At 71.0% G+C, this 460,018-nt stretch carries 407 protein-coding genes, 4 tRNA genes, 13 pseudogenes and 1 riboswitch (2 of these 425 only partly in view); of the genes and pseudogenes, 263 read left to right on the top strand and 161 right to left on the bottom strand.

All coding sequences use genetic code 11. From position 1 onward, the window contains the following. On the top strand, positions 1-1,136 hold the 3' portion of the coding sequence (locus tag M2157_RS10175) for a nucleotide pyrophosphatase/phosphodiesterase family protein (protein WP_280861495.1). 262 nt of this gene lie to the left of the window's left edge; only the last 1,136 of its 1,398 coding nucleotides appear in the window; its start codon lies beyond the left edge, outside the window; its stop codon occupies positions 1,134-1,136. 100 nt (positions 1,137-1,236) lie between these two features. After that, positions 1,237-2,277: a sugar phosphate isomerase/epimerase gene (locus tag M2157_RS10170; RefSeq protein WP_280861494.1), complete on the top strand. Its 1,041-nt coding sequence runs from the start codon at positions 1,237-1,239 to the stop codon at positions 2,275-2,277. 87 nt (positions 2,278-2,364) lie between these two features. On the opposite strand, the gene fdhD is transcribed toward M2157_RS10170, so the two are convergent. The 3 genes and pseudogenes from fdhD to M2157_RS10155 form a co-directional block, all read right to left on the bottom strand. Next, positions 2,365-3,216, bottom strand: coding sequence for a formate dehydrogenase accessory sulfurtransferase FdhD (gene fdhD / locus M2157_RS10165; protein WP_280861493.1), 852 nt, complete (start codon positions 3,214-3,216; stop codon positions 2,365-2,367). An 8-nt stretch (positions 3,217-3,224) separates the two neighbouring features. Beyond that, positions 3,225-3,956: pseudogene (locus tag M2157_RS10160) on the bottom strand (molybdopterin dinucleotide binding domain-containing protein); the annotation flags it as partial. A 47-nt stretch (positions 3,957-4,003) separates the two neighbouring features. Next, entirely contained in the window at positions 4,004-4,975 is a 972-nt protein-coding gene (locus M2157_RS10155; RefSeq protein WP_280865064.1) for a 2-dehydropantoate 2-reductase, read from the bottom strand. A 244-nt stretch (positions 4,976-5,219) separates the two neighbouring features. Here M2157_RS10155 and M2157_RS10150 point away from each other — a divergent pair, with 244 nt between their 5' ends. Then, a complete protein-coding gene (locus tag M2157_RS10150) occupies positions 5,220-5,894 on the top strand; it encodes a GntR family transcriptional regulator (protein WP_280868184.1) in 675 nt (224 codons plus the stop codon). 727 nt (positions 5,895-6,621) lie between these two features. On the opposite strand, the gene M2157_RS10145 is transcribed toward M2157_RS10150, so the two are convergent. The 3 genes from M2157_RS10145 to frc (M2157_RS10135) form a co-directional block, all read right to left on the bottom strand. Further along, positions 6,622-8,037, bottom strand: coding sequence for an OFA family MFS transporter (locus M2157_RS10145; RefSeq protein WP_280865063.1), 1,416 nt, complete (start codon positions 8,035-8,037; stop codon positions 6,622-6,624). Position 8,038: 1 nt separating this feature from the next. After that, on the bottom strand, positions 8,039-9,430 hold the full coding sequence (locus tag M2157_RS10140; protein ID WP_280861489.1) for an OFA family MFS transporter: 1,392 nt from the start codon (positions 9,428-9,430) through the stop codon (positions 8,039-8,041). A gap of 174 nt (positions 9,431-9,604) precedes the next feature. Beyond that, positions 9,605-10,828: a formyl-CoA transferase gene (frc, locus tag M2157_RS10135; RefSeq protein WP_280865062.1), complete on the bottom strand. Its 1,224-nt coding sequence runs from the start codon at positions 10,826-10,828 to the stop codon at positions 9,605-9,607. A 211-nt stretch (positions 10,829-11,039) separates the two neighbouring features. On the opposite strand from frc (M2157_RS10135), the gene sucC reads away from it, so the two are divergent. From sucC to M2157_RS10110, 5 genes are all read left to right on the top strand, one after another. After that, positions 11,040-12,170, top strand: coding sequence for an ADP-forming succinate--CoA ligase subunit beta (gene sucC / locus M2157_RS10130; RefSeq protein WP_280865061.1), 1,131 nt, complete (start codon positions 11,040-11,042; stop codon positions 12,168-12,170). Positions 12,171-12,181: 11 nt separating this feature from the next. Next, entirely contained in the window at positions 12,182-13,081 is a 900-nt protein-coding gene (gene sucD, locus M2157_RS10125) for a succinate--CoA ligase subunit alpha (RefSeq protein WP_280865060.1), read from the top strand. A 94-nt stretch (positions 13,082-13,175) separates the two neighbouring features. Continuing rightward, complete coding sequence (locus tag M2157_RS10120; RefSeq protein WP_280865059.1) at positions 13,176-14,732, top strand: aldehyde dehydrogenase family protein; 1,557 nt, start codon at positions 13,176-13,178, stop codon at positions 14,730-14,732. 83 nt (positions 14,733-14,815) lie between these two features. Continuing rightward, entirely contained in the window at positions 14,816-16,045 is a 1,230-nt protein-coding gene (gene frc / locus M2157_RS10115) for a formyl-CoA transferase (RefSeq protein ID WP_280861484.1), read from the top strand. Between the two features lie 29 nt (positions 16,046-16,074). After that, positions 16,075-16,596 (top strand): carbonic anhydrase, encoded by a 522-nt coding sequence (locus tag M2157_RS10110; protein ID WP_280861483.1) that lies wholly within the window; start codon positions 16,075-16,077, stop codon positions 16,594-16,596. A gap of 37 nt (positions 16,597-16,633) precedes the next feature. Here the strand turns inward: M2157_RS10110 and M2157_RS10105 are convergent, their stop codons facing one another. After that, positions 16,634-17,326: a GntR family transcriptional regulator gene (locus tag M2157_RS10105; protein WP_280861482.1), complete on the bottom strand. Its 693-nt coding sequence runs from the start codon at positions 17,324-17,326 to the stop codon at positions 16,634-16,636. A gap of 141 nt (positions 17,327-17,467) precedes the next feature. Here M2157_RS10105 and M2157_RS10100 point away from each other — a divergent pair, with 141 nt between their 5' ends. Beyond that, entirely contained in the window at positions 17,468-18,274 is an 807-nt protein-coding gene (locus tag M2157_RS10100; RefSeq protein ID WP_280861481.1) for an acyl-CoA dehydrogenase family protein, read from the top strand. An 18-nt stretch (positions 18,275-18,292) separates the two neighbouring features. Here the strand turns inward: M2157_RS10100 and M2157_RS10095 are convergent, their stop codons facing one another. Then, on the bottom strand, positions 18,293-18,982 hold the full coding sequence (locus M2157_RS10095) for a GntR family transcriptional regulator (protein WP_280861480.1): 690 nt from the start codon (positions 18,980-18,982) through the stop codon (positions 18,293-18,295). A gap of 284 nt (positions 18,983-19,266) precedes the next feature. On the opposite strand from M2157_RS10095, the gene M2157_RS10090 reads away from it, so the two are divergent. The 5 genes from M2157_RS10090 (at position 19,267) to M2157_RS10070 (ending at position 25,399) form a co-directional block, all read left to right on the top strand. Beyond that, positions 19,267-19,746 (top strand): formate dehydrogenase subunit gamma, encoded by a 480-nt coding sequence (locus M2157_RS10090; protein WP_266510187.1) that lies wholly within the window; start codon positions 19,267-19,269, stop codon positions 19,744-19,746. Continuing rightward, positions 19,743-21,356 (top strand): NADH-quinone oxidoreductase subunit NuoF, encoded by a 1,614-nt coding sequence (locus tag M2157_RS10085; protein ID WP_280861479.1) that lies wholly within the window; start codon positions 19,743-19,745, stop codon positions 21,354-21,356. Before M2157_RS10090 ends, M2157_RS10085 begins: the two co-directional genes overlap by 4 nt. After that, on the top strand, positions 21,353-24,169 hold the full coding sequence (gene fdhF / locus M2157_RS10080) for a formate dehydrogenase subunit alpha (protein ID WP_280865058.1): 2,817 nt from the start codon (positions 21,353-21,355) through the stop codon (positions 24,167-24,169). Before M2157_RS10085 ends, fdhF begins: the two co-directional genes overlap by 4 nt. Position 24,170: 1 nt before the next feature. Further along, positions 24,171-24,383, top strand: coding sequence for a formate dehydrogenase subunit delta (locus M2157_RS10075; RefSeq protein WP_280865057.1), 213 nt, complete (start codon positions 24,171-24,173; stop codon positions 24,381-24,383). A gap of 62 nt (positions 24,384-24,445) precedes the next feature. Then, positions 24,446-25,399 (top strand): LysR family transcriptional regulator, encoded by a 954-nt coding sequence (locus M2157_RS10070; RefSeq protein WP_280861476.1) that lies wholly within the window; start codon positions 24,446-24,448, stop codon positions 25,397-25,399. 213 nt (positions 25,400-25,612) lie between these two features. Here M2157_RS10070 and M2157_RS10065 read toward each other — a convergent pair whose 3' ends face one another. After that, entirely contained in the window at positions 25,613-27,196 is a 1,584-nt protein-coding gene (locus tag M2157_RS10065) for a FadD7 family fatty acid--CoA ligase (RefSeq protein ID WP_280865056.1), read from the bottom strand. Between the two features lie 254 nt (positions 27,197-27,450). Here M2157_RS10065 and oxc point away from each other — a divergent pair, with 254 nt between their 5' ends. Together oxc and frc (M2157_RS10055) are read left to right on the top strand one after the other, a co-directional pair. After that, the gene (gene oxc / locus M2157_RS10060; protein ID WP_280861474.1) at positions 27,451-29,199 is read left to right on the top strand and encodes an oxalyl-CoA decarboxylase; all 1,749 of its coding nucleotides are present in this window, start codon (positions 27,451-27,453) and stop codon (positions 29,197-29,199) included. A gap of 47 nt (positions 29,200-29,246) precedes the next feature. Then, a complete protein-coding gene (frc, locus tag M2157_RS10055; RefSeq protein WP_266510199.1) occupies positions 29,247-30,503 on the top strand; it encodes a formyl-CoA transferase in 1,257 nt (418 codons plus the stop codon). A 67-nt stretch (positions 30,504-30,570) separates the two neighbouring features. On the opposite strand, the gene M2157_RS10050 is transcribed toward frc (M2157_RS10055), so the two are convergent. Then, positions 30,571-30,999, bottom strand: coding sequence for a PAS domain S-box protein (locus M2157_RS10050; RefSeq protein ID WP_280861473.1), 429 nt, complete (start codon positions 30,997-30,999; stop codon positions 30,571-30,573). Positions 31,000-31,182: 183 nt separating this feature from the next. Between M2157_RS10050 and M2157_RS10045 the strand changes: the two genes are divergently transcribed. Further along, a tRNA-Leu gene (locus M2157_RS10045) sits at positions 31,183-31,270 on the top strand. Between the two features lie 41 nt (positions 31,271-31,311). Here the strand turns inward: M2157_RS10045 and M2157_RS10040 are convergent. Then, positions 31,312-31,728 carry a hypothetical protein gene (locus M2157_RS10040; protein WP_280865055.1) on the bottom strand — a complete coding sequence of 139 codons (417 nt, stop codon included), beginning with the start codon at positions 31,726-31,728 and terminating at the stop codon, positions 31,312-31,314. Between the two features lie 297 nt (positions 31,729-32,025). Continuing rightward, positions 32,026-35,103 carry a BTAD domain-containing putative transcriptional regulator gene (locus tag M2157_RS10035; RefSeq protein ID WP_280861471.1) on the bottom strand — a complete coding sequence of 1,026 codons (3,078 nt, stop codon included), beginning with the start codon at positions 35,101-35,103 and terminating at the stop codon, positions 32,026-32,028. 206 nt (positions 35,104-35,309) lie between these two features. Here M2157_RS10035 and M2157_RS10030 point away from each other — a divergent pair, with 206 nt between their 5' ends. Continuing rightward, complete coding sequence (locus tag M2157_RS10030; RefSeq protein WP_280861470.1) at positions 35,310-37,769, top strand: tetratricopeptide repeat protein; 2,460 nt, start codon at positions 35,310-35,312, stop codon at positions 37,767-37,769. Here M2157_RS10030 and M2157_RS10025 read toward each other — a convergent pair. Together M2157_RS10025 and M2157_RS10020 are read right to left on the bottom strand one after the other, a co-directional pair. Next, entirely contained in the window at positions 37,717-38,013 is a 297-nt protein-coding gene (locus M2157_RS10025) for a hypothetical protein (RefSeq protein WP_280861469.1), read from the bottom strand. The two genes, M2157_RS10030 and M2157_RS10025, sit on opposite strands and share 53 nt — an antisense overlap. Continuing rightward, positions 38,010-39,272 carry a hypothetical protein gene (locus M2157_RS10020; RefSeq protein WP_280865054.1) on the bottom strand — a complete coding sequence of 421 codons (1,263 nt, stop codon included), beginning with the start codon at positions 39,270-39,272 and terminating at the stop codon, positions 38,010-38,012. The genes M2157_RS10025 and M2157_RS10020 overlap by 4 nt, the downstream gene beginning before the upstream one ends. 186 nt (positions 39,273-39,458) lie before the next feature. Here M2157_RS10020 and M2157_RS10015 point away from each other — a divergent pair. Both M2157_RS10015 and fusA read left to right on the top strand, forming a co-directional pair. Further along, positions 39,459-40,572 (top strand): annotated as a pseudogene (locus tag M2157_RS10015) (serine hydrolase domain-containing protein). Between the two features lie 298 nt (positions 40,573-40,870). After that, positions 40,871-42,913, top strand: a complete 2,043-nt coding sequence (gene fusA / locus M2157_RS10010) for an elongation factor G (protein ID WP_280861466.1) — start codon at positions 40,871-40,873, stop codon at positions 42,911-42,913. Positions 42,914-42,965: 52 nt separating this feature from the next. Here fusA and M2157_RS10005 read toward each other — a convergent pair whose 3' ends face one another. Together M2157_RS10005 and M2157_RS10000 are read right to left on the bottom strand one after the other, a co-directional pair. Then, positions 42,966-43,358 carry an SCO5389 family protein gene (locus M2157_RS10005; RefSeq protein ID WP_280861465.1) on the bottom strand — a complete coding sequence of 131 codons (393 nt, stop codon included), beginning with the start codon at positions 43,356-43,358 and terminating at the stop codon, positions 42,966-42,968. A 43-nt stretch (positions 43,359-43,401) separates the two neighbouring features. After that, positions 43,402-44,358 carry an ATP-binding protein gene (locus M2157_RS10000; protein WP_280861464.1) on the bottom strand — a complete coding sequence of 319 codons (957 nt, stop codon included), beginning with the start codon at positions 44,356-44,358 and terminating at the stop codon, positions 43,402-43,404. 138 nt (positions 44,359-44,496) lie between these two features. Here M2157_RS10000 and M2157_RS09995 point away from each other — a divergent pair, with 138 nt between their 5' ends. The 5 genes from M2157_RS09995 to M2157_RS09975 all read left to right on the top strand — a co-directional run bounded on the left by M2157_RS09995 (position 44,497) and on the right by M2157_RS09975 (position 50,284). Next, on the top strand, positions 44,497-45,033 hold the full coding sequence (locus tag M2157_RS09995; RefSeq protein ID WP_280865052.1) for a GNAT family N-acetyltransferase: 537 nt from the start codon (positions 44,497-44,499) through the stop codon (positions 45,031-45,033). A 7-nt stretch (positions 45,034-45,040) separates the two neighbouring features. Beyond that, positions 45,041-46,537, top strand: a complete 1,497-nt coding sequence (locus tag M2157_RS09990; protein ID WP_280865051.1) for an ABC transporter substrate-binding protein — start codon at positions 45,041-45,043, stop codon at positions 46,535-46,537. Positions 46,538-46,540: 3 nt separating this feature from the next. Beyond that, positions 46,541-48,289 carry an ABC transporter permease subunit gene (locus M2157_RS09985; RefSeq protein ID WP_280865050.1) on the top strand — a complete coding sequence of 583 codons (1,749 nt, stop codon included), beginning with the start codon at positions 46,541-46,543 and terminating at the stop codon, positions 48,287-48,289. Beyond that, positions 48,286-49,497 (top strand): MFS transporter, encoded by a 1,212-nt coding sequence (locus tag M2157_RS09980; RefSeq protein ID WP_280865049.1) that lies wholly within the window; start codon positions 48,286-48,288, stop codon positions 49,495-49,497. Before M2157_RS09985 ends, M2157_RS09980 begins: the two co-directional genes overlap by 4 nt. A gap of 337 nt (positions 49,498-49,834) precedes the next feature. Further along, a complete protein-coding gene (locus M2157_RS09975) occupies positions 49,835-50,284 on the top strand; it encodes a GNAT family N-acetyltransferase (RefSeq protein WP_280865048.1) in 450 nt (149 codons plus the stop codon). Between the two features lie 19 nt (positions 50,285-50,303). Here the strand turns inward: M2157_RS09975 and M2157_RS09970 are convergent, their stop codons facing one another. Continuing rightward, a complete protein-coding gene (locus M2157_RS09970) occupies positions 50,304-51,101 on the bottom strand; it encodes a CDP-alcohol phosphatidyltransferase family protein (RefSeq protein WP_280861458.1) in 798 nt (265 codons plus the stop codon). Positions 51,102-51,221: 120 nt separating this feature from the next. On the opposite strand from M2157_RS09970, the gene M2157_RS09965 reads away from it, so the two are divergent. The 5 genes and pseudogenes from M2157_RS09965 to M2157_RS09945 all read left to right on the top strand — a co-directional run. After that, positions 51,222-52,202 (top strand): zinc-binding alcohol dehydrogenase, encoded by a 981-nt coding sequence (locus M2157_RS09965; protein WP_280865047.1) that lies wholly within the window; start codon positions 51,222-51,224, stop codon positions 52,200-52,202. 114 nt (positions 52,203-52,316) lie between these two features. Then, entirely contained in the window at positions 52,317-52,715 is a 399-nt protein-coding gene (locus M2157_RS09960) for a 6-carboxytetrahydropterin synthase (RefSeq protein WP_280861456.1), read from the top strand. Then, the gene (locus M2157_RS09955) at positions 52,712-53,896 is read left to right on the top strand and encodes a glycosyltransferase family 4 protein (RefSeq protein WP_280865046.1); all 1,185 of its coding nucleotides are present in this window, start codon (positions 52,712-52,714) and stop codon (positions 53,894-53,896) included. Before M2157_RS09960 ends, M2157_RS09955 begins: the two co-directional genes overlap by 4 nt. Then, positions 53,893-54,900 (top strand): class I SAM-dependent methyltransferase, encoded by a 1,008-nt coding sequence (locus tag M2157_RS09950; RefSeq protein ID WP_280861454.1) that lies wholly within the window; start codon positions 53,893-53,895, stop codon positions 54,898-54,900. The genes M2157_RS09955 and M2157_RS09950 overlap by 4 nt, the downstream gene beginning before the upstream one ends. After that, positions 54,897-56,228, top strand: a pseudogene (locus M2157_RS09945) (lysylphosphatidylglycerol synthase transmembrane domain-containing protein); the annotation flags it as partial. The gene M2157_RS09950 and the pseudogene M2157_RS09945, both read left to right, overlap by 4 nt. A 62-nt stretch (positions 56,229-56,290) precedes the next feature. Here M2157_RS09945 and M2157_RS09940 read toward each other — a convergent pair. After that, positions 56,291-57,043, bottom strand: a complete 753-nt coding sequence (locus M2157_RS09940) for a creatininase family protein (RefSeq protein ID WP_280861453.1) — start codon at positions 57,041-57,043, stop codon at positions 56,291-56,293. 38 nt (positions 57,044-57,081) lie between these two features. Between M2157_RS09940 and ribA the strand changes: the two genes are divergently transcribed. Genes ribA through M2157_RS09915 form a run of 5 tightly spaced genes read left to right on the top strand, consistent with a single transcriptional unit; the run spans position 57,082 to position 62,102 of the window. Continuing rightward, positions 57,082-57,741 carry a GTP cyclohydrolase II gene (gene ribA, locus M2157_RS09935; protein WP_266510224.1) on the top strand — a complete coding sequence of 220 codons (660 nt, stop codon included), beginning with the start codon at positions 57,082-57,084 and terminating at the stop codon, positions 57,739-57,741. 45 nt (positions 57,742-57,786) lie between these two features. After that, entirely contained in the window at positions 57,787-58,749 is a 963-nt protein-coding gene (locus tag M2157_RS09930; protein ID WP_280865045.1) for an ornithine cyclodeaminase family protein, read from the top strand. Further along, positions 58,746-59,894: an FAD-binding oxidoreductase gene (locus M2157_RS09925; RefSeq protein WP_280861451.1), complete on the top strand. Its 1,149-nt coding sequence runs from the start codon at positions 58,746-58,748 to the stop codon at positions 59,892-59,894. The genes M2157_RS09930 and M2157_RS09925 overlap by 4 nt, the downstream gene beginning before the upstream one ends. Further along, entirely contained in the window at positions 59,891-60,955 is a 1,065-nt protein-coding gene (locus M2157_RS09920) for a saccharopine dehydrogenase (RefSeq protein WP_280861450.1), read from the top strand. Before M2157_RS09925 ends, M2157_RS09920 begins: the two co-directional genes overlap by 4 nt. Continuing rightward, positions 60,948-62,102, top strand: a complete 1,155-nt coding sequence (locus M2157_RS09915) for a saccharopine dehydrogenase NADP-binding domain-containing protein (RefSeq protein WP_280865044.1) — start codon at positions 60,948-60,950, stop codon at positions 62,100-62,102. The genes M2157_RS09920 and M2157_RS09915 overlap by 8 nt, the downstream gene beginning before the upstream one ends. Before the next feature lie 15 nt (positions 62,103-62,117). On the opposite strand, the gene M2157_RS09910 is transcribed toward M2157_RS09915, so the two are convergent. Next, positions 62,118-63,344 (bottom strand): serine hydrolase domain-containing protein, encoded by a 1,227-nt coding sequence (locus M2157_RS09910; RefSeq protein ID WP_280865043.1) that lies wholly within the window; start codon positions 63,342-63,344, stop codon positions 62,118-62,120. Between the two features lie 158 nt (positions 63,345-63,502). Here M2157_RS09910 and M2157_RS09905 point away from each other — a divergent pair, with 158 nt between their 5' ends. Together M2157_RS09905 and M2157_RS09900 are read left to right on the top strand one after the other, a co-directional pair. Then, entirely contained in the window at positions 63,503-63,952 is a 450-nt protein-coding gene (locus M2157_RS09905) for a PPOX class F420-dependent oxidoreductase (RefSeq protein WP_280865042.1), read from the top strand. Positions 63,953-64,078: 126 nt separating this feature from the next. Next, positions 64,079-64,489 (top strand): VOC family protein, encoded by a 411-nt coding sequence (locus M2157_RS09900; RefSeq protein WP_280865041.1) that lies wholly within the window; start codon positions 64,079-64,081, stop codon positions 64,487-64,489. 84 nt (positions 64,490-64,573) lie between these two features. Here M2157_RS09900 and M2157_RS09895 read toward each other — a convergent pair whose 3' ends face one another. Next, positions 64,574-65,914, bottom strand: coding sequence for an MFS transporter (locus M2157_RS09895; protein ID WP_280861445.1), 1,341 nt, complete (start codon positions 65,912-65,914; stop codon positions 64,574-64,576). Between the two features lie 124 nt (positions 65,915-66,038). Then, entirely contained in the window at positions 66,039-66,704 is a 666-nt protein-coding gene (locus tag M2157_RS09890) for a TetR/AcrR family transcriptional regulator (protein ID WP_280861444.1), read from the bottom strand. A 129-nt stretch (positions 66,705-66,833) separates the two neighbouring features. Between M2157_RS09890 and M2157_RS09885 the strand changes: the two genes are divergently transcribed. Then, complete coding sequence (locus tag M2157_RS09885; RefSeq protein ID WP_280865040.1) at positions 66,834-67,709, top strand: shikimate dehydrogenase; 876 nt, start codon at positions 66,834-66,836, stop codon at positions 67,707-67,709. Positions 67,710-67,716: 7 nt separating this feature from the next. Here the strand turns inward: M2157_RS09885 and M2157_RS09880 are convergent, their stop codons facing one another. From M2157_RS09880 to tkt, 8 genes are all read right to left on the bottom strand, one after another. Then, entirely contained in the window at positions 67,717-69,180 is a 1,464-nt protein-coding gene (locus M2157_RS09880; protein ID WP_280865039.1) for a membrane-associated oxidoreductase, read from the bottom strand. A gap of 99 nt (positions 69,181-69,279) precedes the next feature. Further along, a complete protein-coding gene (locus M2157_RS09875) occupies positions 69,280-69,867 on the bottom strand; it encodes a histidine phosphatase family protein (protein ID WP_280861441.1) in 588 nt (195 codons plus the stop codon). Positions 69,868-69,874: 7 nt separating this feature from the next. Continuing rightward, on the bottom strand, positions 69,875-70,753 hold the full coding sequence (gene gnd / locus M2157_RS09870; RefSeq protein WP_280863733.1) for a phosphogluconate dehydrogenase (NAD(+)-dependent, decarboxylating): 879 nt from the start codon (positions 70,751-70,753) through the stop codon (positions 69,875-69,877). A 10-nt stretch (positions 70,754-70,763) separates the two neighbouring features. Then, on the bottom strand, positions 70,764-72,440 hold the full coding sequence (gene pgi, locus M2157_RS09865) for a glucose-6-phosphate isomerase (RefSeq protein ID WP_280861440.1): 1,677 nt from the start codon (positions 72,438-72,440) through the stop codon (positions 70,764-70,766). Continuing rightward, a complete protein-coding gene (opcA, locus tag M2157_RS09860) occupies positions 72,433-73,368 on the bottom strand; it encodes a glucose-6-phosphate dehydrogenase assembly protein OpcA (RefSeq protein WP_280861439.1) in 936 nt (311 codons plus the stop codon). Before opcA ends, pgi begins: the two co-directional genes overlap by 8 nt. After that, on the bottom strand, positions 73,365-74,900 hold the full coding sequence (zwf, locus tag M2157_RS09855; RefSeq protein ID WP_280861438.1) for a glucose-6-phosphate dehydrogenase: 1,536 nt from the start codon (positions 74,898-74,900) through the stop codon (positions 73,365-73,367). Before zwf ends, opcA begins: the two co-directional genes overlap by 4 nt. Beyond that, positions 74,897-76,042 carry a transaldolase gene (gene tal / locus M2157_RS09850; RefSeq protein WP_280861437.1) on the bottom strand — a complete coding sequence of 382 codons (1,146 nt, stop codon included), beginning with the start codon at positions 76,040-76,042 and terminating at the stop codon, positions 74,897-74,899. The genes zwf and tal overlap by 4 nt, the downstream gene beginning before the upstream one ends. A 19-nt stretch (positions 76,043-76,061) precedes the next feature. Further along, positions 76,062-78,137, bottom strand: a complete 2,076-nt coding sequence (gene tkt / locus M2157_RS09845) for a transketolase (protein ID WP_280865038.1) — start codon at positions 78,135-78,137, stop codon at positions 76,062-76,064. 146 nt (positions 78,138-78,283) lie between these two features. On the opposite strand from tkt, the gene M2157_RS09840 reads away from it, so the two are divergent. From M2157_RS09840 to M2157_RS09820, 5 genes are all read left to right on the top strand, one after another. Further along, a complete protein-coding gene (locus M2157_RS09840) occupies positions 78,284-79,198 on the top strand; it encodes an AraC family transcriptional regulator (RefSeq protein WP_280861435.1) in 915 nt (304 codons plus the stop codon). A gap of 11 nt (positions 79,199-79,209) precedes the next feature. Further along, entirely contained in the window at positions 79,210-79,596 is a 387-nt protein-coding gene (locus tag M2157_RS09835; protein ID WP_280861434.1) for a VOC family protein, read from the top strand. Between the two features lie 205 nt (positions 79,597-79,801). Then, entirely contained in the window at positions 79,802-80,692 is an 891-nt protein-coding gene (locus M2157_RS09830) for an alkaline phosphatase family protein (RefSeq protein ID WP_280865037.1), read from the top strand. A gap of 5 nt (positions 80,693-80,697) precedes the next feature. Then, positions 80,698-82,017 (top strand): MFS transporter, encoded by a 1,320-nt coding sequence (locus M2157_RS09825; RefSeq protein ID WP_280861432.1) that lies wholly within the window; start codon positions 80,698-80,700, stop codon positions 82,015-82,017. Further along, a complete protein-coding gene (locus M2157_RS09820) occupies positions 82,014-83,036 on the top strand; it encodes a TolB-like translocation protein (RefSeq protein ID WP_280861431.1) in 1,023 nt (340 codons plus the stop codon). Before M2157_RS09825 ends, M2157_RS09820 begins: the two co-directional genes overlap by 4 nt. 56 nt (positions 83,037-83,092) lie before the next feature. On the opposite strand, the gene M2157_RS09815 is transcribed toward M2157_RS09820, so the two are convergent. Both M2157_RS09815 and M2157_RS09810 read right to left on the bottom strand, forming a co-directional pair. Continuing rightward, positions 83,093-84,478, bottom strand: coding sequence for a glycoside hydrolase family 16 protein (locus M2157_RS09815; protein WP_280865036.1), 1,386 nt, complete (start codon positions 84,476-84,478; stop codon positions 83,093-83,095). A 228-nt stretch (positions 84,479-84,706) separates the two neighbouring features. Further along, on the bottom strand, positions 84,707-85,516 hold the full coding sequence (locus tag M2157_RS09810; RefSeq protein WP_280865035.1) for an SDR family oxidoreductase: 810 nt from the start codon (positions 85,514-85,516) through the stop codon (positions 84,707-84,709). Positions 85,517-85,580: 64 nt separating this feature from the next. Here M2157_RS09810 and M2157_RS09805 point away from each other — a divergent pair, with 64 nt between their 5' ends. Beyond that, positions 85,581-86,366, top strand: a complete 786-nt coding sequence (locus M2157_RS09805; protein WP_280861428.1) for a helix-turn-helix transcriptional regulator — start codon at positions 85,581-85,583, stop codon at positions 86,364-86,366. 7 nt (positions 86,367-86,373) lie between these two features. Here the strand turns inward: M2157_RS09805 and M2157_RS09800 are convergent, their stop codons facing one another. Both M2157_RS09800 and M2157_RS09795 read right to left on the bottom strand, forming a co-directional pair. Beyond that, positions 86,374-87,606: an Ig-like domain-containing protein gene (locus M2157_RS09800; protein ID WP_280861427.1), complete on the bottom strand. Its 1,233-nt coding sequence runs from the start codon at positions 87,604-87,606 to the stop codon at positions 86,374-86,376. Between the two features lie 344 nt (positions 87,607-87,950). Further along, the gene (locus tag M2157_RS09795; protein ID WP_280861426.1) at positions 87,951-90,053 is read right to left on the bottom strand and encodes an MMPL family transporter; all 2,103 of its coding nucleotides are present in this window, start codon (positions 90,051-90,053) and stop codon (positions 87,951-87,953) included. Positions 90,054-90,247: 194 nt separating this feature from the next. Here M2157_RS09795 and M2157_RS09790 point away from each other — a divergent pair, with 194 nt between their 5' ends. Then, positions 90,248-90,655 (top strand): VOC family protein, encoded by a 408-nt coding sequence (locus M2157_RS09790; RefSeq protein ID WP_280861425.1) that lies wholly within the window; start codon positions 90,248-90,250, stop codon positions 90,653-90,655. On the opposite strand, the gene M2157_RS09785 is transcribed toward M2157_RS09790, so the two are convergent. Genes M2157_RS09785 through M2157_RS09770 form a run of 4 tightly spaced genes read right to left on the bottom strand, consistent with a single transcriptional unit; the run spans position 90,652 to position 93,773 of the window. Continuing rightward, complete coding sequence (locus M2157_RS09785; RefSeq protein WP_280865034.1) at positions 90,652-91,320, bottom strand: response regulator transcription factor; 669 nt, start codon at positions 91,318-91,320, stop codon at positions 90,652-90,654. The genes M2157_RS09790 and M2157_RS09785 overlap by 4 nt on opposite strands. Next, complete coding sequence (locus tag M2157_RS09780) at positions 91,317-92,513, bottom strand: sensor histidine kinase (RefSeq protein ID WP_280865033.1); 1,197 nt, start codon at positions 92,511-92,513, stop codon at positions 91,317-91,319. Before M2157_RS09780 ends, M2157_RS09785 begins: the two co-directional genes overlap by 4 nt. A gap of 58 nt (positions 92,514-92,571) precedes the next feature. Beyond that, positions 92,572-93,357, bottom strand: a complete 786-nt coding sequence (locus tag M2157_RS09775; RefSeq protein ID WP_280865032.1) for an IclR family transcriptional regulator — start codon at positions 93,355-93,357, stop codon at positions 92,572-92,574. Continuing rightward, complete coding sequence (locus tag M2157_RS09770; protein WP_280861421.1) at positions 93,354-93,773, bottom strand: MarR family transcriptional regulator; 420 nt, start codon at positions 93,771-93,773, stop codon at positions 93,354-93,356. The genes M2157_RS09775 and M2157_RS09770 overlap by 4 nt, the downstream gene beginning before the upstream one ends. 195 nt (positions 93,774-93,968) lie before the next feature. Here M2157_RS09770 and M2157_RS09765 point away from each other — a divergent pair, with 195 nt between their 5' ends. Genes M2157_RS09765 through M2157_RS09750 form a run of 4 tightly spaced genes read left to right on the top strand, consistent with a single transcriptional unit; the run spans position 93,969 to position 97,759 of the window. After that, positions 93,969-94,886: an SDR family oxidoreductase gene (locus M2157_RS09765; protein ID WP_280861420.1), complete on the top strand. Its 918-nt coding sequence runs from the start codon at positions 93,969-93,971 to the stop codon at positions 94,884-94,886. An 11-nt stretch (positions 94,887-94,897) separates the two neighbouring features. Further along, on the top strand, positions 94,898-95,773 hold the full coding sequence (locus M2157_RS09760; RefSeq protein ID WP_280861419.1) for an amidohydrolase family protein: 876 nt from the start codon (positions 94,898-94,900) through the stop codon (positions 95,771-95,773). Positions 95,774-95,783: 10 nt separating this feature from the next. Continuing rightward, positions 95,784-97,289 carry a long-chain fatty acid--CoA ligase gene (locus M2157_RS09755; RefSeq protein ID WP_280861418.1) on the top strand — a complete coding sequence of 502 codons (1,506 nt, stop codon included), beginning with the start codon at positions 95,784-95,786 and terminating at the stop codon, positions 97,287-97,289. Positions 97,290-97,303: 14 nt separating this feature from the next. Then, positions 97,304-97,759: a MaoC family dehydratase gene (locus M2157_RS09750; protein ID WP_062047903.1), complete on the top strand. Its 456-nt coding sequence runs from the start codon at positions 97,304-97,306 to the stop codon at positions 97,757-97,759. Between the two features lie 106 nt (positions 97,760-97,865). Here M2157_RS09750 and M2157_RS09745 read toward each other — a convergent pair whose 3' ends face one another. The 7 genes from M2157_RS09745 to M2157_RS09715 all read right to left on the bottom strand — a co-directional run bounded on the left by M2157_RS09745 (position 97,866) and on the right by M2157_RS09715 (position 108,650). Beyond that, the gene (locus M2157_RS09745) at positions 97,866-99,539 is read right to left on the bottom strand and encodes a PHP domain-containing protein (protein ID WP_280865031.1); all 1,674 of its coding nucleotides are present in this window, start codon (positions 99,537-99,539) and stop codon (positions 97,866-97,868) included. A gap of 11 nt (positions 99,540-99,550) precedes the next feature. Beyond that, positions 99,551-101,374: a LamG-like jellyroll fold domain-containing protein gene (locus tag M2157_RS09740; RefSeq protein ID WP_280865029.1), complete on the bottom strand. Its 1,824-nt coding sequence runs from the start codon at positions 101,372-101,374 to the stop codon at positions 99,551-99,553. A 39-nt stretch (positions 101,375-101,413) separates the two neighbouring features. Then, positions 101,414-104,338, bottom strand: a complete 2,925-nt coding sequence (locus M2157_RS09735) for a glycoside hydrolase family 2 TIM barrel-domain containing protein (protein WP_280865027.1) — start codon at positions 104,336-104,338, stop codon at positions 101,414-101,416. Next, the gene (locus tag M2157_RS09730; RefSeq protein WP_280865025.1) at positions 104,335-105,174 is read right to left on the bottom strand and encodes a carbohydrate ABC transporter permease; all 840 of its coding nucleotides are present in this window, start codon (positions 105,172-105,174) and stop codon (positions 104,335-104,337) included. Before M2157_RS09730 ends, M2157_RS09735 begins: the two co-directional genes overlap by 4 nt. Before the next feature lie 14 nt (positions 105,175-105,188). Then, entirely contained in the window at positions 105,189-106,139 is a 951-nt protein-coding gene (locus M2157_RS09725; RefSeq protein WP_057612711.1) for a sugar ABC transporter permease, read from the bottom strand. Then, a complete protein-coding gene (locus M2157_RS09720; RefSeq protein ID WP_280861414.1) occupies positions 106,139-107,425 on the bottom strand; it encodes a substrate-binding domain-containing protein in 1,287 nt (428 codons plus the stop codon). Before M2157_RS09720 ends, M2157_RS09725 begins: the two co-directional genes overlap by 1 nt. Positions 107,426-107,489: 64 nt before the next feature. Continuing rightward, positions 107,490-108,650, bottom strand: coding sequence for a carbohydrate kinase family protein (locus M2157_RS09715; protein WP_280865024.1), 1,161 nt, complete (start codon positions 108,648-108,650; stop codon positions 107,490-107,492). Positions 108,651-108,777: 127 nt separating this feature from the next. On the opposite strand from M2157_RS09715, the gene M2157_RS09710 reads away from it, so the two are divergent. The 4 genes from M2157_RS09710 to M2157_RS09695 all read left to right on the top strand — a co-directional run bounded on the left by M2157_RS09710 (position 108,778) and on the right by M2157_RS09695 (position 115,474). Next, positions 108,778-109,542, top strand: a complete 765-nt coding sequence (locus M2157_RS09710; RefSeq protein WP_280865022.1) for a DeoR/GlpR family DNA-binding transcription regulator — start codon at positions 108,778-108,780, stop codon at positions 109,540-109,542. A gap of 214 nt (positions 109,543-109,756) precedes the next feature. Continuing rightward, on the top strand, positions 109,757-111,094 hold the full coding sequence (locus M2157_RS09705; RefSeq protein WP_280861412.1) for a 6-phospho-beta-glucosidase: 1,338 nt from the start codon (positions 109,757-109,759) through the stop codon (positions 111,092-111,094). Positions 111,095-111,171: 77 nt separating this feature from the next. After that, entirely contained in the window at positions 111,172-114,219 is a 3,048-nt protein-coding gene (locus tag M2157_RS09700) for a glycoside hydrolase family 38 C-terminal domain-containing protein (RefSeq protein WP_280865020.1), read from the top strand. Positions 114,220-114,223: 4 nt separating this feature from the next. Further along, entirely contained in the window at positions 114,224-115,474 is a 1,251-nt protein-coding gene (locus tag M2157_RS09695; RefSeq protein ID WP_280861410.1) for an alpha-L-fucosidase, read from the top strand. Positions 115,475-115,582: 108 nt separating this feature from the next. Here the strand turns inward: M2157_RS09695 and M2157_RS09690 are convergent, their stop codons facing one another. After that, entirely contained in the window at positions 115,583-117,262 is a 1,680-nt protein-coding gene (locus M2157_RS09690) for a carbohydrate binding domain-containing protein (protein ID WP_280865018.1), read from the bottom strand. A gap of 163 nt (positions 117,263-117,425) precedes the next feature. Beyond that, complete coding sequence (locus M2157_RS09685) at positions 117,426-118,547, bottom strand: ATP-grasp domain-containing protein (RefSeq protein ID WP_280865017.1); 1,122 nt, start codon at positions 118,545-118,547, stop codon at positions 117,426-117,428. A gap of 265 nt (positions 118,548-118,812) precedes the next feature. Here M2157_RS09685 and M2157_RS09680 point away from each other — a divergent pair, with 265 nt between their 5' ends. Together M2157_RS09680 and M2157_RS09675 are read left to right on the top strand one after the other, a co-directional pair. Further along, positions 118,813-119,673, top strand: coding sequence for a metallophosphoesterase (locus M2157_RS09680; protein ID WP_280865016.1), 861 nt, complete (start codon positions 118,813-118,815; stop codon positions 119,671-119,673). After that, positions 119,670-120,350: a 4'-phosphopantetheinyl transferase superfamily protein gene (locus M2157_RS09675; protein WP_280861406.1), complete on the top strand. Its 681-nt coding sequence runs from the start codon at positions 119,670-119,672 to the stop codon at positions 120,348-120,350. Before M2157_RS09680 ends, M2157_RS09675 begins: the two co-directional genes overlap by 4 nt. Positions 120,351-120,379: 29 nt before the next feature. On the opposite strand, the gene M2157_RS09670 is transcribed toward M2157_RS09675, so the two are convergent. Continuing rightward, the gene (locus M2157_RS09670) at positions 120,380-120,619 is read right to left on the bottom strand and encodes a hypothetical protein (RefSeq protein WP_280861405.1); all 240 of its coding nucleotides are present in this window, start codon (positions 120,617-120,619) and stop codon (positions 120,380-120,382) included. 243 nt (positions 120,620-120,862) lie between these two features. On the opposite strand from M2157_RS09670, the gene M2157_RS09665 reads away from it, so the two are divergent. Continuing rightward, positions 120,863-121,885 carry an alpha/beta hydrolase gene (locus M2157_RS09665; protein ID WP_280865015.1) on the top strand — a complete coding sequence of 341 codons (1,023 nt, stop codon included), beginning with the start codon at positions 120,863-120,865 and terminating at the stop codon, positions 121,883-121,885. A 17-nt stretch (positions 121,886-121,902) separates the two neighbouring features. Here M2157_RS09665 and M2157_RS09660 read toward each other — a convergent pair whose 3' ends face one another. Then, positions 121,903-122,433, bottom strand: a complete 531-nt coding sequence (locus M2157_RS09660) for a hypothetical protein (RefSeq protein ID WP_059209475.1) — start codon at positions 122,431-122,433, stop codon at positions 121,903-121,905. Positions 122,434-122,465: 32 nt separating this feature from the next. Continuing rightward, positions 122,466-123,122 (bottom strand): helix-turn-helix transcriptional regulator, encoded by a 657-nt coding sequence (locus tag M2157_RS09655; RefSeq protein ID WP_059209310.1) that lies wholly within the window; start codon positions 123,120-123,122, stop codon positions 122,466-122,468. Positions 123,123-123,346: 224 nt separating this feature from the next. Between M2157_RS09655 and M2157_RS09650 the strand changes: the two genes are divergently transcribed. The 7 genes and pseudogenes from M2157_RS09650 to M2157_RS09620 all read left to right on the top strand — a co-directional run bounded on the left by M2157_RS09650 (position 123,347) and on the right by M2157_RS09620 (position 132,293). After that, positions 123,347-123,997: a hypothetical protein gene (locus tag M2157_RS09650; RefSeq protein WP_280865013.1), complete on the top strand. Its 651-nt coding sequence runs from the start codon at positions 123,347-123,349 to the stop codon at positions 123,995-123,997. Between the two features lie 200 nt (positions 123,998-124,197). Further along, positions 124,198-125,193 (top strand): LacI family DNA-binding transcriptional regulator, encoded by a 996-nt coding sequence (locus M2157_RS09645; protein ID WP_280865012.1) that lies wholly within the window; start codon positions 124,198-124,200, stop codon positions 125,191-125,193. Between the two features lie 121 nt (positions 125,194-125,314). Next, positions 125,315-126,662: pseudogene (locus M2157_RS09640) on the top strand (sugar ABC transporter substrate-binding protein). A gap of 5 nt (positions 126,663-126,667) precedes the next feature. Then, the gene (locus M2157_RS09635) at positions 126,668-127,624 is read left to right on the top strand and encodes a sugar ABC transporter permease (protein WP_280861400.1); all 957 of its coding nucleotides are present in this window, start codon (positions 126,668-126,670) and stop codon (positions 127,622-127,624) included. Then, positions 127,621-128,481, top strand: a complete 861-nt coding sequence (locus tag M2157_RS09630; protein ID WP_280861399.1) for a carbohydrate ABC transporter permease — start codon at positions 127,621-127,623, stop codon at positions 128,479-128,481. Before M2157_RS09635 ends, M2157_RS09630 begins: the two co-directional genes overlap by 4 nt. A gap of 32 nt (positions 128,482-128,513) precedes the next feature. Beyond that, positions 128,514-130,097 (top strand): glycoside hydrolase family 13 protein, encoded by a 1,584-nt coding sequence (locus M2157_RS09625; protein WP_280861398.1) that lies wholly within the window; start codon positions 128,514-128,516, stop codon positions 130,095-130,097. Positions 130,098-130,130: 33 nt separating this feature from the next. Continuing rightward, on the top strand, positions 130,131-132,293 hold the full coding sequence (locus tag M2157_RS09620; RefSeq protein WP_280861397.1) for a discoidin domain-containing protein: 2,163 nt from the start codon (positions 130,131-130,133) through the stop codon (positions 132,291-132,293). Here M2157_RS09620 and M2157_RS09615 read toward each other — a convergent pair. The 4 genes from M2157_RS09615 to M2157_RS09600 are packed head-to-tail and all read right to left on the bottom strand — an operon-like array spanning position 132,262 to position 135,630. Next, positions 132,262-133,086, bottom strand: a complete 825-nt coding sequence (locus tag M2157_RS09615) for an ABC transporter ATP-binding protein (protein WP_280865011.1) — start codon at positions 133,084-133,086, stop codon at positions 132,262-132,264. The two genes, M2157_RS09620 and M2157_RS09615, sit on opposite strands and share 32 nt — an antisense overlap. A gap of 26 nt (positions 133,087-133,112) precedes the next feature. Then, the gene (locus tag M2157_RS09610; RefSeq protein WP_280865010.1) at positions 133,113-133,892 is read right to left on the bottom strand and encodes an ABC transporter permease subunit; all 780 of its coding nucleotides are present in this window, start codon (positions 133,890-133,892) and stop codon (positions 133,113-133,115) included. After that, positions 133,889-134,662 carry an ABC transporter permease gene (locus M2157_RS09605; protein WP_280865009.1) on the bottom strand — a complete coding sequence of 258 codons (774 nt, stop codon included), beginning with the start codon at positions 134,660-134,662 and terminating at the stop codon, positions 133,889-133,891. Before M2157_RS09605 ends, M2157_RS09610 begins: the two co-directional genes overlap by 4 nt. Continuing rightward, positions 134,659-135,630, bottom strand: a complete 972-nt coding sequence (locus M2157_RS09600; protein WP_280865007.1) for an ABC transporter substrate-binding protein — start codon at positions 135,628-135,630, stop codon at positions 134,659-134,661. The genes M2157_RS09605 and M2157_RS09600 overlap by 4 nt, the downstream gene beginning before the upstream one ends. Positions 135,631-135,785: 155 nt before the next feature. Here M2157_RS09600 and M2157_RS09595 point away from each other — a divergent pair, with 155 nt between their 5' ends. Continuing rightward, a complete protein-coding gene (locus M2157_RS09595) occupies positions 135,786-136,640 on the top strand; it encodes an IclR family transcriptional regulator C-terminal domain-containing protein (protein WP_280861392.1) in 855 nt (284 codons plus the stop codon). On the opposite strand, the gene M2157_RS09590 is transcribed toward M2157_RS09595, so the two are convergent. Genes M2157_RS09590 through M2157_RS09580 form a run of 3 tightly spaced genes read right to left on the bottom strand, consistent with a single transcriptional unit; the run spans position 136,555 to position 138,748 of the window. Then, on the bottom strand, positions 136,555-137,493 hold the full coding sequence (locus tag M2157_RS09590) for a PDR/VanB family oxidoreductase (RefSeq protein ID WP_280861391.1): 939 nt from the start codon (positions 137,491-137,493) through the stop codon (positions 136,555-136,557). The genes M2157_RS09595 and M2157_RS09590 overlap by 86 nt on opposite strands. Then, positions 137,490-137,678, bottom strand: a complete 189-nt coding sequence (locus M2157_RS09585) for a hypothetical protein (RefSeq protein ID WP_057610121.1) — start codon at positions 137,676-137,678, stop codon at positions 137,490-137,492. The genes M2157_RS09590 and M2157_RS09585 overlap by 4 nt, the downstream gene beginning before the upstream one ends. Next, positions 137,675-138,748 carry an aromatic ring-hydroxylating dioxygenase subunit alpha gene (locus M2157_RS09580; protein WP_059209325.1) on the bottom strand — a complete coding sequence of 358 codons (1,074 nt, stop codon included), beginning with the start codon at positions 138,746-138,748 and terminating at the stop codon, positions 137,675-137,677. Before M2157_RS09580 ends, M2157_RS09585 begins: the two co-directional genes overlap by 4 nt. A gap of 280 nt (positions 138,749-139,028) precedes the next feature. Here M2157_RS09580 and M2157_RS09575 point away from each other — a divergent pair, with 280 nt between their 5' ends. The 10 genes from M2157_RS09575 to M2157_RS09530 all read left to right on the top strand — a co-directional run bounded on the left by M2157_RS09575 (position 139,029) and on the right by M2157_RS09530 (position 149,625). Continuing rightward, the gene (locus M2157_RS09575) at positions 139,029-140,063 is read left to right on the top strand and encodes a chitinase (RefSeq protein WP_348541788.1); all 1,035 of its coding nucleotides are present in this window, start codon (positions 139,029-139,031) and stop codon (positions 140,061-140,063) included. A gap of 197 nt (positions 140,064-140,260) precedes the next feature. Further along, a complete protein-coding gene (locus M2157_RS09570; RefSeq protein WP_280861390.1) occupies positions 140,261-141,559 on the top strand; it encodes an extracellular solute-binding protein in 1,299 nt (432 codons plus the stop codon). After that, a complete protein-coding gene (locus M2157_RS09565) occupies positions 141,559-142,500 on the top strand; it encodes a sugar ABC transporter permease (protein ID WP_280861389.1) in 942 nt (313 codons plus the stop codon). Before M2157_RS09570 ends, M2157_RS09565 begins: the two co-directional genes overlap by 1 nt. After that, on the top strand, positions 142,497-143,318 hold the full coding sequence (locus M2157_RS09560; protein WP_280861388.1) for a carbohydrate ABC transporter permease: 822 nt from the start codon (positions 142,497-142,499) through the stop codon (positions 143,316-143,318). The genes M2157_RS09565 and M2157_RS09560 overlap by 4 nt, the downstream gene beginning before the upstream one ends. After that, positions 143,315-144,625 carry a carboxylesterase family protein gene (locus M2157_RS09555; protein WP_280865006.1) on the top strand — a complete coding sequence of 437 codons (1,311 nt, stop codon included), beginning with the start codon at positions 143,315-143,317 and terminating at the stop codon, positions 144,623-144,625. Before M2157_RS09560 ends, M2157_RS09555 begins: the two co-directional genes overlap by 4 nt. Continuing rightward, positions 144,619-145,764: an ROK family transcriptional regulator gene (locus M2157_RS09550; RefSeq protein WP_280865005.1), complete on the top strand. Its 1,146-nt coding sequence runs from the start codon at positions 144,619-144,621 to the stop codon at positions 145,762-145,764. The genes M2157_RS09555 and M2157_RS09550 overlap by 7 nt, the downstream gene beginning before the upstream one ends. A 30-nt stretch (positions 145,765-145,794) precedes the next feature. Further along, positions 145,795-147,303, top strand: a complete 1,509-nt coding sequence (locus M2157_RS09545; RefSeq protein ID WP_280865003.1) for a GMC oxidoreductase — start codon at positions 145,795-145,797, stop codon at positions 147,301-147,303. A gap of 21 nt (positions 147,304-147,324) precedes the next feature. Then, positions 147,325-147,936 (top strand): nucleoside deaminase, encoded by a 612-nt coding sequence (locus M2157_RS09540; RefSeq protein WP_280865002.1) that lies wholly within the window; start codon positions 147,325-147,327, stop codon positions 147,934-147,936. Next, on the top strand, positions 147,933-148,910 hold the full coding sequence (locus M2157_RS09535; protein ID WP_280865001.1) for a sugar phosphate isomerase/epimerase: 978 nt from the start codon (positions 147,933-147,935) through the stop codon (positions 148,908-148,910). Before M2157_RS09540 ends, M2157_RS09535 begins: the two co-directional genes overlap by 4 nt. Positions 148,911-149,004: 94 nt before the next feature. Beyond that, the gene (locus M2157_RS09530) at positions 149,005-149,625 is read left to right on the top strand and encodes a GPP34 family phosphoprotein (protein WP_280865000.1); all 621 of its coding nucleotides are present in this window, start codon (positions 149,005-149,007) and stop codon (positions 149,623-149,625) included. A gap of 20 nt (positions 149,626-149,645) precedes the next feature. Here the strand turns inward: M2157_RS09530 and M2157_RS09525 are convergent, their stop codons facing one another. From M2157_RS09525 to M2157_RS09515, 3 genes are all read right to left on the bottom strand, one after another. After that, entirely contained in the window at positions 149,646-150,788 is a 1,143-nt protein-coding gene (locus M2157_RS09525; protein ID WP_280861381.1) for an acetamidase/formamidase family protein, read from the bottom strand. Between the two features lie 221 nt (positions 150,789-151,009). Next, the gene (locus M2157_RS09520; RefSeq protein WP_280864999.1) at positions 151,010-153,211 is read right to left on the bottom strand and encodes a cytochrome P450; all 2,202 of its coding nucleotides are present in this window, start codon (positions 153,209-153,211) and stop codon (positions 151,010-151,012) included. Positions 153,212-153,367: 156 nt separating this feature from the next. Beyond that, entirely contained in the window at positions 153,368-154,450 is a 1,083-nt protein-coding gene (locus M2157_RS09515; RefSeq protein ID WP_280864997.1) for an NAD(P)-dependent alcohol dehydrogenase, read from the bottom strand. Positions 154,451-154,522: 72 nt separating this feature from the next. Here M2157_RS09515 and M2157_RS09510 point away from each other — a divergent pair, with 72 nt between their 5' ends. The 9 genes from M2157_RS09510 to M2157_RS09470 all read left to right on the top strand — a co-directional run bounded on the left by M2157_RS09510 (position 154,523) and on the right by M2157_RS09470 (position 165,327). Next, positions 154,523-155,965 carry an aldehyde dehydrogenase family protein gene (locus M2157_RS09510; RefSeq protein ID WP_280861378.1) on the top strand — a complete coding sequence of 481 codons (1,443 nt, stop codon included), beginning with the start codon at positions 154,523-154,525 and terminating at the stop codon, positions 155,963-155,965. Between the two features lie 11 nt (positions 155,966-155,976). Then, positions 155,977-157,176, top strand: coding sequence for a helix-turn-helix domain-containing protein (locus M2157_RS09505; protein WP_280864996.1), 1,200 nt, complete (start codon positions 155,977-155,979; stop codon positions 157,174-157,176). Positions 157,177-157,401: 225 nt separating this feature from the next. Continuing rightward, positions 157,402-158,424: a zinc-binding dehydrogenase gene (locus tag M2157_RS09500; protein ID WP_280861376.1), complete on the top strand. Its 1,023-nt coding sequence runs from the start codon at positions 157,402-157,404 to the stop codon at positions 158,422-158,424. Further along, a complete protein-coding gene (locus M2157_RS09495) occupies positions 158,421-159,815 on the top strand; it encodes an amidohydrolase family protein (protein ID WP_280864995.1) in 1,395 nt (464 codons plus the stop codon). The genes M2157_RS09500 and M2157_RS09495 overlap by 4 nt, the downstream gene beginning before the upstream one ends. After that, complete coding sequence (locus tag M2157_RS09490) at positions 159,812-160,480, top strand: flavin reductase family protein (RefSeq protein WP_280864994.1); 669 nt, start codon at positions 159,812-159,814, stop codon at positions 160,478-160,480. Before M2157_RS09495 ends, M2157_RS09490 begins: the two co-directional genes overlap by 4 nt. Positions 160,481-160,552: 72 nt before the next feature. After that, entirely contained in the window at positions 160,553-161,647 is a 1,095-nt protein-coding gene (locus M2157_RS09485) for a BMP family ABC transporter substrate-binding protein (protein ID WP_280861373.1), read from the top strand. 34 nt (positions 161,648-161,681) lie between these two features. After that, a complete protein-coding gene (locus M2157_RS09480) occupies positions 161,682-163,238 on the top strand; it encodes an ABC transporter ATP-binding protein (protein ID WP_280864993.1) in 1,557 nt (518 codons plus the stop codon). Beyond that, positions 163,235-164,416 (top strand): ABC transporter permease, encoded by a 1,182-nt coding sequence (locus M2157_RS09475; protein ID WP_280861371.1) that lies wholly within the window; start codon positions 163,235-163,237, stop codon positions 164,414-164,416. Before M2157_RS09480 ends, M2157_RS09475 begins: the two co-directional genes overlap by 4 nt. Then, complete coding sequence (locus M2157_RS09470; RefSeq protein ID WP_280861370.1) at positions 164,413-165,327, top strand: ABC transporter permease; 915 nt, start codon at positions 164,413-164,415, stop codon at positions 165,325-165,327. The genes M2157_RS09475 and M2157_RS09470 overlap by 4 nt, the downstream gene beginning before the upstream one ends. 251 nt (positions 165,328-165,578) lie before the next feature. Here the strand turns inward: M2157_RS09470 and M2157_RS09465 are convergent, their stop codons facing one another. Beyond that, positions 165,579-165,710: a hypothetical protein gene (locus M2157_RS09465; RefSeq protein WP_280864992.1), complete on the bottom strand. Its 132-nt coding sequence runs from the start codon at positions 165,708-165,710 to the stop codon at positions 165,579-165,581. A gap of 21 nt (positions 165,711-165,731) precedes the next feature. Then, entirely contained in the window at positions 165,732-166,766 is a 1,035-nt protein-coding gene (locus M2157_RS09460; RefSeq protein WP_280864991.1) for an aldo/keto reductase, read from the bottom strand. 200 nt (positions 166,767-166,966) lie between these two features. Between M2157_RS09460 and M2157_RS09455 the strand changes: the two genes are divergently transcribed. From M2157_RS09455 to M2157_RS09425, 7 genes and pseudogenes are all read left to right on the top strand, one after another. Continuing rightward, positions 166,967-167,419, top strand: coding sequence for a VOC family protein (locus M2157_RS09455; protein ID WP_266510376.1), 453 nt, complete (start codon positions 166,967-166,969; stop codon positions 167,417-167,419). Beyond that, positions 167,404-167,799 (top strand): nuclear transport factor 2 family protein, encoded by a 396-nt coding sequence (locus tag M2157_RS09450; protein ID WP_280861367.1) that lies wholly within the window; start codon positions 167,404-167,406, stop codon positions 167,797-167,799. The genes M2157_RS09455 and M2157_RS09450 overlap by 16 nt, the downstream gene beginning before the upstream one ends. Before the next feature lie 158 nt (positions 167,800-167,957). Further along, positions 167,958-168,818 (top strand): fumarylacetoacetate hydrolase family protein, encoded by an 861-nt coding sequence (locus M2157_RS09445; protein ID WP_280861366.1) that lies wholly within the window; start codon positions 167,958-167,960, stop codon positions 168,816-168,818. Positions 168,819-168,845: 27 nt separating this feature from the next. Continuing rightward, positions 168,846-170,009, top strand: coding sequence for an amidohydrolase family protein (locus tag M2157_RS09440; protein WP_280861365.1), 1,164 nt, complete (start codon positions 168,846-168,848; stop codon positions 170,007-170,009). A gap of 28 nt (positions 170,010-170,037) precedes the next feature. Then, a complete protein-coding gene (locus M2157_RS09435) occupies positions 170,038-170,811 on the top strand; it encodes an aldolase/citrate lyase family protein (RefSeq protein ID WP_280864989.1) in 774 nt (257 codons plus the stop codon). After that, positions 170,808-171,164 (top strand): cupin domain-containing protein, encoded by a 357-nt coding sequence (locus M2157_RS09430; RefSeq protein WP_217238071.1) that lies wholly within the window; start codon positions 170,808-170,810, stop codon positions 171,162-171,164. The genes M2157_RS09435 and M2157_RS09430 overlap by 4 nt, the downstream gene beginning before the upstream one ends. 250 nt (positions 171,165-171,414) lie before the next feature. Continuing rightward, positions 171,415-171,618 (top strand): annotated as a pseudogene (locus M2157_RS09425) (XdhC family protein); the annotation flags it as partial. Between the two features lie 203 nt (positions 171,619-171,821). Here the strand turns inward: M2157_RS09425 and M2157_RS09420 are convergent. From M2157_RS09420 to fdxA, 3 genes are all read right to left on the bottom strand, one after another. Then, positions 171,822-172,619: an IclR family transcriptional regulator gene (locus M2157_RS09420; protein ID WP_280861363.1), complete on the bottom strand. Its 798-nt coding sequence runs from the start codon at positions 172,617-172,619 to the stop codon at positions 171,822-171,824. A gap of 120 nt (positions 172,620-172,739) precedes the next feature. Next, entirely contained in the window at positions 172,740-173,738 is a 999-nt protein-coding gene (locus tag M2157_RS09415) for an NAD(P)/FAD-dependent oxidoreductase (protein ID WP_280861362.1), read from the bottom strand. Next, positions 173,735-174,058, bottom strand: coding sequence for a ferredoxin (gene fdxA, locus M2157_RS09410; protein WP_057612016.1), 324 nt, complete (start codon positions 174,056-174,058; stop codon positions 173,735-173,737). Before fdxA ends, M2157_RS09415 begins: the two co-directional genes overlap by 4 nt. Positions 174,059-174,297: 239 nt before the next feature. Here fdxA and M2157_RS09405 point away from each other — a divergent pair, with 239 nt between their 5' ends. Genes M2157_RS09405 through M2157_RS09385 form a run of 5 tightly spaced genes read left to right on the top strand, consistent with a single transcriptional unit; the run spans position 174,298 to position 178,532 of the window. Further along, positions 174,298-175,617: an aromatic ring-hydroxylating dioxygenase subunit alpha gene (locus M2157_RS09405; RefSeq protein WP_280864987.1), complete on the top strand. Its 1,320-nt coding sequence runs from the start codon at positions 174,298-174,300 to the stop codon at positions 175,615-175,617. Next, positions 175,614-176,138 (top strand): aromatic-ring-hydroxylating dioxygenase subunit beta, encoded by a 525-nt coding sequence (locus tag M2157_RS09400; protein ID WP_280861360.1) that lies wholly within the window; start codon positions 175,614-175,616, stop codon positions 176,136-176,138. The genes M2157_RS09405 and M2157_RS09400 overlap by 4 nt, the downstream gene beginning before the upstream one ends. A gap of 21 nt (positions 176,139-176,159) precedes the next feature. Then, positions 176,160-177,371 carry a Dabb family protein gene (locus M2157_RS09395; RefSeq protein ID WP_280861359.1) on the top strand — a complete coding sequence of 404 codons (1,212 nt, stop codon included), beginning with the start codon at positions 176,160-176,162 and terminating at the stop codon, positions 177,369-177,371. Then, positions 177,335-178,150 carry a hypothetical protein gene (locus M2157_RS09390; protein WP_280864986.1) on the top strand — a complete coding sequence of 272 codons (816 nt, stop codon included), beginning with the start codon at positions 177,335-177,337 and terminating at the stop codon, positions 178,148-178,150. Before M2157_RS09395 ends, M2157_RS09390 begins: the two co-directional genes overlap by 37 nt. Positions 178,151-178,154: 4 nt before the next feature. Further along, positions 178,155-178,532: a hypothetical protein gene (locus M2157_RS09385; protein ID WP_280864984.1), complete on the top strand. Its 378-nt coding sequence runs from the start codon at positions 178,155-178,157 to the stop codon at positions 178,530-178,532. A 127-nt stretch (positions 178,533-178,659) separates the two neighbouring features. Here the strand turns inward: M2157_RS09385 and M2157_RS09380 are convergent, their stop codons facing one another. Both M2157_RS09380 and M2157_RS09375 read right to left on the bottom strand, forming a co-directional pair. Next, on the bottom strand, positions 178,660-179,733 hold the full coding sequence (locus M2157_RS09380; RefSeq protein WP_280861357.1) for a TauD/TfdA family dioxygenase: 1,074 nt from the start codon (positions 179,731-179,733) through the stop codon (positions 178,660-178,662). Between the two features lie 120 nt (positions 179,734-179,853). Next, the gene (locus tag M2157_RS09375) at positions 179,854-179,994 is read right to left on the bottom strand and encodes a hypothetical protein (protein ID WP_266510399.1); all 141 of its coding nucleotides are present in this window, start codon (positions 179,992-179,994) and stop codon (positions 179,854-179,856) included. Positions 179,995-180,247: 253 nt separating this feature from the next. On the opposite strand from M2157_RS09375, the gene M2157_RS09370 reads away from it, so the two are divergent. Then, positions 180,248-182,302, top strand: coding sequence for a phospholipase C, phosphocholine-specific (locus M2157_RS09370; protein WP_280861356.1), 2,055 nt, complete (start codon positions 180,248-180,250; stop codon positions 182,300-182,302). Between the two features lie 63 nt (positions 182,303-182,365). Beyond that, positions 182,366-183,229 (top strand): phospholipid scramblase-related protein, encoded by an 864-nt coding sequence (locus M2157_RS09365; protein ID WP_057610136.1) that lies wholly within the window; start codon positions 182,366-182,368, stop codon positions 183,227-183,229. Between the two features lie 21 nt (positions 183,230-183,250). Here M2157_RS09365 and M2157_RS09360 read toward each other — a convergent pair whose 3' ends face one another. Both M2157_RS09360 and M2157_RS09355 read right to left on the bottom strand, forming a co-directional pair. Continuing rightward, entirely contained in the window at positions 183,251-184,225 is a 975-nt protein-coding gene (locus tag M2157_RS09360; protein WP_280861355.1) for a hypothetical protein, read from the bottom strand. After that, on the bottom strand, positions 184,222-185,064 hold the full coding sequence (locus M2157_RS09355) for a phosphatase PAP2 family protein (protein ID WP_280864983.1): 843 nt from the start codon (positions 185,062-185,064) through the stop codon (positions 184,222-184,224). Before M2157_RS09355 ends, M2157_RS09360 begins: the two co-directional genes overlap by 4 nt. Positions 185,065-185,296: 232 nt before the next feature. Between M2157_RS09355 and M2157_RS09350 the strand changes: the two genes are divergently transcribed. Next, positions 185,297-185,911, top strand: coding sequence for a TetR/AcrR family transcriptional regulator (locus tag M2157_RS09350; RefSeq protein ID WP_280864982.1), 615 nt, complete (start codon positions 185,297-185,299; stop codon positions 185,909-185,911). A gap of 149 nt (positions 185,912-186,060) precedes the next feature. Here M2157_RS09350 and M2157_RS09345 read toward each other — a convergent pair whose 3' ends face one another. Then, positions 186,061-187,062, bottom strand: coding sequence for a DUF2510 domain-containing protein (locus M2157_RS09345; protein ID WP_280861352.1), 1,002 nt, complete (start codon positions 187,060-187,062; stop codon positions 186,061-186,063). Positions 187,063-187,315: 253 nt separating this feature from the next. Here M2157_RS09345 and M2157_RS09340 point away from each other — a divergent pair, with 253 nt between their 5' ends. Further along, positions 187,316-189,985 (top strand): AAA family ATPase, encoded by a 2,670-nt coding sequence (locus M2157_RS09340; protein WP_280864981.1) that lies wholly within the window; start codon positions 187,316-187,318, stop codon positions 189,983-189,985. 25 nt (positions 189,986-190,010) lie between these two features. Here the strand turns inward: M2157_RS09340 and M2157_RS09335 are convergent, their stop codons facing one another. The 5 genes from M2157_RS09335 to pcaH are packed head-to-tail and all read right to left on the bottom strand — an operon-like array spanning position 190,011 to position 194,691. After that, positions 190,011-190,802 (bottom strand): SDR family NAD(P)-dependent oxidoreductase, encoded by a 792-nt coding sequence (locus tag M2157_RS09335; protein ID WP_280861350.1) that lies wholly within the window; start codon positions 190,800-190,802, stop codon positions 190,011-190,013. 60 nt (positions 190,803-190,862) lie between these two features. Next, complete coding sequence (pcaD, locus tag M2157_RS09330; RefSeq protein ID WP_280861349.1) at positions 190,863-191,981, bottom strand: 3-oxoadipate enol-lactonase; 1,119 nt, start codon at positions 191,979-191,981, stop codon at positions 190,863-190,865. Next, entirely contained in the window at positions 191,978-193,309 is a 1,332-nt protein-coding gene (gene pcaB / locus M2157_RS09325) for a 3-carboxy-cis,cis-muconate cycloisomerase (RefSeq protein ID WP_280861348.1), read from the bottom strand. Before pcaB ends, pcaD begins: the two co-directional genes overlap by 4 nt. After that, on the bottom strand, positions 193,306-193,911 hold the full coding sequence (gene pcaG, locus M2157_RS09320; RefSeq protein ID WP_280861347.1) for a protocatechuate 3,4-dioxygenase subunit alpha: 606 nt from the start codon (positions 193,909-193,911) through the stop codon (positions 193,306-193,308). The genes pcaB and pcaG overlap by 4 nt, the downstream gene beginning before the upstream one ends. Before the next feature lie 6 nt (positions 193,912-193,917). After that, positions 193,918-194,691 carry a protocatechuate 3,4-dioxygenase subunit beta gene (pcaH, locus tag M2157_RS09315; protein ID WP_280861346.1) on the bottom strand — a complete coding sequence of 258 codons (774 nt, stop codon included), beginning with the start codon at positions 194,689-194,691 and terminating at the stop codon, positions 193,918-193,920. A 129-nt stretch (positions 194,692-194,820) separates the two neighbouring features. Between pcaH and M2157_RS09310 the strand changes: the two genes are divergently transcribed. Continuing rightward, positions 194,821-195,285, top strand: coding sequence for a MarR family transcriptional regulator (locus M2157_RS09310; RefSeq protein WP_266510417.1), 465 nt, complete (start codon positions 194,821-194,823; stop codon positions 195,283-195,285). Here the strand turns inward: M2157_RS09310 and M2157_RS09305 are convergent, their stop codons facing one another. After that, complete coding sequence (locus M2157_RS09305) at positions 195,286-196,311, bottom strand: DUF3048 domain-containing protein (protein WP_280864980.1); 1,026 nt, start codon at positions 196,309-196,311, stop codon at positions 195,286-195,288. 184 nt (positions 196,312-196,495) lie between these two features. Between M2157_RS09305 and M2157_RS09300 the strand changes: the two genes are divergently transcribed. Then, a complete protein-coding gene (locus tag M2157_RS09300; protein WP_280864979.1) occupies positions 196,496-197,686 on the top strand; it encodes a zinc-dependent alcohol dehydrogenase in 1,191 nt (396 codons plus the stop codon). A 10-nt stretch (positions 197,687-197,696) separates the two neighbouring features. Here M2157_RS09300 and M2157_RS09295 read toward each other — a convergent pair whose 3' ends face one another. Then, on the bottom strand, positions 197,697-198,758 hold the full coding sequence (locus M2157_RS09295) for an ATP-dependent DNA ligase (protein WP_280861343.1): 1,062 nt from the start codon (positions 198,756-198,758) through the stop codon (positions 197,697-197,699). 64 nt (positions 198,759-198,822) lie between these two features. Here M2157_RS09295 and ligD point away from each other — a divergent pair, with 64 nt between their 5' ends. Further along, positions 198,823-199,848 carry a non-homologous end-joining DNA ligase gene (ligD, locus tag M2157_RS09290; RefSeq protein WP_280861342.1) on the top strand — a complete coding sequence of 342 codons (1,026 nt, stop codon included), beginning with the start codon at positions 198,823-198,825 and terminating at the stop codon, positions 199,846-199,848. Here the strand turns inward: ligD and M2157_RS09285 are convergent. Next, the gene (locus tag M2157_RS09285) at positions 199,835-202,027 is read right to left on the bottom strand and encodes a family 16 glycoside hydrolase (RefSeq protein ID WP_280864978.1); all 2,193 of its coding nucleotides are present in this window, start codon (positions 202,025-202,027) and stop codon (positions 199,835-199,837) included. The genes ligD and M2157_RS09285 overlap by 14 nt on opposite strands. Next, positions 202,027-204,525 carry a ThuA domain-containing protein gene (locus M2157_RS09280; RefSeq protein ID WP_280864977.1) on the bottom strand — a complete coding sequence of 833 codons (2,499 nt, stop codon included), beginning with the start codon at positions 204,523-204,525 and terminating at the stop codon, positions 202,027-202,029. Before M2157_RS09280 ends, M2157_RS09285 begins: the two co-directional genes overlap by 1 nt. Positions 204,526-204,714: 189 nt before the next feature. Here M2157_RS09280 and M2157_RS09275 point away from each other — a divergent pair, with 189 nt between their 5' ends. The 3 genes from M2157_RS09275 (at position 204,715) to M2157_RS09265 (ending at position 208,032) form a co-directional block, all read left to right on the top strand. Further along, positions 204,715-205,695, top strand: a complete 981-nt coding sequence (locus M2157_RS09275; protein WP_280861339.1) for a multicopper oxidase domain-containing protein — start codon at positions 204,715-204,717, stop codon at positions 205,693-205,695. Between the two features lie 14 nt (positions 205,696-205,709). Further along, entirely contained in the window at positions 205,710-206,624 is a 915-nt protein-coding gene (locus tag M2157_RS09270; protein WP_280864976.1) for an NAD(P)-binding domain-containing protein, read from the top strand. 382 nt (positions 206,625-207,006) lie between these two features. Then, complete coding sequence (locus M2157_RS09265; protein WP_280861337.1) at positions 207,007-208,032, top strand: LacI family DNA-binding transcriptional regulator; 1,026 nt, start codon at positions 207,007-207,009, stop codon at positions 208,030-208,032. A gap of 13 nt (positions 208,033-208,045) precedes the next feature. Here M2157_RS09265 and M2157_RS09260 read toward each other — a convergent pair whose 3' ends face one another. Further along, the gene (locus M2157_RS09260) at positions 208,046-208,837 is read right to left on the bottom strand and encodes a VOC family protein (RefSeq protein WP_280864975.1); all 792 of its coding nucleotides are present in this window, start codon (positions 208,835-208,837) and stop codon (positions 208,046-208,048) included. A gap of 226 nt (positions 208,838-209,063) precedes the next feature. On the opposite strand from M2157_RS09260, the gene M2157_RS09255 reads away from it, so the two are divergent. Next, positions 209,064-209,312, top strand: coding sequence for a WhiB family transcriptional regulator (locus M2157_RS09255; RefSeq protein ID WP_266514717.1), 249 nt, complete (start codon positions 209,064-209,066; stop codon positions 209,310-209,312). A gap of 7 nt (positions 209,313-209,319) precedes the next feature. On the opposite strand, the gene M2157_RS09250 is transcribed toward M2157_RS09255, so the two are convergent. From M2157_RS09250 to M2157_RS09230, 5 genes are all read right to left on the bottom strand, one after another. Then, on the bottom strand, positions 209,320-210,666 hold the full coding sequence (locus M2157_RS09250) for a PP2C family protein-serine/threonine phosphatase (RefSeq protein ID WP_280864974.1): 1,347 nt from the start codon (positions 210,664-210,666) through the stop codon (positions 209,320-209,322). 95 nt (positions 210,667-210,761) lie between these two features. Next, positions 210,762-211,523 (bottom strand): IclR family transcriptional regulator, encoded by a 762-nt coding sequence (locus tag M2157_RS09245; RefSeq protein ID WP_280864973.1) that lies wholly within the window; start codon positions 211,521-211,523, stop codon positions 210,762-210,764. 351 nt (positions 211,524-211,874) lie between these two features. Beyond that, on the bottom strand, positions 211,875-212,855 hold the full coding sequence (locus tag M2157_RS09240) for an acyl-ACP desaturase (protein WP_280861333.1): 981 nt from the start codon (positions 212,853-212,855) through the stop codon (positions 211,875-211,877). A 207-nt stretch (positions 212,856-213,062) separates the two neighbouring features. Further along, positions 213,063-213,839 (bottom strand): dimethylargininase, encoded by a 777-nt coding sequence (ddaH, locus tag M2157_RS09235; protein ID WP_280864972.1) that lies wholly within the window; start codon positions 213,837-213,839, stop codon positions 213,063-213,065. Positions 213,840-213,968: 129 nt separating this feature from the next. After that, entirely contained in the window at positions 213,969-214,403 is a 435-nt protein-coding gene (locus M2157_RS09230) for a DUF6194 family protein (RefSeq protein WP_280863732.1), read from the bottom strand. A 51-nt stretch (positions 214,404-214,454) separates the two neighbouring features. On the opposite strand from M2157_RS09230, the gene M2157_RS09225 reads away from it, so the two are divergent. Continuing rightward, positions 214,455-215,171 carry a MerR family transcriptional regulator gene (locus M2157_RS09225; protein WP_280864971.1) on the top strand — a complete coding sequence of 239 codons (717 nt, stop codon included), beginning with the start codon at positions 214,455-214,457 and terminating at the stop codon, positions 215,169-215,171. Here the strand turns inward: M2157_RS09225 and M2157_RS09220 are convergent. Next, positions 215,140-216,762, bottom strand: a complete 1,623-nt coding sequence (locus tag M2157_RS09220) for an ABC-F family ATP-binding cassette domain-containing protein (protein ID WP_280864970.1) — start codon at positions 216,760-216,762, stop codon at positions 215,140-215,142. The two genes, M2157_RS09225 and M2157_RS09220, sit on opposite strands and share 32 nt — an antisense overlap. Before the next feature lie 283 nt (positions 216,763-217,045). Here M2157_RS09220 and M2157_RS09215 point away from each other — a divergent pair, with 283 nt between their 5' ends. Beyond that, positions 217,046-217,693, top strand: coding sequence for a GPP34 family phosphoprotein (locus M2157_RS09215; protein ID WP_280864969.1), 648 nt, complete (start codon positions 217,046-217,048; stop codon positions 217,691-217,693). A 174-nt stretch (positions 217,694-217,867) separates the two neighbouring features. On the opposite strand, the gene M2157_RS09210 is transcribed toward M2157_RS09215, so the two are convergent. Further along, a complete protein-coding gene (locus M2157_RS09210; protein ID WP_266510441.1) occupies positions 217,868-218,284 on the bottom strand; it encodes an SsgA family sporulation/cell division regulator in 417 nt (138 codons plus the stop codon). 242 nt (positions 218,285-218,526) lie between these two features. On the opposite strand from M2157_RS09210, the gene M2157_RS09205 reads away from it, so the two are divergent. Then, on the top strand, positions 218,527-219,639 hold the full coding sequence (locus M2157_RS09205; RefSeq protein ID WP_280864968.1) for an oxidoreductase: 1,113 nt from the start codon (positions 218,527-218,529) through the stop codon (positions 219,637-219,639). A gap of 50 nt (positions 219,640-219,689) precedes the next feature. Then, a complete protein-coding gene (locus tag M2157_RS09200) occupies positions 219,690-220,019 on the top strand; it encodes a plasmid stabilization protein (protein ID WP_266510444.1) in 330 nt (109 codons plus the stop codon). 3 nt (positions 220,020-220,022) lie between these two features. On the opposite strand, the gene M2157_RS09195 is transcribed toward M2157_RS09200, so the two are convergent. Next, positions 220,023-220,319, bottom strand: a complete 297-nt coding sequence (locus tag M2157_RS09195; protein ID WP_280861328.1) for a YciI family protein — start codon at positions 220,317-220,319, stop codon at positions 220,023-220,025. A 41-nt stretch (positions 220,320-220,360) separates the two neighbouring features. Between M2157_RS09195 and M2157_RS09190 the strand changes: the two genes are divergently transcribed. Together M2157_RS09190 and M2157_RS09185 are read left to right on the top strand one after the other, a co-directional pair. Beyond that, the gene (locus tag M2157_RS09190) at positions 220,361-221,050 is read left to right on the top strand and encodes an endonuclease V (protein ID WP_280861327.1); all 690 of its coding nucleotides are present in this window, start codon (positions 220,361-220,363) and stop codon (positions 221,048-221,050) included. Positions 221,051-221,147: 97 nt separating this feature from the next. Further along, a complete protein-coding gene (locus M2157_RS09185) occupies positions 221,148-221,306 on the top strand; it encodes a hypothetical protein (protein WP_086723806.1) in 159 nt (52 codons plus the stop codon). 7 nt (positions 221,307-221,313) lie between these two features. On the opposite strand, the gene M2157_RS09180 is transcribed toward M2157_RS09185, so the two are convergent. Next, on the bottom strand, positions 221,314-222,492 hold the full coding sequence (locus M2157_RS09180) for a saccharopine dehydrogenase NADP-binding domain-containing protein (protein WP_280864967.1): 1,179 nt from the start codon (positions 222,490-222,492) through the stop codon (positions 221,314-221,316). Positions 222,493-222,582: 90 nt separating this feature from the next. Between M2157_RS09180 and M2157_RS09175 the strand changes: the two genes are divergently transcribed. From M2157_RS09175 to M2157_RS09145, 7 genes are all read left to right on the top strand, one after another. Then, on the top strand, positions 222,583-222,975 hold the full coding sequence (locus M2157_RS09175) for an MmcQ/YjbR family DNA-binding protein (RefSeq protein WP_280864966.1): 393 nt from the start codon (positions 222,583-222,585) through the stop codon (positions 222,973-222,975). Between the two features lie 97 nt (positions 222,976-223,072). After that, the gene (locus M2157_RS09170; protein ID WP_280864965.1) at positions 223,073-224,221 is read left to right on the top strand and encodes a CaiB/BaiF CoA-transferase family protein; all 1,149 of its coding nucleotides are present in this window, start codon (positions 223,073-223,075) and stop codon (positions 224,219-224,221) included. A 10-nt stretch (positions 224,222-224,231) separates the two neighbouring features. Further along, positions 224,232-225,374, top strand: a complete 1,143-nt coding sequence (locus M2157_RS09165) for an acyl-CoA dehydrogenase family protein (RefSeq protein ID WP_280861323.1) — start codon at positions 224,232-224,234, stop codon at positions 225,372-225,374. Positions 225,375-225,393: 19 nt separating this feature from the next. Next, positions 225,394-226,608 carry an acetyl-CoA C-acetyltransferase gene (locus M2157_RS09160; RefSeq protein ID WP_280864964.1) on the top strand — a complete coding sequence of 405 codons (1,215 nt, stop codon included), beginning with the start codon at positions 225,394-225,396 and terminating at the stop codon, positions 226,606-226,608. 42 nt (positions 226,609-226,650) lie between these two features. Continuing rightward, positions 226,651-228,828, top strand: a complete 2,178-nt coding sequence (locus M2157_RS09155) for a 3-hydroxyacyl-CoA dehydrogenase NAD-binding domain-containing protein (protein WP_280864963.1) — start codon at positions 226,651-226,653, stop codon at positions 228,826-228,828. A gap of 262 nt (positions 228,829-229,090) precedes the next feature. Continuing rightward, a complete protein-coding gene (locus M2157_RS09150) occupies positions 229,091-229,471 on the top strand; it encodes a thiamine pyrophosphate-dependent enzyme (protein ID WP_280864962.1) in 381 nt (126 codons plus the stop codon). Then, positions 229,426-229,695 carry a thiamine pyrophosphate-dependent enzyme gene (locus tag M2157_RS09145; protein WP_280868182.1) on the top strand — a complete coding sequence of 90 codons (270 nt, stop codon included), beginning with the start codon at positions 229,426-229,428 and terminating at the stop codon, positions 229,693-229,695. The genes M2157_RS09150 and M2157_RS09145 overlap by 46 nt, the downstream gene beginning before the upstream one ends. 40 nt (positions 229,696-229,735) lie before the next feature. On the opposite strand, the gene M2157_RS09140 is transcribed toward M2157_RS09145, so the two are convergent. After that, positions 229,736-230,455 carry a MerR family transcriptional regulator gene (locus M2157_RS09140; protein WP_280864961.1) on the bottom strand — a complete coding sequence of 240 codons (720 nt, stop codon included), beginning with the start codon at positions 230,453-230,455 and terminating at the stop codon, positions 229,736-229,738. Between the two features lie 224 nt (positions 230,456-230,679). Between M2157_RS09140 and M2157_RS09135 the strand changes: the two genes are divergently transcribed. The 3 genes and pseudogenes from M2157_RS09135 to M2157_RS09125 all read left to right on the top strand — a co-directional run. Further along, positions 230,680-232,146 carry an amino acid permease gene (locus tag M2157_RS09135; protein ID WP_280861317.1) on the top strand — a complete coding sequence of 489 codons (1,467 nt, stop codon included), beginning with the start codon at positions 230,680-230,682 and terminating at the stop codon, positions 232,144-232,146. 39 nt (positions 232,147-232,185) lie between these two features. Beyond that, complete coding sequence (locus tag M2157_RS09130) at positions 232,186-232,668, top strand: macro domain-containing protein (RefSeq protein ID WP_280861316.1); 483 nt, start codon at positions 232,186-232,188, stop codon at positions 232,666-232,668. A 55-nt stretch (positions 232,669-232,723) separates the two neighbouring features. After that, a pseudogene (locus tag M2157_RS09125) lies at positions 232,724-233,164 on the top strand (DUF6766 family protein); the annotation flags it as partial. Positions 233,165-233,207: 43 nt separating this feature from the next. Here the strand turns inward: M2157_RS09125 and M2157_RS09120 are convergent. Further along, positions 233,208-234,716, bottom strand: a complete 1,509-nt coding sequence (locus tag M2157_RS09120; protein WP_280864960.1) for a M1 family metallopeptidase — start codon at positions 234,714-234,716, stop codon at positions 233,208-233,210. 161 nt (positions 234,717-234,877) lie between these two features. Here M2157_RS09120 and M2157_RS09115 point away from each other — a divergent pair, with 161 nt between their 5' ends. From M2157_RS09115 to M2157_RS09095, 5 genes are all read left to right on the top strand, one after another. Beyond that, the gene (locus M2157_RS09115; RefSeq protein WP_280864959.1) at positions 234,878-236,851 is read left to right on the top strand and encodes a Xaa-Pro dipeptidyl-peptidase; all 1,974 of its coding nucleotides are present in this window, start codon (positions 234,878-234,880) and stop codon (positions 236,849-236,851) included. Next, the gene (locus M2157_RS09110; protein ID WP_280864958.1) at positions 236,848-238,089 is read left to right on the top strand and encodes a M14 family metallocarboxypeptidase; all 1,242 of its coding nucleotides are present in this window, start codon (positions 236,848-236,850) and stop codon (positions 238,087-238,089) included. Before M2157_RS09115 ends, M2157_RS09110 begins: the two co-directional genes overlap by 4 nt. Positions 238,090-238,177: 88 nt before the next feature. Beyond that, complete coding sequence (locus M2157_RS09105; protein WP_280861312.1) at positions 238,178-239,878, top strand: BCCT family transporter; 1,701 nt, start codon at positions 238,178-238,180, stop codon at positions 239,876-239,878. Between the two features lie 137 nt (positions 239,879-240,015). Further along, positions 240,016-241,044 (top strand): oxidoreductase, encoded by a 1,029-nt coding sequence (locus M2157_RS09100; protein ID WP_280864957.1) that lies wholly within the window; start codon positions 240,016-240,018, stop codon positions 241,042-241,044. 49 nt (positions 241,045-241,093) lie between these two features. Continuing rightward, the gene (locus tag M2157_RS09095) at positions 241,094-242,737 is read left to right on the top strand and encodes an ABC-F family ATP-binding cassette domain-containing protein (RefSeq protein WP_280864956.1); all 1,644 of its coding nucleotides are present in this window, start codon (positions 241,094-241,096) and stop codon (positions 242,735-242,737) included. Positions 242,738-242,818: 81 nt separating this feature from the next. Here M2157_RS09095 and M2157_RS09090 read toward each other — a convergent pair whose 3' ends face one another. The 3 genes from M2157_RS09090 to M2157_RS09080 form a co-directional block, all read right to left on the bottom strand. Continuing rightward, on the bottom strand, positions 242,819-245,182 hold the full coding sequence (locus tag M2157_RS09090; protein WP_280864955.1) for a Tex family protein: 2,364 nt from the start codon (positions 245,180-245,182) through the stop codon (positions 242,819-242,821). A 94-nt stretch (positions 245,183-245,276) separates the two neighbouring features. Beyond that, on the bottom strand, positions 245,277-245,408 hold the full coding sequence (locus tag M2157_RS09085; RefSeq protein WP_252100478.1) for an LPFR motif small protein: 132 nt from the start codon (positions 245,406-245,408) through the stop codon (positions 245,277-245,279). Between the two features lie 100 nt (positions 245,409-245,508). Continuing rightward, on the bottom strand, positions 245,509-246,378 hold the full coding sequence (locus M2157_RS09080) for a hypothetical protein (protein ID WP_280864954.1): 870 nt from the start codon (positions 246,376-246,378) through the stop codon (positions 245,509-245,511). Between the two features lie 113 nt (positions 246,379-246,491). On the opposite strand from M2157_RS09080, the gene M2157_RS09075 reads away from it, so the two are divergent. Together M2157_RS09075 and M2157_RS09070 are read left to right on the top strand one after the other, a co-directional pair. Continuing rightward, the gene (locus tag M2157_RS09075) at positions 246,492-247,451 is read left to right on the top strand and encodes a GlxA family transcriptional regulator (protein ID WP_280861307.1); all 960 of its coding nucleotides are present in this window, start codon (positions 246,492-246,494) and stop codon (positions 247,449-247,451) included. 10 nt (positions 247,452-247,461) lie between these two features. After that, on the top strand, positions 247,462-248,112 hold the full coding sequence (locus tag M2157_RS09070; protein WP_280864953.1) for a DJ-1/PfpI family protein: 651 nt from the start codon (positions 247,462-247,464) through the stop codon (positions 248,110-248,112). Here M2157_RS09070 and M2157_RS09065 read toward each other — a convergent pair. Further along, positions 248,084-248,848: an enoyl-CoA hydratase-related protein gene (locus tag M2157_RS09065; protein ID WP_280861305.1), complete on the bottom strand. Its 765-nt coding sequence runs from the start codon at positions 248,846-248,848 to the stop codon at positions 248,084-248,086. The genes M2157_RS09070 and M2157_RS09065 overlap by 29 nt on opposite strands. A gap of 70 nt (positions 248,849-248,918) precedes the next feature. Here M2157_RS09065 and M2157_RS09060 point away from each other — a divergent pair. Beyond that, positions 248,919-249,561 (top strand): annotated as a pseudogene (locus tag M2157_RS09060) (DUF308 domain-containing protein). Between the two features lie 126 nt (positions 249,562-249,687). After that, a complete protein-coding gene (locus M2157_RS09055; RefSeq protein WP_280861304.1) occupies positions 249,688-250,212 on the top strand; it encodes an ATP-binding protein in 525 nt (174 codons plus the stop codon). Positions 250,213-250,218: 6 nt separating this feature from the next. Here the strand turns inward: M2157_RS09055 and idi are convergent, their stop codons facing one another. The 3 genes from idi to galE form a co-directional block, all read right to left on the bottom strand. Beyond that, positions 250,219-250,812, bottom strand: a complete 594-nt coding sequence (gene idi, locus M2157_RS09050) for an isopentenyl-diphosphate Delta-isomerase (protein ID WP_280861303.1) — start codon at positions 250,810-250,812, stop codon at positions 250,219-250,221. Between the two features lie 187 nt (positions 250,813-250,999). Continuing rightward, positions 251,000-251,935, bottom strand: a complete 936-nt coding sequence (locus M2157_RS09045) for a cation diffusion facilitator family transporter (protein ID WP_280861302.1) — start codon at positions 251,933-251,935, stop codon at positions 251,000-251,002. Positions 251,936-252,079: 144 nt separating this feature from the next. Further along, positions 252,080-253,042 carry a UDP-glucose 4-epimerase GalE gene (gene galE / locus M2157_RS09040; RefSeq protein ID WP_280861301.1) on the bottom strand — a complete coding sequence of 321 codons (963 nt, stop codon included), beginning with the start codon at positions 253,040-253,042 and terminating at the stop codon, positions 252,080-252,082. Between the two features lie 277 nt (positions 253,043-253,319). Here galE and M2157_RS09035 point away from each other — a divergent pair, with 277 nt between their 5' ends. The 20 genes from M2157_RS09035 to M2157_RS08940 all read left to right on the top strand — a co-directional run bounded on the left by M2157_RS09035 (position 253,320) and on the right by M2157_RS08940 (position 274,332). Further along, positions 253,320-255,107: a DUF5941 domain-containing protein gene (locus tag M2157_RS09035; RefSeq protein ID WP_280864952.1), complete on the top strand. Its 1,788-nt coding sequence runs from the start codon at positions 253,320-253,322 to the stop codon at positions 255,105-255,107. Then, the gene (locus M2157_RS09030; protein WP_057610194.1) at positions 255,104-255,856 is read left to right on the top strand and encodes a phosphocholine cytidylyltransferase family protein; all 753 of its coding nucleotides are present in this window, start codon (positions 255,104-255,106) and stop codon (positions 255,854-255,856) included. Before M2157_RS09035 ends, M2157_RS09030 begins: the two co-directional genes overlap by 4 nt. Then, positions 255,844-256,905, top strand: coding sequence for an iron-containing alcohol dehydrogenase family protein (locus M2157_RS09025; protein ID WP_280864951.1), 1,062 nt, complete (start codon positions 255,844-255,846; stop codon positions 256,903-256,905). Before M2157_RS09030 ends, M2157_RS09025 begins: the two co-directional genes overlap by 13 nt. Further along, on the top strand, positions 256,883-257,662 hold the full coding sequence (locus tag M2157_RS09020; protein WP_266510499.1) for a CDP-alcohol phosphatidyltransferase family protein: 780 nt from the start codon (positions 256,883-256,885) through the stop codon (positions 257,660-257,662). Before M2157_RS09025 ends, M2157_RS09020 begins: the two co-directional genes overlap by 23 nt. Next, positions 257,659-258,543 carry a glycosyltransferase gene (locus tag M2157_RS09015; RefSeq protein WP_280861298.1) on the top strand — a complete coding sequence of 295 codons (885 nt, stop codon included), beginning with the start codon at positions 257,659-257,661 and terminating at the stop codon, positions 258,541-258,543. Before M2157_RS09020 ends, M2157_RS09015 begins: the two co-directional genes overlap by 4 nt. Positions 258,544-258,641: 98 nt before the next feature. Next, positions 258,642-259,571 carry an ABC transporter permease gene (locus M2157_RS09010; protein WP_280861297.1) on the top strand — a complete coding sequence of 310 codons (930 nt, stop codon included), beginning with the start codon at positions 258,642-258,644 and terminating at the stop codon, positions 259,569-259,571. Further along, positions 259,564-260,379: an ABC transporter ATP-binding protein gene (locus M2157_RS09005; protein WP_280864950.1), complete on the top strand. Its 816-nt coding sequence runs from the start codon at positions 259,564-259,566 to the stop codon at positions 260,377-260,379. Before M2157_RS09010 ends, M2157_RS09005 begins: the two co-directional genes overlap by 8 nt. A 387-nt stretch (positions 260,380-260,766) precedes the next feature. Further along, positions 260,767-261,669: a squalene synthase HpnC gene (gene hpnC / locus M2157_RS09000; RefSeq protein WP_280864949.1), complete on the top strand. Its 903-nt coding sequence runs from the start codon at positions 260,767-260,769 to the stop codon at positions 261,667-261,669. Beyond that, complete coding sequence (gene hpnD, locus M2157_RS08995) at positions 261,666-262,616, top strand: presqualene diphosphate synthase HpnD (protein ID WP_280861294.1); 951 nt, start codon at positions 261,666-261,668, stop codon at positions 262,614-262,616. The genes hpnC and hpnD overlap by 4 nt, the downstream gene beginning before the upstream one ends. Next, positions 262,616-262,756, top strand: a complete 141-nt coding sequence (locus tag M2157_RS08990; protein WP_280861293.1) for a DUF6380 family protein — start codon at positions 262,616-262,618, stop codon at positions 262,754-262,756. The genes hpnD and M2157_RS08990 overlap by 1 nt, the downstream gene beginning before the upstream one ends. Then, complete coding sequence (gene hpnE, locus M2157_RS08985; protein WP_280864948.1) at positions 262,753-264,147, top strand: hydroxysqualene dehydroxylase HpnE; 1,395 nt, start codon at positions 262,753-262,755, stop codon at positions 264,145-264,147. Before M2157_RS08990 ends, hpnE begins: the two co-directional genes overlap by 4 nt. Before the next feature lie 71 nt (positions 264,148-264,218). Beyond that, positions 264,219-265,283, top strand: a complete 1,065-nt coding sequence (locus M2157_RS08980) for a polyprenyl synthetase family protein (protein ID WP_280868181.1) — start codon at positions 264,219-264,221, stop codon at positions 265,281-265,283. A 121-nt stretch (positions 265,284-265,404) separates the two neighbouring features. Next, entirely contained in the window at positions 265,405-267,396 is a 1,992-nt protein-coding gene (gene shc / locus M2157_RS08975) for a squalene--hopene cyclase (RefSeq protein ID WP_280864947.1), read from the top strand. Further along, positions 267,396-268,037, top strand: a complete 642-nt coding sequence (locus M2157_RS08970; RefSeq protein WP_280864946.1) for a 1-hydroxy-2-methyl-2-butenyl 4-diphosphate reductase — start codon at positions 267,396-267,398, stop codon at positions 268,035-268,037. The genes shc and M2157_RS08970 overlap by 1 nt, the downstream gene beginning before the upstream one ends. 5 nt (positions 268,038-268,042) lie before the next feature. Beyond that, on the top strand, positions 268,043-269,065 hold the full coding sequence (gene hpnH, locus M2157_RS08965) for an adenosyl-hopene transferase HpnH (RefSeq protein ID WP_037716058.1): 1,023 nt from the start codon (positions 268,043-268,045) through the stop codon (positions 269,063-269,065). A gap of 4 nt (positions 269,066-269,069) precedes the next feature. After that, entirely contained in the window at positions 269,070-270,227 is a 1,158-nt protein-coding gene (gene ispG / locus M2157_RS08960; protein ID WP_280864945.1) for a flavodoxin-dependent (E)-4-hydroxy-3-methylbut-2-enyl-diphosphate synthase, read from the top strand. Between the two features lie 27 nt (positions 270,228-270,254). Beyond that, positions 270,255-272,153 carry a 1-deoxy-D-xylulose-5-phosphate synthase gene (dxs, locus tag M2157_RS08955; protein WP_280864944.1) on the top strand — a complete coding sequence of 633 codons (1,899 nt, stop codon included), beginning with the start codon at positions 270,255-270,257 and terminating at the stop codon, positions 272,151-272,153. Continuing rightward, positions 272,150-273,535, top strand: coding sequence for an aspartate aminotransferase family protein (locus M2157_RS08950; protein ID WP_280861289.1), 1,386 nt, complete (start codon positions 272,150-272,152; stop codon positions 273,533-273,535). Before dxs ends, M2157_RS08950 begins: the two co-directional genes overlap by 4 nt. A gap of 72 nt (positions 273,536-273,607) precedes the next feature. After that, entirely contained in the window at positions 273,608-274,213 is a 606-nt protein-coding gene (locus tag M2157_RS08945) for an XRE family transcriptional regulator (RefSeq protein WP_280864943.1), read from the top strand. Continuing rightward, positions 274,210-274,332, top strand: coding sequence for a DUF6126 family protein (locus tag M2157_RS08940; RefSeq protein ID WP_123994041.1), 123 nt, complete (start codon positions 274,210-274,212; stop codon positions 274,330-274,332). The genes M2157_RS08945 and M2157_RS08940 overlap by 4 nt, the downstream gene beginning before the upstream one ends. Positions 274,333-274,344: 12 nt before the next feature. On the opposite strand, the gene M2157_RS08935 is transcribed toward M2157_RS08940, so the two are convergent. Further along, positions 274,345-275,142, bottom strand: a complete 798-nt coding sequence (locus tag M2157_RS08935) for a tyrosine-protein phosphatase (protein WP_280861287.1) — start codon at positions 275,140-275,142, stop codon at positions 274,345-274,347. Between the two features lie 206 nt (positions 275,143-275,348). Here M2157_RS08935 and M2157_RS08930 point away from each other — a divergent pair, with 206 nt between their 5' ends. From M2157_RS08930 to M2157_RS08915, 4 genes are all read left to right on the top strand, one after another. Then, entirely contained in the window at positions 275,349-277,424 is a 2,076-nt protein-coding gene (locus tag M2157_RS08930) for an alpha-galactosidase (RefSeq protein ID WP_280864942.1), read from the top strand. Between the two features lie 297 nt (positions 277,425-277,721). Further along, positions 277,722-277,891: riboswitch (cyclic di-AMP (ydaO/yuaA leader) on the top strand. A gap of 4 nt (positions 277,892-277,895) precedes the next feature. Then, positions 277,896-278,840 carry a LysM peptidoglycan-binding domain-containing M23 family metallopeptidase gene (locus tag M2157_RS08925; RefSeq protein WP_280861285.1) on the top strand — a complete coding sequence of 315 codons (945 nt, stop codon included), beginning with the start codon at positions 277,896-277,898 and terminating at the stop codon, positions 278,838-278,840. A gap of 279 nt (positions 278,841-279,119) precedes the next feature. Continuing rightward, entirely contained in the window at positions 279,120-279,839 is a 720-nt protein-coding gene (locus M2157_RS08920; RefSeq protein WP_280864941.1) for a DUF6250 domain-containing protein, read from the top strand. Positions 279,840-279,981: 142 nt separating this feature from the next. Next, positions 279,982-280,767, top strand: a complete 786-nt coding sequence (locus tag M2157_RS08915) for an SGNH/GDSL hydrolase family protein (RefSeq protein ID WP_280861283.1) — start codon at positions 279,982-279,984, stop codon at positions 280,765-280,767. A 44-nt stretch (positions 280,768-280,811) separates the two neighbouring features. Here the strand turns inward: M2157_RS08915 and M2157_RS08910 are convergent, their stop codons facing one another. Continuing rightward, positions 280,812-281,420 (bottom strand): TetR/AcrR family transcriptional regulator, encoded by a 609-nt coding sequence (locus tag M2157_RS08910; protein WP_280861282.1) that lies wholly within the window; start codon positions 281,418-281,420, stop codon positions 280,812-280,814. A 50-nt stretch (positions 281,421-281,470) separates the two neighbouring features. Continuing rightward, on the bottom strand, positions 281,471-282,649 hold the full coding sequence (locus M2157_RS08905) for a Glu/Leu/Phe/Val dehydrogenase dimerization domain-containing protein (protein ID WP_280864940.1): 1,179 nt from the start codon (positions 282,647-282,649) through the stop codon (positions 281,471-281,473). Positions 282,650-282,825: 176 nt separating this feature from the next. Between M2157_RS08905 and M2157_RS08900 the strand changes: the two genes are divergently transcribed. The 7 genes from M2157_RS08900 to M2157_RS08870 all read left to right on the top strand — a co-directional run bounded on the left by M2157_RS08900 (position 282,826) and on the right by M2157_RS08870 (position 290,488). Continuing rightward, positions 282,826-284,001: an MBL fold metallo-hydrolase gene (locus M2157_RS08900; RefSeq protein WP_280864939.1), complete on the top strand. Its 1,176-nt coding sequence runs from the start codon at positions 282,826-282,828 to the stop codon at positions 283,999-284,001. 882 nt (positions 284,002-284,883) lie between these two features. Further along, positions 284,884-287,736, top strand: coding sequence for an ATP-binding protein (locus M2157_RS08895; RefSeq protein ID WP_280864938.1), 2,853 nt, complete (start codon positions 284,884-284,886; stop codon positions 287,734-287,736). A 68-nt stretch (positions 287,737-287,804) separates the two neighbouring features. Further along, positions 287,805-288,239 carry a roadblock/LC7 domain-containing protein gene (locus M2157_RS08890; protein ID WP_123994033.1) on the top strand — a complete coding sequence of 145 codons (435 nt, stop codon included), beginning with the start codon at positions 287,805-287,807 and terminating at the stop codon, positions 288,237-288,239. Positions 288,240-288,241: 2 nt separating this feature from the next. Then, positions 288,242-288,613 (top strand): DUF742 domain-containing protein, encoded by a 372-nt coding sequence (locus tag M2157_RS08885; protein ID WP_031052041.1) that lies wholly within the window; start codon positions 288,242-288,244, stop codon positions 288,611-288,613. Continuing rightward, positions 288,591-289,190, top strand: coding sequence for an ATP/GTP-binding protein (locus M2157_RS08880; RefSeq protein WP_007386183.1), 600 nt, complete (start codon positions 288,591-288,593; stop codon positions 289,188-289,190). Before M2157_RS08885 ends, M2157_RS08880 begins: the two co-directional genes overlap by 23 nt. 61 nt (positions 289,191-289,251) lie before the next feature. After that, the gene (locus M2157_RS08875) at positions 289,252-289,830 is read left to right on the top strand and encodes a GAF domain-containing protein (protein ID WP_280861278.1); all 579 of its coding nucleotides are present in this window, start codon (positions 289,252-289,254) and stop codon (positions 289,828-289,830) included. Positions 289,831-289,888: 58 nt separating this feature from the next. Further along, positions 289,889-290,488, top strand: a complete 600-nt coding sequence (locus tag M2157_RS08870) for a TetR/AcrR family transcriptional regulator (RefSeq protein WP_280861277.1) — start codon at positions 289,889-289,891, stop codon at positions 290,486-290,488. Between the two features lie 33 nt (positions 290,489-290,521). Here the strand turns inward: M2157_RS08870 and M2157_RS08865 are convergent, their stop codons facing one another. Genes M2157_RS08865 through M2157_RS08855 form a run of 3 tightly spaced genes read right to left on the bottom strand, consistent with a single transcriptional unit; the run spans position 290,522 to position 292,658 of the window. Continuing rightward, complete coding sequence (locus M2157_RS08865) at positions 290,522-291,115, bottom strand: GPP34 family phosphoprotein (RefSeq protein WP_280864937.1); 594 nt, start codon at positions 291,113-291,115, stop codon at positions 290,522-290,524. Positions 291,116-291,156: 41 nt separating this feature from the next. After that, positions 291,157-292,311, bottom strand: coding sequence for a YbfB/YjiJ family MFS transporter (locus M2157_RS08860; protein WP_280868180.1), 1,155 nt, complete (start codon positions 292,309-292,311; stop codon positions 291,157-291,159). Positions 292,312-292,367: 56 nt separating this feature from the next. Continuing rightward, positions 292,368-292,658, bottom strand: a complete 291-nt coding sequence (locus tag M2157_RS08855; protein WP_280861275.1) for a muconolactone Delta-isomerase family protein — start codon at positions 292,656-292,658, stop codon at positions 292,368-292,370. 108 nt (positions 292,659-292,766) lie between these two features. Here M2157_RS08855 and M2157_RS08850 point away from each other — a divergent pair, with 108 nt between their 5' ends. From M2157_RS08850 to M2157_RS08805, 10 genes are all read left to right on the top strand, one after another. Further along, positions 292,767-293,705 carry a LysR family transcriptional regulator gene (locus M2157_RS08850; protein WP_280861274.1) on the top strand — a complete coding sequence of 313 codons (939 nt, stop codon included), beginning with the start codon at positions 292,767-292,769 and terminating at the stop codon, positions 293,703-293,705. Positions 293,706-293,832: 127 nt separating this feature from the next. Next, positions 293,833-294,549, top strand: a complete 717-nt coding sequence (locus tag M2157_RS08845; protein WP_280861273.1) for an SDR family oxidoreductase — start codon at positions 293,833-293,835, stop codon at positions 294,547-294,549. A gap of 32 nt (positions 294,550-294,581) precedes the next feature. Further along, complete coding sequence (locus M2157_RS08840) at positions 294,582-294,971, top strand: hypothetical protein (RefSeq protein WP_280861272.1); 390 nt, start codon at positions 294,582-294,584, stop codon at positions 294,969-294,971. Positions 294,972-295,074: 103 nt separating this feature from the next. Continuing rightward, entirely contained in the window at positions 295,075-296,103 is a 1,029-nt protein-coding gene (gene tdh / locus M2157_RS08835) for an L-threonine 3-dehydrogenase (RefSeq protein ID WP_280861271.1), read from the top strand. A 14-nt stretch (positions 296,104-296,117) separates the two neighbouring features. Further along, complete coding sequence (locus M2157_RS08830) at positions 296,118-297,311, top strand: glycine C-acetyltransferase (protein ID WP_280861270.1); 1,194 nt, start codon at positions 296,118-296,120, stop codon at positions 297,309-297,311. Positions 297,312-297,338: 27 nt separating this feature from the next. Next, entirely contained in the window at positions 297,339-298,259 is a 921-nt protein-coding gene (locus M2157_RS08825; RefSeq protein WP_280861269.1) for a LysR family transcriptional regulator, read from the top strand. Positions 298,260-298,292: 33 nt separating this feature from the next. Continuing rightward, entirely contained in the window at positions 298,293-298,871 is a 579-nt protein-coding gene (locus tag M2157_RS08820; protein WP_280861268.1) for an XRE family transcriptional regulator, read from the top strand. After that, on the top strand, positions 298,868-299,401 hold the full coding sequence (locus M2157_RS08815; RefSeq protein ID WP_280861267.1) for a GNAT family N-acetyltransferase: 534 nt from the start codon (positions 298,868-298,870) through the stop codon (positions 299,399-299,401). Before M2157_RS08820 ends, M2157_RS08815 begins: the two co-directional genes overlap by 4 nt. Before the next feature lie 30 nt (positions 299,402-299,431). Beyond that, complete coding sequence (locus M2157_RS08810) at positions 299,432-299,797, top strand: MmcQ/YjbR family DNA-binding protein (RefSeq protein ID WP_266510562.1); 366 nt, start codon at positions 299,432-299,434, stop codon at positions 299,795-299,797. Positions 299,798-299,888: 91 nt separating this feature from the next. After that, positions 299,889-299,965, top strand: a tRNA-Pro gene (locus M2157_RS08805). A 73-nt stretch (positions 299,966-300,038) separates the two neighbouring features. Here the strand turns inward: M2157_RS08805 and M2157_RS08800 are convergent. From M2157_RS08800 to glyA, 5 genes are read right to left on the bottom strand one after another with little or no spacing between them, the layout of a single operon-like run. After that, complete coding sequence (locus M2157_RS08800) at positions 300,039-300,659, bottom strand: sarcosine oxidase subunit gamma family protein (protein WP_280861266.1); 621 nt, start codon at positions 300,657-300,659, stop codon at positions 300,039-300,041. Further along, positions 300,652-303,477, bottom strand: a complete 2,826-nt coding sequence (locus M2157_RS08795) for a sarcosine oxidase subunit alpha family protein (RefSeq protein WP_280864936.1) — start codon at positions 303,475-303,477, stop codon at positions 300,652-300,654. The genes M2157_RS08800 and M2157_RS08795 overlap by 8 nt, the downstream gene beginning before the upstream one ends. Then, complete coding sequence (locus M2157_RS08790) at positions 303,474-303,755, bottom strand: sarcosine oxidase subunit delta (protein ID WP_037716130.1); 282 nt, start codon at positions 303,753-303,755, stop codon at positions 303,474-303,476. Before M2157_RS08790 ends, M2157_RS08795 begins: the two co-directional genes overlap by 4 nt. Before the next feature lie 18 nt (positions 303,756-303,773). After that, positions 303,774-304,994 carry a sarcosine oxidase subunit beta family protein gene (locus M2157_RS08785; protein ID WP_280864935.1) on the bottom strand — a complete coding sequence of 407 codons (1,221 nt, stop codon included), beginning with the start codon at positions 304,992-304,994 and terminating at the stop codon, positions 303,774-303,776. Beyond that, positions 304,991-306,295 carry a serine hydroxymethyltransferase gene (gene glyA, locus M2157_RS08780; protein WP_280864934.1) on the bottom strand — a complete coding sequence of 435 codons (1,305 nt, stop codon included), beginning with the start codon at positions 306,293-306,295 and terminating at the stop codon, positions 304,991-304,993. The genes M2157_RS08785 and glyA overlap by 4 nt, the downstream gene beginning before the upstream one ends. A gap of 95 nt (positions 306,296-306,390) precedes the next feature. Here glyA and M2157_RS08775 point away from each other — a divergent pair, with 95 nt between their 5' ends. Both M2157_RS08775 and M2157_RS08770 read left to right on the top strand, forming a co-directional pair. Further along, complete coding sequence (locus tag M2157_RS08775; protein ID WP_280864933.1) at positions 306,391-307,050, top strand: GntR family transcriptional regulator; 660 nt, start codon at positions 306,391-306,393, stop codon at positions 307,048-307,050. A 128-nt stretch (positions 307,051-307,178) separates the two neighbouring features. Next, positions 307,179-308,534: an alpha/beta hydrolase gene (locus tag M2157_RS08770; RefSeq protein WP_280864932.1), complete on the top strand. Its 1,356-nt coding sequence runs from the start codon at positions 307,179-307,181 to the stop codon at positions 308,532-308,534. Here M2157_RS08770 and M2157_RS08765 read toward each other — a convergent pair. The 3 genes from M2157_RS08765 to M2157_RS08755 all read right to left on the bottom strand — a co-directional run bounded on the left by M2157_RS08765 (position 308,523) and on the right by M2157_RS08755 (position 314,431). Continuing rightward, entirely contained in the window at positions 308,523-310,007 is a 1,485-nt protein-coding gene (locus tag M2157_RS08765; protein WP_280864931.1) for a family 43 glycosylhydrolase, read from the bottom strand. The two genes, M2157_RS08770 and M2157_RS08765, sit on opposite strands and share 12 nt — an antisense overlap. Further along, the gene (locus M2157_RS08760) at positions 310,004-313,294 is read right to left on the bottom strand and encodes a discoidin domain-containing protein (protein ID WP_348541787.1); all 3,291 of its coding nucleotides are present in this window, start codon (positions 313,292-313,294) and stop codon (positions 310,004-310,006) included. The genes M2157_RS08765 and M2157_RS08760 overlap by 4 nt, the downstream gene beginning before the upstream one ends. 108 nt (positions 313,295-313,402) lie before the next feature. Beyond that, positions 313,403-314,431, bottom strand: coding sequence for a LacI family DNA-binding transcriptional regulator (locus M2157_RS08755; protein ID WP_280861259.1), 1,029 nt, complete (start codon positions 314,429-314,431; stop codon positions 313,403-313,405). A gap of 173 nt (positions 314,432-314,604) precedes the next feature. Between M2157_RS08755 and M2157_RS08750 the strand changes: the two genes are divergently transcribed. From M2157_RS08750 to M2157_RS08730, 5 genes are read left to right on the top strand one after another with little or no spacing between them, the layout of a single operon-like run. After that, complete coding sequence (locus M2157_RS08750; protein ID WP_280861258.1) at positions 314,605-315,918, top strand: sugar ABC transporter substrate-binding protein; 1,314 nt, start codon at positions 314,605-314,607, stop codon at positions 315,916-315,918. Between the two features lie 32 nt (positions 315,919-315,950). Further along, entirely contained in the window at positions 315,951-316,895 is a 945-nt protein-coding gene (locus M2157_RS08745; protein ID WP_280861257.1) for a sugar ABC transporter permease, read from the top strand. A gap of 14 nt (positions 316,896-316,909) precedes the next feature. Further along, positions 316,910-317,731, top strand: coding sequence for a carbohydrate ABC transporter permease (locus M2157_RS08740; RefSeq protein WP_266510581.1), 822 nt, complete (start codon positions 316,910-316,912; stop codon positions 317,729-317,731). A gap of 7 nt (positions 317,732-317,738) precedes the next feature. Beyond that, positions 317,739-319,613, top strand: a complete 1,875-nt coding sequence (locus M2157_RS08735) for a beta-L-arabinofuranosidase domain-containing protein (RefSeq protein WP_280864929.1) — start codon at positions 317,739-317,741, stop codon at positions 319,611-319,613. Between the two features lie 42 nt (positions 319,614-319,655). Continuing rightward, positions 319,656-321,764, top strand: coding sequence for a beta-L-arabinofuranosidase domain-containing protein (locus M2157_RS08730; RefSeq protein WP_280864928.1), 2,109 nt, complete (start codon positions 319,656-319,658; stop codon positions 321,762-321,764). On the opposite strand, the gene M2157_RS08725 is transcribed toward M2157_RS08730, so the two are convergent. The 3 genes from M2157_RS08725 to M2157_RS08715 form a co-directional block, all read right to left on the bottom strand. Beyond that, the gene (locus M2157_RS08725; RefSeq protein ID WP_280863729.1) at positions 321,754-322,749 is read right to left on the bottom strand and encodes a glycoside hydrolase family 43 protein; all 996 of its coding nucleotides are present in this window, start codon (positions 322,747-322,749) and stop codon (positions 321,754-321,756) included. The genes M2157_RS08730 and M2157_RS08725 overlap by 11 nt on opposite strands. 80 nt (positions 322,750-322,829) lie before the next feature. Beyond that, on the bottom strand, positions 322,830-323,117 hold the full coding sequence (locus M2157_RS08720) for a DUF1905 domain-containing protein (RefSeq protein ID WP_280861254.1): 288 nt from the start codon (positions 323,115-323,117) through the stop codon (positions 322,830-322,832). A gap of 24 nt (positions 323,118-323,141) precedes the next feature. Then, entirely contained in the window at positions 323,142-323,801 is a 660-nt protein-coding gene (locus M2157_RS08715) for a TetR/AcrR family transcriptional regulator (RefSeq protein ID WP_280861253.1), read from the bottom strand. Between the two features lie 93 nt (positions 323,802-323,894). Here M2157_RS08715 and M2157_RS08710 point away from each other — a divergent pair, with 93 nt between their 5' ends. From M2157_RS08710 to M2157_RS08700, 3 genes are all read left to right on the top strand, one after another. Then, on the top strand, positions 323,895-324,572 hold the full coding sequence (locus tag M2157_RS08710; protein ID WP_280864927.1) for a class II aldolase/adducin family protein: 678 nt from the start codon (positions 323,895-323,897) through the stop codon (positions 324,570-324,572). Next, positions 324,569-325,507: a carbohydrate kinase family protein gene (locus tag M2157_RS08705; RefSeq protein WP_280861251.1), complete on the top strand. Its 939-nt coding sequence runs from the start codon at positions 324,569-324,571 to the stop codon at positions 325,505-325,507. The genes M2157_RS08710 and M2157_RS08705 overlap by 4 nt, the downstream gene beginning before the upstream one ends. Positions 325,508-325,615: 108 nt before the next feature. Further along, positions 325,616-325,945: a DUF2218 domain-containing protein gene (locus tag M2157_RS08700; RefSeq protein ID WP_280861250.1), complete on the top strand. Its 330-nt coding sequence runs from the start codon at positions 325,616-325,618 to the stop codon at positions 325,943-325,945. A gap of 9 nt (positions 325,946-325,954) precedes the next feature. Here the strand turns inward: M2157_RS08700 and M2157_RS08695 are convergent, their stop codons facing one another. From M2157_RS08695 to M2157_RS08675, 5 genes are all read right to left on the bottom strand, one after another. Further along, complete coding sequence (locus tag M2157_RS08695; RefSeq protein WP_280863728.1) at positions 325,955-326,482, bottom strand: NUDIX hydrolase family protein; 528 nt, start codon at positions 326,480-326,482, stop codon at positions 325,955-325,957. Positions 326,483-326,524: 42 nt separating this feature from the next. Beyond that, entirely contained in the window at positions 326,525-327,679 is a 1,155-nt protein-coding gene (locus M2157_RS08690) for an amidohydrolase family protein (protein WP_280864926.1), read from the bottom strand. 2 nt (positions 327,680-327,681) lie between these two features. Then, positions 327,682-329,085 (bottom strand): glutamine synthetase family protein, encoded by a 1,404-nt coding sequence (locus tag M2157_RS08685; protein WP_280861248.1) that lies wholly within the window; start codon positions 329,083-329,085, stop codon positions 327,682-327,684. A 39-nt stretch (positions 329,086-329,124) separates the two neighbouring features. Then, positions 329,125-329,937 (bottom strand): SAM-dependent methyltransferase, encoded by an 813-nt coding sequence (locus tag M2157_RS08680; RefSeq protein ID WP_280861247.1) that lies wholly within the window; start codon positions 329,935-329,937, stop codon positions 329,125-329,127. A 104-nt stretch (positions 329,938-330,041) separates the two neighbouring features. Beyond that, a complete protein-coding gene (locus tag M2157_RS08675) occupies positions 330,042-330,743 on the bottom strand; it encodes a response regulator transcription factor (RefSeq protein WP_280861246.1) in 702 nt (233 codons plus the stop codon). Positions 330,744-331,188: 445 nt separating this feature from the next. Here M2157_RS08675 and M2157_RS08670 point away from each other — a divergent pair, with 445 nt between their 5' ends. The 8 genes from M2157_RS08670 to M2157_RS08635 all read left to right on the top strand — a co-directional run bounded on the left by M2157_RS08670 (position 331,189) and on the right by M2157_RS08635 (position 339,295). Beyond that, on the top strand, positions 331,189-332,334 hold the full coding sequence (locus M2157_RS08670; protein WP_280864925.1) for a histidine kinase: 1,146 nt from the start codon (positions 331,189-331,191) through the stop codon (positions 332,332-332,334). 82 nt (positions 332,335-332,416) lie between these two features. Beyond that, on the top strand, positions 332,417-333,049 hold the full coding sequence (locus M2157_RS08665; protein ID WP_280861244.1) for a cupin domain-containing protein: 633 nt from the start codon (positions 332,417-332,419) through the stop codon (positions 333,047-333,049). A 52-nt stretch (positions 333,050-333,101) separates the two neighbouring features. Beyond that, positions 333,102-334,439, top strand: a complete 1,338-nt coding sequence (locus M2157_RS08660) for a M24 family metallopeptidase (protein ID WP_280864924.1) — start codon at positions 333,102-333,104, stop codon at positions 334,437-334,439. Further along, entirely contained in the window at positions 334,426-335,403 is a 978-nt protein-coding gene (locus tag M2157_RS08655) for a thiamine pyrophosphate-dependent dehydrogenase E1 component subunit alpha (RefSeq protein ID WP_280864923.1), read from the top strand. Before M2157_RS08660 ends, M2157_RS08655 begins: the two co-directional genes overlap by 14 nt. Then, positions 335,391-336,371, top strand: a complete 981-nt coding sequence (locus M2157_RS08650) for an alpha-ketoacid dehydrogenase subunit beta (protein ID WP_280861241.1) — start codon at positions 335,391-335,393, stop codon at positions 336,369-336,371. Before M2157_RS08655 ends, M2157_RS08650 begins: the two co-directional genes overlap by 13 nt. A gap of 22 nt (positions 336,372-336,393) precedes the next feature. Further along, positions 336,394-337,740 carry an amidohydrolase family protein gene (locus M2157_RS08645; RefSeq protein WP_280864922.1) on the top strand — a complete coding sequence of 449 codons (1,347 nt, stop codon included), beginning with the start codon at positions 336,394-336,396 and terminating at the stop codon, positions 337,738-337,740. Then, entirely contained in the window at positions 337,737-338,609 is an 873-nt protein-coding gene (locus M2157_RS08640; RefSeq protein ID WP_280864921.1) for a cupin domain-containing protein, read from the top strand. Before M2157_RS08645 ends, M2157_RS08640 begins: the two co-directional genes overlap by 4 nt. Next, positions 338,606-339,295 (top strand): SDR family oxidoreductase, encoded by a 690-nt coding sequence (locus tag M2157_RS08635; RefSeq protein WP_280864920.1) that lies wholly within the window; start codon positions 338,606-338,608, stop codon positions 339,293-339,295. Before M2157_RS08640 ends, M2157_RS08635 begins: the two co-directional genes overlap by 4 nt. 17 nt (positions 339,296-339,312) lie before the next feature. On the opposite strand, the gene M2157_RS08630 is transcribed toward M2157_RS08635, so the two are convergent. The 5 genes from M2157_RS08630 to M2157_RS08610 all read right to left on the bottom strand — a co-directional run bounded on the left by M2157_RS08630 (position 339,313) and on the right by M2157_RS08610 (position 342,202). Further along, a complete protein-coding gene (locus M2157_RS08630; protein WP_280864919.1) occupies positions 339,313-340,107 on the bottom strand; it encodes an SAM-dependent methyltransferase in 795 nt (264 codons plus the stop codon). A gap of 150 nt (positions 340,108-340,257) precedes the next feature. After that, positions 340,258-340,590, bottom strand: coding sequence for a DUF3140 domain-containing protein (locus M2157_RS08625; protein WP_280861236.1), 333 nt, complete (start codon positions 340,588-340,590; stop codon positions 340,258-340,260). A gap of 33 nt (positions 340,591-340,623) precedes the next feature. Then, the gene (locus M2157_RS08620) at positions 340,624-341,103 is read right to left on the bottom strand and encodes a DNA starvation/stationary phase protection protein (RefSeq protein WP_280864918.1); all 480 of its coding nucleotides are present in this window, start codon (positions 341,101-341,103) and stop codon (positions 340,624-340,626) included. Further along, entirely contained in the window at positions 341,100-341,357 is a 258-nt protein-coding gene (locus M2157_RS08615; RefSeq protein ID WP_280868179.1) for a WhiB family transcriptional regulator, read from the bottom strand. The genes M2157_RS08620 and M2157_RS08615 overlap by 4 nt, the downstream gene beginning before the upstream one ends. A gap of 44 nt (positions 341,358-341,401) precedes the next feature. After that, positions 341,402-342,202 (bottom strand): alpha/beta hydrolase, encoded by an 801-nt coding sequence (locus tag M2157_RS08610; RefSeq protein WP_280864917.1) that lies wholly within the window; start codon positions 342,200-342,202, stop codon positions 341,402-341,404. Between the two features lie 147 nt (positions 342,203-342,349). On the opposite strand from M2157_RS08610, the gene M2157_RS08605 reads away from it, so the two are divergent. Then, positions 342,350-343,123, top strand: a complete 774-nt coding sequence (locus tag M2157_RS08605) for a sulfite exporter TauE/SafE family protein (protein ID WP_280861232.1) — start codon at positions 342,350-342,352, stop codon at positions 343,121-343,123. On the opposite strand, the gene M2157_RS08600 is transcribed toward M2157_RS08605, so the two are convergent. Beyond that, on the bottom strand, positions 343,109-343,903 hold the full coding sequence (locus M2157_RS08600; RefSeq protein WP_280864916.1) for an HAD-IIA family hydrolase: 795 nt from the start codon (positions 343,901-343,903) through the stop codon (positions 343,109-343,111). The two genes, M2157_RS08605 and M2157_RS08600, sit on opposite strands and share 15 nt — an antisense overlap. A gap of 245 nt (positions 343,904-344,148) precedes the next feature. On the opposite strand from M2157_RS08600, the gene M2157_RS08595 reads away from it, so the two are divergent. Beyond that, entirely contained in the window at positions 344,149-344,895 is a 747-nt protein-coding gene (locus M2157_RS08595; RefSeq protein WP_280864915.1) for a cobalt-precorrin-6A reductase, read from the top strand. Between the two features lie 25 nt (positions 344,896-344,920). Here the strand turns inward: M2157_RS08595 and M2157_RS08590 are convergent, their stop codons facing one another. The 3 genes from M2157_RS08590 to M2157_RS08580 form a co-directional block, all read right to left on the bottom strand. Then, positions 344,921-347,002: an MDR family MFS transporter gene (locus tag M2157_RS08590; protein ID WP_280861229.1), complete on the bottom strand. Its 2,082-nt coding sequence runs from the start codon at positions 347,000-347,002 to the stop codon at positions 344,921-344,923. A 74-nt stretch (positions 347,003-347,076) separates the two neighbouring features. Next, positions 347,077-347,850 carry a precorrin-6A synthase (deacetylating) gene (gene cobF, locus M2157_RS08585; protein ID WP_280864914.1) on the bottom strand — a complete coding sequence of 258 codons (774 nt, stop codon included), beginning with the start codon at positions 347,848-347,850 and terminating at the stop codon, positions 347,077-347,079. A 481-nt stretch (positions 347,851-348,331) separates the two neighbouring features. Then, entirely contained in the window at positions 348,332-348,850 is a 519-nt protein-coding gene (locus M2157_RS08580; protein ID WP_280861227.1) for a DUF309 domain-containing protein, read from the bottom strand. A gap of 100 nt (positions 348,851-348,950) precedes the next feature. Between M2157_RS08580 and M2157_RS08575 the strand changes: the two genes are divergently transcribed. From M2157_RS08575 to M2157_RS08565, 3 genes are all read left to right on the top strand, one after another. Then, positions 348,951-349,024 (top strand) — tRNA-Pro (locus M2157_RS08575). Positions 349,025-349,281: 257 nt separating this feature from the next. Continuing rightward, positions 349,282-350,328: a glycosyl hydrolase 53 family protein gene (locus tag M2157_RS08570; RefSeq protein WP_280861226.1), complete on the top strand. Its 1,047-nt coding sequence runs from the start codon at positions 349,282-349,284 to the stop codon at positions 350,326-350,328. Between the two features lie 14 nt (positions 350,329-350,342). After that, positions 350,343-351,683 (top strand): right-handed parallel beta-helix repeat-containing protein, encoded by a 1,341-nt coding sequence (locus tag M2157_RS08565; protein WP_280861224.1) that lies wholly within the window; start codon positions 350,343-350,345, stop codon positions 351,681-351,683. 18 nt (positions 351,684-351,701) lie between these two features. Here M2157_RS08565 and M2157_RS08560 read toward each other — a convergent pair whose 3' ends face one another. Further along, positions 351,702-352,337 carry a hypothetical protein gene (locus M2157_RS08560; protein ID WP_280864913.1) on the bottom strand — a complete coding sequence of 212 codons (636 nt, stop codon included), beginning with the start codon at positions 352,335-352,337 and terminating at the stop codon, positions 351,702-351,704. Positions 352,338-352,802: 465 nt separating this feature from the next. Then, complete coding sequence (locus tag M2157_RS08555; RefSeq protein WP_280864912.1) at positions 352,803-353,021, bottom strand: hypothetical protein; 219 nt, start codon at positions 353,019-353,021, stop codon at positions 352,803-352,805. Here M2157_RS08555 and M2157_RS08550 point away from each other — a divergent pair. From M2157_RS08550 to M2157_RS08540, 3 genes are all read left to right on the top strand, one after another. Further along, complete coding sequence (locus M2157_RS08550; protein WP_280864911.1) at positions 353,002-354,105, top strand: DUF4132 domain-containing protein; 1,104 nt, start codon at positions 353,002-353,004, stop codon at positions 354,103-354,105. The genes M2157_RS08555 and M2157_RS08550 overlap by 20 nt on opposite strands. A gap of 127 nt (positions 354,106-354,232) precedes the next feature. After that, positions 354,233-355,270 carry a pectate lyase gene (locus M2157_RS08545; protein ID WP_280864910.1) on the top strand — a complete coding sequence of 346 codons (1,038 nt, stop codon included), beginning with the start codon at positions 354,233-354,235 and terminating at the stop codon, positions 355,268-355,270. A 63-nt stretch (positions 355,271-355,333) separates the two neighbouring features. Further along, complete coding sequence (locus M2157_RS08540) at positions 355,334-355,840, top strand: MarR family transcriptional regulator (protein ID WP_280861223.1); 507 nt, start codon at positions 355,334-355,336, stop codon at positions 355,838-355,840. A gap of 108 nt (positions 355,841-355,948) precedes the next feature. On the opposite strand, the gene M2157_RS08535 is transcribed toward M2157_RS08540, so the two are convergent. Continuing rightward, on the bottom strand, positions 355,949-358,282 hold the full coding sequence (locus M2157_RS08535; protein WP_280864909.1) for an acyltransferase: 2,334 nt from the start codon (positions 358,280-358,282) through the stop codon (positions 355,949-355,951). Positions 358,283-358,415: 133 nt separating this feature from the next. Between M2157_RS08535 and M2157_RS08530 the strand changes: the two genes are divergently transcribed. Beyond that, on the top strand, positions 358,416-359,078 hold the full coding sequence (locus M2157_RS08530; RefSeq protein ID WP_280861221.1) for an NUDIX domain-containing protein: 663 nt from the start codon (positions 358,416-358,418) through the stop codon (positions 359,076-359,078). 86 nt (positions 359,079-359,164) lie between these two features. Beyond that, on the top strand, positions 359,165-360,148 hold the full coding sequence (locus M2157_RS08525; protein ID WP_280861220.1) for an aldo/keto reductase: 984 nt from the start codon (positions 359,165-359,167) through the stop codon (positions 360,146-360,148). A 13-nt stretch (positions 360,149-360,161) separates the two neighbouring features. On the opposite strand, the gene M2157_RS08520 is transcribed toward M2157_RS08525, so the two are convergent. The 3 genes from M2157_RS08520 to iolC form a co-directional block, all read right to left on the bottom strand. Next, complete coding sequence (locus tag M2157_RS08520; protein WP_280861218.1) at positions 360,162-360,947, bottom strand: GntR family transcriptional regulator; 786 nt, start codon at positions 360,945-360,947, stop codon at positions 360,162-360,164. Positions 360,948-360,982: 35 nt separating this feature from the next. Further along, entirely contained in the window at positions 360,983-362,857 is a 1,875-nt protein-coding gene (iolD, locus tag M2157_RS08515) for a 3D-(3,5/4)-trihydroxycyclohexane-1,2-dione acylhydrolase (decyclizing) (protein WP_280861217.1), read from the bottom strand. A 215-nt stretch (positions 362,858-363,072) separates the two neighbouring features. Beyond that, positions 363,073-364,050, bottom strand: a complete 978-nt coding sequence (iolC, locus tag M2157_RS08510; protein WP_280864908.1) for a 5-dehydro-2-deoxygluconokinase — start codon at positions 364,048-364,050, stop codon at positions 363,073-363,075. Positions 364,051-364,344: 294 nt separating this feature from the next. Between iolC and M2157_RS08505 the strand changes: the two genes are divergently transcribed. The 6 genes from M2157_RS08505 (at position 364,345) to M2157_RS08480 (ending at position 370,331) form a co-directional block, all read left to right on the top strand. After that, on the top strand, positions 364,345-365,364 hold the full coding sequence (locus M2157_RS08505; RefSeq protein WP_280864907.1) for a sugar ABC transporter substrate-binding protein: 1,020 nt from the start codon (positions 364,345-364,347) through the stop codon (positions 365,362-365,364). Beyond that, positions 365,364-366,443 carry an ABC transporter permease gene (locus M2157_RS08500; protein ID WP_280861215.1) on the top strand — a complete coding sequence of 360 codons (1,080 nt, stop codon included), beginning with the start codon at positions 365,364-365,366 and terminating at the stop codon, positions 366,441-366,443. Before M2157_RS08505 ends, M2157_RS08500 begins: the two co-directional genes overlap by 1 nt. 7 nt (positions 366,444-366,450) lie before the next feature. Further along, positions 366,451-367,368: an ATP-binding cassette domain-containing protein gene (locus M2157_RS08495; protein ID WP_280861214.1), complete on the top strand. Its 918-nt coding sequence runs from the start codon at positions 366,451-366,453 to the stop codon at positions 367,366-367,368. A 1-nt stretch (position 367,369) separates the two neighbouring features. Continuing rightward, entirely contained in the window at positions 367,370-368,272 is a 903-nt protein-coding gene (locus M2157_RS08490; RefSeq protein ID WP_280861213.1) for a sugar phosphate isomerase/epimerase, read from the top strand. A 10-nt stretch (positions 368,273-368,282) separates the two neighbouring features. After that, positions 368,283-369,302 carry a Gfo/Idh/MocA family oxidoreductase gene (locus tag M2157_RS08485; protein ID WP_280864906.1) on the top strand — a complete coding sequence of 340 codons (1,020 nt, stop codon included), beginning with the start codon at positions 368,283-368,285 and terminating at the stop codon, positions 369,300-369,302. A 132-nt stretch (positions 369,303-369,434) separates the two neighbouring features. Further along, positions 369,435-370,331 (top strand): hypothetical protein, encoded by an 897-nt coding sequence (locus tag M2157_RS08480; protein WP_280864905.1) that lies wholly within the window; start codon positions 369,435-369,437, stop codon positions 370,329-370,331. Here the strand turns inward: M2157_RS08480 and M2157_RS08475 are convergent. The 4 genes from M2157_RS08475 to M2157_RS08460 all read right to left on the bottom strand — a co-directional run bounded on the left by M2157_RS08475 (position 370,328) and on the right by M2157_RS08460 (position 374,475). Then, on the bottom strand, positions 370,328-371,329 hold the full coding sequence (locus M2157_RS08475) for a Gfo/Idh/MocA family oxidoreductase (RefSeq protein WP_280861210.1): 1,002 nt from the start codon (positions 371,327-371,329) through the stop codon (positions 370,328-370,330). The two genes, M2157_RS08480 and M2157_RS08475, sit on opposite strands and share 4 nt — an antisense overlap. 100 nt (positions 371,330-371,429) lie before the next feature. Continuing rightward, on the bottom strand, positions 371,430-372,434 hold the full coding sequence (locus M2157_RS08470; RefSeq protein ID WP_280864904.1) for a Gfo/Idh/MocA family oxidoreductase: 1,005 nt from the start codon (positions 372,432-372,434) through the stop codon (positions 371,430-371,432). Between the two features lie 60 nt (positions 372,435-372,494). After that, positions 372,495-373,271 carry an SDR family oxidoreductase gene (locus tag M2157_RS08465; protein ID WP_266511042.1) on the bottom strand — a complete coding sequence of 259 codons (777 nt, stop codon included), beginning with the start codon at positions 373,269-373,271 and terminating at the stop codon, positions 372,495-372,497. Positions 373,272-373,308: 37 nt separating this feature from the next. Continuing rightward, positions 373,309-374,475: a phytanoyl-CoA dioxygenase family protein gene (locus M2157_RS08460; protein ID WP_280864903.1), complete on the bottom strand. Its 1,167-nt coding sequence runs from the start codon at positions 374,473-374,475 to the stop codon at positions 373,309-373,311. A 107-nt stretch (positions 374,476-374,582) separates the two neighbouring features. Here M2157_RS08460 and M2157_RS08455 point away from each other — a divergent pair, with 107 nt between their 5' ends. After that, entirely contained in the window at positions 374,583-375,602 is a 1,020-nt protein-coding gene (locus M2157_RS08455; protein WP_280861207.1) for a LacI family DNA-binding transcriptional regulator, read from the top strand. On the opposite strand, the gene M2157_RS08450 is transcribed toward M2157_RS08455, so the two are convergent. Genes M2157_RS08450 through M2157_RS08440 form a run of 3 tightly spaced genes read right to left on the bottom strand, consistent with a single transcriptional unit; the run spans position 375,599 to position 378,800 of the window. After that, a complete protein-coding gene (locus M2157_RS08450; protein ID WP_280861206.1) occupies positions 375,599-376,648 on the bottom strand; it encodes a Gfo/Idh/MocA family oxidoreductase in 1,050 nt (349 codons plus the stop codon). The two genes, M2157_RS08455 and M2157_RS08450, sit on opposite strands and share 4 nt — an antisense overlap. A gap of 8 nt (positions 376,649-376,656) precedes the next feature. Beyond that, complete coding sequence (locus M2157_RS08445; protein WP_280864902.1) at positions 376,657-377,649, bottom strand: Gfo/Idh/MocA family oxidoreductase; 993 nt, start codon at positions 377,647-377,649, stop codon at positions 376,657-376,659. Then, the gene (locus M2157_RS08440) at positions 377,646-378,800 is read right to left on the bottom strand and encodes a Gfo/Idh/MocA family oxidoreductase (RefSeq protein ID WP_280864901.1); all 1,155 of its coding nucleotides are present in this window, start codon (positions 378,798-378,800) and stop codon (positions 377,646-377,648) included. The genes M2157_RS08445 and M2157_RS08440 overlap by 4 nt, the downstream gene beginning before the upstream one ends. A 113-nt stretch (positions 378,801-378,913) precedes the next feature. Here M2157_RS08440 and M2157_RS08435 point away from each other — a divergent pair, with 113 nt between their 5' ends. Next, a complete protein-coding gene (locus M2157_RS08435; RefSeq protein WP_280864900.1) occupies positions 378,914-379,918 on the top strand; it encodes a LacI family DNA-binding transcriptional regulator in 1,005 nt (334 codons plus the stop codon). Here M2157_RS08435 and M2157_RS08430 read toward each other — a convergent pair. From M2157_RS08430 to M2157_RS08415, 4 genes are all read right to left on the bottom strand, one after another. After that, positions 379,908-380,252 carry a cupin domain-containing protein gene (locus M2157_RS08430; protein WP_280861202.1) on the bottom strand — a complete coding sequence of 115 codons (345 nt, stop codon included), beginning with the start codon at positions 380,250-380,252 and terminating at the stop codon, positions 379,908-379,910. The genes M2157_RS08435 and M2157_RS08430 overlap by 11 nt on opposite strands. A gap of 237 nt (positions 380,253-380,489) precedes the next feature. Further along, the gene (locus M2157_RS08425; RefSeq protein WP_280861200.1) at positions 380,490-381,968 is read right to left on the bottom strand and encodes an MFS transporter; all 1,479 of its coding nucleotides are present in this window, start codon (positions 381,966-381,968) and stop codon (positions 380,490-380,492) included. A gap of 105 nt (positions 381,969-382,073) precedes the next feature. After that, on the bottom strand, positions 382,074-383,279 hold the full coding sequence (locus M2157_RS08420) for a histidine kinase (protein ID WP_280861199.1): 1,206 nt from the start codon (positions 383,277-383,279) through the stop codon (positions 382,074-382,076). Between the two features lie 49 nt (positions 383,280-383,328). Further along, positions 383,329-384,372: a zinc-binding dehydrogenase gene (locus tag M2157_RS08415; RefSeq protein ID WP_280861198.1), complete on the bottom strand. Its 1,044-nt coding sequence runs from the start codon at positions 384,370-384,372 to the stop codon at positions 383,329-383,331. A 116-nt stretch (positions 384,373-384,488) separates the two neighbouring features. Here M2157_RS08415 and M2157_RS08410 point away from each other — a divergent pair, with 116 nt between their 5' ends. The 10 genes and pseudogenes from M2157_RS08410 (at position 384,489) to M2157_RS08365 (ending at position 391,449) form a co-directional block, all read left to right on the top strand. Beyond that, positions 384,489-385,001, top strand: a complete 513-nt coding sequence (locus M2157_RS08410) for a MarR family transcriptional regulator (protein WP_280864899.1) — start codon at positions 384,489-384,491, stop codon at positions 384,999-385,001. A gap of 273 nt (positions 385,002-385,274) precedes the next feature. Next, a pseudogene (locus tag M2157_RS08405) lies at positions 385,275-385,370 on the top strand (LysR family transcriptional regulator); the annotation flags it as partial. Next, positions 385,350-385,593, top strand: a pseudogene (locus M2157_RS08400) (carbohydrate kinase); the annotation flags it as partial. The pseudogenes M2157_RS08405 and M2157_RS08400, both read left to right, overlap by 21 nt. Beyond that, positions 385,589-385,903 (top strand): annotated as a pseudogene (locus M2157_RS08395) (hypothetical protein); the annotation flags it as partial. The pseudogenes M2157_RS08400 and M2157_RS08395, both read left to right, overlap by 5 nt. A gap of 38 nt (positions 385,904-385,941) precedes the next feature. Further along, positions 385,942-386,592: a GntR family transcriptional regulator gene (locus M2157_RS08390; RefSeq protein WP_069761104.1), complete on the top strand. Its 651-nt coding sequence runs from the start codon at positions 385,942-385,944 to the stop codon at positions 386,590-386,592. A 48-nt stretch (positions 386,593-386,640) separates the two neighbouring features. Beyond that, the gene (locus M2157_RS08385; RefSeq protein ID WP_280861196.1) at positions 386,641-387,390 is read left to right on the top strand and encodes a PIG-L deacetylase family protein; all 750 of its coding nucleotides are present in this window, start codon (positions 386,641-386,643) and stop codon (positions 387,388-387,390) included. After that, complete coding sequence (locus M2157_RS08380; RefSeq protein WP_280864898.1) at positions 387,387-388,091, top strand: 4-carboxy-4-hydroxy-2-oxoadipate aldolase/oxaloacetate decarboxylase; 705 nt, start codon at positions 387,387-387,389, stop codon at positions 388,089-388,091. Before M2157_RS08385 ends, M2157_RS08380 begins: the two co-directional genes overlap by 4 nt. Continuing rightward, complete coding sequence (locus tag M2157_RS08375) at positions 388,088-389,170, top strand: 4-oxalomesaconate tautomerase (protein WP_280861194.1); 1,083 nt, start codon at positions 388,088-388,090, stop codon at positions 389,168-389,170. The genes M2157_RS08380 and M2157_RS08375 overlap by 4 nt, the downstream gene beginning before the upstream one ends. Beyond that, positions 389,170-390,120, top strand: a complete 951-nt coding sequence (locus M2157_RS08370) for a catechol 2,3-dioxygenase (protein WP_280861193.1) — start codon at positions 389,170-389,172, stop codon at positions 390,118-390,120. Before M2157_RS08375 ends, M2157_RS08370 begins: the two co-directional genes overlap by 1 nt. Before the next feature lie 27 nt (positions 390,121-390,147). Further along, entirely contained in the window at positions 390,148-391,449 is a 1,302-nt protein-coding gene (locus tag M2157_RS08365) for an aromatic acid/H+ symport family MFS transporter (RefSeq protein WP_280868178.1), read from the top strand. Positions 391,450-391,505: 56 nt separating this feature from the next. Here M2157_RS08365 and M2157_RS08360 read toward each other — a convergent pair whose 3' ends face one another. Further along, positions 391,506-392,084 (bottom strand): TetR/AcrR family transcriptional regulator, encoded by a 579-nt coding sequence (locus M2157_RS08360; protein WP_266511083.1) that lies wholly within the window; start codon positions 392,082-392,084, stop codon positions 391,506-391,508. Positions 392,085-392,259: 175 nt separating this feature from the next. Here M2157_RS08360 and M2157_RS08355 point away from each other — a divergent pair, with 175 nt between their 5' ends. The 23 genes from M2157_RS08355 (at position 392,260) to M2157_RS08245 (ending at position 422,158) form a co-directional block, all read left to right on the top strand. After that, on the top strand, positions 392,260-393,687 hold the full coding sequence (locus tag M2157_RS08355; protein WP_280864897.1) for an MFS transporter: 1,428 nt from the start codon (positions 392,260-392,262) through the stop codon (positions 393,685-393,687). Positions 393,688-393,768: 81 nt separating this feature from the next. Continuing rightward, positions 393,769-393,842: transfer RNA gene (locus M2157_RS08350), tRNA-Pro, on the top strand. A 712-nt stretch (positions 393,843-394,554) separates the two neighbouring features. Then, complete coding sequence (locus tag M2157_RS08345) at positions 394,555-396,033, top strand: sugar transferase (protein ID WP_280861189.1); 1,479 nt, start codon at positions 394,555-394,557, stop codon at positions 396,031-396,033. Positions 396,034-396,106: 73 nt separating this feature from the next. Continuing rightward, a complete protein-coding gene (locus M2157_RS08340; protein WP_280861188.1) occupies positions 396,107-397,423 on the top strand; it encodes a nucleotide sugar dehydrogenase in 1,317 nt (438 codons plus the stop codon). Further along, positions 397,413-398,672: a glycosyltransferase family 4 protein gene (locus tag M2157_RS08335; RefSeq protein WP_280861187.1), complete on the top strand. Its 1,260-nt coding sequence runs from the start codon at positions 397,413-397,415 to the stop codon at positions 398,670-398,672. Before M2157_RS08340 ends, M2157_RS08335 begins: the two co-directional genes overlap by 11 nt. Beyond that, positions 398,669-400,033: a Wzz/FepE/Etk N-terminal domain-containing protein gene (locus M2157_RS08330; protein WP_280864896.1), complete on the top strand. Its 1,365-nt coding sequence runs from the start codon at positions 398,669-398,671 to the stop codon at positions 400,031-400,033. The genes M2157_RS08335 and M2157_RS08330 overlap by 4 nt, the downstream gene beginning before the upstream one ends. Continuing rightward, entirely contained in the window at positions 400,030-401,550 is a 1,521-nt protein-coding gene (locus M2157_RS08325; protein ID WP_280864895.1) for a Wzz/FepE/Etk N-terminal domain-containing protein, read from the top strand. The genes M2157_RS08330 and M2157_RS08325 overlap by 4 nt, the downstream gene beginning before the upstream one ends. A 3-nt stretch (positions 401,551-401,553) precedes the next feature. After that, positions 401,554-403,482, top strand: coding sequence for an asparagine synthase (glutamine-hydrolyzing) (asnB, locus tag M2157_RS08320; RefSeq protein WP_280864894.1), 1,929 nt, complete (start codon positions 401,554-401,556; stop codon positions 403,480-403,482). A 25-nt stretch (positions 403,483-403,507) separates the two neighbouring features. After that, positions 403,508-405,676 (top strand): bi-domain-containing oxidoreductase, encoded by a 2,169-nt coding sequence (locus M2157_RS08315; RefSeq protein ID WP_280861183.1) that lies wholly within the window; start codon positions 403,508-403,510, stop codon positions 405,674-405,676. Next, a complete protein-coding gene (locus tag M2157_RS08310) occupies positions 405,676-407,655 on the top strand; it encodes an alginate lyase family protein (protein WP_280864893.1) in 1,980 nt (659 codons plus the stop codon). Before M2157_RS08315 ends, M2157_RS08310 begins: the two co-directional genes overlap by 1 nt. A gap of 116 nt (positions 407,656-407,771) precedes the next feature. Then, positions 407,772-409,313 (top strand): right-handed parallel beta-helix repeat-containing protein, encoded by a 1,542-nt coding sequence (locus M2157_RS08305; protein WP_280861180.1) that lies wholly within the window; start codon positions 407,772-407,774, stop codon positions 409,311-409,313. A gap of 1 nt (position 409,314) precedes the next feature. After that, positions 409,315-410,619, top strand: a complete 1,305-nt coding sequence (locus M2157_RS08300; RefSeq protein ID WP_280861179.1) for an O-antigen ligase domain-containing protein — start codon at positions 409,315-409,317, stop codon at positions 410,617-410,619. A 2-nt stretch (positions 410,620-410,621) separates the two neighbouring features. Next, on the top strand, positions 410,622-411,845 hold the full coding sequence (locus tag M2157_RS08295; protein ID WP_280861178.1) for a glycosyltransferase: 1,224 nt from the start codon (positions 410,622-410,624) through the stop codon (positions 411,843-411,845). Continuing rightward, on the top strand, positions 411,842-413,077 hold the full coding sequence (locus tag M2157_RS08290; RefSeq protein WP_280864892.1) for a class I SAM-dependent methyltransferase: 1,236 nt from the start codon (positions 411,842-411,844) through the stop codon (positions 413,075-413,077). Before M2157_RS08295 ends, M2157_RS08290 begins: the two co-directional genes overlap by 4 nt. Further along, positions 413,074-413,868 (top strand): glucose-1-phosphate cytidylyltransferase, encoded by a 795-nt coding sequence (locus M2157_RS08285; RefSeq protein WP_280861175.1) that lies wholly within the window; start codon positions 413,074-413,076, stop codon positions 413,866-413,868. Before M2157_RS08290 ends, M2157_RS08285 begins: the two co-directional genes overlap by 4 nt. Further along, positions 413,865-414,512, top strand: coding sequence for a PIG-L family deacetylase (locus tag M2157_RS08280; protein ID WP_280864891.1), 648 nt, complete (start codon positions 413,865-413,867; stop codon positions 414,510-414,512). Before M2157_RS08285 ends, M2157_RS08280 begins: the two co-directional genes overlap by 4 nt. Before the next feature lie 3 nt (positions 414,513-414,515). Next, positions 414,516-415,541: an SDR family oxidoreductase gene (locus tag M2157_RS08275; RefSeq protein WP_280861173.1), complete on the top strand. Its 1,026-nt coding sequence runs from the start codon at positions 414,516-414,518 to the stop codon at positions 415,539-415,541. Continuing rightward, positions 415,529-416,812 carry a DUF4910 domain-containing protein gene (locus M2157_RS08270; RefSeq protein ID WP_280861172.1) on the top strand — a complete coding sequence of 428 codons (1,284 nt, stop codon included), beginning with the start codon at positions 415,529-415,531 and terminating at the stop codon, positions 416,810-416,812. Before M2157_RS08275 ends, M2157_RS08270 begins: the two co-directional genes overlap by 13 nt. Next, complete coding sequence (locus M2157_RS08265; RefSeq protein WP_280861171.1) at positions 416,809-418,116, top strand: hypothetical protein; 1,308 nt, start codon at positions 416,809-416,811, stop codon at positions 418,114-418,116. Before M2157_RS08270 ends, M2157_RS08265 begins: the two co-directional genes overlap by 4 nt. Continuing rightward, complete coding sequence (locus M2157_RS08260; protein ID WP_280861170.1) at positions 418,113-419,060, top strand: glycosyltransferase family 2 protein; 948 nt, start codon at positions 418,113-418,115, stop codon at positions 419,058-419,060. The genes M2157_RS08265 and M2157_RS08260 overlap by 4 nt, the downstream gene beginning before the upstream one ends. After that, positions 419,057-420,277 carry a polysaccharide pyruvyl transferase family protein gene (locus M2157_RS08255; RefSeq protein ID WP_280861169.1) on the top strand — a complete coding sequence of 407 codons (1,221 nt, stop codon included), beginning with the start codon at positions 419,057-419,059 and terminating at the stop codon, positions 420,275-420,277. The genes M2157_RS08260 and M2157_RS08255 overlap by 4 nt, the downstream gene beginning before the upstream one ends. Beyond that, complete coding sequence (rfbC, locus tag M2157_RS08250; RefSeq protein ID WP_280861168.1) at positions 420,274-420,825, top strand: dTDP-4-dehydrorhamnose 3,5-epimerase; 552 nt, start codon at positions 420,274-420,276, stop codon at positions 420,823-420,825. Before M2157_RS08255 ends, rfbC begins: the two co-directional genes overlap by 4 nt. A 7-nt stretch (positions 420,826-420,832) precedes the next feature. Beyond that, positions 420,833-422,158, top strand: coding sequence for a glutamate-1-semialdehyde 2,1-aminomutase (locus M2157_RS08245; protein ID WP_280861167.1), 1,326 nt, complete (start codon positions 420,833-420,835; stop codon positions 422,156-422,158). 7 nt (positions 422,159-422,165) lie between these two features. Here M2157_RS08245 and M2157_RS08240 read toward each other — a convergent pair whose 3' ends face one another. Beyond that, entirely contained in the window at positions 422,166-422,852 is a 687-nt protein-coding gene (locus M2157_RS08240) for a phosphatase PAP2 family protein (protein ID WP_280861166.1), read from the bottom strand. A 254-nt stretch (positions 422,853-423,106) separates the two neighbouring features. After that, the gene (locus M2157_RS08235; protein ID WP_280864890.1) at positions 423,107-423,706 is read right to left on the bottom strand and encodes an acyltransferase; all 600 of its coding nucleotides are present in this window, start codon (positions 423,704-423,706) and stop codon (positions 423,107-423,109) included. A 109-nt stretch (positions 423,707-423,815) separates the two neighbouring features. Between M2157_RS08235 and M2157_RS08230 the strand changes: the two are divergent. The 10 genes and pseudogenes from M2157_RS08230 to M2157_RS08195 all read left to right on the top strand — a co-directional run. Next, positions 423,816-424,007: pseudogene (locus M2157_RS08230) on the top strand (ABC transporter ATP-binding protein); the annotation flags it as partial. A 180-nt stretch (positions 424,008-424,187) separates the two neighbouring features. After that, entirely contained in the window at positions 424,188-424,298 is a 111-nt protein-coding gene (locus M2157_RS49110) for a putative leader peptide (RefSeq protein ID WP_323183887.1), read from the top strand. A 155-nt stretch (positions 424,299-424,453) separates the two neighbouring features. After that, a complete protein-coding gene (locus M2157_RS08225) occupies positions 424,454-425,329 on the top strand; it encodes a glutathione S-transferase C-terminal domain-containing protein (RefSeq protein ID WP_280861164.1) in 876 nt (291 codons plus the stop codon). Positions 425,330-425,737: 408 nt separating this feature from the next. Next, on the top strand, positions 425,738-426,721 hold the full coding sequence (locus M2157_RS08220; RefSeq protein ID WP_280861162.1) for an amino acid ABC transporter permease: 984 nt from the start codon (positions 425,738-425,740) through the stop codon (positions 426,719-426,721). Next, entirely contained in the window at positions 426,718-427,482 is a 765-nt protein-coding gene (locus M2157_RS08215) for an amino acid ABC transporter ATP-binding protein (protein ID WP_280861161.1), read from the top strand. The genes M2157_RS08220 and M2157_RS08215 overlap by 4 nt, the downstream gene beginning before the upstream one ends. Positions 427,483-427,534: 52 nt before the next feature. Beyond that, a complete protein-coding gene (locus tag M2157_RS08210; RefSeq protein WP_280864889.1) occupies positions 427,535-428,557 on the top strand; it encodes a transporter substrate-binding domain-containing protein in 1,023 nt (340 codons plus the stop codon). 56 nt (positions 428,558-428,613) lie between these two features. Further along, entirely contained in the window at positions 428,614-429,384 is a 771-nt protein-coding gene (locus M2157_RS08205; RefSeq protein ID WP_280863725.1) for a GNAT family N-acetyltransferase, read from the top strand. Further along, positions 429,381-429,527: a putative leader peptide gene (locus M2157_RS49105; protein ID WP_311716125.1), complete on the top strand. Its 147-nt coding sequence runs from the start codon at positions 429,381-429,383 to the stop codon at positions 429,525-429,527. Before M2157_RS08205 ends, M2157_RS49105 begins: the two co-directional genes overlap by 4 nt. An 82-nt stretch (positions 429,528-429,609) precedes the next feature. Then, on the top strand, positions 429,610-430,818 hold the full coding sequence (locus tag M2157_RS08200; RefSeq protein ID WP_280861158.1) for an LLM class flavin-dependent oxidoreductase: 1,209 nt from the start codon (positions 429,610-429,612) through the stop codon (positions 430,816-430,818). A gap of 35 nt (positions 430,819-430,853) precedes the next feature. Beyond that, on the top strand, positions 430,854-432,230 hold the full coding sequence (locus tag M2157_RS08195; protein ID WP_280864888.1) for an NtaA/DmoA family FMN-dependent monooxygenase: 1,377 nt from the start codon (positions 430,854-430,856) through the stop codon (positions 432,228-432,230). 7 nt (positions 432,231-432,237) lie between these two features. Here M2157_RS08195 and M2157_RS08190 read toward each other — a convergent pair whose 3' ends face one another. Next, complete coding sequence (locus M2157_RS08190) at positions 432,238-432,606, bottom strand: hypothetical protein (RefSeq protein ID WP_280861156.1); 369 nt, start codon at positions 432,604-432,606, stop codon at positions 432,238-432,240. 111 nt (positions 432,607-432,717) lie between these two features. On the opposite strand from M2157_RS08190, the gene M2157_RS08185 reads away from it, so the two are divergent. Together M2157_RS08185 and M2157_RS08180 are read left to right on the top strand one after the other, a co-directional pair. Further along, positions 432,718-433,695 (top strand): WYL domain-containing protein, encoded by a 978-nt coding sequence (locus M2157_RS08185; RefSeq protein ID WP_280864887.1) that lies wholly within the window; start codon positions 432,718-432,720, stop codon positions 433,693-433,695. Between the two features lie 8 nt (positions 433,696-433,703). Beyond that, entirely contained in the window at positions 433,704-434,147 is a 444-nt protein-coding gene (locus tag M2157_RS08180) for a GNAT family N-acetyltransferase (RefSeq protein ID WP_280864886.1), read from the top strand. Here the strand turns inward: M2157_RS08180 and M2157_RS08175 are convergent. Together M2157_RS08175 and M2157_RS08170 are read right to left on the bottom strand one after the other, a co-directional pair. Next, the gene (locus tag M2157_RS08175; RefSeq protein WP_280861153.1) at positions 434,128-434,640 is read right to left on the bottom strand and encodes an AAA family ATPase; all 513 of its coding nucleotides are present in this window, start codon (positions 434,638-434,640) and stop codon (positions 434,128-434,130) included. The genes M2157_RS08180 and M2157_RS08175 overlap by 20 nt on opposite strands. Before the next feature lie 132 nt (positions 434,641-434,772). Further along, the gene (locus tag M2157_RS08170; protein ID WP_280864885.1) at positions 434,773-435,858 is read right to left on the bottom strand and encodes a M12 family metallopeptidase; all 1,086 of its coding nucleotides are present in this window, start codon (positions 435,856-435,858) and stop codon (positions 434,773-434,775) included. Positions 435,859-435,956: 98 nt separating this feature from the next. Between M2157_RS08170 and M2157_RS08165 the strand changes: the two genes are divergently transcribed. Beyond that, complete coding sequence (locus tag M2157_RS08165) at positions 435,957-438,023, top strand: LuxR C-terminal-related transcriptional regulator (RefSeq protein WP_280864884.1); 2,067 nt, start codon at positions 435,957-435,959, stop codon at positions 438,021-438,023. Between the two features lie 81 nt (positions 438,024-438,104). Here the strand turns inward: M2157_RS08165 and M2157_RS08160 are convergent, their stop codons facing one another. Then, entirely contained in the window at positions 438,105-440,672 is a 2,568-nt protein-coding gene (locus M2157_RS08160; RefSeq protein WP_280863724.1) for a CHAT domain-containing tetratricopeptide repeat protein, read from the bottom strand. Between the two features lie 148 nt (positions 440,673-440,820). Between M2157_RS08160 and M2157_RS08155 the strand changes: the two genes are divergently transcribed. Genes M2157_RS08155 through M2157_RS08145 form a run of 3 tightly spaced genes read left to right on the top strand, consistent with a single transcriptional unit; the run spans position 440,821 to position 443,383 of the window. Beyond that, positions 440,821-442,248 (top strand): S8/S53 family peptidase, encoded by a 1,428-nt coding sequence (locus M2157_RS08155; RefSeq protein WP_280864883.1) that lies wholly within the window; start codon positions 440,821-440,823, stop codon positions 442,246-442,248. A gap of 59 nt (positions 442,249-442,307) precedes the next feature. Continuing rightward, entirely contained in the window at positions 442,308-442,883 is a 576-nt protein-coding gene (locus M2157_RS08150; protein WP_266392925.1) for a sigma-70 family RNA polymerase sigma factor, read from the top strand. Between the two features lie 5 nt (positions 442,884-442,888). Then, a complete protein-coding gene (locus tag M2157_RS08145; RefSeq protein WP_280868177.1) occupies positions 442,889-443,383 on the top strand; it encodes a hypothetical protein in 495 nt (164 codons plus the stop codon). On the opposite strand, the gene M2157_RS08140 is transcribed toward M2157_RS08145, so the two are convergent. Further along, entirely contained in the window at positions 443,373-444,170 is a 798-nt protein-coding gene (locus M2157_RS08140; protein ID WP_280864882.1) for an N-formylglutamate amidohydrolase, read from the bottom strand. The two genes, M2157_RS08145 and M2157_RS08140, sit on opposite strands and share 11 nt — an antisense overlap. A 47-nt stretch (positions 444,171-444,217) precedes the next feature. Between M2157_RS08140 and M2157_RS08135 the strand changes: the two genes are divergently transcribed. Next, on the top strand, positions 444,218-444,547 hold the full coding sequence (locus M2157_RS08135; protein ID WP_280864881.1) for a DUF5713 family protein: 330 nt from the start codon (positions 444,218-444,220) through the stop codon (positions 444,545-444,547). 78 nt (positions 444,548-444,625) lie between these two features. On the opposite strand, the gene M2157_RS08130 is transcribed toward M2157_RS08135, so the two are convergent. Next, entirely contained in the window at positions 444,626-446,845 is a 2,220-nt protein-coding gene (locus M2157_RS08130) for an NADP-dependent isocitrate dehydrogenase (RefSeq protein WP_280864880.1), read from the bottom strand. 206 nt (positions 446,846-447,051) lie between these two features. On the opposite strand from M2157_RS08130, the gene M2157_RS08125 reads away from it, so the two are divergent. After that, entirely contained in the window at positions 447,052-448,587 is a 1,536-nt protein-coding gene (locus M2157_RS08125) for a M1 family metallopeptidase (RefSeq protein WP_280864879.1), read from the top strand. A gap of 5 nt (positions 448,588-448,592) precedes the next feature. Here M2157_RS08125 and M2157_RS08120 read toward each other — a convergent pair whose 3' ends face one another. The 3 genes and pseudogenes from M2157_RS08120 to M2157_RS08110 all read right to left on the bottom strand — a co-directional run. After that, on the bottom strand, positions 448,593-449,678 hold the full coding sequence (locus M2157_RS08120; protein ID WP_280863723.1) for a mechanosensitive ion channel family protein: 1,086 nt from the start codon (positions 449,676-449,678) through the stop codon (positions 448,593-448,595). A 160-nt stretch (positions 449,679-449,838) separates the two neighbouring features. After that, positions 449,839-450,705: pseudogene (locus M2157_RS08115) on the bottom strand (amino acid permease); the annotation flags it as partial. Then, positions 450,705-451,295 (bottom strand): annotated as a pseudogene (locus tag M2157_RS08110) (hypothetical protein); the annotation flags it as partial. The pseudogenes M2157_RS08115 and M2157_RS08110, both read right to left, overlap by 1 nt. A gap of 286 nt (positions 451,296-451,581) precedes the next feature. Here M2157_RS08110 and M2157_RS08105 point away from each other — a divergent pair. Genes M2157_RS08105 through M2157_RS08095 form a run of 3 tightly spaced genes read left to right on the top strand, consistent with a single transcriptional unit; the run spans position 451,582 to position 455,854 of the window. Further along, positions 451,582-453,021, top strand: a complete 1,440-nt coding sequence (locus M2157_RS08105; RefSeq protein ID WP_280861145.1) for an FGGY family carbohydrate kinase — start codon at positions 451,582-451,584, stop codon at positions 453,019-453,021. A 47-nt stretch (positions 453,022-453,068) separates the two neighbouring features. Continuing rightward, positions 453,069-454,634, top strand: coding sequence for an FAD-dependent oxidoreductase (locus M2157_RS08100; RefSeq protein WP_280864878.1), 1,566 nt, complete (start codon positions 453,069-453,071; stop codon positions 454,632-454,634). After that, entirely contained in the window at positions 454,631-455,854 is a 1,224-nt protein-coding gene (locus M2157_RS08095; protein WP_280864877.1) for an FAD-dependent oxidoreductase, read from the top strand. The genes M2157_RS08100 and M2157_RS08095 overlap by 4 nt, the downstream gene beginning before the upstream one ends. A gap of 159 nt (positions 455,855-456,013) precedes the next feature. Here M2157_RS08095 and M2157_RS08090 read toward each other — a convergent pair whose 3' ends face one another. Continuing rightward, a complete protein-coding gene (locus M2157_RS08090) occupies positions 456,014-456,988 on the bottom strand; it encodes a lysylphosphatidylglycerol synthase transmembrane domain-containing protein (protein WP_280861141.1) in 975 nt (324 codons plus the stop codon). A gap of 150 nt (positions 456,989-457,138) precedes the next feature. Between M2157_RS08090 and M2157_RS08085 the strand changes: the two genes are divergently transcribed. Continuing rightward, positions 457,139-459,025, top strand: a complete 1,887-nt coding sequence (locus tag M2157_RS08085) for an ABC transporter ATP-binding protein (RefSeq protein ID WP_280863722.1) — start codon at positions 457,139-457,141, stop codon at positions 459,023-459,025. 4 nt (positions 459,026-459,029) lie between these two features. On the opposite strand, the gene M2157_RS49100 is transcribed toward M2157_RS08085, so the two are convergent. The 3 genes from M2157_RS49100 to M2157_RS08075 all read right to left on the bottom strand — a co-directional run. Continuing rightward, a complete protein-coding gene (locus tag M2157_RS49100; RefSeq protein WP_348541786.1) occupies positions 459,030-459,419 on the bottom strand; it encodes an SDR family oxidoreductase in 390 nt (129 codons plus the stop codon). Continuing rightward, positions 459,335-459,808: a hypothetical protein gene (locus tag M2157_RS49095; RefSeq protein ID WP_348541785.1), complete on the bottom strand. Its 474-nt coding sequence runs from the start codon at positions 459,806-459,808 to the stop codon at positions 459,335-459,337. Before M2157_RS49095 ends, M2157_RS49100 begins: the two co-directional genes overlap by 85 nt. 109 nt (positions 459,809-459,917) lie before the next feature. Then, positions 459,918-460,018, bottom strand: the end of a protein-coding gene (locus M2157_RS08075) for a PP2C family protein-serine/threonine phosphatase (RefSeq protein WP_280864876.1). 1,120 nt of this gene lie beyond the right edge of the window; the window shows 101 of its 1,221 coding nt (coding positions 1,121-1,221); the start codon falls outside the window, past its right edge; its stop codon occupies positions 459,918-459,920.

Raw genomic sequence — 460,018 nt, 5'->3', positions numbered from 1 at the left:
AGCACAACGGTCTGGTCGCCGGCGACAAGCTCTGGGACGCCGCCCGCCGCGCCCACCCCGGCTACACGGTCGCCAACATCTGCTGGTGGTACGCCATGGGCGCCGACACCGACTTCACCGTCACCCCCCGCCCGGTCTACTACGCCGACGGCCGCAAGGAACCCGACTGCTACACCCGGCCCCCGGACCTGCACGACGAACTCACCCGGAAACTCGGCACCTTCCCCCTCTTCCACTTCTGGGGCCCCGGCGCGGACCTGGTCTCCAGCCAGTGGATCATCGACGCGACCCGCCACCTCATGGGCACCCGCCATCCCGACCTGACGCTCTGCTACCTCCCTCACCTCGACTACGACCTCCAGCGCTTCGGGCCCGACGACCCGCGCTCCCTGAAAGCCGCCGCCGACCTGGACAGGGCGCTGGCCCCGCTCCTGGACGACGCCCGCGCGCAAGGCCGTACCGTCGTCGCGTTGTCCGAGTACGGCATCACCCGCGCGGACCGCCCCGTCGACATCAACCGCGCCTTGCGCCGCGCCGGACTCCTCGAGGTGCACACACAGGACGGCATGGAGTACCTCGACCCGATGGCGTCCCGTGCCTTCGCGGTCGCCGACCACCAGATCGCCCACATCTATGTGCGCCGCCCCGAGGATTTGGACGCCACCCGCGCCGCCCTAGACGGCCTGCCCGGCATCGAGCAACTCCTCGACGACGAGGGCAAGAAGGCCCACCACCTCGACCATCCGCGCTCCGGTGAACTCGTCGCCGTGGCGGAGCCGGACGCCTGGTTCACGTACTACTACTGGCTCGACGACGACCGCGCGCCCGACTTCGCGCAGCTGGTCGAGATCCACCGCAAACCCGGCTACGACCCGGTCGAACTCTTCATGGACCCGCTCGACCCCTACGTCAAGGTCAAGGCAGCCACCGCGCTGGCCCGCAAGAAGCTCGGCCTGCGCTATCGCATGGCGGTCGTGCCCCTCGACCCGTCACCTATTCGCGGCAGCCACGGCCGCCTCCCCGAGAGCGACGACGACGGTCCGCTCCTCATCTGCTCCACCCCCCGCGTCCTCGGCGACCGCATCGCGGCCACCGAAGTGAAGTCACTCCTGCTGCACCTCGCCGGTCTCGGCTGACCGGCGCGAAAGAGCGGCACCCACGACCGGTCTTTTCCGACTGGTCCCCAGTGAAGCACCCACCACTGACAACGCCCTCCGACACCGAGGAGCCCCAGGCATGAGCCGCATCTCCCAGCCCGACCCCGAACTCACCCACCGCCTCACCAGACGAGGCATGCTCGGCGTGGCCGCGGGTGCCACCGCGGCCGCGTTGCTGGGCGCCGCAGCGACCCCGGCGACCGCCGCCACCGAGACGGCCGGCAAGACGTCCGGCCGCGGCCGCCCCGTCCTGCCCCCCGGCCGCCTCGGCATCCAGCTCTACAGCCTCCGGGACAAGGTCTCCACGCTCGGCTTCGCCCCCGTCTTCGCCGAACTGGAGAAGTACGGCTACGACGAGGTCGAGTTCGCCGGCTACACCCAGGGTTCTGCCGGGCCCATCACGCTGGCCCAGCTCAAGCGGCTGGCACGTGACCACGGCCTGAACCCGATCGGCAGCCATGTCGGCTACTACTCGGACGACCCCAACGCCTACACCTTCGCCCAGAACCTCACCAAGGTCCTCGACGACGCCCAGGCCCTCGGCCTCAAGCACATCGGCACCGCCTCGGGACCGTTCCGCTACGGCTCGACCGTCGACGCGTGGAAGCGCGCCGCCGAGGAGTTCAACACCTACGGAGCCGCGGCGAAGGCACGCGGCATGAAGTTCTACCAGCACAACCATTCCGAGGAGTTCTCCTTCGCCACCGACAACCCCAAGGTCCGTCTCTACGACGTGCTGCTCAAGGAGACCGACCCCGACCTGGTGTTCCTGGAGATGGACATCTACTGGGCGTACTCGGGACAGTTCCGCTTCTCCAAGCGGCCCGACGGCACCCCCGCCCCCTTCGAACCCCTGAACTACGTCCTCAGGCAGCCCCACCGCTACCCGCTCTTCCACGTCAAGGACGGGGTGAGCGACCCGGCCAACACCTACGGCTACCGCATGACCGACGTCGGCGACGGAGACATCGACTACCAGAAGTTCATCTCCGCCGTGACCCGGCTGAAGGGCGAGCGCCTGGCCCACCACTGGCAGGCCGAACACGACCAGCCCACCGAGTCCTTCACCTTCGCCCGCCGCTCCAGCGCGTACCTGCACTCGCTGCGGGAGAAGTGCTGACAGCACACGAGTGAGGCGGGACCCCGACGGCGCAGGGGGCGCTCCCCGCCGGTCGGGGTCCCGCCGTTCGTGCAGCGGGGAGGACCGTCAGCCCTGGGCGGCCGCGACGGCCTGCAGGGTGATGCGGTCCTCTCCCGCGTACACGTTCATGGAGTGGCCGCGGAGGAAGCCGACGAGGGTGAGGCCGGTTTCGGTGGCGAGGTCGACGGCCAGGGAGGAGGGTGCGGAGACGGCGGCGAGGATCGGGATGCCGGCCATGACGGCTTTTTGTGCCAGTTCGAAGGAGGCGCGGCCGGAGACGAGGAGGATGACGCGGGTGAGGGGGAGGTTGTTGTGTTGCAGGGCGCGGCCGATGAGTTTGTCGACGGCGTTGTGGCGGCCGACGTCTTCGCGTATGTCGATCAGTTCGCCGTGTTCGGTGAACAGGGCGGCGGCGTGCAGGCCTCCGGTGCGGTCGAAGACGCGTTGGGCGGCGCGGAGCCGGTCGGGGAGGCTGGCGAGGAGGTCGGGTTCGATACGGACCGGGGGTGTGTCGGAGAGGGGCCAGCGGGTGGTGGTGCGTACGGCGTCGAGGCTGGCTTTGCCGCACAGGCCGCAGGAGGAGGTGGTGTAGACGTTGCGTTCGAGGGTGATGTCGGGGATGGGGGTGTCGGGGGCGGTGGTGACGTCGACGACGTTGTAGGTGTTGGAGCCGTCGGTGGTGGCTCCGGCGCAGTAGACGATGTTGCGCAGGTCGCTGTGGTGGGCGAGGACGCCTTCGCTGACGAGGAAGCCGGCGGCGAGTGCGAAGTCGTCGCCGGGGGTGCGCATGGTGATGGCGAGGGGTTTGCCGTTGAGGCGGATCTCCAGCGGTTCCTCGGCGACCAGTGTGTCGGGGCGGGAGGAGATCGCCCCGTCGCGGATGCGGATCACCTTGCGTCGTTCCGTGACTCGTCCCATGTCCGGCCTCAGTTCCGTATCGCCACGACGGGCATCTTCTCGATCCGAATCGCGGCGGCCTCGAACTCCGCAGCCCCCGCGATCGGACAACTGACCCTGGCAGACCACTCGTCGGCGTCCGACCCGTCCGGCGGGCGGCCGGTCATGAACGCCACACCGGGCCGCAGTGCCGGATCCACCCACACCGGTGCCGTCGTCGAACCCCGCCGGGTGGCGACCCGCACCTGCTCGCCGACGACCACGCCGTAGCGCTCGGCGTCCTCCGGACTCAGCTCGACACACTCGGCACGCCGCAACGACGAGCCCGAACCACCCTTCTGCAGGCGGGCGTTGTACGAGTCCATACGGCGGCCCTTGGTGAGCCTGACCGGATACTCCTCGTCCGTCAGGTCGACGGGAGGGGTGTGCGGGATCAGGTGGAAGGGTGTACGCCGCTCTCGATCGGTGTGTCCCCGGCCGGTGAGCAGTTGCAGGTTGATCAGCGCGCGGTCCTCCTCGTGCTCGGTGCCGTCGTAAGCCCGGAACGGCTCGCCCCGCGCGTAGGCGTGCGCCAACTCCCGTATGACGGCGGCCGGTATGCCCGTCACCTTCACCGCGAGCGACACCGTCCACGGTTCGACGAGTTGTCTGTACTCCTCGAAGTTTTGGGTCGCACGGTCGATGAACTCCCGGTCGGCCAGGCCCGCCCGGATGATCTCCCGGCCGATCGCATGGGCCATCGGGACCTCGGACCCGGCGTTCGGCCGGATCCGAGGTCCCGACCCGATGGCGTAGGTGCCCAGATCCGTCATGCGGCGGACCGGATCGCGAGGAGGTCGGAGAGCGCGTGGACGGTGCGGAGTGTGGGCACGTCCACGCCGGTGATCTCCGCCAGCTCGATGACGGCGGTGAGGAGCACGTCGAGTTCCAGGGGCTTGCCGCGCTCCAGATCCTGGAGCGTGGAGGTGCGATGGTCGCCGACCCGTTCGGCGCCGGCGAGGCGGCGTTCGATGGAGACACCGACGGTGCAGCCGAGGGCCTCGGCGACCGCGAGAGTCTCGGCCATCATGGTCTCGATGACCTTGCGGGTACCGCCGTGCAGGCACATCTGGCGCATGGTGGCACGGGCCAGCGCGCTGATGGGGTTGAAGGAGATGTTGCCCAGCAGCTTGAGCCAGATGTCGTCCCGGAGGTTCGGCTCGACCGGGCACTTGAGGCCGCCCGCCTGCATGGCCTCGCTGAAGGCCTCGCACCGGGGTGAGAGGCTGCGGTCGGGCTCCCCGATGGAGAACCGGGTGCCTTCCAAATGCCGTACGACACCCGGCCCTTCGAGCTCGGTCGCCGCGTAGACGACACAGCCGATGGCCCGGGCGGGTGCGAGCACCGCACTGACCGCACCGCCCGGGTCGACACTCTCGATGCGGTGGCCGTCATGCGGGCCGCCGTGCCGGTGGAAGTACCACCAGGGGATGCCGTTCTGGGCCGCGATGACCGCGGTGGTGTCGGTGAGAAGGGGTTCGATGAGCGGCCCGCACGCCGCGTACGAGTTGGCCTTCAGACCGAGGAAGACGTAGTCGACCGGGCCGATCTCGGCCGGGTCGTCGGTGGCATGGGCGTGAGCGGTGAAGTCACCGCGGGGGCTGAGGACTTGGACACCGTGCCGCCGCATGGCCGCCAGGTGCGGACCGCGGGCGATGAGGTGGACGTCGGCGCCGGCGCGGTGGAGTGCCGCGCCGACGTAGGCACCGATGGCTCCGGCGCCGAGGATTGCGACTTTCATGGGTGGAAGCTCCGTTCGGTGAGGGTGACCGAGGAACTGCCGACTTTGTCGACTGGATATTGTCTACAGGATGGAGGGAGTGCTCAGCAAGGGTCGTGACGTCACCAAGCCTGTTGAGCTGCTGCGACGCCCTTGTACAGCCTTGGCCCGCGGTGGTTTGTGCGCCGTAGACTGTAGGCGAAAACCAATTCATAATTGGCTCTCAGCTGCAGCGACGACCCGCTGTACAGGAGGGACCGCGATGTTGCCGACCACAGGACTGCCGTACGGGACGGTGCCCAGGCTCGAGCGCCCCGGTCCGCTGCGTGATCGGGTGTACGGGGCGTTGCTTGAACTGATCACGACGCGTGCTCTGCAGCCGGGTCAGCATTTGGTGGAGAGTGAGTTGGCGGGGCATCTGGGGGTGTCGCGGCAGCCGGTGCGTGAGGCGTTGCAGCGGTTGAACACTGAGGGGTGGGTGGATCTGCGGCCTGCTCAGGGTGCGTTCGTGCATGAGCCGACGGATGAGGAGGCTGATCAGCTGCTGACGGTGCGGACGTTGTTGGAGGCGGAGGCGGCGCGGTTGGCTGCGGCGAATGCGGGCAGTGCGGGTATTGCCGTGCTGGAGGAGTTGTGTGCGCAGGGGGAGAGTGCGGTTGCCGCGGACGATGTGGATGCGGCGGTGGCTCTGAATGCCCGGCTGCATGCCACGATCATGGAGTTGGCGGGCAACGCGGTTCTGGCGGAGTTGGCGGGGCAGGTGGATCGCCGGGTGCGCTGGTACTACACGCCGATCGCCCGGCAGCGCGGGCAGCAGTCCTGGATCGAGCATCGTGAGCTGATCGCCGCGATCGCCGACCGCGACGAGCAGCGCGCCACCGCCGTTATGCGCCAACACACGGAACAGACGCGGAAGATGTACCACGACCGGGAGAAGTAGCCTCCGATCCTGTCTGCGTCTGCGTCTGCGTCTGTGGCTGTGGCTGTGGCTGTGACTGCGACCGCGACGCGGCTGCGGGGCGACAGGCTGCCGCCCTAGCCGCCAGAGTCGCCTGAGCCGCTGGGCAGCCAGGAAACCGGCATCGGCCCGGGCCGGCTGTTTTGCGGTTGCGGTCGCTGCCTAACGTCCGGAGCTCTGAACCTCTGGGCCGTGGGCACCGAACCATCGGATGAGGCGGCCCTACCCCGGCGAGGGCTGAGACGGAGGGTCCCCCGAGCCCCCGAGCCCCCGCGCCGCCGAGCAGCAAGGCAGCCGGGCGCCGAGCATCTGGGTAGCCGAGCAGCCTCGCAGCCGGCCTCGGCCCGGGCCGGCTGCTTTCGCGTTCCGCGGTCGCGTTCGCTGCCTCGTGTCCGGAGCCCGGGACCCCTGGGCCGCCGCCGTGGCCGTGGGCACCGAACCATCGGATGAGGCGGCCCTACCCCGGCGAGGGCTGAGACGGAGGGTCCCCCGAGCCCCCGAGCCCCCGCGCCGCCGAGCAGCAAGGCAGCCGGCCTCGGCCCGGGCCGGCTGCTTTCGCGTTCCGCGGTCGCGTTCGCTGCCTCGTGTCCGGAGCCCGGGACCCCTGGGCTGCCGCCGTGGCCGTGGGCACCGAACCATCGGATGAGGCGGCCCTACCCCGGCGAGTGCCGAGGCGGAGGGCCGCCTGGTCCGGTTCGAACTGCCTCGCTCAGACCGCGGCTTGTGGCTGCGGCGCCGACGCGCCGCCCCGGGGCCGTCCAGGCTGCCGTAGCAGCAGGGCGATCGCCGCCGCGACCATCGAGGTGGCGCCGGCCAGGGCGTACGCCCCGTCGTAGCCCCAGGCCGCGACGACCATGGAGCCGAGGCCGCCGCCGAACAGGCCGCTGATCAGCTTGCCGCTGTACACCAGCCCGTAGTTGGAGGCGTTGAAGTTCTCCCCGAAGTAGTCGGGGGTGAGCGCCGCGAACAGCGGGTAGAACGCGCCGCCGCCGAACCCGGAGAGGAACGCGAAGACCAGGAACAGCGACTCGCTCCTGATGTCGCCCGCCCAGATCACTCCGAACTGGGCGAGACCCAGCACGACGATCACGAACACCAGCGTGGACTTACGGCCCCACTTGTCGGACAGCCAGCCCACCACCCCGCGCCCGACGCCGTTGATGACCGCCATGACACCCATCGAGGAGGCCGCCACCAGCGGGCCGAAACCCACCTCCTTGGCATAGTCGACCTGGAAGGAGATCCCGAAGATCGACACCCCCGCGGTCATGACGAGGGCGATCCACATGAGGGGAAGCATGCCGGTCCTGACGGCCTCCTTCGGCGTGTACTGCCGTACGGCCGGAGGGTTCTTGGCGAGAGCTCCGGCCCCCTTCTCGCTGCCGCCGTGGCTGAGCGGGTCGATGTCCGCGGGCCACCAGTTCTTCGGCGGGTCCTTGAAGAAGAACGCGCACCCGACGACCACGATCAGGATGTAGCAGCCGATGAGGTCCAGCACGCGGTGGTAGTTCGCGGTGTCGAAGCCGTAGTTGAAGATGAAGATGAAGGGCAGTGATCCGTACGCGAAGCCGCCGTTGACGAACCCGGTCTTAGCTCCCCGGCGTTCGGGGAACCATTTGCCGACCATGTTGATGCAGGTCGCGTAGACCAGTCCGGCGCCGATACCTCCGATGACGCCGAATCCCAGGATCGCCAGCAGCACGTTGTCGAGGTGCGACAGGGCGAGGAACCCGATCAGACACATGCCCGAGCCGATGTACATGGCCTTGCGGGCGGTCAGGATGCCCTTCTCCCGCAGCCAGCCCGCCGGGAAGGCGATGCCGGCCTGGAAGAAGACCCAGACACTGAGGATCCAGAAGGTGTTGCTCTGCGTCCAGCCGTGGGCGTGGGACAGGGTGTCCTCTGCCGAGCCGTACGCGTACTCGAAGACGCTGATGGCCATCATGGTGATCCAGGGCAGATACACCATGAGTTTGCGCGAGTGGCCGAGGATGTCCCGGTCGGTCTCGCCGATGCGGTAGACACGGCCGTTGGCGTCGGTCACTTCTCGGTAGGGACGTTGTGCGGCGGTGGAGTGTGCGGTCTTGTCGGTCTCGCTGCGTGCTGCGTACGGATCTGCCGTCATGTCAGGCCATTTCCTCGCCGAGCGGTTGCGGGTTGGGTACCGTCCTGCGACTGGTCTTGGGCCGGCCGGGCGCCTTCAGGAAGAGCGCCAGCACCGCGGAGCCCAGGCCGATGCAGCCGGCCAGGACGAACGCGCCCTCGTAGTCCCACACGCCGACCACGATCGAGCCGACACCGGAGCCCACGAGGCCCGAGATGAGCTTCGAGCTGTAGACCATGCCGTAGTTGGAGGCGTTGTTGTTCTCACCGAAGTAGTCGGCCGTCATCGCGGCGAACAGCGGGAAGATCGCGCCGCCGCCGAAGCCGGAGACCATGGAGCAGAAGAGGAAGAACGGCATGCTGCCCATCTGGCCGGAGACCAGCACACCGAACTGCGCGGTGCCCAGCACCAGACACACGATGATCAGCGTGTTGCGACGGCCGAACTTGTCGGAGATCCAGCCGATCACACCGCGCCCGGTGCCGTTGACGATCGCCTTCAGCGACATCGCCGTGGCCACGATCCCGCCCGCGAAGCCCATGTCCTTGCCGAACGGCACCTGGAAGGCGATGCCGAAGATGTTGATTCCGGCCGTGCACAGCAGGCAGAACCACATCATCCACAGGACGGGCGTACGTGCCGCTTCCTTCGGGGTGTACTGCTTGACGGCCGGCGGGTTCTTCTCCAGTGCGCGCCGGATCTTGGGGTCGTCGGTCATCTTCAGCGGGTCGACGTGCGGGGGCCACCAGTTCTTCGGCGGGTCCTTGAAGAACCAGCCCGCGAACGCCACCACCGAGCAGCAGACCAGGCCCACCGCCACCAGGACGCCCCGGTAGTTGCTCAGGTCCATGTACGAGGTGAACAGGAAGACGAAGGGCACCGAGCCATAGGCGAAACCGCCGTTGACCATGCCGGTCTTGCCGCCCTTGCGCTCCGGATACCACTTGCCGACCATGTTCACGCAGGTCGCGTAGACGAAGCCGGCGCCGATGCCGCTGCACACACCGAATCCGAGATAGGCGACGATCACGTTCGGTGCGAACGCGAGCGAGAGATAGCCCAGGATCGTGCCCAGCGCGCCGACCATCATCGCGTAGCGGGCCGGGAGCTTTCCGCTCTCCCGCAACTGCCCGGCCGGGAAGGCCACGGCCGCCTGGAAGAACACCCAGACGCCCATCAGCCAGAAGATGTGCCCACTGCTCCACAGATGCGCCTCGTGCAGTGTGTCCTCGGCCGACGTGAACGCGTACTCCGAGGAACTGATGCCCAGCATGCCCATCCACGGGAAGAGCACCATGGTCCATCGTGGCCGTCCCATGATGTGCCGGTCGGTCTCGCCGATCCGGTACACGCGGCCGTTGCGGTCCGTCACCTCCCTGAAGGCGGCGGACGACGAATAGTCGATGGTTGTCATAGTCTTCAAGCACTCCTTGCGTCGAAAGATCTGGCCAGCGCCCCCTGTCCAAATTCCTTTCGTGCGCGCACGGATCCCCGGGGTCCGCCGACGCGCACCGCCGTCGGACCCCGTGCTCATTCACGTCATGGACCACCGCCCAAGGGCGCCGGGACGTGGCTCCGGTTCACCACGTCAGATCACCCCGCCCGACCTGAGCAGACGCAACTCCTCGTCACCGAGTCCGAGTTCGCCGATGTAGATGTCTTCGTTGTGCTGGCCGAGGAGGGGTGGGGTGGTGATGGTGGTGGGGGAGTCGGAGAGTTTGAGGGGGTTGCCGACGGTGGTGAAGGTGCCGCGTTCGGGATGCCCGACTTCGACGATCATGTCGTTCGCGGCGAGTGAGGGGTCCTCGATGATCTCTTTCGGGGACAGGATCGGCCCGCACGGGATGTCGTGGCTGTTGAGCTGCTGAAGGACCTGCCACTTGGGCAGCGTCGAGGTCCATTCCTCGATCAGCTGGAACATCTTCGCCAGCTTGGGAAGGCGGGCCTCGGGGGTGGCCCACTCCGGGTCGTCGGCCAGTTCGGGCCGGCCGATCAGTGCGGCCAGGGGTGTCCAGCCGACCGGCTGGACGATGACGTACACGTAGTCGTTGGGGCCGCCGGGCGCGCACCTGACCGCCCAGCCGGGCTGCCCGCCCCCCGAGGCGTTGCCCGAACGGGGCACCTCCTCGCCGAAGTCCTTGTTGGGGTACTCCGCGAGCGGGCCGTTCGCCAGGCGCTGCTGGTCACGGAGTTTGACCCGGCACAGGTTGAGCACCGCGTGCTGCATCGCCACGTTCACCCGCTGCCCGCGCCCGGTCCTCTCGCGCTGCAGCAGCGCGGCCAGGATGGCGGCCACCGCGTGGATCCCGGTCCCGGAGTCACCGATCTGCGCGCCGGTCGCCAGCGGCGGCCCGTCCTGGAAACCGGTGGTGGCCATCGAGCCGCCCATCGCCTGCGCCACCACCTCATAGGCCTTGAAAGCGGTGTAGGGGCCGTCCCCGAAACCCTTGATCGAGGCATACACGATCCGCGGGTTGATCTCCCGGATCCGCTCCCAGCTGAACCCCATCCGCTCCACCGCACCCGGCGCGAAGTTCTCCACCATCACATCCGCACCCCGGATCAAAGCGGTCAGGATCTCCTGTCCCCGCTCGGTCTTGGTGTTCAGCGTGATGCTGCGCTTGTTGCAGTTGAGCATCGTGAAATACAGCGAGTCCACCTCCGGGACATCCCGCAGCTGCCGGCGCGTGATGTCCCCGCCCGGCGCCTCCACCTTCACCACATCCGCCCCCAGCCACGCCAGCAACTGCGTCGCCGACGGACCCGACTGCACATGCGTCATGTCCAGCACCCGCACACCCTCAAGAGCCATCCTCGACACAAGCCACCTCACTTGTCCGTTGCCTTGAGCGTCTGTCGGTTGCCTTGAACGTTCCGGCGATGCGCTGGGCTGACCCCTGTTGGCACATTGCATACAGTCGACGAATACTGTATGAAGATTGTTATCCCGCATCCGGTGGGTGATGTCCAGGGGGCGTGCAGCACTTTTCAGTCGTGCATCACTTTCAGACGGGAGCCTCATCATGGACCTGTACGAGCATCAGGCCCGGGCCCTCTTCGAGGAACACGGAATCCCGGTGCCGAGGGCGGAGGTCACCGACTCCCCCCAGGAGGCCCGTGCGATCGCCCGCGGGCTCGGCGGCAGCGTCGTCGTCAAGGCGCAGGTCAAGACCGGAGGCCGGGGCAAGGCGGGCGGTGTCCGGCTCGCAGCCGACCCGGCCGAGGCCGAGCGGGCGGCACGCCGGATCCTCGGCATGGACATCAAGGGACACACGGTCGGCAAGGTCATGCTGGCCCAGCCCGTCGACATCGAGACCGAGTTCTACGTCGCCTACGTCCTCGACCGGGCCGCGGGCCGGTTCCTGGCCATCGCCTCGGCGGAGGGCGGCATGGAGATAGAGGAGGTCGCCGCGGCCCGCCCGGAGGCGGTCGCCCGTATACACATCGACCCCGCCGAGGGTGTCACCTCGGCGAAGGCGGGCGAGATCGCCGACGCGGCCGGACTGCCACCGCAGACCGTCGACGTTCTCGTACGACTGTGGGAGGTACTGGTCCGCCAGGACGCGGTCCTCGTCGAGGTCAACCCGCTCGTCCGCACCCGGCAGGGGCACATCCTCGCCCCCGACGGCAAGGTCACCCTCGACGACAACGCCCGCTTCCGGCAGGCCCGTTGGAGTGACGACACCCTCGCGTACGACGATCCGCTGGAGGCGGCCGCCGCCGCGAAGGGCCTCAACTACGTCAAGCTCGACGGCGAGGTCGGCGTCATCGGCAACGGCGCCGGCCTGGTCATGTCGACCCTCGACGTGGTCGCCGGCTGCGGAGCCCGGCCCGCCAACTTCCTCGACATCGGAGGCGGTGCATCGGCCCAGGTCATGGCCGACGGACTCGGGGTCATCCTGTCGGACCCGGCGGTGAAGTCCGTGTTCGTCAACGTCTTCGGCGGCATCACCGCCTGCGACGCGGTCGCCGCCGGCATCGTCCGGGCCCTGGACGAGGTCCGGCTCACCAAGCCGCTCGTCGTACGCCTCGACGGCAACAACGCCGTCCGCGGCCGGGCCGTCCTCGACGAGCACGCCCACCCCCTGGTCCAGCAGGCCACCACCATGGACGGCGCCGCCCGCCGTGCCGCCGAACTCGCCAAAGCCAGTTGAAGGAGCGGGACATGGCCATCTTCCTGACCAAGGAGTCCAGGGTCCTCGTCCAGGGCATGACCGGCGGCGAGGGCATGAAACACACCCGGCGCATGCTCGCGGCGGGCACCAACGTGGTCGGCGGCGTCAATCCGCGCAAGCCAGGGCAGACGGTCGACTTCGACGACCGTGTCGTCCCCGTCTTCGGCTCGGTCGCCGACGGCATGCGGGCGACCGGAGCCGACGTCACCGTCGTCTTCGTGCCACCCGCCTTCGCGAAAGCGGCAGTTGTCGAGGCCGCCGACGCCGGCATCGGACTGGCTGTCGTCATCACGGAAGGCATCCCCGTCCACGACTCCGTCGCCTTCACCTCGTACGCGAAGAAGAAGGGGACACGGATCGTCGGCCCCAACTGCCCCGGCCTGATCACCCCCGGCCAGTCCAACGCGGGCATCATCCCCGCGGACATCACCCGGTCCGGCCGGGTCGGTCTGGTGTCCAAGTCGGGCACGCTCACCTACCAACTCATGTACGAGCTGCGCGACATCGGCTTCTCCACCTGTGTCGGCATCGGCGGAGACCCCGTCGTCGGCACCACCCACATCGACTGCCTCGCCGCCTTCCAGGACGACCCCGACACCGAACTGATCGTCCTCATCGGGGAGATCGGCGGGGACGCCGAGGAGCGGGCGGCCGCCTACATCCGTGAGCACGTCACCAAGCCCGTCGTCGGCTACATCGCCGGATTCACCGCGCCCGAGGGCAGGACCATGGGCCACGCGGGCGCCATCGTGTCCGGTTCGGCAGGTACCGCGCAGGCGAAGAAGGCGGCGCTGGAGGCGGTCGGCGTCAAGGTCGGGAACACCCCCACCGAGACGGCCCGCCTCGTGCTCGCCCTCCTGGACACGGTCCGCGAGGCCCCTCAGGCCTGACCCGGAACCACACAGCGGCGGACGGAGTCCCCTCCGGCCCCGCCGCGTCCCCCTTACCCCGCCCCCGACTGTGCACCGAGAGCGGAGACATCGCATGACAACCACCCTCAACTCCACCCAGCTCGTGGTGAAGTCCGGTACCTCCTGGAACGACGCCTGGCAGCGCTGCCTCGCCGTCGCCCCCGAGGCCTTCCGTGACGACCGCGTCCTCAACCTCTGGGCCTCCGCCTGGCGGGCCGACGGCCGGGCCCTGCCCGCCACCAGCCCCGTCGACGGCAGCCCGATCGCCGGCCCGCCGCGCCTGGACCGGGAAGCCGCCCACCAGGCCGTCCGCGCCTCCCTCGACCAGCACCGCGCCTGGCGGCACATACGGCTCGAAGAGCGCCGGGCCCGCGTCGCGGCCACCCTCGACGCCCTCACCCAGCACCGCGAACTCCTCGCGCTCCTGCTGGTCTGGGAGATCGGCAAGCCCTGGCGCCTCGCGCAGGCGGACGTCGACCGGGCCATCGACGGCGTGCGCTGGTACGTCGACGGCATCGAGCCGATGGTCGAGGGCCGGGCCCCGCTGGACGGCCCGGTGTCCAACATCGCGAGCTGGAACTACCCGATGAGCGTGCTCGTTCACGCCATGCTGGTACAGGCCCTGGCGGGCAACGCGGTCATCGCCAAGACCCCGACCGACGGCGGCGTCGCCTGTCTCACCCTGGCCTGCGCGCTGGCCGCCCGCGAGGGTATCCCCGTCACCCTCGTCAGCGGCAGCGGGGGAGAGCTGTCGGAGGCGCTGGTGCGGGCGCCCGAGATCGGCTGTGTCTCCTTCGTCGGCGGCCGCGACACCGGAGCCGCCGTCGCCACGGCCGTCGCCGACCTCGGCAAGCGTCACGTACTCGAACAGGAGGGACTCAACACCTGGGGGATCTGGAACCACACCGACTGGGACACGCTGGCCGCCGTCATCCCCAAGCTCTTCGACTACGGCAAACAGCGCTGCACCGCCTACCCGCGGTTCGTCGTCCAGCGCGAGCTGTTCGACGAGTTCCTGGCGGCCTACCTTCCCGCGGTGCGCACCCTGCGCCTGGGGCACCCGCTCGCCGTCGAGCACCCGGACGACCCCTACCCGGCACTGGACTTCGGACCGGTGATCAACGCCGCCAAGGCGAAGGAACTGCGCGACCAGGTCGCCGAGGCCATCGACCGCGGAGCCGTCCCGGTCCACCGCGGCAGCGAGGCGGACGCCCGCTTCCTGTCCGGCCAGGACACCTCCGCGTACGTCCAGCCCGTCACCCTTCTCAACCCGCCCCCGTCCTCGCCCCTGCACCACGCGGAGCCCTTCGGCCCGGTCGACACCATCGTCCTGGTCGACACCGAGGCGGAACTGCTCGCCGCGATGAACGCCTCCAACGGTGCCCTGGTGGCCACCCTGTCCACCGACGACCGGGCCACCTTCGACCGGCTCGCCCCGCAGATCCGCGCGTTCAAGGTCGGTCACGGCAAGCCGCGTTCCCGCGGTGACCGGGACGAGCTGTTCGGCGGGTTCGGCGCCTCCTGGCGCGGCGCCTTCGTCGGCGGCGAACTGCTGGTGCGCGCGGTCACCCGGGGCCCGGCCGGCGAGCGGCTGCCCGGGAACTTCCCCGAGTACCAGCTGATGCCGTGAGGCGAGTCCGGGCGGCGGCCCCTGGAGGGGCGGCCGCCCGGCCACCGGCGAACACACGACGACGCAGAGATGGGGTGGCGAGCATGACGTTGGCTCTTGAGGGTGTGCGGGTGCTGGACATGACGCATGTGCAGTCGGGTCCGTCGGCGACGCAGTTGCTGGCGTGGCTGGGGGCGGATGTGGTGAAGGTGGAGGCGCCGGGCGGGGACATCACGCGCCGGCAGCTGCGGGATGTCCCGGAGGTGGACTCGCTGTATTTCACGATGCTCAACTGCAACAAGCGCAGCATCACGCTGAACACCAAGACCGAGCGGGGACAGGAGATCCTGACCGCTTTGATCCGGGGTGCGGATGTGATGGTGGAGAACTTCGCGCCGGGTGCGGTGGAGCGGATGGGGTTCAGCTGGGAGCGGATCCGGGAGATCAACCCGCGGATCGTGTATGCCTCGATCAAGGGTTTCGGGGACGGCCCCTACACCGCTTTCAAGGCCTATGAGGTGGTGGCGCAGGCGATGGGCGGCTCGATGGCCACCACCGGTTTCCAGGACGGGCCGCCGCTGGCGACCGGCGCGCAGATCGGTGACTCCGGGACCGGGATCCACGCGGTGGCCGCCATCCTGGCCGCGCTGCTGCAGCGCGAGAGGACCGGGCGCGGGCAGCGGGTGAACGTGGCGATGCAGCACGCGGTGCTCAACCTGTGCCGGGTCAAACTCCGTGACCAGCAGCGCCTGGCGAACGGCCCGCTCGCGGAGTACCCCAACAAGGACTTCGGCGAGGAGGTGCCCCGTTCGGGCAACGCCTCGGGGGGCGGGCAGCCCGGCTGGGCGGTCAGGTGCGCGCCCGGCGGCCCCAACGACTACGTGTACGTCATCGTCCAGCCGGTCGGCTGGACACCCCTGGCCGCACTGATCGGCCGGCCCGAACTGGCCGACGACCCGGAGTGGGCCACCCCCGAGGCCCGCCTTCCCAAGCTGGCGAAGATGTTCCAGCTGATCGAGGAATGGACCTCGACGCTGCCCAAGTGGCAGGTCCTTCAGCAGCTCAACAGCCACGACATCCCGTGCGGGCCGATCCTGTCCCCGAAAGAGATCATCGAGGACCCCTCACTCGCCGCGAACGACATGATCGTCGAAGTCGGGCATCCCGAACGCGGCACCTTCACCACCGTCGGCAACCCCCTCAAACTCTCCGACTCCCCCACCACCATCACCACCCCACCCCTCCTCGGCCAGCACAACGAAGACATCTACATCGGCGAACTCGGACTCTCCCGGGCCGAGTTGCCGCAGCTCAAGGAGCAGGGCGTCATCTGACCGACTCGACCGGAGTGAGGTAGCCCCACATGTCGACTTCAGCACCCCGAACCGCGACGGTCACCGACCGGCTCGTGGAAGCCAACCGCGCCTACGCCGCCCGATTCACCGACCCCGGCATGGGCGCCCGCCCCGTTCTGCGCGTGGCCGTCGTCGCGTGCATGGACGCCCGCCTCGATCTGCACGCCGCGCTCGGACTCGCGCTCGGCGACTGCCACACCGTCCGCAACGCCGGGGGAGTCGTCACCGACGACACGATCCGCTCCCTGACGATCAGTCAGCGTGCGCTCGGCACCCGCAGTGTGGTGCTCATCCACCACACCGGCTGCGGTCTCCAGACCCTGACCGAGGACTTCCGGCACGAACTGGAACTGGAGGTCGGCCAGCGTCCCGCGTGGGCGGTGGAGGCATTCCGGGACGTCGACCAGGACGTACGGCAGTCCATGCAACGAGTGCGCACCTCGCCGTTCCTCCCGCACACCGACGATGTGCGGGGGTTCGTCTTCGACGTGACGACCGGGCTGCTGCGGGAGATCGAACCGAACTCCTGAGCCGCCCTTGCCCGTTGGCGGTGGTGGCCGGCCGGGGTCAGTCGTCCCGGCCGGCCACAGCGGCGATCTGCTCGCAGTAGAAGTCGGTGGTGTTCCGGGTGTGCCGGCGCATGAGCTCCTCGGCACGGTCGGCGGCACCCTCGCCGATGGCCTCGATGATCCTCGCGTGCTCGTTCCAGGCGTCCTTGCCGCGGGGCCTGGCGATGGGCATGTAGTACCAGCGCACCCGCCGGTCGACCTGGGGGATGAGTTCGGCGAGGACCGCGTTGCGGGACAGCAGGGTGATGTGGCCGTGGAGGGCGGCGTTCGCCTCCACGATGGCCCGGGCGTCCCCCGCCGCGAGGGCGCTCAGACCGGTCTGCTGGAGTTCCCACAGCCGGGCGACATCACGGGCGGTGGCGTGCTGGGCCGCGCCGCGCGCGGAGTGGGTCTCCAGGAGGGCCCGGACGCTGAGGAGTTGGGCGCACTCCTGCGTGGTGGGGGAGTGGACGAACGCCCCCTGCGAAGGGCGCAGGTCGACCCAGCCGGCGGTCTGGAGCCGCTGCAGCGCCTCCCGGATCGGCTGCCGGCTCACCCCGAGGCTCTCCGCCAGCTCGGCCTCGACGAGGTGCCGGCCGGGGGTGAGCGAGCCGTTGATGATCAGTTCGGTGAGGGCCTCGTAGACGGCCTGGCGGAGCGGGGTGGGCCTGCTGATCGGGCCACGGGCTGTCACGGTGGGTGTGTCGGGCATGGGCCCTGTCTCCCTCGTTCGGCTGGTGGGTCCCGGAAGTTGCCCGGCTGGACCCCTGGCGCGGTGACCTTCCCATGCAGAATACTGTATGCAATCATCATTCGACAGTGGAACAGCAGCCACGCCCGAGGGGGTCGCCCCGTGTCGTACCGCACCGCTCTCTCCGAAGTCCTGACCAGTGCCGTGGGACCCGTCGCCGAAGCAACCGCCGTCCAGGGCCGGTTCCCTCGCGGCGCCGTGACGGCCCTCGGCCGCGCCGGGCTGCTGGGACTCACCGTCTCCACCGGATTCGGCGGCGGGGGACGGGGGTTGCCGGAGGCCGCCGACGTGGTCGCGCGGACCGCGCGCGTCTGCCCGGCGACGGCGGCCGTCCTCCAGTCCCACTACACGGCCGTCGCCGTCATCGAGGCATACGGCGGCCCCTGGACGCGAGGCGAGATCGCCGCCGGACGCCACCTCGCCAGTCTTGCGCTCGCCGAGTCCGATGGGGGGTCGGAGGCCGAGGGCGACGGGCCGACGGCCGAGACCCAGCTCCTCGTGCCGCGCTCCGTGGCCACCCGTTCCGGTGAGGTGGTGGCCCTGCGGGCCCGCAAGCAGCGAGTGGTCGCGGCGGGGGAGGCCGACCTGTACGTCTGGTCCTCCCGCCCCCTCACCGCGTCCGACGGGCTGACGCTCTGGGCGGTCCCGGCGCACGCCCCGGACCTGTTCGTCCCGGCACGGCCCGGCGCCGTGGGACCCCGCGGCAGCGCGACCTCCACGGTGTTCGCCGACCCGGTGCTGGTGCCCGCGGAGGCGATGCTCGGAGCGGACGGCGGCGGACTCGACATCGTGCTGCGCACGGTCCTGCCCTGGCTGCTCGAACTGCGGGCCGCCGCCGGGACCCGCCGCCCACCGACCCTCGACCCCGGGAGCGTCCGCCGCCCCGCCGGCTCGCTCGCCGCGTCCTGAACCGTGCCCGGGAAAACGTCAGTCCTGGTTCGCCCTGGCCGCGATCTGCCTGCGGTAGAAGTCGGTCGTACGCTCGGTGTGCTTGCGCATGACCTCGCCCGCCTGGTCCGCGTCTCCCTTGGCGATGGCCCTGATGAGCTGCGTGTGCTCGTTCCAGGCCTCCTTGCCGCGGGGTTTGGCGATGGGCGTGTAGTACCAGCGGACCTTCTGGCCGACCTGGGCGATCAGTTCGGCCAGCACGGCGTTGTCGGCGACGGCGGTGATGAAGTCGTGCAGCGCGGTGTTGGCCGCGACCAGGCGCTCGACGTCGCCGTCGGCGAGAGCGGCGATCCCGTCCAGCTGGAGTTCGTCGAGACGCGCGATGTCCTCGGGCTTCGCGTTCTTCGCGGCGAGCTGGGCCGAGTAGGTCTCCAGGACCGAGCGGACGCCGAGGAGCTGGGCGGCCTCCTCCTCCGTGGGGGAGTGGACGAAGGCGCCCTGGGCGGGCCGCAGATCGACCCAGCCGGCGGTCTGGAGCCGCTGGAGAGCCTCGCGGACCGGCTGACGGCTGACGCCGAGGTGTTCGGCGAGCTCGGCCTCGACCAGATGCTGGCCCGGCTTGAGGGAGCCGTTGACGATCAGCTCGGTCAGGGCGTCGTACACGGCCTGACGCAGCGGTGCCGGGCGGGTGACGCGCCGGGACGCTGCGGCCGTGAGTGCCTCGCGCATGGTTGTCCCGTTCTGCCGCCGGTGTCGCGGGTGGCGGCTCTGCCAAGTGGGGCCATCCGGAGGGTTGCCGAACGGCCGCGCCAGCATACAGGTTTTGGTATGCAACATGGCGGGAGTCCCCGCGAGGTCCGCCCTGGTGGGCGCACCTGACGCGCAGTCCGGCGTCCGCACTTCTCCCTCTGCTTGCGATGCTGCAGGGTTGTGTATACAGAAGTCTGTATGGAGTATGGTCGGAGTCCCTGCATCCCTCGCCGGGGACCCGCGTGACGGAAGGCGAAGCGATCATGACGACCAGCGGGAGTGACGTGACGGTCGAGAGCGTGGTCCGGAGGGTGGTGGCCCGTCACCGGGGCGAGCGCGGTGCGCTGCTGCCCGTACTGCACGCCGTCCAGGCCGAGTTGGGCCATGTGCCGCAGGAGGCCGTGCCGGTGCTCGCCGAGGAGCTCAACCTCTCCCGGGCGGACGTCCACGGAGTGGTGACCTTCTACCACGACTTCCGTCGCGAGCCCGCGGGCCGCACCACCGTGCGCATCTGCCGCGCCGAGGCCTGCCAGGCGCTGGGCGCCGACCAACTGGTGAGCTACGCACGCCAGTCCGGACTGCCCCTGGGCGAGACGTCGGCGGACGGTTCGGTCACCGTCGAGCAGGTCTTCTGCCTCGGCAACTGCGCGCTCGGTCCGTCGGTGGAAGCCAACGGACGGCTGTACGGACGAGTTGGCCCGGCCCGGCTGGGCTCGATCCTCAACGGGACGGTCTCCTCATGAACAACCCAACGCACTCCATGGCCACCGTGTACGTCCCCCGCGACTCCGCGGCCAGGTCCGTCGGCGCGGACGAGGTCGCGCAGGCCCTTCAACACGCTGCCGCCCACGGCGACTTCGCCCTCGACGTCGTACGCAATGGATCGCGCGGCATGCTGTGGCTGGAGCCCCTGGTCGAGGTGGTCACTCCCCAAGGGCGCGTCGGCTACGGTCCGGTGACCCCGGAAGACGTCGAGGGTCTCCTGGCTGCGGGCCTGCTCGACGGCGCCGATCATCCCCTGCGGCTCGGTCTCGTCGACGAACTGCCCTGGCTGGCACGCCAGAACCGCGTCACCTTCGCCAGAGTCGGAGTGACCGACCCCCTGTCGGCCGAGGACTACGAAGCCCACGGCGGCCTCGCGGGACTGCGCGCCGCCCTGGAGCTCGCCCCCGCGGACGTGGTCGCCGAGGTCACCGCGTCCGGACTGCGCGGCCGCGGCGGCGCCGGATTCCCGGCCGGCATCAAGTGGAAGACCGTGCTGGACTGCGCCGACGAGCTGAAGTTCGTCTGCTGCAACGCCGACGAGGGCGACAGCGGGACCTTCGCCGACCGGATGGTCATGGAGGGCGACCCGTTCATGCTCATCGAGGGCATGACGATCGCCGCACACGCGGTCGGAGCGAGCGAGGGCTACCTGTACATCCGCTCGGAATACCCGGACGCGGTGGCCACGATGCGCCGGGCGATCGGGATCGCCCGCGAGCACGGCTGGCTCGGCAAGAACATCCTCGGCTCCGCCCTCGACTTCGACCTGCACGTCCGCGTCGGCGCCGGCGCGTACATCTGCGGCGAGGAGACCTCCATGCTGGAGAGCCTGGAGGGCAAGCGCGGCATGGTCCGCGCGAAACCGCCGATCCCGGCGATCGAGGGCCTGTTCGGCAAACCGACCGTGGTGAACAACGTCCTCACCCTCGCCACCGTGCCCGTGGTCATGGCCGAGGGCGCGCAGGCGTACGAGCAACTGGGCGTCGAACGCTCCCGCGGCACCCAGGTGTTCCAGCTCGGCGGCAACATCGCCCACGGCGGCATCGTGGAGACCGCCTTCGGCATCACCCTGCGGGACCTCATCGAGGAGTACGGCGGCGGGACGCACTCCGGACGCCCGGTGCGCACCGCGCAGGTCGGCGGCCCGCTGGGGGCGTACCTGCCGGAGTCGATGTTCGATCTGCCCATGGACTACGAGGCGTTCGCGGCGGCCGGGGCGATGGTCGGCCACGGCGGAGTGGTCGTCTTCGACGACAGCGTCGACATGGCCGCGCAGGCCCGCTTCGCGATGGAGTTCTGCGCCGAGGAGTCCTGCGGCAAGTGCACACCGTGCCGCGTCGGCGCGGTGCGCGGCGTCGAGGTGATCGACAAGATCGTCGCCGGCACCCACCGGGACGAGAACCTCGCCCTGCTCGAAGACCTCTGCGACCTGATGACCGAGGGCTCGCTGTGCGCGATGGGCGGGCTGACCCCGCTGCCCGTGCGCAGCGCCCTCACCCACTTCCCCGACGACTTCCTCGGCGGCCGTCGACTCCTGGACATCCAGCCCGTACAGGCGACGGGCCCGAGGACGGAGGGCACGGCATGACACTCCTCAAGGAACCCGACTTCGGAACCCCCGAGAGGCCCGGCCCGGCGACGGTGTCCGTCGAGGTGGACGGCCTGGCGGTGACCGTCCCCGAGGGCACGTCGGTGATGCGCGCGGCCGCGCAGGCCGGCGTCGACATACCCAAACTCTGCGCCACCGACAGCCTGGAGGCGTTCGGCTCCTGCCGGCTGTGCGTGGTGGAGATCGACGGACGGCGCGGCACCCCGGCGTCCTGCACCACCCCGTGCGCCGACGGCATGAAGGTGAGCACCCAGACGCCGAAGGTGGAGAAGCTCCGCCAGGGCGTCATGGAGCTCTACATCTCCGACCACCCCCTGGACTGCCTGACCTGCCCGGCCAACGGTGACTGCGAACTCCAGGACATGGCAGGGGTGGTGGGCCTCAGGCAGGTCCGCTACGGCTACGAGGGCGAGAACCACCTCGACGCCGAGAAGGACACCTCCAACCCGTACTTCGACTTCGACCCCTCCAAGTGCATCGCCTGCTCCCGCTGTGTGCGCGCCTGCGGCGAGGTCCAGGGCACCTTCGCCCTCACCATCGAGGGCCGCGGCTTCGACTCCAAGGTCTCGCCGGGCGCCGGCGAGACCTTCATGGACTCCGAGTGCGTCTCCTGCGGGGCCTGCGTGCAGGCCTGTCCGACGTCCACGCTCCAGGAGCGTTCGGTCGTCGAACTGGGCATGCCCACCAGGTCGGTGGTGACCACCTGCGCGTACTGCGGGGTCGGCTGCTCCTTCAAGGCCGAGCTGCGCGGCGACGAACTCGTGCGCATGGTGCCGTACAAGGACGGCGGCGCCAACGAGGGCCACTCCTGCGTGAAGGGCCGCTTCGCCTTCGGCTACGCCACCCACCCCGATCGGCAACTCAAGCCCATGGTCCGCGACCGGATCACCGACCCCTGGCGCGAGGTCGAGTGGGACGAGGCGATCGGCACGGTCGCCCGGCGGATGCGCGAGATCCAGGACCGGCACGGTTCGAGCGCGATCGGCGGGATCACCTCCTCGCGGTGCACCAACGAAGAGGTCTACGTCGTACAGAAGATGGTCCGCGCGGCCTTCGGCAACAACAACGTCGACACCTGCGCCCGCGTCTGCCACTCCCCGACGGGCTACGGCCTCAAGCAGACCTTCGGCGAGTCGGCCGGCACCCAGGACTTCCGCTCGGTCGCCGAGGCCGACGTCATCATGGTGATCGGCGCCAACCCCACCGACGGTCACCCGGTGTTCGCCTCCCGGATGAAGCGCCGGCTGCGCGAGGGCGCCCAGTTGATCGTCGTGGACCCGCGCCGCATCGACCTCGTGCGCTCGCCGCACATCGAGGCGCGGCACCACCTCCAGCTCCGGCCCAGCACCAACGTGGCCGTGGTCAACGCGATGGCGCACGTCGTGGTCACCGAGGGCCTGGTCGACCGCTCCTTCGTCGACGCGCGGTGCGAAGGCTTCGACGAGTGGGCCGAGTTCATCGCTCGCCCGGAGAACAGCCCGGAGTCCGTCGAGGAGATCACCGGCGTACCGGCCGCCGAACTCCGGGCCGCCGCACGGCTGTACGCCGAAGCGCCCAACGGGGCCATCTACTACGGCCTCGGCGTCACCGAGCACAGCCAGGGCTCGACCATGGTCATGGGAATGGCCAACCTCGCGATGGCGTGCGGGAACATCGGCCGCGACGGCGTCGGCGTGAACCCGCTGCGCGGCCAGAACAACGTGCAGGGCTCCTGCGACATGGGCTCGTTCCCCCATGAACTCCCCGGCTACCGGCACGTCTCCGACGACGCCGTCCGGACCGTCTTCGAGAACCTCTGGGGCGGAACCCTCCTCGCCGAACCGGGACTTCGCATCCCCAACATGTTCGACGCGGCCATCGACGGCACCTTCCGCGGCCTGTTCGTCCACGGCGAGGACATCGCCCAGTCCGACCCCAACCTCAAGCACGTCACCGCGGCCCTCGAGGCGATGGAACTCGTCGTCGTCCAGGACCTGTTCCTCAACGAGACGGCCAAGTTCGCGCACGTCTTCCTGCCCGGGGCGTCCTTCCTGGAGAAGGACGGCACCTTCACCAACGCCGAACGCCGCATCAACCGGGTACGCGCGGTGATGAAGCCGAAGACGGGCAAGCACGAGTGGCAGATCGTCAGCGAGATCGCCACCGCCATGGGCTACGAGATGTCCTACGACCATCCGGGCCAGATCATGGACGAGATCGCGTCGGTCACGCCGACGTTCACCGGAGTCTCCTTCGACCTCCTGGACAAGCTCGGCAGCGTCCAGTGGCCGTGCAACGAGGAGGCACCCGAGGGCACGCCCGTCATGCACGTGGACGCATTCGTGCGCGGCAAGGGCAAGTTCGTGGTCACCTCCTACGTGCCGACCAACGAACGCAGCACCCGGCGCTTCCCGCTGGTCCTCACCACGGGCCGCATCCTCAGCCAGTACAACGTCGGCGCGCAGACCCGTCGTACCGGCAATGTCGCCTGGCACCCCGAGGACGTCCTGGAGCTGCACCCGCACGACGCCGAGGACCGCGGCATCAACGACGGCGACATGGTCACCTTGGCCAGCCGTGTCGGGCGGACGACTCTGCGCGCGGAGCTCTCCGACCGTATGCCGACCGGGGTCGTGTACACCACGTTCCACCACCCCGTCACCGGCGCCAACGTGGTGACCACGGAGAACTCCGACTGGGCGACCAACTGCCCGGAGTACAAGGTGACCGCCGTACAGGTGGCGCTCGCCCGTCCGGACCGGTCGAGCGAGACCGAAGCCGCCGGGAACGACCTCGTGACGGTGGTGGACTGAGATGACAGCGACCGTGCCGTCGGAGTGCAGGATGGCCAACGACATCGCCAGAAACCTCGGACACCTTCAGGGGGAGGATGCCGCGGAGGCGATCGCGGGGCACATCGGCAGGTTCTGGGACCCGCGTATGCGGAGCCGCCTCCACGATTTCGTCGATGCCGGGGTGGACGGCCTCGACCCCCTCGTGGTGGCCGCGGTGAAGCTTCTGCGCTGACCTGTGCGGTCTCCTCCCTGTACATCACTCCACACTGCATACAGTATGGAGCCAGTGATCCCATGGGCAGGGAGGAGCCGCTCATGCTGTTCCGGCAGCTCGAATACTTCGTGGCGGTGGCGAGGGAACGGCACTTCGCCCGGGCGGCGGAGTCCTGCTACGTCTCCCAGCCCGCGCTCTCGGCGGCGATCGCCAAGCTGGAACGGGAGCTGAACGTCACGCTGATCAACCGCGGCCACAACTACCAGGGCCTCACCCCGGAGGGCGAGCGGCTCGTGGTGTGGGCCAAGCGGATCCTCGCCGAGCAGGACGCCTTCAAGGCCGAGGTGGCCGCCGTGCAGTCCGGCATCACGGGGACCCTGCGGCTCGGCACCGACCCCACCGCGTCCACGACCCTCGCCCTTCCCGTGGCCGCGTTCTGCGCGGCGCACCCGCTGGCCAAGGTCCAGGTCCGCTCCCGGCTGTCGACGAAGGAACTCCATCGGCAGCTGCGCGACTACGAACTCGACGTGGCCATCGCCCACTTCGACCCGGACGACCAGGAGGGCCTCCAGGTCGTCCCCCTCTACCAGGAGAGATACATGCTCCTGGTCTCCGACGACCAGCTGGTGGCCCAGTCCGCCACCGTCTCCTGGGCGGACGCGGCCCAGTTGCCGCTCGCGCTGCTGACGCCGGACATGCGGATCCGCCAGATCGTCGACACCGTGTTCGCGGAGAAGGGGTACGTGGTGACCCCGCAGGTCGAGACGGACTCGATCGCCTCCCTCTACGCGCACGTGGGCGGCGGTGGCTGGGCGAGCATCGTGCCCCACACCTGGCTGCGCGCGATGCCGGTGGTCGGCCGGACGAGAGCGCTGCCGCTGGTCGACCCCGAGGCCGGAGCCCAGGTCTCCGTGGCGATCCACGCGGCGACCCCCGGCTCGGTCGCCGCCCGGGCCTTCGTCAACGCGGCGACGGGCCTCTCCCTGGACGACTTCTTCGCCCGCCCACTGCCCCCCGAACACCGGGTGCGCTGAGCTCCGCCAGGGTGCGGGTGTCCGGCCGGCGCTGCTTTCTCCGGTCCGGTTCTCGTTCCGCGATGTACGGCGGCGCGGCGGCGGGCCTGTCCGGGACGACCTCCTCGTTTGCCCGGCCGCTCCCTGCCGGGCACGGCGGGCGCCGCCCCGACTGCCCGTCAGGGCGCTGCCCCCATGACTGCCCCGTTGGGGCGCCGTCTCCGACTGCCCCCGTCAGGGTGCGTACCGCGCCTGCACCGCCTTCCGGTCCAGGCCTCCCTTCGCGGTGTACGGCAGGGCGGCGACCAGCTCGAGCCGGTCCGGCACTTCGAACGCGGCCAGCCGGTCACGGCAGTACCGCAGGATCTCCTCGCGCCGGACGCCGTCAGGCTCACGCACCACCACGGCGGCACCGACCCGCTGCCCGTACACCGCGTCGGGCACCGCGAACACGGCCGCCTCCGCGACCCCCGGGCAGCCGGCCAGGATGTCCTCGACATGCTCGGGCGAGATCTTCTCCCCACCCCGGTTGATGAGGTTCTTGATCCGCCCGGTCAGCGACAGATACCCGTCCTCGTCCAGCGCGCCCAGATCACCGGTGCGCAGCCACCCGTCGACGAAGGTCCGCGCCGACTCGTCGCCGTCGGCGAGATAACCCCGGGCGACCGTGGGCCCCTGCACCCACACCTCGCCCTCGACACCCACGGGACAGGGTCGCCCGCCCCGGTCCACGACGCGCACCTCGACCCCGGTCGGCCGGCCCACCGACCCCTGCCTGAGCGCTCCCCGCTGCGGCAGCGGTTCGCTGGTCGCCTGGTGCGAGGACTCGGTCATCCCGTACGCGGACAGCAGCGGCGCACCGAACGTGCGCTCCAGCGCCCGCTGCGTCGCCGTGTTGAGGGGCGCGCTGCAACTGCGGACGAACTTCAGACGCGGCGCCTGCGGACCCGGGTACTCCCGCTCCGACCGGTCCAGAAGGATCTCGTGGATCGCCGGCACCGCCGTGAACCACGTGGCGCCCACGGCCCGCATGTCGTCCCAGAACGTGCCCGCCGAGAACCGCCCCCGCTCGGGCAGCAGCACACAGCCCCCGCTCGCCAGGGAGGCAAGCAGCGCGGCGAACAGCCCGTGGCCGTGGAAGAACGGCATCACCGCGACCGTCGCGTCCCCGGGACCCAACTCGTAGGTGGCGCAGATGTTCCGAAGCGAGGCGGCCACATTGGCGTGCGTCAACGGGACCATCTTCGCCCGGTCGGTGGTGCCGGCGGTGAACAGCACGAGCGCGTCCCGGTCCGACAACTCACCGGCCGCGCCCCCGACTTGCGACACGTCGCAGACGCCGGATTCGAGTACCACCGCAGCCGTCCCCGCCCGGGAGACCTCCACCCGCAGTGGCCAGGCCGGCACCGGAAGCGGGACGACACCGGGCATCGACGGATCGAGGAGAACCGCCCGCGCCCCCAATGCCAGCAGCCGCGCGGACAGTTGCGACGCGGGCAGGGTGGGATCCAGCGGAGCCGCCACCAGCCCGGCCCGCGCCGCGCCGAGCAACCCGACGACGAACTCCGCCGTGTTGGCACCGATCAGGCCGACCGCATCACCGCGGCGCAGCCCCGCACCACCGAGCCGGGCCGCCACGTCGTCGGCCAGGGACGCGAGCCCCCGGTACGACAGGTGCACACGCTCGCCGGTCACGACGAGAGCGCGGCCGTACGGGCGTTCACGTACCTGCCGGTCGAGGAGGTCGACAAGGCCCGTGACCTCCGAAGGCCGGTACCGGTTCGCGTCACGCACGGATGCCGCGGCCGGAACGGCCATGACCCCACCCCCTCGCACAGGTCCGACGACACATCCATTGCGAGCGTGCGGTGGCACCCGGTGCGCGTCCAATACCCGCTGGCGAACGGCCGATAGCAGCTGTCTATCAAGGGAGTTTCCGGGCCTGTGACCAGCCCTCGATAAACGCCGTTTATCGGCTGGTCGCCGATGGGTCTTGGACGCGGACGAGCGCGCTGCGGATGGTGAGAGAAGTAGCCGCTCCGGCAGGACCTGCCCAAGGAGGACCTCGGACCATGACCGCCCCCTCGACACTGGAGACCGCGGCAGCAGCCGACGTTCCGACCGAGCTCACCGACGGGTACCACCTGGTCGTCGACGCGCTCAGGATGAACGACGTAGACACCATCTACGGGGTGGTCGGCATCCCGATCACCGACCTGGCCCGTCTCGCCCAGGCGCAGGGCATCCGCTACATCGGCTTCCGCCACGAGAGCAACGCCGGACACGCGGCCGCCATCGCCGGCTACCTCAACAAGAAACCCGGCGTCGCCCTCACGGTCTCGGCCCCGGGCTTCCTCAACGGCCTGGTCGCCCTGGCGAACGCGACCACCAACTGCTTCCCGATGGTCCAGATCTCCGGTTCCAGCGAGCGCCACCTCGTCGACCTCAAACAGGGCGACTACGAGGAGATGGACCAACTCGCCGCCGCGCAGCCCTTCGTGAAGGCCGCCTACCGGGTCAGCCGGGTGGAGGACATCGGCCGCGGCATCGCCCGCGCCCTGCGCACCGCGATCTCCGGGCGCCCCGGCGGTGTCTATCTCGACATCCCCGCCGCGGTGCTCGGCGCCATCATGCCCAAAGCGGAGGGAGACAGGACGCTTAGCCGTCTCGTCGACCCCGCGCCGCGCCAACTGCCCGCGCCGGAGGCCGTGGACCGGGCGATCGAGCTCCTCGCCTCCGCGGAGCGCCCGCTGGTGGTGCTGGGCAAGGGGGCCGCGTACGCCCAAGCCGACGCGAAGGTGCGGCAGTTCATCGAGTCGACCGGCATTCCGTACGTACCGATGTCGATGGCGAAGGGGCTGCTGCCGGACGATCACCCCCAGTCGGCGGCCACCGCCCGTTCCCTGGCGCTGAAGAAGGCCGACGTCGTGATGCTGATCGGCGCCCGCCTCAACTGGCTGCTTGGCCATGGCCAGGCGGGATGGAACCCCGACGCCAAGTTCGTCCAGATCGACATCGACCCCAAGGAGATGGACAGCAACCAGCCCATCTCCGCGCCGCTCGTCGGTGACATCGAGTCGGTGCTCGACGCGCTCGCCGAACGTACCAAGCCCGGCCAGATCACGGCCCCTTCGGCCTGGCGCGAGGAGCTCGGGGCGCGTTCGGCGCAGAACGTGGCCAAGATGGCCAAGCGCCTGGAGGCCGACCCGCACCCGATGCAGTTCATGGGCGCCCTGAAGGCCGTACGCGACGTCGTGCACGCGCACCCGGAGACGTACATCGTCAACGAGGGCGCCAACGCCCTGGACATCGCGCGCAACGTCATCGACATGCACGTGCCGCGCCACCGCCTCGACAGCGGCACCTGGGGCGTCATGGGCATCGGCATGGGCTACGCGATCGCCGCCGCCGTCGAGAGCGGCGCCCCGGTCGTGGCCATCGAGGGTGACAGCGCCTTCGGGTTCAGCGGCATCGAGATCGAGACGATCTGCCGCTACAAGCTGCCCGTCGTCACCGTGATCATGAACAACGGCGGTGTCTACCGCGGCGACGACACCAACCCGTACGACGACGCGCCCTCGCCCACGACCCTCATGTCGGCGGCCCGCCACGACCTTCTCATCGAGGCGTTCGGCGGCAAGGGCTACCGGGCCACCACCCCCGCCGAGGTCACCGCCGCCCTCACCGAGGCCCTCGCCTCCGGCGGCCCGGCGCTCATCGACTGCGTGATCGACCCCTCGGCCGGCACCGAGAGCGGCCACATCTCGCACCTCAACCCCAAGGGCATCACCGTCGGCAACATCACGCCGGCGAAGAAGTGACCGCCTAGACCTCGTAGACCGCGCAACTTCACGAAAAGGAAGCACACATGAGTGAAAAGCCGCTCGCCGGAATCAAGGTGATCGACTTCACCGGGGTCCAGGCCGGTCCCGCCTGCACGCAGATGCTCGCCTGGTTCGGCGCCGACGTCCTGAAGGTGGAGCGTCCCAACGGCGGTGACGTGACGCGCCGTCAGCTCAGGGACATCGAGGACCTGGACGCGCTCTACTTCACGATGCTCAACAGCAACAAGCGCTCCCTCGCGATCAACACCAAGACCGCCGAGGGCAAGGAGGTCCTGGAGAAGCTCATCGCGGACGCCGACGTCCTGGTGGAGAACTTCGCCCCGGGCGCCCTGGACCGCATGGGCTTCACCTGGGAGCGCATCCAGGAGCTCAACCCGCGCCTGATCTTCGGCTCGGTGAAGGGCTTCAACGACCAGTCGTCGTGGAACGACCTCAAGGTCTACGAGAACGTCGCCCAGTGCGCGGGCGGTGCCGCCTCCACCACCGGCTTCTGGGACGGCCCTCCCACCATCTCCGGCGCCGCCATCGGCGACACCAACACCGGTATGCACCTGGCGATCGGCATCCTCACCGCGATCATCGACCGCGGCAGGACCGGCCGCGGCCAGAAGGTCTCCGTCTCCATGCAGGACGCCGTGCTCAACCTCTGCCGCGTCAAGCTGCGCGACCAGCAGCGCCTGGAGCGGGTCGGCTACCTGGAGGAGTACCCGCAGTACCCGAACGGCGAGTTCACCGACGTGGTGCCGCGCGGCGGCAACGCGGGCGGCGGCGGCCAGCCCGGCTGGGTCCTCAAGTGCAAGGGCTGGGAGACCGACCCGAACGCGTACATCTACTTCACGGTCCAGGAGCAGAACTGGAAGCGCACCGCCGAGGTGATCGGCCACCCCGAGTGGGCCGAGGACCCGGAGTACGCCACCGCGCGGGCCCGCCAGTCGCACATCTTCGAGATCTTCGAGGAGATCGAGAAGTGGCTCGCGGACAAGACCAAGTACGAGGCGGTGGACATCCTGCGGGAGTGGGAGGTGCCCTGCGCCCCGGTGATGAGCATGAAGGAGATCGCCTACGACGAGGACCTGCGCAACAGCGGCACGGTCGTCGAGGTCGAGCAGAAGGGCCGCGGCACCTATCTGACCGTCGGCAGCCCGGTGAAGTTCTCCTCCTTCAAGCCGGAGGTCGTCGGCGCCCCGCTGCTGGGCGAGCACAGCTCCGAGGTCCTGGTGGAGCTGGGCTACGACGAGGAGACCATCGGCCGCCTGAAGGAGAGCGGGGTCATCGTCTGACGCAGCGCCGACGTGGAAGCGGCCGTGACCCGAAGGTCACGGCCGCTTCCACGCTGTCCGGCGGGGCTCAGACCGTCGTCGTCTCGGCCCGGCGCCGCATCAGCTCCCGCTCGCGCTCGCGTCGCGCGGTGACGTCCCGGATGACCGCGCCGCAGTAGGTGCTGCCGTCGGGGCCCGGCAGCAGCACCACGCTGAACTCGATGGACAGCTTGCGACCGTCCGCGGCCAGCGCGGGGACGTTCAGCAGATCCGCGTCCCCGTACTTGCTGTACCCCCGCGCGATGGCCGCCTCGAACCCGTCCTGGTGCCGCTTGCGGTGCCTCTCGGGAATGATGACGTCCAGGCTCCGACCGGCCACGTCGGCCGCCGGAAATCCGAAGATGCGCTCCGCGCCCCGGTTCCAGTAGCGGATCAGCCCTTCGCTGTCGATGATCACTATGCCGTCGGGTGCCTGGTCTGCCATGCCGAGCACCACCGCGGAATCCAGATCTGCCATGTCGCCTCCGAGCAGGGGCCATTTGGTGGCCAACAGTATACAGAATACTGTCGTCACGGACCCGGGCGAAGCTCCCGGAGGTTCGCCAGGAGGGCGGATATGCAGGTGAAGGGCACTCCGAAAGCTTGGTATTGTTGTCCATGTCGCCGCGCGGAACACCTCCGTCAAGGCGGCAGACACCTGGTCCGGGTGGCGGAATGGCAGACGCGCTAGCTTGAGGTGCTAGTGCCCTTTATCGGGCGTGGGGGTTCAAGTCCCCCCTCGGACACCAGTGAAGACCCCACGTGATGTGGGGTCTTTCGCGTTGCCCGGCTACGGCGCGGGCGGCGAGCCCTGGAACGAGCCGCCGGAGATGTCGCGCGCCTGAATGACGGGCGCGTGGAACGTCCCGCCGCTGATGTGGTTGCTCACGCCCGTGTCGGCCGTTCGCCGGGCCTGCTCCCACCAGTCCTCCAGGCCGCGGCGGAAGTCGGCGTCCAGTGCCGCCCTGACGGCCAGCGCGGTACTCAGCGCATGCGCTCGTGCGCCGTCCTCCGGTGTCCGCGCGAGGGCGACCAGTTCGGACTCGCCCGAACTCACCGAGGGCGCCTCTTCGGCGTCCGACTCCGTTCCGCCGTGACGGAACGGGCGCCGCACCAGCGTGACCAGACCGTCCCATGCCTGTCGCCCGGCCTCTCCGCCGAGTCCTCCGGCCCACGCTGCGAGCAGGGCCACCGATACGGGATCCATGGGCGCACTCCTTGTCCTGGAAAGGTGGAGCAGGGGATGGTGCGGCGACAGAAAGCGCTTTCGTCGCCGCACCCAAACTTGCTCAGGCGCGAGAGGTCGCGGCAGTTGCGCTCGAAGGGATGCAGATATTCGTGACGAGCGCGAAGGCGGAGAAGGCAATGAGGGCTGCGGCCGCGCCACGGAGGGCGAACTTCATGGTCTTGCTTTGGGGCATTCTTCTTCCTGCTCCAATTACTGGTCAGTAGGCAGGCTGTTCTGCCTGCCTTGCAGGAACGTGAATACATCCTTCGCAGTCGATCACGCAAATCGCGAGGCTTTCTCCCGCGAAGGACTGTTCGGTGAGTCCTCCGTCTGATAGGCGGCCTGTACCGAGAGCAGGCTTTCCCGCGCTCGTGCCGCTTCGTGTGCCGCCCCCACGCGGTCGGCGACCTCGACGGCCTCGGTGAGGTGTGCGACGGCCGAGGCATGGCGGCCGAGCCGGTGTTCGGCGAGCCCCAGAGCGTGGAGCGCCTGCCCCTCCTCGTGGGCGGCACCCACGCTTCTGGCAAGGTCAAGAGCGTGCTGCTGGCGGGTGGTCGCCTCCCCGAAGTGCCCTGCCGTGTACAGGGCCTTGCCCATGGCGTGCAGGGTCTCCGAGGCGTTGCGACGGTCGCCGGACCTACGGAAGGTCGCGAGGGAATCGTTGAAGAGGTCCAGCATGAGGGTCAGGTCGTCGGGTGATTTCATCGTGCTTGCCAGATTCACCTGGGTAATGGCCCGCTCCGAGGGGACCCCCGTTTCCCTGAGCACTTCAAGGGCGTTCTCGAGCAGATGGCGTGCACGCTGTGGGTCGCCCGTGCGGAGAAAAAGGTCCGAGAGATTATTGAGGACATGCGCGTACTCACGCCTGTCGCCGGCGCTCTGGAAGTCGGTGAGCGCCGTGTCGAAATATTGTCGGGACTCCTCGAAATTCCCCAGATACAAGTTGGTTATTCCGAGGTTGTTCCGTGCGCGGCCCAACTGCCACGGATCGCCTGACAAGAGCCGTTTGCGCAGGGTCTCCCGCTGGAATTCGAGCGCCTCGGAAAGCCGACCGAGATTCCAGTGCAGTACGCCGAGCCGGTGGAGGGCCTCGGCCTCCGCTTCGGCCGCACCGAGTTCCCGGGCGTCAACGAGCGCCCGGCGCAGAGCGGTGTGCGCCTCCTCGTAGCGGCCCCCCTGGGACAGGCTGTTGCCAAGGTCGATCGACGCGTGGACGGCTCGGTGCCGTGCCCCGGTGCCCTGCCAGTACTCGACCGCGCCGGCGTGGACGCGCTGGGCGTCGGCGGAGTGGCCCTCGTCGTCGAGGAAGGCGGCCAGTGCGCTCGCGAGCAGTGCGGCCGGTTCCGCGCGCCCGCCCGCACGGCAGTGACGTTCGGCGGCCAGCAGCGCGGAGCACTCCGCAGCGAGCCACCTTCGAGCCGTCAAGGGATCTTCCCATGAAGGGAGTTGATACGGAGAGGAGGTGAGGGGACGGTCCAGTCGCAGACGCCGTGGGTAGATCATCCGGTCCGCCGCATCGGATGCCTGTACATAGAAATCGATCAGTCGGGCGACCGCCCGGTCGCGTGCCGGTTTCGGATCTTCGGACAGGGTGAGGGCGCGCGCGTATTCGCCGAGGAGATCATGCAAGGCGAAACGTTCGGGCGCGGGTTCCCTGATTAGATGCGCGTCAAGAAGGCCTTCCAGGGCGTCCTCCGCGGCGGTCACCGGAAGACCGGCCAGGGCCGCCACGCCGTACACGTCGATATCGGCTCCGAACCGCAGTCCCAGGAATCGGAAAACTGTTTGTTCTTCGATCTTGAGTGTGCGGTACGAGACGTCGAAAGCCCGGCCGATCTCTCCTCGGGTGCCGTCGCGGATTTCCTTCAGCCGGCCCTGTCCATGCGTGAGTCTGCGCAGGAGGTGGGCCGTCGTCCAGGAGGGACGGGAGGCCAGCCGGCCCGCGGCGAGCTCCACGGCCAGGGGCAGATGGCCGGCCAGGCGGACGATGTCCGCCACCTCGTTGTGCCGGTGGGTGCGCTCTTCTCCCGCCACGGTCCGGAACAGGGCGATGGCGTCCCGCGGCGGAAGCACGTCCAGCTGGATCGAGCGGATGCCGGGCAGGCCCGTGAGCCTGCGGCGGCTGGTCACGATGATCAGGGACCGTGAGGCACCCGGCAGGAGGGGGCGGAGCTGTTCGGGGCCGGCGACGTCGTCGAGGACGACGACGGCGCGGCGGTTGGCGAGCAGGCTGCGCCACAGTCCCACGAGGCCCTCCCGGTCGTGGGGGAGAGCGGACGCGGGGACCCCGAAGGCGCGGATCAGTGCGGTGAGCGCGGCCTCAGGAGTGAGCGGGGACGACTCGAAGGCGTGAGTGCCCAGGTCGAGATGGACGGCACCGTCCGGAAAGTGCGGCGCCAAGCGCCTGGCGGCATGCAACGCGATCAAGGTCTTGCCCACCCCGGCCATGCCCGACACACTCTGGAGCGCGATGACCGACGCCGCCGAGCCCGCGGTGGCGTTGCGCAGGATGGTGGCCAACTCCTCCTCCCTGCCGACCAGTTCGCCATGGCCGGGCAGCGTCTGCGGGGCGGACACCGCGGATTCCGCGCGGGGGAGCAGGGCCTGGACGGGGGCGCCGTCGAGGATGAGCCTCTGTAATCGGGCCAGTTCCTCGCCGGGATCCGCGCCGAGGTCCTCACGCAGACGGCGCCGTACGGAGTCGTAGACGCGCAGTGCGTCCGCCTGGCGCCCGCAGCCGTAGGAGGCGGTCATGAGCCGGCCGGCGACCAGCTCGTCGGTGGGGCGCTCCGCAAGGAGGGCGGTGAGGTCGGGTACGAGGTCAGCGAAGTGACCGTTGCGCAGTTCGGCGGCGGTGCGGATCAGCTGTGTCGGCAGCCGTCGCTCCGTGAGCAGGCCGCGGATGTGCTCCGCCCACTGTCCGGGCAGTCCTGCCAGGGGCTCTCCGCGCCAGAGCTCCTCCGCCTCGGCCAGGAGCCGGAGTGCCTCGGTGTCGTTGCCGCCGTCGCTCAGCGAGCGGGCCTGGGCGGTCAGGCTCTGGAAGCGGTGGCAGTCCACGCGGTCGGCGTCGAGTTCGAGCGTGTAGGTGTGGGCCTGTTGGACGAGTCGTTCACCGGCGCCGATGAGGCGCAGGCGGCGACGGATCCGGGCGACGTAGGCGTGCAGGCTCGCGCCCGGCCGACCGGGCGGGGCGTCGTCCCACAGCCGGTGGACCAGGGTGTCGAGGGAGACCGGTCGGCCCACGTTGTATGCGAGGGCTGCGAGGAGCAGGCGTTCCTTGGCCGAGCCGAGTGCATCGACGTGTCCGGCTCCGCGCAGTTGAACCGGCCCGAGTACGCGAATCTCCCACTCCACCAGTGCCTCCGTCCAACGGCCGGCCTGTGCTCGGTGAAAGCAAGAGTCGCATGTGGTCAATAACTGTTCAAATGTGAAATCTAGTTGGACTTAATATTGGCCAATTCTTTCCGATCAGGCCGCTAACTGGACTTGATTGGTCTGGTTCAAGGACGTGACGGGTAGGACGCGGGTCACCGGCGCCGGACCGAGGGGGAAAGTCGCGCATGGACGAGGTGACGGCCGCGGAATTGCCGGCCGCTCTGGCGATGGCTCTTCGCCGCCCCGAGGTGCGGCGGGCGCTCGTCCGGCTCGTGGAGGAAGGGTTACCGCCCGCGCTCGCCGACTCGGTCCTGGACCGGATCGGCCAGTACGCCTCGGGCCCCCGGGCCGGAGCGCATGTGCGGGAGTTGGCGGACCTGCTGGTGCGAGAGGCGGGCCTTCGGCCCGGCTTCACCGACGGGTTGGCCGGCTGGGTCAAGGCTGCTCTTGGTGCCGGAACCGTCGACCGGCACGACGATGTGGCCAACACCGTCGGCGCGTCGGCCACGGTGAGCGGCCCGGTGGTCCAGGCGCGCGACATCACCGGCGGGGTGCACTTCCATCCGGCGCCCCGCCCTCCGGCCGCAGCAGCTGATGTGCTGCCACGACAACTCGCTCCGGTGCCCGGCCACTTCACCAACCGGCACGACGAACTGGCTCGACTGGACCGTCTGGTAAGCACCGCACGCGACAGCCCCGTGGTCGCCGTCGTCAGCGGGCCCGCGGGCGTCGGGAAGACCACCCTGGCCAGACGCTGGCTGCTGGCGCGGGCCGACTCCTTCCCCGACGGACAGCTGTACGCCGACCTGCGTGGCCACTCGCCCGACGGCCCCGCCCGCCCCGGCGAACTGCTCGGGCAACTCCTGCGTTCCCTCGGTCGCACGGAGGTACCCGCGGAGCTGAACGAACGGGCCGCGCTGTGGCGTTCGGTCACCGCCGACGCCCGGATCGCCCTCCTCCTCGACAACGCCCTCAGCGCCGCCCAGGTGCGTCCCCTGTTGCCCGGTTCGGTCTCGGCCGTCACCGCGGTGACCAGCCGGAACCGGCTGACCGGCCTCGGACTGGAGGGCGCCGCCTTCGTCCCCCTGAGCGTTCTGGCGACCCGGGACGCCGTGGAACTGCTCAGCCGCAGACTCGGCGCGGAGCGGGTACGCCGGGAACCCGAGGCCGCGCGGGCCATGGCGCGTGCCTGTGCGAACCTGCCGCTCGCCGTGTGCGTGGCGGGCGCCCGCCTGGCGGCTCGGCCACATCAGCCACTGGCGGCGATGGCGAGGGCGCTGAGCGACGCAGAGGGAACCGGCCCGCTGGACGCGCTCCGAGTGGGACGCGAGTCCGCCGTGCGCGCCGCCCTCCAGGAGTCGTACCGGGTTCTCGCTCCGGAACCGGCCACCGCCTACCGCCGCTTGAGCCTCCTGCCGTTCACCGTGTTCACGCCTCCTGTCGCGGCAGCCGTCTGTGGCACGGGGCCCGACGAAGCAGACCGTTTTCTGGACGAACTCGCGGAGGCGAACCTGGTGGAGGACCTCGGACCGGATCCACGGACCAGGCTCGACCGTTACCGTTTCCATGACCTGCTTCGGGCGCACGCCCGGGAGTGCGCGGATGAGGCCGAGACGGAGAGGGACGTCTGCGGTGCCCTGCGCAGGGTCGTCGACTTCTATCTGTCGGCCGCCACGGCCGCCGAGACCCTGCTGACCCCCAGCCACCGCAGCCTGAGCCGTGATTACGCCGGTCGGCCGGTTCCCCCGCCGTTCACCGACGCCCCCGGTGCGCTGCGCTGGCTCGACGCGGAACGCGATCACCTGATGGCCGTCCTGCGCACCGCCGCCGACCGCGGCTGGCATTCCTCCGCCTGGCAACTCGCCGACGCGATGTGGCCGCTGTGTCTGCGTCTGCGCCCCTATGAGCTCTGGATCGAGGCGCACGAGATCGGCCTCGCGGCGGCCCGTCGCGCGGATGACCGGGACGGCATCAGCCGCATGCTGACCTCGGGCGGCACCGGCCTGCGCAACGTGGGCCGTCTCGAGGAGGCCCTGTCATGGTTCCGGCAGGCACGGGAGCTGGCACGTGAGGAGGTGGCCCACCGCTCCGAGGGCGAGACGCTGGAGGCGGCCCGCCGCAATGAGGCCCAGGCGCTCCACGGACTGGGTCAGACCTACCGCCTCGCCGGGCGGCTGGCCGAGGCGGGCACCCACTTCACCCGGGCCCTGGCCCTGCGGGAGGAGATCGGCTACCAGCGGGGCGCCGCCCTGACCCGGCTCAGCCTCGGCGACACGGCCCTGGCGGCCGGCCGGCCCGACGAAGCCGTACGACAACTCGAATGCGCCCGCACCGAGTTGACGGAGCTGAGCGATCACTACGACGCCGCCCGAGCCTTGGCTCTGCTCGGCCGGGCGCTCGCCCGCCGCGATGGCACCCGGCACGAGGCCGCCGACCGCACGCTCCTGCGGGCCCTCGCCGAGTTCGAGGAGACCGGCTCGGTGCACTGGCAGGGGCATGTGCTGGAGATGCTGGGCGAGGCGGCCGAGGAGCGGGGAGACGTCGAGCGGGCCAGGGACTGGTACGCCCAGTCCCTGGCCCGCTACCTGCCGGTCAGCGACAGGGACCGGGACCGGCTGGAGAGGCGCCTGCGTGCCCTTGGCTGAGCCCGGGCTCCGGCCCAGCGGGCGTCGCCGCCTGCCCGGGGGCGTCTCGGGCCAGGGCGAGGAACCCGCCGCCAAGCCGGGGGACCAGCACCAGGACGGCGCCCGGATAGCGGCACAGCGTCAGCGTGGACAGCCGCAGCGCCGCCGCGACGGGCAGGGGCCGGGTGCCGTACAGCACGTCGGCGCACTCGCGCCACACCTCGGCCACACCACCGTCCAGGGAGACGGCGAGCAGGTCGTTCACGCCGGCACCTGGTTCCGGCCCGTGTCCCACAGTGCCGCCGGGAGCGGGACCACGGGCAGCGACGGCTCGCGGGCCGGCTCGCCCAGTCCGAGCAGCCGGTACATGAGCCGACGGGTGTTGCGCCCTGCGCGTCCGGGCTCCGAGGAGATGCGGCGCGCGATCCGGTCGTACCCCGTGGCCGGACGAGCGGTACGGGCGTACGCGAGCTGTTCGGGCAGCGCGTCGGACGGAGTCAACGCCGGTGCCAATGCGGCCAGTTCGGCACAGGGCGAGGCCGGGTCGACGTCGTCGGCGGGAAACCGCGCGAGCAGGACCGCCGCCTGGGTGAGGGTCGAATAGAGCGTCACGGATCCGTGGTCGCCCAGAACCCAGTCCGCGGCGATGATCAAGGAACGCCAGTCCGTGTCGGGCGGTACGACCGCGATGCCCCGCCGTTCGGCCGTCGCCAGCCAGGACCGCACCTGCCAGATGCCGTGCCAGGACCAGACGTTGGGGTGTACCAGGACGGCGATCCGGTACTCCGCCGCCGGGAGTTCGGTGAGCAGCCTGGGCAACAGGGCGTCGAGCCGGTTGAAGGCCGACCCGGTGCCCCAGGTGGAGGAGACCACCACCAGCTTCTGTCCGCGCCGCACACCCAACGCGGCCCGGTACCGAGGGCGCAGCGGCAGGCTCGTGACGATCCGGTCGTACGTCGCGTCGCCGACCACCTCGGCGACGGGCAGTGCCTCCGGGCAGCAGCGACGCAGCCTGGCCAGGTCGTCGTGGTGGGCCAGCGCCAGCGCCCGGGGGACCACTCGCCCGTCACGCACGAGATAGCGCCTGCCCAGCCCGCCCACGGTACGTGCCGCTCCCGGATCGCGGCCGTCGGCGAGCCGCGACAGCTTCATGTGGCCCGCCCCGTGCGGCAGCCGCAACAGCGGGCCGCGCAATCCGTGCACCCCCTGGGAACCCGCGGCCAGCACCAGGTCGAACCGCATACGGAGCGCCTGCTCCCAGGGCAGCACGCTGCCGTCGGGCAGGGGCCCGGGGACGGCACGGGCGGCACCCGCGTTGAACGCGTGCGGCGCGATGGTGAAGTACACCTGCAGGCGCAGGTCGGAGGTGAGCAGAGGTAGCAGGTCCCCCAACCGCCGGCCGTACACCTCGGTGTGGACCACGACCAGGACACGCTTACAGCCGGGCAGCGTCAGCCACTGGCCCCTGTCGTCCCCGACTGCGACCGCGGCGGTTCTCGGTGTGTTCGTGGTGTCGTGCATCATCGGTGCCCCCGTTGTCGAGTGATCGCGGATCGCGGATCGTTTCGGTGCGGGGGTGCCCCCGCGCTGCGTCGGAAGCCTTGCCATCACCTTGAAGAATCCTTGCAGCCCTGGTGAGGGTCCGTCCGGGGCGGGACGACGGCGAAATCCGGTTGACCCGGCTCGTCCGCCGGGCGCTCAATACACGGCATGGCCGACATCCAGGGCACATACGACGATCTGTTCTCCGCCGTCCCCAACAAGCTGGCAGCGCTGCTGGAGGAGGGGGATGTCGGAGGATCCGTGGCCGTCTTCGTGGGCGGTGAACCGGTGGTGGACGTCTGGGCCGGCCACGCCGACGCCGACCGGACGGCACCGTGGGAGCGGGACACGATCACCAACGTCTTCTCCACGACCAAGACGATGACGGCACTGTGCGCCCTGATCCTCGCCGACCGCGGCGAGCTCGACGTGGACGCCCCGGTCGCCCGGTACTGGCCGGAGTTCGCCGCCGCCGGCAAGGAGAAGGTGCTGGTACGGCACCTGCTGTCGCACACCGCGGGACTGCCCCACTGGGAGGGCCCGGTCGAGGAGCTCTACGACTGGCCGGCCGCCACCGCACGGCTCGCCGCCCAGCCGCTGCTCTGGGAGCCGGGCACCGCGGCCGGATACCACTCGCTCACCCAGGGGTTCCTCGTCGGTGAGGTCCTGCGCCGGATCACCGGCCGTACCGTGGGTGAGTTCCTGGCCGAGGAGGTGACGGGGCCCCCTCGACGCGGACTTCCACATCGGTCTCTCCGCCGAACACGATCACCGCGTCGCCCTCACGGTCCCCCCGCCCGGCCGGGACGAGGACTACACCGCGGGCGCCGCCGCCCCGGGTCCCGACGCGACACCCTCCAGCGGGACCGCCCTGCGCGTCCGGGACGGCAACAGCGTGGCGTGGCGACGCGCCCAGATCCCCGCCGCCAGCGGGTTCGGCAACGCCCGTTCCATCGCGCTCGTCCAGTCCGCGCTCGCCTGCGAAGGCACGGTCCGGGGCGTACGGCTGCTGTCGGCAGCGGGCGCCGAGCGGGCCCGGCAGGAGCAGTTCAGCGGCGAGGACCGCGTGATCGGCATGGCACAGCGCTACGGCCTGGGCTACGGCCTCTTCGGCAACACCTTCGGCTGGGGCGGCTGGGGCGGTTCCCTGGTCATGATCGACCCCGACGCCCGCACGGTGGTGGCGTACGCCACGAACCAGATGCGTGAACCCGCCGAGGACACCCGGGGGTTGGACCTCGTCATGTCCGCCTACGACGGACTCCAGGGGCTTCAGCGCTAACACGGAAAACCCCGTGCGCGGACCCGGCCGGCTCCCTACACTCGCCATGACCAGGGAAGACGAGTGAGGGGAGTACGGCCATGTGCGTGCGCACAGCTGTCGCCGTTCCCCGGACGTCGTACGACGTGATCCTCGTGTCCCCGACCCTCCGGTGCCCGCTGCGCGGCCGGCACCGGACGCCCGTGACGACTGTCTGAACGGTCAAGTACTCCCGTAGTGCGTTGATGTGACGTGCCGTCATGTCGTCGTACGGGCCATTGCGCAGCCCTGTCATCACACCACCGAAAGGCCATGGGCCGTGCGCACCAACAACCCCAACCCGCTCGCCGTCGTCCGCAACCTCGGCATCCTCGCCCACGTCGACGCCGGCAAGACCACTGTCACCGAACGGATCCTCTTCGCCACCGGAACCACGCACAAGCGCGGCGAGGTCCACGACGGCACCACCGTCACCGACTTCGACCCGCAGGAGCGGGACCGCGGGATCACCATCTTCGCGGCGGCCGTGAGCTGCGCGTGGGACGGGCACCGCCTCAACCTGATCGACACCCCGGGGCACGTCGACTTCGCCGACGAGGTGGAGCGCTCGCTCCGGGTGCTGGACGGAGCGGTCGCGGTGTTCGACGCTGTCGCCGGCGTGGAGCCGCAGAGCGAGTCGGTGTGGCGTCAGGCGGACCGGCACGGCGTGCCCAGGATCGCGTTCGTCAACAAACTGGACCGCGCGGGCGCCGACCTGGACACGGCCGTCGAGTCGATCCGGCAGCGGCTGCATCCGGCCCCGCTGGTCGTGCAGTTGCCCATCGGCAGCGAGGACGGCTTCACCGGAGTCGTCGATCTGCTGAGGATGCGGGCCCTGACCTGGGCGGACGACACCACCGCCGCCGACGAGGGGCCCGTGCCGGACGGTCTGCGAGAGGAAGCCCTACGACGACGTCGACTGCTGGAGGAAGCGGTCGCCGAACGCCACCCGGCTGCCCTGGAGGAGTTCTGCGACCGGGAGACCCTCTCCGCCGGCACCCTCACCGCCGCCCTGCGGGACCTCACCCACAGCGGCGACGGCGTGGTCGTCCTGTGCGGCTCGGCCTACCGCAACCGCGGCATCGAACCGCTGCTGGACGCCGTCGTGGCGTATCTGCCGTCACCGCTCGACGTGCCCGCCGTACGCGGTGAGAACGGCGAGGAGCGGCCCTGCGACCCGGCGGCGCCCTTCGCGGCGCTGGCGTTCAAGGTGAACGCCACCCCGACGGGACGGCTGACGTACGTACGCGTGTACTCGGGAACGATCGAGAAGGGAGCCACCGTGTGGGACGCGGGCGCGCGGCGTACCGAGCGCATCGGACGGATCCTGCGCGTACAGGCAGACCGGCACGCCCAGTTGGAACGGGCGGTCGCCGGCGACATCGTCGCCGTCGTCGGGCTGAAGGCGGCCCGCGCCGGCTCGACCCTGTGCGCGCCGGGCGCCCCGCTCGTGCTCGAACCGCCCGGCGTGGCGGAGCCGGTCGTGTCGGTGGCCGTCGAGGCGGAGCGGTCCGTCGACACCGACCGGTTGGCCTCGGCACTCGCCCGGCTGGCCGAGGAGGACCCGTCGCTCGTCGTCCGCACGGACGCCGAGACCGGTCAGACCCTGCTCTCGGGCATGGGTGAACTGCATCTGGAGGTCGCTGTGGAGAAGGTGCGACGCGAGCACGGCCTGACGCTCAACGTCGGCCGTCCGAGGGTGAGTTACCGCGAGACGGTCGGGCGTGGGGTGTCCGGGCTGGTCTTCCGGCACGTCAAACAGGACGGCGGGGCGGGGCAGTTCGCGCATGTCGTGCTCGACGTGGAGCCGTCGGCGGAAGGGTTCGAGTTCCGCTCGGCCGTCGTCGGCGGGCGCGTCCCGCAGGAGTACGTCCGCGCGGTCGAGGCCGGCTGCCGGGACGCCCTGGCCGAGGGGCCCCTCGGCGGGCACCCGGTGACCGGGCTGCGCGTCACGCTCACCGACGGTTCGACCCATGTGAAGGACTCCTCGGACACGGCCTTCCGCACGGCGGGCCGGTTCGGCCTCCGGGAGGCCCTGCGTGCCTGCGCGATGGTCCTCCTGGAACCGGTCGTCGAGGTCACGGTCACCGTGCCCGAGGACGCCGTCGGCGCCGTGCTCGGCGACCTCGCCGCACGCCGCGGCCGGGTCTCGGGCTCGGTCACGCGCGGCGGTTCGGCAGTCGTCACGGCGACCGTGCCGCTGGCCGAACTCTTCGGCTACGCGACAAGGTTGCGCAGCCGCACCCAGGGCCGCGGCACCTTCACGGCCCGGCCGACGGGGTATACGCCGGCTCCCGCCGAGGTGGTGGTGGCCCGGCGGTGACGAGCGTGTGGCCCTCCCGCGTCGGGGAGGGCCACACCCCGCCGGGGCCGGTTCAGCAGTCCCTGAACTCCGGCGACTGATTCAGCACCTGTGACCGTACGGACGTGAAGCGGGCGTACGTCTCACCCGTCACCGACTCCGGGCGGAACGCCGCCACCCGGTGGCAGTTCTGGAAGGCCAGGGCCACGCCGAAGTGGCGTTCCAGGCTGCCGCGGATGGCGTCGCTGGCGAGGGCGCGCAGGAGCTGGCCGCGCTCCTTCTCCGACGGAGGAGGGGTCTGGTTGTCGGTGAACTCGGCGATTCCGCCCTTGAGTTGCGTGGCGAGGCCGGCGATGAGGTCGTAGGCGTAGGGGAGGGACGTGCGGACCGTGTCCACGAAGTCCTCCTCGCGGATGTCGCCCTGTTCGGCTTCGGCGAGGAGCTTCGGGGAGACGTCGAGAGACATGTGCTGTGGTTCCTGTCTGTTGCTGTGCGGTGGGGGTCGGATGTCAGATGAGGGAGGCCGGACCCGGTACGAAGTCCGGGTCCACCTGGGCCGCCAGGTCGAGACCGGTCGCGTCGTTCGCCCAGGAGCGGGCGTTGCGCAGGTGGAACTCGACCGAGTGGCGATGGAGCTGGGCCCAGTCGCGGGGCTGGGAGTCGACGGTCTCGCGCAGAATCGTCAGGGCATGCCGGTTGTGGGGTTCCAGCGACTCCAAGTCGCCTTCCGCGCGGCCCTGTTCGGCCGCGCGTACCCAGGGGGACTGGACCAGGTGGGTCAACAGGTCGTCGCCGACGTGTTCCTTGAGGAAGAGCAGGTCGTCCTCGCCGGTCACCTTGTTGCCGATCACGGCGATCCGGATCCCGAACTCCCGTGCGTGGTCGCGGTACTGGCGGTAGACCGAGACCCCCTTGCGGGTGGGTTCGGCCACCAGGAAGGTGAGGTCGAAGCGGGTGAACAGGCCCGAGGCGAAGGCGTCCGCGCCGGCCGTCATGTCGACGACGACGTACTCACCGGGACCGTCGACCAGGTGGTTGAGGTACAGCTCCACCCCGCCCAGCTTGGAGTGGTAGCAGGCGACGCCCAGGTCGCTCTCCTCGAACTCGCCCGTCACCATCAGCGGAACGTCACCCACCCGCCGGACGTGTCTGGCGTGCAGTTCGTCCTCGCCCAGCAGTCGAAGCAGACGTGAGCCGCGGCCCGGCGGGGTCGTCTTGATCATCGCCTCCCGGGAGGCGATGAGCGGGTTGGTGCCGCGCAGGTAGTCCTTGATCTCGGCCACGTGCGTGCCCAGTGGAGGGGCACCCAGGTCGTCGCCGTCGTGGCCCAGCGCCTCGGCGAGATGCTGGTTGATGTCACCGTCCACGGCCAGCACCGGTACCCCGGAGCGGGCCAGATGGCGGGAGAAGAGCGCCGACAGGGTGGTCTTGCCGCTGCCGCCCTTGCCGACGAACGCGATGCGCACTACCGCTCCATCTTTTTGAAAATGGATGTCATGTCGGTAGGTTCTATGGGGTGTCGTTGATCACTGTCAAGTCACCCCCGCTCGCTCCCATGTCGCGCCCCGCGATCAAGTCGGCGGCTTAATGCATATGATGTGCAAGTGCGTACTTACAGCATCAGGGTCGCGAGCCCGGACGACCTCGAGGGTGCGCGAGCCGTGATGCTCGACACCGTCTACCGCGACTTCAGAACCGGGTACGTGCCCCGCTGGCACGGCGACATCATCGACCCGGCCGCCGCCTATCTCGACCCGTCCCGCCACACCCTCCTCGTCGCCCTCGCCCCGGAGGACGGGACCGTCGTGGCCACCGCCGCCCTCGACTCCCGCGGCCCCGCCCACCCGCCGAACCCGCGCGAGCTGGCCGAGCGCTACCCCTCCGGCCAGACCGCCCAGCTGCGCCGGATCTACGTCCGCCCCGAGCACCGCAGGCGCGGCCTCGCCCGCCGCCTGGTCGACGAGTTGCTCGCCTTCGCGGCCGCCGACGGCGGCTACCGCTCCGTGTATCTGCACACCGACCCGGCGGTACCGGGCGCCGAACCCTTCTGGCGATCGATCGCCAAGGTCGTGCACGACGAACGCGAGACCACGGGCGGCGCGAGCAACGTCGTCCACTTCGAGATACCGATGGGGCGATAGGCCAACCATGCGACGCCGTCACCTACTTGGCTCCCTGCTGCTCGCCCCCGTCCTCACCGCGTGCTTCGCCTCCGAAGGCTCCGAAGGCTCCCAAGGCGGCGACCCCGGAGGCGACGCCGGCGACGGCTCCCGCCTCCGCGTCGCCCTCGCCTTCCCGCCCGCCGAGAACCTCTCCCCGTACGGTGCCGACGCCACCCTCCTCAGCCGCCTCGGCGTCACCGAGGGCCTGACCGCCCTCGACGCCAACGGCGCCGCCGCTCCCGCGCTCGCCCAGTCCTGGCGCCGCGAGAACGACCGCACCTGGCTGTTCACCCTGCGCGAGGCCACCTTCCAGGACGGTTCCGAGGTCACCCCGGCCGCGGTCGCCGCCGCCCTCACCCACGCCACCGAGGCCAAGCCTGCCCCGGCCGCCCTCTCCGGCGTCACCCTCACGGTCGAGGCGCGGAGCGCCGCCGTACGGATCACCACCACGAACCCCGACCCCGTACTGCCCCTGCGCCTGTCCAGTCCCGGCCTCGCCGTGCTCTCCCCGAAGGCCTACCAGGACGGCGCCGATCCGGTCGGCACCGCGACCGGACCCTTCGAGCTCACCAAGGTCAACGGCGCCACCTCCGCCGCCCTCGACCGCTTCGACGACTACTGGGGCGGCCGCGCACAGGCCTCCGGCATCGACGCCCGCTTCATCGCCGACGGCACGGCCCGCGCCAACGCCGTGCGCACCGGCCAGGTCGACATCGCCGAGGCGATCCCCGTCGCCCAGGCCGCCACCCTCGACAAGGCCACCCTCGAGGAGACCGCGACCACCCGCACCACGAGCCTGCAGCTCAACACCCGGTCCGGCCCCTTCAGGGACCCGAAGCTGCGCGCCGCCGCCCGCGAGGCCGTCGACAGCTCCGCCGTCGTCAAGGGCGTCTTCGAGGGGTACGCCGATCCCGGCGCCGGCATCTACGGACCGGCCGTGACCTGGGCCGAGGGCAAGCGCGTGCAGCCCACCGGACGCGCGAGCGCCGCCAAGCCGCACCGTACAGCCGTCACCGTCGCCACCTACGACAACCGGCCCGAACTCCCCGAGGTCGCCCAGGTCCTCCAACAGCAGCTCCAGAAGGCCGGGTTCAAGGTCACCCTGGAGGTGCGGGAGTACTCACGGCTCGAAAGCGACGCGCTCGCCGGGAAGTTCGACGCGTTCATCGGCGCCCGCAACAGCCTCGTCGACACCGGCGACCCCGTCGGCGTCCTCGCGAGCGACTACACCTGCGGCGGCGGCTACAACCTCGCCCGGCTGTGCGACGAGAAGGCCGACCGGGCGGTCGCCGAGGCCGACGCCGTGGCCGACACCGGCGAGCGGCAGGACGCGGCCATGCGCGCCGAAGCGGCGATCCTCGGCACCGACGCCGTGATCCCGCTGGCCCACCAGGGGATCATCGTCGGCGTCGCCACCGACGTGCGGGGCGTGCTCCTCGACCCGTACGAGCGGACCCTGGTCGGCGCCGGAACGCGACGCTGATCCATGCGGCATCAAGTGGCCTCCCTGCTGTGGCGGTTCCTGCTCGCGGCGGCCCTGGTGTGCGGGATCGGCCTGCTGCCCTGGCTGTCCCGCACCGACCCGGCGCTCACCGTGCTCAAGGCCCGCTCGGCGGACCGCGACCCGACGCCGCGGGTACTGGCCGACATCAGGGCCCAACTCGGCCTGGACCAAGGCCCCTTGCACCTGCTCGGCCGATGGCTCGGCGGGCTGCCCCGCGGGGACGCCGGCCGGTCCTGGCTGAACGGCACGGAGGTCACCCCGAGCGTCGTCCAGGCACTCGGGGTGTCCCTGCTGCTGGTCACGATGGCGCTCGCGGTCGCCGCCGCCACCGCCGCCCTGGTGTGCGCCCGCACGCTGTGGCTCGGCGCGCACCGACGCCTCGACGGGCGACGGGCCGGGGGCGGTGCCTCGGCGATGATCGCCGCGCTGCCCGAGTTCCTCACCGCCTCTGTGCTGGCCACCGTCGTCGGCGTACAACTCGGCTGGCTGCCCGCCCTCGGCTGGTACGGCCCCCAATGGACGGTCCTGCCCGCCCTCGCCCTCGGCCTGCCCGCCGGGGCCGTGCTCGGACGCCTCCTCGACGACCTGCTGCCCGGTGCCTTCGCCGAACCCTGGGCGCCGGCCGCGGAGGCCCGCGGACTGCCGGGCCGAACCATCGCCGCCAAGGCGGTCCGCCGCTGCGTCCCCGCGCTGCTGCCCAACCTGGGCCTGTTCGTCGTGGGTCTCACGGCCGGTTCCGTCGCCGTGGAGCAGATCTACGACATCCCGGGCCTCGGCCGCACCACCCTGCAGGCGGCCCTCGCACAGGACCTGCCGGTACTCCAGGCGGGCACCCTCGCCCTCCTGCTCCTCGCCGTCACCGCCACCGGCCTCGCGGCACTCGCCGTCCGCCGCCTGGCCGGTCGGGCCCTGCGCGACGGCGCCCCGGGCTCCCTGCACCGGCCGCGACGGTCCGACCGCAGCGCCCTGCCTCTCGTGTACGGCGGCCTCCTGATCGCCGTCGTCGCGCTCGGCCTGCTCCGCGACCCGCTCGCCCTGGACACCGACGCCCGCCTCCGGTCTCCTTCCTGGGCCCACCCGTTCGGCACCGACGCGCTCGGCCGGGACCTGCTCGCCCGGGTCGGCCACGGCGCCCTCGACACCCTGCTGGCCGCCCTCGCCGTCAGCGTCACCGCACTGGTCGTCGGCGTCCTGCTCGGCCTGCTGCCCGGGCTGTCCGGGCCGCTCGTCGACACCGTCAACGCCGTACCGCCGGTGCTCGCCGCGCTGCTCGTGACCGCCGTCGCCGGGAGCGGAGCCGCCACGCCCGCGATCGCCGTGGCCACGGTCTCCTGGGCGGCGCTCGCCGCGCACACCTCCTCGCTGCTCCGGCAGGAACACGCCACCCTGCATCTGACGGCCACCCGAGGTCTGGGCGCGAGTCGCTGGTACCTCCTGCGACACGAAGTGCTGCCCGCGATCCTGCCGCCCGTCACCCGACACGCCCTGCTGCGCCTGCCCGGTGTCGCGCTGGCCCTCGCCTCCCTCGGTTTCCTCGGCCTGGGTAGTCAGCCGCCCGCCCCGGAGTGGGGCCTGCTCCTCGCCGAGAACCAGCCCTACGCCGAACGCGCCCCCTGGGCCGTCATCGCCCCCGCCGTCGCGCTGGCCCTGCTGGGCGCGCTGGCGGTGGGTTCGGCGGGCGGGGTGCGGTGGCCCGCCTCGCGTACCCGGGAGTCGGTGAGGGCCGGATGACGTCCATGCCGGTCGATCTGCGGAAGCCAGTCCAGCTCTCCCCGCTGCTGCGGCTGCTGATCCTGACCCAACTCGCCTTCAACATCGGCTTCTTCGCCGTGCTGCCGTTCCTGTCCGAGCACCTGGGACAGGCGGTCGGCATGGCGGGCTGGCTGGTCGGATTCGTGCTGGGACTGCGGACCTTCAGCCAGCAGGGGCTGTTCGTCGTGGGCGGGGCGCTCGCCGACCGGTACGGAATCCGTCCGGTCGTCCTCGCCGGATGTGTGCTGCGGATCGCGGGGTTCGCCTGGCTGGGGTACGCCGAACGGACGGGGGCGGTCATCGGGGCCGTCCTGCTCATCGGGTTCGCGGCTGCCCTGTTCTCGCCGGCGGTGGAGTCCGAGGTCGCCCGCCAGGCCGTCATTCATGAGGAGGCGGGCGGTCAACGCACCCGCGTGCTCGCGCTGTTCACCGTCGCCGGGCAGGCCGGGGCGTTCGTCGGGCCGTTGCTCGGCGCGCTGTTGCTGTCGGTGGACTTCAGGACGGTGTGTCTGGCGGGTGCCGGGGTCTTCGTGCTCGTCCTCGCCGGGCACGCGTGGATGTTGCCGCAGCACATCCCGGGGCGGCAACGGGTGCGGTTGCAGGGTGGCTTGGGGATTCTGGTCCGCAACCGCCGTTTCCTCGCGCTGTGCTGCGCGTACGGCGCCTACCTGCTCGCCTACAACCAGCTGTACCTCGCCCTCCCCGACGAGGTGGAACGCGCGACCGGTTCGCAGTCCGCGCTGGCCTGGCTGTTCGCGCTGTCCTCACTGCTGGTGGTGACCGCCCAGCTCCCCGTCACCCGCTGGGTCGGCTCCAGACTGTCGTTGCGCCGGTCCATGGTGGCCGGACTGCTGCTGATCGCCGCGGGCTTCGCGGTCGTCGCCGTCTCCCGTCCCGCCGACTGGACCGGTACGGCGGGCTTGTTGCCCTCGGCTGGGTTCGTCGTCCTGCTCACCTTCGGGCAGATGCTTATCGCACCCGTGGCCCGTGCCTGGGTCCCCGACCTCGCCGAGGAGGGCCGACTCGGCCTCTACACCGGGGCGCTGTCCTCGGTCTCCGGACTGATCGTCCTGATCGGCAGCTCCGTCACCGGCTCACTGCTGGACACCGGCCTGCCGGCCGCGGTGCCGTGGCTGGTGCTGGCAGTGGTACCGGTCGCGGCGATCGGTCTGCTGCCGCGGCGGTAGGCCTGTGACGTGGGTGAGGCGGGTCGGGCTCGCTGTTCGGGGGTCGGTTGCGACATGGACGGGGGACCGGTCGGGTTGGGTGGCGTGGCTGGGGCTGCGGTGGTGCTGGTCGCGGTGATCGGGTTGTTGCCGTGGCGCTAGGACCTCCACAGGTGGGCCGAGGCGGTCCGGTTCCCGTCGGCCTCGCTGTTCTGCGGGTGTCGGTCCTGACGTGGGTGCCCAGGTCAGGAAACCGTTGAAGGGTCAGGTGGCCCGGCCAGGGACCCATCCGACGGCTCCGTCGGCGTGGCCGCTCGATCTACCGTGACGTGGAGCTCCTGGCGATAGGGTCCACTCCATGGAGACTCAGGACATCCGGGTGGAGATCGCCCGGGAGGCGGATCAGGAGCTTGTCGACGCGTTCGCGCGGATGCTGCCGCAGCTGTCCTCGGCGGCCGAGCCCCTCGATCTCGCGGCGCTCGACCGCATCCTGGCCTGTGACGCCAACACGATGCTGATCGCCAGGTCGTCGACCGGGTCGGTCGTCGGCACGCTCACCCTGGTCATGTTCCCCGCACCCGCGGGACTGCGGGCCCGTATCGAGGACGTGATCGTCGATCACGAGGCTCGCGGCCAGGGGATCGCCGGACTGCTGATCCGGGAGGCCATCCGGCTGGCCCGGGAGGCCGGGGCCCGTACCGTCGATCTGACCTCCCGCCCGGACCGGGCGGCGGCCAACCGGCTGTACGAGCGGCAGGGGTTCCGGCAGCGGGAGTCGATGGTGTACCGGGTGCCGCTCAAGAGCTGACCCTCGAGCCGGCACGGCTTCAGGAGGCCATTGCCTCCGGCTCCCGCTCCCGCTCCACCGCCACGAACTCCAGCTCCAGCAGCTCGCCCACCGCCGCCTGGTCCGCCCGGTGCGTGCGCCACAGCCACAGGATGTCCCGGCCGAACGACCAGACCAGCGTCCCCAGCGCGACGGCCACGACCCCGAAGGTCGCCGAGTACGGCAGGTACCCGGACGCGGCCACGAGCAGCAGGATCCCCTGGAGCGCGGCCACCGTCTTGCGGGCCATGCTCGGCGGCAGGGGGGCGTTCAGCCAGTTCCAGACGCGGGCCGCGGCGACGAAGCCGTAGCGCATGGCGCCGATCAGCAGGACCCACGGACCCTGCGACATCGAGACGTACACACTGAGCACCAGGATCAGGAACGCGTCGACCTCCATGTCGAACCGCGCGCCCAGCGGGGTCGAGGTGCCCGTGGCGCGGGCGACCTTGCCGTCGACGCCGTCGAGGATCAGGGCCACCGCGGTCAGGCCCACGAACAGCGTCACCGGCGGGGAGTCCTGGAAGGAGTCCGCGACCAGCGCGGTCACTCCGCCGACGAGGGTCGCCCGGCCGAGGGTCACCCGGTTGGCCGGTCCGAAGGAGCGGGGTCGGGTGCGGTGCAGTGCCCTGGAGAGCACGGCCCAGGTGGCGACGGCGAAGGCGAGGCCGGTCAGCCAGCCCGCGGGCCCCATGCCTATCGCCGTGCCGAGCAGGGCCAGCAACAGGATCTGCAGACCCGCTCCCACAGCGGTCTCCTGCTGGACCAGCCTTGCTTCGTAAGTGTTGTTCAGGGCCACCGCACATTCCTCCGGCCAGATGACAGAGTCGATCAAGGCCGCGTACTGTGCGCGGCCTGTGCACATCTCGGTACGTGACGAGGTACGTGCCCGGGTTCCCGATCGTTCAGGAGGTTCTCGATGAAGGCCGCCGCACGCGCGTTCTGGCTCCGCTCTCCGGGCGAGGGCGAGATACGGGAGGTCACCCTTCCGGCCCCGCGTGAGGACGAGGTGCTGGTCTGCTCGCTGTACTCAGGAGTCAGCAGGGGCACGGAGACACTCGTGTTCCGCGGCGGGGTGCCCGAGAGCCAGTACGCGACCATGCGGGCACCGTTCCAGGAGGGCGACTTCCCGGGGCCGGTGAAGTACGGCTACCTCAGCGTCGGAGTGGTGGAGGAGGGGCCCTCCGCGGTGAAGGGCAGGACCGTCTTCTGTCTGTACCCGCATCAGACGCGGTACGTAGTTCCCGCGAGCGCCGTGACGGTCGTACCGGACGACGTGCCCGCCGCACGAGCCGTCCTCGCCGGCACGGTCGAGACCGCCGTGAACGCCCTCTGGGACGCGGCCCCCCTGATCGGCGACCGGATCGCGGTGGTCGGCGGCGGCATGGTCGGCAGCTCGGTCGCCGCGCTGCTGGCCCGCTTTCCGGGCGTCCGGGTCCAGTTGGTGGACGCCGACCCCGCCCGCGCCAAGACCGCCGAGGCCCTCGGCGTCGGCTTCGCGTCCCCCGCGGACGCCCTCGGCGACTGCGACCTCGTCGTCCACGCCAGCGCCACCGAACAGGGCCTCGCCCGCTCCCTGGAACTCCTCACCGCCGAGGGCACGGTCCTCGAACTGAGCTGGTACGGCGACCGCAAGGTCGCCCTCCCGCTCGGCGAGGCCTTCCACTCCCGGCGGCTCGTCATCCGCAGCAGCCAGGTCGGCACCGTGTCCCCGGCGCGCGGCAACCGCAGCTACGGCGACCGGCTCGCCCTCGCGCTGAAGCTGCTCGCCGATCCGGCGCTCGACGCCCTCATCACGGGGGAAAGCGCGTTCGAAGAACTCCCCGGGGTGATGCCGAAGCTGGCCAGTGGGGAAATTCCGGCCCTCTGTCACCTCGTGAGGTACGGCAAGAGCGCCTGACCTGAGAAAAGAGTGAGAGACGGCTGAACAAGGGGACGCGAAGGGCCGTACTACACGGCATCCCCGGCAGGGATCAGCCGGGGACCAGACGCGCCGCACCTGGAGGGTCGTCCGTTGTTCAGCATCACCGTCCGCGATCACATCATGATCGCCCACAGCTTCAGCGGCGAGGTCTTCGGCCCCGCGCAGCGTCTGCACGGAGCGACGTTCCTGGTGGACGCCACGTTCCGGCGCGAACAGCTGGACGACGACAACATCGTCGTCGACATCGGACTGGCCACCCAGGAACTCGGTGCCGTCGTCAGCGAGTTGAACTACCGCAACCTCGACAACGAACCCGACTTCGCCGGGATCAACACCTCGACGGAGTTCCTGGCGAAGGTCATCGCCGACCGGCTCGCCGAGCGCATCGAGAAGGGCGCTCTCGGCGAGGGCGCCAAGGGCCTCGCGGGCCTGACCGTCACGCTGCACGAGTCGCATGTCGCCTGGGCGAGTTACGAGCGTGCGCTGTGACCGACATGACCACCGGGCGGGCGGCCACGCTCGACTACGTGCCCGTGCAGCACTCCGCCCTCAAGAAGGCCGAGATCATCCCGATGTCCCTGCGGTCCGTGCACTTCGTGATGCCCGGTGGCGTGGACGACTCGACCGCGCCGAGCGGCGGCAACGCCTACGACCGGCGGGTCTGCCTGGACCTGCCCGGCTTCGGCTGGCAGGTCGAGCGCCACGCGGTGGCCGGCAGCTGGCCCCGGCCGGGAGCCGCGGCCCGTACCGAGCTGGCCCACACCCTGCGGGACCTGCCCGACGACACCGTCGTCCTGATCGACGGACTGGTCGCCTGCGGCGTCCCGGAGATCATCGTCCCCGAGGCGGAGCGGCTGCGGCTCGCCGTCCTCGTCCACCTGCCGCTCGGCGACGAGACCGGGCTCGAACCGAATCTCGCCCTCGAACTGGACGCCAAGGAGCGCGAGGTGCTGCGGGCCGTGCCCGCCGTCGTCGCCACCAGCGACTGGGCCGTACGGCGACTCGTCTCGCACCACGGCCTCGCCCCCGAGCGGGTCCATGTCGCCACCCCGGGTGCCGACATCGCCCCGCTCGCCTCCGGCACCGACGGTGTCTCACGGCTGCTGTGCGTGGCCGCCGTGACCCCCCGCAAGGGACAGCACCGGCTGATCGAGGCACTGGCCGGCGCGCAGGACCTGCCGTGGAGCTGCGTGTGCGTCGGCGGGATCACCCAGGATCCCGAGTACGTCGCCAGTCTGCGGATGCTCATCAAGAAGTACGGCCTCCAGGACCGCCTGCACCTCGCGGGACCACAGGCCGGGGCCGAGCTCGACGCCAGCTACGCCGCCGCCGACCTGATGGTCCTCGCCTCCTACGCCGAGACCTACGGCATGGCGGTCACCGAGGCCCTCGCGCGCGGCATCCCGGTGCTGGCCACCGACGTCGGCGGACTGCCGGAGGCCGTCGGCCGCGCCCCCGACGGCGGCGTGCCCGGCATCCTCGTCCCGCCGGAGGACCCCGCCGCCCTCGCCGCCGAACTGCGCGGCTGGTTCGGCGAGGCGGACGTACGACGCCGACTGAAGGCGGCTGCCCGGGGCCGGCGGGCCGCCCTGGACGGCTGGGCGACCACGGCCCGCAGCCTGGCCGGAGTACTCGGCCGACTCCCGAGCGAGCCCAGGAGGGCGGCATGAGGAAGACGGCGACCAAGCAGAGCGGGAAGATCCCGGCACAGCCGGGGCCGTGGGAGGTGGCTTCGGTGAAGCCCGGAGTTCCTTCCGACGCGGAATCGGTCATCCCCGGTGCCGGGCCCAGCACCCACCCCGGCGAGCGTCCCACCGTACGGCTCAGGGACGCGGGTCCCGACGACGCTCCCCGCTACGCCCCCGAGTGGCTCGAGCTCCGGGAGGGACCCGACGCGGCCGCGCGGGCGGGCGATCTGATCGACCCGCTGCGGATCCGGCTGGCGAACCTGCCGGGCAAGGCCGGCCTTGTCATCCACGACCTGGGCTGCGGCACCGGTTCGATGGGCCGCTGGCTGGCGCCCCGCCTGGACGGCCCCCAGCACTGGATCCTGCACGACCGGGACCCCTACCTCCTGCACTTCGCCGCGGTCGCCTCCCCGCGTTCCGCCGCCGACGGCAGCCGGGTCACCGTCGAGACCCGCCGCGGCGACGTCGGCCTGCTCACCCCGGACGCCCTCGCCGGCGCCTCCCTGGTGACGGCCTCCGCACTCCTCGACGTCCTCACCCGCGAGGAGATCGGGACCCTCGCCACGGCCTGCACGGGCGCCGGCTGCCCGGCCCTGCTCACCCTGTCCGTGGCGGGCCGCGTCGAACTCACCCCGGCCGACCCGCTGGACGACGAGATCGCCGACGCGTTCAACGCCCATCAGCGGCGCGGCGGACTGCTCGGCCCGGACGCCGTCACCGTCGCCTGCGAGGCGTTCTCCGAACGGGGCGCGACGGTACGGCTGCACCCGAGTGCCTGGCGCCTCGGTCCCGCCGAGTCCGCGCTCACTGCCCAGTGGCTGCGCGGCTGGGTCGGCGCGGCCGTCGAGGAGCGGCCCGAGCTGAAGGAGCCCGCCGAGCGCTACCTCCGGGACCGCCTGGAGGCCTGCCGCGCGGGCGAGTTGAAGGTGGTCGTCCACCACAGTGACCTGCTGGCGCTGTCCCGGCCGACGGACGGAGCGTCATGAGCGTGGAGACGGTGCGGCCGGACACCGAGCGGCGTGCGGAGCGCACCGGACGCCAGGAGGAGGACCGCTCGACCCGCGGCGACGACGCCGGGGCGGGCGAGCGAAAGGCCCTGCCGGTCCGCAGCACCGACCGGAGCGGGGCGAGCCTCCCGGTCCGCAGCACCGGCCACGGCACGGCGCGGCTGCCCGTCCGGCGACCCGCGGAGGCGCCCGAGCCGGGCACGCTCTCCCGCCGGGCCCTCACGCTCCGGGCCGAGGTGGTCCAGACGCGGGACGAGCTGCTCACGGCACGGGCCGAGGCGATCGTGGCCCGGGCCCGGATCCTGGAGGCAGCCGGGGAGCCCGTCGCGGACCTGACCGAGGCCGCCGTCTCCCGGGACCGGATCGGCGTGATCGTGACCGCGGCACGGCCCGGGACCGCTCGGACCCCCCGTTGGCGTACCGCGCTGCGCGGAGTACTCAACTCCCGCGCCCTGCGCACCCACATCGGCACCGTCGCGGGCGTCACCATCCTCGCGGTCCTGTTGTGGCGCCTCGGCACCGGCGTCTTCCTGGACGGGCTGCGCCGGATCGACGGCCCCGCCCTGCTGGCGGCGCTCGCGATCGGCGTGCTGACCACCGTGTTCAGCGCCTGGCGTTGGCAGTTGGTGGCCCGCGGGCTGCGCATCCGGCTGCCGCTCGGCGAGGCCGTGGCCGACTACTACCGTGCCCTGTTCCTGAACGCGGCCCTGCCCGGCGGTGTCCTCGGCGATGTGCACCGCGCGGTGCGGCACGGCCAGAGCACCGGTGACATGGGCCGCGGTGTCCGGGCGGTCGTCCTCGAACGGGTCGCCGGACAGATCGCGTTGGTGGTCGTCGGCGGTGCCGTGCTGCTCACGATGGATTCCCCGGTGCTGGCTGAGGCCCGCCACCTCGCCCCCGCCGTCGGCCTCGCCGGCCTGGGCGCTCTCGCCGTCGTCGTGGCCCTGCGGATGAACCGGACCCCTTCCTCCCGCCGGGGCCGGGTCCTGCGCGCGACCCTCGGCGAGGCCCGCGAGGGCCTGCTGTCCCGCCGCAACTGGCCCGGCGTCGCGCTCTCTTCGGCCGTCGTCCTCGCCGGCCACCTCGGGATGTTCGTGCTCGCCGCCCGCATCGCGGGCTCCGACGCCTCCGTCGCCGCACTTCTGCCCCTGGCCGTGCTCGCCCTGCTCGCCATGGGACTGCCCCTGAACGTCGGCGGGTTCGGCCCCCGGGAGGGCGTCACGGCCTGGGCGTTCGCCGCCATGGGCCTCGGCGCGGGCGCCGGACTCGCGACCGCGATCGTGTACGGCGTCCTCAGCTTCGTGGCGAGCCTGCCGGGCGCGGTCGTCCTGGTCGTCCGCTGGTACCAGGGACTGCGCCCCGCGAACCGCTACTCCGCGGTGAGCGTGGAGAAATACGCACCGAAGGACGCCGCGAGGCTCTCCAGCAAGGCTTTCCCTTTTTCCGCCGAGCCCAGTGAAGGGCGCCCGATGACACCGGAATCGGTGTAACCGGACATACCGAGGGTGAGGAGATGACGACGGTCGTCCGCGACGAAATCGGAGGTCTCGTAACCGGACCGGACACATTCCGGATCGGTGTGCAGAAGAATGGAGGTCTCGATTTCTCCCGCGTGCATGTCGGTGAGCAGCGAGGTGACCACGCCGGCCTCCACACGGGCGGCCTCCCAGTCCTCCGCGGCCGGGAAGAGCGCCATTCGCTCGCCGCGGGCGGAGGCCTCCTGGACGACGTTGCCCAGCACGTAGTTGCCGCCGTGTCCGTTGACCACGACCAGGGCCTCGACGCCCGAGCGGCGCAGCGAGGCCGCTATGTCCCGTACCACCGCATGAAGGGTGACGGAGGAGATGCTGACGGTCCCCGGCCAGGCCGCGTGCTCGTGCGAGCAGGAGATCGTCACCGGGGGGAGGAGGTGCACCGGGTACGCCGCGGCGATCTCCCGCGCGACGGCACAGGCGACGAGCGTGTCGGTCGCCAGGGGAAGGTACGCACCGTGCTGCTCGAAGCTTCCGACCGGAAGGACGGCGACCTGCGTTGAGACGCCCGCCCCCCGCGTCCGTACGTCTTCCGTAGTGTCCGTCGGCAACAGACCGTACGCCGCCGACCGTATTCCCGAACCGCTCATCTTTTCACGGCCTTTCGTCTCTGCTTAGGAAACAGATCATGACAGATAAAGTTGGCGTCCTCGGCAAGAAGGCACCACAGCGCACCGGCGTGGAACGCGTGGTGAATGCCCCGCTGCCCACCGTGTACGGGAAATTCCAGGCGGTCGGCTACCTCGATCACGACCGCGGTGACGAACAAGTCGCTCTGGTCTACGGTGACATCGGCGCGGACGATGTCCTTGTCCGCCTGCATTCGGAGTGCCTGACCGGTGACGCGTTCGGCTCCCAGCACTGCGAATGCGGCGACCAGCTGGATGCCGCGCTGCGGGCCGTGGTCAAGGAGGGCAGCGGCATCGTCGTCTACCTGCGGGGCCACGAGGGCCGGGGCATAGGACTGCTCGCCAAGCTGCGTGCCATGGCGCTCCAGGCGGAGGGCCTGGACACCGTCGAGGCCAACCTCGCGCTCGGTCTGCCGGTGGACTCCCGGGACTACGGCGTCGCCGCCGGGATCTTCCACGACCTGGGCGTGAACTCGGTCCGCCTGATGTCCAACAATCCGCGCAAGCGCGAGGCGCTGCTGCGGCACGGCATCAAGGTCGCCGAGACGGTGCCGCTGCTCATCACGCCGTGCGAGAGCAACATCACCTATCTGCGCACCAAGCGGGAGCGCCTTGACCACGTCCTGCCCCATCTGGACGCGGTGGCCCACCTGTCCTGATCACCGGACTGATTCCGGGACGGGAAATCCGGACAGGAAGAGGGCATGACCGACGACGTCCTCTTCCTGTCCGGACCGCAGGTCACCCGCCTGCTCGACGCGGACACGGCCATCGCCTCGCAGCGCGCGGCCTTCACCGCGCTCGGCTCCGGGACGGCCGACCTGCCGGCGAAGATCATGCATCCGAGCCGCTTCGACGACAGCGTGCTCTTCGCGTACGTCTCCCGGCTCTCCGCCGACTCCGGGGCCGTCGCGAAGTTCGGCAGCGTCAACCCGGGCAACGCGGCGGCCGGGCTGCCCACGATCCACGCCGTGGTCTCGGTGCTCGACCCGGTGACCGGCCGCCTGGCCGCCGTCATGGACGGTGCCGCGGTGACCACCCTGCGCACGGCCGCCGCGAGCGCCGTCGCCGTCGACGCGCTGGCCAGGCCCGACAGCACCGACCTGGCCGTGCTGGGCTCCGGCACCCAGGCTCTGGCCCATGTGCGGGCGATCGCCCGGGTGCGCGACCTGACATCCGTACGGCTGTGGAGCCCGACTCCGCGACACCGCGCCCGCGCCGCCGAGACCCTGGCGGAGCTCGGCTTCCCCGCCGAAGCGGTCGGCAGCGCCGAGGAGGCGGTGAGCGGAGCCTCTCTGGTCGCGGCCTGCACCCTGAGCACGACACCGGTGGTGCACGGTGAGTGGCTGGCGCCCGGGTGCACGGTGGTGAGCGTGGGGTCCTTCGAGCCCACCCGCCGGGAGGTGGACACCGACGTCCTACGGCGGTCCGCGACCGTCGTCGTGGACGACCCGGCCACCGCGGCGGAGCACGCCGGCCCGGTCGTGGACGCGCTCAGGACCGGGCTGCTGACCGAGCTCGTCGGGCTCGGCGACGTCCTGACCGGCCGAGCCGTGGCCCGGACGGCCCCCGGCGACATCGTCTACTACAACAGCGTCGGCCTCGGCATCCAGGACGCGGCCGCGGCCTGGGCCGTGGTGCGGGCGGCGAAGGGGGAGCGCCGGTGAACACGCACGCGGCCGGCGTCGTCGTGATCGGCGGCGGCGTCATGGGCACGAGCATCGCCCGCCACCTGGCGCGCGCGGGCGTACGGGACGTGGTGCTCGTCGAGCGCGACGACCTCGCCTCCGGCTCCACGTCGAAGGCCGCGGGCGGGGTGCGGGCGCAGTTCTCCGACGAGCTCAACATCCGGCTCGGGGCGCGCAGCCTGGAGGCGTTCGGCCGCTTCGAGGAGGAGACGGGGCAGGACATCGGGCTGCACCGGGTCGGCTATCTGTTCCTCCTGTCGACCCCGGAGGAGGTCACCTCCTTCGAGGAGAGCGTGCGCCTCCAGAACTCCCTCGGCGTCCCGAGCCGCATGACCGACCCGGCCGAGGCGCGCCGGCTGTCCCCCCTCATCACCACCGACGGCCTGCTCGCCGCCTCCTTCTCGCCCGAGGACGGCCACTGCACCCCCGAGTCCGTCGTGTACGGCTACGCCGCCGACGCCCGCCGCCACGGCGCGACGATCCTGCGGCACACGCAGGTCACCGGCATCGAACTGCACGGCGACGACATCACGGGCGTCGTGACGAGCAGGGGCCGGATCGCCACCGGCACGGTGATCTGCGCGGCCGGAGCCTGGTCGCGGGAAGTCGGCGCGATGGTCGGCGTCGACCTGCCGGTCGAGCCGCTGCGCCGCCAGATCGCGGTCACCGAACCGGTCGAGGGGCTGCCGCCCGACCTCCCCATGACCATCGACTTCACCAGCAGCCTCTACTTCCACGGTGAGGGCCCCGGCCTCCTCCTCGGCATGTCCGACCCCGACGAGACACCCGGCTTCGACACCGCCACCCACGACCGCTGGATCCCCCGCCTCGCCGAGGCCATGACGCATCGCGCCCCCGCCCTCCTCGACCTGCGCCGCACCGGCGGCTGGGCCGGCCTGTACGAGCTCACCCCCGACCACAACGCCCTGATCGGCGAGGCCACTTCGGTGTCCCGCTTCCTGTACGCGACCGGCTTCTCCGGCCACGGTTTCCTCCAGGGGCCGGCCGTCGGCGAGGTCGTCCGCGACCTGTACCTCGGCCGCGTACCCTTCGTGGACATCAGCCCGCTCAGCGCCGGCCGGTTCGCGGCCGACGCCCCGCGCCCGGAGGCCAACCGCGTATGACCGAGCTCCATCTGTGGCTGCGCCACGAGGTCCGTTCCACCGAGCGACGCACGCCCGTCGTGCCGTCCGACGCCCGGCGGCTCGTCGACAGCGGGGTGACGCTGACCGTCGAGGAGTCCCCGCAGCGGATCTTCCCGATCGAGGAGTACGAGGCGGCCGGCTGCGGAGTCGCGCCCGCGGGGTCGTGGGCGTCCCGGGCGCCGCTGGACGCCGTGGTCGTGGGCCTGAAGGAACTCCCCGACGAGCCCGCCGCCCTGCCGCACCGGCACCTCTTCTTCGGGCACGCCTACAAGGAGCAGCCGGGCGCCCTGGAACTGCTGCGCCGGTTCGCCGCCGGGGGAGGGGCGCTCCTGGACCTGGAGTACCTGGTCGACGACCACGGCCGCAGGCTCGCCGCCTTCGGCTACTGGGCCGGCTACCTGGGTGCGGCCCTGGCCGTGCTCCAGCACCGGGGCAGGCTGTCCGCTCCCCTCACGCCCACCTCGCAGGAGGAACTGGGCGAGGTCCTGCGGCCCGCCGCCGGGGACGAGGAGTTCCGGGCGCTGGTGATCGGCGCCCTGGGCCGCAGCGGCCGGGGCGCGCGCGTCGCGCTCCGGGCCGCCGGGGTCGAGCCGGCCTGCTGGGACCTCGAGGAGACCCGCAGTCTGGACCGCCCCGCCCTGCTCGCCCACGATCTGCTCGTGAACTGCGTCCTCGCCACCACTCCCGTCCCGCCCTTCGTCCGCGAGGCGGACCTCGACGACCCGAACCGCCGCTTGCGCACCCTCTCCGACGTCACCTGCGACGTCGGCTCGCCCCTGAACGTCCTGCCGGTCTACGACCGCGTCACCGAGTGGGCCGAGCCCGTCCGCCGGCTGCACAAGGAGCCCCCGCTCGACCTGATCGCCATCGACAACCTGCCGTCGCTGCTCCCGGAGGAGTCCAGCGTCGGCTTCTCGGGGTCCCTGCTGCCCCTGCTGCTGGAGTTCGGGGTCGGCGGCCCCTGGGGGCGCTGTCTGGACCGGTTCCATCAGGCGTGCCGTGAACTCGGCATCGACGAAGGGGAGTTCCGTCGTGTCTGACCTGGTCCCCGCGACCGGCACCGTCCACTGGATCGGCGCCGGGCTCTCCACCGGCAGCGGCCTGGCCGAGCTGTGCGACACCGCCGACCGGGTCCGTCTGTGGCACCGCACCGAGGAGCGTGCCGCCGAGGCCCTCGCGGCACTGGGGCTCACCGGACGGGCCGAGCCGCGCGCCTACACGCTGTCCGCGCTCGTGGCCGCACTGGCGCCCGGCGACGTCGTGGTGTCGATGCTGCCCGCGCCCGAGCACGCCGGGATCCTCGCCGCCTGCGCGCGCGAAAGGGCCCACTTCGCCTGCTCCAGCTATGTGTCGGACGCCGTCCTCGAACAGGTGCCGCAGGCGGAGAGGGCCGGGATCGTCGTCCTCACCGAGGCGGGCCTCGACCCGGGCATCGACCACCTCTTCGCGCACAGCCTCGTCGCCGCGGCCCGCGGTGTGATCGGCGACGCGACACCGGCGTCGTACAGCCTCACCTCCTACTGCGGCGGTGTCCCCGCCGTCCCGAACGACTTCAAGTACCGCTTCAGCTGGGCCCCCGCCGGAGTCCTGAACGCCCTGCGCTCGCCCGCCCGTTACATCGACAACGGCACCCCGACCACCGCCGACCGCCCCTGGGAGGCGACCCGGCGCCATGTCGTGGACGGTGAGACGTTCGAGGTCTACCCCAACCGCGACAGCCTCCCCTTCGTCGAGCAGTACGGACTGCCGGCCGCCTGGACACCGCGGACCTTCGTGCGCGGGACCCTGCGGCTGGACGGCTGGCTGCGCGCCTGGGAGCCGGTCTTCGAGGAGCTGAGGACCGGCGACGACACCCGGATCGCCGCCCTGGCCCAGGAACTGGCGGCCAGATACCCGACGACGGAGGCCGACCGCGACCGGGTCGTCCTCGCCGTCTCCCTCGACGTGCGCGCAAAGGACGGCCGCACCTGGTCCGGCGGCTACCTCCTCGACCTGGTGGGCGACGAGGAGGACAGCGCCATGGCCCGCTGTGTCTCCCGCACTCTCGCCCTCGGCACCGGTCACATCCTGGACGGCTCTCTCCCGGCCGGCCTGAACCGGGCGGCGGAGACTGCGGCCCGGTCCGAGCAGTGGCTGGGCGAACTGGCCCGCGACGGCGTCCACTTCACGCTCCGGGTCGATCAGTAGGCGATCCGGGGCGTCCTAGTCCACGACCGCCTCGTGGACGAGCCGCTTGAGGTCGGGGAACAGCTTCAGCGTCTTCGGCCGTACCTGGGTGAAGAACTGCACGGTCAGATCGCGGCCCGGGTCGACCCAGAAGGTCGTGGACGCCGCCCCGCTCCAGCCGTAGGACCCGAGGCTCGAAGGGGCCAGGGTGCGGGCCGGGTCGGTCACCACGGAGACGCCGAGTCCGAAGCCGACGCCGTCGTTGCCGGGCTCGTCGTGGGCGGGCTTGGCGCCGAAGGCGCGCAGGTCGGCGCCGCCCGGGAGGTGGTTGGAGGTCATCAGGTCCACCGTCTCGGCGGACAGCAGGCGGGTGCCGTCCAGTTCGCCGCGGCGGCGCAGCAGCTCCGCGAAGCGGTGGACGTCGTACGCGGACGCCACCATGCCACCGCTGCCGGACAGCAGGCGGGGGCGGCCCCGCAGCGGCAGTCCGGGGACCGGCTCGATGGTGCCGTCGTCCTTCTCGCCGTACAACTCCGAGAGCCTGTGCGCCTGTTCGTCCGGCACCCAGAAGCCGGCGTCGGTCATCCCGAGCGGCCCGAGGACGCGCTCGGCGAAGAAGGCGTCGAGGGTCTGGCCGGACACGATCTCGATGACCCGGCCCAGGACGTTGGAGGCCACCGAGTAGTTCCACTGCGTGCCCGGCTCGAACTGCAGCGGCAGGCTCGCGTACACGGCGACGGTCTCGGCGAGGTCCGAGCCCGGCAGCACGGACGACTCCAGGCCGGCCTCGCGGTAGAGGGCGTCGACCGGGTGGCAGTGGTAGAAGGCGAAGGTCAGACCCGCGGTGTGGGTCATCAGATGCCGGATCCGGATCGGACCGTCGGCCGGGCGGGTGGTGAGGTTCTCGCCGGAACCGTCCACGTGGACCCGGGGCTCCGCGAACGCCGGCAGATACTCGGCGACCGGGTCGTCCAGCGACAGCCGTCCCTCCTCCACCAGCAGGAGGGCGGCCACCGAGGTGACCGGTTTGGTCATCGAGTAGATCCGCCACAGGGTGTCGGCCTCGACCGGCAGGCCGGCCGCGAGGTCACGGTGGCCGTGCGCGGTGAGGTGGGCGACGCGTCCGCCGCGGGCGACGGACACCAGGAAGCCGGGCATCCGGCCCTCGTCGACGTAGTGGGCGAAGTGCTGGTCGAGGCGGTCCAGGGCCTTGCCGTCCAGCCCCACCTCAGCGGGATCGACCTCTTGCCGAAGCTGTGCCATCGCATTCCTCCGTCGCGTCCGTCGAGGTGCGGACCGATATACCCGGCCCGGACCACCTCAGACATCATCGTCGCTCAGGAAACCGCGACGAGCCGCGGGTCGGCGGGGAATCGCCGGTCACGGGAATGCCGGGTGCGGCCGGGCCGGTTGATCGTGGTATGACTCAGGACGCGACGCAGGACGCACTGCTCCGGCTGCTCTCGGAGGGCCACGGCGGGGTGCTGATCACCCTCAAGCGCGACGGCCGGCCCCAGCTGTCGAACGTCAGGCACGCCTACTACCCCGACGAGCGGATCATCCGGGTCTCGCTCACCGACGACCGCGCCAAGACCCGCAACCTGCGCCGTGACCCCCGCGCCTCGTACCACGTGACGACGTCGGACCGGTGGGCGTACACGGTCGCCGAGGGCACGGCCGACCTCACCCCCGTGGCGGACGACCCGCACGACGACACGGTCGAGGAACTCGTCCGCCTGTACCGGGACGTCCAGGGCGAACACCCCGACTGGGACGACTACCGCGCGGCGATGGTCCGGGACCGGCGGCTGGTGCTGCGGTTGCGGGTGGAGCGGGCCTACGGGATTCCGGCCCGGACGGCTCGCGACTGACCGAGGGGACGCTTCGCGCACCCCGGCGGGAGAGGTCCTACGACTCGGGGAGCAGGGCGCATGGCCGATGCGCCGGTGATCTGTGGCTGCCTACGCTGACCGGCACACCGAGGGGAAGAGGTCACCGTGCCCGTCAACGGCCGCAGTCACATCCGTATCGCCCGCCCGTCCCGGGACCTGGCCGCCGCCGAGCGGTTCTGGGCCGAGGGGCTCGGCCTGGGTGTCGTGTGGCGCGCCGAGGGCGGCCCCGAACCCGGCGAGCACGACCTGCTGATGCTCGGGTGGCCGGACGCCGGCTGGCACCTGGAACTCGTCCATGAACAGGGCCACCCGGTCGAACCCCGCCCCACCGAGGAGGACCTGTTGGTGATCTACGTCGACGGGCCCGTGCCGGAGGATCTCGTGGCCCGCCTCGAGGCCCACGGCGGCAAACGGGTGCTGTCGCCGAACCCGTACTGGAACGAGTGGGGCGTCACGGTGGAGGACCCGGACGGGTACCGGCTGGTGCTGTGCACGCGGGGCTGGTCGAACGCGTAGGCGTGGGGAGCCGGGCAGGCCCGAGCCCCCGGTGCCGGCAGGGCGCCCGGGGGCTCGACTTGGGGGGGAGCGGAGTGGGGAGGGTCAGGCCGTCACCTTCTCCGGGCGGGGCGCCTCCCGGGGGGTGCGGGAGCCGAGGTCCTCCGTGGGGACCTTGTGGGTCTCGCGGGCGGTCAGGGCGGCGATCAGCGGGGGGACGCACAGGGCCGCGGTGAACAGGGCCACCGAGGACCAGTCGGTGCCGTCGGGGCCCGCGATCTGTGCCGCGAAGGTGACCGCGAAGCCGGCCACGGCGAAACCGATCTGCGTGCCGATCGCCATGCCCGACAGCCGGACCCTGGTGGAGAACATCTCGCCGTAGAAGGACGGCCAGACCCCGTTCGCCGCGCTGTAGACGACGCCGAAGGCGACGATGCCGAGCAGCAGCGTCAGCGGGTAGTTGCCCGTGGAGATCGCCCAGAGGTAGAGGAACATCGTCACCGCGCTGCCCGCCGCGCCGATCAGGAAGACCGGCCGCCGGCCGATGCGGTCCGACAGCGTGGCCCACAGGGGGATCGCGGCGAGCGCGACGAGGTTGGCCAGCGCGCCCACCCACAGCATCGAGGAACGGCTCATCCCGACCGCGTCGCTCGTCGCGTACGCCAGCGCCCACACCGTGAAGATCGTGGAGACCGAGGCGATCAGCGCGCCCCCGATCACCCGGAGCACATCCGCCCAGTGCTCCCGCAGCAGTACCACCAGCGGAAGCTTCGGGACGCCCTCGGAGGCGGCCTGCTGCTCGAACGCCGGTGTCTCGTCCAGCTTGCGGCGGATGACGAAGCCGACCACGGCGACCGCCACGCTCAGCCAGAACGGCACCCGCCAGCCCCAGGACAGCAACTGGTCCTCGGGCAGCGCGGCGACCGGCAGGAAGACCAGGGTGGCGAGCAGCTGCCCGCCCTGTGTGCCGCTGAGCGTGAAGCTCGTGAAGAAGCCCCGGCGGTGCGCCGGCGCGTGCTCCAGGCTCATGGAGTTGGCGCTGGCCTGCTCGCCGGCCGCCGAGATGCCCTGCAGGACGCGGCACAGGACCAGCAGGACCGGGGCGAGGGTGCCGACCTGGTGGCGGCTCGGCAGACAGCCGATGAGGAACGTCGACAGGCCCATCAGAATCAGCGTGAAGACCATGATCTTCTTACGGCCGACCCGGTCGCCGAAATGCCCGAGGAAGAGCGCGCCGACCGGCCGGGCCGCGTAGGCGACACCGAACGTGGCCAGCGACAGCAGGGTCGCGGTGGCCGGGTCGGACTCGTCGAAGAACACCTTCGGGAAGATCAGGGCTGCGGCACTGCCGTAGATGAAGAAGTCGTAGTACTCCAGGGCGCTGCCGATCCAGGCGGCGGTCGCCGCCTTTTTCGGTTGCCCGACGGCTTCGGCGGGGACGGACACGGGTTGCTCCTTCGGGGGGACTCCGGGAGCTATCCAGCTAATTAACCCACTGGATAGTTAGTAGCGGTTGCCGAGGATGGTGCGCCCGCGCATCCCGGGTGTCAAGGGGTCGGGACGTGCCGGGTCAGTCCGCCGCGCGGTCCGCCGTCAGGTAGGCGATCACCATGTCTCCCAACATGGTCCGGTAGTGCTCCCGTTGCTCGGCGGCGACCAGGTCACGCCCGAACAGGGCGCCGAAGGTGTGCCGGTTGGCGACCCGGAAGAAGCAGAACGAACTGATCATCGCGTGCAGGTCGACCGCGTCCACGTCGGCGGTGAACAGCCCGGACTCCTGCCCCGATGCCAGGATGCGGCGGATCACGTCGAGCGCGGGCGAGCCGATCTTCCCCAGCTTCTCGGAGGCGGCGATGTGCTCGGCCCCGTGGATGTTCTCGATGCTGACCAGACGGATGAAGTCCGGGTGCTGCTCGTGGTGGTCGAAGGTCACCTCGGCCAGGCGCCGGATTGCCGCGACCGGGTCCAGGTGCTCGACGTCCAGCTCCTGCTCGGCCTCGCGGATCACGCCGTACGCCCGCTCCAGGACGGCCGTGAACAGCTGCTGCTTGCCGCCGAAGTAGTAGTAGATCATCCGCTTGGTGGTGCGGGTGCGGGCGGCGATCTCGTCGACACGGGCGCCGTCGTAGCCGGCCCGCGCGAACTCCTGGGTCGCCACGTCGAGGATCTCGGCCCGGGTGCGGGCGGCGTCGCGGATCCGCTCGCCTGGTCGTGCCGGTTCGTCGACGCTGGTCATCGGGTTCCTTCGGGAGTGCGGCCGGTGCCGCAGATTCTAGAAGGCGCGGCCCGAGTCTTCCCCGGCGGCAGTCCGGCTGATATAGCTAACGTACTGGTTCGTACATTAGGCTCGTCTCAGGAGGTCCGCGTGGCCAAGGACTCGTTTCTCGTCGGACTGATCGGCGCCGGCATCGGCCCCTCGCTGAGCCCGGCGCTGCACGAGCGGGAGGCGGACCGGCAGGGCCTGCGTTATGTGTACCGGCTCGTCGACATCGACGTGCTCGGGGTGCGCCCCGAGGCGGTCGGCGATCTGGTGCGGGCCGCCCGTGACCTGGGCTTCGACGGGCTGAACATCACCCACCCGTGCAAGCAGCTGGTCATCGGCCACCTGGACGCGCTCGCCCCGCAGGCCGAGGCGCTCGGCGCGGTCAACACCGTGGTCTTCGAGAACGGCCGGGCCACCGGCCACAACACCGACGTCACCGGTTTCGCGGCGTCCTTCGCGCGCGGGCTGCCCGACGTGCCGCTCGAACGGGTCGTGCAACTGGGGGCGGGCGGTGCGGGGGCGGCCGTCGCGCACGCCATGCTCACCCTGGGCGCCGGGCGGGTCACCGTCGTCGACGCGCTCGCCGACCGGGCCGCGGATCTCGCCGCGTCGCTGAACCGGCACTTCGGCGAGGGCCGGGCGGCCGCGGCCGCCCCCGACCGGCTGCCGCGGCTGCTCGCCGACGCCGACGGCATCGTGCACGCCACTCCTACCGGCATGGCCGCCCACCCCGGTCTGCCGTTCCCTGCCGACCTGCTCCGCCCCGAGCTGTGGGTCGCCGAGGTGGTCTACCGCCCGCTGGAGACGGAGCTGCTGCGGACCGCCCGTGCGCTCGGCTGCGCCACTCTGGACGGCGGCGGCATGGCCGTCTTCCAGGCCGCGGACGCGTTCCGGCTGTTCACCGGGCGGGAGCCGGACGCGGCGCGGATGCTCGGGGACATCGCGGAACTGGCGGGCGTGGTCGGCGCCCCCAAGTAACCCGGGATCACTGGCGGTTGACGGTCCGCGTCACACCGGCGAAGACCGTCGTCGCCAGGATCCAGCCCGCGATGACCAGCGCGTACGACAGCGACTGATACCACCCCTGCGGAGCGAAGGCGCCCTCCTGGCCGAAGGAGATCACCGGCAGCAGCAGGTCGAGGGTGTAGAACAGCGCGTTGAAGCGCGGGGCCTCGTCCGCCTTGAGCGGTGGCGGGTGGTGGAGGCTGTAGGCGACCGTGCCGATGGCAAGCAGGGAGACCAGCCAGACGCAGGCCCGCAGGGGGTGGAAGCCGTAGCCGACGGTGGCGTCCTGGACGTGCCCCCACAGGCGCCCGTACCAGGCGAGGGTGGCGCGGTGGCGGCGCTGCTTGGCGAGCTGGACCAGTCGTGCGGCGCGGTCGTCGCCGATACGGCGGTAGGCGGCGGTCAACTGCTCGTAGGCGTGCGGGACATAGCCCTCGCGGTCCCGCTCCAGCATCGGCAGGCGGCGCTCGGCGGGCTCCTGGGGGGTGAGCGAGGTGTAGACGAGCTTGTTGAACTGGACCTCCTCCGGCACCACCTCGGGTTCCAGGAACAGGTCGTCGATCTGGGCGCGGCGCAGGCTGAGGGTGCCTTGAATGCGCGGCCCCTTGCGCAGCCAGAGCTCCCCGATGGTGGAACTGTTCGCCCTGAGCGCCGCGTCGCCCGGGTTCGACAGGTGCGCGTACGAGAAGTCGAGCCGGCCCGCGATCCGAGCGCCCCGCAGACCGATCCAGCCGAAGGTGTGCACCCGGCGCAGATGGACGTCGCCCTCCACGACGAGGGTCTGCGCGTCGAGGACGATGTCGCCGGGGTGGCTGAGCCGGGCGTCGTTGAGGTTGACGGAACCGGCCACGGTGGCGCCGTTGAGGCGGACCTCGCCGTGGGCGCGCAGGCCCGGCGCCCACAGGTCGTCGCCGATGCTCATGTGGTTGAGCTGGAGCGCGGGTTCGCCGGCGTCGACCGCGGTGATCTCGGCGCGGTCCATGAACAGCGCTCCGGCGATCTGTGCCCCGCCCAGCCGCACCGGGCCGTTCACCTTGCAGTCCGTCAGCCGCAGCACGGCGTCCACGCGCAGGGTCGCGGCGGTCAGTGCGGGCAGCACGGAGTTGCTGAGGTTCAACTGGCGCAGCCGGCAGCCGTACAGCAGCGGTGCGTCGTCGAAGTGGCAGTGGCTGAGGCGTACGGCGTGGTCGACCGTCCCGTACTGGAGCCCGAGCACACCGGTGATCCGGGCGCCCGCCAGTTTGAGGGCGGGTATCTCCCCGTCCTCCTGTGGTCCGTTGAGCATCAGCGCCCGCAACACGGAGGCCCGGACCGTGCGTTCGGCACCCCACTCGGCGCCGTCCGCCACGTCTTCGTCCCCGGCCGTACGGAAGTCCACGGCCTCGCCCTTCGGGAAGGCACGCCACACCCGCAGTTCGGCCGGGGTCAGGTTGTTGATCTCCATCAGCCGTGACTCTCCAACGCACACGTCACGGTGTCAACAGGCCCTGCCGACGGCGACGGCCCGGGAGTCCGTGCTCCCGGGCCGTCGACAACTGCCGTGCTACGCCCTGGTGTTCCACTCCGCGACCACCGGACGGTCGTGTTCCGTCGACAGCCGGCTCACCGTCCCGGTGGCCAGCTGGAACAGCCGGCCCTCCGCCGGGGCGAGCCCCAGCCTGCGGGCCGTCAGGACCCGCAGGAAGTGGGCGTGGGCCACGAGGACGACGTCACCCTCGGGAAGAGCGGCGTCCACCCGGGCCAGCACCAGGTCGGCGCGGCGGCCGACTTCCTCGGGGGACTCGCCGGGGTGCCCCTCCGGGCCGGGCGGGACCCCGTCGGTCCACAGGTACCAGTCGGGGCGGGTGCGGTGGATCTCGACGGTGGTGACGCCCTCGTAGGCGCCGTAGTCCCACTCGTGGAGGTCGGGGTCCGTCAAGGCCCCGGTGATGCCCGCCAGTTCGGCGGTGCGTACGGCGCGGCCCAGCGGACTGGTCAGCGCGAGCGAGAAGGTCCGGCCCGAGAGGAGCGGAGCGAGTGACTTGGCCTGTTCCTCGCCGTGCTGGGTGAGGGGCAGGTCGGTCCAGCTGGTGTGCTGTCCCGACACGCTCCACTCCGTCTCGCCGTGGCGGACCAGAAGAAGATCCCCCACGGCGCGCCTACTTCTTCGCTTCGACGGCGTGGCCGCCGAACTGGTTGCGCAGCGCCGCGATCATCTTCATCTGCGGGGAGTCGTCCTGACGGGACGCGAACCGCGCGAAGAGCGAGGCGGTGATCGTCGGCAGCGGCACCGCGTTGTCCACGGCCGCCTCCACGGTCCAGCGGCCCTCGCCGGAGTCCTGCGCGTACCCCTTCAGCTTGTCCAGGTGCTCGTCCTCGTCGAGGGCGTTGACCGCGAGGTCGAGCAGCCAGGAGCGGATGACGGTCCCGTCCTGCCAGGAGCGGAACACCTCCCGGACGCTGTCCACCGACTCGACCTTCTCCAGCAGCTCCCAGCCCTCGGCGTACGCCTGCATCATGGCGTACTCGATGCCGTTGTGAACCATCTTGGAGAAGTGCCCGGCGCCGACCTTGCCCGCGTGGACATAGCCGTACGGCCCCTCGGGCTTGAGCGCGTGGAAGATCGGCTGCAGCCTGTCCACGTGCTCCTTGTCACCGCCGACCATCAGGGCGTAGCCGTTCTGGAGGCCCCACACGCCGCCGGAGACACCGGCGTCGACGAAGCCGATGCCCTTGGCGCCCAGCTCCTCGGCGTGCTTCTCGTCGTCGCTCCAGCGGGAGTTGCCGCCGTCGACCACGGTGTCACCGGGGGAGAGGAGTTCGCCGAGCTCGTCCACGACGGACTGGGTGGCGGCGCCGGCCGGGACCATCACCCACACCGTGCGCGGCGCTTCGAGCTTGTCGACCAGCTCGGACAGGCTCGCCACGTCGGAGACGTCGGGGTTGCGGTCGTAGCCGATGACGGTGTGGCCGGCGCGGCGGATGCGCTCGCGCATGTTGCCGCCCATCTTGCCGAGGCCGATGAGGCCGAGCTGCATCGCTGTCATGTCAGAGCACTTCCTTCAGTTCACGGTAGGCGGCCACGAGGGCGGTGGTGGAGGAGTCGAGGCCGGGGACGGAGCCCGCCGCGGCAGCGGCTGATGTAAACGTCTCGGTCAGGGCGGGTTCGACGCGCCGGGCGAGGACCTTGCCGAGCTCGACGCCCCACTGGTCGAAGGAGTCGATGTGCCAGATCGCGCCCTGGACGAACACCTTGTGCTCGTAGAGGGCGATCAGCTGCCCGAGGACCGAGGGGGTGAGCTCCTTGGCCAGGACGGTGGTCGTGGGGTGGTTGCCCTGGAAGGTGCGGTGCGCCACCTGCTCCTCGGCCACACCCTCCGCGCGGACCTCCTCGGCGGTCTTGCCGAAGGCGAGCGCCTGCCCCTGCGCGAACAGGTTGGCCATCAACAGGTCGTGCTGCGCCTTGAGTTCGTCGCTCAGCTCGTCGATCGGCCGGGCGAAGCCGATCAGGTCGGCCGGGATGAGCTTGGTGCCCTGGTGGATCAACTGGTAGTAGGCGTGCTGCCCGTTGGTGCCGGGCGTGCCCCACACCACAGGGCCGGTCTGCCACTCCACCGGGTTGCCGTCACGGTCCACCGACTTGCCGTTGGACTCCATGTCCAGCTGCTGGAGATAGGCGGTGAACTTCGACAGGTAGTGGGAGTACGGCAGTACCGCGTGCGACTGGGCGTCGTGGAAGTTGCCGTACCAGATGCCCAACAGGCCCAGGATCAGCGGGGCGTTGGCCTCGGCGGGCGCGTTCTGGAAGTGCTCGTCGACGATCCGGAAGCCGTCGAGCATCTCCCGGAAGTGGTCCGGGCCGATGGCGATCATGAGGGAGAGGCCGATCGCCGAGTCGTAGGAGTAGCGGCCGCCGACCCAGTCCCAGAACTCGAACATGTTGTCCGGGTCGATGCCGAAGTCCGTGACCTTCTCGGCGTTCGTCGACAGGGCGACGAAGTGCTTGGCGACGGCCTTGTCGTCGCGGAGTCCGGCCGGGCCGTCGAGCAGCCAGGTGCGGGCCGAGGTGGCGTTGGTGATCGTCTCGATCGTGGTGAAGGTCTTGGACGCGACGATGAACAGGGTCTCCGCCGGGTCCAGGTCCCGCACCGCCTCGTGCAGGTCGGCGCCGTCCACGTTGGACACGAAGCGGAACGTCAACTCCCGTGCCGTGTAGGCCCGCAGGGCCTCGTACGCCATCGCGGGACCGAGGTCCGAGCCGCCGATGCCGATGTTGACGACGTTCTTGATGCGCTTGCCGGTGTGGCCGGTCCACTCGCCGGAGCGGACCCGGTTCGCGAAGTCGCTCATTTTGTCGAGCACGGCGTGCACCCGCGGCACGACGTTCTCCCCGTCCACCTCGACCACCGCGTTGGCGGGGGCGCGCAGCGCGGTGTGCAGCACCGCCCGGTCCTCGGTGAGATTGATCCGCTCGCCGCGGAACATGGCGTCGCGCAGCCCGAACACGTCGGTGGCGGTGGCCAGTTCCTGGAGCAGGGCCAGGGTCTCGTCGGTGATCAGGTGCTTGGAGTAGTCGATGCGCAGATCGCCGACGCGCACGACGTACCGCTCCGCGCGCCCGGGGTCCGTCGCGAACAGCTCACGCAGATGGGGGGCACCCCCGGCGCGGTGGTCCTCCAGCGCGGTCCACTCGGGGCGGCGCGTCAGCTTGGGAGAGTCAGACATGAGAGGGGGTCTCCTTGGTGGCCTCGCCCCGGAGGGCGACGGCGTACATCTCGTCCGCGTCGAGGCGCCGCAGCTCCTCGGCGATGAGTTCGGAGGTGGTGCGGACCTTCAGCGCGAGAGTGCGGGAGGGCTGGCCCGGCAGGGACAGCGTGGCCAGCGGGCCCTCGGGGCGGTCGATGACGACCTCGCCGTTCGCGGTGCCCAGGCGGACGGCCGTGACGACCGGACCGGCGGTGACCACGCGGTCGATCCGCACCTTCAGCCGCGCCTCCAGCCAGCGCGCGAGCAGCTCGGCGGCCGGGTTGTCGGCCTCGGCCTCCACGGCCCCGGAGATGATCTCGGTGCGGGCCTGGTCCAGGGCCGCCGCGAGCATCGAGCGCCAGGGGGTCAGCCGGGTCCAGGCGAGGTCGGTGTCGCCGGGCGCGTAGGAGCGGACCCGGGTCGCGAGGACCTCGAGGGGGTTCTCGACGGCGTACAGGTCGGTGATCCGGCGCTGGGCCAGCGCGCCCAGCGGGTCCTTCGCGGGGTTCTCCGGCGCGTCCACCGGCCACCACACCACGACCGGGGCGTCCGGCAGCAGCAGCGGCAGCACGACGGAGTCGGCGTGGTCGGAGACCTCGCCGTAGGTCCGCAGGATGACCGTCTCGCCGGTGCCGGCGTCGGCGCCCACCCGGACCTCGGCGTCGAGGTGCGAGTTGGTGCGGTCGCGCGGGGTGCGGGCGTGCCGCTTGATGACGACCAGGGTGCGCGAGGGGTGCTCGTGCGAGGCCTCCTCGGCCGCCTTGATCGCGTCGTAGGCGTTCTCCTCGTCCGTGACGATCACCATCGTCAGGACCATGCCCACGGCCGGTGTGCCGATGGCGCGGCGACCCTGCACCAGCGCCTTGTTGATCTTGCTTGCCGTGGTGTCGGTCAGGTCGATCTTCATGGCCTGCGCCAGCTCCGTCCGTCTCGTGCGAGCATCTCGTCGGCTTCCTCGGGTCCCCAGGTACCCGACGCGTACTGCGCCGGACGGCCGTGGTTCGCCCAGTGCTCCTCGATCGGGTCGAGGATCTTCCAGGACTCTTCCACTTCCTGGTGACGGGGGAACAGGTTGGCGTCCCCGAGAAGGACATCCAGGATGAGCCGCTCGTAGGCCTCCGGGCTGGACTCGGTGAACGACTCGCCGTAGGCGAAGTCCATCGTCACGTCCCGGATCTCCATCGAGGTGCCCGGCACCTTCGACCCGAACCGGACCGTCATGCCCTCGTCCGGCTGCACCCGGATGACGATCGCGTTGGAGCCGAGCTCCTCGGTGGCCGTGGAGTCGAAGGGCGAGTGCGGGGCCGTCTGGAAGACGACCGCGATCTCGGTGACCCGGCGGCCGAGCCGCTTGCCGGTGCGCAGGTAGAAGGGGACGCCCGCCCAGCGGCGGTTGTCGACGTTCAGCCTGATGGCGGCGTACGTGTCCGTCGTGGAGGCCGGGTCGATGCCCTCCTCCTCCAGATACCCGAGCACCTTCTCGCCGCCCTGCCAGGCGCCCGCGTACTGCCCGCGCACGGCGTGCGCGCCGATGTCCTCCGGCAGCTTCACGGCCCTGAGGACCTTCAGCTTCTCGGTGAGCAGCGACTCGGCGTCGAAGGCGGCCGGCTCCTCCATGGCGGTCAGCGCCATGAGCTGGAGCAGGTGGTTCTGGATGACGTCACGGGCGGCGCCGATGCCGTCGTAGTAGCCCGCGCGGCCGCCGATGCCGATGTCCTCGGCCATCGTGATCTGGACGTGGTCGACGAACGACCGGTTCCAGATGGGCTCGTACATCTGGTTGGCGAAGCGGAGCGCCAGGATGTTCTGGACGGTCTCCTTGCCGAGGTAGTGGTCGATGCGGAAGACCTGGTCCGGCTCGAACACGTCGTGCACGAGGGCGTTGAGCTCGCGGGCGCTCTTCAGGTCGCGGCCGAACGGCTTCTCGATGACCGCCCGCCGCCAGGAGCCCTCGGGCGCGTTCGCCAGCCCGTGCTTCTTGAGCTGCTGGACGACCTTCGGGAAGAACTTCGGCGGTACGGAGAGGTAGAAGGCGTAGTTGCCGCTGGTGCCGCGGGCCTTGTCCAGCTCCTCGACGGTCTGGCGCAGCTGCTTGAACGCCGTGTCGTCGTCGAAGTCGCCCGGGATGAACCGCATCCCCTCGGCGAGCTGCTGCCAGACCTCCTCACGGAACTCGGTCCGCGCGTGCTCGCGCACCGAGTCGTGCACGATCTGCGCGAAGTCCTCGTCCTCCCAGTCCCGGCGGGCGAACCCGACGAGCGAGAAGCCCGGCGGCAGCATGCCGCGGTTGGCGAGGTCGTAGACGGCCGGCATCAGCTTCTTGCGGGACAGGTCGCCGGTGACGCCGAAGATGACGAGTCCGGACGGTCCGGCGATCCGGGGGAGGCGCCGGTCGCGCTCGTCGCGCAGCGGGTTCTCCCAGTCGGCGGTGACGGTCATTCCGCGTCAACTCCCTTGCTGTTCAGCGACTTCGTGACGGCGTCCAGCAGGTCCTGCCAGGCCACCGCGAACTTGGCGACGCCCTCGTCCTCCAGCTGCTGCACGACCTCGTCGTACGAGATCCCCAGCGCCTCCACGGCGGCCAGGTCGGCGCGGGCCTGCGCGTAGCCGCCGGTCACCGTGTCGCCGGTGATCAGACCGTGGTCGGCGGTGGCGTTCAGGGTGGCCTCCGGCATGGTGTTGACCGTGCCGGGCGCGACCAGGTCGTCGACGTAGAGGGTGTCCTTGTAGGCCGGGTCCTTCACGCCGGTCGAGGCCCACAGCGGGCGCTGCTTGTTGGCGCGGGCGCCGCCGAGGGCGGTCCAGCGCTCGCCGGAGAAGACCTCCTCGTAGGCCTCGTAGGCGAGTCGCGCGTTGGCGAGGGCCGCCCTGCCCTTGAGCGCGAGGGCGGCGTCCGTGCCCAGCACCGTCAGGCGCTTGTCGATCTCGGAGTCGACGCGGGAGACGAAGAAGGAGGCGACGGAGTGGATCGTGGAGAGGTCGAGGCCCTTCTTCGCGGCCTTCTCCAGACCCGCCAGGTAGGCGTCCATGACCTCGCGGTAGCGCTCCAGCGAGAAGATCAGCGTGACGTTGACGCTGATCCCGAGGCCGATGACCTCGGTGATCGCCGGGAGGCCCGCCTTGGTCGCGGGGATCTTGATCATGACGTTCGGGCGGTCGACGAGCCAGGCGAGCTGCTTGGCCTCGGCGATCGTCGCCCGGGTGTCGTGGGCCAGGCGCGGGTCGACCTCGATGGAGACCCGGCCGTCCCGGCCGCCGGTGGCGTCGTACACCGGACGCAGCACGTCGGCGGCGGCGCGGACGTCGGCCGTGGTCATCATCCGTACGGCCTCGTCGACCGTGACGCCCCGGGTGGCGAGGTCGGTCAGCTGCTCCTCGTAGCCCGCTCCCGAGCCGATGGCGGCCTGGAAGATCGACGGGTTGGTGGTGACACCCACCACGTGCTTCGTCCCGACCAGTTCGGCCAGGTTCCCGGACTCGATCCGCCCCCGAGACAGGTCGTCCAGCCAGATGGATACGCCCTCGTCGGACAGGCGCTTGAGTGCTCCCGCGGTCGCGGTTGCTTCGGTCACTGTGATCATCTTCTTTCTGGCGATCGGATCAACCACGCGCGGCGGCCACGGATTCCCGGGCTGCTGCAGCGACGTTCTCGGCGGTGAAGCCGTACTCGGCGAACAGGATCTTCGCGTCGGCGGAGGCGCCGAAGTGGTCGAGGGAGACGATGCGTCCTGCGTCACCTGTGAAGCGGTACCACGTGAGACCGATACCGGCCTCGACTGCGACGCGGGCTCGCACGGACGGCGGAAGGACGCTGTCCCGGTACTCCCGCGGCTGCTGCTCGAACCACTCCACGGACGGCATCGACACCACCCGGGTGCCGACCCCCTCCGCCTCCAGCCGCTCCCGCGCGGCGACGGCGAGCTGGACCTCGGAGCCGGTGGCGATGAGGACGACGTCGGGCGTCTCCCCGGACGATTCGACGAGGACGTACCCGCCCTTGGCCGCGTCCGGGTTCGGCGCGTACGTCGGCACACCCTGGCGGGTGAGCGCGAGACCGTGCGGGGCCGGGTCGGTGGCGTGCCGGCGGAGGATCTCGGCCCAGGCGGTCGCGGTCTCGTTGGCGTCGGCCGGGCGGACGATGTTCAGGCCCGGGATCGCGCGCAGCGACGCGAGGTGCTCGACCGGCTGGTGGGTGGGACCGTCCTCGCCGAGGCCGATGGAGTCGTGGGTCCAGACGTAGGTGACGGGCAGCTGCATGAGCGCCGACAGGCGTACGGCGTTGCGCATGTAGTCGGAGAACACCAGGAAGGTGCCGCCGTAGATCCGCGTGTTGCCGTGCAGCGCGATGCCGTTCATCTCCGCGGCCATCGAGTGCTCGCGGATGCCGAAGTGGACCGTTCGGCCGTACGGGTCGGCCTCCGGCAGCGGGTTGCCCTTCGGCAGGAAGGAGCTCGACTTGTCGATGGTCGTGTTGTTCGAGCCGGCGAGGTCGGCGGAACCGCCCCACAGCTCGGGGAGCACCGCGCCGAGGGCCTGGAGCACCTTGCCGGAGGCGGCCCGGGTGGCGACGGACTTGCCCTCCTCGAAGACCGGGATCGCGGACTCCCAGCCCTCGGGGAGCTGGCCGGCGACGATCCGGTCGAAGAGCCGGGCCCGCTCGGGCTGCTCACCGCGCCATACGGAGATCTGCTTGTCCCAGGCGGCGTGCGCGTCGGCGCCCCGGTCGAGGGCCTTGCGGGAGTGGGCCAGCACCTCGTCGGCGACCTCGAAGGTGCGCGCGGGGTCGAAGCCGAGGACCCGCTTGGTGGCGGCGACCTCGTCGGTGCCCAGCGCGGAGCCGTGGGCCGCCTCGGTGTTCTGGGCGTTCGGGGCGGGCCAGGCGATGATCGTGCGCATCGCGATGATCGAGGGCCGCCCGGTCTCGGCCTGCGCGGACTTCAGGGCCGCGTACAGGGCGGGTACGTCGATGTCGCCGTCGGCCCCGGGCTCGATGCGCTGGGTGTGCCAGCCGTAGGCCTCGTACCGCTTCAGCACGTCCTCGGAGAAGGCGGTCGCCGTGTCGCCCTCGATGGAGATGTGGTTGTCGTCGTAGACGAAGACCAGGTTGCCGAGCTTCTGGTGGCCCGCGAGCGAGGAGGCTTCGGCGGAGATGCCCTCCTCCAGGTCGCCGTCGGAGACGATCGCCCAGATGGTGTGGTCGAAGGGGGACTCGCCCTCGGGGGTCTCGGGGTCGAAGAGGCCGCGCTCGTAGCGGGCGGCCATCGCCATGCCGACGGCGTTGGCGACACCCTGGCCGAGCGGACCGGTGGTGGTCTCGACACCGGCGGTGTGCCCGTACTCCGGGTGACCGGGCGTCTTGGAGCCGTGGGTCCGGAACGCCTTCAGGTCGTCGAGCTCCAGCTCGTACCCGGAGAGGTAGAGCTGGGTGTAGAGCGTCAGCGAGGTGTGCCCGGGGGAGAGGACGAAGCGGTCACGGCCGGTCCACTCGGGGTCCGCCGGGTCGTGACGCATCACCTTCTGAAAGATCGTGTACGCCGCGGGGGCCAGAGCCATCGCGGTGCCGGGGTGGCCGTTCCCGACCTGCTGCACGGCATCCGCCGCCAGCAGGCGGGCGGTGTCGACGGCACGCCGGTCGAGTTCGGTCCATTCGAAGCTGTCCGGTGTCTGCGTGCTCATCTTCAAGAAGTCCTCGATCGGAGCGAAGTAGCTGGTCTGACGCGTTCAAACTTAAAAGTCTGACTTTTACGGGGGAAGGTCGCGGTGTGTCAGCCTGTGGTGAAAGTGGGACACGGATCGCTCCAGGCAGGCGGCACGAGAAGGACATGGCGGACAGAACAGCCCAGGAGTCCATCCTTGGCGGACACGGTGACGGCGGAGTGGACGGGATCAGAACGTTCCCCTTCCCCATAGAGCTGAGCGTGGGCGGAGTCGGCATGCAGGTCGGCGCGATGGGCACCGGCCGCACGTGGCACGCGGACGCCCCGCTGGAGCGGGTGCACCGCATCGACTTCCATGTCGTGATGCTCTTCGACGGCGGTCCCGTGCGCCACATGATCGACTTCGCCGAGTACGAGGCGACGGCGGGCGACCTGCTGTGGATCCGGCCGGGTCAGGTCCACCGCTTCTCACCGACGAGCGAGTACCGCGGAACCGTGCTGGCCATGCAACCGGGCTTCCTGCCGCGGGCGACGGTGGAGGCGACGGGGCTCTACCGCTACGACCTGCCGCCACTGCTGCGGCCCTCCGGCGCTCAGTTGACGGGCCTTCAGGCCTCACTGGTCCAGCTGCAGCGGGAGTACGAGGACACCTCGACCCTCCCGATGAGCCTGCACACCTCGGTCCTGCGGCACTCGTTGACGGCGTTCCTGCTGCGCCTGGCCCACCTCGCGGCCAGTTCGGCCGAGGCGGGGCGGCGGACCGAGTCGACGTTCACCCTGTTCCGGGACGCGGTGGAGAAGGGCTTCGCCACGAACCACAGTGTCAGCGCGTACGCCGACGCGCTGGGCTACTCCCGCCGGACCCTGGTGCGTGCGGTGCGCGCCGCCACCGGGGAGACCCCCAAGGGGTTCATCGACAAGCGGGTCGTGCTGGAGGCGAAGCGGCTGCTCGCCCACACGGACATGCCGATCGGGCGGGTGGGGGCGGCGGTGGGGTTCCCGGACGCGGCCAACTTCTCGAAGTTCTTCCAGCAGCACACCGAGATGACGCCGGCGGCGTTCCGGACGGAACTTCGATAGGAGTGCACCGAATGGCCCGACTGCGAGACATCGTCTTCGACTGCGCCCACCCCGCCGCCACGGCGCGGTTCTGGGCGGCCGCGATGGACGGGTATGCCGTCGCCCCGTACGACGACGAGGAGTTGGCCCGGCTGAGGTCCCTCGGGATCACGGACGTCGAGGACGACCCGACCGTGCTCGTCGAGTCCTCGCTGGGCGGGCCCCGACTGTGGTTCCAGCTGGTGCCGGAGGGCAAGAGCGTCAAGAACCGGGTCCACCTGGACCTGTTCGCCACGGACGTGGGAGCGGAGGCCGAACGGCTCGTCGCGCTCGGTGCGTCGGTCCGGGACCGGTACACGGACCATCTGACGCTGCTCGATCCCGAGGGGAACGAGTTCTGTCTCATCGGCGAGGGCTGACGGCATCCACTGCTGGCATCCCGCCGAACTGGTCCCGAATGACGGCCACTTGACTCGCGCTTTGCAGTGCGTGACCTGTGCGTGGGGTGATCTTTGCCCGGCGGAACCCACGGTTCGCCCGGCCTTCACGCGGACCCGGCCGAAGGCTCCTAGGGTTGCGGCGCCGCTCCCCCGAACGTCCGTCACCTCTGTCCGGAGGACAGTCATGGCCGCCGTCAAGGCACCGCAGCGCAACCGACGTTCCCTCTCCGCACTCGCCGGAGCCCTCGCCCTCACCGCCACCTCGATCGGCGTGTGGGCCGCAACGGCCTCCACCGCCGAGGCAGCCGCTCTCCCCACCCCCGACCACGTCGTGGTCGTGGTACTGGAGAACCACGCCTACTCGCAGGTCATCGGCAGCTCCAGCGCCCCCTACCTCAACAACACCCTCAAGGCGGGTGGCGCCAACCTCACCCAGTCCTACGGCCTCACCCACCCCAGCGAGCCGAACTACTACATGCTCTTCTCCGGCTCCAACCAGGGCCGCACCGACGACAGTTGCGTCGGCGTCGGTTCCATCAACAAGCCCAACCTCGCCTCCGAGCTGATCGCCGCGGGCAAGACCTGGGCCAGCTACAACGAGTCGCTGCCCAGCCAGGGTTCGACGACCTGCAGCAGCGGGAACTACGCGCAGAAGCACAATCCGTGGTTCGGCTTCTCCAACGTGCCGACCAGCACCGCGAAGACCTTCGCGCAGTTCCCGGCCGACTACACGACCCTGCCCAAGGTGTCCTTCGTCGTCCCGAACCTGTGCAGCGACATGCACGACTGCTCGGTCTCCACCGGCGACACCTGGATCAAGAACAACCTGGGCGCCTACGCCACCTGGGCCAAGACCCACAACAGCATCCTCGCCGTCACCTTCGACGAGGACAACAAGCTCTCCGGCAACCGCATCCCCACCCTGTTCTACGGGCAGCACGTCACCCCCGGCAGCTCCAGCTCCACGACCTACAACCACTACAACGTGCTGCGCACCGTGGAGGACCTGGCCGGTCTGAGTGCCCACGCGGGCAACGCCGCCTCGGCCTCCGACATCACCGGCATCTGGAACTGACGCCCGTGTACCTCGCGGACTCCCGGAGCACGGGTTCCCGCGGCACCGAGGCCGCCGTCGTCCCGGACACCCGTCCGGGGCGGCGGCCGGCCGCCGTGCCCTCCACCGTGCTGGCCCTGGGCGCGGTCAGCCTGATCACGGACGTCTCCTCGGAGATGGTCACGGCCGTCCTGCCGCTGTACGTGGTCGCGGGCCTCGGCCTCTCGCCGCTCGGCTTCGGCCTCCTCGACGGCATCAACAACGGCGTCGGCGCCCTCGTCCGGCTGGCCGGCGGTCACCTCGCCGACCGGGGAGGCCGCCGCCACAAGGTCGTGGCGGGCCTCGGCTACGGTCTGTCGGCCCTGTGCAAACCGTTGTTGCTCCTCGCCCACACCCTCCCCGTGCTCAGCGCCGTGCTCGCGGCCGACCGGACCGGCAAAGGACTGCGCACCGCCCCACGGGACGCGATGATCTCGCTGGCGAGCGAACCCGCCCACCGAGGAAGGGCATTCGGCGTCCACCGTGCCATGGACACCACCGGCGCGCTCCTCGGCCCGCTGGTCGCCTTCGCCGTCCTGCGGGCCACCGTCGACGGCTACGACGCGGTCTTCGCGGTCAGCGGCTGCGTCGCCGTACTCGGCGTCCTGGTGCTGGTGCTCTTCGTGCCCCGCCGCATCGACGCCCCCGCCGATGCCGTACGACGGTCGCCACCGCCCGAGCCGGACCGGCCGCCGACGCTGCGTGACGCGATCGGGCTGCTGCGCCGGCCGGAACTGCGCCGTCTCACGGTGTGCGCGGCCCTGCTCGGCCTGACCACCGTCAGCGACTCCTTCCTGTATCTGCTGCTCCAGCGTGAAGGGGACCTGCCCGCCCACCTGTTCCCGCTGCTGCCGCTGGGCACCGCCGCCTTCTTCCTGCTGCTCGCCGTGCCGCTCGGCGCCCTGGCCGACCGCGTCAGCCGTCGTCGGCTCTTCCTGGCCGGCCACGGCGTCCTGCTGCTCGGCTACGGCCTCGTGCTCTCCCCGTGGCACGGCGCCTGGGCGGTGATCGCCGTCCTCGTGCTGCACGGCACCTTCTACGCGGCCACCGACGGCGTGCTCGCCGCCGCCACGGCCGGAGCCGTCCCCGCCCGGCACCAGGGCGCCGGGCAGGCCCTGGTGGGCACCGGACAGGCGCTGGCCCGTTTCGCCTGCTCGCTCGCCTTCGGCGCGGCGTGGAGCCTGTGGGGCGGGCGGACCGCGCTCGCCGTCACCGCGGCCGCACTGGCCGCCGCCGCCGTCATGTCCGCGTTCGTCCTGCGCGGTACGGACGCGACCCCCGCAACCACCGACGAGGTGTCCGCATGACCCGAACGACCCGTCTGCTGACCCTCCTCGTCGCCGTCGTGCTGCTCGGCGCGGTCGGCACCGGGTCGGTCCTGTACGCCGCCCACCGCTCGGGCATGAGGGACCGGCAGCAGGCGAACGGTCCGACCGTGCGCGCCGGCACCGTCTCGCTGCGGCCGACGGCAGGGCGCCGCTTGCTCGTACGGAACCTGGCCTGGGGACCGCACCGCGACGAGATCGCCACCGTCCCCGCCGACGATCCGCAGGGCCCGCGCACCGCTTCGGGGGTGAAGTGCCTGCGCTTCCACGCGGCCGCCGGCACCGGCATCTGCCTCCAGGCCGTGCACGGCGCGCTGGAGGACACCTACCGCGCGGTGGTGCTCGACGCGCACCTGCGCGAACGCCACCGTTTCCCGGCGGCCGGCATCCCCACCCGGGCCCGGGTCTCGCCCTCCGGACACATGGTCGCCTGGACGGTGTTCGTCAGCGGAGACTCGTACGCCGGAACGAACTTCTCCACCCGCACGGCCGTCGTCGACACCCGCACCTGGGCGATCGACGACAACCTGGAGACGTTCCACATCGTCAAGGACGGCCGGACCTACCATGCCGCCGACACCAACGTCTGGGGCGTCACCTTCGCCGACGACCACCACTTCTACGCCACGCTGGCGACCGGCGGCCGGACGTACCTCGTGCGGGGCGACGTGACCGCGCGCACGCTCACCACCCTGCACCGCAACGTCGAATGCCCCTCCCTCTCACCCGACGGCACCCGCATCGCCTACAAGAAGCGTGTCAAGGGGGCCTCGCCCGACGCCCCTTGGCGCCTGTACGTCCTGAACCTGCGCACCATGAAGGAGACCGCGACCGCCGAGTCGCGCGACATCGACGACCAGGCACTGTGGGCCGACGACGACACCCTCGTCTACGCCCTCCCCGGCGACTACGGCTCCGACCTGTGGACCGTCCCCGCCGACGGCACCGGCACGGCCCGCCGCCTGATGACCTCCGCGGTCGCCCCCGCCTACCTGGGGTGACGGAACGCCGCCCCGCGAGACCGCACAGGCCTCGCGGGGCAGCGTCAACACACCGGTCAGTGACCGAAGGTGAACCAGTTCACGTTCACGAAGTCGGCCGGCTGGCCGCTGGTGAAGGTCAGATACACGTTGTGCGTGCCGGTGACGGAGCTCATGTTCGCCGGGACCGTTCTCCAGGACTGCCAGCCGCCCGTGTCGGCGATCGAGAAGCTGCCGACCGGAGTGGCGGTACGGCTGTCCAGGCGCACCTCGACCAGACCGCTGACGCCGCCCGCCGCGCCGCTCGCCACGCGCGCGACGAACTGATTCGCCGCCGTGGAGCCGAAGTTGACGTTCTGGTACAGCGCCCAGTCACCGTTCGCGAGCGAGCCGATGTCCTGGCCGCCACCGGTGTCCGTCGTGGTCTCGGCGGTCACGCCGCTCTGGCTGTTGTACGACTCCGCCTGGATGGTGCCGTAGGCGTCGACGCCGCCCGTGGGCGGAGGCGTGGTACCGCTCCCACCGGCCGACAGCACCTGGACGTAGTCGACGGTCATGGGCACGCCGGACTGGGTGCCGGAGTCGAGACCGCCGCCGAACGCGTCCGGGAAGGCGCCGCCCATCGCCACGTTGAGGATGAGGAAGAAACCGTGGCCCGTGGCGTTGGCCCAGGTCGTCGCGTCCACCTGGCTCGCGTTGACCGAGTGGAACTGGGTGCCGTCCACGAGGAAGCGGATCGTCTCGGGGCTCACCGAACGGTCCCACTCCATGGTGTAGGTGTGGAACGCCGACTGGCAGGTCGAGCCCGGACAGGCGACGTTGTTGCCGATGCCCGTCGTCTCGTTGCACGGGCCGCCCGGGTTGGTGCCGCAGTGCATCGTGGCCCACACGCGGTTCATGCCCTGGACGTTCTCCATGATGTCCAGCTCACCGACGCTCGGCCAGTTCTGGTAGTTGCCGCGGTAGGGCGCGCCCAGTGCCCAGAACGCCGGCCAGTAGCCCTCGGCCGCGGTGCCGGTGACGTTGGGCATCTGGATACGCGCCTCGACGCGCAGCTTGCCGCCGGACGGGGGCTGGAAGTCGGTGCGGTTGGTCTCGATACGGCCCGAGGTCCAGTTGCCGGCCGAGTCGCGCAGCGGCGTGATGCGCAGGTTGCCGTTGCCGTCCAGCGCCACGTTGCTGGTGCTGTTGGTCATCGTCTCGACCTCGCCGGTGCCCCAGTGGGCGGGGCCGCCCGGATAGGAAGTACCGGTGGAGTACTGCCAGTTGGAGGTGTTGACGCCGGACCCGGCGGAGCCGTTGAAGTCGTCGAGGAAGACCTGCGACCAGCCCGTGGGCGGTGTGGGGGCGGAGGCGTCGGCGGGGAGGGTGGCCGCGGTCGCGAGGGCGGCGGCCAGACCGAGGGTGCTCAGCACGGCGACGAGGGCTCGCCGCCGTCTGGGTATGCCGGAGGTTTCACTCATGGGGGGTGCTGCCTCTCGAGTACGGAGTGGGGGTGCGGGTGCGGGGGTGCCCTTCGAGCGCGCTCTGAGAGCGCTCTCAAAGTGCGCCCAATGTGCTCTCGGCCACTCCGGCCGTCAAGAGGTGAAACAGTGAAAGTCGCTGCGGCGCAGGTGAGTTCACCCAGTGAAAGGTGCGGACCGGCGCCGTTCGCCCAGGCTGCTGCCGAGGCGCCGGCCCGCACGTCCGCGTCAGGCCCTGGCGGCGAGGGGCCGCCAGGCCTCCCAGGTGTCCAGTCGCCGGCGGTAGGCGGCTTCCACGACCGGATAGGGATACGTCCCCAGGAACAGGCGCAGGGGCGGCTCGTCCGTGTCGACCAGTTCGAGGACGACCTCGGCGGTGGCCCGCGGATCCTGGGGCGCCCGGGCGCCGGCACCGGCCCGGCGGGCCTCGCGGATCGGCTCGTAGGCGGCGAGGGGCTCGGCGTGCACCGCCGAGGAGCCGGACCAGTCGGTGCCGTAGGGGCCGGGTTCGACGATCGTGACGCGGACGCCGAGCGGGCCGACCTCCTGGGCGAGCGCCTCGCTCATGCCCTCAAGCGCCCACTTGGAGGCGTTGTAGAGGCCCAGGGAGGGGAAGGCGGCCAGGCCGCCGATGCTGGACACCTGCAGGATGTGCCCGCCGCGCTGGGCGCGCAGGAGCGGCAGGGCCGCCTGTGTCACCCACAGCGGGCCGAGCACGTTCGTGTCCAGCTGGGCGCGGGCCTGTTCCTCGGTGGTCTCCTCGACCATGCCGAACAGGCCGTAGCCCGCGTTGTTGACGACCACGTCGAGGCGGCCGAAGGCGTCGGCGGCCCGTCGGACGGCGGCGAAGGCGGCCGCCCGGTCGGTGACGTCCAGGGCGAGGGGCAGGACGCTGTCCCCGTAGGTGTCGACGAGAGACTCGAGGGACTCGGGGCGGCGGGCGGTGGCGGCCACCCGGTCGCCTCGGGAAAGGGCGGCCTCCGCCCAGATCCGGCCGAAGCCGCGGGACGCGCCGGTGATGAACCAGGTCTTCTTCATGCCCTCGACCCTGCGCCTCCCACAGGACGGCAGCCAGCACCCCCGCAGGGTTACCCTTTCGGCCATGGCGGCCGGCAACGCGCTCGGAGAGTTCCTGAAGGCCCGGCGGGGACGGGTGCCGCCCTCGCGCGCGGACCTGCCCGCCCACGGAAGACGCCGGGTCGCGGGACTGCGCCGGGACGAGCTGGCCCGGCTGGCCGGCATCAGCGAGCCGTATCTGACCCGGCTGGAACAGGGCGTGGACCAGCATCCCTCGCCGCAGGTGCTGCGGGCGCTCGCGCGGGCGCTGGAACTGGACGCCGACACCCGCGCGCATCTGTTCGCGCTCGCCGCCCCCGATCCCGTACGGCCCGCGGAGACCGAAGTCGCCCCGGACCTGCACCAGTTGCTCGACGCGTGGGCGGGCACACCGGCGTATGTGCGCAACCGGCGGTTCGAGGTGCTGGCCGCCAACAAGTGGGCCCGCGCGCTCGCGCCGATGTACGAGCCGGGGCGCAACCTGGTCCGGGACATGTTCCTCGATCCCGCGGCCCGCCGGCTGTTCCCCGACTGGCCGGAGATCGCCGCGCAGACCGTCGCGGCCCTGCGCGCCGAGGCCGACCCGCGTGACCCCGTGACCGTACGGCTCGTGGCCGAGCTGGAGACGGACGAGGACTTCCGCGGCCTGTGGGCGCGCTACGACGCGCGGCCCTCCCGCGACGAGCTCAAACGGTTCGCCCACCCGCACGTCGGGGAACTCGCCCTGCGGCGGCAGGCGCTCACCGTCGGGGGCGCGGAGCAACAGGTGATCATCGTCTACCAGGCGGTGCCCTCGAGCCCCTCCGCCGAAGCCCTCGCCAGGTTGCTCTGACGCTGTCTCAGACCGCGCTGCCCGCCTTCCAGTCGGACCACGACAGGTTCCAGCCGTTGAGCCCGTTCGACGGTTCCACGGTCCTCTCGCCGGAGTTCTTCACGATCACGACATCGCCGAGCAGGGAGCTCTCGTAGAACTTGTAGCCGTCCACGGAGCTGTCGTCCGCGCCCTTGGCGTCGTGCAGGCCGACGCAGCCGTGGCTGGTGTTCCGGCTGCCGAACACCGAGGTGGGCGCCCAGTAGTTGCCGTGCACGAAGGTGCCGGAGGTGGTCAGCCGCTGGGCGTGCGGGACGTCGGAGATGTCGTACTCGTCGCCGAGGCCGACCGTCGAGGACTCCATGCGGGTCTGCTTGAACCGCTCGCTGATCACCATGATCCCGGACCAGGTGGTGTGGTCGGAGTCGCCGCCGGAGACGGGGTACGTGGCGATCGTCTCGCCGTCCCTCCTGACCACCATCTCCTTGGTGGACAGGTCGACCGTGCTGATCTGCTCGCGGCCGATGTGGAAGGTGACGTCCTTGGACTGCACGCCGTAGACGCCGGCCGTGCCCTGGACGTCCTTGAGCCGCAGGCCGAGCGTGATCTTCGTGCCGGCCGCCCAGTAGGTCTCGGGCCGGAAGTCGAGCCGGGTGTCGCTGAACCAGTGGCCCACGATCTCGACCGCGGGTTCGGCGGTCACCGTGATCGCCTTCTGGACGGCGGCCCTGTCGGACACGGCGTGCGAGAAGTTGATGGAGACCGGCATGCCGACGCCGGAGGTGGTGTTCGCCTCGGGGGTGAACCAGCCCACGAACGTCTCGCCGGGGGACTTCGTCGTGAAGGCCGCCGTCTCCTCGGTGCCGTCCTGTGCGGTGACCGCGACCGTGTACCTGGTGCCCGAGTAGGGGTTCGTCGTCGAAGTCCATGTGGTCTTCGCGTCGTTGAGCGACCCGGCCAGCGTGGAGCCGTCGTTGCCGGTCACCTTCACGGAGGCCAGGGTGCCGTCGGTCACGGTGACCTCGACGGGGGTGGCGAAGTCGGCCTTCCTGGTCCCGTCGGCGGGGGTGACCGTGATGGCCGCCTTCTCCGCGGCCACCTGGGCGGACGCGGTCGACGTCCCCTCCGAGGCGTCCGCGGATCCGCTGCAGCCCGTCAGGACGACGGCCGCCGGCACGGCACCCAGGGCGGCGAGCATCCCGCGCCGGGACCACCTCTCCGGCTGTCGCTCGGACCGGTTCGATATGTGCGGGACGCCCACGGCACACCTTCCTGAGATATCCACCTTTGCGGGTGCATCGTGCGCCTCGTACCTGGGTTGATCCTTTGAAACGGTGGATGACTGTCTGAGATTCCGGTAAGGAGTCGCTGAAACGGGACTCGCAGGTGTCGTTCTCGCACCGCGCGGCCGACCGGTTCCGCCGGTCGTTCAGCGGGCACTACGTGGGGGCTTCCACCGTCGAGGCCGTCACCCGCATCGCCGGCGACCGGGGCGTTTCACGCGCCCAGGCCTGTCTCCTGGCCCAGGACACCGTGGTCGCCCCGGGGACGCGCGAGGTGCCCGGGCGCTCGCCGGGAGCGTCCGGGCACCGTACGCCGCAGCCGTCAGACCTTCGTGGGCACGGACGGCTGGGCCGCGGCCGCCTCCCGCAGCCCGAACCGGTCGTGCACCCGGCGCAGCGGCCCGGGCGCCCACCAGGCGCGCCGGCCGAGCAGCGCCATGGTCGCCGGGACCAGCAGCATCCGTACGACCGTCGCGTCGATCAGCACCGCCAGGGTCAGGCCGAGGCCGATCTGGAGGATGGGGGAGAACCCGCCGGTCATGAAGGCGCCGAACACGACCGCGAGGAGCAGGGCGGCACAGGTGACGACCCGCCCGGAGCGGCGCAGCCCGGTCACCACGGCCTCGTGGTCGTCCCCGGTGCGCTGCCGCGCCTCCCGCATCCGGGCCAGGATGAACAGCTCGTAGTCCATGGCGAGCCCGAACGCGATCGACACGATCAGCGGCGGTGCGGTCAGGCTCAGCGCGCCCAGCCCCTCGCCGCCGAGCAGTCCGGCGCCGTGGCCGTCCTGGAAGACCCACACCACCACGCCGAGCGCCGCGCCCAGACTGAGCAGAGTGGTCGCGATCGTGCGCAGCGGGATCAGCACCGAGCCGGTGAAGGCGAACAGCAGGACGAAGATGCCGGCCAGGACGGTGAGGGCCGCCCAGGGCGCCCGGTCGGCGAGCATCGCGCGGAAGTCGACCAGCCGGGCCGCGACCCCGGTCACCTCGGCGGGCTCGGTGCCGCGCACGTCCCGTACCCGCTCGACGAGGTCGGTGGCCGCCCTGCCGTCCACGCTGCCGGGCGGTTGCAGCTCTACGACTGTGTTGCCGCCCGGCAGTGCGCGGGACTCGGAGTTCGGGACCAGGGTGCGGATGCGGTCGGCGGTCGCGGTGTCGGTGCCGGGCTTCAGGACGACGGTCACGGGGGAGACGCCGGTGCCCTTCGGGAAGTGCGCGTCGACGGTGTCGTACAACTGCCGTGCCTCGGTACCGGAAGGCAGCTGCCGGGCGTCGCCGATGGCGATCCGCAGGCCGGTCACGGGCAGGGCGAGGAGCAGCAGGGCCGGCACGACGGTGACCAGGACGGCGATCCGGCGGCGCTGCGCGAAGCGGGCGAGGCGGGCGAAGACCCGGCCCTCCTCGTCCTGGGAGCGTGCCTTCGAGGGCCGGATCCTGCCCCCGAACTTCGTGAGCAGCGCGGGCAGCAGCGTGACCGCGGCCAGCATGTCGACCACCACGACGGCGGCGACGGCCAGGCCCATGCTGCGCAGGAACACGCTCGGGAAGACCAGCAGGCCGGTCAGGCTGACGGCCACGGTGAGCCCGGAGAACAGCACGGTCCGGCCGGCCGCGTCGACTGTGCGGTGCACGGCCTCGATGACGTCCTCGGTGTGCCGTCGTTCCTCGCGGAAGCGGACCAGCATCAACAGGGCGTAGTCGATGGCGAGTCCGAGGCCCAGCATGGTGGTGACCTGGATCGCGTACACCGAGATGTCGGTGACCTGACTGAAGGCGAACAGTCCCAGGAAGGCACCCGCGATCCCGCTCACCGCGATCACCAGCGGCAGCGCGGCGGCGCGCAGTCCGCCGAACACGACGAGCAGCAGGGCGAGTACGACCGGCAGCGAGATCAACTCGGCGTTCTTCACATCCTCCTGGGCGCGCTCGCCGAGCTGCCGCCCGAGCAGTTCGCCGCCGCTGACGTGGACGTCGGGCGCGTCGATCCGCTTGATGGTCTCGACGGCCGAGTCCGTCGCCTCCTCCTCGGCCTCGTCGCTCAGGCCGCCCTCGAAGGTGACGGGGACGACGAGGGCCCGGCCGTCGCGGGCAGTGAGACCGGGCGTGGTGTACGGGTCCGGTACCTCGGCCACCCCGGCGATCCTCCGGACCTCGGCGACGGTCCGCTCGACCTGGGCGCGCAGGGCGGCGTCGGAGACCGGCACGCCCGCGACGACCGCGGTGACGGACTCGCCGGTCGGGTCCACGCCGGAGAGATAGTCGTCGGCCATGTCGGACTCGGTGCCGGGCACGTCGGGCACGTCGTCGGAGAGATCGGCGAAGACGCCCGTCCCGAGGCCGAAGCCCAGCAGCAGGAAGGCGGCCCAGAGGCCGATGACGGTCAGCGGGCGGCGGGTCGCTGCCCGGGCGAGGGTGGAGAGCACGGTCGCCTCCCGGCGGGTCGAGGAGTGATACCGCCCCAGATTCGTGCCGCGGGCGTGATCACCGGATCGCCGGGGCGGGCGGTTTCCGGGCCTCCGCCGTACGGGTGAGACGGGGCGCTCTCTCACTCCTCGGAGGGAGGAATCTCCGGTACCGGTCGCGGAGTTGACCGAGGAGACACCATCGAGGAGGCCGTATGTCCGAGGTACCACCCACCGTCCGTGAACTCCGGCTCGTCGTCACGGCGGAGGACTACGACGAGGCGCTGCGCTTCTACCGGGACGTCCTCGGGCTGCCCGAACGGGCCGCGTTCTCCTCACCCGACGGGCGGGTCACGATTCTGGAGGCGGGGCGGGCGACGCTGGAGCTGACCGACCCGAACCATGCGGCGTTCATCGACGAGGTCGAGGTGGGGCGGCGGGTCGCGGGGCACATCCGGGTGGCGTTCGAGGTGGACGACTCGGCCCTCACGACGGCCAGGCTGGCGGAGGCCGGGGCGGAGGTGGTCGCCGAACCGACTCGCACGCCCTGGAACTCGCTGAACTCCCGCCTGGAAGCGCCGGGTTCGCTTCAGCTGACCCTCTTCACCGAACTCGGGGACTAGGGGGCACCCGGCGCCACCAGACCCGTCTCGTACGCGCAGATCACCGCCTGGACCCGGTCCCGCAGGCCCAGCTTGCTCAGGACGTTGCTGACGTGTGTCTTCACCGTGTGCTCGCTGACGAACAGTGTTGTCGCGATCTCCGCGTTGGACAGGCCCCGCGCCAGCATCCGCAGGGTCTCCACCTCGCGGGCCGTCAGGACGTCCAGGCGGTCGGGGGTGGCCCCGGTGGCGGCCTCCTCGCGGCGGCGGCGCACGATGTCGGCGACCAGGCGGCGGGTGACGGCCGGCGCGAGCAGGGAGTCGCCGCCCGCGACCACGCGGACCGCGTGCACGAGGTCGTCCCGGCGCACGTCCTTGAGGAGGAAGCCGCTGGCCCCCGCGTAGAGCGCGTCGTACACGTACTCGTCGAGGTCGAACGTGGTCAGCATGACCACCCTGCAGCTCGACTGCGCGCACACCCGCCGGGCCGCCTCCAGGCCGTCCATGACCGGCATCCGGATGTCGAGGAGCAGCACGTCGGGGGAGTGCCGGCGCACCGCGTCGACCGCCTCGGCGCCGTCCCCGGCCTCGGCGACCACCTCGATGTCCTGCTGCGCCTCCAGGATCATGCTGAAGCCGCTGCGGACCAGTTCCTGGTCGTCGGCGACGACCACCCGGATGCTCACCCGAGGGCCGCTTCCCGGTCCGCGCCGGCGGGCAGTCGTACGACGACCCGGAAGCCCCCCTCCGGACCCGTCCCGGTCTCCGCGCTGCCCCCGCAGGTGGCCGCCCGCTCCCGGAGACCGATGAGTCCGTGCCCGCCGTCCGAGCGTGCCGGTCCCCTGCCGTCGTCGGTCACCGTGAGGGTCAACTCCGCCTCCGCCCAGTCGAGTTCCACCTGTGCGGAGGAAGCGTACGCGTGCTTCACCGTGTTGGTCAGGGCTTCCTGCACCGCGCGATAGGCGGCGACCTCGGTGTCCGGGGGGAGGGGGCGCGGTCGGCCCCGTACGCTCAACCCGACGTGCAGGCCCGTCGAGTCGGAGACCTGCCGGACCAGGTCGGGCAGCCCGGCGAGGTCCGGCTGGGGCAGCCTTGCGGCACCGCCACGGCGCTCCTCCTCCTTCAACACCCCTAGAATTCGCCGCAGTTGGGTCATCGCGTCCCGTCCGCTGGCCGCGATCGCGTCGAACGCCGCCTCGGCGCGGTCCGGATCGCTGCGCACCACGACCGGGCCCGCCTCCGCCTGGACGACCATCAGGCTCACCGCGTGCGCGAGGATGTCGTGCATGTCCCGGGCGATCCGGGACCGTTCCTGAGCGATGGCCCGCGCGGTCTCCGCGGCCCGCTCCCGCTCCAGCCGGCCGGCCCGGTCCTCGACGGCGGCGGTGTACGCGCGCTGCACGCGGGCCAGTACGCCGAGGCCGTAGGCGCAGATCATGCCGGTGAGGTGGAAGGCGTACTCGAAGGGCTCGGAGTGCTCCCTGTGCTGCATGGTAAGCACGGCCCCGAGCAGCCAGCACGCCAGCATCGTGCGGCGCTGCCAGGGCAGGCCCAGGGCGGCCATCGTGTAGAGGACGACGAAGCCGCCGTAGAGCACGTCGGGCGGTGGCGCGTGGTAGTAGGCCATCGCCGTGGTGGCCGCCGAGACCGCCAGGGCGCACGCGTAGGGGGAGCGGCGCCGCCAGATGAGGGGGACGGCGGTGGCGGCCCCCAGCAGCCAGCCCACCAGGCTCAGGCGGTCGTCCCCCTCGTCCGGGAACATCCACTGCAGTGACGCGGCGAACAGCACCAGCACGGCGAGCGCGCTGTCGACGGCGTACGGGTTCGTCGTCCTCAGGCGGGTCACGACGGGGGCGTACCAGGACCGGGCGGCGGACATGAGCGGCTCCTCGGGGCCGGGGCCGTTCCAGTATCACGACGCCGACGCGGCCGGGACCTCACCGGTGAGAGGGATATCCGGCACCCGAACGGGGCGGGACCGTGGGCTGCCAGCCCAGGGCCCGCGAGATTCCGAGCGCCGCGAGCCGTACCGCGGGGATCAACGCCGGCACCTGGGCGTCGGCCTGGGGCACCACGACCGACACGGCCGCGACCACCGTCCCGTCGGGCCCGCACACGGGGGCGGCCACCGAGAGGGCGTCGTCGGTGACCTGACGACTGCTCACCGCGACGCCGGTGCGCCGGACCTCGGCGAGCACCCGGCGCAGTTTCGCCGGTTCGGTGATCGTGTACGGCGTGAAGACGGCGAGCGGGGCCGCGCAGTACTCCTCCTGCTCCCAAGGCTCGCAGTGCGCCAGCAGCACCAGGCCGACCCCGGTGGCGTGCAGCGGCCAGCGCGCCCCCACCCTGATGTGCACGCCGACCGACGAACGCCCCGCGATCCACTCGATGTAGACGACGTCCGAGCCGTCCCGCACCGCCAACTGCACGTTCTCGTGGGTGGCTTCGTACAGGTCCTCCAGATACGGCAGCGCCAGCTGCCGGAGCGCGACCCCGCGCGGCGCGAGCGCGGCGACCTCCCACAGCCGCAGCCCGACGTGGTAGACGCCCGCGTCGTCCCGCTCCAGAGCGCCCCAGTCGGTCAGCGCGCCCACCAGTCGGTGGGTGGTGGTCAGGGTCAGCCCCGCGCGCCGGCTGATGTCGGTCAGGGACAGCGCCGGGTGGTCGTGGTCGAAGGCGGCGAGCACGGACAGCAGCCGGTCCGGCGCCGAGCGTACGGTCATGGCTGGTCGGCGACCCTCAGCAGGAGGGCCTGGAGTGCCTCGCGCTCGGCGGGGTCGAGCGGGGCGAGCAGGTCGTTGGTCACCCGCCGGCCGGCCTCGTCGGTGCCGCGCAGGAACCCGCGGCCTTCCTCGGTGAGCACGACGATCTTGCTGCGGCGGTCGTCGGGGGAGGGGCGGCGCTCGGTCAGGCCCAGTTTCTCCAGGTCGTCGACCAGGCCGACGATCGCGCTGGGGTCGTAGCCGAGCCGGGTGCTCAGCTCCCGCTGGAGGGCGCCCGCGGACCCGGCGAGATAGCGCAGCACCGCGTAGTGGCGCAGGCGCAGCCCCGACTCCTGGAGGAACGTGTTGAACAGCTGACCCGAGCGCAGGCCCAGGCGGTACAGCAGGTAACCGGTGTCCGCGTGCAGCCCGCGCATCCACGGCTCCTCCGAGTCGATGGGCTTCGGGGTGACGTGCTGGCGTGTGATGGCGGGCTCCTCGTGCTCGGTGTGTCAGGGAGATTCCAGCATGACGCACCCGAAGGTCTCCAACAACTATTGACGTCACCAATTATTGCTCTTAGCTTCGATCTCGTAGCCGCACCCCGTGTGAACCCATGAAGGGACCCGCTCGTGTCCAGCATCGATCTCTCCGGCAAGGTCGCCGTCGTCACCGGCAGCGGCCGGGGCCTCGGCCTCGCCTACGCGCACGCCCTCGCCGCCCACGGCGCCTCCGTGGTCGTCAACGACGTCGACGAGGCGGTCGCCGAGCAGGCCGTGAAGTCCATCACGGAGGCGGGCGGCACCGCCGTCGCCGAGGTGGTCCCGGTCGGCACCACCGAGGCCGCCGAGCGGCTGGTGGGCCGGGCGGTGGAGGAGTTCGGACGGCTCGACATCCTGGTCACCAACGCCGGCATCCTGCGGGACAAGGTGCTGTGGAAGATGACCGACGACGACTTCGACGCGGTGATCACGACCCACCTCAAGGGCACCTTCACCTGCGCCCGCGCCGCCGCGGTCCGCATGCGCGAGCAGGGCGAGGGCGGCTCCCTGATCCTGGTCGGCTCCCCGGCCGGGCAGCGCGGCAACTTCGGACAGACGAACTACGCCGCCGCCAAGGCCGGCATCGCCGCCTTCGCCCGCACCTGGTCCATGGAACTGGGCCGCGCCGGCATCACCGTCAACGCGATCGTGCCGGTCGCCGCGACCGCGATGACCGAGACGATCCCCGCCTTCGCCCCGTACATCGAGGCCATGAAGAACGGTGAGGCGCTCCCCGACTTCCTCCGCAAGGGCGAGGGCTTCGGCACCCCCGAGGACTGCGCGGCCCTCGTCCCCTTCCTCGCCTCCGAGGCCGCCCGGGGCATCACCGGGCAGGCCATCGGCATCGGCGGCGACAAGGTGGCACTCTGGTCCCATCCGCAGGAGATCAGGGCGGCCTACGCCGACGGCGGCTGGACCCCCGACACCCTGGCCGACGCCTTCCCGACGTCGGTGGGCGCCGAACTCCAGACGGTCGGCATCCCGGCACCGAAGCTTCCGGAGGCGTGATGGACCTCTCCATGAACGTCGAGGACCTCGTCGCGATCGACGTCCACACCCACGCGGAGGTGTCCTCCAAGGGCCACTCCTCCCTGGACGACGACCTGCACGACGCCTCCTCGGCCTACTTCAAGGTCGAGGGCAAGCGGAAGCCGACCTTGGAGGAGACCGCCGCCTACTACCGCGAGCGGAAGATGGCCGCCGTGATCTTCACGGTGGACGCCGAGTCCGCGACCGGCACGGCGCCGGTCCCGAACGAGGAGGTCGCCGAGGCGGCGGCCGCCAACGCGGACGTCCTCATCCCCTTCGCGTCCATCGACCCGTTCCGGGGTAAGGCGGGCGTGAAGCAGGCCCGGCGCCTGGTCGAGGAGTACGGGGTGAAGGGCTTCAAGTTCCACCCCAGCATCCAGGGCTTCTTCCCCAACGACCGCTCGGTCGCCTATGCCCTCTACGAGGTCATCGAGGAGACCGGCACCATCGCCCTCTTCCACACCGGCCAGACCGGCATCGGAGCGGGCGTCCCCGGCGGGGGCGGCATCCGCCTGAAGTACTCCAACCCGCTCCACGTGGACGACGTGGCGGCCGACTTCCCGCATCTGAAGATCATCCTGGCGCACCCGTCCTTCCCCTGGCAGGACGAGGCCCTCGCCGTCGCCACGCACAAGCCGGGCGTGCACATCGACCTGTCCGGCTGGTCGCCGAAGTACTTCCCGCCGCAGCTCGTGCAGTACGCGAACACCCTGCTCAAGGACAAGGTCCTCTTCGGCTCCGACTTCCCCGTCCTCACCCCCGACCGCTGGCTCGCCGACTTCGGGAAGCTGTCGATCAAGGACGAGGTGAAGCCGAAGATCCTCAAGGAGAACGCCGCCCGTCTGCTCGGGCTCACCAAGCCATAAGGGGCCTCAGATGCGCAACGAGGGACTGGGCTCATGGCCCGCACGCCGGGCCCGCAAGACCCCGCACCGCACCGCCCTGATCCACGGCGACACGACGTTCACGTACGCCGAACTGCACACCCGCGTCACCCGCCTCGCGCACGCCCTGCGCGCCCGGGGCATCCGGCGCGGCGACCGCGTCGCCTACCTCGGCCCGAACCACCCCTCCTACCTGGAGACGCTGTTCGCGGCCGGCTCCCTGGGCGCGGTCTTCGTCCCCCTCAACACCCGCCTCGCCGGGCCGGAGATCGGTTACCAGCTGTCCGACTCCGGGGCCAGGGCACTGGTATACGGCCCCTCGCACGCGGGACTCGTCGCCGGACTGCCGGGCAGCACCGACGTCCGTACCTACGTCGAAGTCGGCGCCGAATACGAGCAGTTGCTCGCCGGGTCGGCGGCGGAACCGATCGACGAGCCGGTCACCGCCGACGACACCTGCATCATCATGTACACCTCGGGCACGACCGGCCGTCCCAAGGGCGCCATGCTCACCCACGGCAATCTGACCTGGAACGCGATCAACGTCCTCGTCGACACCGACCTGATCTCCGACGAACGCGCCCTGGTCTCCGCGCCGTTGTTCCACACGGCCGGCCTGAACATGCTGACGCTGCCCGTGCTCCTGAAGGGCGGCACCTGTGTCCTGGTCGAGGCCTTCGAGCCGAACGCGACCTTCGACCTGATCGAACAGCACCGGATCACCTTCATGTTCGGGGTGCCGACGATGTTCGAGCAGGTGGCGAGGCACCCGCGCTGGGCGGACGCGGACCTGTCCTCCCTGCGGATCCTGACCTGCGGCGGCTCCCCGGTGTCGACGCCCCTGATCGCCGCGTACCAGGAGCGCGGGCTCACCTTCCTCCAGGGCTACGGCATGACCGAGGCCTCTCCCGGAACCCTGTTCCTGGACGCCGAGCACGCCATCAGCAAGGCGGGTTCGGCGGGCGTGCCGCACTTCTTCAGCGATGTCCGGGTCGTACGGCCGGACCTGGCGCCCGTCGACGTCGACGAGACCGGCGAGGTCGTGCTCCGGGGGCCGCACGTCATGCCCGGCTACTGGGGGCTGCCCGAGGAGACCGCCGCCTCCTTCGCGGACGGCTGGTTCCGCAGCGGGGACGCGGCCCGCGTCGACGAGGACGGATACGTCTTCATCGTCGACCGCATCAAGGACATGATCATCTCCGGTGGCGAGAACATCTACCCCGCCGAGATCGAGGACCTGCTCCTCGGCCATCCGGACATCGCCGAGTGCGCGGTCATCGGTGTCCAGGACGACAAGTGGGGCGAGGTGCCACGGGCGGTCGTCGTGCCGCGCGAGGGCGCCACCCCCGATCCCGACGAGGTCCTGGCCTCCCTGGCCGGACGGCTCGCCAAGTACAAGATCCCCAAGTCGGTGGTGATCGCGGACGGACTCCCGCGCACCGCCTCCGGAAAGCTCCTCAAGTCCCGGGTGCGCAAGCGCTTCGGCTCCAACTCTTAGGTAAGGACAGCTACATGAGCGTCACCGTCAACGGCCTCGACGAACTGAAGAAGCTCGCCGGCAGCGACCTCGGCACCAGCGAGTGGATCGAGGTCACCCAGGAGCGCATCAACACGTTCGCCGACGCCACGGGCGACCACCAGTGGATCCACGTGGACCCCGAGAAGGCGGCGGCAGGCCCCTTCGGCGCGCCCATCGCGCACGGCTACCTCACCCTCTCGCTGTTCATCCCGCTCTTCACCGAGCTGCTGGACGTCCAGGGCGTCACCACGAAGGTCAACTACGGCCTGAACAAGGTCCGTTTCCCCTCGCCGGTGAAGGTGGGCTCGCGCATCCGCCTCGTCGCCAAGCTCACGGACGTCGAGGAGGTCCCGGGCGGTGTGCAGGTCACCGTCGACGGGGCGATCGAGATCGAGGGCGGGGCCAAGCCGGCCGCGGTGCTGCAGAGCCTGTCGCGCTTCTACGCCTGACGGTAGGAGTACAGGGCCGTCGACAGAGCGCACACCCCGGGCGGGATCGTCCCCGCCCTGGGTGTGCCGCTGTCGACGCCCGGGGCGCACACCGGCACGGTGTCCGTCAGGCGCCCGCCACGTCGACGAAGACGGGGTTGGAATAGAACCACGTATCCGCCCACGGGTCACCGTTGCCGGGCTCGTGCGGAATCGGACCGTGCGGATCGACCGAGGCGCCGAGATACCCCGTACCGTGCCGCTTGCCGTCGCTGCCGCGCAGCCGGACGTAGAAGGACTCGTCCCCGGCGGTCAGCGGGATGCGCAGGGTGTACGTCCCCTTCCGGCCGGACACGTCCTTCGTCTGTACGACCTTGGTGTCGGGCGCCTTCCAGCCGTCCCGGTCGCTCACCGGACCCCGTACCGCGCCCCGGATCACGTCCACGTGCGCCAGCTCCGGCAGGATTCCCTGCGCGTTGGCCCGGGAGGCGCTGGTGACGGTGACGTACAGCGTGATCTTCTCGCCCTTGCGGACCCGCAGCCGCCCGCCCAGCGTGACCCCGTGGCCCAGGTCGCAGTCCCGCTTCACGCGGACGTCGAGTCCGTCGAGCAGATGCCCGTGGTCCACCCAGACCCGGCCCGCGCGCATCCCCGCCATCACCGCGCGGTAGCCGTAGCGGGTCACGCCGACGTGGGTGCGGCTGAACTCGCCCGGCCAGAAGTCGCTGCCGGGCTGCGGGGTGTCGGTGTTCACCGGGTCGGGCAGCCTGCCGGTGTTGTCGAAGTTCTGCCCGGCCGGCCAGTCGCCGTTCTTCCACGTGTCGAAGACCGTGCGGTGGTTGTCGGAGTTCGTGGTGATCGAGAACAGGCTGCCTTCTGCCAGCATCGAGTCCCACAGCCCGCCGACGGTCGCCGTCGCCCAGTCGAAGCCGCCGTACGTCAGATAGGCGTCCGTCGGATAGCCCGACCACGACTGCGCCGACGGCTTGTTCTCGTACTCGCCGCGGATCGAGGTCGCCCCGCGCCAGCCGGGGAGCGCCGCGCCCTGGGCGCCCGGCGCGCCCTCCATGCCGATCATGATCTCGGGGGCGGCGTCCCGCCAGCCCCGCATCTCGTGCGGGGAGTCGATGCCGAGCCGCAGCGGGTGGTTGGCGAGCACGAGGACGTCGTCGACGTAGCCCGAACGGCGCTGCTCCGCCAGCCACTTGATCGCCTTGACGGCGTGGGCCTCGTTGCGCGCGGTGTCGGCGGCGCCCGCGGACCCCTCGGTGTAGCCCAGGAGCTTGCCGTCGTAGGCGAGCTCGAACTGCGTGAGCAGGTCGGTCTCGTGCGGTCCTGGGGCCGCGAACACCGTGCAGTGCTCGGCGGCCGGGATGTACCACTCCAGGCCCTGGAAGATCAGCTGGCGCGGGTTCTCCGCGCGGGCCTTGACGATCTCCGCGTGCTCCATCCTGGCGCCGTAGTAGGCGTGCCCGAAGTTGGAGTGCTCGTTGAACACCATCCAGTCGAGGCCGTACTTTGCGGCGGCCTGCGCCTGCTGGGAGAACGTGTACTTCGCGTCGTGGCTGTACACGGAGTGGACGTGGTGGTCGCCCACCAGGTAGGCGAGGCGCGGGTCGTCGCCGCCGAAGCCCGGCTTCTCGGAGGAGGCGAACGCGGGCGTCGCCGCCGAGCCGAGGGCGAACGCGGCGCCGAACAGGCCCGCGCGGCGCAGGAGTCCGCGTCTCGACACGCCCTGGGCGTCGAGGTCGGCGGGGTTGACGGAGGGGTCGGCCCAGGAGGGCAGTTGCTGCTCGTTCATGGTGATTCCCGTCAGTGAGTCATGAAGGAGGAGACGGGCAGTGCGCGTCCGACGATCCGGACGTCGCCGAGACGGCCGTGCAGGATCTGGTCGATCCTGTCGGCGTACTCGTAGCCGCCGAGCAGCCAGGGCAGCCCGGCCGAGGCGATGCCGACAGCGGGGGCGTGCGGGTTGCGGGCGACGGGGCAGCCCTGGACGTACAGGATCGTGTGCCGCCCGTCGTTGACCACGGCCACGTGCCACCACTTCTCGCGGGCGGTCTCGTCCCCCCAGTTGGTGGCGAGCTGCTGCTGGTTGAGTGGATGCACCGCCCACTGCGGGCCCGGCCCGTCGGAGAGGGACAGCGTGGCCAGCGGTTCGTCCGGGTCGTCGGTGACCGTGCCGACGGAGCCGTTGCGGCCGGTGCGGCTGACGAGGCCGGACCAGGCGTTGTGCGAGGCGTCCCAGTCCTCGGGGAGCCAGTAGAACGCCTCGATGGTGTAACCGTCCTTGAAGGTGGCCGAGTTGAGCGGAGCCCCGTCGACCGTCCGCAGATACGCGCCCTTCAGCGGTGACTTGTAGCCCTGGAACTCCAGGCTGCCGTGGCCCGGCTGGTCGGGGTGGTGGTCGGCCGACCAGCCGAGGGAGCCGCCGCCCACCGAGACCACGGTGAGGTCGTTGCCGCGCCCGGACAGGTCACGGACGGTGCCGGAGACGGGCGAGTCGAAGCGCCAGTAGGCGGCCGTGTCCCGGATCAGCATCGCCGACGCGGGCCGCGCCGCACGCGCCGGCACCGGATCGAAGCCGGCGAACCGCGAGGCGAAGTCGATGTCGACGGAGAACCGGTCGGCGTCGCCGCTGAGTTCGATCTCCTGCCGCTCCAGCTCGTTGAGCCCCTTGGAGGCCCGGCCCAGGATCCACGGGGAGACCGTCTCCACGTCGATCACGTCGCGGTCGAGGTCGAAGCGGTACAGGCGGATCATGGCGGCGCCGCCGAAGTACCGGTTCTGGTAGTTCGTCAGGTGCAGGTGGACGTCGTTGCCCGCCGCGTTCCGGCGGGTCGCCCGGCCGGCCGGCCAGTAGTGCCCGTTGAGGGTGAGGAAGATCTGGTCGTGGTCCTTGACCAGCCGGTCCCACAGCTGCTGACCGTAGTCCGAGAGAGTGTCGTCCTCGACGACGAGCTCGTGCGTGGTCAGGACGACCGGCGTCCTCGGGTGGGCGGCCAGGACGCTCTTCGCCCAGGCGTACCCCTGGTCCGAAAGGCGCCAGTCCAGCGCGAGCACCATCCACTCGCGGCCCGCGGCCTCGAAGAGGTGGAAGGTGTTGTAGCCGTCGGGCGAGGCACCGCCGAAGGTCTTCCGGCCCTTGAACCGGTCGGGACCGAACACGTCCAGGTAGGGCGTCGCACCGCGCTGGTCGGTGGTGGACGACTTCACGTCGTGGTTGCCCGCGAGGACGCTGTAGCCGACACCCCGGCGGTCGAGCAGCTCGAACGCCTCGCCGATCGCGGCGCACTCGGGTGCCGCGCCGTTCTGCGTGAGGTCGCCGAGGTGGGACAGGAAGACGATGTTCTCGTCCTTCCCGTGTTCCAGCAGATACCGCAGCGAGGCCTCGACGGGAGCCTTGTCGATGCTCGGCCCGTCGAAGAGGTACTGCGTGTCGGGCATGACGGCGAGCGTGAAGCGCCGGCTCCGGGTGTCGGGACGATACCCGGACACCGCGGCCTCGGCCACGGTCGGCAGCGCGACGCCCGCCGTGGCGGCCGCGCCCAGCAGTGCCGTCGCCCGCAGGAAACTGCGCCGTCCGGCACCGGCCTGGGCGGCCTCGCCCTGATCGTGCTCATGCGAAGTGCACACGTGTGCTCCGTTGCGAGGGAAGTGAAGAAGAAGGGGGAGTCAGAGGGCGCGCAGAGTCCAGCTCCAGCGATGGACGCCCGGCGCGACGAGGTAGGAGGCGGTGGTGTCCGGTCCGCAGGAGGCGGTGCCGAGGCCGCGGTGGGCCGCGTCGATGTGCACGACACAGCCCGCCCGCGGGACGAGTTCGTCGTGGTGCGTCACGCCGGTGAGGTCCGCGGCGCGGTACCGGCTCACGCCGACCTGGCGCGGTTCGTCCAGGACGACCGCGAGGCCGGTGGCGTCCGGCGCGGAGAGCGTGAAGTGGCGTACGCCGTACCGGCCGCCGCTCTCCTGCGGGCGCAGATAGGGGGTGAAGAGTCCGTCCACGGGCACGGAGTGATGGCCGACGGGCGCCCCGAAGGCGCGGTCGGGATACGACTCCCAGGGGCCCTGTCCGTACCACTCCATCAGGTCGAGCCCGGCGACCGTCTCGAAGACGGAGCCGACCCGCGCCACGTCGTCGAGCTCGTCCGGCAGTTCGGCCGACTCCGCGACGTGGACTGCGCCCTCGACCGCGGTGAAGACCTGCAGATGGCGGACCACACCGGCCTCACAGGCGTACTCGGCGTGCACGGTGACCCGTCCGGGGCTCCGCCGTACGTCCGTGACCTTGCGCACCAGGGCGTCGAGTCCCCAGTCACGCCAGCGCGGTGCCGTGCCGCCGAGCTCGTCGTTGTCGGTGGGCGCCCGCCACAGGGAGAGCGTGGGTGCGCAGGTGAGCAGGGGGTGGACCAGGAGACCGTCGTCGTCGACCTCGACGGAACGGTTCTTCACCCGTACCGGAGCCTGCGGAACCGCCTCGCGCAGCCGCACCTGCGGCAGGCACACCACCGTCCCGCGCGGCGCCCAGGGCTCGTCCCCGGCGGTCGTCACCCGGAGCGTCAGCCACGCCTCACCGCCCTCCTCGGGCAGCTCGAACGGCAGCGGTACCGCCGCCGTCTCACCTGGCCGCAGATCGGGCAGTTCGGCGGGCGCGGTCAGCGTGCGTCCGTCGGCGAGCGAGAGCTCCCACGCGCCGGCCAGCCAGGCCAGGCCGCGGAAGTGCTGGTGGTTGCCGAGCACGATGCCCTCGTGCCTGAAGCACTCGATGCGCACCGGCGCCGCGATCTCGCGGTGCTCGTACATCACCGGCTTGGGCGTGCGGTCGGGGAAGACCACGCCGTCCGCGATGAAGGCGCCGTCGTGCAGGAGTTCGCCGAAGTCGCCGCCGTAGGCCCAGCGGTGGCCGGGCGCGGCGACACCGTTGTCATAGAGCCCGACGCCCCCACGTCCGACCGGTCTGCCGTCGTTCACACGCTGCAGAATGCCGTGGTCCCAGAACTCCCAGATGAACCCGCCCTGAAGACCTGGCGTTGACTCGATGGCCGCCCAATGGTCCGCGAGTGTGCCGTTGCTGTTGCCCATGGCATGCGAGTACTCGCACCAGATCAGGGGCTTGGTCTGCCGCCCGGAGAGCGCGTGCTCCACGCACTCCTCGAGCGAGGCGTACATGGGGCAGGCGATGTCGGAGGCCACCGAAGGGTCCGCCCAGTCGAGTTTGGCCGCCCCCTCGTACTGGATCGGCCGCGTCGGGTCGTGCCGGCGCACCCACCCGGCGGCCGCGTCATGGTTCGCGCCGTAGTCCGACTCGTTGCCCAGCGACCAGATGACGACCGACGGGTGGTTCTTGTCCCGCAGTACCATCCGCGAGACCCGGTCCACGAAGGCGTTCACATAGCGCGGGTCGTCGGCGATCTCGTGGGCGTGGTCGTGGGACTCGATGTCCGCCTCGTCGACGACGTAGAAACCGAGTTCGTCGGCGAGGTCGTAGAGGGCGGGATCGCTCGGGTAGTGGGAGGTGCGGATCGCGTTGAACCCGAAGCGCTTCAGCGTGATCAGGTCCGCGCGCATGTCGTCGTACGACACCGTGCGCCCGGTCAGGGGGTGGAAGTCGTGCCGGTTCACGCCCCGGACGAAGATCCGCTCGCCGTTGACCAGCAGGTCGCGGCCGGTGATCTCGACGTCCCGGAAGCCGGTCCGGTGCCGTGAGGTGTCGGTGACCGTGCCGTCGGCGCGGTGCAGTCGGACGGTGAGCGAGTACAGCTCGGGTGTCTCGGCGGTCCAGGTGCGCACGTCCTCCACGACGGTCCGCAGCCGTGCCTCGCCGAGGAAGTCGGAGACCCGCTCGTCCTCGGCGTTGAACCGGTCGAACTCCGCGTCCTGGGTGAGCAGGTGCCCCTCCAGCTCACCGCTGACGTACCACCCCTCGGGCAGTGCGCCGGCCGCGTCCCGCACCCTGCAGTCCACCCGCAGTTCGCCGCTGCGGGACGCCCGCACGGTCACGTCCGCCAGATGCAGCGGATCCGTCGCGTACAGCAGCACGGACCGGGTGATCCCGCCGTGCCACCACTGGTCCTGGTCCTCGATGTGCGAGGCGTCCGACCACTTGACGACCGTCAGCCGTACGACGCTCCGCGTGCCCGCGCGCACCCGTCCCGTGAGATCGAACTCGGCCGCCAGATGGGAGTCCTTGGAGACGCCGACGGGCCGCCCGTCCACGTGCACCAGGAGCACGCTCTCGGCGGCCCCGACCTGCAGCACGATCCGGCGTCCGGCCCACTCGGCGGGGACGTCCACCTCGCGCTCGTAGACGCCCGTGGGGTTGGCCGCGGGGGAGTGGGGCGGGTACTCGGGGAACGGCATTCGCACGTTCGTGTACTGCGGCAGGTCGTCGGTGCCCTGCACGGTCCAGGCCCCCGGCACGTACGCCGAGGACCAGGAGCCGCCGACCGGCGCGTCCGGAGCGGGCAGCAACTGGAAGCGCCAGTCGCCGTCCAGGGGGAGTACTCCGGATCGCCGGTCGACGGCGTTCATGGGCAGCCGTCCCCAGGAGGTCACCTCCGGTGCCTCCCAGGGGCGCAGGGCGATCAGCGGATCGTCCGTCATCCGCGCACGGCTCCCTTGGCGAGGTCGCCGATGATCTGCTTGGCGCCGATGGCGAACACGATCAGCAGCGGGACGAGGGCGAGCAGGGCGCCGGTCATCACGATCCCGTAGTCGGTGGTGCCGTGGGTGCCGTTGAGCTGGGACAGCGCGACCTGGAGGGTCACGTTGCCGGGGTTGGTGAGGGCGATCAGGGGCCAGGCGAAGTCGTTCCACTGGCCCATGAAGGTGAAGATGCCGAGGAAGGCGAGACCGGGGCGGACCACCGGCAGCGCCACGTGCCAGTACTGGCGGAGGAAGTGCGCGCCGTCCAGCTTGGCGGCGTCGAGCAGTTCGTCGTGGATGGCGGACTTCATGTACTGGCGCATCCAGAAGATACCGAAGGCGTTGGCCGCGGCCGGCACGATCAGCGCGGTCATCGAGCCGATCCAGCCGATCCTCGCCATGATCACGAACTGCGGGATGACCGACAGCTGCGCCGGCACCATGAAGATGACCATGAGCAGCCCGAACAGCACGTTCTTGCCCGGGAACTCGAACTTGGCGAAGACGAAGGCCGCGAGCGAGTCGAAGAGCAGGACGAGGAAGGTCACCGACACCGCGACCAGCAGCGAGTTCCACATCGACCCGAAGAAGTCGATGGCGTCGAAGAGGTTGCGGACGTTCTCCAGGAAGTGCGTTCCCGGCAGCAGTTTCGGCGGGTACGCGAAGATCTCCGACGAGCTGTGCGTCGACATGATCACGGCCCAGTAGAACGGGAAGGCCGAGAGCACGGTGCCGATGATCAGCGGGAGGTGCAGCGCGATCCCCCTGCGGCGGGATCCCTTGATGGCAGCCATGATGCGCGCCCTTCCTAGTCGCCGCGGCGCTGCACGAGGCGCCAGTTGATGATCGAGAACAGGACGACGACGAGGAAGATGCCCCACGCCACCGCGGCGCCGTACCCGAAGTCGTTGTTGTCGAAGGTCTGCTGGAAGAAGTAGAGGACCATCGTCTGGCCCGAGTGACCGGGCCCGCCCGCGAACGTCGAGTCGTTGGACGAGGTCTGGAGCAGGACCTGCGGTTCGGAGAAGCTCTGCAGACCCGTGACCGTCGAGACGACGAGCACGAACAGCAGCGTGGGCCGCAGCAGCGGGAGCGTGATCCGGAAGAAGGTCTGGATCGGACCGGCGCCGTCCATGCGCGCCGCCTCGTACAGCTCGCCCGGGACGGTCTGCAGGCCGGCGAGGAAGATGATGGCGTTGTAGCCGGTCCACTGCCAGGTCATCAGGGCGGCGATGGTGACCTTGATGCCCCATGGCGTGTTCAGCCAGGCCACCTGGTCGATGCCCACCGAGTGCAGGACGGCGTTCACCACACCGCTGTTGGTGGAGAAGATCGAGCCGAAGACGATCGCGATGGCGACGACCGAGGTGACGTTCGGCAGGAAGTACGCGACGCGGTACAGGCCCTTGAACCGGACCGCGGAGTTGAGCATCACGGCCGTGACCATCGCCAGGAAGATCATGGGGAAGGTGGCCAGCGCCCAGATAATGAGCGTGTTCCCGATCGAGTTCCAGAAGTCGCCGTCGCTCAGCAGGTACTGGTACTGCGAGAGCCCGGCCCACTCCATCGAGCCGAGGCCGTCCCAGCGGTGGAAGGACAGGTAGAGCGAGAAGCCGACCGGGAACAGGCCGAAGCCGAGGAAGATCAGATAGAAGGGGGAGATCGCGGCGTAGAGGTGCCAGTACTTGCGCAGGCCCTTCTTGGGCCGCGTGGGCGAGGGCTGCACCACCGCGGGCGGAGTCTGCTCGAGGACGGCCATCAGTAGCTCACCCCCAGGTGCTTCGCTATGCGACGGCACTTGCTCATGGCGTCACTCCAGGCCTTCTTGGGGTCCTTGCCGAGGACGCCGACGTTCTTGATCTCGTCCTTGATGGGCTGCCCGAGCGCGACGTCGAACGGACTGTTGTAGGCGACCACGATCTTCTGCGCGGCCGGCCCGAAGATGTCGGTCGTGACCTGGCCGCCGAAGTACGGGTCGGGCTCCCGCATCTGCTTCAGGCCGTACGAGGCGGGCGTGGAGGGGAAGAGGCCCGCGTCGACGTAACCCTGCGCCTGGTTGGACGCGTTGAGGATCCAGGTGATGATCTCGAAGGCCCGCTCGGGCTCCCGGCACGCCTTGGTGATCGCCAGGAACGATCCGCCGTTGTTGGCGGGCCGCACCGGCATCTGGGCGACCCGGTACCTGCCCTTGGCCTTCGGCACACCGTTCTTGATGTCGAAGGCCGCCCAGGAGGCGCCCAGTTCACTGGGCAGCTTGCCGTCCTGCTTGGCCGACAGCTGGTCCGGGGTGCCGCTCACGAGGTCGGAGACGATCCCGCGGCGCTTGGCCTCCACGGCGAGCGCCCAGGCGTCGCGCACGTGCTCCTGGTCGCCGATGAAGTGGCGGTCCTTGTCGACGTACCGCTTGGAGCCCTGCTGTACGACGTTCTCGAACACGGAGTTGACGTCGGTGAGGAGCATGGTCCCCGGGATCCGCTTCTTGAGCTGCTCACCCGCGGCGAAGTAGTTCTCCCAGGTGTTCAGCTCCTTGGAGACGTCGTCCGGTTCGTACGGCAGCCCCGCCTTGCGGAAGATCTCGTACTGGTAGAAGTGCCCGACCGGTCCGCAGTCGATCGGGAAGCCGACCATCGTGCCGTCGTCGGCGATGCCCTGGTCCCACTTCCAGGACAGGTACTGGCTCTTGTACTTCTCCGCGCCCAGGGTCCGCAGGTCGATGAACTGGTCCGCGTTCGGCAGGTAGGCGGCCATGTCCTCGCCCTTGAGCCCCGCGATGTCGGGGATGTGGGCCCGGCCCGTGATGGTGGTGATGAGCTTGGAGCGGTACTGGCCGCCGATCTGGATGGCGTCCAGGCTCACGGAACTGCCGTAGCGGGCCCTGGCGTTCTTCACGACGGTGTCGCTCAGACCGCCGCTCCAGTACCACAGGACCATGTTCCGGCCGGTCGAACCGGTCGGAACGGCGCAGCCGGTGGCCAGGCCGCCGAGTGCCGTGGCGGCTGTACCGCCCAGGCCCGCGCGCAGCAGGCCTCTTCGTGAGAGCCGCACAGCTCCCACCGCCTTTCGGATCTTTTCGGGACGTGCATGGGGGGCTTGCGTGGAAGTTGCGGGGTCAGTGCTGCCGTGCGGTGTCGGGTGGGGGCACGGGGGAGTGCGCGGACGGCGGGGTGTCCGGGGAGATCGGGGCGTGCTCGGCCGACGAGGTCTTCCGGGCGGCCGGAGCGTGCTCGGCCCCTGGAGCCACCGGCGCGAACGCTGCCGGCCCGGCCGGCGGTGTGATCGGCGCGTAGTGGACCGGTGGGCCCACGTCCGCCGGGATGCGGTCGGCCAGAAATCCGTACGCCCGCTTCAGGTCGGGGTCAGTCAGCGAGCGCCACCAGCGGCTCACGCCGTACCAGCCCGGGGCGGCCAGGGCCCCGCCGTGATGCCGTACCGAAAGACCCGCGGCGAGGACGGCGAACCGCAGCCGTTCCTCCAGCGGCCAGCCGCCGAGCGAGGCCGCGACGAAGCTCGCGCCGAACACGTCACCCGCGCCCGTGGCGTCGAGGGCGTCGACGGCCAGGGCCGGCACGTCCGCGTACTCGCCGGTGGTCTGGTCGACGGCGACCGCGCCCTCCCCGCCCCGCGTGACCACGGCCACCGGCACCAGCTCGGAGAGCGTGCCGAGGGCCGCGACCGCGCTGTCGGTGCGGGTGTAGGCCATCGCCTCGGTCTCGTTGGGGAGGAAGGCATGGCACAGGGCCAGCTGGTCGAGGAGGTCGGTGGACCACACCTGGGTGGGGTCCCAGCCGACGTCCGCGTAGATGTGCGTGCCGTTCGCGGCGGCCTTGGAGAGCCAGGCGCGCGGCTCGGACTCCAGATGCACCAGGGCCGTGCGCGCCTCGGGCGGGTCGCCCATCAGCGCGTCCTGGGAGTACGGCGGTTCCTGGCCGTGGGTGACCAGCGCCCGGTCGTCACCGTGGGCGAGCGCGACGGTGACGGGGGTGTGCCAGCCGTCCGCGACCCGCGAGAGCGAGAGGTCGACACCTTCCTGACCGGCGAGGATCTCCTGGCAGTAGGCGCCGTAGAAGTCGTCGCCGAAGACCGTGGCCAGGGAGGTGCGCAGGCCGAAGCGGGACGCGGCGACCGCCAGGTTGGCGATGCCGCCGGGGCCGCAGCCCATGCCGGACGTCCAGATCTCCTCGCCCGGCGTCGGCGGCTTTCCCAGACCCGTCAGGACGAGGTCGTAGAAGAGCAGCCCGGTCAGCAGCACCTCGGGCCGGTCGTCGTCCACGTGAGCGCCTCTCGTCAAAACTCGTCAATTTCGATGACGGGAATCGTGCGCCGCTCGGCGACATTGGTCAATACCTAAGCAGAACTGAGCATAGAAATGATTGAAGATGACGAGTAGTGTTCACCGCGTGCTGGCTGAACGACGACACCAACTCATCCTGCGGGCCCTGCGCTCAGGCGGTCCCGCGGCCGTGACGGATCTCTCCGAGCAACTCGGTGTGAGCCCCGCCACCATCCGGCGTGACCTGGTCAAGCTGGAGGAGGACGGGCTGCTCACCCGGGTCCACGGCGGCGCGCGCGCCGAGGAGGGCGACCAGCCCTTCGCCGAGGTCGCCGAGGTCCGGGTGGCGGAGAAGGACGCCATAGCCGCCCGGGCGGCCGCGCTGATCGCCGACGGCCAGTCCGTGCTGCTCGACATCGGCACCACCGCCTACCGCCTGGCCCGGCAGCTGCACGGCCGCCGGCTCACCGTGATCACCAGCAACCTGGTCGTCTACGAGGAGCTCGCCGACGACGAGGGCATCGAGCTGGTACTGCTCGGCGGCATGGTCCGCCGCGAGTACCGCTCCCTGGTCGGTTTCCTCACCGAGGACAACCTCCGCCAGCTGCACGCCGACTGGCTCTTCCTCGGCACCAGTGGAGTGCGCCCCGGTGGGCACGTGATGGACACGACGGTCGTCGAGGTGCCGGTCAAACGGGCCATGATCAAGGCGAGCGACAAGACCGTCCTGCTCGCCGACACGGCCAAGTTCCCGGGCACGGGCATGGCGAAGGTCTGCGGTCCGGAGGAGCTGGACGTGGTGGTGACGAACGCGCCGGTCGACGCGGCGACCCGCTCCTCCCTGGAGGAGGCGGGCGTCGAGGTGGTCCTGGCAGGAAAGGTGCAAGCTTGAATCCGCGCCCCCGGAGTCGAAGGAGACCCCCGGCTCACGCCGCTCGACCGCTCGGTGGGCGACCGGGTCGTACGCGATCGACAGCGGCCGGGTCGACGCCGGCCCGGGTTCTCGGAGCAAGTGCAAGGAGGCAGCGCGTGCCCGGTTCTCGCGACGCGCTGCCCGTAGATGATTCGTCCCAGCCTGAAAGCCGGGGCATTTTTGGAGGCGCCCGGTGAAACTGACGATTCTTGGCGGCGGCGGCTTCCGGGTCCCGCTCGTGTACGGCGCGCTGCTGACGGACCGCGCCGAGGGCCGGGTGACCGAGGTCGTCCTGCACGACCTGGACGCCGGCCGGCTCTCCGCGGTCGGCCGGGTCCTCGCCGAACAGGCGGCGGCCGTCCCCGGCGCCCCCGCGGTGACCACCACGACCGACCTCGACGAGGCTCTGCGCGGCGCCGACTTCATCTTCTCGGCGATCCGCGTCGGCGGCCTGGAGGGTCGTGCCGACGACGAGCGGGTGGCCCTCGCGGAGGGCGTCCTCGGCCAGGAGACGGTCGGCGCGGGCGGCATCGCCTACGGCCTGCGCACGGTCCCGGTGGCCGTGGACATCGCCCGGCGCGTGGCCCGCCTCGCCCCCGACGCCTGGGTCATCAACTTCACCAACCCGGCGGGCCTGGTCACCGAGGCCATGTCCCGTCACCTCGGCGACCGTGTCATCGGCATCTGCGACTCCCCGGTCGGCCTCGGCCGCCGTATCGCGCGCGTGCTCGGCGCCAACCCCAACGAGGCCTGGATCGACTACGTCGGCCTCAACCACCTCGGCTGGGTCCGCGGTCTGAAGATCGCGGGCCGGGACGAGCTGCCCCGCCTGCTCGCCGACCCCGATCTGCTCGGTTCCTTCGAGGAGGGCAAGCTCTTCGGCGTCGACTGGCTCCAGTCCCTCGGCGCGATCCCCAACGAGTACCTGCACTACTACTACTTCAACCGCGAGGCCGTCCGCGCCTACCAGCACGCCGAGAAGACCCGCGGTGCCTTCCTCGCCGACCAGCAGGCGCGGTTCTACGACGAGGTCGGCGCCCCCGGCGCCAAGGCGCTGGACGTGTGGGACCGCACGCGTGCCGAGCGCGAGGCCACCTACATGTCCGAGAACCGGGAGACGGCCGGCGCCGGAGAACGCGACGCCGACGATCTCTCCGGGGGCTACGAGAAGGTCGCCCTCGCCCTGATGCGGGCCATCGCCCGCGACGAGCGCACCACCCTGATTCTCAATGTCCGCAACCAGGGCACGCTCTCCGTGCTCGACCACGACGCCGTCATCGAGGTGCCCTGCCTCGTCGACGCCAACGGTGCCCACCCGGTCTCCGTCGCACCGCTGCCCGACCACGCCACCGGACTGGTCTGCTCGGTCAAGGCGGTCGAGCGGGAGGTGCTGGCCGCCGCCCGGTCAGCCTCGCGCGCGACCGCGGTGAAGGCCTTCGCGCTGCACCCGCTGGTCGACTCCGTCAATGTCGCCCGCAAGCTGGTCGAGGGCTACACCTCGGTGCATCCCGGGCTCGCGTACCTTAAGTAGCGTCCGTTCCTTAGAAAGCGCTTTCCCCTCGCCTGTCGGCCCCACCAGCTCGCTCTCTCCCTCCCTGGAGACCCTTCATGCACGACGAACGCCGCCGCATCGAGGAGCGCGTCCAGCGCGCCCACGACCAGCGCATCAAGCCCGCGGTCTACGCGGCCACCGTCCCCTTCGAGGTCGAGGCCTGGCAGGCGCCGGGCGAGCCGGTCTCCTTCGAGGAGGCCGCGGCCGCCCGCTACACGCCCTTCGCGATGGACACCCTTTGGGGCCCGCCCTGGGGCACCACCTGGTTCCGGATGCGCGGCCGGGTCCCCGCCGAGTGGGCCGGACGGCGCGTCGAGGCGGTCATCGACCTCGGCTTCGTCGGCGACTGGCCCGGCAACCAGGCCGAGGCCCTGGTCCACCTCGCCGACGGCCGCCCCCTGAAGGCCGTCAACCCGCTCAACCAGTACGTCCCCATCGCCAACCCGGCGAACGGCGGCGAGGAGATCGACTACCTGGTCGAGGCCGCATCCAACCCGGACATCCTCAAGGACAACTTCTCGAAGATCACGCCGATGGGCGACAAGCTCACGGCCGGCTCCGCGCCCCTCTACACCTTCCAGCGCGCCGACCTCGCCGTCCTCGACGAGGAGGTCTTCCACCTCGACCTGGACCTCCAGGTGCTGCGCGAGCTCATGGTCCACCTCGCCGAGCACGAGCCCCGCCGCCACGAGATCCTGCACGCCCTGGACCGGGCCATGGACGCCCTCGACCTGGACGACGTCTCCGGCAGCGCGGCGGCGGTCCGCGAGGTCCTCGCGCCCGTGCTGGCCAAGCCGGCCCACGCCAGCGCGCACACGGTCTCCGGGGTCGGCCACGCCCACATCGACTCCGCCTGGCTCTGGCCCATCCGCGAGACCAAGCGCAAGACGTCCCGCACCTTCTCCAACGTCACCGCGCTGGCCGACGAGTACGACGACTTCATCTTCGCCTGCTCCCAGGCGCAGCAGTACGAATGGGTCCGCGACAACTACCCGCACGTCTGGGCCCGCATCCAGGAGTCCGTGAAGAAGGGCCAGTGGGCCCCGGTCGGCGGCATGTGGGTCGAGGCCGACGGCAACCTGCCCGGCGGCGAGGCCATCGCCCGCCAGCTCATCCACGGCAAGCGGTTCTTCATCGAGCACTTCGGCGTCGAGACCAAGGGCGTCTGGCTGCCGGACTCCTTCGGCTACACCGCCGCCTACCCGCAGCTCGCCAAGCTGGCCGGCAACGACTGGTTCCTCACCCAGAAGATCTCCTGGAACCAGACCAACAAGTTCCCCCACCACACCTTCTGGTGGGAGGGCATCGACGGCACCCGGATCTTCACCCACTTCCCGCCGGTCGACACCTACAACGCCCGCTTCAGCGGCGAGGAGATGGACCGCGCGGTCCGCAACTACAACGAGAAGGGCGGCGGAACGCGCTCCCTGGCCCCCTTCGGCTGGGGCGACGGCGGCGGCGGCCCCACCCGCGAGATCATGGAGCGGGCCCGGCGCCTCGCCGACCTGGAGGGCTCGCCCAAGGTCGTCGTCGAGCACCCCGACGAGTTCTTCGCCAAGGCCCGCGAGGAGTACCCCGACGCCCCGGTCTGGGTCGGCGAGCTCTACCTCGAGCTGCACCGCGCCACCTACACCTCGCAGGCCCGCACCAAGCAGGGCAACCGGCGCTCCGAGCACCGGCTGCGCGAGGCCGAGCTGTGGGCGACGACGGCCGCGCTGCACGCGCCGGGCTACTCGTACCCGTACGAGAAGCTCGACCGCCTGTGGAAGACGGTCCTGCTCCACCAGTTCCACGACATCCTGCCGGGCTCCTCGATCGCCTGGGTGCACCGCGAGGCGGAGGCCGAATACGCCCGTGTGGCCGAGGAGTTGGAGGTGCTGACCGCCGAGGCGGTGGCCGCGCTCGGCGCCGGTGGCACCCGGGTCTTCAACACCAGCCCGTTCGACCGTGCCGAGGTGGTGCGTACGGGCGATCAGGCCCTGGCGTACGTCGAGGTGCCCGCGAACGGCAGCGCACCGGTGGCCGACGCCGAGCCCGAGCAGCCGGTCGGTGTCTCCGGTCGTGTCCTCGACAACGGTCTGGTGCGGGTGGAGGTGGCGGAGGACGGCACGCTGTCGTCCGTCCTCGATCTGCGGGCCGGCCGGGAGGTGCTGGGCGACAAGGGCAACCTGCTCCGCCTGCACACCGACCTCCCGAACTACTGGGACGCCTGGGACATCGACAAGCACTACAACAACCGGTACACCGATCTCCTGGAGCCCACGTCGGTCGAGGTCGTCTCGGAGGACCCGCTAGTGGGCGCGATCCGCGTGACGCGGTCCTTCGGCAAGGGCTCGACGATCACCCAGACCATCACCCTGCGCGCCGGCAGCCCCCGGATCGACTTCGAGACCGAGATCGACTGGCACGAGGCCGAGAAGATCCTCAAGGCCGCCTTCCCGGTGGACGTCCGGGCCGCGCACTCCTCCGCGGAGATCCAGTTCGGCCACATCCAGCGGCCCACGCACACCAACACCAGCTGGGAGGCGGCCCGCTTCGAGGTCTCCGGCCACCGCTGGGTGCACGTCGGCGAACCGGGCTACGGCGTCGCCGTGCTGAACGACTCCACCTACGGGCACGACGTCTCCCGTACGGTCCGCGAGGACGGCGGTACGACGACCACGGTCCGGCTCAGCCTGGTCCGCGCCCCGCGCATCCCGGACCCGGAGGCCGACCAGGGCACGCACCGCTTCACCTACTCACTGCTGCCCGGCGCGAGCATCGAGGACACCGTCGCCGAGGGCTACTCCCTCAACCTCCCGCTCCGGGTGGCGGACGCGGCCGGTGCCCCCGAGCCGGTCGTCTCGGTCGACGGCGAGGGCGTGACCGTCGAGGCGGTCAAGCTCGCCGACGACGGATCCGGTGACGTGGTGGTCCGGCTGTACGAGTCGGGCGGCGGTCGCGCCCGGGGCGTGCTGCGCACCGGCTTCCCGCTCGCCGGCGCCCAGGTCACCGACCTGCTGGAGCGCCCGCTGGAGGACGAGACGGCCGAGGTCACCGACGGCGGCGTGGCGGTCTCGCTGCGGCCGTTCCAGGTGCTGACGCTCCGCCTGCGGAGGGGGTGACCCCGTGCCGATGCAACCCTGGTTCACCGACGCCAAGTTGGGGATCTTCATCCACTGGGGCATCTACGCCGTGGACGGCGTCCAGGAGTCCTGGTCGTTCTACGACGACATCGTCCCGCACGATCAGTACATGTCCCAGCTGGAGCGTTTCACGGGGGCGAAGTACGACCCCCGTGAGTGGGCCGACCTGTTCGCCCGTGCCGGCGCCGGGTACGCCGTGCTGACGACCCGTCACCATGACGGTGTGGCCCTGTGGGACACGGAGTACGGCGACCTGAACCTCGGCAAGGACTACGTCGGCCCCTACGCCGAGGCCCTGCGCGGGAAGGGCCTCAAGGTCGGCTTCTACTACTCCCACTCCGACTGGAACCACCCCGACTACGCCTCCACGCGCAAGCCGGGCCGCCCGCCGGAGCAGGAGGACAACCGCTACTCCGAGGTCGCCGCCGAGGACGAGGACCTGGCGGCCTGGGAGCGCTTCATCGCCTACCGGGACGGCCAGATCCGGGAGCTCGCCTCCCGCTACCGGCCCGACCTGATGTGGTTCGACGGCGAGTGGGACCGCAGCGAGGAGCAGTGGCGCATCCCCGAACTCGCCGCGCTCATACGGTCGTACGTGCCGGACGTCGTCTTCAACGCGCGCATGCTCAGCGAGGGCGACTACGCCACCCCCGAACAGGGTGCTCCCATCGAACCGCCCGACGGTCCCTGGGAGTTGTGCCTGACGATCAACGACTCCTGGGGGTACCAGCACCAGGACCACAACTACAAGTCGCTCGCCCAGCTGATCCGCTACTTCACCGAGACCATCGGCGGGGGCGGCAATCTGCTGCTCGACGTCGGCCCGATGGAGGACGGCACCATCCCCGAGCCTCAGGTGGAGCGCCTGGAGGGTCTGGGGGAGTGGATCCGCAAGCACTCCGAGGCCGTGTACGGGACCGTGCGCGGACTGCCCGCCGGGCACCACTACGGGCCCAGCACGCTCTCGGCGGACGGCAGGACGCTCTATCTGGTGCTCTTCGACGCGCCGCGCGCGGAGGTCGGGCTGCGAGGGCTGGTCACCCCGGTCCGCAAGGTCACCGTCCTGGGTACCGGGGCCGAGCTCGGGCACCGGGTGGTCGGCGGACTCCACGAGGCCGTGGGCATCGTGTGGATCGACCCGCCCGCCGAGACGGACCTCGATCCGTACGCCACGGTGCTCAAGGTCGAACTGGACGGGGAAGCGGAGCTGTACCGAGGGGCCGGACGGTTCTGAGGGCGCTTCCCGCCTGAGGTTCATGTCCGATCCCGCCGCCGAACTGCCCCCACGCCTGGCCGAGTCGGCACAGGCGTGGGGTGTCCGGCCGCTTGACCGCCGGTCGGATCAGCCGGTGAAGCCGGCCGTGATCGAGGTGAACTGCCAGTTGTTCTGGCTGATGCCGGAGCAGTTGCTCGTCACTCCGCCGCCCGGGCAGGGCCGGTCCCGGTTGACCGACCAGAACGCGAGCCGGGCGATGTGACGGGAGTTCGCCCAGTCACGGATCTGGGTCCAGATCGCCGTGCTGGTCAACTCCTGCTGATCACTGAGCCCGTTCATGCCGGAGATCCCGATGTGGGCGTACGCCGTCGCGTCGTCCCACCCGAAGGTCGACTTCAGCTTGGTCTTCAGCCCCTCCGACGCGTTCACGGTGTTGCCGTACATGTCGCTGCCGCCGCCGAAGTCGAACGGCATGATCGTGAAGACGTCGATGTTCGCGTTCAGCGCCTCGGCCTGCTCGATCAGCCGGTTGCCCCAGTACGTCGGCCCGGTCGTCGAGGTGCCGAAGGTGAGGATGGTCCTCAGGCCCGGGTTGTTGGCCTTGACGATCTTCAGGGCGTTGAGGATCCGGTCCTGCACGGTCGCGTTCTCGAACTCGTCCGTGTTCTCGATGTCGACGTCGATGGCCTTGAGGCCGTACGCGTCGATCACCTTCTGGTAGGCACCCGCCAGCGCCTCGGGGGTCGAGCAGTTCGGACCGAGCTTGTTGCCGCTCCAGCCGCCGATCGACGGGACGATGTCACCGCCCGCGGACCGGATGGAGTTGATGACGGACTGGTCGTTGCCGCCGGTCAGCGGCCTGCTGCCGTCCCAGGCGGGGTTGCAGCCACCGGAGGAGAGGATGAACGCCATCGTGTACCACTTGATCCCGGTCGCGCTCATCACCGAGGTCGCGCTCGGCGGATCGCCCCAGCCGAGGTAGAGATAGGGGGCGGCCTGCTTGAAGCCGGTCCCGCCACCGCCGCCCGTATCGGTCGTCACGGACACGGCGTTGGAGGCCGCCGAGACGTTGCCGGCCGCGTCCCGGGCCCTCACGGTGAAGGTGTAGGAGGTACTGGCGGCGAGGCCGCTCACGGTCGTACTGGTGCCGGACACGCTCAGCACCTGGTTCGACCCGCTGTAGACGTCGTACGCCGTCACCCCGACGTTGTCCGAGGAGGCGTTCCACGCGAGGGACACGCTGGAGGAGGTCTTCCCGGTGGACCGCAGACTCCCGGGCGCGCTCGGCGCCTGCGCGTCCGAACCACCGCCCCCGCCGGGGCCGTCGAGGCTGATGTCGTCGGCGTAGTAGGTGCCCTGGGCGTACCAGCCGTGGACGTAGACCGTGGCACTGGTCTGGGAGGCGCCGGTGGTGAAGCTCGTGGTGAGTTGGCTGTACGCCGAGGGGGACGAGGTCCAGGTGGAGGAACCGCCGTTCACGCCGAGGTAGACGTAGGAGCCGCGCACCCAGCCGCTGAGGCTGTACGTCGTGTTCGGCTGGACGGCGACGGTCTGGTTGCACTGCGCGTTGTCGCTCGAACTCACCGCGCCCTGAAGGGACTTGGAGCCTCCGTGCACGGGGGAGGAGACGACCGACCCGAGGTTGCCGGTGCAGGTCCAGGGGGAGAGGTTCCCGGATTCGAAGCCGGGGTTGGTCAGGACGTTGGCCGCCTGGGCCGTGCCGGGCAGAGCGACGGCACCGACGAAAGCCAGTGCGGCGGAGCCGAGGAGAGCGAGGAGTCTGGAACGTCTGAGTGGGTTGCGCACGCGATCTCCCTGAAGATATGGGGGTGTTCGGGAGTGCAGAGAGGTGCAGGGGGGTGCGCAACCAAGTTGGTATGGACCAATCGACCTGTCAAGACAACTGACGGAAGTTGGACCTGCCCAGGGGCGCGGGCTGTATCAGGACAACCCGCGCCCGGCAGGCAACCTAAAGCGGCAGGGCCTGAGCCGTTTCCACCGAAGGTGCAGGTGCGTGAACGGAAGGCAACAACGGCCCGACCTCCTCGACCCGCTGATGAGGCACCGACACCGGCCGCAACTGCCTGAGCCCCGACACCACCGTGTAGTCCTGCCCCAGGAACGGCGGCTCGATCACCCCGGTGTCCTCACCGAGCGCCAACTGCACAGCGGCCCAAGGCACGTTGACCCCGCACAGGGACAGCTGGTGCAGCCCGCCCGCAGGCCGCGTGTTGACGTCCATGAGCACGGGCCGGTCACCGAACATCCGGAACTGGATGTTGGAGAGATAGTGCAGCCCGAACCCCTCGGCGATCAGCCGTGCCGGTTCCAGCCACTGCTCGTGCTGGGTGAACCCGCGCCGCCGTCCGTTCTTCGTGCGTCCGATCGCCAGCCGCACCCGATTGTCCGGCCCGGTGAGCGTGTCCACCGACACCTCCGGCTGCTCGAGACGCGGCATGACCAGCCAGTCCACCTGTTCGTCGGCCTGATCGAGCGCCTCGACGACCGTGTCGAGCGACACGTACGGGCTGGGAAACCCGTTGAGCTGCGCCAGCGAGAAGGGCGCGCGCGTGATGACCCGGAAGCCCACCCCGCCCGCACCGGACGCGGGCTTGAAGCAGGCCTTGTGACCGCCGGCCTCCAGTTCCTCCACGGCCGCGACCAGCTCGTCCGCGGTCCGCACCCGCCACCACGGCGGCACCGGAACACCGACCGCCTGGACCGCCTCGTAGGCGACGACCTTGTCGTGGAAGACGGCGACGGCCTCCGGCGGGGGAGCGAGCAGCGCCGTACCGATCGCGGCGAAGTCGGCGCGGTGGGCGACGATCGCCGCCTGGTGCAGCCGCGGCACGAACACGTCGATGCCACGCCGCTGGCACTGGTCGAGGGCGAACTCGACGTAGCCGGCCGGGGACAGCCCCTCCGGCTCCAGCTCGGCGGTGTCCGCGGCGGCCAGCACGGGCGAGTCGGCGTCACCGTGCGTCGCATGGATCTCGACGGCTCTGGCGCTGGGATTTCGCCGCAACTGATCCATGAAGAACACGTTCTCCGCGTACGTGCGGTTGAGCCAGACGCGTACGCGAGAGAGCATGCAGGCCGCCTTTCGGGTTTGCGGGCAGGGCGAAGCAGGCCCGTGCCCGGGCAGGGTGGTTGGAGGGTCACCAAACAGCCCCTTGCGAAGGGGAAGTTTCAATGCGGTGGTGGTGGGGCGATCATACGGCTTTCCAGGGGGCACGCGTGCAACACCCGTGTTACGGAATTCCCGATCATGAAGCCCCGCCGCCCCGGGCCACTCTTGTACCAGGAAAACAAATGTGTTCTCGTGGTCCCACCCGGGTGCACGGAGGGGGCGAGAGGTGACGTCTACGGCCGGTGGTGCGGCCCAGCTGCTGGCCGTAAGTGACCTTCACATCGGCTATCCCGAGAACCGCGCCCTCGTCGAGCGGATGCGCCCCGGCACCGACGACGACTGGCTCCTGGTGGCCGGTGACGTCGCCGAGACCGTCGCCGACGTCCGCTGGGCCCTCGAGACCCTCGCCGGCCGCTTCCGCCAGGTCGTCTGGGCCCCCGGCAACCACGAACTGTGGACCCATCCCAAGGACACCGTCACCCTGCGCGGGGTCGCCCGCTACGAGCACCTCGTCCAGATGTGCCGTGACCTCGGCGTCCTCACCCCCGAGGACCCCTATCCCGTCTGGGACGGCCCCGGCGGTCCCGTCGCCGTGGCCCCGCTGTTCCTGCTGTACGACTACTCCTTCCTGCCGGCCGGCTGCACCACCAAGGAGCAGGGCCTGGAGTACGCGCACGGCACCGGCGTCGTCTGCAACGACGAGTTCCTGCTGCACCCCGATCCCCACCCGACCCGCGAGGCCTGGTGCCGGGCCCGGGTCGCCGGGACCGAGCGCAGACTCGCCGCGCTCCCCGACGACCTGCCCACGGTCCTGATCAACCACTACCCGCTGGACCGGCACCCGACGGACGTCCTGTGGTACCCCGAGTTCGCGATGTGGTGCGGCACCACGCTGACCGCCGACTGGCACCGCAGGTTCCGCGTCGAGACCATGGTCTACGGCCATCTGCACATCCCGCGGACCACCTGGCACGAGGGCGTCCGCTTCGAGGAGGTGTCGGTGGGCTATCCGCGGGAGTGGCGCAAGCGGCCGGAGCCGCCCGGACGGCTGCGCCGGATCGTGCCCGGGGAGGTCGGCGCACGGTGATCGAGGAACTCCTGCCGGACTCGGTGGTGGCCGTCGAGGTCCACGGTCACGACGAGCCGGAGAACACCACGCTGTACCCGGAGGAAGCCGCGCTGGTCGCCCTCGCGGTCCCCAAACGCCGCCGTGAGTTCACCGTCGTGCGGGCCTGCGCCCGCCGGGCCATGGAGAAGCTCGGGGTGCCGCCGCAGCCGGTTCTGCCCGGGGAGCGCGGCGCCCCGCGGTGGCCGGCCGGCCTCACCGGCAGCATGACCCACTGCGACGGCTACTGCGCCGCCGCCCTGGTCCGAGCTGCCGACCTGGCCTCCCTCGGCATCGACGCCGAACCCCACGGGCCGCTCCCGGAGGGCGTGCTGGAGAGTGTCTCCCTGCCCGGCGAGCGGGTCAGGCTGCGGGAACTCGCCGGGACGTACCCCGCGGTCCACTGGGACCGGCTGCTGTTCAGCGCCAAGGAGTCCGTCTACAAGGCGTGGTTCCCGCTCACCGGCAAGTGGCTGGACTTCACCGAGGCCGACATAGAGATCCTCGTCGACCCCGCAAAGCCCTCAGGCGGCACTCTGCGCGCCGAACTCCTCGTCCCCGGCCCGCTGGTGGGCGGCGAGCGCCGGGGCGTCTTCGAGGGCCGCTGGACGGTCCGGGGCGGCCTGGTCGCGACATCGGTGACCGTGCCGCACGCCTGAGCGCACGGCGCGGGTCGTACGTCTCGTCTCTACGGCTCCGGCGGACACCAGCTCTGCAGCAGCCGGAAGAACGCCTCCTCGTTGCCCGCGAGGCCCGCGTCTGCCAGCGCCTGTTCGGCCTCGGCGAGGACCGCCGGCGGGACGACCGGTGGTCGGGCGGTGTCGGGCGGGCCGGCCGCGGTGTCGAAGGCGGCTCGGACCGTGTGCAGCAGCCGCAGATAGGCCTGGACGGCGGTGCGCTCACGGTCGGTCAGTACGGCGGTGGGCATCGGCGGCTCTCCCCAAGTCGGCGTCGGTCGCACCCCCGGACGGGGCGCGTCGGTCGCAGCCCGTACGGGCGTGCATCTCCAGCTTGCCGTCCACCACTGACAATCTGGCTTCCGCGCCCGTTCGTTCGCCCGCTTAGCGGAGGCGAAACCTCACCGAAATCACTGGGGGGAAAGCAGTCCTACGCTGGGAGGAAGGGCTTTCGGCCGTCTTGATCCGCGGCCAGGAGAACGGGAGGCGAGCACATGGTCGACGACCCGCGCCGGCGCCCGGTGCGCGCCGTCCGGCTGCGCTCGGTGGGCGACGCAGAACTGGAGTTGCGGTACCGCGTGGTGCACGGTTACCGCCGTGCCTTCCGCATGGCGGGCGAGGGCCCGCCGCTCGTCCTCATCCACGGCATCGGCGACTCCTCGGCGACCTGGGCCGAGCTGATTCCCGACCTCGCCCGCACCCACACCGTGATCGCCCCCGACCTGCTCGGTCACGGCGACTCCGACAAGCCGCGGGCCGACTACTCGGTGGCCGCGTACGCCAACGGCGTCCGTGATCTGCTCACCACCCTGGGCATCGAGTCGGCCACCCTGGTCGGGCACTCCCTGGGCGGGGGAGTGGCCATGCAGTTCGCCTACCAGTTCCCCGAGCGCACCGAGCGGCTCATCCTGGTCAGCGCCGGCGGTGTGGGCCGCGAGGTCAACCCCGTGCTGCGGCTGGTCTCCCTGCCCGGCGCCCACCTCGTGCTGTCCTCGCTGCGGCTGCCCGGCATGCGCCTCCAAGTCGGTCTCGCCGTCCGCCTGATGAAGCTCCTGGACACCGACCTCGGCCAGGACGCCCCGGATCTGCTCAACCTCGTCGACGCGCTCCCGGACGAGACCTCCCGCAACGCCTTCATCCGCACCCTGCGCGCGGTCGTCGACTGGCGGGGCCAGGTCGTCACCATGCTCGACCGCTGCTACCTCACCGAGGGCATGCCGACCATGCTCCTGTGGGGCGACCGGGACAGCGTGGTACCCGTCCGGCACGCCTTCGGGGCGCACGAGGCGATGCCGGGCAGCCGCCTGGAGATCTTCGAGGGCGCCGGTCACTTCCCGTTCCACAGCGATCCCACGCGGTTCGTCTCGCTGGTCGAGGAGTTCACGGCGACCACGGCTCCGGCGGACTGGAGCCGTGACCACTGGAGGCAGCTGCTCCGGGAGGGCGGCCCCGGCACCTCGCGGACACGTGGCGTGGAGCGTGACCTGAGAGAGGCGAGCGAACGCAGCGCGACGTGACGTGACGTCGGGGCAGGTCAGCCCTGTGGCCCCAGATACCCCAGCGAGGCCTCGATCCGGCCCGCCAGACGGTCCCGCTGCACCGGCCCCCGCAGGGACGAACCGGCCAGCCACGTCCGGCACTTGCTGGCCAGCAGCAGGCCGAAGCTCTCCGCCTCCCGCTCGTCGTCGAGCTCGAAGCGGCTACGGGCGGCCACCTTGCGGACCGTGGCCTGGAGATCGGCGTCGTCGCTGAGGAGGCGGGCGGCGACCGCCGCGCCCTCGACGTGGTGGGAGCAGTGGCCGGCGTTCATGTGCCACAGCTCGTGGCCGAGGATGACCAACTGGTGGTCGGGGGCGGTGCGTTCCTCGATCACCACGAGATCCTGGTCGGCCATGTCGAGCCACAGCCCGCTGGCCGTGCCGGGCGGGAAGGGCGCCGTACGGAAGTGGACCGGGCGGCCCCGGCGTCTGCTCATCGCGTCGCACAGGGCGCCGTAGAGGTCCTCGGGCCGTGCCGGGGCGTCGAGTTCCAGCTCCGCCACCAACTCGCCGCTCAGGCGGCGCATGTGCTTACCGATGCCCACAGTTGTCTCCCGGATCAGGACTCGGGCCGCTTGACGCTCTCCAAGAGCATGTCCAGCCACTCGGCGACCTTGTCACGGTGCTGGTCGGTGGGCAGCTGCGCGGCCCGCCAGGCGATCCCGCGGACGCCGTGGTCCTGGAGCAGCCGCTCCAGCGGGTCGTGGGCGGCCGCGGCGGCCTCCCGCTCCCGGTCGGCGAGCTTGTGCAGGAGCTCCTGCTCGGTGTGCTGGAGCGCACCCGCGAGCGCCTCGGGGTCCTCGGCCGTCAGGAACCCGGCGTGCACCCGGAAGAACCGCTGGATGGCGTCGCAGTGCTCCATGGTGGGTCGCCGGTCGCCGTTGATGAGGGCGCCCGCCTGCTGCCGGGACATGCCCGCGCCGTCGGCGATCTCCTGCTGGGTGTACTTGCGCCCGTTGGGCTTGAGCCGGGTGCGGCGCAACAGGTCGAGCCGCTGCAGGAACCGCGCCTGGACGTCCGGTTCACCCGCCGGGCGCCCGCTCAGCAGGGCCTTGACCACGGGCTCGGGGACACCCGAGGCGACGGACAGCCGACCGGTGTCGAAGACCTGCGCGTGCGGCACGCCGAGCCGGTCGGAGAGTGCGGTGACGCGGGCGACGACGGCCGTCAGTACGACCGTTGCCGCGTCGTCCGGGCTCTCGAAGCCATCCGACACCGACAGATCTCCTACGTCTCTCACCCGACTACTCACAGGCGGTCGCCGTGAACTTCCCGGAGAGTAGCCCGTTGTTCGAACTCACATCCAGGTGTCGCCACAACTGTGGCCAATTTCAGCCGTCAACCGCTACGGAATGCCACGATAGTTGACACGACTCGTTCCGGGGAAGCAGGATCAAGGCGCCGCGTGAAGGCCGCATAGGCAAGAGGGGTGACCTCCCGATGGCATATCAGGCAGGTGGGCAGCGGTCGGAACTGCGGCCCGTCCCCGAGGGGCTCGAAGCCCAGGCGTATCTACAGGACTACGCCACGCTCCTGGAAGCCGTCCCCTTCCCGTCCGTCGTCCTCGACCACCGCTGGGACGTCGTACTCGCCAACGCCGCTTTCGCGTCACTTTTCCGTGCCGTGGGTCCGCATCCGACGGCCATGCCGGACGACAACTTCCTCCGGTTCGTCCTCTTCCACCCCGACGCGAGCAGCGTCCTCGGCGAGCACGAGTCGCGCTGGTGTCTGCCGATGCTCGCGCACTTCGCGGCCGCGGTGGAGCGGCACGGCCACGACCACGGCATCCAGGCGATCCGCCGGGACATCGCCCAGGACCCGATCATGGACGCCGCCTACCGGCACGGCCTGCCGCACTGGATCCGCGCGGTCGGCGAGCGGGCCGTGGAGCACGACGGCTCCGTACGCCCGCTGGTGCACCCCGACCCGCGCTGGGGCGCCACGGACTGCCGGGTCGTCGACGAGACGCCGCGCACCCTGCGCGACCTGGGCTACACCCGGCTGACCCTGGTGCTCCGCCCGGCTCCCACCAGGCGCCGCCCGCGTCGCGCGACGACACATCTCACGGTGGTCCCCACCCCCCGGGCCTGACGGGCACCGTCGGCGTTCAGGTCGTCGACGGCGCCTCGTCAGTAAGAGTCCGGCCCCGTGGAGCAAGGGTGTTCCACGGGGCCGCCCTCCCGGCTCACTCGGGCTTCACCGCGGGACCGGCCATCGAGACCCTCCCCCTCTGGATCTGGCTCAGCGTGTTTACGCAAGCGGCTTGCATAACTTGCGCTATTCTTGCGTTCATGACGCGACGACTTGCCGAGGTGGCGAAGAAGGTCGGGGTCAGCGAGGCCACGGTCAGCCGGGTGCTCAACGGCAAACCGGGAGTCTCCCAGGCCACCCGGCAGGCGGTGCTGTCCGCGCTGGACGTGCTCGGGTACGAGCGGCCCACGCAGTTGCGCGGTGAGCGCGCGCGGCTCGTGGGGCTGGTGCTGCCGGAGCTCCAGAACCCGATCTTCCCGGCGTTCGCCGAGGTCATCGGCGGGGCGCTGGCCCAGCTCGGGCTGACGCCGGTGCTGTGCACCCAGACCAAGGGCGGGGTGTCCGAGGCCGATTACGTGGATCTCCTGCTGCAGCACCAGGTCTCCGGCGTCGTCTTCGCCGGCGGGCTCTACGCCCAGGCGGACGCGCCGCACGACCACTACCGGCGGCTCGCCGACCGGAACATCCCGGTCGTGCTGGTCAACGCGTCCATCGACGACCTCGGCTTCCCGGGTGTGTCCTGCGACGACGCGGTGGCCGTCGAGCAGGCCTGGCGGCACCTCTCCTCCCTGGGGCACGAGCGGATCGGGCTGGTCCTGGGGCCCGCGGACCACATGCCGTCGGCACGCAAGCTGGCCGCGGCGCAGGGGCTCGGTGAGCTGCCGGAGGAACGGGTGGCGCGGGCCATGTTCTCCATCGAGGGCGGGCACGCGGCGGCCGCCCGGCTCATCGACCGCGGGGTCACCGGCTTCATCTGCGCCAGCGATCCCCTCGCCCTCGGCGTCATCCGGGCGGCCCGCCGCAAGGGGCTCGACGTGCCGGGCCAGGTGTCGGTGGTCGGCTACGACGACTCCGCCCTGATGAACTGCACCGAACCTCCGCTGACCACCGTCCGTCAGCCCATCGAGGCCATGGGCCGGGCCGCCGTGGAGCTGCTGAACGCGCAGGTCGGCGGCAGTGCCGTACCGCCCGAGGAACTGCTCTTCGAACCCGAGCTGGTGGTCCGGGGGTCCACCGCGCAAGCGCCTCGCGGCTGAGATCCACGGCTCTGCCATCGCTCTGTCGAATAATTACAGATTCTACGCGACATCTTGCGGACGGATGTCGGCGGTGCTTGAGTGTGCGGCGCCCACCGCTCCTGCCACGAGGGGTCCACCGATGAGAAGCACCGGGTACCGCCGAACCGTCGCAGCGCTCAGTGTCTGTTCCCTTGCCCTCGCCGTCTCCGCCTGTGGATCGGGCGACGACACGGCGAGCGGCAAGACCCGCATCACGGTCAACTGCATGCCGCCCAAGAGCGCCAAGGTAGACCGCCGGTTCTTCGAGCAGGACATCGCGTCCTTCGAGAAGCAGAACCCGGACATCGACGTCGTCGCGCACGACGCGTTCCCCTGCCAGGACCCCAAGACCTTCGACGCCAAGCTCGCCGGCGGGCAGATGGAGGACGTCTTCTACACGTACTTCACCGACGCCAAGCACGTCGTGGACATCAACCAGGCGGCCGATCTCACCCCGTACGTCAAGGAGTTGAAGAGCTACGGCACCCTCCAGCAGCAGCTGCGCGACATCTACACCGTCGACGGGAAGATCTACGGCATCCCGCGCACCGGCTACTCGATGGGCCTGATCTACAACAAGAAGCTCTTCGCGAAGGCCGGCCTCGACCCCGAGCAACCTCCGGCCACCTGGGAGGAGTTGCGCACCGACGCCAAGAAGATCGCCGCACTGGGCGACGGCACCGTCGGCTACGCCGACTACAGCGCCCAGAACCAAGGCGGTTGGCACTTCACCGCCGAGCTCTACTCCCAGGGCGGTGACGTCGTGAGCGCGGACGGCAGGAAGGCCACCATCGACAACCCCCGAGGGCCGGGCCGTCCTGCAGAACCTGCACGACATGCGCTGGACCGACGACTCGATGGGCAGCAAGCAGCTCCTCGTCATCAACGACGTCCAGCAGATGATGGGTTCGGGCAAGCTCGGCATGTACCTCTCCGCCCCGGACAACATCCCGATCCTGGTCAAGGAGAAGGGCGGCGACTACCAGGACCTCGCGCTCGCCCCGATGCCCGGCGGCAAGGGCACGCTCATCGGCGGCGACGGCTACATGGTCAACAAGAAGGCGAGCCCCGACCAGATCAGGGCGGGCCTGAAGTGGCTGGACCACATGTTCCTCAGGCCCGGCGCCGGTTTCCTCGGCGACTACGCCCGCGCCAAGAAGGCCGACGCCCCGGTCGGCCTGCCCGAGCCGCGCCTGTTCACCGGCGCCGCCGACGCCAAGGACCAGCAGGTCAAGAAGGCCAACGCCAATGTGCCGGTGGAGAACTACCAGGCCTTCCTCGACGGCAACCAGTCCCTGAGGATGAAGATCGAGCCGCCGAACGCCCAGCAGATCTACTCCGTCCTCGACGGAGCCGTCTCCGCCGTCCTCACCAAGAAGGACGCCGACATCGACCAGCTCCTGAAGGACGCCTCCGGCAAGATCGACGGCATCCTGGCCCGGAGCTGACCCCCATGAAGACGGTGGAAAGCCCGCCCCACGAGGTCATCGCCGTACCCCCGATCCAGGCGCCGCCTCCCGCAGGGGACCGGAGGCGGCGCCGCCTCGCCGACCAGGCCCGCGCCTACGGCTTCCTCCTCGGCGGACTGCTCTGCTTCGCCCTCTTCTCCTGGTACCCGGCGATACGCGCCGTCGTCATCGCCTTCCAGAAGTACACGCCGGGTTCCGAGCCCGAATGGGTCGGCACCGCCAACTTCACCCGCGTGTGGCACGACCCGGAGTTCACCGCCGCCTGGCGCAACACCCTCGCCTTCACCCTGCTGGCCCTGCTCATCGGCTTCGCGATCCCCTTCGTCATGGCCCTGGTGCTCAATGAGCTGAGGCACGCGAAGGCGTTCTTCCGGGTGGTGGTCTATCTGCCCGTCATGATCCCGCCGGTGGTCAGCGCCCTGCTGTGGAAGTGGTTCTACGACCCCGGAGCCGGCCTCGCCAACGAGGCGCTGCGTTTCCTGCACCTGCCCACCTCGAACTGGTCCAACGGCGCCGACACCGCACTCGTCTCCCTGGTGATCGTGGCGACCTGGGCCAACCTGGGCGGCACCGTCCTGATCTACCTGGCCGCCCTGCAGTCCATCCCCGGCGAGCTGTACGAGGCCGCCGAACTGGACGGGGCGAACCTCCTCCAGCGCATCCGCCATGTGACGCTCCCCCAGACCAGGTTCGTCGTGCTGATGCTGATGCTCCTTCAGATCATCGCGACCATGCAGGTGTTCACGGAGCCTTTCGTGATCACCGGTGGCGGCCCGGAGAACGCCACGGTCACCGTTCTCTACCTGATCTACAAGTACGCGTTCCTCTACAACGACTTCGGCGGGGCGTGTGCGCTGAGCGTCATGCTCCTGGTGCTGCTGGGCGCCTTCTCCGCCGTGTATCTGCGGCTGACCCGGTCCTCGGAGGGGGATCTCGCATGAGCACCCGCACCCTGATCTCCCCGGCGACGCTCGCCCGCCCGCGCGGCAGGGCCGTCTACTGGACCGTCTTCACCACCGTCGTCGTGCTCTTCGCGCTCGCCTTCCTCTTCCCCGTCTACTGGATGGTCACCGGGGCGATGAAGTCACCGGACGAGGTGACGCGCACGCCGCCCACTCTCGTCCCCGAGCAGTGGCACCTCGACGGCTACACCGATGCCTGGGACCTCATGCAGCTCCCGCAACACCTGTGGAACACGGTGGTCCAGGCGGCCGGCGCCTGGGCGTTCCAGCTCGTCCTGTGCACGGCCGCCGCCTACGCCCTGTCCCGGCTCAGGCCCGTCTTCGGCAAGGTGGTCCTCGGCGGGATCCTGGCCACGCTGATGGTCCCGGCCCAGGCCCTGGTCGTACCGAAGTACCTGACCGTGGCCGATCTGGGCCTGCTCAACGACCCCCTCGCCATCTGGCTGCCGGCCGTCGCCAACGCCTTCAACCTGTACCTGCTCAAGCGGTTCTTCGACCAGCTCCCGCGCGATGTGCTGGAGGCCGCCGAGATCGACGGGGCGGGAAAGCCGCGCATCCTGTGGTCGATCGTGCTGCCCATGTCGAGGCCGGTCCTCGGGGTGGTCTCGATCTTCGCCCTGGTCGCCGTCTGGCAGGACTTCCTCTGGCCGCTGATGGTCTTCTCCGACACCGACAAGCAGCCCATCAGTGTGGCGCTCGTCCAGCTGTCGCAGAACATCCAACTGACCGTGCTCATTGCCGCGATGGTGATCGCCAGCATCCCGATGGTCGCCCTGTTCCTCGTCTTCCAGCGGCACATCGTCGCCGGGATCGGCGCGGGCAGCACGAAGGGCTGACACCGCCCGCCCTCCTACAGAAGGGAAACCCAGTGGGACAGCCCACCGAGTGGTGGCGCTCCGCCGTCATCTACCAGGTCTACGTCCGCAGCTTCGCCGACGGCGACGGGGACGGCACCGGCGACCTCGCCGGAGTCCGCGCCAGGCTGCCGTATCTCGCCGAACTCGGCGTGGACGCCCTGTGGTTCAACCCCTGGTACCTCTCCCCGATGAAGGACGGCGGCTACGACGTCGCCGACTACCGCGCCATCGACCCCGCCTTCGGCACCCTCGCCGAGGCGGAGAAGCTGATCGGGGAGGCACGGGAGCTGGGCATCCGCACGATCGTCGACATCGTGCCCAACCATGTCTCCGACCAACACCCCTGGTTCCGGGCAGCTCTGAACGCGGGCCCGGGCAGCCCCGAACGCGAGCTGTTCCACTTCCGGCGCGGACGCGGCAAGCACGGCGAACTGCCGCCCAACGACTGGCCGTCGCAGTTCGTCGGCTCCACCGAGCCCGTGTGGACGCGGCTGCCCGACGGCGACTGGTACCTGCACCTGTTCACCCCGGAACAGCCCGACCTCAACTGGGCCCACCCGGCGGTCCGCCAGGAGCACGAGGACATCCTGCGCTTCTGGTTCGAACGGCAAGTGGCGGGCGTGCGCATCGACTCGGCCGCCCTGCTCGCCAAGGACCCCGCGCTGCCCGACCTGGCCGGCGGACCCGACCCGCACCCCTTCGTCGACCGCGACGAACTCCATGACATCTACCGCTCCTGGCGGGCGGTCGCCGACGAGTACGACGGAGTCTTCGTCGGCGAGGTCTGGCTCCCGGACACCGAACGCTTCGCCCGCTACCTGCGCCCCGACGAGCTGCACACCGCCTTCAACTTCTCCTTCCTGTCCTGCCCTTGGGACGCCGGGCGGCTGCGCACCTCGATCGACACGACCCTCGCCGAGCACGCCCCGGTCGGTGCCCCCGCCACCTGGGTGCTGTGCAACCACGACATCACCCGCACGGTCACCCGCTACGGCCGTACGGACACCGGCTTCGACTTCGCGGCCAAGGCCTTCGGGACCCCGACCGACCTCGCCCTCGGCACCCGGCGTGCCCGAGCGGCGGCTCTGCTCTCGCTCGCCCTTCCCGGGGCCGTCTACGTCTACCAGGGCGAGGAACTCGGCCTGCCCGAGGCGGACATCCCGCGCGACCGCATCGAGGACCCCATGCACGTGCGCTCCGGCGGCACGGACCCCGGGCGCGACGGATGCCGGGTGCCGCTGCCATGGGCGGCCGGGGCGCCCCACGCCGGGTTCGGCGGCGAGCCCTGGCTGCCGCAGCCCGCCGACTGGGCGCCGTACGCCGTCGACCGGCAGGCCGTGGACCCCGGGTCGATGCTCAGCCTCTACCGCGAGGCCATCCGGCTCCGGCCGGTCTTCGGCCACGGCCCGCTCACCTGGTTGCCCGCGCCCGAGGGTGTCCTCGCCTTCGCCCGTGCGGGCGGTGCCCGGTGCGTGGTGAATCTCGCCGACACCGCCGTGGACCTGCCCGAGCACACCGCACTGCTGCTTGCCAGCGGCCCCTTGGACGAAGCGGGCCGACTGCCCGAGGACACCGCGGTCTGGCTCCGGAGCTGAGACCGCGGCACCCCCACAGGAAGGGATCAGCACATGCGCAGATCTGTCAGGGGCATGCCAGTCATCACGGTGGTCGCCCTCTCCGCCGGCCTTCTCACCGCCACGGCGCCCACCGCCCACGCGGCGGCGGGTGCCACCCTCCCCTTCACCTCGGTCGAGGCCGAGTCCGCCACCACGACCGGCACGAGGATCGGCCCCGATCACACGCAGGGCACGCTCGCTTCGGAGGCGTCCGGGCGGCAGGCGGTACAGCTCGCCTCGGGTCGGCGCGTCGAGTTCACCGTGCCGCGCGCCGCCAACGCCGTGAACGTCGCCTACAGCGTCCCCGACGGCCAGGCGGGCACGCTGAACGTCTACGTCAACGGCACCAGACTCGCGAAGACCCTCCCGGTGACCTCCAAGTACTCCTACATCGACACCAGTTGGATCCCCGGGGCCAAGACGCACCACTTCTTCGACAACGCCCGCCTCCTGCTCGGGCAGAACGTCCAGGCGGGCGACAAGGTCGCCTTCGAGGCGGCGGGTACCCAAGTCACCGTGGACGTGGCCGACTTCGAGCAGGTCGCCGCGGCCGCCGGCCAGCCCGCCGGGTCCGTGTCCGTCACCTCCAAGGGCGCCGACCCCACCGGCAACGGCGACTCCACCCAGGCCTTCCGGGAGGCGATCTCCGCCGCCCAAGGGGGAGTGGTCTGGATCCCGCCGGGCGACTACCGGCTGACCTCCGCGCTCAGCGGAGTCCAGAACGTGACCCTCCAGGGCGCCGGAAGCTGGCACTCGGTCGTGCACTCCTCCCGCTTCGTCGACCAGTCCGGCTCCTCGGGGGGCGTCCACATCAAGGACTTCGCGGTCATCGGCGAGGTCACCGAGCGCGTCGACTCCAACCCGGACAACTTCGTCAACGGATCGCTCGGACGCGGCAGTTCGGTGTCCGGCATGTGGCTTCAGCACCTCAAGGTCGGCCTCTGGCTGACGGGCGACAACGACAACCTCGTCGTCGAGAACAACCGCTTCCTCGACATGACCGCCGACGGCCTCAACCTCAACGGCAACGCGCGCGGAGTCCGCGTCCGCAACAACTTCCTGCGCAACCAGGGCGACGACGCGCTCGCCATGTGGTCGCTGTACGCGCCGGACACGAACAGCAGCTTCGAGAACAACACCATCAGCCAGCCGAACCTGGCCAACGGCATCGCGATCTACGGCGGCACCGACATCGCGGTGAGGAACAACCTGGTCCTCGACACCAACGCCCTCGGCAGCGGCATCGCGATCTCCAACCAGAAGTTCCTCGACCCGTTCTCCCCGCTGGCCGGCACCATCACGGTCGACGGCAACATCCTGGTCCGCGCCGGCGCGATGAACCCCAACTGGAACCACCCGATGGGAGCGCTGAGGGTCGACTCCTACGACAGCGCCATCAACGCCACGGTGAACATCACCAATACGACCATCACCGACAGCCCCTACAGCGCCTTCGAGTTCGTGTCCGGCGGCGGACAGGGGTATCCGGTCCGTGACGTCACCGTGGACGGCGCGACCGTCCGCAACGCCGGCACCGTCGTCGTGCAGGCCGAGGCGCAGGGCGCCGCCACCTTCCGCGACGTCACGGCGACGGGCGTCGGCGTGGCCGGCGTCTACAACTGCCCCTACCCGGCGAACTCGGGCACCTTCGCCCTCACCGACGGCGGCGGCAACTCCGGCTGGAGCACCTCCTGGTCGGACTGCTCGACCTGGCCGCAGCCCGGACAGGGCAACCCGGATCCCGATCCGAACCGCAACCTCGCCAAGGGCCGCCCGGCCACCGCCACCGGCTCCCAGGACGTATACACGCCCGGCAAGGCGGTCGACGGCGACGCGAACAGCTACTGGGAGTCCACCAACAACGCGTTCCCGCAGTCGTGGACCGTGGACCTCGGCTCGGTGCAGGCGGTCCGCCGCCTGGTGCTGAAGCTGCCGCCGTCCTCCGCGTGGGGCGCGCGCACCCAGACCCTCACCGTGCTGGGCAGCACCGACAACGCCACCTACGCCACCGTCGTCGGCGCGCAGGGCTACCGCTTCGACCCGGCGACCGGCAACACCGCCACCGTCTCCCTGCCCAGCGGGACCGGCCTGCGCTACCTCCGGCTCTCCGTCAGCGCCAACACGGGCTGGCCCGCAGGGCAGTTCAGCGAGGTGGAGGCGTATCCGACTTCGTGACGACGGCGTCCTGAGCGACTCCGCGCTTCGCCGCCTGGATCTGCTCGTACACATGGGTGCGCAGTTCGGCGAAGCGCGGGGCCACACGCGTGTGCAACTGGTCCCGTTCGTCCGGAAGATCGACCTTCAGCTGCTCCTGCACGACCGTGGGGGAGGCCGACAGCACGATCACCCGCTCGCCCAGGTAGACCGCCTCGTCGATGTCGTGGGTGACGAACAGGATCGTGATGCCGCGCTCCCGCCACAGCCGTCGTACCAGATCCTCCAGGTCGGCGCGGGTCTGGGCGTCCACGGCCGCGAACGGCTCGTCCATCAGCAGGACTTCGGGCTCGTACGCGAGGGCCCGGGCGATCGCGACGCGCTGCTGCATACCGCCGGAGAGCTGCCAGGGATACGCCCCGGCGGCCTCCGTGAGGTCCACCGACTCCAGTGCGTCGGCGACCAGCTCACGTCGTCTCGCCCTGCTCAAGTCCTTCTGCTTCAGCGGCAGTTCGATGTTGTCGGCGACGCGCATCCAGGGGAAGAGGCTGCGGCCGTACTCCTGGAAGACGAAGGCCATCCCGGGCGGGGGACCGCTCACCTTCCGTCCCGCCAGGTGGACTTCGCCGGCGGTCGGGGTGAGCAGACCGCCCATGCACTTCAGCAGCGTCGTCTTGCCGCAGCCCGACGGGCCGACGAGACACACGAGTTCGCCCGCTTCGACGGTGAAGGTGAGGTCGCGGACCGCCTCCACACGGCGGCCGGAACCCTCGTAGACCTTCTGCAGGCCGGATACGCCAAGTTGCGCGCGCATGGACCGCCCTTTCGGGTTCGGGTGATTCACGGGGACCGCCGGGTCGAGGCGCGCAGACCGTGGTACCAGGCGAGGACCCGCCGCTCGACCAGCTGGAAGAGGACGGAGAGCAGATAGCCGAGCAGACCGAGGACGAGGATCCCGGTCCACATGTCGGGGACCGCGAAACTGCGCTGGAACTGGACGATGGTGAAACCGATGCCGTTGCTGGCCGCGGACATCTCGCTGATGACCATCAGGATGATGCCGATCGAGAGGGACTGGCGCAGACCCGCGAAGATCTGCGGACTCGCCGAGCGCAGCACCAGGTTGCGCAGGCGCGAGGGGCCGGTGATGCCGTAGGAACGGGCCGTCTCCAGCATCACCGGGTCGACCGCGCGCACGCCCTCGACCGTGTTGAGCAGGATCGGCCAGACACAGCCGCTCGCGATCACCGTGACCTTCATGGTGTCGCCGATGCCCGCGAACAGCATGATGACCGGGAGCAGAACCGGCGGCGGGACCGCCCGCAGGAACTCCAGGACCGGTTCGCACACCGCCCGCACCCGCCGGTAGGAGCCGATGACCGTGCCGACCGCCACCCCGACGACGGCCGCCAGCGCGTAACCGGCCGCCAGTCGCCAGATGCTGGGCAGGACGTCGGCGCGCAGGCGCTCGGCGGTCCACACGTCCGGGAAGGTCTGCAGGATCGTGCGCAGTGGCGGCCAGAAGACGTTGGTGCTGCCGTCCGACGCGAGCCACCAGACGGCGACCAGCAGCGCGGGCAGCGCGAGCACGAAGACCAGCCGGAGAACGAGCCGCTTCACACCGCCACCTCCCCGCGCACCGACTGGTGCCAGGCCAGCGCCCGTCGCTCCACGGTACGCGCGCCGACGTTGATGAGCAGCCCCAGAAGACCGGTCACCACGATCAGCGCGTACATCTCCGGGACCGCCTGCGAGTTCTGTGCGACCGCGATCCGGGCGCCCAACCCCGGTGCCCCGATGACGAGTTCACCGGTGATGGCGAGGATCAGCGCGACGGCCGCGGCCAGCCGGACACCGGTCATCACATACGGCAGCGCGGTCGGCCACAGCACATGCCGGATCCGCGCCCAGGTGCCGAGGCCGTACGACCGTGCCGTCTCGTCGGCGACGGGGTCGACGTCCTGGACGCCGTAGAGCGTCTGGATGAGGACCTGCCAGAAGGCGGCGTACACGACGAGCAGCAGCACCGAGCGCAGTTCGCTGCCGTACAGCAGCACCGCCAGCGGGATGAGGGCGACCGAGGGGATGGGGCGGAGGAACTCGATCGTCGACGCCGTCGCCTCGCGCAGATACGGCACGACGGAGACGATCACGCCGATGACGATCCCCGCGGAGACGGCGATGGCCAGGCCCAGTGCCCAGCCGGTGAGGGTGTCGCCGAGCGCCGTCCAGAACGCGCCGTCGGAGAGTTCGTCGGCGAAGGCACTCGCGATCCGGCTGGTCGGCGGGAAGTACTCCTCCTTGACCAGACCGAGCCGCGGCACCGCCTCGCCCAGGGCGAGGAAGGCCGCGAGTCCTGCGGCGCCCAGCGCCGCGTTCTGGAGCCTCACGGAAGCAGCGCGTCCACGTCGGGGGTCTTCTTGAAGAACCCGTCCTCCTCGCCCAGCTTCGCCAGCGCCTCGATGGACTCCTTGTTCGGCTCGGCCGGCCACTTCGGGAGAGTCACCTGCGCCAGCACGGATGCCGGGATCTTGGTGTACGTCGTGATGATCTGGCGTGCCTCGTCCGGGTGGGCGTCCGCGTAGGCGAGGGACTCGGCCGTGGCCTCCTGGAACTTCTTCACCACGTCGGCGTTCTGCTGCTGGTACCGCGTCGAGGTGAAGTACATGGCGACCGTGGTGCCCTGCGCCACGTCCACCATGGGGGAGGCGATCACCTGGCCGCCCTGGCTCTTGATGGTGGCGAGCGCGGGCTCGACCGCGCAGGCCGCGTCGACCTGGCCGCTGTCGAGAGCGGCCGGCATCTGGTCGAAGGCCAGCTCCACGAACTTCACCTTGTCCGGGTCGCCGCCGTCCTTGCGGACCGACTCGCGCACCGCGGACTCGTTGATGTTCTTCAGCGTGTTGATGGCGACCTTCTTGCCCTCCAGGTCCTTCGCGGACTTGATCGAGCTGCCGTTCTTCACCGCGATCGCCGCAAAGTCCTTGCCCGCCACGCCCGTTGAGGCGATGCCGTTGGAGACCGCCTTGACCGGCACCCCCGACGACTGGGCGATCAGCAGGGAGGTGACGTTGGAGAAACCGAACTGGAACTGCCCACTGGCGACTCCGGGCACGATCGCCGCGCCGCCGGACGCGGTCGATATCTCGAGCTTCAGCCCGCGCTTGCCGTAGAAGCCTTTCTTCTGGCCGAGATAGACCGGCGCGACATCGACGATCGGAATGAGGCCGAGCTTGACGGTGGTGGTGCCGCCGGACGACGATCCCGAGTCCGAGTCCCCCGAGTCACCGGACGAACCACAGGCCGACGCGGTGACCAGTAATGCTCCGGCCGCGAGGGCGACGAGCTGACGACGCATGGCTCCTCCTGTGCAGACTTGTTGTTCCGACAGGCTGTGCGCAGACCGCACAGTGGTGCTCAGCGCGAAAGGTATGGGGCTCGCGGGGGTGGGGTCAATGCCTTTGGCTGACAATATTGTTGACATTCATGGGAAACAACTCCCAGGAGGCGACGATGTCCCCAGCAGCCCGCGCTCCCCATTTCGTACGTTCCCTCGAGCGCGGCCTCGCCGTCATCCGCGCCTTCGACGCCGACCACCCGGAACTCACCCTCAGCGAAGTCGCCCGCGCCTGCGGACTGACCCGCGCCGCGGCCCGCCGCTTCCTGCTGACGCTGGCCGATCTCGGATACGTCCGCGCCGGCGGCCGCACCTACCGGCTCACCCCGCGCGTCCTCGAGCTCGGCTACTCCTACCTGTCGAGCTTCTCGCTGGCCCAGATCGCCGAACCGCATCTGGAGCAACTGGTGGAGAGCACAAGGGAGTCGTCGTCCCTGTGCGTACTCGACGGCGACGACATCGTGTACGTCGCCAGGGTTCCCGCGCGTCGCATCATGACCGCGTCGATCACCGTCGGCACCCGTTTCCCGGCCCATGTCACCTCGGTCGGTCGGGTGATCCTCGCCCATCTGCCGCAGGAGGAGATCGAAGTACGCCTCGCCCACGCCGAGTTGACCCCGCTCACCGCCCGCACCATCGTCGCCCCCGACCTTCTGCGGGCGGAACTCGACCGGGTACGCCGACAGGGGTACGCCCTCGTCGACCAGGAGCTGGAGGAGGGGCTGCGCTCGATCGCCGCCCCGGTGCGGGACCGGGGCGGCGAGGTGGTGGCGGCGGTCAACATCCCCGTGCAGGCGGGGCGTACGACACTCGCCGCCCTGCGGCGGGACCTGCTGCCGCCACTGCTGGAGACGGTCGCGGGCATCGAGGCCGATCTCGGGATGGCTACAGGTCCAGTACCAGCTTCTTCCCACGGCACCGGGACACACAGATCATCATCGTCTCCCCGGCCTCCCGCTCCTCGTCCGTGAGCACCGAGTCCCGGTGGTCCGGGGTGCCGTCGAGGACGTCGGTCTCACAGGTGCCGCAGGTGCCCTCGGTGCACGAGAACAGCACCTCCACACCCGAGGCGCGCACGGCGTCGAGCACCGAGACGTCCGGGGCGACGGTGACCGTCGTGCCGGTCTGTGCCAGCTCGACCTCGAACTCCGTGTTCTCCGCGGCCGGTTGCTCCTTCGGCGTGAACCGCTCCACGTGCAGCAGTCCGGCCGGGCAGCGCTCCTCCACCGCGTCGAGCAGCGGGCCGGGCCCGCAGCAGTAGACGAGGGTTCCCTCGGGGACCCCGTCGAGCACCGACGGCAGGTCCAGGAGGCCGGTCTCGTCCTGGGGAGCGACGGTGACCCGATCGCCGTAACGGCTCAACTCCTCGGTGAACGCCATGGATTCGCGTGTCCGCCCGCCGTACAGCAGGGTCCACTCCGCGCCCTGGGCCTCCGCCGCCGCGAGCATCGGGAGGATCGGGGTGATGCCGATGCCGCCCGCGATGAAGCGGTAGCGGGGTGCGGGCCGCAGGGTGAAGTGGTTGCGCGGGCCGCGCACCCTGACCTTGTCACCCTGCCCCAACTGCTCGTGCACATGGGCGGATCCGCCGCGCCCCGCGGGCTCGCGCAGCACGGCGATCCGCCAGGCGGTGCGGTCGGCCGGGTCGCCGCACAGGGAGTACTGGCGCTCCAGACCGGGTCCGAGCACCACGTCGATGTGGGCGCCGGGCTCCCACTGCGGGAGCTGTTCGCCCAGCGGGTGGCGCAGGGTGAGGGCGAGCACGCCGTCGGCCGCCGAGTCCCTGCGGTCGACGACGAGTTCGGCTTCGTACGCGTCACTCATGAACTGTTTCCTTGCGGCTCGTGTGAGGGCGGCTCGTGCCCTTGGGGATGGGCGAGCATCCACTCCCACATCTCGATCGGGTCCTGCGAGGTGTGCTCGCGGCCGCAGTGACAGGTGCCGTGCAGGACATCGGTGCCCGGCAGCCAGTCGATGCGGTAGATCTCCCCGGTGGGTCCGGCACTCACAGGACCTTCTCCACGGGCTTGTCGCCCTCCTCGACCAGCCGGGCGAGGATGCGGCGGGCGGCGAGACCGCCGGTGTCGATGTTGATGCTCAGCTCCTGGTAGCCGGTGCGCTCGGTGCCGAGCGTCCGCTGCAGCAGGTTGAGCGCGTCCACGTCCTGCATGACGACGGTGTGGTTGTTGCCCCGCAGGAACTCGGTGACCTCGGCGTCCTCGGTCGCCCAGTCGCGCGAGACCATCCAGAAGTCGTACACGTGACCGTCGCTGGACGGCGTGATGGCGTACGTGATCTCGGTGTGGAAGCCGTTCGGGTCGCTGCCGTCGGCCTCGGGAAGCACGCCGACCGGGGCGATGCGGCTGTGCAGCAGATACAGACAGGGCGCGTGGTACTCGATGTCCTGCCAGCGCGTGATCCGGCCGCTGATCCCGGTGGACTTGGCGTAGAAGGGCGGGCACTCGGCGTCGTCCATGTGCCGGCTCACCCGCACGATGCCCGCGCCCTCGTCGACCTCCGTGGTGATCGGCGTCTCGGCCACCTCGGGGGTGCCGATGTAGCCGCCGTGCAGATAGGTCTCGTGGGAGAGGTCGAGGAGGTTGTCGACCAGCAGACCGTAGTCGGCGTCGATCGGCTCCATGCCGCGGACGGTGACCCAGCCGGGGGAGTCGAGGTGCCTGGCCCGCGGGATGGTGTCGGCGTCGGCGAGGGCCGGGTCGCCGATCCATACCCAGATCAGGGAGTCCAGCTCGACGACGGGGTAGGAGGCGACCCGCGCGGTGCGCGGGACGCGCTTCTGGCCCGGCACGTACACGCAGGTGCCCGTCGTGTCGTACGTGAACCCGTGGTACCCGCACACGAGCCGGTCGCCGTCGAGCCGGCTGGGCTTCTCGTGCAGCGGGAACCGGCGGTGCACACACCGGTCGGCGAGTGCGACGGGCGTCCCGTCCTCCTCGGTCCGGTAGAACACGAGCGGCTCACCGAGGATCGTCCGGCCGAGCAACTCCTCGCGTCCGACCTCATGGCTGTAGGCGGCGACGTACCACTGGTTCCTGGCGAAGGCGGTCGTGTGCGGCATCGTTGCGGCTCCCGTCTGTCGTTGTGGTGGCATCGTCTTGGCGTTCACAGGGGCACGGCAACACCGCTTCCGTCCCACGGAAGAGGAAGGCCGGACACCCTCCCGGGGTGGACTAGACCATTTAACTGCAAAGAACCTTGACTGCTAGATGGTCTAGTCCAATTATGGGCACGGTTCTTCCCCGCGGTTCGGCCATTCCGCTGTCCCCGCATGCCCTTTCCCCCTGGGAGCGTCAGTGAGACGACCTGGTCACCTTCGTGCGTTGCTGTCCTGTCTGAGCGTGAGCGCTCTGTCCGCCGGGCTCGTCGGACTCGGGGGAGGGGGCGCACTCGCGGCGCCGTCCTCCCCCTCGCTCACGGCCTTCGGCAAGCCCCTGCCCGCCCACGTGGCGGCGCCCTACGTCGAGACGTGGACGGGCGAGAGCCCGGCCGCGCTCGCCGCCGCCTCCGGCAACAAGTACCTCACCATGGCCTTCCTTCAGACGGCCACAGTGGGTTCCTGCACCGCCTACTGGAACGGTGAGAGCGGTCAGCCGATCTCGAAGGCGTCCTTCGGCCCTGACATCGCCACCATCCAGGCGCGCGGCGGCGACGTCATCCCGTCCTTCGGCGGCTGGTCCGCGGACACGACCGGCACGGAGCTGGCCGACAGCTGCACCAGCGTCGACGCCATCGCCGAGGTGTTCAAGAGCCTCGTCACGACCTACGGCATCAGCCGCATCGACCTCGACATCGAGGGCGACTCGATCAACAACGCCGCCGGGATCGACCGCCGCAACAAGGCGATCGCCAAGGTCCAGCGCTGGGCCGAACGCACCGGCCGCACCGTGCAGTTCTCCTACACCCTCCCGACCTCCACGACCGGCCTCGCGGCCAACGGCCTCGCCGTGCTCCAGAACGCCGTCGACAACGGCGCACGCGTGGATGTCGTCAACCTCATGACGTTCGACTACTACGACGGCGCCACGCACGACATGGCGGCCGACACCAGGACGGCCGCCGAGGGGCTGCACGGCCAGCTCGCCGCCCTCTACCCGCACAAGAGCTCCACGAAGCTGTGGAGCATGATCGGCGTCATCGAGATGCCCGGCATCGACGACTACGGCCCCGAGGAGACCTTCACCGTCGAGAACGCGGTCGCGGTGGAGCAGTGGGCCGAGGCAAGGCAGATCAACAGTCTCTCCTTCTGGGCACTCCAGCGCGACAACGGCGGCTGCCCCGGCACCGGCGGCTCCAACTCCTGCTCCGGCATCGTCCAGGACACCTGGGCCTTCAGCCACACCTTCGAGAAGTTCACGAGCGGCGGTCACAGCTAGCGGCGCGCCCCAGGAGGCGGCGAGGGCCCGGTGCGCATTCCGTGCACCGGGCCCTCGCCGCACCGATTTCGCTACAAGTTCCGAAATTATTCGGGGCGGGGACCGCCACGTGGCCGAAACACGCGGTTCATAGCGTCGGGACACATCACGCCACTGCCCTCAGTACTCGTGAGGAATCTCGTGTCACAGGAGTCCCCGTGCCCAACTTCTCCCGCCGCACCGCCCTGCGGCTGACCGCCGGAATGGCCCTCGGTGCCGCGCTTCCCCTGGCCGGCTGCGGGCGCGAAGACGACGCTGCCGCCGCTTCCGGCGCCAAGAAGGTCGACGCGTCCCCGGCCACCGGCACCGTGAACGTCTGGGCCGCCCAGGGCGACGCCGACGTGCTCGGCACGGTCGTCAAGCCGTTCAAGGCCGCCAACCCCGACCTGGTCGTGAAGACCACGCTGATCCCGAACGCGGAGTACTACACCAAGCTCCAGGCGGCGATCGCGGCGGGCAAGGGACCGGACGTCGCCCAGTTCTTCCCCGAGTCGCAGGCGCAGTTCCTCGACTCGTCGACCCTGCGGCCCGTGCCGGACGGCCTGGTGGATCCGGGCCGCTTCTTCAAGAGCCTCTGGGACGCCGGCGTCGTGGACGACGTGGCCTACACGGTCCCCTGGTACGCGTACACATACGCGCTCGTCTACCGATCAGATCTGGCCAAGAAGGCGGGCGTCGAGGCGCCGACCACCTGGGCAGGCATGGAACCCTTCCTCAAGGCCCTTCAGAGCGCCGGCGCGGCCCACGCGCTCGGGGCCGACATCGGGTGGGACATCTTCAACGGCCAGGACGTCGCCATGTACGCCTGGCAGGCCGGAGGCTCACTCGTCACCTCCGCCGGCAAGTGGAACCTGAACACGCCCCAGATGGTCGACGCCCTCGACTACAACGCGTCCTTCTTCACCGCCGGGACCGCCGACACCAGCGGGCCGACCTTCCTCGACGCACAGCCCTACTTCGTCTCCGGCAAGACGGCGAGCATGATCACCGGGCCCTGGGTCATCGGCCAGCTCGACACCGCCGCCAAGAAGAACGGCTGGACGGCCTCCCACGTCGCCACCGCCCCACTGCCCGCCGGAGCGTCGAGCAGCGTCTCCTTCTCCGCGGGCGGCACCTGGGGCGTCCTCGCCGACAGCGGCAACACGGACGCCGCCTGGAAGCTCGTCCGGCATCTGGCCGAGCCCAGCACGCAGGTCGCGCAGTACAAGGCGTACGGCTCGCTGCCGGCCGTCATCGCCGCCTGGGACGACCCGGCGATCAAGAGCCAGCCGCTCCTGGCCGCCTTCTTCACCCAGCTCAAGAACACCCGGGCGTTCCCTCAGGTCAGCACGTGGCAGCAGGTCGCGACCCGGCTGGGCAAGGAGGTGGAGGCCGTCGCCAAGGGCAAGCAGACCGCGGCGAAGGCGGCCGCGAACATCCAGGCGTACGCCGAGAGCGTCGGCACAGGTACGCAGTGATGACCACGACTCTCGCACCGGCCGCAGAGAAGGCCAGGGCCCTACCGAAGGCGGCGGCACACAGGGCGTCCCGCGCCCGCCGCACCGCCGTCGCCTGGCTGTTCCTCGCCCCCTTCGGCCTCGTCTTCCTGGTCTACACGGCGATCCCCACGGTCGCCGCGCTCGCCCTGAGCCTCACCGACATCCGCGGCGCCGATCTGCGCACCCCCTTCGCCGTCGACTTCACCGGCGTCGACAACTACCTCCGGCTGTTCCGGGACGACACCTTCGTACGGGACATCCTCAACACCGCCCTCTTCGTGGCCGTGGGCGTACCGCTGACGATGGGCGTCGGCTTCACGCTGGCCCTCGCGCTGAACTCCGGCATCAGCCGGCTGCGCGGTGTTCTGCGCACCGTCTTCTTCGCGCCCGTCGTCACGAACGTCGTCGCCGTCGCGCTGATCTGGCAGTACGCCTTCCACCTCGACGGCACCGTCAACAAGCTGCTCGGCGTGGTCGGATTCGCCGGACCGAACTGGCTGGACGACCCCGACCTGGCCATGCCGGTCGTCATCCTGCTCGGCGTCTGGCGCAACTTCGGCATCGCGATGGTGCTGTTCCTCGCCGGTCTCCAGGCGGTCCCGCGGGACGTGTACGAGGCCGCCGCCCTGGACGGGGCGGGCCGTTGGCGCCAACTACGGCACATCACACTGCCGTTGCTGCTGCCCACCACGCTCATGGTCTCCGTCCTGCTGACCGTCTTCTACCTCCAGGTCTTCGACGAGCCCTACCTCCTCACCGGCGGCGGCCCGCTCGGCTCCACCGAGTCGGTCGCGCTGTACACCTACCGCCAGTTCGGGGCGGGTGAGTTCGGGATGTCCTCGGCGGCGTCCTTCGTGACGCTCGCGCTGGTGACCGTGGTGAGCGCCGTCCAGTTCCGGCTGCTGAGGTCCCGCACATGAACCGTGCCGCCCGCCCCGTGATGTACGCCGCCCTCGTGCTGTGCGCCCTGCTCACCACGCTGCCCTTCGCCTGGGGCGTGAGCGGCTCGCTGCGCAGCCTGGACGAGATCCGCTCCGACCCCGGGGCCCTGTTCCCGCACCACCTCACCTTCGGCAACTTCACCCGGCTGTTCGAGACCCAGGGCTTCGGCCGGTTCCTGGTCAACAGCGTCGTCGTCGCGCTGATCGTGGTGGCCGGGAACATCCTGGCCGCGTCGGCCGCCGGATACGCCCTCGCCAAACTCGACTTCGCGGGCCGGCGGCTCGCGTTCGGCGCGGTCATGGCGGCGATGATGGTGCCGTTCACCGCGGTGTTCGTCACCCAGTTCGTGATCACCGTGGACCTGGGCCTCGCGGACACCCTCGCCGGAATCGCCCTGCCCGGCGCGGCGCTTCCCCTGTCGGTCTTCATCGTGCGCCAGTACGCCCTGTCGGTCCCCGACGAACTCCTCGAAGCGGCCCGCATCGACGGCGCGGGAGAGTTCCGGATCTTCTTCAGGATCTTCCTGCCACTGGCCGGTCCCGCCGTCGCCACGATCACGATCATGTCGTTCCTCAACTCCTGGAACAACTTCATCTGGCCGCTGGTCGTCGCACAGAGCATGTCCACCTACACCCTCCCGGTCGGCCTCGCCGCCACCAGTCAGGCCGCGGCCCATGTCACCGACTACGGCCTGCTGCTCGCCGGAGCGATCGTCGTGATGCTGCCGGTGCTCGTGCTCTTCCTCTTCCTGCAGCGGTACTTCGTACAGGGCATCGCGGGAACGGGGCTGCGATGAGTACGCCGGTCACCGTCCGGACCCCGGCGGGCACGATCACCGGCCGTCGACACGGGGACGTGCGGCGCTTCCTGGGCATTCCGTATGCCGAAGCACCCACCGGCCCACGGCGGTTCGCCGCGCCGCTCCCACGCGGGCGCTTCATGCGGCCGTACGACGCCTCCCGCCCCGGAGCCACCGCGCAGCGCGTGCCGCTGTTCGCCACGACCACCATCCCGGAACCGTCGGTGCCGGGCGACGACATACTGAACGTCTCCGTCACGGCCCCCGACGCGGACGGCTGCCCGGTGCTCGTGTGGATCCACGGCGGCGGCTTCCTCGCGGGCAGCCCGGCGAGCCCCTGGTACGACGGCCGCGCCTTCGCCCGCGACGGCGTCGTCACCGTCACCGTCGGCTACAGGCTCGGCGTCGACGGATTCGCCGTACTGGACGACGTCCCCACCAACCTCGGGCTTCGGGACGTGCTCCTCGCGCTCGACTGGGTGCGGGAGAACATCGCCGCGTTCGGGGGCGACCCGGACCGGGTCACCGTCGCGGGCCAGTCGGCCGGGGCAGCGATGGTGCTCGCGTTGCTGTCGTCGCCCGCCGGGCGCGGCCGGTTCCAACGGGCGGTCAGTCTGTCCGGCGGCCTGTTCGAGGTGGACGCGACCCGGACCCGCGACTTCCTCGCGCGGCTCGGCGAGCGTCTAAGCGTGCCGCCCACCCGGGCCGGATTCGCCCTGTGCGCACCGGAGTCGCTCCAGCGGGGCGTGCTCGACCTGCGCGGGGACGACGACCTGCTCGTGCTCGGCCCGGTCGTCGGCGACGACATCCTGCCGCGGCCGCTCGCCGAGGGGCTGGCCGGGCACGGACAGGACGTCCCGCTGCTGCTCGGCGCCACGGGCGACGAGTTCGACGGCGACGGCGAGCACGGCTCGCGCGCGGCCGGCACCCGGATCACGGACACCCTGTTCCGCTCCGCCTGCCCCCGCACCGCGGCCGCCCGCCGCGCGGCCCCCGCCGGTACCTGGCTGTACTCCTTCGAATGGCCCTCCCCGGCCCTCGGCGGCGCCGTGCACTGCGTCGACCTCCCCTTCTTCTTCGACGTGCTCGACGCGCCCGGCGTCCCCGAGGCGCTCGGCCCGAACCCGCCCGCGGAACTGGCCGCCCGGATGCACACCGACCTCGTCGGCTTCGTCCGCGGCGAGCCCCCGGCCTGGGAGAGGGCGACCGGGCGGCTCGGCGACCCCGCCCGTGAATACGGCCGACCGCTCGCGGCCGACACCCGGGGCGTGTACGACCCGGTGACGGGAGGGGAGCCGTGCTGACGGCCGGCATGAACCAGAGCGCCGTCCGACGAGTCAACACGTCAGTGATCCTGCGGGCGTTGGCGGTGTCGGCCGGACCGAGGAAACTCACCGAGCTCGCCGGGCAGACCGGTCTGTCCCGTCGCACCATCGAGCTGATCCTGGACTCGCTCGTCGAGGCGGGCTGGGTCGCCGAACTCGACCGGGTGCCCAACAGCGGCTGCGCCGGACGCCCGGCCCGCCGCTACGAACTACGGGCCGAACACGCCTTGTTGGCCGCCGTACGCATCACGACCGTCGATGTCTCCGCCGTCGTCGCCGACGTGCGCGGCCACATCCTCGGCCGGGCACATCGGCCGCTGCGCGCCTACAAGGACCCGAGCACCACCCTCGACGACGCCGCCGAACTGGTCCTTGAGGCCCTCGAAGACGCCGGCGGCTCGGTGGACCGGCTGCGCGCCGGGGCCATCGCCGGCGGTGGCGCCATCGACGACGAAGGAGTCGTACGGCGCCTGGTGCACACCACGCGCTGGGAGGGCGTGCACCTGCCCGAGGAGCTCGGTCGGCGCGTCCCGGTGCCCTGGTTCGCCGACAACGACACCAACCTCGGTGCGCTGGCGGAGCGTTGGCGGGGAGTGGCCGCCGATCACGACAACGTCGTATGGGCGATGCTCGGGAACCGGACCGGCCTCGGCATCCTCATCCGAGGGGCCGTCCACCGCGGGCTCGACGGTGCCGCGGGCGAGATCGTCGAGGCCCGCTCGCTGCCGGCCGGCTCGGTCGAGGACCGGCCCGTCGCCGCCCTGACCTCACCGCTGCCCGCCCAACGCGCCCTCGCCCTGGCCCGGTTCGAGGCGGCCCGCAACGGTGACGCCGCCTCGCTCGCCGAGGTCGACGAGTTCGTGGAGAACATCGCGTCGATCCTCACCACCCTGTCCTGGACGGTCGCCCCCTCGCTCATCGTCCTCGGCGGCGGGCTGGAGGACGCGGCCGACGTCCTGCTGCCCCGGGTGCGGGACGCGCTGCGGGACGCCCGCACCCCCGCGGTCGAACTGCGCGCCACCGCGCTCGGCCAGGACGCCCCGCTCATCGGCGCGGTGAAGCTCGCCCTGGACCGCATGGACACCGAGCTGTTCGGACCGCTCGTCCCGGTCGACTGACCCCCACACCACACGTACACGGAGCTCCACTTGACCCACACCCCCCGCACCGACGTCCTCATCGTGGGCAGCGGCATCATGGGATCCCTCGTGGCCCGCCTCCTGCGCCGGAGCGATCCGGCGCTGCACATCACCATGGCCGACGGCGGCAGCCCGATCGGCGGTACGCCGGGGCGGCACCTGCACGACCTCGACGACCCCGACCTGTGGTCCCGTTACAACGAGAAGGTCGCCACCGGCGTCCAGGGCATGTACACGGGAGCGGAGGTGGTCCGTGAGACCGCGGGCAGCCTCCCCGGCCTCACCCCCGGCATGTTCCACGCGCTCGCCTTCGGCGAGGACGCCGAGGCGATGCCGCAGGCCGCGCTCGCCTGGAACGCGGGCGGTATGGGCGTCCACTGGACCGCCGCCACGCCGTGGCCCGCCGGGGACGAGGTCTTCGACTTCGGCGACCCCGACGCCTGGGCGGCCGACCTCGACACCGCAGGCCGACTGCTCGCCGTCACACCCGCGGCGATCGGCCCGACCAAGGTCGGCGAACTCGTCCTCGACGTCCTGCGCCGACGCTACGGCGGCGCGGGGCCCGCCGACCGGGCCCCGCAGCCCATGCCCATGGCCGTCACGCCCACACCGTCGGGCCCCATGCCCCGCACGGCACCCGGGACGATCTTCCCCGCACTCGCGGAGGGCGGCGACCCGGCCTTCACCCTGCTCACCGGCACACTCGTGACCGCCCTCGGCCGGGACGCCGGCCGGGTCACCGGGGCCCGCCTGCGCCGCGTCGCCGACGGCACCGAGTCCGAACTCCGCGCCGGCGCCGTGGTGGTGTGCGCCGACGCCCTGCGCACCCCGCAACTCCTGTACGCCTCCGGCATCCGGCCCGAGGCCCTGGGCCGCCACCTCAACGAGCATGCCTTCGTCACCGCCCGCGTCCTGCTCGACCTCGACCGGTTCGGCCTCGACCCCGACGCCCTGCCCCTGCCGCGCCCCGGCGAGTTCAGCACGGACTCGCTGTGGCTGCCGTGCAACGGCCCCGCCCAGCCCTTCCACGGCCAGATCATGAACCGCACCTACGTCGACGAGGCCGGGCGGCCCCTCGCGCACTCCGTCGGTCTGTCGCTGTACGTCCCCGTCGAGTCGCGCCCGCAGAACCGGCTCGTGTTCTCGGCGAGCGAGACCGACCTGGCCGGGCTGCCCCGCATCCGCGTCGAGTTCGACTACTCCGAGACCGACCGCGCGCTGATCCGGCGGGCCCTGGACGAAGTCCGGTCCGTCGCCCAGGAGTTCGGCCCCTTCGATCCCGCGACCGAGTCCACGGTGCTTCCGCCCGGTTCGTCGCTGCATCTCACCGGCACGGTCCGGGCAGGCGTCACCGACGACGGCACCGGCGTGTGCGACCCGGACGGGAGGGTGTGGGGCTTCGACAACCTGTATCTGGCGGGCAACGGAGTCGTACCCACGGCGATGGCCGCCAACGTCACGCTGACCGGCGCTGTCACCGCGGTACGGGCCGCCCGTGCCGTCACCGCTCGCACCTGAACCACCGAGAGGAACCCCACCGTGATCGACATCGCCAGGGAATACCACGTGGCGCTGCCCGCCTGGATCGACGACGAACTCGCCGACGTGCCCGCCGCCGTACCCTCCCGTGAGGACCGGATGCGTCTCGTACACCGCCTCGCCGACCGCAACTGGCGTGAGGGCAACGGCGGTCCGTTCGCCGCTCTCGTCGCCGAGCGCGAGTCCGGCCGGATCGTCTCCGTCGGCGTGAACGTCGTCCTGTCCAGCGGAGTCTCCAGCGCGCACGCCGAGGTCGTCGCGCTCGGCCTCGCCCAGACGGCCACCGGCAGCTGGGACCTCGGCGGCGACGGCCTTCCCTCCCACGAACTGGTCGTCAACTGGCGTCCCTGCGTGCAGTGTTACGGCGCCACGATGTGGTCCGGGGTGCGCGGCCTGGTGGTCGCGGGTCAGGGCCCGGAACTGGAGGAGATCACCACCTTCGACGAGGGCCCGGTCCGCTCCGACTGGGCCGAGCAGTTCGAGACACGCGGCATCGAGGTCGTCGGAGATGTCCTGAGGGGCGAGGCGCTCACGGTGTTCCGCGACTACCGCAAGGCCATTGACGAATCCGACGAGGTCGTCGTCTACAACGCGCGCGGAGGAACGGAATGAGCCCCCGTTTCGCGACCGACGTCATCACCTTCTACCACCCCGGATTCTGGGGCCTCGACTCCGCCGACGCGGTCCGCGACTGGGCCGCGGATCATCCGGACCGCTTCTGGCAGCGGGTGCTGGACACGCTCGCCGAGACCGAGGTCACCGGCATCGAGCTGACGTTCGCGCCCGGCGACATCGACTCGGTCCTGCGCGCCCACGGCAGCGCGGAAGCGTTCCGCCGGGAACTGGCCGGCCGGGGCCTGGCCGTCGTCAGCGCCTTCATCGCCGACAGCGACGCCCCCGACTGGCGGCACGGCGGCAACCTCCCCGCGATCGTCGCCGACGCCGAGCGCCGGGCCGCCTTCCTGGCCGAGGTGGGCGCCGAAGTCCTCGTCGCGGGGCTGCCGATGAGGGCGACGTACGGCACTCGCCCGCCCTTCTTCGTCGACGCCGCCTACATGTCCCGCATGGCCGACATCGCGCACGCCGTGGGCGAGGCGGTGTCCCGGTACGGAGTGCGGCTGGCCTTCCACACCGAGTCCCACAGCACCCTCTGGTACGAGCGGGACATCGACCTGTTCATGGCCCTGACCGACCCGCGCTATGTCTGGCTGTGCCCCGACTCCTGTCACATCGCCCTGGGCGGCGGCGACCCCGTCGCGGTGGCCCGGCGCCACACACCGCGCACGGCCCTGGCCCACTGGAAGGACGCGGTCGCCCCGATCGACGTCCACCTCACGATCGACGACACGGTGTACTCCCGGCAGCAGCCGTACATGACGGAGCTGGGTACGGGGATCGTCGACTGGGAGGGCTGGGCGGACGCGATGTCCGGTACGCCCGGCGCGGGTACGGTCCTGATCGAACTGGACGAGGCCGCTGATCCGGTGGCCGCGCTGAGGTCGGGAACGGCGGTGGCGAAGCGGGCGCTGGCCTCTCGGGGTCATGACATACCGCTGAAATATCGATCTGGGAGCCTGGCCCGATGAAGGGCCGGGTCCCGTATGCCGGGACGATATCTTGCATTGACGCGGGGTCCCTGGGCCCGCCATAGTGCCGTAGCGCCGTATTGGGGAGACCGGGATGAAGACCGATGCCACCTCGAGCCTCTGCGGAGACTTCATGCTGGCGGTGTATCTGGACGCGCACGGCCGTGTTCCCGGCTACGGCACCGGCCTCGGCTTCGGCCTGAGCGGCGCGATGCTGATGGAACTCGCTCTGGACGGGTTCCTCCACACCGTGGACGGATACATCGTCGCCGTCCACGGTGCACAGCCGCAGGACCCCGCGCTCGGCGAGGTTCTCGTGCGGATCCGGTCGTCCCGCAAGCCGCGCACGGCGTCGGAGTGGGTCAGGGCACTGAGCGCCGGCGCACACAAGCGTCTGTCGGCCCGCATGATCGCCGAGGGCGTTCTCGTTCGTGCGCCGGGACGGTTGCCGTTGCCGGCCGGGTTGGCTCGTCGCTACGACGTCCTGGACGGGGAGAGGCGGGATGCCGCGGTCCGGTCTCTCGGAAGTGCGGCCGATGCCTCGGAGCGCTCGGTCGCGCTGGCGGCGCTGGCCGGTGCGTGCGGTGCCGCGTCGGGCGGTCGGGAGCGGGGCGGGCCCGAGGCGATGCTGCGGTCCATGAGCCCGGCCTGTGCCCAGATCCTGACCGCGGTCGCCGCCTGTGTGTGGCTCGGAGCGCTCTCCTCCTGGACCTGATCCCGTCGCGCGCTCGCCGGTCAGCTCGGTCGGCGGACCTCGCGGAAGTCGGACTTGCGGATCTTCGCGTGGACGCCCTTCACGTCGTCCACGACCTGGGAGACCGCGAAGTCGCCCGCCGCGCTGAGATACGCCATCGCCAGATGACGGTCGATGCCGTAGTCGGTCGCGAGCAGGTCCAGCGCGCAGCGCACGCAGTCGCGCATCGCCTCGTCGAGGTCCCTGTCCAGCCCGATCGGCACCAGGTGCTCGTCCGTCTCGGCGAACGGGGCGACGCGGCCGTGGCCGGGTCGCAGGGCCGCGCCACCCGGCACCACCTCGAGCTTCACGGTGGCGCGCAACGACGCCTCGAACGCGGTGAGGGCGACCTCGCCGTCGCCCTGCGCGAAGTGGGGGTCACCGAAGTAGACCAGCGCGTCGTCGACCTGCACCGGGAGGTACAGCGTGGCGCCCTCGCCGAGCAGGGAGATGTCGATGTTGCCCCCGTGGCGCCCCGGCGGCACCGAGTGCGGCCGCTCGTCCCCGGGCACCGCCACGCCCATCACGCCGAGGAACGGCCGCAGCGGGAAGCGCAGTGAACCGCGGGAGGGGTCCGTCGCGTCCACCGCCATCCGGCCCCACGCGCCGTCGCGATCCGCGTGTGCCGTGGCGAAGGTGAACGCGGGACCGGGCAGCGACGGCATCTCGCCGGGGAGTGCGCCGAAGCCGTGCCGGGCGGAGACCATGCCGTACGGAACCCGAGGGGTGAGGCCGAGGACGGTGATGGCGAGCAGATCGCCGGGCCGGGCGCCGGCCACGGCTATCGGTCCGGTGACGAGGTGCGGTCCGTCGTCGTCGAAATCGTGCGGCATACCGGAGTCCGCCACCTGCTGGGCGTCGTCGAGCACATGGCCGCCGCCGACACCGTAGCGGCCGAAGAACCGGGCGGGGTTACGGCCCTGGTCCTCGAGGACTCCCTCGTGGCTGAGTGTGTCGACCGTGACGACGGAGCCCGGTCGGACGACCGCGCACGGTGCGTCCGCCTCGCAGGGCAGACGGCCCCACAGGGTGTTCGCGGGCGTTGACGGGACGTAGGTCGTCGACGCGATCGCTCCGTGGCCGGGCTGGAGGATCGGGAATCCGGTCGCGGCGACGTCGAGGAGGGGCGAGTCGATCGCAGTCATGGCCGACCTTTCATGGAGGGGAAGGGCTGGCCCGACGCTAGGAACGTCCCGTTGCCCCGGTGTTTCCGATCAGGGTCCGTGCCGTAACGCTGTCTCGTATTCCAACATGGCATCTCGCATGAGTTGCACAGGGTGAACCTCAAGCTGCGCCGATCCGGGCAGCGCTCGGGGCCAACAGCGGACGTCACATCCGCTGTTGGCCCCGTACGGCCGAGGTCGGCTCAGAGGTCGAGGACGAGTCGGTCGCCCCGGCATCGCCCCACACAGATCATCATCGTGCGCCCCGCAAGGCGTTCCTCCTCGCTGAGCACGGAGTCCCGGTGCTCCGGAGTCCCGCCGAGCACACGGGTCTCGCAGGCGCCGCAGTATCCCTTCTCGCAGTCGTAGGACAGGCCGGGCACCGCGTCGCGCAGTACCTCGATGAGGCGGCGGTCGGCCGGCACGGTGAGCGTGCCTCCCGTGCGCGCGAGCCGGACGTCGAAGTCCCGGTTCTCCGCGGCGTCGTACGCCGTCTCGAGGTCGTCGCCGGCGGCGAAGCGCTCCAAGTGCAGCCGGTCGGTGAGATCCAGACGGGCGCACTCGCCCTCGACGGCCGCCAGCATCGGCGCCGGCCCGCACGCGTAGACGGCGGTGTCCGCGTCCAGCCCGCCCAGCAGCCGGGGCAGGTCCGGCAGCCCGGCCTCGTCCTGCGGGAGCAGGGTGAGCGCGTCACCGGCGACGGCGGCGAGTTCGTCGGCGAACGCCATCGTCGACCGGGTGCGTCCGCCGTAGACGACGGTGAACGGCGTGCCGCGCCCGGCCGCCGCACGGACCATGGCGAGGATCGGGGTGACGCCGATGCCGCCGGCGAGGAACAGGTAGGACGGCGCCGAGGTGAGCGGGAAGTGGTTGCGGGGCCCGCGGACCGCGAACAGTGCCCCGGGGCGGGTCAGTTCGTGCAGTTCGGCCGATCCGCCCCGGCCCTGGGGCTCGCGCAGGACACCGATGCGCCACGTGCCGGCGTCGGCGGGGTCACCGCACAGCGAGTACTGACGCAGCCTGCCCGAGGGCAGACGCAGCTCGATGTGCGCGCCGGGCCGCCAGGCGGGGAGGTCGCCTCCGTCCGGCAGGGCGAGGTCGACGGCGACGACGTCCTGCGCCGCCGCGCGCACCGCGGTCACCCGCAGTGGTGTGGGCGTGGTCAGGGCGCGGACCGAGCCTGCCGCCGCACCTGCCCGGGGGCCGGGTGTGAAGACCGCCGGGACCGCGTCCCAGCCGGACTGGTTGCCACGCGTCGGGTAGGCGACGAGAGCCTCCTCGATCACCCGGTAGTCGGGCAGCCGGGTCAGCACCTGCGTCATCATCGCGCGGAACATGGCTCGGGCGAGATGCGCGCCGGCGCACCGGTGCGAGCCGATCCCGAAGCTGAGATGCCTGCTGGCGTCGCGGTCCAGCCGCACCTGCTCGGGGTCGGGGAACACCGCGGGGTCGTGGTTCGCGGCGACCCACGGGATCAGTACCCGGTCGCCCCGGTGCATCGGGCAGCCGCCGACCTCGGCGTCCTGGGTGACCGTGCGCGCCATCGACTGCGACGGGGCGAACGCGCGGAGGAACTCCTCGGTCGCGGAGTCCAGCAGATCGGGGGAGTCGATCAGCTTCTGGCGCTGGTCGGGGTGGCGAGCGAGGTGTACGAGCGTCGATCCGGTCAGGGAGGTGGTGGTGTCGACGCCGCCTGCGATGAGCAGGCCGATCACCGACACCAGTTCGTCCTCGCCGAACTCGCCGCCGTCACCGCGCCGGCCGGCCACCAGCGCGCTGACCGCATCGGCCTGTGGCGCGAGACGGCGCTCGGCGATCAGCTCGCGGATGCGCCGGTCCATGTAGGCCAGTCCGGCGGCCCCGCGTACGGCGCGCTCGCTCTCGGCGGGTGCGGCGAAGATGTCGTGGATCGGACCGGCCAGCTTCGCCCAGTCCTCCTCGGGGAAACCCAGCCAGTCCAAGGTCACCGCGGCCGGCAGCGGGTTGGTGAGGTCACGGACGAAGTCGCAGGAGCCGAGCTCGACGAAGTCGTCCACGACGCGGGCGGCGTGCCGCTCGATCATGGGCACCAGCCGCTCGATCGCCTCCGGGGTGAGCAGCGGGTTGATCAGTTGCCGGTACTCGGTCGACCGCGGCGGGTCGAGCTCGATCGGGTACTGGTCGAGCCCCGGTCCCTTGGGGATGACGATGCCGACCCCCTGGCCGCCGTGGTCGCTGCGGGCCGAGGAGAACGTGGCGTCGTCGCGGGCGATGCGGGCCACGTCGGCATACCGCGTCGTATAGGTGAAGCCGCCGTGGGCGGTGGTGCGGCCTACCGGGCAGGACTCGCGAAAACGCGCGTAGTAGGCGACCGGATCGGCGTTGGCCTCGTCGGAGTGGTGATCGAAGTCGATGTCGGCGGACATGAAGGGCACGCTCCACGTGCTCGGTCTTCTGCGCGGTGTTGACCGGCCGCGCCACCGGGTGAACGGGTGCCTCATCTGCGTCGGGCCACCCTAAGGTGTGCCGCCGCGTGCGACAACGTGTCCTGGGTGACGTCGTGAGACCTGGACCGACGCCGTCTAGAAGGTCAGCACGGCCTTGACGACCGCACCGGACCGGACCGCCGCGACGGCCTCGTTGATCTGCTCGAACGGGAAGTAGGTGATCATCTTCTCGACCGGGAACTGCCCCTTGGCGTTGAGTTCGAGCAGTTTCGGCAGGAACACCTGCGGCAGGCTGGACCCGCCGATGATGCCGGTGACGCTGCGCCCGTTGAGGATGCTGCGCCAGTCGAAGCTCATCGTCTCGCTCGGGCCGATTCCGATGACCCCGGCGCGGCCGAGCGGCCCGAGTGACTCCACCGCGGTGCGCAGGACGTCCTCGCGGCCCGTCGTGTCGATCACGAAGTCGAACCCGTCGGGGACGAGGGCGGCCAGCTGCTCAGCGGCCGGCCCGGCCGAGGAGTCGACGGTGTGCGTGGCGCCGTAGCCGCGGGCCGCCTCCAGCTTGGCCGGGTTCACGTCGACGGCGGCGACGATCGCGCAGCCGCTCAGCGAGGCCGCGATGATGGCGGCCACACCGACGGCCCCCGCCCCGAAGACCGCGATCGAGGAGCCGGGGCGCGGCTGCAACACGTTGAGCACGCCGCCGGCCCCGGTCTGGAAGCCGCAGCCGAAGGGCCCGGCCCGCAGCAGGTCCAAGGAGGGGTCGATCCTGACGACCGCCCGCTCCGGTGCGACGACATGGCCGGCGAACGACGACTGGCCCAGGAAGTGGGCGTTGACCTCGCGCCCCTCATGGGTCACCGCGGTGGAGCCGTCGGGCCGCCGGCCGGAGAAGTTCACCGCGTCGAAGCTGCGGCAGTAGGCGGGCGAGCCGGTGCGGCACAGCGTGCACGTACCGCACGAGGCGAAGGACATGGTGACGCTGTCGCCCGGGCGCACGGACGTGACATGCGCGCCGACCTTCTCTACGACGCCCGCCCCCTCGTGCCCGAGCAGCGCGGGCGTGCGGAAGAAGGTGGCGAACTCCAGGTCGGTGCCGCAGATGCCGACCCCGGCGACGCGGACGAGCACCTCGTCGGGGCGGGGCTCGTCCAGGTCCACCTCGGTCAGGACGAATGGCTGTCCGGGTTGCTCCAGCAGAGCGGCGGTGGCACGCACCAGGCCTCCTCAGTGACTCACATAGCGAGATCGCATATTGACATGCGTGACAAGGTCGGTCAAGGTTCACGTATGGCTGTTGACTTCCCTTCCTCCCAGCAATTCGTCGACGGCGAGTGGGTCGCGGCCCGCGACGGCGGCACCCTGGACATCGTCGATCCGGCCACCCGGCAGGTGATCACCACGGTGGCGCTTTCAGGTGGAGCCGATGTCGACGACGCGGTGGCCGCGGCGCGCCGCGCCTCCCCCGGCTGGGCGGCGACCAACCCCAGCGAGCGCGGGGCACTGATCCGGCGCTGGGCCGACCTGATCCTCGCCGACGTCGAGGCACTGGCGGCCGTAGAGGCGAGGGACGTGGGCAAACCACTGTCCGGGGGCCGGACGAACATCTACATCGCGCACGGCATCATCGACTACTTCGCAGGCGCCGCCGACAAGCTCACCGGCGTCACCCTGCCGACCCGCAGCCCCGACTACCTGGGCTACACGGTTCCCGAGCCGTACGGCGTGTGCGCCGTCGTCATCCCGTGGAACGTGCCCGCCGTGCTCACCGCCGCGAACGTCGCGCCGGCGCTCGCCGCGGGCAACGCGGTCGTCCTCAAGCCGTCCGAGATCGCGCCGCTGGCCCCGTTCGCACTCGCCGAACTCGCCCGACGTGCCGGGTTCCCGCCCGGGGTGATCAACGTCGTCGCGGGCGGCCCCGAGGCGGGCGCCGCACTGACCTCGCACCCGGGCGTCGACCACATCAGCTTCGTCGGCTCCACCACGACCGGGCGGGCGATCATGACGGCCGCCGCGCAGAACCTCGTCCCGGTGAAGCTCGAACTCGGCGGCAAGTCGCCGAACGTGCTGTTCGCCGACGCCGACCTCGACACGGCGATCGAGGCGGTCGTCGGCTCGATCACCGAGAACGCGGGACAGAACTGCTACGCCGGTTCCCGGCTGCTCGTCGAGGCCTCGGTGCACGACGAGGTCGTGGAGCGGGTCGCCGCCGCCATGGCCGCCGTCAAGACCGGGCCCTGGGACGCCGACCCGGACATGGGGCCGCTGGTCAGCGCCACGCAGTTCGCCCGCGTCAGCGGCTTCCTCGAGGACGCGCCTCGCGACGGCGCGCGGCTGGTCACCGGTGGCGCGCCCACCGGCGACGGATGGTTCGTCCAGCCGACCGTGTACGACCGCGTGGACGCGGGCATGCGCGTCGCCCGCGAGGAGATCTTCGGCCCGGTCCTCGCCGTGCAGTCGTTCCGCGACACCGCCGAGGCGACCGAGCTGATGAACGCGACGGACTTCGGCCTGCTGGCCTGCATCTGGACCAACGACGTCTCCCGGGCGCTGCGCCTGGCGAAGGACGTCCGCTCCGGGCAGGTGGCGGTCAACCAGTTCCACGACGCGGGAGTGATCGGCTTCCCCTTCAACATGCAGAAGGACAGCGGCTTCAGCCGGGGCGGCGGATACGCGGCGCTGCGCGAGTACACGCAGGAGAAGGGCGTGGCCATCCGGCTGCTGGCCCGCTGAGACTCGACACCATGGGAACCGTCGCCGAAGCACGGTCCGGACCGGCCCACGACAGGGCCGGTCCGGACGCCGAAACGGCTGTGCTGGAGCGGGAACTCACCGAGGCCGTGCTCGCCGGCGCCGCGCGCTCGGACGTGCTCCGCACGCTGGTCCGGGCGACCGGCCGGCAGATGCGGCTGCTGTCCGCCGAGGGCGCGGTGCTGGCGACCACCGACGGCGGATCAGGAGTGCCGGCGGCGGTGGCGGACGGCGTGCTCGCCGGCGCGGCCGGACCGGTGGTCGACACGCTGGACGGGCTGCGGGCCACGGCGCTGCCCGTGCGTGCGGGGACGACGGTGGCCGGCGTGCTGCTGACCGTCGGCCCCGGTGATCCGCGCGTGCAGCAGCTGGCCGGTGCCGCGGTCACCGCGCTCCTCATCGACGCCGTGCGCGCGGGGGACGACTCCGCCGAGGCCCCGCCGCCGCCCACACCGGCCGACGTCGTCGCCGCGCTGCGGTCCGGGACGGTGAGCCCCTCGGTGTGCGCGGCGGCCGCGGAGCTGGGGATCGATCTGCAGCGACCGCCGGCCGGTGCCGTCCTCCATTACAGCGGCTCCCGCCTGCGCGCCTGGTCCACCGCTCTCACCTGGCTGGAGCACCCGGTGCAGCAGGAGGCGCGCACGGCATGGACGGTGGCGGCCGGCGAGGTCACGCTCGCCCGCCTGCGAAACCGGCTGCGCCACATGACCGGCGACGAGGCCGCGGGTGACGACGTCGTCGCGGCGAGCGGCTCCCACCCCGAATCGGCCATCGGTCTGGCCCGGTCCTTCACCGAGGCCGAACGGCTGCTCGGTCTGGCCAGGATCCGGGGCGTCCCGCTGCTCACCTTCGGCGGATGCGGGGTGGTCCAGGTGCTGCTGCCCCTCCCGCGCGCGCACCTCGAGGCGTACGCCGAGGCGCACCTCGGGCCGATCCGGCAGCGTCCGGAGCTGATGGCGACCCTCCGTGCCTGGCTGGCCGAGAGGGGCAGTCGGCAGAGCGTCTCCGAACAGCTTCATCTCCACCGCAACTCGGTGGGCTATCGAGTACGCCAGATCAAGAACCTTCTGGGCACGGACCCGCTGCTTCCCGCCGCCTCGGCGGAGTTGCACCTGGCGCTCGCGGCGCTCGACCTGCTCGCCGCCGACGACCGGCAGCCGCCCGGCGACGAGCCGGTTTCAGCCGGACACTGAACGTCCTTCTGCGCGGCGGGGGTGGCGCCGAGCGTGCGTCCGCCCCGCCTTTTCCGGCCTGCGGCCTGCGCCGCGAGGGTGACGGACAGGCGCAACGCCGACGAAACCCAGTTTTTCCCTACAAGCGTTGACAGCACTGTTCGGCATGGGCAGAGTGGCCTCACAATACGTTCCACCGACTCGCAATGCGAGACGGCAGAGGTGAGGAGGGCCGCGGTGCGAGCGATGGTGCAGACCGATTTCGGAGGAACCGAGGTCGTGTCCCTGCAGGACGTCCCGGAGCCGGTGTGCGGACCGCGTGACGTCGTCGTCGAGGTCGCGTACTGCGGGCTGAACCGCTTGGACCTGTTGCAGCGCAAGGGGCCGGGCCTGATCCCCGGCTTCCGCCTTCCGCATGTGCCGGGCATGGACTTCGCCGGAACGGTGGTGGCGACCGGCGCCGCGGTCGGCTCCATCGTCCCAGGCGACCGGGTCATCGCCGACCCCACCCAGGGCTGCGGGAATTGCCCGCGCTGTTCGGCGGGCGACCGTGCGTACTGCGCGAGCCCGCGCGTCATCGGCGGCAACATCCCCGGCGCGCTCGCCGAATACGTCCTGTCGTCCGCCGAAACGATCGTCCGGGTCCCCCCGTTCGTGTCGCTCGCCGCGGCCGTCACCCTCCCCACCGCCTTCGCCACGGCGTGGCACGCGGTGCACACCGTCGGGGCCCTGCACACCGGCGAGACCCTCGTCGTGCACGCGGCCGCGAGTCCCGTCAGCCTGGCGGCCATCGCGCTGGCCAAGCGGGCCGGTGCCGCGGTCGTCGCCTTCGCGGGCAGCGACGCGAAGCTGGCCGCGGCCCGCACGGCCGGCGCGGACCTGGCGCTGCGCAACGACGACCCGGACCCGGCGAAAGCGGTGTCGGCCTTCACCGACGGCGCCGGAGCGGACCTGGTCCTGGACCACGTCGGCACCGATACCTGGCGCACCTCACTGGACTGCCTCGGCATCGGCGGACGGCTGCTGATGCTGGGCAACACGAGCGGCGACCAAGTGGCGTTCTCGCTCAGCGAGGTCTTCCACCGCGGCCTGAAACTGCTGGGCGCCGGCGGCTACACCGCGGCCGACTTCGCCGCCGCCACGTCAGCCTGCTTCTCCGACGGCCTTCACCTGCCCACCGCCACCCAGTTCCCGCTCGAGGACCTCGCCGACGCCTGGGACGTACTCGGCGCCCGCGAGACCATCGGAAAGGTCGTGATCGCGCCATGACCGACCTGCTCATCGTGGGCGGCGACATCGTCACCATGGACTCCGCACGGAGGGTCCTCACCGGCGCCACGCTCGCCGTGTCCGGAGACAGCATCGCCGCGCTCGGCACGGCCGAGGACCTGCGCACCCGCTTCCCGGGTGCAAAGGAGATCGACGCGTCGGGCTGTGTCGTCATCCCCGGCCTCGTCGACGCCCACCAGCACACGACCGTCGACCCCCTCGTACGCAGCACGATCCCGGACCACATCAGCTCGCAGGAGTCGATCTTCGACTGGATCGTGCCGCTGCACGCCCACGCCGACGGTGACGACGACGAACTCGCCGCGACCATCACCGCCGTCGAGTGCCTGACCCGGGGCATCACCACCGTGCTGGAACCTGGCACGGTGGCCTACCCGGAGCGGGTCGCCGCAGGCCTGACCGCCGCGGGCATCCGCGCGCGGGTCGGCGGCTGGGGCTGGGACGCCGAGGGCGTGCCGTTCGGCGCCCCCGCCGACGAGGTGCTCGCCAGGCAGGAGGACATCGTCCGGTCCCTGCCGGTCACCGGGCCGGTCACCGGGTGGGTGACGCTCGTCGGCCATGACCTCGCCAGCGACGAGCTGTTCACCGGAGCGGCGAGCCTGGCCGAGCGGCTCGACACCGGACTGACCTGGCACGTCTCGCCGGGACCCGCCGACGTCGAGGCATACGCCAAGCGCAGCGGGCGTCGGCCGGTGGTCCACTTCGCCGAGTTGGGAGTACTCGGCCCGCGCCTGCTGCTGGGCCACGCCGTCTGGCTCGACGACGCGGAGGTCGACGCGATCCTCGCCACCCGTACCGCGGTCGCCGCCTGCCCCGGGGCCTATCTGCGTCTCGCCCAGGGCTACACCCGCGCCTCGCGCCACGCCGAACTGGTGCGCCGGGGCGGCCGGGTGGCCCTGGGCTGCGACGCCCACAACGCCGGCGACGCCCCGGACGTCCTCCTGGCCGCCTACCTGTTCGCCGGTCTCGAACGCGACCGTGACCTGCCCGACCCGATCCGCGCCGAGCAGGCGTTCGCGCTCGCGACGGTCGACGGCGCCGAGGCGATCGGACTCGGCGAGCGGACCGGCTCCCTCGAGGTCGGCAAGGCCGCCGACATCGTCGTACTCGACACGAGCGACCCCGCCTGGATGCCCCGCGGCGACCTCGCCCGCCAGCTCGTCTGGGGCCACGTCTCACGCACCGTCCGTGACGTGCTGGTCGACGGCCGCGTGGTCGTCCGCGACCGGCGGCCGACCGGCATCGACCTCGCCGCCGTCGCCGAGGCAGCCGCCGAGCGGTCCGCCTCCCTCCTGCGGCGCGCCGGCCTCACGCCCCGCCCGACCTGGCCGACTCGGCCGGCGGGCACCGCAAAGGAGACCACCCGTTGAACGTCATCCACATGTCCGGACGCTCTCCGGCCCACAAGCAGGGCCTGCTCTCGCAACTGGTGGTACCGCGGCCGATCGCGATGATCACGACGCTCGACCCGGACGGAGGGGTCAATGTCGCGCCGTACAGCTACTACATGCCGGTCTGTGGCGAACCTCCGCTGATCGCGGTCACCATCGGCGCCCAGCGGGAGGGCACCGCGGAGCCGAAGGACACCTGGCTCAACATCGAGCGCACGGGCGAGTTCGTCGTCAACCTGACCACCGTCGCGATCGCCGAGCACATCGAGGCGGTGGCCCGCGAGTACCCCCGTGGCGTGAGCGAGATGGACGTCGCCGACTGGCGGCCGGTGCCCTCACAGGTCGTCGACACGCCGTCGCTGGCCGACAGCCCCGCGCACCTGGAGTGCCGTGTGCACGAGGTCATCGACCGCGGCGATCACACGTCCTGCTTCTCGGGCGTGCACATCGTGCTCGCCGAGGTCGTCTGCATCACCACCGACGACTCGATCATGTCCGCCCCGGACCGCATCGACCCCACCCGGGTCCGAGCGGTCGGGCGGATGGGCTTCCCGTACTTCGTCGCCGCGGGTGAGGAGTCCGTCTTCCACCAGGAGCGGGTCGCCTACGCCGACCTCGACCGGGCCGACACGCCCGCCAACTGACCCCACCAACTGCCCCCCCTCCTTTTCGCCACCACCTCGACGAGGCGGTGGCACCCAGTGAATGGAACGCACATGACCGCAAGAAGCTCGCTCCGCCGTTGTCGGGCCCCGCTCGGCCTCGCCCTCGCCCTCACCGGAGCCCTCGCGCTCTCCGGCTGCACCAGCAACGCGGCGACGGCAACCAAGACGACCCCCGAGGCGAGCAGCAGCAGCGGCTCGGGCCTCAACGAGCCCGATGTCAACGGCGACGGCAAGGTCGTCATCGGTGTCCTCAGCCCCGGTGACATCAACGACCACGGCTACTACGAGAGCTTCGTCGACTCGGCGGACGCCTTCGCCAAGGAAAAGGGCTGGACGGTCATCAAGCGCGGCAGCGTGCCCGCGGGCGACGCACTCACCGCGGCACGCGCGCTGTGCCAGCAGCACGTCGACATGGTCGCGCTCGGCGCAAGTGAGCTGAGTACCGCCATCCCGGCCTCCGAGGAGCCGGTCTGCGCCAAGACCGCCTGGTATGTGCCGTCGTCGGCGAACATCAACCAGAGCCCGCGGGTCCTGCTGTCCACCGACGACCCCAACCAGGATCTGCTCGCCGCAGGCTACGCGGCGGGCCTGAAGATGAAGGCCGCCGGCTACACCAAGGCCGGGTTCATCACCGGCAACAAGGCCTCCTTCAGTGTCCTTGCCGCCAAGGCCTTCCTGGCCGGTATCCGGGAGGTCGTCCCGAAGGCCACCGTGACGAGCACCTACACCGGCGACTTCAACGACTCGGCGAAGGCCAAGGAGGCCACCCAGGCGCAGATCAGCCAGGGCGTCAAGGTCATCTACCCCTACCTGGGCGGGGCGACCGACGCCTCGGCACAGCTGGCGAACGCCAACGGCGTGCTGACCCTCACCCCGGGCACCGACCGGTGCGACTCGACCAGCCCCAAGTTCGACATCTCGGTGATCTTCAGCCCGGGTGACTACTTCCGCGCCGCGCTGGAGGACTTCGCCAAGGACGACCTGAAGATGGGCACGACGCGCGTGTGGCAGCTGGGCGTCGATCCCTACCCGACCGTCAAGATCTGCAAGGGCCAGGGCGACGAGGACAAGCAGCTGGAGGCCTTCATGAAGAAGATCGGCAGCAAGGAGATCGACCCGGCGGCCGAGGTCAAGCGCCTCGGCTGACCGTGCCGACCCCGACCCAGGAGATTCAGACGCGATGACACCGACGACCTCAGCGGCCCGGATTCTCGAGCTGCGTGGCATCACCAAGTCCTACGGATCCGTCACGGCCTGCGACGCCGTGGACCTCACCGTCGACGCCGGCGAGATCCATGGTCTCCTGGGCGAGAACGGGGCGGGCAAGTCCAGTCTCATGAAGGTCCTGCTCGGGCTGGTCCGGCGCGACGCCGGCACCGTGCTGGTGCGCGGCGAACAGGTCGCGCTGGACAGCCCGCAGGAAGCGGCCGAGCTGGGCATCGGCATGGTGCACCAGCATTTCAGCCTCATCAGCGGGCTCACCGTGTGGGAGAACGTCGCACTCGGCGATACCGGCGCGGTGAACAAGCAGGCCATCTGCGCCGACATCGCCGAGGTCGCCGCCCGGTACGGGCTGCCGGTCGACCCCGAGGCGCGCGTCGACGCGCTCGCGGCGGGCGAGCGGCAGCGCGTCGAGGTGGTCAAGTGCCTGCGGCGCAACCCTCAGATCCTGATCCTCGACGAGCCCACCTCCGTGCTGACCCAGGCCGAGTCGCAGGAGTTGTTCGCTGTGCTCGGCCGGGTGGTGCAGGAGGAGGGGCGTGCTGTCATCCTCATCAGTCACAAGCTTGCCGAGATCGCTCAGGCCACGGACCGGGTGACGGTCCTGCGCAAGGGCAGGGTCGCCTTCCGGGCGGTCACCGCCGAGACCACCGCGCCGGAACTGGCCCGCCAGATGGTGGGCCGCGATGTCTCCCTGCACGACGAGGGAGCCGCCCTCGGCCTGCTGCCGGTCAGCACGACCGGCACGGGCCGGGGCGGGGCCCACGACCGGCCCCCGCCCGTCCTGAGCCTGGCCGGGCTCACCGTCGAAAAAGGCGGGGTGAAGGTCCTCCAAGGCATCGACCTGACCGTCGGCGCGGGCGAGATCTGCGCCCTCTACGGTGTCGAGGGCAGCGGCCAGGCGACGCTCGGCGAAGTCCTCGCCGGGCTGGTCCTGCCGACCGCCGGCAGCATCGAGGTCGCCGGCCGCCGGGTCGATGTGGCCCGGCCCGGCGCGCTCGGGAAGGCGGGTCTCGGCATCGTGCCGGAGGACCGGCACCAAAGCGGCGTCGTCCTGGACATGAGCGTCACCGAGAACCTGACCATGAAGTCGCTCGACAAGCTCAGCGGCAGGTTCCTGTTGCGCCGTCGCGCGATGATCGCCGAAGCCCGACGCCTCGCGGACGAGTTCAACATCGTCGCGCCCTCGCTCGACGCGCCGGTGCGCAGCCTGTCCGGAGGCAACCAGCAACGCGTCGTGCTCGCCCGGGAACTGTCCGGTCACACCAGCGTCCTGGTGGCCGCGCAACCCACACACGGGCTGGACGTCGGCGCCATCGAGGACATGTACGCCCGGCTCCGCCAGGCGGCCGCGGACGGCGTCGGAGTGCTGCTCATCTCCACCGAACTCGAGGAAGTCATGGCCCTTGCAACCTGGATCGCGGTGATCTCGTCCGGGCGGATCACCGGAGCACTGCCCGTCTCGGAGGCGACCCCCGAGCGACTGGGCATGCTGGTCGGCGGTGAGGCCGCATGAGCGCCGCCTCGCTGACGAACGGGGACGACCTCGCCCGGCGTTTTCTCGCCCGGCTTCGTCCCGGGCGCGACGGCTGGTTGACGGCGGGCCTGACCGCCGTGCTGGTCGCCGTCGCCGCGGGCGCCTCCGCGCTGCTGCTCGTCCTGACCGGTGGCTCGCCGAGCGCGTCGGCGGACGCGATATGGACCGGGAGTCTGGCCGACGCCAACGGATGGACGACGACGCTGCTCAACGCGGCGCCGTTGCTGCTGGTCGCGGTCGGTGCGTGCATCTGCGCGGCGGGCGGCACCTTCAACATCGGCCAGGAGGGGCAGGTCCTCATCGGCGGCCTGGCCGGAGCCTGGGTCGGACTGCGGCTGGCCGTGCCCGGCCCGATGCTGGTGGTCGTGGTGCTGATCGCCGCGGCCGTCGGCGGCGGCGCCTGGGCCGCGCTCAGCGCGGGGATGCTCCGCCTGCGCGGCGTCAACGTCCCGGTGAGCACGCTGCTGATGACCTTCCTCGCCATCCAGCTCGTCACCTTCGCGGTCAGCACCCCCTGGTTCCTCCAGGAGAGCGCGGAGGGCTCCTCGGGCATCGCCGACGCGTCGTCCAACCAACTGCCGGCCAATGCCCTGCTCGGCGGCTTCGGGCAGTACCCGTCGGTGCAGTGGAACATCGGCCTGTTCATCGCGCTGGTCGCGGCGGCCGGTGTCGCTGTGGTCCTCACCCGCAGCCGGTGGGGCTTCAGGGTGCGCATGCTCGGACTGAATCCGCTGACGGCCAAGCACACCGGTGTCCGGGTGGCCGCGCTCGGCGGCTTCACCCTGGCGCTGTCCGGAGCTTTCGCCGGGCTCGCGGGCGGGCTGCTGATGGTCAGCCCGGTCGGCACCAACCGGCTGCAGGCCGGGCTCTCGGACAACTTCGGCTGGGACGGCCTGCTCGTCGCGCTCGTCGCACGCAACCGGCCCCTGGTCGCGATCCCGGTGTCGCTGGTGTTCGCCGTGCTGCGCGCGGGCGGCGACTTCCTCTCGGCCACGGGAGTGCCGTACTACCTCGTCGATGTCGTCAAATCACTGCTGGTCCTCGCGTTCGTCGCGCCGCCCGTGCTCGTCGATCTCTTCCGCCGGCGTCGCGGTGCCACACCGCAGGCGGCGCCCGGCCTGTCCGTAGTCCCGACCAAGGTGAAGGCAGCCGCGTGAGCGCTCTGGACAGCACCACCACCATCCTCGCCAGCGGTGTCCGGCTGACCGTGCCCCTGGCGTTCGCCGCCTGCGGTGAGTACGTGGCCGAACGCGCCGGCACGATGAACATCTCCGTCGAGGCGATGATGCTCGGCGCCGCGTTCACCTCGATCGCCACCGCGAGCGCGACCGGCAGTGCCACCGTCGGCCTCGCGGTAGGCGTCCTGACCGGCCTCGTCCTCGGCTTCGTGCACGGCAACCTCTCCCACCGGGCGCAGATCAACACCTTCGTCGTCGGCCTGGTGCTGAACGCGCTGGTGCTCGGGCTGACGAGCTACCTGATCACGACGAACCAGTTCGTCTCGCACCAGGTCCACATCCTGTCGATCCCGCTGTTGCAGGACATACCGCTCATCGGCAAGCCGCTGTTCTCCGAACGCTGGCCCGCCTTCCTGATGTTCGCGCTGGTGCCGCTCACCTGGTGGCTGGTGGAGCGCAGCCGCTGGGGCCTGGAACTGCGGGCGGTGGGGGAGAACCCCCAGGCCGCCGACGTCACGGGCATCAAGGTGAACATGCGGCGCCGGCAGGCGCTGCTGTGGTGCGGCGCGCTGGCCGGTCTCGGTGGCGCGTACCTCGCGGTCGGCGAGGTCGGATCGTTCAACCAGAACATGACCGCCGGGCGCGGCTACATCGTCATCGCCGCGGTGATCTTCGGGGCGTGGCGGCTCGGGAGGACCATGCTCGGCTGCCTGGTCTTCGGCCTCTCCGACGCGATGCGCCTGGCGCTCCCGGCGCTCGGTGTCACCCTCAACGCCCAGCTGCTCGTCGCGGCCCCGTATCTGCTCGCGCTCCTGGCCATGCTCCTGTTCACCACCCAGCACCGGGAGCCCGGCGCGCTCGGCCGGCCCTTCGAGCGCGGGTCGACCTGATGACCGGGACCGGACGAGCACGGATGCTGCTTGCGCGAAGACACGGAGCCCGTTGGTGCGCGACCCCGCCGGCTGCGCAGGGCCCCGCTCTGCAGCGCCGGCGGGGTGGAGCCGGGCCCGTTGCCGGGTGTGAGGGGTGCGTGGATCCGGTCCACCGCGAGGCACGACCTGCCGGCCGGGAGCGGCGAGCGCGGACGCCGGTTCCGCGACCGTGCGGGGCCGGCATCCGCCGTAGGTGTGCGACATCGCCGTCAGCGTCGGCGCGGCGCCGCACTCTCCAGCGCCGGTGGCGTGTAGCCGGTGTCGAGCGGGTTGAGGGCGCTGCCCGGCGCGACGAGCGCGTCGATCCGGTCCAGCGCCTCGGCCGACAGCGGCCGGTCCACCGCGGTGAGCTGCCATCGCCGTCAGCGTCGGCGCAGCGCCGCACTCTCCAGCGCCGGTGGCGTGTAGCCGGTGTCGAGCGGGTTGAGGGCGCTGCCCGGCGCGACGAGCGCGTCGATCCGGTCCAGCGCCTCGGCCGACAGCGGCCGGTCCACCGCGGTGAGCTGCGACAGGAGCTGGTCGTGGGTGCGCGCGCCCATCACGGCCGAGGTGACGCCGGGATGGGCGAGCACGAACCGCAGCGCAAGCTCGACGAGCGTGCAGCCCTCCTCGGCGGCCAGGCGCACGAGTTCCTCGACGACCGCGAGCTTGCGCTCGCGCATCTGCTCGTCGGCGAAGTCGAAGTGGTCACTGTTCCTCAGCGCGCGCGAGTCCGCCTCCGGTCCGACGCCGGCCCGGTACTTGCCCGTCAGCCAGCCGCCGTTGAGCGGGCTCCAGACCATGACGCCCATGCGGTGCCGCTCAGCGGTGGGCAGGGCAGCGGCCTCCGCGTGCCGGGCCAGGACCGAGTACGACAGCTGCTCCACGGTGAACCGCTCGGTGCCACCGCGCCGCGCCGCCCACTGCGCCTCCACGATCTCCTCGGCCGGGAAGCTGGAGGTGCCGATCGCCCGCACCTTGCCCGCCCGCACCAGGTCACTGAGCGCACCGAGGGTCTCCTCGACGTCGGTGAGGGGGTCGGGACGGTGGACGAGGTACACGTCCAGGTGGTCCGTCCCCAGCCGGCGCAGACTGTCCTCCACGGCACGTGTGATCCACAGCCGGGAGGCGCCGCCCCGGTTGCGGTCGAGCGGACCCGCGGGCATCCGGCTCGCGACCTTCGACACCAGGACGACCTCGTCGCGCCGTCCCTTCAGCGCCCGGCCGACGATCTCCTCCGACTCGCCGAAGGCGTACACGTCGGCGGTGTCGACGAAGTTGACCCCGGCGTCCAGCGCCGTCGCCACCATGCGGTGGCACTCCGCCTCGTCGGTGTTGCCCCAGGCGCCGAACATCATCGACCCGAGGCAGAGCTGACTCACCTCGATGCCCGTCCCACCCAGAATCCGGTAGTGCACGCTCGCCCTCGTCTCCCAGCCGACGCCGTGTCGCTGTCCTCTCGCAGGCTCGCACAGCGGCAGTCCCGGAACCGATGTCGCGCGGGGCCAGCATCGCCGGCCTGCGTGTTGTGTCCGCAGCACATCGACCCGCCGGTGCATGCGTGCCTAGGCTCAAACAAATCCGAACAAAGAAATCCGAACCACTCACTGGAGGTACCGTGGCCACCGGTCTCACCTCGGCACGCTGGACTCACGTCGCGCTGCCGACCGGCGATCTCGACAAATCGATCGCGTTCTACACCGCACTGACCCCGCTGGTCGTGGTCGAGCGGTTCAAGGACGCCGACGGCGAGAGCGTCTGGCTCTCCAACGACCAGCAGGCCGAGACGCCGTTCGTGCTCGTCCTGGTGTCCTTCAACAAGGACAAGGGCAACCAACTGGGCCTGCTGCACCCGTTCGCGCACCTCGGCATCGAGGTGCCCACGCGCCAGGACGTCGACGCGCTCGCGGACCGGGCCCGCGAGCTCGGCTGCCTGCACTGGGAGCCCCGGCAGATGCCCGAGCCCGTCGGCTACATCTGCGCTCTGAAGGACCCCGACGGCAACGTCGTCGAGATCTCCCACGACCAGCGGGTCTTCGACTCGGTCCGCGCGAAGTGGGGTTCGTCCTGAAGGACACCCGCGCCGCCGTCGAGGCGTACCTCGCGGCGTTGAACGCGCACGACGCCGACGCCGTGGCCGCCTGCGTGGCCGAGGACTTCGTCAACGAGCACACGTCGTCGATGGGACAGAGCCGCAAGGGCCGCGCCGAGTACCGCGCCGCGCTGACCGGGTTCCTCGAGAACTTCGGGGACCTGCACTACGCGCCCGAGGGCTTCCTCGTCGACGGCGAGTCCGCCGCGGTGCCGTACGTCATGACGTTCCTGATGCGTTCGGCCGGCGACCGCCCCGTACGAGTGCGCGGGGTCTTCGTGTTCACCGTCGCCGACGGCCTCATCACGCGTCGCACGGACTACTGGGACAGCGGCGAGGTGCAGCGGCAGCTCTCCTGACGCCCCTGGCCGGAAGCCCGGAACCAGGCCCCTGACACCCCGTCCGCCTCTCGCGCGGACGGGGTGCCGGTGTATCCCCACCTGACCTGCGTATCGCTTTGCATGACGCCGTCTCGCATTGCTTGACACGATGTCGTCTCGCAATGAAAGATGCCGTCATGCAAGTAGTGACAACGCAGTCCGGCCTGGGCCGGATCGAGGACGGGGCCATCGCCCTGTTGGACACGGCTCTGCCGCACGTCGGCGCGGTCCTGGAGCAGGAAGGCTCGCTGCAGGGCCTGGCGTCCTGCGCGGTGCGCCGACGGATCCCGCTCGACCAGGCCACGATCGTGGCGCCGCTGGGCCGTCCCCGCGCGGTGTGGGGCGTCGGACTCAACTACGTGTCGAAGGCGGCCCGTACGGGCCGGGGAGTGCCCGAGCAGCCGATCCTGTACCTGGCCGCGTCGTCCGGCGTCCTGGCGCCCGGCGCGCAGGTGGTGATCCCGCGGGCCGCGACCGAACCCGACTACGAAGGGGAGATCGCGGTCGTCGTCGGTCGCCGGCTGTACCAGGCGTCCGAGTCGGAGGTCTGGCCCGCGATCGCCGGCATCACCGCGGCCAACGACATGACGGCGCGTGATGTCATGCGCGCCACCGCCACGCCCGCCCTCGCCAAGAGCTACCCGGGATTCACGCCGCTCGGCGCCTCCATCCGCACTCCCGACGACCTCGCCGACCGCGACGCGATCCGCGTACGGACCCGGGTCAACGGCGAACTCGTCCAGGACGACACGAGCGCCGGGATGATCTTCGCGGTCACCGATCTGCTCAGCCGCTTGTCGTGGTTCGCCGCGCTGGAACCCGGCGATGTCGTCCTCACCGGAACTCCGGCGGGCACCGGCCAGGACCGCGGCTGCTTCCTCGCCGACGGCGACGAGGTACGCGTCGAGGTGGACGGCGTGCTGCCCCTCGTCACCCGCGTCGTGCGCCCCGCGGACGCCTCACCGCACGACCACCGGCTGACCGAACCGGTCAGCTGACCACCTCTCACCCTGGAGCCCATACCGATGCCCATCTCCTCCACGCCGTCCTACGACCTCGTCCTGGCCGGCGGCACCGTCATCGATCCGGCGTCGGGCACCCACGCCCGGCTCGACGTGGCGGTCACCGGTGACCGCATCGCCGCGATCGGGGAAGGGCTGGCGGCGGGCGCGACCCGCACGATCGACGTCACCGGCTCCACCGTGCTGCCGGGCCTCGTCGAGGGCCACACCCACATCTTCCAGTACGTCTCCGCGGTCGGCGCCCCCGCCGAGGAGGCCCACCTGCGGCGCGGCGTCGTCGCGGCGGCGGACGCCGGCACGGCCGGCGCCTCGACCTTCGCGGCCTTCCGCAAGCTGGTGGTCGAGGCGAACCCGCTGCGCATCGTCAACTTCCTCAACGTCTCGGTGCTCGGTCTGATCGACTTCAGGTTCGGCGAGCTGCTCAACCCCGACACCCTGGTCCCGGAGGACGCGCTCGCGACCGCCGAGGCCCACCCCGACATCGTGCGCGGCTTCAAGATCCGGCTGTCCGAGGACGTCGTAGGCGAGAACTGGGAGTCGCTGCTGAAGAAGTCCGTGGCGCTGGCCGAGCAGGCCCGCCTCCCGCTGATGGTGCACATCGGCGAGACCGAGGAGCCGGTGCCCGTCGTGCTGGACTACCTGCGCCCCGGCGACATCGTGGCGCACTGCTACACCGGGAAGCCGAACGGCATCCTCGACGGCGACCAGGTGCACCCGGCGGTCATGGCGGCCCGCGAGCGCGGCGTGCTGTTCGACTCCGCCCACGGCAAGAGCAACCTCAGCTTCGAGGTGGCGCGCCGGGCGATCGCCGACGGATTCCTGCCCGACATCCTCAGCTCCGACACCAGCGCCCGCAACTGGCGCGGCCCGGTGTTCGACCTGCTCACCAGCGTCTCCAAGCTGGTCGCGCTCGGCGCGCCGCTGGAGGAGTGCATCCGGCGGGCCACCGTCGCCCCGGCGCGGCTGCTCGGGCTCGACACCGAGGGCTACGGCCGCCTGGAGGTCGGCGGACGGGCCGACGTCACGGTCGTCGACTGGACCGACGAGGTCACCCTGCCCGACGCCGCGGGCAACACGATCGTCGCGCCGCGCCTGGAGCCGACCGTCGTACTGCACGCCGGCGCCGAGGTCGACATCGTGCCGTGGCGCGGTCTGCCGGCGGCATGAGACGCCCGCCCGTCCCGGGAAGGACGCGATGAGCGTCGGTGACGTCCATCCGCTGCGGCGTCGGCTGCGCGCGGCCCTGACCACGGGGCGACCCGCCGTCGGTACGTTCGTCAAGCTGGCGTCGCCCGACGTGGTGGAACTGGCCGAGGCGGCCGGGTTCGCGTTCGTGGTCGTCGACCTCGAACACTCCGCCCTCACCGAGCAGAACGCCGTCGACCTGGTGCGGCACGCGCACGCGTGCGGCCTGCCGGCCCTGGTCCGCGTGCCCGAGGTGGACACCGCCGCCGTCAACCGGCTGCTGGAGGCCGGGGCGGCGGGCATCCAGCTGTCCATGCTCACCCGCGTCGCCCAGGCCGAGGCACTCGCGGCGGCGACCCGGTTCGCGCCGGCCGGCCGCCGTTCGGTCAGCCTGGCCAACAGGGCCGCCCGCTTCGGCGCGCTCCCGCTGGCCGCCTTCCTGCGCGCCGAGCGGGACGACCCACCGGTGCTGGTGGGCCAGATCGAGACCGCGCGCACCGATCCTCTGCCGGATCTGCTCGCCCCTCTCGACGTGTGCTTCGTCGGCAGCACCGACCTCGCGGTCGACCTGGGCCTGCCGGCCGACCCCGCGGTGCTGCGCGCCGCGGTGGACCGGGTGCGCGAGGCCGCCCGCTCCACAGGGGTGGCGTTCGGCGGCTGGGCACCGGCCCGGGGCGCCGCAGCCGACCTGGGCCTGAGCGACGCCGACTACCTGGTCGTCGGCTCGGACCTGCAGATGTTGGCGGCCGCCCTGCGGGTGGCCGCAGGAGAGGAGAACCAGTGACCACACGCAACGCAGCGCTGTTCAGCACCGTCCTCAACTGGGACGAGCTGCCGGTGACCCAGGTGCGGCCGGGGGTACGCCGTCGTGTGTACGCGACGGACGAGATGATGATCTGCCACCACGAACTCGACGTTGGCATGACGCTCAACCCGCACCGGCACGAGGAGTTCGACCAGCTGGTCCATATCGCCGAGGGGCGTGCGAACTACTACGTGGACGGTGTCGCGCACGACATGCGTGCGGGGTCGTTCCTGCTGGTTCCCCGCGGCAGTGAGCACTACGTGGAGCCGACGGAGGCTCCCTGCGTGAACATCGACTTCTTCGTCCCGCCGAGGGCCGACCTGCTTCCCTGACCGAAGGACCGGCTTCCTGACGCACCGGGTCGTGCGGTAACCGGTGCCCGGACGGACCGACTTGCTCAACCACGTCCCGCCACGTCCGTCGCCGGCCGAGTCACCTGCCGGGAGGCCTCCGTATGAAGCGGCCGACGCCCTGCTGGAGCAGGTGCCCGAGGTGGTGATCACGGTGGGCTCGGCGGGCGGTTTCCACGCTGCCCGGGGCGCGGGGAAGATCTCCGTCCCCGCCGCCGCACGTGACCGCCGTGGACTCGACCGGCGCAACGAGCTGTCGCGGCTGCGGTCCCCGATCGGCCTCGATCTCGGGGCCCGTACGTCCGAGGAGACCGCCGTCTCCATCGCGGCAGAGATCATCGCGGCCCGGCACGGTGGGACGGGGATCCCGCTGACCGACTCGGGCAGGCCCATCCACCGCGAAGGGAGAACGAACGGAACCGAGAGGGCGGCCTGAATTCAGGGACGCCTGCGACGACGGTTTCGGCCGGCACGGGGCCCCGGCGGCACGGCCGCCAGAAGCCGATCAGGCCCTCCTCGGCATCGGCGCCGCCGAGTCCGGCATGACGCTCACCGCGATGCCGTGGAGGGGTGATGCGCAGGTCACGACCGCCGGCCCACCGCCTTTGCGGTGGGCCGGCCGTCGTCCCGGTACGTGGGTCAGCCCCCGTTGGGTGTGCCGTCCGAGGTGCCCAGTCGCTGCGACAGCGCGCGGGCGGTCTCCAGCAGTGCCTGCGCCATCGGCGACTTGACGTCGTCGGGGACGGTCGCCGTCGTGCCGACGACAGCGAGCGTTCCGCTGATCTTGTCGCCCTCGAAGATCGGCGCCGCGATGGTGCGGACCCCGTTGACAGCGGGGGAGTTGACCGACAGCCCGTGCTGCCGGATGGCCTCGAGCTCCTCGGTGAGCTCGGAGGACTTGAGGACCGAGCGCGGCAGCGCCGGTACCTGGTCCGGGGGCAGGAACGTGAGGAAGATCCGTCCCTGTGCCGAGGAGGTGAGGTCGAGACGCGAGCCGACCCGGACGCTGATCCGCACCATGTGGTCGGTGTTGTCCACCGAACGCACCACGGTCGGCGACTCGCCGTCCCAGACCGACAGTACGATCGTCTCGTCGATGCGCCGGACCAGCTCCTCCATGTACGGCTCGGCGGCGGCGACGATCGGCAGGCCGGCCCGTGCTGCCGTCGCGAGCGTGAGCACCTGGGGGCCGAGGGAGTACAGCGAGGTGCGCTCGTCGTAGCGCAGCAGGTTCGCCGCCCGCAGCGCCTTCGTGTAGCGGTGCGCGGTCGCCTTGCTCGCCCCGAGCCGCGCGGTGATCTCGTTGAGACTCATGTGCGGCTTGCCGACCGTGAACGAGCCGAGGATCAGCGCCGCACGCTGCACCGTCTGGATCGTCGGCGCGGTCGTGTCGGGAGCCCCTTGCTCGCCGGTGCCGGGCTGCGCCTTCGTGGCCATGAATCCTGCTCCTGTCGCGTACTTAGTAAAGTGGTAAGACGTCGCGTGGAACGCCGTATTGGATAGCGTAACGGTGAGAGCCGTGTAAATGTGCGGGAAGAGATGACGTGTGCCAGGCCCTCACGCATCGGAGGAGTGCCCCGGCGTGAGGGAGCGGGCCGAGTCGAGCAGGGAGGCGATGTGGTTGACGGCCAGAGCGGCCTCGCCGAAGCCGATCGAGATGAGGCTGACCTTGCCGTCGTGGTCGGCGATGTCGCCGGCCGCGAAGACGCGCTCCCGGCTCGTGCGCATCGTGCGGTCGACGAGGATGCGCCGACGGCGCAGCTCCAGCCCCCACCGCTCGATCGGCCCGAGGTCGGCGATGAAGCCGAGCGCGGCGACGACGGACTGGGCGGACAGGCTGATGCGGTCGCCGTCCGACGCGACCACGACCTCCGACACCGACCCGTCGCCGGAGATCTTCTCGACCTCGTAGGGCGTCAGGACGCGCACTGAGGATGCCTGCACCTGCTCGACGGTGCGTTCGTGGGCCCGGAACCGCGTACGCCGGTGCACCACCGTCACCGACGAGGCGATCGGCTCCAGCGACAGCGCCCAGTCCAGCGCCGAGTCCCCGCCGCCGACGACCACGACGTCCTGTCCGGTGAGTTCGTCCAGCCGGGGCACGAAGTACCGCAGTCCGCGGCCCAGGTAGTCGGAGCCCACAGGGAGCTCGCGGGGCACGAAGTTCCCGATCCCGCCGCACACCAGCACCGCCCCCGCGGTGATTCGCGTGCCGGCGTCGGTCGTGGCGACGATGTGCTCACCCGCGTCGTCGAGGTCGGTGACCCCGTGCCCGAGCAGGTACGTCGGGTTCGACTGTCCGGCCTGCTCGGCCAGCCGGTCCACCAGGTCCTGGCCGCGGACGGCGGGAAAGCCGGCCACGTCGTGGATGAGCTTCTCGGGGTACAGCGCGGTGATCTGCCCGCCCACCTCGGGCAGGGCGTCCGCGACCGCGACGCTCATGCCGCGGAAGCCGGCGTAGTACGCGCCGTACAGCCCCGTCGGACCGGCACCGATGATCAGTAGGTCGACGGACACGTCGGGGCCGGCGCCCGTGGTGGCCGGCAAGCCGCTCACGCTCCCACCTCGGGGTGGTCGCGGCCGACCCTGCCGACCTTGCGTGCGCCGCCGGGCGACCCGAGCGGTTCGGCTCCGGCGATCTCGAGGGTGAAGAACTCGGCGTTGACGCGCTGGGACTGCTCGGCCTCGGCCGGCAGGTCCTCGTGGTGGAAGATCGAGATCTGCGGGCAGACGGGTTCGCAGCGCCCGCACTCGACGCATTCGTCGGGCTGGATGTAGAGCATCCGGTCGCCCTCGTAGATGCAGTCGGCCGGGCACTCCTCCATGCACGACTTGTCCATGACGTCGAGGCATGCCTGAGTGATGACATACGGCACGGGCTTCTTGCCCTTCACACGGTCGCACGGAATGCGAGATGGTGTCTTCTAATGTGGAATGGATGATGACGGTGCAGGCCCGGGGTGTCAACCATCAGGCGATTGCTTGACACTGCCGCCCGTGCTAAGGGAAGCTGGCGCGACATACGAGATGGCGTCTCACAGAACGCCACTCGGGTCGGGACTTGTGAGAGGCATACGCCGTAATGGGAAGCAACCCCCGGACCGTCCCAGCACCGATGATCGTCGAGGACTGGGACCGGCTCACCTTCCGGGTCAACCGCGAGGCCTACCGCAGCGCGGAGATCTTCACCCGGGAACGCGGCTGGGTATGGACACACACCTGGCTCTACCTCGGCCACGAGACCGAGATCCCCCACCCCAACGACTTCAAGGTCCGCACCCTCGGCGGACGACCGCTGATCTTCTGCCGGGACACCGCCGGCGAGGTGCACGCCTTCCTGAACTCCTGCCCCCACCGCGGCACGGTGCTGTGCCGCGAGAGCGAGGGCTCGACCAGGCTGTTCCAGTGCTTCTACCACGCCTGGACGTTCCGCAACAACGGTGACCTCGCCGCCATCCCCGACGCCGACGCGTACGAGTCGAGCGACGAGTTCAAGACGTCCATGGGCCTGCGCGGCGTCCCGCGCCTGGAGATCCACGAGGGATACGTCTTCGTCGCGTTCGACCCCGACGTCCCGCCGCTGCTCGAACACCTCGGCGAAGCGGCCGACTACATGACGATGATCGAACAGCAGCACGCCGGCGGCATGACCACGCTGCCCGGCACACAGCAGTACAGCGTGCGGGGCAACTGGAAACTCGCCGTCGAGAACGCGATGGACGGCTACCACTTCGCGCCGACCCACAACACGTTCGTGGGCTACCTGCGCGAGAGCGGCTTCGCCGTCACCGACGACAACCAGTACGCGTACAACCTCGGCAACGGCCACGGACTGCTGGTCCTGACCGGGCACGGCGGACGCATCAGCATGCTCTGGGAGCCACGCTTCGGCGAGGACGAGCGGGTGCGCACCGAGCAGCACCGGGCCGAGATGACCGAGCGGCTGGGGGAGAAGCGGGCGCACTACGTGGCCGACGAGAGCCACATCCTGTTCGTGTTCCCGAACCTGCTCCTGTTCGACATCGAGGGGCTGTCGATCCGGCAGTTGGAGCCGGTGGCACCCGACCAGACCGACGTACGCGCCTGGCAGCTGGTCCCGCGCGACGAGGACCCGGCCGCGCGCGCCCTGCGCATGAAGACGGTCGTCAGCTTCGTCGGCCCGGGCGGGCTCGCCACACCGGACGACATCGAGGCGTACGAGGCGGTCCAGCGCGGCATCCAGGCCACGGCCGGCACCGCTGTGCCCGAGCTGGACTACAGCGACATGTCACGCGGTATGGCCGACGAGGTCAAGGGCGTACAGGGCAGGTCGACCGACGAAGGTGCGATGCGGGGCTTCTGGCGGCACTGGATCGACGCCGTCGGGCTCGATGACGGCCTCCAGGTCCACGGCGACCGCCCGGCGTCCTTCCTCGCAGGCAGGGACATGCGATGACCACGATCACCAACACCCACTCCGTGCAGTGCCAGGGGCGCGTCATCACCCGCCCGGAGGTGGAGGACTTCCTCTACGCCGAGGCGGACATCCTCGATCACTGGGACTACGACGGCTGGCTGGCCCTCTTCGAGCCCGGCGCCCGCTACGAGATCCCGACGACCGACCACCGCCCCGGCTGGTCGCCGCACGAGACCGGTTCCTTCGTCGACGACGACTGGGACCTGATCCGCGCCCGGGTCAAGCGCCTGAAGTCCCGCAAGGCGCACGCCGAGAACCCGCACTCGCGCACCCACCGGCTGGTGTCCAACGTGCGGCTCTCCGAGCACACGGAGGACTCCTTCCGGGTCGCGGCGTCCTTCGTGGTGCACCGCGCCCGCGACGGCCACTTCGACGCCTACGTCGGCTGGTACGAGCATGTGCTGGTGCCCACCGAGGACGGACTGCGTTTCCGGCTGCGGCGCTCGATCCTCGGCCACGAGTCGCTGGCGGCAGGCGCCCGGCTCAGCTTCATCCTCTGACCGGCGACGGATGGTGACCCGATGATCCGACACACCCTGTCCTTCCGCTTCGCCGACTCGGTCGACCAGGCCACGCGCGAGTCCGTGCTGGCCGAGCTGCGCACCTTCCCGGACCGGTACCCGGCCATGCGCGGCTTCGTCCTCGGCGAGAACGTCAGCACCCGCGACCGGACCTTCACCCACACCATGGCCGTCGACTTCGACAGCCAGGACGACCTGCTCGCCTATCTCGGCAGCGAGTCCCACGAGAGCTTCGTGCACACGCGCTGGCGACCGGTCATCGACCGGCAGGCCATCACCTCGTTCGAGTACACCGAGCGCCCCTCGCTCACCTCAGGAAGGACAGCGCCCGTGAGCACCCGCCCGCACGCCCCGTACGGCATGGAGTACGCCCGGATCGAGGTTCCGGACATGCAGGCCACGATCGACTTCCTCGAGTACCACGTCGGGCTCCAGCTGGAGCAGCGTACAGACGAGTACGCCTATCTGCGCGCCGACATCGAGCACCACGCGATCGAGCTGATCAACGCTCCCGAGCGCACCGACGGGTGGACGACCGCGGTCGGCTACAGCGTGGAGAGCGAGGAGGTCCTGGAGCAGCTGCACAAGAGCGTCCTCGACGCCGGCCTCGAAGTCCTCGACCTGCAGGAACGCCAGCAGGCGCTGTGCGAGAACGGCTTCGCGGTCAAGGACCCCAACGGGCTCATCGTCGAGCTGTTCACCGAGTTCCAGGAGTACGCCGAGCCGCCGCACATCGAGATCCGGCCGCTCGACCTGGTGCACCCCTTCATCGCCACCACGAAGTACCAGGAGACGCAGGACTTCTACCAGAAGGTCCTGCGGTTCATCCCCTCGGACTACGTCGTCGGCTCGACCACGTTCTTCCGCGGCGAGGACCGCCACCATCACAGCCTCGCGGTGCAGAACAACAAGGAGCACTTCGTCGCGCACCTGTGCTTCGCGATGAAGAGCCTCGACCACGTCATGCGGATGCGCGCCCGCGCGCTGTACAAGGGCGCGCCGATAGCCTCCGACATCGTCAACCACTCGGCGTCGACGTCGATCGCGTTCTACCTGCACGACACGCGCTTCGGTCCGCGGTTCGAACTGTGCGACCGGCACCGGGTGTTCACGCCGGAGGAGCACGAGACGCACCGGCCCCGCAGGATGCCGGCCGACCCGCGCAACATCGACGTGTGGCGTCCGGCGTCCGACGACTGGGGACGTTTTTGAGACAGCAGTTGCTTGACGTCCTGAACCTGCTCGACACCGCTCCCGCCCCTCGCGGGCGGGAGCGGACGGCGGCCCACCGGCTGCGCACCTGGTGTGCGCGCCGGTGGCCGCACGTCGAGTGGCAGGTACTGGAGCACGGTCCCGCGGGCGGCAGCCTGGTCGCCGCGCACGGGGCGGGTCCGCTGCTGTACTCCCACCTCGACACGTCACTGGACGACGGCGGTCCGCACAACCAGCTCGTCACCGGCGACGACGCACCCATCGCCCCGCTCGCCGTGGACGGCGACGTGGTGACCGGCTTCGGACTCGGGGTGGCCCGCGGGCCGGCGGCGGCCGCGCTGGTCGCGTTCGCCGAGGCGGGCGCCGGACGGCTGCTGCTCGCCGGCTCCGGTACGCACCGCCGCAGTGGCGGGACCACCGGCCTGGAGGCCTACGCCGACGCGTGTCCGCTCCCGCGCTCGGCGATCGTCGCCAAGTGCGGCCCGCCCACGCTGCTGTGGCACGAGCCGGGCGCGTTCTACCTGACCGTCCGGGTGACCGGCCGCTCCGGCGCCGCGATGATGCCGGAGTCGGCCACACCGCCCGGGGGACTCGTCGCCTCGGCCGGCGTCGTCCTGGACGAACTGGCCCGCTGGCGCACCCGCCTACCTGGCCACCGACCCGCGGGCGGGACAGACCGGCCGGGCATGCGGCATCGGCGCGATCAGCGGCGGGTGGCCGGACAAGCCGGACCTGCTGCCGGCCCGACTGGGGATCGATCTGTACGTCGTCACCGGTGACCCGGTGGACCCGAACGTGCTGGCGGCCGAGCTGGCCGACCGGCTGCGGGCACGGTGTGCGCGATCAGTGCTGCGCGACTGCGCGGTCGAGGTCGAGGCCGAGCCGGTCGCGGCAGCCGCGGCGACGCCTGCCGATGCCCCGGTGGTGACGGCCGCCCGCGCGGCCTGGCTCGACGAGTTCGGTGCGCAGCCGCCGCCCATCACCGGCTGGACGGGTTCGACCGACGGCGTCGTACTGCGCGCCCGCGGCGTCGACACCGTGCGGCTCGGCCCGCAGGCGAAGCCGGCCGCCGGCGACCCCCGTCGCGACGCCCTGTCCTTGGGACAGCTGACCGCCTACGCGCGCATCTACCGCCGGCTGCTGTCCGAGCTGCCGGCGTAGAGCGGGCGCGAGCGCCGTGCAGAACTTGCCGTGGCAGACGACCGCCGCAGCCAGAGGTTGCTCTGGCTGCGGCGGTCGTTGGTTTTCCCGGCGGGGTCAGCCCGCCGAGGTACGGCCGGGCGCGGCGTCACACTCCCCAGTCGTCGTTGACGGTGACGGCGTCGGCGATGCGGAACCGGCCGCCGGGCACCAGGGGTGTGGTGGGCTCACCCATCACGACCACGTGCTTGCCGAACCGGGGGGCCAGCGGTCGGCCGACGTCGCGCTTGAGCCACAGACGCAGCAGATGGCGGCGGCGCTCAGGTTCCGGGTGGTCGACGTAGCTGGTGCGCGAGTGCAGTGCGGCGTAGTTGAGCAGCCACTGCACGTCCCCCGGCTGGAAGTCCATGTCGATCGGCAGACCGGGCTCCTGCGAGATCTCGTCGAAGAGGGTGATGGCCGCGGCCTGATCGGGCGTCAGCGGCGGGACGCCCGGGTACTCCTGGGCGCTGAAGATCATCGAGTTGCCCGCGTAGGTGCTGAAGATGCCGTCGACGTGGCTGATGATCGGCGAGGTGTACGTGAGTTCAGGGGAGTCGGGGTCCTGACGCCGCCAGTCCCAGTGGTAGGTGTCGAAGAGCCGCGCGGCGAGGTCCGGCCGGCGGCGCAGCATCTCGTTGTAGATCGTGGTGCCGCTGACCAGGCTGGAGGCGCCACCCTCCTTGGCACCGCGCAGACACATGAGGGCGACGACGTCGGAGCTGTCCGAGTGGAACGGCAGCCGGTCCCGGATACGGGAGGGCAGCGCGCCCTCGTCGGACATCGTCTTGTTCGACGTGGCGATGACGTGGTCGAGCAGATCGCCCCGCTGGCTCTGCCCGATCGGCCGGCCGAGATGCAGGCCCATGATGAAGAAGATGGCCCCGGAAACGGCGTCGCCGTACTCCTCGGTGCGCAGGCCGCGCACCAGGATGAAGCCCCGGCCGGCGTCCATCTGGTGGGCGCACTCGTCGTTGAGGGCGAGACAGGCGTCGAGCGGGTAGTCGGCGGCGGTGACGGTGCGCAGGTCGGGGTCGTCGGCGACGAAGCGCCGTCCCAGGCCTTCCAGCTCGGTGCGCTCGGCGTCGCTGAGTACGTGGATCCACTCGGTGGATTTCGACAGCTCGTCGCCGCGCCAGGCGGACGGGCCGGAGACCGGCTGAAGGCCGACAGTGGTGGTCACGATGATGCACTCCTCGAAGAGGTGGAAATGCCCGTCGGCGACGTCACGACGGACGACGAACGTCGACGGACGACGAACGTTCGGTGTGGCGGGGGCTCGTCGCGCGGCGACGGGCCGCACTCAGAACGGAGTCTGAGGCTCGCCGACGGCCGTGCCGGGGCGCAGTCCCTCCCGGGGAGGGAAGTAACTGAGCGGCTCGTCGTAGGTCCGGCGGCCGGCGCACGACACGAGCAGGACGCCGATCAGAGGGACTGGCCTCATGCTGGTCCCGTCCTTTCGAGAAGTGCCTCAACCATAGGAGACGTCTGCGGAACGGTCAATATTGCGAGACGGTGTCTCGTGATGCAGTACGCAGTGAGTAGCTGCGCCGGTCCGGCGCACCTCCCGTACCCGCGACTTTCACATCAGCTCCACCGGACCCTTCCCTGACGTTTGGTGCACTTGGAACACTCGCTGCGCGCACCTTCCGTCACGTTCCGGCCATCGGTGCGCACGATTGAGAGGTCCCTCACCCATGTCCGACGTCAACCGGCGCAGATTCCTCCAACTCGCGGGTGCCACCACGGCCTTCACCGCCCTGTCGAACAGCATCCAGCGCGCCGCCGCGCTTCCGGCGCACCACCGCACGGGGACGATCGAGGACGTGGAGCACGTCGTCGTCCTGATGCAGGAGAACCGGTCCTTCGACCACTACTTCGGCTCGCTCAGGGGCGTTCGCGGTTTCGGCGACCCACGCCCGGTGACGCTGCAGAACGGCAAGTCCGTCTGGCACCAGGAGGACGCGAAGGGCAAGGAGGTCCTGCCGTTCCGCCCCGACGCCGACGACCTGGGCCTGCAGTTCATCCAGGACCTCCCGCACGGCTGGAACGACGGACATGCCGCCTTCAACGGCGGCAAGTACGACAAATGGGTCCCGAACAAGAGCTCCACGACCATGGCGTACCTGACCCGCGAGGACATCCCGTTCCACTACGCCCTCGCCGACTCGTTCACCGTCTGCGACGCCTACCACTGCTCGTTCATCGGCTCGACCGACCCGAACCGCTACTACATGTGGACGGGCTACACGGGCAACGACGGCCAGGGCGGCGGGCCGGTCCTGGGCAACGACGAGGTCGGCTACGGCTGGACCACCTACCCCGAGCGCCTGGAGAAGGCCGGCGTCTCCTGGAACATCTACCAGGACGTCGGTGACGGCCTCGACGCGAACGGCTCCTGGGGCTGGATCCAGGACGCCTACCGAGGCAACTACGGCGACAACTCGCTGCTCTACTTCAACCAGTACCGGAACGCCAAGCCCGGTGACCCGCTGTACGACAAGGCCCGCACCGGCACGGACTACACCAAGGGCGAGGGCTACTTCGACCAGCTCAAGGCCGACGTGAAGGCCGGAAAGCTGCCCCAGGTCTCCTGGATCGTCGCGCCTGAGGCCTTCACCGAGCACCCCAACTGGCCCGCGAACTACGGCGCCTGGTACATCGCCCAGGTCCTGGACGCGCTCACCTCGGACCCCGAGGTGTGGGCGAAGACCGCCGTGTTCATCACGTACGACGAGAACGACGGCTTCTTCGACCACGTGGTCCCCGCCTTCCCGCCCGGCTCGGCCGCCCAGGGCAAATCCACCGTCGACCCCGCTCTCGACCTGTTCAAGGGCGACAGCAGCCACCCGGCCGGCCCCTACGGCCTCGGCCAGCGCGTGCCCATGCTCGTCGTCTCGCCCTGGAGCAAGGGCGGTTACGTCTGCTCCGAGACGCTCGACCACACCTCGATCATCCGCTTCCTGGAGACCCGCTTCGGCGTCCACGAGCCCAACATCTCGCCCTGGCGGCGCGCGGTCTGCGGCGACCTCACCTCCGCCTTCGACTTCTCCCGCAGGGACACCAAGCCGGTCGCCCTCCCGGACACCGACGGCTACGAGCCGCCGGACCGCGAGCGCCACCCCGACTACGTGCCCGTCCCGCCCGCCGTCGGCGCCCTGCCGAAGCAGGAGCGCGGCCTGCGCCCCGCCCGCCCGCTGAAGTACGCCCCGCACGTGGACGGTTCGGTGGACGCGGCGAGCGGCAGGTTCACGCTGGCCTTCGCCTCGGGTGCCAAGGCGGGCGCGGCGTTCCTGGTGACCTCCGGCAACCGCACCGACGGGCCCTGGAGTTACACCACCGAGGCCGGCAAGTCCGTCTCGGACACCTGGAACTCGGCGTACTCGAAGGGGTCGTACGACCTGACCGTGCACGGCCCGGCCGGTTTCCTGCGCGTCTTCAAGGGGCCGAACGGGACAGCCGGTCCCGAGGTCACCGCCCGGCACACCGGTGACGACGTCGAGCTGACGTTCACCAACAAGGGCTCCGGCACGGTCCGTCTGAAGGCCGTGAGCGGCTACGGCGACCCCGCGAGGACCTTCACGGTGCGGGCCGGTGCCACCGTCCGACACACCTTCCGCCTCGCCAGGAGCCGTCGCTGGTACGACCTCACGGTCACCTCCGACGCCGAGCCGGCGTTCCTCAGGCGATTCGCCGGACATGTCGAGAACGGGCGTACCGGAGTGAGCGACCCGGCCGTAATCACCAGGTAAAGCCGCCGCGAGAGCGGTCGTCCACCTGGCCGGATCCCCGTGGTCCCGGGGTAGTGTGCCCCGGTGACCACGCATTCGAACACACCTGCAGGCTGGTACCCCGATCCGCACGGAGCGTCCCAGACGCTCCGTTACTGGGACGGGGCGCAGTGGACGCAGCACACCCACCAGGACCAGCAGGGGGCGGGGCAGGCCCAGGCTCAGGCCGTGCAGGCCCCGCCGGTCCAGCAGGCACCGCAGATACCTCAGCAGTCGGCCGGTCCCGACCCGCGCGTGCAGCGTCAGGTGCAGCAGCAGGCCGGGGTCACCGCGGGCGGTCCCGGCGGCGGCACGCTCTTCTCCGAGCCGGTGCTCGTGGTCAACCAGAAGGCCAAGCTGATCGAGCTGACCAACGAGTACAAGGTCATGGATCAGAACGGCAACCAGGTCGGCTCCGTCACCCAGGTCGGGCAGAGCGCCTTCCGGAAGATCGTGCGGTTCCTGTGGAGCATCGACCAGTTCATGAAGATCAGGCTGGAGATCCGCGACGCCCACGGGCAGCCGGTCATGCTGCTGACCCGGCCGGGGAAGATCTTCAAGTCGCGGGTGATCGTGGAGCGTCCGGACGGTTCGCCGGTCGGTGAGATCGTCCAGCAGAACATGATCGGGAAGATCAACTTCGCGATGATGGTGAACGGGCAGAAGGTCGGCGCGATCAAGGCGGAGAACTGGCGGGCCTGGAACTTCGCGATCGTCGACCACACCGAGAACGAGGTGGCCCGGATCACGAAGACGTGGGAGGGGCTCGCCAAGACGATGTTCACGACCGCGGACAACTACGTGCTGCAGATCCACTACCAGCTGCCCGAGCCGCTGCTGAGCCTGGTCGTCGCCACCGCGCTGACGGTCGACACGGCGCTGAAGCAGGACGCCCGCGGGTTCGGCTGAGCGTCCCTGCGGCGCTGTTCCCTACAGCGGTGTGAGGTGCCCCGGCTCCGACTGCCGGGGCACAGTCATCTCCCGCAGTGCCGGCTCCACGGACATCTCCCGCAGTGCCGGTTCCACGGACGCCGTCGACGGCTCCAGTGCCAGTACCGCCGCCACCGGGTGGTCGTCGTCCACCGGTACCGGGGACATCCGGGTCAGCAGCACCACACCCCATGCCGCCAGGCCCGCTCCGGCCAGTGCGAGCAGCACACCCGCCGCGCCGCCCCGCAGGCCCTCGCCCAGCAGGGACAGCCCGATCACCGCGGCGGCCACCGGGTTGGCCAGGGTCACCACCGCCAGCGGGGCGCCCAGGCCGTCACGGTAGGCCGTCTGGGAGAGCAGGAGTCCGCCCGCGGCGAAGGCCGCGACGAGCAGGGCCACACCGATCACCTGGACGCTGAGAAGTGACTCGGAACGGTCCGTCGCGGCCACCGTCACGGTCTGGGTGAGCGCGGAGGCCACCCCCGAGGCGACCCCGGACGCCGACGCGTGCCGTATGCCGGGCCGGGCGCCGGGGCGGGCCAGCAGACCGATCAGGGCCGCCGTCACCGCAGCCACCGCGACTGCCTCGGACGTGCTCAGAACCTTTCCGGGCGCGGACCCCGACGCCACCACGAGGATCGCGGCGAGGCCGGCCAGCGTGTACGCGGTGCCACGCCACTCCGTCGCACTGACCCGGCGCCCCGCGATCCGCGCGCCCAGCGGCACCGCGGCGACCAGAGTGAGGGCGCCGAGTGGCTGGACCACGGTCAGCGGGCCGTACTTGAGGGCGACGACGTGCAGCAGCGCGGCCGCCGCGTTGAGCGCGACCGACCCCCACCAGGCGCCCGAGCTCAGCATCCGCAGCACACCCGAGCCGGGGTTGCGGGAGGCGAGGCGCTCCTGGGCGACGGCGGCGGCCGCGTAGGCGACGGAGGAGAGCAGGGAGAGGGCGAGGGCGAGCAGGGTGGCGTTCATCGGCCCGCTCCGACCAGGACGTTCTCCTTGGGTTCGGCCGGGGCGAGCTTCTCCTGTGCCCGGCCTGCCGTGGTCGCCGTGCGGTGCGGCGAGCGAAGCGAGATGGGGGTCCCCCCGGACGAAGTCTGGGGGCGGATCACCGCGAGGGCGATGCCGAGCATGCCCGTCGCCACCATCGCGTCCATCCAGTAGTGGTTCGCCGTCCCGACGATCACCAGCAGGGTCACCAGCGGGTGCAGGAGCCACAGCCAGCGCCAGCGGGAGCGGGTGGCCACGATCAGGCCGATCGCCAGCATCAGGGCCCAGCCGAAGTGCAGCGAGGGCATCGCGGCGAACTGGTTGGAGAGGGAGTCCGTCTGCGGCGGGCCGTACACGGAAGGGCCGTAGACCTTCGCGGTGTCGACCAGGCCGGCCGCCGCGAGCATCCGCGGCGGGGCCAGCGGGAAGACGAGGTGCAGCACCAGGGCGGCGCCGGTGAGCAGGGCGAGGATACGGCGGGCCCAGACGTAGTGGGCGGGGCGCCTGAGGTACAGCCAGACCAGGAAGGCGACCGTGGCCGGGAAGTGGACGGTCGCGTAGTAGGTGTTCGCGAGGTGCGCGAGGGTGTCGCCGTGCAGCAGCAGCGACTGCACCGAGCCCTCTCCGGGCAGATCCAGGGCGCGTTCCCAGTTCCACACGCGGCCGGCGTTGCGGTAGGCCTCGGGGGTGTGGCCCGTGACCAGTTGCCGGCCGAACTTGTAGACGAGGAAGAGTCCTACGACGAGCAGGAGCTCACGGACGAGCGGCGGCCGCGCTATGGCGCTCGGCTTCGCTTCTGCAGGCTCGGTGAGGGCATTCATCCCCCGGCCCCTTCGCTGATGGTGGTGCGGCTACTGAAATCTGAACAAGTTGGTGACTCGTCCTGATTCCGAAACTCATCGGTACGACATCGTACCGATACGCCAGTGTACCGATACGATCGGGTACCGGTACACTGGCGTATCGATAGACATACGACACACTGGAATCCGGGAATGAAACGCGGCGGCCTCGAAGCAGGCCGGCCGCCGAGGCGAATGAGGGGATGAGGGGATGACGTCGCAGGCCGCGGACGGACCGGAGACGGTCGCCGCCTCGCGCCGCTCCAAGATCACGCCCGAGCGTGAGCAGGAGTTCTTCGACGCTGTGCTCGAACAGATCCGTGAATGCGGATACGAAGCCGTGACCATGGAGGGCGTCGCCAGCAGCACCCGCTGCAGCAAGTCCACCCTCTACCGGCAGTGGAAGACCAAGCCCCAGTTCGTGGTGGCCGCCCTGCGCTCCCGCCGCAGGTCGAAGTTCGACGGGATCGACACCGGATCTCTCGCCGACGATCTGCGCGAGGCCGCCCGGTCCGCGGGCCGGTGGTCGATGCACGACACCAAGCTCCTCCAGGCGCTCGGCCACGCCGTCACGCAGGACGCGGAGCTCGCGCAGGCCCTGCGTGAGGCGCTGATCGACCCGGAGATCGCCGCACTGAGGCACATCCTCCAGCGTGGGGTCGACCGGGGTGAGATCGCCACCGGACACCCGGCGCTGGAGTACATCCCGGCCCAGATGTTCGGCGTCATCCGGGCCCGGCCCGTCATCGACGGGGAGTACGCCGACCCGGACTACCTGGTCCGCTTCGTGGAGGCGGCCCTGCTGCCGGCGCTCGGCCTGACCTGAGACCCGGGCCGCCGTCCACGGGATGACTGGACGGCGACCTGCTCGCGCCGCACCGTGGGGACGGGGGCGGCGCGCACCCCCCGGCCGGGTGGGGTTCCTCTCGAGCGGAGAGGCGCCCCACCCGGCCGACCGGTGTCCGGGGCCGGCCGTCAGACGTCCTGGCCGCTGCCGCCGCCCGTCGACACCTTGATCCCCTTGGTGATGTCGTCGATCACGGTCTGGCCCTCTTCGACGTCGACACCGAACCGCACCACCACGATCTGCTGCGGGTTCGCCGGGGACGGGAAGGCCAGGGACTCGACAAAGCCGTCGGAGCCCTTGCCGGTGACCGCCTTCCAGCGGACCTTGTAGCCCTTCTGCCCGGCCACGGTCACCGCCTCGGAGGCGAGGACGTCGTGCGAGGTGATCGAACCGTAGGTCTTGCCGCCGTAGGACTGCTCGGCGTTCACCTGGATGTCGGCCTTGGCGATCTGCTCGGCCGTGCTGCCCTTGGTGCCCAGCGCCAGGGCGGGCGCCGAGTAGGCACCGCCCTTCGTGCACTTCTCGGAGGTGTCGCCGGGGCAGGCGTAGGAGTCGTTCGAGGTGACGGACGCGCCGACCGAGATCTCCTGGCCGTACCAGTCGTCCGGGATGGGCAGGCTGATCCCGTCGATCGAGTCGGTCACCGAACCGCTCTCGATCTTCGGTGCCTCGGACTCCTGCGGGGAGGGCGAAGCGCCCCCGGAACCCCCGCTGCCACCGGAGCCGCCGGACCCTCCGTTGCCGCCGAACGGCCCGCCCTGGCCCCCGGTGCCGCCCTGACCCCCCGGCCCCTGCGAGTCGGCGGCGCCGCCGTTGCCGTTGCCGTTGTCGGCCAGCGCGTACACACCCACGCCGATGCTCGCCAGGACCACGACGGCCACCGCCACGGCTATGCCCATACGGCCGCGCCGCGACCCGGCGGGCGGCTGCGCCGGATACGCCGGATAGGCCGGGTATCCTCCGGGGTCCCCGGGGCTCGCGACCTGTTCCGGGGGACCCCATGCGGCGGCCGCTCCGGCGGGCCGGGTCCGCTCCGTCCACGCCTTGCCGTCCCACCAGCGCTCGGTGGCGGGACCGTCACTTGTCTGCCCGGGATCGGGGTACCACCCGGGGGGAGTCTCCTGCGTCATGTCTCCACCGTATGAGGCCTCGGTGAAAGAGGGATGAGAGGGGCGCCGGCCGATCCCGCGCACTTCGCCCGACGGGAATGACTGACTGATGGTCAGCTTGGTTGACGGCAGGTCACCGGACGGGTCGCGTCGCCTGCCCGTACCCGAGGTCACCCATGAAGGCAAGAGCTGCCCCTACCGCCCCCCTCTTCCGCACCCGGACGGCTACGCTCGAGATCTGTACGTCGTTCGGGCGACTTGGGGAGGTAGCGGGATGACGGAGGCACGGCCGATTGCGGCCGCCCCGGCCTCGCTGTGGGAGCGCGACGAGGAACTCGCCGCCGTCGAACACGCGGTGGACTCCCTGTGCGCGGGCCGCACGTCCTCGGGCAGCGTGCTGGTGATCCGCGGCGAGGCGGGCTTCGGCAAGACCGCCCTGCTGGCCGAGACCCGCCGTATCGCCGAGGCACGCGGCTGCTCGGTCTGGTCGGCCCGCGGCGGCGAGACCCTCAGGTCCGTCCCCTTCAACGTCGTACGACAACTGCTCCAGCCCGCCCTCCTTTCGCTGATGCCCGAGGAGGCCCGCGAGTACCTCGGCGACTGGTACGACATCGCCGGCCCCGCCCTCGGCATAGCGGACCCGGGGGAGCGGCAGGCCGACCCGCAGGGCGTGTGCGACGGACTGGTCGCCGCGGTGCGCCGGCTGGCCCGCCGGGACTGGCCGCTCGTGCTGATGGTCGACGACGCCCACTGGGCCGACCAGGAGACCCTGCGCTGGCTCGCCGCCTTCGCCGAGCGCCTGGACGACCTGTCCGTCCTGGTCGTGGTGGCCCGCCGTCCCGGTGAGGCCACCGCCGAGAGCGCCCGCCTCCTGGAGACGGTGGCCTCCGCCGCGGGCCGCCCCGTCACCCACCTCAGCGCCCTCACCCCGGACGCCGCCGCGGGGCTCACCCGCGCCACGCTGGGTGCACATGCCGACGCCCCGTTCTGCCGCGAGGTGTGGGCCGTCACCGGCGGCAACCCCTACGAGACCGTCGAACTCCTCGCCAAGGTCCGGGAAAGCCAGATGGAGCCCAGCGAGGGCTCGGCGAACGAACTGCGGGAGCTGAACCGCTCGGCCCGCGGCGGCGGACTCGTCTCCCGCCTCGAGGAACTCGGCATCGACGCCACCCGGTTCGCCTGGGCGGCCGCGATCCTCGGCACCGACATCTCCGTCGGCCTGGTGGCCCGGCTCGCCACCCTGAAGCCGGAGCAGGCCACGCTCTGCGCCGAACTGCTGCGCGACGCACGTATCCTCACCGACTCCGGGACGGCGGACGACGAGCTGGAGTTCGTCCACCCGCTGATCGCCACCGCCGTCTACGACTCCATCCCCGACGCCCTGCGCACCGCCATGCACGGCATCGCCGCACAACTCGTCACCGACTCCGGGCTCGGCGCCGCGGCCGCCTCCCGGCACCTGCTCAAGGTCCACCCGGACGACGACGAGGAACTCGTCGAGCAACTGCGCGAGGCAGCCCGCGAGCACCTCCTCGTCGGCGCCCCCGACGCGGCCCGCCGCTGTCTGGAGCGCGCCCTGGTGGAGCCCCCGGCACCCGAGGTCCACGCGCGTGTGCTCTTCGAACTCGGCTGCGCCACCCTCCTGACCGCCCCCGCCAAGACCATCGGCCACCTCCAGACCGCGCTAGCCATGCCCGGCCTGGAGGGCTCCGCCCGGGTGGACGCCGTCGTCCGCCTCTCCCAGGCACTCATGCACAACAACCAGCTGGAGGAGGCGGTCCACACGGTCGAGGCGGAGGCCGCCCGGCACGAGGAAGGCCCTGCCAGACTCCGCCTCCAGGCCGTGCAGTACACATGGGAGGGGCTCTACCCGGGCGAGGCCACCTCCCCGGACCGCTCCGAGCGCCTCGCCGCCCTGGCCGCCACCTGCACCGGCCGTGACAACTCCGAGCGGGCCCTGCTCATCCTGCGTGGCTTCGACGCGATGGCCCGCGGCGAGAGCGCCGAGGAGATCGCCGAAGTGTGCGACCGCTCCCTCGTCAACGGCCGCCTCGCGCCCGGACTCGGCTGGACCGACACCGAGTGGGGCCTCGAACTGCCGCTGATGCTGGCCAGCGCGTACGCCTTCACGGACCGGCTCGATCGCGCCGAGGCCCTGTACACCGACGCCCTGCGCACCTACGAGTCGGCCGGCTGGAGCGGCGGCCACCTCGCGCTCGCCCACGCCTACGTCGGCCTGGCCCACCGCCGGCGAGGACGGCTCCGGGAGGCGGAGACCTCCCTGCGCGAGTCGCTCCGGCTCGCCGAGCGGGTGGGACGGGGGCTGCCGCTGTACTGGTCGGCGACCTGCAACCTCATCGACACGCTGCTCGCGCGCGGGCATGTCGAGGAGGCATGGGCGATCGCCGAGCAGTACGGGTTCACGCCGCCGTATCCGTCCACGATCGTGCTGCCCGATCCCCGGTCCGTGCGGGGACGGCTGCTGCTGGCCGTCGGCCGGACCAAGGACGGCATCAACGAACTGGACGCGGCGGAGAAGGCGGCGGCCGTGCGGGGGCATCACAACCCGGTGCTGGTGCCGTGGGCCGCCGATCTCGCCCGGGCGCTCGCCGGTGAGGACCCGGTGCGGGCCGCTCAGCTGGCCAAGGATGTCCGGCGGCATGCCGAGCGGCTCGGTACGGACACGGCCATCGGTGAGGCGTTGCGGTGTGCCGCCGTGCTGGAGACCGGGCAGCGCGCGGTGAGGTTGGCCGCGCAGGCGGTCGCTTATCTGGAGGCCTCCCCCTGCCAGTACGAGCACGCGGCGGCCCGGGTCGAGTACGGCATCGCGGCGCGGTCCGTGGCGGAGCTCAACCGGGGCCTGGCGCTGGCGCGTTCGTGCGGGGCGGACGGGTTGGTGGCGCAGGCCCGGGAGGTGTTGGAGACGGGGCGTGGGTTGCGGTGACCGGGTGCGGCGTTCGCCCGGGGAGCTACAGCGCGAGCAGTTGGTCCGTCAGCGCACCCAGGCGCTTCTGTACGTCCCTGTCGTACGTCTCCTCGTGCGCCCGCGCCGGACTCGTCCCGTCGAAATAGCGGCCCGAGCCCAGGTCCTGGGTGGCCAGGGCCAGGACTCCCGGAGCACCGTCGGCCACCGTGGACCACGGTGCCACCCCGCCCTCGCGGACCATCGCCGTGTCCATGAACGTCGCCGGGTGGAGGACGTTCACCGCGACCCCCGTGTCCGCCAACTCCTCGGCCAGGCCGAAGGTGTGGGCCGCCAGGGCGAACTTGGCGCGGCAGTACGCGGCGAAGCCGGCGTAGCCGTGGGTGAACTCCGGGTCGTCGAAGGCGACCGGCTCCTGCCCCACCGAACCGACGTTGACGATCCGGGACGGGGTGTTCGCCGTCAGCGTCGGCAGCAGGGCACGCGTCAGGGCGACAGGCGCCAAGTAGTTGACCGCCAGGCGCAGTTCATGACCGTCGACGCTCACCTCCCGGCCCGAGCCGGATGAACCCGCGCCCACACCCGCGTTGTTGATCAGGACATCGAGTCCGGGGTGGGCCTCGGTGACCCTCGCACCCAGATCGCGCACCTGCGCCAGGGACGCCAGGTCGGCCACGAAGCCCTCGGCCCGCCCCTCCGACCGCAGCTCCTCCACCAGGCTCCCGGTGCGGCCCGGGTCACGGCCGTGGGCGAGTACGAGGTGGCCGGAACGGACCAGTTCGAAGGCGACGTAGCGGCCGAGACCCGAGGTGGCGCCGGTGATCAGAATCGTGGACATGCTCCCACCGTAGGCACACGACGGGAGCATGCGCCGCTCACGAAGCTGCTACCGCTGGGGTCACCCTTCTTCTTCGGCGAGCACCCGCTGCGCCGTGGCGAACGCGGAGTTCGCCGCCGGCACCCCGCAGTAGACCGCAGTCTGGAGCAGTACGGCCCCGATCTCCTCCGGCGTGAGCCCGTTGCGCCGCGCCGCGCGCACATGCATGGCCAGTTCGTCGTAGTGGCCGTGTGCGACCAGCGCCGTCAGTGTGATCATGCTGCGCTCGCGGCGGCTGAGCGTGGGGTCTGTCCAGATCTCGCCCCACGCGTAGCGCGAGATGAAGTCCTGGAACCGTGCGGTGAAGGGGGTCTGCCGGGCCTGTGCGCGGTCCACGTGCGTGTCCCCGAGCACCTCGCGCCGCACCTCCATGCCCCGCTTGGCACCCCCGCCGAGGTGTGCGCGCAGGGTGGTGAGGACGGCTTCCGGGCACTGCGCCGGTGCCAGGTGCGAGGCACCCGGGAGTTCGACGAGCGTGGCGCGCGGCACCGCGTCGGCGATCTCCCGCAGATGGGGCGGCGGGGTCGCCGGGTCCTGACGGCCGGCGATCAGCAGGGTCGGCGCGGAGATCTCGGCCAGCCGGTCGCGCAGGTCGAAGGAGGCCAGGGCGTCACAGCAGGCGGCGTACGACGACGGATCGGCCTCGGCGTGGTCGCGGATTAGTTCCGGAACGCTGAAGTCACCCGCGAACCAACGCGAGTTCGCGCTCTCCAGCAGCCACTGCATCCCCTCCCGCCGGACCCGCTCGGCCCGCTCCTCCCACGGCCTGCTGCCGTTGAAGTGGGCCGAGGAGCAGATCACCGCGAGCGACTCGACGCGCTCCGGGTGATGTACGGCCAGGTGCAGACCGACCGCACCGCCGAGCGACACCCCCGCGTAGCCGAACCGCTCGATGCCGAGCGAGTCGGCGAGCGCCAGCACCAGGTCGGCGAGGCCGGCCACGGTGGCGCCGGGACCGATCAGATCGGCCGCCGAACCGCCGTGCCCGGGCAGGTCCCAGCGGACCACCCGGTGGCTGATGGACAGCTCGGGCGCCACCTTGTCCCACAGGGCGTACGACGTCCCGAGCGACGGCCCGAGCAGCAGCGGGGGAGCGGAAGCGGAACCCTCGGTGCGGTGGTTGAGGAGTTTGTCGGTCAAGGTCGCTCCAGAGCACGGTCGGTGAGGGCTCCGGCGGAGCCGGTGTAGCGGGCGGGATCGGTGAGTTCGCCGAGATCGAGGTTCTTCAACTCGGGCTCACCGGCGAGGAGTTCGCCGAGGGAGAGGTCTTCGGCGTACGTCCGCTTGGCGAGGTCCGTCAGCAACGCCTTGGCGCGGGCCCGGCCCAGCACGGGTGCCAGTGCGGCGGACAGCCGCTCGGAGACGATCAACCCGTGGGTGAGATCGAGGTGCTCCCGCATGATGTCGGCGTGGACCCGTAGCCCTTCCGTCAGTTCGGCGGCGTCCCGTGCGGCTCCGCCGACCAGCCGCAGCAGGTCCCTGAGCGGCTCCCACTCGGCGTGCCAGGCCCCGGCCGGCCGCTCGTCCTCGGCGGCGAGCGAGCCGTACAGCGTGGCAGCGAGCTGCGGCGCGCGCCGGGCGGCGGCGGCGATCAACGTGGACCGTACGGGGTTCGCCTTGTGCGGCATGGCCGAGGAACCGCCCCCGCTGCCCTCCGCGACCTCGGCGATCTCGGTACGGGCGAGGGTGAGTACATCCGTGGCGATCTTGCCCAGCGCTCCGGCGGTGAAGGCGAGACATCCGGCCAGGTCGGCGATCGGGGTGCGCAGGGTGTGCCAGGGCAGGAGCGGCGCGTCCAGGCCGAGCTCCCGGGCGAAGGCCGTGGTGAGGGCCATGGTGTGCTGGGCGCCGTACGCCGTGAAAGCCGCCAATGTCCCGGCGGCACCGCCTAGTTGGGCGGGGAGGTCGTCCCGCACCTCGACGACCCGGTCCCGCGCGTCCAGCACCAGCGAACGCCACCCGGCCGCCTTCAGCCCGAACGTCGTCGGCACGGCGTGCTGGGTCAGCGTCCGTCCCGGCATCGCGGTGTCCCGGTGCTCGGCGGCCAGCAGGGCCAGCGCCTGCTGGACGCGATGGAGGTCCGCCAGCACGAGGTCGAGCGTGCGCGCCGCCACCAGCATCGTCGCCGTGTCCAGGATGTCCTGGCTGGTCGCGCCCCGGTGGACGTACGGGCCGTACTCCTCGCCGACCGCCTCGGTGAGGTCGGCGACCAGCGGGATGACGGGGTTGCCGCCGCCGCGCGCACGGTCGGCGAGGGACCGTACGTCGAAGCGGTCCGCGCGGGCCGCCTCGGTCACCGCGTCGGCCGCCCCGTCCGGGGCGAGCCCCAGACGGGCCTGGACCCGGGTCAGCGCCGCCTCCGCGTCCAGCATCGCCTGGAGGTAGGCGCCGTCGGTGGTCGCGGAGGCGGCGGGGGAGCCTGCCCACCCGGGGGCGAGCAGACCGGTGTCCGGATCGGGAGAAGTCACTGGAACTCCAGGAAGACCGTTTCGCCTTCGCCCTGAAGGCGGATGTCGAAACGGTAGGTGCCATCGCCCTGCCGACGCGCGATCAGCGTGTCGCGCCGCTCCGCCGGTACCCGGGCCAGCAGCGGGTCGGCGGTCAGGGCCGCCTCGTCGCCCGGCAGGTAGATCCGGGTGTACAGGTGCACCAGCAGCCCGCGCGCGAAGACGCACACGCTGATGTACGGCGCGCTCTGCCCGCGCGCGCCCGGCCGCAGTGTCCGTGCGGTCCAGTGGCCGTTGGCGTCGGTCTGGATGCGGCCCCAGCCGGTGAACTCCACGCCGTTGCGGCCCAGGTAGCCACCGCTCGCGGGGTCGCGCCGGATCGATCCGTCGGCCTGCGGGACGTCGCCGTCGGGGTCGGCGCTCCACAGCTCCACGAAGGCGTCCGGCAGCGGATTGCCCTCGCCGTCCGTGATGTAGCCCTGGAGCACGATGGTGTCCGGGTGGCCGATGGGCGCGATGTCGCCACCGCCGGGGAAGGGCAGGGCATGGCCGTAGAAGGGGCCGACCGTGTGCGACGGCGTCGGCAGCACGGTCTCCGGGCGGCTTGTGTCGATCTTCGTCATGGCTGCTCAGCGTCCTTCTTCGATCCAGGTGGCCTGCGGCCCGTCGAGCACGATGTCCCAGTGGTAGCCCATCGAGAACTCCGGTACGGACAGGCTGTGGTCGTACGTGGCGACGAGCCGCAGGCGGGCCGCGTCGTCCGTCACGGACTGGATGATCGGGTCGTACGGGAACAGCGGGTCGCTCGGGAAGTACATCTGCGTCACGAGCCGCTGGGTGAAAGCCGTGCCGAAGATCGAGAAGTGGATGTGGGCCGGCCGCCAGGCGTTGACGTGCTGGCGCCACGGGTACGGGCCCGGCTGGACGGTGGTGAAGCGGTAGAAGCCGCTGTCGTCGGTCAGCGTGCGGCCGACGCCCGTGAAGTTCGGGTCCAGCGGGGCGTCGTGCTGCTCGCGCTGGTGGGCGTAGCGGCCGGCCGAGTTCGCCTGCCAGATCTCCACCAGCTGTCCGCGCAGCGGACGGCCGTTGCGGTCCAGGAGCCGCCCCTCGACGGTGATCCGCTCGCCGATCGGCTCCCCGGGGTGCTGCCGGGTCAGGTCGTTGTCGATGTCGGTGATGTCCCGCTCGCCGAAGGCGGGCGACCGCAGCTCCACCAGCTCCGGGTCCTTGGACACGTCGATGCTGATCGGCGGCTGTTTCGGGTGCCGCAGCACCGAGGAGCGGTACGGCGCGTAGTCGCGGCGCGGCTGGTGCTCGACGGGAGCGCCGTCCGCGAGCCGCTTCTCGTAGGCGGCGTGTTCGGCGGCGATTTCCCGGTCGATGTCCTGCTGGGTGAGAGTCATGGGGATTCCTGCGATTCGCTCAGTGCACTGACTATCTCGGCGAGGTTTCTCTCAAGCTGCCACTGTGGCAGCCTGGCGTCAAGGTTCACTACTCTTCAGTGCACCAACCAATACGACTCGGGAGCGCACATGGCCGCGGTGGACCTCACCACCCACCCCGGGCACCTCGCCCGGCGGCTCCAGCAGGCCCACTACCTGCTGTGGAACACGATGGTCTCCGAGGAGATCACCTCGCCGCAGTTCGCGGTCCTGAACGCGCTGGTCGCCGAGCCGGGGCTCGACCAGCGCACGGTGGGGGAGCGGGTGGGTCTCGACCGCTCCACCATCGCCGAGGTCATCAGCCGGCTCGGCAGGCGCGGACTGCTCGACAAGGTCCGCGACCCCCAGGACGGCCGCCGCTTCCTGCTGCGCCTGACCGACGACGGGGTGCGCACCCACCGCAAGCTGACCGTGCGCACCGCCCGGATGAACCAGATCTTCCTGGCCCCGCTCTCCGCCGCGGAACAGGGCCAGTTCTTCGAGCTGATCCGCCGGGTCGCGGACGCGGCGGAGGGGCTCCGCAATCCCGCGGAACCCCTCGTCACCCAGCCCTGATCAGGACGCCTTCGCGAAGACGACCCACACCTGGCCCTTGGCGAAATTCATCCGGGAGCCGTCCTTGGTGGTGAACTCCGTACCGTCCGTGGCCTTCGCCCGCTTCCAGTTCACGTCGTACGCGCGGCCGTCGCGCAGCACCTTCGCCCGGCCCGAGCCCACCGTCACCGTGTACGGCGTGTTGTTGCCGAGGAAGTCGTGGAAGGCGGACTTGCGTACTTTCACGTACTGCACGACGACCGTGGCCGGGGCCAGCCGCTTCCCGTCGGACGTCACGTCCGGGGTGCCGTCCATCGAGACCAGCCAGCGTTCCCGGCTCTGCGACCAGGTGAAGGTGAAGCGGGCGGCCGGGAAGCGGACCGTCTCCGAGGTGTCCTTGGTGCCGCCGGCGGGCGCGGGGCCGTAGTGGAAGCCGGTGGTCAGCGCGGCGGCGCCCGGCGTGGCGGGCAGCAGGCGCTTCGGGCGCAGGAAGAGGTTGTGCGGCAAGACCTTGTCGGCACCGCGGAAGTAGGCGCGGGAGGCCTTCTCCGGAGTCTGGGCGACCAGTGGTGCCCCGTTGATCAGGGGCATCAGCTTGCCCTGGGCACCGGAGAAGGCGAGCGTCGGCTCGTCGAACTGCCGCAGCAGCTCCAGGTCCGACTCGCGGGCGCTGCGGACCGGGCCGACGGCCTTCGGCAGCTTCGTCGCGTACACCGCCATGAGGCGGCTGAGCCCGCCCTCGACCTGCTCGGCGTAGACGACGTCGGCGGAGTCGATACCGGTCTGCGGGCGGGCCGCCCGCACGTTGTCGATCTTCACGGCGAGCACGGAGGGATGGTCGGCCTCCTTGCTCGGTTCCGATGGGTTCGATGGTGACGTGCTCGGTCGATCCGTGCGGAACTGTCCGCGTCCGTCGTCGGCCGGGACACGGGGTGAGTCGTGTCCCGTGCAGCCCGCGGCGAAGAGGCCCGTGACGGTCAGCAGTGCCGCCGCCGTACGGGCGCGTCGCGCGCGCCCCCTGTGTTCCGTATCCACCATGCCCGCCATGCCCACCCGTCTCGTGTCTTTGATTGTGCGCTTATAAGTTCTTTGGTGGCCATACCCGTCCGTTTCTGATTAGTCGCGTCGAGTACGCCGATCGGCCCTGGATCGCGGTTCGGTGGAGGCGCCTCGGGTACCCGGGGCGCCTACCCAGGACCGACACGCGAGGTGACGGAGGGAGTGCCCGGCGATGAAGGCTGTGACCTGGCAGGGCAAGCGGGATGTACGGGTGGAGGAGGTGCCCGATCCGAAGATCATGGAACCGACGGACGCGGTCATCCGGATCACCTCGACCGGATTGTGCGGCTCCGACCTGCATCTCTACGAGGTGCTCACCCCGTTCATGACGCCGGGTGACATCCTCGGCCATGAACCCATGGGCATCGTCGAGGAGGTCGGCGCCGGGGTGCCGGACCTCGCGGCGGGCGACCGGGTCGTCGTGCCCTTCCAGATCGCCTGCGGCAACTGCTGGATGTGCATGACCGGGCTGCCGACCCAGTGCGAGACCACCCAGATCACCAGCGAGGGCATGGGCGCCGCCCTGTTCGGCTACACCCGGCTCTACGGCGCCGTACCGGGCGCCCAGGCCGAGTACCTGCGGGTCCCGCAGGCCCAGTACGGGCCGATCAAGGTTCCCGAGGGCCCGCCGGACGACCGCTTCGTCTACCTCTCCGACGTGCTGCCCACCGCCTGGCAGGCCGTCGCCTACGCGGACATCCCCGAGGGCGGCAGCGTCGCCGTGCTCGGCCTCGGCCCCATCGGCGACATGGCCTGCCGGGTCGCGCAGGTGCGCGGCGCCGGGCGGGTCTTCGGCGTGGACCTGGTGACCGAACGGCTGCGGCGGGCACGCACGCGGGGCGTGGAGACGTACAACCTCAGGAGCTTCGACAGCGAGAAGGAACTGGTCCAGGCGATCCGCGACGAGACCGACGGGCGCGGCCCCGACGCCGTCATCGACGCCGTCGGCACCGAGGCCCACGGCAGCGCGGCCGCCCGGCTCGCCCAGAACGCCTCGGCCCTGCTGCCCAGGAAGCTCAGCGGGCCGTTCGCCGAGCGCTTCAGCATCGACCGGCTCGCCGCCCTGCACACCGCCATCGAACTGGTGCGCCGCGGCGGCACGCTCTCCCTCACCGGCGTCTACGGCGGCATGGCCGACCCGCTGCCCATGCTCACGATGTTCGACAAGCAGATCCAGATCCGGATGGGCCAGGCCAACGTGCGGCGCTGGAGCGACGAGATCATCCCGTACCTGACGGACGAGGACCCGCTCGGCGTCGACGACTTCGCGACCCATCACGTGCCGCTGTCGGACGCCCCGCACGCGTACGAGATGTTCCAGAAGAAGCAGGAGGGCGCGGTCAAGGTGCTGATGCGGCCCTGAACCGGGCGCGTCAGCCCAGGATCTCGTCCAGGTCGTAGCGCACCGGCTCCTGCAGCTGCGCGTACGTGCAGCTCTCGGCCGTCCGGTCGGGCCGCCAGCGGCGGAAGCGGGCGGTGTGGCGGAACCGTACGCCGTTCTCCATGTGGTCGTACGCCACCTCCGCCACCCGCTCCGGCCTGAGCGGCACCCAGGACAGGTCCTTCTTCCCCGACCAGCGGCTCGGTGCCCCGGGCAGCCGGGCGCTCTCGTGTGCGGCTGCCTCCGCCCAGGCCGCCCAGGGGTGCCCGGAGGGGTCCTCCATCCGCAGCGGCTCCAGTTCGTCGACCAGCTCGGCGCGCCGCTTCATGGGGAAGGCCGCGGACACGCCGACGTGCTGGAGGACGCCCCGGTCGTCGTGGAGCCCCAGCAGCAGGGAGCCGACGACGGGGCCGCTCTTGTGGAGCCGGTAGCCCGCCACCACCACGTCCGCCGTGCGCTCGTGCTTGATCTTGAACATGGCGCGCTCGTCCTGCAGATAGCGCAGGGCGAGCGGCTTGGCGATGACACCGTCCAGGCCCGCGCCCTCGTACTGCTCGAACCAATGGCGGGCCACGTCGATGTCCGTCGTCGCCGGTGCGAGGTGCACCGGGGCCGTGACCCCGGACAGAGCCGTCGTGAGCAGGTTCCTGCGGTCGGTCAGCGGAACGTTCAGCAGCGATTCGTCCTGAAGGGCCAGCAGGTCGAAGGCGACGAAGGAAGCCGGCGTCCGCTCGGCGAGCGTCCGCACCCGCGAGGCCGCCGGATGGATGCGCTCGGTCAGCGCGTCGAAGTCCAGCCGGCCCTCCCGCGCGATCACGATCTCCCCGTCCATCACGCACCGCTCGGGCAGACGCGCCGCGAGTGCCTCCACCAGCTCGGGAAAGTACCTGGTCAGCGGCTTGCCGGTACGGCTGCCCAGCTCGACCTCGGTTCCGTCCCGGAACACGATGGCCCGGAAACCGTCCCACTTCGCCTCGTAGTGCATGTCCGGCGGGATGCTCGCCACGGACTTGGCGAGCATGGGCTTCACAGGGGGCATCACCGGCAGATCCATGGTCCGATTCTGCATGCGAGTGTTCCGAAATGCCTGACATGCCGGGCTCGTCTACCGTGGCCGCATGGGTGACGCGGTGGAACTGGAGGCGGGTGGCCGGACCGTACGGCTGTCCAGCCCGGACAAGATCTTCTTCCCGGAGCGCGGCTTCACCAAGCTGGACCTCGCCCGCTACTACCAGGCCGTCGCCCCCGGCATCCTGCGCGCCCTGCGCGACCGCCCCACCACCCTGGAGCGCTACCCGGACGGCGTGACCGGCGAGAACTTCTTCCAGAAGCGGGCGCCCAAGAACATGCCCGACTGGATACCGACCGCCCACATCACCTTCCCCAGCGGCCGCAGCGCCGACGAGATGTGCCCGACCGAGGAGGCCGCCGTCCTGTGGGCCGCCCAGTACGGCACCCTCACCTTCCACCCCTGGCCGGTCCGCCGCGACGACGTCGACCGCCCCGACGAACTCCGCATCGACCTCGACCCGCAGCCCGGCACGGACTACGACGACGCCGTACGCGCGGCTCATGAACTGCGGTCGGTGCTCGAGGAGTTCGGCGGTCTGCGGGGCTGGCCCAAGACCTCCGGCGGACGCGGACTGCACGTCTTCGTGCCGATCGAACCGCGCTGGACCTTCACCCAGGTGCGGCGGGCCGCGATCGCGGTCGGGCGTGAGATGGAGCGCCGGATGCCGGACCACGTGACCATCAGGTGGTGGAAGGAGGAGCGCGGCGAGCGCATCTTCATCGACTACAACCAGACGGCCCGCGACCGTACGATCGCCTCCGCCTATTCGGTACGGCCCCGCCCGCACGCCCCCGTCTCCGCACCCCTGCGCTGGGAGGAGGTCGGCGAGGCGCACCCCCAGGACTTCGACATCGCGACCATGCCCGCGCGCTTCGCCGAACTCGGCGACGTGCACGCGGACATGGACGATCACGCGTTCTCGCTGGAGGCCCTGCTGGACCTGGCCCGCCGTGACGAGCACGACCACGGGCTCGGTGATCTGCCGTACCCGCCCGAGTATCCGAAGATGCCGGGGGAGCCCAAGCGGGTACAGCCGAGCAGGGCCAGGAAGCCCGGTCCTACAGCTCCTTGATCCTGATGTCCCGGTACGAGACCACGTCCGTCGTACCGTGCACCTGGAGTCCGATGTAGCCGGAGGCGAACCGCCGCCCGTCCGTGCCCGGGTCGTCCGAGCGGGCCGGATAGAAGTCCTGACCGCCGATGTTGTCGAACTCGTTGATCAGCACGCCGTTGCGGTAGACCGAGTAGTGCTGGTCGACCACACGGATCTCGTAGTCGTTCCACGTGCCCTTCTGGGTGACGCCGGCACCGGCCAGACCCACCCGGTCGAAGCCGTAGACCGAACCGGTCTTGTACATGTCGCCGTCGGGCCGGTCGAGCACCTGCACCTCGTGGCCGTACTTGATGGCGGCCCACTCCGGCCGGGGCTCCTCCGGGTGGTCGTGGATCCACGGGAACCGCACGAACACACCGGAGTTGGCGTTCCCGGTGCCCGGGGCGTCGTCCCGCCACTGGAGCTTGAGCGAGAAGTCGCCGTACTTGCGCTCCGGGAACCAGAGCATGCCGAGGCCGTCCTTCGTGGTGCCGGAGGTGATCGACCCGTCGCCGTTGGGTGCGAACGAACCGCCGCCCACCTGCTGCCACTTGGCGAAGGACGCCGCGCTGCCGTCGAGGATCGTGCGGTAGCCCTCGGTCTGCCCCGGCTTGCCGATGCCGGACTCACGGGCCGCCGCGTCGATGGCGTCGTACTCGCGCTCGTCGACGACCCCTTCCCTGAAGAGCTTGTCCAGGACGGTCTTCACGTGCTTGAGGAACAGCGCGTGGGACGTCCACTCCTTCTCGTCCTCGATCAACTCGTTGATGCGGCACCGGCTGTTGGTGATCCGGTTCGGCACCCCGCTGTCGACCGTGCCGACGATCACCGTCAACCGCTCGTCGAGCTCCGCGCAGTTGGGCGCCGGGACCTGACTGGAGACCACTGTGAAGGTCACCGTGCGTGCGGCCGAGGTGTTGCCCGCCTTGTCCGTCGCCCGGTACGCCAGGGTGTGGGTGCCCGCCCGGTCGACGACCACGGGAGCGGTGTACGCCAGGTACGGTCCGGCGTCGATCGAGTACTCGGCGCCGGCGACACCCGAACCGCCCTCGTCCGTGGCGCTCACGGTCACCTTGGCGTTGCCCACGTACGCCCCGTCGGAGTTCCGCGTGCCGTCCACGGTCACACCGGTCACCGGCGGGGTGGTGTCCTGCGGGGCCGTCGCGACCACCGTGAACCGGACGCTCTTCTCGGCGGCCACGTTGCCCGCCTTGTCGGTCGCCCGGTAGCGCACGGTGTGGGAGCCGACCTGATGCACCATCACGGGCATGGTGTACGGCTGCCAACTCCCGTCGTTCACGGCGTACTCGATGGTGTTGACCCCGGATCCGGTGTCGGAGGCCGACACGGTCACCGTCGCCATGTCGAGGTACGTGCCGTCGGGATTCTGCTCGCCGCTGACCGTCGCCGAGGTGTCCGGCGGGACGGTGTCGTCGGACGGCCGGGCGACGACCGTGAAGCCGGCGCTCTTCTCCGCGGAGACGTTGCCCGCCTTGTCGACGGCCCGGTAACGCACCGTGTGGTCGCCGACCTGGTCGAAGACGACCGGGGCGGTGTACGGCTGCCAGGCACCCGTGTCCCCGGTCGCGTACTCGATCCGGTCGACGCCGGAGCCGCCGGCCTCGTCGGTCGCCGTGATCGCCACGCTCGCCGAACCGACGTACTGGCCCTGCGCGTTCTGCGTGCCGGTCACCTGGGCCGCCGCCGAGGGCGCGGTGGTGTCCTCGCCGCTGCCCTCGGTCACCACGAGGATGCCCTGCATCTGCCCATGACCCGGGATCGTGCAGTGGTAGAAGTAGCGGCCCGGGGTGAGCGTGACCTCGGCGGTGTGACGGCCGCCCATGTCGTCGTTCGGGTTGGCGAGGATGTTGAGTTCGACGTCGTCGTTGAACTCGGGGTCGCTGGTCACGAAGGTCAACGTGTGTGGCATACCGGTGGTGTTGCCGGTGGCCGTGCTGTTCTCGAAGACGATCGTGGCCGTGCCCGCGACGGCCGTCGTCGGGGCGGAGTTGTACTGGGTGATGTCGTCGCCGGCGGTCCAGGTGAGGACCTGCTCCGCCGCGTTCGTCCGCTCGGGTTGTGCCGTGGAGGTCGACTGCAGGCCGAGCATCATCAGCAGGGCGGCCAGCAGAACGGTCAGAGGTCTTTGTCGGCGCATCACTGTCCTCCCCGTACCAACTGGCCGGCGGCCGGAGTGGGCCCGCCGCCCGTATAAGTGACCCGCCACAGCGCCGACTTGGCGTCCGAGGTGAAGAACCCGCGCCCGTAGTCGAGGACGTACAGCGCGCCGTCCGGACCGAACTTCCAGTCCATGAGGTTCTTGATGCCGTCGTTGCCGATCGGCACGATCTTCTTGAGCGACTCGGAGTGGACGGGCAGCCCGCCGTCCCCGTGGTTCCTCGGATCGGTGATGACGGCGTTGCGTGGCTGGTCGGCGTCGTAGAAGTCGCCGACGAACCACTTGCCGTCCCAGTAGGAGGGCCACTTGACGGTGCTGGTGGCCGAGGCGGTGTCGTAGCGGTAGACCGGCCCGTTCATCGCGGCCTGGCCGCCGCCCTTGAGCCACGGCAGCAGGTACTTGGCGTCCTCCTGCTTGTAGGAGGGGATGCCGTTCGCGTCGCGCGGGTAGTCCGGGGCGCCGCCCTGGGGCGAGTACCAGATGTTGTTGCCGGTGACGGGCGGGAGATTGACCAGACCGTCGTTGTTGGGCGACTCGTTCTTCGGGTGGTCGCAGTCGTACCAGCCCAGCGGCTGGTCGGGGTTCGGCAGGTTGCGGTCCCGGTAGGGCTGTTTGTTGCCCATGCAGTACGGCCAGCCCCGGTTGCTCGCCCTGGTGATGACGGCGAAGGTGTCGTACTTGGCCGGGCCCCAGGTCGTCGAGGGCGCGCTCGCGTCCGGGCCGACCCACCCCGCGTACAGGATGTCGGTCTTCTTGTCGACGAAGATGCGGGCCGGGTTCCTGACGCCCATGACATAGATCTCGCCGCGGGTCTTGCCCCCGCCCTCGGCGGTCTCCTTGCCGGTGAAGAGGTTCCCCTCGGGCAGCGTGTACGTCCCGTCGGGCTCCGGGTGGATGCGCAGGATCTTGCCGTTGAGGTTGTTGGTGTTGCCGGCGGTGCGGCGCGCGTCCGCGAAGGAGACGCCCTTGAAGTTCGGCTGCGGGTTGTTGCCCGAGTAACCGCCGCTGAAGCCACTGGAGTTGTTGTCGCCGGTCGCGATGTACAGGTTGCCCTTGGAGTCCCAGGACATCCCGCCGCCGGCGTGGCAGCAACTGTGCACCTGGACCGGCCACTTGAGCAGGACCTTCTCGCTGTTCAGGTCCAGCTTGTTCGTCGCGAGGTCGAGGGTGAAGCGGGAGACCCGCCGCTCGGCGATCCGGGTGTCGCGGTTGAGCTGAGCGTGCGGGGTGTAGTGCAGATACACCCAGCCGTTCTGCTCGAAGCGCGGGTCGAGCTCGATCCCGAGCAGGCCCTCCTCGACCTTCACCAGCTCGTCGCCGCCGCCCTTGTTGCCGAAGACGGTCAGCTCGCCCGCCAGGGTGACCTTCCTGGCCGCCGGATCGTAGACGTGGATCTGGCCCTTGCCCTTGCCGATGTCCGGGTTGTTCCAGTCGGTGATCACCGGCTGGGAGGAGTCGGCGCCACCCCGGCCGATGTACAGGACGCGCCCGTCGGGGGCGGTGACCAGGCCGTGCGGCTCGCCGATCTGGTCGCTCTGCCCCGCCTGGTTTGGCTGGGTGAGACGTTCGGCCTTGTAGTTGCCGTTGATGGTCGCCTTGCAGTCGGCCTGCACGAGCCGCGAGGTCCACAGCAGCGCACCGCGCAGATGGGTCCGGAAGTCGGTCTCGTCGTACGAGGCCGCCGTGCCGCCCATGCCGGTGTAGAAGGACCGGCCGCCGTCGTAGTCCCGGCACCAGCTCACCGGGTGGTCCCAGCCGTTGGCGCTCGCGCCGGGCTGGTAGGTCGACTCGCGCACCCGGGCCACGGTGTGCACGTCACCGGACGGGTTCTTCGTCCAGTTGAACCACTGGTCGGGACGCTTCCACTGCACCGGTAGATCCCTGGTCGCCGGATGCTGCCGGTCGCCGACCTCAACGGTGGCCCGTTGAACGGCCGTTGGGCTGGACGCGGCCGGACGGGCACCGACGAGGCCCGTGAACCAGTCGGAGTACGGCTCGGCGCGGGCCGCGTCATGGATGCCGACGAAGCCGCCGCCCGCCTCCATGTAGGCCTCCAGGCCGGCCTCCTGGTCGGGGTCGAGGACATCGCCGCCGCCGGTCAGGAAGACGATCGCGTTGTAACTCCCCAGGGCCTTCTCGTCGGTGAAGACTCTGGCGTCGTCCGTGGCCTCGGTCTCGAACCGCTGGTTCACGGGACCGGACAGCCCGATCGTCTCGACGGCGGCGATCCCGGCGTTGACGACCGGTGACTCGTCCCCGGCGGCCGCGGACCCGTAGAAGACCAGCACCCGTACATCGGCGCCGCCCGGTGGCGACTTGACGGACATCGTTGTCGCGGACGGATCGGGAGCCGGCAGCGCCCCCGCCGCAGGTCCGGACATCAGCCCGGCGGCGACGACCCCCGCGGTCACGGTGGCCGTCCAGGCCCGTCTTCTCGTGCTTCCTCCGCTTCTCGCGCTCAACCCTCGTAAGTGCATGGGCACCTCCTCGGTCACAGCAACAGCGCCATGGAAGCTAGACCGCTTTGCGTCACTCGCCAATACCTATGACCGGGATCGCACGAACTTTGTCCTGAGTGTGGATAAACGACTCGGGGGCCGGTACCGTCTCACAGGTTCATCACAGGTACGTCTCCGCAAAATCCGTATCACGGTGGGGAGTTCTGCATGGGCGCACTGGACAGACGTGGCTTCAACCGGCGGGTGCTGCTCGGCGGCGCGGCCGTCGCGACATCGTTGTCCCTGGCGCCGGAGGCCCGGAGCGACACGGGCCCGGCGACGGCCGCCCCGGGCGGCGGCGAGGTCAAGCGCATCAAGCTGTACGCCGAGAAGCTCGCCGACGGACAGATGGGCTACGGCCTCGAGAAGGGCAGGGCGACCGTCCCCGGTCCGCTCATCGAGCTCAACGAGGGCGACACCCTGCACATCGAGTTCGAGAACACCATGGACGTCAGGGCGAGCCTGCACGTCCACGGCCTGGACTACGAAATCTCCAGCGACGGCACCAGGTTGAACAAGAGCGACGTCGAGCCGGGCGGGACCCGCACCTACACCTGGCGCACCCATGTGCCGGGCCGCCGGAGCGACGGCACCTGGCGGGCGGGCAGCGCGGGCTACTGGCACTACCACGACCACGTGGTCGGCACGGAACACGGAACCGGCGGCATCCGCAAGGGCCTCTACGGACCCGTGATCGTCCGCCGCAAGGGCGATGTCCTCCCCGACGCGACCCACACGATCGTCTTCAACGACATGCTCATCAACAACAAGCCCGCCCACTCGGGGCCCGACTTCGAGGCCACGGTGGGCGATCGGGTCGAGTTCGTGATGATCACGCACGGCGAGTACTACCACACCTTCCACCTGCACGGTCACCGCTGGGCGGACAACCGCACGGGCATGCTCACCGGGCCCGACGACCCGAGCCAGGTCATCGACAACAAGATCGTGGGCCCGGCGGACTCCTTCGGCTTCCAGGTGATCGCGGGGGAGGGGGTCGGGGCGGGCGCGTGGATGTACCACTGCCACGTCCAGAGCCACTCCGACATGGGCATGGTGGGCCTGTTCCTGGTGAAGAAGACGGACGGCACGATCCCCGGGTACGAGCCGCACGAGCACACGGAGCACCAGGCCGGGCACGAGCACTGACGGATCATGGACGGGTGACTCTTGTTCTGACACATGGTGATCTGGAAGCGGTGCTGGAGCCGGAGGCCTGCATCGACGCCCTGCGGGACGGCTTCCGGCACGCGGAGGCGGTGCCGATCGTGGGACAACGGGTGCGCACGGACCTCCCGTTCCCCGGTACGGCCACCGCGCTGATCCCGGGCCTGCTCCCCGGCATTCCGGCCTACACGGTGAAGGTCAACGCCAAGTTCCCCGCCGCCCGGCCCGCCCTGCGCGGGGTGATCTGCCTGCACAGCGGCGCCGACGGCGAGTTGCTGGCGCTGCTGGACTCGGCGACGGTCACGGCCTGGCGAACAGGCCTCGCGGCCGCCCTGGGCACACATCTGCTCGCCGGCCGGGGAGACGTCGTCGGAGTGATCGGGGCGGGCGCACAGGCCGAGTTGCTGGTGCGGGGCCTTGCGGCGCTACGACCCCGCAGCGCCCTCGTCGTCCAGGACACGTCCGCCGACCGCGCCGCGGAGTTCGCCGCGCGACACGGTGGGCGTGTGGTGTCCCGCGCCGCGGAGGTCGCCGTCGCCGCGGACATCGTCCTGTCGGCGACCTGGTCGAGGGAACCACTGCTGCACCTGCGGGACACCAGGCCCGGCCAGCACTTCACGAGCCTGGGTGTGGACGAGCCCGGCAAGGCGGAACTGGCCGCCGATCTGCTGGACGCTGGGCTCCTGGTGGTCGACGATCGTGAACTCGCGGCGAGCGTGGGAGTGCTGAGGCCGGCCGACGCGACCCTCGGCGAGGTGGCGCGCTCCGAGCACCCCGGCCGGACCACCGACACGGACCGCACGGTCTACGCCCCCGTGGGCATGCCCTGGCAGGACCTCGCCCTGGCCTGGACGGCGTACGGGCGGGCCGAGCGGGAGGGGATCGGACGGCGGGTGGACCTGCTGTCCTGAATCCCGTCACGAGATGTCCGGCACCGACCAGTCCCGGGCGGCCGCGTCCTGGACGTAGAGACGCGGACCTCGAGAGACGGCACGGCGACGACCGAGCCGCTGCCGTCGGGACGCACCTGGCGCCCCTCGGCGCCGGACTCGACGGTGTCCTGGCTGAGGTGGCACTCCACGAGCCGGTCGCGATCGGCGCCTTGTCCCCCGAAGAACACGCTGCCCGCCCGGATCCCGCGCGTTGAGCAGCCAGTGCGCCCGGCCGATCATGCGGTGATCCTCACCGAGCTGATCCCGTTGCGCAAGCCCCTTCGCCCATCCCGAGAGCGCTCTCACCGGTGTCCTGCGCCGGGGCTATCCTGATCCGCACCCGCCGACGAGGAGCACCGAAGTGACCGACACAGTGCCGCGCCCCACACTGGAGGCCGTGGCGGCCCGGGCCGGGGTGTCGCGGGCCACCGTGTCCCGGGTGGTGAACGGTGGGGACGGGGTCAGGGAGCCGCTCGTCGAGCGGGTGCGCAGGGCCGTCGAAGAGCTCGGTTACGTCCCCAACCAGGCCGCCCGCAGTCTCGTCACCCGGCGCCATGACGCCGTCGCCGTGGTGGTGGCCGAACCGGAGACCAGGGTCTTCGCGGACCCCTTCTTCGCGCTGCAACTCCGGGGAATCAGCAAGGAGTTGACCGCCCACGACAATCAACTCGTCCTGCTGCTCACCGAGGGCCGCGACGACCACGCCCGCGTCGGACGCTACCTCGCCGGAGGCCATGTCGACGGCGCGCTCGTCTTCTCGCTGCATCTGGACGACCCGCTGCCGCAACTGATCCAACGGGCCGGTGTCCCCACGGTGTTCGGCGGCCGGCCCGGGTGGAGCGACGGGACGACGGATGCCGTGTACGTCGACAGTGACAACCGGGGCGGTGCCCGCGAGGCCGTGCGGCATCTCGTCGGACTCGGACGCACCCGTGTCGCCCACATCACCGGCGCCCTCGACCAGACCTCCGCCGCGGACCGGCTCGACGGCTACAAGGACGTCATGGGCGACGCCGACCCGGAGCTTGTCGTACGGGGCGACTTCACTCCGGCCGGCGGGGAGCGGGCGATGCGCGAACTCCTCGACCGGTGCCCGGACGTGGACGCGGTGTTCGCCGCCAACGACCTCACCGCGTCCGGCGCCCTGCGCGTGCTGCGCGAGCGGGGGCGCCGGGTGCCCGAGGACGTGGCGGTGATCGGCTTCGACGACATGCTGCCGGTCGCCGAACAGACCGATCCGCCGCTGACGACGGTCCGTCAGGACATAGAGGAGATGGGCCGGTTGATGGCCCGCCTGCTGCTGCGGGACCTCGACCGCAGGAGCGGGGGAGCCACACCGGCCGGTGTCGTCCTGCCGACCACGCTGATCCGCCGCGCCTCGGCGTGATCCCCCGCCCCGGTCACGTCTGCTGCGGCGCGCTCTTGAGGATCGCGAAGCGGGCGCCGTACGGGTCGGCCAGCTTGGCGACCCGGCCGACCCCCGGCACGTCCGTGGCGGGCAGCCGGATGCTGCCGCCCAGCTCCTGTGCCTTCGCCACCGTCTCGTCCGTGTCCGTGACCTCGAAGTACGGCATCCAGTACGCCCCGGCCCGCGCCTCCAGCGGATCGTCGGCGAGCGGGACGATGCCGCCGAACATGGCGTCCTCGCCCTGCCCGTCCGGCAGCACGGTCGTGTACGTGCCGCCCGGGAAGTCGACCCCGTAGGTCTCCAGGCCGAGAGCCGCACGGTAGAAGTAGGCGGCCATCGGCAGGTCGGCCGTGTACAGCTCGACCCAGCACAGCGAGCCCGGCTCCTGGGTGACCTGGAGCCCCTTGTTCTGCCTGGGCTGCCAGATGCCGAAGGACACGCCCGCCTTGTCGGCGAGGATCGCCATGCGGCCCTGGTCCATCACGTCCATGGGCTGCATCAGCACCGAGCCGTGCGCCTGCTCGGCCGCCTTCGCGGTGGCGTCCGCGTCCGGGGTCTGGAAGTACACGGTCCAGGAGGGCGGGCCCTGCTCCGGTGTGGTCTGCATGCCGCCCGCGGCGGTTTTGCCGGCGAGCTGGAAGAAGCCGTAACCGCCGGCTTCGGGCGGGCCCGGCTGGAACTCCCAGCCGAACAGGCCGCCGTAGAAGGTGGTGGCGCCGTCGATGTCCGGGGTGCCGAGGTCGAGCCAGTTCGGAGCGCCGGTGACATAACGGGTCGTGAGCATCTCTGCCCTCCTCTGAGGGGTCCCGTTGCCTGCACTGCCGAGTCTTGCACCGTCCACTGACAATCGCCGCCGGGACGACGCCGCGGACCGTCGGAGGAACCGTTTCCGTGCGCCGCCGTGCACTCCCTTACCGGGCGGAGGACCATCGAGGAGACCGGAGGCCATGAACGGCGCCGTTGATCCCGCGTTGATCGAACGTTTTTCGCTGCCCGGCACGATCTCGGCCATGCACATCGACACCATCACCCCGACCGACCCCGCCTGGCAGGCGCAGGCGTTGTGCGCGCAGACCGGGGCGGACTTCTTCTTTCCCGAGCCGGGCAGCTCGGTACGGGAGGCGAAGCGCATCTGCGGCATGTGCGAGATGCGCTCGGCCTGCCTCGAGTACGCCCTGGCCAACGACGAACGCTTCGGCGTCTGGGGCGGCCTCTCCGAGAAGGAGCGGCTGGCGATCAGGCGGGTGGAAAACCGATGAGCCTACGCTAAGACGTTGACCAGGGGTTTCTCTCCTCAGGGAGGCGTTCTATCCGGGCTCGGACTCCTTGTCCGGGGCCGTTTGCGTGCGCGACGACGGGGATACCAGCACCCCCCGTTGCTTCGGTCCTCTCGGCAGCCTGGCTGGAGCGTGAGCCGCTGCCGCGACCGGCGTCCGACACCGCTTCGGGAAGGGCGGCTTCGCTCGCGGAAGCGGCCGGTATGCGGAGCAGTAGCAGCGCCGCGTCGTCGTGCAGCCGGCCGCCCACATGCGTCAGCAGTTCGTCATGGAGCGCGGTGAGGGTGCAGGCCGGCTCGTCGGACACGTGGCGGGCCAGCCCTTCGGCGAGCGGGTAGAACTCACGGCTGTGGTTGCGGGCCTCGGTGACCCCATCGGTGTAGAGCAGCAGTTGGTCCCCGTCGGCGAAAGCCAGCACCTGGAGGCTGGGGGTCTCGTCCGTGAGGGCGCGCAGCCCGAGGGGCGGAGCCGGATGGGCGGGCTCCACCGCCACGACGGTGCCGGATTCGCGCACCAGGAGCGGAGGCGCGTGGCCACAGTTGACCACCTCCAGATGGCCTGCCTGCGGGTACCCGGCGACCACGGCGGTGACGAAGTCGTCAGCACCGAGGTTGCGCGCCAGGCTCCGCTCGATCCTGCCGACGACGGCGAGGAGATCGGGCTCGTCGTAGGCGGCCTCACGGAAGACACCGACTACGAGTGCGGCGGTCCCCACGGCCGGCAGCCCCTTGCCGCGCACATCGCCGACGATCAGCCTGACCCCGTACGGGGTGGGCACCAGCGCGTAGAGATCCCCGCCGATACGGGCCTCCGCCGCCGCGGCGCTGTAGCGAACGGCCACCTGGAACGGGCCGACAGTCGCCGGTACGGGCTTGAGGAGCGCATGCTGGGCGGCCTCCGCGACCGAGCGGACGGCCGCGAGCACCCGTTCACGACGCCCACGCAACGCGCTGGCGAGGCCGCTTGCCAGGGTGACGGCAGCCAGGGCGGACAGTACGGCCGTCAGCTCATGTCCCGGAACGCCGTCCCGGGTTCCGAGCGTCGCGCCCAGTATCGCGGCGAGAAGGCCGACACAGAGGACTCCGCGCGGCCCGCCGGTCGTGGCGGCCAGCGCGGGCCCGGCCGCGAGCAGTGGCAGCCAGATCGTCCCTACCCCGCACATGACGTCGATGAGCACGATGACGGAGACGATCAGCACGGGCAGTGCGGGTGTCCCGGCGGCCAACTGTGCGACGGCGCGTTTCCGGGCCGCCGACCCGGGACCGGGACCGGCCACTCGGTTCCTGAGCGGCCGAATCGGCCATGGGTCGCCGCCGTGGTCTCGAACCTCACTCATGCTTCGTCCGTAGTCCTCACCTTGTGCGGGGGCTGCTGAAATGTCTCTTTCATCCAGGAAAGGGGTATGGCTCGGGCGCCACAAGGAGGGGATTTTCAGATAGTGAGCGAGAGACCCCTGGTCACGCGACTCGCGGCCGGGATCAGCCGCGCCAGGATCTCCTCGAGTCGTGAGAGCCGGTCCGCCCGCAGCGAGACGCCGAGCGAGCCGAGTGTGTCCCCGTTGTAGACGGGCACGGCGACACAGACCGTACCGAGGGCGTACTCCTCCAGGTCCGTGACGGCCGGGGCCACGGGTGAGGAGTCGAGTCGCCGGAGCAGTTCCGGAGAGCTGGTGATGGTCCGTGGTGTGAGGTCGGCGAGGGCGTGCCGGGAGAGGTAGTCCTTGCGGGAGGCGTCATCCAGTTCTCGCAGCACGGACTTGCCCAACGCGGTGGCGTGCCCCGCGTCCTCGAATCCCACCCAGAGGTCGACACGGGGTGCCTGGGGGCCGTCGACGATCTCAGCGACCCGAATCTCGCCCTCCTCGTAGAAGGTGAGGTAGGCGGCGGTCGCGAGGTCGTCCCGCAGAGCGGCGAGCGTGGGGCGGACGCGGCCGAGCAAGGCCTGCCCGCGGCTCGTGGTGTGCAGGGTCTGCAGCTTGTCGCCCAGGACGAACCCGCCGTCGTCCAGTTTCCGTATGTATCCGTCGTGGACCAGCGTCCGCAGCAGGTGATAGGCGGTGGCCAGGGGCAGTCCCGTCTCACGTGCCAGTTTCTTCGCCGGCGCACCGTTCTCGTGCGCGCTCACCGCCTCCAGCAGGCGGAGGGCACGCTGCACGGAGGTGATGAGCGTAGGGCCACCTTCGTGAGCACCCATACGACCAGCGTGCGCCGAGCGCACGAGGCAGGCAAGGCACGCGCCCCTTCTCGGCCTGCCGTCGCAGCGACGTGCTGCACGCCATGTGCTTGCGAAGGACGTTGTCCACGGGCAGGGGGTCCGTGCGGCCCGGGCCGCACGGCACGCCCCGCAGCACCGCGCGCCGCATCGTCGGGTCGGCCGAACCGTGCCCGTGCACGGTGGCGTAGGCGGCCCGGCGTTCGTTCGCGGGCGGGCGGTGCGCCGATCCGCCGCCGTACCCGCGCGGCGGCGTCGACGTCGATCAAGCCCGGCAGGAAGCAGGGGGCGGGCGGCCCGCACCGGATATTCGGCGGGCCGGCCGGGCCGGCGTCAGGCCCCCGCCGCGCGCGCCGCCATCCGCGCCTTGCGCGCCGCCAGCTTCTCGTCGAACTTCGACGCCTCCGCGTCCAGGCCGCTCATGTACAGGCCGAGTTCCTCCTGGGCCTTGAGGCCCTCGGGGCCGAGACCGTCGATCTCCAGGACCTTCAGGTAGCGCAGGACGGGCTGGATGACGTCGTCGTGGTGGATGCGCATGTTGTAGATCTCGCCGATCGCCATCTGTGCGGCGGCCCGCTCGAAGCCGGGCATGCCGTGGCCGGGCATCCGGAAGTTCACGATGACGTCGCGCACCGCCATCATCGTCAGGTCGGGCGCCAGCTCGAAGGCCGCCTTCAGCAGGTTCCGGTAGAAGACCATGTGAAGGTTCTCGTCGGTGGCGATGCGGGCCAGCATGCGGTCGCAGACCGGGTCCCCGGACTGGTGGCCGGTGTTGCGGTGCGAGACGCGGGTCGCGAGCTCCTGGAAGGAGACGTAGGCCACCGAGTGCAGCATCGAGTGGCGGTTGTCCGACTCGAAGCCCTCGCTCATGTGGGCCATCCGGAACTGCTCCAGCTGGTCCGGGTCCACCGCGCGCGAGGCGAGCAGATAGTCGCGCATCACGATGCCGTGCCGGCCCTCCTCGGCGGTCCAGCGGTGCACCCAGGTGCCCCAGGCGCCGTCGCGGCCGAAGAGCGAGGCGATCTCGTGGTGGTAGCTGGGGAGGTTGTCCTCCGTGAGGAGGTTCACGACGAGGGCGATCCGGCCGATCTCGGTGACCTTGGACTGGCCCTTCTCCCAGGCCTCGCCGTCCTCGAAGAGACCGGGGAAGTTGCGGCCGTCGCTCCACGGGACGTACTCGTGCGGCATCCAGTCCTTGGTGACCTTCAGATGCCGGTTGAGTTCCGTCTCGACCACTTCCTCCAGCGCGTACAGCAGTCGCGCGTCGGTCCAGGCGGAGGACGGGCTGCCGAGGTGAGGGGAAGTGATCGTCACAGGTACTCCAGGGGGACGCGGCGAACAATTGAGGGGATCGGCGAGCGGCGCCGGTGAACCTACGGAATCGTAGGCTACGAAACCGTAGGTTACGAGACCGTAGGTTAAGCGCGCCGTAAAGACCCCTGATCAGCAGTGTTTCCGGGGCATGACAAGCGGCCCCGGGAGCCGCAGGTCCGGGGCCGTTGGAATGCCGCGCACGCCCGATCAGGCATACAGCTCCCGCAGTCGAACTGAGAGGCACGTCACACAGCCTTCGAGCTTCTCGAACTCGCTGATGTCCACCACGACCGGTTCGAAACCGAGGTCGGTGAGCAGTTCCGCCGTCTTCGGCGCGCTCGCCGCCATGAGCAGCTTGGGGCCGCCGAGCAGGACGACATGGGCCCCGGCCTCCTCGGGCACGGACAGGAAGCGCGGGAAGAGCGCGGGCCGGTCCACCTTGGGGATGTGCCCGATGACGGTGCCGTCGGGCAGCGCGGTGACCGCCGACTTCAGGTGCAGCACCTTGTTCACCGGTACGGCGACGACCTGGGCCCCGAGCGGCTCGAAGGCGGCCCGCAGCTGCTGGACGCCGGCCGCGTTGGTGCGCCCGCCCCGGCCGACGTAGATCGTGTCACCGATCTTCAGCACGTCGCCGCCGTCCAGGGTGCCCGGCTCCCAGATCCAGTTCACCGAGCAGCCCAGGCGCGCCACGGCCTCCTCGACGCCGATGGTCTCCTCGCGCCGGGACTCCGCGCCGGAGCGGGCGATCAGCGCGACGTTCTTGTACATGACCACGGTGTCCTCGACGAACACCGAGTCCGGGCAGTCGTCCTCCGGGTCCACCTCGACGGTCTCCCAGCCGTGCGCGCGCAGGGCCTCGACATACGTCTCCCACTGTTCGAGCGCGAGCTCGACGTCGACCTTCTCCCGCTCGACGTGCGTCACCAGACCTTCGGCGAGGCGCGGGCTGGGGCGGCGGACGAGGGCCTTCTTGCTGGGCACGAGGGAACTCCGTATCGGCGGGACAGGGGCGGCACCCGTGACGGGCGCCGGTCAGCCATCATGCAGCGCCGGTCCGTGTCGACAAAACCCCCGCAGCCAGGCTGTGGCCCTCCTGAGACGCTCCACGGCTCACGAGCGCCGCCGCGCCGCACGCGCGCGTGCCGCCTCGTGGGCCTCGCGCAGCAGGCGTACGACGGTCCCGGTCGTCCGCTCGCCGGGGTTCACGACGCAGATCCAGCCGAGGGGGCCGTAGACCGGGTGCGGCAGCACCATGTCGGCCGCGGCGAGGTCGTACGGCCCCCCGAGGAGTTCCGGAAGCGCCGCACGGCCGACATGGACGTTGACCCGCCAGCGGCCCGGGGGATCGAGGTCGGACGCGCTGTCCTCGGGGTGGTCCTTGGTGACGATCGTGCCGTACGGCTGTGTGGCCCGGGGCATCCGGCCGTCGGGGGCGTAGTAGAAGAACGCGTCGCCCCACGCGATCTCGGGAAAGTCCCCACCGGGCTCCGGGACGACCACGAGCGCCCCGTCGAATTCGCGCACGGTCGCGATGATCTGCTCCATACTCATGGTTCAAGCGTGACCTTCAAGTGCTCATGTGGGGTTGGCCGAACGATGCGCACCGCCGACGTCGCCAGGGAGTCCGGGTACTCGGTGCAGCAGGTGCGCGACCTGGAGCGACTGGGGGTGATCCCGCCGGCCGTACGGTCGGACAACGGCTACCGCTCCTACACGCCGCTCCACGTGCACGCTCTGCGCGCCTACCGCGGACTCGCCGGTGCCGTCGGCCCCGTCGAGGCCCGGCGCCTGCTCGCCGAGCTGCGGACGGCGACGATCGCGGAGGCGGCCGCGGCGGTCGACGGGGTCCACGCCCGGCTCGCGCGGGAACGCGAGGAGGCACTGCGCGCCCAGCAGGCCCTCCAGGGCATCCAGGCCGAAGAGGACGGCCGGGACGACGACTTCATGACCATCACACAGCTCGCGGAGGCGCTCTGCGTACGGTCCTCCACCCTCCGGTTCTGGGAGCAGGAGGGGCTCGTGCTTCCCGAGCGGGTGACCACCCTGCGCGCGCGTCGCTACGGGCCGGCGGCCATCGGGGCCGCACGTGTCGTCGCGGCCCTGCGCGCGGGCGGCTACGGCATCCCGGCCGTACGCGAGGTCATGGGCTCCCTGGACGGCCTCGACGGACTCGAGGACGCCCGGCGCATCCTGCGGGGACGGCTCGACCAGCTCGCCGCCCGGAGCGTGGCGCTGCTCCGGGCGGGCGCGGATCTGGCGGCCGTCGTCACCGCCGTGGACGCTACGCGGGGAACTCCAGGGCCTCGGGAGTGACCTCCCGCAGCTCACCGTCCAGCATCAGCCAGCGCGTGATGCCGATCGACTCCAGGAACGGCAGGTCGTGACTGGCCACGACCAGCGCGCCCTCGTACGACTCCAGGGCCGACGTCAGTTGTCGCACGCTCGCCATGTCGAGGTTGTTCGTCGGCTCGTCGAGCATGAGCAGCTGGGGTGCGGGCTCCGCCAGCATCAGCGCGGCCAGGGCCGCCCGGAAACGTTCACCACCGGACAGCGTCGACGCCTGCTGGTCGGCCCGGGCGCCCCGGAACAGGAAGCGGGCGAGACGGGCCCGCACCCGGTTGTTGGTGGCACCCGGCGCGAACCGGGCCACGTTCTCGGCGACCGACAGCTCGCCGTCGAGGACGTCCAGGCGCTGGGGCAGGAAGCGGAGCGGGACATGGGCCGTCGCCTCGCCCGACACCGGCTCCAGTTCCCCGGCGATCGTGCGCAGCAGCGTCGTCTTGCCCGCGCCGTTGCGCCCGATCAGCGCGACCCGCTCGGGGCCCCGCAGGTCGAGCCCGCCCTTCACCCGTGCGCCGTAGGCGAGTTCCAGGTCCATGAGGGTCAGCACCGTACGGCCCGGCGGCACGGCCGTGTACGGCAGGTCGACGCGGATCTCGTCGTCGTCCCTTACGGCCTCCACCGCCTCGTCGAGCCGGTCCTTGGCCTCGGCGAGTTTCTCCTCGTGCATGATGCGGTGCTTGCCCGCGGACTCCTGTGCCGACCGCTTGCGCGCCCCCATGACGATCTTCGGCTCGCGCTTCTGCTCGAACATCTTCTGGCCGTACCGCTTGCGCCGGGCCAACTTGACCTGGGCGTCGACCAGTTCGCGTTTCTGCTTGCGGAAGTCGGACTCGGCGACACGCACCATCCGCTCCGCCGCGTCCTGTTCGACGGCCAGGGCCTCCTCGTAGGCGGAGAAGTTGCCGCCGTACCAGGTGACCTCCCCGGAGCGCAGATCGGCGATCTGGTCGACCAGGTCGAGGAGTTCGCGGTCGTGGCTGACCACGACCATGACCCCGGGCCAGGAGGCGACGGCCGTGTACAGGCGCCTGCGGGCGTACAGGTCGAGGTTGTTGGTGGGCTCGTCGAGAAGCAGGACGTCCGGGCGGCGCAGCAGCAGCGCGGCCAGCCGCAGCAGCACCGACTCGCCGCCCGAGACCTCGCCGATCCCGCGGTCCAACCCGATGTGGCCGAGCCCGAGTTCGCCGAGGGTGGCCAGGGCCCGTTCCTCCACGTCCCAGTCGTCGCCGACCGTCTCGAAGTGCTCCTCGGCCACGTCGCCCGCCTCGATGGCGTGCAGGGCGGCGCGTTGCGCTGCGATGCCGAGCGCCTCGTCGACCTTCAGGCCGGTGTCGAGCGTGACGTTCTGCGGGAGGTAACCCACCTCGCCCGCCACGCGCACGGCGCCGTCGGCCGGGGTGAGTTCACCGGCGATGAGCTTCAACAGGGTTGATTTTCCCGACCCGTTGACGCCGACGAGACCGGTCCGGCCGGGGCCGAAGGCGATGTCGAGGCCCTCGAAGACGGGGGTGCCGTCGGGCCAGGAGAAAGCGAGCGAGGTGCAGGTGATGGAAGTAGACATACGAGTCTCCGCGGTTGCTCGAAGCGAGAAGGGGCAAACGCGTATCGAGACACCCGCGGCGACGGGGGACGAGAGGAAACCGGAGGGCACGGACAGGGCCCGGCTCGTCGGAACGGCTCGTGTGCCGAGGTCGCACGCAGCGCACACACCTCAGGTGTGTGACACGGTGTCTCAGGACCTCAGACGAGCAACGTCCTTCTCCGATCGACGACAACAGAACCGTTGTACAACGTACGAGGCGGCCGCAGGGCTGTCAACGAGTTAATGCTCCCTAGGAGGCCCCGTGCCCGTCGGCCCGCTCTCCCTGCCGGCCCACCTCTACCTGCTGGCCTGGGACACCTCGAAATCCGAGATCACCGGTGCCACCCAGATCCCCCAATTGGTCCGGGCCGGTGCGCTCACCGAGCTGGCCCAGCGCGGGCTGCTCGTCGACGACGACGGCATCGCCACGCCGGTCGACATGGACGCGTCCACCGGCGACGCCGTCCTGGACGGGCTTCTCGAACTGGTCCGCGAATCCCGGCCGCACCGGTGGCGGTCCTGGGTGACGCTGCACACCCGGATCACCCTGGACGCCGTACGGGAACAACTCGCCGCCGGGGGATGGCTGCGGGCGCGGAAGCGGCGGGCACTCGGGCTCTTTCCCACGGTCGAGTACGACCTGGCGCGCCCGGCCGCGGTGGAGGCGCTCCAGGAAGAGGCGCGGCAGATGCTGCGGGGACCGGTTCCGGCCGTGGACATCTCCGACCGGGACGCGGCCGTCGTCGCGCTCGCGGCCGCCGCCGGGCTGCGGACCCTGCTCGCCCGCAAGGAGTCGCACGACACCCGGGTCGAGGAGCTGATCGAGCGCAGCGGACAGGCGGCCCCGGCGCTGCGGAAGGTCGTCCATGAGCTGCGCGGGGCGGTGGCGGCGGCCTCGGCCGGGACCTGAACACCGGCGTGGCCCCAGCGGGGGAGGACCTCACGCACCCTGGAGCCCTGGAGCGGGCCGCCGCCTACCTCACCTCGGGTGCCGACGGGATCTTCGTCCCCGGGGCCGTCGACCCGGGGACCGTCGAACTGCTCGTCGACACGGCGAGCTCGACGCCCTCCTCGGTGGCCCGCCTCAGTAGGCGTCCCGCATCAGCTCCGCCAGGTCGTGGTCGAGGTCGAGCTGGAGGTGCTCCAGGCCGGTCGGCACCAGGTCGTTCGTCGCCTCCAGGAACCGGCGCAGCTCACCCGTGCGCACATGCACGACGGCGGTGCCCTCGGGGGCGTGGAACTCGAGAACGGTGCGGTCGTAGCCGTAGGGCCGCACCCGGACGTCGCCGTGGCCATCGGGCTCGTGCAGGCCGGTGCTGAGCAGATCGCGGCTGAAGGTCCAGCAGACCTCGACCCCCTCCAGGGTGGCCGGGGCGGGGAAGGTCATACGGACCGCGAACGGATCGCAGCGGTCGTAGTGCAGTGTGGCGGGAATGCTCGGCATCCGCGGTGCCGCGGCGACGAGACGGGCCTCGACGGGCTGCTCGATGACGGTGGACAACGCCTTGCTCCCTTGTGACGGCTGGTGGGGCTTCGGGGTGAGGACGGGCACTGGAAGAGACGACGGAATGAGCCAATCCGTGTACACGAAAGTCGAGTGACCTCTGTCACCGTCTTCATGCACAGGTGTGACTCAGTCCTCTTCCCGTGCCCCGAGGGGCACTTGTGGCAACCCCCGCACCACAGGGCGGACGGCCGAGGGCATCTGGACGGCACCCGGAGCGTGGACTAGCTTCGCCCGCCATGAGGCGCTTGGGGAACACGCGAGGCAAGAGACGCACGGGCCTGACGGGCCGGACCATCGCCGTGGGGGTGGCCTGTGCGGCGGCGCTGGCCGCCCTGGCCGCCGTACCGGCCGAGGCGCACGGTCCCGACGGCCGCACTCCGCACTGGGAGCTCAAGGACAGCGGCACCCCCGAGGTGCGGTTCCGCGGTCTGTCGGCCGTCAGCCGGGACACCGCCTGGCTGGCCGGCACCCAGGGCACCGTGCTGCGCACCACCGACGGCGGGGCCAGCTGGCGAAACGTCTCGCCGCCCGGTGCCGCCGAACTCCAGTTCCGCGACATCGAGTCCTTCGACGCGCGCCGGGCCGTGGTCCTGGCCATCGGAGAGGGCGAGGCGTCCCGCCTGTACCGCACCGACGACGGCGGCGCGACCTGGACCGAGTCCTTCCGCAACACCGACGCCAAGGCCTTCTACGACTGCCTCACCTTCTTCGACCCCCGCCACGGCCTCGCCATGAGCGACCCGGTGGACGGGAAGTTCCGCATCCTGTCGACCTCCGACGGCGGCCGCTCCTGGAAGGTGCTGCCGAACACCGGCATGCCGGCCGCGCTCGACGGCGAGGCCGGCTTCGCGGCGAGCGGGCAGTGCCTGGTCAGTTCCGGGCCGCGCGACGTCTGGCTGGCCACCGGCGGGGCGGCACGCGCGCGTGTACTGCACTCCGCCGACCGGGGGCTGACCTGGACGGCCTCCGACACGCCGATCCCGGCGGGCGACCCGGCCAAGGGTGTCTTCGCGCTCGCCTTCCGCGACCGCGCGCACGGACTCGCGGTCGGCGGCGACTACCGGCCCGACCAGAGCTCTCCGCAGGCCGCCGCCCGGACCGGCGACGGAGGCGCCGCCTGGCGGCCCGCCGCAGTGCCGGTGAACGGCTACCGCTCCGGAGTGGCCTGGCTCCCGCACAGCCGCACCGCCGCCCTCGCGGTCGGCCCGACCGGCACCGACCTCACCAGGGACGGCGGCCGGACCTGGCGGACCGTCGACACCAGCTCGTACGACACCGTGGACTGCACGGTCGACGGCGGCTGCTGGGCTGCCGGGGAGAAGGGGCGGGTGGCTCGTCTGGAGGGCTGAGTGGCGGAATGTGGGTACCCGGTCGCCGACGGCGAAAGGAGTGATCCCCCATGCCAGCCGGTTCTAGCTCCAAGCGCGAGCGTCAGTACGAGCACATCAAGGAGAGCGCCCAGGACCGGGGCGAGAGCACCGGACGGGCCAAGGAGATCGCGGCGCGGACGGTCAACAAGGAACGCGCCCGGTCCGGCGAGTCCAAGACCGCCAGCCGTACCTCGACCCAGGACATGTCCTCGGGCAAGCGGGGCGGCCAGCGGTCCGGCAAGGGCTCCCAGGGTCCGACCTACGACCAGCTCTACGAGGAGGCCAAACGCAAGGGCGTCAAGGGCCGTTCGGACATGAACAAGAGCGAGCTCCAGCGTGCCCTGGGCGGCAAGAGCTGACGCTCAGCCGAGGGTCTCGCGGTACTCCTCCAGCGCGGGGGCCGTCTTCGTCGCGGCGAACTCGGTGACGCGGTACGCGCACACCCCGGCCGTGACGAACGGGTCACCCGCGACGATCTCCTGGATCCGCGCGCGGTCCTCCGCGACGGCGATGATCACCCCGCCGTCGCGGGGGTTCTTTCGCCCGGACGCCAGGAAGACGCCTCGCTCGTACTGCTCGTCCAGCCAGGCGACATGCGCCGGCAGCACGGCGTCCACGGCATCGAGCGGGGCGGTGTAGGTCAGCTCCAGTACGAACATGATCGCGAGCGTACGCGCTTCGCCGTACCCTCGTCCCCACCATGACGACCGTAGACATTCCCGCGGGCTGGCCCGCGACCGAGGAGCAGGCCCGCGCGGTCCAGGACGAGTTGAGGGCGAGGACGGTCCTCGACGAGCCCGGTCCGCCGCCCGGCACCGGCCATGTCACCGGGGTAGACGTGGCCTACGACGACGCACGGGACGTCGTCGCGGCGGCGGCCGTGGTGCTGGACGCGGCGACCCTTGACGTCGTCGCCGAGGCCACGGCCGTCGGGCGGATCTCCTTCCCGTACGTCCCCGGCCTGCTCGCCTTCCGGGAGATCCCCACGGTCCTGGCCGCCCTCGGCGCCCTGCCGGGTCCGCCCGGCCTGGTCGTGTGCGACGGCTACGGCCTCGCCCATCCCCGCCGCTTCGGCCTCGCGAGCCACCTGGGCGTGCTCACCGGTCTGCCGACGATCGGCGTCGCCAAGAACCCGTTCGTCTTCACCTACGACGATCCCGGCGCCCGGCGTGGCGCGTGGGCGCCGCTGCTGGCGGACGCGGAGGAGGTGGGCCGGGCCCTGCGGACCCGCGAGGCCGTGAAGCCGGTCTTCGTCTCGGTCGGACACCGGGTGAGCCTCGACAACGCCTGCGCGCACACCCTCGCCCTCACGCCGGCGTACCGGCTCCCGGAGACGACCCGCAGGGCGGACGCGCTGTGCCGGAAGGCGCTGCGGGAGGCGACCGCCTGAGCGCTCTCCAGGAGGGGGCCGAGGAGGGGGACTGAGTACGTCGTCTGAGTATCTGTACGGATGTGCGCGCCCCGGTGTGATCGGCAGGCTGTCCCGCATGACGACGCACCGCATGACCCACCGTTCTCCCAAGCCCCTCGCCGACCCGAACCGGCCCGTCGAGCGCGCGGTCACCGCCGCGCTGGTCCTCGGTGTGCTCGCGGGACTCGGCTGGATCGCGGGGATGATCTACACCGTGGCGGGTTGGTCCTTCTGACGCGGGCTCACCGGCTCGACGCCACCCGGAAGGTGATGCCGGCCCGTTGCAGCCGCTCGATCAGCGCGTCCCCCATCGCCACGGCCGTCGTGACCTGACCGGCGGTCTCCGGCAGGTCGTCGAAGGCCAGGGACAGCGCCGACTCGGCGAACATCTTCGCCGTCTCGTCGTATCCGGGATCGCCGCCCGCGACCTCGGTGAACACCCGTCGGCCGCCGCCCTCGCCGACGAAGCGCACGGTGAACCAGCTCCTGGCCCGTTTCTCGGGGCTCGGCCCGTCGCCCGGCTTGACCCGGTCGGACAGCCAGCGGCGCGCGGGCGGCACCTGCGCCGCCGCGAACAGCGCGCCCACGGCCGCGACCCCGCCCACCGCCATGGGCAGCCGCCGTACCGCCGCGTAGTGGCGGTAGCGGAAGTCGGGGCCGTAGCGCTCGAGGGCCTTCGCGGAGCGGCGGACGATCTGTGCGTCGATGGTCGGCAGCGGCAGGGCCCAGGCGCCGATCTCCTGGGCGTACCGCGGGGTTCCGGTCGGCGCGGTGGCCCGTCGGCCCACCAGGCGCGGCTCGTGGCGTCCGCGGTCCCGGGCGGCGGCGATCATCTGCCGGCCGCGCGCGAACTGGTTCAACGCCGAGGCGAACGTTCCGCCGGAGAAGGTGGCGTCGGCGGTCACGAACCCGTCGACGGTCAGTGGCACGCCCTCCGGCAGCTGCCGGACCGTGAAGTACGCCCCCAGGTCGTGCGGGATCGAGTCGAACCCACACGCGTGCACCAACCGTGCGCCCGTCTCACGCGCGCGTGCGTCGTGCCGGACGTACATCAGGTCCACGAACTCCGGCTCGCCCGAGAGGTCGAGATAGTCCGTACCCGCGTCCGCGCAGGCGGCGACGAGCTCCTCGCCGTACGTCAGATAGGGGCCGACCGTGGTGGCGACCACGCGCGCGTGCCCGGCGAGGGCGCGCAGCGACTCCGGGTCCGAGACGTCGGCCGTGAGCACCTCGACGTCCGTGCCCTTGTGCAGCTTCTCGCGCAGCGCGCGGAGCTTGTCCTCGCTGCGGCCGGCGATCGCCCAGCGCAGATCCTCCGGGCCGTGTGCGGCGAGGTACTCCGCGGTGAGCGCTCCCGCGAAGCTGGTCGCTCCGAAGAGCACGATGTCGTAGGGACGGTCCGCCCTTTTCAGCCTGCTCATGACACTCCTGGATGCCGCCGCGCGCCGTTGTCGGTGGCCGAGGCTAGCGTGAAGAGTGCGGAGCCCGACGACGAGACCGGAGGTGGGACGGTGGCCGTGCCCAGAAATGCCCTGAAGACGTGGGAGAAAGTGCGCGAGTTCGCGCTGGGGCTGCCGGGTGCCGCGGAGGAGTTCCCCTGGGGCGAGACCGTCGCCAAGGTCAACAAGAAGGTCTTCGTCTTCCTGGGAGTGAGCGACGGCAGCTACCCGATGGGCGTCACGGTGAAGCTCAAGGACGCGGAGGCCCACGCCCACGCACTGACCTCCCCGGGCGCCGAGCCCGCCGGATACGGCCTGGGCAAGGCCGGCTGGGTGCGTGTCCCGCTCGCGGAGAAGGGCTCCCCGGCGGCGGACCTGCTGTGCGACTGGGTCGAGGAGAGCTACCGCGCGATCGCGCCGAAACGGCTGACAACGGAGCTCGACACCCGGCGACCGGGCCCATAATTGGCTAAGCGCTTGCTCGCCCAGGTCTTGTGTCCACTGGAACGCGTTCATAGCATCACTGGTGTTACATCAGTTGTGTCACGCCAATGGGGGCTGGATGACAACGGCAACGACGCCCGGGCCCGGCCCGCTCGCCGGCGTACGCGTGATCGAGCTGGCCGGTATCGGGCCCGGCCCGTTCGCCGCCATGCTCCTCGCCGACCTGGGGGCAGACGTCGTCCACGTGTCCCGCCCGGGCGGCGTCTCCCTGTCGATCAACCCCGCCTACGACCTCACCAACCGCAACAAACGCTCGGTGGTCGTCGATCTCAAGGCCCCCGACGGCCCCGCGCGCGTGCTCGACCTCGCCGCCCGCGCCGACATCCTGATCGAGGGCAACCGCCCCGGAGTCGCCGAGCGCCTCGGGGTCGGCCCCGAGGACTGCCACGCGCGCAACCCCGCCCTCGTCTACGGCCGGATGACCGGCTGGGGACAGGAAGGGCCGCTCGCCCAGCGCGCCGGGCACGACATCGCGTACATCGCGCTCACCGGCACCCTCGGCATGATCGGCGAACCGGGCCGGCCCCCCGCCGTCCCCGCCAACCTCCTCGGCGACTACGCGGGCGGCTCCCTGTACCTCGTCGTCGGCGTCCTCGCCGCCCTGCACCACGCGCGCGCGACCGGCACCGGCCAGGTCGTCGACGCCGCCATCGTCGACGGCACCTCCCACCTCGCCGCGATGATCCACGCCATGACCGCCGCCGGCGGCTGGCAGGACCGGCGCGGCGCCAACCTCCTGGACGGCGGCTGCCCGTACTACGGCACCTACGAGACCGCCGACGGCAAGTACATGGCGGTGGGCGCGCTGGAGCCGCAGTTCTACGACCTGTTCCTGGACCTGCTCGGCCTGCCGGACTTCGAGGACGCCCGCAAGGACTGGACCCGCTGGGGCGAACTGCGCGAGGCGGTCACCGCCCGCTTCAAGTCCCGTACGAGAGACGAGTGGACGGCCGTCTTCGAGGGCACCGACGCGTGCGTGGCGCCCGTCCTGTCGCTGCGCGAGGCCCCGCACCACCCGCACCTCGCCGCCCGCGGCACCTTCACCGACCACGGCGGCATCACCCAGCCCGCGCCCGCGCCCCGCTTCTCGGCGACCCCCACGGCCGTACGCACGGGGCCCGTCACGGCCGGCGCCGACACCGCGGACGTGGCACGCGACTGGGACGTACCGGATCTTTTGAAAGGCCCGAATGAAAGGCCCGAATGAAAGGCCCCGAATGAAGCGGCAGCTCTTCGCCCCCGAGCACGACGCGTTCCGCGAGACCGTGCGCGCCTTCCTGGCCAGGGAGGTCCTGCCGCACTACGAGCAGTGGGAGAAGGACGGCATCGTCTCGCGCGAGGCCTGGCGGGCGGCCGGCAAGCAGGGCCTGCTCGGGCTCGCCGTGCCCGAGGAGTTCGGGGGCGGCGGCACCACCGACTTCCGCTACGCCACCGTCCTGGCCGAGGAGTTCACGCGCGCGGGTGCTCCCGGCCTCGCCCTGGGGCTGCACAACGACGTCATCGGCCCGTACCTCACCGGCCTCGCCACCGAGGAGCAGAAGCGCCGCTGGCTGCCCGGCTTCTGTGACGGTTCGCTCGTCACCGCCATCGCCATGACCGAGCCCGGCGCGGGCTCCGACCTCCAGGGCATCCGCACGCACGCGCAGGACCGGGGCGACCACTGGCTGCTGAACGGCTCCAAGACGTTCATCTCCAACGGGATCATCGCCGACCTGGTGATCGTGGTCGCCAGGACGACGCCCGAGGGCGGGGCCCGCGGGCTGTCGCTGCTGGTCGTCGAGCGCGGCACGGAGGGTTTCGAGCGCGGCCGCAACCTCGACAAGATCGGCCAGAAGGCCCAGGACACGGCCGAGTTGTTCTTCCACGACGTACGCGTGCCGAAGGAGAACCTCCTCGGCGAGCGCGACGGCGCCTTCGGGCACCTGATGACCAACCTCGCCCAGGAGCGCCTGAGCATCGCCGTCTCCGCGATCGCCGCCGCCGAACACCTCCTGGAGATCACCACCGAGTACGTCAAGGAGCGCGAGGCCTTCGGACGGCCGCTCGCCACCAAGCAGCACATCCGGTTCGAGATAGCCGAGATGGCCACGGAGTGCGCGGTCACGCGGACGTTCGTCGACCGTTGCGTCGAGGACCACTCCGACGGGGGACTGGACGCCGTCCACGCCTCCATGGCCAAGTGGTGGGCGACCGAGCTCCAGAAGCGGGTCGCCGACCGCTGTCTCCAACTGCATGGCGGGTACGGCTACATGAGCGAGTACCCGGTCGCCAAGGCCTTCACCGACGGCCGTATCCAGACCATCTACGGCGGCACGACCGAGATCATGAAAGAGATCATCGGCCGTTCCCTCCTGAGCTGACTCTCCCGAAAGGCTTCCCGTGAGCACCGAAGCGTACGTGTACGACGCGATCCGCACCCCGCGCGGCCGCGGCAAGGCGAACGGCGCCCTGCACGGCACCAAGCCCATCGACCTGGTCATCGGACTCATCCACGAGATCCGCACCCGCTTCCCGGACCTGGACCCGGCCGCGGTCGACGACATCGTGCTCGGCGTCGTCGGCCCGGTCGGCGACCAGGGCTCCGACATCGCCCGGATCGCCGCCGTCGCCGCCGGGTTGCCGGACACGGTCGCGGGCGTACAGGAGAACCGCTTCTGTGCCTCGGGCCTGGAGGCCGTCAACATGGCGGCCGCCAAGGTGCGTTCAGGCTGGGAGGACCTGGTCCTCGCGGGCGGCGTCGAGTCGATGTCCCGGGTGCCGATGGCCTCCGACGGCGGCGCCTGGTTCAACGATCCGATGACCAACCTGGCCGTCAACTTCGTGCCGCAGGGCATCGGCGCCGACCTGATCGCCACGATCGAGGGATTCTCCCGCCGTGACGTCGACGAGTACGCGGCCCTCTCGCAGGAGCGCGCGGCCACGGCCTGGAAGGAGGGCCGCTTCGACCGGTCCGTCGTCCCGGTGAAGGACCGCGCGGGCCTGACCGTCCTCGACCACGACGAGCACCTGCGGCCGGGCACGACCGCCGACTCCCTCGGCAAGCTCAAGCCGTCCTTCGCGGACATCGGCGACCTCGGCGGCTTCGACGCCGTGGCCCTGCAGAAGTACCACTGGGTCGAGAAGATCGACCACGTCCACCACGCGGGCAACTCCTCCGGCATCGTGGACGGCGCCTCGCTGGTCGCGATCGGCTCCCAGGAGGTCGGCGAGCGCTACGGCCTCACCCCCCGCGCGCGGATCGTGTCCGCGGCGGTCTCCGGGTCCGAACCCACCATCATGCTCACCGGCCCCGCGCCCGCCACCCGCAAGGCACTCGCCAAGGCCGGGCTGACCATCGACGACATCGACCTGGTCGAGATCAACGAGGCCTTCGCGGCGGTCGTCCTGCGCTTCGTGCGGGACATGGGCCTGTCACTGGACAAGGTCAACGTCAACGGCGGCGCGATCGCGCTCGGCCACCCGCTCGGTGCCACCGGCGCCATGATCCTGGGCAGCCTGATCGACGAACTGGAGCGCCAGGACAAGCGGTACGGCCTCGCGACCCTCTGTGTGGGCGGTGGCATGGGCATCGCCACCATCGTCGAGCGCATCTGACCCCCTCCCACGGACACGACGGATCACACGGAGCACTTCCACATGAGCACTCAGTCCACGACCATCCGCTGGGAACAGGACCGCACCGGCGTCGTCACCCTCGTCATCGACGACCCCGACCAGTCCGCGAACACCATGAACCAGGCGTTCCGCGACTCCCTCGCGGTGATCACCGACCGCCTGGAGGCCGAGAAGGACACCGTCCGCGGTGTCATCATCACCTCCGCCAAGAAGACCTTCTTCGCGGGCGGCGACCTGCGCGACCTCATCCGCGTCACGCCCGAAACCGCGCAGGAACTCCTCGACGGCGGCCTCGCGATCAAGCGCGACCTGCGCCGCATCGAGACCCTGGGCAAGCCGGTCGTCGCCGCGATCAACGGCGCGGCCCTGGGCGGCGGTTACGAGATCGCCCTCGCCTGCCACCACCGCATCGCCCTCGACGCACCCGGCTCCAAGATCGGCTGCCCCGAGGTCACCCTCGGCCTGCTCCCCGGGGGCGGCGGAGTCGTCCGTACGGTCCGTCTCCTGGGCATCGCCGACGCCCTCCTGAAGGTCCTGCTCCAGGGCACCCAGTACGCCCCGCAGCGCGCCCTCCAGAACGGCCTGGTCGACGACGTGGCCACCACGCAGGACGAACTCCTGGCCAAGGCCCGCGCCTTCATCGACGCCCACCCCGAGTCGCAGCAGCCCTGGGACAAGCCGGGCTACCGCATCCCCGGCGGCACGCCCGCCCACCCGAAGTTCGCGGCGAACCTCCCCGCCTTCCCGGCGACCCTCCGCAAGCAGACCAACGGCGCGCCCTACCCGGCCCCGCGCAACATCCTCGCGGCAGCGGTGGAAGGCGCCCAGGTCGACTTCGAGACGGCACAGGTCATCGAGGCGCGCTACTTCGTCGAGCTGGCCGCCGGTCAGACGTCCAAGAACATGATCCAGGCGTTCTTCTTCGACCTCCAGGCGGTGAACTCCGGCGCGAACCGCCCCAAGGGCGTGGCACCCCGGCAGGTCCGCAAGGTGGCCGTACTCGGCGCCGGGATGATGGGCGCGGGCATCGCGTACTCGTGCGCCCGCGCGGGCATCGACGTGGTCCTGAAGGACGTGTCCCCGCAGGCGGCGGCCAAGGGCAAGGCCTACTCGGAGAAGCTCTGCGCGAAGGCGGTCTCCCGCGGCCGGACGACCCAGGAGAAGGCGGACGCGCTCCTGGCCCGCATCACTGCGACGGCGGACCCGCAGGACCTGGCCGGCTGCGACGCGGTCATCGAGGCCGTCTTCGAGGACTCCTTGCTGAAGCACAAGGTCTTCCAGGAGATCCAGCACATCGTCGAGCCGGACGCGCTGCTCTGCTCCAACACCTCGACCCTGCCGATCACGGCGCTGGCCGAGGGCGTGGAGCGCCAGACGGACTTCATCGGCCTGCACTTCTTCTCCCCGGTCGACAAGATGCCGCTGGTCGAGATCATCAAGGGGGAGAGGACGGGCGAGGAGGCGCTGGCCCGTGCCTTCGACCTGGTCCGGCAGATCAAGAAGACGCCGATCGTCGTGAACGACTCCCGCGGCTTCTTCACCTCCCGCGTCATCGGCCACTTCCTCAACGAGGGTGTGGCCATGGTCGGCGAGGGCATCGAGCCCGCGTCGATCGAGCAGGCGGCGGCCCAGGCGGGCTACCCGGCGAAGGTCCTGTCCCTGATGGACGAGCTGACGCTCACGCTCCTGCGCAAGATCCGCAAGGAGACGAAGCAGGCGGTGGAGGAGTCGGGCGGAACCTGGACACCCCACCCCGCGGAGGCGGTCATCGACCGCATGGTCGACGAGTTCGGCCGCCCGGGCCGCAGCGGGGGCGGCGGCTTCTACGACTACGGCGACGACGGCAGGCGCACGTCCCTGTGGCCGGGCCTGCGTGAGCACTTCACGCGCGCGGGTTCGGAGATCCCCTTCAGGGACATGCAGGAACGCATGCTCTTCTCCGAGGCCCTGGACACGGTCAAACTCCTGGAGGAGGGGGTGCTGACCTCGGTCGCCGACGCCAACATCGGTTCCATCTTCGGCATCGGCTTCCCCGGCTGGACGGGCGGGGTCCTGCAGTACATCAACGGCTACGAGGGCGGCCTCCCGGGCTTCGTGGCCCGCGCACGTGAACTGGCGGAGCGGTACGGAGAGCGGTTCACACCGCCGGCGTTGCTGGTGGCGAAGGCGGAGAACGGGGAGCGCTTCGGGGACCAGTGACGCGGACGCCATGAACGCCGGGCGGGCGACCGCGGCTCGCCCGGCGTTCGGGGGTGGGCGACTGCGGCTCGCCCGGCGGTAGGGGCGGGTGACTCAGCCCGTCCCACCGCGTCTCCGGGCGCATCCGTACGGGCTGGGACATGCGCGGCTCTCGCGCCGACGGGATTCGTACGGCTGAGCGACCGCCCCCTTGCCCGCACCCCCGGACCCGACGCTGGCTTGCGAGCCGGTCGCGCCTCAACTCCCGCCACGAGGAGCCCTCATGGGTCACCGTCCCGCCCTCGCCGTCCTGGACATCCTCCGCGACGAGGGCGTGGACCGCGCCGCCTACTCCCCGGCCCCACTCGCTCCCTGGGCCGCGGCCCACGCCGTGGCGAGCGGTCTGCCTCCGGACGCCGTGGTCGTCGAGGAGGCCATCACCGTCGGCCGCCTGCTCCGCAGGCACGTACGACTGGAAAACCCCGGCAGCTACATCCACACCGTCGGTGGCGGCCTCGGCTGGGGCATCGGCACCGCCGTGGGCCGCTCCCTCGCCGACCCGACCCGCCCCGTCGTCGCCGTCCTGGGCCAGGCGGCACCCTCTTCGGCCTCCAGGGCCTGTGGAGCGCGGCCCGCCAGAACACCCCCGTCCTGTTCGTCGTGATGAACAACGGCGTCTACCGCACGCTCCAGGACACCTACCGGGCGATGGGCGTCCAGGGCACCTGCCCCGGCACCGAACTGGGCCCCCTCGACTTCACCCCGGCCGCCCGCTTCTTCGGCGTCGACGCGATCCGGGCCGACAGCGCCGACCATGTCAAAGAACTGGTGGCCGGAGCGAGCGACCTCACCGGGCCGCTGCTCGTCGACGTACCGCTGCGGCCGTAGCCGAAGTCCGCGCGCCCGCACCGGACAGACCCTCAACGGGTCAGGAGCCTCCGCCCACCTCTGACGTCCACTCCCGCAGCTCCTCCTTGAGGGACCGCTGAAAGGTCGTCAACAGCGCCTGCACGACCAGGGGTTCCATGTGCGCGGACAGTGACTTCACGTCCTGCGCGTCGCGTTGGGCCACCTCGCCCCGGAACAGCTGCGACAACTCGTGCGCGGCGGCCCGGGAGTGCTCGATGAGCACCTTGCGCGAGGCCAGGATCGCCTCCAGCGACAGCGGGACGTCGAGCAGTCCGACACCGAGCCGCAGCAGGCCCAGGTCGACGCGGTAGCCGTCGCCGTCCGGCCGTACGACGTCCATCGCGGCGAGCCGTTCCAGGTCGTCGTCGCTCAGCGCCCGTCCCGCCCGCCGCCGGAGCTCCTCGCGCGTCACCAGCTCCACGGCGTCGGGGGCCCAGGAGGCCACCACGGCCCGGTGGATCGCGAGGTCATGGGGGCTCAGGTCGGCCGGCAGCTGCTGCATGTAGCGTTCGATCGCCGCCAGGGTCATGCCCTGGTGCTGGAGCTCCTCGATCAGAGCGAGGCGGGCGAGGTGCTCGCGGCCGTAGTGACCGACCCTGCGCGGACCGATCGCCGGCGGCGGCAGCAGACCTCGCGTGCCGTAGAAACGGACCGTGCGGACCGTGACCCCCGCCCGCGCGGCCAGCTCGTCGACGGTGAGGGTCGGTTCCTCGGCGTCGGTTGAGGTGTCGGTCGTCATGTGGAGCAGTATCGCTGTCTCACCATTGCTGTGACACCTGTTGCTGTGACACCTGTTCCGACAACCTCCAGATGTCTGCCTCTGTGACGTCCGCCACCGTGTGCGGGGCCGCCTCCCGGGAAGGCGAGCCCTCGGCCTGTGCCCTTGACCGAAGGGGTACGGGCCGACGCACGTCCGCAGACCCGAGCGAGACCCGCCGGGGCGCACCAGAGAGTGGAACCACCGTGAGCAAGGACGCCGTGCACTCGGCACAGGCCGCCTCCCGCACCGACGTGGCCCGGGTGCCCGCCGACGCGGGCGACGCCGGCTACAGCAAGGACCTCAAGGCCCGCCACGTCAACATGATCGCCATCGGCGGCGCGATCGGCACCGGTCTCTTCTTGGGCGCCGGAGGGCGCCTCCACACCGCGGGCCCGGCGCTGGCGCTGGCCTACCTGGTCTGCGGCGTCTTCGCCTTCTTCGTCGTCCGTGCCCTGGGCGAGCTGGTCCTGTACCGGCCCTCCTCGGGGTCCTTCGTGTCGTACGCGCGCGAGTTCCTCGGCGAGAAGGGGGCCTACGTCGCGGGCTGGATGTACTTCCTGAACTGGTCGACGACCGGCATCGCCGACATCACCGCGATCGCGCTCTACACGCACTACTGGAGCCTGTTCACCGACATCCCCCAGTGGACGCTGGCCCTGATCGCGCTGGCCGTGGTCCTCGCCGTGAACCTGATCTCGGTGAAGATCTTCGGCGAGATGGAGTTCTGGTTCGCGATCATCAAGGTCGCCACGCTCGTCGGCTTCATGCTGATCGGCATCTTCCTGCTGGCCACCCGGCACGAGGTGGGTGGCGGGACACCCGGCCCGAGCGTGATCACCGACAACGGCGGTGTCCTCCCGCACGGCGCGATGCCGGTCGTCCTCGTCATGCAGGGCGTGATCTTCGCGTACGCCGCACTCGAGCTGGTCGGGGTCGCGGCGGGGGAGACGGCGGAACCGGAGAAGGTCGTCCCGCGCGCGGTGAACTCGATCATGTGGCGGGTGGGCCTGTTCTACGTCGGCTCGGTCGTCCTCCTGGCCCTGCTCCTGCCGGGTTCGGTCTACTCGGCCGACGAGAGCCCCTTCGTCACGGTCCTGTCGAAGATCGGCATCCCGGCGGCAGGTGACGTGATGAACCTGGTGGTCCTGACGGCGGCGATGTCCTCGCTGAACTCGGGCCTGTACTCCACCGGCCGCATCCTGCGCTCCATGGCGACGGCGGGCTCGGCCCCGAGGTTCACGGCCCGCATGAACCGCAGCCAGGTCCCCTACGGCGGCATCCTGCTCACCTGCGCGGTCTGCGTCCTCGGTGTCGGCCTGAACTACCTCATGCCGAGCCAGGCCTTCGAGATCGTGCTGAACGTCGCCTCCCTCGGCGTCATCAGCACCTGGGTGATCATCATGGTCTGTCACCTGGTCTTCGTCCGCCGCGCCCGGGCGGGTCTGCTCACCCGCCCCTCTTTCCGCCTGCCCTTCAGCCCGGCCACGGAGATCACCACGATCGCCTTCCTCCTGGCCTGCCTGGGCATGATGTGGAACGACCCCGAGGTCGGCCGCAGGACCCTCCTGCTGATCCCGGTGATCGCGGCACTCCTGGTGGGCGGCTGGTTCGGCATCCGCCGCAGGGTCGAACGCACCACAGACCGCGAACTGACCGACCTCACGGACTGACGAGGCGCCACTGTCAGTGGCGCCCTCTACGGTGACGTCATGGGGGAGATCAAGTACATCCGAGGCGACGCCACCGCTCCGTCGGTGAAGGGCACCAAGCTGATCGCGCACGTCTGCAACGACATCGGGGGCTGGGGCAAGGGCTTCGTCGTCGCGGTGTCGCACAGATGGCCCGAACCGGAGGCCGCCTACCGCGCCTGGCACCGGGGGCGCGCGTCGAACGACTTCGGGCTGGGGGCCGCGCAGTTCGTGCAGGTCGAGCCATATGTATGGGTGGCCAACATGATCGGGCAGCGGGGGATACGGAGGGGCAGCAAGGGTGTCCCGGTCCGCTACGAGGCGATCGACCAGGCCCTGGGGCGGCTGGCCGACAAAGCCGCGGAACTCGGCGCCTCGGTGCACATGCCACGGATAGGGTGCGGGCTGGCCGGAGGAAAATGGTCCCGCGTGGAGCCGCTGATCGACGAGCGGCTGGCGAAGCGGGGTGTCGCCGTCACCGTGTACGACCACGGGGAGGACTGACGTGAGCCGGGACATCGATGTGCTCGTGCTCGGCGGGGCCGGGGAATACACCGCGACCGTCTGGCTCCTCCAGCGGGGCTCTCCGGAGTCGAAGGAGATGCACAAAGCGGGAACGGAGTCCGACCGGGACCAGCGGGTCGGCCGGTACGCCCACCGCGACTCCCCCGGATGGGCCGGTGCCGGCGGACTGCGCCAGGCGCTCTACTCCCACTCCCTCGGACTGGTCATGGGCACCATCTTCGTCCTGTCCTGGCTGGCCCAGTCGATCAGCGGCGTCGCCGCCTACAACGAGGAACAGCTCCGCCGGCCCCAGGCCCCCATGAGCTGGGACAGCTCCATAGGGTCGGCGGACTTCTGGAGCCGCACCCCTCAGAACTGGCAGTCCGAGCTCCTCGCGGTGGCCTCCATGGCCATCCTGTCCGTCTACCTCAGACAGCGCGGCTCGCCGGAATCCAAGCCGGTCGGGGCGCCCCACACCTCGACAGGGGTCGAAGGACAGGACCGCCCCGACACCGCCCGCTCCAACTCCGCCCCAGGCCCTACTCGCCGTGCTCGTGCACGTCGTTCGTCGCGGCGATCTTCTTCCACGACTTCGGCTGTACGGAGGCCTTCGCGGCTTCCGCGGCCTTCGCGATCGACGCCCCCCGCGCCGCCGGCGCCCCCGGCTTCGACGGCTGGAACAGCCACGTGTCGAACAGCGCCGCCAGCGGCTGCCCGGACACCTCCTCGGCGTACCTCCGGAAGTCGGCGACGGACGCGTTGCCGTACGCGTACTTCTGCGGCCAGCCCTTCAGCACGGCGAAGAAGGCCTCGTCGCCGATCTCGTTCCGCAGCGCCTGCAGGGCCAGCGCACCCCGGTCGTAGACGGCGATGTCGAACTGGTTCTCCGGCCCGGGATCACCCGGCTTCACCGTCCAGAACGCGTCGTCGGCCGGATGCGAGGCGTACACGTAGTCGGCGAGCTCCTGCGCCGTCCCCTCGCCCTCGTGCTCGGACCACAGCCACTGCGCGTACCGCGCGAAGCCCTCGTTGACCCAGATGTCCTTCCAGCCGCGCACGGACACGAGGTCGCCGTACCACTGGTGGGCCAACTCGTGTACGACGACGGAGGTGTTGGATCCGTTCGCGAACTGCCGCGGGCTGTAGAACGGCCGGGTCTGCGTCTCCAGCGCGTACCCGGTGGTGGTGTTCGGCACATATCCGCCGAGGGCGTTGAAGGGATACGGCCCGAAGTACCCGCTCAGCCAGTCGGCGATCTCCCCGGTCCGCTCGACGCTGGCTCGGGCCGCGCCGTAGTTGGCCCCGAGGTCCTTGCTGTAGGCGTTGACGACCGGAATCCCGCTGTCGGTCGTCCCGGTCGTGATGTCGAACTTCCCGACGGCCAGGGTCGCGAGATAGGTGGCCTGCGGCTTGTCGGAGCGCCAGGAGTAGCGCGTCCAGCCGAGGCGTGAACTCGTCGACTGGAGCGTCCCGTTGGAGATGGCCTGGCTGCCGTCCGGCACGAGCACCGACACGTCGTAGGTGGCCTTGTCGAGCGGGTGGTCGTTGCTCGGGAACCACCACCAGGCCGCCTCGGGCTCGTTCGCCCCGACCCCGCCGTCGGGAGTGCGGTGCCAGCTGGTGAAGCCGTACGCCTGCTTCGACGACGGCACCCCGCTGTAACGGACCACCACGGTCGCGGGAGTGCCCTTGGCCAGGGGCGACTTCGGCGTGATCTCCAGTTCGTGCTCACCGGTGGTCGCGAACGACGCCTTGGCGCCGTTGACCCGCACCTCGCTCACGTCGAGCAGAAAGTCCAGATCGAAGCGGGACAGATCCTGCGTGGTGCGCGCGAGAAGAGTCGCCGTCCCCTCCAACTCGTCCGTCGCCGGCTGGTACTTCAGCCGCAGGTCGTAGTGGGAGACGTCGTATCCGCCGTTGCCGTAGGCCGGGTAGTAGGGGTCGCCGATACCCGGTGCGCCGGGGGAGAAGTCCGCCGCCGACGCCGGGATCGCCAGCATCAGGGAGGCCGTCGCGAGTGCGCCCGGTGCGATGAGTCTGCGGTGCACGAAAGCTCCAAGTCGTAGGGGCCCGAAGTCTGTTCGCAGCCTATTCATCACCTGTGAGCTGGATGTGTCCATGGCCACCCGTGTCACACGATCGCCATTCGGCCGTCATGGTCTCAAGGGGCCCTCTTTTGCACGGGAGTTGACCGCTGTACCGTCCGCGCATGTCGATACGCACGCGCTTCACGACCTGGAGACCGCTCGCGACAGCCGCGGCGGCCACCGCCGCCCTGCTGGCGACCTTCCTCGCACCCGCGACCGCCGAGGCACAGGAGCGGACGGCCCCGCGAGAGAGCCAACCGATCTACTCGTACGGCAACGCCGTCCGCGAGGCCGTCTGGGTGGACACCCGGCTCGACGGCGACGGTGACGGAAAGACCGACCGCGTCGCCGTCGACATCGTCCGGCCCCGCGAACCCGCCGCCCAGGGCCGCAAGGTCCCGGTCATCATGGACGCCAGCCCCTACTACTCCTGCTGCGGACGCGGCAACGAGAGCCAGCTGAAGACGTACGACGCGAACGGCAACGTCGTCCAGATGCCGCTGTTCTACGACAACTACTTCGTGCCCCGCGGCTACGCCTTCGTCGGGGTCGACCTCGCCGGCACCAACCGCTCCGACGGCTGTGTGGACGTCGGTGGCCGCTCCGACATCCAGTCCGCCAAGGCGGTGGTCGACTGGCTGAACGGCCGGGCCACCGCCTACACCAGCCGCACGGGCACAGCGAAGGCCAAGGCCGGCTGGACCAACGGCCGGACCGGCATGATCGGCAAGAGCTGGGACGGCACCATCGCCAACGGCGTCGCCGCCACCGGAGTCGAGGGACTGAAGACCATCGTCCCGATCAGCGCCATCTCCACCTGGTACGACTACTACTTCTCCAAGGGCGCCCCGCTCTACGACTCCGGCCCCGACTGGCTCTCCGACTACGTCGACAGCCCCGACGCCCGCGCCAAGTGCGCCGCCGTCCAGCAGAAGCTCGTCGACCAGGCGCCCCGCACCGGCGACCGGACCCCGCTGTGGACCGAGCGCGACTATGTGAAGGACGCCGGCAAAGTCAAGGCCAGCGTCTTCGCGATCCACGGCATGCAGGACCTCAACGTCCGCCTCCAGCACCTCGGTCCGTGGTGGGACGCCCTCGCGAAGAACGGAGTCGAGCGCAAGATCTGGCTCTCCCAGACCGGCCACGTCGACCCCTTCGACTTCCGCCGCGCGCAATGGGTCGACACCCTGCACCGCTGGTTCGACCACGAACTCCTCGGCTACGACAACGGCATCGACCGCGAACCCATGGCCGACATCGAACGCCACCCCGACCAGTGGGTCACCTCGAAGACCTGGCCCCCGCGCGGTACGGCCACCACGACCCTGCGCCCCGCCAAGGGGCCCCAGCCCGGCGTCGGCACCCTCGGCCTGACCAAGGCCAAGGGCACCGAGACCTTCACCGACGACCCCGCGCTGAGCGAGACCGACTGGGCCGCCCGGATCGACACGCCGACCCCCGGCAAGGCGGGCTTCACCACCGGAACCCTCACCAAGGACCTCCGCCTGTCCGGCTCCTCCAAGGTCACCGTGACGGCGAGCCCGACCACCACCACGGCCCACCTCTCCGCCGTACTCGTGGACCTCGGCCCCGACACCATCCGCGACTACGCGGCCGCGGGCGAAGGCATCACCACCCTCACCAACCGCACCTGCTGGGGTGTCAGCACGTCCGGTGACAGCGCCTGCTTCAAGGAGACGCAGGCGAAGACCACCGCCGTCGACTACACGGTCGTCAGCCGCGGCTGGGCCGACCTCGGCAATTACGCCGACCCCGGAAAGGGCGTCCCGCTCACCCCGGGCAAGGCGTACACCATCACCCTGGACCTCGGCGCCACGGACCACGTCGTCCCGGCGGGCCACCGCCTCGCCCTGATCGTCGCGGGCACCGACAAGGACCTCATCGACCCGCCGTCCACCAAGCCCACCCTCACGATCGACCTGTCCCGCACCTCGGCCCGCGTCCCGCTGGTCGGCGGCGCCGCCGCCTTCGCCCATGCCACGAAGGGCGCCGAGACCGCCGTACCCGAGGCGGCAGGGGCGCTTGACGGAGTCCGGGCGCCGCGCACCGCCCACCGGGTCCCGGAGGGAGGATGACGATCCGAACCGTCACCGTGAGCACGGCGGCCCTGGTCGCCTCCCTGGTCGCGATCCCGGCCGAAGCCACCGAGACCCCGCCCCGCACCGGCTTCGAACAGTCGAACGGCGCCCGCTGGACGAGCGAGTCCGAGGAGCGGGACTTCCTCACCGAGGTCGACCGGGCGAGCAGCCGGGTCATGCTCAGCCGCATCGGTACGACGAAACAGGGCCGCCCCCTCCACCTCGTCCAGGTCGGCGCACGCCACGCCCCCACCAAGGTCCTGCTCGTGTGCAGCCAGCACGGCGACGAGCCCTCCGGGCGCGAGGGCTGTCTCACCACAGTCCGCGACCTGGCGTACGCGAAGGACGCCGGCACCCGGCGCTTCCTCGACCGCACCACCGTGCTGGTCGTGCCCACCGCCAACCCGGACGGCCGGGCCGCCGACACCCGTGGCAACGGTGACGGCGTCGACATCAACCGCGACCACCTCGCCCTCGCCACCGCCGAGGCCCGCGCCATGGCGAAGGTCGTCCGCGACCGGCGACCGGACGTGATCTACGACCTGCACGAGTACTCCGCCACACCCCGGTACTACGACAAGGACCTCTTCGACCTCTGGCCCCGCAACCCCAACACCGACCAGGCCGTCCACGACGAGGCCGAGACCCTGTCCCAGGCCTACGTACGCCCCGCCGCCCAGCGCGCCGGCTACACGACCGGCACGTACGGCATCTGGACCGACCCGGTCACCGGCGACCCGGTCAAACAGGTCGCCGGTGACGGCCAGGAGCGCATCCTGCGCAACATGTCGGGTGTCAAGCACGCGATCGGCCTGCTGATCGAGAGCAGAGTCGAACCGCTGGGGGACACCGACGAGGCGGGCAACAACCGACGCCGGGTGAACTCCCAACTGGCGGCTCTGAAGGGCCTGTTCGGTTTTGTCGACCACCGTCGCGCCCGGGTCGAGAAGGCCACCACCGAGGCCCGCGACAAGCCCACCACCGGCCCCGTCTACCTCGGCGGCGCCGACAACGACCCGCCCGAACCGGCCGAGGTGATCCAGGACCCGCCCTGCGGTTACCGGCTCACCGACGCCCAGTACCTGGAGGTGAAGGACGAACTCGCCCTGCACGGAGTGAGGACGAAGGGCACCTACGTCCCGCTCCGCCAACCCCTGCGCGCCCTCGTCCCGCTGCTCCTCGACGAACGCGCCCCGTACCACCTCACGGCCGGGGAGCCCGACACCGGCTGTTGAAGCGGTTCTAATCTGCGGCACCTGTGGTAGGTCCTGGGGAACTGTGTGAAAACCGGCGTACCCACCGCTCCAGGGGAAGGTGCCGCAGATGACTGAAGACCTGAAGAAGAGAGGTGGCCGGGAAGGCCCCGCGGGGACTCTCGGCCACCAGACCGACCGGGTGGTGTTCGGAGTCACCGCCGCCATCACCCTGGCCTTCGTGATCTGGGGCTGGGCCGCGACGGACTCACTGGAGGACGTCTCCACCTCCATGCTCAACGGGCTGATCCACAACGGCGGCTGGGCCTTCATGCTCGCCGCCTCGTGTTTCGTGGTGTTCGCCCTGTGGCTCGCGATGAGCCGCTACGGCCGCATCCACCTGGGCGCCGAGGGCGAGGAGCCCGAGTTCAAGACCGTGTCCTGGGTCGCGATGATGTTCAGCGCCGGCATGGGCATCGGCCTGATGTTCTACGGCGTCAGCGAGCCGCTCTCGCACTACACGACCCCGCCTCCGGGCACGAATCCCGCCAACTCCGGCGAGCGCATGGAGACGGCGATGGCCACCACCCTCTTCCACTGGACCCTGCACCCCTGGGCGATCTACGCGGTGGTCGGCCTCGGCATCGCCTACAGCACCTTCCGCAAGCGCAGGCGCCAGACCATCAGCGCCGTCTTCACCCCGCTCATCGGGGAGAAGCACGCCAACGGCGGCGTAGGCCGGGTGATCGACATCCTCGCGATCATCGCCACCGTCTTCGGCTCCGCGGCCTCTCTCGGTCTCGGCGCCCTCCAGATCGGCTCCGGCTTCCAGGAGCTGGACTGGATGGACGACGTCAGCACCGGTCTGCTCGTCGCGATCATCGCCGTGCTGACCCTGGCCTTCGTGCTCTCGGCCGTCTCCGGCATCGAGCGGGGCATCCAGTGGCTGTCCAACACCAACATGGTGCTCGCCCTGATCCTCGCGGTCTTCGTGTTCATCGCCGGACCGACGATCATCGTGCTCGACCTGCTGCCGACCTCGATCTTCTCCTACCTCGGCGACCTGCCCCAGCTCGCCGGACGTACCGAGGCCAGCGGCGGCAAGGGCGTCGCGGACTGGCTCGGCAGCTGGACCGTCTTCTACTGGGCCTGGTGGATCTCCTGGACGCCCTTCGTCGGCATGTTCATCGCCCGCATCAGCCGCGGCCGCACCATCCGGCAGTTCGTCGGCGGTGTCATCCTCGTGCCCAGCACGGTCAGCCTGGTCTGGTTCGCGATCTTCGGCGGTACGGCCATGAAGCTGAAGGAGGGCGGCGCGCTCGGCGGCGAGTCCACTCCGGAGGGCCAACTCTTCGGCGTGCTCCAGGAGTTCCCCATCGCCACCGCCACCAGCCTGCTGGTGATGATCCTGGTCGGCATCTTCTTCGTCTCGGGAGCCGACGCCGCGTCCATCGTGATGGGCACGCTCTCCCAGCGGGGCGCCCTGGAACCCGGCCGATTCGTCGTCGTGTTCTGGGGTGTGGTCACCGGAGCGGTCGCCGCCATCATGCTGCTCGTCGGCAGCGGCCAGGGCGACGCGCTCACCGGCCTGCAGAACCTCACGATCCTGGCCGCCGCGCCCTTCGTGCTGGTGATGATCGGCATGTGCGTCGCTCTCATGCGCGACCTGCGCCAGGACCCGGTGATCGTGCGTGGCGAGATGGGCTCCGAGGCCGTCGAACTCGCCGTGATCGAGGGCCACAGGAAGTACGACGGCGACTTCGGGATCCAGATCGGTCCGGGCCCCGGCACCGAGACGGAGGGCGACCCGCTGGGCCACGACCACAGCTGAGTACGGCGCATGTCGGGAGGAGGCGAGCCGGCCCACCGCCTCCTCCGCGCGCCCCTGACGCCGGGCCGCGCCGCCCGGCGTGAGCGGAATGACGCATGCCGTGCTCAGACCGGCCCAAAGCCGGGAATACTCACACCATGTCTGCCGCCTACGCGACCTTCGGCCTGGCACCGGCGATGCGTGCCGGTGGAGTCCTCGCCAACGGTGACTTCCAGATACACCGGGACTTCGTGGACTTCATCGTCGACGGCCGCCCGCTCCTCTTCCAGCTCTCCGACCTCGACGCCGTCTCCCCACTCGCCTCCGACGTCCCACCCGCGATCTTCACCGCCCAGGTCCGCAGCTTCCTGGGCGAGACGGACGCCCCGCTTCCGAGCGGTCGTCACGTCATCTACGGCTGCCCCGAGTGCGAGGACCTCGCCTGCGGAGCCGTCACCGCGGTCATCGAGCGGGACGGCGACGACTTCATCTGGCGGGACTTCGCCTGGCAGACCGAGGAGGCCGTGGACCTCCAACTCAACGGCTACCACGGCATCGGGCCGTTCCGCTTCCAGGGCGCCGAGTACCGCGCGGCGCTCGACTCCCTGCTCCGAGGCGGCACCGAACCGGAGGGCGCCCGCCGCCGCGTCCTGCTCATCGGCGCCCGCGTCGCCGTCCTCGCCAAACTGGCCGCCGCCCTGCGCACCATCGGCATCGGCGCCGACATCACCCGTGAGGTGGGCGCCGTCCACGCCGACGAACTGCGCGGTTACGGCGCGGTCGCCTTCGGCCGCGCGGTCACCGAGGAGGAACGTGCCGCCGTCCGCGCTGCCTTCGAACGTGTGGGCGTCGAGGTGACCTACGTCGAGGGCCTCGCCCCGATCATTCCGCTGCTGGTGGCCCAGATAGAGCACGCCCTTGACCGCAGCCCCGTCGAACGGCGCCGGCTGACCCGCCTGGTCGCCGCCGACGGCGAGGCGGCCGTCGAGGTCACCTCACCGTGCCGGGTGCGCCTGACGGCGTACCGCCTCGACCGGCTGTACCGCACCCACGCGCACGAGGTCTTCGACGGCGTCCTGGAAGCGGGCCGGCACCGTATCGCCCTGGACGCCAAGGCGGTGAGGGGAGAATCGTTCGTGGTGGCGCGGACCTCGGGAAGTGTCCTGGTGGAGGCGATGGCCCGCTGAGAACCGAAGCGCCGGGCATCCGCCCGCGGCCATTAGGATCGACGGTCTGATGACTGCCACCCTCGTCGCCAAGAACCTCGCCGCCGGCCACGGCGACCGTTCCCTGTTCAGCGGGCTCGACCTCGTCGTCGCGCCCGGAGATGTGATCGGCCTGGTCGGGGCCAACGGCGCGGGCAAGTCCACGCTGCTCAGGATGCTCGCGGGCCTGGTCGCGCCGGAGGAGGGGGAGCTCAGGCTCTCCCCGCCGGCAGCGACCGTCGGACACCTCCCGCAGGAGCCCGAGCGGCGCCCGGGCGAGACCGTGCGGGAGTTCCTCGCCCGCCGCACCGGAGTCGCCGAGGCCCAGCGGGTGATGGACGAGGCGACCCAGGCGCTGGTCGACGGGGCGCCGGGAGCGGACGACGCGTACGCCACCAGCCTGGAGCGCTGGCTGGACCTCGGCGGCGCCGACCTCGACGAACGCGCCGAGGAGGTCGCCGGTTCCCTGGGCCTCGCGGTCGACCTGGACCTGCCGATGACGTCCCTGTCGGGCGGCCAGGCGGCGCGAGCGGGCCTCGCCTCCCTCCTGCTCTCCCGCTACGACGTCTTCCTCCTCGACGAGCCGACCAACGACCTCGACCTGGACGGCCTGGATCGCCTGGAGCGGTTCGTGAAGGGTCTGCGGGCCGGCACGGTGGTGGTCAGCCACGACCGCGAGTTCCTCACCCGCACCGTCACCAAGGTCCTCGAACTCGACCTGGCCCAGCAGCAGATCACCCTCTACGGCGGTGGCTACGAGGCCTACCTGGAGGAGCGGGAGGTGGCCCGCCGGCACGCCCGGGACGACTACGAGGAGTACGCCGACAAGCGGTCCGCCCTCCAGGACCGGGCGCAGATGCAGCGCTCGTGGATGGACAAGGGCGTGAAGAACGCGCGCCGCAAGGCGAACAACGACAACGACAAGATCGGCCGCAAGTTCCGCAGCGAGGCCAGCGAGAAGCAGGCCGCGAAGGCCCGCCAGACCCAGCGGATGATCGAGCGCCTCGATGTCGTCGACGAGCCGCGCAAGGAATGGGACCTGCGGATGGAGATCGCGTCGGCCCCGCGCTCGGGCGCGGTCGTCGCGACGCTGCGGGACGCCGAGGTCCGCCACGGCGACTTCGTCCTCGGCCCGGTGTCCCTCCAGATCGACTGGGCGGACCGGGTGGCGGTCACCGGCGCGAACGGCGCCGGCAAGTCGACGTTGCTCGGCGCCCTGCTGGGCCGGGTGCCGCTGACCGCCGGCCAGTCCTCCCTGGGCTCCGGCGTCCTGATCGGGGAGGTCGACCAGGCCCGCAAGCTCTTCCACGGCGAGGAGTCCCTGCTGGACGCCTTCTGCGCGGCGGTCCCCGACACGGAACCGGCGGAGGTCCGCACCCTGCTGGCCAAGTTCGGCCTGAAGTCCGACCACGTCCTGCGCTCGGCGGCGACGCTGTCGCCCGGCGAACGTACGAGGGCGGCCCTGGCATTGCTCCAGGGCAGGGGCGTCAACCTCCTGGTCCTGGACGAGCCGACCAACCACCTGGACCTGCCGGCCATCGAACAGCTGGAAGCGGCGCTGGACGCCTACGAGGGCACGCTGCTCCTGGTCACGCACGACCGCAGAATGCTGGACGCGGTGAGGGTGAACCGCCGCCTGGAGCTCTCATCGGGCAAGGTGACCGAAGCGCCCTGAAGGGGCGCGGGGCTGTATCGGTGTGCGGCTCCGCCGCGTGGGCGCGACCAGCCACAACGGGCCGGCCGCTCCCCACGACCGCTACCGCCCCTTCTTCTTGGAATCCAGCAGCCCGGCCTTCCGCAGAGCATCAGCCATCGCACTGTTGCCCGGAGCAGGCGCCGACCGCTGCTGCTGACGAGGCTGTTGCCGCTGCTGAGGCGGCCGCCCACCCCGCTGCTGCTGTCGCCGTTCCCCGCCGGAGGCCGCCGCCTCGTCGTCCAGCCGCAGCGTCAAGGAGATCCGCTTCCGCGGAATATCGACCTCGAGCACCTTCACCTTGACGATGTCACCGGGCTTCACGACGTCCCGAGGATCCTTGACGAACGTCTTCGACAGCGCGGAGACATGCGCCAGACCGTCCTGGTGGACACCGACGTCGATGAACGCCCCGAACGCCGCCACATTCGTCACGACCCCCTCCAGCACCATCCCGGAGGACAGGTCGGAGATCTTCTCGACGCCGTCCTTGAAGGTCGCCGTCTTGAAGGCGGGCCGAGGGTCACGCCCCGGCTTCTCCAGCTCCTTGAGGATGTCGGTCACGGTGGGCAGACCGAACGTCTCGTCCACGTAGTCCTGCGGCCGGAGCGAGCGCAGCACACCCGTGTTGCCGATGAGGGAGGCGACCTCCTGCCCGGCGGTCTTCACCATGCGCCGCACCACCGGGTACGCCTCGGGGTGCACGCTGGAGGAGTCCAGCGGGTCGTCGCCGCCGCGGATCCGCAGGAAGCCCGCGCACTGCTCGTACGCCTTGGGACCCAGCCGGGCCACCTTCTTCAGCTCGGTACGCGCCTTGAAGGGACCGTTGGCGTCCCGGTGCGACACGATGTTCTCGGCGAGCCCGGAGGTGATCCCGGAGACCCGGGCGAGCAGCGGGGCGGACGCGGTGTTCACGTCGACCCCCACGCCGTTCACACAGTCCTCCACCACCGCGTCCAGCGAACGCGACAGCTTCACCTCGGACAGGTCGTGCTGGTACTGGCCGACGCCGATCGACTTCGGGTCGATCTTCACCAGCTCGGCCAGCGGGTCCTGGAGCCGGCGCGCGATGGAGACCGCGCCGCGCAGCGACACGTCCATGTCCGGCAGCTCCTGCGAGGCGAACGCGGAGGCCGAGTACACGGACGCGCCCGCCTCGGACACCATCACCTTGGTGAGCTTCAGCTCAGGATGCTTGGTGATGAGTTCACCGGCGAGCTTGTCGGTCTCGCGGGACGCCGTGCCGTTGCCGATCGCGACGAGCTCGACCGCGTGCTCCCTGGCCAGCCGGGCCAGCTTGGCGATCGCCTCGTCCCACCTGTTGGCCGGGACATGCGGGTGGATGACGTCGGTGGCGACCACCTTGCCGGTCGCGTCGACCACGGCGACCTTCACACCCGTACGGAATCCGGGGTCCAGGCCCAGCGTCGCGCGCGTGCCGGCCGGGGCGGCGAGCAGCAGGTCGCGGAGGTTGGCCGCGAACACGTTGACCGCCTCGTCCTCGGCGGCCGTACGCAGCCGCAGCCTGAGGTCGATGCCGAGGTGCACGAGGATGCGGGTCCGCCAGGCCCAGCGGACCGTGTCCGTCAGCCACTTGTCGCCGGGACGGCCGCGGTCGGCGATCCCGAACCTGTGGGCCACGATGCCCTCGTAGGACGAAGGGCCGTCCGTGGCCTCCTCAGGCTCCAGGACGAGGTCGAGGACCTCCTCCTTCTCGCCGCGCAGCATCGCCAGGATCCGGTGCGAGGGCAGGTTCGTGAAGGGTTCGGCGAAGTCGAAGTAGTCGGCGAACTTGGCGCCCGCCTCCTCCTTGCCGTCCCGCACCTTGGCGGCCAGACGGCCGCGCACCCACATGCGCTCGCGGAGTTCGCCGATCAGGTCGGCGTCCTCCGAGAAGCGCTCGGTCAGGATCGCCCGGGCGCCGTCGAGCGCGGCCTGCGCGTCGGGCACGCCCTTGTCGGCGTCCACGAACGCGGCGGCCGCGGCGAGCGGAGCGACGCCCGGGTCCCCGAGCAGGCCCTCGGCGAGCGGCTCGAGGCCGGCCTCGCGCGCGATCTGCGCCTTGGTGCGGCGCTTCGGCTTGAACGGCAGATAGATGTCCTCGAGGCGCGCCTTGGTCTCCGCGCCCCGGATCCGCGCCTCCAGCTCCTCGGTGAGCTTGCCCTGCTCGCGCACCGAGTCGAGGATCGCCGTCCGCCGCTCCTCCAGCTCCCGCAGATACCGCAGCCGTTCCTCGAGCGTGCGCAGCTGCGCGTCGTCGAGCATCTCGGTCGCTTCCTTGCGGTAGCGGGCGATGAAGGGAACCGTGGAACCGCCGTCGAGCAGTTCCACGGCAGCCTTGACCTGCCGCTCGCGTACGCCGAGTTCCTCGGCGATCCTGCTTTCGATCGACCCTGCGTTGGACCCGCTGGACCCGGGTGTCGTCACGATCCCGTACCGCCTTCTCACTGAGGTTGCGCGGCAATTGTGACAGGCGGCACCGACAGTCGGGGCTCAGGGCGCGGTCATCCGGCCGTGGTCGTCACGCCCTGCGGCTCCTCGTGGAGCTGGACGCACCGCCGAAGAGCCGGGCCAGCGCCCGGAACGGCAGCGTCACGACGGTGGCGATGGCGCCACCGATCTGGCGCAGTACGTCTGCGATCGCGCGGAACATGTGCATCCCCTTTCCTCTCCCGGCCACCACGACCGGAGATGAACGGGTACCTCCGTGACGCTCCGGCAATCTTCGATGCCAGGACTCGGGCCGTCGTGGTTCAGCGCTTGCCGATCAGGTCCGCGGGATAGGCCCCCGAGGCCGCCGCGGTACGCGCGAACCCGATCGCGAGCTCCGTCAGCCGCCGCACGTCCTCGGCCCCGAGGTGCTCGTACGGGGCCCGGTCCAGCCGGTCGGTCTCCGTCTCGATCTTCTCGCGCAGGGCGGTACCCCGCTCCGTCAGTTCGCCGTCGGCGTCCAGCAGCCCGCGCTCCCGGAGCCGTTCGACGGCCGCGTCCCACTCCTGCCGCGTCCATCCGCGCGTGGTGAAGACCCAGGGCGGCGTCATGCCCCTGCCCGTCGCGGTGTGGGTCACCAGGGCTTCGAGGCCGTCGAGCTCCGCGGACATCAGGGCAGCGAGATGCCCGTCGCCGCGGTGCTCGCGCAGCAGTGTCGCGGCGTGCCAGAACGCCAGGTGGGGCTCCTGGGGCACCGGCAGGTCGGCGTGCGCGGAGTACAGCGGGCGCGCGGCACGCGAGCAGGCCTCGGTGGCGCGCAGGGCGAGCCGCGCGGCCTCGGCCATCTCGTCGGATGCCACGGCCTCCTCACCCAGCAGGCGGCGCAGTGTCGCGTCGACGGCACGCGCGCGTGCCGCCAGGACCCGTTCGGGCGCGGCGGTCCGCCACACCGCGGGCACGTGCTCGGCCACCAGTTGGTGCTTGTAGTTGTAGAACGCGGCGGTAACCGCCCCCGGGCCGACCGGCCCCAGCGCGGCGGACCGCACCGCGAAGTTGACGGCCCTCGGATGCGTGACGCCGATCGCGGCCAGCTCCCTGCCCAGGTCGGGCGAGAAGTAGTGCGCGGCGTGCAAGGAGTTGAGCGGGTTGTGACAGCGGCGGCCGGCGCGCGGTTCCAGGACGGCAGTAGTCATGGCGTGCAGGTTACCGACCGCTTGGTATCTCCTCTACGGGGGAGTTCCTGATGGCAGAAAAGGTGGGGAACTCGTCATTGCCGCCATCGTCGGCGCCCCCAAGAATCGAGGACATGGCCCAGCGAACCGTTCTCTTCGTCCTCTTCGACGGCATGCAGAGCCTCGACGTCACCGGCCCGCTGGAGGTCTTCGCCGGGGCCGAGCAGCACACCCCGGGCACCTACCGCATCCGTACCGCCTCACTGGACGGCGCTCCCGTACGCACCTCCAGCGGCCTGACCCTCGTACCGGACGAAACCCTCGCGCGGGCCGATGCCCCGCACACCCTCCTGGTACCCGGCGGCCAGGGCACCCGGCGCCCCGATGCGCGCCTCACCGACTGGCTGCGCGAGCACGGACCCCGGGCCGAGCGTCTGGTCTCGGTGTGCACCGGCGCCATCCGGCTCGCCGAGGCGGGGCTCCTGGACGGGCGCCGCGTCACGACGCACTGGGCGTACAGCGACAAGCTCGCCCGCGACCACCCGGCCGTCGAAGTGGACCCCGACCCGATCTATGTACGCGACGGGCAGGTGTCGACGTCCGCCGGCGTCACCTCGGGCATCGACCTCGCGCTCGCCCTGGTCGAGGAGGACCTGGGCCGGGACGCCGCCCTCGCCATCGCCCGCCACCTGGTCGTCTTCCTGCGCAGGCCCGGCAACCAGGCCCAGTTCAGCGCCCAGCTCGCCGCCCAGACCGCCCGGCGCGAGCCGCTGCGCGAGGTCCAGCAGTGGATCACCGAGCACCCCGCCGGCGACCTGAGCGTCGAGACCCTCGCCGCCCGGGCCCGTCTCTCGCCCCGCCACTTCGCCCGCGCCTTCCAGACCGAGACCGGCATGACGCCGGGCCGGTACGTCGACCGGGTCCGGCTGGAACACGCCCGCCGTCTCCTGGAGGACACCTCCGACGGCATCGAGGAGATCTCCCGCGCCAGCGGCTACGGCACCCCCGAGGGGATGCGCCGCGCCTTCGTCAAAGCCCTCGGCACGGCCCCGTCCGAGTACCGCCGCCGTTTCCACCCGACCCCGGCCCACTGAAAGGACTCCCGTGCAGATCGCCATCGTTCTCTACGACCGCTTCACCGCCTTGGACGCCGTAGGACCGTACGAGACCCTCGGTCGTCTCCCCGACTCCGAGGTCGTGTTCGTCGCCGAGGAGACCGGGCCCGTCCGCACCGACAGCGGGAACCTCGCGCTGATCGCCGACAGGACCCTGGCCGAGGTGCCGAACCCCGATGTGGTGGTCGTCCCGGGCGGCCCGGGGCAGACCCCGCAGATGACGAACGAGGCCCTCCTCGACTGGATCCGCGTCGCCGACACCACCAGCACCTGGACGACGTCCGTGTGCACCGGCTCCCTGCTGCTCGCGGCCGCGGGCCGCCTCGAAGGGCGTCGTGCGACCTCGCACTGGCTGGCGCTCGACGAACTGAGGAGGTTCGGGGTCGAGCCGACGGGGGAGCGGGTCGTGACGGACGGCAAGTACGTCACGGCGGCCGGGGTCTCCTCCGGCATCGACATGGGGCTCGCCCTGCTCGGCCGGATCTCCGGAGACTTCGTGGCGCAGGCCGTACAACTGGGCATCGAGTACGACCCGCAACCGCCCTACGACGCCGGAGCCCCCGAGAAGGCGCCCGCGGACGTCGTCGAGCTGATCCGGTCGAGGAGCCGGTTCATCCTCGGCCAGGAACCGACCACGTGAACCGCGGCTGACGGCGCTCCAGGAACGCGGCGACGCCCTCCGCGGTGTCGCCGCTGCCCTGCGCCTGCCCGGTCCAGTACGCGTCCCGGTCCGTGCGGCCGTTCGCGAACTCCTTCGCCGCGGCCTGCGTCAGCTGCGAGCGGGACGCCAGGATCCTGGTGAACTCCCCGACTCGCTTGGCGAGTTCACCCTCGGACAGCACCTCGTCGACCAGACCCGTGCGCAGCGCACGCTCCGCGTCGATCAACTCGCCGGAGAACAGCAGGTACTTGGCGGCGGCCGGGCCGACCAGCGACACCAACCGCCGGGTGGAGGACGCCGGATACACGATCCCGAGCTTCGCCGGGGTCACCCCGAACAGTGAGCCCTCCTCGGCGAACCGCAGATCGCAGGCCGCCGCGAGCTGCGACCCGCCGCCCACACAGTGCCCCCGGATCGCCGCCAGCGTCGGCTTCGGGAACGCCGCGAGGGCCTCCTCGGCGCGCACCGCGAGCCCCTGCGCCTCCTCGGGCGACCGGCGCAGCGTGGAGATGTCGGCGCCCGCGCAGAACGTCCCGCCCGCACCGGTGAGCACGAGCACCCGTACGCCCGGATCGGCGGCCAGCGTGTCCAGCAGCGGCGGCAGCGCCCGCCACATCGCGGCCGTCATGGCATTGCGCTTGGCCGGATGGTGGACTACGACGGTAGCGACCGAGTCGGTGACGGTGTGCAGCAGCTGCGGCTCCGAGAGCTCCATGGCGTCGGATGCTAGTCGTATGCCCCGACCCCACGATCAAGGAGGGGGCCGCGGCGCGAGGAGGCCCCGCATGGCGGTGAACAAGGCGGAGAACCCCGAGACGGCCAGGCTGAGCCGCAGTTTCGGCTGGCTCGCGGCGCTCGGTGTGATCCTGGTGCTCGCCGGACTCGTCGGGCTGATCTACACCGGTGTGGCCACGCTCACCTCGATGATCCTGTTCGGCTGGCTCCTGCTGATCGGCGATGGGGGCACCGCCCGGTCGAGCGAAGTCGAGACTGGGGGAGGTGGGACTGCTGCACGCGGTCCAGGCCCGGGGCTCCAACTTCTTCTGGCTCGGTGTCGTGGTCGCCGCCCTGAACATCGCGGCCGGCGTCGTCGTCATCGTGCGTCCGGAGGCGGCGGCCGCGGCCCTGACCATGTTCGCCGCGCTGCTCTTCCTGACCGGCGGGGTGTTCCGGCTGGCCGGCAGCCTGGTGGTACGCGGACCGCAGTTCGGCTGGACCCTCGTGCAGGGCGCGTTCGGTCTGCTGCTCGGCATCCTGGTACTGGCCTCCTGGCCGAGCAGCAGCAAGTACGTGATCGGCTGCTTCTTCTCGCTCGGCCTGCTCTTCGACGGCCTCGGACTCATGGCCACCGGCTTGGGAGGCCGCAAGATCGTCGGAATGGTCACCGAGCAGCAAGAGGCCGCCGCCAAACCGACACATCCCGAATAGTTCTGCGCGGAATCGGTCAGGGGCACTCGATATCCGCTGACTTCTGTTCAGGTATCAGGGGCGGAGTGACGCGCTGCCAACACTCGACATGTGGTGACAATCGAGCGCAAGGGTGGCGACCGAAGAATGGACGACCATGGGCGCGGGTCCGGCCCTCGCCCACCGGACAGCGGAGAAGACCCCCTCGGGCCGGACCCCCTCGACCCGGGCACACCGGATCCGCTGCCGTACGAGGGTGTGTGGCGGTTCACCGCACCCGCTGTCGACGCGTCGGTCCCGCAGGCGCGACATGCCGTGCGGGACCTGCTGTACCGCCAGGGAGTGCCCGTCTCGGACGACCTCGTCCAGGGCCTCCTGCTGATCGTGTCCGAGCTCGTCACGAACGCCGTCCGGCACGCGGCCCTGCTCTCGCCGATGCTCGCCGTGGAGGTGGCCGTGGGCGCGGAGTGGGTGCGGGTGTCCGTGGAGGACAACCACCCGTACCGGCCGACCGCTCTGGAGGCCGCCCACAGTGAGACCGGGGGCCGGGGGCTGCTGCTGGTCCGTGAGGTCACCCGGGAGGCGGGCGGGGTCTGCGACGTCGAGCACACGTCCAGCGGCGGCAAGGTGATCTGGGCCGCCCTGCCGCTCAAGGCCGTGCGCGTGCCCTGAGGGCGGTCACCAGCCGGCGGAGGCGCCCGTCAGCTCCCTGACCGCGGGGCGGGCCGCGTCCAGCACCGTCATGAACCAGGACGAGAAGGCGTCCTTCGCGTGCCGCTCCGCCAGCTCGTCCGGCGTCACGAACGCCGTCGCGCCGACCTCCTCCGGGTCCGGGCCGAGCGGGGACTGCACCATGCCGACGAACAGGTGGTTGTACTCCTGCTCGACCAGGCCCGAGTCGGGGTCCGGGTGGTTGTAGCGGACCGTGCCCGCCTCGGCGAGCAGCGACGGGGAGACGCCCAGTTCCTCGTACGTCCGCCGGGCCGCCGCCGCGAAGGGAGCCTCGCCCGGGTAGGGGTGGCCGCAGCAGGTGTTGGACCACACGCCGGGGGAGTGGTACTTGCCCAGGGCGCGCTGCTGGAGGAGCAGCCGGCCCCGATCGTCGAAGAGGAACACCGAGAAGGCGCGGTGCAGCTGCCCCGGCGGCTGGTGGGCGGCGAGCTTCTCCGCGGTGCCGATCGTCACACCGTGCTCGTCGACCAGTTCCAGCAGGATCGCGTTCGCGGCGCCGTTCGACGGAGTGTGCGTCGTGGTGGCAGGTGTGGTCGGCATACCCATCCTTCACATCGGTCTTCGCGCCCCAAGTGTGCCGCACGTGTCCGGCACTCCCGGCAGTTGATCGTGCCCGGCGCGGCGGGCGGGGAACCGCTCGGGGCGGTGCTGTGGGGTGGAGGACGCAAAGGTGCGCCGGATCGGTGCATTCCGTCAGAACGGGCGTTTCATGCACCGTACACGTGTGTCAGTGGCACAGGCGTGCCTCGTGCTCCGCGTGCCCGCTCGGCTCCAGCTGGAAGGTGCAGTGCTCCACGTCGAAGTGGTCGCCGAGGCAGTTCTGGAGTTCGTGCAGCATCTTCTCGTGACCGATCGCGCTGAGGACGTCCGAGCGCACGACCACGTGCGCGGACAGCACCGGCATGCCCGAGGTGATCGTCCAGGCGTGCAGGTCGTGGACGTCCTCCACACCGTCCAGGGCCAGGATGTGCGTCCGCACCTCCGTCATGTCGACGTCCTTGGGGGCCGACTCCAGCAGCACGTCGAGGGTTTCGCGCAGCAGCTTGACGGTGCGCGGCACGATCATCAGGCCGATGACGAGGGACGCGACCGGGTCGGCGGCCTGCCAGCCCGTGGTGAGGATCACCACGGCCGAGATCAGCACCGCGACCGAACCCAGCGCGTCCGCCGCGACCTCCAGGAACGCCCCCCGGACGTTCAGGCTCTCCTTCTGGCCGCGCATCAGCAGGGTCAGCGAGATCATGTTCGCGACCAGACCGATGGCGCCGAACACGATCGTCAGCCCGCCCTCGGTGCCGACCGGCGTGACGAACCGCTGGATCGCCTCGTACAGGACATAGCCGCCGACGCCGAGCAGCAGCAGACAGTTCGCGAGGGCGGCGAGGATCTCGGCGCGGGCGTACCCGAAGGTGCGGTTGCCGGTCGCCGGGCGGTTCGCGAAGTGGACCGCGAGGAGGGCCATGCCGAGACCCAGCGCGTCCGTCGCCATGTGCGCCGCGTCGGCGACCAGGGCGAGGGAGTCCGCGAGGAAGCCGCCGACGATCTCGACCACCATGACGGTGAGCGTGATCGACAGCGCCACCCGCAGCGTGCCGACGTACGCCGCGGTCGCCGTACCGCCGGCCGGCGCATGTGAGTGCCCGTGATCGTGCCCTGCCCCCATGGAAGCCGCCTCCTACGCGTTTGTCCCGGAACAGCCCGTCCGGGATCACAGTGAACTACGGGTGGGGGGTACCGGGCAACGCGGCACTGAACACCGTTGTCATGTGCCCTGACCTGCGGAAACGAATCGCAGGTCAGGGCGCCCTCAGCGATGGTGCAGCAGCCAGCCCCGCCAGGCGGAGTCGATCATTTCGCGCACCCCTCGCCGCGCGCTCCAGCCGAGCGTCTCGGCGGCCCGGGCGGCCGATGCCACCGACACCGGCGCGTCTCCCGGACGCCGCGGCTCCACGACGGCCGGCCGTCGGTCTCCGGTCACCTCACCGATCACCGTGACCATCTCGCGCACGGACACGCCCTCGCCGCGACCGATGTTGACCGTCAGATCACCGCTCTGTCCGCTCAGGTGCCGGGCCGCCGCGAGATGGGCCTCGGCCAGGTCGGACACATGGATGTAGTCACGGACGCAGGTGCCGTCCGGCGTCGGGTAGTCGTCACCGAAGATCCGCGGGGCCTCGTCGCGGGTGAGCCGGTCGAAGACCATGGGCACGATGTTGAAGACCCCGGTGTCCGCGAGTTCCGGCGTCGCGGCCCCGGCGACGTTGAAGTAGCGCAGACATACGGTGGAGATCCCGTGTGCCTGCCCGGCCGCCCGCACCAGCCACTCCCCGGCGAGCTTCGTCTCGCCGTACGGGTTCACGGGGGCGCACGGCGTCTCCTCCGTGATCAGTTCCACATCGGGATTGCCGTAGACCGCCGCCGACGAGGAGAACAGGAAGCGCTCGACACCGGCCTCCGCGACCGCCTCCAGGAGGGTCGCGAGGCCGCCGAGGTTCTCCTGGTAGTAGCGGGTCGGCTGAGCCACCGACTCCGCGACCTGCTTGCGCGCCGCGAGATGCACCACACCCGTCACCGCGTGCTCGGCCAGCACCCGCTTGAGCAGGCCGCCGTCGAGTGAGGAACCCCGCACCAGCGGCACGTCGGCGGGGAGCCGCGCGGGCACTCCCGCCGAGAGGTCGTCCAGGACGAGCACCCGCTCCCCGGCCCCCGTCATGGCCCGCGCCACATGCGCCCCTATGTACCCGGCACCGCCGGTGATCAGCCACGTCATGGTCGCCCACCCTATGCCGACGCTCCGTGCGCCAAGCGATGTCCTGGATGTCCGCTCTGTGGGGCGCGGTTTGTGAGCGGGGGCCCGGATCACCGATGATGATCGCGGCAAAGGCCGGGGAAGGCGGTGTCGATCAGCCCGTTAACGGGCGGTGAACGCAGTCTTCTTGGCATCCGATAGCCTCTGCCGACATGCCGCCCGCCTGGTGCAGCCAAGGGGCGCCCCCATCGTGCACATGACCGGCGCCCGCGCGTCGGCACCCAGGGAGTGAGTTCGGTTGTCGACCGCCATCCTCACCGGTCAGCCGGTCCCCGGATCGTCGATCGAGGGTGATCTGCGGTCCCTCGGCTTCGACGTGCGGGTCGCCGCGGACGCCGCCGACGCCGAGCGGCTGGTCGCCGAGGCACCCTGTGAGCAGCGGGTCGCCCTCGTCGACGCCCGCTTCGTCGGCCACGTGCACGCCCTGCGCCTCGGCCTCACCGACCCCCGCTTCCCGCTCGCCGCCGTGCCCGGCGCCGTCACCGCACAGCCCGAAGGGCGCGTGACGCTCACCCGGGCGCTGGCCCGCGACAACTCCGCGGGCGGCGGCACGGCGCTGGCGGTGGACAGCCTCCCCGACCGCATCGTCACCGCGCTGGCCGACGACGGCGCCGAGGTGTACCGCCCCGAGCTCGGCAGCCTGGTCGCCGCCGTCCCCGCCGACCCGCAGGCCCGCAACGAGGCACGGCAGGCCGTCGCGGACGTCGACGACGAGGCCGTACGCCTGAAGTCGGCCGTGAAGTCCCGGGACGGCTTCTTCACCACCCACTTCATCAGCCCCTACTCCCGCTACCTCGCCCGCTGGTGCGCCCGCCGCGGCCTGACCCCGAACCAGGTCACCACCGCCTCCCTGATCACCGCGCTCATAGCGGCGGCCTGCGCGGCCACAGGTACCCGGGGCGGTTTCATCGCCGCCGGCGTCCTGCTCATCGCGTCCTTCGTCCTGGACTGCACCGACGGGCAGCTCGCCCGCTACTCCCTCCAGTACTCCACGCTCGGCGCCTGGCTCGACGCCACCTTCGACCGGGCCAAGGAGTACGCCTACTACGCGGGCCTCGCCCTCGGAGCGGCCCGCGGCGGCGACGACGTATGGGCGCTGGCGCTCGGAGCGATGGTCCTGCAGACCTGCCGGCACGTCGTCGACTTCTCGTTCAACGAGGCCAACCACGACGCGACCGCCAACACCAGCCCCACGGCGGCCCTTTCGGACAAGCTCGACAGCGTCGGCTGGACGGTGTGGGTACGGCGGATGATCGTCCTGCCGATCGGGGAGCGCTGGGCGATGATCGCGGTCCTGACGGCGGCCACCACTCCTCGTATCACCTTCTACGCCCTTCTCATCGGGTGCGCCTTCGCGGCGACCTACACGACGGCGGGCCGGGTGCTGCGGTCGCTGACGCGGAAGGCTCAGCGGACCGACCGGGCGGCGCAGGCGCTGGCGGACCTGGCGGACAACGGGCCGTTGGCCGGACTCCTGTCGCGGGTCGCGCGCGCCCCGCTCGGTGCCCCGTTCCTGGTGGCTCTGGCCGGCACGGCCGTCCTGGCCGTCGCCCTCTTCTCGGACGTGACCTGGGCACCCGTCGCCGGTGCCGTCGTCTACGCGATCGCCGCCGCTCAGGCCCTGTACCGCCCCCTCAAGGGCGCCCTCGACTGGCTCGTCCCCCCGCTCTTCCGCGCCGCCGAATACGGCACCGTCCTGATCCTCGCCGCCACAGCGGACGTGAACGGAGCCCTTCCCGCGGCTTTCGGCCTGGTGGCCGCCGTCGCCTACCATCACTACGACACGGTGTACCGCATCCGCGGCAACGCCGGAGCGCCCCCGGCCTGGCTGGTGCGCGCCATCGGGGGGCACGAGGGACGGACGCTGCTCGTCACCGTCCTGGCCGCGCTGCTCACCGCTTCGCAGTTCACGGTCGCGCTCACGGTCCTGGCCGTGGCCGTGGCCCTGCTGGTGCTCGTCGAGAGCATCCGCTTCTGGGTGTCCGCAGGGGCTCCCGCCGTACACGATGAAGGAGAACCCGCATGATCGGCCTCGTGCTGGCGGCCGGCGCCGGACGCCGTCTGCGCCCCTACACCGACAGCCTTCCCAAGGCTCTGGTGCCGGTGGGCCCCGCGGGCATAGAGGGCGAACCCACGGTTCTGGACCTCACTCTCGGCAACTTCGCCGAGATCGGTCTGACCGAGGTCGCGGTCATCGTCGGCTACCGCAAGGAGGCCGTGTACGAGCGCAAGGCGGCGCTGGAGGCGAAGTACGGCCTCAAGCTCACCCTCATCGACAACGACAAGGCCGAGGAGTGGAACAACGCCTACTCCCTGTGGTGCGGCCGTGACGCCCTCAAGGACGGTGTGATCCTCGCCAACGGCGACACCGTGCACCCGGTCTCCGTCGAGAAGACGCTGCTCGCCGCCCGCGGCGAGGGCAAGCGGATCATCCTCGCCCTGGACACCGTGAAGTCCCTCGCCGACGAGGAGATGAAGGTCGTCGTCGACGCCGAGAAGGGCATGACGAAGATCACCAAGCTGATGGACCCGGCCGAGGCCACCGGCGAGTACATCGGTGTCACCCTCATCGAGGGCGCCGCCGCCCCGGAACTGGCCGACGCCCTGAAGACGGTCTGGGAGACCGACCCGCAGCAGTTCTACGAGCACGGCTACCAGGAGCTCGTGAACCGAGGCTTCCGCATCGACGTCGCGCCGATCGGCGACGTCCAGTGGGTGGAGATCGACAACCACGACGATCTCGCCCGCGGACGGGAGATCGCGTGCCGCTACTGACAAGGCTGATTCCCTCGCCGGTCGTCGTGGACATCCGCCCGGGTGCCCTCGACGACCTGGCCGGTGTGCTCGCCGACGAGCGCATCTCGCACTCCGGCAAGCTGGCCGTCGCCGTCAGCAACGGCTCCGGCGCCAAGCTGAAGGAGCGGCTCGCTCCCGCCCTGCCCGGCGCCACCTGGTACGAGGTCGGCGGCGGCACCCTCGACGACGCGATCCGGCTGGCAGGCGAGATGAAGGCCGGCCACTACGACGCGGTCGTCGGACTCGGCGGCGGCAAGATCATCGACTGCGCCAAGTTCGCCGCGGCGCGCATCGGCCTGCCCCTGGTCGCCGTACCGACGAACCTCGCGCACGACGGTCTGTGCTCGCCCGTGGCGACCCTCGACAACGACGCGGGCCGCGGCTCCTACGGCGTGCCCAACCCGATAGCGGCCGTCATCGACCTCGACGTCATCCGCGAGGCCCCGGTGCGCTTCGTGCGCGCGGGCATCGGCGACGCGGTCTCCAACATCAACGCGATCGCCGACTGGGAGCTGGCGAACCGCGTCAAGGGCGAGAAGATCGACGGACTCGCGGCCGCCATGGCCCGCCAGGCCGGCGAGGCCGTGCTCCGGCACCCGGGAGGCGTCGGCGACAACGACTTCCTCCAGGTGCTCGCCGAGGCCCTCGTCCTCACCGGCGTCGCGATGTCGATCTCGGGCGACTCACGGCCCGCGTCCGGCTCGTGCCACGAGATCAACCACGCGTTCGACCTGCTCTACCCCAAACGCGCCGCCGCCCACGGCGAGCAGTGCGGACTGGGCGCGGCCTTCGCGATGTACCTGCGCGGAGCCCACGAGGAATCGGCGTACATGGCCGAGGTGCTGCGCCGGCACGGACTGCCGGTCCTGCCGGAGGAGATCGGGTTCACGCCCGCGGAGTTCGTCCGCGCCGTGGAGTTCGCCCCGCAGACCCGCCCCGGCCGCTACACCATCCTCGAACACCTCGACCTCAAGACCGACCAGATCAAGGACATCTACACCCACTATGTCAAGGCCATCGGTAGCTGAACTCCGTCCGGTCGTCCACCCCGCAGGGGTCAAGGACCGGCGCAGCGGTGAGCACTGGATGGGACGCCTCTACATGCGTGAGGTGTCCCTGCGGGTGGACCGCTACCTGGTGAACACCAGGGTCACGCCCAACCAGCTCACGTACCTGATGACCGTCTTCGGTGTCCTCGCGGCCCCGGCCCTCCTGGTGCCGGGGATCCCGGGAGCCGTGCTCGGCGTGGTGTGCGTCCAGATGTACCTGCTGCTCGACTGCGTCGACGGCGAGATCGCGCGCTGGAAGAAGCAGTACTCGCTCAACGGCGTCTACCTCGACCGGGTCGGCGCCTACCTCACCGACGCCGCCGTGCTCGTCGGCTTCGGACTGCGCGCCGCCGACCTGTTCGGCAGCGGCCGTATCGACTGGCTGTGGGCCTTCCTCGGCACCCTGGCCGCCCTCGGCGCCATCCTGATCAAGGCCGAGACCGACCTGGTCGGCGTCGCCCGCCACCAGGGCGGACTGCCCCCGGTCAAGGAGGCGGCCGCCGAGATGCGCACGTCCGGCATGGCACTGGCCCGCCGGGCCGCCGCCGCGTTCAAGTTCCACCGGCTGATCCTCGGCATCGAGGCCTCCCTGCTGATCCTGGTCCTCGCGATCGTGGACCAGATGCGCGACGACCTGTTCTTCACCCGGCTCGGCGTCGCGGTGCTCGCCGGTATCGCCCTGCTCCAGACCCTGCTGCACCTCGTGTCGATCCTCGCCTCCAGCAGGCTGAAGTGAGCACCGGCATGAAGGTCGGCGCGGTGATCATCACCATGGGCAACCGCCCCGAGGAGCTGCGCGCCCTGCTCGACTCGGTCGCCAAGCAGGACGGCGACCCGGTCCAGGTGGTCGTCGTCGGCAACGGCTCGCCCGTCCCCGACGTCCCCGACGGCGTCCGCACGATCGAGCTGCCGGAGAACCTCGGCATCCCCGGCGGCCGCAACGTCGGCATCGAGGCCTTCGGTCCCAGCGGCCGCGACGTCGACATATTGCTCTTCCTCGACGACGACGGCCTCCTCCCGAACCACGACACCGCCGAACTGTGCCGCCAGGCCTTCGAGGCCGACCCGAAGCTCGGCATCGTGAGCTTCCGCATCGCCGACCCCGACACCGGGGTCACCCAGCGCCGGCACGTCCCCCGGCTGCGGGCCGCCGACCCGATGCGCTCCTCCCGGGTCACCACCTTCCTCGGCGGCGCCAACGCGGTACGCACCCAGGTCTTCGCCGAAGTCGGCGGCCTCCCGGACGAGTTCTTCTACGCCCACGAGGAAACCGACCTCGCATGGCGGGCCCTCGACGCGGGCTGGATGATCGACTACCGGTCCGACATGGTGCTGTACCACCCGACGACCGCGCCCTCGCGGCACGCGGTCTACCACCGCATGGTCGCCCGCAACCGCGTCTGGCTCGCCCGCCGCAACCTGCCCGCGCCGCTGATCCCGGTCTACCTCGGCGTCTGGCTGCTCCTCACGCTGCTGCGCCGCCCCTCGCGGCCCGCCCTGAAGGCCTGGTTCGGCGGCTTCCGGGAGGGCTGGAGCACGCCGTGCGGACCGCGCAGGCCGATGAAGTGGCGTACCGTCTGGCGCCTGACCCGACTGGGCCGGCCCCCGGTCATCTGACAAGCTCGTTCCTGAGAGCCACCGGGCCGCACCGCGGCCCCACGCTCATGCCCAGCCCCCCACAGGCCGCGCATCCCGAAGAGGAAAGCTATCCATCAGTGAGTGAGACAACGCACGACGGCACGGTCGCGGTGAGCGCGCCCGCGTCGCCCGACGAAGGCCTGACGGCGGCACAGCTCGCCGCCCGGAACGGCCTGACCGTGAGCGGCGCCAGGCCCTCACTCGTCGACTACGTCCGCCAGCTCTGGGACCGGCGCCACTTCATCCTCGCGTTCTCGCGGGCGAAGCTGACCGCCCAGTACAGCCAGGCCAAGCTCGGCCAGCTGTGGCAGGTGGCGACGCCGCTGCTGAACGCGGCCGTGTACTTCTTCATCTTCGGCGTCATCCTGAACGCCAGCCGGGGCATGTCGAAGGACGTGTACATCCCGTTCCTGGTCACGGGCGTCTTCGTGTTCACCTTCACGCAGAGCTCCGTGATGGCGGGCGTCCGCGCCATCTCCGGCAATCTCGGCCTGGTCCGCGCGCTGCACTTCCCGCGTGCCTCCCTGCCGATCTCCTTCGCGCTCCAGCAGCTCCAGCAGCTGCTGTTCTCGATGGTCGTGCTGTTCGCCGTGACGGTCGGCTTCGGCCACTATCCGGACCTGTCCTGGGCGCTGATCGTCCCGGTGCTGATCCTTCAGTTCATGTTCAACACCGGCCTGGCGCTGATCATGGCCCGCGCCGGTGCCAAGACCCCCGACCTGGCGCAGCTCATGCCGTTCGTGATGCGTACCTGGATGTACGCGTCCGGCGTGATGTTCTCGATCCCGATCATGCTGGCCGACAAGCCGCAGTGGGTCGCCACGGTGCTCCAGTGGAACCCGGCGGCCATCTACATGGACCTGATGCGCTTCGCCCTGATCGACGAGTACGGCGCCGAGAACCTGCCCGACCACGTCTGGGCGGCCGCGGGCGGCTGGGCCGCGCTCTTCGCGCTCGGCGGTTTCGTGTACTTCTGGAAGGCGGAGGAAAGGTACGGCCGTGGCTGAGGACATCAGAAACGAGCACGCCCCCACCGCCACCGCGGACGAGCACACCCCCACCGTCATCGCGGACGAGCTGCACATCGTCTACCGCGTCAACGGGGCCAAGACCGGCAAGGGCAGCGCGACCGCCGCGCTCAGCCGCATCCTCAAGCGAGGCTCCGACGAGTCGGCGCGGGGCGTGCGCAGGGTGCACGCCGTCAAGGGCGTCTCCTTCGTCGCCTACAAGGGCGAGGCGATCGGCCTGATCGGTTCCAACGGCTCCGGCAAGTCGACCCTGCTGCGTGCCATCGCGGGTCTGCTGCCCGCTGAGAGTGGCCGCGTCTACACCCACGGCCAGCCCTCCCTGCTCGGCGTCAACGCGGCCCTGATGAACGACCTCACCGGCGAGCGGAACGTCATCCTGGGCGGGCTCGCCATGGGCATGACCCGGGAGCAGGTCAGGGAGCGCTACCAGGAGATCGTCGACTTCTCCGGGATCAACGAGAAGGGTGACTTCATCACCCTTCCGATGCGCACGTACTCCTCCGGCATGGCGGCCCGCCTGCGCTTCTCCATCGCCGCCGCCAAGGACCACGACGTTCTCATGATCGACGAGGCCCTGGCCACCGGCGACCGCTCCTTCCAGAAGCGCTCCGAGGCCCGCATCCGCGAACTGCGCGAGACCGCGGGCACGGTGTTTCTCGTCAGTCACAACAACAAGTCGATCCGTGACACCTGCAACCGCGTCCTGTGGCTGGAACGCGGCGAGCTGCGCATGGACGGCCCGACCGACGAGGTCATCAAGGAGTACGAGAAGTTCACGGGCAAGTAGTCCACTGCGCCGCGGACGAACAGGGCCGCTCCGCTTGACCGGGCCCCGCCGGAACTGTTCCGGCGGGGCCCCGCGTCTGCAAAGGAAACGTCAACTTCGGGCCCCCTTAGGAATCTTGGGGCCAATCGGTGTGTTGTTGTGATGTGCAGGACACCCCGACGATCCTTGCCGCGTTGTACAACGTAAGCTGTACGGGTGCCTAATCGCGGCAAGTGGGGCGATAATGCGCGACACCCGATCACTGGGGCGCCGCGCGGACGGCCGGGCGGCGTGTCCGAAATAGTCTGTATTGGGTCTGCGGTGTAGAACGGGAGATGTGACGGCAATGGCGACCGAAGATCCCCAGCTCCGCCCAGCTCGTGCCGTCCCTGCCCCGGGCAGTGAGCGGTGACGGGAACCGGTACGGCGCGCGCCGGCGATCCGGAGCGCGGCACGCTCGACAAGGCCGCGGGGGAGAACTTCCCCGTGGCTCCGTTCTTCCTGCCCAAGGACTGGCGCACCGATCTCATCGCGGTCTACGGCTTCGCCCGGCTCGTCGACGACATCGGCGACGGTGATCTGGCCCCCGGCGGAGCCGACGCCAGGCTGCTCGGCGTGTCGCCCGCGGAGGCCGCGGACCGGTTGCTCCTCCTGGACGCCTTCGAGGCCGACCTGGACCGGGTCTTCCACGGAACCCCGGCCCACCCCCTGCTGCGCCGCCTCCAGACCACGGTCCGCCGCCGCTCGCTCACCCCCGAGCCCTTCCTCGGCCTGATCGCCGCCAACCGCCAGGACCAGCTCGTCACCCGCTACGAGACCTACGACGACCTGCTCGCCTACTGCGAGCTGTCCGCCAACCCCGTCGGCCGTCTCGTGCTCGCCGTCACCGGCACCTCGACCCCCGAGCGGATCCGTCTCTCGGACGCGATCTGCACGGCTCTCCAGATCGTCGAACACCTCCAGGACGTCGCCGAGGACCTCGGCCGCGACCGGATCTATCTGCCCGCCGAGGACATGAAGCGCTTTCACGTCCAGGAAGCGGATCTCGCCGCGAAAACCGCGAGCGCATCGGTGCGCGCTCTGGTTGCATACGAAGCACAACGCGCCCGCGAACTCCTGAATGAAGGCGCCCCCCTGGTGGGTAGCGTCCACGGCAGACTGAAGCTGCTGCTCGCAGGGTTCGTGGCGGGGGGAAGGGCGGCGCTCCGCGCGATCGCCGCCGCAGAACACGACGTACTTCCCGGCCCGCCCAAGCCCGGCAAGCTCCAGCTGCTGCGCGAGGTGGGCGTCACTCTGCGAGGAGAGGGGTGATCCGGACCGTGGAGTCACCACCGCATGTGTCCGCACCGGTACTCGCCGCCTACAGCTACTGCGAGACCGTGACCGGACAGCAGGCGCGCAACTTCGCGTACGGCATCAGGCTGCTGCCGACATCGAAGCGGCGTGCGATGTCGGCGCTCTACGCGTTCTCACGGCGCGTCGACGACATCGGCGACGGCGCGCTGGCGGACGACGTCAAGGCAGCGAGACTCGAGGACACGCGGGCGATGCTGACCCGGGTGCGGGAGGGCTCGGTCGACGAGGACGACACCGATCCGGTGGCCGTCGCCCTCGCCCATGCCGCGAAGACCTTCCCGATCCCGCTGGGCGGCCTGGACGAGCTGATCGACGGCGTCCTGATGGACGTACGCGGCGAGACCTACGAGACCTGGGACGACCTGAAGGTGTACTGCCGCTGTGTGGCGGGCGCCATCGGACGGCTCTCGCTCGGTGTGTTCGGCACCGAACCCGGGGCGCGCGCCGCCGAACGCGCGCCGGAGTATGCCGACACGCTCGGTCTTGCGCTCCAGCTCACCAACATCCTCAGAGACGTCCGCGAGGACGCCGAGGGCGGACGCATCTATCTGCCCGCCGACGACCTCGCGAAGTTCGGCTGCTCGGCCGGCTTCAAGGGACCGAAACCACCGGAGGGCGCCGATTTCGCGGGCCTCGTGCACTTCGAAGTGCGACGGGCCCGCACCCTTTTCGCCGAGGGCTACCGGCTGCTCCCCATGCTCGACCGGCGCAGCGGCGCCTGTGTGGCCGCCATGGCCGGCATCTACCGCCGCCTGCTCGACCGCATCGAGCGCGACCCCGAGGCGGTGCTGCGCGGCCGGGTCTCGCTGCCCGGACGCGAGAAGGCGTACGTCGCCGTCCGCGGCCTGTCCGGCCTGGACGCACGGCATGTGACGCGGCAGTCCGTCAGGAGGCGCGCCTGATGGACAATTCGGTCCAAGGTGATGCCATCGGAGAAAAGTGGCACGCAACCCTCCGCTCGAGGACGGCGTCCCTGACTGCAACGGCCGGCCGTGCATCGTTCAAGCACCACGGCGTCCGCGCAGGGGAGGGTGTGCGATGACCGACGGGCAGCAGTCCGGGCGGGACGCCGTCGTGATCGGCGGTGGGCTCGCCGGTATCACCACCGCGCTCGCGCTCGCCGACGCCGGGGTGCGTGTCACCCTGCTCGAAGGCAGACCACGCCTGGGCGGACTCGCCTTCTCCTTCCAGCGCGGCGAACTGACCGTCGACAACGGACAGCACGTCTACCTGCGCTGCTGCACCGCCTACCGCTGGTTCCTCGACCGCATCGAGGGAACGGCGCTGGCGCCGCTGCAGGATCGCCTCGACGTGCCCGTGCTCGACGTGGCCCGGCCCGAGGGCCGACGGCTCGGCAGACTGCGGCGCGACGCGCTGCCGGTGCCCCTGCATCTGGGGCGCAGCCTCGCGACCTATCCGCATCTCTCGCTCGCCGAGCGGGCCAGGGTGGGGCGCGCCGCGCTCGCGCTCAAGGGGCTCGACCTCGCCGATCCGAGCCTGGACGCACAGGACTTCGGCAGCTGGCTGACCGCGCACGGTCAGTCGGCGCGTGCCGTCGAGGCCCTGTGGGACCTGGTCGGGGTCGCCACCCTCAACGCGGTCGCGGGCGACGCCTCGCTGGGGCTCGCCGCGATGGTGTTCAAGACCGGTCTGCTGTCCGACCCGGGCGCGGCCGACATCGGCTGGGCGCACGTCCCGCTGGGTGAACTGCATGACCGGCTCGCCCGCAAGGCGCTCGAGTCCGCGGGCGTGCGTACCGAGGTCCGTACACGCGTCACCTCCATCTCTACTGACGAGAACGGCACTTGGAGCGTTCAGGTTCCCGGGGAGACGCTCCGCGCCGACGCGGTGGTCCTCGCCGTCGCCCAGAGCGAGGCGTGTGACCTGCTGCCGGAGGGTGCGCTGGACGCCCCGGAAAAACTTCGGGAGATCGGCACCGCGCCGATCCTCAACGTCCATGTCGTCTACGACCGCAAGGTGCTCGACAAGCCGTTCTTCGCGGCCCTCGGCACCCCGGTGCAGTGGGTCTTCGACCGCACCGACGCCTCCGGGCTGCGCGAGGGCCAGTACCTCGCCCTGTCCCAGTCGGCCGCGCACGACGAGATCGACGAGCCGGTGGCCGCGCTGCGCGAGCGCTATCTGCCCGAGCTGGAGCGGCTGCTTCCGCTCGCGCGCGGCGCCGAGGTGAGGGACTTCTTCGTGACCCGGGAGCGCACGGCGACGTTCGCTCCGGCCCCCGGCGTCGGACGGCTGCGGCCCGGCGCCCGTACGAAAGCCCCCGGCCTCTACCTGGCCGGCGCGTGGACCGCCACAGGGTGGCCCGCGACGATGGAGAGTGCGGTCCGCAGCGGTGTGAGTGCGGCGGACGCCGCCCTCGCCGCCCTGGGCCGGCCCCGCCCCGCCCGCCTCTTCGAGTTCGAGGAGGCCGCGTGATGCTCGATCAGCACGGCGCGTCAGGCCCCAGCACCTCCGGTACCGCAACAAGAGGAGAGACTGTGCCCACTGTGCCCCCGGCAGAGACGGACGCTGCGAGGACCGCGGTGGACGTGACCGCGCTCCTCGAGCGCGGCCGGACCCTGGCGACACCGGAGCTGAAGGCGGCCGTCGACCGCCTGGCACCCCCGATGGACACCGTTTCCGCCTACCACTTCGGCTGGATCGACGCTCAGGGCAACCCGGCGGACGGGGACGGCGGCAAGGCCGTGCGTCCCGCCCTCGCGGTGCTCTCGGCCGAGGTCACCGGCGCCCCGCCCGAGACCGGCATCCCCGGCGCCGTCGCCGTCGAACTGGTCCACAACTTCTCCCTGCTGCACGACGACCTGATGGACGGCGACGAGCAGCGCCGCCACCGCGACACCGTGTGGAAGGTGCACGGCCCCGCCCAGGCCATCCTGGTCGGCGACGCCCTGTTCGCCCTGGCCAACGAGGTCCTGCTCGAGCTCGGCACGGTCGAGGCCGGCCGCGCCACCCGCCGTCTGACCACTGCCACCCGCGCCCTGATCGACGGCCAGGCCCAGGACATCTCCTACGAGCACCGCGACCGTGTCAGCGTCGAGGAGTGCCTGGAGATGGAGGGCAACAAGACCGGCGCCCTGCTCGCCTGCGCCTCCTCCATCGGCGCGGTGCTCGGCGGCGCGGACGACCGCACCGCCGACACCCTGGAGAAGTACGGCTACCACCTCGGCCTCGCCTTCCAGGCCGTCGACGACCTCCTCGGCATCTGGGGCGACCCGGTCTCCACCGGCAAGCAGACCTGGAGCGATCTGCGCCAGCGCAAGAAGTCCCTGCCGGTCGTGGCCGCGCTCGCGGCGGGCGGTGCCGCCTCCGAGCGGCTCGGCGAGATCCTCGCCGCCGACGCCAAGAGCAGCGACTTCGAGAACTTCTCCGAGGAGGAGTTCGCGGCCCGCGCCGCCCTCATCGAGGAGGCCGGAGGCCGCGAGTGGACCGCGGCGGAGGCCCGCCGTCAGCACACCGTCGCCATCGAGGCGCTGAACGCCATCGACATGCCCGACCGGGTACGGGACCGGTTCACGGCGCTCGCCGACTTCGTCGTCGTACGAAAGAGATGATCACTATCGGTCGAATAGCCCTCGCGTAGTCGCCGGCCGGTGCTGCGAGGAAAGGAAAGGCACCGGCCGACGGCGGACCCACAGCAGAGCACCACATTGCACACTGCACGAAGGGGAAGCCATGACAGCGACGACCGACGGAAGCACCGGGGCCCTGCCGCCCCGCGCTGCCGCGGCCAGCGAAATCCACCTCGACACCCCCGTGGCGGCCGGGATACAAGAAGCCGCCGTACGTGCCGTACAGCGCGCCACCGAGCACCTGCTCGCCCGGCAGGACGCAGAGGGCTGGTGGAAGGGCGACCTCGAGACCAACGTCACGATGGATGCCGAGGACCTGCTGCTCCGTCAGTTCCTGGGCATCCGCGACGAGTCGACCACCCGGGCCGCCGCCACGTTCATCCGCGGCGAGCAGCGCGAGGACGGCGCCTGGGCCAGTTTCTACGGCGGGCCCGGCGAACTCTCCACCACCATCGAGGCGTACGTCGCTCTCCGCCTGGACGGCGACGCGCCCGACGCCCCGCACATGGCGAGGGCCTCCGCCTGGATCCGTGCTCAGGGCGGTATCGCCGCCGCCCGGGTGTTCACCCGGATCTGGCTCGCCCTGTTCGGCTGGTGGAAGTGGGAGGACCTGCCCGAACTCCCGCCGGAGCTCATCTACTTCCCCCAGTGGATGCCGCTCAACATCTACGACTTCGGCTGCTGGGCCCGCCAGACCATCGTCCCGCTGACGATCGTCTCCGCGAAGCGCCCGGTCCGGCCCGCGCCCTTCCCGCTCGACGAGTTGCACCTCGACCCGGCCGACCCGAACCCGGCCAAGCCCCTCGCCCCGGTGGCGAGCTGGGACGGTGCCTTCCAGCGTCTCGACAAGGCGCTGCACCAGCTGCGCAAGGTCGCCCCGCGCAGACTGCGCAGAGCCGCGATGAACAGTGCGGCCCGCTGGATCATCGAGCGGCAGGAGAACGACGGCTGCTGGGGCGGCATCCAGCCCCCGGCCGTCTATTCGGTGATCGCGCTGCACCTGCTCGGCTACGACCTCGAACACCCGGTCATGCGGGCCGGGCTGGAGTCCCTGGACCGCTTCGCCATCTGGCGCGAGGACGGGTCCCGGATGATCGAGGCCTGCCAGTCGCCGGTGTGGGACACCTGCCTCGCGACCATCGCGCTCGCCGACGCGGGCGTGCCCGCCGATCATCCGCAGCTCGTCAAGGCCGCGGACTGGATGCTCGGCGAGGAGATCGTCCGGCCCGGCGACTGGGCCGTCAAGCGGCCCCAACTCCCGCCGGGTGGCTGGGCGTTCGAGTTCCACAACGACAACTACCCCGACATCGACGACACCGCCGAGGTCGTCCTCGCGCTGCGCCGGGTCAGGCACCACGACCCCGAGCGGGTGGAGAAGGCCATCGGGCGCGGGGTGCGCTGGAACCTCGGGATGCAGTCGAAGAACGGGGCCTGGGGTGCCTTCGACGTCGACAACACCAGCCCGTTCCCCAACCGGCTGCCGTTCTGCGACTTCGGCGAGGTCATCGATCCGCCGTCCGCCGACGTCACCGCGCACGTGGTGGAGATGCTCGCGATCGAGGGGCTCTCCCACGACCCGCGCACCCGGCGCGGCATCGAGTGGCTGCTCGCCGAACAGGAGGCGGACGGCTCGTGGTTCGGCCGCTGGGGCGTCAACTACGTCTACGGCACCGGGTCGGTGGTGCCCGCGCTGACCGCCGCCGGTCTGCCCGCCTCGCACCCGGCGATCCGGCGGGCGGTGGCCTGGCTGGAGAAGGTGCAGAACGACGACGGCGGCTGGGGAGAGGACCTGCGCTCCTACAAGTACGTCAAGGAGTGGAGCGGCCGCGGCGCCTCCACGGCCTCGCAGACGGCCTGGGCGCTGATGGCGCTGCTGGCCGCGGGGGAGAGGGACTCCAAGGCCGTCGAACGCGGCATCGAGTGGCTCGCGAGCACCCAGCGCGAGGACGGCTCCTGGGACGAGCCCTACTTCACCGGCACCGGCTTCCCCTGGGACTTCTCCATCAACTACCACCTCTACCGGCAGGTCTTCCCGCTCACCGCCCTGGGCCGTTACGTCCACGGAGAACCGTTCTCCCGGACCGAGGCGGTCTGATGAGCACCCGGCCCGCCACCGCCCCGCTGCTGATCGCCTGTGCTCTCGGCATCGAGCACCTCGCCCTGCGCACCGGCGACCGCGGCGGGGCCGGCGGGCCGGTCACCCTGCTCAGGACGGGCATGGGCCCCCAGGCGGCGGAACGGTCCGTCACCCGGCGCCTGGCCGACCGCGCGCTCGCCGGGGCCGCCGTCCTGGCCACCGGCTTCTGCGCGGGGCTCGCCCCCGGGATGCACCCCGGCGATCTGGTGGTCGCCGAGGAGACCCGGGATCCGGACGGAACCGTTCCGTGTGTGGAGACCGACCTACTGGTCAAGGAGCTCGTACGGGCCGTACCGGGACGTACCGTGCACACCGGACCGCTCACCGGCTCCGATCACGTCGTCCGTGGTCACGAGCGGTCGGATCTGCTCGCGACCGGCGCGATCGCGGTCGACATGGAGTCCGCCGCCACGCTCCTGAGCGCCGTGCGGGCGGGCGAGCACCCTGTTGCGGCCGTCCGGGTGGTCGTGGATGCTCCAGAACATGAACTCGTCCGGATCGGCACGGTACGCGGTGGAATATCGGCCTTCCGCGTCCTTCGTTCCGTTCTTCCAGCTTTCCATGAATGGCACCGTTCCTTGCTGCTCCCCAGGAGGTGAGCCAGATGGCCATGCCGCTGCGCCAGTCCATCAAGGTCGCTACATACTTGGCCGAACAAAAGCTCCGCAAGCGGGACAAGTTCCCGCTGATCGTGGAGCTGGAGCCTCTCTTCGCGTGCAATCTCAAATGCGAGGGCTGCGGCAAGATCCAGCATCCTGCGGGTGTCCTCAAGCAGCGCATGCCGGTGGCGCAGGCCGTCGGGGCGGTGTTGGAGTCCGGTGCGCCGATGGTGTCCATCGCCGGCGGTGAGCCGCTGATGCATCCTCAGATCGACGAGATCGTGCGGCAGTTGGTGGCGAAGAAGAAGTACGTCTTCCTCTGCACCAACGCCATGCTGCTGCGCAAGAAGATGGACAAGTTCAAGCCCTCCCCCTACTTCGCCTTCGCGGTGCACATCGACGGGCTGCGTGAGCGGCACGACGAGTCCGTGGCGAAGGAGGGGGTGTTCGACGAGGCGGTGGAGGCGATCAAGGAGGCCAAGAAGCGCGGCTTCCGGGTCACCACCAACTCGACCTTCTTCAACACCGACACCCCGCAGACCATCATCGAGGTGCTCAACTTCCTCAACGACGACCTCAAGGTCGACGAGATGATGATCTCGCCCGCCTACGCCTACGAGAAGGCGCCCGACCAGGAGCACTTCCTGGGCGTGGAGCAGACCCGCGAGCTGTTCAAGAAGGCCTTCGCGGGCGGCAACCGCAAGAAGTGGCGGCTCAACCACTCCCCGCTCTTCCTGGACTTCCTGGAGGGCAAGGTCGACTTCCCGTGCACGGCCTGGGCGATCCCGAACTACTCCCTGTTCGGCTGGCAGCGGCCCTGCTACCTGATGAGCGACGGGTACGTCCCGACGTACCGCGAACTCATCGAGGAGACCGACTGGGACAAGTACGGCCGCGGCAAGGACCCGCGCTGCGCCAACTGCATGGCCCACTGCGGCTACGAGCCCACCGCCGTCCTCGCCACCATGGGCTCGCTCAAGGAGTCGCTGCGCGCCATGCGCGAGACGGTCTCCGGAAACCGCGAGTAGCGCCATGACCGCCATTTCCTTGGGCGTCCCCGAGGTACCGGTCCGGCCGATCGCCGAGCGGCGCCTGTCGCGGCAGATCCACGTCGGACCGGTGGCGGTCGGGGGCGGGGCCCCGGTGTCGGTGCAGTCGATGACGACGACCCGCACGTCGGACATCGGCGCCACTCTCCAGCAGATCGCCGAGCTCACCGCGTCCGGCTGTCAGATCGTCCGCGTCGCCTGTCCCACGCAGGACGACGCGGACGCGCTGGCGACCATCGCGCGCAAGTCGCAGATCCCGGTGATCGCGGACATCCACTTCCAGCCCAAGTACGTGTTCGCCGCGATCGAGGCCGGCTGCGCGGCCGTACGGGTCAATCCCGGCAACATCAAGCAGTTCGACGACAAGGTCAAGGAGATCGCGCGGGCCGCGAAGGACCACGGCACACCGATCCGGATCGGGGTCAACGCCGGGTCGCTGGACAGGCGGCTGCTCGAGAAGTACGGCAAGGCGACTCCGGAGGCGCTGGTCGAATCGGCGTTGTGGGAAGCGTCGTTGTTCGAGGAGCACGGCTTCCGGGACATCAAGATCTCCGTCAAGCACAACGATCCCGTGGTGATGGTCAGCGCCTACACACTGCTCGCCGAGCAGTGCGACTACCCGCTGCACCTGGGAGTCACGGAGGCGGGGCCCGCCTTCCAGGGGACGATCAAGTCGGCCGTGGCCTTCGGCGCGCTGCTCAGCAGGGGGATCGGCGACACCATCCGGGTGTCGCTGAGTGCCCCGCCGGTCGAGGAGGTCAAGGTCGGCATCCAGATCCTGGAGTCACTGAACCTGCGGCAACGCCGGCTGGAGATCGTGTCGTGTCCCTCGTGCGGGCGCGCGCAGGTCGACGTCTACAAGCTGGCCGACGAGGTCACGGCGGGTCTCGAGGGCATGGAAGTGCCCCTGCGGGTCGCGGTGATGGGATGTGTGGTCAACGGCCCCGGCGAGGCACGGGAGGCGGACCTCGGGGTCGCCTCCGGCAACGGCAAGGGGCAGATCTTCGTGAAGGGCGAGGTCATCAAGACCGTCCCGGAGTCGAAGATCGTGGAGACCCTCATCGAGGAGGCGATGAAGATCGCCGAACAGATGGAGCAGGACGGCGTCGCGTCGGGGGAGCCGGCCGTCACCGTGAGTTGAACAGCACGGACCGAAGGGGGCCCGAGCGTGACCATTCTGGAGAACATCCGGGGACCACGCGACCTGAAGGCGCTGTCCGAATCGGATCTCGGTGAACTGTCCGAGGAAATCAGGGAGTTCCTGGTGCACGCGGTCGCCAGGACCGGCGGACACCTCGGGCCCAATCTGGGTGTGGTGGAACTCTCCATCGCGCTCCACCGGGTCTTCGAGTCACCGGTTGACCGCATCGTGTGGGACACCGGCCATCAGAGCTATGTGCACAAGATCCTGACGGGACGTCAGGACTTCTCCAAGCTGCGCGGCAAGGGCGGCCTGTCCGGCTACCCCTCGCGCGAGGAGTCCGAGCACGACATCGTCGAGAACAGCCACGCCTCCACCGCGCTCGGCTGGGCCGACGGGCTCGCCAAGGCCCGCCAGGTGCAGGGGGCGAAGGGGCATGTCGTCGCGGTCATCGGCGACGGCGCGCTCACCGGCGGCATGGCCTGGGAGGCGCTGAACAACATCGCGGCCGCCAAGGACCGGCCGCTGATCATCGTCGTGAACGACAACGAGCGGTCGTACTCGCCGACCATCGGCGGGCTCGCCAACCACCTCGCCACCCTGCGCACGACCGACGGCTACGAGAAGGTGCTGGCCTGGGGGAAGGACGTACTCCTCAGAACCCCCCTGGTCGGCAACACCGTCTACGAGTCCCTGCACGGTGCGAAGAAGGGCTTCAAGGACGCCTTCGCGCCGCAGGGCATGTTCGAGGACCTCGGGCTGAAGTACGTCGGCCCGATCGACGGCCACGACATCGGGGCCGTGGAGTCGGCGCTGAGGCGTGCGAAGCGCTTCCACGGGCCGGTGCTCGTCCACTGCCTGACCGAGAAGGGGCGCGGATACGAGCCCGCCCTGGCCCATGAAGAGGACCACTTCCACACCGTCGGTGTGATGGACCCCCTCACCTGTGAGCCGCTCGCGCCGTCCAACGGGCCCTCCTGGACCTCGGTGTTCGGCGACGAGATAGTCGCGATCGGCGAGGAGCGGGAGGACGTCGTGGCGATCACGGCGGCCATGCTGCACCCGGTGGGCCTCGGTAAGTTCGCGGCCCGTTTCCCGGACCGGGTGTGGGACGTCGGTATCGCCGAGCAGCACGCGGCGGTCTCCGCCGCAGGCCTGGCCACGGGTGGGCTGCACCCGGTCGTCGCCGTGTACGCGACCTTCCTGAACCGGGCCTTCGACCAGCTCCTGATGGACGTCGCCCTGCACCGCTGCGGGGTCACGTTCGTCCTGGACCGGGCCGGGGTCACGGGCGTCGACGGGGCCTCCCACAACGGCATGTGGGACATGTCGATCCTCCAGGTCGTGCCCGGACTGAGGATCGCCGCTCCTCGGGACGCCGACCAGCTGCGGGCCCAGCTGCGGGAGGCGGTCGCCGTGGACGACGCGCCGACCCTGGTGCGGTTCCCGAAGGAGTCGGTGGGCCCTTCGGTGCCGGCGATCGACCGGGTCGGTGGCCTGGACGTGCTGCATCGCGGGGAGCAGCCCGAGGTGCTGCTGGTCGCCGTCGGTGTCATGGCCCCGGTCTGCCTCCAGGCCGCCGAGCTGCTGGAAGCGCGGGGTATCAACTGCACGGTCGTGGACCCGCGTTGGGTCAAGCCCGTCGACCCCTCGCTGCCGGGTCTCGCCGCGGAACACCGGCTGGTCGCCGTCGTGGAGGACAACAGCCGGGCCGCCGGGGTCGGCGCCGCCGTCGCGTTGGCGCTCGGCGACGCCGAAGTCGACGTACCCGTACGGCGTTTCGGGATCCCGGAGCAGTTCCTCGCGCACGCCAAGCGGGGCGAGGTGCTCGCCGACATCGGTCTGACGCCGGTCGAGGTGGCGGGGCGGATCAGCGCGAGTCTGGCCGTGAAGGCACAGACCGAAGTCAGGGAGAAGGCTGAATGACCACGGAGTTCGACCTCGGCAGACTCCTGGCCGAGCGCGGAGCCGAGCGCTACGAGCTGCACGGCAGATACCTGAACCACCAGCTCCCGCGCATGCTGCACACCATCGGCTTCGACAAGGTCTACGAGCGCGGCGAGGGCGCCTACTTCTGGGACGCGGACGGCAACGACTACCTGGACATGCTCGCCGGGTTCGGCGTCATGGGCCTGGGGCGCCACCACCCCGTCGTCCGCAAGGCACTGCACGACGTCCTCGACGCCCAGCTCGCCGACCTCACCCGCTTCGACTGCCAGCCGTTGCCCGGGCTGCTGGCCGAGAAGCTCCTCGCCCACAGCCCGCACCTGGACCGGGTGTTCTTCGGCAACAGCGGCACCGAGGCGGTGGAGACCGCACTGAAGTTCGCCCGGTACGCCACCGGGAAGCCCCGGGTCCTGTACTGCGACCATGCCTTCCACGGACTGACCACCGGGTCGTTGTCGGTCAACGGCGAGTCGGGCTTCCGGGACGGATTCGCGCCCCTGCTGCCCGACACCGCCGTGCCTCTCGGTGATCTCGACGCCCTGGCAAGGGAGCTGAAGAAGGGCGATGTGGCCGCCCTGGTCGTGGAGCCGATCCAGGGCAAGGGTGTGCACGAGCCCTCGCCCGGCTATCTGCGGGCCGCGCAGGAATTGCTGCGCAAACACAAGGCGCTGCTCATCGCCGACGAGGTGCAGACCGGGCTCGGCCGTACCGGGGACTTCTACGCCTACCAGCACGAGGACGGGGTCGAGCCCGACCTGGTGTGCGTGGCCAAGGCGCTCTCCGGCGGCTATGTGCCGGTCGGCGCCACCCTCGGCAAGGACTGGATCTTCAAGAAGGTCTACTCGTCGATGGACCGGGTCCTGGTGCACTCGGCGAGCTTCGGATCCAACGCCCAGGCGATGGCGGCCGGGCTCGCGGTTCTGTCGGTCATGGAGAACGAGCAGATCGTCGCGAACGCCCGCGTCACGGGCGACCTGCTGCGGTCCCGGCTCACCGCACTGATCGACAAGTACGAACTGCTCGCCGACGTCCGCGGCCGTGGCCTGATGATCGGCATCGAGTTCGGCAGGCCGAAATCGCTGAAGCTGCGCAGCCGCTGGACCATGCTCCAGGCCGCGCGCAAGGGCCTGTTCGCGCAGATGGTGGTCGTCCCCCTCTTGCAGCGGCACCGGATCCTCACCCAGGTCTCCGGCGACCATCTGGAGGTCATCAAGCTGATCCCGCCGCTCGTCGTCGGGGAGAAGGAGGTGGACCGGTTCGTCGACGCCTTCACCGACGTCATGGACGACGCGCACAGCGGCAGCGGGCTGATGTGGGACTTCAGCAAGACGCTGGTGAAGCAGGCGGTGGCCAACCGGTAGCGGCCCGCCTGACGTTTTTGCCTCTGAGGCAAGAAATTTGCCGCAGAGGCAAGGCTCCGGCTCAATGGAGGTATGAGCTCTCCGGAAGCCTTCACGGAGCTGCCCTCGGTGGCTCCTCAGCTTCGTGCCCTGCGCCGCCGCGCCTCCCTCACCCTGGAGGCCGCGGCCGGTGCGGCGGGGCTGTCGCCCGCCCATCTCTCCCGGCTGGAGACGGGTCAGCGCCAGCCCTCGCTGCCGATGCTGCTCGCGCTGGCCCGTATCTACGGTACGACGGTCTCGGAACTGCTCGGCGAGACGGTCGCGGAGCGGGACTCCGTCGTGCGCGCGGCCGACATGGAAGCGACCGAGGCGGGCGGCTGGACGTACTTCCAGGCCGGCGCGCCCGGCCGTGGGATGCAGGCCCTGCGGGTGCGGGTGCCGCACGGCTCGCAGGGCGACATCGTGCGCGTGCATCCCGGCGAGGAATGGCTCTACGTCCTCGAGGGGCGGCTCAGGCTGCGCCTCGGCGACACCACGCATCGGCTCGGCCCGGGCGACAGCGCGCACTTCGACTCGCTGACCCCGCATCGCATCGCCGCCCAGGATCCCGGCGGAGTCGAGCTCCTGTTCGTCCACACCCTGTTGCAGAGTCCCACGGCCACGCTGTGCCTGGGCCCCACCCCTGGAGAGATGCCATGAAAGACATGGAGGAGAAGTTCCCCCGCGCCCTGTGGGTGCGCCTCATCATCTATCTCGCGATCGGCCACGTCTTCGCGGCCTTCATCTTCCTGCTCTTCGAGGTGGGAGCCGGGCAGTAGCGGCCCTACGGCTCAGTCGAGCAGCCGCTCGCGCAGCCGCTCGCGGATCTCGGGGGTCAGGCCGAGGCCCTCCTCCAGATACACCTCGACGCTGCCCCATGTCTCGTCGATGGTCTCGAAGGCCGCCGACAGATACTCGGCGCGCGCCTCGAACAGGGGACTGAGCAGCTCCATGACCTCGGGGGAGTAGGCGTCGGCGGAGGTGCTGGTGCGGCGGACCTTGTAGCGGCGGTGCTTGGCGTTCGACTCCAGGTAGTCGGCGACGATCGCCTCGCGCTCCACACCCAGGGCGAGCAGGGTCACCGCGATGGACAGACCCGCGCGGTCCTTTCCCGCCGCACAGTGCATGAGGGCGGGCACGCTGTCCTCGGCGAGGGAACGCAGCACCTGGGAGTGCTCGGCGGTGCGCTCCTTGATCATCGTGCGGTAGGAGTTGATCATCCGCTGTGCGGCCTTGCCGTCGCCGAGGAGCTCGCGCAACTGCTCTATGTCCCCGTCGCGGACCATCTTCCAGAACCAGGTGCCCTCCGCCGGGTCGCTCAGCGGCAGGTTCACATTGGCGACGCCCGGCAGGTCGACGTCCGGGCCCTCCAGCTTCTGGTCAGCCGCGTTGCGGAAGTCGAAGATCGTGTGCAGACCCAGGGAGGCCAGGAAGGCCGCGTCGTCCTCCGTCGCGTGCGCGAGGTGACCGCTGCGGAACAGCACGCCGTAGCGCACCCGCCGTCCGTCCGCCGTCGGCAGCCCGCCCACGTCACGGAAGTTGCGGACACCTGCCAGTTCCGGTTCGGTCGACGGGATCTGCTGCGTCACGGGGGCTCCTCCCAGCCGGGCTCCGCCGGCGCTGCTCGTCGACGGGCACGCTCTCGACGATACGACATGGTGCCTGGGGCAATGAGTTCTCCACAGGGCCGGCAATGACTTGTCCACAGCCGTTGCACCCGGGGCGGGTGGCCATTGATGATGTTGGCGCCTGAGTGCACCTGTTGGCACCTGTTCGAATCTGTGAGGGAAGCACGATGCTGGAGATCGCCGAGAACGGCCGTACATGGATTCTGTCCGGGCCGGCCAGCAGTTACGCCCTGCACCTCACCGCCGAGGACGAGTTGCTGCACCTGCACTGGGGCCCGCGGATCGCCCTCGCTGACGCCGAGGCCCTCGCGGTGAGCCCGCTGCCCGAGTACCGGCCTTTCGAGGCCCCGCTCGACGGACGCGAGGAGTACCCCGTCGAGGGCGGCCCCCGCTTCGCACGCCCGGCCCTGTCCGTGCGCACCGACGAGCGGCGCGGCACCGAGTGGAGCTTCGAGGCGTACGACACGGAGGGCGACGAGCTGCGGCTGCGGTTCCGTGACGGCGGGCTGACCGTGACGCTGCACTACCGGATGCGCCACGACGTCCTGGAGCGCTGGGTGACCCTGGACAACCAGGGCCCTGCCCCCGTCGAGCTGCTGCGCGCCGACTCCGCCACCTGGACCCTGCCCGACCGTGAGGACGGCTGGCGGCTGTCCCAGCTGCACGGCCGCTGGGCCGCCGAATCCCTGCTCACGCGGACCCCCCTCACCTACGGCGAGAAGGTCATCGGCAGCCGCCGCGGCCACACCGGGCACCAGCACCTGCCCTGGGTCGCCCTCGACACCGACGCCACCGAGGAGCGCGGTGAGGTCTACGGCGTCGCCCTCGGCTGGTCGGGGTCCTGGCGGATCGCCGTCGCGCAACTCCCCGACGCGCGCGTGCAGATCACCGGGGGCGCCGGATACGACGACTCGGGTCTGCTCCTGCTGGCGGCCGGGGAGTCGTTCACGACCCCCGTGTTCGCCGGTCTCTGGAGCGACGGCGGGTTCGGCGGGGCGAGCCGTGCCTGGCACGCCTACCAGCGGGCGTACGTCATCCCGGGCGCGGACGAGGACCGGCCCGTGCTGTTCAACTCCTGGGAGGCCACCAACTTCGACATCTCCGAGGAGCAGCAGGGCACCCTCGCCCGGCGGGCCGCGGCGATGGGCGTCGAGCTGTTCGTCGTCGACGACGGCTGGTTCGGTGCCCGCACCAGTGACCGGGCCGGGCTCGGCGACTGGGCGCCCAACCCCGACCGCTTCCCGAACGGCCTCAAGCCGCTCGGCGAGTACGTGCACGGGCTCGGCATGCAGTTCGGCATCTGGGTCGAGCCGGAGATGATCAACCCGGACAGCGAGCTGTACCGCGCCCACCCGGACTGGGTGCAGTACCAATCCGGACGAAAGCGGACGGAGTTCCGCAATCAGCTCGTGCTGAATCTCGCGCGTGAGGACGTCCAGGAGTATTTGTGGGGGCAGCTCGACACCCTGCTCTCCTCGGCCCCGATCGACTATGTGAAGTGGGACTTCAACCGCTGCTTCACGGATGCCGGCTGGCCCGGCGACCCCTATCCGCAGCGTCTGTGGGTCGACCATGTCCACGGCTTCTATGCCCTTTTGGACCGCTTGCGGCAAGCCCACCCCGGCGTCGCCTTCGAGTCCTGCTCGGGTGGCGGCGGCCGGATCGACCTCGGGGTGCTCAGCCGCACCGACCAGGTGTGGACCTCGGACAACACCGACCCGCTCGACCGCCTCGCCATTCAGTACGGCTTCAGTCAGATCCACCCCGCGCGCGTGATGGCCGCCTGGGTCACCGACAGCCCCAACACCCAGCTCAACGACCGGGTGAGCTCGCTGCGGTTCCGGTTCGTGAGCGCGATGGCCGGAGTGCTCGGGGTCGGCGGTGACCTCGCGGAGTGGACCGAGGAGGAGCTCGCCGAGGCCGGGCGGTGGGTGGCCCTTTACAAGGAGATCCGGCCCTTGGTGCAGCGTGGCGAGCTCTACCGGCTGCGGCCTCCGCGGGGCGGACTGAGCGCGGTGCAGTACGTCCTCGGGGACGAGACCGTGGTCCTCGCCTGGCTCCAGGCGCAGAAGTACGGCGAGCCCGTCCCGGCGCTGCGGCTGCGCGGACTTGACCCGACAGCGTCGTACGAATGCCCCGAAACGGGCGAAGTGCACCGAGGGGCCGTGTTGCTGCATCACGGCCTTCGTACCGGTTTGCGTGGCGACCTCGATGCGACGGTTATCCGACTGCGCCGCATCTAGGGCTTCTGCCCGAATTAATAGCTTCCTTCCAACTCCTTCCGGAATCAGGGTTCCTGTGAATTCGTGACGTGAGGAGCGTCATATCCGTGACGGTGTGTCGCCCGTCATGTTCACGTAATTCGCAGGTTTTTCAAGGGGATTCGGTCCAGGTTACGGGCGTCCGATTCACGCAGGGTGACCGGTAATTCTCATAAGGGATCAAGAGAAACGCGCGCACAGGGAACCTCTCACTTGTCCCTTTGCGTCTTGTTCGCTTACGTTCGCCACCGATCCGGTCGGACGCCCAATCCTGCCGCCGAACGGATTCCGCTCACTCACACACCCGTGCACGGCAGGAGCGGGGGACCCACAGGTAGTTCCGCCTGTTCCGGTCTCCGGAACGGCTTGGGGTTAAGTCGCGTCTCGACGCGGCCGGGCATCTCCAGCCCGCACCCGACAGCTCACCTCGCAGGCGCCGGAGAGGAATTCACCATGCCCGCGAAGGGTAAGCACCGCCGTCCGAAGTCCCAGCGCTTCGCCCGCTCGATAGCCGTCGCCGGAACCGGAGGCGCCGCTCTCGCCCTCCCGCTCATGGGGGCCACCGGCGCTCACGCCGCCACCCCCCAGTCCGTATCGGAAAAGGCCGTTCAGTCGCTTCCGGTCACGCAGAAGTCCGCCGAAAAGACGGCCGCGAAGAAGGACACCGCGAAGACCTCTACGGTGCGCACCTATTCGGTGCGCGCCGGCGACTATCTTTCGAAGATCGCCGATGAACAGAACGTCAGTGGTGGCTGGAAGAAGCTGTACGCCGACAACCGCTCGGCCATCGGGGACGACCCGTCGCTGATCCACCCCGGTCTGAAGCTCTCGATCGGCAAGAAGGCCAGGACGAGCACGACGAAGACCGAGTCCTCCGCTCCCTCGTCCTCCTCGAAGGCGAAGAAGACGGAGAAGGCGGAGAAGGCGGAGTCGAAGTCGTCCTCGAAGTCGACGTCCGCGACCCAGAGCTCGAACACCACGAGCTCCAGCGGTTACACCCTGCCGGTCACCGGCGCCACCATCGGCACCGGTTACCGCGTGGCGGGCAGCATGTGGTCCAGCGGTTACCACACCGGCGTCGACTTCGTCGTCCCGACCGGTACCTCGCTGAAGGCCGTGGGCGCGGGCACGGTCGTCTCCGCGGGCTGGGGTGGCGCCTACGGCAACCAGGTCGTCATCAAGCTCAACGACGGCTACTACGCGCAGTACGCCCACCTGTCCCAGCTCTCTGTCTCGGCCGGCCAGACCGTGACCGAGGGTCAGCAGATCGGCCTCTCCGGCGCGACCGGCAATGTCACCGGCCCGCACCTGCACTTCGAGATCCGCACCACGCCGGACTACGGCTCCGACGTGGACCCGGTCGCCTACCTCCGTTCGAAGGGCGTCGCCGTCGGCTGACAACGCCCCCCTGTGCCACCGAAGGCCGGACCCCGATCCCCGGGTCCGGCCTTCGGTGTTCCCACTCGGAGCGGCTCTGCGCCTTCATGATCACTTCATTGCGTTCTTGTGGCAGGCGCGCTCAGGGCGTCGACAGGTGGGGGAGGGTGGGGACAGAGTGAACTCCGCCGCAGGGCAAGCGCTTTCTAGGCTTTCCGGCTGCCGCACCACCGGGGCGCCCGGACCGTGCGCGGCTCTCTGCGACCCACTCTCAGCCGTCCCCGGAAGGAACGCTCTCGCATGACGACCACCCGTAGAGCCTTCGGAGCCCTCGCGGCCGGCGCCGCCCTGGCCGCCCTCGCCCCCGCGGCCACCGCGAGCGCCTCGCCCCGCCACCGTCGCCTCATCGCGCACGACGACTTCCGTCACGGTCTCGGCCGCTGGGCCGTCGAACTGGAGCAGGGCGGCACGGTCACCGCGCAGCGCGGAGTACTGGAGGTCGACGTGCCCGCCGGCGCGACGATCTGGTTCAGGCAGCCGCTCGAAGGGCCGTACGTCCTGGAGTACACCGCCACGCCTGTCTCCGAGGGCGGGGCCAACGACCGGGTGTCCGATCTGAACAACTTCTGGAACGCGGTCGACGTGCGGTCCCCCGACGACCTCTTCGCCACCCGACGGGGCGGGGCGCTCGCGGAGTACGACTACCTGAAGACGTACTACTCGGGCTACGGCGCCAACTACAACACCACGACACGGCTGCGCCGATATGTCGGAGAGTCCGGCGTGCGGCCGCTGATCTACGACTACACCGAGCCGCTGCTCGTCGCGAACGAGCCGAACCGGGTGCGGATCGTCTCCGACGGCTCCAAGGTGCAGTGGTGGGACAACGGGCGGCTCGTCTTCGACTACACCGACCCGGAGCCTTATACGACGGGGCACTTCGCGTTCCGGACCACCTGGAGCCACTTCCGGATCAGCGAGTTCAGGGTATGGCGGTCGCAGCGTCAACGTTCGCGATGAGAGACCTATTCCTTGTTTGGCGAACACTTTAAGCGTGGCTTATCTCACCGCCCGTCAAGCCCTTCCTACGGTCGCGTAGGTCACATTCGAAGGTGAATCATGAACGGCTGTGGCAGACGATTCGAAGGATGACGGCAGTTCAGTGATCGGGTCGTACGTGGCGGTGGGGGACAGCTTCACCGAGGGCGTCGGCGACCCCGGCCCCGACGGGGCGTTCGTCGGATGGGCCGACCGGTTCGCGGTACTTCTCGCGGACCGGCGGCCCGAGGGCGACTTCAGGTACAGCAATCTCGCCGTACGCGGGAAGCTGCTCGACCAGATCGTCGAGGACCAGCTTCCGCAGGCCGCCGAACTGGCACCGGACCTGGTGTCGTTCTGCGCCGGCGGCAACGACATCATCCGGCCCGGTACCGACCCCGACGAGGTCGCCGAGCGCTTCGAGCGGGCGATCGCCCGGCTCACCGAGGCGTGCGGCACGGTCATGGTGACGACCGGCTTCGACACGCGTGGCGTTCCCGTGCTCAAGCATCTGCGGGGCAAGATCGCCACGTACAACGGACACGTGCGGGCCGTCGCCGACCGGTACGGCTGCCCGGTGCTCGACCTGTGGTCCCTGAAGACCATTCAGGACCGGCGGGCCTGGGACGGCGACCGGCTGCACCTCTCCCCGGAGGGGCACACGCGTGTGGCGCTCCGTGCGGGCCAGGTCCTCGGCCTCGAGGTCCCGGCCGACCCGGACCAGCCCTGGCCGCCGCTTCCGCCGCGCGGTCCGCTGGACGTGCGACGGGACGACGTCCACTGGGCCCGGGAGTATCTGGTGCCGTGGATCGGGCGTCGGCTGCGGGGGGAGTCCTCCGGGGACCACGTGACGGCCAAGGGTGTGCTGTCGCCGGATGACATCAAGAGCCGGATCGCTTCGGTGGCTTGAGCTGCGCGCGGCACCGGGGCCGGGCGGGTTTCGCCTCTCCGCCGCTATGCGGACCCCGTGCCGTCCAGCCCGAGTTCGCGGGCCAGGGCCTCGTCCACCCACGCCTGGGCCCGGGATCCGGGCACCGCGCCCGCGTAGGACGTCAGTTGGACGGCCAGGCCGTCCAGGAGGGCGGTGAGGCGCAGGGCCGTGGCCTGCGGGTCCGGGCAGTCGAACTCGCCCGCGGCCACGCCCTCGGCGATCACTTCCGCGAGGGCCGCCTTCCAGCGCCTGTCGAGGTCGCGGGTGACCTCCTGGAGCGCCGGCTCGCGCAGGGCCACCGCCCAGCCCTCGATCCACAGCCGCCAGCCCTTGGCCTGGCCCGTCGGCGCGTACCAGCGAACGGCCGCCCGCAGCCGACGCAAGGCGCTGGTACGGCGGCCCAGGAGCTTGCGCAGATGGGCCAGATCGTCCTCGGCGGCGTAGGTGAACGCGGCGGCGACCAGCTTCTCCTTCGTGGAGAAGTGGTAGAGCACCAGGGCGTTGCTGACTCCGAGCACCGAGGCCACGTCGGCGATCCTGACGGCTGCCACGCCCCGCGCCTCGATCTGCTCGATGGCGGCCCGGAGCAGCTCCTCGCGCCGCTCGGCCACTGTCAACCGCACTCTCGCCACGGGGTCACCCTAAGCCGTCGCCCGGTGGGGCGCCGCCCCGAGGGGCCAGGTCAGCGGTACCAGCCGAACCGGTCCGCGATCACCGGCAGCCGGTCCGCCACCAGGGCGTGGGCGGCGGCGCGCGGCGAGCTCCCGTCCGCCTCCGCGCGGGCCAGCAACTGCTCGACGAGGGCACGCATGGAACGCCGTATGTGCGCGAAGGCCTCGTCCGCGTCCGCGCCGATGTCGCCGAACAGGGTCCACCACCACCAGGCGTTGGTCCCGGAGTTGACCACCACGTCCGGCAGTACGGTGACCCCGCGCGCGGCCAACAGCGCCTCCGCCGCGGGCAGGACCGGCATGTTGGCCGCCTCGACGATCCAACGGGCCCTGATCCGCTCCTGGTTGCCGGTGTCGATCGTGTACGACACCGCCGCGGGCACGAGTACCTCCGCGTCGAGCGACAGCCAGGCGTCGCCGGGCAGTTCGCGATCGGCGGGGCGCAGGGCCGAGCGGTCCACGGTGCCGTAGGCGTCCCTGGCGGCCAGCAGCGCCTCGACGTCGAGCCCCGCGGGGTTGAAGACCGTGCCCTTGATGTCGGCGACGGCCACCACGGTGAGCCCCGCGCGCGTGAGGAAGCGTGCCGTGGCCCCGCCCATGGTGCCGAGGCCCTGCACCGCCACGCGCGTGCCCGCGTACGGCACCCCGGCCAGGTCCAGGGCCGCGAGGACCGACTCGGTGACCCCGCAGCCGCCGGCCAGTTCATCGAGCCCGATGCCGTCGACCTCGACGGCGAACGCGTCCGCGAGCCGCCGCCGGGCCGTGGCCTCGTCGTCGAGCAGCGGATAGACCGCCTGGATCGAGGAGACCAGGCCGGCCTCCGCGGCCGCCCGGTCCACCAGGTCCTGGCTGAGACCGAGGTCCTCGCCCGTCGTCCAGAGGCTTTCGACGTACGGCCGCATGGCGCGCAGGTAGCGCACGAGGAGGCCGTACGCCGCCGGGTCCCGGGGGTCGCAGTCGATGCCGCCCTTGGCGCCGCCCAGCGGGATGTACCGCGCCTCGGAGTCGTAGTGCAGGGCCTCTTTCATGGTCATGCCGCGGGCGAGCCCCGTGACCTCGTCCAGGGTGCAGCCGGGGCGCATGCGCAGGCCGCCGCTGGCGACACCCCGTACCAGCCGGTCGACGACCAGGAAGCCCTGGCGGCCGGTGACGTGGTCGGTCCAGGTGAGGGACAGCAGGGGGGTGGTCACACGGGCTCCGGTACGGGCGGACGGCTACTGAACGGGGGGTCAGTATTGGCATCCGGCCGCGCCCTGTCAACGTGATCCGCTCCGAAGGCGTCCTTACCCGTGTGACCGGACAGACTCCGGCACTGTCAGAGGGGCGGACCATAATGGATGCCTCAGCGACTCCACCTGGAGGTACCGTGACCGGCTTCCGTCCCCTGAGCTCCGGGCTCCGAGCGCTGCAGCCCGCGGCCTTCGGTGCGGACCCGAGCGGTGAGCGCATGGCGCGTATCCGCAGATCCCCCCACTTCAAAGACGGTGTCTTCCAGAACCCCGGCGGAACCGCCAGGATCCGGCCCGACGGGTCGGCGATCGACTTCGCCAAGGGCTACTTCGACAGCGACGCCCGGCAGCAGCGAGCACCGCAGGGCCGGATCCCGGTCCATGCCACGACGCTCGCCGACCTCTCCAAGCCGCCGGCCACCGGACTGCGGCTGACCTGGATGGGGCACTCCAGCGTGCTCGCCGAGATCGACGGACGGCGGGTGCTGTTCGATCCCGTCTGGGGTGAGCGGTGCTCCCCGTTCCCCTTCGCCGGGCCCAAGCGGCTGCACCCCGTGCCCTTGCCGCTCGCAGCGCTCGGTCCGGTCGACGTGATCGTCATCTCCCACGATCACTACGACCACCTGGACATGCCCACGATCAAGCAACTGGCCGGGACGGACACCGTCTTCGCCGTGCCGCTCGGTGTGGGAGCCCATCTCGAGCACTGGGGGGTGTCCGCCGACCGGCTGCATGAGCTGGACTGGCACGAGTCGACCCAGGTCGCCGGGCTGACGCTGACGGCCACCCCCGCCCGTCACTTCTGCGGGCGAGGGCTGCGGAACACCCAGCACACGCTGTGGGCGTCCTGGGTCGTCTCCAGTGGAGAACACCGGGTCTACCACAGCGGTGACACCGGGTACTTCGAGGGGTTCAAGGACATCGGCGCGTCGTTCGGGCCCTTCGACGCGACGATGATCCAGCTCGGCGCCTACTCGGAGTTCTGGCCGGAGATTCACATGACGCCTGAGGAGGCAGTGCAGTCTCATCTGGATCTGCAGGGCGGGGACGCGGCGGAGGGGGTGCTGCTGCCGATCCACTGGGGCACGTTCAATCTCGCGCAGCATCCTTGGGCGGAGCCCGCGGAGCGGACGATGTTGCTGGCCCACAAGGCCGGCGTCGCGATGGCCACGCCTCGGCCGGGGGAGCCGTTCGAGCCCGGGGCCGTGCCGGTGGCCGATCCTTGGTGGCGGGGGGTGGCGAAGGCGCCGGCCGGGGGGTGGGCGGCGTTGCCGACGGTGGCGGAGGAGCCGGCACCTGTAGTGGAGGCCTGAGCCGCGGTTGTGGATCTGCCTCACCGGGCTGTGGGTGGGGCGGTTGCGGGTTCTCGGTGGCTGGGCGGGCGGTTTCGCGTGCCCCTGGGTGAGTGCGGCGGCCCAGTCACCTGAGGGGTGTGGGGGAGGCCGGTGGTGTGGACGCGGGCCGTGAGCTCCTTCGCCCACATGTGACCGCGCGGTTCCCTGTGGGACAGGACGGGACGCGGCCGTAGACCCACGACGGTGTTGACGGACGCCGGCTTGCGGGTGAGCGGGAGCCTGGTGTGCTCCTTGGCTGCGGGTTGCGCGTGCCGTGGCCGGGGGCTGAGGCGGATCGGCGCTGCAGTGGACCGACACGGTCAGTGACAATCAGGAAGGCTCGGGCCAACGCTCCGGAGGGGTGTCGGTAGGGCTGCCGTACCCGGGAAAACGGCTGACGGGACGACCGACGCGCGCGTACGCCCTGGATCCTCGCTGGACGTGCATGACCGCTTCTGACCAGGACTGATCGGTATTCACTCGTTCGGGGATTCCCTACCGGTCTGCTTGTCGGTCTGTCGTGCGGAACCTCCTACCAGAGCGGGACGCTCCGTGGGGGACTTTGTCAACTGCCGCTCGCACATGATGCGCTGGCGACTACTGTGAGTGTCCGCCGGGCGACGAGGGGTTGGATTCTTCGGTTCTCTCGACCGGTACGCCATGACGCATGCCCACGGCGAACTGCCGCGGTGCGGGGAGGAGGGAGGCGACGCGCCGGTGACCGACGACCGTGCCGCCGCGCGCCCCGCTCGGCGACCCGCCCAGCAGCCCGCAGGGGCACATGCCGGAGCCCGCCGAACCGGGCCGGCCGGCCCGGGACCCTCCGGCCAACAGGACCGACGGACCAGTACAAGGACACCGATGTCTCACCTCCGTGCCCCGGCCGCACGCGCAGACCGCCGTGAGGGCGGGCGGCATGGGCGGCCGGTCGCCCGCCCCGCCCCCTCGCTGCCTGAGACGCACATACGGCCGCAACTACTGCGGCTGGCCGTGCTCCCACCGATCGCGGTCGCGCTCAGCGGCTGTGCGGCCGTCCTGTTCACCGTCCGCTCCACCGGGGCACAACCCAGCCTCATTCTGTGGGGTGTCCTGGCCGGGGCGGTCTCGGTGACCCTCGCGGGCATCCTCATCGCCGCCGTGGCGGCCGACCGCGCCGCCAAGACGGTGAGCGACCGCGTCGGCGCGTTGCGCCGCAGCAGTGCGCGCCGCGAGGCCGACCTGCGGGTCCTGGTCGAGGGGCTGCGCCGCGGGGAGATTCCGCCGGGGCACGGTCCGTGCAGCGGTCCGCCCGACGACGCCGACGACTTCGACCTGCTCGCCGCCGACCTGGCCCGCGCCCACGACGGAGCCGTCACCGCGGTCGTCCAGGCCGCCCAGCTCTCCAGCCAGGCCGGTAGCGAACAGAAGCTGGAGGTCTTCGTCAACCTCGCGCGGCGGCTTCAGTCGCTGGTGCACCGCGAGATCTCCATCCTCGACGAGCTGGAGAACGAGATCGAGGACCCCGACCTGCTCAAGGGGCTCTTCCACGTCGACCACCTCGCCACCCGGATCCGCCGGCACGCCGAGAACCTCGCCGTCCTCGGCGGTGCCGTCTCGCGTCGGCAGTGGAGCAACCCCGTCTCCATGACCGAGGTGCTGCGCTCCGCCATCGCCGAGGTCGAGCAGTACTCGCGGGTCAAACTCGTGCCGCCGATCGACGGCACGCTGCGTGGGCACGCCGTCGCCGACGTCATCCATTTGCTGGCCGAACTCGTCGAGAACGCCACGGTGTTCTCGGCGCCGCACACTCAAGTGCTGCTGCGCGCCAACCTCGTGACCTCCGGGCTCGCCGTCGAGGTGGAGGACCGCGGCCTCGGCATGCCCGTCGCCGAACAGCACCGGATGAACGCCCTGTTGGCGGATCCCGACCAGGTCAACGTCGCGAGCCTGCTGGCCGACGGGCGCATCGGGCTGTTCGTGGTGTCACAGCTCGCGAAGCGGCACGGGATCCATGTCCGGCTCCAGACCAACATCTACGGCGGTGTCCAGGCCGTCCTCGTGGTGCCGCAGGCACTGCTGGGTTCGGCGCCGGGCGCCATCGGTGCGCAGTCGCCGGAAGCCGCGGGGTCGGGCGGGGCCGCGGGTACGGCCGTATCCGCGCAGGGCCCGGCCCATCCGCGACCCGGACATGAGGCACGGCACCGGGGCGCGCCCGCCGATCCGCGCCGGGGGGAGTCCCCGGGCACGGAGTCCGGGCTCAACGGCAGCGCGTCGCCGACGGCGAGGAGCGGCGGAGCGGTGCCGCAGGGCGCCCGGGGCGTTCGAAACGGCAGCGGGCCCGTACGGAACGGCAATGGTCACGAGCCGAGTGACGGTGACCGTGCGTCGACCGGCGGCGGATCCGTGGCCGACGCTGCCGGGTCGCTGACGCATGGCGGCGGAGCCGTACCGGCCGACGGCGGGGCTGCGCTGGACGGTGGCGGGGACGTGTCGAGTCGTCGGGGGCGTGGGCCTGGTGGCAGCGATCCTCTACCGAGCGGCGGTGCGCCCTTTCTGAACGGTGGCTCGGAGGCACCGAGTGGAGGGGGGAGCGTTTCGAGTGAGCGCGGCCGCCTGCCGGGGGGTGGCGGGTCTTCGCCGGACGGCGGCGGGGGAGTGTCGAGCGGCCGGGGGCAGGTGCCCGGCGGCAGTGACTTCTCGGCGGGTGGCGGTGGGGCCTTCCTGGGCGGTGGCTCGGGGGTTCCGAGTGGTGGCGGGCAGGTGCCTGGCGGCAGTGACTTCTCGTCGGGTGGCGTTGGGGCCTTCCTGGGCGGTGGCTCGGGGGTACTGAGTGGTGGCGGGCAGGTGCCCGGCGACGGCGGCTCCCTGGCGAGTGGCGGTGGGTCCGTCCTGAACGGCGGCTCGGAGGCGCCGGGTGGGGGCGAGGCCTGGTCCGACGGGAACGGGTCTTTGGCCCGTGGCATGCCCGAGCGGAAGCCCGGCGGTGGTGGAACCGGGCCGAACGGCGGTGGACCGCACTCGGGGCGGCCTGCGCCGCTGCCTGTGCGCGGTGCCCGTGCCGACCGGCCGACCCCCGCCGAGGCCGTACCCGGGATCAGGCCCGACGACCGGCGGCTGGTCGCGGAGCACGTGACCGCACCGCCCACCCCGCGTACCGGGACCGTGCGCGGCACCATGGGCAAGCCCCAACTGCCCCGGCGCCGCGCACAGGAACACATCGCACCCCAACTGCGCGGCGGACCGACGCCACGGCAGGAACCCGAGTACCCGGCCGGCCACGACCCGGGACTCATGGCGGCCTTCCAGCGCGGCATCAGCCTCGCCGAGGCCCAGCAGCACCTGGAGCAGGCGCCCGGCGAATCGACCACAACGCTGCCGTCGCCCCGTATGGAGGCCGACCCCATGGACCCGGCACACACGGTGTCCGCACACATGGACACCACCCCTATGGGGCCCACCCCCATGAGCGCCGCTCCCATGGACTCCGTACACATGGGCCCCGCCCACGTGGGTTCGGGGCACCCAGATACGGCGGCAAGGGTCCGCACGTATACGGACACCTCTTACACAGACGAGGCCCACTCGGACACCGGCTCCGCGGCATTCGCCCCTCCGGAGTCCCGCCCCGCCCCCATTGACGTAACTCCCATGGAGCGGCACCACATATCCGAGGCGCACGGTCTCGATCACGACCGCACCACCCCCCGGCACGACGGGAGCGCACCCGCCGGATGACCACCCCCGCGTTCACCCCACCCCCCAGCGCTCCCGCAGACCTTCGTACCTCAAGGAGTCGATCCACCATGGCGAGCGAAGCGCCGACCGGCCATGTATCCGATCTCGACTGGCTGATGAGCGGCCTCGTGCAGCGCGTACCGCACACCAGCAGCGCGGTCCTGCTGTCCTGCGACGGGCTCGTGAAGTCGGTCCACGGCCTCGACGGGGACAGCGCCGACCACATGGCGGCCCTGGCCTCCGGCCTCTACTCCCTCGGCCGCAGCGCGGGCGTCCGCTTCGGCGACGGCGGAGACGTCCGCCAGGTCGTCGTCGAACTCGACTCGACGCTGCTGTTCGTGACCACCGCGGGCTCCGGCACCTGTCTCGCCGTACTCGCCGGCCGTGAGGCCGACGCGGCGGTGCTCGGCTACGAGATGGCGATGCTCGTCAAGAGCGTGCGTCCCTACCTGGTGACCGCGCCCCGGCAGCACGCCGTCGAATCCCCGGCGATGAGGCCTTGAGCGTGGCGGCGGTCGGCGACGGGCCCTGGCTCGACGACGCGGCCGGGCGGCTGGTGCGGCCCTTCACGGTCAGCAACGGCCGCACCCGGCCGTCCATCGCGTTCGACCTGCTGTCGCACGTGATGGCCACCGGTGCCACCCCCATCGGCTACCTCGGCCCCGAGCACGCGCAGGCCCTCGACCTGTGCCGCGCGCCCGTCTCGGTCGCCGAGGTCGCCGCCCATCTCAAGCTGCCGGCGGTGGTCACCAAGGTGCTGCTGTCCGACCTCGTCGACTGCGGGGCGCTGACCACCAAGCCCCCCGAGTTCACCCACAACCCGACTGACCGGGCTCTTCTGGAGGCAGTGCTCGATGGACTACGACGACAGCTCTGACCCCTTCCCCACCGCACTGAAGATCCTGGTGGCGGGAGGGTTCGGGGTAGGCAAGACGACCTTCGTGGGCGCGGTCAGCGAGATCGCTCCCCTCAGCACGGAGGAACTGCTCACCACGGTCAGCGCCGCGACCGACAGTCTCGACGGTATCGAGAACAAGGTCGAGACGACGGTGGCCATGGACTTCGGCAGGATCACCCTCGATCCGGAACACGTCCTGTACCTGTTCGGCACGCCCGGGCAGGAGCGGTTCTGGTTCATGTGGGACGAACTCTCCGAGGGCGCGCTCGGCGCGGTGATCCTCGCCGACACCCGCAGACTGGAGGACTGCTTCGCCGCCGTGGACTTCTTCGAACAGCGCGGCCTCGGATTCATCGTCGCGATCAACGAGTTCGACGGGGGGTACCGCTACGACCCCGAGGAGGTCCGCGCCGCCATCGACCTCCCGCCGGAGATCCCGATCGTGCGCTGCGACGCACGGATCTCCAGTTCCGGTGTGCAGACCCTGCTCACCCTCGTACGGCATCTCATCGCCCACAGCCCGGCGCCCGCGCCGAGCCATGGCGCCCACATGTGACCCCCGAATACACCGCCACGGAGCCGCATATGACCGACGTCCACAGCGACGGAACCCGCCCATGAACTACGACCCACCACGCCCGGCCGGTCGTCTGCTGCTCACCCCCGAGGACAAGGAGGCCCCGGACCGGGCGCGACGGCTGCGCCTGCTGGACCTCGGGGAGCGCCCGGAGCCCGCTCTGGACGCCTTCGCCGAGCGGCTCGCCGAGCACACGGGAGCGCCGTACGCCATGGTCAACTTCGTCGGCGAGAACCGGCAGTTCTTCGCCGGTCTCAGGATTCCCGCGGCCCGGCCCCCGGCGGACGGCGACGAGGCCAAGCCGGAAGTGGGCCGCTATATGGCGCGCGACCATGGGTTCTGCCCCCATGTGATCGCCCGCCGCAAGGCGCTGGTCCTGGAGGACGTCCGTGACTATCCGCGGTTCGCGGGCAACCCGGTCGTCGACGAGTTCGGCATCCGTTCCTATCTGGGCGCGCCGCTCATCGACTCGACGGGGATGGTGCTGGGCACGGTGTGCGCAGCGGACGTGCAGCCCCGGACCTGGGGGAAGTCCGGCCTGGAGACCATAAAGTCGTCGGCGGCGGAACTGGTCGCGCGTCTGCAGCGACGGGAGGCCGACGGGCTTCCGGTGCTGTGACGGACGAGACGGCCCGCATCACCAGCCGACCGGTCTAGTACCCACGTAGACTCGCTGTGTGGGACGTACCAGTGACGCCAGGCAGAAGATCCTCGGTGCCGCGCGCTCGCTCATCGAGGGGCGCGGCTACTCGGCGCTGGGCGTGGCCGAGATCTGCAAGGCGGCCGGGGTGCCGAAGGGCAGTTTCTACTACTTCTTCGAGTCCAAGGAGGCCCTCGCGCTCGCCGTCGTCGACGAGCACTGGGCAGCCCAACGGCGGGACTGGGAAACCGTGTTGGGCACAGACGCGGACCCCCTGCGGCGGCTGCGCGGACTCTTCGAGCAGACCGAGGCCGGCCAGCGTGCCGTCCAGGAGGGCTGCGGAACGGTCTCGGGCTGTCTGTTCGGGAACCTCACTCTGGAGCTGAGCAACCACGCCGAGCCGGTGCGCGGACGGCTGCAGGAGATCTTCGACGCGCAGGTCGACATGGTCGAGGCGGTCGTCGCCGAGGCCCGGGACCGCGGCGAGGTCAGCGTGTCCGACCCACGGGAGGCGGCGCGGGCGGTGGTGGCCCAACTGGAGGGCCAGGTGATGTTCGCCAAGCTCTACAACAGCCCCCAGCGCCTGAGCCCCCTGTGGGACAACTGCCGAGCCCTGCTCGGTGCCGCAGGCTCCTAGGCCCGATCCGCCGGACCGGCGCTCAGGGCTTCCCTAGTAACCGCGCCAGACGTTGTCGAACGCGGCGTCCTCGATGACCTTCCGCTGGCGTACGGCCTCCAGTTCCATCACCGCGTCCCCGACCGCGGCCAGCACGGTGGCCGCGTCGTCGGCGAGCTCTCCGGCCGGGTCGTCACCGATCCCGGCGGCGGACACCAGAGCGGCGAGGACGGGTTCGCCCGCCGCCCGGCGCTCCTCGGCCTGCCGCCTGGCCGGCGAGTCCACCAGCTCCGTACGTCCGGTCCGCAGCGGGATCCGGCGGCCCCGTGAGCGGGCCGTCAGCCCGATCCGCTCCAGGTCCTCGACGTAGGCCGCGGACAGCCCGCGGCCCCGGCGCCACAGCCAGTCCTCGACCGACTCGTACGGCTCCTGCCGTACGAGCGCCTCGGCGGCCTCGTCCAACAGGCGGTCGCCCGTGGGGGATTCGGCCTGGGGCAGGATGCGGTCGCCGTCCAGGGCGAGGGCGTGGGCGTCGAGGAGGTCGAGCACCTCGGCTCCCGCGAGAACGAGCGAGAGATCGCCCTGCTCCACCGGCTTGTCGGCGGCCACATCGAGGACGACGATCGCGAGGTCCCGTGCGGTGTTCATCAGCGGCTCCATGTCAGTCGGCCGGGTGCGGCGGTGCGTGCTCAGGGGCCGGCCGCGGCGGGCCGGGCGTCCTCGGTCGATTCTCGCTGCTGCTCGGGGACTGTGGGTCCCATTACGACCATGTGGTGCGGGAAACCGATCCGGAGCACGGCGGCGGCCGCGGCCGCCACCAGGACCACGAGGGCAGCCAGCAGGAGAGCTCCGTGGTAGCCGTGGTGCAGCAGCGGGGCGACGACAAGCGGGCCCAGGATCTGTCCGACCGAGTACCCGGCGGTCAGCAGGGCGACCGAGCGGGGGAACCGCAGGTGCGCTCCGGTGGCCAGGGCGAGCGAGCTGATGCCGATGAACGTGGCGCCGAACAGCACCGCCGAGCCGAGGGCCGCCGCCGTACCGCCGACCAGGGCGGGCAGGGCGATGCCGGCCGCCTGGATCACGAGCGCCGTGAGCAGCAGTCCGGGGCGTGACCACCGGCGGCCCAGCCGGGCCCACAGTGCCGAGGACGGCACGGCGGCCAGGCCCACGAGCACCCAGGCGCCGCTGCCGACCCAGCCCGGGGACTCCTGCCCGATGGCGGCGACCAGGAAGGTCCCGGCGACGATGTAGCCGACGCCCTCCAGCGTGTAGCTGACGAACAGCGCACCGAACCAGCGGTGCGTGCGGGGTGTCGCGCCGCTCCCGTCCGTGGCGGCGACGGGCGCCTCCTGCGGCCGTAGATTCCACGAGGCGGCCGCGAGCAGCGAGGCCAGTACGGCGGCGGCCCACCAGGCGGTGCGCCAGTCGGCGGCGGACCGCAGCACCAGGACCAGCAGGCCGGACAGCGCGATGCCGCCGCCCACCCCGCCGAAGGCCCAGCCGGCCAGGTGCGGCGGGTGGTCCCGCAGATGGTGCAGGAGGGATCCGGCCGCGACGACGAACACCAGGGCGCTCGCCACGCCGGCCAGCAGCCGCAGCAGACTCCAGACGGTGGTGCTGTGGGTGAGGGGCATCGCGGCGAGCGTGCCGGTCAGCAGGATGAGGGAGGCACGCAGTACGGTGCGCGACCGGATCAGTGCGGGGGCCAGGATGCCCGCCAGGGCGCCGACGAGATAGCCGAGGTAGTTGGCGGTGGCCAGGTTCGCCCCGGCCCCCGTGGACAGGCCCGCCCGGGTGTGCATCAGGGGCGGGATCGGGGTGTAGACGAAGCGGCCGACTCCCATGCCCGCCGCGAGCGCCGCCGCGGCCCGAGCGGCATGACTCCAGGAGGACGAGGCGCTCACTTCGTGCCGGGGTCGTTGGGATGCGGGGCGAGCGGGGTGACGGTGAAGGTCATCCACGGGCGCAGCGGCAGGGTGCCGAGCACCTTCTCGTGGAGCTCCTCCTCGTCGGCGGCCCGCCACACCCCGATGCTGCGCAACTCGCCCACGGGCCGCCACAGTCGGGCGAGACGGCCGGTGGCGGCCAGTTCCCTCGCGCGGACGGCCTCGGCGGCCCGCCGCCGGTCGACCTCCTCCTGTCCGGTGCCCTCGGGAACGGTGGTGGTGATCTCGACCAGGAACTCTCGCATGACGTGCTCCGCTCGTCGTCGGTGAGCCCATCGTGCGCGCGTCACCTGCACCGATGCCACGACCGGCTTCCTCGCTGCTGATAGGCGCAGCCTCCCAGCGCGCGTACGATGGCGCCCGTGGAACTGCGCCAGCTGCGGTACTTCGTCGCGGTCGCCGAGGAGCTGAACTTCGGCCGGGCCGCCGAGCGACTGCTCATCGCGGGCCCCTCGCTCTCCCAGCAGATCAAGGCACTCGAACGGGACCTGGGCGTCCGGCTGTTCGACCGCGACCGCCGCAAGGTCTCCCTCACCCAGGCCGGTGCCGCCCTCCTCCCGCACACCCGCGCCCTGCTCGACCGCGCCGACGACCTCAAACGCCGGGCCGGCAGCCTGACCGGCTCGCAGTCGGTGCGGCTCGGATACGTCAACTGGCTTCCCCCGGACCTGATGTCGCGTACGGCGCCGGTGGCCCAGGTGCACCTCGACGCCTGGGTCGCCCCCTCCCACACCCAGGCCGCGCGCGTCGCCGACGGCAGCCTCGACCTCGCCGTCTGCTGGGTGCGCACCGAGGACCTCCAAAGGCTCGGGCTGCGGGCCCGGCTGGTCGGCGCCGACCAGCTCTACGCCGTCGCCAGGGGCGGCGACAGCAGCGACGTACCCGACGTGGCGGCCCGGGACGTCCACGTGCTCATCGACGACGATCTCACCGCCTGGGCCGCCTGGAACGTGTACGCCGAAGAGCTCGCGCAGGCGACCGGCGCCCGTCCGGTCCGCATCTCCGACGGCGCGATCACCGGCCCCGCGTTCTTCGACCACGTGCGCCGCTGCACCCGCCCCGTCCTCAACTCGCCCAAGGGGCAGACCAGTCCGCTCCCGCCCGACCTCGTCCGCCGCGAGATCGTCGGACCGAAGGTCTACTGGACCTGGTCCCTGGTGTGGCGCGAGAAGGAGGACCGCGCCGGTGTCCTGGCCGTCGTCGATGCGCTGTGCGAGGGCGTCGGTGACCTCGGTATCCATGCCCCGGACGCCTGGCTGCCCGCCGACGATCCTTACGCGATCCCCGGCTGACCTGCACTGGGAGGCAGCGCCTTCCAGGCCGTAGGAAGCCGATCCTTCCGTCTCCCGGTGGACGGGCCTACCTTCCAAATAGTCGACCGGTCGGCTAGTACCGGTCACCGACTCGAAGAAGGTCACCATGAGCACGCAGAACCAGAAGGTCGCGATCATCACCGGCGCCTCGCAGGGCATCGGCGCCGCCCTCGTCGAGGGCTACCGCAAGCTCGGCTACGCCGTCGTGGCCACCTCGCGCACCATCGCACCACCCGTCGACGACGCGGACGTCCTCACCGTCCAGGGCGACCTCGCCGACCCGGCCACCGCGGAGCGCGTCGTCGAGGCCGCCGTGGAGCGGTTCGGCCGTATCGACACCGTGGTCAACAACGCGGGCATCTTCGTCGCCAAGCCGTTCACCGAGTACACCGCCGAGGACTACGCCACCGTGACGGGCATCAACGTCGCCGGCGTCTTCCATCTCACCCAGCGGGCCGTCCCGCACCTGCTCGCCCAGGGCGGCGGGCACATCGTCAACGTCACCACGAGCCTGGTCGACAACGCGGACTCCAGGGTCCCGTCCGTGCTGGCCTCGCTGACCAAGGGCGGTGTGCAGTCCGCCACCAAGTCCCTCGCCGTCGAGTACGCCACCCGCGGCATCCGCGTCAACGCCGTCTCGCCCGGCACCATCAAGACCCCCATGCACGCGGAGGAGACCCACGAGTTCCTCGCCGCCCTGCACCCGGTCGGACACATGGGCGAGGTGAGCGACATCGTGGACGCCGTGCTCTTCCTGGAGACGGCGCCGTTCGTCACCGGCGAGATCCTGCACGTCGACGGCGGTATGAGCGCCGGACACTGACGACCCGTCAATTCATCGACCAAGGAGCGGACATGACCAGCTCGACGGACGACAAGGCGATCCTCGGCGGAGTCCTCGACCGGTGGAAGGCCGGCGTCGACGCCCACCAACCGGAGCGCGTGGCCGCCCTCTTCACCGAGGAGGCCCTCTTCCAGGGGCTGCACCCCTACAGCGTCGGACGGCAGGGCGTCGCCGATTACTACGACTCCCAGCCGCCCGGCCTGAAGGCGGAGTACCGCATCCTCGAGACACGGCGCCCCGCCGACGGCCTCGTCCTGGGCTATCTGGACGTCGACTTCACGTTCACCGACCGGCCCGCACTCGCGGTCAAGCTCTCGGTTCTCGTGACCCGGGTGGGCGACGACTGGTACATCAGCCACTATCAGGTCTCCCGCCTCGACCAGGGCCCGCAGCGGGCGTGAAGCGGAGCTGTGGCACCGCTTAAGAAATCCTCGATGGACCAGGACGGCGTCGTACGGCAGATTGCTGGGCGTTTCCACCCCTCGCACCCACAGGAGCCCTGCCGTGAAGGCGCTGGTCAAGGAGAAGGCGGAGCCCGGACTGTGGCTCGCGGACGTCCCGGAGCCGGCCGTCGGCCCCGGGGACGTCCTGATCAAGGTGCTGCGCACCGGCATCTGCGGCACCGATCTGCACATCCGGTCCTGGGACGGCTGGGCACAGCAGGCGATCCGCACGCCCCTCGTCCTGGGACACGAGTTCGTCGGCGAGGTCGTGGAGACCGGACGCGATGTCTCCGAGATCGCCATCGGCGACCGGGTGAGCGGCGAAGGGCACCTCGTCTGCGGCAGGTGCCGCAACTGCCTCGCCGGGCGGCGGCACCTGTGCCGGGCCACGGTCGGGCTAGGCGTCGGCCGGGACGGGGCCTTCGCCGAGTACGTCGCCCTGCCCGCCGCCAACGTGTGGGTGCACCGCGTCCCCGTCGAACTCGACGTGGCCGCGATCTTCGACCCGTTCGGCAACGCCGTGCACACCGCGCTGTCCTTCCCGCTGGTCGGCGAGGACGTGCTGATCACCGGCGCCGGGCCGATCGGACTGATGGCGGCGGCGGTCGCCCGGCACGCGGGTGCGCGCAACGTCGTCGTCACCGACGTCAGCGAGGAGCGTCTGGACCTGGCCCGCAAGATCGGAGTGAGCCTCGCGCTGAACGTGTCGGAGGCGGGGATCGCCGACGGGCAGCGGGAGTTGGGCCTGCGTGAGGGCTTCGACATCGGCCTGGAGATGTCCGGCCGGCCGGAGGCCCTGCGCGACATGATCGCCAACATGACGCACGGCGGCCGGATCGCGATGCTGGGACTGCCTGCCGCGGAGTTCCCGGTCGACTGGGCCCGTATCGTCACCTCGATGATCACCATCAAGGGCATCTACGGCCGGGAGATGTTCGAGACCTGGTACGCGATGTCGGTCCTCCTGGAGGGCGGCCTCGACCTGGCCCCCGTGATCACCGGCCGGTACGGCTACCGCGACTTCGAGGCCGCGTTCGCCGACGCGGCGAGCGGCCGCGGCGGCAAGGTCATCCTCGACTGGACCAACTGACTTAGGGATTGACGATGTTCGACTCCGTGCGCGACGACCTGCGCGCCACCCTCGACGAGATCCGCGCCGCCGGCCTGCACAAGCCGGAGCGCGTGATCGACACCCCGCAGTCCGCGACCGTGAACGTCTCCGCGGGCGGCCGCCCCGGAGAGGTGCTCAACTTCTGCGCCAACAACTACCTCGGCCTCGCCGACCACCCCGAGGTCGTCGCCGCCGCCCACGCCGCCCTGGACCGCTGGGGCTACGGCATGGCCTCGGTCCGCTTCATCTGCGGCACGCAGGAGGTCCACAAGGAGCTGGAGGCGCGGCTGTCCGCCTTCCTCGGCCAGGAGGACACGATCCTGTACTCCTCCTGCTTCGACGCCAACGGCGGTGTCTTCGAGACGCTGCTGGGCCCCGAGGACGCGGTGATCTCCGACGCCCTGAACCACGCGTCCATCATCGACGGCATCCGGCTGTCCAAGGCCCGCCGCTTCCGCTACGCCAACCGTGATCTGGCCGATCTGGAACGGCAGTTGAAGGAGGCCGCGGGTGCCCGGCGCAAGCTGATCGTCACCGACGGCGTCTTCTCCATGGACGGTTACGTGGCGCCGCTGAAGGACATCTGCGACCTCGCCGACCGGTACGACGCCATGGTCATGGTCGACGACTCGCACGCCGTCGGCTTCGTCGGCCCCGGCGGCCGCGGCACCCCCGAGCTGCACGGCGTCATGGACCGCGTCGACATCGTCACCGGCACCCTGGGCAAGGCGCTCGGCGGCGCCTCCGGCGGTTACGTCGCCGCCCGTGCCGAGATCGTCGCACTCCTGCGTCAGCGCTCACGTCCGTACCTCTTCTCCAACACGCTCGCCCCGGTGATCGCCGCGGCCTCCCTGAAGGTCCTCGACCTGCTGGAGTCGGCGGACGACCTGCGGGTGCGGCTGCGGGAGAACACCGCGCTGTTCCGTCGCCGTATGACCGAGGAGGGCTTCGGCGTCCTGCCCGGTGATCACGCCATCGCGCCCGTGATGATCGGGGACGCCTCCGAGGCGGGCCGTCTGGCGGAGCTGCTGCTGGAGCGCGGGGTGTATGTGATCGGTTTCTCGTACCCCGTCGTCCCGCAGGGGCAGGCGCGCATCAGGGTGCAGCTCTCGGCGGCCCACTCCACCGAGGACGTGAACCGCGCGGTCGACGCCTTCGTCGCGGCCAGGGCCGAGCTGGCGGCCTAGTCCGGACGTATTGCGATAATCGATCCCATGATCGAGGCACGGCGGCTCCACATCCTCCGTGCGGTGGCGGACCACCGCACGGTCACGGCGGCTGCCGCCGCGCTGTATCTCACCCCCTCCGCGGTCTCGCAGCAGCTCACCGCCCTGGAGCAGGAGACCGGCCACCGGCTCGTCGAGCGCGGTGCGAAGGGCGTACGGCTGACTGCGGCCGGCGAGATCCTGCTCAGCCACACCAACGCGGTCCTCGCCCAACTGGAGCGGGCGGAGGCCGAGCTGGCCGCCTACAGCTCGGGCGCGGCCGGCACCGTCACGGTCGCCTCCTTCGCGACCGGGATCGCCCTGGTCGTGGCACCCGCGGTGGCCCGCCTCGCCTCGATCGCCCCCGGCATCCACCTCCGCGTCCAGGACGCCGAGGGCGACGCCAGCCTGCCGATGGTCCTCGACCGGCAGGTCGATGTGGCGGTCGCCGTGGAGTACCGCGGGGCCCCGCCCGCCGACGATCCCCGCCTGGCCCACGTGCCCCTGTACGCCGAGCCCTTCGACGCGGTCGTCCCGGTGACCCACCGGCTGGCCGGCGCGGGCGAGGTGCCGCTGGCCGAGCTCGCCAAGGACCCCTGGATCGGCCCCTACCCCGGCAACCCCTGCCACGACGTCGTGGTCCTGGCCTGCGAGAACGCCGGATTCCAACCGCGTCTTGAGCACTCGTCGGACGACTTCCGCGCGGTGGTGGCACTGGCGTCCGCGGACGCGGGGGTGGCCTTGGTGCCGCGTTCGGCGCTGATCGGGATGGACCTCACCGGGGTCGTCGTACGACCGGTCGACGGGGTCGCCCCCACGCGCCGGGTCTTCGCGGCCGTGCGGCGGGGAGCGGAGGAGCACCCCCTCATCCGTCCTGTGCTGGACGCGCTCGCAGCCGTTGCCGGGGGACAGAGGGCCGGCCACGGCTAGCGGGTTTCTCGTATCTGGGATAGCGTCCCGAATGTGAAACACGATGAGCTCGGGCCCGACCCCGTCGACACCCGCCTCGGCGTCCGACTCGCCGCGCTGCGGGCCGAACGGGGCTGGTCCCTGGGCGAGTTGGCCGAGCGCAGCGGCGTCAGCAAGTCCACCCTGTCCCGCGCCGAGCGGGCCGAGATCAGCCCCACCGCCTCGCTGCTGAACCGGCTGTGCGGGGTGTACGGGCGGACCATGTCCCAGCTGCTCAGCGAGGTCGAGGCCGAGCCCGCACCGCTGATCCGGGCCGCCGACCAGACGGTGTGGGAGGACCGGGCCTCCGGGTTCGTACGGCGGTCCGTGTCGCCGCCGCACTCCGGGCTGCGCGGCGAACTCGTCGAGGGACGGCTCGCCGCCGGTGCCGACCTCGCCTACGACCGGCCGCCCGTGCCAGGCCTGGAGCAGCACATCTGGGTTCTGGAAGGTGCGCTGGACGTCACCGCCCAGGACGTCGAGCACCACCTCGGCACCGGCGACTGCCTGCGGCTGCGGGTGTGGGGGCCGACCCGGTTCCGGTGCGCGGGCCCCGACCCGGTGCGGTATGTGCTGGCGGTGGTCCTGCCATGATCGTCACCCGCCTGGACGAGGTCCAACTGCTGGACCGTGTGGATGAGTTGGCCGATCTGCTGGTCGACACGGTGGACGGCGGCGCCTCCGTCGGGTTCCTCGCACCGATGGACCGGGCGGCGGCCGTCGCCTGGTGGAAGGAGCGTGCGGGCGCGGTGGCCGCGGGGTATGTGGCGGTGTGGGCGGCGCACGACGGTCACCGCGCGGTCGGTACCGTCAGCCTGGCCTTCCCCGACAAGCCCAACTCCCGCCACCGCGCGGAGCTGGTCAAACTGATGGTGCACCGGGACGCGCGCGGGCACGGCCTCGGGCGCCGGCTCCTCGGCACCGCGGAGGAGGCCGCCCGCACGGCCGGAATCACCCTGCTCCACCTGGACACCGAGACCGACAGCCCCGCCGAGCGCCTCTACGGCGGCGCCGGATGGACCCGCGCCGGAGTCATCCCCGACTACGCGGCCGATCCCGCCGGGGTGCTGCGGCCGACGACCCTGTACTACAAGCGGCTCGGGGCGACCGCTCCGACCAGGTGATTGTCAGTGGCAGCCGCTACGGTGCCTGTCATGCCGGACGCCGAAGACGTACGCCGTGTCGCCCTGTCCCTGCCGGACACGACGGAGAAGATCGCCTGGAGCATGCCCACGTTCCGGGTCGCGGGGAAGATGTTCGCCACGCTGCCCGAGGACGAGACGTCCATCGCCGTGCGCTGTCCGAAGGAGGAGCGCGACGAGCTGGTGCTGGCCGAGCCGGGGAAGTTCTGGATCGCCGATCACGAGGCACAGTTCGCGTGGGTGCGCGCCCGCCTCGCCGCGATCGAGGACGAGGGCGAACTGCGGGACATCCTCGCCGACTCCTGGCGGCAGGCGGCGCCGTCCGGGCTGCTCGACGCGTATCCGGAGCTGGGTCTGCCCGATCCGCCCAGGGGGTGAGGAGGGCGAAAGGGGTGCGCGACCACCGACCCGAGTGCGGTATGGTTTCTCTGCACGTTCGGCCAGGGGAAACCCCAGGTCAGACGGGCACCGGGACGTGGCGCAGCTTGGTAGCGCACTTGACTGGGGGTCAAGGGGTCGCAGGTTCAAATCCTGTCGTCCCGACCAGCTTCACGCAGGTCGGAGGCCGTTTTCTCAGGGATGAGAAAACGGCCTTTTCCGTATGCCACGGGCGCGCCCGTCAGGCGACCCGCGGCCCGCCGTACTCGCTCATCGCGTCGATGAGCCAGCGGGCCAGATAGTCGGCGAACGAGGACCGCGGAAGCAGGCGGTACGTCGGAGAGTCGTCGAGCTGCCAGAGCAGTACCGCGATGGGGCCCACCGTGGTCGACACGGCGCGGGCGGGGCCGAAGGCGCGGGGGTGCAGGTCCAGCGGGCAGCCCTTCTCCAGCACCTCCCGGGCGGCCGGTCCGCTCAGCTCCAGTGTGGTGCGGTTCGCCGAGACGTCCACGACCGAGCCGGGAGCGCCGTCGAGGGCCTGCCGTACCTGGGCGGTCACGGTGCCCGGGTCGGCCCGGGACAGCACGAGCCACTCGTCGGGGCCGAGCCACATGATCGTATGGAGGCTGGAGGTGGCGGTGTCGCCGCAGCGGCGGGGGAGCGGCGCACCCAGGGTCCTGCCGATCCGGTCGGCCGCCTCGGACGCGGGGTCGACCCGCACGTTCACCATCGTGACGAACGGCAGCTCGGCCAGGGTGACGCCCCGGGCGCCGCTGACGGCGGCGGCGCCCATCCGCTCCTGAAGGTGGGACAGGGGGCTCGTGCGCAGGGCCACCGGTCCCTCCGTGATCGGTTCAGCCATCTCGCCGGGTCCCTTCGGGGTCGTAGAGGACGAAGTCGGTCACCTCGACCGGCACCAGGGCCTCGCCCACCGGGGCGAGCAGCGTCTGGCCCTTCCTCGCCTGTCCGTCGGCGACGAGGGCGAGGGCGAAGGGGCGGCCCAGGGCGGGGCTGTGGTAGCTGGAGGTGACGTGGCCGAGCATCGGCACCGGCACGGTCTCCAAGGAGACGCCCTGCGCGATGAGCTGGGTGCCCTCGGGCAGCCGGGTCGTGCGGTCGGCCGGGAGCAGGCCGACCAGTTGCTTGCGGTCGGTACGGGCGGTGTCGGCGCGGGCGAAGGACCGCTTGCCGATGAAGTCCTTCTGCTTCGACACCACCCAGCTCATCCCCGCGTCCTGCGGCGTGACGGTGCCGTCGGTGTCCTGGCCGACGATGATGTAGCCCTTCTCGGCCCGCAGGACGTGCATCGTCTCGGTGCCGTACGGGGTGATGCCGTACGGCCGCCCGATCGCGTCCACCTCCTCCCAGACCGCCAGGCCGTACCACGCGGAGACGTTGATCTCGTACGCGAGTTCACCGGAGAAGGAGATCCGGCAGATCCGCGCCGGGACACCGGAGGCCAGGGTGGTCTCGCGGAAGGCCATGAAGGGGAACGCCTCGGCGGACAGGTCGACGTCAGGGGCCAGGCTCGCGACGACCTCGCGCGACTGCGGGCCGACGACGGCGATCGTCGCCCACTGCTCGGTCACCGAGGTGCAGTGCACGTCGAGCTCGGGCCACTCGGTCTGCAGCCAGTCCTCCAGCCAGTCCAGGACGCCCGCGGCGCCGCCGGTCGTGGTGGTCATGAAGTAGCGGTTGTCGTCGAGGCGCAGGGTCACACCGTCGTCGAAGATCATGCCGTCGGGCTTGCACATGACGCCGTAACGGGCATTGCCGGGCTTGAGCTTCTTGAAGGCGTTCGTGTAGATCCGGTTGAGGAACTCGCCCGCGTCCGCGCCCCAGATCTCGATCTTGCCGAGGGTGGAGGCGTCCATGAACGCCACCCCCTCCCGGGCCGCCCGGCACTCGCGCGCCACGGCCGCGTCCATGTCCTCACCGGACTGCGGGTAGTACCGGGGGCGCTTCCACTGCCCGACGTCCTCGAACTCCGCGCCGTGCGCCACATGCCAGCTGTGCAGGGACGTGGTCCGCTCCGGATCGAACAGCTCGCCGCGCTCACGCCCGGCCAGGGCGGCGAAGGCGATCGGCGTGTACGGCGCCCGGTAGGCCGTGGTGCCGATCTCTCCGAGCGAACCGCCGAGGGCCTCGGCGATCACCCCGATCGCGTTGACGCCGGACGTCTTGCCCTGGTCGTTCGCCGTGCCGAGCGAGGTGTACCGCTTGACGTGCTCGACCCCGCGCATTCCCGCACCGGTGGAGCGCCAGACGTCGGCGACGGTGACATCGCGCTGGAGGTCGACGAAGTGGCTGTCCCAGGTGCCGGGCTCGCCGTCGGAGGCGGGCACCAGCCACAGGGCGCGCGTCGGGCCGGGTTCGCGCCGCGCGACCTCGGCCGGTACGGGCACCGGGAACCCTGCCGCTGTCGCCGCCAGCGCTCCGGCCCGTGCCCCCTCGGCCAGACAGCCGTCGTGGTCGTACGTCCCCCGGGCCGCCCCTACGACCTGCTGATCCCGTACGGCCCCGTCCGGCAGGAACGCGACGAGCCCGGAGTCCCAGCGCAGCCGTCCCTGGCGCTGGCTGTGCAGATGCACCACCGGGCTCCAGCCGCCCGACACGGCGAGCAGATCGCAGGTGAACGACTGCTGTTCACCGGTGAGCCGGCCTTCGGCGTCGAGAGCTCGGACGGTGACGCCGGTGAGCCGGTGCTCGCCCGCCGTACCGACCACCGTGCTGCCCGTCAGCACCCGCACCCCGGTCGCCGCGGCCACCTCGGCGGCCCGGTCGGACAGTTCGGGGCGCGCGTCCACGACGACGGCAACGGCGATCCCGGCGGCACACAGATCGGCGACCGTGTCGTAGGCACTGTCGTTGGTCGTGCTCACCACGGCCCGCGAACCCGGTGCCACGGCATACCGGTTGACATAGGTGCGCACGGCCCCGGCGAGCATCACGCCGGGCCGGTCGTTGCCCGCGAAGACCAGCGGACGCTCGTGCGCGCCGGCCGCGAGGACGACCTGGCGGGCCCGGATGTGCCACAGCCGTTGCCGCGAGACGCCTTCGGGGGCCGCCGCGCCGAGGTGGTCGGTGCGCCGCTGCAGCGCCAGCACATAGTTGTCGTCGTACGACCCGAAGGCCGTGGTCCGATGCAGTACGACGACCTCGGGCGCGGCGTCGAGCGCGGCGCGCAGCTCGTCGGCCCGCTCCTGGTCACCGGGCTCGGGCTGCTCGTCGACGAGGAGCACGCGGGCGCCGGAGGCGGCGGCAGCGGCGGCGGCCGCGAGACCGGCCGGCCCGGCACCGACGACCAGGACGTCGGTGTGGACGTACTTCTTGTCGTAGACGGCGGGATCCGGAGTGGGGTCGAGCCGGCCCATCCCGGAGAGCGTGGCGGCGGACAGGCCGTCGTACAGCTCGACGGTCGTGGCCGGGAGCATGCCCTCCGAGCACGAACCGCCCAGCTGGACCAGGGCGTTCGGCTCCTCGACGCCTGCGGCGACGATGCCGCGCGGGCGGGCGCGGTAGAGCGAGGGGGCGACCTCGACGAGCCCGTTCGCCAGCATCGCGGAGGCGAGGGTGTCGCCGGGGTGCCCGGCCAACTCCCGTCCGTCGACGGTGAATCGCAGCAAGGTGCCGCGGTCGACACGGCCGCCTCGCGGCAGCCGGAAGCGCTGGTCGGTCATCGGTTCCCTCCCGGGCGGGGCTCGTCGAGCCGGTACGAGGTCAGCACCTCGTGGGTGGCGGTGTCGCGCAGGACGTTGAACCAGCGGCGGCAGCCGATGCTGTGCATCCACCGTTCCGCGAAGGGGCCCTTGGGGTTGTCGCGGTAGAAGACGTACTCGGCCCACTGCTCGTCGGTGAGGTCGGCGGGGGACTCGGGGTGGGGGACATGGGCCTGACCGCCGTAGTGGTACTCGGTCTCGTTCCGCGGTCCGCACCATGGGCAGGTGATCAGCAGCACGGCGTTCTCCTCAATGCCTCAGTGGGCCACGGCTGCTGCGCCGTGTTCGTCGATCAACGCGCCGGTCGTGAAGCGGTCGAGGGCGAAGGGAGCGTTCAGCGGATGCGGTTCGCCCGTGGCGATGGTGTGCGCGAACGTCCAGCCGGCCGCCGGGGTGGCCTTGAAACCGCCGGTTCCCCAGCCGCAGTTGACGTAGAGGTTCTCGACCGGCGTGCTGCCGATGATCGGCGAGGCGTCCGGAGTGACATCGACGATGCCGCCCCAGGTGCGCAGCACATGCGCCCTCGCGAAGATCGGGAACAGCTCGACGGCGGCGGCCATCTGCTGCTCGATCACATGGAACGAGCCGCGTTGTCCGTAGCCGTTGTACGAGTCGACGCCTGCGCCCATCACCAGCTCGCCCTTGTGGGCCTGGGAGACGTACACATGCACGTGGTTCGACATGACGACGGTCGGATGCACCGGCTCGTGCAGCTCGGAGACCAGCGCCTGCAGGGGGTGGGACTGCACCGGCAGCCGTACGCCCGCCCGCTCGGCCAGCACGCTGCTGTGCCCGGCGGCCGCGAGGCCGACCCGGCCGGCGTGGATGCGGCCGCGGTTGGTGTCGACCCCCACGACCCGGTCGCCGTCCTTGAGGAAGCCGGTGACCTCGCAGCCCTGGATCAGGTCCACGCCCAGTTCGTCGGCGCGGCGGGCCAGCGCCCAGGCGACGTGGTCGTGCTTGGCGATGCCGGCCCGCGGCTGGAAGGTGGCGCCGAGCACCGGATACCGGGTCCGGGACGAGACGTTGAGGATGGGGCAGACCTTGGCGACCTCGTCCGGTTCCAGCCACTCGGCGTCGACCCCGTTGAGGCGGTTGGCGTTGACGCGGCGCACGCCCTCACGGACGTCCTGCGGGGTGTGCGCGAGGTTGAGGACACCGCGCTGGCTGAACAGGAAGTCGTACTCCAGCTCCTCCGGGAGCCGCTCCCACAGCTTCAGCGCGTGCTCGTAGATCGCCGCGCTCTCGTCCCACAGGTAGTTTGAGCGGATGATCGTGGTGTTGCGGGCCATGTTGCCGCCCGCGAGCCAGCCCTTCTCCAGGACGGCCACGTTGGTGATGCCGTGGTTCTTGGCGAGGTAGTAGGCGGTGGCCAGGCCGTGGCCTCCCGCGCCGACGATGACGACGTCGTACGAGGAGCGCGGCTCGGGGTTGCGCCAGAGGAAGTCCGGGTGTTCCGGCAGCGGTTCGGCGGTCATGCCGGGCCTCCGTCGAGGTGGGGGTAGAGCGGGAAGGCGGCGGTGAGCTTCTCGACCCGGGCGCGCAGTTCGTCGTCGGGCCGTTCGCCCTTCAGGGCCTCGGCGATGATGTCGGCGACCTCGCGGAACTCCGTCTCGCCGAAGCCGCGGGTGGCCAGGGCGGGGGTACCGATCCGCAGGCCCGACGAGACCATCGGCGGGCGCGGGTCGAAGGGCACGGCGTTGCGGTTGACGGTGATGCCGATGTGGTGCAGCCGGTCCTCGGCCTGCTTCCCGTCGAGCTCGGAGTTCCTCAGGTCCACCAGGACCAGGTGTACTTCGGTGCCGCCGGTCAGCACGGTGATCCCGGCCTCGGCGACATCGTCGGCCAGCAGCCGTCCGGCGAGGATCTTCGCTCCCCGCAGCGTGCGTTGCTGGCGCTCCTTGAACTCCTCGCCCGCCGCCACCTTGAAGGACACGGCCTTCGCCGCGATCACGTGCTCCAGCGGCCCGCCCTGCTGGCCCGGGAAGACCGCCGAGTTGATCTTCTTGGCCAGGTCGGCGCGGCTGAGGATGACACCGCCGCGCGGACCGCCGAGGGTCTTGTGCGTGGTGGTCGTGACGACGTCGGCGTACGGCACCGGGCTCGGGTGGAGTCCTGCGGCGACCAGACCGGCGAAATGGGCCATGTCCACCAGCAGATAGGCGCCCACCGCGTCGGCGATCCGCCGGAACTCGGCGAAGTCCAGCTGTCGGGGGTAGGCCGACCAGCCCGCGACGATCATCTTGGGCCGGTGGGCCAGGGCGAGCTGTTCCACCTCGTCCATGTCGACGCGCAGGTCGGATTCGCGTACGTGGTACGGCACGACGTTGTACAGCTTGCCCGAGTAGTTGAGGCGCATGCCGTGGGTCAGGTGCCCGCCGTGCGCCAGGTCGAGGCCGAGGATCGTGTCGCCGGGCTTGAGCAGGGCGAACATCGCGGCCGCGTTGGCCTGGGCGCCCGAGTGCGGCTGGACGTTCGCGGCCTCGGCGCCGAAGAGCTCCTTCACCCGGGCGATGGCCAACTGCTCGATGACGTCGACGTGTTCACAGCCGCCGTAGTAGCGGCGGCCCGGGTAGCCCTCGGCGTACTTGTTGGTCAGGACCGAGCCCTGGGCCTCCATCACGGCCGCCGGCGCGAAGTTCTCCGAGGCGATCATCTCGAGGGTGGACTGCTGGCGGTGCAGTTCGGCGGCCACGGCGGTGGCGACGTCCGGGTCGAGCTCGCTGAGCGGCAGGGAGAGCGGGGAGGCGGGCGTGGTGAGCGACGTACTCGTTGCCATCTGTGCACCATCCTGAGAGCCAGCTAATGAGCAACTGATATATCAGCCTCTGCGGTAAGGTATGGGAGCTCGCCGCACAGGTCAAGGGGGCATCCATGCAGCAGGTCGCGACCCAGCTCGAGGAGCTGTCGCTGGCGGAGCGCGCCTACCGCGCCATCCGGGACCGGCTCGTCATGCTCGAGATCCGCCCCGGCGCGCCGATCAACGAGGAGCAGCTGGGGCAGTCCCTCGGCGTCGGACGCACACCCGTGCGCGAGGCGCTCAAGCGGCTCCAGTACGAACGCCTGATCACGACCTACCCCCGCCGCGGCACCTTCGCCACCGAGGTCAACATCACCGACCTGGCGCACATCTCCGAGGTGCGCCAGGAACTGGAACCCCTGGCCGCGGCGCAGGCCGCGCGGCGCGCCACGGCCACCGACCGGGCCGACCTGACGGCCCTGCGGCGGGAACTCGAAACCGCGGGGACCCCCGGGCGGGACTCCGGCGAGCTGATGCACCTGGACCTCCAGGTCCACCGCGCCATCTACACCGCCACGCACAACCCCTACCTGGAGGACACCCTCGTCCGCCACGACAATCTGGCCACCCGCATCTGGTGCCTGTTCGTCGACCGGCTCGCCGACATGGCCGGCCATGTCGAGGAGCACGGACCGCTGATCGAGGCGATCGTCGCCGGTGACGCCGACACTGCGGCGCGGCTCGCCCGCAGTCATGTCGAGGGCTTCGAACAGGCGATCCGCGAGGCCATCTGAGCGGCGGGTCTCTGCAGTGCCCTCCGGGCTGATCAGGTGCGCGGCCGACTCCGGGTGCGGGCCCGTCAGGTTGGGGGCGTACGTTGTCATCCGGCGTCTGTGGGCGGTCAGTTGAGAGGACGACGGAAGTGACGGGAAGTCTGTCTCGTAGGGCGGTGCTGGGCGGTGTGGCCGGTGGGGCCGCGCTGTTTGCGGCGGGAGCCGGGTCGGCCGCGGCCGCCGGACCGGTCCGGGAGCCGTATGTCCCGCTGACCGTGGGCGGTGGGGGCGGTCCGGTGGGGACGGACCGCGTCCATGTGCTGAAGGTCGGCCCCGACACGGCCCGCACGGTGCTGGTGATGGTCCCGGGGATGTTCGGGGCGGCGAACGACTTCCGGTGGGCGGCCCGGGACCTCGTCGCGGCCGTGCCGGGAGTGCAGGTGTGGGCGTTCGACCGGCGGGAGGAGAACCTCGCCGACCGTTCGGGCTTCCGCACCGCCGACCCGGTCGCGTACTACCTCGACGGCCACTACCGTACGCAGGACCCCGCGGCCTCCGCCTTCGCCGCCGGGTGGGGCCTGACCCGCACGCTGGAGGATCTGCGCGCGGTCGTGCGGACCGCCGCCCGGGGCGGTCGGCGGGTGGTGCTCGGAGGCCACTCATGGGGAGCGACCACCGCCATGGCCTACGCCGCCTGGGACTTCGACGGCTGCCCCGGATACCGGGACGTGGCCGCTCTGGTGCTGGTCGACGGCGGAGTGCGCGGTGCGTTCGACGGGACCGGGGAGCCGGTCGCCGACTCACCGGAGCAGGTGAAGGAGCGGCTGGCGGCCATCGAGGGCGGCGCGGTCTTCGACATGACCCTGAGCGCCGTGGGACTGGGTGACCGGGCGGAGAGCACCCAGATCTGGTACCAGCTCGCGGGCTGGTACGCCCATCGCGACCCGGACGGCCCCTCGGTCCTGCAGCCCCGCATGCCCGACGCCCTGCGGCCGCCGGTCCCGGTCACCAACGCGGCCCTCCTGGGCACCCTGGTGGACGCCGGCATCGGCTGGCCGAACGACATCAGCGTGCACTCGGGACATCTGGCCGACAGCGGTGAACCGCGCGGCTGGGTCGACACGGGCATCACCCCCATCGGCCGGGTCGCCACCGCGTACGCGGGCGGCCCCGAACCGGCCGTATGGGAGTGGTACTGGCCGGCCCGGCTGTCGGTCGACCTCGACGTCACCGACCCCTACGCCGACACCGACACGGCCCGCTCGCTGGGCCTGCGGCTGAAGCACGCCGCAGGCCTGGACGTCCCGCTGTACGCCTTCCAGACGAGCTACGCCCAGGGGACGATCGTCTCGGCGGCCCGTGAGGTCGTGGCCGACTCGCGCATCCCGTACGCGACGTACGAGACGGACAACGGGATGAACCACCTGGACCCGCTGTTCGCCGCCCCGCAGCACAACACGTTCACCCGCAGCCTCGCACCGTTCCTCGCCGGCCTACTCCCCTGAGGGCGCGGTCAGTGTGACCCCGAGAGCCACCGGGGTGCCGAAGTTCGGAGTGCCGTCGGCGTTCCAGGTGAACTTCTGCGCCCTGGTGGTGCGGTTCATGTCGCAGCCGCCGCTCGCGGAGCTGTTGGCGTGGTAGACGATCCAGTCCTCGGTGCCGTCGGGTGACTTGAAGAACCCGTTGTGGCCGGGGCCGTACACGCCGTTGGCATTGGACCGCTGGAAGACCGGGTTCGGCGACTTGACCCACGAGGAGGAGCTGAGCGGATCACCGCCGTTGTAGGTGAGCATTCCCAGCTTGTAGTCGGGCGTGGAGCAGTGGCTGGCCGAGTAGACGATGAACGTCCTGCCGCCCCGCTGGAGCACCTCGGCACCTTCGTTGACCGCGCCGCCCACCGTTTCCCAGCTGTAGGTGGGCGTGGACAGCACACGCCGGGTGCCGCTCGCGGTCCAGGGGTTGGACAGCGGCCGGATGAACATGGGCTGTGAGCTGTTGTAGAAGGTGCCCAACAGGTAGAGGCGGCCGTTGAGTTGGAGGATGCCCGGGTCCAGTTCCCAGGTGTTGTCCTGGGTGGGGTCGAGCAGGTCGGCCTTGAAGCTGTAGGGGCCCATGGGGTCCAGTCCGGCGCTCTCCAGCACATGGATGCGCTGGGTGCCGAGGTCGTACGGCTCGCGCCCGGCCGTGTAGTAGAAATACCACCGCTTCCCGTTGGGCCCGTCGAGCAGGTGGAACTCCGGAGCCCACATCGTGCCCGCTCCGTTGGGCCGGGTCAGGTTGAAGATCACCTGGTCGGGGGCGGTGGCGAGCCCTGCGAGGGTGCTCGCCCTGCGCATGGTGACCGTCGAGTTCCAGGTCGTGGTGGCGAGGTAGTAGGAGCCGTCGTAGTACGTCAGCCAGGGGTCGGGCCCGTGCTGGGAGAGCGGGTTGGTGAAGGTGCCCGGGCCGGTGCCGCCGCCGGTGAAGGCGGGCAGTCGCCACACCCGGCCGCCACTTGTGGCGCAGGGCAGTTGCACCAGGTTGGTGTTCGAGGCAGACGAACCACCGCTCGGCGCAATGCACTTGCCGGAGGCGACGGACACCAGGTTGAAGGTCCTGTCGGTACCCGCGACCGTCACCGGGACGAGCCGCCACTGCTGGTTCGTCCCGCCGTGGCAGGGCCACTGGATGATCGCCGCGTTGTCCGCCGTGGAGGCGCCGTTGACGTCGACACACTGACCGGACCGGGTGGTGATCGTGTACGTGTCGCTCGTACCGGAGACGGGTGTGTGGACGATGTTCTGGTCGGCGCCCGACGAGCAGGTGAATGCCCGGAGTTGAGTCCCCGCGGTCGTCGAACCCCCGGGCAGGTCCAGGCAGTTGCCGCCGTTCTGGTTCACCGCCGTCGAGGTGAAGGTGACGGCGGCGGACGCGGGCGGTGCGACGAGCAGGGCCGTTGCCAGCACGAGCAGGGCCAGGAGGATTCTGGATCTGGTCACGGGCCGTACACCTTTGCTTCGAGGAGGCCGACGGAGTTCGTGCCGTTGCTCGTGAGCAGCACCCGCAGCCGGGTGGTGTCGGTGGCGGTGAAAGTGACGCTGTTGTACTGGTTCTTGGCCAGCGGATAGCCGCTCGCCCCCGGCACGTCGACGTACGCGCTGCCGTTCCAGTACTGCAGCTTCCAGGAGGCGGGCACGTCGATGCCCTGGTCGTCGTCGAAGAAGTACACGTCGGCCTTGTTCAGGGTCTTCGCCGTCGGCCAGGTCAGTTCGGCCCACTGCTGCCCGGTCTCCGGCCAGGTGCCCCAGCGCGGGTTGACGGTGTCGTTGGACGAGGGCGGATCGATGCCGTCGTTGACCGCCGAGACACTCTCCCAGGAGGAGGTGTACGACGCCGAAGCCGTCGCCGATGCCGCCTGGTTGGCCGGTGGCTGTACCCCGCCCCGGTTGAACACCTTGACCTCGGTCAGGCCGGTCCTGGCGCCGGACGCGTTGGTGGCCAGGATGCGCACACGCTGGGCGCTGATCGCCGGGAACCGCACCAGGTTGTAGTTGGCACGCGGTGCCGCCGGACTCTTCGTCTGGCTCGGGGCGTCCACCCATGAACTGCCGTTGTGGTATTGGACCGTGTACGCCGACGGCGCCCGGTAGGTCGTACTCGCCGGGCGGCTGTCCTTGAAGTACAGACGCACCTCGTTGAGCGTGCGGGCCGTGCCGAAGTTCAGCTCGTACCAGTCCTGGGCGGCCGATCCGCCGGCGCCCCAGAACGGTTCGTTGGTGGGGTAGCCGTCGACCGCGCCGCCCACCGTGCTGCCGGAGCCGGTGGAGGAGGCGGACACGGTCGCCCCGGCGGCGAGGTTCGTCAGGTCGGCGGTGAGGTCGACGCCGGCCTTGGCGAGCATGTCGACCATGCGGGGGCTGTCCTGCACGACCTGGTTCGGCGCCTTGAGCCCGGCGACGGCCGTGTGGTGGGTGACCGTGCCGCTCGTGGTGACGGCACCGGTGGCCGGATCCCAGGTGAAGGGCACCAGCGAGCCGACCGTGGCGACCCGGTTGCCGTTGACGTAGATCGAGTAGCCCTCCGGGATGCCCGGGTAGCGCACCACACCGTCGGCCGGGTCGTCCCAGACGATCGACAGGTCGGCGCCCCGGTAACGGAGGTTGTTGACCGTGAAGTGGTCCCAGCCGATGTCGATGGGGGAGAGTTCCACCTTGGCGTCGTTGCGCGGCCGCAGCCCCGCCACGTCCTCGATCACTGTCCAGTTGCTGCTGCCGAGGATGTTGTGGTGGATCCACGAACGGTAGGTGATCGCGCTGCCGTTCCAGTCCGCCCAGAACTCGTTGGCGTCCGGCCACCGGGTGTCGCCGCCGACGTACTGCGCCCAGGCGTTCCAGTAGAGGAGCTTCTTGTAGTCGGCCGCCTTCATCCAGGAGTTGGGATAGTTGCGCAGCACCGAGGAGTAGAGCCGGAACTGCACGGTGGAGTTGATGGTGGAGAAGTTGTTGGAGCCGGGCTCGCCCGCGTCGGCGGCCGCCTTCTTGTCGACCTGGTTGGCCGTGTAGAAGGGGAAGACCGGGTACTGGGCGGGGTCGTCGTAGAGGCGCAACGCCTGCTTGTACGTCGCCGTGTCGGGGACTGCCCCGACCGAGAACGGGTAGTAGTTGTTGATCTCCTTCCAGGGCACCCACTCGTTGGTCGACTTCAACCGGTGCTCGAACAACTGCCGGTTGGGGTTCCAGAGCACGTTGACGATGGCGTCCTTGATCTGGTTGGCCAGCGTGCGCATCTCCGCTGCCTTGGCCGTGTTGCCGGTCGCCTCGTAGGCCTGGGCGGCGGCGAGAGCCCCGCTGTACTGGTAGGCGGACTCGGCGCGGTCCATGTTCCCGGGCTTCCAGTGGAAGGAGACGGCGTCGGCGTCGTTGCCGGTCAGGGCGCCCCAGTCGTATTCGATCAGCCTGTTGTTGTCGTGGTCGTAGTGGGCGAGCTGTCCCTTCACGTCGCCCTCGGCGTAGTGCGCGAGTTGGCCCGCGATCGCCGGCTGGCCGCCGTGGATCTGATAGCTCTTCCAGGCCGCCTCAGCGATGTACTGGGTGTAGCTGTTCGACCAGTTCGCCGGATCGCCCGGGTTGTCGAGGAAGCGGCCGCCCTTGGAGACCTGGCCGACGCTGAGCCAGTCCCCGTAGGAATAGGCCGGGTTGCGCAGGTATTTGAGGTCGTCGATGTGCATCGGCTGGGTCAGCGCGATCGCGTTGTTGTAGCCGAGGACGCCCTCGGTGGAGGTCGGGAACTGGAAGGTCTGCCCGGGGATGTCGGCGTCGAGGTTGTTGAAGCGCATCAGCCACCAGCGGTAGTAGATGTTCTTCTTGATCGCCGGTTCCGGTACGTCGATGTAGGGGACGTTCTGTGCCCACCACAGGTTGTAGGCCCGGACATGGGTCGCGAAGGCGGTCGCGTTGGAGTGGCCCGCGTAGGCCTGGTACTCGCTGAGCGACTCGGGGATCTCGTCGGTGACGAAGCCCATGACCACCTTGGCGTTCGCCGTGGCCCCGGCCGCGATCGTCACCGACCGGTTGAGTCCGCCGCCGGACACGCTGAAACCGTCGCCGGTGAGCCGGGGCCGGACGGTGGTGAGGTTGTTGTAGGCGTTGACCTGGCCGGTCAGCTCGCTGCCGGTGCCCGTGGTGGCGTACGGCGAGGTCGCCCGCAGTTGCAGGGTGGTCGGGCTGCTGCCGTTGTTCTTGATCGACAGGTTCGTCACGGCGACGTTGTTGTCGGTGATGAACTTGGTCTGCTCGACCGACACCGAGCCGCTGGTGTGGACGCTCTTCCAGTGGCTGGGCGTCTGACGGCGCTGGGAGACCTGCTCGGTGAAGGTGCCCGGCGTGATCGCCACCGTGTAGGCGCTGCTGTCGTTGATGCTCTCCCAGTAGGCGACCTTGCCGGCGAACCCGAGCCGGGCGGGGTCGTGCTCCTTCATGAAGAGCGCCCGTCCGCGGCTCATCAGCCAGGGCCCGGCCGGGTCGTCGCCGGTGCGGGCCAGCAGCCGGTCCATCCAGAAGTCGGTGCCCGAGCTCTCCGCGTCGTAGATGGCCCGCATCATGTCGCCGGTGGTCTGGGCGACGGGCGGGGCGGGGATCGCGGGCCCGGTGAAGGTGGGGAACCCGATGGTCTGCGCGGCACGGGCGGGGGCCGCGAGAGAGACGGAACACAGCAGGAGCGCCAGGATCACGAGGAGGCGCTGGGGTACGGTCCCGGTTCGCCTTCGCGGCGCAGTTCGTCTTCGCATCGGATGCTCCCCTTTGCTGAAACGACCTAAAAGGTTTTCGCAACGTAGGAGCGAGCTGATGGAGTGTCAAGAGAGGTCGTTGGGGACCGAGTTCGGGAACCGCATGGTTCAGGACAGGTGAGCCGTGGACCCCCGGATCACCACCCGGCACGGCAGCGTCTCCACCCCCGAGCGGGGAATGCCGTCGATCGCCCCGAACAGTGCCTGGGCGGCCGCCCGCCCGACCTGCTCCAGGTTCATGTCGACGCTCGTCAGCGGCGGCCGGGACGCCGAGGTCAGGACCTGCCAGTTGTCGAAGCCCATGACCGCCACGTCCTCCGGTACCCGGTGCCCGCGCTCCCGCAGGATCTCGATGACCCCGCGCGCGATCTGGTCGCTGCCGCACAGCACCGCGTCCACGTCGGCGTGCCGCTCCAGCAGCATCGCGGTGGCCGCCCGCCCCCACCCCTCCGACCATTCCGCGAACCGCGGTTCCCCGACGAAGTCCAGCCCCGCGCCCACGAGCGCCGCCCGGGCGCCGTCCGCCCGGTCCCGCGCGGCGAGATAGCCCGGGTCTCCGGTGATGTGCGCGATCCGGGTACGGCCGCAGGCCAGCAGATGCTCGACCGCGATCCGGCCCGCGTCCACGTTGTCGGGCACGATCGACAGATCCGCCGGGTCGTCGGAGGGCGCGTACGCGTACACGACGGGAACGGGCAGGTCACGGCCCAGGGAGGGGCGTGGATCGGTCCGGCTGCCCACCACGATCAGCCCGTCGACCCGGCGCCCGAGCAGCGCGCGCACATGGTGCTGCTCGCGGATCGCGTCACCGCGGGCGTCGCACAGGAACACCGCGACCTCGCCCGCACCGAAGGCGTCCTCGGCCCCCATGAGGATCGGGATGCTGAATCTGCCCTCCAGGTCGCTGGTGAGCAGTCCTACGGTGCCGGTCCGCCCGGCGAGCAGTCCCCGGGCCAGCTGGTTGGGCCGGAACGACAGCCGCTCCGCCGCCTCGATCACCCGCTGCCGGGTCTCGGCGCGCACCTGGCTGCGGCCGTTGAGGGCCTTGGACGCCGTGGCCACCGAGACGCCGGCGAGCCGGGCGACGTCGGTGAGGGTGGCGGTGTGCGAACGAGCGGGGCCGGGGGCGGGTGTCATACGGGGTCTCCTGTCTCGCGTCGCGCACTCTCAACCGTACGCGAGAATTTTCGCTCGCCCACCTGAACTCGTTGTTCTGCGCGGGGGATTGACGGGCACTGAGCTCGGTTCTAGCTTGACGAAAGCCTTTTCGGCTCGTTTCTTCCGGGTGCTCGTCACGAAGGGGGATCGTCATGGGGAGCCCGTTCGGATCGCGTGGACCCGTCCGCCGACTCGTCACCGCCGCAGTCGCCCTGGCCGCCACCGTCGGCCTGGCCACGGCCTGCGGATCGGGGGACGACGACCCGGGCGGCGGGGGAGGGGGTACAGCGGACGCGAAGGGCGTCGACGACGGCGCCACGCTGACGATGTGGACCCGCGCGGCGACCCGCCCGCAGAGCGAGGCCCTGGTCAAGGCGTACAACGCCCACCACAAGAACAAGATCGAACTGACCGTCGTCCCCACCGACGACTACCAGGCCAAGGTCGGCGCGGCCGCCGGCTCCAAGGACCTCCCCGACCTCTTCGCCTCCGACGTGGTGTTCGTCCCGAACTACACCTCCAGCCGGCTCTTCGCCGACCTCACCGACCGCATCGACGCCCTGCCCTTCGCGGACGACCTCGCCCAGTCGCACATCAAGGCGGGCACGTACGACGGAAAGAAGTACGTCGTCCCGCACACCCTCGACCTCTCGGTGCTCTTCTACAACAAGGACCTCTACCGCCGGGCGAAGCTCGACCCGGACAAGCCGCCCACCACTCTGGCCGAATGGGACCGACAGGCCCGGGCCGTGGACAAGCTGGGCGGCGGCGTCAGCGGCACCTTCTTCGGCGGCAACTGCGGCGGCTGCGGCGTCTTCACCTGGTGGCCGTCGATCTGGGCCGCCGGCGAGGACGTACTGAACAAGGACGGCACCGAGGCCCTCCTGGCCTCCGACACCGCCGAGAAGGTCTACGACACCTACCGCGGCTGGGTCCAGGACGACATCGTGGCCCCCGGCGCCCGCGACGAGACCGGGGTGACCTGGACCGGTGTCTTCCCGAAGGGCAAGGTCGGCGTGATGCCCATGCCGTCGACGACCCTGGGCCTGATGCCCAAGGACCTCGACCTCGGTGTCGCCCCGATCCCCGGACCCGACGGCGGCAGGTCCACCTTCGTCGGCGGGGACGCCATCGGCATCTCCGCCACCAGCGACAAGACCGACCAGGCCTGGAACTTCCTCGCCTGGTCCCTGGGCGACGAGGCACAGGTCGACGTGGTCGCCGCGCACAAGGACGTGGTGGCCCGCACCGACCTCGCGTCCAACAAGTACTCCAAGGCCGACCCGCGCCTGGTCACCATCAACCAGCTGGTGGGGGACGGCCGTACCCCTTACGCCCTGAAGTTCGGCCAGACCTTCAACGACCCCAACGGGCCCTGGCTGACGCTGATGCGCGACGCCGTCTTCGGTGACGCGGCGAAGGTCGAGAAGGACAACGAGGCCGTCACCGCCTCACTGACCGACTGACCATGCCGCAGGGCCTACGGCTGAGGAGGGACATGCAGGTGAAGGCACCGGACCGGGAGGCGGTCGAACCCCTGGTCCGGACGGAACACCGTCAGCGCCGCCTGTGGCATTCCCGCACCCTCCAAGGCCTCGGATACGCCACCCCGACAGCCGTGTTCGTCGCCGTCCTCTTCGTCCTGCCCCTCCTCCTAGTCGGCCAGATGTCGCTCCACGACTGGCCGTTGCTCGCCGGCGACCAGGGTGGCAACACCCCCGAGAACTACACGGACGTCGCCGACAGCACCCTGTTCTGGCCCGCGGTGCGCTTCACGCTCCTCTACACGGGGATCGTCACCGTCGTCCTCCTCGGTCTCGCGCTCCTCCTCGCGCTGCTGGTGCAGGAGTCCCGCCCCGGCACCGGCTTCTTCCGCACGGTCTACTTCCTGCCGGGCGCCCTCGGGCTGGCCTCCGCCTCCCTGCTGTTCTGGGGCATGTACAGCCCCACCACCGGCCCCCTGAGCCGCCCCCTGGAGGACCTCGGCCTGGTCGACGGCCCGGTGTCCTTTCTCGGCACACCGACCTCCGCCCTGCTGTCGACGGTGTTCCTCGTCGTCTGGAAGTTCGCCGGCTTCTACATGCTGATCCTGCTCGTCGGCCTCCAGCGCATCCCGCACGAGCTGTACGAGGCGGCGCGCATGGACGGCGCGAGCCGCGGCCAGATCTTCCGCTCCATCACCCTGCCGCTGCTGCGGCCCTCCCTCGCCCTGTCCCTGCTGCTGTGCGTGACCGGATCGCTGCTCGCCTTCGACCAGTTCTTCGTCCTGACCAAGGGCGGCCCGGACAACAGCACGGTGACGGTGGTGCAGTTGATCTACCGGGAGGCGTTCCAGCGGCTCGACCTCGGTACCGCGGCGGCCCTTTCGATCATCGTGCTGGCCGCGCTGCTCCTCCTCAACGCCGTGCAGTTCCGCGGTCTGCGGCACGCCGACGAATCATGAAGGGAGACCGCGCCGTGCGCACCCGGGCTCTCGGACAGACGCCGTACTACGTCGTCGCCTCCGGCCTTGCCGTCATCTTCCTCTTCCCGCTGCTCTGGAACACCTGGGCCTCCGTCAGCGCCCAGCCCGGCACCGCCCAGGAGTCCGGCTACGGCTTCGGCAACTACCGCACACTCCTCGACTACGACGCCGGACTGTGGCGCTACCTCCTCAACTCGACCGTCGTCTCGGCCCTCACAGTCGCGCTCACCGTCGGCGTGTCGCTCCTCGGCGGCTACGCCTTCGCGCGGTTCAGCTTCCCCGGCAAGAACCTGCTGTTCCTGCTGACCCTGGCCATCCTCATGGTCCCGTACGCCACCCTCCTGATCCCCCTCTACGTCCTCCTCGGCCGTCTGCACCTCCAGAACTCCCTGATCGGGCTGAGCCTGGTGCTGGCCATGTTCCAACTCCCGTTCGCCACCTTCATGATGAGGATCTCCTTCGAGGCGGTCCCCCGCGAACTGGAGGAGTCGGCCCTCGTCGACGGCTGCGGCACCGCGGGCGCCCTGCGCCGGGTGCTGCTCCCGGCGGTGCGGCCGGGACTGATCACGGTGGGCCTCTTCGCCTTCCTCGCGGCCTGGAACGACTTCATCGCCCCGCTGATCCTCATCTCCGACAGCGAGAAGGCGCCCCTGCCGCTGGCCGTCGCGAATCTGCGCCAACAGAGCATGGGTGCCGTCGACTACGGCGCCACCGAGGCGGGCGTGGTGGTCCTCGCCGTGCCCTGTCTCCTCGTTTTCCTGCTTCTGCAACGGCACTACGTGCGCGGGTTCATGTCGGGCGCCCTGAAGGGATGACGCGTTGATGTCGACGTCGAAGGCGAACACGGACCTTGTCGTACCGGTCGCACCGAGTCGCGGCCGGCTACGGCCGCTCGGCCTCGACGAGGTCCGGATCACCGGCGGCTTCTGGGCCCGGCGCAGGGAGGTCAACGCCACCGCCACCCTCGACCACTGCCGCGACTGGATGGAACGCGTCGGCTGGACCGGCAACTTCAGCGCGCCCGTGGAGGAGCGGCGCGGACGGGAGTTCGCCGACTCCGACGTCTACAAGCTGCTCGAAGCGATGGCCTGGGCAGGCACCGGCTCCGACACGATCACCGAGACGATCGCCTCCGCCCAGGAACCCGACGGCTACCTCAACACCGCCTTCGGCCGCCCCGGCCGGCAGCCCCGCTACAGCGACCTCGAATGGGGCCACGAGCTGTACTGCTACGGCCACTTGATCCAGGCGGGCGTGGCGCAGATCCGCACCCGCGGCGAGGGCGAGCTGGCCAAGATCGCCCAGCGTGCCGCCGATCACGTGTGCGCCGCCTTCGGCCCCGGCGGCATCGACGGCGTTTGCGGCCACCCCGAGATCGAGACGGCCCTGGTCGAACTGGCCCGGGCGACCGGCGAACAGCGCTACCTCGACCAGGCGGCGCTCTTCATCGACCGCCGGGGCCGAGGCAGGCTCGCCGACGGCGAGTTCGGCCGCGCCTACTACCAGGACGACATGCCCGTCCGGCAGGCCACCGTCCTGCGCGGTCACGCCGTCCGCGCCCTGTACCTTGCGGCCGGTGCCGTGGACGTCGCCGTGGAGACGGGGGACGAGGACCTCCTCGCGGCCGTCGTACGGCAGTGGGAGAACACCGTCGCCCGACGCACCTACCTGACCGGCGGCATGGGCTCCCACCACCGCGACGAGTCCTTCGGCGACGACTTCGTCCTCCCGCCCGACCGCGCCTACTCGGAGACCTGCGCCGCCGTCGCCTCCGTGATGCTCAGCTGGCGCCTCCTCCTCGCCACCGGCGAACCACGCTTCGCCGACCTCGCCGAACGGACCCTGTTCAACGTCGTCGCGACCTCGCCCTCCGAGGACGGCCGCTCCTTCTTCTACGCCAACACCCTGCACCGCCGCCGACGCGGCACCGTCCCGGTCGCGGACGCCGTGAGCCCACGCGCCGAATCGAGCCTGCGCGCCCCCTGGTTCGCGGTGTCCTGCTGCCCGACCAACGTGGCCCGCACCCTGGCCCTGCTGCCCGCGTATCTGGCTTCCGTCGACGACCACGGCATCCAGCTCCACCAGTACGCGGACGCCGAGATCTCCGTCGACGGCATCGCCCTGCGCGTCCGCACCGACTACCCGTCCGACGGGACCGTGACCGTACGGATCGCCCGGTCCCCGGACCACCCATGGACCCTGTCCCTGCGCGTCCCGGCGTGGACGGAGGGTGCCACGGCCCGGCTGGTCGACGCGGACGGAACCCGCCGCGCCGTCGCCCCGGGCGCGGCGACGGTCACCCGCGTCTTCCGCCCCGGCGACGAGATCCGGCTCGAACTGCCCGTCGCCCCGCGCTGGACCGGGCCGGACCCCCGCATCGACGCGGTACGCGGCACGGTCGCCGTCCAGCGCGGCCCCCTGGTGTACTGCGCCGAGTCGGTGGACCTGCCGGACGGACGGGAGGTCGACGCCGTGCGGGTGGACACCGCCGCCGAGCCGGTGGACGGACCGGACGGCACGGTCGTGGCGCCGGGTGAACTCGCCGAGCCGCACGACGAGGAGTGGCCGTACCGGCCACCGGACCAGGCAGAGGTGCCCGCCGCCGAGCGTCAGGGGATCGTGCTGGTGCCGTACCACTCCTGGGCGAACCGCGGCCCGTCGACGATGCGTGTGTGGCTGCCGACGACCCGGCGCTGACGAGGACGAGCACAGACGAGACCGACGATCGGAGAACTGGGCATGCCTCAACCCCCCACCCGTAGACATGTGTTGGGCCTGGCCGCTGCAACAGCGGCCTCCGTGCCCCTCGCGCAGATCGCCACCCCGTCCTACGCCGCCGCGGCGCCGGACTGGGCCGTGCAGCCGTTCCCCCTCGACCAAGTGACCCTCGGCGAGGGCGTGTTCCGCCGCAAGCGCGACCTCATGCTCGACTACGCCCGCTCCTACCCCGCCGACCGCATCCTGGCCGTCTTCCGCGCCAACGCGGGCCTCGACACCCGCGGTGCCCGGCCGCCCGGCGGCTGGGAGACCGCCGACGGCAATCTGCGCGGCCACTACGGCGGCCACTTCCTGACCCTCGTCGCCCAGGCGTACGCCGATACCCGGGAGACCGCCCTCAAGGCCAAGCTCGACCACCTGGTCACCGCGCTGGACGAGTGCCGGCAGGCCTTCGCGGAGCACGGCTCACCGAAACCGAGCCATCCGGGCTATCTGGCGGCGTACCCGGAGACGCAGTTCATCCTGCTGGAGAGCTACACGACGTACCCCACGATCTGGGCGCCGTACTACACCTGTCACAAGATCATGCGAGGCCTGCTCGACGCGCACACCCTGGGCGGCAACCAGCAGGCGCTGCGGATCGCCTCGGGGATGGGTGACTGGGTGCACAGCCGCCTGAGCCGGTTGCCCAAGGCCCAGCTGGAGCGCATGTGGTCGATCTACATCGCCGGTGAGTACGGCGGAATGAACGAGGTGCTGGCCGACCTGTACGCCCTCACCGGGCGTCCCGAACACCTCGCCGCCGCCCGCTGCTTCGACAACACCGCACTGCTGGACGCCTGTGCCGAGAACCGGGACATCCTCGACGGGCGCCACGCCAACCAGCACATCCCCCAGTTCACCGGCTACATCCGGCTGTCCGACCACACCGGGGAGCCGCGGTACGCCGCCGCGGCCCGTAACTTCTGGGGCATGGTCGCAGGCCCCCGCACCTACAGCCTGGGCGGCACGGGACAGGGCGAGATGTTCCGTGCCAGGGGCGCCGTCGCGGCCACCCTGGGCGACAACAACGCCGAGACCTGCGCGACGTACAACATGCTCAAGCTGAGCCGACAGCTCTTCTTCCGCGACCCGGATCCCCAGTACACGGACTACTACGAACGCGGCCTGACCAACCACATCCTCGCCTCCCGCCGGGACGTCCCCAGCACGAGCAGCCCGGAGGTCACCTACTTCGTCGGGATGGGCCCGGGAGTGGTGCGCGAGTACGACAACACCGGAACCTGCTGCGGTGGCACCGGCATGGAGAACCACACCAAGTACCAGGACTCGATCTACTTCCGCTCCGCCGACGGCACCGCCCTGTACGTCAACCTCCACGTCGCCTCGACCCTGCGCTGGCCGGAACGCGGGCTCGTCGTCGAGCAGAGCAGCGCCTATCCGTACGAGGGCGTGCGTACCCTGACCTTCCGCGAGGGCGGCGGCAGACTGGACCTGAGACTCCGCATCCCCTCCTGGGCCACGGCAGGCGTCACCGTCACGGTCAACGGCGTACGGCAGCGGGTCGCGGCGGCGCCGGGCAGCTACCTCAGCCTGAACAGGGACTGGCGGACCGGCGACCGGGTCGGCCTCTCCACCCCCTACCGCCTGCGCATCGAGCGGGCCTTGGACGATCCGACGGTCCAGTCGCTCTTCCACGGCCCGGTCCTGCTGGTCGCCCAGAGCCCGGCCACGGCCTTCCGGGAGTTCTCCTTCTACAAGGACCTCACACTCCGCGGCGACCTGGCCGACGCGATCCGCCCCGAGGGCCGCCCGCTGCACTTCACCACGCACGGCCTCACCCTCGCCCCCTTCCACCTCGCGGACGACACCCGCTACCACGCCTACTTCAAGCGCGCCGAACCGCTCATCCTCTTCGGCCGGAGCGACTCGGGCGTCCCGAACCGGGCCCGCGGTGACGGCCTGACCTTCCTCGACGTGCTCTGGGCACAGGCGCCCTTCGCGTCCTCGGGAGTGTTCGTGCAAGCGGTACGCGCCCTTGCCGGCACCTGGGCCTCCGAAGGGCTGCTGAGCACCACCGAACGGGACCGGGTGATCACCGCCGCACAGAACGCGCGCCTCAGGCGGTGATGTCGTCGCCGTCCAGGTCGGTGCACTGCCGCAGCACCCGCAGCTCGTCGCCCTCGACCTGCATCTCGTACAGCTTGCCGCGGGCGTTCTCGAAGGGACGGTGAAGGATCATCATCAGCCGGCCGTCGAAGGTCCAAAACAGCATCCCGTGCCCGCTGTCGTCCCGGACCAGCGGCCGGCGCTGCTCCCAAGGGCCGGTCAGCTCACCGGACTTGGAGACGGCGTAGGTCTGCACGTAACCGCCGCTGACGGTGCCGTCCGCACCGGCCGTGTTCTTCTCGTACGTCGACCACAGCATGAGGAGGGCACCGTCAGGGGTGCGGTGGAGCTGCGGGCCGTCGGTGACGTAGGGCGCGAGCTGGTGCGGTACGCCCGCGGGGATCTGTTCACCGAGCCAGAACGCGTCCGAGCCCTTGAACAGAAAGACGGGCTCGCCGACCGTCGCGGTCAGATCGGGAGCCAGGCGGACGGCTTCCATCGTCCCGTCGACGGTCTGCAGCCACTCGTGCGCGTACACCATCCAGGGCTGCCCGGCCGGATCGACGTGGAGCGTGCCGTCGAGGGTCATGAGACGCGCGGGCGGAGTGGGTCCGGACGGGTCGACGACGGTGAAGGGCCCGAGCAGCGAGTCGGACACCGCCGTGATCGTGCCGCGCGCGTGGTTCGGCAGCTGGAAGGGCGTGCCCCACCGCTCGGCCGGTGGCACCGGCAGCGCCCGGCCCTCGTCGTGCAGCGTGGTGAACAGGTAGTACCTGCCACCCCACGCGTGCACCTCCGGCGCCCACCCGCCGTCCCGGGCCCAGATCCCCTCCTGCTCGTCCGTCCGGAACACGACGACGGGCCGCGCCCAGTCCCGCAGATCCCGACTGCGGTAGACCATCGTCCCGACGCCCTCCACCCCCGACACGGACGGCTCGTTGGAGGTGTAGAGGTGGTACGTCCGCGTCTCGGCGTCGGCGACGACGAACGGATCGTGCAACGGCATGTCGGGCAGCCGCAGGGGCTCGGTCTCGGTCACGGCTGCACGATACGTGTCGCTGGTCGTGGTGCCGGAGACCCGTAGGCCTAGAAGCGGACCGTCATCTCCACCCTCACGTCGTCCCCCGCGTCGAGCCCCTCCGGCCTGCGCACCGCGTTCTTGAGCGGCAGCAGATAGCCGCCGTCCTTCGGGAACAGCGACGTCGTGAAGGTGACCTCGCCGATCCGGGCCTCGACCGGGATCACGCCCCAGCCGTAGGTGGCCATCCGGGCCACCTCACCGATGTCGGCGGACTCCTGGTCGGGTACCGGGACGAAGTAGTAGGGCGACGGGCCGCGCCATTCGATCACCCGGCCGGTGAAGGTGAGCTGCATCGGACCCCCGTTGCGCAGAAGACGTCAGGACCCGTTGTACCGCGCCGCGATGTCCGTGAGATAACCGCGCAGCAGGATCTTGGTCTCCTCGAGCAGCGCCTCGTCCCCCTTCGTTTCCCGGCGGAAGGCCTCCTGGGCGAGGGCGTCGGCGGCGAGGATCGCGGCGTGGCAGACGCGGGCGAGGGTCTCGTCGTCCTCGGCGAGCCGCAGTGCGAGCAGGATGCGGCGGATCCCGTCGGCCATCCGGCGCTTGTGCTCGCGGTCCGCGGCCCGGGTCCGCTCGGTCAGTCCGCTGCCGAACCACAGGGCGCGGAAGCCGTGTTCGGTGCGGTAGATCTCCGCGTACGCGTCGATGAGGACGCCGACCGGGTCCTCCCATTGCTCGGTGGCCGCGGCCTCGACGAGCGCGTCCATCGCCGCTTCCAGCTTGGCGAAGTAGCCGGCCGCGAGCGCGTCGATGATCGCCCCGCGGTCGGGCAGGTACTGGTACAGCGAGCCGACCGACACCCGCGCCTCGGACGCGATCCGGGTCGTGGTGAGCGACTCGACGCCCTCCTCGACCAGGATGCGCTCCGCGGCTTCGAGAACCCTGGCCAACCGGGCCCGGCTGCGGGCCTGTTGGGGAGTGCGGCGCAGGGAGGCGACCCATGCGGCCGGGTCGGCGTCCGGGGTGGACTCAGCCACGGGACGACCTCCGCTCACTCACGTGACCACCTCACGCGACAACCTCCGAACGTGAACGTGACTTTGTTTCAGGTTTAGGTTAGCGTCGCGCGCATGACCGACTCAAGCCCGGTGCTGAGCGAGGAGCGGGCCGCCGTCGCGGACGCCTGCCGCCGTCTGGGAGCCGAGGGACTGCTCATCGGTACGGCGGGCAATGTCAGCGTACGCGTCGAGGACCACGTGGCGATCACCGCGACGGGAGCCGTCTTGGCCGAGCTCACCCCGGACCAGGTGACCGTGGTGGACCTCGACGGAGAGATCGTGGCCGGAAGCCTGCTGCCCACCTCGGAACTCGACCTCCACCTGGGCGTCTACCGCCGGTACGGCACCGCCGCCGTCGTGCACACCCACGCCCCGATGGCCACCGCGCTCTCCCTCGTCCTCGACGAACTGCCTTGCATCCACTACCAGTTGCTGGCCCTCGGCGGCACCGTCCGGGTCGCGCCGTACGCCACCTTCGGCACCCCGGATCTCGCCGAGTCGGTCCTCACCGCGCTGGAGGGGCGCGGTGCGGCCCTGATGGCCAACCACGGTGCGGTGACCCACGCCCCGACCCTCGAGAAGGCGGTCGAGCACGCCCTGCTCCTGGAGTGGGCCTGCGGTGTCTACCAGCGCGCGGCCGCCCTGGGGCAGCCCCGCATCCTCGACGAACAGCAGCAGATCGCGGTGCTCGAGGCCGCCCTCGCCCGCAACTACGGCACCACGCAATCCGCACAGGAGGGGAACCGATGAAGGCACAGAACGTCGTCACCATGGGTGTGCACGTGCTGGACGTGCTGGTACGTCCGGTCGAGGAGATACCCGAGGGCCAGGGCGCGACCCTGGTCGAGGACATCCGCATGACCGCCGCCGGCACGGCCGCGGGCACCGCCCTGACCCTCGCCAAGCTGGGCGCCTCGGTGCGCACCGCCGGGGCGATCGGCACCGACCCGACGGGCGACCTGCTCACGCAGCTCCTCGACAAGGCGGGGATCGACACCGAGTTGCTCGTCCGCCGTATCGACACCTCCACCTCCGCGACCGTCCTGCCCATCCGGCCCAACGGTGACCGCCCCACCCTCCACCTGCTCGGCGCCAACATCACCTACGGCCTCGACGACGTGCCCTGGGACGCGGTCGCCGAGGCGAGCCACCTCCACCTCGGCGGCCCCGAACTGATCGGCGCCGAGGTCGCCGCCCGCATCCTGGCGCACGCCAAGGATCACGGCGTCACCACCTCGGTGGACCTCCTCGCGCCGGGTGAGCTCGGCACCTTCGACCAGATCGAACCGCTGCTCCCGTACGTCGACTTCCTGCTCCCCAACGAGGACCAGGTCCTCGGCTTCAGTGAGGAAGACGACCTTGTGACCGGTGCGAAGAAGTTCCTGGCCGGGGGTGTGGGCCTGGTCGCGGTCACCCGTGGCGGCGACGGCGCCCTCCTGGTCACCGCCGAGGGCACGGAGACCATCCCCGCCTTCGAGGTCGAGGTCGTCGACACCACCGGCTGCGGCGACGCCTTCTCGGCGGGCTTCCTGCGCGGGGTGGGCCTGGACCGTACGCCACGCGAGGCGGCGATTCTGGGCAGTGCCGCGGCGGCGCTGGTGGCGCAGGGCCTGGGCAGCGACCATGGCGACTTCGACCTGGCGGAGGCCGACGAGTTCTCCATGACGAGCAAGACCCGCACCTGAGCCGCACCCATACCTTGCGGTGTGCGAGGGGTGCGGAATGGACGTGGGACGACCGGTGTTGCGGCAGCATCGAGTTCGTACCGCGCCACCGCACTCCTGGGAGTACCCATGCCCCGCTCCGAAGCCCGCGTCGCCACCGACCGCCCGCACCGCTACGGCAAGCAGCTCGCCTCGCACCTCGGGCGTCGCAGCCGGACCACGTGGGACGAGGAGAGCGGTGAGGGCAGCCTGCTCTTCCAGAACGGAGGCAAGGGCTCCCTCACCGCCACCGAGGATGCGCTGCTGCTGACGCTGGAGACGGAGTCCGAGCACCTCGATCTCCTGGAGGGAGTCGTCGGCAGCCACCTGGTCCGCTTCGGCAGCAAGGACGAACTCGTCGTCGAGTGGACGCGGGACAGCGGCGAGCCCGGTACGACGCAGCGCAAGGAGACCGACTGACGGGTGACCTCAGATCGCGCAGCCCACATGGGCCAGCGCCTGCTTGAGCAGCACCCCGTGCCCGCCGGGCATCTCGCTCTCCACCGCCGGTGACAGGGCCTCCTGCGGGCTGAACCACACCAGGTCCAGGGCGTCCTGCCGGGGCCGGCAGTCGCCGGTCACCGGGACGACGTAGGCGAGGGACACCGCGTGCTGGCGCGGGTCGTGGAACGGCGTGACCCCCTGAGTGGGGAAGTACTCGGCCACGGTGAACGGCTGAAGCGAGGACGGGATCCGGGGCAGGGCCACGGGTCCCAGGTCCTTCTCCAGGTGGCGCAACAGGGCGTCCCGGACCCGCTCGTGGTGCAGAACGCGGCCGGAGACCAGAGTCCGGCTGACCGTTCCGTCGGGTCCGATGCGCAGCAGCAGGCCGACGCTGGTGACTTCGCCGTTGTCGTCGACGCGCACGGGCACGGCCTCGACGTACAGGATGGGCATCCGGGCGCGCGCCTGCTCGAGATCGTCGGCGCTCAGCCAGCCGGGCGTGGTATCGGTCAAGTCAGACATTGCTAGATCATACTTTCCGGGGAGGGCGGGCGCTCAGTCGCGCTCGCCTGGTGGGACGGGGGACGGGGCGGGAAGTCCGTAGAGGCGGCGGGCGTTGTCCCCGCTCGCCCAGGCCGCGACGCGCAACGCGTCCGGCAGGCTCAGCTCGTCGGTGTCCACCCGCTCCTGGAGCAGCCCGGCCAGTCCCTGCCGGAACGACAGCGCGCCGAGCAGATGGAATTCGGCCACCCCGTACGCGTCGGAGCTGTACAGCAGCTTGCGGAACGGCGTGATCTCCAGCGCCTCCGCCAGGATCGCCCGGGACCGTGCGGGGCCGACGTAGTGCAGGGTGAGGCCCACGTCCAGGTACACCTGCTCGAACACCGCGGCCAGATAGGCGGCCTGCCGCTGATACGGCCAGCAGTGCAGCAGCAGGACCGGGATCGTGCCCGCGGTCAGGTGCAGCCAGTCCGTGAGGTGGGTCGGGTCCACCCGGTGCATACGGATGTCGCTGTCGCCGAACCCGGTGTGCAGCTGAAGGGGCAGCCCCAGATCCACGGCGGTCCACAGCAGATGCCGTACGAGAACCGGATCGGCCAGTCGTCCACCGTGAGCGAGCCAGTCGGCGGCGGCACGCGCGACCTCCGCGTCCGAGGGGCGCGCGGGGTCCAGGTCGAAGCCGGTGCGGTAGGCGGCGACCGACTTCACGGCCACCACACCCGGCCGCCCCACGGCCTCCAGAGCGGCCGCGCGGAACTCGTCCGCGTACGCGTCCGGCTCCACGCCCCGCGCCGCCACCGCCTCCGCGACACCCTCCAGCCGCACGATCTCGTACGCCGTCCCGCCCGCGGCCGCTGCCAGCTCCGCCGGTGTGGTGAGACGTTCCGGCGCGTACCCGGTGTCCACGCAGAACACGTCCGTGCCCGCGGCGGCCAGGAAGCGGCGGTTGACCTCCTGCGGGCCGAGTTCCGCGCGGCGGGCCAGGTAGGTGTCGGGCGGCGCGTGGCGCGGGAGGTCCAGCAGGGGTGCGCAGTGCCGGCGGACCGCCACGCCGACGGGGCTGTCGAAGGGGGAGATCCCCGGCCAGGCCGCGCCCTCGGTGATCAGCGACTCGAAGCCCGTCCGGTCGAGGCCGTCGACGACGACCCCGTGACAGTGGTGGTCCACCAGCCGGGCGGCGGCGAGGGTCTCGTGGACGCGTCCGCTCATGCTCAGTACTTCCAGCGGTACGCGGCCGCGATCTGCTCGTCGTCCAGCTCGGCCACGGAATCGCTCTCCCCGAAGCGCACGGCGACCACGGCGTCGGCGAGGACCGGACCCAGCGCGGCCCGCAGCTGTTCGTCGGCGCGGAACGCCCTGACCGCCTGGGAGAGCGAGGTCGGCAGTCGGCGTACGCCCATGGCGGCGGCCCGGTCGGCGGGGAGCAGGGCCGGATCGCCGGTGATCTCCCTGGCCAGCGGCATGGCCGAGGTCAGCCCGTCGAGCCCGGCGGCGATCAGACCGGTGAACGCGAGATACGGGTTCGCGGCCAGGTCGACCGGCTTCAGCTCCAGGTTCGCGGCCCGGTCGGTCCGGCCCGCCGTGCCGGTGATGATCCGGACGGCCGCCTCCCGGGCCTCGCGGCCCCAGGCGGTGAACACCCCGGCCCACTGGGAGGGTTGGAGACGCAGATAGCTGGCCGGGCTCGGCGCTGTCAGGGCCGTGAGCGCGTGCAGATGGGCGAGGACACCCGCGACGAACGACTCGGCCTCGCGCGTCATGCCGTAGCGGCCCTTGCCGCCCGAGTGCAGGTTCACGCCCTCGCGCCAGGCGGAGAGGTGGAGATGGCCGCCGTTGCCGACGCCCTCCGCGAAGACCGCAGGGGCGAAGGAGACGACCAGCCCGTGCCGCTGGGACACCGCCCGGATCGTCTGCCGTACGAGCACGCTGACGTCGGCCGCCGCCACCGGGTCCAGGGCACTTGTCGAGATCTCGAACTGCCCGGCCGCGTACTCGGGATGGAGCTGCTCGACCTCGATGCCCTGCTCGTCGCAGGCCGCCAGCAGGTCGGCCGCGTAGTCGCCGAGCTCGACCTGGCGGGTGGCGCCGTACGCCGGTCCCGACACGGCGGGCACGAAGTCACCGTCCGCCGCCGGGCCCCGGCCCACCGCCCACTCGATCTCGACGCCCGCCTTGAAGGCGATCCCGTGCCGCTCGGCGGCCTCGGTGACGATCCGCCTGAGGACCGTGCGGGAGCAGCCCGGATGCCGCTCGCCCTCCTGCGCGATCCGGTCGACCGGCGCCCAGGCCCAGCCGGGCTGCCCGGCCAGCGCCACGAGCCCGTCGAGGTCGGGGTAGAGACGCAGATCGCCGTCGGGGGAGCCCAGGGTGTCGGTCGTGACGATGGAGTCGTTCGCCAGGAAGGTGTCGAACACCGGCGACATGCCCACACCCCAGGCCGCGGCGGAGGGCAGCTTCGCCGTCGGGATCGTCTTCACCCGGCAGATGCCCGCGGTGTCGACGTAGGCCAGGACCACGCCGCGCACGCCCTTCTCGGCCAGCTCGTCGCTCAGCGCGGCGGCCCGGTCCACGTCACCGGGACGGCCGCCGGGAACGGGGTCGGCAAGGGTGGTCATACGTCCTCCACGACGGGCTCGGCCGGATCGGATCCCGCGTCACGGTTTCACGGCCACCGCGCCGAACTGCGGTACCACGACCGGGGAGTCGGACTCGGCACGCCACTGCGAGCAGGAGACCAGGCCCGGCTCGAGGAGGTCGAGCCCCTCGAAGAACATGGCGATGTCCTCGCCGCTGCGGGCCGTGATCGGCGGAGTGGCGTTCTCGTTCCAGAACTTCATGGCCGGGATCTGGCCCTCGCCGCCGAGGTCGGCGTCGAACGTGGGGTGCGTCAGGGCCAGATGGCTGCCGGCGGGCATCGCGGCCATGACCTCCCGCGCGATCCGCCGGGCCTCCTCGGTGTCGAGGACGAAGTTGAGGATGCCGAGCATCATCACCGCGACCGGCTTGCTCAGGTCCAGGGTCTGCGCGGCGCGTTCAAGGATCGCGGCCGGGTCGTGGACGTCGGCGTCGATGTAGTCCGTGACGCCCTCGGGGGTGCTGGTCAGCAGGGTGCGGGCGTGGACCAGCACGATCGGGTCGTTGTCGACGTAGACGATCCGCGCGTCGGGGGCGATGCGCTGAGCGATCTCGTGGGTGTTGTCCACCGTCGGCAGCCCGGTGCCGATGTCGAGGAACTGCCGGATGCCCTGCTCCTCGGTGAGGAAGCGCACCGAGCGGCCCAGGAACCAGCGGTCCGCGCGGGCGATCTCCTGGATGATCGGGAACATCCCGGCGACATGGTCGCCGACCTGCTGGTCGACCTCGTAGTTGTCCTTGCCGCCGATCCAGTAGTTCCACACGCGCGCGTTGTGCGCCACACCTGTGTTCAGCCTCGCCGACGCACCCGACGGGGTGTGGCTGTCGCTCACGACTGTGCTCCTTCTCGTGCCTGCGGCCGTTGCCGCCATTGTGCCGTCCGATGATCAGCTTGTCCCGGAAACGGGCGACTCGAACGCCCCGCCCGAGGGCCGGCTCAGCCCTCCCGCCGCGCGTGCCCGTTCTGCCAGGCCCAGGCCGCGATCTCCACGCGGTTCCGTGCGGCCAGTTTGAGCTGGACGCTGGAGAGATGGGTCTTGACCGTGGAGAGGGAGACGTACAGCTCTGCGGCGATCTCGGCGTTCGTACGGCCGAGGGCGACCAGGCGGACCACGTCGAGCTCACGGTCGGTCAGGGGCTCGGTGGCCGGCGCCGGGCGGGACGCGGTGACCGGCTTCGGCGCCGGGTCCGCCGTGACGTGCCGGAGCAGGCGGACGGTGACCGAGGGGGACACCAGCGAGTCGCCGGCCGCGGCGGCACGGACCGCCTCGGCGAGGAGCGTGGGCCCGGAGTCCTTCAGCAGGAACCCGCAGGCACCGCCGCGCAGCGCGCCGTAGACGTACTCGTCGAGATCGAAGGTGGTGACCACGACCACCCGCATCGGATCGGCGACGTCGGGCCCCGCCAGCAGCCGCGTCGCCTCCAGCCCGTCCAGCTTCGGCATCCGGATGTCCAGCAGACACACGTCGGGCCGTACCTCCCTGGCCAGCCGCACCGCCGTCTCCCCGTCGGCGGCCTCGGCGACCACGGTGATGTCCGGCTGCGCGTCCAGGAAGAAACGGAAGCCGGTACGGACCATGTCCTGGTCGTCGGCGATCAGCACGCGGATGCGCGCTGCCGGCGGGGTGGGGCTCGTCATGGGTCGATCATGCCTCAGGGGGGGAGGGGGTGGAGCGGCTGTGGATGGGGGCGGGGGCGGGGCGGGCTGCGGGGTGGATGCTTCGGCGGGTGTGGTCGAGGGCGGGACGTGGTCGAGGGGGGCGTGGCCGTGACACCGGGCCCGGCCGGAGGGTGACGGCCGGGTCCGGTGCCGGTCGGAGGGGCGGCCTCTGCTCTGGCAGGGCTGGGACCGGCGCTGCGCACCGGTCACCGCGTCGGTGGGAGGGCTCACAGGGTGTACGCCGGGCCGGGTCCCGACGGCGGGCGGCCGACCCGCTCGACCCGCTCCGGGGAAGCGGCTCCACTCTCACCCACGGGCACGGGCGCCCGCCTCGGCCGAACGGCCAGGTCTCCGGGCCTGGCGCGGCCGCGCCTCGACCGTTCGGCCGATCCCACGTGCGGCGGCCGCGCATACGGTGAGCGGCATGAAGTCCGTATCTGGCCGGGGCTGCGCGGGCGGCGCCGGTATCGGCGCGCTGTTCGCGGCCGTGTTCGTCGACGTGGCCTACTCGACCGAGGGCCACGGCCCCTCCTGGCCGATGGCCGCGACCCTGCTGCTCGGCGGCGCTGCCGTCCTGTGGCCGGCCGCCCGGCGCCCCCGCCGGCTCACCCCGCAGCTGCGTACCGCCGTGCCTGCCGTCGCCTCCCTGGTCTGCACGGTGGACTCGGTGGCGCGCTCCGGCGTCCAGTTCGGCCCGGGCGAGCCGGCGATCCTGCTGTGCCTGCTGTTCGTCGCCGTACGGCACTGCCCGCGCAACTGGGTCGTGGCCTGCGCCGCGCTCGACGGGGCCGCCGTGCTGGCGCTTCCGGTACGGCCCTTTCTGGGCGAGCAGGACACCATGCTGGGGTTCATGCTGATCGGGCTTCTCCTGGTCGGCCTCACCATCGCGTTCGCCGCGTATCTGCGTTCGCAGGACTACCGGCGGACCGTCGCCGTCAGCGAGACGCGGCGGGCCGAACGCCTGGCCATCGCCGCCGACCTGCACGACTTCGTCGCCCACCATGTCACCGGCATCCTGGTGCAGACCCAGGTGGCCCGCATGATGGCGGACAACGGCACCGAGGAACTCGACCCCGTCCTCGCCGGTATCGAGCGTGCCGCGACCGAGGCGCTGGCGTCGATGCGCCGGACGGTCGGCGTCCTGCGCGACACCGGCGACGCGGCCGACCGCCGCCCGGTGGGCGACCTCGCGGGTGTCGCCGGTCTCATCGAGGGCTTCGCGAGCCCCGTCCAGAAGGTCACCCTGCATCGCGAGACCGCGGTGCCCGACGACCTTCCGCACGAGGTGCAGGCTGCCGCCTTCCGGGTGGTGCAGGAGGCCCTGACCAACGTACGGCGGCACGCGGGCGACGCCACCCAGGTCGCTGTCGGGCTGCGCTACGAACGGGCCCGCCTGCAGGTGTCCGTGTCCGACGACGGGCGCGGCGGCAGCCAGTTGCCTGCGGCGGCGCACGGGGGCGGCTTCGGGCTCGTCGGCCTGAAGGAACGAGTGACCGCACTCGGCGGCGAACTGCACGCGGGGCCGCGGGCGGAGTACGGGTGGGAGGTGCGGGCGGTCTTTCCGGGCTGACGTGGCGGCGAGTGATGTGGGCGGTCTTTCCCGGGTGAGGGGACGGGTTGTTCAATGGGGCTGCACAGGAGAGGAGCCGCCCGTGTCCCCTGCCCCCGTGCCGCCGGTGGGCGCGCGCATCCGGCAGGCGCGTCTGGAGCGCGGTCTGGGGCTGCGTGCCCTGGCCCGCGAGGTCGGCGTCTCCGCGAGCCTGGTCTCGCAGATAGAGACCGGCAAGAGCCAGCCCTCGGTCAGCACCCTGTACGCCATCACCACCGCTCTCGGCATCTCCGTCGAATCCCTCTTCGAGGTGCGGGAGACCGCCGCGGTGGCCAGTTCGGCCACCGTCATGCACGCTCTGGCGGCCTTCTCGGCCGACCCCGGCCGACGCATCGGCCCCCTGGTCACACCGGGTGAGCGGGACGTGCTGGAACTGGACTCCGGCGTCGTGTGGGAGCGGCTCGGGCACGTCCCCGGCACGGACGTCGACTTCCTGCTCGTCACCTACCGGCCCGGCGGCTCCTCCTCCGGTTCGGGCGGCCTGATGCGCCACGCGGGCACGGAATACGGCTATCTGACCTCCGGCGAACTCGTCCTCACCCTCGGCTTCGACGAGCAGGTCCTGCACCCCGGCGACGCCGTCAGCTTCGAGTCCACGACCCCCCACCGCTACCGCAACGACGGCGACGTACCGGCCGTGGGGGTCTGGTTCGTGTCGAGCCAAACCGTTCAGTGACGCTTGACACTCCTCGCGGACGGTCGTTGACTCGACGGTGGGGGTGGTCGCGATGGCGATCCGCACTTACGGCCCCAATGCCGTCGACTGGGAAGAGCGCGTCGACCTGGCCCGGCTGCGCAGACAGCGTCTGGCCCGGCTCCACGACACGCTGAACCGCTCCGAACTGGGTGCCGTGCTCAGTTTCGACTTCGCGAACATCCGCTACATGACCGCCACGCACATCGGCACCTGGGCGATGGACAAGCTGATCCGCTTCGCCCTGCTGGTCCGCGGCGGCGAACCGATCGTCTGGGACTTCGGCTCCGCGGCCCGCCACCACCAGCTCTACAACCCGTGGCTCGACTACAGCGACGGCAAGGGCGGACCGCCCACCGGAGCCCGCGCGGGCATCTCCACCCTGCGGGGTGCCTTCCACCCGGACGCCGGCATCGCCGAGGACGTCGCCGCGAAGATCGCCGCCGAACTCCGCGCCCACGGCCTCGCCGGCGAACCGCTCGGCATCGACGTGGCCGAGATGCCGGTCCTCGCCGCCCTGCGCGCCGAGGGCATCGACGTCGTCGACGGACAGCAGGTCTTCCTGGAGGCCCGCCGCATCAAGACCGGCGACGAGATCTCCCTGCTCGCCCAGGCCTGCGCGATGGTCGACGCGGCCTACGAGGAGCTCTACGGCTACCTCCGTCCCGGAGTCCGCGAGAACCAGTGCGTCGGACTGGTCAGCAAAGTCCTCTACGACCTCGGCAGCGAGTACGTCGAAGGGGTCAACGCCATCTCCGGGGAGCGCTGTTCACCCCACCCGCACGTCTACAGCGACCGGCTGATCCGCCCGGGCGACCCCGCGTTCTTCGACATCCTGCACAGCCACCTCGGCTACCGCACCTGCTACTACCGCACCTTCGCCGTGGGCAGCGCCTCCCGCGCCCAGCGCGACGCCTACGTCCGCTGCCGTGCGTACATGGACGAGGCGATCTCCCTGGTCCGGCCGGGCGCCACCACCGCCGACATCGTCCAGGTCTGGCCGCGTGCCGAGGAGTTCGGCTTCGCCGACGAGACCGCCGCCTTCGCTCTCCAGTACGGCCACGGGGTGGGCCTGTCGATCTGGGAGAAGCCCATCTTCAGCCGCCTGGTCTCCCTCGACCACCCCGAAGTCCTCGAGGAGGGCATGGTGTTCGCCCTGGAGACCTACTGGCCGGCCGCCGACGGCTGGTCCGCCGCCCGGATCGAGGAGGAGCTGGTCGTCACCGCCGACGGCTGCGAGGTCATCACGAAGTTCCCGGCCGAGGAGCTGCTGGTGGCCGGCCGCAAGTACTGGACGGTGGGCGGCGAGCTCAACACCGCCCGGGAGGCGCAGTCCCACCTGAACACGGGGACCACCGATGGACACCGCTGAACTCCTCGTCCGGTACGAGCAGATGGCCCTCATCCGCCGTACGGAGAAGGCCGCCCACGACCTGTTCCTCCAGGGCCTCGTCAAGGGCACCACCCACCTCGCCGCCGGTCACGAGGCGATCGCGGTCGGCGCGAGCGCCGCTCTGCGTGACGACGACTACGTCTTCGCCACCTACCGCGGCCACCACCACGCGATGGCCCGGGGCGCCACCCCCGAGGAGTGCCTGGCCGAACTCATGAGCAGGGCGACGGGGTTGTGCAAGGCCAAGGGCGGGTCCATGCACCTCACCAAGGCCGACGCCAACATGCTCGGCTCCTACGCCATCGTCGGCGCCCACCTCCCGATGGCGGTCGGCGCCGCCTGGTCCGCCCGGCTGCGCGGCACCGGACAGCTCGCGGTCGCCTTCTTCGGGGACGGCGCCACCAACATCGGCTCCTTCCACGAGGCGTTGAACCTGGCCGCCGTATGGAAACTGCCCGTGCTGTTCGTCTGCGAGAACAACCTGTACATGGAGTACACGCCGATCGCCGACGTCACGGCGGTGCCCCGGCCGGCCGCCGACCGGGCACCGGCGTACGGCATCCCCGGTGAGGTCGTCGACGGCAACGACGTCGTCTCCGTCCAGGAGGCGGTGGCACGGCTGGCGCGGCGGGCCCGGGCCGGGGACGGGCCCGCCGTGCTGGAGGCCGAGACCTACCGTCACTTCGGACACAGCCGGACCGACCCGGCGACCTACCGCCCGGCCGAGGAGGTCGAACGCTGGCTCAAGCACGACCCGCTGGACATCGCACGCGGGCGGCTGATCGAGGCCGGGGTGCCCGAGGAGACGGTCACCGCGGCCGACGAGCGCGCACAGGCAGTCGTACGGCAGGCGATCGAGGCCGCGAAGAGCGCGCCGCCGCCGGATCCGCGGGAGGCGTTCACCGACGTGTGGGCGGACGGAGGTGCGGCATGGCGGACGTGATCACGTACCGGGAGGCGGTCGCCGAGGGCATCGCGCGGGAGATGCGACGCGATCCGTCCGTCGTCTGCCTGGGGGAGGACATCGGCGAGGCCGGCGGGGTGTTCAAGACGACCGCCGGGCTGTTCAAGGAGTTCGGGCGGGAGCGGGTGTGGGACACGCCGATCTCCGAACAGGCCATCGTGGGCGCGGCGATGGGTGCCGCGATGACCGGGATGCGGCCCGTTGCGGAGATCATGTTCTCCGACTTTTTGGCCTGCTGTTGGGACTACCTCGCCAACGAGATACCCAAGGTGCGTTACATGACGGGCGGCCAGGTCACCGTGCCCCTCGTCGTTCGCACCGCCAACGGCGGCGGGCTCGGTTTCGGCGCGCAGCACTCGCAGGCCACCGAGAACTGGGCCCTGACCGTCCCCGGGCTGAAGATCGCGGCACCTTCCACCCCCGCCGACGTCATCGGCATGATGGCGGCGGCCGTACGCAGCGACGACCCCGTGGTCTTCTTCGAGCACAAGGGACTGCTGGCCACCAAGGGCGCGCCCGCCCCGCCCGGCCACGTGGTCGAACTGGGGCGCGCTGCCGTCGTGCGCGAGGGCGCCGACGTGACGCTGGTGGCGCTCGCCTCGATGGTGCCGGTCGCGCTGAAGGCCGCGGAAAGGCTCGTCCAGGAGGACATCGGCGTCGAGGTCGTCGACCTGCGCTCACTCGTACCGCTCGACATGGCCACCGTCCTCGCCTCGCTCGGCCGGACCTCCCGGCTGGTCACCGTCGAGGAGAACCCGTACCAGGGCGGCTGGGGCGCCACGCTCGTCTCCGTCGTCGCCGACGAGGGCTTCTCTCTGCTGGACGCGCCGGTGCGGCGGGTGGCGGCGGAGTGTGTGCCGCTGCCGTTCGCGGACGTGCTGGAGGAACAGGTCATCCCCACCGTCGACAAGGTCGTGGCGGCCGTCAGGAGCCTGGCCGCGTACTGAACACCCTCTAGGAGGAAGCGCGATGACCCATCGGATACTCCTTCGTGCCGGACACGTGCTCTCGATGGACCCCGCGGTCGGGGACCTGCCCAAGGGTGACGTCCTCATCGAGGACGGGAGGATCGCGGCCGTGGACCGCGAGATCGGCGCGGACGCCGAAGTCCTCGACATGACCGGCCGCATCGTGATCCCCGGCTTCGTCGACACCCACCGCCACACGTGGGAGGCCTCGATCCGGAACGTGGCGCCCGACGCCACCCTCGACGACTACTTCGTCGACATCCTCGACACCTTCGCACCCCTCTACACACCCGAGGACGTGTACGCGGCCAACCTCGCCGGCGCCCTGGAGTGCCTGAACGCCGGCATCACCACGCTCGTCGACTGGTCCCACATCAACAACACGCCCGAGCACCCGGACGCGGCGATCCGGGCCCTCACGGAGACCGGCATCCGGGCACAGTACGCCTACGGCAGCGCCAACACCTCCCTCGCCGACTACTGGTTCGAGAGCAAGATCGCGATCCCGGGCGACGACGTACGCCGGGTCCGCACCGAGTACTTCGCCTCGGACGACGGCCTGCTCACCCTGGCCCTCGCCACCCGCGGCCCCGGCTTCTGCGTCAACGACGTCGTCACCTCGGAGTGGGCCCTGGCCCGCGAGCTGGACATCCCGATCACCGTGCACGTGGCCATGGGACGGCTCGCCGGCCGCTTCGGGATGGTCAAGCAGCTCCACGACCTCGGACTGCTCGGCCCCGACACCACCTACGTCCACTGCTGCTACTTCAGCGAGGAGGAGTGGCGGCTGGTCGCCGACAGCGGCGGTACGGTCTCCATCGCGCCGCAGGTGGAGACGCAGATGGGGCACGGCTGGCCGCCGGTGATGAAGGCGATCGAGCACGGACTGCGCCCCTCGCTCAGCATCGACGTCGTCACCACCGTGCCCGGCGACATGTTCACCCAGATCCGCGCGGCCTTCGGCGCCGAGCGGGCCCGCGTCAACGCGGCGAGCTGGCAGGCCGATGTCCCGGTCCCCGACACGATGCTGACCGCGCGTCAGATGCTGGAGATCGCCACCCGCAACGGCGCGCATGTCGCCGGCCTGGAGGACCGCGCCGGCTCCCTCACCCCGGGCAAGCGCGCCGACGTCGTCGCGATCGACGCGACCGCCCTGAACGTGGCCCCGGTTCACGACGCCGCCGCGGCGGTCGCGCTGAGCGCCGACGTGTCCAACGTGGAGACCGTGATCGTCGACGGCGTCATCCGCAAGCGCGACGGCAGGCTCACCGCCGACGTGGCGCGGGCCCGGCGCCTGGTCGAGGAGTCCCGTGACCGGCTGCTGGCCGCGAAGGAGGCCCGGGCGTGACCCGACACCTGGTGCGCCGGGCCGCCGACGTGCAGGAGCCGTCGTACGACGAACACGGCTACCGGCGGCGGGAGTTGGTCGGCGAGGGCGACGGCAGCTCGCACACCGGTTTCGGGGTGTGCGAGCTGCGGCCCGATGGCGCGGTCGCGGCCCATGTGCACTCGTACGAGGAGAGCTTCCACGTCCTCGACGGGGCCGTGGTCCTCGATGTGCCCGAGGGGTCGTATCTGCTGGAGGAGGGTGACTACGGTCTCCTCCCGACCGGGCTGCCGCACGCGTGGCGCGGCGCCGGGGACACCGCCGTCCGCTGGGCCGACATGCTCGCGCCGGTGCCGCGGGCCCGGTACGGGTACGACACCCAGGCGGTCCCGGCGTGGCCTGCGCGCCCGCCCGCCCGCATCGACGTCCGTGATCCGCGCACCCGGTCCTTCGGCCACTTCGAGCCCGCCCAGATGGACCCCGGCAAGCAGTCCCAGGACCTGCTCGCGGTGACGGCGAGCATGCGGACCGCGCTCCTCGTCTACAGCGGGATCACGGTGAAGATGATGGTCGACAGCGATCTCGGCGCGGTGGCCTCGACGATGTTCATGGTGCAGTACGCGCCCGACGGCGTCGTGGGCACGCACGACCATCCCTTCGAGGAGACGTATCTGTTCCTCGAGGGCGAGGCGGACGCGGTCTTCGACGGCGCGCGATACCGGCTCGGTCCGGGCGACTGCGCCTGGGCGGGCGCCGGTTGCGTGCACGGATTCTCCAACGCCGGTGACGGGCCGCTGCGTTGGCTGGAGACCCAGGCCCCGCAGCCGCCGGCGCGGCACTCGTACCGCTTCACGCGGGACTGGAACTATCTGAAGGAGGCTTCCCGATGAGCGGCGTGGTGGTGATCGGCGGAACCTCGGGGATCGGCAGGGAGTTCGCCCGGGTGCGGGCGGAGCGCGGCGACGAGGTGGTGATCACCGGGCGCGATGCCCACCGCACCGACACCGCGGCCAAGGAGATCGGGGCCCGGGGGCTCGCCCTGGACCTCGCGCTGCCGAAGGGGATCGCCGCCGCGCTGGGCGATGTGGGGACCGTCGACCACCTGGTGATCGCGGGCATCTCCCGGGACGAGAACCGGGTGACCGATTACGACATCGACGCCGCCATCCACCTCGTCACGCTCAAGCTCGTCGGCTACACCGCCGTCGTGCACGCGCTGCGGTCCCGGCTGCACGACGACAGCGCCCTCGTGCTGTTCGGCGGACAGGCCAAGGAGCGGCCCTACCCGGGTGCGACGACGGTGGCGACCGTCAACGCCGGGGTGACCGGGCTGATGCACACCCTCGCCGTCGAACTCGCGCCCGTCCGGGTCAACGCGATCCACCCCGGAGTCGTGGGCGACAGCCCCCACTGGCGGGCCAAACCGGAGCAGATCCTGGCGGGACTGCGGGCCAGGACACCCACCGGACGGCTCGCGACCGTGGCGGACGTGGTGGACGCCGTGGACTTCCTGCTGCGCAACGGCTCGGTCAACGCGGTGGAGTTGAGCGTGGACGGGGGATGGCTGCTGGGGTGAGCGGCCGGCCTACGGGCTCAGCGCTTGATGCCGACCGCGCCGTACAGCGATACGGGATCGCCGTCCTCCCGCGCGTCCGGACGCCACCGCGACAGGGACACGATCCCCGGCTCCAGCACCTCAAGTCCCTTGAAGAGACGGCTCACTTCGTCGTGCGAGCGGGCCACCAGGGTCACCCCGCTCGCCGTGTACGCCGCGATGCCCGCGTTCACCTTCTCCGGATCGAAGTCCGCCGTCATCGCCGACAGCACCAGACAACTGCCCGGCGCCAGCGCGCCGACCAGCGTGTCCACCAGCTCCTGGGCGCCGTCCTCGTCGGAGATGAAATGCAGCAGCGCGACCAGCGACAGCGCGACCGGCTGCTCGAAGTCGAGGACGGCGGAGGCTCCTTGGAGGATCCGCTGCGGCTCGCGGGCGTCGGCCTGGAGGTAGTGCGTCGCCCCCTCCGGCGTGCCGTGCAGCAGGGCCTCCGCGTGGGCGAGGACGATCGGGTCGTTGTCGACGTACACCACCCGCGCGTCCGGTACCGCGGACTGGGCGATCTGATGGAGGTTGGGCTCGGTGGGGATGCCGGAGCCGATGTCGAGGAACTGGCGGATTCCCGCTTCCCGTACGGCGACCCGCGTGGCCCGCTCCATGAACCGGCGGTTGGCGCGTGCCTGCCGGGGCGCGTCCCCCTGCGCCGTGATCAGCCGTCCGAGCTCCTCGTCGACGGGGTAGTTGTCCTTCCCGCCGAGGAACCAGTCGTACACCCGGGCCGGATGCGGCCTGCTCGTGTCGATCCGCCGGCCGGCCGACTCGGTCCCGGTCACACAAACTCCTCTGCTCGACTGAATGTGCGAGCAGTGTGCCATGCCGCCCGGCGCGCCGGAGGGCGTCCGCGGCCGGCTCGTCATGGATGGCCGAGCAGTCATGGCCGACGGGCCAAAACCCGTCGGCCATGACCAGTCATCCGGCTGCGGCTACGGCCTGAGCGGGTCGTGCCCCAGCGTCATCAACCGATGCCTGCGCACGGTCTGTTCGGGCTCGGGCTCGTTCTCCACGTCGGCCTCGGCGGTGACGGTGTCCACGACCTCGTACATCACCTCGATGTCGTCGTCGGTCAGGTCCGTGCGCCGCTTCTGCAGGATCGCGAGGACATGCTGCCCGGTCGGCTCACCCGCGTGCTCCGGCAGCGGCTCCGTCGACTCGTCGGCGTCGCTCACCCGCAGCCAGGCGGCCAGTTCCTGCGAGGTCATGTTCACCGCGCGGTGGAAGTCCTCCCACAGCGCGTCGAGTTCGAGGGCGTCGGTCATCGCTTGCGCCTTTCCAAGGTGCTTGGGGGCCGGTCAGTCCCGGGGCCAGTTCTCGGCCTCGAACATCCAGCGCTGCTTCTCCAGCTCCGCGGTGATGCCGATCAGCAGATCCTGCGTGACCGGATCGGCCTTCTCGGTGGCGTCGATGCGCTCACGCAGCCGGCCGATCGCCGCCTCCAGCGTCTCGACCATCAACCGGACGACCTCGTCGTCCCGGATCCAGCCGCTCTTCGAGCCGGGCAGCGTGTAGGCGGCGGCGATCGTCTCCGGTCGGCCGTCGGGCGGCAGGCCCAGTGCCGCGGCGCGCTCCGCCACCGTGTCGGAGAACGAGCGAGCCGTCGTCACCACCTCGTCCAACTGGAGGTGGATGGACCGGAAACGCGGGCCCACGATGTTCCAGTGCGCCTGCTTCCCGATCAGCGACACACCGAGCAGATCCACCAGAGTGCTCTGCAGGGCCTCCCCGACCGTCTCGCGGGCCGCATCGGGCAGGGTGCTCCTCACCACAGTCATACCGTGCTCCTCCTTCTGGCATGGTCAATGCCGTCACGGAGCAGCGCGTCGCGTTCCTGCTCGCAGGTTCCGCCCCACACGCCCGAGGTCTGCCCACCGCTGAGCGCCATGTCGAGGCACTCGGGGGTGACCGGGCAGCGGGCACACACGCGCTTCGCCGCTGCGATGTCCCGCAGCGCGGGTCCTTGTGTGCCCACAGGGAAGAACAGCTCGGGGTCCTCTCCCACACAGGCCGCTCGACGCAACCACTCCATGGGGGCGCGGGTGCCCAGGGCGTACTCGTGCAAACAGCGGTGTCTCAGCGTGTGAGCACGGCGTCGACGAAGTCCGTCACGTCTGCGAAGACCGCCGCCTTGTTCGTCTCGTTGAACACCTCGTGCCGGGCACCGGTGTAGATCCGCTCGGCGAACGTCCCGCCCCTGAGCTCCTCGACACCGACGCGGCTCCCGGCGAGCGGGACCAGCCGGTCGTCGGTGCCGTGCAGCCACAGCAGCGGGAGCGGGCCGACGCCACCGCTCGTGGACACGGTCTCCAGGGTGCGGGCGAAGGCCTCCACCGTGGGCCGCTTCATCGGACCGTGCCAGACGAGCGGATCGGCCTGGTACGCCGCGCCCACCGCCGGGTCGCGGGAGAGCGAGGCCAGGCTGATGGGCGTGTCGGGGATCTCGTCGAGGGCGAGCAGCGCCCCCGGCAGCTCCCAGGCGCCGATCACCGGCCCCGACAGCACGAGCGCGGCGAGTTCGGTGCCGTACCGCTGGGCGAAGCGGGCGGCGATCAGACCGCCCATCGAGTGCCCGACCATCACGAGAGGTACGCCGGGGTGGGCGTCCCGGGTCAGATCGGCCACCGCGTGCACATCCGTGACCACGTCCTCGAAGTCCTCGATCAGGACACGCTCGCCCGCGGACGTCCCGTGCCCGGTGTGATCCGGCCCGAAGACGGCCGCGCCGTGCGCCACGAGAACTCCGGCGAGCTCCTCGTACCGGCCGACGTGCTCGCCGTAGCCGTGCACGACGAGGGCCACGTACCGGGGCCGGTCGTGGGGCCACTCGCGCACGGTGAGGGGGCCGTGAGTTCCGGCGAGGACGTGCTCGGCCATGTCTCCTCCAGTTGCGCCACAGTCCGAAATTAGCAGTGCTAAGTAAAGCGTCCCGGCCCCTCGATGACGACGGGAGCGCGCCAACAGGACCACTCGGCGAGACGGCACTTACGGGACCGCCTACCTGCACATAGCATCGGTCTCCGCATGGACACGATGACGCTCTGGCACATTTCCGGTTGGGGGTTCGCCGCGCTCGCCGCCGCGGCGGTGCTCGTCGGCTTCTCCAAGACGGCCGTGAGCGGTGCCAACACGGTCAGCCTCGCGATCTTCGCCGCTGTACTGCCCGCCCGCGCCTCCACCGGCGCCCTGCTGCCGATCCTGATCGCCGGGGACGTGCTCGCGGTGCTCACCTACCGACGGCACGCCCACTGGCCCACGCTCTGGCGGCTGTTCCCGGCGGTCGCGGTCGGCGTGGTCGCCGGCACGCTGTTCCTGCAATGGGCGGACGACGGGATCGTACGGACGTCGATCGGCGCGATCCTGCTGTTCATGGCCGCAGTGACGCTGTGGCGCCGGCGCGCGGCCGAGGCGGCGGAGGAACCCGACGAGGTCGCCACCCGGACGGGCCGCGTCAAGGCCCGTTCCTACGGCGTCCTCGGCGGCTTCACCACCATGGTCGCCAACGCCGGCGGTCCGGTGATGTCGATGTACCTGCTGTCGGCGGGCTTCCGCAAACTCGGCTTCCTCGGCACCTCGGCGTTCTTCTTCCTGATCGTCAACGTCTCCAAAGTGCCCTTCAGCGTCGGCCTCGGCCTGATCGACGGCCACTCGCTGCTGCTCGACCTCGCCCTCGTGGCGTTCGTCGTGCCCGGTGCGTTCCTCGGCAAATGGGCTGTGAACCGGATCAACCAGAGACTCTTCGAACAGCTGGTGATCGCGGCGACGATCGTGGGCGGCGTACAGCTATTGATCCGCTGACCCGCCCAGCAGCGCCGGCAGGTCCGCGAAGGACTCGATCACGTGGTCGGGTGTGCCACTGGCGGAGCGGTGGGTCTCCGGGAGGTACTTCCCGGTCTTCACGAGCACCCCGGTGAGTCCGGCGCGCTGCGCGGCCAGCACGTCCGACTCGATGTCGTCCCCCACCATCAGCGCCTCGTCCGCACCGACCCCGAGCCGTGCGAGCGCCGCCTCGAAGAACGCGGGCGACGGCTTGCCGGTGACCTCGGCGTCGGTCCGGGCGGCCTTCTCCAGCCCCGCCAGGAAGGCGCCCGAGTCGAGCTGGAGCCCGTCGTCGGTACGCCAGTACAGATTGCGGTGCATCGCCACCAGCCGGGCCCCGCGCTGGAGGTGCCCGAAGGCCTGGTTGAGCGCCGCGTAGCCGAACTCGGGCCCGGCACCCCCGAGGACGACGACATCGACGTCCTCGGACTCGCCGCCGACGAGCGTGATGCCCGCGAGATCCTCGGCGATGTCCCCACTGTTCAGCAGCGTGCAGCGCGCGCCGGGACAGCGCTCGGCCAGATACGCGGCGGTGACCGCGGGCGCGGTGAGAATGTCCTGCGCCGACACGGCGAATCCCGCCCCCTCCAGCACCGAGGCGATCGACGCCCGCGTCCGCGAGGTCGTATTGGTCACCAGCGCGACCCCGAAACCCGCCTCCCGAACCTCCCGCAACGCCGCCACCGCCCCCGGCAACGGCTCCCACGACACGGTGAGAACCCCGTCGATGTCGATCAGGACTGCGCGCACGGATGCCATGCCCGGACGATAACCACGGACGGGCGGAAGCGCCTGTGCTCGTGCGGAGGCGCTGACCGTGCCGGGCGCGATCTCGCTCGTCGAGCCGATCAACGCGCTGCGGGGTGGCCCCGCCTTGGCACGAGGACGGACGGAAGCGCCTGTCCTCGTGCGTCTCGCAAGCCCTGCCGGAGGGCGACCGCCGTCGGTGGAAGCCGCGCACCCACCGTGCCGACTTCCGCCCCTGACCTCGTACGCTACCCGCCATGGCCCCCCACATCCTGATCCTCGGCGGCACCACCGAGGCCCGTGAACTGGCCGCCGCGCTCACGGCGCGGCCGGGGGTTCGCGTCACCACCTCGCTCGCGGGGCGGGTGACCCGGCCGGGCGCGGTCGCGGGGGAGGTGCGGATCGGGGGGTTCGGCGGAGTGGCAGGGTTGGCCGACTGGATGCGGCAGGAGCACGTCGACGCCCTGGTCGACGCCACACATCCCTTCGCCCGTGTGATCACCGCCCACGCGGCGCAGGCGGCCGCGGTGACCGGCGTGCCCTCCGTGGTGCTGCGCCGCCCGGGCTGGCGCCCCGGCCCGCGGGACCGCTGGCATCCGGTCGACTCCCTCGACGAGGCCGCCGAGTTGCTGCCGAGCCTCGGCCGGCGAGTGTTCCTGACCACCGGCCGCATGGAGCTGGCCGCCTTCGCCCACCTCACCGAACTGCACTTCGTCATACGGTCGGTGGAGCTGCCCGAGCCGCCGATGCCCCCGCACACCGAAGTGCTCCTGGCCCGTGGCCCGTTCACCGTGGCCGACGAGTCGACGCTCCTCTACGACCACTGCATCGACGTCCTGGTGACCAAGGACAGCGGGGGAGCGGCCACGTCCGCCAAACTCACCGCCGCCCGCGAACTGGCCCTGCCCGTGGTCGTCGTACGCCGGCCGCCCCTCCCGGACGGGGTGACCTCGGTGCCGGACGTGGCGGGAGTTCAGCGGTGGCTGGACCTCGACTCGCCGTGACGCGGGGAGGCGGCCACGAACCCGCTCAGGCGGTGCTGCTGCCCGCCAACTCCCGCGCCCGCTGCGGCAGTCCGGTGTTCAGATCCTCCACCAGGAGCCGCTTCGCGATCGTGTCCACCGCCGCTCTCAGGTCCGTGCCCGAGGGGCGGCCGATGTCCTGCTGCACCCGGTCCGCCAGCCAGTTGCCCCACGCCGTGCTGATGACCCGGGCCTCGCGCGCGCCCGCCCGGGTGTGCGAGAGGAGAGCGCCGTCGAGGGTCAGATAGCCCTCCTCGACCATCCGGTCGAAGACCGGCAGCAGCACCTCGGGCGGCAGACGGCGGCGCGCGGCGATCATGCCGAGGCTCGCGTGGCCGACCATCCGCGTGTGCAGTTCCACCTGCATCACGGCCCACGCCCCGGCGATGTCGAGCCGGGTGTCGGAATCCGTCATGATCCGGCGCGCGGTGTCGAGATCCGTACTGCCGATGATCTTCCCGACCGCTGTCTCCAGCACCCGTTGCGAGTCCGCTCCGGACGGTGACGCGAAGCCCTCGCCCATGTCGGTCGAACCGGCCCGCGCGCTGTCGCGCAGTTCGACCTGCTTGAGGAACAGGGCGACGACGAAGCCGAGCGCGGCGACCGGCACGGTCCACAGGAAGACGGTCTGGATCGTGTCGGCGTACGCGTCGATGATCGGCGCGGCGACGGCCGGCGGCAGCTCGTGCAGCCCCTCCGGGCTGGTTGCCGCCCTGGTGACGGTCGCCGCGTCCAGCCCGCCGCCCGCTCGCACGGCGGAGGCGATGCCGTCCTCGAGGTTCGGGGTCAGGGAGTTGGTGTAGATCGTGCCGAAGACCGCGGTGCCGAAGGAACTGCCCAGCGTACGGAAGAAGGTGACGCCGGAGGTCGCGGTGCCGAGGTCGGCGTACTCGACGGTGTTCTGCACGGCGATCGTCAGGACCTGCATGCACAGCCCGATGCCGGTGCCGAGCACGAACATGTACAGCGATGCCGGCCAGGCCCCCGTGGACGGCCCCATCAGGGACATCAGGAACAGCCCGAGCCCCATCACCAGGGAGCCGACGATCGGGAAGAACCGGTACTGCCCGGTCTTGCTGACCACGTTGCCGCTCACGACCGACGCGATGAGCAGACCGATCACCATGGGCAGCGTCCGTACGCCGGAGACCGTGGCGGAGTCGCCGTCGACGTACTGGAGATACGTCGGCAGATACGTCAACGCGCCCAGCATCGCGAAGCCCACGATGAAGCTGAGGACCGAGCAGACCGTGAACACCGGGTTGGCGAACAGCCGCATCGGCAGCATCGGTTCGGCCGCCCGGGTCTCCACCCAGCAGAACAGCCCGAGTGAGATCACACCGCCGACGAAGAGGCCGATGATGACGCCGGAACCCCACGCGTACTCGTTGCCGCCCCAACTCGTCGCCAGGATCAGCGCGCCGGCGCCCACCGCGACGAACGCGATGCCCATGTAGTCGATCACGGGCCGCGCGGCCGACTTCAGCGCGGGGATGGTGCGGGCCGCGGCGAAGACCACGACGATCGCGATCGGGACGTTGACGTAGAACGCCCAGCGCCAGGTCAGATGGTCGGTGAACAGCCCGCCCAGCAGCGGTCCGATGACCGTGGCCACCCCGAACACGGCTCCGATGGCGCCCTGGTACTTGCCGCGCTCGCGCAGCGGGATGACGTCGGCGATCAGCGCCATCGACGTCACCATCAGACCCCCGGCCCCGATGCCCTGCATCGCCCGCCAGCTGATCAGCAGCGACATGTTGGAGGCGAGACCGCACAGGAACGAGCCCGTGATGAACACGATCGCCGAGACCTGGAAGACCACCTTGCGGCCGAACAGGTCGCCGAACTTGCCGACCAGCACCGTCGCGACGGTCTCCGCGAGCAGATAGGACGTCACGACCCACGACATGTGCTCGGCACCGCCGAGATCCGACACGATCGTCGGCAGCGCGGTGCCCACGATGGTCTGGTCGAGGGCGGCGAGCAGCATCCCCAGCATGATCGTCACGAAGACGACATTGCGGCGGCGCGGGTCCAGCACGGGCGGCTGGGCGGCGACGGGAGGTGCGGCTTCCTCGGCGACTGTCACACCGGCACGATCACACCGCTGGGCCATCCGTGCATGCCAGGGCGGTCCGCTCGGGTGCGGCCCCGGAGGTGGGTCTACCGCTGCTTCGGATCGCGGCGCAGCAGATACGTGTCCATGATCCAGCCCTTGCGCTCCCGGGCCTCGGCACGCAGCCGCTCGATGCGGGGCGCGGCCTCGGCGATCGGCCCCGAGACGAGGATCTCGTCCGGCGTGCCTATGTACGCGCCCCAGTAGATGTCGATGTCCTCGTCGGCGTACGCGCGGAAGGCCTGGTGGGCGTCGAGCATCACGACCACGTCGTCCACCCCCTCCGGGAAGCCCTCGGCGAGACGCCGGCCGGTGGTGATCTGGACGGGCCGCGCGACCCGGTTCAGCCCGGTGCGGTGCCGTGCCACCAGCGCCGACACACTGCTGATGCCCGGCACGACGTCGTACTCGAAGGACACCGAGCCGCGCTCCAGGATCTCCTCCAGGATGCCGAGCGTGCTGTCGTACAGCGCCGGGTCCCCCCACACCAGGAACGCGCCGCTCTCCTCCTCGCCCAGCTCCTCGGTGATCAGCCGCTCGTAGATGTCGGCGCGGGCGCTGCGCCAGTCCCCGACGGCGGGGGAGTAGGCGGCGCCGCCCGCACGGCGGTCCCGCTCCGGGTCCCGGGCCTCGACCACCCGGTACGACCCCTCGGGTATGTGCGCGTCCAGCATGTCCCGGCGCAGCCGCGTCAGGTCGCTCTTCACCTCGCCCTTGTCCAGGACGAAGAACACGTCCGTGCTCCGCAGCGCCCTGACCGCCTGGAGGGTCAGCTGCTCGGGGTCGCCCGCGCCGATACCGATGACATGAATCTTTCGCACACCCCGAGTCTGCCGCACGCCACTGACAGTACGGACACCGCGTCCACCAGGGCTGTCTGCGCGGCTTTGGGGGGCCGGGTGGTGCGGGCGGCTGGAGGCGACAGGATTGTGCGGCAGCGGCGGGCGAGGGCGGCCCGTCTCGCCGTGGGTCGATGAGGGCTGTCCGGCCAGCGGGGGGAGCCGGGGTCGTGCGTGCGGGTGTCCGCGGGGCAGGCGGCACCCGGGGGTGAGGCGGCGAACGGTCCGCCGTGGCGCGAGGTGCGGGGAACGGCACGTCGTGCCGCGGGTGGCTGCAACTCCCCAGGGGCGCGGGGAACTGCGCGACCCGCTTGCCACCGGCCTGCAGACGTGCAAGGACCCGGCGAGGCACCCCCGTGGCGCCCGGCTCAGGCCCCGCGCACGCGGCCCGCGGGGAACTGCGCGACCAGCCCCCACTCACCCGCACCCGCCCGACAATCCGACCCGGCACCCCCCCGATGACCTATCCGCGCAGCCGCGGTGCCCGTCCCCCCGCGTCGACGCTCGCGCCGGTCTCCTCCACGAGGTCCGCGAGCCGCCGGGCCCAGTCGGCCAGCCCCGCGAGATCCATTCCGTACGGCCGCCCTCGCCCGGCAGCCGACGCGGCCCACTCCTCCACGGCCCCGGCGCCTCGCCGCAGCAGCCGTGCCCCGCCCGTGACGTTCCCCCGGGCCGCGTGGGTCAGCCCCACGGCGAGCTGGGCCAGCCCCCGCCACAGGGCGCGCTCCTCGTCGGGGCCTGACTTCCAGGCGTCCTCGAAGACCTCGTGCGCATGAAACGGGCGCCCCCCGTCCAGCAGCTCCTGGGCCTCGGCCACGGTTTCCTGCGGGGTGCGCACCACGCCCTCCGGCTGCCGGGCGACGCCCGCGGCGCCGTACGGCAGTGGCCGCCCGAGCCCGTCCCGCGGCCGGGCGTTGCGCGCCCGCCCCTCGCTGTCCCGGTCCCGCGCGTCCGTCTGCCGTCCTGAGGATGTACTGGCCATACGTCGATTGTCCCGCGCCCGGTGCCCGCTTCGGCCCCGCCCCCGACGTGGGGTAAAGTTCTGTACGCGCGTTCCCGCGGTCCACCGCGGGGCAGCGCACCGGGACGTGGCGCAGCTTGGTAGCGCACTTGACTGGGGGTCAAGGGGTCGCAGGTTCAAATCCTGTCGTCCCGACGGTGCGAAGGGTCTTCGCAGGCGAGAGCCTGTGGGGGCCCTTTTCGTGTGTTCCGGGGCCGGGGCCTCCGGACGGCCTCCGCCCCGGCGGCAACCCCGCCGGGGCCCGCGGCGACCTACAGGCGAAGTTCCGGACGGCTCCCGCCCCGGTACCGGTCGGCAAGCGGCCCGGACCACCGGCCGGAGGCGTTCCGCACCGCCTCACCCCCACCCGGACCGCCATGCGGCCCGGATCCGACGAACCGAGGAACCCCCACATGACCGACACCGAACGACCCGAGCCCTCCGGCTTACGGCGGCGCAGTGTCCTGCTCGGCGCGGCCGCCGGCGCCGGCGCGCTCGCCCTGGGCGCAGGCCCCCTGGCGACCCCGGCGCAGGCCGCGTCCTTCGTCAAGGGCGCCGACGTCAGCTGGCTGCCGCAGATGGAGGCGCGGGGCTACCACTGGAACAACAGCGCCGGAGTGCGCCAGGACCTGTTCACCGTCCTCAAGGGCTACGGCATCACCGCGATCAGTCTGCGGACCTGGGTCAACCCGTCCAGCGATCCGGCCAACGGGCACTGCTCCATCGAGGAGACGGCCCAGCTGGCGAAGCGCGCCAAGGACGCCGGCATGCAGGTACTCATCGGCTTCCACTTCGGCGACACCTGGAACTCGGTCGGCGTGCAGAACCCCCCGGCGGCCTGGGCGAGCATGACCTACAGCCAGATGCTCGACGCCATGTACGACTACGTGTACCACTCGTGCAACATCATCAAGTACCACGGCGTCACACCGGCCTGGGTGAAGATCGGCAACGAGACCAACTCCGGCATCTGCAAGCCGGTCGGCAGCATCAGCCGCCCCGCTCAGATGACGGGCCTGCTGAACGCGGCGTACGACATGTCCAAGCAGGTCTTCCCGAGCACGCCGGTCCTGGTGCACCTGGCGCAGCCGCAGAACCTGGCCGGCGTCCAGAACTTCCTCAACGCCTACCGCGACAACGGCGGAAGGTGGGACATCACCGGCCTGTCCTCGTACGCGCAGGGCGGCAACGTGCCCGCCGTGCTGGCCAACATGCAGACCATCCAGTCCGGTTACGGCAAGCCGGTCATGCAGGTGGAGTACGGCGGGCCGGTCGGCAAGCCCACCCAGGTGCGCGACTCGCTACGGGCGTTCGTCAGCGGGCTGCAGGGATTCGGCGGCCTCGGCACCTTCTTCTGGGAGCCCGAGGGCTACCCGTCGTTCAACAACTACAACAGCTCGGCCTGGGACGAGAGCACACGGCGGCCCACGGCGGCCATGGACGGATTCCTCAACGGGTGAACCAGGAGCCAGCGATGAGTTCTGCCAAGTTCGTCGGGCGTGCCCTGCTGATCTCGGCGGTCGCCCTGAGCCCCTTCGCGACCCCCGCCGGTTCGGCGGCCGCGAGCGACGCAGCGGCGGCGGCCGCCTATTACGTGGCCCCAGGTGGCAACGACAGTGCCGCGGGCACGCAATCCGCTCCCTGGGCGACGATCGCCCATGCGCAGGCCGTGGCCCAGCCGGGTGACACCGTGTACTTCCGGGGCGGTACCTACCGCTACACGCGCGCGAACAGCGGCTGTACCAGCCGGACGGCCAGGGTCGACGCCATCACCCTGAACAAGAGCGGCAGTTCGGGAAGCCCGATCCGCTACTGGGCCTACCCGGGGGAGAAGCCGGTGTTCGACTTCTCGGGCATGACGGACGACTGCCGGATCAAGGGCTTCGACGTCACCGGGAACTGGCTTCACCTCAAGGGGCTGGAGGTCACGGGTGTCCGCCAGAACAACAACCTCAACCACGAGTCCTGGGGGATCTGGATCTCGGGCAGCAACAACACCTTCGAGCAGATCAACACCCACCACCACATGGGTCCCGGCCTGTTCATCCAGAACGGCGGCGGCAACCTCGTCCTCAACTCCGACGCGCACGACAACTACGACACCAACTCCTCCAACGGGGCCGGCGAGAACGCCGACGGTTTTGGCGCGCACATCTCAGCGGGTAACTCCGGCAACGTGTTCCGGGGCTGCCGCGCATGGTGGAACGCCGACGACGGCTTCGACCTCATCAGCGCCTACTCGTCCGTGACCATCGAGAACTCCTGGGCGTGGCGGAACGGGTACATGCCCGGAACGACCACCGCAGCCGGCAACGGAACCGGCTTCAAGGCGGGCGGCTACGGCGGCGACTACGACGCCGGCGCCGTCAAACACACCGTGCGCACGTCGGTGGCGTTCCTCAACAGGGCGTCCGGCTTCTACGCCAACCACCACCCGGTCGCCAACGACTACTTCAACAACACCGGTTACGGCAATCACCCCGACTTCAACATGCTGGGAGTCGATTCGAGCGGCGCCGCAGTCGGCCGGGGCAACCTGCGCAACAACCTCGCCCACACCGGCACGTTGACGTCGAACATGACCGGCACGAGCGCCGCGAACAACTCGTGGAACCTGGGCGTCGCCCTGTCGGACGCGCAGTTCCAGAGCGTGTCGACGTCCGGCTGGGACGCGTCCCGCCAGGCCGACGGGAGCCTGCCCGCGCTGCCCAACCTCCGGCCCACGGCCAACAGCACCTTGATCGACAAAGGCGTGAACGTCGGGCTGCCGTACAAGGGGCAGGCGCCGGATCTCGGTGCCTTCGAGATCTCCTGAACCGAGTGCCGTTCCCGGTCAGCCGCCGCTGACAAGCGCTCCGGGCGCATTGTCAGTGGCGGCTGCCATGATCCGACCATGCTCTTCCACACCCAGGAGACGGACCTCGCAGGGCGGCTGACGCGTGCGCTGACCGAGCCGGGCTTCGAGATCGAGGTCCTCCACGGTGAACTGGCACGGCTGTCCGACGAAGAGCTCGGGACGCTTCTGCCGGAGGCATACCGTGTGCATCTGTCGGCCCCGGAGAAGCCGAGGAGAGTCGCGCACGCGATCGAGCAGGCCGCCAGGGACCGCCGGCCGCGCTACACACCCGACGCGTGCCGCCGGTGGTTCGAGGTGCTCGTGGAGCGGAGCGAGGAGCGCGGCTGGGTGGACCTCACGCGGGGCGTCCAAGCGCTTGAGCAGTGCACCGGCCCGCTGCCCGACGTCTCCGCCCAGGTCGGGAACCTGGTCGAGACCCTCCTGGCCAAGGACACCCTGAGCCAACTGCATTCGCTGATCGCGGTCGCGCGGCTCGCGGGCGAGGACACCCTGCGCGCGGTCGTGGAGCGTCTCTCCCATGGCATGGGCCCCATCGTCGCGGACGAGATCGCCGTCGTCGTCGGTCTCGCCCCGGCCGAACAGGCCCGGCTGTCCGAGCTGGACCGTCAGCACAGGCTCATCCAGTCGCCGAACGCCCCCGACACATGGCAGCCGTTCGCCGAGAACCCCGCCTACATCGCGTTCGCCCGCCGGGCCCTGGAGGCGGCGGCCGACCGTGCCGACGCGATCCACGCCGGCGAGATCCCCTACCGGGCGGACAAGGCGTTCACGGACCGGGAGGTCATCACCCTCGGGCAGGCGGCACGGGTCGCTCTGCTGCGCGACGAACCCTGGCTGCCGGACCTGTTCGACCGTCTCCTGCCCGGCATCACCCTCGCCCCGACCCCGGCGAGGACTCTCCCCTCCCAGGCCCTCCTGTACGAACTCGTCCGCGCCGCACAGGACTTCCCCACCCCCGGACTGGTCACGTCGCTGCGGACCGTCCGCAAGAGCGTCCGGCACGCCGGAGTCCCCAAACAGCTCGACAAGATGCTCAGGAAGGTCGAGGCGGCCCTGGCCGAGCGGACCGCCGTGGCGCTACGGCTCCCCGCGCTCGGCTTCGACGACCAGGGCGTCCTGCGCCGGGAGGCGGGCGACGGCTACGCGGCGGTCGTCACCGTCACCGACACCGCCACGCCGACCTGGCACAAGGACGGCCGCCCCCTGCGCGGTGTCCCCGCGCCCGTACGCCGGGACCAGCCCGCACTCGTCAAGGAACTGCGCGACCTCGTCAAGCGTGTCGACGCGCCACCTCATCACCCTCGCCCGAGCGTTGGAGGGTGGCTTCACCGTCGACGCGGTGCACCCGTACAGCTGGTGGCGTGCCGCGCTCGCCGGGCATCCGCTCGCCCGGGGGGTCGTACGCCGACTGATCTGGGAGGTCGAGGTCGCGCCCGGCGCCTGGCGGGCCGTACTGCCCGAGGCCGGAGAGCTGCCCGAGGCACCCGACGACGCCGCCGTACGGCTGTGGCACCCGCTCCGCTCGGAGCCGGACGCCGTGCGAGCCTGGCGGGATCTGCTGGTCGAGCGCCAGATACGGCAGCCATTCAAGCAGGCGTTCCGGGAGATCTATCTCCTCACCCCGGCCGAGGAGGAGACCCGTGTCTACTCCAATCGCTTCGCCGCGCATCTCGTCCACTACCACCGGATGTTCGCGCTGTTCAGAGCCCGGGGTTGGGCGAGCGACCGGCTCGGGCCCTGGGACGGCGGAGGCGAGGACGCGGCGGAGCGGACGCTGGGAGCGGGGCAGTGGCGGGCCCGCTTCCACCACGGACTCGCCGACTGGCAGGGTGAGGATCTGCTGGCCGCGACCGACCAGGTGCGCTTCGCCCGCCGGGTCGCGGGCGACTGGCAGGAGACATCGCTCACCGACGTGCCCCGGCTGGTGTTCAGCGAGGCCATGCGCGACGTGGACCTCTTCGTCGGCGTGACCTCGATCGCCGCGGACCCCCAGTGGACCGACCGGGGCCCCGAGCGCGCCTACTGGGAGCGGGCCGGGTTCGCCGAACTGACGGCGAGCGCGGAGGCGCGCAGGGACGTCCTCGCGCGGATCCTGCCCCGGCTGAGGATCGCCGACCGGTGCTCGATCGACGGCCGCCACCTCGTCGTACGAGGCAGCCTGCGGACGTACCGGATCCATCTGGGCTCGGCGAACATCCTGATGGAGCCCGACAACTCCTATCTGTGCATCGTCCCGGCGCGGGGGAAGGGCGACGGCAAGGTGTTCCTGCCCTTCGAGGACGACCGGCTGTCGGTGATCCTCAGCAAGGCGTTTCTGCTCGCCGACGACACGAAGATCACCGACCCGACCATCCTCGCGCAGCTGGGGCGGCGTGCCTGAACCCACGCGAGTGATCGACTTTTCGCGGATCGACGGCAACCCCCGGTGGGGTGGGCGGCGACTAGGGGGGCAAGAGGGTCCCCACTGCCTCCGCCGGACGTCCCGATATGCGAACGAGAGTCACCACATGGGCACCAGAGGAACCGCGCGCAAGCCGCACCGCAAGAAGACCACCCGCCACCGTGGCCTGCTGTTCGGCGCGCTGGCCACGATCCTGGTCGGCGGTGCCGTCACCGGCGGTGTGCTGCTGACGGCGTCCGCCTCCGGGCCGCGCGCGGGCACCTACCGGCTGGGCGGCGCCACGGGGACGGCGTCCCCGCCGCCCATGACCGCGTCCACTTCCCCGTCGTCCTCCGTATCCCCATCTCCGTCCGTATCTCCGTCTGCTTCGAGGACGTCGGCCTCCCAGAGCGCCTCCGCATCGGCGACGAAGAGCGCCTCCACATCCACGCCGACCACGTCCACCGCCGGATTCGCGGCCTGGCCCACGGCCACCGGTGAGAAGGCGGTCTCCACCACCATCGAGGTCTCCGGTACCTACGACGGCACCCTCAAGCGCTTCTACGGCTCCGGCGACCTGGGCAGCGACAACCAGAGCGAAGACCAGGGCCCGCTCTTCGAACTCGCCGACGGGGCGACGCTGAAGAACGTCATCCTCGGCTCCCCGGCCGCCGACGGCGTGCACTGCCTGGGCAGCTGCACCCTGAAGAACGTGTGGTGGCAGGACGTCGGCGAGGACGCGGCGACCTTCAAGGGCACATCGGCCTCCGCGACCTACGTCGTCGACGGCGGCGGTGCGCGGAAGGCGGACGACAAGGTCTTCCAGCACAACGGCGCCGGAACCCTGACCATCAGGAACTTCCAGGTCGCCGACTTCGGCAAGCTCTACCGCTCGTGCGGCAACTGCAGGACGCAGTACGAACGCCATGTCGTCATCAGCAATGTGAAGGTCACCGGGCCCGGTAAGGACATCGCGGGCGTCAACGCCAACTACGGTGACACGGCGACCCTTTCGGGCGTGACCATCGTCGGGGACAGCAGCAGGGAGATCACCGTCTGCGAACGCTTCCAGGGCAATTCGTCGGGAGCCGAACCGTCCTCACTGGGCACCGGGGCGGACGGGACGCACTGCCGGTACAGCGCGTCGGGGATCACCTACCGGTGACGCGGGGTGGGGCCGCAGACATGGTGATTGAAGCTTAAAACGGGGCGTGAGTAGGGTGGCTCCATGAACACGACGCCACGCTGGCTGGACGCCGACGAACAGCGGGCCTGGATGGCATACGTCGAATTCTCGACCCTGCTCGGTGACTACCTGAACCGTCAGCTGAGGCGCGACGCCGGGACGACCCACGCCGACTACACCCTGCTGGCCCAGCTCTCCTCGGCCCCCGACCGTGCCCTCGGCATGTCCGAGCTGGCCCGGCGTCTGAAGATCACCCGCAGCCGGCTCACCCACGCGGTGAACCGGCTGGCCGAGGCGGGCCTCGTGGACCGCCGTGAGGACCCGACGGACGGGCGCGGTCAGCTCGCCGTCCTCACGGAGGCGGGCATGACGCTGCTGGAACAGGCCGCTCCCGGACACGTCGAAGCGGTGCGCCGGGTGGTCTTCGACGCGCTCAGCCGGGAGCAGGTGCGGCAACTCGCCGAGATCGGGGAGGCGATCGGGGAGGCGTTGCACCGGGTGGAGAGTGCGGAGGCGGGTCCGGCGGTGCTGCCTTGGAGGCGGCGCTGAGGAAGGGCAGGGCGCTGGTGCCCGGACCGACGCTCAGGGGTGGGCACGGTGCGGCCCTCAGGTGGTCTGTCGTCGACCGGGCGGGGCCCGAGCCGAGCCCCCGGCCGCTCAGCTCAGGCCCGTGATTCCCTGGCGGGCCGGTTCTGGGCGGTGGATGCCGCGGGGGCGGTAGCCCAGTTCGTCGGAACGGCCCAGCAGGTCGGCGAGGTACCAGATGATGGCAAGCCACATCTCCGTGCCCTGGAGCCCGGGCTCGGGTCCGGGGCCGGCGGCGCCCTGGCCGAAGCCGAAGCCCCGGCCGTTCTGCCAGCGCGGCAGGACCGTGGCCAGCTGCCGCTCGGCCCAGTCGCGGATCTCGCCGGAGCGGTAGCCGTCGGCGCTCCGCCCGAGCTGCTGAGTGCACAGCCACAGGGGATGGGCGACATCCAGCACATTGCAGGCGTTCTCCCGGCCGGGACCGAAATGCCGGGCGTCGCGCGCGTGGTCCAGGACCGCGTCCACGACCCGTTCCGGATACGGCACCGGCAGCCCGAACTGCGCGAACGAGCCCCGGGTCAGCCGGTAGTAGCCGTTGACCACCTGGAGCCGGCCCTCCTCGGCAGAGGGGCTGCCCCACATCCCGGTCCAGGGATCAGCCCTGGTGAGCAGCCAGCCGAACAACGACTCCGGCGTCCCGTGGCCGTCGTCGTGCCGCAGGTTCCAATGCGCGGCAGTAGCAAAGCTGTCGACCCAAGCGCCTGCACCCCACGCGCCCGTGCGCCAGGTCAACGCCTCCAGTCGTACGAGGAGTTGATGGACCGTCATATCCCGTACGCCCTGCACCGGATGGGGGAGCCCGGGGCCCAGCAGATCGAGGGCGTAGCCCACGCACAGCACGTGATAGAGCGCCGCTCCCTCCCCGATGAACCCGTCGCCGTCCGCAACCGGCAGCGGCTCGCCGAACTCCGGCACGAGACCGCTCTTCGGATCCTGGAGCCCGCTCAGCCGCCCGATGTGCTCCTCGGCGGACAAATGCGCCGGCACAGCCCCGAGCAGCAGGTCGGCGATCTCCACGGCGTCGCAGTGAGCCCGCACGGTGGGACCGGCGCCGGGCCGATCGACGTACCGCTCACCGTTCCAGCAACGGTCGAGGAGCCCGGCAGTCTGATCCCGGGCAGCGTCGGCGAATGCAGCAAGGTTGGCAGATCGGGGGCCGGCATCGGACGTCGGGCGGGTACCAGGCGTACGGCCGCCCCCCGGCAGTATCCCTGGCAGATCCGCCGCCTCGGCGCCCGCGGCCCCCGCCACCTGCAGCGCGTGCTCCAAATTGCCGGCGGCCACTGCCCCGGGCGCGGGGTGAGGCGTCGGGTGGGTCGTGGGCGTGCGGCTGTCATCCGGCCGTTTCCCCGGTGCAGCCGCAGCCGCCTTGGCGCCCGCTGCCCCCGCCACCTGCAGCGCGTGCTCCGGATCGTCGGCGGCCACTGCGCTGGGCGCGGGGTGAGGCGTCGGGTGGGTCGTGGGCGTGCGGCTGTCATCCGGCCGTTTCCGCGGTGCAGCTGCAGCCGCCTTGGCGCCCGCTGCCCCCGCCACCTGCACCGGGTGCTCCGGATTGCCGGTGGCCACTGTCCCGGGCGCGGGGTGAGGCGTCGGGTGGGTCGTGGGCGTGCGGCTGTCATCCGGCCGTTTCCCCGGTGCAGCCGCAGCCGCCTTGGCGCCCGCTGCCCCCGCCACCTGCAGCGCGTGCTCCGGATCGTCGGCGGCCACTGCGCTGGGCGCGGGGTGAGGCGTCGGGTGGGTCGTGGGCGTGCGGCTGTCATCCGGCTGCCGTGTGCCTGACGCAGCCGGATCCGCAGGGGCAGCCGGATCGGTTGGCGCAGCCGACCCTTCCCCCCGCACCTGCCGCCGGTCCCGCAACACCCGTGCGGGGTTTCCCGCGGCCACCGACCACGCCGGCAGATCCCTCGTGACCACCGCCCCCGCCCCGATCACACAGTGGTCGCCGATGGTCACGCCGTCCACGACGATCACATGCGAGCCGATCCAGACGTCGTCGCCGACCCGGATGCCCCGGCTGGTGAGCGGCTGGCGGAAGACGGGCCGGTCGGGGGCCATGGAGTGGTTGAAGCCGAGCAGCGAGGTGTGGGCACCGATGCGTACGCCGTGACCGAGTACGACGTTCCCACGCACCGTGGTGAAAGGGTTCAGCGTGCAGTGGGAGCCGGTGTCCAGCTCCCCGGTGACATAGGCGTGCGCGGCGATGTACGAGTCGTCGCCGAGCCGCAGCCGGTCCGGGAACACCGCCGCGGACTCGGCGACGTAACACCGCTCACCGATCACGGTGTCGCCGCCGACGGCCCGCTGCACCTCCCGCTGCGCGGCGCGCTGTTCCTCGGTCGCCTCGGCGGCGAAGAGCCAGGGGCAGTGGTCGAAGTGCCGTTCGGACGGCTGCGACGGATGATCCATACGAGCACGCTAAGCAGCGCGAGGCCCGCCGGGGAAGGGGCGCCGTGCGCGACGCGGCCCGCCGCGGAATGGTAGAAGCGGTCATGACCAACTCGCACTTCTCCCGCTCCTCCTCCCGTCCGGCAGGTGTCCGATGACCGAGGGCATCGACACTCCCGACAGCCGGGGCCGTACCGGACTCGACCGCACCGGCCTGGACCTGACCGGCAACCCGCGCGTCAAGGTCCGCGATGTGAAACTGCTGTCCAGTCACTGGTACGTCGAGCGGGCCACGACCTTCGACATCCAGCACGCCGACGGAAGCTGGAGCACGCAGCAGCGCGAGACCCACGACCGCGGCAACGGCGCCACCATGCTGCTGTACGACACGGAACGCGAGACCGTCCTGCTCACCCGCCAGTTCCGCTTCCCGGTGTACGTCAACGGACATCCTGACGGACTGCTGATCGAGACCCCCGGCGGCCTGCTCGACGACGATGACGAGCACCCCGAGATCGCCGTACGACGCGAGGTCGTCGAGGAGACCGGGCACACCATCGGCGAGGTCCGGCACGTCTTCGACGTCTACATGAGCCCCGGTTCGGTCACCGAACGCGTCAGCTTCTACGCCGCCGAGTACGCCCCGTCGACCCGCACGCACGAGGGAGGCGGCCTCGACGAGGAGGGCGAGGACATCGAGATCCTCGAACTGCCCTTCCGCAGAGCCCTGGAGATGATCCGTACCGGGGAGATCGCGGACGCCAAGACCATCATGCTGCTCCAATGGGCGGCCCTGGAGGGCCCGTTCGCCAAGTGACCACGCGGGCCCTTGACTTGAAGTGCGCTTCAAGATGAAGACTCCCGTGTGTGCCCGAAGACGGGTACACACGGGAGGAAATCATCATGAAGTACCGCACCATCGGCACCGATCCGGCGACCCGCCGCGAGGTCAGTGTCCTCGCGCTCGGCGCGATGCTGTTCGGCTCACGGACCGACGAGGAGACCTCCTTCGCCGTCCTCGACCGCTATGTCGAGGCCGGCGGCAACTTCATCGACACGTCCGACAACTACGCCTTCTGGGAGGACGGCGGCCAGGGCGGCCAGAGCGAGGAACTGCTCGGCCGGTGGCGACGCAGCCGCGGCGTCGGAGACGAGATCGTCATCGCCACGAAGCTCGGCGCCCGGCCCCTGGCGCCCGGCACGAGCTACCTCGACAACGCGGAGGGACTGTCGGCGAAGGTGATCCGGGAGTCCGCGGAACGCAGCCGGGAACGCCTGGGTGTGTCGAAGCTGGACCTGCTGTACGCGCACATCGAGGACCACCGGGTCCCGCTCCAGGAGACGGTGGAGGGATTCGCCGAACTGGTCGCCGAGGGCACGGTGGGCCTGCTGGGCGTGAGCAACCACGCGGTGTGGCGGGTGGAACGGGCCCGCGCCCTGGCTGCCGCGGCCGGCCTTCCCGCCTACGAGGTCCTGCAGTACGCCCACAGCCACCTGCGCCCCCGCACCGACGTCCCCGATCCCCTCTTCCCCGACGGCAGCCTCGGCCACGCGGGCGCGGACCTGCTGAGCTACCTGCGCGCGGAGCCCGCCCTCACCCTGGTCGCGTACTCACCCCTCCTGAAGGGCGCCTACACCCACCCGGACCGCCTCCCCGCCGACTTCGACCATCCGGGCACGCCGGCTCGTCTGAAGGTTCTGACGGAGGTGGCGAAGGAGACGGGCGCGACCGTCAACCAGGTGGTCCTGGCTTGGCAGATCGCCGGCGACCTGCCCATCATGCCGCTGGCCGGGGTGTCGTCCGTGGCCCAGCTGGAGGAGAACCTGGCGGCGGTGGATCTGGAGCTCACGGGGGAGCAGCGGGCGCGGTTGGACTCGGCACACTGATCCCGCTGCCCGGTCAGGGTCTGACCAGCAGCCGGAAGTCGAAGGCGTACCGCGACGCCCGGTAGATGTGGGTGCCGTACTCGACCGGGCGGCCGGTGTCGTCGTAGGCCGTGCGTTGCATGGTCAGGACCGCCGCGCCCGCCTGTTCGTCCAGGCGGGCGGCCTCCTCGGCGGTGGCGGAGCGGGCGCTGATCGTCTGGCGGGCGCTGTGCAGGGTGATGCCGGCGGTGCGCAGCATGCGGTAGAGCCCGGTGGCCTCCAGGCGGTCGCTGTCGAGGTGGAGGAGGCCGGTGGGGAGGTGGTTGCAGAGGAGGGCCACGGGCTGGCCGTGGGTCAGGCGCAGGCGTTCGAGCGCCGTGACCTCGCTGCCCTCCGGGACGGACAGCGCGGCCGCCACGTCGGCGGACGCCGGCACGGTCTCGTTGCGCACGACCCGCGTCGCCGGACCCTGCCCGGCCGCCTCCAGGTCGTCGTAGAGGCTGCTGAGCTCCAGGGGGCGCTTGACCTGGCTGTGCACCACCTGCGTGCCCACTCCGCGCCGGCGGACGAGCAGGCCCTTCTCCACCAGGGTCTGGATGGCCTGGCGGACGGTCGGGCGGGACAGGCCGAGGCGGATCGAGAGGTCGATCTCGTTGCCCAGGAGGTTTCCCGGGGCGAGTGACCCGTGCTCGATCGCCGCCTCCAGCTGCCGGGCGAGCTGGTAGTACAGCGGCACCGGACTGCCCCGGTCCAGGGCGAAGTCCAGGGAGTCGAGCGCGGGGGTGGTCGCGGCACGTGACGTGTCGCCGGGCTTCGCCATGGGGGTACCTCCCTCAGAGGGTCGGGGGCGGGCCATCAGAGGTGGGTGCGGCGGGCGGCTGCCTGACGGTCGTACTCCGTCCTCGCCTCCACGGCGGCCTCGCGCGACGCAGTCTCCGCCACCGGCACGTCCCACCAGGCCTCTGCCGGGGGAGCGGTCGGGGTCGCGGTGTCCGTCTCGACGTAGACGCAGGTCGGCCGGTCCGAGGCGCGGGCGGTGGCGAGGGCCTCGCGCAGCTCCCGTACGGTCTTGGCGCGCAGCACGTCCATTCCGAGGCTCGCCGCGTTCGCGGCCAGGTCGACCGGGAGCGGGGCCCCGCTGAAGGTGCCGTCGGCCGCCCGGTAGCGGTAGGCGGTGCCGAACCGCTCGCCGCCCACGGACTCCGACAGGCCGCCGATCGAGGCGTAGCCGTGGTTCTGGATGAGGACCAGGTTGACCGGCAGGCCCTCCTGGACCGCGGTGACGAGTTCCGTCGGCATCATCAGGTAGGTGCCGTCGCCGACCAGCGCCCACACCGGGGTGTCCGGGGTCGCCTGCTGCACGCCGATCGCGGCCGGGATCTCGTAGCCCATGCAGGAGTAGCCGTACTCCAGGTGGTACTGGCGGGGGCTGCGGGCCCGCCACAGTTTGTGCAGGTCGCCGGGGAGCGAGCCGGCCGCGTTGATCACCACGTCCTCGTCGCCGACGACCGCGTCCAGCGCGCCCAGCAGCTGGGTCTGGGTCGGTACCGCGTTCTCGTCCGCAGCTTCGAAGGCCCGGGTCACGATCTGCTCCCAGCGCTCCTTGCCCGCGCCGTACTCGGCCTCGTAGGCCGCGTTCACGCGGTGGCCCTCCAGCGCCGACGTGAGCGCCTCCAGACCCGCTCGCGCATCGCACACGACCGTCCGCGCGGCCAGCTTGTGGGCGTCGAAGGAGGTGATGTTCAGGTTGAGGAAGCGGACGTCCGGGTTCTGGAAGAGGGTGCCGGAGGCGGTGGTGAAGTCGGAGTAGCGGGTGCCCACGCCGATGACCAGGTCCGCGGTGCGGGCGAGGTCGTCGGCGACCGCCGTACCGGTGTGGCCGATGCCGCCCAGGTCGGCGGGGTGGTCGTGGCGCAGGGAGCCCTTGCCCGCCTGGGTGGAGGTGACGGGGATGCCGGTGGCGTCCGTGAGGGCCTTCAACGCCTCCTCGGCCTCGCTGTGGTGGACCCCTCCGCCCGCCACGATCAGCGGGCGCGCGGCCCCCAGGACCGCCCGCACCGCCTCCGCCAGCTCCACCGGATCGGGCGCGGGACGCCGTACCCGCCACACCCGCTCGGCGAAGAACTCCTCCGGCCAGTCGTACGCCTCCGCCTGCACGTCCTGGGGGAGGGCGAGGGTGACCGCGCCGGTCTCGGCCGGGTCGGCGAGGACCCGCATGGCCTGGAGGGCAGCGGGGATCAGGGCCTCGGGGCGGTGGACGCGGTCGAAGTAGCGGGACACCGGGCGCAGGGTGTCGTTCACCGACACGTCCGCCTCCGTCGGATGCTCCAGCTGCTGCAGGAGCGGGTCGGCGGCGCGGGTGGCGAAGTAGTCGCCGGGCAGGAGCAGGACCGGGAGGCGGTTGACCGTCGCCAGGGCCGCGCCGGTGACCAGGTTCGTGGCGCCCGGGCCGATCGACGTCGTGACCGCCTGGGCGGACAGGCGGTTCAGCTGGCGGGCGTGGCCGACGGCCGCGTGGACCATCGCCTGCTCGTTGCGGCCCTGGTGGAACGGCATCGCGTCCTCACCCGCCTCCAGGAGGGCCTGCCCGATGCCGGCCACGTTGCCGTGGCCGAAGATGCCCCAGGTCCCGGCGATCAGCCGGTGCCGTACGCCGTCCCGCTCCGTGTACTGGACGGACAGGAACCGCACGAGGGCTTGGGCGACGGTCAGGCGGGTGGTGCTGCTCATCAGGACTTCTCCGGTGCCGTGAGAGGGGGAGGCGGGGGGCGGCGGGCTGGTCGGGGTGGGCGCGGATCAGCCGGGCCCGGCGTGACGTCGAGGTGGTACGGGGAGTGGCTTGGCCTGGCGAGGGGCGGGGGCCCGGAATCGTCGGCCGCCGGGTGCCGGGACCGTCGTACGGCGATCGCGTGACCCGTGCGCGAAGCCGCTGAGGGGCGGGCCGGTCACGGCGCGACGCCGTTCAGGAGACCGTCGACCTCCGCCTGGGTCGGCATCGCGGAGGAGCAGGCGAGGCGGGCGGCGACATGCGCGCCGGCCGCGTTGGCGTACCGCACGGTCCGCTCCAGCTCCCAGCCGGACAGCAGCCCGTGGCACAGCGAGCCGCCGAACGCGTCGCCGGCGCCGAGGCCGTTGACGACCTCGACGGGGACCGGCGGGACCTCGGCCGTCGTGCCGTCGCGGTGCACGGCGAGGACGCCCTTCGGGCCCTGCTTCACCACGGCGAGCTCCACACCGGCCGCCAGCAGCGCCTCGGCGCACGCCCGGGGTTCACGCTCCCCGGTCGCGACCTCGCACTCGTCCAGGTTGCCGACCGCGACGGTCGCGTGCCGCAGGGCCTCGGCGTAGTACGGGCGGGCTTCGTCGGGGTCGGCCCAGGCCGTCTCACTCCACAGCTCGGGCCGCCAGTCGAGGTCGAAGACCGTGGTGCCCGCCCGGTCGCGGCACTTCAGGGCGGCGAGTGTGGCCGAGCGGCTCGGCTCCTCGCTCAGACCGGTGCCGGTGATCCAGAAGATCCGGGCCGCGCGGATGGCGAAGTAGTCGAGCTCGTCGGTGTGTATCTCCAGGTCGGGGGCCTTGGGGCGGCGGTAGAAGTACAGCGGGAAGTCGTCCGGCGGGAAGATCTCGCAGAAGGTGACCGGGGTCGGGTAGGCCGCCACGGGAGTCACCCAGCGGTTGTCGACGCCGAACTCCGTGAGGGTCTGGTGGAGATACGTACCGAAGGGGTCCGCTCCGGTGCGGGTGATGACCGCGGTGGAGCGGCCGAGCCGGGACGCGGCGACCGCGACGTTGGCGGCCGACCCACCGAGGAACTTGCCGAAGGACTGGACCTGCGCCAGAGGCACCCCCGACTGCTGCGGGTAGAGATCAACTCCGATACGGCCCATACTGATCACGTCGAACTGCTGGACTGGCTCGACCATGCGCGACGCTCCTCGATCCGACCTGGGGACGTACGGGCCCTACGGGCCCGTTGCATCCCCAGGTGTAGGACTCGAAGGGTGACGCTGTCAATAGTTTGTACTTACATTCGGACCTGCTTGTGAAATGATGTCTTAACAAAGTATTGACAGCGGGCGCACTCGGGGATTGGATTCCGTCCCAACGCAACTGCCGTGCTGTCGCGGCACCAGACCCGGAACTCCCGAGGTCCCGGGCCATGAATCCCACCCCCTTTCCCGACGTTCTCCCCGTCGCACAGTGAGGTGCAAGGAAAGATGGACCGCTCTTCTCTCTCCCGTTCGCGGAGATTCGCTCCCGCCGTGGCCCTGGCTGCGGCCGCGGCCCTGACGCTCGCCGGCTGCTCCAGCAGCTCGGGCGGCAAGAAGTCCGAGGAGAGCGCGGACGGCGCCTCCGCGGGCAAGGCCACCACCCCCCGGATGACCATCGCGCTGGTGACCCACCAGTCGCCCGGCGACACCTTCTGGGACATCGTCCGCAAGGGCGCCCAGGCCGCCGCCGCCAAGGACAACGTCAAGCTGGTCTACTCGGCCGACCCGAGCGCGGCCAACCAGGCCAACCTGGTCCAGAACGCCATCGACCAGAAGGTCGACGGCATCGCGATCACCCTCGCCAAGCCGGACGCCCTCAAGGACGTCGTGGCCAAGGCGAAGAAGGCCGGCATACCCGTCGTCGGCCTCAACTCCGGTGTCAGCGACTGGCAGAAGCTCGGCCTCATGGAGTTCTTCGGCCAGGACGAGTCCGTGGCCGGCGAGGCACTCGGCAAGCGGCTGAACGAGGCCGGTGCCAAGAGTGCCGTCTGTGTCATCCAGGAGCAGGGCAACATCGGCCTGACCCAGCGCTGCGACGGTGTGAAGAAGACCTTCACCGGCAAGCTGCAGACGCTGAACGTCAACGGCACCGACATGCCGTCCGTGAAGTCGACGATCACCGCCAAGCTCACGCAGGACAAGTCCATCGACTACGTCGTCACCCTCGGCGCGCCCTTCGCGCTGACCGCGGTGCAGTCGGCGTCCGACGCGGGCAGCAAGGCCAAGATCGCCACGTTCGACCTCAACAAGGACCTGACGGGCGCCATCAGCAAGGGCACCATCGAGTTCGCCGTCGACCAGCAGCCCTACCTCCAGGGCTACCTGGCCATCGACTCGCTGTGGCTCTACAAGAACAACGGCAACTACATGGGCGGTGGCGAGCAGCCGGTGCTGACCGGCCCGGCCTTCGTCGACAAGTCCAACGTCGACGCGGTGGCCGCCTTCGCCGCGAAGGGCACCAGGTGATGGGTATGACCCAGCACGCCGAGCCGGCGGTGACCACACCGCCGGCCTCCGGCCCGGGCAAGGTCAAGGACGGCCGGACCACGGAACGATCCCTGGCGCTGCGCCTGTTGGCGCGTCCGGAGGTCGGTGTGTTCCTGGGTGCGGTGGCGGTGTGGGTGTTCTTCCTGATCGCCGCTCCGCCGGTGCGGGACGGCAGTTCGATGGCGAACATCCTGTACCAGTCGTCCACCATCGGGATCATGGCGTTGCCGGTGGCGCTGCTGATGATCGGCGGGGAGTTCGACCTGTCGTCGGGTGTCGCGGTGATCACCTCCGCGCTGACCGCGAGCATGTTCGCCTTCCAGCTCACCCTGAACGTGTGGGCGGGCATCGTGGTGGCGCTGCTGGTGGCGCTGGCGATCGGGTTCCTCAACGGCTGGCTGGTGGTCAGGACCGGCCTGCCCAGCTTCCTGATCACGCTGGGCACGTTCTTGATCCTGCAGGGTGTCAACCTGGCGGTGACCAAGCTGGTGACCGGCAATGTGGCCACCGACGACATCAGCAACATGGACGGCTTCGACCAGGCCAAGAAGGTCTTCGCGAGTTCCTTCGAGGTCGGCGGCGTCCAGATCAAGATCACGATTGTGTACTGGCTGGTGTTCGCCGCGATCGCCACCTGGGTGCTGCTGCGCACCCGGTACGGCAACTGGGTCTTCGCGGTGGGCGGCAACAAGGACTCCGCGCGGGCGGTGGGCGTGCCGGTCACCTTCACGAAGATCAGCCTGTTCATGCTGGTCGGTTTCGCGGCCTGGTTCGTCGGCATGCACAACCTGTTCTCCTTCAACACCGTGCAGTCCGGCGAGGGCGTGGGCCAGGAACTGATCTACATCTCCGCGGCGGTGATCGGTGGCTGTCTGCTGACCGGCGGCGCGGGCTCGGCGATCGGCCCGGTCTTCGGGGCGTTCATGTTCGGCATGGTCCAGCAGGGCATCGTCTACGCCGGCTGGAACCCGGACTGGTTCAAGGCCTTCCTCGGCGTGATGCTGCTCGGCGCCGTCATGATCAATCTGTGGGTCAGCCGCACCGCGACCCGGAGGTAACCGCACTATGACCACTGAAGAATCCGGCACCCACGGCGCCATCCTCACCGACTCTCCCGACCCGGCCGGCGGTGACGGGGCGATCGTCGAGCTGCGCAACGCGGGCAAGTCCTACGGCAACATCCGCGCCCTGCACGGGGTCAGCCTGAAGGTGCACCCCAGCCAGGTCACCTGCGTGCTGGGCGACAACGGCGCCGGCAAGTCCACCCTCATCAAAATCATCTCCGGCCTGCACCAGCACACCGAGGGCGAGTTCCTCGTCGACAACACCTCGGTACGGTTCTCCACCCCGCGCGAGGCCCTCGACAAGGGCATCGCCACCGTCTACCAGGACCTCGCCGTGGTCCCCCTGATGCCGGTCTGGCGCAACTTCTTCCTCGGCTCCGAGATGACCAAGGGCCCCTGGCCCGTCCGCCGCCTGGACATCGAGAGGATGAAGAAGACCGCCGACCACGAACTGCGCGAGATGGGCATCATCCTCGACGACCTCGAACAGCCCATCGGCACCCTCTCCGGCGGCCAGCGCCAGTGCGTGGCCATCGCCCGCGCCGTCTACTTCGGCGCCCGCGTCCTCATCCTGGACGAGCCCACCGCCGCACTGGGCGTCAAACAGTCCGGCGTGGTCCTCAAGTACGTGGCCGCCGCCCGCGACCGCGGCCTGGGCGTCATCTTCATCACCCACAACCCCCACCACGCCTACATGGTCGGCGACCACTTCAGCGTGCTGCGCCTGGGCACCATGGAACTGTCCGCCTCCCGCGACCAGATCACCCTGGAGGAGCTGACCAACCACATGGCCGGCGGCGCCGAACTCGCCGCCCTCAAACACGAGTTGTCCCAGGTCCGCGGCGTCGACACCGAAGCCCTCCCCGAGGAGCAGGACCTCACCGCACCCGTGGCCGCCACCGGCGAGGGGAAGTCCTGAGATGGCGGCCCCACTCGACCGTATCCGCGTCGGTTCCGCCCCGGACTCCTGGGGCGTCTGGTTCCCCGACGACCCGGTGCAGGTGCCGTGGGACCGCTTCCTGGACGAGGTCGCCGAGGCGGGCTACTCCTGGATCGAGCTGGGGCCGTACGGCTATCTGCCGACCGACCCGGCCCGGCTGACCGACGAGATCGCCCGGCGCGACCTCAAGGTCTCGGCGGGCACGGTCTTCACCGGGCTGCACCGCGGACCCTCGGTATGGGAGTCGACCTGGGAGCACGTCAGCCAGGTCGCCGCGCTCACCCAGGCCATGGGGGCACGGCATCTCGTCGTCATCCCGTCCTTCTGGCGCGACGACAAGACCGCCGAGATCCTCGAGCCGCCGGAGCTGACCCACGAGCAGTGGGCGCACCTGACCAAGGGCATGGAGCGGCTCGGTCACGAGGTGAAGGAGGCGTACGGCCTGGACATCGTCGTCCACCCGCACGCCGACACCCACCTCGACACCGAGGACCACGTCGAGCACTTCCTGGACTCGACGGACTCCGAGCTCGTCAACCTCTGTCTGGACACCGGGCACTACGCCTACTGCGGCGGCGACAGCGTCAAGCTCATCGAGACGTACGGCGAGCGCATCGGCTATCTGCACCTCAAGCAGGTCGACCCGGAGATCCTCGCGGACGTCGTCTCGAACGAGGTGCCGTTCGGCCCGGCCGTCCAGCGCGGAGTGATGTGCGAACCGCCGTCCGGCGTACCCGAGTTGGAGCCGGTCCTGGTGGCGGCGCAGAAGCTCGGCGTGGAGCTGTTCGCCATCGTCGAGCAGGACATGTACCCGTGCGAGCCGGACAGGCCACTGCCGATCGCGGTGCGCACCCGTAAGTTCCTGAGGTCCTGCGGCGCCTGAAGGGATGACCATGACCGAGCGAGCCACCCTGGGCGTCGCCGTCATCGGCACCGGCAAGATGGGCGCCGACCACGTCCGCCGTATCCATGAGGTCGTCAGCGGCGCCCGGGTGAGTGCCGTCGTGGACGTCGACGCGGAACGGGCCAAGGCGATCGCCGCCCGCGTCGACGGCTGCACCGCCTACACCGACCCGGCCTCCGCGATGGCGGCGGCCGATGTCGACGCCGTCCTGATCGCCTCGCCGGGCCCCGCCCACGAGGCGGCACTCCTCCAGGCCTTCGAGCACGATCTGCCGGTGCTGTGCGAGAAGCCGCTCACCCCCGACGCGGCCTCCGCACTGCGGGTCGTGGAGGCCGAGCAAGGACTGGGCCGCAGACGCGCCCAGGTGGGCTTCATGCGGCGCTACGACACCGAGTACATGAAGCTCAAGTCCCTGCTGGAGACAGGCCAGTTGGGACGGCCCCTCATGCTGCACAACCGGCACCGCAACGCCGCGAGCCCGCCCTTCTTCACCAGCTCCATGCTGATCAGCGACTCCGTGGCCCACGAGACCGACGTGACCCGCTGGCTGCTGGGGCACGAGATCACCGCGGTCACGGTCCTGCGCCCGACGCCGTCCGCGAACGCCCCCGACGACCTCCAGGACCCGCAGTTCGTCGTCTTCGAGACCGACGGCGGCGCCCTCGCCGACGTCGAGATCTTCGTCAACTGCGGCTTCGGCTACCAGGTCCAGGCCGAGGCGGTCTGCGAACGCGGCACCGCCCGCATCGGCGACGGCCACGCCATGGTCACCAACATGGCAGGACGCTGGGGCGGCACCATCGCCCAGGACTTCGTCGAACGCTTCGCCGACGCCTACGACCGTGAGGTCCAGGCCTGGGTCGACGCCACCCGCCGCGGCGAGGTCACCGGCCCCAGCGTGTGGGACGGCTACGCGGCGGCCGCGGTGTGCGAGGCGGGCGTGCGGTCGCTGAACGAGGGCGGCCGGATGACCGTGGAACTCGTGGAACGGCCCGCCCTGTACGGCTGACTTCACGCCGTACAGGGGGAGTTCGGCGAAGTTCCCCCGTGCTCGCTACGTACTCCGTGAATCGCGGCATCGGCGTGACCCCCTGTGCGACCATGGCGCGGCTGTCCTCGGCGGGGCGGCGAGGGGGTGTGCATGGGACTCGTACGGATACTGCTGCCGTTGCCGCGTGCGGCGGCCAAATGGGCGCCGGAGAAGGGCGGGCCGCTGCTGGGGGCCGCGCTGTCGTACTGCGTCACGCCTTCCTGGGCGGGGCTGCCGCCGCCGTCGCCCGCGCGACGGCTGGCCTGGGCCGAGGAGGCGGTCGAGGTCTACCGCGGGACGGCCGACACGGAGGGGCTGAGCCGGGCCCTGGCGCTGCGTGCCCACGCGTTGCTGCTGTCCGGCCGCTTCGAGGAGGCGTGCACGGCAGCGACCGCCGTACCGGACGAGGCGTCCCGGGCACTGACCGCCTTCGTCGGGGACGTGCGGGCGCAGGCGCTCGCGGGCCTCGGCCGGACCGAGGAGGCCGTGTCGGTGGCACAGGCGTCCGTGGCGGCGTACCGCCGCCCGTCCGCCCCCGACCGCAGGGACCGGGCGCTCGGCAGCCTGCCCGGCGCGTTGCGGACGTACGGGATGCTGCTCGCCGCGGTCGGCCGCAGCGAGGAGTCCGTGGCCGTCTACGAGGAGTGTGCCGCGCTCCTCGCCGCCATGTCGCTCCGCGAACTGGCGCATGTCGAGCTGGTGCGTCCGCAGGTGCTCGCCGAACTGGTCGGTGTACTGAGGGTGTTGGGGCGGTACGGGGACGCGCTGGGTGTGGGCCCCGAGGCCCGGGAGGCGCTGCGGGGGCCCCTCGCGTGGGCCGCCCCCGAGATCGTTCTGCCGTTGCGGGTACGGCTCCTGATCGATCTCGCCCGCTGCCACACCGCCACCGGGGAACCGGCCGAGGCCCGCGCCTGTGCCGTGGCGGCGGTGGCCGAGGCCCGCAAGCCCCACGGCGCGGGCGAGTTGACCTCGGCACTGGACTGCCTGGCCGAGCTGCGCGACGGCTAGGACACGCGCGGCCGCGGCTCGAACCCGGCCGCCCGGTAGGCGGCGTCGATCAGCGTCATCGTCGTCAACGCGTCGTCCGCGTCCAGCGGCAGCGGGGCGCCCCCGCGCACCCGGTCCGCGAACGCCTCCAGCTGGTAGGTGTACGACGACCGCGTGCCGAGCCGCTCGGTGCGCTCCCTGTCTCCGGTGCGCACCACGACCCGGTCGTCCGTGTGCGGCAGCACGAAGTTCGGCGCGAAGACCTCGCCCCGCGAACCGGTGATCCGGCAGCTCATCTCCAGCCTGTCGTACGCCATGTGGCAGCGCGCCGACCCGGTCGCGCCGCCGGGGAAGGCCAGGTCGGCGTCGAGCCACTCGTCGACGCCGGGCGCCCCCGCCCTCTGCCCGCCCCGCGCGGAGACCAGCCGCGGTGCGCCGCCCGCCCACGGGGCCAGCATGCGCAGCGCGTGCAGGCTGTAGCAGCCGAGGTCCATCACCGCGCCGCCGGCCAGTGGCAGCGACCAGCGCGGGTCGGTGTCCGGCGGCGCCGGGATCGCGACCATGGCCTCGACGTGCCGCAGCTCGCCGATCTCACCGCTCGCGAGGACTTCGTGCAGCCGCCGGGTGACCGGGTGGAAGAGGTAGTGGAAGGCCTCCATGAAGACCGTGCCGGCCTTCGCGGCCGCCTCCCGCACCTCCGCGGCCTCCTCGGCGTTGCTCGCCGACGGCTTCTCGCTCAGGACGTGCTTGCCCGCGGCGAGCGCCGCGAGGTTCCACGGCCCGTGCAGACCGTTGGCGAGCGGGTTGTAGACGACCTCGACCTCGGGGTCGGCGATCAGCTCGCTGTACGACCCCGCCACCCGCTCCACACCGTGCTCGGCCGCGTAGCCCTCGGCGCGGGACCGGTCCCGCGCGGCCACCGCGACGACCCGGTGACCGGTGGCCCGGGCCGGGCCGATCAGTGAGGCCCCGCTGATCCGCGCGGCTCCCAGTATTCCGATGCGCAGCGGTTCGCTCATGTCCGCGGTTCCTCCTCGATGGCGGCAGGACGGGGATCCTGCCGGATCAGTGTGCGCCAGTGTCCCGGGGCCAGGGGCACCCCGGGACGCGGGCGGCGACTCAGGCGGAGCGGACCTCGGCGATCGTCACCGGGCGGTGCTCGTGCAGCGACAAGGTGCACGCCTCGGCGATCCAGCCGGCCTCCAGGGCGTCCGCGATCGTGCACGGCGAGGGCCGGGTGCCGGCCACGACCTCGGTGAACGCGGTGAGTTCGGCGCGGTAGGCGGCCGTGAAGCGGTCCATGAAGAAGTCGTGCGGGGTGCCCGCCGGGAAGGTCACACCGGGCTCGACCGAGCGCAGCGGGAGCTTGTCCTCCAGGCCGACGGCGATGGAGTCCGCGAAGCCGTGGATCTCCATGCGGACGTCGTAACCACGGGCGTTGTGACGGGAGTTGGAGATCACCGCGAGCGTGCCGTCGTCGAGGGTGAGGATCGCGCCGGTGGTGTCGGCGTCGCCCGCCTCCTTGATGTACTCGGCGCCCCGGTTGCCGCCGACGGCGTACACCTCGACGACCTCGCGGCCGGTCACCCAGCGGATGATGTCGAAGTCGTGCACCGAGCAGTCCCTGAAGATGCCCCCAGAGGCGGCGATGTACGCGGCCGGCGGCGGGGCCGGGTCCAGCGTGGTCGAGCGCACGGTGTGCAGCTTGCCCAGCTCGCCGCTCTGCACGGCGGCCCGGGCGTTGACGAAACCGGTGTCGAAGCGGCGGTTGTAGCCGATCTGGATCGGGACGGCGCTGCCCTCGACGGCCCGGAGGACCTCGACGCCCTCGCTCATGTGCTTGGCGACGGGCTTCTCGCAGAAGACGGGGATGCCGGCCTCGACGCCGGCCAGGATCAGCTTGGGGTGGGCGTCCGTCGCCGCCGCGACCACGATGCCGTCCACGCCGGCGGCCAGCAGGGCCTCGGGCGAGTCCACGACCTCGCCGCCGAAGCGCTCCGCGGCGGACTTGGCGGCCTCCGCGAAGGGGTCGGTGAGCACGAGCGACTCGACGGCGTCGAGTCCGGAGAGGGTCTCGGCGTGGAAGGCGCCGATGCGGCCGAGGCCGAGGATTCCGATGCGCATGGGGGTGCAGCTCCTTGAGGGTGTTTCTTGCGAGCGGTGTTTCTCAAGTGGGCGAAGCGGTCAGTCGAGGCCGCCGAGGACGTTCTGGTCCCAGTCGATCACCGAACCGGTCACCACGCCCGACCGGTCGGACAGCAGGAGGACCACGAAGTCGGCGATCTCGTCGGGCTGGCCGAGCTTGCCCATGGGGAGCTTCGCGGCGGCCTCCTCACGCCAGTCGTCGCCGGCGCCGTGGAAGGTCTTCTGGGTGGCGTCCTCGCCCTCGGTGGCCGTCCAGCCGATGTTGAGGCCGTTGATCCGGACCCGGTCCCAGCGGTGGGCGTGTGCGGCGTTGCGGGTGAGGCCGATCAGGCCGGCCTTCGCGGCGACGTAGGGCGCGAGGAACGGCTGCCCGCCGTGTGCCGAGGACGTGATGATGTTGACGACCGTGCCGGGCGCCTTGCGTCCGACCATGTCCGCCACCGCCGCCTGCATGGCGAAGAAGGGCGCCTTGAGGTTGATCGCGATGTGCTGGTCGAACAGCTCGGGAGTGGTGTCGAGGAGTGTGCCCCGGGAGGTGAGTCCGGCGGAGTTCACCAGGCAGTCGACCCGGCCGTACGCCTCGACGACCCGGGTGACGGACGCCCTGGCCTGCTCGGCGTCGGCGAGGTCGGCGCGGACGAACAGCGCCTTGCCGCCGGCCGCTTCCAGCTCCGCCACCAGTGCCGCACCGGGCTCGGGGCGGCGGCCGGTCACGGCCACGACCGCACCCTCGCGGACGGCGGCCCGGGCGATGGCGGCACCGACGCCCTGGCTGCCGCCGTTGACGAGGACGACCTTGTCGTCGAGAAGTCCCATGAATGTGCCAGTACCTTTCGGCTTGTGCAGCGCTGATTCAGCTCGTACGCCGGTCGGCGCCCGCGCGCAGCTCGTCCCTGAGTGTCCGTGGGGTCCAGCCCTCGGCGAGCGCCCGTCGTACGAGGTCCGCCTGGGAGGGCGGGGCGAGTCCGTCGACCGGTGGGTCGCTGTCGAGATTGGTGGGGAAGGGGTAGCCCTCGGCGCTCGCGGCGATCACGTTGTCCAGCCACTGTGCGTCGGCGCCGTCCTGCTTGCGGCGCAGCAGCGCCGGGTAGACGGCGTTCGACACCGCCTCCCGGTCCACGGTCTCCATGGCACGCCCGAAGGCCGAGGACACCTGCAGGAGATTGGCCATGCGCCGCACGCCGGTGGTGCGGTTGGTCCCGGCCGCGTGGAACAGCGCCGGGTTGAAGAAGACGGCGTCGCCCTTCGCCAGCGGCAGCTGGACGTGGTGCTTCTTGAAGTACGCCTGGAACTCCGGCCGCCGCCATGCCAGATAGCCGGGCTCGAACATCTGTGAGAACGGCAGGTACAGCGTCGGTCCCGACTCCACCGGCATGTCGCAGTGCGCGACCGCGCCCTGGAGCGTGAGCACGGGGGAGAGACGGTGTACGTGCGCCGGATAGGCCGCGGCGACCTCGTCGGAGAGGAAACCGAGGTGGTAGTCGCGGTGCGCGGTCTGCGCGAGGCCGCCCGGGTTGACCACGTTGACCTGCGAGGTGACCTGGTATCCGGGGCCGAGCCAGGCCTCGGACACCAGGGCGATGACCGGGTTGGCGTAGTAGTCGGCGAACGCCGAGGGGTCGTACAGCGCCGCCTTCTCCAGCGCGTTCCACACCCGCTCGTTGGCACCGGGCTTCGCGAAGTGGTCGCCCGCGGTCGTGCCCGCCGCGTACTGCTCGCGGATCAGCGAGTCGAAGACCTCGGTGAACCGGTCGACGACCGCGAGGTCGGGGAACGCCCCCTGGAAGACCACGACCCCGGGGCCGTCGGTCAGGGCCCGCACCAGCTCCTCCTGCAGCTCCCTGCGGTCCTTGGCGCCGCGGACGTGCTCGGCGTCGTACAGCAGGACGTTGCGTTCGACCCCGGAGGCGTGCGGGTGGTCGGCGGGGTCGGCCGTCCGCTCGACGAGCGCGCGGAACGAGTCGAGGTCGCAGTCCTGCTCGGACAGCCAGGCGCGGCGGTGTACGGCGGTGAAGGACATCGGCGTCCTCTCGGTGACAGGGGCGACTCAGCGCTGTCATTCTTGTCATGACAAAGGCGTCGAACAACCAGCAGGCAGCCATCAAAAACCCCTCAAGGAGCAGACGCGTGGGTCACCCGTACCCGATCCGGGAAATCGCACGTCAGGCGGGGCTGAGCGAGGCCACCGTCGACCGGGTCCTGAACGGCAGGGGAGGGGTCCGGGAGAACACCGCCCGCGAGGTCCGCCAGGCGATCACCGATCTGGACCGGCAGCGCACCCAGGTCCGGCTGGTCGGGCGCACGTTCATGATCGACATAGTGATGCAGACGCCGGAACGCTTTTCCACGGCCGTCCGCGCGGCCCTGGAGGCCGAGCTGCCCGCGCTGCATCCCGCCGTCCTGCGCTCCCGTTTCCACTTCCGCGAGACGGGCCCCGGCGCGGAGCTGACGAAGACCCTCGACCGGATAGCCCGCCGGGGCTCCCAGGGCGTGATCCTCAAGGCTCCCGACGTCCCCGAGGTCACGGCCGCGGTCGGCCGGCTCGCGGAGGCGGGCATCCCCGTGGTCACCCTGGTCACCGACCTGCCCTCCACGGCCCGCCTCGCTTACGTGGGCATCGACAACCGGGCGGCGGGAGCGACCGCCGCCTACCTCATGGGCCAGTGGCTCGGCGACCGCCCCGGCAACGTTCTCACCAGCCTCAGCAGCGGCTTCTTCCGTAACGAGGAGGAGCGCGAGATGGGGTTCCGCAGCGCGATGCGCACCCGGCACCCGCAACGCGCGGTGGTGGAGATCGCCGAGGGACAGGGCCTGGACGCCACGCAGTACGACCTCGTCCGGGCCGCTCTGGAGCGGGATCCAAAGATCCGGGCGGTCTACTCCATCGGAGGCGGCAACATCGCCACGCTCAGGGCCTTCGAGGACCTGGGCAGGGAGTGCGCGGTGTTCGTGGCCCACGATCTGGACCACGACAACGACCGGCTGCTGCGGGAACACCGCCTGTCGGCGGTCCTCCATCACGATCTGCGGCAGGACATGCGGGAGGCGTGCCACATCGTGATGCGGGCGCACGGGGCGCTGCCGCCGGCGGGGCCGACGACGCCTTCGGCGATACAGGTGGTGACGCCGTACAACATGCCGTACTAGGTCGCTGTCCCACCGCGGGTCCGGTCCGGCTGTTCGCCGGGGAAGACGATCCCGCACCGTCTCCTGATCTCATCCATCACCCGCAGCGTGGCGACCGACTCGGGGAGCGGTCGCAGCGGCGTCTCGACGAGGCCGGCCCGGATGCAGCGGGCCGCCTCGGCGGCCTCGAAGTGCAGGCCGTCGTGGCCCGTACGGGGTTCGGTGTACGTCAGTGGAGGGCCCCCTCCGGCCGGGCCGAACACCACGTCACCGGGCTGGTAGAAGGGCCCCGGCAGCTGGAGGGTTCCCTCGGTCCCCGCGATCACCGCCGTGCTCGGAGTGTCACTGAACAGCGTGGTGTGAACGACGGCCCGCCCGTCCAGGACGGCACCGATCTGTCCGTTCACCCCCGAGGGGTGCGCCTGCCCCGAAGCCTGCACATTCTCCGCGGGGCCCAGCACCCAGGTGGCCAGCGACAGTGGGTAGGTACCGAGATCGAGCAGTGGTCCACCGGCGAGATCGGCACGGAGGATGCGATGACCCCCGGCGGGGTCGAAGTACTCACCCAGGTCGGCCAGCACGGAGCGCACCTCGCCGAGCATCCCGGAGTCGAGCACCTGCCGTACGACATCGAAGCGCGGCAGGAAGAACGTCCACAACGCCTCGGCACAGAACAGCCCACGTGAGGCGGCGAGTTCGGCGATCTCCGCCCCCTGCGCCGCGTTCAGGCCGAGCGGCTTCTCGACCAGGACGTGCTTGCCCGCCTCCAACGCCAGTCGCGCACAGGCGAGATGGGCGGTGTGCTCGGTGGCGACGTACACGACATCGACGTCGGCGGCGGCCACCAGCTCCTCGTACGAGCCGTATCCGCGGGTGATCCCGTGCCGTGCGGCGAACGCCTCCGCCCGGGCGGCATCGCGCGAGGCCACGGCGGTGAACCGCTGCCGCGTGTGCCGCTGTACCGAACCGATGAACCGCTCCGCGATCCAACCCGTTCCGAGGACACCCCAGTTGAGGGCGGGCGCGGCCATGGGGTCGGGGGTGCGGGGCGCGGGAAGTGTCGTCACGGCACGCCTCACACGGCCGGTACGGACACGGGCACGGTCCGGCCCGCGTCGCGCATCGACGCGATCATCGCCTCGGCGACCGCGGACGCGGTCAGCCCCGCACGCGCGGACGCCAGCGGCGAGGGCCGTCCGGCGTCGACCGAGTCGATCCACGCCTGCAGCTCCAGCCGGTAGGCCTCGGCGAACCGGGGCCGCCAGTCGGCCGGATATCCGGTGGACCGGTTCCGTTCCAGAGAACTCACGACCAGCGCGGGATCGGCCAGCCGCAGCGCGCCCCGCGCGCCGGCGATCTCGCAGCGGACCTCGTACCCGTAGCGGGCGTTGAGGAAGGTCTCGAGGGTGGTGAGCGTGCCGTCGGCGGTGTGCAGGAGCATCACCTGGGGGTCGCGCAGACCGGGAGCGGACTCGCCCTCGGGCGCGTGCCACGACACCGCGGTGACGGGTGAGTCCAGCAGCCACGGCACGACGTCGAACTCGTGGATCGACGACCCGGTGACGCTGAACTCGCTGACCGCGCCCGGTGCCGAGGTCACACCCCGGCTCACACAGTGCACCACCCTGGGCCGACCGCACCGGCCCTCTCCCAGCGCGGCCTTCAGCGCGACGTACGCCGGGTCGAACCGCCGCATGAACCCCACCGACACGAGCCCGCCGCCCGCCTTGTGGTCCTCACGCACGACCTCGACGCACTCGGCGACCGTCGGCGCCAGCGGCTTCTCGCACAGCACCGGCTTCCCGGCGCGCACGGCGGCCACGGTCAGCTCGGCGTGGGTGGAGTCGTGCGAGGCGACCACGACGGCGTCCACCCGGGAATCGGCGATCAGTGCCGACGCGTCGGGGCTGACGAGCGCCCCCGGCACACCGGACGCGACGGCCCTCGCTCGCGCCCCGTCGACATCCGCCACCGCCACGACCTCGGCCGACGACACGAACCCGTGCAGCAGCCGCACATGATCGGCACCCATCACCCCGGCCCCGATCACCCCCACGCGGACCGTCATGCCGACACCTCCACCCAGGCACGGCTTTCCGCGGACCGGGACATGGCGTCCAGTACGGCGGCGCTGTGCACGGCGTCCTCCAAAGTGGCCCCGTACGACGTGCCCTCGGCGACCGAACGCAGGAAGCGGTACGCCTCCACGACCTTCAGGTCGTCATAGCCCATGGCGTTGGCCGCGCCCGGCTGGAAGGCGCCGAACTCGCCGTCGCCCGGGCCGACATGCACCGTGCTGACGGGCTGGTCCTGATAGCCGGTGCCGCGGCTGATGCCCAGCTCACCCATGCGGCGGAAGTCCCAGAACACCGCGCCCTTCGTGCCGTGCACCTCGAAGCCGTAGTTGTTCTGCTCGCCGACCGAGACCCGGCAGGCCTCCAGGACGCCCCGGGCACCGGAGGTGAAGCGCAGCAGGCAGTTGACGTAGTCCTCGTTCTCGACGGGGCCGAGCTCTCCGGTCGCCAGGGTGTGCCCGGCGGTGGCCCCGGTGGGGCGGGCGCGCTCGGGCACGAAGATCGCGGTGTCGGCCGTGAGGGAAGCGATGTCGCCGAGGAGGAAGCGGGCCAGGTCGGCGCCGTGCGAGGCGAGGTCTCCGAGCACTCCGCTGCCGCCGCGTTCACGCTCGTAACGCCAGGTCAGGGCGCCCTGCGGGTGGGCCGCGTAGTCGCTGAAGAGCCGGACGCGGACATGGGTGACCGTGCCGATCTCCCCGGAGGCGATCAGCTCGCGTGCGGTCTCGACGGCGGGTGCGTTGCGGTAGTTGAAGCCGACCGCGCTCCGCACGCCGGTCCGGGCCGCCGCGTCGGCCACCGCGCGGGCGTCCTCGGCGGTGAGGCCGACCGGCTTCTCGATCCAGATGTGTTTGCCGGCCTCGGCCATCGCGACGCCGATCTCGCGGTGCAGGAAGTTGGGCGCGGTGATGCTGACGGCCTGGACGCGCGGGTCGGCGGCGACCTCGCGCCAGTCGCGGGTCGCCGAGGCGAACCCGAACTGCGCGGCGGCCTCCTCGGCCCGTCCCGGCCCGTCCTCGGCGACGGTCACGAGTTCGGCGCGCAGCGGGAGTGCGGGGTAGTGGTGCGGGACACGGGCGTAGGCCTGGGAGTGCACCCGCCCCATCCAGCCGAATCCGACGACGGCGACACCGAGCGTATCGACCATGGGGGAGCACCTCTTTGGACCGGTCCATTTCCTATCCAGGTCACCTTGAGTGCCGCCTTCCCTGGCTGTCAACCCTTTGACAAGCCACACGGCCGCATGGAACGGTCCATGCCATGAGACCGCCGACGATCCGTGATGTGGCCGACCGGGCCGGTGTCTCGAAGTCGCTGGTCTCACTCGTGCTGCGCGGCTCCGACCAGGTGCGCCCGGAGAAGCGGGAGGCCGTGCTGCGGGCCGTGCGCGAGCTCGGCTACCGTCCGAACGCCGCCGCCCGCAGCCTCAGCGAGCAGCGCACCCGCACGGTCGGGGTCCTGCTGAACGACCTGCGCAACCCCTGGTTCGTGGACCTGCTCGACGGTCTGAACTCCCTGCTCCACGACAACGGCCTGCGTATGCTCCTGGCCGACGCCCGTCTCAACCGCCGTACCGGACAGGATCCGGCCGGTCCCTTCCTGGACCTCGGGGTGGACGGTCTGATCGTGGTCGGCACGCTGCCCGACCCCGCCGCGCTCGGGGCGGTGGCCGAGCGGCTCCCGGTGGTCGTGGCGGGTGCGCGCGAGCCCAGCCTGCCGGGGGTGGACGTCGTCGCCAACGACGACGAGCGCGGCGCCCGCCTGGTCACCGAGCACCTGATCGGCCTCGGACACCGCCGCGTCGCGCACATCGCGGGGTACGGGGCGGTCGGCGAGCTGCGCCGGCACAGCTTCGAGGCGACGATGCGGGCGCACGGCCTCGCGGAGGAGTCGGTCGTCGAGGCGAGTGACATGACCGAGGAGGGCGGCTACCGCACGACGGTCCGGCTGCTGAGCCGCCCCGACCGGCCGACGGCCGTCTTCGCCTTCAACGACATCGCCGCGATCGGCGCGGTGTCGGCCGCGGAGGAACTCGGCCTGAGCGTGCCGCGCGACCTGTCCGTCGTCGGCTACGACAACACGAGCATCGCCCGGCTCCGCCATGTCTGGCTCACCACCGTCGACAACGCCAGTCACGAGGTCGGCCGCCGGGCCGCGCGGTGCCTGCTCGACCGGTTCGAGGGGCGTGGGGGAGAGGGGCGCACGGATCTTGCCGCGCCGGTGCTGGAGATCCGGGGGACGACGGCGGGCCCGCTCACAGGTTGATCGCGTACGCCTTCCGCAGTGTCTCGTGCACGGTCCACGTCGTACGGTCGCCCTCACGCAGTACGGCCATGTCGCCCGGCCCCACCTTCAGCGTCGGCCCGCCCTCGACCTCGATCGTCGCCGACCCGCTGATCACGACGAACAGCTCGTCCGCCTCCGTGTCGGTGACGACTCCGGGCGTGATCTGCCAGATGCCGCGGAGCTGCCGTCCGTCCTCCGACTCCCAGACCACCTTTCCGGTCACCTCGGGCGTCCCCGAGACGATCTGCTCCCGCGCGAGAGGCTCGGATTCGAGCTCGGTGTCGGGGATGTGGAGTACGAAGCTGTGGTCCATGCTGCGACCCTAGCGAGGTCGTTCCCGGCCCGTGGGCCGACAGTGTGTGGAGTGTCGGCGCAGGTGGGAAGACACTCCGTCGCGAACTGGCGGCACCTCCTGAATGCCTGAGCGGTCATCGTCCCGCGATCGGGCCCGGCCTCGCCGCCGCCGAGTGGCCGCGGCCCCCGTAAACGCCAGGCGGCCGCCGCCCCCACCACGGAGCGACGGCCGGTCAGCCCGGTACCGGACCCGGGCTCACGCCTTGGCGCCGACCTCCGTCGGCCTCGTCGGTCCGTCGGTCGGGGGCTGCGGGGTGGCGGGCCGCCGGTGCGGGATGAAGGTCGCTACGGCGAAGGCGAGCAGCGCCGCCCCCGCCCCGATCGCCATGACGACCTTGAAGCCGTTTTCCGAGGGCAGCGCGGTGCCGCCGAAGTCGGTGGTCATCCGGGCGAGGATCACCCCGGCGAGAGCGCTGGCGAAGGAGGTGCCCAGGGACCGCATCAAGGTGTTGAGGCTGTTCGCGGCGCCCGTCTGGGTGGGGTCCACGGCACCCATGATCAGGGCGGGCAGCGCGCCGTAGGTGAAGCCGATGCCGGCGCCGATGACGCAGGAGACCAGGACGAGGTGCCAGACCTCGGACATCAGGACGATATTGAGCCCGTAACCGGCGGCCACGATCAGCGCGCCGATCATCAGCGTGACCTTGGGACCCTTGGTCTTGGTGACCCCCGCGGAGACGGCGGACATGGCCATCATCACCAGGCCCTGCGGGGCCAGCACCAGGCCGACGGTCAGCATGGACCTGCCGAGGCCGTAGCCGGTCTGCTCGGGCAGCTGGAGCAGCTGCGGGAGCACCAGGGACATCGCGAACATCGAGAAGCCGAGCGCGATCGAGGCGAGGTTGGTGAACAGCACCTGCGGCTTGGCGGTGGTCCGGAGGTCGACCAGCGGCTGCGGGCTGCGCAGTTCCCACCAGCCCCAGGACAGCAGGATCACGACCGCGGCGGCGCCGAGACCGAGCGTGGTGCCGCTCGTCCAGCCCCAGTCACCGCCCTTGGAGACGGTCAGCAGCAGCGAGACCAGACCGGCCGACAGACCCAGCGAACCGACGAGGTCGAACCGGCCCCCGGCGCGCAGCTTGGACTCGGGCACGATCAGCAGGACGAGGACGAAGGTGACGGCACCGAGAGCGGCCGAGACCCAGAACAGGATGTGCCAGTTCCAGTTGTCGGCGATGAACGCGGCGGCGGGCAGCCCCAGCGCGCCACCGACACCGAGCGAGGCGCTCATCAACGCGGTGGACCCGGCCAGCCGGTCGGCCGGCAGCGCGTCCCGCATGATGCTGATGCCGAGCGGCACGACCGCGGCGGCCAGACCCTGCAGAGCACGTCCGACGATCATCGGGACGAGGGAGTCGGCGAGGCCGCAGACCAGCGAACCGGAGACCAGCAGCACGATGCTGAGCAGCAGCATCCGGCGCTTGCCGAACATGTCGCCGAGCCGCCCGACGACCGGCGTGGCCACGGCTGCCGCGAGCAGCGTCGCGGTGACCGCCCAGGCGGTGTCGGAGGGCTCCGCGTTCAGCAGCTTGGGCAGCTCGGGAACGATCGGGATGACCAGGGTCTGCATCAGCGAGACGACGATTCCGGCCAGGGCCAGGACCGCCACCACGGCGTTCGGCTTCGGCGGGGCTGACGACCCCGCTTCGGCGGGTCGGGCAAGGGCGTCGGACATGGCGGGGCCTCCGGTCGGGAACCATGGGGATTGCTTGACTCACTCAAGTGAATCGCAATTGATTGACTTAAGCAAGTTCAATCGGGGTGGGCTGGACGACACGGCTCAGACGGCCGCTTCCTCCGCGTGACATTCCGGGTGATACGGCAACTCGACGGCGACCTCGAAGCCGCCCTGCACGAGGTGGCCCGAACGGATCCGGCCCCCCGCGGAACGGGCCCGCTCACGCATGCCGATCAGGCCGTAACCGCCGCCGGGGGAGGGGGAGTCGGTGTACACGGGGCCGTCGTTGACGACGGACACGAGGAGGTCGTGGGCCCGGTAGGCGAGCCGTACCTCCGCCGTGTCGACGGCCGCGTGCTTGGTGACGTTGGTGAGGGCTTCCTGGACGATGCGGTACGCCGTGAGGTCGGTACCGGCGGACACAGGCCTCACCGTTCCTTCGGTGGTGACGGCCACCGTGAGCCCGGCGTGCCGGAAGGAGGCGGCGAGTTCGGGCAGATGGGCGAGCCCGGGGGTGCGCTCCGGTGTCCTGTCGGAGTCGGTCGCACGGTCGGCGTCGTGTCTCAACAGGCCCACGGTGGACTTGAGTTCGCGCAGTGCCGACGAGGTGGTGGCGGCCAGCTCGACGGCGATCCTCCCGGCCTCGCCGGGTCGCGCGGGCAGCATACGGCTGACCGTGCCGGCCTGGATGTTGGCCAGGAGCAGGTGATGGGCCACCACGTCGTGCAGATCGCGGGCGATGCGCATGCGCTCGGCCGTGACCCGGTGCCGCGTCTCCTCCTCCCGGGTGCGTTCCGCGTGCTCGGCACGGGTCTGCACGGCCTCCAGGTAGGCGCCGCGGAGCCGGGTCGTGGTGCCGAGGGCGACGGGCAGCAGCAGCCAGGCGGCGGGCCCGAGCAGATTGAGAACCAGTGGTTCGTCACCGGGTCCGGCCATGAGAGCCACCGAGATCAGGCAGACGATGCTCGCGAGGGCGAAGGTGTGGGCGGTCCTGCGGTCCGTGCGCAGGGCCAGGTAGTAGAGGGCGGTCATGAGAGGGCCGAGCAGCAGGACGGTGAGGATGTAGCCCAAGGCGGACACGGCGGTCGCGCACACCATGGCCACGGCCGTCGTGCCTCGGGGACGGTTCCGGCGGCACAGCAGTGCGACGGACGCCAGGCCGGTGAGCAGGACACCGGGCCACCAGGCGACCGCGGGGTCGCTGCCCGGCAGGGTGACGAGGCTCCCGGGGAAGGAGCAGGCGAAGAGACCGAGGGGCAGTGCCGCGTCGCAGAGGCGTGGGCGGCGGCGGAAGAGGTTGTCGATCATGGGGGTCGGAGTCCCTGTCCGATGCCGTGCACGGCATGGTGGGGCACATTCAGAGGTGTGATGCTTCGCCGAAGGTGACGACGACCTTCTCCGCGGCCCCGGGAGTCAGCGCGAGCTCGAACGCACGGCCGACCTCGGAGAACGGCACCCGGTGACTGATCAGCTTCGCGAACCGCTCCCGGTGCTCCACCAGCTCCGCCGTGACCTCGAAGATCTCCGTCGGATACCCCTGCGACGCGATGAGGGTGAGCTCACTGCGCAGCATGCCGCCGAGATCCACCTCGCCCATCTTCTGTACGGCGACCATGACGAGCTTGGCGTGCCACTTGGCGTTGGCGATCACGGAGTCGAAGACCGCCGGCGCTCCCGCGGCGTCGATGTAGACGTCGGTGCCGACCCGTGGTTGTCCGAGCGCGTTCGCGGCCTCGCCGTGCAGCTCCTTCAGCCGGCCCGTGAGGTCCTCCGTGGCGGAGTCGACGACCGCGTCGGCGCCGACCGCCAGCGCGGTCTCCAGGCGCTCGGGGATGACGTCGACCACGGTCACGTGTTCCACACCGCCCAGCTTCAGCCAGATCGTGGCGCCCAGACCGATCGGTCCGGCGCCGAACACGACCACCTTGTCCGTGGGCTTCGCCCCGGAGCGGTTGACGGCGTGCCGGGCGACCGCCATCGGCTCGTTGAGGGCGGCGACGTCGAAGGGCATGTCGTCGGGGAAGACGGCGACGTTCGTGCCGACCTCGGCGTTCTCGATGAGCAAGTACTCGTCCATACCGCCGAGTTCGCCACCGCAGCCGATGATGCCGGTGGGTGCGCCCTGCGGGTTGACGACGACCCGGTTGCCGACCGCGAGACCTCTCACCTCGGCGCCCACCTCGACGATCTCACCGGCCGGCTCGTGGCCGAGCGGGATGGCCCGCGTCGCTCCGTCCGCACCGGAGGGCATGCCGCCCAGGTGCAGGAAGAAGGTGTCCGTGCCGCAGATCCCGCAGGCCCGGATCCGCACGAGGGCGTCCTTGGGGCCGGGTACGGGCCGCTCGACGTCCACCACGTCGACCTTGTCCTTGGCGGCGTGGACGGACTTCATCGTGGCCATGGGTGTCTCACTTTCTGGAGGGCACTGAGGGGTGCCCGACTGGGGGTGTCATCTTGCTTGACTTAGGCAAGCACATGCGAGTTACTTAAGTCAAGCAATCAATTGAAGGTGGCGTCATGCCCGCACAGCACCCCGCGTCGGCAGCAGGTGTGTCGGCGAACGTGGTCGAGATCGAGTACGTCCTCAGCCGGATGACCTACGTGGCAGGGAGAGCCCGTCAGCACGAGCGGCTGATGGCGGCTGCCGGGCTCGACCTGGACCGGGCCGCCGTGACCATTTTGCGGAACATCGCGGCGAGCGACCCGGTGCGCCCGGGCGTGCTGGCGGTCCGGCTGTCCGTGGAGGCCTCCCATGTCACCCGACAGCTGCGGCAGCTGGAGCGGATCGGGTACGTGGTGCGGGTCGCCGATCCGGACGACCGCCGGGCCCAGCTCGTGCAACTCACGGGCGCGGGTCTCGCGGCGGTCGAGCGCATAAGGGAGGCGAGCCGCCGGGGCGTCGAGCTGGCCCTTGCCGACTGGACCCCCGACGAGCTGGAGCGGTTCGCCACGCTCTTCCGCCGGCTGGTCCAGGACTTCGTCGCCCACACCGAGACCCCGCTCGACCTCCCCGCCCGAGCCCGTCGATGACGTTCACGTACGCGGCGGGACCGTTCACGGGGCTCCCGGATCGAGACCGAACTGCTCGCCACCGCCCTGGCATTGGCCGGCTGCCGGCTCGGCACGTCGCACACCGGCACCGAGGGGTGACCGCGGGCTTGGATCGAGGTGAACACACAGGCCCGCAGAGGTGGTTCGCCGCCGTGAACCGGGCGGCCGCAGAGACCGCCCGAGACTTCACCCACGCGCGAGGCCGTCCCGGGTCTCTCGCGACGCGAGGATGCCGATCGCGTTCGCCGACCGGCCGTCGTGCGCAGGGCGCCGGCCGACCGGCGGTTCGAGACGGCGATCGTCGGGCTGGAGCGGCGGCTGTGCGCGATGGCCGCCGACGATGCCCTGGTGATCTGCTCCGAGCGCGGTGTCATCGGCACCGGATTCGCCGAGGTGCGGCCTCGCCACCTGCCCGGCGGACTTGTCGAAGTCGATCCCGCGGAGCTGTACGACTCGGTGATCGAGGCGGGTTCGCGGGCGCTGGCGGAGTGCCGGTGAACCCGTGGTCGCGCTGGGCCTCGCGAACCAGGGCGAGACCGTGCTGGCGTGGGACCCGGTGACGGGCCGCCCGTCGCCGGTCGGTGCGGCCGGCCGACCTCACCGGGCGCACCCTGCTCGTGGACCGCCGTACCGGGACCACGACCCCGCACCTGTGGGCCGAGGGGGACCGTCCCGCCGTACGGGAGACGCGGGACGTGGACGACTGGCTCACCGTGATCGCCCGGTGTCGTCTACCGGCCGGTGCGGGACGCCGAGCGATCGCCGTGCGGCCGGCCCGGTGGCGGGACGATCCCACCCGGCGAGCCCAGGCCGGGGTGTGCGCGACGAACATCATGTGCGCGATACGGCAGACAAAATTGTTGACAATCTTGTCTGGCTAGATTTAGGTTCGACAAGCACTCACTCAGGGAGGGCAACGATGCCGAAAGAAGCCCGTCCGAGCACCGGGGAGCAGGCCAAACAGCATGCGCTCGCGCAGCTGCGGCAGGCGATCCTGCACGGCGAGATGGCACCGGCGCAGCGGCTGGTGGAGAACGAGCTCGCCGAGCAGTTCGGTGTGACACGGGCCAGCATCCGGGCGGCGCTCATCGATCTGGAGGCCCAGGGACTCGTCGAGCGGATCCGCAACCGGGGTTCCCGGGTACGGGTCGTGACCGTCGAGGAGGCGGTCGCCATCACCGAGTGCCGCATGGTCCTCGAAGGACTGTGCGCGGCCAAGGCGGCGACCCTGGCCAGTGACGAGCAGCTCGCCGAGCTGACCGAACTGGGCACGGCGATGACCAAGGCCGTGGCCGACGGTGAGCCGATGACCTACTCCGAGCTCAACCAGGAGCTCCACGCCAGGGTGCGGGAGTTCTCGGGCCAGCGGACCGCCGTGGATCTGCTGGAGCGGCTGAATGCCCAACTGGTGCGCCACCGCTTCCAGTTGGCGCTTCGGCCGGGACGCCCGCAGCACTCCCTGAACGAGCATCTGGCGATGATCGAGGCGATCAGGGCCAGGGACCCGCAGGCGGCAGAGAAGGCCGTCCGCGCCCACCTCACCAGCGTGATCGAGGCGCTGCGCGACTGAGCCGCGCGAGGCGGGCGCGAACCTGTCCACTTCAAGGAGATGTCCGTAATGACGCAGTCAGGCGCGCCCGCCACTCCACGTTCGACACTGGTGATCACCGCGCATGCCGGGGACTTCGTGTGGCGGGCGGGCGGAGCCATCGCCCTGGCCGCCTCCCGCGGCGAGAAGGTCACCGTCGCCTGTCTGACCTTCGGTGAACGTGGGGAGTCCGCCAAGGCCTGGCGCGAGGGCAGGAAACTCGACGAGATCAAGGCGATACGCCGGGACGAGGCCGAGCGCGCCGCCGCGACCCTCGGCGCCGAGGTGCGCTTCTTCGACGCCGGCGACTACCCGCTGGTCGCCACCGCCGAGTTGACCGACAAGCTCGTAGAGGTCTACCGGGCCACCCAGCCCGACGTCGTGCTCACCCACCCCGTCGAGGACCCGTACAACGGCGACCACCCGGCCGCCAACCGGATGGCCCTGGAGGCCCGGGTCCTGGCGCAGGCCATCGGCTACCCGGGCGAGGGCGAGATCATCGGCGCCCCGCCGGTCTTCTACTTCGAGCCCCACCAGCCCGAGATGAGCGGCTTCAAGCCCGAGGTGCTCCTCGACATCACCGAGGTCTGGGAGACCAAGCGCAAGGCCATGGAGTGCCTCGGCGCCCAGCAGCACCTGTGGGACTACTACACCGACCTCGCCGTCCGCCGGGGCGTCCAGCTCAAGCGCAACGCCGGCCCGAACCTGGGACTGGCCCACAAGACCATGGCCGAGGCGTACATGCGCCCCTACCCGCAGATCGCGAAGGAGCTGGCGTGATGGGCGTGATCGTCACCAACCCGCCGAAGGCGGACCTGGAGGACGTCGACGCGCTGGCGCGGTACGGCGTGGCCACCGTCAGCGAGGCGATGGGCCGAACCGGACTGCTGGGCCCGGCCGTTCGCCCCGTCCAGCAGGGCGTACGCGTCGCGGGCACGGCCGTCACCGTGATCGGCTGGCCCGGCGACAACCTCATGATCCACGCGGCCGTCGAGCAGTGCGGCGAAGGCGACATCCTCGTCGTCACCACCACCTCTCCGTGCACGGACGGCCTGTTCGGCGAGCTGTTCGCGACCGCCCTGCAGCAGCGCGGAGTGCGCGGGGTCGTCACCAACACCGGCATCCGCGACACCCAGGAACTGCGTGACATGGGCTTCGCCGCCTGGTCCCGCGCGGTCTCCTCGCAGGGCACGGTCAAGGCCACGGGTGGCTCGGTCAACGTCCCGATCGCCATCGACGGCCAGGTGATCCGCCCGGGCGACGTGATCCTCGCCGATGACGACGGTGTCGTGGTCGTCCCCCGCGAGCGGGCCCGCGAGACCATCGAGAGGTCCGAGGCCCGCGAGGCCAAGGAGGCCGCCACCCGCGCCGCCTTCGTCGAGGGCCAACTCGGCCTGGACCGCTACGGGTTGCGGGAGACCCTGAAGAGGCTCGGCGTGGAGTACCGGACGTACGAGGAGTACGAGGGGGAGCGGCCGTGACCGAGGGGGTGCCCTGTCTGCTGATGCGGGGCGGCACTTCGAAGGGCGCCTACTTCCTCGCCGACGACCTGCCCGCCGAACCGGCCCTGCGCGACGACCTGTTGCTGCGGATCATGGGCAGCCCGGACGAACGGCAGATCGACGGCCTGGGCGGCGCGCACCCGCTGACCAGCAAGGTCGCCGTGATCTCCCGGTCCGCCGACCCGGAGGCCGACGTCGACTACCTCTTCCTCCAAGTCTTCGTCGACCGGCCCGAGGTGAGCGACCGTCAGAACTGCGGGAACATCCTCGCCGGCGTCGGCCCCTTCGCCGTCGAGCGCGGACTCGTCCCGGCGGGGGAGCAGGAGACCTCCGTCCGGATCCGCATGGTCAACACCGGCGACCACGCGACGGCGACCTTCCCGACCCCCGGGGGCCGGGTGCGGTACACGGGGGACGCCGAGATCTCGGGCGTGCCGGGCACGGCCGCGCCCGTGGTGATCGAGTTCCCGCCGGGCGCCGGGGAGTTGCTGCCCACCGGCAAGGCCGTCGACGTCATCGACGGCGTCGAGGCGACCTGCGTGAACAACGGCATGCCGACCGTCCTGATCGCGGCGACCTCGCTCGAGGTCACCGGCTACGAGCGGCCCCGGGACCTGGAGGAGGACCTCGCCCTCGCCGACCGGCTGCGCTCCATACGGCTGGCGGCGGGCCGCCTGATGGGCCTCGGGGACGTGTCCGACGCCACCGTCCCCAAGCTCACGCTGCTCGCCCCGCCGCGCGACGGCGGCGCGGTCACCACCCGCACCTTCATCCCCGTGCGCTGCCACACCTCCATCGGAGTCCTGGGCGCGGCCAGTGTGGCCGCGGGCCTGCGGATCGAGGGCGGTGTGGGCGCCGGCCTCGCGGCGATCGATCCCGGGAGCGACCGCGTCCGCATAGAACACCCCACGGGATTCCTGGACATCGAGAGCAGCCTGGCCGCCGGCCCCGGCGGTCCGCCCTCCGCGCGGCGCACCGCTGTGGTCCGTACGGCCCGCAAGATCTTCGACGGCACCGTCTTCTCCCGGGCCGTCGACCGACCAACAGGAAATCACTGATGACTCCGCCGCTCGGCGACATCGCCCACATCGGCCACACCCAGCTCTTCACCCCCGACTTGGACGCCAGCGTCGCCTTCTTCACCGACTACCTGGGCCTGACGGTCAACGGCCAGGACGGCGACACGGTGTACCTGCGGACCTACGACGACTACGAGCACCACAGCCTGGTGCTCACCGCCCGCGACCGGCCCGGCCTCGGCAGGCTCGCCCTGCGCACCTCCAGCGAGGAGGCACTTCACCGCCGTATCAAGGCAGTCGAGGAGTCGGGCGGCACGGGCAGGTGGGTCGAGGACGAACCCGGCCTGGGCAAGCTGTACGTCACCACCGACCCGGACGGCCATGAGCACGCCCTCTACTGGGAGAGCGAGTACTACCGGGCCCCCGAGGAACTCCGGCCGGCGCTGAAGAACCAGCCGCAGGCCAAGCCCAACAGGGGAGTGGGCGTACGGCGGTTGGACCACATCAACTTCCTCGCCGCCGACGTGCTCGCCAACGCCGAGTTCCAGCAGGACGTCCTCGGCGCCCGGCCCACCGAGCAGATCCGGCTGGACAGCGGGAAGATCGCGGCGCGCTGGCTGACGTACACGAACAAGTCGTACGACGTCGTCTACACCTCGGACTGGACCGGCAGCGAGGGACGGCTGCACCACATCGCCTTCGCGACCGACACCCGCGAGGACATCCTGCGCGCGGCCGATCTCGCCATCGACACCGGCGTGTTCATCGAGACGGGTCCCCACAAGCACGCCATCCAGCAGACGTTCTTCCTGTACGTCTACGAGCCCGGCGGCAACCGCATCGAGCTGTGCAACCCGCTCACCCGGCTGGTGCTGGCGCCCGACTGGCCGCTCGTCACCTGGACCGAGGAGGAGCGGAAGAAGGGGCAGGCCTGGGGACTGAAGACCATCGAGTCGTTCCACACGCACGGGACGCCGCCGGTCGGCTGACGCGTCCGGAGCCACCCCTCCCCGCTCCTGTCCGCCCGCGGCAGCAGGCCGGCCCTCCTGGTCGTCGGTCTGTGCTGGCTGGCCGTGCTCTTCGACGGGCTCGACATGTTCATCTACGGCTCGGTGCTGCCGCACCTGCTGGAGACCAGGACCTTCGGCCTCACCGCGGACCAGGCCGGCGACCTCGGCAGCTACGCCACCTCCGGCATGCTGGTCGGCGCCCTCGTCGCCGGCACGATCGCCGACCGGATCGGGCGCAAGAAGCTGATGGTCTCCTGCGTGATCCTCTTCTCGCTGGCCTCCGGCCTGTGCGCGCTGGCCGACAGCGTCACGGTCTTCGGCCTCGGCCGGACCCTGGCGGGCGTCGGCCTCGGCGGCCTGCTGCCGACCGCGATCAGCATGGTCTCGGACTACGCCCCGCGCGGCCGCGGCGCCATCGTCATCGGTCTGCTGATGACCGCCCACCACGCGGGCGGCATCCTCTCCGCCTACCTCGCCAAGTGGCTCATCGACCCCGTCGGCCGGCGTGCCGCCTTCTGGGTCTGCGTGCTCCTGCTGCTCTTCGCCCCGGTGCTGGCGAAGTTCCTGCCCGAATCACTGAGCTTCCTGGTCGCCAAGGGCCGCGGCGAGGAGGCCAGGGCGCTGGCCGAGCGGTACGACGTCGAGGTGCCGGCCGTCAGGACCGGCGGCGCCGGTGACCCCTGGACCAACCTGGCGAACCTCTTACGCGGCAATGAGCGGATCCAGACCCTGCTCCACTGGGTGGCCTCCTTCGGCGGTCTGCTCCTCGTCTACGGCGTCGCCACCTGGCTGCCCACCCTGATGCGCGCCGAGGGCTACGAGCTGGGTTCCGCCCTGTCCTTCGTGGTCGTCTTCAACCTCGGCGGCATCGTGGGCATGCTGGTCGCGGGCCGGGCCGCCGACCGCTTCACCGCCCCGCGTATCTCCGCGCTCTGGTTCGCGCTCACCGCCGCCGGTGTCTTCCTGCTGAGCATCCACATGGACATGACCGTGACGATGATCGTCGTCTTCTTCACGGGCGTCTTCCTCAACAGTGCCCAGACGATGATCTACGCGACGGTCTCGATCCGCTCCAACGCGGACAACCGCGCCACCGCGGTCGGCTGGACCTCCGGCATGGGCCGCTTCGGCGCCGTCTTCGGTCCGTGGCTCGGCGGCCGGCTCCTCGCCTCGGGCAACGGCGACTGGGGCTTCACCGCCTTCGCCATCGCCGGTCTGTCGTCCATGGTCTTCATCGGCATCGCAGCCCTGCGCAGCCCCAAGCACACGGCCGCTGACAGCGAGCGGGAACTGGTCGCCGCGCACTGACCCGGCCGGGGCCGTTCAGCATCTGCGGCGGCGTCAGCCCGGGTGCGCGCCCCGGCTCAGTGCGACACGCGAACCCCGTCCAGCGCGATCGACAACACCCGATCGCGCTGGACGTCGTCGTCGAAGGCCGTCGCCGTGATGCCGGCGACCATCCGCAGCAGGTCCACGAAGTCCATGTCCCGCCGCGCCTGACCCGCCTCCTGTGCCCGCTCGAACAACGGGCCGCCCGCCGCGTACATCGACTCCCGGCAGGCCGCGAAGATCTCCGACTCGTCGTTGAGGGCCTCGCGGACGGCCCGCTTGGTCACCATGTAGCCCGCGAACCGGTCGAGCCAGGCCGTGAGGGCCTGCCAGGGCTCCTGGTCGGCGAGGTCCTGAGCGACCTGCACCAGGGTGTTCACCTCGTCCGCGTAGACCGTCTCGAAGAGGTGGCGGCGGGTGGGGAAGTTCCGGTACAGCGTGCCGATGCCCACGCCCGCCCGGCGCGCGATGTCCTCCAGGGAGGCCTCCGCCCCGTGCTCCGCGAACGCCTCACGGGCGGCGGCCAGCAGGGCGTCGTAGTTGCGGGCGGCGTCCTTCCGATGGGGCCGGCGGGACGCGACGATCTCGGTGACGGGGAACGACGGCGCGGTCACTGCTGCCTCCCGGGGGTGAAACGGAGGTGGACCTCCGGTACGGGTTGAAGCGGAGGTGCGCCTCCGCTAGAGTGGAGGCGTACCTCCACTTTAGCAGTCGAGGTGCCTCCATCGTCCTTTCCGCGACCGCTTCCCACGAGGCTCCGGCCGCACTCTGTGTTCGGAGAGGCTCTTCATGCCCCGCAAGTCCACCCGTCTCACCTTCGCGGTCCTCGCGACCGGTGCCGGCGTGTTCTCCATGCTCCAGTCGCTGATCGCGCCGGCCCTGCCGACCGTCCAGCACGCACTGCACACCTCGCAGTCCACCGTGACCTGGGTGATGACCGCGTATCTGCTGTCCGCCTCGATCTTCACGCCGATCCTCGGCCGCGTCGGCGACCTGATCGGAAAGAAGCGCACGCTCGTCGCCGTCCTCGTGACCGTGGCGGCCGGCTGTCTCCTCGCCGCGCTCGCGCCGAGCATCGGCGTACTCATCGTCGCCCGGGTCGTCCAGGGCGTCGGCGGCGCCCTCTTCCCGCTCTCCTTCGGCATCATCCGGGACGAGTTCGCCGTGTCCGAGGTGAGCGGCTCCATCAGCAACCTCTCCGCCGTGATCGCCGCCGGCGGCGGCGTCGGCATGGTCGCGGCCGGTCCCATCGTGACCGCGCTCGACTACCGCTGGCTGTTCTGGATCCCGGTCGCCATCGTGATCGCCGCCACGCTCATCGCCGTACGGTATGTACCCGAGTCGCCCAACAGGGCGAAGGGGAACGTCAATTGGCTCGGTGCCGTCCTGCTGTCCGCGTGGCTGGTCGCGCTGCTGCTGCCGCTCAGCCAGGCGGGCAGGTGGGGCTGGGGCTCGGCCCGGGTGCTCGGTCTGTTCGGCGCGGCCGTCGTGCTGTTCGCGCTGTGGCTGTACTCCGAGGCCCGCTCCCGCAGCCCGCTGATCGACCTGAAGGTGATGCGCCTGCCCGCCGTCTGGACCACCAACGCCGCGGCGCTGCTCTTCGGTGCCGGGATGTACTCGATCTGGTCCTTCCTGCCGGGCTTCGTCCAGACGCCGTCGTCGGCCGGGTACGGCTTCGGCGCGAGCGTCACCGCCGCCGGGCTGCTCATGCTGCCGATGCTGGTGGCGATGTTCTTCTCCGGGGTGCTCAGCGGCCGTCTGGAGCCGGTCGTCGGCGCCAAGTCCCTTCTGGTGACCGGTGCCGCGCTGGGCGCGGTGGCCTGCGGCTTCCTCGCCCTCTGGCACGACGAGCAGTGGCAGATCGCCGTGGTCGCGGGCCTCTTCGGCCTCGGCATCGGGCTCGCCTTCGCCTCCATGGCCAACCTGATCGTGGGCAGCGTTCCGGCCGACCAGACCGGCGCCGCGACCGGCATGAACGCCAACATCCGCACCATCGGCGGCTCCATCGGCGCGGCCGTCACCAGCGTCCTGGTCACGGGGCATCTGCAGTCCTCGGGACTGCCGTACGAGTCCGGCTACACCCACGGCTTCACCCTGCTGGCGGTGCTGTGCCTGGCGGCGGCGATGGCGGCCCTGCTGGTTCCGGTACGGCGGACCGGGCGCCGGGTCGTCACCGGAACCACGGAACTTCGCGAGCCCGCCGCCACCCGGGGCTGACCTTCCGCCAGCCGGTCCGGCCGCGCCTGTGAGGTAGGGTCTACCTGCGCGATCACACGGAGCACACGTGGGAGACGCGGCCGGGACGTGGCGCAGCTTGGTAGCGCACTTGACTGGGGGTCAAGGGGTCGCAGGTTCAAATCCTGTCGTCCCGACGGTCGAAGGGTCTTCGCGGGCGGAAGCCTGCGGGGGCCCTTTTCGTATGAGCCGTCTCCGGCCTTCGGCTGCCGCGTGCGGCCGTCCACGAGGCCCTCTGCTGAGGCGAGTTGAACCGGCTGCGCCACTCGGCGGTCACCCCGCGGGACGCCGTCCTGCAACCCGAGACTCCTGTCACCGCAGGTCAGGGGGCCTGCTTTCGTGGCCGAATCACCTGCTGCGCTGATGGCTCGATTGTCCCATCTCCAAATCGTAAGCACATATTCCACACATCCCCCTCTGCAGACGGGTGTCGATGGTCTAGATTGACCTTGCTGCCCATGCTGGGACACGAGCGACAAATGGTGATCTATGGGTCCAGTGCTGCGGACGTTGAGCAGAAACGTCTCGGCGCAGGCTCGGGGGTGATCAGTTTTTTGGAGCCCGAGGGGGGCTTCGGGTGCGGGGAGCATCCGAGGATTTCGTGGGTTCCGGCGCAACTCGAGAGGCCGGCGGGACGTCCAAGTCCGCTGCCGCCAGGGTGAGTTGATCACCTAGCGCTGAAGTGTCCGGCATGTCATGCGCGGGGGGCGGAGCCTCCCGGGAGAGGAACAGCGCGGCGCGGGGCGGGGGGCCCTGCGAGGGGAGGAACTTTGCGGGAGGCGGGGGCCTCCCGGGGGGAGGAACGGTGTCTGGTAACCACGTCGTACCACTGGGGACCGGGGGGGTTCTGTGCGGCAGGGGGAAATAGTCAGCCCCTTTCCGTCGGCGCACGGGCGTCTGACGGATGGGGCGATCAGACAGTCGGCGAACGACTGGGAGCAGCGGTACCGCCGGACAGTGATCATCAGCGATACCGCAGCCACCGCCTTCGTGGTGGCGGGGATCGGCAACTTCTTCGGAGCCCGGGACGCGGCCAACTGGCATGAGAAATGGGGGATACTCGCGTTCGGCACCGAGCTGCTGGTGCTGGGAGCGCTTGCGGTGGGCCGGGCGTGGGCTCCGGCCGTGCTCGGCCAGGGTGCCGAGGAATTCCGCCGGTTGGGGCGCTCGCTGTTCGCGGCGACCGTCGTGCTGGCGCTCGGCGGGATCGCCCTCACCTCACGCAACATCAAGCTCTGGATCTTCGTCGCGATCCCCGCTATCGCGCTGGTCACCATGACCGCGCGGTATGTGCTGCGCCTCAGGCTGCACAAACAGCGGAAGGAAGGACGGTGCCTGAGACCGGTGCTCGCTGCCGGAAGCCCGGCCACCGTGCGCGACCTGATCGCCCGCACCCGCAAGTTCCCGCACCTCGGCTGGCGGGTGGACGCGGTGTGCACCACGGACGGTCTCGGGCTCGAGGGGGACGAACTGGACGGTGTGCGGGTCATCGGCGTGCTGGAAGACGTCGCCAAGCACGTCCAGCACGACGGCTACCGTGTCGTCGCGGTCACACCGGACCCGCACTGGTCACCGGACCGGCTGCAGCGGCTGGCCTGGAACCTCGAAGGCAGCGATGCGGAGATGGTCGTCGCCCCCGTGCTGATGGAGGTGGCCGGCCCGCGCCTGCACGTCGACGCGGTGCTCGGGATCCCGCTGCTGCGGGTCAGCATGCCGACCTTCACCGGGGGCCGCCGGGCGATCAAAGGGGTCGTCGACCGGGTGGGCGCGGCGATCCTGCTGATGCTGTTCGCGCCGCTCATGGTGCTCGTCGCGCTGCTCGTGCTGGCTGACAGCCGGGGCGGAGCGTTCTACCGCCAGCGCAGGGTCGGCAAGGACGGCCGCGAGTTCACCATTCTCAAGTTCCGCACCATGGTGGCCGGGGCCCACAGGGCACGTGCCGAGCTGGCCGACCGCAACGAGGGCGCAGGGCTGCTGTTCAAGCTCCGCCGGGATCCGCGGGTGACCCGGGTGGGATCGGTGCTGCGCCGGTACTCGCTCGACGAACTCCCGCAGCTTTTCAACGTATTGACCGGATCGATGTCGCTCGTCGGTCCGCGGCCTCCGCTGCCGGAGGAGTCCGCCGCGTACGGCCCGGACATCCGGCGGCGGCTGCTGGTCAAGCCCGGGCTCACCGGCCTGTGGCAGATCAGCGGACGCAGCGACCTGCCCTGGGACGAGGCGGTCCGCCTCGACCTGCGGTACGTGGAGGACTGGTCGCTGGCCCTGGACACAGTGATTTTGTGGAAGACGCTGCGTGCGGTGCTCCACGGCCAGGGGGCGTACTGATGCGCGAGGGCCGTCGACCGGTCGGCGCGCGAACCGCAGGCCACAAGGGCCTGCCTGGGGGAGGGGACGCGTCATGAAGGTCAGCGTTTTCGGGCTCGGCTACGTGGGCTGCGTTTCAGCCGCGTGCCTGGCCAGCATGGGCCACGAGGTCATCGGGGTGGACGTCAACCAGGTGAAGGTCGACCTGGTCAACGACGGCAAGGCCCCGGTGGTCGAGGAGCGGATCGGCGAACTCATCAGCGAGGTCGTGCGGACGGGAGCGCTGCGCGCCACCGCCGACGTCCGTGAGGCGATCATGGACAGCGAGGTGTCGCTGGTCTGCGTGGGCACCCCGTCGGAGCCCAACGGCAGTCTGTGCACCACGTATCTGGAGCGGGTCACCGAGCAGATCGGCGCGGCGCTGGCAGAGCGGGGCGGGCGGCACACCGTCGTGTTCCGCAGCACCATGCTCCCGGGCACCTGCCTGAACCTGCTGGTACCGATCCTGGAGAAGTACGTCGGCGGCACGGCCGGGGTGGACATCGGGGTCGCGGTCAACCCGGAGTTCCTGCGCGAGGGCACGAGCGTGCGGGACTTCTTCGACCCGCCCAAGACCGTCATCGGCGAGCTCGACCCGGCGAGCGGCGACGCGGTGATGGCCCTGTACGACGGCCTGCCCGGCGAGGTGTTCCGGGTCCCGGTCCCTACGGCCGAGGCCATCAAGTACGCGGACAACGCGTTCCACGGCCTCAAGATCGGCTTCGCGAACGAACTGGGCGCGGTGTGCCAGGCGCTCGGGGTGGACTCGCACCAGGTGATGGACGTCTTCCTGGCCGACCGCAAGCTGAACATCAGCCCCGCCTACCTGCGTCCCGGCTTCGCCTTCGGCGGCTCCTGCCTGCCCAAGGACCTGCGCAGTCTGGTTCACGCGGCACAGCGGGCCGACATCTCGGTGCCCATCCTCGCCCATGTGCTGCCCTCCAACTCCGCGCATCTGCAGCGCGCGGTGGAGCTGGTCGAGCGCACCGGCAAGCGCCGGGTGGGCCTGTTCGGGCTGTCCTTCAAACCCGGCACCGACGACCTCCGCGAGAGCCCGCTCGTCGAGCTGGCGGAGAGGCTCTTCGGCAAGGGTTACGACCTGCGGATCTACGACGCCAACGTGAGCCTCTCCCGGCTGATCGGCGCGAACCGCGAGTACATCGAGACCCGGCTGCCGCACCTCGCGCAGCTGCTGGCGAGTTCCGTCGACGAGGTGCTCGACCACGCCGAGGTGTGCCTGGTCGGGACCAAGGATCCGGCCGTCCTGTCGGCGCTGCCCCATGGGGACGGCCCGGTGATCGTCGACCTCATCCACCTTCCCGACGCCGAGACGCGTCGAACCGAACCGGGGTACATAGGCCTTGCTTGGTAACGCAATCAGCGGCGACGGGTCGAACCGACGCGCGCTGATCCTGGTGGAGAACCTGTCGGTGCCGTTCGACCGGCGTGTGTGGCAGGAGTGCACGACGCTGCGCGACGCGGGCTGGGAAGTGCACGTCATCTGTCCCCGGGGGGAGAAACGGGACACGGAGCCGGAGGCGTTGATCGACGGGGTGCGGATCCACCGCTACCCGTTGCGCGCGGCCACCGGAGGACCGGCCGGCTACCTGCGGGAATACGGATCGGCGCTGTGGCACACGGCCCGGCTGGCCCGCAAGGTCGGCCCGGTCGACGTGGTCCACGCCTGCAACCCGCCCGACCTGCTGTTCCTGCCGGCGCTGTGGCTGAAGCGGCGCGGCGCGCGGTTCGTCTTCGACCAGCACGACCTGGTACCGGAGCTGTACCTCTCCCGGTTCGACCGCGGCGAAGACCTGCTCTACCGCGCCGTGTGCGCGCTGGAACGGCGGACCTACCGGGCCGCGGACATCGTCCTCGCCACGAACGAGAGTTACCGGGACGTCGCGATGCACCGTGGCGGCCGGCGGCCGGAGGACGTGTTCGTGGTGCGCAGCGCACCCGCGATCGAGCGGTTCCAACCGGTGCCGCCCGAGCCGGAGTTGAAGCGCGGCAAGCCTCACCTGCTGTGCTATCTCGGGGTCATGGGCCCGCAGGACGGCGTCGACTACGCCTTGCGGGCCCTCGCGAAGCTGCGTGACGAGTTCGGGCGGACCGACTGGCACGCGGTGTTCGTCGGCGCCGGCGACGCCTTCGACGCGATGGTGGAGCTGTCCCGGCAGCTCGGGCTCTCCGAGCAGGTGCAGTTCACGGGGCGCATTCCGGACGCCGACCTGGTGCGCTACCTGTCCACCGCGGACGTGTGCCTTTCTCCCGACCCGCGCAATCCGCTCAATGACGTGTCGACCATGAACAAGGTCCTGGAGTACATGGCGATGGGCCGTCCCATCGTCTCCTTCGACCTGAAGGAGGCGCGCGTCTCCGCCGGTGAGGCCGCCGTCTACGCGCCCGCCAACGACGAGGCCGAGTTCGCCAAGCTCATCGCGCTGCTGCTCGACGATCCGGAGAAGCGGGCCGGGATGGGCAAGATCGGCCAGGAGCGGATCAGCGGTCCGCTCTCCTGGCGGAACTCGCAAGCCTCGCTGCTCGCCGCCTACGCCGCTGCCTGCGACACCCCGGTGTCGGCCGGCAAGGCGGTCCGGACGAGGAAGAGGCCTGGGCGTTGAACGAAGACACGATTCGCCTGGCCACGATCGGGCGGATACTCCGGCGGCGGTGGCGCCTTCTCGCCACCCTCGCCCTGGTGGGCGCACTCGTCGGCTACGGCACCTCCGTGGTGTTCCCGCCGCGATACACGGCGTCGGCATCGGTCCTGTTGCCGGGGCAGTGGGAGGAGCGCGAGCTGCTGACCCAGGTGGACGTCGCGACCAGTTCGACGGTGGTGGACCAGGCAGCCACCGCTCTCGACTGGAGCGGCGTCAGCGGCATCGATCTGCGGGATCGCGTGAGCGCCAAGGCCTCCGACGGGAACATCATCAAGATCTCGGGTACGGCCGACACCCCGAAGCGCGCCCAGCAGCTCTCCGACCAGGTCGCCCAGCAGTTCGTCAAGTTCGCCGCGCGGGTCTCGGGCGGCAGCACCGACTCCGCGGCCACGGGCACCGAGGCGCTGCGGCAGCAGGTGGAGGAGACCAACCGCCGCATCAGCGACCTGGCCGAGGCGGCCGATCCCGGGCAGACCGTGGAGAGCGTCCAGGCCCGCACCGCGCTCGAGAACCTGCGCACCTCGCTGGAGGATGCCATGCAGAAGCTGGACCAGGCCGACCCGGCGACCAACAAGGCCGGCATGGTCGTCATGGGCCCGGCACCCCGCCCGACCGGCGAGGCGCCCCCGACGAGGGTCCAGCTCATCGCCGCCGGGGCACTGCTGTTCTTCCTGCTCGCGGTCGTCGGCCATCTCGTCGCCGCACGGATGAATCGCCGACTGCGCACCGAACCGGAGATCGCCGCGGCGCTGGGCTCGGCGGTCCTCGGCACCGTCGACGTGCCCGGTGAACGGAACGCGCACCGGCCGGAAGGCGGGGGCCCACGGGCCTGGATCCGCCGACTCCTCGGCGTCGACACCCGGTGGGACCTACCCGTCCCGCAGCGGTCCGGCGACGAGACCGACAGGCGGATTCGCTACCGGCGGGTGTGCGCCCGTCTCCGGGAACAGCTGCCGGCCCCTCGGCGGCTGCTGGTCGTCGTACCGGACGGCGACGAGATCGCCCGCCGGGCCGCCGGAGAACTCGTCGCCGAGAGCAAGAGCGATCCGCTGCTGCGGATGGTGGACGTCTCGGTGGACCGGCCGACGGTGCCGGACCGAGTCAACGAGTCCGGGGCCGTGGTCGTTCTCAGCGCGGGCAGCTGGACCGCGGAGGAGCTCGCCGGCATCGCCGAGGCGTGCGCGGACGGCAGGCACGAGGTCGTAGGCGTCGTCGTCGCCGGCCTGGTCCAGGCCCGCCCCACACGGTCTGCCGGCCAGCTTCCGGACGACGCCACCCTGGCGCTCGCGATGCCCGGCCACGCGACGGGAGGCTCGGCGTGACGACAAGTACAGCTACGGAGTCGTCGGCTGCCACTCCGCTCATCGACCTGCAGGCCCTGGTGGTGTCGGTGCGCAGGCGCCGTCGCCTCTGGTCCGCCATGGCGCTGCTCGGACTGCTGGTCGGCGCAGCGGTGGCGGTCCTGATGCCGTCGCCGCCGACCGCGATGACCAAGGTGCTGGTCGCGCACGAGGAGGACCAGCCGAACGACCCCGGAACCCTGATCCGCACCGACGTCCAGCTGCTGGAGACCACGCGGATCGCCGAATCGGCCCTGCAGTCCCTCAAGTCCCCGGAAAAACCGGAGGACTTCATGCGGGACTACCGGGGAACCGGCTTGACCAACAACCTGCTGCAGATCACTGTGACGGGCGACAGCGACGCGGCCGCGGTGGCCCGGGCCAAGGCGCTGGCCGACGCGTTCGTCGCGGACCACGTGAAGCGGGAGCGGGACACCGCGAAGGCCGAGGCCAAGGCCCTGCTCGACCAGCGGGACCGCATGCGGAGCGAACTGGCCAAGGTCAACAAGGAGATCGGAAACCGGTCGCCGGACAGTGACCCGCAGGCGTCGGCGAGCATCGAGTCGCTCTTCGCCCGCCGCGCCGAACTCAACTCGCGGATCGCCGACTTCGACCAGCGCGCCGCGGAGGCACGCATCGGCACGCCCAACGTCATCGCCGGCACACAGATCGTGGACGCCCCGCGCGCGGTGCGGCAGTCGCTGCCCAAGTCGGCTGCCACCGACGCCGCGATCGGGCTCGTCCTCGGGCTCGTCCTCGGGCTCGCGCTGGCCGCGGTCGGTGTTGTGGTGGCCGATCGCCCCGTGCTGCGCCGGGACATCGCGGCGAACCTGGGCGCCTCGGTCATCGCGGAGCTGCCCCGCCGGTCGGGCAGGCCGGGGCGGCGCCGACGGACCCGGGCGGCACGCGAACGGCTCACCGCGACCCTCGCCCGCACCGTGCGCCACTCCACGGAACCGGTGTCGCTGCTGGAACTTGGCTGTGCGCGCAGCGCGAGCGTGATCGCCCTGGACCTCGCCAGGGCGATGACGGCGGAGGGGCCCGTCGTCGTCATCGACGGTCTGCCCGGCCCGCACCTCGCGAACCACCGCCCGAAGCCGGGAGACCCCACCGTGGTCAGTGGCGAGCGCGCCGCGGCCGTGCCACCCCAGGAGAGCCGGCTCGGCGTCGGCTCGGTGGCGCCCGGCACGGCGTGGACCGATCTGCAGTACCTCGGCACCCAGACCGTGCTCGTCGTACGCGCCGGGCACGGCAGCGCCGCATGGCTGCACACCGTGGCGCGGCAGCTCGCGGACCAGCGCATCCCGGTGATCGGTGTGGTGCTGATCGACCCCGATCCGCGTGACCGGACCGACGGCACGCTGTGGGACGGCCTGCACACCGCGCTGCGCGGCCGGAGCGAGCGGCCGTCCCGGCAGGACGGGACGGGCCGGCGGCGGTTGGAGCGGGAGCCGGTGTGGGCCGCACAGGGCCCGGACAACGACCAGGAAGCGCGGTAGGACATGTGTGGCATCGCAGGTACTTACCGATGGCCGGACGGGAAGGTCGTGACCGACCGGCTCACCGACACCCTCGCCCACCGCGGTCCGGACGGGGCGGGCCGCTACGGCCACCCCGTCGGTGACGGCGAAGTCCAGCTCGGGCACCGCCGGCTGGCCATCATCGACCTGTCCGAGACGGGCGCCCAGCCGATGGTGTCGGACGGCCTCGCCCTGACGTACAACGGCGAGCTGTACAACGCGCCCGAACTGCGTGCCGAGCTGGCGGCCGCCGGGGTGCGCTTCCGCGGTACCTCCGACACCGAGGTGCTTCTCGAGGCCTGGCGGCGCTGGGGCACGGACTGCCTGCCCCGGCTGCGCGGCATGTTCGCGTTCGGGATCTTCGACGAGCGAACCGGTGAACTGGTGCTCGCCCGCGACCAGCTCGGCATCAAGCCGCTGTTCCTGCTGCGGCGCGGCGGGGGCCTGGTGTTCGCCTCCGAGCTCAAGGCGCTCGCCGCCGCGACCGGCGGGACGCTGGAGGTGGACCAGGCGGCGCTGGTGGCCTCCCTGTTGTACTACTGGGTTCCCGACTCACGGTGCGCGTACCGCGAAGCGGAGAAACTGCCGCCGGGGAGCTGGCTCAGGTGCCGCCCCGACGGCCGGGTGGAGCGCGGCCAGTACTGGAACCTGAAGGACGTCGCCGCAGAGGGCCAGGAGCGGGCCCGGGCCGGTGAGCAGCCGGACATAGCCGCCGTCGTCGAGGAGTCGACCCGGCGCCACCTGCTCTCCGACGTACCCGTCGCCACCTTCCTTTCCGGCGGCCTCGACTCCAGCTACCTGACCGCGCTGGCGGCCCGCGACCATCCCGGGATCTCCGCCTACACGATCGGGTTCCGCGCCGAGGACGCCAAATTCGAGGCGATGCCGGACGACCTGCGCTATGCCCGGCAGGTGGCCGAGCAGTTCGGCGTCGACCTGCACGAGATCGAGATCGCCCCGAACGTGCTCGACCTGCTGCCGAAGATGACGCACCACCTGGACGAGCCGATCGGCGACCCCGCCGCGATCAACACGTTCCTGATCTGCTCGGCCGCCCGGGAGGCGGGGGTCAAGGTGATGCTCTCGGGGATGGGTGCCGACGAGCTGTTCGCCGGGTACCGCAAGCACCTGGCCAATCTGCTCGCGCTGCGCTACCAGCGTGTGCCCCGGCCCCTGCGGCGCGGGGTGTCCGCGGCCGTGGGCCGGATGCCGGTCGCCACGAGCCGCCGGGGGTTGCGGTCGGTGCGCTTCGCGAAGCGGTTCCTGTCCTTCGCAGATCTGCCGGAGGAGACCGCGTTCCGGCGCAGCTACACCATGTACGACCAGGACGAGCTGCTCGCCCTGGTCGATCCGGACCTGGCGGGGACGGTCGACGACGTGCTGACCGAGCACGCGGACATCTACCGGGACAACGACCTCGACGACTTCGTCAACCGCATGTGCCTGGGCGACGCCCGGATGTTCCTGCCGGGCCTGAACCTCGCGTACACGGACCGGTCGAGCATGGCCGCCTCGACCGAGGTGCGGGTGCCGTACGTGGACGTCGAGGTGGTCAAGGCGGCGTTCGCCGTGCCCGGCGATCGCAAGATCGTCGGACGGCAGGGGAAGGCCGTCCTCAAGGAGGCGGCCACTTCGATCCTGCCCCGGGAGATCGTGTACCGGCCCAAGGGCCTGTTCAGCGCCCCGCTGCGGGCTTGGATGAGCCGCGATCTGGCACCGCTGGTGCGCGAGGTGGTCAACGACGGCGTGCTCGTCAACTCCGGGATCCTGCGCCGCGACGCGCTGGCGCGGATGGTCGCCCAGGACGCCGCGGGGCAGCAGGACTTCTCCAAGCATCTGTGGCATGTGCTGACCCTTGAGTACTGGTATCGCGACGCGACCTCTGGCTCCGGCCAGAGCCAAGCTGCCTGACGGCGTGGAAACAAGAGGAGCTCGGGTGAAACAGGTTGTTCAGAACTACAAGAGCGGCGAGCTGGCGGTGCTCGACGTGCCCGTGCCGGGGTGCAAGCCGGGCGGTGTGCTGGTCCGCAGCGCCTACTCGCTGATCTCGACCGGGACCGAGCTCATGAAGGTGTCCGAGGCCGGCATGTCGATGCTGGGCAAGGCCCGCTCCCGGCCGGACCAGGTGGCCAAGGTCATGCAGAGCGTGGCCACCAACGGGGTGCCCGCCACGTACCGCAAGGTGATGGGCAAGTTGGACTCCTACACGCCGCTGGGTTACTCGCTGTGCGGGGTGGTCGAGCAGGTCGGCGCCGGCATCGACGACGTGAAGGTCGGCGACTTCGTGGCCTGCGCCGGCAACGAGCACGCGCTGCACGCCGAGCTGAACTGGGTGCCGAAGAACCTCTACGCCCCGGTGCCGGACGGCCTCGCGCCGCGGCACGCCGCCTTCGGCACCGTCGGGTCGATCGCGATGCAGGGCGTCCGCCAGGGCGAGCCGCAGCTCGGCGAGGTGGCGCTGGTCATCGGTCTCGGGCTGATCGGGCAGCTGGTGGTGCAGCTCCTCGCCGCCTCGGGAGTCCGCGTCGTCGGGGTCGACCCCGACCCGGTGCGCTGCGAGCTGGCCGAGCGCCTGGGCGCCGCCGCCTGCGGCGATCCCGAGTCCGCGGCCGTGGAGGCCGCCGTCGCCGAACTCACCGGCGGTCACGGCGTGGACCAGGTGTACCTGGCCGCCGGCGGTGGCAGCAACCAGCCCGTCGAGCTGGCCGCCCGGCTCTGCCGGGACCGCGGCCGGGTCGTCGACATCGGCAAGTGCCGCCTGGACCTGCCGTGGAACGCGTACTACGAGAAGGAGCTCGACGTCCGGTTCTCCCGCAGTTACGGCCCCGGGCGCTACGACCCGGCGTACGAGCTCGAGGGCCGCGACTACCCGATCGGCTACGTCCGCTGGACCGAGCGCCGGAACCTGGCGTGCTTCCTCGACCTCGTCGCCCGCGGCAAGGTCGACGTGGAGCCCCTGATCTCCCACGTCGCCGACTTCGACGACGCCGTCGAGACGTACCAGCGCCTGAAGGACGGCGACCTGAAGGCCATCACCGCGCTGTTCCGGTACCCCGAACAAGGGGTGGAAGCGGAATCTCCGGCGTTGGCCGTGCCCACGGTGAACGTGAAGCCGAGTCCGGCCCGGGCCGCCAAGACGCCGGTGCGCCTCGCGTTCGTCGGCGCGGGGAACTACGCGACGTCGATGCTGCTGCCGCACCTGACACAGCGCGACGGCGTCGAGTTGTCGACCGTCGTCACCACGACGGCGCTGTCCGCGGCCAACGCGCAGCGGAAGTTCGGCTTCGCCGAGGCGACCACCGATCTCGACGCCGTGCTCGGCGACAAGTCCATCGACGCGGTGTTCGTGGTGACGCGGCACAGCTCGCACGCCGAACTGACCCGGAAGGCGCTCCTCGCCGGCAAGACGGTGTTCGTGGAGAAGCCCCTGGCGCTGACCGAGGACGAGCTGGCCGGTGTGCTCGCCGCGGTGGAGGAGTCCGGCAACGACCGGCTGCAGGTGGGCTTCAACCGCCGGTTCGCGCCGCTGCTGCAGGAGGCCAGGCAGCGGTTCGGCGCCCGGACCGGTCCGGCGAGCCTTCGCTACCTGGTCAACGCGGGCACGCTGGCGCACGGCAGCTGGTACCTCCAACAGGGCACCGAGGGCTCGCGGTTCGCCGGCGAGGGCGGCCACTTCATCGACACGGCGAGCTGGCTGCTCGATGCCGATCCGGTCTCGGTGTACGCGGTCGCCCCGTCCGGCAACGAGGACCTGCAGATCGTCCTGCGCTACCCGGACGGGTCCACCGCCGCCATCAGCTACGTCACCACCGGCGCGCCCGGCTTCCCCAAGGAGACGCTGGACCTGGTCGCCGACGGCAAGGTGCTGCGGCTCGACGACTTCGTCCGGGCCTCGGTCTACGGCCGCAAGAAGTGGGTCAGCTCCCGGCTGCCCAAGGCCCGGGACAAGGGCCAGAACGCCGAGCTGGCCGCGTTCATCAAGGCCGTACGTACCGGCGGGCCGATGCCGGTGCCGCTGGAGTCCCTGGTCGCCACCACGACGGCCACCCTCGCCGTGCAGTCCGGCCTGGCCGGCGGCGCGCCGGTGACGTTGGCGAGGGCGTAATGACGATGAGCGCGGGCTGGTACCTGCGGCGGCTGTCCCGGATGGGACCGCGGGAGGTCGGCGGCCGGGTGGGCGACGCGGTGCGCAGGCGGCGGTGGCGGTCGGCGCCGCCGAACTGCCCGAGCGTGCCCGACGCCCGGTTCACCGCGGTACTGCCCGCCGGGACGATCGCCGCCGTACCCCCGGACGCCGCGAAACGCCTCATCGCCGAGGCGGACCGGCTGATGGACGGGCACGCCGAGTACTTCGGGGTGGTCCGCGACGACCTGGCCGACCCGGACTGGTGGTGCGACCCGAAGACCGGTCGCCGGGCTCCGTCGGGCTACGCCTTCGACGTGCCGTACCGCAGCGAGGACGCGGTCGGGGACATCAAGCAGATCTGGGAGCCGTCCCGGCATCAGTACCTCACCGTGCTCGCCGCCGCCTACGCGGTCACCGGGGACGAGCGGTACGCCGAGCGCGTGGCCGCGCACCTGCGGTCGTGGTGGGCGGCCAACCCACCGCTGCGCGGCGTGCACTGGATCAGCGGCATCGAGCTGGGGATCCGGCTGCTGTCCTGGGTGTGGATCCGCCGGCTGCTCGACGGCTGGCCCGGTGCGGCCGGCCTGTTCGAGGGCAACCAGGTGGCGCTGAACCAGATCTGGCACCACCAGCGCTGGCTGGCCGCCTTCCCCAGCCGGGGGTCCTCGGCGAACAACCACGTCATCGCGGAGGCCGCCGGGCAGTTCGCAGCGGCCTGCGCGTTCGGCTGGTTCCCCTCGTCGGAGCGTTGGCGGGCCGGCGCGCTGCGGTCGCTGGAGCGGCATCTGCGCGGCAACACCTACCTCTCCGGCCTCAACCGCGAGCTGGCCACCGAATACCACGGACTCGTACTGGAGTTGGGCCTGGCCGCGGTGGCCGAGGCGGACGCCGCCCGCGTGCCGATCCCCCCGACGGTCCGGCTCGTACTGCTGAGGATGACCGACGCGCTCGCGGCCGTCGTGGACAACCGGCTGCGGCCGCCGCGCCAGGGAGACGCGGACGACGGCCACGGTCTGGTCGTGGACGGCGCGGGTACCGACCGCTGGGCCTCGCTGCTGGCCACCGGAGACGCCGCGTTCGGCAGGCTCGCCTGGTGGCCGGCGGTGACCGGCACCGATGTGCGCACCCCGCTGCTGGCGGCGCTCATCCGGCCGTACCCGGAAAAGGGAGCCGCACCCGCCGTGACCCGCCCGGCAAGCCGGCCGGCCCACTTCGCCGACGCCGGCATGACCATCCTGCGCGGTCCGGAGGAGATCTGGTGCCGCTGCGACGGCGGTCCGCACGGCTTCCTGTCCATCGCCGCTCATGCCCACGCGGACGCGCTGTCCGTGGAGGTGCGGCACGACGGCGTCGACGTGCTCGCCGACCCGGGGACGTTCTGCTACCACGGGCAGCCCGAGTGGCGGCAGTACTTCCGCTCGACCCTCGGCCACAACACCCTGCAGCTGGACGGCGGTGACCAGTCCGTCTCCGGCGGCCCGTTCCTGTGGACCCGGCATGCCAAGAGCCGCGTCCTGGTCGCCGACACATCCGGCACCTCCGACGGGGGGACGGCCCGCTGGTGTGCCGAGCACGACGGCTACCAGGGCTCCGTGCACCGCCGCACGGTGGAACTGAGCGCCGAGAGCCAGGAATTGAGGGTGGTAGACGAAGTGCGCGGCCCGCGCCGGGACGTACGCCTCGCGTTCCACCTCGGTCCGGCGATCGCCGCGGACCTGGTGGGGAACAGCGCAGTGCTCACCTGGATCGCGGACGGCGAAGGACGCTCCGCGGTGCTCGACCTGCCCGGGCAGCTGACCTGGCGGGCCCATCGCGGCGAGACCGACCCGCCGCTCGGCTGGTACTCCGCCGGATTCGGGCGCAAGGAACCCTCGACGACGCTTGTCGGTACCGGTTTCGCCGACGGCACGGAGGGCTTCACCACCGTGCTCGGGTTCCGCGGCTTGGGGGCGTCGTGAACTTCCTGCGCCATGCCCGCGGTGTCCGGTGCGTGCCCTCGGCGTACCCGACGAAGGTGCGTGCCGGGCGCCGTGGGCGCTGTGCGGGACTTTCACCACACCCCCAAGAAGGGCGCGTGGGGATGACGATGCGGCACTGGGCGTGGGCGGCGGCACCGCTGGCGCTGGCCCTTCTGGCGACCGGCTGTGACAGCACCTCAGGCGCCCCGGGCGCCCGGGGCGCGGAGCCGACCGCCGCGCCGTCCACGTCCGGCGCCCGAGCCGTGGACCGGGTGTGCTCCGAGCCCGCGGCCGGGCCGGTGAAGGCGCCGGCGGGCGCGGTGACGGTCGACCCCGCGGTGGTCGGTGATCTGGCGGCGAAGACCAGGAGCAACCCCCCGCACACCACGTTCTGGCTTCGACCGGGCAAGCACAGGCTCGACCCGGACCGCTACGCCCAGGTCTTCCCCAAGGAGGGGGACCGCTACCTCGGTGCGCCCGGTGCGGTGCTCGACGGCCGGAAGAAGAACCAGTACGCGTTCAGCGGCACCGCCCGCGACGTCACCATCCGCTACCTGACCGTGGAGCGTTTCGTGGCGCCGCCGGACGAGGGCGTGGTGAACCACGACTCGGCCGACGGGTGGGTGATCGAGCACGCGACCATCCAGGACAACTCCGGCGCCGGACTGATGGCGGGCGACCGCCAGCAGGTCCGCGCCAACTGCCTGCGCGACAACGGCCAGTACGGCATGAACGCGTACAAGGCCACAGGCCGTATCACCGGTCTGGTGGTCGAGGACAACGAGATCGTGGGCAACAACACCGGCGACTGGGAGCGGCGGCGGAAGGGCTGCGGCTGCACCGGAGGCATCAAGTTCTGGGCCGTCGACGGCGCCGACGTGCGCGGCAACTGGGTGCACGACAACCGCGGCACCGGGTTGTGGGCGGACACCAACAACAACGACTTCCGCATCGAGAACAACGTGATCGAGGCCAACGACGGCGCCGCGCTGATCTACGAGATCAGCTACAACGCGGTCATCCGGAACAACACGATCCGGCGGAACAACTGGGTCGAGGGCCGCACCGCGGCCGAGAGCGGCGACAATTTCCCGTTCGCGACCGTCTACCTGTCCGAGTCCGGTGGCGAACCACGGATCAAGGCCCGCACCGACAAGATCGAGATCTATCGGAACCTGCTGGAGGACAACTGGTCGGGGATCACCCTGTGGGAGAACGCCGACCGGTTCTGCAACAGCCCGGCCAACACCTCGTCAGGTGACTGCACCCTGCTGGTGAAGAACACCGACCGCTGCGCGAAGCCGGCGATCGCCGAGCCACCGCTCTACGACGACTGCCGGTGGAAGACCCAGCGGGTGGACATCCACGACAACCGCTTCGTGCTGGACGAGTCCGTCGTCAAGTGCACGGAGAATTGCGACCGCATGGCGGTCCTCTCCAACTACGGCACCTATCCCGACTGGTCGCCGTACAAGGGCGAGAAGGTGGCCGAGGCGATCACCCACAAGCAGCACAACCGCTGGCACGACAACGTCTACCTCGGACCGTGGAAGTTCGTCGCCTACGACCCGAGCCGGGTGCTCACCTTCCAGGAGTGGCGGGTCACGCCGTACCAGCAGGACGCGGGCAGCACCTACCGCGCACGGGCAGGTGGTTGAGATGAGCGGAGACCAGCGGCGCGACGGGCTGCCGGGCACAACCGACCCGGCGGGCACGCGGCCCGGCGCCGAACCGCGCCCGGCCGGCACACCGAAGATCGTCGGCACGGCCTGGGGGCTGCTGATCCTCAACACGCTCGGCTCCACCGGGGCGAAGACGATCATCCCGCTGCCCCGTTCCCTCATCCAGATGGTCACCATGGGCGCACTGGTCGCCGCGTTCGCGCTGGCGCTCGCGGTCAATGCCCGGCTGCGTATCCGAGCCAGCGCCTACGTCCTCCTGCTCACCCTGCTCCTGGTGGCGAGCGTGATCTCCAGCGCGCACCTGGAGTCCGGGTTCGGCGCGCTGTTCCGCTGCTTCCGGCTGGCTCTCTTCGTCGGCACGCTGTGGCTGCTCAGCCGCTGGTGGGACGGCGGCCTGACGTTCGTCCGGCACCACGTCCGGATGTACTTCGCGGTGCTCGGATCGGTGGCCGCGGGCCTGGCCGTCTCGCCGGGCGCGGCGTTGCCCGACCTCTACGGCGGACGCCTCGTCGGCGCGTTGTGGCCGCTCACCCCGCCGCAGATCGGCCAGTACGCCGCGGTGATCATCGGGCTCACCGTGCTGCTCCTGCTGGGCCGCAGGACCGACCGGGTGAGCGCGGCGGTCGTCATCGTGCCGTCGCTCGTCCTGCTCGCGCTGACCCATACCCGGACGGCCACGCTCGGCCTGCTCCTGGGGCTCGTGCTGGCGATCGGTTCGCTCATCCTGACCAGCGCCGCCGCCCGCCGGTTCTTCACCTGGGCGGTGCTGTGCGCCGTGGTGGCCGCGGTCGGGTTCGCCTCCGCGCTGCAGGCGTGGTTCCTGCGCGGGCAGAGCAAGGAGAACTTCTCCAGCCTCACCGGCCGGGCCAAGGTCTGGGACGCCCTGCTGGCTGCGCCCCGATCGACCTCGGAGCAGTTGTTCGGCGTGGGCCTGGGCGACAAGTCGTTCGGTGGGCTGCCGATCGACAACAGCTGGCTGGCCGTCTACAACGAACAGGGCCTGATCGGCGTCGCTCTCGTCGCGGCGATCATCATCGTGCTGGGCGGCGTCGCGCTGCTGCGGCCACCGTCGCTGCAGAGGGCCTGCGCCATCTTCCTGATCAGCTACTGCGCGATCGCGTCGTACACCGAGGCCGGCCTCGGCGACGCCTCACCGTATCTGCTGCACCTGGCTCTCGCCGCCTCGCTCCTCGCGGCACCTGCCGAGCCCGCTCCGCTCTCGACGCCGGAAGTCCCTCGACGACGCGTCCCGCGCTGGGCCCAGAGATCGGAGGCGATCTGAGCATGCACGTCCTCGTGGTGCACAACCGTTACGCCTCGGCGCAGCCGAGCGGAGAGAACAAGGTCGTCGATCAGGAGGTGGAGCTGCTGCGCGCGGCCGGCCACCGGGTCGAGGTGTTCGAGCGGCGCAGCGACGACATCGCCGCCCGGTCCCTGCTCGCCAAGGCCGCAATCCCGCTCCTCGTGCCCTGGAACCCGGCGGTCCGCACCGAACTCGCCGCCAGGCTTCGCACCGAGCGGCCGGACGTGGTCCACGTCCACAACGTCTTCCCGCTGCTGTCGCCCGCGGTGCTTGCCGCCTGCGCCGACGTCGGCGTGCCCGTCGTCGCCACGCTGCACAACTACACCCAGGTCTGCCCTCCCGGCACGCTGCAGCGGGACGGCCGGCCGTGCACCGAGTGCGTCGGCTCCACGCCGCTGCCCGCCGTCCGGCACGGCTGCTACCGCAACTCCCGCCTGGCGACCGTGCCGCTCGCGGTCAGCCTTTCGGTCAACCGGCGGCGATGGTGGTCCGGCGTGGAGCGGTTCTTCTGCATCTCCGCGGCGCAGCGCGACGTCCTGGTGCGGTCCGGCATGCCGGCCGAGCGGCTGGCGGTGAAGCACAACTTCGTGCCGGAGCCGGGCACGTGCCGAACGGGTGACGGCGAGCACGTGCTCTATCTCGGCCGGCTCGCGGAGGCCAAGGGCGTGCGGCTGCTCATGACCGCGTGGGACGAGATCGCGGCGGGCGGCGGCGTGGGCGTGCCGCTCGTGATCGCCGGTACGGGGCCGCTGGAGCGAGAGGTGACCGCCTGGGCGGCGGGCCGGGACGACGTGCGGTACGCCGGCCTGCTGGACACGGCGGAGTGCCGGAAGGTCATCGCGCGGTCGGTCGCCGTGGCGGCTCCCTCGACGTGGCTGGAGGCGTTCGGCCTGGTCGTGGTCGAGGCGATGGCGGCAGGGGTGCCGACCGTCGCCGCCGGCCACGGCGCTTTCGTCGAACTCGTCGAGGACGGCGTGACCGGACTGCTGCACCGGCCGGGCGAGGCAGCCTCGCTCGCGTCCTGCATACGCCGGATCGCGGCCGAGCCGGCCCTGGGCCGGGAGATGGGCCAGGCGGCCCGGCGCCGTTACGAGCAGGGCTTCAGCCCGGCCGTCGGCCTCGAGCGCCTGGTGGAGGGGTACCGCACCGCGATCGCGGGTCGGCGGAATCAATGGGGGACGGAATCAATGGGGGGCAGTAAATGACACGATGCCGACTCTGCGGCTCGACGACGCTGGCGAGCGTCGTCGATCTGGGGGCGACACCGCCGTGCGAGAGCTTTCTCGCCGCGGACCAACTGGACCTGCCGGAACCGGCGTACCCGCTGCACCTGCGGGTCTGCACGGACTGCTGGCTGGCGCAGATCCCGCCGCTGATCACACCGGAGGAGACGTTCAAGGAGTACGCGTACTTCTCGTCGTACTCGACCTCCTGGGTGGAGCACGCGCGCACGTTCGTCGCCGACGCCGTACAGCGCGTCGCTCTCGGTCCCGACGCCTTCGTGGTCGAGGTCGCGAGCAACGACGGCTACCTGCTCAGGCACGTGGTGGACCGGGGGATCCGCTGCCTCGGCATCGAGCCGTCGGTGAACGTCGGTGCCGCGGCGAGCGACGCGGGGGTGCCCACGCTCACGGAGTTCCTGAGCCCGGAGACCGGCTCGGCCGTGCGCGCCGAGCACGGCCCGGCGGACCTGGTCGTGGCCAACAACGTGTACGCGCACATCCCCGACGTGGTCGGGTTCACCCAGGGGCTGCGCGCCCTGGTCGCCGACGACGGCTGGGTCTCCATCGAGGTGCAGCACCTGCTGACCCTGATCGAGGAGAACCAGTACGACACGATCTACCACGAGCACTTCCAGTACTACACGGTCGCGTCCGCGATCCGAGCCCTTGCGAGCGGCGGACTCGCGCTCGTGGACGTGGAGTTGCTGCCCACGCACGGCGGCTCCATCCGGCTGTGGGCCCGGCCGACGGAGGTGGCCGGTGAGCCGAGCGGGCGGGTGGCCGACGTGCTGGCCCGCGAGAAGGCCGCCGGGCTTCAGGAGCTGTCCGGCTACACCGAGTTCTCCGCCCGGGTGGCCAAGGTGCGCCGGGACCTCCTCAAGTTCCTCGTCGAGGCGGCCGAGCGCGGCGAGACGGTCGTCGGCTACGGCGCCCCGGGCAAGGGGAACACCCTGCTCAACCACTGCGGCATCCGGCCCGACCTGCTCGCGTACACGGTCGACCGCAACCCCTACAAGCACGGCAGGTTCACGCCGGGCACCCGCATCCCGATCCTGCCGCCCGAGCAGATAGCCGCCGACAAACCGGACTACGTCCTCGTCCTCCCGTGGAACCTGCGGGCCGAGCTCGTCGAGCAGCTGTCCTTCGTGCACGACTGGGGCGGCCGACTGGTCTTTCCCATACCGGAACTGAGCATTGTCGAGGTCAAGGCATGAAGGTCGTTCTGTTCTGCGGCGGTTACGGGATGCGGATGCGCAACGGGGCCTCCGACGACGTGCCCAAGCCGATGGCGATGGTCGGCCCCAGGCCGCTGATCTGGCACGTCATGCGCTACTACGCGCACTTCGGCCACACGGAGTTCATTCTGTGCCTCGGGTACGGCGCACAACACATCAAGGACTTCTTCCTCAACTACGAGGAGACGACGTCCAACGACTTCGTGCTGCGCAAGGGGGAGACCGAGCTGCTGTCCACCGACATCTCGGACTGGACGATCACGTTCGCGCAGACCGGCATCGAGTCCCCGATCGGAGAGCGGCTGCGCCGGGTGCGGCACCACCTGGACGGCGACGAGATGTTCCTCGCCAACTACGCCGACGTCCTCACCGACGCCCCGCTGCCCGAGATGATCGAGAAGTTCGCGCAGCGTGACGCCGGTGCGTCGATGATGGTCGTACCGCCCCAATCCTCTTTCCACTGCGTGGAGTTGGGCGAGGACGGCCTGGTCGGCGGCATCACCGCGGTGAGTGAACTGCCGCTGTGGGAGAACGGCGGCTACTTCGTGCTCCGCCAGGAGGTCTTCGACCACATACCGGAGAACGGTGACCTGGTGGCCGACGGATGCGGCCAACTCGCCAAGCGCGGGCGGCTGGTGGCGCACCAGCACCGCGGCTTCTGGAAGCCGACCGACACCGTGAAGGAGCGGGCCGCGCTCGACGAGGCCTACGCCCGGGGCGACCGCCCATGGGCCGTGTGGGAACGGGACGACGCCGGGGTCGGCGCGTGATCCGCCTCGGGGCCGGCCGCCTGGACCGGATCGTCGCGGTGGGCGCGCACTGCGACGACATCGCCATCGGCGCCGGCGGCACACTGCTGACGCTGTGCCTCGCGCACCCGGGTGTCCGCGTCGACGCGCTGGTGCTCTCCGGCGGTGGCAGCGAGCGCGAGCAGGAGGAGCAGGCCGCGCTCGACGCCTTCTGCCCGGGCGCCGACCTGCGGCTGACCGTGCACAAGTTGCCGGACGGCCGGCTGCCCGTGCACTGGGACGAGGCCAAGGCCGCGGTCGAGGAACTGCGCGCGCGGACCGACCCGGATCTGATCCTGGCGCCGCGTACCGATGACGCGCACCAGGACCACCGCGGCCTGGCGAAGCTGATACCCACCGCATTCCGCGACCACTTGGTCCTCGGCTACGAGATCGTCAAGTGGGACGGCGATCTCGGCCGCATGGCGGCGTACCAGCCGTTGTCACCGGAGATCGCCGAACAGAAGGTACGGCTGCTGCAGGAGCACTACCCCTCGCAGCGGCACCGGCCCTGGTACGACCGCGAGGCCTTCCTCGGCCTCGCACGGATTCGCGGCATCGAATGCCACGCGCGCTACGCCGAGGCGTTCGCCGCCACCAAACTCACGCTCAACCTGGGGGGTTGAACCATGCGCGTACTACTGACCGGACACCAGGGCTACCTGGGCACCGTGATGGCCCCGGTCCTCACGGCCGCCGGACACGAAGTCGTCGGCCTCGACGCCGGCCTGTTCGCCGACTCCATCCTCGGCGAGACACCCGCGGACCCGGCGGGACACCGGGTGGACCTCCGCGACGTCACAGCCGAACACGTGGCCGGGGTGGACGCCGTGATCCACCTGGCCGCGCTGTCCAACGACCCGCTGGGATCGCTGGCGCCGGAACTCACCTACGACATCAACCACCACGCGTCCGTACGCCTGGCCCGGCTGGCCCGCGACGCCGGAGTACGACGCTTCCTGTACGCGTCGACCTGCTCCGTCTACGGAGCCTCCGGCGGCGACGACCTGGTCACCGAGGACGCCCCGCTGCGCCCGGTGACCCCGTACGCGGAGTCCAAGGTGCGGGTGGAGGACGACCTGCACGCACTGGCCGACGGCGACTTCACCCCGGTGTTCATGCGCAACGCCACCGCCTTCGGCTACTCACCCCGGCTGCGCGCCGACATCGTGCTGAACAACCTGGTGGGCCACGCGCTCCTGTCCGGCGAGGTCCTGGTGCTCTCCGACGGCACCCCCTGGCGCCCACTGGTGCACGCCGCCGACATCGCACGGGCCTTCACGGCCGCGCTGACCGCGCCACGCGAAGCGGTGCACGACCGCGCGTTCAACATCGGCAGCGAGACCAACAACGTCACGGTCGCCGAGATCGCCCAGCAGGTCGCCGAGGCGGTGCCGGGCTCGAAGGTGGTGATCACCGGGGAGAACGGTGCCGACCCGCGGTCGTACCGGGTGGACTTCTCCCGGTTCCGCGCCGCGATCCCCGGCTTCGACTGCGAGTGGACCGTGAAGCAGGGGGCGCTCGAACTGGCCGACGCCTACCGGAAGTTCGACCTGACCCGGGAGGACTTCGAGCAGCGTTTCACCCGCCTTGCCGTGCTGCGCGCCGCGTCCGACGCCGGCACCGTCGACGACACCCTGCGGTGGCGCCGATGACCACACCCGGCGAGGAGATGTACGCACTGGTGGAGCGGCTGTACCCGCTCTGCCGGAGCATCACCGGCGACGGTGTGCGCGCCACCCTGGACATCGTCGGCGAGTACATCCCGCTGCAGAGGCACGAGGTGCCGACCGGGACGCAGGTGCTCGACTGGACGGTGCCGCAGGAGTGGAACATCCGGGACGCGTACATCGCCGACGGCTCCGGCCACCGCGTCGTCGACTTCGCCGCGTCCAGCCTGCACGTGCTCGGCTACAGCGTGCCGGTGTCGGCGACCATGCCGCTGGCCGAACTGCGCGAACACCTGCACACCCTGCCGGACCAGCCGGCCTGGGTGCCCTACCGCACCAGCTACTACAAACCGGACTGGGGATTCTGCCTGGCCCAGGACACCCTGGACGCGATGCCGGACGGCGAGTACGAGGTACGCATCGACTCCACCCTCGCCGATGGCCACCTCACCTACGCCGAGCATGTCGTCCCTGGGCAGGTCGCCGACGAGGTGATCGTCTCCTGCCACGTCTGCCACCCGTCGCTGGCCAACGACAACCTGGCCGGCATCGCGGTGGCGACGTTCCTGGCCCGGGCACTGGCCGAGCAGACGCCGTACTACACCTACCGGTTCATCTTCGCGCCCGGCACCATCGGGGCGATCACCTGGCTGGCCCGCAACGCGGAGCGGGTGGAGCGGGTCAAGCACGGGCTCGTGCTGGCCTGCGCCGGTGACCCGGGCGGGCTGACGTACAAACAGAGCAGACGCGGCGACGCGGAGATCGACCGGGTGATGCGGCACGTGCTGGCCGCCTCCGAACGCCCGCACCACATCACCGAGTTCACTCCCTACGGCTACGACGAGCGGCAGTACTGCTCGCCCGGGTTCAACCTGGGCGTGGGTTCGCTCACCCGGACCCCGTACGCCGGCTACCCCGAGTACCACACCTCCGCGGACAACCTGGACTTCGTCTCCCCGGAGGCCATGGCGGACACTCTTGCGGTCTGCCGCGAGGCGTCCGCCGTCCTCGACCGCAACCGGCAGTACGTCAACCTCAGCCCCTACGGCGAGCCACAGCTGGGCCGGCGCGGGTTGTACGAGGCGCTGGGTGGCCGCAGCGACACCAAGCAGGCCCAGATGGCCATGCTCTGGGTGCTCAACCTGTCCGACGGCGAGCACAGTCTGCTGGACGTCGCCGAGCGGTCCGGGCTGCCGTTCAGTGCCGTCGCCGACGCGGCCGACGCCCTCCACGAGGCCGGGCTGATCAAGACATGACGTCGATGCCCGTCGAGGGGGAGAATCCGCAGACCGCGGCGCCACCGGCCCGATCCGCCAAGCGTGCCCTCGTCGGCCGGCTGTCCTGGGGACTGGCCGACCAGGCGGCCTCCAGCATGTCCAACTTCGCGGTGGGCATCTACGTGGCCCGCTCGCTCGGGGTGACCGCGTTCGGCGTGTTCAGCCTGGCCTGGGTGACCTACGGCGTGGTGCTCAACGTCTCCCGCGGCCTGTCCACCGACCCGCTCGTGGTGCGCTTCAGCGGTGTGCCGGACGCGTCCTGGCGCGGGGCGGTGGCCCGGTCGACGGGTACCGCACTCGGCGTCGGTACGGCCATAGGTGCGGCGTGTCTGGTGGCCGGACTCGCTCTCGGCGGCCGGCTGGGGCCCGCGTTCGCCTGCCTCGGCGTCATGCTGCCGGGGCTGCTGCTGCAGGACGCCTGGCGGTTCTCGTTCTTCGCCGCCGGCGCCGGGCGGAAGGCGTTCGTCAACGACGTCGTGTGGGGTGTCGCGCTCGTCCCGGCCATGGTCGTCGCGGACCGCGTGGGCAGCGTGGCCGCTTTCGTGCTCGCCTGGGGCGCGTCCGCCACGGTGGCGGCGGGCTACGGCTACATCCAGTCCGGCATCCGGCCCCGGATGACCGAGGCGCGTGGATGGCTTCGCGAACAGCGCGATCTCGGCTACCGGTACCTGGTCGAGAACGTCAGCCTCAGCGGCGCGAGCCAGCTGCGGGCGTACGGGCTCGGCGCGATCGTCGGGATCGGCGCGGTCGGCGCGGTGCGGGGCGCCGAGCTCCTGATGGGCCCGTTCCTCGCTGTGCTGATGGGCCTGTCGCTGGTCACCGTCCCGGAGGCGGCACGGGTGCTGCGGCAGGCCCCGCAGCGGCTCGGGAAGTTCTGCCTTCTCCTTGGCGGCGGGCAGGCCGCCGCCGCGCTGCTCTGGGGCGGGGCGCTGCTGCTGATGCCGGACCGGCTCGGCGAGCTCGCGCTCGGCAGCGTCTGGCACTCCGCCTCGCAGCTCATCGCGCCGATCACCCTCGGCGTCGCGGGCGCCGGCCTCGGCACCGGCGCGGCGGCCGGGCTGCGCGCGCTCGGCGCGGCCCGGCGCAGCCTGCGCACCCAGCTGTTCGCCTCGGTCTGCTATGTCAGCGGCGGGCTCGGCGGGGCGGCCGTGGCCGGCACGGTCGGCTCGGCCTGGGGCGTCGCCGCCGCGACCGTCAGCGGCTCGGCCGTGTGGTGGCTGCAGCTGCGGTCCGCCCGGCGCGAGCGCCACCACAATCCCGTCCCCGAAGTGAGGACCTCATGACCGACCGACCCAGGCTGAGCATCGGCCTGCCCGTGTACAACGGCGAGGAGTACCTGGCCGAGTCGCTCGACGCCCTGCTCGGCCAGACCTACGAGGACTTCGAGCTGGTCATCTCCGACAACGCCTCGACCGACGGAACTCAGGACATCTGCCGCAAGTACGCGGCGCAGGACTCGCGTATCCGGTACCTCCGGCTGTCCCGGAACATCGGCGCCACGCCGAACCACAACCATGTGCTCGCCGAGTCCCGCGGCGAGCTGTTCAAGTGGGCCTCCCACGACGACCTCTACGGCCGCGACCTGCTGCGGCGCTGCGTTCAGGCGCTGGACGAGCGGCCGGACATGATCCTCGCGCACACCGGCCAGGCGGTCATCGACGGCGACGGCCAGGTGAAGGTCCCCTACGAGTACACGCTCGCCACCGACTCGCCGCACGCCCCGGAGCGCTTCCGCAGTCTGCTGTTCGAGCCGGGCGGCGACGACTTCTACGGGGTGATGCGGGCCGACGTGCTGCGCCGGGTGAAACCGATGGACAGCTACCACCACGCGGACCGCACGTACGTCGCCGAGATCACCCTGCACGGGCGCTTCCACCAGGTGCCGGAGCTGCTGTACTTCCGCCGCGACCACCCCACCCGTGCCGAGCGGGCGAACCCGTCCAAGCGCTCCCGGTGCGTCAACCTGGACCCGCGCCGGGCAGGCCCGCTGCACCCGACTCCCCGGCTGCTGGCCGAGTACGTCTGGGGCTTCGCCTCGGCGATCCGGCGGGCCCCGCTGTCCCCCGCCGAGCGGCGTGAGTGCTACCGCCACCTGGCCGCGTGGATGACCAGCCGGGTCCGGCCGGGCGCCGGTGAGCGGGTCGAGGACCGCGCCCCGGTCGACGCGGGCGGGCTCACGGTCTCCGTCGACGCCCTTGTCGCCGGCCGGGAGGGGCGCCGGGCATGAACACTCCGGTGCGCGTAGGGGTGTTCGGCCTGCTCGGCTCCGGCAACCTCGGCAACGACGGATCGCTCGAGGCGGTGCTCGGGTACCTCCGTACCGAGCACCCGGACGCGGAGGTGGACGCGCTGTGCGGCGGACCCGAGGCCGTCACGGCCCGGTTCGGGATCCCCGCGACACGGCTGCACTGGTACCGCGGGGAGTACCGGACCGCGTCACGCGCGGCGGCGATCGCGGGCAAGGGCGTGGGCAAACTCGTCGACGTCTTCCGCACCGCCGCCTGGGCGCGCCGGCACGACGTGGTGATCGTGCCGGGCATGGGCGTCCTGGAGGACACGCTGCCGTTGCGGCCGTGGGGCTTCCCCTACTCGCTGTTCCTGCTCTGCGCGAGCGGCCGGCTGCTGCGCACCCGGGTCGCGCTGGTCAGCGTCGGCGCCGCCGAGATCCGCAACCGGCCGACCCGGGCCCTGATGCGCTGGTCGGCGCGGCTGGCCACGTACCGGTCGTACCGGGACACCCAGTCCCGTGACGCGATGCGGGCGATGGGCGTGGACACCGAGCGCGACGAGGTCTATCCGGACCTCGCGTTCTCGCTGCCCGCGCCCCGGGCGAGCGCGCCCTCGGGCGCGCCGGGCCCGGTCTGCGTCGGTGTCATGGACTTCCACGGCGGCAACGACGACCGCGCCCGGGCCGAGGAGATATACCGGCGCTACCTCGACGGGACGATCCGGTTCGTCCGCGCACTGGTCGAGGAGGGCAGGCCGGTCCGGCTGCTCACCGGCGACCAGTGCGATCTGTCGGTGGTCGCCGCGATCCTCGATGCCGTCGACTCACCGCTGGTCACCGCGGCCGAACCGGACTCACTGGCCGACCTGATGAACGAGATGGCGGCTGCCGACACGGTGGTGGCTGTCCGCTACCACAACCTGATCTGCGCGCTGAGGACCGGAACACCCGTGCTCGCCGTCTGCTACGCGGCGAAGAGCAATGCGCTCATGGACGGGATGGGCCTCGGCGCGTACTGCCACCCGGCACGCGAGGTCGACGCCGACCGGCTGCTCGAGCAGTTCCGGGACCTGGAGAAGCACTCGGCCGAAGTACGGCAGACCCTGTCCGGGCGGAACCAGGTCGTCGCACAGCAACTCGCCCAGCAGTTCACCGCCTTGACCACGACCTTGTTCCCCGCGAAAACCAACGCCCACGCCCTGCGGAAGGCTCCATGAAAGCGACCGAAGTCCCCGAGATCGCCGGCGTGTTCCTCTTCGAGCCGACGCCGTACGCCGACGAACGCGGCTTCTTCTGCCGCACCTTCGACGTCGACGTGGTCCGCTCGGTGGGTCTCGACCCGCACGCCTTCGTCCAGGACAGCCTGTCCCGCTCGGTCCGTGGCGTGCTGCGTGGCCTGCATCTGCGCTCCGGCGCCGGCGAGGCCAAGCTGGTGCGGTGCTCGTACGGGCAGATCTTCGACGTCGTCGTGGACCTGCGGCCGGAGTCGCCCACGTACCTGGGCCGGGCCTTCTTCGAGCTGTCCGGCGAGACGCAGAAGACCGTCTACATCCCGGCGGGGTGCGCGCACGGCTTCCAGGCGCTTACCGAAACCGCCGACACCTCGTACCGTATCGACCGTCCGCACGATCCGGCCGAGGACGTGACTATCGCCTTCGACGACCCGGAGCTCGCCATTCCCTGGCCACTGCCGGTCACGTCGATGTCCCAGCGGGACCGGGAGGCGCCGAGCCTCGCCGAACTCCTCAAGCACAAGGAAGGGTGAAGCCGGCTTGCACAGCGAAGACTTCCAACTGCCCCGGTCGCGTGCGGCCAACGAGCGGCTGCACGCCCTGATCCCCGGCGGCGCGCACACCTACGCCAAGGGCGACGACCAGTACCCCGAGAACCTGGCCCCGGTCATCAGCCACGGCCGCGGTGCCCACGTGTGGGACATCGACGACAACCGCTACATCGAGTACGGGTCCGGCCTGCGGTCGGTCAGTCTGGGTCACGCCCACCCACGCGTGACCGAGGCGGTGCGGCGGGAACTCGACCGCGGCAGCAACTTCGTCCGCCCCTCCATCGTGGAGCTCGAGGCCGCGGAGCGCTTCCTGGCCACGGTACCGACCGCCGACATGGTGAAGTTCGCGAAGAACGGCTCCGACGTCACCACCGCCGCGGTGCGTCTCGCCCGCGCCGTCACCGGGCGCCCGCGGGTGGCCATCTGCGGCGACCATCCGTTCTTCTCCGTCGACGACTGGTTCATCGGCACCACGCCGATGTCCGCCGGCATTCCGGCGGCGATCACCGAGCTCACCGTGGCGTTCCCCTACGGGGACCTGGCCGCCACGGAAGCGCTGCTGACCCGGTACCAGGACGAGGTCGCCTGTCTGATCCTCGAACCCGCCGGCCACAGCGAGCCGCCGCCCGGATACCTCGCGGGCCTGCGCGAGCTGGCCGACCGGCACGGCTGCGTACTGATCTTCGACGAGATGATCAGCGGCTTCCGCTGGTCCGAGGCGGGCGCCCAGGGCCTGTACGGGGTGGTCCCCGACCTTTCCACCTTCGGCAAGGCGCTGGGCAACGGGTTCGCCGTCTCGGCGCTGGCCGGGCGGCGCGAAGTGATGGAACCGGGCGGACTGCGTCACTCGGACGACCGGGTGTTCCTGCTGTCGACCACGCACGGCGCGGAGACACACTCCCTGGCAGCCGCGATGGCCGTGCAGGCCACCTACGTCGAGGAGGGCGTCACCGCGCGGTTGCACGCCCTCGGCGAGCGGTTGGCCGCCGGTGTCCGTGACGCGGCGGCCGGCATGGGCGTCGGCGATCACATCGTCGTCCGGGGCCGGGCCAGCAACCTGGTCTTCGCCACCCTCGACGAGAACCGGCAGCCTTCGCAGGAGTACCGCACGCTGTTCCTGCGCCGGCTTCTCGCGGGCGGGGTGCTGGCTCCGTCGTTCGTGGTGAGCAGCGCGCTCAGCGACGCCGACATCGACCGCACCGTCGAGGTGGTGGCGCAGGCATGCGCGGTGTACCGGAAGGCGCTGGACGCCGCCGACCCCACCCCCTGGCTGGCCGGGCGACCGGTGAAGCCCGTGTTCCGTCGTTTGGCGTGAGCAGACGTCAGCGGCGCGGCGGCGGACCGGCGTCGGCCAACCGGTCGGCGACCCGGTCGGCGATCCGGTCGACCAGCCAGGCGGTCGCCGGTATCACCGCCAGCGCGGTGCAGCAGCCGCCGAGGACGTCGGTCGGGTAGTGGGCGCCCAGGGCGACCTGGGCCCATCCCATCGCGGCGCCGGCGAGCAGCGTCGCGGCGAGCACGAGTGATGTGCCGGCCGTACGGCCGAGGCCGAGCCGGTCGGTCGCGAGCAGCGCCGCGACGAAGGCGAGTGCGGTGAGGAAGGCGGTGTGTCCGCTCGGGTAGGACAGGTTGTCGGGGCCGTGGATGGTGCGGCCCACCAGGTGCTTGAGCAGCGTCGCCGTTCCCACGGCGAGGCCGGTGCCGGCAACCATGAGGACGGCCGCGCGAGGACGCCGAAGCAGCAGGCAGCCTGTCACGGCGGCCACGACCACCATCGCGGATCCCGCGGGTTCCCCCAGGAAGTCCACGGCCAGAGCGACGTACCGCCACGGCGGCCGCACACTGTCCGCCGTCGGCGGGATGATCCACCTGTCCACCCTGCCGGGCCGGCTGTGGCCCGCGTACAGGACCGCGAGCGCGACGACCACCAGCGCGGCGAGGGCCGCGACCAGCCCGAGCCGCGCGCGCAGCGACGGGGGCAGCACCGCGGGCGCCGGCCGGCCGGTCACACGCCCACCGCGTCCGGTCGACCCGCGGTGACCTCAGTGAACAACAGGGCTGGACGACGTCCCGACCCGCAAGGACGAACCGGCCAGGACGCATCCCAGACGCGGTGCACCGTGCCTTTGATCTCGCCCGTGATCATGGGCAACACGCTATCGGAAGCCCCAGGCAGCCGTGGCCGGTCGGTTACATCGGCGGCACCGCCGGCGCGGAGGCCATCGTCGGGTGGCTCAGAACGTTGTCGCCACTCGGGCAGGCGTCATGCGCGCTCGACGAGGTGGCCGCCCTTCTCGTCGTACAGCGCACCGGACGCCGGGCACTTCCAGCCGCCCGGATCGCCGTCCCGCCCGACCAGGCTGACGCCGGCCCGGCCGACCCAGCCGATCCGGCGTGCGGGAACGCCGGCCACCAACGCGAAGTCCGGTACGTCCTTGGTCACCACGGCGCCCGCCGCGACCAGCGCCCACCGGCCGACGCGCACCGGCGCCACACACACCGAACGGGCCCCCAGCGACGCCCCCTCAGCCACCTCCACCGCCACGGCCTCCCAGTCGCCGCCGCGCTTCAGCCGGCCCTTCGGGTCCACGGAACGGGGGAAGCAGTCGTTGGTGAGGACGGCCGCCGGGCCCACGAACACCCCGTCACCGAGGACCGCGGGTTCATAGACCAGCGCGTAGTTCTGGAGCTTCACGTTGTCGCCGATCCGCACCCCCGGGCCGACATAGGCCCCCCGGCCCACGATGCACCCGCTGCCCAGCCGGGCGTCCTCCCGGATCTGGGCCAGATCCCAGACCGTCGTCCCGTCGCCGATGGTGGCCGTCTCGTCGACCTGGGAGGTCGGCTGCATCCTGAAGTTCACGGGCTGAACCCTTCTCGCGATGTCAGGAATGGACAGAGCGGGACACTCCCCTTCCCTGGCCTGCACGAACCCGCGACCCCAGGATCAGGATGGGACGAACAGGGGCTCCGTGCTCCTCACGCTTCGCCACTACGGACGGGAGCCGGCCCGGCTGCTGCCGGCGCTGGGCAACATCGGTCTGAACTACATCGCGCCGCTACTCGCCCCCAAGCTCGTCGGCCGTATCTCCGGCGACCCCGGCATCGGCGTCGGCACGACGCTGCCGTACGTCCTCGGCTTCGCCGGCGTCATGCTGCCGGCGACGGCATCGAGCACCTGTACGTGATCGGAGTTCGCCGACACCCTCGTACCGCTTGAGCACCGCAGGCGCGCCGCCAGGAAAGATCCGTCGGGGCGTCCGCGATGCGGGACGGCCCTCTTGACGTGGGTCCCGGCCGGATCGACACTCACTGAAGGAATCCTAGTGAACAGGTAGGGAAACATGAGGCGCCGTGAACCGGTCACCGTCCGAGTGGTCCGTTCGCCTCTGCTGACCTCCCGGCGCCACATCGATCTGCTGCGTGTCTGCAGCGCGATCGGGCCCCAGGGCTGAGCCGTCGCCCCTCCCGCGCCCACAGTGCCCCTCGGGCCGCGCCCCGTCCGGCGCGCACGGGTGAGCCCTGATCCCAGAGCCCTGCCGCCGCCCCATTCCGCTGCTCGACGTCGCTTCCGCCGCGCGTACGTCCGCGCCCGCTCCCGGGGAGAGTCATGACCGTCACACCGCTGGCCGCCCACACGACCGACCGACCCGCGCCCGCCTTCCGGGGCCGGATCGGCAGGGACGCGCGCAGCGGCCACTACGCCGTGCCGCGCCGCTACCGGCTGCACCTGGCCACCGCCTGCGCGGACGGACTGCGCATCGCCGTCGTGCACAGCCTGCTCGGCCTCGACGACATCTGTCCCGTGACTCTCCTGGACCCGGTCCCCGACTGTCCCGACGGGGGGCATTCCGCGCTGCGCCCGCTGTACGAGGCCAGCGCGCACCGGTACACCGGCGCGGCCGTCGCACCCGTGCTCAGCGACGACTGGTCGGGTCGGATCGTCAGCACCCACGCCACCGACATCACCCGCGACCTGGCCCGGCACTTCGGCGGCGGACGTCCGGCCCTGTACCCGTGCGGAGCGGAGTCGGAGACCGAGGCCGTCGAGCGGATGAGCAAGGGCATCGCGCGGGCCGCGCAGCAGGCCGGGTCGACGGGCGGTGACGACGTGGACCGTGCCGCCGCCCTGGAGCAACTGCTGGACTCCCTGGGATCGTTGGAGCGCTGGCTGGTGGAGCGCGAGTTCCTGATCCGGGATCACATCACCGCTGCCGACGTGGAATTGTGGGTCACGCTGGTGCAACTCGACACCGTGCACCGCCACCACCTCGACGCCGCCGCGGTGCAGCGCATCGCCGGCCACCCCACGCTGTGGGCCTACGCCCGCCGTCTGACCGCCCACCCGGCCTTCGGCACCCACCTCGACCTCGACGGCATCGCCCGCCGGCACCACGCCCACTGCCAGGGCCTGGAGGCCGCCGGGGCCGCCGTACAGATTCTGGACTGGGCTGCGCACGCCGCCCGGCCCTTCAGGCGTTCCTGACGTCCCATCTGCTGGACCGGCGTTGACACCGGTCCGGGCAACTGCTTTTACTTGCGGCTCACAAGAGCCTCGAACCCACGAGAACAGCGACGGTGACCGACATGTACGCAGCTCCCAGGACGGCCTCACGCCGTTCCCCGGGCTGCGTACGGCCGTACGGCAATCCGCTCGTCGCCAACCGGGCCGTCGACCTGCTCCGCGTGAGCAGCGCACTGTGTACCGCACCGGGCCGTGCCCGCTGTCGGGGCTGACGTACCGCCTCCGCAGCCCCCGCGTTCCTGACGAACACCGCGCTCGCGGTGTGCCGTTGTCCGCCCAGCCCCCGGTTCCCGTGCGTCGCGTCCTGCGCCCGTAGTTCGCCGTGCTCGCCGTGTCCCAGGGGAATCCCCACTCCGCCGGAGCCCCTTCATGAGTGAACCCCCAGGCGCCGCCGTGTCCGTCACCGAGGCGCCGCCGAAGCCCGACGTCCCGTCAAAGCCACTCGCAGCACAGCGAGTTCTGCCGCTGCGGCGACCGGGCCGCTGGATCGCCACCGCCGTCGTCCTGGTCCTGGCGGCCCAGTTCGTCCACGGCCTGGTGAGCAACCCGTTCTACCAGTGGGACCGGTTCGGCTACTGGTTCCTGCGGCCGACCGTCCTCGACGGGCTTCTGATCACCCTGGAAGTCGCCGCCTACAGCGCGGTGCTGGGCCTCCTCGGCGGCGTTCTGCTCGCCCTGGCCCGGCTCTCGAAGAGCCCGGTGCTGCGGGCGGTGAGCTGGACCTATGTGTGGGCTCTGCGCTCCATTCCACTGATCGTCCTCCTGCTGTTCCTCTACAACTTCAGCGCCCTGTACAAGACGCTGAGTGTCGGCGTCCCCTTCGGGCCGGCCTTCTTCTCCTTCGACGAGTCCCGGCTCGCCACCGACATGGTCATCGCGGTGATCGGCCTCAGCCTCAACGAGGCCGCCTACGCCGCGGAGGTCGTCCGTGGCGGCATCCTCTCCGTCGACCAGGGCCAGCACGAAGCGGCCTCGGCACTCGGTCTGCCGAAGGGCTACCAGTTCCGGAAGATCGTCTTTCCGCAGGCGTTGCGCTCGATCACCCCGAACTACGTCAACCAGCTCATCGGCCTCATCAAGAGCACCTCGCTGGTCTTCTACGTCTCCCTGCTCGACCTGTTCGGCACCGTGCAGTCCATGGGCTCCACCTACCCCGGAGACATCGTGCCGCTGCTCCTGGTCGCCACCGTCTGGTACCTGATCCTCACCAGTGCCGTCTCGGTCGTCCAGTTCTACGTCGAGCGGTACTACGCCCGGGGCGCCACCCGCTCCCTGCCGCCGACCCCGCTCCAGAAACTGCGCGCCGGTCTCACCGACCTGCGGGCCCGCATCCGCAGGGAGGCCGCCGTATGACCGCGACAGCCGTCGAAGTGCACGGTGTGCACAAGTGGTACGGCACCCACCGGGTCCTGGACGGGGTCGACCTGACCGTGCGGCCCGGCGAGGTCACCGTGATCCTCGGCCCGTCCGGCTCCGGGAAGTCCACCCTGCTGCGGGTCATCAACCACCTGGAGAAGCCGGAGATCGGCCATGTCAGCGTCAACGACGAGCTGATCGGCGTCCGCCGACAGGGCGACCGGCTGAAGGAGCTCAGCGAGCGCGCCATCCTGACCCAGCGCAGCCGCATCGGGTTCGTCTTCCAGAACTTCAACCTCTTCCCGCACCTGACCGTCCTCGACAACGTGGCCGCCGCGCCGGTGGCGACCGGCAAGCTCGGCAGGGCGCAGGCGCAGGAACTGGCCCGCGAACTCCTCGGCCGGGTCGGGCTCGGCGACAGGACCGGCGCCTACCCCCGGCAGTTGTCGGGAGGCCAGCAGCAGCGCGTGGCCATCGCCCGTGCCCTCGCCCTGCGCCCGGGCGTCATCCTCTTCGACGAGCCGACCTCCGCCCTCGACCCCGAGCTCGTCGGTGAAGTCCTCGCCGTGATCAAGGACTTGGCGACCAGCGGCACCACGCTCGTCATCGTCACCCACGAGATCGGCTTCGCCCGCGAGATCGCCGACCGGGTCGTCTTCATCGACGGCGGGCGCATCGTCGAGCAGGGCCCGCCCTCCGAGGTCCTCGACCGGCCGCGGCACGAGCGGACCCGGGACTTCCTGAGCAAGGTCCTCTGAACCCCCTTTCCCCCACTCCTGACCCCTTTTCTCCCAACTCCCAAGGACAGCCATGCCTATTCACCCCTCCCGACGCGGCCTGATACGCGGCATCACCGCGGCGACCACCGTCGCCGCCCTGGCCGGCGGGCTCGCGGCCTGCGGCGGTGACAGCGACGCCGCCACCAGGACGACCGACAGCGCCGGCACGGTCACCGTGGGCCGCCTGTCCAACGGCGCCGCCAAGGAGACAGTGCTCAAGGTCGCCGAGGTGAAGTCCATCAGCGCCGAACTGCCCGACGCCGTCAAGAAGAGCGGCAAGTTGGTCATCGGTTCCGGCACCCTGCCCTCCGGTTCCCCGCCGCTGGGCTTCGTGGGCAGCGACCAGAAGACCCTCACCGGCTCCGAGACCGACCTGGCCCGCCTGATCGCCGCCGTCCTCGGCCTGGAACCCGAGGTCAAGCGGTTCACCTGGGAGAACCTCTTCGTCGGCATCGACAGCGGCAAGGTGAACGTCGGGTTCTCGAACATCACCGACACCGAGGAGCGCAAGCAGAAGTACGAGTTCGCCTCCTACCGCAAGGACGACCTCGCATTCGAGACACTCAAGACCTCGAAGTGGACCTTCGACGGCGACTACGAGGCCCTCGCGGGCAAGACGGTCTCCGTCGGCGCCGGCACCAACCAGGAGCGGATCCTGCTGGAGTGGCAGGCCAAGCTGAAGAAGGAGGGCAAGAAGCTCACCATCAAGTACTTCCAGGACACTCCCAGCGTCTACCTGGCCCTCGCCAGCGGCAAGATCGACGCATACCTGGGCCCCAGCCCCAACTCCTCCTACCACGTCACCCAAACCGCGAGCACGCCCAACGCGACCCGCATCGCGGGCCAGTACTCCGGTGCCGGCGAGACGCTCCAGGGCCTGATCGCCGCGACCGCCAAGAAGGGCAGCGGCCTCGCCAAGCCCCTCGCCGACGCGATCAACTACCTGATCGACAACGGTCAGTACGCCAAGTGGCTCACCGCGTGGAACCTCTCCAACGACGCCGTCTCCAAGTCGGAGGTCAACCCGCCCGGGCTGCCGCTGGACAACTCCTGACCCGTCTCGGCGAATCCGGTAGGAAGGACTCCGCCTCCGTGGCCCAGCAGACCGACATCCGCGCAGGCGGAGCCTCCTCGAGACCCACCGCGCACGACACCTCCGTCCTCGACAACGCCGTATGGGCCGCCCTCGACGGCCCGCACGCCCACCTCGCCGAACGCGTAGGCCGCGCCGCCCGCTACCCGGCGGACGTCTACGCCTTCGCCGCCCTCGCCGATCCCGGCGACCCGGCCGCCTGGGCCGACCTGCTCACGCTCGTCGGCCCCGGAACCACCGTACGGATCAAGCCCGTTGAGACGGTCCCGGACGGCTGGGAGGTCGTCGGCGGGGGTGGGGGTACCTCTCATGCCCTTAAGGCTATGGGGGAGGGCGTCCAACTCGTCGACACCGCGCTGCGCGCCGAACCGGCCCCCGAGGCGGTACGGCTGGGCCCCGACGACGTACCCGAGATCCTGGACCTGGTCGCCCGCACCAAGCCGGGACCCTTCCTCAAGCGGACCATCGCACTCGGCACCTACCTCGGCATCCGGGACCAAGGGCGGCTGATCGCCCTCGCCGGTGAGCGGATCCGCCCGCCCGGCTGGACCGAGATCAGCGCGGTCTGCACCGACCCCGCGTACCGGGGCCGGGGCCTCGCCACCCGCCTGGTACGCGCGGTCGCCGCCGGTATCCGGGAGCGCGGCGACATCCCGTTCCTGCACGCCGCCGCCGACAACGCCGACGCGATCCGGCTCTACGAGTCGATCGGTTTCACTCTGCGCCGCCGCTCGCCCATCCTCCAGGTCCGCAGTCCAGGAACATCCCACCAGGGCGCGGTGTTGTGACTCACGACGAGATCCGCCGGGCGCCGTCGCGCGTCCAGAAGGAGGAGGTGACGGGCGTGATCAGCACACTCCGCTCCGCCCACCTCCACTCCCGGCCCCACATCGATCTCCTGCGCGTGTCCACCGCGCTCTGTTGTTCCTGACCCGTTCAGTTGCCCCAGCCGCCGTGCCCCGCCCTCCTGCGGGCCGGCCCTCTCGTACGGATCTTCAGGAAGGCACCCACCCGTGTCCCCCTCTTCTTCGTCTCCCTCCTTGCTGCATCTCGCCGTCGCTCTGGACGGCACCGGCTGGCACCCCGCCTCCTGGCGCGAGCCAGAGGCCCGGCCCCGTGAGCTGCTCACCGCCGGATACTGGGCCGACCTGGTCGCCGAGGCCGAGCGCGGCCTGCTGGACTTCGTCACCATCGAGGACGGCCTCGGCCCGCAGTCCTCCCACTTCCTCGACCCCGACGAGCGCACCGACCAGGTACGCGGCCGGCTCGACGCCGTCCTGATCGCCTCGCGCATCGCCCCTCTCACCCGGCACATAGGCCTGGTCCCGACCGCGGTGGTCACCCACACGGAGCCCTTCCACCTCTCCAAGGCCATCGCGACCCTCGACTACGTCAGCACCGGCCGCGCGGGCCTGCGGGTCCAGATCACCGCGCGCCCCAGCGAGGCAGCGCACTTCGGCCGCCGCACCATCCCGCGTATCGAGGCCTACGACAGCCCCGAGACCCAGGAACTCGTCACCGACCTCTTCGACGAGGCCGCCGACCACGTGGAGGCCGTGCGCCGGCTCTGGGACAGCTGGGAGGACGACGCCGAGATCCGCGACGCCGCCACGGGCCGCTTCATCGACCGGGACAAGCTGCACTACATCGACTTCGAGGGGAAGCACTTCAGCGTCAAGGGCCCCTCCATCACGCCCCGACCGCCGCAGGGCCAGCCGCTCGTCACCGCCCTCGGTCACCAGACCGTCCCCTACCGGCTCATCGCCCGCCAGGCCGACGTCGGCTACGTCACCCCGCACGACACCGACCAGGCCCGCGCGATCGTCGCCGAGATCCGCGCCGAGCAGGAGACGGCCGGCCGTGCCGACGAACTCCTGCATGTCTTCGGCGACTTGGTCGTCTTCCTCGACGACGACCCCGCCGAGGCCGCCGCCCGCCGGGACCGTCTCGACACCCTCGCGGGAGAGCCGTACCAGAGCGACGCCCGCATCTTCACCGGCACTCCTTCCCAACTCGCCGACCTGCTCGGTGAGTTCCAGGCCGCCGGCCTCACCGGCTTCCGGCTGCGGCCCGCCGTCCTCGGCCACGACCTCCCGGCGATCACCCGCGGTCTGGTCCCCGAACTCCAGCGCCGGGGCGCCTTCCGCACCGACTACGAGGCCGACACCCTGCGTGGCCTGCTGGGCCTCGACCGCCCCGCCAACCGCTACGCCGCCGCCTGAGCCTCTGAGTCTTCGAGCCGGAAGGACCGCACATCATGAGCAAGCCGCTGAAGCAGATCCACCTGGCCGCGCATTTTCCGGGCGTCAACAACACCACCGTGTGGAGCGACCCCGAGGCCGGCAGCCATATCGAGTTCAGCTCCTTCGCGCACTTCGCGAAGACCACCGAACGCGCCAAGTTCGACTTCCTGTTCCTCGCCGAGGGCCTCCGGCTGCGGGAACAGGGCGGGAAGATCTACGACCTGGACGTCGTCGGCCGCCCCGACACCTTCACCGTCCTCGCCGCGCTGGCCGCCGTCACCGAGCACCTCGGCCTGACCGGCACCATCAACTCCACGTTCAACGAGCCCTACGAGGTGGCCCGCCAGTTCGCCAGCCTCGACCACCTCTCCGGCGGCCGCTCCGCGTGGAACGTCGTCACCTCCTGGGACGCCTTCACCGGCGAGAACTTCCGCCGCGGCGGCTTCCTGCCCCAGGAGGAGCGCTACTCCCGCGCCAAGGAGTTCCTCGCCACCACCCAGGAGCTCTTCGACTCCTGGCACGGCGACGAGATCCTCGCCGATCAGGAGTCGGGCGTGTTCCTGCGGGACGCGAAGCCCGGCTCCTTCGTGCACACCGGCCAACACTTCGACATCCACGGGCAGTTCAACGTCCCGCGCTCCCCGCAAGGCCGTCCGGTCGTCTTCCAGGCCGGCGACTCCGAGGAGGGCCGGGAGTTCGCCGCGTCCAGTGCCGACGCGATCTTCAGCCGGTACGCCACCCTCAAGGAGGGCCGGACCTTCTACACCGACGTCAAGAACCGCCTCGCCAAGTACGGCCGCCGCCACGACCAGTTGCTGATCCTGCCCGCCGCCTCCTTCGCCCTCGCGGACACCGACGCCGAGGCCGAGGAACTGGCGCGGACCGTCCGACGCCAGCAGGTCAGCGGCGCCACCGCGCTGAAGCACCTGGAGTTCGTCTGGAACCGGGACCTGTCGTCGTACGACCCCGAAGGACCGCTCCCCGACATCGACCCGGACGTCAGCGACAACCACATCTCCAAGGGGCGTGCCCAGGTCCGGATGTACCGGGACCCGCTGGCCACCGCCCGCGAGTGGCGCGAACTGGCCGCCGCCAACAACTGGTCCATCCGCGACCTGGTCATCAACACCGGCAACCGGCAGAACTTCGTCGGCTCCCCGGAGACGATCGCCCGCACGATCAACGAGTATGTGCAGGCCGACGCGAGCGACGGCTTCATCCTCGTCCCGCACATCACCCCGACCGGCCTCGACGCCTTCGCCGACAAGGTCGTCCCGCTCCTCCAGGAACAGGGCGTCTTCCGCACCGAGTACGAGGGCCCGACCCTCCGCCACCACCTCGGCCTCGCCCACCCGGACGACCTCCAGGACGAACAGCGGGTGGCGTCGTGAAGCGAGGTCACTCCTCCCAGTCGAGCTGATGCCCGGGCGTACCCACCGACCGCCCGTACGCCACCGCTTCGGCGCGGCCCGCCCCGTCGCCGCGCCGATAGCGGAACACCTTGCCCGCGAAGACGACCACGCGCTCGTCCCCGGCGGTGAAATCCGCGTACCAGCCGAGCTCCGGCTCCAGCGCCGAGGCCAACGCGTCCGCGAGCGCGCCGACGTCCTCGCCGTCGGTCTCCCACTCGACGAGCGTCCACACCGGCGGCTGCGCGTCGCTCGTCCCGCCGATCTCGACCCTGCTGACCTTCCGCAACCGCAGCCCGCGCGGCTCGAACACCGCGCCGGGCCGAAGGCTCTCGCCGATGACGTATCCGGTGATCATGTGCTGTCTCCCTGCTGATCGGGGGCTCCGCGGATGACGCTACGGCCGTATGGCTGACATCCTCTGTCAGTCATACGGCCGTCAGTCATACGTCGATGAGGTGATCGCCCGATGCGTGCGGACCGGCTGCTGTCCCTCCTGCTCACCCTCCAGTCCCGCGGAGGGATGACGGCACGTCAACTCGCCGCGGAACTCGAGGTGTCGGTCCGTACCGTCTACCGGGACCTGGAGGCGCTGAACGCGGCGGGGGTACCGGTGGTGGCGAGCGGTGGCCCTGGCGGCGGCTGCCGTCTCATGGAGGGCTGGCGCAGTCCGTTGCTCGGAATCAGCGCGGAGGAGGCGACGGCCCTGCTGGCGGTCGCCTCCGGGGGCGGTCCGCTGGAACGGATCGCGCTGGGCGACGCGCTGGCCCAGGCGCGCCTGAAACTGCTGTCCGCCCTGCCGGCGGCGGGCCGCGAGCAGGTGAGCCTGACGGCGAGCCGCTTCCACATCGACACCCAGGCCTGGTTCAAGCCACCCGAACCGGTCGCGCACCTCGCCGTGCTGGTCGATGCCGTACGACGGGACAGGCGGCTGCGTCTGCGGCACGTGCAGCGTGCCGTCTGGTCCGACGTGGACCCCCTGGGCCTGGTCGCGAAGGCGGGCATCTGGTACCTGGTCGTACGGACCGACCGGGGCGTCCGCGCCCACCGGGCGTCGAGAATCACGGAGGCGGAACTCCTGCCCGAGACCTTCGCCCGCCCCGCCGACTTCGACCTGCCTGCCTATTGGGCGCGCTGGACCACCGAGTTCGAGGCGAGTCTGGACCAACTCCCGGTCACGGTACGGCTGTCGGCGGCGGGGCTCGCCGCACTCCCGCAGGTACTCGGCGACACGGAGTCGGCGGCACGGGCGGTCCCCGACCCCGAGGAACCCGGCCGGCACCGCCTGGTCCTCCACTTCGACGACCGGCGCACCGCCTGCCGCCGTCTGCTCGGCTTCGGCCCCGACGCCGAGGTCCTCGAACCGGCGGACGTCCGCGCAGAGTTGGCGGAGACCGCGCGCCGCACGGCCGCCCGTTACCGGGACGCGCCCGACCCCATGCCATGATCGACGCCATGGCCGTCCGAATCGACCTCGCCGATGTCAGCGACCTCCACCAGGTCCTGGCCGACCACGCCCGCTACTGGGGCGAGCGCGACCTGCGCGCCCTCCACCTCACGGCCCTGGTGCAGGAGTTCGGCTCCACGTGCCTGGTCGCCAGAGCGGAGGACGGCATCCGCGGCTACCTCTTCGGATTCGTCACCCCCGACCACACCGGCTACGTACACCTGATCGCCACCCGCGACGACACCCGCGGCACAGGCCTCGGCCGTACCCTCTACCAGGCGTTCACCGAGGCCGCCCGCGGGCAGGGAGCGGTCCGCCTCAAGGCCATCACCTCGGTCACCAACGAGGGCTCGATCGCCTTCCACCGCAGCCTCGGCTTCGACGCCCGAGTGGTGGAGGACTACGACGGCCCCGGCCGCCCCCGCGTCGTCTTCACCCGGGACCTGCTGTGAGGATCGCATCGAGGAGAGGGCCCAGCGAATCCTCGGGCTCCTGTCCCGCGGTGTCGACCACGAGGCGGTCCCGCTGCCACGGCTCGTACTCCCGGTCGACGATCTGCTGCCAGGTGGGCAGCGGCAGGTCGGGGATGTCCACCGAGCGCGAGTCCGCGCGGCGCCGGTGCTCGTCCGGATCGGAGCAGACGATCTCCACCTCGACCACGGGCACCCCGGCCCTCGTCGCGGCGCCGCACCAGGCATCGCGCGTGATCGCCAGCGGGTTGACGGACTCAGCGATCACCGTGAGACCCTGCCGCAGCTGCTCCTCGGCGAGGGCGTACCCCACGACATAGCCCACCGGCCCCACGGGATGCCGGGCCAGTCCGGAGCGGACGACCGCCTGCTCGATGGTGTCGACCCGCAGATGGACCGCGCCCGTCCTGGAGGCCAGAAGTCGCGCGAGGGTGGTCTTGCCGGTGGCGGGCAGGCCGCCGATGACGATCAGCATGCCCCACACCCTTTCACCACGCGCACGCCGTGTGGCCGGCGCACGTCTCCCTCCCCCGAAGGTGACGTGCGCCGGCCATTCCCCCGGCGCCGGACAGCGGTCCAGCCTCGCCCGTGCGGCCCGTCTGTGCTGTCACCAGCACATGACCGCGGTTTCCCCCGAACCCCACGCGGAGTACAGGCGCACACGGACGAAGTAGCGGCGGCCCTTCACGAGACGGGCCCTGATCGTGGCGTTGTGCGGAGTGCCTCCGTCGTCCCGGCCGGTGAGATAGCGGGGTTCCCCGTCCCGCTCCTCGAAGACCACGACGACGGTGTCGCTGTCGCCGAAGGTGCCCACGGTGTACTCGCGGGTCTCCGGCGGTTCCACGGTGAAGTCGGCCTGCTCACCCGGTCCGAGCCCGAGCGGCGCGGACCGGAAGGGCACCAGCGCCGGCGGCCGGGTCGGCTCGGTCGGCGGGTACCAGCGCAGGACGTACTCCTTGTCGGCGGCCGACAGGGTGCCGGGCGGGTCGAGGCCCGCGCGGAACTGCTCCGGCTCCAGGATCAGCCCCGCCTCGAAGGCGTACTCCATGATCGACTGCGGGTCCCAGACGGTGCCGTTCACCTCGTCCGGGTCGAGCTTGCGCAGGATGTTGAAGAACGTCCGGTCCCGGCTCCAGAAGTTCGGCGGGCCCGCCAGATCGGCGTAGACGGCCTCGTCGTCCCAGTGGATCCCGGCGAACGGACTCTGGTGCTCGTGCAGCATGCCGAGCGAGTGCCCGATCTCGTGCAGGGCCGTCCCGCGTCCCCCCGGCGCGGTCAGGTCCCAGCCGAAGTTCATCGTGCGCTCGTTCAGACCGACCTGGAGCGCGTCCCTGCCCACCGTCGACCAGGAGCCGTCGCCGAGCTGGAACCCGATGCGCAGTTCGGCCTCCGAGCGGTCGCCGACCTCGGTGATCGTGACGCCGATCCCCAGGTCCTGCCACTCCTGGAAGCACTCGCGCACCACGTCCCGCTGCTCCTTGTCGCCGACCCACGACACCCGACGGGACTGCCCCGTCCCCGGAACCGGAATGACCGACCCGTCGGTGTCGCCGTCGAAGAAGCAGTAGTGCAGGACCGTGCTGTTGACCCACATCCGGCTGCCGCCGATGAGCGCACTCAACCGCTCGGCGGCCAGCCCCGGGGCGAACGCCGGAGCCGACTGCTGCGCGAGTGAGCAGTAGCGTGCGGTCATGGGGTTCAGCGTGCCGTGAGGCGTCTCGGGACGCCTGAGTCGGGGGCTACTCAAGTCCCCCTGTATCAGGACTGAGTAGCGGCGCTCTTGCTTCCGTGATGACATTCGAACGGGACGCGAAGACCCTGGAACTGCCCTTGCCGTTCACCGGGCGGGAGGACGAACTCGAGCTGGTCCGCAGGTCCGTCGCCGGGGGGCGGCACGGCATCGTGGTCACCGGTCCCGCGGGCCGGGGCAAGACCCGGCTCGTCACGGAGGCCGTGCGCGGCACCGACTGTGCCAGGGTGGCGGGCACGCCCGAGACCCGCGGGCTCCCGTTCGCCGCCTTCGCGCACCTTGTTCCGGAGACCGCGTCCCTGCACCGCGCGGTCCAACTCTTGTCAGGCGTACGGCTGCTGGTCGTCGATGACGCCCATCTGCTGGACGACGCCTCGGCGGCCCTGGTCCACCAGCTCGCCGTGCACGGCCGCACCCGTCTGCTGGTCGTCGCCACGGACGGGGCCCGCGCGCCGGGCGCGATCTCCCGCCTGTGGACCGGAGAGCTCCTGCCGCGCCTCGCGCTGGAGCCGTTGCCCCGCGAGGAGACCGCGCAGCTGCTCGCGGCCGGCGTCGGCGGCCTCGAAGCCCTCACCGTCAACCGGCTGTACCGCATGTGCCGGGGCGATCTGCGACTGCTGCGCGAGTTGGTGGACGCGGTGCGCGAGCAGGGGCTGCTGAACCAGGTCCCGGACTCGGCCGAGTGGGAGTGGCGCGGCCCGGTGCCGGTCACCGCGACCGTCCGCGAGCGCACCGCGCACCTTTTCGACCGCACGGGGCCCGGCGAGCGCGAGACGCTGGACCGCCTGGCGTTCGGCGAGCCGCTCCCCGTGGACGCCGGCACGCTCGATCTGGACGCCCTGGAACGCCTGGAGGCCGACGGTCTGGTCCACGTCGACGAGCAGGGCACCGCCCGTCTCGCCCACCCTCTGCACGCCCCGGTGCTGCGAGCCGCCGCCGGACGCCTGAAGACGCTGCGCCTGGCCCGCACCCCGGCCCACTGTGCGGTGGCCCTGGAGACCGAGACGGCCGCACTGGCCCGGGCGATCGGCGAGACGGACGTACGGGCCGTCTCCGCGCCGGTGGGGGAGTGGCTCCTGGACGAGGGCACCGGCGTCCCGGCCCGGCACGCCGCGGTACGGGCGCGGTTCGCACGCCTGCGGGGGGAACTGCGGGAGGCCGCGGCCTGGGCGAGGGAGGGACTGCGGGCTGCTGCCGACGACCCGGCCTGCCGTCTCGAACTCGCCCTGGCCGCGGCACAGTCGGGGCAGCCGGACCTCGCCGCATTGCCGGCCGGCCCGGGCGTCGACCGATCCCCTGAGCCCTCGACCGGGTCCGACGACGACGGGCCAGCCGTCGTCCCGGCCGGGTCCACGGCACCGGAATCCGTCGAGTCCCGGGGCTGCCGGTCCGGTGACAGCCGACTCGCCGACCCTCTCCAACCGCCCGCGCCCGTCATGGACTCCGGCCCCCTCCAACCACCCGCAGCCGTCGTCGACTCCAGTACTCCCCAACTCACCGCAACCCCCACCGGGTCGAGCGGCGCAGCCGACTCGCGGGAGGTCGCGGGCGGTTCGGTGGCCACCTGGTGGGCCGCCGCACGCGGTGATCTCGACGCGGCCCTCGGCACGGTCGGCGAGGAGCCGTACGACGCCGTCCGGCTCGGCGCACCCGAGCGGGCCGTCGGCCGGCTGACCGGTGTCTTCGCCGAACACGCCGAGGCGCTCGCCCACGACGACGGTCCTGCCCTCGACCGGGCGGCGCGAGCCCTGGAGGAGCGCGGCTTCCTGCTCTTCGCCGCCGAGGCGTACGCCCAGGCCGTACGGTCGCACCGGGACCCCAGTGCCGCCCGCACCTCACGCACCCGAGCCGTCGCCCTGGCCCGGCGCTGCCAGGGCGCCCGCACCCCGGCCCTGGCCGGGCTGGTCCTCGGCGAACTCACCGCCCGCCAGCGGCAGATCGTCACCCTCGCGGCCGCCGGCCTGAGCAACCGCCAGATCGCGGAGAAGCTCACCCTGTCGATCCGCACGGTCGGCAACCACCTCTACAGCGCGTACGCCCGCCTCGGTGCGAGCGACCGCGACGCGCTGCCGTGCCTGGTCGAGCTGCCGGAGGCGCAGCCGGCCTGAGCCGTACCCCGGACCGGGGCGGTCTGACCCCCAGTATTCGGGGGAGGGGTCAGGCCGCCCCACACATCACCCACTCGGGCATCACGCCGCCCCGAACGCCGAGAACGCCCACCCCGTCGCCTGATGCACCGAGTCCCCCGGCAGCGAGGCCCGCGCGTCGCGCAACGCCTCCGCCATGGACGCCCCCGTACTGAGCCCCTTGTGCAGCGTGAGCATCAACGGCACCACCGCCTCGTCGTTGACCGGCGCGCTGCACGCCACCACTCCCGCCGTGCCCAGCGGCAGCAGCGCGGTGACCAGGCCGAGCAGCTCGTCGGCGCCCACCGAGGCGAACCGGGCGGTGTCGCAGCAGGACAGGATGATCCGGTACGGGCTGCGGTCCAGGCGCTCGAAGTCGTGGACGATGAGCGGCCCGTCGGCCATCCGCAACGCCGAGAACAACGGGCTGTCCGCACGGAACGTGCCATGCGCGGCGATGTGCGCCAGCGCCGCCCCGTCCAGTTCCGCCAGCACCCGCGGCACGCGCGCGTCGTCGTACTCCAGGACGGTCGCGGAGCCGTGCCGCCCGGCCAGTTCGGGCACCTCGGCGCCCCCGGTCGCGAGGCCCGGCCCGCGAACGAGCACCTGACGCCCGCCCGGGGGCGGCACGGTCTCTCTCGCCCGCAGCCAGCTGCTCGCCGACGGCGACACGCTGAACACCCGTTCCCGCAGCGAGGGCAGCAGCGCCCACGGCACCCGGTGCAACCGCCCCGGCGGCACCACCACGACCGGTCCGGAGCCCAGCTGCGCCGCGGCCGGCCCGAGCAGCAGCTCCTCCAGCCGCCGTCCGGCCGCCTCCACCACCGGAAGCCGCGCCTCGGCCCCCGGATGGGCCAGCCGCCTGAGCCCCGCCTGGACGTGCTCCGCCTCGCGCTCCGCGTCGGCCAGCAACCCGCCCTCGAACCGCCGCACCCGCCCCTGCGCGCACAGCAGCACCTGAACCCGCCCGTCGAGCACGGCCAGTTCGACCAGCCGTACGTCGTCACCGAGCCGTTCCAGCAGCCTGCGGGGGTCGAACCGGTAGCCGTCACCGGGCGCGTCTCCCCGCATGTGGAGGGTCCGGGAGCGGATCTCCCGTTCCAGGCGCCGCTGTTCACGCTCCAGCGTCGGCACCGGCCGGCCCTCCATCCGAGCCGCCTCCGCCCGGGCCGCGATCTCCCGGAACGCGGTCAGGCCACTGAGCAGTTCGGGATCGGCCGGCGGGCGGGTCGGCGGCGCGGACAACACCGTGGCCCGCCAGCGCTCGCTCCACACCAGCAGCCGCCGCGGCCCGCCCGAGGCGAGCGAGGCCCGCGCGGCGAGCCCGGCCAGCTCAGCGCCCTGAGCGGTGGCCCGTGCCCGGAGTTCCGAGGCACCGAGCGTCGTACGGTGGTGGTCGAGCACGTCGAGACCCCGGCGACAGGCCTCGAGCACCCGCCGGTCGGAGCCCACGGCCCGCGCCCACAGCGCCTGCGCCGCCCACCCCGTCATCCGCGCCAGCGGCGGCCCGCTGTGCCGGCTGCGGGCCGCCACCTCCAGATGCCGCTGGGCGTCCTCCCGCCACCCCAGGCCGAGCGCGATCCGGCCCGCGAGCAGTGAGGCCTCCGGGGCGGCGGGCGCGCCGAAGGAGGCCAGCCGGTCGGCGACCGCGGCCGCGTCCGCGACCAGCCGTCCCGAGCCGCGCCCGGCGGCGACCCGCGCCTCGATCAGCACCAGCCGCGCATGCGTCTCCCACCAGGTGCGCCGCTGTCCCGCGAACAGCCGTACGGCCAGGTCGGCGCGCGCGATCGCGGTGTGGGCGTCCCCCGCGAGCCGGGCCGCCCGCGCCGCGGCGAGCAGCAGCTCCGCCTTGCGGGTGGACTGCCCGCCGATCCCGTCCAGCACCCCGATCGCCGCGTCCGCCTCCGCGAGCGCCTCCGGGGCGAGCCCCGCCGCCATCAGGACCTCGCAGCGCCTGATGTTGAGCATGAACATCGGCGTGCCGAGCTTGGCGTACCGCTCCTGCGCCTCGTCGAGCAGCCGCAGCGCGGCGGGTATGTTCCCCGACCGGTACGCGGCCAGCCCCCGGCTCTCCACCGCGTCGGCCTTGTCGTGCTCCTGGCCCGTGGTGTCCCACAGCGCCTCCGCCGCCGTGAAGTCGGCGTCCGCCCGCTCCACCGCCCCGAGCGCCAGATGCACGGTGGCCCGCAGGGTCAGTGCCCGCGCCGTCCAGATCACGTCGTCGGCCTGCCGCAGCACAGGAACCGCCCGCCGTACGTCCTCCAGCGCCGCCCGGTGATGCCCGAGGACCCAGGACGCGTAGGCACGCCGGAACAGGACGCGCGCGCGGGTGTGCCCGCTGCCGACCTCCACCCCCCGCTCCAGCGCCGCCAGACCCTGCCGGGTCCGCCCGGCGTGGACCAGCGCCACACCGAGCGCGGCCAGCACGTCCGCCTCCCGGTCGGCCGACTCCGAGCGCGCCGCGAGATCGCGGGCCCGGCGCAGATGGTCCAGGGCGATCCGCATGTCGCCCCAGTCCCGCTGCCAGATGCCGATCACCTGATGGGCGACGGAGGCGTGCAGCGGTGAGGGATCCGAGCCGAGTACTTCCTCTGCCCTCGCCAGCGCCTGGTTGGGGGCGGCGAACACCATCGGCAGAAGTTCGAGAACCGAGTCGCTTCCCGCTGTCACTCCATGGATGGTAGTGGCCCAGGTGGCAGGCCACACCGGTTTGGCGCTGTATCAATCACCGGCCCCGCGGCTCTGACTGACGACCGCCGCCTCAGTGGAAGGGAACGCCATGGCACCTCAGCGATTCCACGAGCAGTTCGACCAGATCCAGCGCTCCATGCCCGACGTCCCGCTGGCACTGGGACCCGACGACGCCTCGGAGTTCATCTACGAGAAAGGTGTCGTGCTCGCCCGCGACGGGCGCGACGCGGCGCTCGTCGAGGAGACCGTGCGCACCCACTTCACCGAGGCGACCGGTCTGACCGGCGACCATGTGCGCCGGGACAGCCCGGAGACCAACCGCTCGGGCATCACCCGGATCAAGGTCGGCGACCCGGGCCACGGCGACCGGCGCGGCGACCGTGCCGTCACCCACGCCCTGCGCGCCATGAGCGAGCGCGAGGGGCGCGCCGGACACCGACTCGTCAGCCGCAACCACGTGGTGTCGATCGCGGTCAACTCCTGCCCCGGCGACGAGCCCGTGCCCGCCGCGCTCAGCCAGGGCACCAACCCGGCCCCCGCGGAAGCCGGTCACGACCCCGACACCGCCGTGGGGGTCCTCGTCGTCGACAACGGACTCACCCACGACCACGGCCTGGTCCCGCTGCTCGCCCACGTCGAGGGCGACCTGCACGGCACCGAGACCGACGGGGCCGGCAACCTCCTCCAGTACGTCGGCCACGGCACGTTCATCGCCGGTGTCCTCGCGGCCGTCGCGCCCAACACCGACATCACCGTCCGCAACACCCTCAACGACGCGGGCGCCATCCTGGAGTCCGAGCTCGGCGAGAAACTCTTCGAGGCCGTCGCCGACGGCTGGCCCGACCTCATCAGCCTCTCCGCGGGCACCTCCAACGGCCGCAGCGACGGACTGCTCGGCATGGACGCCTTCATGCAGGAACTGCGCACCCACGGCACCCTGCTGGTCGCCGCGGCCGGCAACAACGCCAGCGCCAGCCCCTTCTGGCCCGCCGCCTACGCCGACCTGCCCGAGTACCAGGACGTCGTCCTGTCGGTCGGCGCGCTGCGCGGCGACGGCGAGTTCGGCGCCTGCTTCAGCAACCACGGCTCCTGGGTGAAGGTCTACGCCCCGGGCGAGCGGCTCACCAGCGCCCTCACCGGCTTCGACGCGCCCGTGCCGTACCTCTACCAGCACTCCACCTACGAGGCCTGCAGGTACGGCTTCACCTACGTGTGCACCTGCCAGTCCCCCTCCCACGTCGGCGTGTTGAGCGAGGACGGCACCCCGGCCAAGCCGGACCAGGTGATGTTCGAGGGGTACGCCCACTGGAGCGGCACCTCCTTCGCGACCCCGGTCGTGGCAGGCCTGGTCGCCGCCCACATGACCGCGAACAAGGAGACCGACCCGCGCGCCGCCCGGCAGCAGCTGCTCGCCACGAACACGCAGTTCGCCGAAGTGCGCGGGGCGCACGTACCGGCGCTGAGGCCGGCCGGCTGGCGCCCGGTGCCGGTCGTGCAGCGCCCTGTCGGCGCATGACGGCCGGAGTGGTCCCTTCCACGGCGTACGATGACTTGCCGTACACGAGGGGTGGGACCGTGGACCGAGCAGACGTCGGTGCGCTGGTCCAGTCCGCCGTCGACGGTGACGCGGCGGCCTGGAAGGCGCTCGTGGAAGGGCTGAGCCCACTGGTGTGGTCCGTCGTGCGCGCGCACCGTCTCTCCGACGCCGACGCGCACGAGGTGTACCAGACCGTGTGGTTCCGCTTCGCCCAGCACCTCGGGCGGATCCGCGAACCCGACAAGGCCAAGTCCTGGCTGGCGAGCACCGCGCGCCACGAGAGCCTGAAGGTGCTCAAGAGCTTAAGGCGGCTGACCGTCACGGACGATCCGCAGCTCCTGGACCGGATCAGCGAGGACCGTACGCCCGAGCAGTCGTTCATCGACTCCGAGGAGGCCGCCGCCCAGAGCGAGCGTGTCCGGTACCTGTGGCAGGAGTTCGAGGAACTCGGCGAGCGCTGCCGGCAGTTGCTGCGCATCCTGATGGCCTCGCCGAAGCCCGGATACCAGGAGGTGTCCGCCGCCCTGGGGATCGCGGTGGGCAGTATCGGACCACTGCGCCAGCGCTGCCTGCGGCGGCTGCGGGCGCGGCTCGAAGCCCGGGGGGCGGTATGAGCGACATGAACGACGATCGGGACGATCAGGACGCAGTCTTCGACGAAGAGACGTCGCCGGACGAGGAGTTCGCCCTCGAACTGCTGGAGGAGGAGCTACGGCAGGCGACGGCCATCCTGGACCCCGTACCGCCCGCCCTGCGGCAGATCGCCGTCGAGGCGTTCGCGCTGCACGACCTGGACAGCCGGATCGCCGAGCTCACCTTCGACTCGGTGGTGGACGCCCTTCCGGTGAGGGGAGCGACGGGGGCGCCGCGGATGCTGACCTTCCACGCGGGCGAGGTGACGGTCGACGTCGAACTCACCCCGCAGGGCCTCATGGGGCAGGTGCTGCCGCCCCAGTCGGCCCGGATCGAGGTGCTCAGCGGTCCCCAGGCGGGCTCGCCGCTCGCGACCGACGACATGGGGCGCTTCCTCTACGAGGCGTCGCCCGCCGGTCCCTTCGCCCTGCGGCTGCGGACCGGTGAAGGAGTGATCGTCACCGACTGGCTCACCGTCTGAACCGCACGTCAGGAGAGTCCAGAGAGTCCACGAGAGCGGCGAGTGCCTGCGCGAGCCGGTGGAGCCCCGGCCCGGCGGGCCCGCCCGGTTCCGTCATGTACGTGTCCCGCCGGATCTCCACCATCAGGGCACTCACCCGGGGCTCGCGGCCGTAGAACTCCAGCGGCACGTACGTCCCACCGAACGGACTGTCCAGCCCGACGTCCCCGAACGCCTCCCGGGCCGCGGCGAGCAGTTCGGGCGGGGTGTGGAAGGAGTCGGTACCGAGGCAGACCGGCGGCCGTGGCCCCGCGCCGTGCAGCTCGTAGGGCAGCGGCGCGCTGGGATAGGAGTGCACGTCGATGACGACGGCCCGCCCGGTGACGGCCAGCCGCTCGGCCACGGCGTCCGTCATCGCCCGGGCGTACGGCCGGAAGTAGCGCGCGAGGAGCGGCTCGGGGTCGGTGCCCGCGGGCCGCAGCTCCGCCCCGTGCGTGGTCCGCGTGTACACGGCCCCCATCCCCACGGCGAGCATCTCCTCCCGCCCGTCCGGAAACCGCTCGGGATCGACGACCAACCGCGAGAGCCGGTTCACGAACCGCCACGGCATCAGGCGGGCCCGACGCGCCGCCTCCTCGGCGAGCCGGGCCGTGTGCGCGTCCACGATGTGATCGAGCTCCCGCTCCAGCGCGACGTCGTCCAGCACGATCCCGGCCCGTACCTCGGCCGGTATCTCCCGCGCCGAGTGCGGCACATGGAGGATCACCGGCGACCGCCCGGCACCGGGCAACAGGTCGAACGAGGTCATACGGCTGCTCCCGGGGCGTTGTCAGTGGCGTGGTGCACCATCTCAGCATGAACATCAGCAACCAGCAGGTGACCGCCCACTCGTTCCTCGAGGCGCTCTACCGGGACGGCTACTACCCCGACCGCGCGGTGGACCGGGGCAAGGAGATCCTGCTGCGGCTGTGCGAGCGGATCGAGGCGGACCGGCCCGCCGACCTGTCCGCGCTGTACGTGCTGACCCAGGCGGCCACCGAGGAGTTCAACGACCTGCAGGACGACGACTTCGACATCGAGACCGTGGCCCGCGAGGAGATAGCCGAGAACTTCTGGTTCGTGGCCGGCGCCTACGGCTTCGCGGACGCCGACGTCGAGGAGCTCATCGCGACCCGGGACTGGTGACTGTCACCCCACAGCGGAGACGACCTCGCCCCGGCCGGGCAGCTGCCGGCCGGGGCGAGGTCACGCGGCGAGCCTGGGTCAGCTCAAGGACGCCAGCGTCTCGTTCCACGTCGTCGACGGGCGCATGATCTTCGCGGCCTTGGCCGGGTCGGGCCGGTAGTAGCCGCCGATGTCGGCCGGCTTGCCCTGGACGGCGTTCAGCTCTTCGACGATCTTCTGCTCGTTCGCGGCGAGCGTCTCGGCGAGCGGGGCGAAGGCCTTCGCCAGGTCCGCGTCGTCGGTCTGCGCGGCCAGCTCCTGGGCCCAGTACAGGGACAGGTAGAAGTGGCTGCCGCGGTTGTCGATGCCGCCGACGCGACGGGTCGGGGACTTGTCCTCGTTGAGGAAGGTCGCCGTGGCGCGGTCGAGGGTGTGGGCGAGGACCTTCGCACGGGAGTTGCCCGTGAAGTCGGCGTACTGCTCCAGGGACGGGACCAGCGCGAAGAACTCACCGAGGGAGTCCCAGCGCAGGTAGTCCTCCTTGACCAGCTGCTGGACGTGCTTCGGCGCGGAGCCGCCGGCGCCCGTCTCGAACAGGCCGCCGCCCGCCATCAGCGGGACGACCGACAGCATCTTGGCGCTGGTGCCCAGCTCCAGGATCGGGAACAGGTCGGTCAGGTAGTCACGCAGCACGTTGCCGGTGACGGAGATGGTGTCCTCGCCGCGGCGGATGCGCTCCACCGACAGCTTGGTCGCCTCGACTGGGTTGAGGATCCGGATGTCCAGGCCCTCGGTGTCGTGCTCCGGGAGGTACGCGTTGACCTTGGCGATCAGGTTGGCGTCGTGCGCGCGGGTCTCGTCCAGCCAGAACACGGCCGGGTTGCCGGTGGCGCGGGCGCGGGTGACGGCCAGCTTCACCCAGTCGCGGATCGGGGCGTCCTTGGTCTGGCAGGCGCGGAAGATGTCGCCGGCGGAGACCGTCTGCTCGATGACGGCGTTGCCGTTCTGGTCGACGAGGCGGACCGTGCCCGTGGTCCGGATCTCGAAGGTCTTGTCGTGGGAGCCGTACTCCTCGGCCTTCTGCGCCATGAGGCCGACGTTCGGGACGGAGCCCATGGTCGACGGGTCGTAGGCGCCGTTGGCACGGCAGTCCTCGATCACGGCCTGGTAGACACCGGCGTACGACGAGTCCGGCAGCACCGCGAGGGTGTCGGCCTCCTGGCCGTCCGGGCCCCACATGTGGCCGGAGGTGCGGATCATGGCCGGCATCGAGGCGTCCACGATCACGTCGGACGGCACGTGCAGGTTGGTGATGCCCTTGTCGGAGTCGACCATCGCCAGGGCAGGGCCCTCGGCGAGCTCGGCGTCGAAGGACGCCTTGATCGCGGCGCCCTCGGGCAGGGACTCCAGGCCCTTGTAGATGCCGCCCAGACCGTCGTTCGGGGTCAGGCCGGCCGCGGCGAGCGTCTGGCCGTACTGAGCGAAGGTCTTCGGGAAGAACGCGCGCACCACGTGACCGAAGATGATCGGGTCGGAGACCTTCATCATCGTGGCCTTCAGGTGCACGGAGAACAGCACGTCCTCGGCCTTCGCGCGGGCGATCTGCGCGGTGAGGAACTCCCGCAGCGGGGCCACGTGCAGCACCGAGGCGTCGACGACCTCGCCCTCGAGAACCGGTACGGACTCGCGCAGCACGGTGGTGGAGCCGTCGTCGCCGACCAGCTCGATCCGCAGCGAGCCGGCCTCGGAGATCACGACGGACTTCTCGGTGGAGCGGAAGTCGTCCACGCCCATCGTCGCCACGTTGGTCTTGGACTCCGGCGACCAGGCGCCCATGCGGTGCGGGTGGTTCTTGGCGTAGTTCTTGACCGAGGCCGGGGCGCGGCGGTCGGAGTTGCCCTCACGCAGGACCGGGTTCACGGCGGAACCCTTGATCTTGTCGTAGCGGGCCTGGATGTCCCGCTCCTCGTCGGTCTTCGGGTCGTCCGGGTAGTCCGGCAGCGCGTAGCCCTGGGCCTGAAGCTCGGCGACGGCGGCCTTGAGCTGCGGGATCGACGCCGAGACGTTCGGCAGCTTGATGATGTTGGCCTCGGGCGTCTTGGCCAGTTCGCCCAGCTCGTGCAGGGCGTCCGGGATCCGCTGGTCCTCGGTCAGGTACTCCGGGAACACGGCGATGATGCGCCCGGCCAGCGAGATGTCCCGCGTTTCCACGGAGACACCCGCCTGCGAGGCGTACGCCTGGACCACCGGCAGGAAGGAATACGTCGCCAGGGCCGGGGCCTCGTCAGTGTGCGTATAGATGATGGTCGAGTCAGTCACCGGGTGCTCCGCTCCACGTCTGCAACATTGCTCGACATCAAGATATCTCGTGATCCCGCCGGTCTCGACAGCGGTCCTCGCCTACTTCCGAAGATCCCGCACCTCCCCCGGGGCAACCGAAGCGTCTGATCTTGTGGTCATGCAGGTTGATCGCACTCATCCGACGGCCGGACCCGACCACCCGGCCGCCCGAGGGAAAGCAGACCATGAGATATCGCACCAGAGTGACGGCCCCGGCAGCTCTGCTCGGCACCGTGGCGGCCCTGTCCGTGGCCTCCCCGGCGCACGCTGACCCGGAGACCGGCACCCCTGGCCCGGAGACCCTCGGGGATCCCGTCTTCCCGAGCCTCGGCAATGACGGCTACCGCGTCTTCGCCTATCACCTCGACCTCGCGTACGACGCCACGACCCGGCTCGTCGACGCGACGGCGACCCTGAAGCTCACCACCACCCAGGAGCTGAGCCGCCTCTCCCTGGACGCGCTGGGCCTCGACGTGCACGAGGTGCTGCTCGACGGCGTCCCGGCCGCCCGGGAGCAGACCGGCGAGAAGCTGCGGATCACCCCGGCCGCCCCCCTGGCCGCGCGGACCACGGCGGCCGTGACCGTGACGTACACGGCGGACCCGCGGGCCGCCCTCGCCCACACCGCCTGGGTGCCCACCCCGGACGGCTTCGCGGTCTGCCCCCAGCCCCACTCGGCGCACACCGTCTTCCCGTGCAACGACCACCCCTCGGACAAGGCGGACTTCACCTTCCGCATCACCGTCCCGGTCGGACTCAGGGGCGTCGCGAGCGGCCATCTGGTGAGCACCGAGGACCTCGGCGACGGCCGGACCGCGTACTGCTACCGGTCCCGGGAGCCGATCGCCACCGAGATCGTGCAGATCACGGTCGGCGACTACGTGATCAAGGACCGGCAGGGGCCGCACGGACTCCCGCTCAGGGACGTCGTACCGACCGCCCGGGCCACCGCTCTGGAGCCCGCGCTCGCTCTCACGCCGAACCTGGTGAGCTGGATCGAGCAGCGGCTCGGGGCCTTCCCGTTCGAGACGTACGGCCTGCTGCCGTGCAACAACGACGCCTCGGACGCCTTCGACTTCACGGGTCTGGAGACCCAGACCCTCACCCTGTACAAGCCGAACTTCCTGCTTCAGGCGGAGAAGAGCATCGGCTCGCACATGATGCACGAGCTGGTCCACTCCTACTTCGGCAACAGCGTGAGCCCGGCGACCTGGTCCGACCTGTGGCTCAACGAGGGCCACGCCGACTTCTACGGGCTGCTCTACCGCTACGAGCGCGGCTGGGCCGACTCCCTCGGTCTCACCACGATGGAAGCGCGCATGAAGGACACCTACGCGCGCGGCGACCAGTGGCGCAGGACCTCGGGCCCGGTCGCCGCCCCGAACGAGGCCAACCTCTTCGACAGCCAGCGCTACCTCGGCGGCGTCCTCGTCCTGTACGCGCTGCGCCGGCAGGTCGGCGAGAGCGTCTTCAGCGCGATCGAGTCCACCTTCCTGGAGCGCTTCCGCAACGCCTCGGCGTCGACCGGCGACTACATCGCGGTCGCCTCGGAGGTCTCCGGCTCCGACCAGTCAGGCTTCCTGCGGGACTGGCTCTACGGCACCAGGACCCCGAGGATGCCCGGTCACCCGGACTGGACGGTGACGCCGGTCAGCTCCGCGCTGCGGCAGCCGCAGAACCGGACGGACGGCCACTGGCACGACAACTCGGCGACCCTCTAGCGGACTCAGTCGAGCCGGGCGGAGGGCACCTCGCCCGGCTCGATCACGGTCTCCGCGCCGCGCTGCTGGGGAATCGACACCGAGCCCTGCTGGAGGGCCACCGTCCGCGTCGGCGCCGGAATCCGGATGCCCTCCTCGCGGTAGCGCTTGTGCAGCTGCTTGATGAACTCGTGCTTGATCCGGAACTGGTCGCTGAACTCGCCGACGCCGAGGATGACCGTGAAGCCGATGCGGGAGTCGCCGAAGGTGTGGAAGCGGACCAGCGGTTCGTGCTCCGGGACCGCGCCCTCGATCTCCGTCATGACCTGGGTGACGACCTCGCAGGTGACCCGCTCGACGTGGTCGAGATCGCTGTCGTAGGCCACCCCGACCTGCACCAGGATCGTCAACTGCTGCTCGGGACGCATGAAGTTGGTCATGTTCGTCTTGGCGAGCTCGCCGTTGGGCACGACGATCAGGTTGTTGGAGAGCGCGCGGACCGTCGTCTGGCGCCAGTTGATGTCCTCGACGTAGCCCTCCTCGCCGCTGGCCAGCCGGATGTAGTCGCCGGGCTGGACGGTCTTGGAGGCGAGGATGTGGATGCCCGCGAAGAGGTTGGCGAGGGTGTCCTGGAGGGCGAGCGCGACCGCGAGACCGCCGACGCCGAGGGCGGTGAGCATCGGCGCTATGGAGATGCCGAGGGTCTGCAGGACGACCAGGAAACCGATCGCCAGGACCAGCACCCTCGTGATGTTGACGAAGATCGTGGCCGAACCGGCGACCCCGGAGCGGGACGTGGTGACCGTCCGCACGAGCCCTGCGACCAGCCGGGCCGCCGCCACCGTGACGACGAAGATCAGCAGCACGGTCAGCACCTGGTTGACGGTGTGCTGGACCGCCTTGGTCAGCGGCAGCGCCGCCGCCGCGACGGCGATGCCGCCCGCGACCGCCGCCGACGGCACCACGGTCCGCAGCGCGGCCACGAGGACGTCGTCGCCGCCCCACTTGGTGCGGTCCGCGTGCTTGCCCAGCCACTTGAGCAACATGCGCAGCAGGAAAGCCGCCACCAGGCCCGCCACCACGGCGATGCCGGCGCCGACCATGTCGTCCATGGTGAGATCCCGTTGAAATGCCGTCACGTTGCCACCTGTTCGAAATTGCGGGATGTGCGATCGCGTCGGCCGTGTGAAGGTTCCGTGGCCGACGCGACCGCTCATCCTGCCGTATCCGGCACGGGAGTTCGTAGTCGGCCCGGTGGCGGACGGCGGGGTTTCAGACGATGCCCTCGGAGAGTTCGGCCTGCTCCCGGTCGGAGTACGCGGCGGTCGTGGGCGTTCCGTACGACCGCCGGGCCACGAACCACCACACCGTGGCAAGAAGCAGGACGACGGCCAGGGCGACGGAGGCGTAGTTCATCGTGTCCACCGTCACCGGCGAGGACTGCGGCAGACAGAACAGCACCGTCACACAGGCCACCCACACCACAGCCGTCCATCCGACGGGCTTGCTCCACCGCCCCAGGCTCCACGGACCCGGCTGAAAACGGCTCCCCGCGCGCAGCCGCAGCAGGATGGGGATGGCGTACGCGGGTGTGATGCCGATGACGTTGATCGCGGTCACCGCGCCGTAGGCGGTCGCCGAGTACAGCGAGGGCAGGGCGAGCACTCCGGCGACCACGACCGACAGCCATACGGCGGCCACCGGGGTCTGGGTACGGGCGCTGACCTTCCGCCAGAGCGCCGAACCCGGCAGGGCCTTGTCCCGGCTGAACGCGAACACCATCCGGCTGGCCGCGGCCACCTCGGCGTTGCCGCAGAACAGCTGCGCCACGATCACCACGACCAGGAGTGCGCTCGCGCCGTCCGTACCGAGGCCGTCGAGCAGGATCTGCGCCGGCGGCACCCCGGTCTCACTGGTGCGCGTGGCGTCGTAGTCCTGGATCGCGAAGGTGAGCCCCGCGAGCAGCACGAACCCGGCGATCCACGACACCCAGATGGAGCGCACGATGCCCTTCGCCGCCGAGACCGACGCGTTGGAGGTTTCCTCGGACAAATGGGCGGAGGCGTCGTAGCCGGAGAACGTGTACTGCGCGAGCAGCAGGCCGATCGCGGCCACGTAGACGGGGTTGTGCCAGCCGGTGCGTAGCCGGCCGCCTCCGCCAGCCGTCCCGAGGACGCCCGCGCGTACAGGAACTGAAGCATCCGGTGGTGGGCCTCACGGTTGTACGGGTCCCGCTTGCCGGCCTCGGCCAGCAGACCCCACGGCCCCGGCGGCAGCATCGGCCCCGGCGGTTCGACGCGGTGCTCCTCCCACAGCAGCCGGTGGTCCAGCTGGGCCAGGGCCAGCAGGCACACCCAGGGCACCGGGTCGTGGGCCGCGACCCGGGCTGCGGTCCGGCTGACGTCCCAGGCCTCGATCCACAGTTCGTGCGTACGGCGGTGGTGCTCGCGCCGGGCCCGCAGCGCGCGCTCCACGGCGACCCTGGCCCGCATCACCGTGGCCGGCACACTTCCGGGCTCCTCGGTGAGCCAGGTCCGGACGACGTCGGTGCCCGCGGCCGCCGCGGCCAGCACCTGGGTGCGCTGGGTCCACTGCCACCAGGCGGTGGTCCGTTCCAGCAGCGTGCGCATCGACATCCACCGCCCGGCGCGGACCTCCTGGAGGGCCGCGCGCAGTTCCGGATCGTGGCCGGCGGGATCGTAGACGGGGCGTGCTCCTTCTCTGGCCATCACCAGCCCGCCCCGGACGTGTGACCGGGCAGGACGGCAAGGTGGAGTAACAACAGCCCTCCTCGGGGCGGCGGTTGAGGAGATCGCGTTGGTCGGAGGTCACTATAGGGGCGTGGATTCGAGGGCACATCACCTTCGCGATCATTCAGAACTTCTTTTCACAGAAGGGGAGTTGACTGGTGATCGGCCAGTCGACGCGACCGATTCGCCGCTGCCGGGGGCCCCTTGACGCGGCACGGACGGCGACGGCAGGCTGTCGGACCGTGATCACTCAGGGAGGGACCTGATGACCGGTCCGGTGCTTGCCGTCGATCAGGGCACGTCCGGCACCAAGGCCCTGGTGATCTGCCCCGAGCGCGGTGTCATCGGCAGCGGATTCGCCGAGGTGCGGCCCCGCCACCTGCCCGGCGGACTCGTCGAGGTCGATCCCGCGGAGCTGTACGACTCGGTGATCGAGGCGGGTTCGCGGGCGCTGGCGGAGGCCGGTGAACCCGTGGTGGCGCTGGGCCTCGCGAACCAGGGCGAGACCGTGCTGGCCTGGGACCCGGCGACGGGCCGTCCGCTCACCGACGCGCTCGTCTGGCAGGACCGCCGGGCACAGAGCGTGTGCACGGAACTCTCCCCGTCCGCCGATGAGTTGCGTGAACTGACCGGCCTTCCGCTCGACCCGTACTTCGCCGCGCCCAAGATGGCCTGGATACGACGGCATCTCACCCGCGAGGGAGTCGTCACCACCAGCGACGCCTGGCTGGTCCACCGGCTCACCGGAGCCTTCGTCACGGACGCGGCCACCGCGGGACGCACCCAGCTCCTCGACCTCGACCGGGCGCAGTGGTCCGCGCGCGCCCTCGACCTGTACGGCCTCGCCGCGGAACGCCTCCCGGAGGTCGTCGACAACGCCCGACAAGTCGGTGTGACACGGGACTTCGGACCCGAGATACCGCTCACCGGTCTGGCCGTCGACCAGCAGGCCGCCCTGCTCGCCCAGCGCATCACCGCACCCGGCGGCGCCAAGTGCACGTACGGCACAGGCGCGTTCCTGCTCGCGCACACCGGGTCCGTGCCCCGGCGCGGTGATTCGGGACTGGTGAGCTGTGTGGCCTGGCAACTCGGCGGGCGGGCCGGTTACTGCCTCGACGGCCAGGTGTACACGGCCGCGTCAGCGGTCCGCTGGCTCACCGACCTGGGTGTCATCGAGGGCGCCGCCGACCTCGACGCCGTGGGCGGTGCGGTCCCCGACAGCGGTGGGGTCACCTTCGTGCCTGCCCTCGCCGGGCTCGCGGCCCCCTGGTGGCGGGGCGACCTGCGCGGCTCCCTCACCGGCCTGGGCCTCGACACCGGTCCGGGACAGCTGGTGCGGGCCCTGTGCGAGGGGCTGGCCGCCCAGGTCGTGGAGCTCGCCGAGGCCGCCGCGAGGGACCTCGGCTCGCCCCTGGACGTACTGCGCGTCGACGGTGGCCTCACCCGGTCCGCCCTGCTCATGCAGACCCAGGCGGACCTGCTGCAACGGCCGGTGGAGGTGTCGGCAATGCCGGACGCGACGGCGCTGGGGGTGGGGGCGCTGGCCCGTACCGGTGCGGAACCGGGTCTGACGGTGACCGACGCCCTGCCCGACTGGAAGCCGGCGGCGGTGTACGAGCCGCGAGTGTCGGCCGAAGAGGCGAGGGAGCGGCTGGCCGGCTTCCGGAGGGCGGTCGCGACGTTGCTCGACGGGTCTTCGGGATGAGGGCGAGGGCCGGGCCGCGCCCGGACGGGGCGCGGGACCGTATCGATGTGCGGCTTCTGGAGGGCGGTCGCGACGCTGCTCGACGGGTCTTCGGGATGAGGGCGAAGGCCGGGCCGCGCCCGGACGGGGCGCGGGACCGTATCGACGTGCGGCTCAGCCCCTGGGCTCGGCCGGCCACGACGGCGCCGCAGCCGAAACCCGGCACAGATGGCACGCTCACCCGCCAAGGCGCCCTCCCCGCGTCGCCGTACGACATCGCAGTCATCGGCGCCGGAGTCGTGGGCGCCGCGATCGCCCGCACCCTCGCCCGCCACCCCCACCTCCGCATCGCCCTCGTCGAAGCGCAGGACGACATCGGCCAGGGCAGTTCGAAGGCCAACACCGCGATCCTGCACACCGGCTTCGACGCCACCCCCGGCTCTCTGGAGGCCCGCCTGGTCCGCGAAGGGTCACGACAGCTCGCCGCGTACGCGGCGGAGACGGGCATCCCCGTCGAGCCCGTCGGCGCCCTCCTCGTCGCCTGGGACGAGGAACAACTCGCCGCACTGCCCCGCCTCGCGGAGAAGGCCGAGCGCAACGCGTACGCGGACACCCGCCTGTTGGGAGCCACGGAGCTCTACGACCGCGAACCGCACCTCGGCCCCGGCGCGCTCGGCGCCCTGCACGTCCCCGGCGAGGGCATCATCTGCCCCTGGACCACGACCCTGGCGTACGCCACCCAGGCCGTCCGCAACGGCGTCGACCTCCACCTCAACACCCGCCTGGAACAGGCGAGTCACCGCGACGGCGAGCACCACCTGACGACCTCCCGGGGCACTCTGCGCACGCACTGGCTCGTCAACGCCGCCGGTCTGCACGCCGACACGCTCGACCGCGCCCTCGGCCACACCGACTTCACCGTCACCCCGCGCCGCGGCCAGCTCCTCGTCTTCGACAAGTTCGCCCGCGACCTCGTGCGGCACATCCTCCTGCCCGTTCCCACGGCACTCGGCAAGGGTGTCCTGGTCGCCCCCACGGTGTACGGCAACGTCCTCCTCGGCCCCACCGCCGAGGACCTCACCGACAAACGGGCCACCGGATCGACCGCCGACGGCCTGGAAGGACTCCGCGCCAAGGGCCGACGCATCCTGCCCGGCCTGCTCGACGAGGAGGTCACCGCCGTCTACGCGGGCCTGCGCGCCGCCACCGAGCACGAGGACTACCGCATCTCGGCCCACCCCGAGCAGGCGTACGTCACCGTCGGCGGCATCCGCTCGACCGGACTGACCGCCTCGCTCGCCATCGCCGCGCACGTGACGCGGCTGCTCGCCGACTCCGGGCTGGACCTCGGGCCCGCCGAGGAGCTGGAACCGGTGCGCATGCCCAACCTCGGCGAGGCCTTCCCCCGGCCTTACCAGCGGCCCGAACTCATCGCCGCGGACCCCGAGTACGGCACCCTCGTCTGCCACTGCGAGCGCGTGACCCGGGGCGAGATCCGTGATGCCCTCACCGCCACCATCCCCCCGGCCGGCCTCGACGGACTGCGCCGCCGGACCCGGGCGCGGGCGGGGCGGTGCCAGGGGTTCCACTGCGGGGCGGCGGTGCGGGAACTGTTCGAGAAGGGACAGCCATGAATGCGACGCGTGAGGTCGGCGTCCTGATCGTCGGCGCGGGGCCCGCCGGACTCACGGCCGCCGCCCGGCTGGCCGCCGCCGGAGCGGCCGGGGTCGAGATCCTGGACCGGGAACCACAGGCCGGGGGAGTGCCACGGCACTGTGCCCACGGCGGCTACGGCACCTGGACGCGTCCCCTGACCGGCCCCGCCTACGCGCGACTCCTCGTCACCGCCGCCGAGGGCGCCGGAGCCGCCGTACGCACCGGAGTCACCGCCCTCGACTGGGCGGGGCCGCTGTCCCTGCACACCGTGGGTCCACGCGGTCCGGAGACGGTCCGGGCACGTGCGGTCGTCCTGGCCACGGGTGCCCGCGAACGGCCGTGCTCGGCACGGCTGGTGCCCGGCACCCGTCCGGCCGGCGTGTACACCACGGGCGAACTCCAGCAGGCCGTGCACCTCTACGGGCAGCACATCGGTGAGCGCGCGGTCGTGGTCGGCGCCGAGGACGTCTCCTACGCGGCCGCCGCCACCGTACGGGCCGCCGGAGCGGTGGTCGTCGCCATGCTCACCGAGCTTCCCCGACCGCAGACCACACCCGTCCGCGCCACCGACGCCCGCCTCCGCCAGGGGATTCCGCTCCTCACCGACACCACGGTCACCGAACTCCTCGGCCACGGCCGGCTGTCAGGTCTGCGCGTCCGGCACCGCGACGGCAGAACGGCCGTACTGCCCTGCGACACCGTCGTCTTCACCGGTGACTTCGTGCCCGACCACGAGCTCGCCCGACGGGGCGGCCTGGCCCTGGACACCGGCACACGCGGCCCGGTGGTCGACGGTTCACTGCACACCTCACGGCCCGGCGTGTTCGCCGTCGGCAGCGTGCTGCACCCCGTGGAGAGCGCGGCGACCGCGGCCCGGGAGGGCGCGCACGTGGCCGGTGCCGTCCTGGAGACCCTCGCCGGAGCCGAACGCCCCGACGGCGTCCCCCTGTCGGCCGACCCGTCCCTGCGCTGGATCGCCCCGAACCGCGTCACCCCGGCCGACCGCCTGCCGTACCTCCTGCGCACGGCGGCCCCGCTGACCCGCCCGGTCCTGCACATCACCCAGGCCGGCCGCACCCTGCACCGCGCACGCCTGCGCACGGCGGCCCCGAACCGGACCATCACCCTGACCGCCCGCTGGACGCACCAGGTCGACCCCGAGGGCGGCCCGGTGCACGTGCGGCTCACCAATCGGTGACCCCGGGCCCTGGCGCGCGCCACCCGGGTCAGATCACCCTCAGCGAGCACCTCCCGCCGTGGCCACGGCCACCCGGCCGCCCCCAGCGCCACGACGAGAGCCGCCCCCACCGAGCTGATCACCAATCGGTGAACCCGCGCCCGGTGCGCGACCCCCGGGTCAGATCACCTTCAGTCGCACCAGCGCACCCAGCGTCAGCGCCCCCGGCACCAGCGGTACCCAGACCGTGATGATCCGGTAGGCGAGCACGACCGCCGTGGCCACGGCCGCCGGGCCGCCGGCCGCCACCAGGGCCACCACGAGGGCCGCCTCCACCGAGCCGACCCCGCCCGGTGTGGGCACCAGCGCCACCGCGCAGGTCGCCGCCAGATACGCCACGGCCATGTGCAACGGCGGCACCGGCAGCCCCAGTGCCTGCCCCACCGCGGCCAGCCCGGCCGCCTGCAGCGCCGGGAAGGCGAGCGAACCGCCCCACAGCGCGAGCGCCCGGGACGGGCGGGTGTGCACCGAGCGGGCCTCGCACAGCGCGGTCCGCAGGAAGGAGCCCACGGCCGTCCGCACCCGGCGGACACCCGCGAGCACGCCCACGGCCACCACGAGCACCGCGCCCAGGCCCAGCAGCAGCGGACCCACCGCGGTTTCGGGCAGCAGCCCGTCGAGGCGCAGCGCGTCCGGGAAGGCGACGAACAGCACGGCCAGCAGAGTGAGCCGGCCGATCGACTCCGCCAGCAGATACAGGGCGAGCGCGGCCGAGGAGCGGGCGAGCGAGACACCGCACACGGTCATGAAGCGCAGATTGACCGCCCCCGCGCCGAGGCCCGTCGGCAGCAGATGGTTCGCCGCGCCCGCCGCGAACTGTGTCGCCAGCAGCCGCCGCCGGGGCAGCCGCTCCACCACCGCGCCCTGCCGGGTGAAGGAGGCGGCCACCCAGGTCAGAGATGTGGCACCGGCCGCGGCGAGGAGCCACGGCCACTCGGCGTGCTTCAGATGGCCGAAGCCCTCGGCGAGCACCGACCGGTGCCGCACGGCCACCAGGGTGACCAGCAGGAGCGGGACCAGACACAGGATCTGTCGGATACGGCGGACGGGGAGGCGCTGGGGAGGGCGTCCCTGGGGGAGTTCTACCGCTGTCACATCGGGAGAGGCTTTCCTCGCCGCCCCAACGGCGGGTTGCGGAAGCGGGGCCAGGGTCTTACGTACGGTCATCGAGTCCTTCGGTCGGGCGATTGATGTTCGGGCGTTGACCTCAATAACGCTCGAGGTTCTAGGTTCTCTCCCATGAGCATGGAGACCACAGCCTGGACACAGCTGCACAGTGTCATGACCGCCGAGCAGGAGCGCCGCCCGTTCGCCCGCGCGACACTGCGCCGCATCGGCTCGTTCGCCCGCCCGCACCGTACCCGTATCGCCCGCTTCGTGGTACTCGGGGTGGCGACCGCGCTGCTCGCCGTCGCCACGCCCGTACTGGCCGGACACATCGTCGACGCGATCGTGTCGGGCGACGACGAGGGCAAGGTCGTACGCCTGGCCCTGCTCATCGCCCTGATCGCGGTCGCGGAGGCCGCCCTCGGCGTCCTCGGCAGACGACTGTCGGCCGCGTTGGGGGAGGGACTCATCCTCGATCTGCGGACGGCTGTGTTCGATCATGTGCAGCGCATGCCGGTCGCGTTCTTCACACGCACTCGTACGGGAGCGCTGGTCTCCCGTCTCAACAATGACGTCATCGGCGCGCAGCGCGCCTTCAGCAACACCCTGTCAGGCGTGGTCAGCAACCTGGTCACCCTGCTGCTGACCCTTGTGGTGATGCTCACCCTGTCCTGGCAGATCACCCTGCTCGCGCTCGCGCTGCTCCCGGTGTTCGTGATCCCGGCCCGCCGCATGGGCAGCCGGATGGCCCGGATGCAGCGGGAGGCGGCCGCGCTGAACGCGGCCATGGGCACGCGGATGACCGAGCGGTTCTCGGCGCCCGGAGCCACCCTGGTCAAGCTCTTCGGCCGCCCCGAGCAGGAGTCCGAGGAGTTCGCGGCCCGGGCCCGCCGCGTGGCCGACATCGGGGTGCGGACCGCCACCGCCCAGTCGGTGTTCATCACCGCCCTGACCCTGGTCTCCGCGCTGGCGCTCGCCCTGGTCTACGGCCTCGGCGGCTGGTTCGCCCTGCGCGGCAGCCTGGAACCCGGCGCCGTGGTCTCCCTCGCGCTGCTCCTGACCCGCATGTACGCCCCGCTCACCGCCCTCGCCGGCGCCCGCGTCGAGGTCATGAGCGCGCTGGTCAGCTTCGAGCGGGTCTTCGAGGTACTCGATCTGAAGCCGCTGATCGAGGACAAGCCGGACGCCCGCGAGGTCCCCGAGGGACCGGTCGCCGTGGAGTTCTCCGACGTCCGCTTCGGCTACCCCTCCGCCGACAAGGTCTCCCTGGCCTCCCTGGAGGAGGTCGCCTCCCTCGACACCCGCGGCGGCGCCGAGGTCCTGCACGGCGTCTCCTTCCGCGCCGAACCCGGCCAGACCGTCGCCCTCGTCGGCTCCTCCGGCGCCGGGAAGTCGACCGTCGCGCAACTGCTGCCGCGGCTCTACGACGTGGACGAGGGCGCCGTACGCATCGGCGGCGTCGACGTCCGCGACCTGACCGCCGGGTCCCTGCGGGCCACCCTCGGCATGGTCACCCAGGACGGCCATCTCTTCCACGACACGGTCCGCGCGAACCTGCTGCTGGCCCGCCCCGGGGCGACCGAGGCCGAACTGTGGGACGCCCTGCGCCGCTCCCGCCTGGACGACCTCGTCCGGTCCCTGCCGGACGGTCTCGACACCGTGGTCGGCGAGCGCGGCTACCGGCTCTCCGGCGGCGAGCGTCAGCGCATGACCATCGCCCGCCTCCTGCTGGCCCGCCAGCGTGTGGTCATCCTCGACGAGGCCACCGCCCACCTGGACAACACCTCGGAGGCCGCCGTTCAGGAGGCGCTCGCCGAGGCGCTGGAGGACAGGACGGCGATCGTGATCGCCCACCGGCTGTCCACGGTCCGCGCGGCCGACCAGATCCTGGTGGTCGAGGACGGGCGGATCGTGGAACGGGGGACGCACGAGGAACTGCTCGTGCTCGACGGCCGGTACGCGGAGCTGTACCGGACCCAGTTCGCCTCGCACGACGGCGGGGTGGCCGAGACAGCCGTGGCGTAGCCCGTCAGCGGGTGTCCGTCTCACCACCGGTGACCGCGAGGACCTCTCCCGTGACGAAGCTCGAGTCCGCGTCCGACGCCGGGAACACGTAGGCCGGGGTGATCTCCTCCGGCTGCGCCGGTCGGCCGACGGGCGTCTCGCTGCCCACCTGGGCCAGGTCGCCGGGCGGCATGTGCCGGTCGGCGACGTTCAGAACCGTCCAGGTGGGGCCGGGGGCCACGACGTTGGCCCGCACGCCCCGCGCCGCCAGATGCGGGGCGATGGACTTGGTGAAGGTGATCAGGGCGGCCTTCGAAGCCGCGTAGTCGATCATGGTGGTAGTGCCCTTGAGGGCTTCCTCCGTGGCCGTGGCGATGATCGAGTCACCCTTGTCCAGGTGCGGAAGGGCGGCCATGACCAGGTGGAAGTAGGCGTAGGCGTGAGGTAGGCGGCGTTGCTGACCAGGATGTTCAACCGCCCGAGCTCCCGCACGGTGCGCTCGACGACGTCCCGGCAGAACTCCGGCTCGCACAGGTCGCCCGGCAGCAGGAGACACCTGCGGCCCTGCTCCTCGACCACCTGCCGGGTCTCGTCACGGCCGATGCCGGAGTCGCCTCCGGTGATCAGGGCCACCTTGCCGGTCAGTTTGCCCGCCGCCCGGTAGCGCTCGGCCCGGTACCGGGGCCTGGGGTCCATATCGGACTCGAGGCCCGGCGGATCCTGCTTCCGCTCGGGGAAGTCCGGAGTGGGTTCCGAGGTGATCACCGGAGGGGCGTTGATCCGGTCCCGGCCCTGCTCCTGCATCACGCCTCCTTGCGAGGTCCGTCGGGAAACGACCATGACCGGGCGCGGGTGCCCTGGCCCCGCGGGGGAAAAGCCGGAACCGGCGAAGGAGTCGAAGGAGTCGAAGGAGTCAGGGGACGAGCCGGTGCTGGTGGCCGGCGCGCCATTCGGTCAGCAGGACGGTGGCGTCGTCGTCCAGGCGGCCGCAGTGGTGGTCGAGGACGGCGTGCA

Origin of the sequence: Streptomyces sp. SAI-127, assembly GCF_029894425.1 — a bacterium.
Classification (GTDB): Bacteria; Actinomycetota; Actinomycetes; order Streptomycetales; family Streptomycetaceae; genus Streptomyces.
Note: the sequence above shows the minus strand (reverse complement) of the source record. Positions and strands in the feature narration are given on the sequence as shown.

Excerpts from the sequence above, each read along its gene's own strand:
- M2157_RS09335 (WP_280861350.1), bottom strand. The coding sequence starts at position 190,802 with ATGTCCACGATTCTGATCACCGGCGCCACCTCGGGTCTCGGCCGCTAC.
- M2157_RS09065 (WP_280861305.1), bottom strand. The coding sequence starts at position 248,848 with ATGGAGCTCTCGGAGCCGCAGCTGCTGCACACCGTCACCGACTCGGTC.
- M2157_RS09370 (WP_280861356.1), top strand. The coding sequence starts at position 180,248 with ATGTCCGACGTCAACCGGCGCAGATTCCTCCAACTCGCGGGTGCCACC.
- M2157_RS08650 (WP_280861241.1), top strand. The coding sequence starts at position 335,391 with ATGGCGGACGTGATCACGTACCGGGAGGCGGTCGCCGAGGGCATCGCG.
- M2157_RS08655 (WP_280864923.1), top strand. The coding sequence starts at position 334,426 with ATGGACACCGCTGAACTCCTCGTCCGGTACGAGCAGATGGCCCTCATC.
- M2157_RS09350 (WP_280864982.1), top strand. The coding sequence starts at position 185,297 with ATGACGTCGCAGGCCGCGGACGGACCGGAGACGGTCGCCGCCTCGCGC.
- pcaG (WP_280861347.1), bottom strand. The coding sequence starts at position 193,911 with ATGACGAAGATCGACACAAGCCGCCCGGAGACCGTGCTGCCGACGCCG.
- M2157_RS08460 (WP_280864903.1), bottom strand. The coding sequence starts at position 374,475 with ATGTCCTTCACCGCCGTACACCGCCGCGCCTGGCTGTCCGAGCAGGAC.
- M2157_RS09250 (WP_280864974.1), bottom strand. The coding sequence starts at position 210,666 with ATGAGTGAGGTTCGAGACCACGGCGGCGACCCATGGCCGATTCGGCCG.
- M2157_RS08825 (WP_280861269.1), top strand. The coding sequence starts at position 297,339 with ATGATCGAGGCACGGCGGCTCCACATCCTCCGTGCGGTGGCGGACCAC.
- M2157_RS08410 (WP_280864899.1), top strand. The coding sequence starts at position 384,489 with ATGCCCGCACAGCACCCCGCGTCGGCAGCAGGTGTGTCGGCGAACGTG.
- M2157_RS10030 (WP_280861470.1), top strand. The coding sequence starts at position 35,310 with ATGGACGAGGTGACGGCCGCGGAATTGCCGGCCGCTCTGGCGATGGCT.
- M2157_RS08370 (WP_280861193.1), top strand. The coding sequence starts at position 389,170 with ATGACTCCGCCGCTCGGCGACATCGCCCACATCGGCCACACCCAGCTC.
- M2157_RS08860 (WP_280868180.1), bottom strand. The coding sequence starts at position 292,311 with ATGGGAGTCGGCCGCTTCGTCTACACCCCGATCCCGCCCCTGATGCAC.
- M2157_RS08800 (WP_280861266.1), bottom strand. The coding sequence starts at position 300,659 with ATGGCTGAACCGATCACGGAGGGACCGGTGGCCCTGCGCACGAGCCCC.
- M2157_RS08730 (WP_280864928.1), top strand. The coding sequence starts at position 319,656 with ATGCCTCAACCCCCCACCCGTAGACATGTGTTGGGCCTGGCCGCTGCA.
- M2157_RS09080 (WP_280864954.1), bottom strand. The coding sequence starts at position 246,378 with ATGACTACTGCCGTCCTGGAACCGCGCGCCGGCCGCCGCTGTCACAAC.
- M2157_RS08435 (WP_280864900.1), top strand. The coding sequence starts at position 378,914 with ATGAGACCGCCGACGATCCGTGATGTGGCCGACCGGGCCGGTGTCTCG.
- M2157_RS08220 (WP_280861162.1), top strand. The coding sequence starts at position 425,738 with ATGAGTGAACCCCCAGGCGCCGCCGTGTCCGTCACCGAGGCGCCGCCG.
- M2157_RS09580 (WP_059209325.1), bottom strand. The coding sequence starts at position 138,748 with ATGCCGCACACGACCGCCTTCGCCAGGAACCAGTGGTACGTCGCCGCC.
- M2157_RS08290 (WP_280864892.1), top strand. The coding sequence starts at position 411,842 with ATGACACGATGCCGACTCTGCGGCTCGACGACGCTGGCGAGCGTCGTC.
- M2157_RS09345 (WP_280861352.1), bottom strand. The coding sequence starts at position 187,062 with ATGACGCAGGAGACTCCCCCCGGGTGGTACCCCGATCCCGGGCAGACA.
- M2157_RS08580 (WP_280861227.1), bottom strand. The coding sequence starts at position 348,850 with ATGGCCAGTACATCCTCAGGACGGCAGACGGACGCGCGGGACCGGGAC.
- M2157_RS09405 (WP_280864987.1), top strand. The coding sequence starts at position 174,298 with ATGATCGTCGAGGACTGGGACCGGCTCACCTTCCGGGTCAACCGCGAG.
- M2157_RS08175 (WP_280861153.1), bottom strand. The coding sequence starts at position 434,640 with ATGCTGATCGTCATCGGCGGCCTGCCCGCCACCGGCAAGACCACCCTC.
- M2157_RS09745 (WP_280865031.1), bottom strand. The coding sequence starts at position 99,539 with ATGAACGAGCAGCAACTGCCCTCCTGGGCCGACCCCTCCGTCAACCCC.
- sucC (WP_280865061.1), top strand. The coding sequence starts at position 11,040 with ATGGACCTGTACGAGCATCAGGCCCGGGCCCTCTTCGAGGAACACGGA.
- M2157_RS08190 (WP_280861156.1), bottom strand. The coding sequence starts at position 432,606 with ATGATCACCGGATACGTCATCGGCGAGAGCCTTCGGCCCGGCGCGGTG.
- M2157_RS09665 (WP_280865015.1), top strand. The coding sequence starts at position 120,863 with ATGGTCGACGACCCGCGCCGGCGCCCGGTGCGCGCCGTCCGGCTGCGC.
- M2157_RS08875 (WP_280861278.1), top strand. The coding sequence starts at position 289,252 with ATGAACTACGACCCACCACGCCCGGCCGGTCGTCTGCTGCTCACCCCC.
- iolC (WP_280864908.1), bottom strand. The coding sequence starts at position 364,050 with ATGGTCGAGCCAGTCCAGCAGTTCGACGTGATCAGTATGGGCCGTATC.
- gnd (WP_280863733.1), bottom strand. The coding sequence starts at position 70,753 with ATGCAGCTCGGCCTCATCGGCCTCGGCAAGATGGGCGGCAACATGCGC.
- M2157_RS10075 (WP_280865057.1), top strand. The coding sequence starts at position 24,171 with ATGACAGCGACCGTGCCGTCGGAGTGCAGGATGGCCAACGACATCGCC.
- M2157_RS08420 (WP_280861199.1), bottom strand. The coding sequence starts at position 383,279 with ATGATCGACAACCTCTTCCGCCGCCGCCCACGCCTCTGCGACGCGGCA.
- M2157_RS08700 (WP_280861250.1), top strand. The coding sequence starts at position 325,616 with ATGCCCCGCTCCGAAGCCCGCGTCGCCACCGACCGCCCGCACCGCTAC.
- M2157_RS09400 (WP_280861360.1), top strand. The coding sequence starts at position 175,614 with ATGACCACGATCACCAACACCCACTCCGTGCAGTGCCAGGGGCGCGTC.
- M2157_RS08310 (WP_280864893.1), top strand. The coding sequence starts at position 405,676 with ATGACGATGAGCGCGGGCTGGTACCTGCGGCGGCTGTCCCGGATGGGA.
- M2157_RS09045 (WP_280861302.1), bottom strand. The coding sequence starts at position 251,935 with ATGGGGGCAGGGCACGATCACGGGCACTCACATGCGCCGGCCGGCGGT.
- M2157_RS08845 (WP_280861273.1), top strand. The coding sequence starts at position 293,833 with ATGAGCACGCAGAACCAGAAGGTCGCGATCATCACCGGCGCCTCGCAG.
- M2157_RS08165 (WP_280864884.1), top strand. The coding sequence starts at position 435,957 with ATGACATTCGAACGGGACGCGAAGACCCTGGAACTGCCCTTGCCGTTC.
- M2157_RS09180 (WP_280864967.1), bottom strand. The coding sequence starts at position 222,492 with ATGAGCAGGCTGAAAAGGGCGGACCGTCCCTACGACATCGTGCTCTTC.
- M2157_RS09230 (WP_280863732.1), bottom strand. The coding sequence starts at position 214,403 with ATGGAGCAGATCATCGCGACCGTGCGCGAATTCGACGGGGCGCTCGTG.
- M2157_RS08425 (WP_280861200.1), bottom strand. The coding sequence starts at position 381,968 with ATGTCCGACGCCCTTGCCCGACCCGCCGAAGCGGGGTCGTCAGCCCCG.
- M2157_RS08390 (WP_069761104.1), top strand. The coding sequence starts at position 385,942 with ATGCCGAAAGAAGCCCGTCCGAGCACCGGGGAGCAGGCCAAACAGCAT.
- tkt (WP_280865038.1), bottom strand. The coding sequence starts at position 78,137 with ATGAGCACGCAGACACCGGACAGCTTCGAATGGACCGAACTCGACCGG.
- M2157_RS10040 (WP_280865055.1), bottom strand. The coding sequence starts at position 31,728 with ATGGATCCCGTATCGGTGGCCCTGCTCGCAGCGTGGGCCGGAGGACTC.
- M2157_RS08720 (WP_280861254.1), bottom strand. The coding sequence starts at position 323,117 with ATGCAGCTCACCTTCACCGGCCGGGTGATCGAATGGCGCGGCCCGTCG.
- M2157_RS09815 (WP_280865036.1), bottom strand. The coding sequence starts at position 84,478 with ATGAGTGAAACCTCCGGCATACCCAGACGGCGGCGAGCCCTCGTCGCC.
- M2157_RS09300 (WP_280864979.1), top strand. The coding sequence starts at position 196,496 with ATGAAGGCTGTGACCTGGCAGGGCAAGCGGGATGTACGGGTGGAGGAG.
- M2157_RS08135 (WP_280864881.1), top strand. The coding sequence starts at position 444,218 with ATGAACATCAGCAACCAGCAGGTGACCGCCCACTCGTTCCTCGAGGCG.
- M2157_RS09485 (WP_280861373.1), top strand. The coding sequence starts at position 160,553 with ATGACCGCAAGAAGCTCGCTCCGCCGTTGTCGGGCCCCGCTCGGCCTC.
- M2157_RS09835 (WP_280861434.1), top strand. The coding sequence starts at position 79,210 with ATGGCCCGACTGCGAGACATCGTCTTCGACTGCGCCCACCCCGCCGCC.
- M2157_RS08525 (WP_280861220.1), top strand. The coding sequence starts at position 359,165 with ATGAAGTACCGCACCATCGGCACCGATCCGGCGACCCGCCGCGAGGTC.
- M2157_RS09310 (WP_266510417.1), top strand. The coding sequence starts at position 194,821 with ATGGCCGCGGTGGACCTCACCACCCACCCCGGGCACCTCGCCCGGCGG.
- asnB (WP_280864894.1), top strand. The coding sequence starts at position 401,554 with ATGTGTGGCATCGCAGGTACTTACCGATGGCCGGACGGGAAGGTCGTG.
- M2157_RS08775 (WP_280864933.1), top strand. The coding sequence starts at position 306,391 with ATGCAGCAGGTCGCGACCCAGCTCGAGGAGCTGTCGCTGGCGGAGCGC.
- M2157_RS08755 (WP_280861259.1), bottom strand. The coding sequence starts at position 314,431 with ATGACACCCGCCCCCGGCCCCGCTCGTTCGCACACCGCCACCCTCACC.
- M2157_RS09685 (WP_280865017.1), bottom strand. The coding sequence starts at position 118,547 with ATGCTCTCTCGCGTACGCGTCTGGCTCAACCGCACGTACGCGGAGAAC.
- M2157_RS08795 (WP_280864936.1), bottom strand. The coding sequence starts at position 303,477 with ATGACCGACCAGCGCTTCCGGCTGCCGCGAGGCGGCCGTGTCGACCGC.
- M2157_RS09305 (WP_280864980.1), bottom strand. The coding sequence starts at position 196,311 with ATGGCGGGCATGGTGGATACGGAACACAGGGGGCGCGCGCGACGCGCC.
- M2157_RS08265 (WP_280861171.1), top strand. The coding sequence starts at position 416,809 with ATGACGTCGATGCCCGTCGAGGGGGAGAATCCGCAGACCGCGGCGCCA.
- M2157_RS08645 (WP_280864922.1), top strand. The coding sequence starts at position 336,394 with ATGACCCATCGGATACTCCTTCGTGCCGGACACGTGCTCTCGATGGAC.
- M2157_RS10090 (WP_266510187.1), top strand. The coding sequence starts at position 19,267 with ATGACGACCAGCGGGAGTGACGTGACGGTCGAGAGCGTGGTCCGGAGG.
- M2157_RS08815 (WP_280861267.1), top strand. The coding sequence starts at position 298,868 with ATGATCGTCACCCGCCTGGACGAGGTCCAACTGCTGGACCGTGTGGAT.
- M2157_RS09440 (WP_280861365.1), top strand. The coding sequence starts at position 168,846 with ATGCCCATCTCCTCCACGCCGTCCTACGACCTCGTCCTGGCCGGCGGC.
- M2157_RS09985 (WP_280865050.1), top strand. The coding sequence starts at position 46,541 with ATGCGGCATCAAGTGGCCTCCCTGCTGTGGCGGTTCCTGCTCGCGGCG.
- M2157_RS09600 (WP_280865007.1), bottom strand. The coding sequence starts at position 135,630 with ATGCGTCGTCAGCTCGTCGCCCTCGCGGCCGGAGCATTACTGGTCACC.
- M2157_RS09630 (WP_280861399.1), top strand. The coding sequence starts at position 127,621 with ATGAGCACCCGCACCCTGATCTCCCCGGCGACGCTCGCCCGCCCGCGC.
- glyA (WP_280864934.1), bottom strand. The coding sequence starts at position 306,295 with ATGGCAACGAGTACGTCGCTCACCACGCCCGCCTCCCCGCTCTCCCTG.
- M2157_RS08505 (WP_280864907.1), top strand. The coding sequence starts at position 364,345 with ATGGACCGCTCTTCTCTCTCCCGTTCGCGGAGATTCGCTCCCGCCGTG.
- M2157_RS09220 (WP_280864970.1), bottom strand. The coding sequence starts at position 216,762 with ATGTCTACTTCCATCACCTGCACCTCGCTCGCTTTCTCCTGGCCCGAC.
- M2157_RS09805 (WP_280861428.1), top strand. The coding sequence starts at position 85,581 with ATGGCGGCCGGCAACGCGCTCGGAGAGTTCCTGAAGGCCCGGCGGGGA.
- M2157_RS09130 (WP_280861316.1), top strand. The coding sequence starts at position 232,186 with ATGGGGGAGATCAAGTACATCCGAGGCGACGCCACCGCTCCGTCGGTG.
- M2157_RS08735 (WP_280864929.1), top strand. The coding sequence starts at position 317,739 with ATGTCGACGTCGAAGGCGAACACGGACCTTGTCGTACCGGTCGCACCG.
- frc (WP_280861484.1), top strand. The coding sequence starts at position 14,816 with ATGACGTTGGCTCTTGAGGGTGTGCGGGTGCTGGACATGACGCATGTG.
- ribA (WP_266510224.1), top strand. The coding sequence starts at position 57,082 with ATGACAGATAAAGTTGGCGTCCTCGGCAAGAAGGCACCACAGCGCACC.
- M2157_RS08620 (WP_280864918.1), bottom strand. The coding sequence starts at position 341,103 with ATGACTGTGGTGAGGAGCACCCTGCCCGATGCGGCCCGCGAGACGGTC.
- frc (WP_266510199.1), top strand. The coding sequence starts at position 29,247 with ATGAGTGAAAAGCCGCTCGCCGGAATCAAGGTGATCGACTTCACCGGG.
- M2157_RS09105 (WP_280861312.1), top strand. The coding sequence starts at position 238,178 with ATGACTGAAGACCTGAAGAAGAGAGGTGGCCGGGAAGGCCCCGCGGGG.
- M2157_RS08445 (WP_280864902.1), bottom strand. The coding sequence starts at position 377,649 with ATGACGGTCCGCGTGGGGGTGATCGGGGCCGGGGTGATGGGTGCCGAT.
- M2157_RS08180 (WP_280864886.1), top strand. The coding sequence starts at position 433,704 with ATGGCCGTCCGAATCGACCTCGCCGATGTCAGCGACCTCCACCAGGTC.
- M2157_RS09510 (WP_280861378.1), top strand. The coding sequence starts at position 154,523 with ATGGCTGTTGACTTCCCTTCCTCCCAGCAATTCGTCGACGGCGAGTGG.
- M2157_RS49095 (WP_348541785.1), bottom strand. The coding sequence starts at position 459,808 with ATGCAGGAGCAGGGCCGGGACCGGATCAACGCCCCTCCGGTGATCACC.
- M2157_RS09420 (WP_280861363.1), bottom strand. The coding sequence starts at position 172,619 with ATGGCCACGAAGGCGCAGCCCGGCACCGGCGAGCAAGGGGCTCCCGAC.
- M2157_RS08690 (WP_280864926.1), bottom strand. The coding sequence starts at position 327,679 with ATGAGCGGACGCGTCCACGAGACCCTCGCCGCCGCCCGGCTGGTGGAC.
- M2157_RS09275 (WP_280861339.1), top strand. The coding sequence starts at position 204,715 with ATGGGCGCACTGGACAGACGTGGCTTCAACCGGCGGGTGCTGCTCGGC.
- M2157_RS10110 (WP_280861483.1), top strand. The coding sequence starts at position 16,075 with ATGTCGACTTCAGCACCCCGAACCGCGACGGTCACCGACCGGCTCGTG.
- frc (WP_280865062.1), bottom strand. The coding sequence starts at position 10,828 with ATGGCTCTTGAGGGTGTGCGGGTGCTGGACATGACGCATGTGCAGTCG.
- M2157_RS09480 (WP_280864993.1), top strand. The coding sequence starts at position 161,682 with ATGACACCGACGACCTCAGCGGCCCGGATTCTCGAGCTGCGTGGCATC.
- M2157_RS09645 (WP_280865012.1), top strand. The coding sequence starts at position 124,198 with ATGACGCGACGACTTGCCGAGGTGGCGAAGAAGGTCGGGGTCAGCGAG.
- M2157_RS09140 (WP_280864961.1), bottom strand. The coding sequence starts at position 230,455 with ATGACGACCGACACCTCAACCGACGCCGAGGAACCGACCCTCACCGTC.
- M2157_RS09255 (WP_266514717.1), top strand. The coding sequence starts at position 209,064 with ATGCACATCGACACCATCACCCCGACCGACCCCGCCTGGCAGGCGCAG.
- M2157_RS08155 (WP_280864883.1), top strand. The coding sequence starts at position 440,821 with ATGGCACCTCAGCGATTCCACGAGCAGTTCGACCAGATCCAGCGCTCC.
- M2157_RS09200 (WP_266510444.1), top strand. The coding sequence starts at position 219,690 with ATGCCAGCCGGTTCTAGCTCCAAGCGCGAGCGTCAGTACGAGCACATC.
- M2157_RS09560 (WP_280861388.1), top strand. The coding sequence starts at position 142,497 with ATGAACCGTGCCGCCCGCCCCGTGATGTACGCCGCCCTCGTGCTGTGC.
- M2157_RS08225 (WP_280861164.1), top strand. The coding sequence starts at position 424,454 with ATGACCGTCACACCGCTGGCCGCCCACACGACCGACCGACCCGCGCCC.
- M2157_RS08615 (WP_280868179.1), bottom strand. The coding sequence starts at position 341,357 with ATGGAGTGGTTGCGTCGAGCGGCCTGTGTGGGAGAGGACCCCGAGCTG.
- M2157_RS10095 (WP_280861480.1), bottom strand. The coding sequence starts at position 18,982 with ATGCGCGAGGCACTCACGGCCGCAGCGTCCCGGCGCGTCACCCGCCCG.
- M2157_RS08670 (WP_280864925.1), top strand. The coding sequence starts at position 331,189 with ATGAAGTCCGTATCTGGCCGGGGCTGCGCGGGCGGCGCCGGTATCGGC.
- M2157_RS09635 (WP_280861400.1), top strand. The coding sequence starts at position 126,668 with ATGAAGACGGTGGAAAGCCCGCCCCACGAGGTCATCGCCGTACCCCCG.
- M2157_RS08260 (WP_280861170.1), top strand. The coding sequence starts at position 418,113 with ATGACCGACCGACCCAGGCTGAGCATCGGCCTGCCCGTGTACAACGGC.
- M2157_RS09730 (WP_280865025.1), bottom strand. The coding sequence starts at position 105,174 with ATGGCTGCCATCAAGGGATCCCGCCGCAGGGGGATCGCGCTGCACCTC.
- M2157_RS09965 (WP_280865047.1), top strand. The coding sequence starts at position 51,222 with ATGAAGGCCGCCGCACGCGCGTTCTGGCTCCGCTCTCCGGGCGAGGGC.
- M2157_RS09475 (WP_280861371.1), top strand. The coding sequence starts at position 163,235 with ATGAGCGCCGCCTCGCTGACGAACGGGGACGACCTCGCCCGGCGTTTT.
- M2157_RS08895 (WP_280864938.1), top strand. The coding sequence starts at position 284,884 with ATGTCTCACCTCCGTGCCCCGGCCGCACGCGCAGACCGCCGTGAGGGC.
- M2157_RS08675 (WP_280861246.1), bottom strand. The coding sequence starts at position 330,743 with ATGACGAGCCCCACCCCGCCGGCAGCGCGCATCCGCGTGCTGATCGCC.
- M2157_RS08605 (WP_280861232.1), top strand. The coding sequence starts at position 342,350 with ATGGACACGATGACGCTCTGGCACATTTCCGGTTGGGGGTTCGCCGCG.
- M2157_RS08810 (WP_266510562.1), top strand. The coding sequence starts at position 299,432 with ATGCCGGACGCCGAAGACGTACGCCGTGTCGCCCTGTCCCTGCCGGAC.
- M2157_RS09525 (WP_280861381.1), bottom strand. The coding sequence starts at position 150,788 with ATGACTGCGATCGACTCGCCCCTCCTCGACGTCGCCGCGACCGGATTC.
- M2157_RS09505 (WP_280864996.1), top strand. The coding sequence starts at position 155,977 with ATGGGAACCGTCGCCGAAGCACGGTCCGGACCGGCCCACGACAGGGCC.
- M2157_RS08530 (WP_280861221.1), top strand. The coding sequence starts at position 358,416 with ATGACCGAGGGCATCGACACTCCCGACAGCCGGGGCCGTACCGGACTC.
- M2157_RS09075 (WP_280861307.1), top strand. The coding sequence starts at position 246,492 with ATGGCCCAGCGAACCGTTCTCTTCGTCCTCTTCGACGGCATGCAGAGC.
- M2157_RS08750 (WP_280861258.1), top strand. The coding sequence starts at position 314,605 with ATGGGGAGCCCGTTCGGATCGCGTGGACCCGTCCGCCGACTCGTCACC.
- galE (WP_280861301.1), bottom strand. The coding sequence starts at position 253,042 with ATGACGTGGCTGATCACCGGCGGTGCCGGGTACATAGGGGCGCATGTG.
- M2157_RS09890 (WP_280861444.1), bottom strand. The coding sequence starts at position 66,704 with ATGACCAGCGTCGACGAACCGGCACGACCAGGCGAGCGGATCCGCGAC.
- M2157_RS09770 (WP_280861421.1), bottom strand. The coding sequence starts at position 93,773 with ATGCGCGGGCTGCACGCGGACACCGGTTACCTGCTGTACCGCCTGGGC.
- M2157_RS09435 (WP_280864989.1), top strand. The coding sequence starts at position 170,038 with ATGAGCGTCGGTGACGTCCATCCGCTGCGGCGTCGGCTGCGCGCGGCC.
- M2157_RS08485 (WP_280864906.1), top strand. The coding sequence starts at position 368,283 with ATGACCGAGCGAGCCACCCTGGGCGTCGCCGTCATCGGCACCGGCAAG.
- M2157_RS09735 (WP_280865027.1), bottom strand. The coding sequence starts at position 104,338 with ATGACGGACGATCCGCTGATCGCCCTGCGCCCCTGGGAGGCACCGGAG.
- M2157_RS08725 (WP_280863729.1), bottom strand. The coding sequence starts at position 322,749 with ATGCCGTTGCACGATCCGTTCGTCGTCGCCGACGCCGAGACGCGGACG.
- sucD (WP_280865060.1), top strand. The coding sequence starts at position 12,182 with ATGGCCATCTTCCTGACCAAGGAGTCCAGGGTCCTCGTCCAGGGCATG.
- M2157_RS09790 (WP_280861425.1), top strand. The coding sequence starts at position 90,248 with ATGTCCGAGGTACCACCCACCGTCCGTGAACTCCGGCTCGTCGTCACG.
- M2157_RS08085 (WP_280863722.1), top strand. The coding sequence starts at position 457,139 with ATGGAGACCACAGCCTGGACACAGCTGCACAGTGTCATGACCGCCGAG.
- M2157_RS08970 (WP_280864946.1), top strand. The coding sequence starts at position 267,396 with ATGAGCACCCGGCCCGCCACCGCCCCGCTGCTGATCGCCTGTGCTCTC.
- M2157_RS08480 (WP_280864905.1), top strand. The coding sequence starts at position 369,435 with ATGGGACTCGTACGGATACTGCTGCCGTTGCCGCGTGCGGCGGCCAAA.
- M2157_RS09660 (WP_059209475.1), bottom strand. The coding sequence starts at position 122,433 with ATGCGCCGCCTGAGCGGCGAGTTGGTGGCGGAGCTGGAACTCGACGCC.
- M2157_RS09940 (WP_280861453.1), bottom strand. The coding sequence starts at position 57,043 with ATGAGCGGTTCGGGAATACGGTCGGCGGCGTACGGTCTGTTGCCGACG.
- M2157_RS09780 (WP_280865033.1), bottom strand. The coding sequence starts at position 92,513 with ATGTCCGCCGCCCGGTCCTGGTACGCCCCCGTCGTGACCCGCCTGAGG.
- M2157_RS09495 (WP_280864995.1), top strand. The coding sequence starts at position 158,421 with ATGACCGACCTGCTCATCGTGGGCGGCGACATCGTCACCATGGACTCC.
- M2157_RS08785 (WP_280864935.1), bottom strand. The coding sequence starts at position 304,994 with ATGACCGCCGAACCGCTGCCGGAACACCCGGACTTCCTCTGGCGCAAC.
- M2157_RS09375 (WP_266510399.1), bottom strand. The coding sequence starts at position 179,994 with ATGAGGCCAGTCCCTCTGATCGGCGTCCTGCTCGTGTCGTGCGCCGGC.
- fdhF (WP_280865058.1), top strand. The coding sequence starts at position 21,353 with ATGACACTCCTCAAGGAACCCGACTTCGGAACCCCCGAGAGGCCCGGC.
- M2157_RS10085 (WP_280861479.1), top strand. The coding sequence starts at position 19,743 with ATGAACAACCCAACGCACTCCATGGCCACCGTGTACGTCCCCCGCGAC.
- M2157_RS09980 (WP_280865049.1), top strand. The coding sequence starts at position 48,286 with ATGACGTCCATGCCGGTCGATCTGCGGAAGCCAGTCCAGCTCTCCCCG.
- M2157_RS08880 (WP_007386183.1), top strand. The coding sequence starts at position 288,591 with ATGGACTACGACGACAGCTCTGACCCCTTCCCCACCGCACTGAAGATC.
- M2157_RS08195 (WP_280864888.1), top strand. The coding sequence starts at position 430,854 with ATGAGCAAGCCGCTGAAGCAGATCCACCTGGCCGCGCATTTTCCGGGC.
- M2157_RS10140 (WP_280861489.1), bottom strand. The coding sequence starts at position 9,430 with ATGACAACCATCGACTATTCGTCGTCCGCCGCCTTCAGGGAGGTGACG.
- M2157_RS08145 (WP_280868177.1), top strand. The coding sequence starts at position 442,889 with ATGAACGACGATCGGGACGATCAGGACGCAGTCTTCGACGAAGAGACG.
- M2157_RS08535 (WP_280864909.1), bottom strand. The coding sequence starts at position 358,282 with ATGGATCATCCGTCGCAGCCGTCCGAACGGCACTTCGACCACTGCCCC.
- M2157_RS09285 (WP_280864978.1), bottom strand. The coding sequence starts at position 202,027 with ATGCGCCGACAAAGACCTCTGACCGTTCTGCTGGCCGCCCTGCTGATG.
- M2157_RS08210 (WP_280864889.1), top strand. The coding sequence starts at position 427,535 with ATGCCTATTCACCCCTCCCGACGCGGCCTGATACGCGGCATCACCGCG.
- M2157_RS08285 (WP_280861175.1), top strand. The coding sequence starts at position 413,074 with ATGAAGGTCGTTCTGTTCTGCGGCGGTTACGGGATGCGGATGCGCAAC.
- M2157_RS09820 (WP_280861431.1), top strand. The coding sequence starts at position 82,014 with ATGACCCGAACGACCCGTCTGCTGACCCTCCTCGTCGCCGTCGTGCTG.
- M2157_RS08275 (WP_280861173.1), top strand. The coding sequence starts at position 414,516 with ATGCGCGTACTACTGACCGGACACCAGGGCTACCTGGGCACCGTGATG.
- M2157_RS08940 (WP_123994041.1), top strand. The coding sequence starts at position 274,210 with ATGAAAGACATGGAGGAGAAGTTCCCCCGCGCCCTGTGGGTGCGCCTC.
- M2157_RS08570 (WP_280861226.1), top strand. The coding sequence starts at position 349,282 with ATGACCGACACCGAACGACCCGAGCCCTCCGGCTTACGGCGGCGCAGT.
- M2157_RS08385 (WP_280861196.1), top strand. The coding sequence starts at position 386,641 with ATGACGCAGTCAGGCGCGCCCGCCACTCCACGTTCGACACTGGTGATC.
- M2157_RS09880 (WP_280865039.1), bottom strand. The coding sequence starts at position 69,180 with ATGGAGATCAACAACCTGACCCCGGCCGAACTGCGGGTGTGGCGTGCC.
- M2157_RS08215 (WP_280861161.1), top strand. The coding sequence starts at position 426,718 with ATGACCGCGACAGCCGTCGAAGTGCACGGTGTGCACAAGTGGTACGGC.
- M2157_RS09830 (WP_280865037.1), top strand. The coding sequence starts at position 79,802 with ATGGCCGCCGTCAAGGCACCGCAGCGCAACCGACGTTCCCTCTCCGCA.
- M2157_RS08710 (WP_280864927.1), top strand. The coding sequence starts at position 323,895 with ATGACCGACTCAAGCCCGGTGCTGAGCGAGGAGCGGGCCGCCGTCGCG.
- shc (WP_280864947.1), top strand. The coding sequence starts at position 265,405 with ATGACAGCGACGACCGACGGAAGCACCGGGGCCCTGCCGCCCCGCGCT.
- M2157_RS10155 (WP_280865064.1), bottom strand. The coding sequence starts at position 4,975 with ATGAAAGTCGCAATCCTCGGCGCCGGAGCCATCGGTGCCTACGTCGGC.
- M2157_RS09295 (WP_280861343.1), bottom strand. The coding sequence starts at position 198,758 with ATGGATCTGCCGGTGATGCCCCCTGTGAAGCCCATGCTCGCCAAGTCC.
- M2157_RS08555 (WP_280864912.1), bottom strand. The coding sequence starts at position 353,021 with ATGAGGTGGCGCGTCGACACGCTTGACGAGGTCGCGCAGTTCCTTGAC.
- M2157_RS09750 (WP_062047903.1), top strand. The coding sequence starts at position 97,304 with ATGAGCGTCACCGTCAACGGCCTCGACGAACTGAAGAAGCTCGCCGGC.
- M2157_RS09185 (WP_086723806.1), top strand. The coding sequence starts at position 221,148 with ATGACGACGCACCGCATGACCCACCGTTCTCCCAAGCCCCTCGCCGAC.
- M2157_RS08595 (WP_280864915.1), top strand. The coding sequence starts at position 344,149 with ATGGCCCCCCACATCCTGATCCTCGGCGGCACCACCGAGGCCCGTGAA.
- M2157_RS09100 (WP_280864957.1), top strand. The coding sequence starts at position 240,016 with ATGTCTGCCGCCTACGCGACCTTCGGCCTGGCACCGGCGATGCGTGCC.
- M2157_RS09930 (WP_280865045.1), top strand. The coding sequence starts at position 57,787 with ATGACCGACGACGTCCTCTTCCTGTCCGGACCGCAGGTCACCCGCCTG.
- M2157_RS08850 (WP_280861274.1), top strand. The coding sequence starts at position 292,767 with ATGGCGCCCGTGGAACTGCGCCAGCTGCGGTACTTCGTCGCGGTCGCC.
- M2157_RS09225 (WP_280864971.1), top strand. The coding sequence starts at position 214,455 with ATGCGCACCGCCGACGTCGCCAGGGAGTCCGGGTACTCGGTGCAGCAG.
- M2157_RS09620 (WP_280861397.1), top strand. The coding sequence starts at position 130,131 with ATGCGCAGATCTGTCAGGGGCATGCCAGTCATCACGGTGGTCGCCCTC.
- M2157_RS09555 (WP_280865006.1), top strand. The coding sequence starts at position 143,315 with ATGAGTACGCCGGTCACCGTCCGGACCCCGGCGGGCACGATCACCGGC.
- oxc (WP_280861474.1), top strand. The coding sequence starts at position 27,451 with ATGACCGCCCCCTCGACACTGGAGACCGCGGCAGCAGCCGACGTTCCG.
- M2157_RS09150 (WP_280864962.1), top strand. The coding sequence starts at position 229,091 with ATGGGTCACCGTCCCGCCCTCGCCGTCCTGGACATCCTCCGCGACGAG.
- M2157_RS08920 (WP_280864941.1), top strand. The coding sequence starts at position 279,120 with ATGACGACCACCCGTAGAGCCTTCGGAGCCCTCGCGGCCGGCGCCGCC.
- tal (WP_280861437.1), bottom strand. The coding sequence starts at position 76,042 with ATGATCACAGTGACCGAAGCAACCGCGACCGCGGGAGCACTCAAGCGC.
- M2157_RS09360 (WP_280861355.1), bottom strand. The coding sequence starts at position 184,225 with ATGAACGCCACCCTGCTCGCCCTCGCCCTCTCCCTGCTCTCCTCCGTC.
- M2157_RS09500 (WP_280861376.1), top strand. The coding sequence starts at position 157,402 with ATGGTGCAGACCGATTTCGGAGGAACCGAGGTCGTGTCCCTGCAGGAC.
- hpnH (WP_037716058.1), top strand. The coding sequence starts at position 268,043 with ATGGCCATGCCGCTGCGCCAGTCCATCAAGGTCGCTACATACTTGGCC.
- iolD (WP_280861217.1), bottom strand. The coding sequence starts at position 362,857 with ATGAGCAGCACCACCCGCCTGACCGTCGCCCAAGCCCTCGTGCGGTTC.
- M2157_RS09170 (WP_280864965.1), top strand. The coding sequence starts at position 223,073 with ATGACAACGGCAACGACGCCCGGGCCCGGCCCGCTCGCCGGCGTACGC.
- M2157_RS09760 (WP_280861419.1), top strand. The coding sequence starts at position 94,898 with ATGAACGTCGAGGACCTCGTCGCGATCGACGTCCACACCCACGCGGAG.
- M2157_RS09910 (WP_280865043.1), bottom strand. The coding sequence starts at position 63,344 with ATGGCACAGCTTCGGCAAGAGGTCGATCCCGCTGAGGTGGGGCTGGAC.
- M2157_RS08495 (WP_280861214.1), top strand. The coding sequence starts at position 366,451 with ATGACCACTGAAGAATCCGGCACCCACGGCGCCATCCTCACCGACTCT.
- M2157_RS08925 (WP_280861285.1), top strand. The coding sequence starts at position 277,896 with ATGCCCGCGAAGGGTAAGCACCGCCGTCCGAAGTCCCAGCGCTTCGCC.
- zwf (WP_280861438.1), bottom strand. The coding sequence starts at position 74,900 with ATGACCGTCACCGCCGACTGGGAGAACCCGCTGCGCGACGAGCGCGAC.
- M2157_RS09700 (WP_280865020.1), top strand. The coding sequence starts at position 111,172 with ATGCACGACGAACGCCGCCGCATCGAGGAGCGCGTCCAGCGCGCCCAC.
- M2157_RS08930 (WP_280864942.1), top strand. The coding sequence starts at position 275,349 with ATGCTGGAGATCGCCGAGAACGGCCGTACATGGATTCTGTCCGGGCCG.
- M2157_RS09725 (WP_057612711.1), bottom strand. The coding sequence starts at position 106,139 with ATGGCCGTCCTCGAGCAGACTCCGCCCGCGGTGGTGCAGCCCTCGCCC.
- M2157_RS09520 (WP_280864999.1), bottom strand. The coding sequence starts at position 153,211 with ATGTCCGCCGACATCGACTTCGATCACCACTCCGACGAGGCCAACGCC.
- M2157_RS08255 (WP_280861169.1), top strand. The coding sequence starts at position 419,057 with ATGAACACTCCGGTGCGCGTAGGGGTGTTCGGCCTGCTCGGCTCCGGC.
- M2157_RS08660 (WP_280864924.1), top strand. The coding sequence starts at position 333,102 with ATGGCGATCCGCACTTACGGCCCCAATGCCGTCGACTGGGAAGAGCGC.
- M2157_RS08855 (WP_280861275.1), bottom strand. The coding sequence starts at position 292,658 with ATGCGAGAGTTCCTGGTCGAGATCACCACCACCGTTCCCGAGGGCACC.
- M2157_RS09920 (WP_280861450.1), top strand. The coding sequence starts at position 59,891 with ATGACCGAGCTCCATCTGTGGCTGCGCCACGAGGTCCGTTCCACCGAG.
- M2157_RS08490 (WP_280861213.1), top strand. The coding sequence starts at position 367,370 with ATGGCGGCCCCACTCGACCGTATCCGCGTCGGTTCCGCCCCGGACTCC.
- M2157_RS08475 (WP_280861210.1), bottom strand. The coding sequence starts at position 371,329 with ATGAGCGAACCGCTGCGCATCGGAATACTGGGAGCCGCGCGGATCAGC.
- M2157_RS08545 (WP_280864910.1), top strand. The coding sequence starts at position 354,233 with ATGGGCACCAGAGGAACCGCGCGCAAGCCGCACCGCAAGAAGACCACC.
- M2157_RS09195 (WP_280861328.1), bottom strand. The coding sequence starts at position 220,319 with ATGTTCGTACTGGAGCTGACCTACACCGCCCCGCTCGATGCCGTGGAC.
- M2157_RS08140 (WP_280864882.1), bottom strand. The coding sequence starts at position 444,170 with ATGACCTCGTTCGACCTGTTGCCCGGTGCCGGGCGGTCGCCGGTGATC.
- M2157_RS09190 (WP_280861327.1), top strand. The coding sequence starts at position 220,361 with ATGACGACCGTAGACATTCCCGCGGGCTGGCCCGCGACCGAGGAGCAG.
- M2157_RS10020 (WP_280865054.1), bottom strand. The coding sequence starts at position 39,272 with ATGATGCACGACACCACGAACACACCGAGAACCGCCGCGGTCGCAGTC.
- M2157_RS08355 (WP_280864897.1), top strand. The coding sequence starts at position 392,260 with ATGCCCCGCAAGTCCACCCGTCTCACCTTCGCGGTCCTCGCGACCGGT.
- M2157_RS09260 (WP_280864975.1), bottom strand. The coding sequence starts at position 208,837 with ATGCTCACGACCCGTTATGTCACCGGCGCTCCGAACTGGCTCGACCTC.
- M2157_RS10170 (WP_280861494.1), top strand. The coding sequence starts at position 1,237 with ATGAGCCGCATCTCCCAGCCCGACCCCGAACTCACCCACCGCCTCACC.
- M2157_RS49110 (WP_323183887.1), top strand. The coding sequence starts at position 424,188 with ATGAGGCGCCGTGAACCGGTCACCGTCCGAGTGGTCCGTTCGCCTCTG.
- M2157_RS09165 (WP_280861323.1), top strand. The coding sequence starts at position 224,232 with ATGAAGCGGCAGCTCTTCGCCCCCGAGCACGACGCGTTCCGCGAGACC.
- M2157_RS09110 (WP_280864958.1), top strand. The coding sequence starts at position 236,848 with ATGACGATCCGAACCGTCACCGTGAGCACGGCGGCCCTGGTCGCCTCC.
- M2157_RS08830 (WP_280861270.1), top strand. The coding sequence starts at position 296,118 with ATGTTCGACTCCGTGCGCGACGACCTGCGCGCCACCCTCGACGAGATC.
- M2157_RS09095 (WP_280864956.1), top strand. The coding sequence starts at position 241,094 with ATGACTGCCACCCTCGTCGCCAAGAACCTCGCCGCCGGCCACGGCGAC.
- M2157_RS08760 (WP_348541787.1), bottom strand. The coding sequence starts at position 313,294 with ATGCGAAGACGAACTGCGCCGCGAAGGCGAACCGGGACCGTACCCCAG.
- M2157_RS09030 (WP_057610194.1), top strand. The coding sequence starts at position 255,104 with ATGATCGGCCTCGTGCTGGCGGCCGGCGCCGGACGCCGTCTGCGCCCC.
- idi (WP_280861303.1), bottom strand. The coding sequence starts at position 250,812 with ATGCCGACCACACCTGCCACCACGACGCACACTCCGTCGAACGGCGCC.
- M2157_RS10065 (WP_280865056.1), bottom strand. The coding sequence starts at position 27,196 with ATGGCCGTTCCGGCCGCGGCATCCGTGCGTGACGCGAACCGGTACCGG.
- M2157_RS08160 (WP_280863724.1), bottom strand. The coding sequence starts at position 440,672 with ATGGTGTTCGCCGCCCCCAACCAGGCGCTGGCGAGGGCAGAGGAAGTA.
- M2157_RS08565 (WP_280861224.1), top strand. The coding sequence starts at position 350,343 with ATGAGTTCTGCCAAGTTCGTCGGGCGTGCCCTGCTGATCTCGGCGGTC.
- M2157_RS09775 (WP_280865032.1), bottom strand. The coding sequence starts at position 93,357 with ATGACCGTACGCTCGGCGCCGGACCGGCTGCTGTCCGTGCTCGCCGCC.
- M2157_RS09530 (WP_280865000.1), top strand. The coding sequence starts at position 149,005 with ATGAAGACCGATGCCACCTCGAGCCTCTGCGGAGACTTCATGCTGGCG.
- M2157_RS08430 (WP_280861202.1), bottom strand. The coding sequence starts at position 380,252 with ATGGACCACAGCTTCGTACTCCACATCCCCGACACCGAGCTCGAATCC.
- M2157_RS09055 (WP_280861304.1), top strand. The coding sequence starts at position 249,688 with ATGGACGACCATGGGCGCGGGTCCGGCCCTCGCCCACCGGACAGCGGA.
- M2157_RS08625 (WP_280861236.1), bottom strand. The coding sequence starts at position 340,590 with ATGACCGACGCCCTCGAACTCGACGCGCTGTGGGAGGACTTCCACCGC.
- M2157_RS08185 (WP_280864887.1), top strand. The coding sequence starts at position 432,718 with ATGCGTGCGGACCGGCTGCTGTCCCTCCTGCTCACCCTCCAGTCCCGC.
- pcaH (WP_280861346.1), bottom strand. The coding sequence starts at position 194,691 with ATGACTCTCACCCAGCAGGACATCGACCGGGAAATCGCCGCCGAACAC.
- M2157_RS09615 (WP_280865011.1), bottom strand. The coding sequence starts at position 133,086 with ATGCGCGCGCAACTTGGCGTATCCGGCCTGCAGAAGGTCTACGAGGGT.
- M2157_RS09755 (WP_280861418.1), top strand. The coding sequence starts at position 95,784 with ATGCGCAACGAGGGACTGGGCTCATGGCCCGCACGCCGGGCCCGCAAG.
- M2157_RS09990 (WP_280865051.1), top strand. The coding sequence starts at position 45,041 with ATGCGACGCCGTCACCTACTTGGCTCCCTGCTGCTCGCCCCCGTCCTC.
- M2157_RS09565 (WP_280861389.1), top strand. The coding sequence starts at position 141,559 with ATGACCACGACTCTCGCACCGGCCGCAGAGAAGGCCAGGGCCCTACCG.
- M2157_RS08415 (WP_280861198.1), bottom strand. The coding sequence starts at position 384,372 with ATGGCCACGATGAAGTCCGTCCACGCCGCCAAGGACAAGGTCGACGTG.
- M2157_RS09670 (WP_280861405.1), bottom strand. The coding sequence starts at position 120,619 with ATGCCCACCGCCGTACTGACCGACCGTGAGCGCACCGCCGTCCAGGCC.
- M2157_RS08990 (WP_280861293.1), top strand. The coding sequence starts at position 262,616 with ATGGACAATTCGGTCCAAGGTGATGCCATCGGAGAAAAGTGGCACGCA.
- ligD (WP_280861342.1), top strand. The coding sequence starts at position 198,823 with ATGGGTGACGCGGTGGAACTGGAGGCGGGTGGCCGGACCGTACGGCTG.
- M2157_RS09085 (WP_252100478.1), bottom strand. The coding sequence starts at position 245,408 with ATGTTCCGCGCGATCGCAGACGTACTGCGCCAGATCGGTGGCGCCATC.
- M2157_RS08890 (WP_123994033.1), top strand. The coding sequence starts at position 287,805 with ATGGCGAGCGAAGCGCCGACCGGCCATGTATCCGATCTCGACTGGCTG.
- M2157_RS09590 (WP_280861391.1), bottom strand. The coding sequence starts at position 137,493 with ATGAGTGACGCGTACGAAGCCGAACTCGTCGTCGACCGCAGGGACTCG.
- M2157_RS08600 (WP_280864916.1), bottom strand. The coding sequence starts at position 343,903 with ATGGCATCCGTGCGCGCAGTCCTGATCGACATCGACGGGGTTCTCACC.
- M2157_RS08125 (WP_280864879.1), top strand. The coding sequence starts at position 447,052 with ATGAGATATCGCACCAGAGTGACGGCCCCGGCAGCTCTGCTCGGCACC.
- M2157_RS08465 (WP_266511042.1), bottom strand. The coding sequence starts at position 373,271 with ATGGGACTTCTCGACGACAAGGTCGTCCTCGTCAACGGCGGCAGCCAG.
- M2157_RS09950 (WP_280861454.1), top strand. The coding sequence starts at position 53,893 with ATGAGGAAGACGGCGACCAAGCAGAGCGGGAAGATCCCGGCACAGCCG.
- M2157_RS08105 (WP_280861145.1), top strand. The coding sequence starts at position 451,582 with ATGACCGGTCCGGTGCTTGCCGTCGATCAGGGCACGTCCGGCACCAAG.
- M2157_RS08470 (WP_280864904.1), bottom strand. The coding sequence starts at position 372,434 with ATGCGCATCGGAATCCTCGGCCTCGGCCGCATCGGCGCCTTCCACGCC.
- rfbC (WP_280861168.1), top strand. The coding sequence starts at position 420,274 with ATGAAAGCGACCGAAGTCCCCGAGATCGCCGGCGTGTTCCTCTTCGAG.
- M2157_RS09155 (WP_280864963.1), top strand. The coding sequence starts at position 226,651 with ATGAGCACTCAGTCCACGACCATCCGCTGGGAACAGGACCGCACCGGC.
- M2157_RS09395 (WP_280861359.1), top strand. The coding sequence starts at position 176,160 with ATGATCCGACACACCCTGTCCTTCCGCTTCGCCGACTCGGTCGACCAG.
- M2157_RS09650 (WP_280865013.1), top strand. The coding sequence starts at position 123,347 with ATGGCATATCAGGCAGGTGGGCAGCGGTCGGAACTGCGGCCCGTCCCC.
- M2157_RS10005 (WP_280861465.1), bottom strand. The coding sequence starts at position 43,358 with ATGTCTCTCGACGTCTCCCCGAAGCTCCTCGCCGAAGCCGAACAGGGC.
- M2157_RS08610 (WP_280864917.1), bottom strand. The coding sequence starts at position 342,202 with ATGGCCGAGCACGTCCTCGCCGGAACTCACGGCCCCCTCACCGTGCGC.
- M2157_RS08945 (WP_280864943.1), top strand. The coding sequence starts at position 273,608 with ATGAGCTCTCCGGAAGCCTTCACGGAGCTGCCCTCGGTGGCTCCTCAG.
- M2157_RS08340 (WP_280861188.1), top strand. The coding sequence starts at position 396,107 with ATGAAGGTCAGCGTTTTCGGGCTCGGCTACGTGGGCTGCGTTTCAGCC.
- M2157_RS08840 (WP_280861272.1), top strand. The coding sequence starts at position 294,582 with ATGACCAGCTCGACGGACGACAAGGCGATCCTCGGCGGAGTCCTCGAC.
- M2157_RS08865 (WP_280864937.1), bottom strand. The coding sequence starts at position 291,115 with ATGAACACCGCACGGGACCTCGCGATCGTCGTCCTCGATGTGGCCGCC.
- M2157_RS49100 (WP_348541786.1), bottom strand. The coding sequence starts at position 459,419 with ATGGCCGCCCTTCCGCACCTGGACAAGGGTGACTCGATCATCGCCACG.
- M2157_RS10105 (WP_280861482.1), bottom strand. The coding sequence starts at position 17,326 with ATGCCCGACACACCCACCGTGACAGCCCGTGGCCCGATCAGCAGGCCC.
- M2157_RS08300 (WP_280861179.1), top strand. The coding sequence starts at position 409,315 with ATGAGCGGAGACCAGCGGCGCGACGGGCTGCCGGGCACAACCGACCCG.
- M2157_RS10070 (WP_280861476.1), top strand. The coding sequence starts at position 24,446 with ATGGGCAGGGAGGAGCCGCTCATGCTGTTCCGGCAGCTCGAATACTTC.
- M2157_RS09020 (WP_266510499.1), top strand. The coding sequence starts at position 256,883 with ATGTCAAGGCCATCGGTAGCTGAACTCCGTCCGGTCGTCCACCCCGCA.
- M2157_RS09810 (WP_280865035.1), bottom strand. The coding sequence starts at position 85,516 with ATGAAGAAGACCTGGTTCATCACCGGCGCGTCCCGCGGCTTCGGCCGG.
- M2157_RS08520 (WP_280861218.1), bottom strand. The coding sequence starts at position 360,947 with ATGGCGAAGCCCGGCGACACGTCACGTGCCGCGACCACCCCCGCGCTC.
- M2157_RS09535 (WP_280865001.1), top strand. The coding sequence starts at position 147,933 with ATGAGCCCCCGTTTCGCGACCGACGTCATCACCTTCTACCACCCCGGA.
- fdhD (WP_280861493.1), bottom strand. The coding sequence starts at position 3,216 with ATGGGACGAGTCACGGAACGACGCAAGGTGATCCGCATCCGCGACGGG.
- M2157_RS08170 (WP_280864885.1), bottom strand. The coding sequence starts at position 435,858 with ATGACCGCACGCTACTGCTCACTCGCGCAGCAGTCGGCTCCGGCGTTC.
- M2157_RS08685 (WP_280861248.1), bottom strand. The coding sequence starts at position 329,085 with ATGACCACCCTTGCCGACCCCGTTCCCGGCGGCCGTCCCGGTGACGTG.
- M2157_RS09595 (WP_280861392.1), top strand. The coding sequence starts at position 135,786 with ATGTCCCCAGCAGCCCGCGCTCCCCATTTCGTACGTTCCCTCGAGCGC.
- M2157_RS08500 (WP_280861215.1), top strand. The coding sequence starts at position 365,364 with ATGGGTATGACCCAGCACGCCGAGCCGGCGGTGACCACACCGCCGGCC.
- M2157_RS09205 (WP_280864968.1), top strand. The coding sequence starts at position 218,527 with ATGAGGCGCTTGGGGAACACGCGAGGCAAGAGACGCACGGGCCTGACG.
- M2157_RS09905 (WP_280865042.1), top strand. The coding sequence starts at position 63,503 with ATGACTCAGGACGCGACGCAGGACGCACTGCTCCGGCTGCTCTCGGAG.
- M2157_RS08120 (WP_280863723.1), bottom strand. The coding sequence starts at position 449,678 with ATGGACGACATGGTCGGCGCCGGCATCGCCGTGGTGGCGGGCCTGGTG.
- M2157_RS09445 (WP_280861366.1), top strand. The coding sequence starts at position 167,958 with ATGCAAGTAGTGACAACGCAGTCCGGCCTGGGCCGGATCGAGGACGGG.
- M2157_RS09245 (WP_280864973.1), bottom strand. The coding sequence starts at position 211,523 with ATGGGTGCTCACGAAGGTGGCCCTACGCTCATCACCTCCGTGCAGCGT.
- M2157_RS09975 (WP_280865048.1), top strand. The coding sequence starts at position 49,835 with ATGGAGACTCAGGACATCCGGGTGGAGATCGCCCGGGAGGCGGATCAG.
- hpnE (WP_280864948.1), top strand. The coding sequence starts at position 262,753 with ATGACCGACGGGCAGCAGTCCGGGCGGGACGCCGTCGTGATCGGCGGT.
- M2157_RS08745 (WP_280861257.1), top strand. The coding sequence starts at position 315,951 with ATGCAGGTGAAGGCACCGGACCGGGAGGCGGTCGAACCCCTGGTCCGG.
- ispG (WP_280864945.1), top strand. The coding sequence starts at position 269,070 with ATGACCGCCATTTCCTTGGGCGTCCCCGAGGTACCGGTCCGGCCGATC.
- M2157_RS08295 (WP_280861178.1), top strand. The coding sequence starts at position 410,622 with ATGCACGTCCTCGTGGTGCACAACCGTTACGCCTCGGCGCAGCCGAGC.
- M2157_RS09840 (WP_280861435.1), top strand. The coding sequence starts at position 78,284 with ATGGCGGACAGAACAGCCCAGGAGTCCATCCTTGGCGGACACGGTGAC.
- M2157_RS08440 (WP_280864901.1), bottom strand. The coding sequence starts at position 378,800 with ATGGTCGATACGCTCGGTGTCGCCGTCGTCGGATTCGGCTGGATGGGG.
- M2157_RS08095 (WP_280864877.1), top strand. The coding sequence starts at position 454,631 with ATGAATGCGACGCGTGAGGTCGGCGTCCTGATCGTCGGCGCGGGGCCC.
- M2157_RS08635 (WP_280864920.1), top strand. The coding sequence starts at position 338,606 with ATGAGCGGCGTGGTGGTGATCGGCGGAACCTCGGGGATCGGCAGGGAG.
- pgi (WP_280861440.1), bottom strand. The coding sequence starts at position 72,440 with ATGTCTGACTCTCCCAAGCTGACGCGCCGCCCCGAGTGGACCGCGCTG.
- M2157_RS10050 (WP_280861473.1), bottom strand. The coding sequence starts at position 30,999 with ATGGCAGATCTGGATTCCGCGGTGGTGCTCGGCATGGCAGACCAGGCA.
- M2157_RS09115 (WP_280864959.1), top strand. The coding sequence starts at position 234,878 with ATGTCGATACGCACGCGCTTCACGACCTGGAGACCGCTCGCGACAGCC.
- M2157_RS08950 (WP_280861289.1), top strand. The coding sequence starts at position 272,150 with ATGACCACGGAGTTCGACCTCGGCAGACTCCTGGCCGAGCGCGGAGCC.
- M2157_RS10145 (WP_280865063.1), bottom strand. The coding sequence starts at position 8,037 with ATGACGGCAGATCCGTACGCAGCACGCAGCGAGACCGACAAGACCGCA.
- M2157_RS08540 (WP_280861223.1), top strand. The coding sequence starts at position 355,334 with ATGAACACGACGCCACGCTGGCTGGACGCCGACGAACAGCGGGCCTGG.
- M2157_RS10120 (WP_280865059.1), top strand. The coding sequence starts at position 13,176 with ATGACAACCACCCTCAACTCCACCCAGCTCGTGGTGAAGTCCGGTACC.
- opcA (WP_280861439.1), bottom strand. The coding sequence starts at position 73,368 with ATGAAGATCGACCTGACCGACACCACGGCAAGCAAGATCAACAAGGCG.
- M2157_RS09340 (WP_280864981.1), top strand. The coding sequence starts at position 187,316 with ATGACGGAGGCACGGCCGATTGCGGCCGCCCCGGCCTCGCTGTGGGAG.
- M2157_RS09280 (WP_280864977.1), bottom strand. The coding sequence starts at position 204,525 with ATGCACTTACGAGGGTTGAGCGCGAGAAGCGGAGGAAGCACGAGAAGA.
- M2157_RS09355 (WP_280864983.1), bottom strand. The coding sequence starts at position 185,064 with ATGAATGCCCTCACCGAGCCTGCAGAAGCGAAGCCGAGCGCCATAGCG.
- M2157_RS08705 (WP_280861251.1), top strand. The coding sequence starts at position 324,569 with ATGAAGGCACAGAACGTCGTCACCATGGGTGTGCACGTGCTGGACGTG.